The sequence below is a fragment of the Microbacterium sp. Marseille-Q6648 genome (genome assembly GCF_943181415.1).
Classification (GTDB): Bacteria; Actinomycetota; Actinomycetes; order Actinomycetales; family Microbacteriaceae; genus Microbacterium.
Genome location: NZ_CALPBZ010000001.1, coordinates 798,191 through 1,255,168, shown reverse-complemented (window position 1 = coordinate 1,255,168; position 456,978 = coordinate 798,191). Strand labels below are relative to the sequence as shown.

Below are 456,978 nucleotides of genomic sequence, written 5' to 3'. Positions count from 1 at the left end.
CTCGGGCAGGTTCGGTGTCACGAGGTCGGCGCGGGCGCACAGCGCTCGTATGGCGGCGACCGCGTCCTCGTCCAGCAGCCTGTCTCCGCTCGTGGCGACCATCACCGGATCGAGCACGGCGATCGGCGGTCGGGTCGAGTCCAGCCAGCCCGAAACCGTATCGATCAGCGGCTTCGACTGCAGCATCCCGATCTTCACGGCATCGATGTCGACGTCGTCCGCGACCGCGTCGAGCTGGTCCCGCAGGAAGGACGCCGGCGGCACGTGCACCCGGCGGACCCCGCGGGTGTTCTGGGCGACGAGGGCGGTCACGGCGGCCATCCCGTAGCCGCCGAGGGCTCCGATCGTCTTCAGGTCCGCGTGGATGCCCGCGCCCCCGGTCGGGTCTGTGCCGGCGATGCTGAGAACGCGGGGCACCGCGCGCGCGGTCATCGCGCCGCCTCGGCGAGCGCGCGCGCGGCGGCACGGGGATCGGCCGCTGCGCACACGGCGGACACGACGGCGATCCCGGCGGCGCCGCCCGCGCGCAGTGCGGGCACGTCCTCGGGTCCGACCCCGCCGATGGCGATGCACGGCAGGGCGGCGCGAGCGGCGAGGGCGGCGAACCCGCTCAGACCCAGCGCCGGGGGATGGTCGGGCTTGGTCGCGGTGGGACGGATCACCCCCACGCCCAGGTAGTCGAGCGTTCCGGGCGGCATGGCAGCCGCGTCGTCGAGGTGGGCGGCGGTGTTCGCCGTCCACCCGACGATCGCGTCCCGGCCGAGAATGCGCCGCGCGGTCGCGGGCGGGAGGTCATCCTGGCCGAGATGGACGCCGTCGACCCGGGCGCCTGCGTGCCGCGCAGCGAGGACGACATCGACCCGGTCGTCCACGAGGAGAGCGACTCGGCCGGCGACGACCGCCGACAGGGCGACGGCTCGGGAGATCAGCTCGCGCGCGCTGACGGTCTTGTCCCGCAGCTGCACGACGTCCACGCCGCCCGTGACCGCGTCGTCGACAACCCGCATGAGGCGGTCGAAGGGCAGTCGCTGATCGGTGACCAGGTGCACGGCGAGCTGCCCGGCCGGGTCGGATGCGCGTAGGTCGGACGCGTCAGGCGCTATGGTCGCGCGCATCAGCGGGCCGCCGCCGGCTCGTCCGTCCATCGGCGTGCGCTGTCGAGATCGCCGGCGGAGATGTCCGCCAGGGCGTCGAGGAAGGCGACGGCGAAGGACCCCGGACCGCGCGTGATCGCCGCCGCGCGCTCGGCCGCGATGGCGTGGACGGCGTGGGCGGCGACAGCGGCCGCGACCGGGTCGCACACCGACAGGAACGCTGCCGTCGTCGCGCCCAGCGCGCACCCCCCGCCCGTCACCCGCGTGAGCAGGGGATCGCCTCCCGCGACGCGGATCCGCTGGTGTCCGTCGGTGATCAGGTCGACCGCGCCCGACACCGCGATGACCGCACACGTGCGGCGGGCGAGGGCGTCCGCGGCTTCGCCGGCATCGTCGGGGGAGTCGACGGCGTCGACTCCGCGACCGCCCGACGACGTGCCGGCCAGCGCGAGGATCTCGGATGCATTGCCGCGGATCACCGCCGGGCCCAGCTCGGACAGGCGCCTGGCGAGTGCGGTTCGGACGGGCAGCGCGCCGACGGCGACCGGGTCGAGCACCCAGGGGGTGGCCGAGTCGGCCGCTTCGAGCGCGGCATCCCGCTGTTCCGAGGTGGGGGTGCCGAGGTTGATGAGGACCCCTCCGGCGAGATCGGCGAACATCCCCGCCTCACCGGGGATGTCGCACATCGCCGGTGACGCGCCGAGGGCGAGCAGGGCATTGGCGGTGAAGCCGGCGACCACCGTGTTCGTGATGCACTGCACGAGCGGGTTCGTCGCGCGCAGCGCGTCGAGCGCCTCGCCGGGGGACAGGTGGACAGACGTGCGAACGCTCATTCGCGACATCCCTTCGCTAGTACGAACTAGATCAGGTTCGACGGGTGTGTTCTCAGCCCGCTGGCGGGCACCCCGTGTCACTGCCGATGACCATAGCAGTCGGCCGAGCGCGCATCCCGCACCTCTCGTCGCGATGTCGCAGGCACGTCGTAGGCTGGGGGAGTGACCACCGCTCTGTATCGCCGCTACCGTCCCGAGGCGTTCGGCGAGATGATCGGGCAGGCTCAGGTGACCGAGCCCCTCATGACCGCACTGCGCGGCGACCGCGTGGGTCACGCCTACCTGTTCTCGGGTCCGCGCGGATGCGGCAAGACGACGTCGGCGCGGATTCTCGCCCGCTGTCTCAACTGCGCCCAGGGTCCCACCGACACCCCGTGCGGCGAGTGCGACAGCTGCATCGAACTCGGTCGCGGCGGGGGAGGCTCCCTCGACGTGGTCGAGATCGACGCCGCCAGCCACAACGGCGTCGACGACGCCCGAGACCTTCGCGAGCGCGCGGTGTTCGCGCCCGCGCGCGACCGCTTCAAGATCTTCATCCTCGACGAGGCGCACATGGTGACCCCGCAGGGGTTCAACGCCCTGCTGAAGCTGGTGGAAGAGCCTCCCGACCATGTGAAGTTCATCTTCGCCACGACCGAACCCGAGAAGGTCATCGGCACCATCCGTTCGCGGACCCACCACTACCCGTTCCGTCTGGTTCCGCCCGCAGCGATGCTCGAGTACGTGCAGGAGCTGTGCGCGTCCGAGAAGGTCACGGTGGAGGCGGGCGTCCTGCCGCTCGTCGTGCGCGCGGGCGGCGGATCGCCGCGAGACACCCTGTCGCTGCTCGACCAGCTGATCGCGGGCTCCGAGATGACGGACGCCGGTGTGATCGTCGGCTACGAGCGAGCCGTCTCGCTGCTCGGCTACACCCACGCCGAACTCCTCGACGAGGTCGTCGACGCGTTCGCCTCGGCCGAGCCCGCCGCGGCCTTCAGCGCCGTCGACCGGGTCGTGCAGACCGGGCAGGACCCGCGCCGTTTCGTGGACGACCTGCTGGAGCGCCTGCGCGATCTGATCGTCGTCGCCGCCACAGGGCAGGGCGCGTCCGCCGTGCTCCGGGGTGTCTCGGCGGAAGACCTGGCGACCATGCAGCGCCAGGCCGACGCGTTCGGCGCCACCCGCCTGTCGCGCACCGCCGACATCGTCATCGCCGCACTCGACGAGATGAGCGGAGCGACGTCGCCCCGCCTGCAGCTCGAACTCATGATCGCTCGCGTGCTCGCGCACGCCCCGGCCGCCCAGGGTGCCACTGGTCCCTCGGCCGCGCCGGCTCCCTCGGCCGCGCCGGCGCCGTCCGTCTCCACCCCGCCGGCGCCCGCGTCGGCGCCCGTCTCCACACCGTCGGCGCCCGCATCGGGGGCGCCCGCTCCCCAGGTGAGTGCGGCGCCCGCGCCACCGGCACCTGCCTCACCGGCACCGGCACCTGCGTCCCCGGCACCTGCGTCCCCGGAACCGCCTGCTGCCGCGGTGCCGGATGCGCCCGCGCCGGCGCCGAGCGGCCCCGTCACCGTGCAGCGCATGCGCGACGCGTGGCCCGAAGTGCTGGCCCGGCTCGAAGACATCAGCCGCACCTCCTGGCTCATCGCGACCGGTGCGCGCGTCGCCGACTTCGACGCCGACGTCCTCACCCTCGCGTTCCAGAGCCAGAAGGACGTCGCCACCTTCAAGCAGCGTTCGGCCGGGTCGGGTCCGAGCGAGGATCTTCGCACCGCGATCCAGGCCGTGCTCGGCATCCGGGTCAAGTACCTCGCCAAGCACGAAGGCGAGGGCTCGCCCGACGGCGGCGGGGACCCGGGCGGCTCCGGCGGACCCGGCGGTCCTCCCGACAGCCCGCCGGCGCCGGTTCCCCCCGGCGACGGCCGCGGTGCGTCATCGCCTCCGGGAGAACCCGCGACGCCGGGGTCGTCGGCCCCATCTCGTTCGTCGGCCTCGACACGGTCCTCCACTCGTGCACCGCAGACGGCGCCGGCGTCGACCGAGCCGGTGACCGACTGGGCGGTCGCTCCCATCCCCGGCGGCAACGGAGTGGCGCAGTTCGCCGTCGACGACGAGCCCGAGGATGCCGCGCCGACCGCGCGCGTGCAAGTGGCCACCCTGGCCCCGGCACGCGACGGCGTCGTGCTCGCGCCGACCGACGTCGAGAACTCGCACGTCGCCGATCCGCAGGACGACGAGGACGAGCCCGAGCCCGACGTGCCCGCGGACGACGTCCCCGTGCCACCCGTGGTGGCGCCGCGCCTTCCGCAGACCACCACCCGCGATGACGGGGTCCAGCGCTACGGCGAAGCGGTGGTCCGGCAGGTGCTCGGTGCGCGCTTCGTACGCGAAGAGCCCTACGAGGCACCCACGAGGTTCAACTAGGCCATGTACGACGGCATCGTCCAAGACCTGATCGACGAGTTCGGACGCCTTCCCGGCATCGGACCCAAGTCGGCCCAGCGCATCACGTTCCACATCCTGCAGACCCCGAACTTCGACGTGTCGCACCTTGCGGAGCTGCTGCGCGACGTGCGCGACAAGGTGCGCTTCTGCGACATCTGCGGCAACGTCAGCGAGCAGGAGCGCTGCGGCATCTGCCGCGACCCGCGACGCAATCCCGCGCTGATCTGCGTCGTGGAGGATGCCAAGGACGTCGCGGCGATCGAGCGCACGCGCGAGTTCCGCGGCCTGTACCACGTGCTCGGCGGAGCGATCAGCCCGATCGCGGGCGTCGGCCCCGACGACCTGCGCATCACCCAGCTGATGCAGCGACTGGCCGACGGCACCGTGCAGGAGGTCATCATCGCCACCAACCCCAACCTCGAAGGCGAGGCCACGGCGACATATCTCAGCCGACTGCTGCACACTCTGGAGATCGCCGTCACGCGCCTCGCCTCCGGACTGCCGGTGGGCGGCGACCTGGAATACGCCGACGAGGTCACCCTCGGCCGCGCCTTCGAGGGCCGCCGGTCGGTCTGAGCTGCGGAGATCGCGTCTCGTCAGCGGCGGACGCGCGCTCGCGTGCGCACCACCGAGCCGAGAGTGGAGCGCACCGGCTGCCCGAGGTAGATGCCCAGTGACGCCCCCACGGCGAGACTGATGCCGATGATGGCGGCGCTGACGAGCGTGCCGAATCCGTCCAGCAGCACCGCGGGGGACCCGTCGGCGGCCACGACGCTCAGCAGCCCGCGGAAGACGGCGGCACCGGGCACCATGGGCAGGATGGCGGCGATGGTGATCGCCACCGATGGCACGTGCAGGCGGTGGGCGAGGACGATGCCCACGAAGCTGCCGAGCAGCGCGCCGGCGCCGCTGGCCGCGGCCACATCGAAGCCGACAGCCGTGGTCGCCAGGTAACCGACCCAGGCGACGAGGCTGAGCGTCGCGCTCACCGCGACGATGCGACCGCCGGCGCCGTTGAACACGGCCACCGAGATCGCGATCAGCACGGCGCCGAGCAGTTGCAGCGGTATCGGGCCGAACGGGAGCGCGTCGTCGGGCGGATCCATCCCCACCCCCAGCACCCGGGCCGTCTCGAGGCCCGCGAGGATGCCGAGGACGACACCCAGCGTGTGCGTCATCAGCTCGAGGATCCGACCCGTCGCCGTCAGGGCGAACCCGTCGATCGCGTCCTGTGCGGCCCCGACGACAGTCAGCCCGGCGAGCATGAGCACGATGCCCGAGGCGACGATGAGCGACGGCCGCAGCCCCTGCGCCGGCTCCCACCCTGTGGCGGCCAGCAGCGGTGACGCCGCGGCCACCATGGTGAGCACGAACGCGCCGGCGATCTGGCTGAAGAAGTACGGCACCCGCGCACGGCCCAGTCCGAACTGCGTGAGTGCGGCGCCACCCGCCCCGAGGAAGGCGAGCAGGATGACCAGCCACGTGCCGCCGTACATGACCGCGACTCCGACCGCCAGCAGCGCCTGGGCAGAGATGACCACGAGGGGCCGGTACCGGAACGGTCGGCGGCGGATCTCACGGTAGCGCTCGACCGCCTCGCCGAGCTCCATCCCGGCACCCACCTCGGCGACCAGCGCCTGGATCCGCTGCAGCTTGTCGTGATCGGGGACCGAGCCGCGCACGACCCGCATGAGGGTGATCGGACGTGCCGCACCGCTGTGGTGATGCGCCGCCGTGATGGAGTTGTAGGTGACGTCCACGTGCACCGGGTCCAGGCCGTACGACCCGGCGACCCGCACGATCGTGAGGGTCACCTCGCTCGCCGAGGCGCCGGTGACCAGCATCGTCTCGCCGATGCGCACCGCGAGATCCAGGATGCGGGTGGCCAGAGCGTCGTCGACGACGAGCAGCGCTCGTGTCTCGTCGCCGGGCGAGCCCACCTGCACGAGACTCCCGAGCGAACCGAGGAGTCTTCGTCGACGGGGTCCCATCATCCGATCGTAGCCACGGCCGGTCGCGGGGCGGGATCGACGCGGGCTCGGCCCGCCGTCCCGGGGCGTCACATGGCCGGCCCCGCATGACCGCATCCGTAAGATGTACCGATGGGTGCGGCATCCGGTCGCCCGCCCGTCACCACACGCGTGCCCGCCCGGGCACTTCGGGAGTCTCATCGTGGCGCTGATCGTCCAGAAATACGGCGGGTCGTCCGTCGCCGACGCAGAGAGCATCAAGCGCGTCGCCAAGCGGATCGTCGACACCCGCCGCGCCGGCCATGACGTCGTCGTGGCCGTCAGCGCGATGGGTGACACCACGGACGAGCTGCTCGACCTCGCCGGTCAGGTCGCGCCGATCCCCGCACCGCGCGAACTCGACATGCTCCTCTCCAGCGGAGAGCGCATCTCGATGGCGCTGCTCGCGATGGCCATCCACTCCATGGGCTTCGAGGCCCGGTCCTTCACCGGCAGCCAGGCGGGCATGATCACCACCGCCGACCACGGCTCCGCCCGTATCGTCGATGTGACCCCCATCCGTCTGCGCGAGGCGCTCGACGAAGGCGCGATCGTGATCGTCGCCGGTTTCCAGGGCTTCAACCGCGACACCCGCGACATCACGACGCTCGGGCGCGGCGGTTCCGACACCACCGCGGTCGCGCTGGCGGCAGCGCTCCAGGCCGACGTGTGCGAGATCTACAGCGACGTCGACGGCATCTTCACCGCCGACCCGCGCGTCGTCCCCAAGGCGCGCAAGCTCTCCGTCGTCGGCTCGGAAGAGATGCTCGAACTCGCCGCGAACGGCGCGAAGGTTCTCTACATCCGTGCGGTGGAGTACGCCCGGCGTCATGGCGTGCTGATCCATGCACGCTCCACGTTCAGCTCGGGCGAGGGCACCTGGGTGCTCGGCCCCGGACAGACCCGTCCCAACGGTGAGGAAGAAGAGATGGAAGAGCCGATCGTCGCGGGCGTCGCGACCGACCTTGGCCAGGCCAAGATCACCATCATCGGGGTGCCCGATGTACCCGGCAAGGCCGCCGAGATCTTCAAGATCGTCGCGAAGTCCGGCGCGAACGTCGACATGATCGTGCAGAACGTCTCGGCGGCGGCCACCGGCCGCACCGACATCTCGTTCACCCTCCCCAAGGGCGACGCGGCGATCGCGCTGAAGGCGCTCAGCGCCGACCAGTCCGAGATCGGCTTCGACAACCTGGTCCACGACGACCAGGTCGGCAAGCTCTCGGTCGTGGGTGCCGGCATGCGCACCCACTCGGGTGTCTCGGCGACGCTCTTCGAGGCGCTCAGCATCGCCGGCATCAACATCGAGATGATCTCGACGTCGGAGATCCGCATCTCGGTCGTCGTCCGCGGTGACGACCTTGCCGAGGCCGCACGCGTCGTGCACACCGCCTACGGGCTCGACGGCGACATCGATGCCACCGTGTACGCCGGCACCGGCCGCTGAGCCGCCACCACCCCAGCCTCACACCGCTTCCCCACCCCCGAACCGAGGAAAAGCATCATGACCCGCATCTCCGACTCAGGACTCTCCGTCGCCGTCGTCGGCGCCACCGGCCAGGTGGGGACCGTCATGCGCGAGATCCTCGCGGAGCGCGGGTTCCCGATCCGCGAGCTGCGGCTGTTCGCGACCGCGCGCTCGGCCGGCACCTCCGTCGAGTTCGCCGGGCAGTCGGTCCTCGTCGAGGACATCGCCACCGCCGACCCGACCGGGATCGACATCGCGCTCTTCTCGGCGGGCGCGACCGGCTCTCGGGCGCACGCCCCCCGATTCGCCGAGGCCGGCGCCGTGGTCATCGACAACTCCAGCGCGTGGCGCATGGACCCCGAGGTTCCGCTGGTCGTGGCCGAGGTCAACCCCCACGCGACCGAGAATCCGCCCAAGGGCATCATCGCCAACCCCAACTGCACCACCATGGCCGCCATGCCGGTGCTGAAGGTCCTCGACGCCGAGGCCGGCCTCGAGCGGCTGATCGTCTCGACCTATCAGGCGGTGTCGGGTTCCGGCCTCGCCGGCGCTCAGGAGCTGCTCGGCCAGGTCGAGCAGGTTCTCGCCGAAGGCGACACGCTCCGGCTCGTGCACGACGGATCGGCCGTCCCCTTCCCGGCGCCCGAGAAGTACGTGGCGCCCATCGCGTTCGACGTCATCCCGCTCGCCGGTTCGATCGTCGAGGACGGCCTCAACGAGACGGACGAGGAGAAGAAGCTGCGCAACGAGTCGCGGAAGATCCTCGAACTCCCGGATCTCCGCGTCGCAGGCACCTGTGTTCGCGTGCCGGTCTTCACCGGCCACTCGCTCTCGATCAACGCCGAGTTCGCCCGCGACATCACGCCCGACCGCGCGCGTGAGATCCTCGCCGAGGCACCCGGGGTGAGCCTGGCCGAGGTCCCGACCCCGCTGCACGCGGCAGGCAAGGACCCGAGCTTCGTCGGCCGCATCCGCGCCGACCAGTCCGCGCCCGAGGGCAAGGGGCTCGTGCTGTTCATCAGCAACGACAATCTGCGCAAGGGCGCCGCGCTCAACGCCGTGCAGATCGCCGAGATCGTGGCCGCGCGAAAGGGCGCCGTCGCCGCCATCTAGGATGGGTGGGTGACAGAACCCGTCGACGTCGTACTCATCGGTGGCGGCATCATGAGCGCCACCCTGGGTACCCTCATCAGTGAACTTCAGCCCGACTGGAAGATCGTCGTCTACGAACGACTGAGCGACGTCGCACTCGAGAGCTCCAACGCGTGGAACAACGCCGGCACCGGTCACGCCGCCCTGTGCGAGCTGAACTACATGCCCGAGGGCAAGGACGGATCGGTCGATCCCGCGAAGGCGATCTCGATCAACGAGCAGTTCCAGCAGAGCCGCCAGCTCTGGTCGTCGCTGGTCGCCGAAGGCGTCCTCGACGCCCCCTCGACCTTCATCAACTCCACGCCGCACATGACGTTCGTGCGTGGCGAGAAGGACGTCGCCTACCTCAAGAAGCGCTACGAGGCGCTCAAGAAAGAGCCGCTGTTCGCGGGGATCGAGTACAGCGAGGACTCGCGGGTCATCCACCAGTGGGCGCCGCTGCTCATGAAGAAGCGCCGGAAGGCGGATGAGCCGTTCGCGGCCACGCGCGTGCCCGCCGGCACTGACGTCGACTTCGGGGCTCTCACGCGGCAGCTGTTCGCGCACCTCGAGGCCACGGGCGCCGAGGTCATCACCAACCGCGAGGTGAAGCGCCTCAAGAAGCGCTCCGACGGCACGTGGGAGGTGCGCTGGCGCGACTCGATCGGCCGCACCCCCGGCAGCATCCGCGCGCGCTTCGTGTTCGTGGGTGCCGGCGGGTGGGCCATCAAGCTGCTGCAGCGCTCCGGCATCCCCGAGATCGACGGTTACGGGGTGTTCCCGATCGGCGGGCAGTGGCTGAAGACCTCCAACCCGGCCATCGTCGCGCAGCACAAGGCGAAGGTCTACTCGCAGGCGTCGGTGGGTGCGCCGCCGATGTCGGTGCCCCACCTGGACACCCGGGTGGTCGATGGCGAAGCGTCGCTGCTGTTCGGACCGTTCGCGACGTTCAGTCCGAAGTTCCTCAAGAACGGCTCGATGCTCGACATCGTCGCCCAGGTTCGCCCGGGCAACCTGTGGCCCATGATCAAGGTCGCCATCGACAACCCGGGTCTCATCAAGTACCTCGTGGGCGAACTGCTCAAGGGGCACAAGCAGAAGGTCGACAGCCTCCGCACCTTCATGCCGACGGCCAAGGACGAGGACTGGGAGCTCCTCAACGCCGGCCAGCGCGCGCAGGTGATGAAGAAGGACCCCGACAAGGGCGGCGTGCTGCAGTTCGGCACCGAGGTCGTCACGAGCGCCGACGGGACGATCGCCGGCCTGTTGGGCGCATCGCCCGGCGCGTCGACGGCGGTGTCGATCATGCTCGGTCTGCTGAAGACGTGCTTCCCCGACCGCGTCCAGGAGTGGGAGCCGCGCCTGCGCGAGCTGATCCCCAGCTACGGCGACACGCTCAACCCGCGACCGGATGCCGCGCAGCAGGCCCTCGTCGAAACGGCCGAGAGGCTCGAACTCACCGCGTGAATCGGGCGGGTGCGCGGCTTCCGTAGACTCCTCGGGTGGCCAAACTGTACTTCCGCTACGGCGCGATGAACTCCGGCAAGTCGACCTCCCTGCTGCAGGCTGCGTACAACTACGAGGAGCGCGGGCAGCACGTCCTGCTTGCCAAGCCCGAGATCGACACCAAGGGCGCGGATCAGATCGACAGCCGCCTCGGCGTCAAGCGCAAGGTGGACTTCCTGATCGGTCCGCACGACGACCTGCGCGCCCTCTTCGCCGAGCATCGCGCCCGCGTGCGAGAGCACGCCGAGGAGGCGCTCATCCCCGAGTCGTCGGCGACCGGCGCCGCTCCCGACGTCGCGTGCTTCCTCCTCGACGAGGCGCAGTTCCTCACACCGGCGCAGGTCGACGATCTGCTGCGCATCGTCGTGCTCGACGGCATTCCGGTTCTGGCATACGGCATCCGCACCGACTTCCAGACGCAGGCGTTCCCCGGCTCGCGCCGCCTGCTCGAGCTCGCGCACAGCCTCGAGGAACTGAAGACGATCTGCCGCTGCGGCGCCAAGGCGCTCTTCAACGCCCGGCTGGTGGGAGGGCGGTTCGTCTTCGACGGCGATCAGGTGGCGATCGACGAGCTCTCCAGCGACCGGGTCACATACGAGTCGATGTGCGCCGACTGCTATCTGAGGGAGTCGCGCGGCGCCTTGGGCTGACTCATCCTTGCATGGTCAGACCACATCTGGTAAATGTGGTCTGACCATCAGGGAGAGCAATGACCGCATCCACTCCGACGCCACGTGCGTGGCGCACGGTGCTCGAGAAGATCGAAGGTGACCTTCTCGAGGGCCGACTCGCGCCCGGCGACCGCCTGCCTGGCGAGCGTGACCTGTCGAGCGCGCTCGGCGTCGGGCGCTCGAGCGTCCGCGAGGCGCTGCGCGTGCTCGAGGTCATGGGTCTCATCCGCACGTCCACCGGTTCGGGCCCCAACGCCGGGGCGATCATCATCGCCACGCCTCGTGGCGGGATGTCCGCGCTCCTGAGGCTCCAGGTCGCCGCGCAGGGCTTTCCCATCGACGATGTGGTCGCGACCCGCCTGGTCCTCGAAGCCGCCGTCGTCGAGGCGCTCGCCGCAGATCCGGACCGCGATGTGCAGCAGACCCGCGCGATCATCACGGCGATGGAGGCGGACGACCTCACCGCCGACGAATTTCTCGCCCTCGACGCGCAGCTCCATCTCTCGCTCGCGGACGCGTCGGGCAACGTCGTCATCGCCGCGATGATGGCCGGCCTGCGCAGCGCGATCGAGTCCTACGTCCTCACCGGCGCGGAGCGCATCCCCGACTGGGACGCCACGGTCTCGCGGCTGCGCGACGAGCATCGCGCGATCCTCGCGGCGGTCGATGCGGGGGATGCCGCCCGCGCGGCGTCCCTGGTCTCCGCCCACATCACCGGCTACTACGCACACGCGGGTCTGTCCCGTGCGCACTCCTGACGAAAGGCATCCGATGGTCACCCGCCAGCTTCCCAATCCCTCCGAGCTTCTCGAGCTCATGCAGTTCAAGAAGCCCGAGCTCAACGGCAGGAAGCGTCGCCTGGACGCCGCCCTGACGGTCTCGGACCTGCGCGCGATCGCGAAGCGCCGCACCCCCAAGGCCGCCTTCGACTACACCGACGGCGCCGCCGAGGCGGAACTGTCGCTGGCGCGCGCGCGACAGGCCTTCGAAGACATCGAGTTCCACCCCGGCATCCTCAAGCCGGCGCCGTCGGTGGACACGTCGATCGAGATCCTCGGGGGTCCGTCCGCGCTGCCGTTCGGCATCGCGCCGACCGGATTCACGCGTCTCATGCAGACCGAGGGCGAGAGCGCGGGGGCCTCGGCCGCCGGCGCCGCCGGCATCCCGTTCACGCTGTCGACCCTCGGCACCACGTCGATCGAGGACGTCAAGGCCGCGAACCCGAACGGCCGCAACTGGTTCCAGCTGTACGTCATGCGCGACCGTGACATCTCGTACGGCCTGGCCACGCGTGCGGCAGAGGCGGGATTCGACACCCTCATGTTCACCGTCGACACGCCGGTCGCCGGTGCGAGACTGCGTGACAAGCGCAACGGGTTCGCCATCCCTCCCCAGCTGACGATCGGCACCATCATCAACGCGATCCCGCGCCCCTGGTGGTGGATCGACTTCCTGACGACCCCGAAGCTCGAGTTCGCGTCGCTGTCGACCACCGGCGGCACGGTGGGGGAGCTCCTCAACTCGGCGATGGACCCGACGATCAGCTACGAGGACCTCGAGATCATCCGCGGCATCTGGCCCGGCAAGATCGTCGTCAAGGGCGTGCAGAACGTCGAGGACTCCGTCAAGCTCGTCGACCTGGGCGTGGACGGCATCGTGCTGTCCAACCACGGCGGCCGTCAGCTCGACCGCGCTCCGATCCCGTTCCACCTGCTGCCGCAGGTCGTCCGCGAGGTCGGCAAGGACGCCACGGTCATGATCGACACCGGCATCATGAACGGCGCGGACATCGTCGCCTCGGTCGCCCTCGGTGCGAAGTTCACGCTCGTCGGTCGCGCCTACCTGTACGGACTCATGGCCGGCGGCCGCGAGGGCGTGGACCGCATGATCGAGATCCTCCGCACCGAGATCGAGCGCACGATGAAGCTGCTCGGCGTGTCGACGCTGGCAGAGCTCGAGCCCAAGCACGTCACGCAGCTGCAGCGTCTCGTGCCGGTCGCCCAGCCGTCCGCCCGTCGCGCTCCGGCTCGCAGCAAGACGGCGCCCGCCGCGGCATCCGTCAAACGATGAGCGTCACCCCGCTGCCCGTCCGCGAGGATCAGCGGGCGGGCAGCGAGGGGATGAGGGCCTCGAGGAAGACGGCGGTGTCTTCCCAGCCGTCCACCGCCTGACACGCCACGCCCATCGCGAGAACGGGATAGTCGTTGCCGTCCGGGTCGAGGCGGTCTCCGACGAAAAGCATGTCATCGAGAGGGATGCCGGTCTGCTCTGACAGCCGACCCATGCCGTAGGCCTTGTCGATGCCCCTGTGGGTGATGTCCACGGACGTCGAGCCGCCGGAGCGGACCTCGAGATCGGGAAGACGTGCGGCCACCGCGGCACGCAGCTCGTTCTTCTTCGAGCCCGAGGGATCCCACGCGGTCTTCGCCTGCAGCGGGGCCCGCTGGCCGAGGGCGGAGAAGGTGATCTGCGACCCGCGGTCCTCGAGGATGTCGCCCCACGTCTCGGACTCCCAGTAGCCGAGGCGCCGCGCCTCTTCCTCGACGGCGGCGAGAGCGCGGGACTTCTGGTCGTCGGTGAGGGAGTGGGCGTACACGGTGCGGATGCCGTGGGCGGAGATCCGGTAGTACTGGGTGCCGCAGGTGGGCAGGAGGTGCACCCGCTCGAGGACTGCCGGATCGGTCTCGGGCAGACGGTCCACGACCTGCGCGGTGAACTGCGCGAGCTGGCCACCGGAGATGATCGCCACTTCGACCCGCTGCGCCAGACCGATCAGCAGATCCCCGATGCGCGGGTCGATCGCGCTCTTGGAAGGCGCGAGCGTGTCATCCAGGTCGAAGGCGACGAGACGGGGCGGGGTGGTGGCGTTCACGGTCTCCCTCACGCGTGCGGTCCGGATGCGCGAGAGGCTCCGCCTTGCGGCGGAGCCTCTCTGCTGTCGGGGTGACAGGATTTGAACCTGCGGCCTCTTCGTCCCGAACGAAGCGCGCTACCAAGCTGCGCCACACCCCGCGGGCAACTCGACGAGTCTACCCGATGGGAGTGGATGCTCCGAACCGACCGCGGCGCAGGGCGAGGAGCGCGCCCCCTGTCGTCATGAGGCCGATGGCCCATCCGGCGGCCGGTCGCACCGACTCCGTGTCGACGCCGGTGGCGGCGAGTTCGGGCTCACGAGGGGGCGCGGCGGACGGTGCGTCGACGTCCTCCTGAGGCGTCGGCGGCGCCTCGGGCGAGGGCTGCGGCGTCGGCTCCGGTTCGGCGGGCGGCGGTGCGGCCACGTGGACGATCTGCGAGGGTGTGCCGAAGGCCTCCACCCATGCGTAGTCCGCAGGAAGGTGCGCGGCGACCTCGGCGAGCTGATCTTCGCGGCGGATCGTCCAGACCGCCGTGTAGAAGCCGGGCTCCTCGAGTGCCCAGGCCGAGGTGACCCGCACGGTGTCGGCGTTCTCGATGGTGGCACCCAGCGAGCCGACGGCGCGGGCGCCGTCCGGGATCCCCTCCTCGACCAGCGTCGGCTCGGCGTCGGTGCGGTAGACCACCGCCGTGGCCGTCACCGGTATCGGGGCGCCGTCGTCGTCCCGCGGCCAGTGGGCGAGGTCGCCGCCGACCACGACGTCGTCGACGAACGCGTCTCCGGGCTCGACCGATGCGAGCGCCTGGGTGGTGATGGTCGGTGCGAACAGCGGATGGCGGGGCACTTCGTCGCGTCCTTCGACGCGGAACCGCCCGGGCCCCGCAGGCCCTGCGGTGTCCTGCCCGCCTCGCGTCGTGTAATGGCGGACGGCGGCGGCGATGCCGGTCTGGAACGAACCGGCCGCCGAGACGTGGAAAGCCCGCCCGGGTGCGGGAGGCACCGCGTCTATCGGATAGGAGACGCCGGTGGCGGCATCCTTCCGCTCGCTCGTGCCGGTGTCGGAGAAGACCGCGTTCTCGAGTGCGAGGGTGCCGGTCGCGGCGGTCGCGGAGTCCACCTGGACCGACCCCCGTGCGGGGTCGTCTGGGTCGACGGCGATCGTGAGGCTGCCGGTCGGTGTCGTGGGTCCGGGCCCGATGGCCATCGCTTCCTTGTAGTACGCGACGGCCCGCTTCTGAACCGCGGCGTTGTGGTCGGGTGCGAGGGCCGAGAACGTCCAGTTGATCGCCCCGGCCAGCGAGTCGCCGCGGTAGCCGAAGTGGTGGAGGGTCTCGTCCCAGTCGGCGATGGCCTTGACCGCCCAGCCCACGGCGGCCGCCTGAACGGGGTCGGATGTCTGGCCGTAGCGCGTCACCAGCAGGTTGATGCCGGTCAGCTGCGCCGGGGTGAGCCCGCGCGCGTCCGCGCTGATGCCGTGGTCCACGCTCGGACCGGTGGGGAGGGGCTTGCCCGGAAGGATGCAGTACGTGTGGACGCCGTCGATCAGCATCGAGCCGTGCCAGCCGTGGGCGGATGTGGGTGCCCACGTCCCGAACCCGACGCCGCGCGATGCGGCCTGGGCGGGGGCGGCGGTGAGCAGGACGCCCAGCGTCGCGAGGACGGCGACGATCGTCGCGGCGATCCAGCGGCTGAGCCGGGTTGTCAGCGGGGTGCGAGCAGGGGTGGCCATCGAGTCCTCCGGGTCTGTGGAGTCTCGATCGTCGCGCGGGGAGGCGCCGTGGAAAGCCGTCCCCGTCCGAGTGGGGATGGCGGTCGGTGCGAAGCGGCTTGGGGAGGAGAGGGTGGGCGACTGCTCACCGGCGCCTCGGCGGCTGTCAGGCGCGGGGGAGGAGGTCGAGGACGGAGGCCTCGGGGCGGCAGGCGAAGCGCACCGGCGCATAGATGGAGTGACCGAGTCCTGCGCTGACGTTAAGCGGCACCGATGTGCCCCCATGCTTCCACGCGCTCAGACCCCGGGCCTGATCCAGGGGGATGTCGCAGTTGGCGACGAGGGCGCGTGCGGCGCCCGGGATCCGCACCTGACCGCCGTGGGTGTGGCCGGCGAGGATCAGGTCCGCGCCGAGGTCGACGAATTCGTCCAGCACCAGCCGGTAGGGGGCGTGGGTGACCCCGAGGCTGAGCGCGGCCGTGTGCTTCGCCCGCTGCGCCTCGAGCGGAGCGGGCAGCCGATCGAGACGGTCCCATTTGCGGTGGGCATCGCTCACTCCGAAGACGTCGATGTCCACCCCGCCGACGTCCAGGTGCCCCACCTTGTTATTGAGGTCGATCCAGCCCAGCTCCTCGCCGAGGTACGCGTCGAGGGCGTCGGTGTCGAGGGGCTCCGGCTCGTTGACCTGGCCGGAGGGACCGGTGAAGTAGCGGAGCGGATTGCGAGGGGTGGGCGCGGTGTGATCGTTGGAGCCGTGGACGAAGACCCCGGGCACGCCGCGCAGCGGATCGAAGGCCGTGCGCAGGCCGCGGAGTCCGTCGCGGTGGCCGAGGTTGTCGCCGGTGTTCACGACGACGTCGGGCGCGAGCTCGGCGAGCTGCGCGATCCACTGCTGCTTGCGGTGCTGCCACGGCGCCATATGGGCGTCGGACACGTGGAGGATGCGCAGGGGCCGCGAGCCGGCGGGGAGGACCTCGAGCTCGTGGCGCCGCACCGTGAACAGGAAGCGCTCGATGCCGACGCCCCAGACTGCCGTGCCGACGCCGACCGCCCCCACCGCGGTGATCGCGGTGAGGGCGGTGCGGGTGAGGCCTGGCGCCATCAGTCGTCGTCGCTGTTGCCGCGACCGCCGCTGTCGCCGCCACCGCAGTCGCGCTGCTGGTAGTTGACGGTGATCGCGGAGTTGCGGTTCACGACGCTTCCGGCGCTCGGGTTGGAGTTGGTCGCCTCGGGCTGGTTGCCGGCATCCTCGCTGGACTCGCACGAGCCTTCGCGGACGTTTCCGAATCCGGCGCTGCGCAGAGCGCTGACCGCGTCATCCAGACGCTGACCGGCGACATCCGGCACCTCGATGCCCTGACCGTTGGACGGACGGATGGTCACCGTCGTCCCGCCGGCCACCTGGCCGGCGCCCGGGTCCTGCGAAGCGACGATGCCTTCGGCCGCCGGCGAGTCGACGGCGTCGCCGACGACGACCGTGAATCCCGCCTGCTGCAGGGTGGCGCGAGCATCGTCGACGGACTGGCCGACCACGTTCGGCAGGTCGGTCAGCACCTGGCGCGTGAGCTGCGAGTCCGGCGTCGGGAAGGGGGCGCCGGGGTACAGCTGGTTGGCCTTGCCCTGGATGGTCCGGGCAAGCAGGTATCGCAGCTGCGACAGCTGCTGCCCGTTGTGCCAGTTGGTGAACATGTCGGCCTTGCCCTCGGCGTTGCCGACCCAGACGGCTGTGGCGACCTTGGTGCTCGACTCGATGAGCCACGTCTGGTACTGCTCGTGGGTTCCGGTCTTGCCCAGCAGCGGCGTGCCGTCTCCGGGGTTGCCGAACGCGCCCGTTCCGCCCGGGTTCATGACGCTCGACAGGGCGAAGGCTGCGGTCGCCGCGACCTTCGGGTCGAGCGCCTGCGTGCACTCGCGCTCGGGCAGGGTCCACTCGTTGCCGTCGGAGTCGGTCACCTTGTCGATCGCCTTCGGCTGGCAGTAGATGCCGTTGTTCGCGACCGTCGCATAGGCGCCGGCGAGCGCCATCGGCGAAACCTCGTTCGAGCCGATGACCGAGAACTGCGTTCTCATGTCCACCTCTTCGCCGTTTCCGCGCGTCACGCCCATCTTGGTCGCCGCCTTCTGGATGTCGCACAGGTCCAGCTGCTCGGCCATCGCGAAGTAGCCGGAGTTCAGCGAGTCCCTGGTGAACTGCACCGGAGTGCCGGTGTAGCCCCCCACCTTGTTGAAGTTGCCGACGATCGTGCTGTCCCGGTTCACCCAGTCGCCGTTGCACGAGTTCGTCATCCGCGGGATCTCGCGCAGCCGGCCGTCGAGCACCTCGTTGACGGAGTGGCCCTTCTCGAGCCAATCGATGAGGGTGAACAGCTTGAAGGTCGACCCCGCTTCGAAGCCCGTCGACTGCCCGAACCGGCTGTCGCCGGCGTAGACGATCGACGAGTAGTTGTTGTCGTCGGTGATGCTCTCGCTGAACCTCGTGTTCTGCGCGATCGCGAGGATGCGGCCCGTCTCGGCCTCGATGCTCACCGAGGACGTCCCGAACTTCGTGCCGGGGACCGAGGTGGGTGCCGTGTCGCGGACGGCCTGCTGCGCAGTCTGCTGCAGGTCCCAGTTCAGCGTGGTGTAGACGTTCAGGCCGCCCCGCCGGAGGGCCTCGATGCGGTCCTCGGGCTCGGCGCCGAATGCGGGGTCGCGCTCGATCACGTACCGCACGTACTGGCAGAAGTACTCCGCCCCGGTCGCCGCCGCACAGCCGACTTTGGGCTGGGTGATCTTCGGCTCCAGGGGAGCGTCGTAGACCGTGTCGTACTGCTCCTGCGTGATCTTGCCGTCGTCGAGCAGGCGGTCCAGCACGTACTGCTGGCGCTGCTTGGTCTGCGCGTATCCGTCCGCCTTGCCGTTGACCTCGTTGCCCGGCTGGTCGATGCGGTAGGTGTTCGGGTTCTGCACGATGCCGGCGAGGGTGGCTGCCTGAGCCAGGTTGAGATTGGCGGCCGAGACACCGTAGTAGTAGCGGGCGGCGGCATCGATGCCGTAGGTGGTACCACCGAAGTTGGCGATGTTGAGGTACCCGAGGAGGATCTCGTTCTTGGAGTACTTCTGCTCCAGGGCGATGGCATAGCGCATCTCCTGAAGCTTGCGCTGGATGCCGTCGGTGCCGTCGGAACGCGTGGCCTCGAACCAGCAGTTATATCGCTCCTCTTCGAGCGTGGTGGTCTCGGTGGCCTTGGCCTCGGCCTCGCAGCGCTGGACGAGGATGTTCTTCACGTACTGCTGGCTGATCGAGGACCCGCCCTGGGTCTCGCCGCCGCCGCGGACGTTGCTCATCACCGCGCGTGTGGTGCCGATGAGGTCGACGCCGCCGTGCTGGAAGTAGCGAGGGTCTTCGCTGGAGAGGATCGAGTCGTACATCACCGGCGCGATCTCGTCGAACTCCACCGGCGACCGGTTCTGGTCGTAGAACTGCGTCAGCTCGCGCCACTCGCCCTCGCCGTCCTTGGCGTAGATGGTGGTCGGGAGCATCAGCTTGTCGATGTCGAGCACGCTCGGCAGATTGTCGAACATCGTGATCGCGCTCGACGCGGCCGCCCCCGACACGGCGATGGCGGGGGTGACGGTGGCGCTGATCAGCACGCCCGCGACGGCGCTGAGGCCCACGAGGCCGGCGAGACCGCCGAGCACACCGCTGGCCGTTCGTTTCGTTCCAGGCATAGGCTTGATCGTAAGGGAGATACCTGGGCGATCCCTTGACAGCCGCGCGTCGACGCGGTGCATTCCCAGCCACGCAACGCCCGCGATCCGCCAATCCGAGGAGCCTCGATGACGACGTGGGAGTACCTCACCACGCCCCTGCTGATCCACAACACCGCTGCGATCCTCAACAACTGGGGCAAGCAGGGGTGGGAGCTCGTGCAGGTGGTGCCCGGGCCCGAGGGCGGCCTGGTGGCCTACTTCAAGCGCCCCACCGGCGGTGGCGCGGCGAACGCCGGACTCAGTGCCGCAGCCGAGGCCTCCCGCCAGTTCGAGGGGAGCTGACGTGACGATCTCGCAGCGTCTGGCCGAGCTCGGCATCGCTCTCCCCGAGGTCGTCCCGCCGGTGGCGGCGTACATCCCCGCGAAGGCCCACGGCGACCTCGTCCACACCTCCGGACAGCTGCCGATGGTCCAGGGTGCCCTCCCGGCCACGGGAAAGGTCGGCGACGGCGACGGTCTCGTCCCGGCATCCGATGCGAAGGACTACGCGCGGCAGTGCGCCCTCAACGCCGTCGCCGCGGCGGCCGCGGCGGTGGGCGGCGTCGACCGGCTCACCGGTGTGCTGAAGGTCGTCGGCTTCGTCTCATCCGTACCGGACTTCACCGGTCAGCCGGGCGTCATCAACGGCGCGAGCGATGTGCTCGGCGAGATCTTCGGGGATGCCGGACGTCACGCCCGCTCGGCGGTCGGTGTGCCCGTGCTTCCCCTCGACAGTCCTGTCGAGGTCGAGGTCGTGTTCACCGTCGCCTGAGTCGCGGCATCCGCTCTTTTCTCGGTCGTCACCTGACCTGCGCGGAGATCACGCTCATGACCGCCGTGTCGGCGAGCGTCGTCGTGTCGCCGACCTCGCGGCCCTCGGCCACGTCCCGCAGCAGGCGCCGCATGATCTTCCCGGAACGGGTCTTCGGCAGCTCGCCCACGATGTAGATGTCCCGCGGCCGCGCGATCGGGCCGATTTGCTCTGCCACCCACGACCGCAGCGACTGCGCCAGTCCCTCGGCCGAGTGCGCCTGCAGATAGCTCTGCTTGACGATGACGAAGGCGACGACCGCCTGACCGGTGGTCTCATCGGATGCGCCGACGACGGCCGCCTCGGCGACGGCCTCGTTGCCGACCAGAGCCGACTCGATCTCGGTGGTCGAGAGGCGGTGCCCCGACACGTTCATGACGTCGTCGACGCGACCCATGAGCCACACGTCGCCGTCGTCGTCGAGCCGCGCGCCGTCCCCGGCGAAGTAGAAGCCCTGCCTGCGGAACTTGTCCCAGTACGTCTCGACGAAGCGCTCGGGGTCGCCCCAGATCCCGCGCAGCATGCTCGGCCAGGGATCGGTCACCACGAGCAGACCGCCGTTGCCGTTGCCGACGTGCGCACCGTCCTCGTCGACGACGTCGACGCTGATGCCGGGAAGGGCGACCTGTGCCGATCCCGGCTTGGTCTCGGTGACTCCCGGTAGTGCCGAGATCATGATGGCCCCGGTCTCGGTCTGCCACCAGGTGTCCACGATCGGGGCCTTCTTCGCGCCGATGACCTTGCGGTACCACATCCACGCCTCGGGGTTGATGGGCTCGCCCACCGATCCGAGCAGGCGGATGCTGGACAGGTCGAACTGCGCCGGAACCTGCCGGCCGATCTTCATGAAGGAGCGGATCGCGGTGGGCGCGGTGTAGAAGATGCTCACGCCGTACTTCTGGATGATCTCCCACCAGCGCCCCGGGTGCGGGGTGTCGGGTGTGCCTTCGTAGAGGACCTGGGTCGCGCCGTTGGCCAGCGGGCCGTACGTGACGTACGAGTGTCCGGTGATCCAGCCGATGTCGGCCGTGCACCAGAACACGTCCGTCTCGGGGTGGAGGTCGTGGACGACCTTGTTGGTGAAGGTCGCCTGGGTGAGGTAGCCGCCGGAGGTGTGGAGGATGCCCTTGGGCTTTCCGGTCGTCCCCGAGGTGTAGAGGATGAAGAGGGGGTTCTCGGCGGGGAAGGCGCGCGCGACGTGATCGGCGGGCGCCGCGGGCACGACGTCGTGCCACCACAGGTCGCGACCCTCGGTCCATTGGACGTCGTTGCCGCCGCGCTTGACCACGATCACGTGCTCGACGCTCTCCTGCGGGCCGGATCCGTTGCGGTCGGCCAGAGCGAGGTCGACGGCGGGCTTGAGCGGTGACACCTTCCCTTTGCGGTAGCCGCCGTCGGCGGTGATCACCAGCCGCGCGCCGGCGTCGTCGATCCGGGCGCGAAGCGAGTCCGCCGAGAACCCGCCGAAGACGACGGAGTGGATCGCGCCGACCCTGGCGACGGCCAGCATCGCCGCCACGGCCTCGGGGATCATCGGCATGTAGATCGCGACGCGGTCGCCCTGTCCGATGCCCAGGTCGCCCAGCACGTTCGCCAGTCGCTTGACCTCATCGGTGAGCTCGGCGTAGGTCACCCGCCGGTCATCGCCCGGCTCGCCCTCCCACAGCAGGGCCACGCGATCCCCGTTGCCCGCCTCGACGTGACGGTCGAGGCAGTTGTAGGCCACGTTGAGCTCGCCGTCCGCGAACCATTCGGCGAACGGCGGGTTCGACCAGTCCAGCACCTTCGTGAACGGCGTCTCCCAGTGCAGCAGTTCACGGGCCTGCTCGGCCCAGAACCCCTCGCGGTCCGTCTTGGCGCGGTCGTACAGATCGGCGTCGGCGACAGCGGCCGTGGCGAACTGCTCGTCGGGCGCGAAGCGCCGCGTCTCGTTCAGAAGGTGGTCGATCTGGCTGCTCATGCGGCGCGCTCCTTTGCGGGCAGACGGTGGATGCCGATCGTCGGCGAGTCTGACATGGACGTTACCCACGCCCGAGCAGGCGCACTACCTCCGATAGTGGGGAGCGGTCGCAGCGTCGCCAGAGGCATCGGACGGACGGATCCGAGCGGGACACGAGCGATATATCGCGGGGAACGCGGTCTCCCGTTTGTCGGGCAGGGACTTGTCGAATATGCTCTGCTCGGCCGAACATTCGATTCTGGCATTGCGGCACCCGAGTCACCCCCCGAAGTGCGGTGCCGCTTGTGGCGGCATCCCATTCCCCCCATGGGATGCCGCCATTCTCTTGGGCGGGCTCGACTCGCCGGGCATCCGCTCCTCCCCAGGCCGCTTCGGCGAGGACCTCTCCACCGGCACCGTCCGCCCGCGCCGGGGCGCGGGACCGCGCTCGTACCGTCGTGACATGCCGTCGCCGTTCGTCGTCCAACCGCGCACTCCTGTGGTCGTCAAGCCCCGCACGCCGACCACGGAGGAGGAGCGTTCGTTCGCGCCGTCGCCGATCCGGCGCGAGGGCGAGGGATCGGCTGGGCGCGGGCGACCGGGGGCGCCGCAGCGGTGGGTCCCCGCGCCCGCAGTGCGGGCAACGCGGGAGGACCCGTCGGCGACCCTGCCGGCCCGGGCGCCGTCGACTGCGACGCCGTCGCACCGGGCGCCGGTACGCGAGGCGCCGGCGGGAGAGGTGCCTGCGCCCCGGCATCCCGTCCTCGCGCCCTTCGCCGCGCTGCTGGATGATCCCGAGGTGTCGGACCTGTTCGTCAACGGATCGGCGGGATTGTTCGCGGATCGCGGCGCGGGCCCGGAGCCCGTGGCGACCTGGCGGGCCGCCGAGGAGGAGGTGCGCGATCTCGCCGTCGCCCTCATCGGCCTCGGCGGACGCCACATCGACGATTCGACACCGTGCGTCGACGTGCGCCTGGACGGGGGCCTGCGGGTTCACGCGGTGCTCCCGCCCGTCTCGACGGAGGGCACCGTGATCTCGATCCGTGTGCCGCGGGTCGCCCGGCCCATCCTCGGTGATCTGGAGGCGCGGGGCATGTTCGGGCCGCGCACGCGGGAACTCCTCGAGGAACTGGTGGCGCGTCGCGAGAACATCCTCGTGACGGGTGCCGCCGGTGCGGGCAAGACCACGCTGCTGTCCGCGCTGCTGTCGGCGGCGCCGGGGCATGAGCGGATCGTCACGATCGAAGACGTCGCCGAGCTGCGTCTCGACCACCCCCACCATGTGCGGCTGGAGGCGCGACAGCCCAACCTCGAGGGCGCGGGGGCGATCGGTCTGGCCCGGCTGGTCCGCGAAGCGCTGCGGATGCGGCCGGATCGGCTCGTGGTGGGCGAGTGCCGAGGCGAGGAGGTGCGAGAGCTGCTCTCGGCGCTGAACACCGGGCACGACGGAGGTGCCGGCACCCTGCACGCCAACGGGCTCGCCGATGTGCCCGCCCGCCTGGAGGCGCTCGGTGCCCTGGCGGGCCTGGACGACCTCGCCCTCGCCCGTCAGGCGGTCAGCGCGATTGGTCGCGTGCTCCATGTCAGCAGGGGACCGGGTGGTCGACGCCGGCTGTCGGAGATCGGGCGGCCCGTCCTCGGGGATGACGGGCGCCTGCACGTCGAGGAGCTCGAGTGCCCGGGGTGAGCGGCGTCCTGTCCATGCTCGGCCGGGCGCGTCTGCGTCACGGACGGGCGGGTGACGATCCCGCCGCGGTCGGCGAGACGGTGCTGCGACTGGCCGTGCTGCTCCAAGCGGGCATCGCCCCGGCGCGGGCGTGGCAGCACCTCGGCGAGTCCGGAGATGCGGCGGCGCAGCGCGTGTCCGCCGCCTGCCGCAGGGGAGAGGCGCTCGTCGACGCGATCGGTCGCGCCGGCGAGGCGGCGGACCCCGCTGCGGACCCCGCTGCCGAGGAGCGGACCGGCGCATGGCGGGACGTCGGCGCGGCGTGGCGCGTCGCCACGATCGTCGGAGCCCCCTTGGCCGACAGTCTGCGCGGCATCGCCGCGGCGCTCCGGGACGCGCAGGAGGCGAAGGACGAGGTCGCGGTCGCGCTGGCGGAACCGGCCGGTACGGCCCGTCTGATGTCGTGGCTTCCCCTCGTCGCCGTGGGACTGGGGCTTGCGCTGGGCTTCGACACGCTCGGCGTCCTCGTCGGCAGTCCGCTCGGCTGGGCGTGTCTCGCCGCCGGCATCGCACTGGTGATCGCCGCGAGCCGGTGGAGCGCCCGGCTGGTGCGGCGGGCGCGTGACGGAAGCGGGATCCCCGGTCTCGGCACCGACGTCCTCGCGATAGCCCTGAGCTCAGGTGCCTCCATCGATCGGGCTCGCGCGCTGGTCGCCGACGCGCTGGGTCATCCTCTCGACGACGCCGCCGAGAGCATCCTCTCGCTGTCGCGGCGCGCCGGAGTACCCGCGGTGGAGCTGCTGCGTGCGTCGGCGTCTCTCGAACGACACCGTGCCCGCACGGCCGCGCGGCTCCGCGCGGCGCACCTCTCCTCGCGCCTGCTGCTCCCGCTCGGCGTGTGCACGCTGCCCGCATTCCTGCTCCTGGGCGTCGCGCCCATGATGCTCAGCGTCATGAGCGCCGTCCCCCTGACCCTGTGACCCGCCCACACTGTGCCCTCCCACACCATGCCCTTCCGCACCGTGCCTGCCCAGACCGTGCCCGCCCACCGCCGAAGCAGATCCGAACGGATCGAGAAATGGAGCCACCCCATGTCCCTTCCCGCCTCTCCCGCCGCCGCGCCGCCCGCCTGTTCGGCGACGAGACCGGTGCAGCCACCGCCGAGTACGCCATCGCCACGATGGCTGCCGTGGCGTTCGCGGGCCTTCTGGTCGTCATCATGCGCTCCGACGAAGTCCGTGGCATCCTCACCGACCTCATCCGCCGTGCCCTCACGGTCGCCTGACACCCGTCGCCCGCCCCGCCGCCTCGGCGAGGCGGGCGCCGTGGTGGCGGAGTTCGCCGTCGCCCTTCCCGCCGTGATGCTGGTGCTCATCCTGGGGGTGGGCGCGCTCGGTGCGGGGGCACGCCACGTCCGGCTGCAGGACGCCGCCGCCGATGCCGCGCGCCTGGCCTCGCGGGGTGAGAGCGCCGGCCGCGTCGAGAGCGCGGTGACGGGTGCGGTCCCCGGGGCGACGATCGACGTCTCGACACGGGGCGATGTCGTGTGCGTCACCGCCACCGCCTCGGCAGGGCTCGCCCTCCTGGGCGACGTGGCCGCCACCGGCTGCGCCCTGGCGGGTGGTGGCTGATGCCCGGGAGCGCGCTGGCCGTCGGGATCGTCTCGGCAACGGCAGTCGGTCTGCTCGCGCTCGCGGCGGTCGCGGCGGCGGGCGTGCACGCCCAGCGTGCCGCCGCGGCCGCCGACGGTGCGGCATTGGCTGCGGCAGATGCGGCATCGGGCGCCATCACCGGGTTCCCGTGCGAACGCGCCCGCGAGGTGGCCGAGGCCATGCAGGTGTCACTCCATGACTGCGAGGTGACGGGGCTCATCGCAACCGTCACCATCGGGGCGACGTTCGGGCACCTGCCCGTCGAGGCGCGCGCACGCGCCGGCCCGCCACCGTGACCTTCCAGGCCTTTCGCCTCGGCATCCTCACAGCACCGCCCTGTCGCGCGGTGTGTATGGTGTGCAACGAAGAAAGGACGCCACGTTGGCATCAGGCAAGAAGCTCGTCATCGTCGAGTCCCCGACGAAGATGAAGTCGATCCAGGGTTACCTCGGCGACGACTACGAGGTGCTCAGCTCGGTCGGGCACATCCGCGATCTCGCGGACAAGAAGGACATCCCCGCCGACAAGAAGCAGGCTTACGGCAAGTACTCGATCGACATCGACAACGGGTTCGACCCCTACTACGTGCCCAGCGAACGCGGCAAGAAGACCGTCGCCGAGCTGAAGCGGGCGCTCAAGAACGCCGACGAGCTCCTCCTCGCCACAGATGAAGACCGCGAAGGCGAAGCCATCGCGTGGCACCTGCTCGAGGCGCTCAAGCCGAAGGTGCCCGTCAAGCGCATGGTCTTCCACGAGATCACCAAAGACGCCATCCGCGCCGCCGTCGACAACACCCGCGAGCTCGACCTCGCCCTGGTCGACGCGCAGGAGACCCGACGCATCCTCGACCGCCTCTACGGCTGGGACGTCAGCCCCGTCCTGTGGTTCAAGGTCCAGCAGGGCACGTCGGCCGGTCGGGTGCAGTCCGCCGCGACGCGACTCGTGGTCGACCGCGAGCGGGAGCGCATGGCGTTCGTCTCCGCCTCGTACTGGGACATCGAGACGACCGCGAAGAAGGATGCCGCTTCTTTCGCCGCTCGCCTGGCACGCGTCGACGGGGCGTCACTGGCCCGCGGCACCGATTTCGACGACCGTGGCGAACTGAAGAAAGCCGTCGTCGTCCTGGACGAGTCAGCCGCCCGCGAGCTCGCCACCGCCATCGACGCGGCCGGGGAAGCCACCGTGGCTGCCGTGGAGGCCAAGCCCGGCACCCGCAGCCCGAAGCCGCCCTTCACCACCTCGACGATGCAGCAGGAGGCCGGCCGCAAGCTCTCGATGAGCGCCAAGCACGCCATGAGCGTCGCCCAGCGTCTCTACGAGAAGGGCTTCATCACCTATATGCGCACCGACTCGACCGCGCTGAGCACCCAGGCCGTCCAGGCGGCGCGGGCGCAGGCGGTCGAGATGTACGGCGACAAGGCCGTGCCGCCGAACCCCCGCACGTACCGCAGCAAGTCCAAGAACGCGCAAGAGGCCCACGAGGCGATCCGTCCCTCCGGCGACGTGTTCCGCACGCCCTCGAAGGTCTCGGGCGAACTCGACCGCGACGAGCAGCGCCTGTACGACCTCATCTGGAAGCGCACGATGGCCAGCCAGATGTCCGACGCGAAGTACGAGACCACGACGGTCACGCTCGCCGTCGACGCCGCCGGCCGACGCGCCGAATTCACGGCATCCGGCACCGTCTACACCTTCAAGGGGTTCCTCGAGGCCTACGAAGAGGGTCGCGACGAGAAGCGCGCCGACGCCGACCGCACGGACGACCAGTCTCTGCCCGCACTCGCGGTGGGCGACTCCCTGCGCCTGACCGACGTGGAGCCCAAGGGCCACGCGACGTCGCCGAAGCCCCGCTACACCGAGGCGTCGCTGGTGAAGGCGCTCGAGGAGAAGGGCATCGGCCGCCCGTCGACCTTCGCGAGCATCATCGACGTCATCCTCAACCGCGGCTACGTCACCAAGCGCGGCCAGGCGCTCATCCCCAGCTGGCTCGCCTTCAGCGTCGTCCGGCTCCTCGAGGAGCACTTCTCCGACCTCGTGGACTACGACTTCACGGCCGCGCTCGAGGACGACCTCGACGCGATCGCCCGCGGTGAGCAGAAGCGCGTGGACTGGCTCAAGGAGTTCTACTTCGGTTCCGAGCAGCACGTCGGACTGCGTCACATCGTCGACAACCTCGGCGAAATCGACGCGCGCGCCCTCAACTCGACGCCGATCGGCGACGTCGCGACGCTCCGCTTCGGCAAGTACGGACCGTACCTCGAGGTCGCCGACAAGGACGACCCTGCCGCCGAGCCGCGCCGGGTGAACATCCCCGAGGACCTCGCGCCCGACGAGCTCACCCCCGCCCGGGCGCAGGAGCTCATCGATGCCCCGGTCGCCGGGGATCGCGTTCTCGGCGAGAACCCCGCGAACGGCAAGATCGTCGTCGTCAAGGACGGCCGCTACGGGCCGTACGTCCAGGAGACCGATCCCGTCGACCCCGACGCCGCCGACGCGGCGACCGGGGAGGTGCCCGCCGAGACGCCCGCGCCGAAGAAGCGCGGCGCGAAGAAAGAGGTGGCACCCAAGCCCCGCACCGCGTCGCTGTTCAAGAGCATGTCGGTCGACACGATCGACCTCGACACGGCGCTGCGTCTGCTCGACCTGCCGCGCGTGGTCGGCGCCGATCCCGAGACGGGCGCCGAGATCACGGCGCAGAACGGCCGCTATGGGCCCTACTTGAAGAAGGGCACGGAGTCGCGCTCGCTCGACACCGAGCAGCAGATCTTCGACATCTCGCTCGAGCAGGCCCTCGCCATCTACGCGCAGCCGAAGTACGGCGCGCGCAAGGCCTCGAGCGCGCTCAAGGAATACGACAACGACCCGGTGAGCGGCAAGCCGATCAAGCTGAAGGACGGCCGCTTCGGCCCCTACATCACCGACGGCGAAACCAACGCCACCGTCCCGCGAGGCGAGGACGCGATGGAGGTCACCTTCGAGCGGGCGGTGCAGCTGCTCGCCGACAAGCGGGCGAAGGGTCCCGCGCCCAAGCGCACGGCCAAGCGCACGACGACCACCCGCAAGACCGCGGCGAAGAAGTGACGGCGGACCCCCGGCATCCTCACGCGGGTCTGTTCGTCACATTCGAAGGCGGCGACGGAGCCGGGAAGACGACGCAGGCCGGTCTTCTCGAAGCCTGGCTGCGTGCGGCGGGGCGCGCTGTCGTGCGCACGCGCGAGCCCGGCGGCACCGAGGTGGGTGTTCTCATCCGCGACATCGTCCTGCACCACCGAGGCGACGTCGCGCCCCGCGCCGAAGCGCTCCTGTACGCCGCGGACCGCGCACACCACGTCGAGACGGTCGTGCGCCCCGCGCTCGCGCGCGGCGACATCGTCATCCAGGACCGCTACCTCGATTCGTCCGTCGCCTACCAGGGCGCCGGACGGGTGCTCGGGCGCGACGAGGTGCGAGACCTTTCGCTGTGGGCCACCCAGGGACTGCTTCCCGATCTCACGGTGCTGCTGGACCTCGACCCGTCCGCTGCGCGCGAGCGCCGGGACGCCGACGACAAGCCGTTCGACCGACTCGAATCCGAGCAGGACGAATTCCACGCCAAGGTCCGCGCCGAGTTCCTCACGCTCGCCGACGCCGAGCCCGACCGCTTCCTCGTGCTGGATGCCCGGCGGCCCGCGGAAGAGCTTTCCCGCGACGTCCAGGCGCGCATCGCCACCCTCCTGACGCCCGCGGGCGACGTCGGCGCCGCCGGTTAGGCTTGGGCCCATGGGTACGACGGTCGATGCGCCTGCGCCCCCGCCGGTCCTCGCCGCGGAGCCGTGGGACGCGGTGTGGGGGCAGGACGACGCCGTCCGCGCGCTGCAGGCCGCGGCATCCGACCCCGAGAGCATGACGCACGCCTGGCTCATCACGGGCCCCCCGGGATCCGGGCGCTCGACGCTGGCGTACGCCTTCGCCGCGGCACTGATCGCCGAGCCCGGTGACACCGTCGCCATGCGACAGGTGCTCGCCCGCACACATCCCGACCTCACGTCGCTGCGCACCGAGCAGGTCATCATCCGCATCGACGAAGCGCGTCGCCTGGTCGAGCGCGCCTACTTCGCCCCGTCACTCGGCCGGCACCGGGTGATCGTCGTCGAGGATGCCGATCGCATGGCCGAGCGCACGTCCAATGTCCTGCTGAAGGCGCTCGAGGAGCCGCCCGAGCACACGGTCTGGGTGCTCTGCGCGCCGAGCGACGCCGACCTCCTGCCCACGATCCGCTCCCGGGTGCGGACGCTGCGCCTGCGCGAGCCCGACGTCGCCGACGTGGCACGGCTCATCTCCGAACGCACCGGAGCGGACCCGGCCGTGGCCGAGCAGTCGGCGCGGCACGCGCAGCGACACATCGGGATGGCCCAGCGGCTGGCGACGGATGCCGCGGCGCGCAGCCGCCGGGACGATACCCTGCGGTCCGCGCTGCGGGTGCGCGGGGTGGGCGATGCGGTCGACAGCGCAGGCCGCATCGTTCAGGCCGCGACCGAGGACGCCAAAGCCCTCACCGCGGAGCGGGATGACGCCGAACGCGCGCAGCTTCGCCGCACACTCGGCATCCCCGAGGGTGCGGCGGTGCCGCCTGCGGTCCGCGCACAGCTCTCGGCGCTCGAGGACGACCAGAAGCGGCGCGCCACTCGCAGCCTCCGCGACGGCATCGATCGTGTGCTCACCGATCTGCAGTCGATGTACCGCGACGTCCTCATGCTTGGCTTCGGGCGCGATGTCGAGCTGATCAATCGCGAGCTCGAGCCCGAGCTGCGAGCCCTGGCCGCGGACTGGTCGACCGAGCGGACTCTGCTGGTGCTCGACCGCATCGCCGAGACGCGCCGCAACCTCGAGCAGAACGTCGCCCCCACCCTCGCCCTCGAGAGCATGCTCGTGACCGTCGCGAGCGGAAGGACCCCGTGAACGTCGCCCCCACCCGCCGTGCGCGTCGCACGCTCGCCGTCATCGCAGGTCTCGCTGTCTCGGCGCTCGCTCTGAGCGGATGCCTCTACGCGCTGATCCCCGAGGAGCGGCCCGTCTCGACCTCGAGCCCCGCTCCCGACACCGAAGGCGTGGACGAGGACCTGCTGCCGTTCTACGAGCAGACCGTGGAGTGGGAGGACTGCGGCGCCGGCTTCCAGTGCTCGACCATCACGGCGCCGCTGGACTGGGCCGACCCGGCGGCGGGCGAGATCGACCTGGCGCTCGTGCGCAACCGCGCCACGGGCGGCGAACCCATCGGGTCGCTGCTGACGAACCCCGGCGGCCCCGGCTCCAGCGGTGTGGACCTCGTCCGCGAGTCCCTGACCTACGCCGTCGGCGAGGCGCTCATCGAGGAGTACGACGTCATCGGCTTCGACCCGCGAGGCGTGGGTCAGTCCACCGCCGTGCGCTGCTTCGACGCGGCCGAGATGGACGCGTACCTGTTCGACATCCCCGAGGATCCGCGTGGTTCCGAGGGGTGGGAGGCGGAGCTCCAGGAACGCAACGCCGCGTTCGGCGAGGCGTGCGAAGACGCCAGTGAGGGCATCCTGCCGTTCATCACCACCGAGCAGTCGGCGCGCGACATGGATCTCATCCGCGGCGTGCTCGGGGATCGCGCCCTCAACTTCCTCGGCTACTCGTACGGCACGTTCCTCGGCGCAACGTACGCCAAGCTGTTCCCCGAAAGGGTGGGCCGGCTCGTGCTTGACGGCGCGATCGACCCGTCCATCCCCGGCCTGGATGTCGGCACGACGCAGGCGGTGGGCTTCGAATCGGCGCTGCGGGCGTACATGGCCGACTGCCTCGGCGACGAGGAGTGCCCCTTCCGCGGATCGGTCGACGACGGGATGCAGGATCTCGGCGCGCTGCTGGCGAGCGTCGACCGCGACCCGCTGCCCGCCGCCGACGGACGGCTGCTCGGCGCGGACGCGCTGACGACCGCCATCGTCGCCGCGCTCTACTCGCAGGACAGCTGGCCCTTCCTCTCGCAGGCGCTCACGGGTGTGCTCGAGGGCGACCCGGAGTTCGCGTTCTTCCTCGCGGACTTCTACTACAACCGCGAAGAAGGGGAGTACCTCGACAACTCGACCGAGGCGTTCCGTGCCTACAACTGCATGGACTACCCCGTCGACGCGACCGAAGAGGAAGAGGCGGCCGCCGAGGCCCTCATCGCCGAGCAGGCGCCGACGATCGCGCCCTACTGGTCCGGTCCCGACCCGTGCGAGGGGTGGCCGTATCCGGCGACCGGTGTGCGCGAGCCCATCGCCGCCGAGGGGGCCGACCCCATCGTGGTGATCGGCACGACCAACGACCCGGCGACACCGTACGAGTGGTCGGTGTCGCTGGCCGAGCAGCTCTCGTCGGGTGTTCTGATCACCCGCGAGGGCGAGGGCCACACCGGCTACAACAAGGGAAACGACTGCGTGGACCGCGCCGTCGAGGCCTACCTCCTGGACGGCACCGTTCCCGAGGACGGCCTCGTCTGCAGCTGATGCGCACCCGGCCGCCGTGGTTCGCGACGGGTCCGGCGACAGGGTAAGATCGTTGATCGTGCATCGCGCAAGCGAAGCGCGCCACCTTAGCTCAGTCGGCAGAGCGATTCACTCGTAATGAATAGGTCAAGGGTTCGATTCCCTTAGGTGGCTCCAGACAACAGGCTGGCTTCAGGCAGCGAAGAGGGCCGATGGACGCACGCGTCGACGGGATCGTCGAGATCTTCACGTGGGTGGGGTTCGGCTCGGGTGCGCTCCTGGCCGGTGCGGCGCTCGTGCTGTACCTCTTCGACGGCACGTGGATGCCGGCGCGCGCCGTCCTCGAGGACGGTCCCCATGGCAGGCTCGCCCGATGGTTCGACCATGACGGCGGGGTGAATGAGGCGCACCTGACCCACGAGCAGGCGCACACCCTGGCCGGCAAGGACATGGCCGACATCTTCTACCGTCGCGGCTCGCGCAACCGCCTGCGGCTGACGCAGCGGAGCCCGGTCGTCCGGGGCGTCGCACTCCTGGCCATCGGCCTTCTCGGGCTCGGCGTGGCTGCCCTCGTCACCTCGACGATCCTGCTCTTCGCCGGCGGCTGAGTCCCGCCGACCGGCGGTCGGCGTTTCCACGGCGCCTTCACGGCGGCCGCGTCACGCCAACGCGAGCATGCCCCCCGCGGCGACGGCGAGCGCGAGACCCACCCACTGCACGGCGGCGACCCGTTCTCGCAGCAGGAAGGCCGCCAGCAGGATCGTGCCCGCGGGATAGAGCGCGGTGAGTGCCGAGACCACCGAGAGCTGTCCCTCCCGCAGGGCGAACAGCAGGAGGGCGTTGGCTGCGGCATCCAGCAACCCGCACCCGAGCGCCAGCATCCACACGCGCCGCGAGGCGCCGCCGGGTCCCGGCGGCGAGACGAGGGCGGATGCCGCGGTCCGGCCGCGCCGCATCGCCGAGACGACGAGACCGGCGACGATCGCCCCGGTGACGACGACACTGGTCGCCCGGTTGGCCACGAGGGGGACGAGTCCGCTCTCGGGGCCGGTCTGATCTATGACGATGAGGAAGCCGCCGATCGCGAGACCCGCTCCCACCGCCATCGCGAGCCCGCGCGCGCTCGGACGCACGACCCGCTCACCGGGCACGAAGCCCACGAGGACGACGGCGACCAGGGCCAGGCCGAGTCCGACGAACGCGATCGGCGAGAGCTGGTCTCCGTCGACCAGCAGTCCCCAGAGCATGGGGGCGATCGCCGAGACCACCGCCGTGAGCGGCGAGAGGATGCTCATCGGTCCGATCGCCAGGCATCCGTACAGCAGCATGAGGGCGATGAATCCGACGACGCCCGACGTCGCACCCCACGCGATATCGGATGCCGACACGGACACGACGGTGAACGGGGCGGCCGCCGCGAGGATCACCAATCCCGCGCCGGCGGCCACTGCGGTGACCACGATGGCGCGCAGTCGTTTCGCCGCGAGCCCGCCGAGGAAGTCGGCGGCCCCGTAGACGAGAGCGCCGATCAGGGCGAGGGCGGCGGCGAGCATCCGCACCAGCATAGGGAGCGGCGGGCGAAGATGAGAAAATCCGGATCCGCGACGCCGGGAGTGGTTTCGCTAGATAAGCTAGCGACATGTCCTCGCCTCGCACCGACCGCCGCACCACCCGCTGGCTGCGCATCGGCATCCCGGTCTTCCTGGTCCTCATCTGGCTCGTCGGAGGGTCTGTCGGCGGCCCGTACTTCGGGAAGGTCGAGGAGGTCTCGACGAACGATCGATCGAGCTTCCTTCCCGAGAGCGCCGATGCGACGCAGGTGAACGAGCGGCTCACCGACTTCCTCGGCGACGACAGCGTTCCCGCCGTGGTGGTCATCGCGGGAGAGGCTGAACTCACCGCGGACGACCTCGCGGACGTGCAGGCCACGGTCGATGAGATCGCCGCGCTCGAGGGCGTCCTGGAGGAGGTGTCGCCGCCTATCCCATCGGAGGACGGACTGGCCGTCCAGGTGTTCGTGCCTCTGGCCTCGGATGCGGAGATCGGCGACCTCGTCGCCGAGATGCGGGCGCTGCTGAGTGAGGAGCTGCCCGACGGCCTCGAGGGGTGGGTGACGGGGCCGGCGGGCTTCACCGCGGACCTCGCCGAGGGATTCCTCGGCATCGACGGGCTGCTCCTCGCGGTGGCGCTGATCGCGGTGTTCGTGATCCTGGTCGTGGTCTACCGCTCACCGCTCCTGCCGATCCTGGTGCTGCTGACGAGCGTGTTCGCACTGTGCGTGGCGCTGCTCACCGTCTGGTGGCTCGCGTTCGCAGGCATCGTCGTGCTCAACGGTCAGGTCCAGGGGATCCTCTTCATCCTCGTGATCGGCGCGGCCACGGACTACGCGCTGCTGTACGTGGCGCGTTTCCGCGAGGCGATCGCCGAGGGGCGTCCGCGGTGGCCCGCCGCGCTGGTGGCGTGGCGCGGTTCCTTCGAGCCGATCCTCGCCTCGGGCGGGACGGTGATCGCCGGCCTGCTGTGCCTGCTGCTGTCCGATCTCGCGACGAACCGCGCGCTCGGGCCTATCGCCTCGATCGGCATCGCGTTCTCGATGCTTTCCGCGCTGACGTTCCTGCCGGCGCTCCTGGCGCTCTTCGGTCGCGCGGCGTTCTGGCCGTTCGTGCCGCGCGAGCCCCTGGCGAACGTGCCCGACGACCTGACGCAGCCCGTCAAGGGCATCTGGCCGCGCCAGGCGCGTTTCGTGGCGCGCCACGCGCGTGTGGTGTGGATCGTGTGCACCGTCGTCCTCCTCGCGGGCGCGGCCGGCGTGGTGCAGCTGAAGGCGGACGGCGTGCCCGCGAGCGAGCTCGTCCTGGGGGAGTCCCAGGCGCGCGACGGACAGGTCGCTCTCGCCGAGCACTTCCCGGCCGGCTCGGGCAGCCCCGTCTACGTCGTCGTGCCCGAGTCGGACCTGACGGGCGCCGTCGAGGTGCTCGAGGCCAGCGCCGGAGTCGACTCGGTCGCGATCGCCGCCGAAGACGCCCCCGGCGGTCAGGCGGGGGTGGCACTGGAGGACGGCGAGGTCGTCGTGAGCGCCGCGGGGCCACCGGGCACACCTGCACCCGAGCCGACGGTCGCCGCGGGAGACGTGCTGATCATCGGCACGCTGACCGACGCGGCGGATTCCCTCGATGCCGAAGAGACCGTGCGTGACCTGCGCGTGGCGTTCGACGACGCTCTCGGATCGGGCGCAGCGCTGGTCGGCGGCGAGACCGCTACCGACATCGATTCCAACGACACGTCGATCCGTGATCGAACGGTCATCATCCCGGTCATCCTCGTGGTGATCCTCGCCATCCTGATGCTGCTGCTGCGCTCGATCCTCGCTCCTGTGCTGCTGATCCTGACGGTCATCCTGTCGTTCGGCACCGCGCTCGGCGTGAGCGCACTCGTCTTCGACGGCATCTTCGGGTTCCCCGGCGCCGACCCCTCGGTTCCCCTGTACGGGTTCGTGTTCCTCGTGGCGCTGGGGGTCGACTACAACATCTTCTTGATGTCGCGCGTGCGGGAGGAGTCGCTCGTGCACGGCACGAGGCCGGGCATCCTCCGCGGGCTGGTCGCCACCGGAGGGGTGATCACATCGGCGGGGCTGGTTCTGGCTGCGACCTTCGCCGCGCTCGGCGTCATCCCGATCCTGTTCCTTGCCCAGATCGCGTTCATCGTCGCGTTCGGCGTGCTTCTGGACACGTTCGTGGTGCGCTCGCTTCTGGTTCCGGCGCTGTCGTACGACATCGGCCGCGCCATCTGGTGGCCGTCGAAGCTGTGGCGGCGAGGACCCGAGACAGCGACCGAGCGCGAGCGTAGTCTCGAAGAATGAGCAAGGCGCTGTTCATCGTCGACGTCCAGAACGATTTCACCGAAGGCGGGGCCCTCGGCGTGGATGGCGGTGACGCCGTCGCCGCGGCGATCACGCGACATCTGGCCGAGCACGCGGCGGACTACGCGCTCATCATCGCGTCACGGGATTGGCATGACGGCGACTCGGACAACGGCGGCCACTTCGCCGCGGGGGAGCCGGACTACGTCGAGACGTGGCCGGTGCACTGCGTGGCGGGAACCGAGGGTGCGGACTACGATCCCGGGCTCGACACCGCGTCGGTGACCCACCATGTGAAGAAGGGGCAGGGACGACCGGCCTACTCCCTGTTCGAGGGCACGACGGAAGAGGGGCGGACGGTCGGGGAGCTCCTGGACGAGCGCGGCGTCGTCGACGTCGACGTCACCGGGATCGCGACGGACTACTGCGTGCGCGCCTCCGCCCTCGACGCGATCGGCCACGGCCGGCACGTGCGCATCTTCACCGACCTGATCGCGGGCGTCGCACCGGATTCCAGCGAGCGGGCACTGGCCGAACTCGGTCACGCGGGTGCCGAGATCGTGACGTCGGCGCCGTGACGCCGCGGTCCGCACCTCCCGACCGGGTCATCCGCTGGATGGAGTCGCTGCACCGTGCGGTGCTGCGGCTCACGGGTGGCCGCGTCGGCCGCCGGTTGCTGGGGATGGAGACCGTCGAGCTGCACACGGTGGGCCGCCGCTCGGGCGCTCGGCGCTCCACACTGCTGACGGCGCCCGTCGAGGAGGAGGGACGGATCGTGCTGGTCGCCTCGAAGGGCGGCGCCGACGATCACCCGGCGTGGTACCTCAATCTCGTCGCGACGCCGGAGGTCGAGATCACCCGCCGCGGGGTGACGGGTCGCTATCTCGCCCGGACGACGACGGGCGACGAGCGTGAAGCCCTCTGGCCGCGCATCACCCGGGTCAATCCCGGCTACGCGGGCTATCAGCAGCGGACGTCGCGCCAGATCCCCGTCGTGGTCTGCGAACCGCGCGGGTGAGAAAGAGTGGGCCCCGTGGGGCTCGAACCCACGACCCGCGGATTAAAAGTCCGATGCTCTACCGACTGAGCTAGAGGCCCTCGCCCACCAGCCTACCGGGGCGTCAGCCGTTGCCGTTCCCCTTGCCACCGGCGCCGTTGTTGTTGCCCGGTCCGCTGTTGGCGTTGCCGCCGCCGGCGCTGCCGTTGTTGTTGCCGGGTCCGCTGTTGGCGCTACCGTTTCCGCTACCGCTGTTGCCGGCGGTCTCGACGCTCGGGGCGGCGGGTTCGGGCGCAGGCGCGGGCGCCTGAGCCGGAGCGGGCTCTGCCTCTTGCGGGGCCACGTCCGCGACGGTCGGCTCGGGAGTCGGTTCGACCTCCTGCACGAGGGGAGTGGACGACGGTGCGGGTTCCGGTGACGCCGAGTATCCCGATGCCCAGACGCCGAAGAAGACGACGAGTGCCGCGGCGAGCACCGCGGCGGCGATGACGACGGCGACGAGTGCTCGGCGACGCCGGGGCTGCTGGCGGCGCTCCTCGTTCGCGCGTCGTCGGGATGCCGGGGCTGAGGTGGCCGGCATGAGCGCGGTCGCGTCGTCGGGCGCTTCCGTGCCCGCCTGCGGCGCCGGCGGGGCCACCGCGGCGACAGCCACGGGGGCGGTATCGGCGTCGACGGCGCCGCCGGTCGCCGTGGTGCCCGCCAGTCGGGCGGCGGTCATGGCGACCTCGAGGGCCGTGGGTCGATCGTCGGGCCGGGTCGCAGTCATTCCCCGAAGCAGCTGCTGCCATTCCTCCGGCAACGACCGCGGGATCGACGGCGGCGAGGTCATGCGAGCCACGAGCGCACCGATGCCCTCGGCATCCGCCCACGGTCGCGCGCCGGTGATCGCCTCGATCATCATGATGCCGAGGGAGTAGATGTCGGCGGGCGGTGCCGGCGGTGCGCCGTTGGCCTGCTCGGGAGCGAGGTACGCGATGGTGCCGACCATCAGACCGGGGGTGGTGACGCGGGTGGAATCGACCAGGTACGCGATGCCGAAGTCGGCAAGCTTGGGCCGCCATGCGCCCCCCGGAACCGGAGAGCGACCGAGCAGGACGTTGGAAGGCTTGATGTCGCGGTGGACGACGCCTGCGGTGTGCGCGACGTGAAGTGCTTCGGCGATCTCGGCGGTGAGTGCCGCCGCGGTCTGCGGCGACAGCGGTCCCTGTGCGATGAGGTCGCGGAGCGTGATGCCGTCGACGAACTCCATGACCAGGTAGCTGCCGTCGTCGGCCGAGATCTGCGCGTCGAACAGGGTGACCAGCGCGTGGTGATTGAGGCCGGCCAGGAGAGTCGTCTCGGAACGGGCGCGCTCCAGCGAGCCGAGCCCGTCGACATGACCGCGCATGACCTTCACGGCGGTGGTGCGCTGCAGGAAGGTGTCTTCGGCGCGGTAGACGCGCGCCATTCCGCCCTCGCCGATCCGCTCCAGAAGACGGTAGCGCCCGTCGAGCAGCTCCCCGGTGAGGGGGTCGCCGACCTCACGCAGATCGGTCATCGGACCGACTTCGGCGTGCGCTCGGGAAACGCGGGGCTGGGGGACATGTGGCGAGATTACTCGGGCGATTCTCCCGTGCGCGGGGGTTGACGAAGTAGGAGAAAAGTGCATAGAGAAGGGCCGCCGGTGCAACCTCGCGCGCACCGGCGGCCCCGCCACCCCCGTGTCCGGCGGCACCCCCGCCTCCGGACACGTCAGGTCACTGTGCCGGGGGCATCAGCACAGCGTCGATGAGGTACACCGTGGCGTTCGCGGTGACCACGCCACCGCAGATGACGTTGGCGTCGTTGACCATGAGCGAGTCGCCCTCGCCCGAGACCTCGAGCGTGCCGCCCTGGACGGTGGCCTGCTCGCCGACGACCTCGTCCGGGCTCAGCTGGCCGGGCACGACGTGGTACGTGAGGATCGACGTGAGCGTCTCGCTGTCGGTCTGGAGCGCCTCGATGGTGGCCGGGTCGATCGCCGCGAAGGCGTCGTCGACCGGGGCGAAGACGGTGAACTCGTCACCGTTCAGCGTGTCGACCAGGTCGACATCGGGGTTGAGCTGGCCGCTCACGGCCGAGACCAGCGTGGTGAGCAGCGGGTTGTTCGAGGCGGCGGTCGCCACCGGGTCCTGGGACATGCCCTCGACCGATCCCGCGCCGTCCGGCACAGCCTCGGCGTAGTCGGCGCAGCCGGGCCCGACGAGGTTGGCGGCCGGGTCCATGGTGTCCATGTCTTCGTCCATGGGCGCTTCGGTCTCTTCCGACATCTCGGGCGCGGTCGTCTCTTCCGACTCCGTGGCCGTGGTGCCGCCCGTGCAGGCCGACAGGGCGAATGCGCCTGCGATGGCGAGCGAGAGACCTGCTGTGATCTTCTTGTTCGTGCTGAGCATGACTTCCTCCGGTGGTAGGGGCCGTTATCCGACCTGTGATCGTTCCGGTGCCGCTTCCTGCGGCGTTCACAGGCTGTTCGGCCAGCCCCCGGGATCGGATTGGAAGATTTTTCCGACCGGTCTGCCCGGACCCCTTCGCCGGCACGGATCAGGTCGTCGCCCGGCGCGGAATTCCGGTTCCCCACGAGGGATGCGGCATGCTTGAGGAATGGTGATCGACGGTGTGGACGTACCCGAGGACGGTGCGGACCCGGTCGACCACGTCGGAGAGCTTCTGACGCGCGTGGCCGCCGGCGACCAGCGGGCCTTCGCCCGGCTGTTCGACATGATCTCGCCGCGCGTGTTCGGTCTCATCCTGCGGGTGCTGGTCGACCGCGCCCAGAGTGAGGAAGTGCTGCAGGAGGTGTTCCTGGAAGTGTGGCAATCCGCATCCCGGTTCACTCCGAACAGAGGGCAGGGAAGATCGTGGATCCTCACGATCGCGCATCGCCGAGCGGTGGACCGCGTGCGGTCATCGCAGGCGAGCACGGATCGCGACGTTCGCGTGGGCTTCCGGGATCTCGACGTCGCCCATGACGGCGTCGCCGAACATGTCGAGCTGCGGATGGAAGGGGAACGCGTGACGGCTGCACTGTCCTCGCTCCCCGATGCGCAGCGAGAGGCGCTCACACTGGCCTACTACGGCGGGTATTCGCAGAGCGAGATCGCCGCCATGGTCGGGGCCCCGCTGGGGACGATCAAGACCAGGATGCGGGATGGATTGACCCGCTTGCGAGCAGAGATGGGGGTGACGGTATGAACGAGGAGGAGTTCGCAGCGCTGGCGGCGGGCAATGCCCTGCACGCGCTCTCATCCGAAGACCGCGCCCGCTTCGAGGACGCTCTCGCGCAGCATCCGGAATGGCAGTCGTGGGTCGATGCCGACGAGGCGACGGCTGCTGCGCTCGCCGAGGGTGTGCGCGAGGTCGTTCCCCCCGCCGCGCTTCGGAACGAGCTGCTGGCGCGGATCGCGGTCGCGCCGCAACGATCGACGGATGCCGGGGCGGGCGGTGAGGCGGACGACGTCGTCGTTCCGCCGCGGCCGCCGGCACCCGCGCCCGTCGCGCCGGTCGAGCCCGCTCCCGACACCGCGCTGATCCAGGCCGTCTCGCGGCGCAACTGGACCCGGGGGATCTTCGCGCTCGCCGCGTGCCTGGTGCTGCTGGTGGCCTTGGGCTTCGCCTCGGTCACCATCAACGAGTACCTCACCCGCACGCCGGCAGCCATTGCGCTCGCCGACATCGAGAGTGCCCCCGACGCGCAGGCTGCGTCGGTGGACGTGCCCGACGGCGGGACGGCGACGGCGCACTGGTCCGAGGAGCTCGGCAAGGCCGTGCTCGTCTCGGACGGCCTCCCGGTGATCTCGGACGACCAGAGCTTCGAACTCTGGTTCGTGCGCGACGACGGCGCGGTCTCGGCGGGTGTCTTCGAGACGGTCGCCGGTGCCGATGCCACCGTGCTGCTGGACGGGGCACTCGAGGCGGGCGATGTCATCGCGGTCACGGTCGAGCCCGAGGGCGGTGCCCCGGACGGTCAGCCCACGAGCGACCCCATCATCGCCATCCCCACCGCCTGATCGTCAGCGCTCGGACCGCGAGGTCGGGGTAGCCTCGATGGGGTGAGCGACCCGTCCCGCGACTTCCACAAGCCCGTGCGCCGTCCGGCCGAGCTCTTCGACCGCCGGTTCGCATCGGCGGATCCCGCAGAGGTGTCGCGCGTGGCGCACTCGACGGCCCACGCCCTGCTGGCCCGCGTACGCGCCGAGCCCGAAGGGGCCGTCGTCGACCGTCTGGTGTCGTTCACCGACGAGTACGGCATCGACGACATCGCCGAGCTGTGGTCGCGATCGCCGGCGCGCTCCCTGCCGGGTGCGCTGTGGCGGCTCTACCTGTTGCAGCTGATGATCCACGACGATCCCCGCACAGCTGCGCTGCTCTACGAGCGGGGACGCGCCGAGCTGGCCGGGGCTGACGATCTCGTCGCGGGCGCGCCGTCGCCGGCCGGACCCGACGAACTGGTGACGCTTGTCGACGCCATCCTCCGCGGCGTCTTCGACGGCGATTTCGCCGTGGCGCTCGACAGGGCGGCGGCCTTCTGCCGCGTCCAGGCCTCGGGCGCGACACATCTCGCCGACGACTACGAGGGAACCGAGCCGGAGCGGGCCACGACGCTCACCACGCGCGCGCTGCGGCTCTCGGACTATGCCGGCGACCTCGCCGTCAGTGCGTCGCTGTGGCGGCGCGACGCTCTGGCCTGAGGGCAGAGAAGTGCCGGGCCGCAGAACGCCTCTCGGCGCGAGGCCGCTCGCGGCGGCAGAAGATGGAGCCCGGGGTTACTGCGGCCCGGCTGAACAAGTCTAACCGAGACCGGCGCGGGCATTCCCCTAGGCTCTCAGCATGACCTGGCGCCACGCCCTCGTGATCGATCCCGTCGCCGCGGACGACCGGCCCGCCGACGGACCCGGGGCCGACTTCACCGACACCTTCACCCCCATCGACCCGCAGGCTCCCGCCCTGAGCGTCGGCGAACTGAGTACACAGCGCGGCGACGGCATCTTCGAGTCGATCGGCGTGGTCGACGGGCACCCGCAAGAGGTCGGTGCGCACCTGGACCGTCTGATCCATTCGGCGAGACTGTGCGACCTGCCCGTCCCGCACCGCGAGCAGTGGCGGCAGGCCGTCGTCGCCGCCGCCACCGAGGCGCCGGAGGGCGAGTCGGTCATGAAGCTGATCCTGAGCCGCGGCGTCGAGCACGGTCCCGCGCCGACCGCGTGGATCACCGTCGCGTCGGCTCCGGATTTCCGCACGGTACGACGCGACGGCGTCCGCGTGGCCACCCTCGACCGGGGGCTGGACAGCGGAGCACCGGAACGCGCGCCGTGGCTGCTGCTGGGTGCCAAGACGCTGTCGTACGCGGTGAACATGGCGGCGATCCGCGAGGCGAAGCGTCGGGGTGCGGACGACGCGCTCTTCGTCTCGTCCGACGGTGTGCTGCTCGAGGGGCCGACCTCGTCGCTCATCCTGCGCATCGACGGCCGCTACGTCACCCCTGCGCCGGGCGCCGGCATCCTCCACGGCACGACGCAGATGAGCGTGTTCGAAGAGCTCGCGCGCCGCGGCTTCGAGACCGCCTACGCGACGCTGCCGGCATCCGCGCTGTCGCAGGCGGATGCCGCCTGGCTCGTGTCGAGCGTGCGCCTGGCGGTGCCGGTGACGGCGATCGACGGCTCTCCGATGCCTGTCGACGGCGAGCTCACCCGATCGATCAACGAGTACCTGCTGAGCCCACGGGACTGAGCCCCGCCGCTGACCGCCGCGTGGACTACCCGAAGCGACCGGAGACGTAGTCCTCGGTGGCCTGCACCGACGGCGTCGTGAAGATCGTCTTGGTGTCGTCGTACTCGATGAGCTTGCCGGGCTTGCCGGTGCCGGCGATGTTGAAGAACGCCGTCCTGTCGGACACGCGCGAGGCCTGCTGCATGTTGTGCGTGACGATGACGACGGTGTAGTCCTTCTTCAGCTCGCCGATCAGCTCTTCGATCGCGTAGGTCGAGATGGGGTCGAGCGCCGAGCAGGGCTCGTCCATCAGGATCACCTCGGGCGAGACGGCGATCGCCCGCGCGATGCACAGACGCTGCTGCTGGCCGCCCGAGAGCCCGGAACCGGGCTTGTCGAGACGGTCCTTGACCTCGTTCCAGAGGTTGGCGCCCTTGAGCGACGTCTCGACGAGGTCGTCGGCGTCGGACTTGGAGATCTTCTTGTTGTTGAGCTTCACGCCCGCCAGCACGTTCTCCTTGATCGACATGGTGGGGAACGGGTTCGGGCGCTGGAAGACCATGCCGATCTGGCGACGCACCAGGACGGGGTCGACGTTGCTGGCGTAGAGGTTGTCTCCGTCCAGGAGCACCTCGCCCTCGACACGTGCGCCCGGGATGACCTCGTGCATGCGGTTGAGGGTGCGCAGGAAGGTGGACTTGCCGCAGCCGGACGGGCCGATGAAGGCCGTCACGCTGCGCGGCTCGATGTCGAGCGAGACGCCCTCCACGGCCAGGAAATCGCCGTAGTAGACGTTCAGGTCGTTGACTTCGATGCTTTTGGACACGTCGTTCCTCTGGGATTTCGGGTGGGACCGCTCAGCGGCCGAGCTTGGGGGAGAAGATCTTGGCCACGAGGCGGGCGACCAGGTTGAGGGTCATGACGATCACGATCAGCGTGAGAGCAGCCGCCCACGCCCGGTCGATGAACGCCTGGGCGGGGATGCCCTGGTTCATGAACTGGGTGTACGCGAACACCGGCAGGGTCATCATGCGGCCCTCGAACAGGTTGTAGTTCATGCTCGTGGTGAAGCCGGCCGTGATGAGCAGCGGTGCCGTCTCGCCGATGACGCGGGCGATCGAGAGCATGACGCCGGTGGTGATGCCCGCGATGGCCGTCGGCAGCACGACCTTCACGATCGTGAGCCACTTCGGAACGCCCAGCGCGTACGAGGCCTCGCGCAGCTCGTTGGGCACGAGGCGCAGCATCTCCTCGGTGGAGCGCACCACGACCGGGATCATCAGGACGGCGAGCGCCACCGATCCCATGATGCCGATGCGGATGCCGGGGCCGAAGAACAGCACGAAGAGGGCATAGGCGAACAGACCGGCGACGATCGAGGGGATGCCGGTCATGACGTCCACGAGGAACGTGATGCCGCGTGCCAGACGCTTGCCCTCGCCGTACTCGATGAGGTAGATCGCGGTGAAGATGCCGATCGGGATCGAGATGACAGCGGCGGCGAGCGTGATGAGCAGGGTGCCGATGATGGCGTGCAATGCGCCGCCGCCCTCGCCGACGACGTTGCGCATCGACATCGAGAAGAAGTCCGCGGAGATCCCGGCCACGCCGTTGACGATCACGGTCCAGCCGACCGATACGAGCGGCACCATGGCGATGAGGAAGGCGGTCGTGACCACACCGGTCACCAGGCGGTCGACGGCTTTGCGGCGGCCCTCGACCAGCGTCGAGACGAGCGTGACGAGAGCGAGATAGAGCAGGGCCGTGACGACGGCAAATCCGGCGACGTTGAAGTCGGCGGCACCCGCGATGGCGGGAACGGCGAAGATGATCGCGCTGATGCCGGCGGCGGCGGCGAGGATGGCCCACGGGACCCAGGCCGCGAGGCGGCCGTTGGTGAGGCTGGTGGCTTCGCGCTCGATCGTGCGGGGCGTCTGAGGGGGAGCGATGGTGGCGGTCATGTCAGTTCGCTCCCGAGAATTCCTTGCGGCGGCTGACGACCCAGCGCGCCAGCGCGTTCACCGCGAAGGTGACGACGAAGAGGATGAGGCCCGTGGCGATGAGCACGTTGATGTTCGTGCCGTATGCCTCGGGGAAGGTGAGGGCGATGTTCGCCGGGATCGTGCCGGGGTTCTCGGACGTGAACAGGCGGAACGACACCACGTTGGCGATGGAGAGGACCATGGCCACTGCCATGGTCTCGCCGAGGGCGCGGCCGAGTCCGAGCATCGAGGCCGAGATGATGCCGCTGCGACCGAACGGGAAGACCGCCATGCGGATCATCTCCCAGCGGGTGGCGCCGAGGGCGAGCGCGGCCTCTTCGTGGAGGACGGGGGTCTGCAGGAAGATCTCGCGGCAGATGGCGGTGATGATCGGCGTCACCATGACGGCCAGCACGATGGCGGCGGTGAAGATGGTGCGTCCGGTGCCCGAGACCGAGCCGCCGAACAGCGGGAACCACCCTGCGTTCTGATTGAGCCATGCGTAGACGGGCTGGACGGCGGGCGCCAGGACGAGGATGCCCCACAGGCCGAAGACGACCGACGGCACGGCGGCGAGCAGGTCGACGATGTAGCCGAGCGTCTGCGACAGCCGTCGCGGCGCGTAATGGGAGATGAACAGGGCCACCGCGACCGACAGGGGGACCGCCATCAGAAGTGCCAGCAGCGACGCCCACACGGTGCCGAAGGCGAGCGGCCAGACGTACTCCCAGAAGTTGCCCGAGAGCACCGAGGCGGTCTCGCTGGTGGCCAGCAGCCCGGGTACGGACTGCACGATGAGGAAGAGGGCGACGGCCGCGAGGGTGACGAGGATCATCGACCCTGCGAACAGCGCGGTCCCCGAGAACCATCGGTCTCCGGGGCGCGTCTTGGCCTTCGGGGCGGCCGGGGCGGTGGTCGTTGTCATGACGTCCGTTTGTTCGTGGGGGGACAGGGGTGATGCCCGGCCCCGCGGGTCACGCGGAGCCGGGCATCAGGATGTCACTCGGTGACGATCAGGTCCAGCGCGGCCTGCATGTTCTCACGCTGCGTGTCCGAGATCGGCGCGCTGCCGGCGGCCTCTGCCGCGGCATCCTGGCCCTCGGGGCTGATGACGTACTCGAGGAAGCCCTTTGCCAGCGCGGCCGAGGCGGGGTCGGCGTACTCCTCGCACGCGAGCATGTAGCTCACGAGCACGACGGGGTAGGCGGCCGAGTCCGGCGTGCGGTCCAGCGCGATGGCGAGGTCGCCGTCGGTGCGGCCCTCCTCGCGCGGCGACGCGTCGACGATCGCCGCAGCGGCCTCGGGGGTGAAGCTGACGAACTCCTCGCCGACCTGAACCGCGACGGTGCCGAAGCCCTCGGCGCGCGACGCGTCGGCGTAGCCGACGGTGCCGTTGCCGCCCTCGACCGCCGCGACGACGCCGGAGGTGCCCTGAGCGGCCTCACCGGACTCGATCGGCCACACGCCGTCGGCCTCCCACTCCCACGCCTCGGGAGCGGCCTGGTACAGGTAGTCCGTGAAGTTCTCGGTGGTGCCCGAGTCGTCCGCGCGGTGGACCGGGGTGATCTCGAGGTCGGGCAGCTCGACGCCCTCGTTCGTGGCCGCGATCGCCTCGTCGTTCCAGTTGGTGATGTCACCGGCGAAGATGCTCGCGATGGTCGCGGCGTCGAGGTTGAGCGTCTCGATGCCCTCGACGTTGAAGATGACGGCGATGGGGGAGATGTAGGACGGGATCTCGATGATGCCGGTGCCCTCGACGCACGCGCCGAAGGGGCCCGCCTCGATCTCCTCTGCCGTGAAGGCGCGGTCGGACCCGGCGAACGCGACGGCGCCGGCCTGGAAGGACTCACGGCCCGCGCCGGAGCCGGCGGGGTCGTAGCTGACGGTCACGTCGGGGTTGGCCGTCTGGAATCCGGCCGACCAGGCCTGGACGGCGACTTCCTGCGCGGACGAGCCGGCGCCGACGAGCTCCCCCGCGAGGGTGGACTCGGAGCCGCCCTCGGTGGGCTCGGCTCCGGGCGTGGTTTCGTTCGCCGCGCAGGCGGTGAGGGAGAGGGCCGCGACGGCGGCGACAGCGCCCAGCTGGGCGATGCGGGAGATCTTCACTGTGTGAATCCTTCACGTGTCAGGGAAAGAGGCCCGGGAGGGCTTCGGGTGATGGCCCCGGTGCAGGGCACGCACTGACGGTAGGTGGGGACTCTTAAGAGACTGCGCTGGAATGGTGAACGGAAGGTGAACGAGCCCGATCGATCACACCTTCGGGATGTGGGTCTCGATCGCCACGATGCCCGACCCCGGATTGTCCACGGACAGGTGCGCCACCGAGAACGCCCCGGTCTCCAGCGCCGAGGCGCTTCCGAGGTAGGAGCCGCGCAGGGTGCCGGTGGCAAGTGCGAGCTCGCTCAGGATGTCCGGCAGCACCGGACCGTGGCTGCACAGCACGACGGCCTTGCGGGCGCGGACCCGCTGGCCGATGACGGTGCGCGGATCCGAGCGGCCCTCCTCCCACGCGTCCTGGCTGATGAGCGGCGATTTGTCGATGGAGCGGGCGAGCGAGGCCGCGAGCGGCTTCACCGTCTTCACGCAGCGGACGGCGGGGCTGGAGATGATCTTGCGCGCGCCGAAGGCCAGCAGCGGGCCGACGACCGCGTTCGCCTGCTTGCGGCCGCGTGAGGTGAGCGGGCGGTCGGTGTCGGCGCCCTCCCAGTTCTCGCGGTCCACAGCCTTCCCGTGCCGCAGCACGATGAGCGGGAAGGTGCCGAGGATGCCTTCGTCGACGAGCTTCAGGAAGTTCTCGAGGATCTCGATGTCGACCGGGTAGCTGAGGCGCTTCAGCGCCTTCTTCGGTGTGGCCCACTCCAGGGCCGCGATCTCTTTGTTCGGAACGAATGCCGAGGCGCGGATGGCGGCTTCGGTGGCCTCCGCCGCCCAGTAGTGCACGATCTTGGTGCGCTTGCTCGGCAGGCGGTACTTCGAGATCCCGACGGGCACGCCCAGCGCGACCCGGATGCCGGTCTCTTCGCGGATCTCACGCACCGCGGTCTCGGCGAGCATCTCACCCGGGTCGACCTTGCCTTTGGGCAGCGTGACGTCGCGGTAGCGCGTGCGATGGATCATCAGCACGTGCAGCTTGGCATCGACCATGCGCCACACGACCCCGCCGGCAGCGTAGACGGCGGTGTCCGTCATCGCACCGCCCGAACCCGCCGGCGCCGCTGCACCTGCGACATCGTCCGATCCTGCAGGTCGGTCAGCGGCTTGCCGTCCTCGCCGACGTGGTGGCGCACCCAGTCGCCCTCGGGGCCGAGGTGCCACGAACTCGTCTCGGCGCTCATCGCGACGTCGAACAGGCTGATGAGTTCCCGCTGGTGGGCGGGATCGACCACGCGCACCAGCGCCTCGACGCGGCGATCGAGGTTGCGGTGCATCATGTCGGCGCTGCCGATGTACACCTGCGGGTCGCCGTCGCCGGCGAAGGCGAAGATGCGGGAGTGCTCGAGGTACCGGCCGAGGATGGAGCGCACGGTGATCGTCTCGCTCATCCCGGGAACTCCCGGCTTGAGGGCGCAGATCCCGCGCACCCACACGTCGACCGGGACGCCGGCCTGGCTCGCGCGGTAGAGGGCGTCGATGATCTGCTCGTCCACCATCGAGTTGACCTTGATGCGGATGTGGGCGGGCTTGCCCGCCTGGGCGTTGCGGCGCTCCTTGTCGATGAGGCGCAGCAGACCCTTCCGCAGGTGAAGGGGCGCCACGAGGAGACGCTTGAACTTCTTCTCGATCGCGTAGCCGCTCAGCTCGTTGAACAGCCGGGTGAGGTCGCGGCCGACCTGGTCGTCCACGGTGAACAGACCGAAGTCCTCGTAGATGCGGGACGTCTTGGGGTTGTAGTTGCCCGTGCCGACGTGGCTGTAGTGCCGCAGGACCCCTTCCTCCTCGCGGATGACGAGGGCCAGCTTGCAGTGGGTCTTCAGCCCGACCAGGCCGTAGACGACGTGGACACCCGCCTTCTCGAGCTTGCGCGCCCACACGATGTTCGCGGCTTCGTCGAACCGGGCTTTGACCTCGACCAGGGCGAGCACCTGCTTGCCGGACTCGGCGGCGTCGATGAGCGCCTGCACGATGGGGCTGTCACCCGAGGTGCGGTAAAGGGTCTGCTTGATGGCCAGGACGTGGGGGTCCTTGGCTGCCTGTTCGAGGAAGGCCTGCACGCTCGTCGCGAACGACTCGTACGGGTGGTGCACGAGCACATCGGCCTTGCGGATCGACGCGAAGATGTCGCCCCGCTCGTTGTTGTCGCCCGGCTGGAAGGCCAGCGCGGTCGTGGGAACGTGCGGCTTGTAGTGCAGGTCGGGCCGCTCGATGCGCGAGAGGTCGAAGAGCCCGCGCAGATCCAGCGGGCCGGGCAGGCGGTAGACCTCCTGGGCGGTGATGTCGAGCTCGCTGATGAGCAGGTCGAGGGTGACGTCGTCCATGTCCTCGGTGACCTCGAGCCGGATCGGCGGGCCGAACCGGCGCCGAAGCAGCTCAGCCTCGAGCGCCTGGATGAGGTTCTCCGTCTCGTCCTCCTCGATGACGACGTCCTCGTTGCGGGTGAGGCGGAAGGCGTGATGGTCGAGGATCTCCATGCCGGGGAAGAGGTCTTCGAGATTGTTGGAGATGAGGTCCTCGAGCGGAAGGTAGCGGACGCCGGATTCGCCGCGGACCACCTCCACGAAGCGCGGCAGCATCGGCGGAACCTTCAGGCGCGCGAACTCCTGCCGGCCGGTGCGGGCGTTGCGGATGCGGATGGCGAGGTTCAGCGACAGCCCCGAGATGTAGGGGAACGGGTGGGCCGGGTCCACCGCGAGCGGCATGAGGACGGGGAACACCTGCGTCTGGAAGTAGTCGTACAGCTTCGATCGCTCGTTGTCGTCGAGGTCGTCCCAGCGCACGACCACGATCCCGGCATCCGCCATGGCGGGGCGGACGAGGCTCGTCCACGCGGCTGCGTGACGCACCTGCAGCTGGTGGGCGTCCTCGGAGATGTCCGACAGCACCTCCTGCGGCGCCCGGCCGACATTGGTGGGAATAGCGAGGCCGGTGACGATGCGGCGCTTGAGGCCCGCCACGCGCACCATGAAGAACTCGTCCAGGTTGCTCGCGAAGATCGCCAGGAAGTTGGCGCGCTCGAGCGCCGGCTGGGCGGGGTCCTCCGCGAGCTCCAGAACGCGCTGGTTGAACGCCAGCCAGCTGAGCTCGCGGTCCAGATAACGATGGTCGGGCAGCTGGGCGTCGACGGGCTCGTCGAACTCGAAGTCGTCATCGTCCGCATCGCCGAGGCCGGCGTCGAGCACGTCGTGTTCGATCATCCCCACATCATTGCAGGCAGTCGTGACCGGAGTGTGAACGGATGCGGCAGGCGGCGCTGTGCGATCAGGCGGGCGCGGCGGTCCCCGCGGTCAGGTGTCGCAGCGTCGCCCGCAGCTCGGCGACGCGGCCGGGGCCGAGCTCGGCGGCCACGCCCGCGGCGATCTCGCCGCTGATGCGCGTGGCGTCCCGGCACAGCGCGGCACCGCGCGCGGTCAGCTCCACGCGGGTCGCGCGACGGTCGTGCGCGTCGGGCGCGGTCTGCACGTACCCGTGCTCCTCGAGTTCGCGGACGACGACGCTCATGGCCTGTCTGCTCACGCCGGCTCGGGAGGCGAGGGTCGAGATCGTCGTCCCCTCGGGATCGATGCGGGCGAAAACCGGCACGTGGCCGGGGCGGATACGGGTGTGGCCCCCGGCCGAGAGGCGGTCGATGGTCGCCGCCACGACGGTCGACGCGGCATCCATCAGCAGCATCCCGAGGTCATCCGCCGCGCTCTCGGAGAAGCGCGTGATCTCGTCCTCGAACACGCGCAACCTCCTTGACAATATGCGCAATCTGCTTGACGATAAGCGCAAGCACGTTGACAAACACCGTACCCTGCTCGAACAAGAATCGGAGCCCCCATGTCGGACGCCCTCGCCGTCGACCATCCCTTCCCCGACATCGACGTCGTCGACCCGCACGGGTCGCCGCGTCGGCTGCGCGACGAGATCGGCGGTCGCGTGGCTGTCGTCCACTTCATGCGTTCCAGCAGCTGCCCCGTCTGCCTCGCCCACGCGGCGGCGATGCAGCGCATGAAGGATGCCGGAGAAGTCGGTGACGCCGTCCTCATCCTCGTCGCGCCCGGCGCCGCTGCGGAGGCCGCCGATGCGGCGCGGCGGGCGGCCGGCCGGGCGCCGTCGATCCGCGTGCGCGCGAGCGTCGACGGCCACGAACGCTCCGGACTCACCACGACGGCGTTCCTTCAGCGATCTGCGACGGTGGTGGTCGATCCGGCGGGCATCATCCGGGATGCGCGGATCGCCGCGCTTCCGACCGCATCCTTCGACGCCGACGCGGTGCGCGCGGCGCTCGCATGGATCGCGGCTCAGGCCTGGGAGCGTTCCTTTGAGGACGGAAGCTGATCGTCCTCGTAGACGTTGAAGCGGTACCCGACGTTGCGGACGGTGCCGATCAGCTGCTCGAGGTCGCCGAGTTTGGCGCGCAGGCGACGCACGTGGACGTCGACGGTGCGCGTACCGCCGAAGTAGTCGTAGCCCCAGACCTCACTCAGCAGCTGCTCGCGCGTGAACACCCGCGAGGGATGCGTGGCGAAGAAGTGCAGGAGCTGGAACTCCTTGTAGGTGAGGTCGAGCGGCTTGCCGTGCACCTTGGCGGAGTACGAGGACTCGTCGATCGTGATGCCCGAGGTCTGGATGCGGGTCGAGACCTGCTCCTTCGACATGCGGCCGATCGCCAGACGCACGCGCGCGTCGACCTCCGCGGGCCCCGCGGTGACGAGGATCACGTCGTCGACGCCCCAGTCGGTCGACACGGCCGTCAGTCCACCCTCGGTCACGACGAGGACGAGCGGGGCGTCCAGACCCGTGGTGTTGAGGATCTTGCACAGCGACTTCGCGCCGACGAGGTCGACGCGCGCGTCGACGAAGATGACGTCGGCGCTCGGCGCGTTCACGAGCTGCGCGGGCTCGGCCGGGATCTGACGCGCCCGGTGGCTGAGCAGCTCGAGGGCAGGCAGGACAGGGCCGCCTCCCTGTGTGGAGCTCAGAACCAGAAGCTGTGCCAAGACGCCGTCCTCCCGACGCGGTGGGCGCCGTGGACAACAGTGTACGGCGTGTCGCGCAGCCCGCCGGGACACCGCTGTCCGGGGTGGGATCGGCCCCACGTGCGCATCGCCTTGCCGTGCGCGACAATGAGGGGGTGACCTCCGTGGAACTGGGCCCGCGCCGCACGCTCGGCGGTGTCGTGGCGATCTGGGCGCTCGCCGCCGTCATCGGCGTCGTCGTCGGTGTGATCGTCCCGGCATCCGATCGGTCGTCCTGGCTCGCGGTCGGGCTCGGCGGCTGCCTCATCCTCGCCTTCGCCGTGCAGCTGATCCGCGGGCGGTCGCAGGGGTTCACCCAGAGAGTGGCGGCGAGCGTCCTGGGGGCGCTGGTGGTGATGGGCATCATCAGCCTGGGATTCGGCTTGGCCGTCGTCGTCCCCGGCTAGAGTTGAGCCATGGACCTCTTCGCGCTCGAACTGTTCTTCGTGGGCCTGCTCGGCCTCGCCTCGCTCGCGATCGTCTTCGTCTCGGGTGTGGTGATCAAGAACCTCTACCGCGGCCAGCGCTGACGGTCGCGTCGTGTTCGATCTACCGACAGACCTCCCCGCCGACCTCGCTCCGCTGTCGTGGCTCATCGGCGTGTGGGAGGGCACGGGTGTCATCGAGTACGGCACCCCCGATCATCGATTCTCGGGCGAGTTCGCCCAGCGCGTGAGCTTCAGCCATGACGGCGGCGATCACCTGAACTACACCTCGCACGCCTGGCTGCGAGCAGACGCCGGTGGCGACGACATTCCGCTCGTGGCCGAGACCGGCTACTGGCGGCTGTCGCGACCGGCGACCGACGCCGACGCCGGCCCGGCACTCCTCCCACCCCTCGCGCCCCGCGTCCGTCGCACCGTCGACGACGTCGAGAGCCTTCGCAACGCCGAGGGCGGGTTCGACATCGAGGCGGTGCTGGTGCACTCGGACGGCGTCAGCGAGCTGTATCTCGGCCGGATCCGGGGCCCGCGCATCGACATGGCGACGGATGCCGTGGTGCGCAGTGCCGGCGCGAAGGACTACTCCGCCGCCACGCGCATGTACGGTCTGGTCGACGCCCACCTGCTGTGGGCGTGGGACATCGCCGCCCTCGGCGGCGCGCTGGCCTCGCACGCGTCGGCTCGATTGGCGCGGGTGGAGTGATGGGCGACTTCGACGCGATCGATCGCGCCGTCGTGGACGACGACGGCATCCTCACCCATGTCGGCAACCCCCTGGTGGAGCAGCGGGCACTCGCGAACGGCTCCGCCGTCGCGCCCCTCGACGACCGGCGCGTGCTGGCGGTGTCCGGCGAGGACCGCCTGTCGTGGCTGGACTCCCTCACCTCGCAGGCGCTCACGACGCTGGCTCCGGGAAGCGGTTCGGAGCTGCTCGTGCTCGACCCGCACGGACACGTCGAGCATGCGGCATCCATCGTCGACGACGGCGAGACGGCGTGGCTCCTCGTGGATCGCGGCGACGCCGACGCGCTGCTGCAGTGGCTCATGCGGATGCGGTTCCGACTGCGCGTCCAGCCGCGCGACGCGGGTGACGAGTTCGCGGTCGTCGGCGGCGCCGCCGCCGCCCTCGCGGTGGTCACCCCGATCGCTCCGGCCGGCGTCCCGGTAATCTGGCGCGACCCGTGGCCCGCCATCGGGGCGGGCGGGCACGCCTACGCGCTGACCGATCCGCATCCCGGCTCGGACCGCGACTGGGCCGAGGCCGTGGTCACGCGCGACGAGCGCGCGCTGCTTCTCGAACGCGCCGCGCGTGGTGAGGCGCAGCTCGCCGGCGCCGTGGCCGTCGACGCCCTGCGCGTGGCCGCGTGGCGTCCCCGCTGGGCTGCCGAGGTCGATGAGCGCACCCTTCCGCACGAAGTCGATTGGCTCCGCACCGCCGTGCACCTGAGCAAGGGGTGCTATCGCGGCCAGGAGACCGTCGCGAAGGTCCACAACCTCGGCCACCCGCCGCGGCGGCTGGTGTTCCTGCACCTCGACGGCAGCGACGCCCTCCTTCCCGCGCGAGGAGCCCCCGTGCGGGCCGGCGAGAACGAGGTCGGCGTCGTCACCTCCGCCGCCCGCCACTGGGAGCAGGGTCCGATCGCGCTGGCGATCGTGCGCCGGAGCACCCCGGTCGACGCTGCCCTGACCGTCGCGGTCGAGGACGGCGTCGTGGCGGCGACACAGGAGGTCATCGTGCCGCCCGACGCCGGTGCCACCGCGGGCGTGCCCCGCATGACGCGCCTGTCGCGACGCCCGGCCGCGTCGTCGGGATGACGGCGGTGCCGGGAGCGGCATCCGGAGCGCCCAGATCATGAGCGCCGACGAGTCTCCGGTCACCGCGCCGATCCCCACGGGGTGGCGCAGCCGGGTCGACCCGCGGCCGGCGCTGCGGCGGGTGCGAGAGTCGGCGCCGGCCATCCTGCAGATCGTGGTGGCCGCCACCGGCGCCTACGCCTTCGCCCTCTACGTCCTCGGTCACCCCGCTCCGCTGCTGGCGGCGACGGTGACGGTCTCGAGCCTCGGGCTCGTGCGCGATGCGCGGCCGCGGCGCGTGCTCGAGACGGTGGTCGGGATGCTGGTGGGCATACTCGTCGCCGAGCTGCTCCTGCTGGTCGCCGGCTCGGGCTGGTGGCAGCTCGCGTTGGCGCTCGCGGCGACCCTGATCGTCGCCCGGTTCCTCTCCCATCAGGCCGGATTCGCCATCGCGGCGGCGATCCAGTCGCTCATCGTCATGATCGTGCCGGCCAGCTCGCCGTTCCTGCGCCTGATCGACGGGGTCGTCGGCGGTGTCGCAGCGCTGCTGGTGACCGCTCTGATCCCGCGGAGCGCGCAGCGCGCGGCGGTCCGCGACGGCGCGGCGGTGTTCGCCGGCGCCGAAGCCGCCGCGACCGCCGTCATCCAGGGTCTTCATCGAGGGGACCGGCTGCGCGCCGAGCGCGGTCTCGCGAAGGCGCGCGCACTCGAGCCGCTGCTCGAGCAGTGGCGCGCGTCGCTCGACACCGGGATCGCCGTCGCCCGGATCTCGCCGTTCCTGCGACGCCAGCGCCACGAGCTGGAGCGTCAGCAGCGCATGCAGCAGTCGATGGATCTGGCGACACGCAACCTCCGTGTCGTCGCCCGGCGAGCCTCCTACCTGTGCGTCGACGGCGTGGCCCGGCCGGTCGCCGCCGACATCCTCGCCGAGGTCACGCGCGCGATGGGCCTCATCGCACACTCGCTCGGTGACATCTCGTCGGCGACGACGGCTCGGGAGTCGCTCATCTCGGTGGCCGCGCACCTCGATCCCGGTGAGGTGACTCCGGGTGCCTCGATGGGCGATCAGAACCTCATCACGGCGCTCCGCCCCCTCGTGGTGGATCTGCTCACCGCGACCGGCATGTCCGCGGGGGATGCGCGCGCGACGGTGCCCCGGATCTGATCATCCGAGCGGGGCGACCGACTCCCAGCCGATGGTGACCTCGCCGAGCGGCCAGCGCGAGCGGGCACGCAGGGGCCATCCGCCGGCGACGAGCGCCTCCATGGCGGTGCGCCACCGGTGGACGGGTCCGAAGGGAGACACCGCCGCCGCGCGCAGCCACTCCTCATCCAGCGCGGCGAGGAAGGCGTGCACCGGCTCGCCGGGGACGTTGCGGTGGATGAGCGCCTTCGGCAGGCGCTCGGCGGCGATGGACGGACGCTCGAGGCCGGTGAGGCGCAGCGAGACGGTCAACGTCATCGGCTCGCCGCCGGACGACACCGCCGCCCACGTCGCGATGCGCCCGAGTTCGTCGCACGTGCCCTCCACCAGCAGCCCGCCCGGTGCCAGGCGCGACGACATCTCGCGCCACGCGTCGGCGACGGCGTGCTCGTCGTACTGGCGCAGCACGTTCATCGCGCGGATGATCGCAGGATGCCGCGCCGCGGGTGTCGGCACCTCGAAGCCTCCGCGTGCGAACGACACGCGCGCGTCCGGGGCGAAGGCCGTGAGGCCGCGGCGGACGTCCTCGAGCTGTGCGCGCGCTCGATCGACCCGTTCCGGGGCGATCTCAAGCCCGAGCACCTCGACGTCGGGACGCGATCGCGCCAGGCGCGCATGCAGCTCGAGTGCCGTGACGCCGCTCGCGCCGTAGCCGAGGTCGACCACGAGCGGATCCGCCGCACGGCGAAGCGCGGGATGCCGCGCGATCCACCGATCGATGCGGCGCAGGCGGTTCGTGCCTGTCGTGCCGCGGGTCACTCGACCGACGGGGGAGCGACCAGCGGGCACCACCCCATGATGCCAGGCGTCACGAGCCGGGCGGGCGCGGCATCCGTCGATATCATGGGGGCCATGACCGCGCCCTACACGCTGATCCTGCTCCGCCACGGCCAGAGCGAATGGAACAAGTCGAACCAGTTCACCGGATGGGTCGATGTCCGGCTCACCGATCTCGGCAAGGCCGAGGCCCAGCGCGGCGGCGAGCTGATGGCCGAGAGGGGCCTGCTGCCCGACATCGTTCACACCTCGCTGCTGTCGCGCGCCATCCAGACGGCGGACATCGCCCTCGACGCCGCCGACCGGCTGTGGATCCCCGTCAAGCGCACGTGGCGCCTGAACGAGCGCCACTACGGCGCGCTCCAGGGGAAGGACAAGGCCCAGACGCTCGAGGAGTTCGGCCAGGAGCAGTTCATGCTGTGGCGCCGCTCATTCGACGTGCCGCCGCCCGAGCTCGCCGACGACGACCAGTACAGCCAGGTCGGCGACGTCCGCTACGCCGACATCGACGGCGAGGTGCCTCGCACCGAGTCGCTCAAGCTCGTCATCGACCGCTTCCTGCCGTACTGGCAGAACGACATCATCCCCGACCTGCAGGCGGGCAAGACCGTGCTGGTGACCGCGCACGGCAACTCGCTGCGCGGTCTCGTCAAGCACCTCGACGGCATCAGCGACGCCGACATCGCCGAGCTGAACATCCCCACCGGCATTCCGCTGGTCTACCGCCTCGGCGAGGACTTCATGCCCCTCGGTCCCGGTGAGTACCTCGACCCCGACGCCGCTGCCGCAGGCGCTGCGGCCGTGGCGAACCAGGGCAAGTAGCCGCGGAGCCCGGACGACGAAGAGAGCGGATGCCTCCCCCCGGGGGCATCCGCTCTCTTCGTCCTTCCGCCGCGACGTGCGGCCGCGGCGAGGTCGGGGCGCTGTGTCAGGACAGCTGCGTCACGTCAGGACAGCGGGAAAGAGGTGCTGTCGACGACTTCCGACACCGTCTCCCACTCGCCCGTGGCGAGGTACGCGACCTTCTTCGCGACCGACACGGCGTGATCGGCGAAGCGCTCGTGGTAACGGCTGGCGAGCGTCGCGTCGACCGTGGCCGCCGCTTCTCCGCGCCAGGAGTCGCTGAGCACCTTCTCGAAGACGCTCGCGTGCAGCTCGTCGATCGCGTCGTCGGCGTTGCGGATGGCCTCGGCCAGCCGCATGTCCTGGGTGCGCAGCAGCTCGGTGAGGGTGCGCGCGACCTCGACGTCGAGCTGCCCCATCTTGGTGAACGTCGACTTCAGTCCGCGGGGGATGGCGCGCTCGGGGAAGCGCATGCGGGTCAGCTGCGCGATGTGCTCGGCGATGTCGCCCATGCGCTCGAGCGACGCGCTCATGCGGAGGGCGCCGACGACGATGCGCAGATCGCGGGCGACCGGCTGCTGACGCGCGAGGATCTCGATCGCCAGTTCGTCGAGGGCGATCGCCTTCTCGTCGATGATCGCGTCGGCCTCGATGACCTCTTCGGCGAGCCCCACGTCGCTCGACTCGAACGCCCGCGTGGCCTTGTCGATGGCGACCGTGACGAGCTCGGCGATCTCGACCAGACGAGACTGGGCGTCCTCGAGGGACTGGTGGAAGACTTCGCGCATTCCGACACCTTTCTGATTGCGTGCGGAGGGTCCGCTCGCGCGGCCCTGGCGATTGTCGCCACCGAAGGTTAACGAATGGTGCCGCGGGAGTGAATAGTACCGAGCGCGGTCCCGGGCCCCCGCCGCCCGGGCCGACGGCGCCCGGATCAGACCTTTACAGTGAGTGACATGGATACGACGCAGCTCGCGCTGCTCGCACTCCTCGCCGGAGTCATCATCGGCGGTTCCGTTTCGGCCGTCATCGTCGCCTCGCTGCGGGCGCGCGATCGCGCCCGCGCCGAGACGTCGGCCGACATCCCGGACGGAGTCCGCGAGGTGCTCCACGGCATGGATGACGCAGCCGTCGTGGTCGACTCCTCGTTCACGGTCCGAGCCGCATCGGCGGCCGCCGTGCCGTTCGGTCTGGCCGAGGGAACGGTGCTCGGCACGGAGGAGCTGCGGTCGGTCGTCAGGCGCACCCGCACGAGCGAGAGCGCGGCCGAGGCGACCCTGCGCCTGCGCCGCGGCGCACCGCCGGCGGAGCCCCGCCTCGTGGTGATCCGGGCATCGCGGATCTCGGCGCGCCTGGCGCTTCTCGTGCTCCGCGACATCACCGAGCGCGAGCGGGTGGAGCAGATGCGCCGCGACTTCGTCGCCAACACCAGCCACGAGCTGAAGACGCCCGTCGGCGCGGTCAGTCTGCTGGCCGAGGCCATCGAGTCCGCCGCCGACGACCCGCCGCAGGTGCGGGTCTTCGCCTCGCGGCTCACCGCCGAGGCCGCGCGGCTGTCGCTGCTGACCTCTCGCATCATGAACCTCTCGCGCCTCCAGGCCGCGGAGGACCTCAGCGCCGATCGCACGATCGCGGTCGACGAGATCCTCACGGCGGCGCTCGAAGCCCACGCGATCCAGGCCGCCTCGGCGGGCGTGACGGTCGTGCGCGGCGGCAAGCGCGGGCTCTACGTGCGCGGCGACGCGCAGATCCTCACCGAGGCCGTCGGCAACCTCATCTCGAACGCCATCGCCTACTCCAGTCAGGGAGGCGACGTCGGTGTGGGCGTCAAGCTCGCGGACGGCGTGGTCGAGATCGCCGTCACCGACCGCGGCATCGGTATCGCCGAGGGTGATCAGGATCGGGTGTTCGAGCGGTTCTACCGCACCGACCAGGCGCGCTCGCGTCGCACCGGCGGCACCGGGCTCGGGCTCGCGATCGTCAAGCACGCGGTCGCCCGCCATGGGGGAGAGGTCAAGCTCTGGTCGCGTCCGGGACGAGGCTCGACCTTCACCATCCGCCTGCCCGCCGCAGCGCCCCCCGACGATGTTCCGCCCGCGGGCAAGCGCGGCCGCAAGAAGCTGAAGAAGATCGCTGCCCAGACCGCCGGCAGCCCCGCCGCACGCGACGCGGGCACCCCCGCCGCTCGCGCGGCCGAGAAACCCGCCGCACGCGCGGCCGAGAACGGAGTGACCCAATGACCCGCGTCTTGATCGTCGAGGACGAGCCCGACCTCGCAGACCCCTTGGCGTATCTCCTGCGCCGCGAAGGCTACGAGGTCGAGATCGCCGAGGACGGCCCCACCGCTCTGACGGTGTTCCGCGAGCTGGGCGCCGACATCGTGCTGCTGGACCTCATGCTGCCCGGGATGCCGGGGACCGAGGTGTGCCGTCAGATCCGCACCGGCTCCGCCGTTCCCATCATCATGCTCACGGCGAAGGACTCCGAAGTCGACATCGTGGTGGGCCTCGAACTCGGGGCGGACGACTACGTCACCAAGCCCTACTCGTCGCGCGAGCTGCTCGCGCGTATGCGCGCCGTGCTGCGTCGCCAGACCCAGGCCGACGCCGATCTTGAGGAGCGCATCCTGAACGGGGGTCGCGTCGTCCTCGACATCGACCGTCACACCGTCGCCGTCGACGGCGCCGAGATCAACATGCCGCTGAAGGAATTCGAGCTGCTCGAGGTTCTCATGCGCAATGCCGGTCGGGTGCTCACACGTGGGCAGCTCATCGACCGGGTGTGGGGCAGTGACTATTACGGCGACACCAAGACGCTCGACGTGCATATCAAGCGCATCCGCTCGCGCATCGAGCAGAACCCCGGTGACCCGGTGATGCTCGTGACGGTGCGCGGGCTCGGCTACCGCTTCGAGGCCTGACCCGCCCCGAGACAGGAGAACGGCCCCGCCGAGGGCGGGGCCGTTCTCATGTCTGGTGTCTGTGAGTCGAGGACTCAGGGAACGAAGGGGGCGTAGTACTCCAGTGCGCCGTCCAGCACGGGCACGGCCACGAGGGAACCCTCGGCGTCGCCGGCCTGGAAGTACACCGGGACGTCGGCGCCGGGCATGGTGTCGAGCGCCTCGATCAACAGCGGCTCCTCGCCGTCCGCCCCGAGGCTGACGACGCTGTTGGCCGGCACCTGGAGCGTCTCGGTGACCTTCGAGGACCCCTCGCCGATCTCGATGGTGAGAGTCTCGGAGTTGTCGGTGGAGTTCACGATGGCGGCCAGCATGTTGCCGGCGCTGCCGTCCTCGGTCGCGACGACGAGGGCGTTGCGCACCTCGATGGGGCCGGCGTCGGCGGCTACGCCGTCGGAGGCGTTGTATTCGATGGTGGTCGCCTGGGTGGAGATCATGCTGCACCCGGTCGTCCCGATCGCGACGGCGACGCCGACGGCCAGCGACGCGAGCACGCGCGACCTCTTCGCGGTGAGCGCCGCGCCCACGGAGCGGTGTTTCGACATCACGGATCCTCCCAGGATGGACGACAGCATCCTGAGCATTCTATGGGGTGCGCCGGTGGCCCCCGCGACGTGCGGCGGCAAACTCTAGCGCATGTCGCCTGTGGTATCCTGGAGGTTGCCGAAAGGACATAACTCCATGCTTTTTGAGGTTGGCGAGACGGTCGTCTACCCCCACCACGGGGCCGCGACGATCATCGAGGTCAAAGACCGGATCATCAAGGGCGAGACGAAGAAGTACCTGAAGCTCAACGTCACGCAAGGCGACCTCATCATCGAGGTCCCCGCTGAGAACGTCGACTTGGTCGGCGTCCGCGATGTCATCGGCCAGGACGGCCTGGACCGGGTTTTCGAGGTGCTGCGCGCCCCCTTCACGGAGGAGCCCACCAACTGGTCCCGCCGGTACAAGGCGAACCTCGAGAAGCTGGCCTCCGGCGACGTGATCAAGGTCAGCGAGGTCGTCCGCGACCTCTGGCGCCGCGACCAGGACCGCGGGCTGTCCGCGGGCGAGAAGCGGATGCTGGCTAAGGCCAAGCAGATCCTCATCTCCGAGCTCGCCCTGGCTGAGAAGACGGACGAGGAGAAGGCCAGCGTCCTTCTCGACGAGGTCCTCGCGAGCTGACTCGCCGCGCCTCTCGGCGCGTGCCGCTCGCGTATAGATTCTTTCCGTGAGCATCACCCCCGTGCCCCGCGTGGCCGTCATCGTCGTCGCTGCCGGCTCCGGAACGAGACTCGGCGCGCCCGCGCCCAAGGCGTTCGTCGGACTCGACGAGCACACGATCCTTCGCCATGCACTGCGGGGTGTCTTCGAGGGCCCCACCGCGCAGGTCGTGGTCGTCGCTCCCGCGGGGCGAGAGGGCGATGCCCTCACCGACGCGCTCGAAGCGGCCGGGGATGCCCGTGATCTGGCGACCGTGGTCGTGGGAGGCACCACGCGCCAGGACTCCGTGGCAGCGGGCCTCCGCGCGCTGTGGGGCGACATCGACATCGTGCTCGTGCACGACGCGGCTCGCGCGCTCACCCCGCCCGCCGTGTTCTCCCGCGTGATCGCCGCGGTCGCTGCGGGGACTGACGGCGTGCTGCCGGTCCTGCCCGTCGTCGACACCATCAAGCGGGTCGCGGGCTCCTCCGTGGTCGAGGGTGTCGACCGCAGCCAGCTGGCAGCGGCGCAGACTCCGCAGGGCTTCCGCAGAGACGTTCTCGAAGCGGCATACGCCGTGGCCGATCGGGAGTACACCGACGACGCAGCACTCGTCGCGGCCGCGGGCCATTCCGTCACGACCGTCGCCGGCGACGCCCGTTCCTTCAAGATCACCACGCCCGACGACCTCGAGCGCGCGCGGACGACGCTCCGCCCCGTCGAACCCTCGCGGGCGACGATCGAGCGTGATACCCCAGCGCCCCGGATCGGCATCGGTACCGACGTGCACGCTTACGGCCACGAGGGCACGCTGTGGCTCGCAGGGCTGGAGTGGCCGGGTGAGCGCGCCCTGGCGGGACACTCCGACGGCGACGCCGTCGCCCACGCCATCGTCGACGCCGTCCTGGCCGCGGCCGGGCTCGGGGACATCGGCACGCACTTCGGCACCGACAAGCCCGAGTACGCCGGCGCGCACGCCGACGCCTTCCTGGCCCGCACGCGCTCTCTCGTCGGGGAGGCCGGCTATCGGATCGCGAACGTCTCGGTGCAGGTGCAGGCGAACCGTCCGCGCATGTCGTCGCGGTGCCGCGAGGCCGAGGCCGTGCTCTCGGGGGCTCTCGGCGGCGCCGCCGTGTCGCTGTCGGCCACGACCACCGACGGACTGGGATTCACCGGGCGCGGCGAGGGAGTCGCGGCCTACGCCGTGGCGATGCTCATTCCCGCGTGAGCATCACAGGTCGAGGCGCATGAACACCGAGTGGGGATCCTCCCGGTACGAGGCGAACGGCCCGCATTCGACGAACCCCTCGCTCGCGTAGAGCCCGCGCGCCGCGGCGAACCCCGGCTGCGCGCCGGTCTCGAGCCAGATCGCGCGGAGCCCATGTCCCCGCGCCGTCGTGAGGATGTGCCGCACCAGGGCCCGGCCCACGCCGGAGCCGCGGAAGGCGTCGTCGACACGCATGGACTTCACCTCGCCGTTCACCGCGTCCAGACGTTTCAGGGCGCCGATTCCTGCCACTCGGCCGTCGATCCAGACGGACCAGAAGGTCACCGACGGATCCTGCAGAGCGTCGGCGTCGAGAGCGTGACAGCTCTCTTCGGGAGACGTCTCACGCATGTCGGCGAGATGGCGTGCGATGAGCCCGCGTGTCTCTGCGCCGGACAGATCGTCCTCCCTGATCTCCATCTTCTCGATCTCCATGTCAGCCCTCCACGGCGAACGGCTCGGGGTCACGGTTGCGCCGCGAGCCCCAGGCGAGGGTCGCGAGGCCGATCGTCAGCACCGCCAGGCCGATGACGGCGAGGGGCGCGAGGCGTTCGCCGAGGACCGCGATGCCGAGGACCGCGGCGGTGAGAGGCTCGCCGAGGGTCAGTGTGGCGGCCGCCGCGGCGGTGAGGCCGCTCAGCCCCCACGTGAAGAGCACATAGGCGATCGAGATGGTGGCCAGCCCGAGCCAGAGGGCCATGGGCCACCCGGTCGATGTCTCCAGCCACTCGAGGTCGACGAAGGGGAGGGCGAACGCCGATAGGAGGGCCGAGCTGGCGCCCATGCCCCCGACCACAGTGAAGGGGTCCCAGCCGCCGTCGAGCAGTCGGCGCTGGGCGTTGGCGATCACCGCGAAGGACGCGCCGGCGCCGATCGAGCCGAGCAGGCCCCAGGGGTCGGTCCCGCTCGCGGAGTCGGCTGCCCCGCCCATCCCCAGCAGCACCACGCCCGCAGTGGCGGTGGCGGTGGCGACCATCCACGTGACGGAGGGCGTGCGCCGGGTGAGGAGCCACTCCAGCAGGCCGGCCAGGATCGGGGCGGAGCCGAGGGCGACGACCGTGCCGACCGCCACCCCGTTGCGTTCGGTGCCGAGGAAGAAGAGCGGTTGGTAGACCGCCAGGCACGCCCCCGTCAGAATCATCAGCGCCACCGGCCGAGCTGCCCAGGCGGGGCGCGGCGCGCTCGGGGTCCGGGCCGCGTGGCGTCGCGCGAGGGTGAACGCGAGGGCTGCCAGACCGGTCCCGCCGATGACCATCCGCATGACGCCGATCGACAGCGGTGTGGTTCCGTCCGGGCCGAGCGCCTGCGAGGTGCCGGTCGTGCCGAAGAGGACTGCGGCGGCCAGGACGGCGAGAACGTGCACTCTTCAGTTGTACCGGTCCGTCGACCCTGCACCGCACCGGGATGTCCACAGGTGCCCGCCGCTAGGCTGTGACGGTGACTCTGAGGCTCTACGACACCAAGGCGCAGTCGCTGCGCGACTTCGTGCCGCTCGACCCCGAACACGTCACCCTGTACGTCTGCGGCCCGACGGTGCAGTCCGGCCCCCACATCGGCCACCTCCGCGGAGCGCTCGCCTTCGATCTGCTGCGGCGGTGGCTGGCCCACCGGCACGGCCGCGTGACCTTCATCCGCAATGTCACCGACATCGACGACAAGGTCCTCCGGAACGATTCCGAGCGCGAGCCCTGGTGGGCGCTGGCGTATCGGATGGAGCGGGAGTTCACCCGCGCGTACGCCGCCATCGGGATCCAGGCCCCCACGTACGAGCCCCGCGCGACGGCCTTCATCCCGCAGATGCAGGAGCTGATCGCCCGTCTCATCGATGCCGGTCATGCCTACGCCGCGGCGGGCGACGTCTACTTCGACGTGCGCTCGTGGGCCGAGTACGGCGCCCTCACCCGGCAGTCCCCGGATGCGATGGAGCCCGAGGCGGACGCCGATACCCGCGGGAAGCGCGATCCCCGCGACTTCGCACTGTGGAAGGGCGCCAAGCCCGACGAGCCCGCGACCGCCTCGTGGGAATCGCCGTGGGGAGCCGGCCGACCGGGCTGGCACATCGAATGCTCGGCGATGTCACGTCGCTTCTTCGGTCCCCGCTTCGACATCCACGGCGGCGGACTCGATCTGCGCTTTCCGCACCACGAGAACGAACTCGCGCAGTCGACGGCGGCCGGTGATGACTTCGCCCGCTACTGGGTCCACAACGGCCTCGTGACCGTCGGCGACCAGAAGATGTCGAAGTCGCTCGGCAACGTCGTGCTCGCGGCGGACCTGCTCGAGCGCCATGAGCCGCTCGTCGTCCGCTACGCGCTCGCCGCCGCGCACTACAGGTCGAATCTGTCGGTCTCGGAGTCGAGCTTCGCCGAGGCCGAGGCGGCACTGGATCGGATCCGCTCGTTCCAGGAGCGCGCACTTCGGATGCTGCGCCCGACCGCCGACGACCTGCGCATCGTCGGGGAGGTGCCGACGGCGTTCGCCGCGGCGATGGATGACGACCTCGGCATCCCGCAGGCGCTGGCCGTGCTGCACGAGACGGTTCGCGAGGGCAACAGCGCGCTGGATGCGGGGGACGCAGAGGCGGCCCGCGGGTGCTTCGCGGCGGTCGCCGTGATGACCGGCATCCTGGGGATCGATCCGCTCGACCCGCTGTGGGGCCGGACGGGCACCGGGCGCGAGGCCGCGGCGCTGGACGCGCTCGTGGGATCGATGATCCAGCAGCGCGCGCAGGCGCGCGCCGACAAGGACTGGGCGGCGGCGGACCGGATCCGCGACGCCGTCGCCAGAGCAGGAATCGCGCTGGAGGACAGCGCCGACGGAACACATTGGAGCATCGATGGCTAAGCCAGGACGCCCGGGCGCGGGCAAGGGCAAGAAGAAGGGGCCGCTCAAGGGCACCGGCGGTCACAGCCGCAAAGCGCTCGAGGGGAAGGGGCCGACCCCCAAGGCCGAGGACCGGGCGTGGCACGTCGCCGGCAAGCGGAAGGCCGCCGCCGAGCGTTACGCCGCCGCCGGCGGGAAGGGTCGTCCCGGCGCCGCGCCGGGTCAGGGACAGCGATCGCCGTCCAAGGCGAAATCGAGCGACGACACCGAGATCGTCACGGGTCGCAACTCGGTCCTGGAGGCCCTGCGCGCGAAGATCCCCGCCACGGCGCTGTACATCGCCCAGCGCGTGGAGATGGACGACCGCGTGAAAGAGATGCTCGCCACCGCTACGCATCGCAACATCCCGGTACTCGAAGTCACCCGGCCCGAGCTCGACCGCATGGCCGGCTTCGACGGCGTGCACCAGGGCGTCGCGCTCAAAGTGCCGCCGTACGAGTACGCGCACCCGCAGGACCTACTCGAGCAGATCATCGACCGGGGCGAGATGCCCCTGCTCGTGGCGCTGGACGGCATCACGGATCCGCGGAACCTCGGCGCCATCATCCGCTCGACGGGCGCCTTCGGCGGACACGGCGTGATCCTGCCGCAGCGCCGCTCCGCCAGTGTCAACTCGGCCGCGTGGAAGACCAGCGCCGGGGCGGCCGCGCGGGTGCCGGTGGCGCTGGCCGGCAACCTCAACGCGACGCTGAAGGACTTCAAGAAGCAGGGCGTGTTCGTGCTGGGTCTCGCCGGCGACGGCGAGGTGTCACTGCCCGAACTCGAGCTCGCCGACCGGCCCGTCGTGATCGTCGTGGGCTCGGAGGGCAAGGGCCTGTCGCGCCTGGTCACCGAGAACTGCGACCAGATCGTCTCCATCCCCATCCACGCCGCCACCGAATCCCTCAACGCGGGGATCGCGGCATCCGTCGCCCTCTACCAGGTGGCGACGCTGCGTACGACGAAGGAGTAGGTTCTCACCGTGCCCGACGCTTCCGACGTTCCCGCCGCCACGCCCCCCGCTCGCGCCACGTCGGCGCCTGGGCACCGGCATCCGCTCGCCGAGGCTCCCGTCTCGTCGCCGCCCAGCACCGTGGACGGCTTCGTGAAGGAGTTCCTCGTCAACCTCAACTTCGATCGGGGCGTGGCGCTGTCGGCGTCGACCGCCACCGACCGCTACGTGGCGCTGGCCTACACGGTTCGCGATTACCTCATGGCGCGGTGGCTCGAGGATCAGCGGCGACAGCGCGAGATCCAGGCGAAGGGCGTCTGTTACCTCTCGGCGGAGTACCTGCTCGGCCGGCAGCTCGACAACAACCTGCTCGCCACCGGCCTGATGGACATCGCCACCGAGGCGCTCGCCGCATGCGGGATCGACATCGACGAGCTGCGGGCGCAGGAGGTGGAACCGGGTCTGGGCAACGGCGGCCTCGGCCGCCTCGCGGCGTGCTTCATCGACTCGCTCGCCACCATGAGCGTGCCGAGCATCGGCTACGGCATCCGCTACGAATACGGGATCTTCAAGCAGACATTCGAGGAGGGACGGCAGGTCGAGCAGCCCGATGCGTGGCTGACCCTCGGCTCGCCGTGGGAGTTCCCGCACCCCGAAGCGTCCCAGCTGATCTCGTTCGGCGGGCACACCGAGCATTACGACGACGACGGGGTGACGCGCTCGCGCTGGGTTCCGGGCTGGAACGTTCGGGCGGTGCCCTACAACTACATGGTCCCGGGCTACCAGAACGGCCGGGTCAACACGCTGCGCCTGTGGAGCGCAATGGCGACAGAGGCCTTCGACCTGCGGATCTTCAACGCCGGCGACTACACCGAGGCGGTGCGCGCGCAGACCTTCGCCGAGAACATCTCGAAGGTCCTGTACCCCGAGGACTCCACGCCGCAGGGCAAGGAGCTGCGGCTGCAGCAGCAGTACTTCTTCGTCGCCGCGTCGATCGGCGACTTCCTCGACCACGTGCTGAAGCCCGATTTCGACATGTCCGGCCTGCCCGAGCGAGTGATCTTCCAGCTCAACGACACCCATCCCGTGATCGCGGTGCCCGAGCTCATGCGCCGTCTCGTCGACGACCGTCACATGGAGTGGGACGAGGCGTGGGCCATCACCCAGAAGTGCTTCGCCTACACCTGCCACACGCTGCTTCCGGAGGCGCTGGAGGTGTGGTCGGTCGAGCTCCTCGGACGCCTCCTGCCGCGCCATCTCGAGATCATCTACCGGATCAACGATGAATTCCTGGATGCCGTCCGTCAGCGTTTCGGCGACGACGAGATGCGCATCCGGGGGATGTCCATCATCGGTGAGCACCCCGAGCGGTCGGTGCGCATGGCCTACCTGGCCACCGTCGCCGGGGCAAAGGTCAACGGCGTCGCGGAGCTGCATTCCCAGCTGCTGCGCGAGAAGGTGCTTCCCGACTTCGACGCGTTCTTCCCGGGCAAGTTCACCAACGTCACCAACGGCATCACGCCGCGCCGCTTCATGCGGCTGGCCAACCCGGCGCTGTCGGAGCTCATCACCGAAGCGCTCGGCTCGACCTGGGTGACCGACCTCGACCGGCTGCGCGAACTCGAGGCGTACGCCGAGGACCCCGAGTTCCGCGAACGCTTCGCCGCGGTCAAGGTGCACAACAAGCGGCGGCTCGACACCGTGCTGCGCCAGCGCGACGGCGTGGGCGTGGCCGACGACCACATGCTCGATGTGATGGTCAAGCGGCTGCACGAGTACAAGCGGCAGATGCTGAAACTGCTGCACATCGTGACGCTCTACGACCGCATCATCACCGGACGCGTCGCGGCGTCGGACGTGCAGCCGCGCACGTTCGTCTTCGGCGCGAAGGCGGCGCCCGGCTACCGGATCGCCAAGGAGATCATCCACCTCATCAACGCCGTCGGGTCGGTCGTGAACGCCGACCCTGTGGTCGAGGGGCGCCTCAAGGTGCTGTTCCCGCCGAATTACAACGTCACCCTCGCCGAGAGCGTCATCCCCGCGGCGGATCTCTCCGAGCAGATCTCGCTGGCCGGCAAAGAGGCCTCCGGAACCGGCAACATGAAGTTCGCGCTCAACGGCGCGCTCACGATCGGCACGGACGACGGGGCGAACGTCGAGATCCGGCGGCTGGTGGGCGACGACAACTTCTTCCTGTTCGGCATGTCGGAGCCCGAAGTGGAGGCGCTCTACGAGCGCGGCTACGTGCCCGGCGACTTCTATCGATCGGATGCCGACCTGCGAAGCGCCGTCGACCTCATCGCGTCGGGTGCCTTCTCGGGCGGTGACCGGTCGGTGTTCGACCCGGTCGTGTCGAACCTGCTCTACCACGACCGGTTCATGGTGCTCGCCGACTACTCCGCCTATCTGACTGCGCAGGACGAGGTGGACGCCGCCTATCGCGACGTCGACGGCTGGACGCGGTCCGCGATCCTCAACGTGGCTCGGTGCGGGTTCTTCTCGTCCGACCGGTCGATGCGCGACTACATCGACCGCATCTGGCACACCCCGCCCGTTCTCTGAGGCTTATCGCGTCACGGGGGAATGAACGGTCCCGAACGCCGCTTTCACGTCACAGGCCCTGAAGAGGATCGTCCCTGAGGAGAGGAAGAGCATGCCCCGCATCGCCGTCATCGGAGGAACCGGCTACGCCGGAAGCCACATCGTCGCCGAGGGGGTGCGTCGGGGCCACACCGTGGTCTCGGTCGCGCGCACCGTCCCCTCGGAGCGCGTGGAAGGTGTCACGTACATCGAGGGCACGCTCCTGGATGTGCCGAGCCTGGCGGCGGAGCTGCAGGGCGTGGACGTCGTCGTCTCGGCGGTGCCCGCGCGCGGCGACATGGAGGGCGCCGTGCGCTCGAATGTGGCGGACCTGGTTGCGGTCCTTCCCGAGACGGTGCGCATCGGCGTGATCGGCGGGGCGGGCGGAAGCCTCATCGCGCCGGGCGGCGAGCGATTGGTCGATCAGCCGTCGTTCACGGAGGAGTACAAGCCCGAGGCGCTCGAGGCCATCGGCATCCTGGAGGATCTGCAGACCGACGACCGTGGTCACGACTGGTTCTACGTGCACCCGGCCGGCGGCTTCGGGGCCTGGAACCCGGGGGAGCGCACCGGGTCGTACCGGGACGGAGGCGACGTCCTCGTGACCGACGAGGACGGCGAGTCCTTCATCTCGGGAGCGGACCTCGCGGTGGCGGTGCTCGACGAGATCGAGAACCCGCGGCACTCGCGCGAGCGGTTCACCGTCGGCTACTGAGCCGACGAGGCGGGCCCGGTCGAGGCGGGCCCGGACGAGCCGGGCCCAGCCGAGGCGAGCTCAGACGAGATCGCGCCAGTCGATGTCGTCGTCCTCGTCGTCCATCACGGGCAGATTCGCGGTGATGACCGGGAGCGAGACGGTGTCGGTGGCCGGGCCCATGAGCGTGGCCTCGTCGCGACGGTGTCGAAGCACCTCGTCGACGTAGCTGGTGAGCACCTCTGCCAACGGCACCGACCGGCCCCGCGCCTGCGACATGTACCACCGGTGCTCGAGCACCTGGTGGAACGCCTCGGCGGGTTCGAGCTTGGCGCGCAGGTCCCACGGGATCGCCTTGACCACCGGCTCGAACACCCTGGTCAGCCACTCGTGGGCAACCATCTCCTCGTCGTCTCCGAGCCGCGAGATCCGCACGCGGAACTCGTCGAGGTCGTTCAGGAGCCGGCGCGCCTGATTCTCCTCGACGTCGAGCCCGGTCAGTCGCAGCAGGCGGCGCTGGTGATGCCCGGCATCCACCACCTTGGGCTGGATCACCACGCGCGTGCCGTCCGCGGAGGACTCGATCGACATCTCGCCGATGTCGAAGCCCAGGCTGTTGAGCCGCTGCACCCGTTCGGTGAGCCGCCACGCCTCGTCGGTGCCGAAGCTCTCGCTGTCGGTGAGCGCAGCCCACAGCGAACGGTACGACGACACGATGCCGTCGGCGATCGCGATCGCGTCGACGCCGCCTTCGAGCCGTCCGCCGGCTTCGAGGTCCATGATCTCGCCGGCGATGTTGGTCCGCGCCACCTCGAGGTCGTGCTCGCGCTGACCCGGCGTCAGGCCGCTCTCATGAAGCTCGCCGGTCTCGGCATCCACCAGGTAAGCGGCGAAGGCGCCCGCGTCTCGGCGGAAGAGCGTGTTCGACAGAGACACGTCGCCCCAGAAGAAGCCGACGTTGTGCAGTCGCACCAGCAGCGCCGCCAGCGCGTCGACGAGGCGCGTGGCGGTATCGGGGCGCAATACCTGCGTGAACAGGGCGCGGTAGGGGAGTGAGAACTTCAGGTGTGCGGTGACCAGCGCCGCCGGCAGGGGCTCTCCCCGGGCGTCGCGGCGTCCGGCGATCACGGCCACGCGCTCGACGCACGGGGCGTCCAGCCGGGCCAGGTTGCCGAGCATGTCGTACTCGCGGCGGGCCATCTCGGCCGTCGTCTCCTTGATGGCGACCACGCGGCCCGACAGGTTGGCGAACCTCACGAGGTGGCGCGAGAGGCCTTTGGGCAGGAACACGATCGTGCTCGAGGGCCACTCCGCGAGCGGTGTCGACCAGGGCAGTGCGAGCAGACCCGGGTCGACGGAGCTCGCCGTGATGCTCAGGGATTCGGGCATGCCTCTCCTCTTCGCGGTCGCTGTCGGGCGGTCGGCGGAAAAGCACTGCGGCGCGGGGGGTCAGACGACCCGCCCGCGCCGCAGCAGCGTTCTGTCAGTGCCCGGAGACGACGGGAGCGTCGTTCAGGCGCTCGCCGGTCTCCATGTCGAAGGCGTGCACGTGGCCGGCGGTCGCCGCGAGCGTGACCGTTTCGCCCGAGCTCGGGTGGCTGCGGCCGTCGACGCGCGCGACGATGTCGGTGCGCTTGCCGTTGATGTCGGTGTGCCCGTAGAGGTAGCCGTCCGCGCCGAGCTCCTCGACGAGGTCGACCACGACCGAGAGGCCCTTGCCGTCGGCGGGGCCGACGACGATGTCCTCGGGACGGACGCCGACGGTGACCTCGCTGCCGTGCGCACGGCCCACGGTGTCGCGGTCCAGCGGAACGACCTCGGTGCCGAACTGCACGCCGCCCTCGGCGAGTGCCGCCGGGAACAGGTTCATGGCGGGCGAGCCGATGAAGCCGGCGACGAACACGTTGTTCGGGCGCTCGTACAGGTCGCGCGGGGTGCCGACCTGCTGGAGCAGGCCGTCCTTGAGCACGGCGATGCGGTCGCCCATGGTGAGCGCCTCGGTCTGGTCGTGCGTGACGTAGACCGTGGTGACGCCCAGGCGACGCTGCAGCGACGCGATCTGGGTACGCGTCTGCACGCGCAGCTTCGCGTCGAGGTTCGACAGCGGCTCGTCCATGAGGAACACCTGCGGCTGGCGGACGATCGCGCGGCCCATGGCGACGCGCTGACGCTGACCACCCGAGAGGGCCTTGGGCTTGCGGGTGAGGTACTCCTCGAGGTCGAGCAGCTTCGCAGCCTCGAGGACGCGGTTGGCGCGCTCCTCCTTGCCGACGCCCGCGATCTTGAGCGCGAAGCCCATGTTCTCGGCGACGGTCATGTGGGGGTACAGCGCGTAGTTCTGGAACACCATCGCGATGTCGCGGTCCTTCGGCGGCACGTCGGTGACGTCGCGGTCACCGATGAGGATGCGGCCGGAGTTGACCTCTTCGAGGCCGGCGAGCATGCGCAGCGAGGTGGACTTTCCACAGCCGGACGGGCCGACCAGGACGAGGAACTCGCCGTCGGCGACCTCGAGGTTGAGCTTGTCCACAGCGGGGCGCGTGCCCCCGGGGTACAGGCGGGTTGCGTTGTCAAAGGTGACGGACGCCATGTTCTCTTCTCCTTCACCGGCAGGTACGTGCCGGACGATCCGTAGTGATGGATGAGCGGGGGCTTTCCCGCGCGCCCGCCATCGGGCGCACTGCACAGTATGACACGGCTCGTGCGGGCTCCGCGTCTGGGCATTTCCCAGACTGCCTGGTTAACATCGATTCCGGCCGCCTCTTCGTGCGGCCTCCGCCGAGATCCGGCCCGTCCGTCCCGAGAGGTTCCATGTCGAGCGACGATTCCGCGAATGCGCCCGCACCCAGCGAGCGCCGCGACGCGGTGCGCGAGAAGGCCCAGCAGGTGCACGTGCGCCAGTCCCGGGCGCAGCGCATCCGCATCGCCGTCCTCTCGCTGAGCGCGGTCGCCCTGGTCGTGGTCGCCGCGGTGACTGTCACCATGATCGTCTCGTCTGCGGCATCCAAGCCCCTCCTCCGCCCGGCCAATGTCGACGACGACGGGTTCGCGGTGACGAGCATCGCCGGCGTCGCCCTGTCATCCGGCGCCGTGCAGGACGCCGAGCCCACCCCGACGCCGACGCCGACGGCCGAGGATGCTGAGGACGAAGAAGAGGCCGAGGCGACGCCGTCGCCCACGCCGACCGAGCAGCCGGTGGTCGACATCCGCGTGTACGTCGACTATCTGTCGACCGGCTCGCGCGAGTTCCAGCTCGCCAATGTCCAGCAGCTGGCCGAGTGGGTCGACGAGGGGGCAGCGACCCTGGCCTACCACCCGGTCTCGATGCTCACCGCCAAGTCCAACGGCACCAAGTACTCCCTGCGCGCGGCCGGGGCCGCTGCCTGTGTGGCCACCCACTCGCCCGACTCGTTCTTCGCGTACAACAACGCCTTGCTGAGCCAGCAGCCCGAGGTCGACTCCGACGGCTACACCGACACCGAGCTCGCGTCGCTCGCGATCGCCGCAGGGGCCGACTCCCCGCGGGACGTCCGCTCGTGCATCGAGGAGCAGGAGTTCCAGGGCTGGGCGCGCACGGCCACCGAGCGGGCGCTGGACGGCCTGCCCGACACCGAGGTGACGCTGACGGGCACCCCGACGGTCCTGGTCAACGGCAACCAGTACGTCGGCGCGCTCGATGACCCGCAGGAGTTCGCGCAGTTCGTGCTCACGATCGCCAGCGACGCCTACTACAAGGCCACCCCGACGCCGAGCCCGAGCGCGACCCCGACACCCACGCCGTAACGGTCGCCCGCCTGCTCCTGGCTAGACTGGGAGCCTGCCGACTTGGCGCAATTGGTAGCGCACCTAACTTGTAATTAGGGGGTTACGGGTTCGAGTCCCGTAGTCGGCTCCATGAGCGGACACCGATGACGAGCATCACGCCTCACGCGACCGCATCGCCGCGTCCGCTGCCCGCGTGGCTCGCGCTCGCGGGTGCTGTCGTCGTGGGCGTTCTGACCGCGCTGCAGGCTCGCGTCAACGGTGACCTCGGCGTGCGACTGGACGACGGTTTCGTTGCCGCCGTGGTGTCGTTCGGTTCGGGCCTGGCGATCCTGATCGTCCTGTCCGTCGCCACGCGCGCCGGACGACGTGGGTTCCGCGCCTTGGTCGCCGGTGTGCGCGGCCGGGCGATCCCGTGGTGGATGCTGGCCGGTGGCGCCGCGGGAGCCCTCACCGTCGCGACGCAGGGCCTCGCGGTGGGGCTCATCGGGGTTTCGCTGTTCACCGTCGGGATGGTCGCGGGGCAGGCGCTCAACGGCCTCGTGCTCGATCGCATCGGCTACGGCCCCGGAGGAGCGGTCGCCGTCACCGTCCCGCGCCTCATCGGCGGCGCGCTCGCCCTCGCGGCCGTGGCCCTCGCGCTGACGGGCGAGGGGGTGCGGGGGATCCCCTGGTGGATGCTGCTCCTGCCGTTCCTCACCGGCGCCGGCATCGCGTGGCAGCAGGCGACCAACGGGCGGTTGCGGGCGAAGGTCGGCACGCCGCTCACGGCCACCCTGGTGAACTTCGTCGGGGGGACGGCTGTCCTCGCCGTCGCCGCGGTCGTGCACGTGGCCGCCGTCGGCGCGCCCGATCCGTTCCCGGCCGACCCGCTCGTCTACACCGGCGGCGCGATCGGCGTGGTCTACATCTTCCTGTCGGCCGCGCTCGTCCAGCACACCGGCGTGCTGCTGCTCGGGCTCGGCGCGGTGACCGGCCAGCTCACCACGTCGCTCGTGCTCGACCTGCTGTGGCCGTCGGCCGCCGGGCCGGGGCTCGCGCAGAGCGCGGTCATGGTCGCCGTGGCCCTGCTGTCGGTGGTCGTCGCCACCGTCCCATGGAAACGCGTGTCCCCGCGGCGACGAGGGCGAGCCTGACGGCCGCGGTGACGATCGTCCCGGGCACACAGGCCCGAGTACTCAGGCCCCGGGTTCAGGCCGGCCCGGGCTCAGGCTTGCTCGTCCTCTGCTCCCGGCATCCGGGAGAGCACCTTGCGGGCATCCAGCACGTGACGCTTGCCGGGGCGTTCCCGCTCGGGCTTGCCGCCGACGTAGAGCCAGCCCAGGAGCTCCTCGTTCTTCTTCAGACCGTGCGCTTTCGCGACGGCCTTCGCCCGGGTGTAGTGGCCGGTCCGCCACAGGACGCCCCAGCCGGCCTCGTCCAGCAGCAGGCTCAGCACGTGCGCGACGCCGGAGGCGACGGCCTCCTGCTCCCACCGGGCGACCTTGCTCGACTTCTGGTAGCTGGCGACGACGGCGATGAGCAGGGGTGCGCGCAGCGGTTTCGACGACGACCCCTTCTCGCCCTCGGCCTTGTTGATGGCGCGGCCGAGGCGCTCGCGGTCGGCGCCGCGCAGCTCGATCAGGCGCCAGGGGCGCAGCGACGCGTGGTCTGCGACGCGGCCGGCCGCCGAGACGAGCGTCAGCAGCTCGTCGTGCGACGGCGCGGCGTCGGTGACCTTCGACCAGGAGCGGCGCGCGCGCACCGCATCCAGCGCGCCGGTCACGCCGGAGCGTCCGAGGTGCTGCCGGTCTCCGGGGTGAACTGCAGCGACAGCGAGTTCATGCAGTACCGGTCCCCGGTGGGCGTGCCGAATCCGTCGGGGAAGACGTGGCCCAGGTGCGAGCCGCAGTTGGCGCAGCGCACTTCGGTGCGCACCATTCCGTGGCTGGTGTCCTCGATAAGCTCGACCGCTTCGGGCCGCACCGACTCGTAGAAGCTCGGCCACCCGCAGTGCGAGTCGAACTTGGTGCCGCTCTGGAACAGCTCCGCGCCGCACGCGGCACACGCGTACAGCCCCGCGCGCGACTCGTCGAGCAGCTCACCCGTCCAGGCCCGCTCGGTTCCCGCCTGTCGCAGCACGGCGTACTGCTCGGCGGTGAGCTCTTCGCGCCACTGGGCGTCGGTCTTGTTGACGGCGTAGGTCATGACTCCTCCTCGATCCTCACCCATTCAACCCCAGGGTGGGCGCCGCTGTTCCCGCGGCGCTGAGCGTCTGCCGCGAGAATGGGCGGATGGACGACGAGCGCACGGCGGTGGCGGAGCGCTACGCGCGGTTCGCGCGGGACGAAGCACCCGGGCGCAGCGACCTGTACGCGGAGTGGGCGGCGGGCGTGGCCGCCGACGACGAGGTGCAGGCGACGCTGGCGAGGCTCCCCGCCGCGCGCCGGCAACCACCCCTCGTCTTCGCCGTCTCGCGGATGCTGGGGGCGCCCGAGCTCGGCTACGAGACGTGGCGCGCGTGGGTGAGCGGGCACGCCGACGAGCTGATCGCCGAGACCGGCCGGCGATCGCTGCAGACGAACGAGCCGCAGCGGTGCGCCGCCCTGCTGCCCGCGCTCTCGCTCATCGACGGCCCGATCGCGCTGCTGGAGATCGGGGCCAGTGCGGGTCTGTGCCTGTACCCCGACCGCTACTCCTACCGCTATCGCGGCGGACCGTCGCTCGATCCGCCGGGCGGTGCGTCGCCGGTGGTGCTGTCGTGCGAGCTGCGCGGCACGCACCCGCCCCGCCTGCGGCTGCCCGACATCGTGTGGCGGGCGGGTGTCGATCTGACACCGCTGAATCCGAGGGATGCCGGCGACCGCCGCTTCCTGTCATCGCTGGTGTGGCCCGGAGAAGCCGGTCGCGCCGAACGCATCACCGCGGCGCTCGACATCGCCGCGGAAGAGCCCGCCCCGATCCTCGCCGGCGACGCCACCGAGCCCGACACGCTCGCCGCGGCGATCGCCGCCGCTCCGCCCGACGCGGTGCTCGTCATCACGACGCCGGGCGTGCTGCCCCACATCCCGCGCGCCGGGCGGGAACGGCTGCTGACGGCGATCGCGGCGGCTCGCGCGCGGTGGGTGAGCATCGACCCGCCCGCGCTCCATGACCGCTGGCGCCCGCCCGTGGATGCCGCGTGGGGCGGGTTCGTGCTCGGCCTCGACGGGCGGCCGCTCGCGGCGGTGGACCCACTCGGCGCTTCCGTGGAGTGGCGCGACGGAGCCGCGGCCCACCCGGGTTAGCGTGCTGGGGTGCCCCTGACCGACCGCGATCGCGCCCTGCTGGACTTCGAGAACGCCTGGTTCACCCACGCCGGCGCCAAGGAGGAGGCGATCCGCAGCGACCTGGGGTTGTCGCCCGCTCGCTATTACCAGCTGCTCGGTCGGCTCATCGACACCGCGGAGGCGCAGGCCCATGACCCGCTTCTCATCGGCAGGCTCCGGCGTCAGCGCGACGCCCGCATGACGGAGCGGGCGCCGGTCCCGGCGCGCGCGATCGGCTGATCCGGCCGAACGGCCGCCACAGCGCGTTTCGATAGCATCGTCGGGTGCCGCACTCGTCCTTCCCCCGGGATCGCTTCGACGACATCCCCTCGGACAGCGGGCGCATCGGCGCCCATCGCGCGGAGCAGCCGCACATGCACCGCGGGGTGATCCTGCTGTGGGCGATCGCGGCGACCGTGGTGCTCACGCTGGTCGGCATCTTCGGCACCCTGCTGGTGTCGGGGCGGATCGACCTCTTCCCCGCACCCGATCCGGATTCCACCGCCGTGGCGACGCCGGGCGTGGAACCCGTCGTCGACACCTCGTACGCCGTTCTGATCCTCAACGCCACGGCGCAGGAGGGGCTGGCGACCCAGACCAAGGACCTCGTGGTCGCCGCGGGGTGGGCCGACGCGGACGTGCTGGCCAGCGAGGCCGGCAGCGACGACTTCGCCGAGACGACCGTGTATTACGTGGATGCCGCCGACCAGGCCGCGGCGGCGGGGCTGGCCGACCTCGTGCTCGGCGGGGCGAACATCGAGCAGAGCGATGCCTACCAGCCGGCCGATCCCCAGACCCCGCAGCTGACGGTCGTGCTGGGGCTCGACCGTGCCGATGCGGGCGGCTCGGGCACGCCCGCGCCGTGAGCGCGCGGGCCCCGTTCGCGCGCTGAGGATGCGCGACCGAGGGCGGCTTCCCGCCCCGTGTGTTTCGCGCCCGTAAATACTTCGATGCCACCGTGTCAACAGTTGCCGATGGCCCCTTTTCAGCGTGATTCCGCTGTTTACGATGGGCGCAATCGCACAGCAACAGGAGATTCGCATGACCCAGGGCACCGTCAAGTGGTTCAACGCCGAGAAGGGCTATGGCTTCATCACGGTGACGGATGGCCGGGACGTCTTCGTCCACTACTCGAACATCGACATGACCGGCTTCCGCGTACTCGAAGAGGGCCAGGCGGTGGAGTTCACCGTCGGCACCGGACAGAAGGGGCCGCAGGCGGAATCCGTCCGCCCGGTCTGACCCCTCACCTCGGAACCAGAGCGGGACGCCTTCGGGCGTCCCGCTCTCTCGTGTTGCGCAGTAACGCCGCGTGGCTTGCACTCGACCAGGGCGAGTGCCAGAATGACTTAGCACTCGGTCTGACTGAGTGCTAATGACCGAAAGCCAACGTCCGGGAGGGACGACACACACATGGCAAAGATCATCGCTTTCGATGAGGAGGCCCGCCGTGGCCTCGAGCGCGGCCTGAACATCCTGGCCGACGCCGTCAAGGTGACCCTGGGTCCCCGCGGTCGCAACGTCGTGCTCGAGAAGAAGTGGGGCGCTCCCACGATCACGAACGACGGTGTCTCGATCGCCAAGGAGATCGAGCTCGACGACCCGTACGAGAAGATCGGCGCGGAGCTCGTCAAGGAGGTCGCCAAGAAGACCGACGACGTCGCCGGTGACGGCACGACGACGGCCACCGTCCTGGCCCAGGCGCTCGTCCGCGAGGGTCTGCGCAACGTCGCAGCCGGCGCCGACCCCATCTCGCTCAAGCGCGGCATCGAGAAGGCCGTCAAGGCCATCACCGACCAGCTGCTCGAGGGCGCCAAGGAGGTCGAGTCCAAGGAGCAGATCGCTGCGACCGCCTCGATCTCGGCCGCTGACCCCGAGATCGGCGCGCTCATCGCCGAGGCCATCGACAAGGTGGGCAAGGAGGGTGTGGTCACCGTCGAGGAGTCCCAGACCTTCGGCACCGAGCTCGAGCTCACCGAGGGCATGCGCTTCGACAAGGGCTACCTGAACCCCTACTTCGTCACCGACCCGGAGCGTCAGGAAGCGGTCTTCGAGGACCCCTACATCCTGATCGCCAACCAGAAGATCTCCAACATCAAGGACCTTCTGCCGATCGTCGACAAGGTTATCCAGGACGGCAAGGAGCTCGTCATCATCGCCGAGGACGTCGAGGGCGAGGCGCTTGCGACTCTCGTGCTCAACAAGATCCGCGGCATCTTCAAGTCGGCTGCCGTCAAGGCTCCCGGCTTCGGCGACCGCCGCAAGGCTCAGCTGCAGGACATCGCGATCCTCACGGGTGGACAGGTCATCACCGAAGAGGTGGGCCTCAAGCTCGAGAACGCGACGCTCGACCTGCTCGGCCGTGCCCGCAAGGTCATCATCACCAAGGATGAGACCACGATCATCGAGGGTGCCGGCGAGGCGTCGCAGATCGAGGGTCGCGTGACCCAGATCCGCCGCGAGATCGACAACACCGACAGCGACTACGACCGCGAGAAGCTCCAGGAGCGCCTCGCCAAGCTCGCCGGCGGCGTCGCCGTCATCAAGGCGGGGGCGGCCACCGAGGTCGAGCTCAAGGAGCGCAAGCACCGCATCGAGGACGCCGTCCGCAACGCCAAGGCTGCGGTCGAAGAGGGCATCGTCCCCGGTGGTGGCGTCGCGCTGATCCAGGCCGGCAAGACCGCGTTCGCGAACCTCGAGCTCGTGGGCGACGAGGCGACCGGCGCGAACATCGTCAAGGTCGCGATCGAGGCTCCGCTGAAGCAGATCGCTCTGAACGCCGGTCTCGAGCCGGGTGTCGTCGCCAACAAGGTGGCGGAGCTTCCGGCCGGTCACGGTCTGAACGCCGCCACGGGCGAGTACGGTGACCTGTTCGCACAGGGCATCATCGACCCCGCCAAGGTGACCCGTTCGGCGCTGCAGAACGCCGCGTCCATCGCGGGCCTGTTCCTCACCACCGAGGTCGTCGTCGCCGACAAGCCCGAGAAGGCCGCCGCTCCCGCGGGAGACCCGACGGGTGGCATGGACTTCTGATCCATCACCTCATCGAAGAAGGCCCCGGTCGCGCAAGCGGCCGGGGCCTTCTTCCTTTCCTCAGCGGAACAGCCCGGCCGTCGCCATCTCGGCATCGGCGTACTGTCGTCCGGCGGTCGCCAGGGCGGTGTTGATACCCGCGAGGGACTCCTCGACCTGACGCTGCGTTGCCCGCCACTGCTCGACCGCGCCGTGGAAGGAGCTCGACGCGCTGCCGGTCCACGACGACTGCAGGCCGGTGAGCTGAGCCATCATCGACTGCGTTTCGGCCTGGATGCGGTCGATGGTCCCGCGGATGGAACCGGTCGCTGCCAGCACGGCGTCGCTGTCGACGGAGAAGACGGCCATGAACGCTCCTTTCGATCAGGGGCGGGCGCGTCTGCCCTGCCCACGTGCCCGCCACGCTACGGCGGCGTGTCCCGCCCTCCGAGGGTCGGCCGGCGCCGGTGGACAACCCGAAGCCGAGCGGATGCTGGGGAGGAGCCGGTCAGTCCTGATCAGAGGTCACCGAGCGCAGCGGCTGCGTCTCGAGGTGACGGTGCGCCTCGGCATCCTGACGATCGACCAGCGGGAGGGCGACGCGGAAGGTGGCGCCGCCGCCGGGGGTGTCGCTCACCGACACGGTGCCGTGGAGGGCTTCGACGATGGATGCGACGATCGACAGCCCGAGCCCCGACCCGCCGGTCTCGCGGGTGCGGGAGTTGTCGGCGCGCCAGAAGCGCTGGAAGATCTTCTCCTTGATCTGATCCGGCACCCCCTCGCCGTGGTCGACGATCTCGATCCAGCCGGTGCTGCGGGCGCGATCGACGCCGACCCGCAGCTCGACGGGGGAGTCCTCTGCGGTGAAGCGGCGGGCGTTGCCCAGCAGGTTCGTGACCACCTGGCGGATGCGGTTCTCGTCCCCGAGCACGATCGGCTCGACCGGCTCGGTGGAGACGTCCGCCGCGACGCCCGACGGCGGATCGATCGGCGGGGTGGCCGGGGTGCCCGATCCGGCTGCGCCGGGTGCCCCGTTCCGCTGCCGGCGACGGAGCATCGCGAGCGTGACGCTCGCCCGCGCGATCGCGGAGGTCGGGGGGCCTGACCGCTTGCGCGGCGTGCCGTCATCGAGCAGGAGTCGCTGGGGAAGATCCGGCAGCAGCGGGCCGGCTGTGGTGTCGATGACCGTGACCGCACGCTGCGGGGCGGTCGCGCGCACGTCGAGGGCGGCATCCCGGGCGATCGGGCGCAGGTCGACGGGGGCGATCACGACGTCGCGGCGCTCGTCGAGGCGGGCGAGCGAGAGGAGGTCTTCGACGAGGAGCCCCATCCGGATCGCCTCCTTCTCGATGCGCTCCATCGACTGCGCGACGTCCTCATCGCTGGTGATCGCGCCCATGCGGTACAGCTCGGCGTAGCCCCGCACGGTCACCAGGGGGGTGCGCAGCTCGTGGCTGGCGTCGCCGATGAAGCGGCGCATCTGCTGGACCGTGGCGTCGCGCTGTGAGATGGCGGCATCCACCCGGCCCAGCATGGCGTTGATGGCCGACTTCAGCCGTCCCACTTCGGTGCCGGGGGCGATGTCGGTCATGCGGGTGCTGAAATCTCCCGACGCGATCGACATGGCCGTGGTCTCGACCTGCGCGAGGCTGCGGAACGCCAGCGTCACCAGCAGTCGTGTGGCGAGGGCCCCGACGACGATCGTGATCACCGCGATGATGCTGTAGATGCCGAGGTAGGTGCCGATCGTGCGGTTGACGCCTGCCAGCGGCGCGGCAACGAGCTGCGTGTACAGGATCCCGCCGCTCACAGTCTCCTGAACCGTGACCGTTGCGCGGTACTCGGCCTCGCCGTCGGGGCTGGTGAGGGTGAACACCTGCAGTTCACGGGCCAGCGCGAGGTCGAGGGGGAAGCTCGCCGGGAAGTCCGGCTCGGCCGCGCCGCGGCCGCCCGCGACGGCGAGCGGTTCGTAGGGGTCGGCGGGGTCGTAGACGACCACGAAGTAGTCCGTGTCGGGCGCGGCCTCGATCCGCTCCGGCTCGATTGCGCCGTCGCGCACCACCATGTCGAACTGCTGCGAGGCGACGTCGGTGCGGGCCACGTCCTGCAGGTTGCTCTCGATGTTCGCGGTCAGGGCGGTGCCGAGGAAGGCGGTCGTTCCGATCCCGGCACCGAGCAGTCCGAGGGCGAGGACGGCGACGCAGACGCCCGTGACCTTGGCGCGCAGGCTGATGCTGCGCCACCCACGGGTGATCGCGTCGGTCTTGTGCGCCAGGACGGCCCCTTCTCCTAGGAGTGTCGTGGCCGGTCGCGGCCGCCTACGCGGTCTTGCCGGCCTTGAGCATGTATCCGAATCCGCGCTTGGTCTGGATGAGCGGCTCGGAAGAGTGGGGATCGATCTTACGTCGCAGATACGAGATGTAGCTCTCGACGATGCCGGCGTCGCCGTTGAAGTCGTACTCCCACACGTGGTCGAGGATCTGAGCCTTCGACAGCACGCGGTTGGGGTTGAGCATGAGGTAGCGCAGCAGCTTGAACTCGGTGGGGCTGAGGTCGATCGACACGTCGCCGACCTGCACGTCGTGGGTGTCCTGATCCATCGTCAGCTCGCCGGCGCGGATCACCGACTCCTCGTCGGCCTGCATCGTGCGCCGCAGGATCGCCTGGATGCGCGCGACGATCTCGTCGAGGCTGAACGGCTTCGTGACGTAGTCATCGCCGCCGGCGTTGAGGCCGGTGATCTTGTCTTCCGTCTCGTCCTTGGCGGTGAGGAACAGGATGGGCGCGGTGTAGCCCGCACCCCGGAGTCGCTTGGTGACGCTGAACCCGTTCATGTCGGGCAGCATCACGTCGAGCACGATGAGGTCGGGTTCCTCCTCGAGCACAGCCGAGATCGTCTGGGCGCCGTTGGAGACGGCCCGAACCTGGAACCCCGCGAAGCGGAGGCTCGTGATGAGCAGGTCGCGGATGTTCGGCTCGTCGTCCACGACGAGGATGCGAGGTGCGGTCATGCCCTCATTATGGCCATCGATCTCATGCGCTGTCTGGATATCGCCCGGAGAGGCGGGATGCGCGGCGTGCCCGCTTCACTCCGGGCGAGGCCCGGTCGGGCCGGTTCAGTCCAGGCTCGCGCGCACCGCCCGCTCGACCACGGGCCGGATGGCGGCATCCGGATCCACGGTCACACGGTGGAGCACGAGGCCGTCCGCGGCCGCCATGAGCGATCGGGCGGCGTCCACGGGAGAGCGGGCGCCGACCCGGGCGAGGAGCGCGGTCGTCCACTCGACGTAGGCGCGGCGCTGGTCCAGGAGCGGAGCGAGCAGGTCGGGGTCGCCGGCGCCCTCGAGGAAGAGTGCGAAGCGGGCACGGGTGCGGCCGGCGAAGGGGCCGGTCTCGACGGCGACCATCGCGCACAGCGCGTCGGCCAGCTGTTCGGCCGTCTCGACGGGCGGGTTCTCGGCGGCGGCGAAGTCGGCGCGCTCGCTCTCGGCCAGGTGGGTGACCACACCGGCGACGAGGGCGTCACGCGTGCGGAACCAGTTCGACGTGGACCCCTTCGGCAGGCCGGCCCGCTCGTCCACGCGGGCGTGGGTGAGCGCGCGGATGCCCTGCTCGCCGACGAGCGCGAGCGCCGCGTCGAGGGCTCGGTCTCTGGTGGTGGCCATATCCCGACCCTAGATGTGCGCTCCGCACTAGAGAAGTAGTGACACGGTACTAGAGAAGTAGTATTGTGCGGCCATGGACGAGAGAGCGACGGATGCCGACACGTCGACCGTGCTGCCCCCGATCCCGGAGGTGACGGGCTTCACGCACGAGTTCGTCGACACTCCGGGGCTGCGTGCGCACGTGGCGACGATCGGCGCGGGCGAGCCGGTGCTGATGCTCCACGGGCTGCCCCAGCATTGGTGGCAGTGGCGGGATGTCGGTCCCGCGCTCGGCGGGCGATATCGCGTGATCTGCCCGGACGCCCGGGGCTTCGGCTGGTCGCAGGCGGCATCGCCGCGGATCGAACGGTATTCGATGCGGGACGACGTGGTGGCCGTCATGGATGCCCTCGGGCTGGAACGGGTGCGCCTCGTGGCGCACGACATGGGTGCGGTGGTGGCGGCGCAGCTGGCATACGCGCACCCGGAGCGGGTGCGGGCGATGGTGCTCTTCTCGGTGCCGCCGCCCTTCATGAGGCTGGGGCTCGGCATGCTGCCGGCGATGCGCCACGTGCCGAAGCTGCGCTTCCGGCGGGCGGGGCAGTCGCTGGACTGGGTGTTCCAGCCGCCGTATGTGGCCACACCCCTGAGCGGGCAGACGCTCGCCACCTACCTCGGCCCGCTGCGCGACCCGGCGAAGGACGCCGCGATCCGCGAGGTCTACCGCGGGCTGCTGATCGCCGGGGAGATGCCGGCGCTCGCCACGGGCGCGTACCGTCGGCAACGACTGCGCGTCCCTGCTCTCTACGCCTTCGGCGAGCGGGACGAGCCGTTGACGGCCGCATTCGTGCGGAAGCACAGCGGCGACGTGTCTCGCTTCGCCGACCACGTCGAGTTCGCCCCCATCCCGGATGCCGCGCACTTCGCCACCGACGACAACCCCGGCGCCGTGGTCGACCTCGTGACGGACTTCTTCGCGCGGACGGTCTGAGCCTCAGGCGGCGAGGGACTCCGCATCGAGGATGGTGTAGGCATAACCCTGCTCGGCGAGGAACCGCTGGCGGTTCTGCGCGAAGTCCTGGTCGACGGTGTCGCGGGCGATCAGCGTGTAGAAGCTCGCCGTGTTTCCCGACTGCTTCGGACGCAGCAGCCTCCCGAGTCGCTGAGCCTCCTCTTGACGAGAACCGAACGACCCCGACACCTGGATGGCGACCGAGGCCTCGGGGAGGTCGATCGAGAAGTTCGCGACCTTCGAGACGACCAGCACCGTGATCTCGCCGACCCGGAAGGCCTGGTAGAGCTCCTCGCGCTCGTCGACGGGCGTCTGCCCGGTGATCTTGGGGGCGCCGAGCGCTTCGGCGAGCACGTCGATCTGATCCAGATACTGCCCGATGATCAGGATGCGCTCGCCGGCGTGCTTGTCGACCAGTCGTTGGACGACGTCGATCTTGGCGGGGGCCGTCGCCGCCAGCCGGTACCGGTCGTCGTCCGCGGCGGCGGCGTACTCGAGACGGTCGCCGGCGGGCAGGTCGACACGGACCTCGTAGCAGACGGCCGGTGAGATGAAGCCCTGCGCCTCGATCTCCTTCCACGGCGCATCGAACCGCTTGGGGCCTATCAGGCTGAACACGTCGCCCTCGCGGCCGTCCTCGCGCACGAGCGTCGCGGTGAGGCCCAGCCGGCGCCGAGCCTGCAGGTCGGCGGTGAGCTTGAACACCGGGGCCGGCAGCAGATGCACCTCGTCGTAGACGATGAGACCCCAGTCCAGAGCGTCCAGCAGAGCGAGGTGGGCGTACTGGCCTTTCCGCTTGGCGGTGAGGATCTGGTACGTGGCGATCGTGACGGGCTTGACCTCTTTGACCTGCCCCGAGTACTCGCCGATCTCCTCGGCGGTCAGCGACGTGCGCTTGAGCAGCTCGTCGCGCCATTGCCGCGCGCTGACGGTGTTGGTCACGAGGATCAGCGTCGTGGTCTTCGTCTCGGCCATCGCGCCGGCGCCGACGAGTGTCTTGCCCGCGCCGCAGGGGAGCACCACGACGCCGGAGCCGCCCTCGGCGAACACGTCGACGGCCTGCCGCTGGTACGGCCGCAGCTTCCAGCCGCCCGCGCCGTCTTCGGCGAGGTCGATCGGATGCGGGGTGCCGGGCGTGTAGCCGGCGAGGTCTTCGGCGGGCCAGCCGATCTTCAGCAGCTCCTGCTTGATGTGACCGCGCGCCCAGGCATCCACGACGAAGGTGTCGGGGGAGGGGTTGCCGATCAGCAGCGGCTGGATGCGCTTGTTCTTGGACACCTCGGCGAGGACGGCGGGGTCGGTCGAGCGCAGCACGAGCGCGCTTCCGCCGTCGACCTCGTCGCGTTCGATCACGAGCCTGCCGTAGCGCCCGACCGTCTCGCGGATGTCGATCGACACCGACGGCGGCACCGGGAAGCGCGACCAGCGGTCGAGGGTGGCGAGCATGTCCTCGGCGTCGTGGCCCGCCGCGCGGGCGTTCCACAGGCCGAGACGCGTGATGCGGTAGGTGTGGATGTGTTCGGGGGCGCGCTCGAGCTCGGCGAAGATCGCGAGTTCGTGGCGCGCGCTCTCGGCGTGCGGGTGCGCGACTTCGAGGAGCACCGTGCGGTCGCTCTGGACGATGAGGGGGCCGTCAGCCATAACGTGCCAGTCTACCGGGCCTCACCTGCGCGGCGCCGACGTCGGTGGAGCGCCGTCGGAGGCGGCCCGGTCCGGTCGGGGTCACTCGGTGCCGGGCGCGCGCACGCTCACGATGCTCGACACCGGGAGGGTCCGCTCGATGTCGGCGGCCCGGTCGCGGCCACGCAGCCGGCCACCGCCGAGGCCGGTGGCCTCGAGGATGAACGAGCGCTCGCCGCCGTCCGGCATCCGCACCACGACGACGAGTTCGCTGCGGGTGCGCACCGACTGCTCGAGCTCGCGCTGCAGCCATGCGCCGTCGTCGCCCTCGCCGTGACCGGAGCGCAGGGACTCGAGTAGCCGGTCGTAGGAGCGCAGCAGATCGGCCCCCGCGGCCTGCTGGGCCGAGCCGGTCCGGCGGTGCATCGCCACGGTGTGACCGGTGCCGTCCACGGCGACGACGGGGTAGCGCGCGTCGGCGAGGGCCCAGTAGACGGCGTCGCGCGCGACGCGGGTGGTGAGGGACGCTCCGTCGTCCACGAGACCGAGCGGGCGAAGGGCCTGATCCACGGCGACGGTATCGAGCAGGCCGGCATCGTCGCTGTCGACGCGCGTGCGGCCGGTGGCGGCATCCTCGCTCACCCTCACCCGGCCGTGGCGGGCGGCGGTGCTGTCGATGAGGTAGTCCAAGGGCTGCGGGATGCCGGTGAGCGACAACTCCGAGAGGAAGGCGCGGATGCCGTCGGCGTCTTCGCCCTCGGTCATCCCGGTCGCCAGCGAGCCGGCGGTGAAGCGGTACGTGGATGCCTGGGCGCGGGACTCGCGCACCGCGATGCGGCGCAGTCGCAGGTCGAGCGGCGGCGAGAGGGGACCCGGGGCGATCGCGCTGAGGTCGGCCTGCAGGTAGACGCGGTCGATCTCGGCGGGGAGGTGCTCCAGAAGCGACGAGGGATCCGCCGGTGCGCCGCTGCGCAGCGACTGCGCCCAGGGCGGTTCGTCGCCGGACGTGCCGACGAGCCCCCACCGCACGGCGAGGTCGCGCAGTCGTGTCGCGGTCGCCGCCCAATCCGGTGCCAGTGGGTACATCTCGGGCCAGACGTCCAGGGCGACCCAGCCGCCGTCGTCGGTGCGCAGCCCTGCGGGCAGCGAGGAGCGGAAGCCCTCGGCCACGAGGGCCCACCGCTCGGCCGTCGAGGATTCCAGCCACGAACCGGCGGCGTCGGTCACCGTCCATTCGCGGTCGGTCGCGATGACCAGTCCCGCGGTCTTCGCGAGGGCGACGAGGGCGTCGAGCTCGGCCCCGTCGACCACCGCACCGGATTCGACGAGCTTCTTGCGGTCGAACGCGCTCACGGCACCGGTGCCGGTGCGCGACAGGGGCGACGTGAGACCGGCGAGCAGGACATCGGCCAGCGCGCCGGCGGTGGTGAAGATCGTCTCGGCAGCGGCAGCCGCCTGTTGCGGGTTCGACGGCTGCGCAGCGTCCGGCGTCTTCAGGGGAGCGAACGCGTCGGGGTTCGACGCCCGGGCGGCCGCGAGACGGGACCGCACGATCTCGAGGGGACGGCCGTCGGGGTCTGCCAGTGCGAACCGTTCTAGGGAAGCCGCGGCGCCGGTCGCGGCATCCGTCGCCAGGGCGGCGAGGACGGGACGCGGAAGCTGGGCCACGGCCCGATCGATGGATGCCGGATCGAGCAGGTTCTCGGCGACGTCGAAGAAGTCGTGCCAGGTGGCGGCGGGCGAGACGCCGCGCACGGCGAACGTCTCGGCGAGCGCCACGTCGTCGCGGCCGGCAAGCCAGGTCGCGAGAGCGCGCTCGTCGGAGGGCACTCAGCCGCCTCGGTTGGCCCGGGATCGGCGGACGAGGCTCATGACCAGCACCGTCAGCAGCAGCGCGAAGGCGACGATCGGCGCGATGTAGACGAGTACACCTACGGCGGGCCATGCTCCGGACGACATGTCGGCCCCCGCGGAGGTGCCGATCATGATGGCGAAGAACGCGAGGATGGAGAGCACGAGCAGGCCCAGCGACATGAAGGCCAGGAGCCGGTCGATCGGGCGGATCGGAACGTCTTCGCCCGGAGTGTGCGTGCTCATCCGGATCAGCCTATCCTGCGGCGGTTGCCCGCGGGGGAGCGCCGCCGCTGTCGAACACCATTGCGGGCGGACACCTGGCGTAGTCTGGTGGGCGGGGGATCGCACGCCCCTGTTCGGCCATGCCCGCTCCGCGGGCTCAGACACACAGAGGTTTCGCGCATGCCCACCGGCAAGGTCAGGTTCTACGACGAGGACAAGGGCTTCGGCTTCATCGCCGCCGATGACGGCCAGGATGTCTTCCTGCACGCCACCGCCCTGCCCGCCGGAGCCCCGGCTCCCAAGCAGGGCACGCGGGTCGAGTTCGGCGTCGCCGACGGCAAGCGCGGACTCCAAGCGCTGTCGGTGCGGATCCTCGAGGCGCCGGTGAGCCTGTCGAAGCGCTCGCGCAAGCCCGCAGACGACATGGCGATCATCGTGGAAGACCTCGTGAAGCTGCTCGACGGCATCGGCGGAGACCTGCGTCGCGGTCGCTACCCCAGCGGCGGGCACGCCAAGAAGGTCGCGGCCGTGCTGCGCAAGGTCGCCGATGAACTCGACGCCTGAGCCCGACCCCGCTCTCATCGAGGCGCGTGACCTCGCGCTCGCTGCGCTGAAGGACATCACCCCCGACGCCACCATCGGCGCGCCCGCCGGCTACCGTCTCGAAGAGGACGGCGTCGTCTCGCTGCGCTTCGAGAACCGGCTCGGCGGCTACCCCGGCTGGTACTGGACGGTGAGCCTGGCGCGCGTCGAGGGTGAAGAGCCGACGGTGCTCGAGGTCGAGCTGCTGCCCGGCGACGGCGCTCTGCTCGCACCGGACTGGGCGCCGTGGGCCGAGCGGCTCGCCGACTATCAGGCCGCGCAGGCCGCGCAGGCCGAGGCCGGCGACGAGGCCGACACCGAAGCGGATGCCGGTGAGTTCGACGACGTGGACGACATGGACGAGGGCGACTTCGACGCGGACGGGTCGCCGATCCTGCACGCCGGCGACGTCGACGGTGTCGACATCGACGAGCTCGCGGACGACGCCGAGTCGGATGACGATGACGAGTCGGATGACGATGACGAGTCGGATGACGATGACGAGTCGGATGACGATGACGAGTCGAATGACGATGACGAGTCGGATGACGACGACGACGAGTCGGATGACGATGACGATGAGTCGGACGACGATGACGACTCCGACTCCGACGAGGACGACGACGAGTCGGACGACGACTTCGACGAGGACGATTCCGACGACTTGGACGAGGACGACGCCGACGACTGACGCCGGCGCCGGCGCGCTCAGCTGTTCTCGAGCGTGAAGTCGATGCAGCGGATCAGCTGACGCACGTCGTCGGGCTCGATCGAGACGAACGTCGCGATGCGCAGCTGATTGCGACCGAGCTTGCGGTACGGCTCGGTGTCGACGATGCCGTTTGCGCGCAGGCTGCGGGCGATCGCTGCGGCATCCACGGATTCGTCGAAGTCGATCGTCACCACGACCGGGGAGCGGTCGGCGGGGTTCGTCACGAACGGCGTCGCCACCGACGAAGCTTCGGCCCACGCGTACATCGCGCCCGACGATTCGCGCGTGCGCGCGTCTGCCCACACGAGCCCGCCGTTGCCGAGGATCCACTCCAGCTGGTCGTCGAGGAGGAACAACGTCGCCAGGGCCGGAGTGTTGAGGGTCTGGTTGAGCCGCGAGTTGTCGACGGCGTTCTTGAGGCTCAGGAACTCGGGGATGTAGCGACCCGAGGCGGCGATGCGCTCGATGCGCTCGATGGCGGCGGGCGAGACCGCCGCGAACCACAGGCCGCCGTCCGAGCCGAGGTTCTTCTGCGGTGCGAAGTAATAGACGTCCGCCTCGGCGGCCGAGAAGTCGATGCCGCCCGCGGCGCTCGTGGCGTCGATCACGGTGAGCGCGCCGTCATCGCCGGCCACGCGTTCGATGGGGGCCGAGACGCCCGTCGAGGTCTCGTTGTGCGGGTAGGCGTAGACGTCCACGCCCCCGACCGGCTCGGCCGCCGCGCGGGTGCCCGGCTCGGCCTTGCGGACGTCCGGGGCGTCCAGCCACGGGGCTGCCGCCGCGGCGGCGAACTTGCCGCCGAACTCTCCGAAGACCAGGTTCTGGCTGCGCTTCTCGATGAGACCGAACGCCGCGGCATCCCAGAAGGCGGTCGAGCCGCCGTTGCCGAGGATGATCTCGTAGCCGTCGGGGAGTCGGAACAGATCTGCCAGGTGTGCACGGACGCTGCCGACGAGGTCCTTCACCGGCGCCTGGCGGTGCGAGGTCCCGAGGATCGAGGCGCCGCGACCGAGCAGCGCCTCGAGCTGCGTCGCGCGCACCTTCGAGGGGCCGCATCCGAAGCGTCCGTCGGTGGGGAGGATTTCACGGGGCAGCACGACGTGGGACATGCGTCGATTCTAGAGAGGTGCGCTCGCCGGACCCGTGCGTGTGACCTGTCGTGACGCGTCGCGGCAGGTCGGCGCGCACCCCGCGAAGGCTAGGCTGGGAGCGGATTTCTGCGAAGCGAGGACGCCCCCATGACCGACCTGATCGACACCACCGAGATGTACCTGCGCACCATCCTCGAACTCGAGGAGGAGAACATCATTCCTCTGCGCGCGCGCATCTCGGAGCGGCTCGGTCATTCCGGACCGACCGTGTCGCAGACGGTCGGTCGCATGGAGCGCGACGGACTCGTCGTCGTATCGGACGACCGCAGCCTGCAGCTCACCGACGCCGGGCGACAGAAGGCCGTCGATGTGATGCGCAAGCACCGCCTGGCCGAGCGTCTGCTGTCGGATGTGATCGGGCTGGACTGGGCGTACGTGCACGAAGAAGCGTGCCGGTGGGAGCACGTCATGAGCGAGCAGGTCGAGCGGCGGCTGGTCGAGCTGCTCGGCCACCCGACGGAGTCGCCGTACGGCAACCCCATCCCGGGGCTCGATCAGCTGGGCGATGTTCCGGCCAACCAGTTCGAGCAGGGCGTCATCGGACTCGTGAAGAAGCTGAACGCCGAGGGCGGCCCGATCTCGGGCACCGTGCGCCGGCTGGCCGAGCCCGCACAGGTCGACCCCGAGCTGCTGCAGCAGCTGAAGGCGGCCGGGGTCGTCCCCGGCGCGACCGGCGACTACCGCTACAACGAGGGTTACGTCCTCGTGCAGATGGAGGGTGATTTCGAGGGACTGGAGCTGCCCGTCGAGGTCGCTTCGCACATCTTCCTCGTCGACGCGCAGCGCTGATTCCGCCGCTCATCCGCCGCTCATCCAGCTTTCGCGCGCCCGCGTGGCAGACATGCCCAGGGTTCTGCCAGGGCCGGAGCGTGACATATTCGTTACCTTCCGGTAGCCTCGGAACGTCCGACAGGCGAGAAGCCCGCCGACCGGACCCCACCCTGATAGCCTCGCCGGCTCGTCGTCTGTGGTGGGAACCCGCACAACGTGCCCCGAACATCGAGTGCCGACGAGCCAGCGCCCCGGCGCATCGAGGCGCCGGAGGATAGTTTGACCGAAGAGATCCATACGCCCGCAAGCGAGTCCCCGTCCGACGCGACAGGTGTGACGCGCAGAGCGCGCGGACGACGCACGCCGGCCACCCGTCCCGCTCCCGTCGTCGCCGCTCGCACCGCTGTCGCCCCGGTCCGTCCGGTCAAGCGCGTCGACGCCAAGCGCGCGATCAAGCCGCTGCGCAGCCTCGCCATCCTGACGATGGTCGGCGGTCTCATCGCCACCGTCGCCCTTCCCGCCTACGGTGCGTTCCGGCCCACCGAAGAGGTGGCCATGACCCTTCAGCAGGTCGCCATCGACGACGCGCAGTCGCTGGTCGTGGCTTCCGACGCCGAGTCGACGCAGCTCTCTCGCGAGAGCTACTCCGCCACCACGCAGGAGGAGATCGACAAGAAGAAGGCGAAGGAAGCGGCTGCCAAGGCTGCCGCCGAGCGTGCTCGTGCCGCGAAGGAAGCGGCTGCCGCCGCCTCGACCGGCACGACCGTCGACGTGAGCGAACTCAGCACGACGTCGGCCGAGACCTCGGTCGCCGCCGGTTCGGGTGCCATTCGTTGGCCTCTGCAGAACTTCACCAAGGGCCGCGGCCTGTGGGACTCCGGCTACCACCAGGGCGTCGACCTGCTCGCGCCCTGTGGTCAGCCGCTCTACGCCGCCGCTGACGGCGTCGTGCGCATCTCGCAGGAGGGCTACGGCGGGTACGGCGTCGCCGTCACCATCGACCACGTCATCGGCGGTCAGCAGGTCAACACGCTGTATGCACACATGACCTACGGCAGCCGACTCGTCGCCTCGGGCCAGACGGTTTCGGCCGGCCAGCAGATCGGCGTCGTCGGCAGCACGGGCAGCTCGACCGCGTGCCACCTCCACTTCGAGGTCCACATCAACGGCGGTGTCGTCGACCCGTGGGCCTGGCTGGTCAACAACGCCGGCTGATACGGCTTATAAGAGAGCGGATGCTGCACCTCGCAGCATCCGCTCTCTTTTTCGTCGTCGACACGCCACCGGGCGTTCAGGAAGGCGATGACCCCGGGCGCGTCGTCGTGCATTACCCTGAGACGGACGCTTGAAAGAAGCGGAGGAAGCCGATGGACTGCACACCACGCATCCGAACCATGGATGCGCTTGGGCGCCACGTCCTTCGGCATTGCCTGAGCGGATGCTGCGGCCTGCCGCACGCGCCGAGGCGCTGTCTGTAGACAGCGCCTTTTTTCATGCCCTTCGTCCTCGATCGCGCGTCGAAAGTCGAATCACCGGGAAGCCGTCCCGGCCGTTCGAGAGGATGGGGAATGCGCACACTGGTGCTCAATGCGGGCTATGAGCCGCTCGCTGTGGTGTCTTTCAAGCGAGCGCTCGTGCTCGTGATGAACGACAAGGCCACGGTCGTGGAATGCATCGAAGGCGAACCGGTCTGGGGAACCAGATACACCTACGACAGACCGGCGGTGATCGTCCTGACCCGCTACGTGCGTGTGCCGGGGGTGCGCCACGTGCCAGTCACCCGCCGAGGGGTGCTGCGGCGCGACGCGCACCGTTGCGCGTACTGCGGCAAGGCGGCCTCGACGATCGACCACGTGCTGCCGCGATCGCGTGGCGGCGCCGACTCGTGGGAGAACCTCGTGGCGTGCTGCCTGCGCTGCAACAACGTCAAGGGCGATCGCACCCCGCAGGAGATGGAGTGGGAGCTGCGTCTCATCCCGCGGCCGCCGCGAGGAGCGCAGTGGACGGTGCGCGGCACCGAGCGCAGCGACCCGCGCTGGGAGCCGTACCTGGCGCTCGCCGCCTGACGCCCGCTCGAGACGCCACCGCCGCCTGACGCCCGCTCGAGACGTCACCGCCGCTTGACGCACCTTCGTTGCGCCTGCCCGCGCCCTAACGGTCGCATCATCGCGCTCAGCGCGTATCATCGAACATTCGTGCAGTAAAGCCCGCTGGCGATGTCCGAACCTCGGCGTAGCGTCTGAACCGACATTGAAAGACTAGAACATACGTTCTACCATGTCGGAATGAGGGCGAGCATGCAGCGCGCGACCACCGAGCGCACGGCGGGCGACGAGGTCCGTCGCCTGCGCGCTCAGCTGGAGCGGGTGCAGGGCCGTCGTCTGGACGCGCCGGTGCTGCCGGTGCATCCCGCGCTGGCGTCGCTGCTGCCCGGCGGCGGACTCAAGCCAGGCGCCGCCTACTCGGTCTCGGGCTCGTCGTCGCTGCTGCTGGGGCTGCTCGCCCAGCCGTCGCAGACCGGTTCGTGGTGCGGGGCGGTGGGGATGCCGCAACTCGGCGTCGAGGCGGCCGCGGCCCTGGGGGTCGACCTGTCACGGCTGGTGCTCATCCCCGAGCCCGGGCAGCGATGGCTTGCCGTCACCGCGACGGTGGCCGAAGTGCTGACGGTGGTCGCGGTGCGTCCGCGCGGACGCGTGCCCGACGGCGAGGTCGCGCGACTGGCGGCGCGGCTTCGCGACCGCGGCGCGGTGCTGCTCGTGGACGGCCCCTGGCCGCAGGCCGAGGCGGTGCTGTCGGTCGACGACGTGCGGTGGCAGGGACTCGGGCGCGGGCACGGATATCTGGCGGAGCGCACCATGACGGTCTCGTCCGCCAGTCGGCGCTGGCCGACGCCGCGGCGCACGCAGGTGCTGCTGCCCGCCGCGCACGGCAGCATCGGCGTCGCTCCCGTCGAAGACGCGCGGATCACGCCGTTCGAGATCAGGGCGGTCGGCTGATGACGCCCGACGCGACCAGGGCGCCCGAGCGCAGCCTGGTGCTGTGGTTCCCCGACTGGCCGGTCACGGCGTACCTGCGCGAGAAAGGCAGGGCAGCGGATGCCGAGCGTCCCCTCGCGGTCATGGCCAACAATCTGGTGGTGGCCTGCTCGGCACTCGCTCGTGCCGAGGGGGTGCGGCGCGGGCAGCGTCGGCGTGATGCGCAGGCGCGGTGCCCGCGGCTGACGGTGGTGCCCGCCGACGAGGCGCGCGACCATCGCGCCTTCGCACCCGTGCTGACGCGCATCGAAGAGCACGCTCCCGGGGTGCAGGTGGTGCGTCCCGGACTCTGCGCGCTGCGCGCCCGCGGTCCTGCCCGCTACTACGGCGGTGAGGAGCGCGCGGGGCAGCTGCTGCTCGACGTGCTCGGCGGCGACGAGCTGTCGCACGTGCGGGCGGCGGTCGCCGACGGGCCCTTCACCGCCGAGCAGGCTGCGATGGCGGCCACGAGTCCTGCCGAGCCGGTGTTCGTGGTGCCGGCCGGGGCATCGGCCGGGTTCCTCGCACCGCTGCCGGTGTCGGCGCTGGCGGCGTCGTCGCTGGTCGGCGACCTCCCCGGTGCCGGTGCCGGTGCCGGTGCCCGCGCAGGGTCCGGGGCACGCGGCGGGGCCTCGGCGTCTGCACGGGGCGGCGGCGACCTGGTGAGCCTCCTCGCCAGGCTGGGTGTGCAGACGCTCGGGCAGTTCGCCGCGATGGAGGCCGATCGGGTGCGTGAGCGCTTCGGGCCCCACGGGGTGCGCGTGCACGCGCTGGCGGCAGGACGTGACTCGCAGCCGGTGACGCCGCGGACCCCGCCGCCCGAGCTCGATCGCGAGGTCGCGTTCGAGCCGCCTCTCGAGATCGCCGAGCAGATCGCGTTCGGCATGCGCATCGCCGCCGAGGAGTTCATCGCCCGCCTCGGCGCCGAAGACCTCGTGTGCACCGAGCTGCGGGTCGAGCTCACCGGCGACCGGGGGGAGCGCAGCGAGCGGGTGTGGCTGCATCCGGCGTCGTTCGACGCGTCGGCGGTGGTCGACCGGGTGCGCTGGCAGCTGGCCGAGGAGTCCGCGGCGCTGCGCAGCGGCGTGGCGCTGGTGCGCATCTCTCCCGAGGCCGTGGACGCGGCATCCCACCACGCGCCGGCGATCTTCGGCTCGGGTCCCGAAGAGCGGGTGCACCATGCGCTGTCGCGCGTGCAGGCGATGCTGGGTCATCGCGGCGTGCTCACCCCCGACGTCGGCGGCGGTCGCTGGCTCGCCGAGCGCCAGGTGCTCGTGCCGTGGGGGGACCGCCCGCCGCAGGGCCGGGCGGGGCTGGCGGCCGAGCGCGAGCGGCCGTGGCCGGGGCGGCTGCCGGATCCGCTGCCGTCGACGGTGTTCTCGCCCACGCGGCCGGTCGAGGTGACCTCGCTCGGCGGGTACGCGGTCGACGTCGACGATCGGGGCATGCTGTCGGCGGTTCCCGCGCAGCTGGGGGTCGGCGGGCGTCAGCTCGGCATCGACGCGTGGGCGGGGCCGTGGCCGGTGGTCGAGCGGGGGTGGGATGCCGCGCGAGCACGACGCGCGCACCGGTTCCAGGTCGTCGACACCGAGGGTACGGCGTGGCTGCTGGTGTGCGAGGGGCCGGCCTGGCACGCCGAGGCGGTGTACGACTGATGGGCTTCAACAACCCCGGTGTGCCGTGGTCCGAGATGGAGCGCGTCCTCAGCGACCGGCGGCGGCCGGGCAGTGCTCCCGCCGGCGCGGACGGCGGCGACAGCCCGGCCTGGTCGCACAAGCGCGGCGCGTACGTTCCGCCAGAGATCCCGCGTCCGACCGAGACCGTTCCGTACGCCGAACTGCACGCCCACTCGTCGTTCTCGTTCCTGGACGGGGCATCCTCGCCCGAAGACCTCGCCGAAGAGGCGGAGCGGCTGGGGCTGCACGCCCTGGCGATCACCGACCACGACGGCTTCTACGGCATCGTGCGCTTCGCCGAGGCGGCCGAGACGCTGCGGCTGAAGACGGTGTTCGGGGCAGAGCTGTCGCTCGAGCTGCCGGCGCCGCAGAACGGCGAGCCCGACCCGGTCGGCGCGCACCTGCTCGTGCTGGCGCGGGGGGAGGAGGGGTATCACCGGCTCGCCGCCGCCCTCACCCACGCCCAGCTGGCGGGCGCCGAGAAAGGACGACCCGCGTACCGCCTCGACGACCTGGCCGATCAGGGGCGGGATCACTGGGCCGTGCTGACCGGATGCCGCAAGGGCGCCGTCCGCCGTGCGCTGACCGTCGAGGGTCCGGACGGGGCGGCGCGCGAACTCGACCGTCTGATCGAGCGGTTCGGGCGCGACGCGGTGCACGTCGAGCTGATCGACCACGGCAATCCGCTGGACTCCCGCGACAACGACGTGCTGGTGGGGCTCGCCCGGGAGCGTCGGCTGCCGCTGCTGGCGACCAACAACGTCCACTACGCCGCCCCCGACCGGCAGCTGCTGGCCGCCGCGGTGGCCGCCGTCCGCGCCAATCGGGGGCTCGACGAACTCGACGGCTGGCTGCCCGCGCACGCCGGAGCGCACCTGCGCTCGGGTGCGGAGATGGCCGAGCGCTTCGTGCGGCATCCGGATGCCGTCGCCCGCACCGTCGCGCTCGCCGACGAGCTGGCGTTTCCCCTGCGGCGGGCCAAGCCCGCGCTGCCGCGGCAGAAGGTGCCCGACGGGCACACACCGATGTCGTGGCTGCGGCACCTGGTGTGGGAGGCGGTGCCGCGGAAATATCCCGACCTCACGGAAGAGAACCGTGCGCGGATCGAGAAGGAGCTCGGGGTCATCGAGCTGAAGGACTTCCCCGGGTACTTCCTCATCGTGCACGGCATCGTGCAAGAGGCGCGGCGTCGCGGCATCCTGTGTCAGGGGCGGGGATCGGCGGCCAACAGCGCCATCTGCTACCTGCTCGACATCACCGCCGTCGACGCGATCGCCTACGACCTGCCGTTCGAGCGGTTCCTGTCGAGCCTGCGCGACGAAGAGCCCGACATCGACGTGGACTTCGACTCGGATCGCCGCGAGGAGATCATCCAGTGGGTGTACCAGACGTACGGGCGCGAGCGGGCGGCGCAGGTGGCGAACGTGATCCAGTACCGGCCCAAGAACGCCATCCGCGACATGGCGAAGGCGCTCGGGCACTCGCCGGGGCAGCAGGACGCCTGGTCGAAGCAGGTGGAGGGGTGGGGCGCCAAGCTCGAGACCGGAGCCGACCACGACATCCCGGATCAGGTGATCGAATTCGCCACCGAGCTGCTGAAGGCGCCGCGGCACCTCGGGATCCACTCCGGGGGCATGGTGCTCACGGATCGGCCGGTGGGCGAGGTGGTGCCGATCGAGCATGCGCGCATGGAGAACCGCACCGTCATCCAGTGGGACAAGGACGACGCCGCGTGGATGGGGCTGGTGAAGTTCGATCTGCTGGGCCTGGGGATGCTGGCGGCGCTGCAGTACTGCTTCGACATGATCCGCGCCTCGACAGGGGAGGAGTGGGAGTTGTCGACGCTGCCGAAGGAGGAGAAGGCGGTCTACGACATGCTGTGCCGGGCGGATTCGATCGGGGTCTTCCAGGTCGAGTCGCGCGCGCAGATGGGGCTGCTGCCGCGCCTTCAGCCGCGGCGGTTCTACGACCTGGTGATCGAGATCGCCCTCATCCGGCCCGGGCCGATCCAGGGCGGAGCGGTGCATCCGTTCGTCCGCCGCAAGCTCGGGCAGGAGGAGGTGACGTACGCCCACCCGAAACTGGTGCCGGTGCTCGAGCGCACGCTCGGCATCCCGGTGTTCCAGGAGCAGCTGATGCAGATGGCGATGGCCGTGGGGGAGTGCACCGGCGAGGACGCCGATCTGCTGCGGCGCGCGATGGGATCCAAGCGCGGTGTCGAGCGCATCGAATCGCTGCGCGAGAAGCTGTACGAGGGGATGGCCGGCAACGGCCTGGTCGGCGAGGCGGCGGATGCGATCTACGCCAAGATCCAGGCGTTCGCGAACTTCGGCTTCGCGGAGTCGCACTCGCTGTCGTTCGGGCTGCTGGTGTACGCGTCGTCGTGGATCAAGCTGCACTATCCGGCGGCGTTCCTCGCCGGGCTGCTGCGCGCGCAGCCCATGGGGTTCTATTCGCCCGCGACGCTCGTGGGCGATGCGCGGCGGCACGGTGTCGAGGTGCGTCGGCCCGACCTGCACGCGTCGGGGGTGGAGGCGGTGCTCGAACCGCTGCAGCCCCCGGCCGGTGGCGTTTCGTCTCGCTCCGCTCGCTCAACGTCCGGTGGCGCAGGTGTCGAGTTCTCGGACGGTGGCGTTTCGTCTCGCTCCGCTCGCTCAACGTCCGGTGGCGCAGGTGCCGAGCCCCCGGACGTTGAGCGAGGGAGCGCAGCGACCGAGACGAAACGCCTCGGCCCGACGGGGCTCGACGCCTGCACCCACCGGCAGCAGCCGCCCGTGGGTCTGTTCGACATCACCGCTCCCGACGAGTCGGCGGCGCACCGGCGCGACGGACGGTTCGCCGTGCGACTGGGCCTTGCCGGAGTGAAGGGCATCGGCGCGGCCGTCGCTCAGCGCATCGTCGCCGCCCGCGATGCGGACGGGGAGTTCCGCGACCTTCGCGACCTCGTCCGTCGCACGAGCATCACCACCGCGCAGGTCGAGGCGCTCGCCACCGCGGGCGCGTTCGAGTGCCTGGGCATCACGCGGCGCGAGGGCATCTGGCTGGCGGGTTCGGCGGCGCAGGATCGACCGGAGTTCTTGCCGGACTCGATGGTGTCGGTGCAGCCGCCGCTGTTCACCGATCCGTCGTCGTACGAGGTGCTCGCCGCCGACCTGTGGGCGACGGGCATCACGACCGACGACCATCCGATGACCCACTACCGGTCGGCGCTGGACGCGCGGGCGGTCATCACCTCACGCGAACTGCGCACTCACGAGACCGGTCGGCGAGTCGAGGTGGCAGGACTCGTGACGCATCGGCAGCGGCCGGCGACGGCATCCGGAATCACGTTCCTCAACCTCGAAGACGAACACGGTCTGGTGAACGTGATCTGCTCGGTCGGGGTGTGGAACCGCTATCGGCGGGTGGTGCGCGATGCTCCGGCGCTGATCGTGCGAGGGATGCTGGAGCGGTCGGTCGAGGGGGTGACGAACCTGCTCGCCGACCGGTTCGAAGACCTGCGTGTGGGGGTACGACACCAATCGCGCGACTTCCGATGAGGAAGCCGCGCGATGGGATGAAGAAGAACGGTGCCGATCAGGCCCGGCGGTACTGCGACGCCGCGGGGCAGTCGAAGGGGTCGGCCGCGGCGAGACCCACGCGGTTGAGGTACTCGATGACGATCGCGTACGACTGGATCAGGCTGGTCTCGGTGTAGGGCACGTCGAGGGTCTTGCAGTAGTCGCGGACGATCTCGCGCGCCTTCGACAGGTGCGGGCGGGCCATGCTCGGGAAGAGGTGGTGCTCGACCTGGTAGTTCAGGCCGCCCATGAGCCACGTGGCCCACCAGCCGCCGCGGATGTTGCGCGAGGTGCGCACCTGCTTGCTGAAGAAGTCCAGGCGGGCGTTGGCGTCGATGATCGGCATGCCCTTGTGGTTGGGGGCGAACGAGGCTCCCATGTAGAGGCCGAAGACGGCGAGCTGGACGCCCATGAAGGCGAACGCCATGCCGAGGGGCAGCAACATGAAGACCGGCACGATGAAGATCGACAGTCGCAGCACGATGAGCGCGATCTCGAGCCCGCGGCCCTTGATCTTCTCCTTCGAGAACAGCAGGTGCTTGAGGCCGAGGTAGTGCAGGTTGATGCCCTCGAGGGTGAGGAGGGGGAAGAACAGCCAGCCCTGCTTGCGCGTGATCAGGCGGCGGAGGCCGCGCGCCTCGGCGGCGTCTTCCTCGAGGAACGAGATCGTGTCGACCTCGATGTCGGGGTCGCGGCCGACGCGGTTCGGGTTGGCGTGGTGGCGGGAGTGCTTGGAGTCCCACCAGGCGTAGCTGATGCCGACGACGCCGGCGGCGAGGATGCGCGCGAGGCGGTCGTTGGCGGGGCCCGTCGAGAGGATCTGACGGTGGGCGGCCTCGTGGGCGAGGAAGGCCGCCTGGGTCAGCAGGATGCCGAAGGCGGCGGCGATGAGCAGCTGGAACCAGCTGTCGCCGAGCAGGATGAAGCCGGTGACGGCGCCGCCCATGCCGAGGGCGATGGCCGTGCCCACCATGGCGTAGAACCACGGGGCGCGGGCCAGGAGGCCGGTCTCTTTCGCGACCTGCGACACCTGGGTGTATGCGCGGGCGACAGGGGGGAACGTGTCGCTCTTGGCATAGGTCTGGCGGATCGGACCGAGTGTGGATACGGCGGTAGAAGTGATGATCGCTCCTCGGGTCGGCAGCACGACCCGAAAGCCAAACTGTGCGGGCGACGAACCGTATGGCCGCCTGTTTGCGACTCTACGGGAGAGCGGATGCCGCGTCGGTTATGTCCAGGCTATGCACAGGGGTTGTGCCCCGCACTCACTGGTCGGGAGGGCAGGTTGGCGCTGGTGTCAGCGGTGCTCGTGGCGGGCTTGGGGGTGGTCGCGGTTACAGTGCCGACATGCCGGAGCGGGTCCAGGACTGGTGGGCGAGACGACAGTTCTCGCGGGGACGCGACGTGCCCTACGACGTGGGGACGTATCGCGAGGCGTGGGCGTCTTTTCCGGCGCTGATCCGGCAGTATCACCCCGAGCTCAACGCCGGTATCGTGCTGACGCAGATTCCTCCGGCCGCCGACGTGCTGCTGCTCTGGCAGTGCGACGCAGGCCACCTGTTCGTCGCGACGCCGACCGAGCAGCGCACGCGTCCGGGGCGTCGGCGACGCCGGTCGGCGTGGTGTCCGGAGTGCTCGGCGCTGGCGATCGGTGCGCCGCCGCGGCGTGTCGTGGGGGCGGTCCGCTTGGCGACCGGTGATCTGCAAATGGCGGCGCCGAGGGCAGGGGGCTCCGCCGTCGCGGGACCCCGGCGGGCACGTCCGAAACGCACGGTGTGTCCGAAGACTCCCGCCCTGGCGGTGGGCGAGGCGTTCGTCAGCGAGTGTGCGCCGCGCCCGGCGTCGGCGGTCGAGGCGCGTGTGCGGGCCGATCTGTTCGCGCGCCTCGGCATCACCGCCGGACGCAACGCGGTGCGGGTGAGTCGGCCGTTCTTCGACCACCTCGAGGTGTGGCCCGACATGCTGCTGCCCGAGCTGCGGATCGCGGTCGAGTACGACAGCACCGGTCGTCATGGGCTGGAGCACGTCGGCCAGCGTGAGGAGGCCGACCGCCGAAAAGACCGGATGCTGCGGGCCGCCGGCTGGGAGGTCGTGCGACTTCGGACGGCGAAACTCGTCCCTTTGGGTCCGCACGACATCGTGCTGTCGGGATGGAACCGGCGCTCGCTGGACCGGCTCATCGACGCGTTCCGCGACATCCGCGGGCCACTGATGGTGGACGCCTACCTGCAGTGACCGCGGTGGCGGACTTGGTGGGTGCTCCGTCGCCAGCGGCGCGCAGTCACTTCGGGTACTACGGTGGCGAACATGGGCAGTCCTCGCGGGGCGGTGGGTATCGCGTTGGCACTGGTGGTGCTGGCTTTGACGGGCTGCGCGGCAGGATCGTTGCCATCGTCCGGTCCACTCGCGGTGTATCCCAGGCCGGATGCCGGAATGGATGCCCTGCTTGAGGGCGAGCTCGCGATCGTCGACGACTGCCTGGTCATCCGTCAGGGCGAGGGCGCGCTCGCGGTACCGGTGTTCCCGGCCGGTGATGCGTCGTGGGCCGAGGGTGTACTCCAGTGGCGCGACGGCGAGTATCGCGAAGGCGACACCATCGCCGTCGGAGGCGGCTTCAGCGGGGGAGCGATGACGTCGGCGTACATCCCGCAAGGGTGCGAGGGCATCGAGCTGTTCGCCGTGTCGCCGTTCTGATCGGTTCGCCACCTCGCACACCCGCCTCAGTTCCGCCGCGCCATGATGTCGTGCCTGCGTGTGGGCGCTTTGGTGACGGCTCGCCACTGTTGTCGCGGATCCCACTCGGCGGGTCCGCGTATCTCGGGCACGCCGTTCGTCATGCGGATCTGCCACCCGCTGGTATCGAGGGTGCGGTGATGATGCCAGCAGATCAGGACGCCGTTGTCGGTATGGGTCGGTCCGCTCCGGGCGTGCTCGACGACATGGTGGATCTCGCACCACGACGCGGGTATGTGGCATCCCGGAATGATGCACCCGCCATCGCGGAGTGAGATCGCCTTGCGCTGGTGATGGTTGAACACCCGCTCGTCGGTCGCAAGGGACACGATGCGACCCTCGTCGCCCAGGATGACGCGGGTGATCGAGCCGGCACAGCCGATGTGGCGCGCCACGCCGATCGGCACCGGCTCGTCGATGCCGTCGATGTGCGCGGCGCCTCGCGCCTGCGCGAGGTCCTCCGCGCGGACCGACACCACGAGGGTCGGCGCTGCTCCGCCGAGGGTGGGCAGAGTGCCGGATGCCGCGGCGACAGTGAGGATGGTTGCGAAGACATCGTGCTGCTTCTGCGCCCGCGTGCGGATGTCGGCCCGGTGCGGCTGGATGCCGTCGGGATCGAAACTGTCAGGAACGAAGGACCCCTCTGAACCGAGGGCACCGTCAGCCTCGAAGGCGCCGCCGCCACCGGCATCCGTGAAGCGCGGCCCGGGAGATGCGGGACCGTCGAGCTTCGGGTTGAGCACGCTGTCGCACTCGCGCTGGAACTGCGCAGCCACTTCGGCAAGCAGATTGCCGCGAACCGACACGAGGCCGTCGCGACAGATCCCGAAGGTGAGACCGCGCTTGCGCATCGCGCGGGCCTCGCGCGGCTCCTGCCCGTCCTGATCCAGATACAGCGCCCAGATCTGCGCCTGCGCCCGCAGGTCTTCGGCGCAGGCGGGCGGCGCGCCGTCGGCTCCGGTGCCGCGCGCCGAGGCAGCGAGCTCGGTGTCGGCGGCAAGGACTCCCGCCACACCGCCTGGGCAGCCGCGCAACGCGCCGGCGACGGCCACGATGCCGTCGACCCCGACCTCGCTGTTGGCGAGCGCGTCCCGCATCGCGGGAAAGTCGGCCGCAAGAATCTCTCCGCTCGAGATCGCCATCCGCTGCGACACGGCGCGGGCCGCGGTCACGACATCGGCGGCCGTGCGCTTCGACACCCGCGTCGCGCGCTGGACCAGCTCGCTGAGGGAGCGGCATCCGGTTCGGGTCGTCAGTCGCTCGTCGTGCGCTACGTGATCGGCGCGGCCGTCGATGTGCGCGACCGCGTCGATCATCAGTGCCTGCGCACTCTGGATCATCCGCCCGGCAGCGACGACGACCGCGAGCAGTTCCTCATCGCCGGCCGCCCGAAGCGCGTCGTCGGCGAACGCCGTCGCGACGATCGGGGCGAGCGCGCGGCCCAGATCGTCGAGGGTGACGGAGAGGTTGTCCATACCCTCGATTCTGCCGAGGGCCACCGACATTCTTCGCTGATAAGCCCAGGTCAGGGAGGTTATCCACAATCCGTGCACAACCGCGCGGAACGGGCCACCTGGGGAGGAGAGGATGACGCACGAACCACCCCGCGGTTCCCACTGGCCCCGGGGCGCACGACCCGTGCCATGGTGGGACGATGACCCCTCCCGACGACCGGCACGACCGTGCCCCGCGAGGCCGCACCGCCGACGACGGTACGCTCGACGACCGGCACGACCTCGCCTCGCTCGACCTCGACGCACTTCGCGAACGGGCGATGGCCGAGCATGGGGGAGCGGTCGATGACAGCATCCCGGCTCTGGCGACGGCCGACCCCGACCTGTGCGCGCTGGCGATCGTCGGTCCGGACGGCGACGTGCACCGTAGCGAGGAGGCCGACGTGCCGTTCAGTGTGCAGTCGGCGGTGAAGCCGTTCCTGTTCGCGCTGGCGCTCGCCGACACCCACGGCGAGGCGCTCGAGCGCATCGGCATCGAGCCGACGGGTGAGGCGTTCGACGCGATCAAGCTCGAGAGCGGCACAGGGCGTCCGCCGAACCCGATGGTCAACGCGGGAGCCCTGCTCACCGCCGCGATCGTCGACGGCGACACCGTCGAGAAGCGCAACGAGCGCATCCTGCGCGGACTGTCGGCCTTCGCCGGACGTGAGCTCGATGTGGATGAAGAGGTCGCCGAAGACGAGCACCTGCTCGGCGACCGAAACCACGCCCTCGCCCACCTCATGCGCGCCGAAGGCACCCTGCACGTGAGCGCCGACGATGCCGTCGCCGTCTACGCCCGCGCATGTGCCGTGCTCGTCGACGCCGAGGCGCTCGCCGTCATGGGCGCGACCCTGGCGTTCGGGGGAGTGAACCCGATCACGGGTGAACGCGTCGTGTCGAAAGCGGTCGCGCGCGACGTCGTCTCGGTGATGGCCACGTGCGGCGTCTACGACGGGTCGGGGCGATGGATGCGGGCGGTCGGCGTCCCGGCGAAGTCGAGCGTCTCGGGCGCCATCGTGCTCTCGGTTCCGTACCGGCTGGGTACGGCCGTCGTCAGCCCGCCGCTGGATGAAGAGGGCACGAGTGTGCGGGGCCGCATCCTGAGCGAACTGCTGAGCGACGCGCTCGACCTTCACGTCTTCGGCAGCACCGACCCCGCCTGAGGCCCGGCCCGAAGCCCGAAGCCCGAAGCCCGAAGCCCGAGGCCCGAGGCTCGACGCCCGAAGCCTCAGATCGCCATCGCGAGCTCGCCGAACCCCATGGCGATGAAGAACGACAGGACCGTCAGCACGATCGTCACCGGCACCATCGTGTAGCGCTCGGGCTTGCTGCGCGAGATGGCGTTCATCAGGATGCCGAGCGCGAAGTACGCGAAGATCATCCACATCGCGATCTGCGCGAACGCGTCGCCGAACACGTCGATCGCGCCGACGCGGTCCCACGCGATGAGGGCGATCAGTGCGTAGATGAGGATCGACACGGCGCTGCCGATCCGTAGCTTCAGGGGCAGCACGCGGTGCCGTCCGCCCCACGCGAAGTGTCCGAGCGGTGCGCCGAGGCTCAACGCCAACTGGAACATCGCGAGCAGGGCGAGCACGACGGTGAGCGCGAGGGCGAAGGGCACGCCTCACACCGTAGCGGTCGCGCTCGCATTGGATAGCCTGACCGGATGCGCGACGAGGGGTTCGCGCGGAACGCATTGGAGCGCTCGACATGCCTGAAACCGCCGCAATTCTTTCTTGGACACTGCAGCAGGAGATCCAGACGCCTGCTGACGTCGCCCAGCTTCTCGTGGAGGGCGAGACGCCGGTCGCCTCCTTCAAGACCTTCCGCGACTCCGCGACATTCACCACGAAGCGTCTGATCGTCCGCGATGCGCAGGGCATCACGGGCAAGAAAGTTGAGATCTACTCGCTGCCGTACAGCGCGATCCACATGTGGTCGACCGAGAATGCCGGCGGGATGCTGGATCGTGACGCCGAGCTCGAACTGTGGACGAAGGCCGGACACATCAAGGTCAAGCTGACCAAAGGCGCCGATATCCGTCGCATCGACAGCCTCATCGCCTGGGCCGTTCTGCACAGTCACTAGCCCGTAGGACGGACACGTTGGTCGCAGCTTCCTCGGGAATCATTGACCTTGACACTGTGTGATGCGGTCTGGTGGGGGTGACATGTTGAGCATTGGAGAGATCGCGCACAGCACCGGTGTTTCGCGGCGCATGCTGCGGCACTGGGAGAGCGAGGGGCTGCTGACCCCAGCTGTCACCGATCCCGTGACCGGCTATCGGCGCTTCCAGGACAGCCAACTGGGGCGCGTGCGAGCCATCACGGAGCTACGCGCGCTCGGGTTCGGCTTGGCCGAGATCGGGCAACTACTGGATCCGCGGATAGGGCAGTCCGAGCTGGAGTCGCTCCTGATCCACCAGGTGGATGTTCTGCAGCAGCAGATCACCGATGCCTCGACACGTCTGGTCCACGTCCAGCACCGCCTGGACGCTATCCGGAGCAAGTCCATGGAGGTCATGATGAATCTGTCCCTTACCGCCCTGCCCAGCCTTACTCTCTGGGGACTTAGCGCCTCCGTCCTCGACGAGACTGAGATCGGCCTCGCCGTCGGTGACCTGTGCGGTCGTCTGCCGGTGGCTGACGGAGAGCTCGTGCTGCTGTACGACGGTAGGCGCGATGACCAGATCATCGTCTCGGCTGGGACCGTTGAGCGCCCCGATTCAGGGACGGCGGAAAGAATCGTCACACCGGAGGCCTCCGAAGGCGTAACGGTCACGTTCGATGTCGCCCCCGAGAGCATCGCGGATGCGTGGGTTCTCCTCGACGCCGAGTTGGAGAAGCGGCACCTGACCAGCTTCGGAGTGTATCGGCAGGTCAACGGTGTGGCGGGAGACGTCACCCTGCAAGCCCCTGTGCGTGAGCGACGCTGATTCGACTTCGGTGACCAGGTGCCAGCGCGATGCTTCGCCCCCTTTCACTGAGTCTCGACGAGCCATGCGAGAGCGGGCCCACCCTGCGCCTGCCTCACGCCCGTGCCACGCCCGAGCCGACCACAACCCGTGGCCTCATGACTCGCTGTGCCAGACTCGACCGATGGCCCATTGCGACGTGACGATCGACGGGCTCGCGAACGCCCGAGATCTCGGCGGCCTCGAGCGCGCGGACGGTTCCACGACACCGCACGGTGTGTTCGTGCGCGCCGAAGTGCTCGACCGCGTCACTCCCCGCGGCTGGGACGCGCTCCGCGACCACGGCGTACGCACGGTCATCGACCTGCGCCGACCGGACGAGCGCTCGGGCGGGGTTCCGGACGACATCGACCTCGTGGTCGTCGACCTCGACGGCGACGAACGGCACTTCTGGGAGCCGATCGAAGCCGACGGACGATGGGGCACGCCTCTCTACTATCTCGATCACATGCGCGACCTGCCCCACCGGCTCAGCGAGGCGCTCGCCGCGATCGCGCGCGCCGACGAGGGCGCCGTGCTGTTCCACTGCGGCGCCGGCTGGGACCGCACGGGCCTTATCGCCGCCGTCCTGCTGCGCGCGCTCGACGTCACGACGGATGCCGCCCTGGCCGACTATCTGCAATCGTTCACGAACGCCGAGGCGATGACTGCCCTGCACGCCCGCACGTTCCACGTCGACGAGCGCCACGCGATCCTCACCCGCCACGGGCACACAGCCGAGTCAGCGTTTCGCAGCGTCTACGACCGGCTCGATCTGGATGAATGGCTCCGCACCGCCGACATCAGCGACGACACGCGCCGAGCGATCACCACCTGGCGCGGCGCGGTGCCGGCATCCAAACCCTGAGTGGATCCGTCCCACTCACCGCTCGCGCGCGAGCAGCGCCCATGTGTCGATCGTCGTCCACTCGCCTTTGAACCAGTCGGCGTCGACGTTGCGTCCTTCGTGCCGGAAGCCCAGGCGCGTGAACAGCCGCGCGACCGGCTCGTTGCGTGCGTCGGTGATCGCGAACACCCGGTGGGCGCCGTACTCGCTGAACAGCATGTCGACCATCGCGCAGAGCGCTTCGGTCGCGACGCCGCGCCCCTGCGACGTCGGCATGAGCGTCACCCCGAGCTCGTAGGTGTCGGGCTGGTCGGCGAGTGAGTGCACGGCGACGTCTCCGAGCAGCTCGCCGGTTGCGGCATCCCGGATGGCGATCTGGATCCAGTTGCCCGACCCCAGCTCGATCTGCGACGGCTGCTCGGCGATGAGGTCATCGGCGTCGGCGGTGCTGTAGTCGGGAGTCCACGACTGCCACCGCGCCACGTCGGGCACCTGCCGATACGCGACGAACGCGTCTCGGTCACTCGACGCCAGAGCGTCGAGCACGAGTCGGTCGGTGCGCTTCGGAAGGCTCATCGTGCGCTTCGTCATGGGGAGTGGGTGTGGGACTTCTTGCCGGCCTTGACCTCGGCCCTCCATCGGCCGTGCTCGCGCGCGAACAGCGCGGCGAAGATGGCCCACATGCCGAGGTCGTCGGCGAAGCCGAGCGGCCCGAGCACGAGTTCGGGGATCAGGTCGATCGGCACGACGGTATAGACGAGTGCGGCGAGGCCGACCACCCACGTCGTCGGGGCGACCTTGTGCTCACGGTTCTTGATCGCCTTCAGAAAGCTCCACCACATGGGTCAAGTGTGCGCCATCGCGGGATGCTGCGACACGGGCTTGCGTCGCGGCCGGTTCTCGGTGTCGAGACTCGACCACGCCGCTGCCGATACCCTCGCGGCTGGGCGCGGCAATGTTCGGTCTGCACGCGAACCCCGACGACCCCGAGTGGAGGGGGTGGTGGGGGGACGAGCCGCCCTTCGGTTACCCCGTCTACGTGCTGACCCACGCCGACCAGCGTCCGTCCATCGAGATGGCGAACGGCACGGTCTTCCACTTCCGCTCAGGATCCCTCGAGGCGGTGCTCGACGAGGCGACGGCCGACGCCGGCGACTTGGACGTGCGGGTCGGGGGCGGTATCCGCACCGCGCGCGCGTTCTTGCAGGCGGGGCTGGTGGACGACCTGCACGTCGCGATCGCGCCCGTCGTGCTGGGGCGCGGAAACCCGGTGTGGGAGCGGCTGCGCGGGCTCGATCAGACGCACGCGGTTCGTTCGCAGGTGTCGGAGAGCGGAACCGTGCACGTGACGTTTGCGCGCTGAGCCGCTGAGGCTAGAAAAATACCGCTGACTTGCCTTTTCTAGGAACCGGGCTATGGTGATGGGCATGACCGACATGGCCCATCGGCACCGCATCGAGCGTCTCTCAGACGCCTCCGTGGTGACCGCCGCGGTCGAGATTGCGGGCGCGCGCCACGAGGTGCTCCCGCCCCGGCGGGACGTCGTGAGGGGACTGATCGTCACCTTCACGTCTCGCGCCGCGCCCCCGTGACAGCCGCACACAGAAACGGCTTCACACCCATCAGCGCGTCGCATCTGCGGCGCGTTTTTCGTATCCAGGAGGACACCATGACCACATCCACTCCGCCGAGTCTTGCGCTCGCCGACGTGCAGCGCGCACTCGAGCGACAACTCGAGGAGCGCCTCGCAACCCTTCAGGCGCTCCAGCCCTATGCGCTGCCGACCGTGGATCCCGTCGCGTTCCAAACCGCGGCATCCCACCGCGCGGTGATCGAGCAGATCACCGCCGCGCTCAATCGCATCACTCGCGGGACCTACGGACTCTGCACCCGGTGCGGGCGCCCCATCGCCCCCGGCCGGCTCGAGGTGCTTCCCCACGCTGCGGCCTGTATCGAATGTCAGAGCCATGCAGACGCCGCGTAGTCGCAAGCCGATCGCCATCCCCTCGTACCCGCCGATCAGTCGTGATCGGGTCGCCGATGCGCATGGTCGAGTGTCGTCGGGCTCGTCCGTCCCCGCGCGGGTCTGGGCGCAGGTGGGGGGACTGTTCCGCCCATGCGGCGATCACGGCGTCGTCCACCGTCGGCTCTCCGACAGCCGGTCAGAGAAGCCGCCTGGTTCCTCCCCGAGCCCTCGTGGTCGATATGACGTGAGCGCGTTTTCGCGGCGCGACCGCCCGCTTCACCGCCCTGGGCTGAACCTCTAGCCATCGACCCGAAGTCGACGTCATCATGAGTCATGGACGACGTCGTTCTCGCTGTGATCGGTCTGCTTGCGACGATCGCGGTGCCGGTCGCCATCCATCGGGCTACTCACCCGAAGCGGCGAGTCTCGTACTTCCTCGGCGTGCGCCCGCTGCATCCGGTACCGCAACAGCCGGGCCCGGCCACGCCGCGGACCAGCGCCCCGCCCGGTTGGCCCATGCAGGTGACGCTTCAGATGTGGTCGAGCGGACGCGCGGATGTCTCGTCCAAGAACTTCGACGGCGATCGGCCGATCGTCTTCCAGTTCGGATCGCCCATCCTCGAGGCCCATGATGCCGACGACGAGCCGACGTATCTCGGTGTGTTCGAGCGCGAGGGCGAGAACCGGGTGTTCTTCCGTCCTGCGCCTATCGGTGGGCGACGAGTGTTCTCGACCGAACTGGTCGTCGCTGAACCGGTGTCATTTCGTGTGCGCCACCCGCTCATCGACGTGGAGATGGTGGAGTCTCGTGTGCCGTTCCAGGGCGCTCGGACGACGGGTGGCATCCGTCACCTCGCGACCAACGGGATGTTCTGGGGTGTGCTGCAGCTCGTCCTGAGCTTCGTCGCGATGATTCTGTGGTTTCCCATCATGGACGTGAATACGAGCTGGGGCTCAGCGTTGTCGATCATGTACGCGGTGCTCTTCATCAGCGGTCTGGTGACGATCGTCATTTCCGCGATCGTTCGGCTGGCACGGTGGTTGGGGGCGCGGGCGAAGCAGCGGCGTCAGGGGACGATGTCGGCCTCGTCGACGTAGCGCAGTCTCAATCTCGGGCCGCGGATTCCTTCCTTCCGAGGTCGCCCGCGGCTCCTGCAAGCGGTGGGGCTGGTTTGCCTCTGGGTACACTGGAGCCGCCAGCCTCTGTAGCTCAATGGAAGAGCAGTTCCGTCCTAAGGAAACGGTTGGGGGTTCGAGTCCCTCCAGGGGCACAGTCTTTTTTTGCTTCTGACCAGGGATTCCTTCTGTGGTTAGACCACAGAAATCGCGCTTTTGCCCGTTTTTTGCCCGCATTTCTCAAATTTGGGCGCGCCGACAAGCCACTTCAAGGCCCTTCGTGCGGCGTCTTGGAGGGCCGAAATGAAGCGTTTCGCACGGGATCCTGCCCCGTCGAAAAGTGAGCAATCTGCTCTCCGCAGTTACTTCAGTCGTCGAGGTCGGGCGTAGCGAGCTCGCGAACCGAGGGCAGGCGTCAGCCACGGCGTTTGGTCGATCAGTCTCGTCGCGAGGACATTCAAAATCGCCGGCGAAGACATCGGCACACGGGTCCAGAGTCCTCGCCGTCGACGCGTGCCCCGAGCGTCAGCTACGCGGACTTCACGTCTGACCCGAGCTGGACCCGAGGGACGCCCGATATCGGCGCGGCAGGCGGAGTGGTGGTAGTCCGCGCTATGCGATCATCTTGACCATGGAGTTCTGGAAGGCGGTCGTCGGCGACATCCTTTCGGGCGTCGTAGTTGCTGTGGTCGTGGCATTGTTCGCCCTCTTCGTGATCGGCCGATTTGAGCGGCGCCGAGCCGAAGATGACGCACGTACGGAACGAGATCTCGCCGCGGCCACCGCCCTCTACCAGGCTCACGGCGATCTGTTCGCGGCGTGGAAGCTGTGGGAGTTTCATTCGCGATATGGGAACCACGGGCAACCTCTGTCCGATAACCGGAGAAGTGAGATCGTCGGACTTGCCGCATCTGCTGAAGGTCGATGCGAATCGCTTCTAATTCGCATCGCGCTTGAGCACGATCTTGACCGTCACCAGGAAGCAGCGCTTTGGTGTCTCCGGATGTCATTCAAGGAGTTGAGATACGCGATACGCGATGACCGGCCACTTAATTGGTGGAGGTCCGATACTCACGGGCCGTCCGAGGGTCATCGCGAGTATCAGGCGTTCAAGACTGCGATGGCCGCGGTAGCGGGCATCTTGACCAGGAGAAACAATGAAGTGAGGTCCAAGGCCGCCACTCATACCAGAAGTGGTCCCGGTCCGAGTCGCACCGAGAGCCTCGAGAGGGTCACCGGCAACAAGCCGCCACGGCCAATCGACCGAACCTTGTCGTCCGCTCCCTCATCGAAGGACTGGGTTTTGGTCGCTGAGCAGATCCTGCCAGCGATCTAGGTGCCAGTGGCTGGCGCCCCCGGCCACAAGCTGGAGCGCGCCCTGCTCCCAATTCCGGCTCGAGGCGTCCATCCTCGATGACTGCGATCGGCAATCGGTGGGATTGAGTTCGTGCTCGGCCGATCAATGCGGTCGCGCGTATCGGGTCTGCGGACCCGACGGAAGAGCCACCAACGGCATCTGCGCATTCAGTCGCGTTGCGACTTCGTCCAGATCGTCCTCGAAGAGATCGGCGTACGTGTCGAGTGTCATCGCCGCCGACGCGTGGCCGAGCATCCGCTGCACAGCTTTCACATTCGCGCCCGAGCTGATCGCGAGCGATGCGGCAGTGTGACGGAGGTCGTGAGGGGTCAGTCTCGGAATCGATGGATCGAACTCCTGCGCCCGCCGAACCGCATTCGCGAACCATCCCTTGTCGCCCGAGTTGCGCATGTGATTGACACCGTCGCCGAACAGCAGTCCCTCCGGGCCCTTGCCGGCACACGCCTGCTCGATCATCGGGGCGAGACGCGCGGGGAAGGGGACCGAACGGCGCTCCTGCGTCTTGGGTGTGCCGACGTGGATCTCGTAGGCGATCATGACCGCGTTCTCCTCGATAACGAAGCGTCGACGCAGCCGGTTCACGCTCCGCACCCGCAGCCCCGTCGCCTCACCCCACCGCAGACCGCAGTAAGCGAGGGTGAGGACGAGTGTCGGATGTGCCGAGCACGCCGCCAGCGTCGCCACCTGGTCATGTGTGAGATAGATGCGGCGCTTGCCCGGACCGTGCCGCGGAAGATTGCGGACGTTGCGGGCCGGATTGCTCGCGAGGCGTCGATCGTCGATCGCAACGTCAAGGATGCCGGCCAGAGCCCCCAGCGCGCGAAGGACCACCGTCCGCGACTTCCTCGTCGCGAGATCTGACACCCAATCCTGAACTTCTGAGCGCCGGATCGACGAGATCTCCCGATCGGCCCACACCGGCGCGACGTGGTTCTTCCACGCCTGCTCGAGCGTCGCGTAATACGACGGCTTCGACATCGGCGGCTGCTTCGATTTCAGCCAGCTGTCCGCGAACATCCGGACCGGAACCCGGGATGAGGACGGATCGATGTACTCGCCCTTCGATTTCGACACCGTGACCATGGAGAGGTACAGCTTCGCTTCGCGCATCGTCGTGAACCCGCGCTTCTCCGCCTCGGTGCGATCCGGCTTGCGATAGCGCACGCGATAGCGACGGCCCTTCGCCGTCTCATACGGGGTGATGTAGCCCATCTCGACCTCCGCTCGTGCCGGCTTCAGGGTCCGTATTCGGCCAGTGTCGGACACAGATGAGCCGTCGTCAACGCGACCGAGGTGAGATGTGGATAGATGAAGCAATACGTCGCAACTGATGTCGGGTTGATGGGCGCCTCCTCCGACGCCGAGAGTGTAGCGATCGGTCGCGCCTCCGTTCTCGGCGCTCACTCCTTGCAGACTCCGCGCTGGCGCGCTCCGCTTAGCAGCCGTTCGACGACGAGCACTGCGCCGCACCCGACCGCTTGATGTCTGATTGTCGGAGTAAGAATGAGTACGAGACAACGCAGGTCGACTGGGTACAAAGTTCTCGCGTCAGTTGCGGCCGATTTCGAATCCGAGAGTCTCGAGTCGCCGACGCGCGTCCCAGGACTGGAATTGCCTCGATTCGATGCCGAGTGCGATCGCAAACACTTGCTTGACTGGCCAGCGGACGCCATCCACGTCGACCCAGTAAGTCAGAACGTTTCCCGGAGCGTGCCCCTGAAGCCGCTCGATCACTATCTCCCGCGAGAGCTGGCGCTCCTCACCGTCGAGCGTGAAGTGGATCGTGCCAAGCGCGCCCGCGGTGTCTGTTTGTACGAGGCGATCATGCTCGCCCATCACCTCCATGAACCACTCGAGTGCGTCGATGACCCGTTGACGGTCGTTGACGTCTGCGAGGACATCGACCGAGAACGTCGGTCGGACTTTTAGCTTCGAGTTGTCGATGGCGACGCCTCGCGCCTGGTTCAGTCGACTCCGGAATTCGTCGCGCATGCGCGCGTCATCGAAAGGCGGCCGACTCGCGAGCCACTGAAAAACGACCTCGACGCTTCCGTAGCTATATATGACCAGCGGCCAGACGTGTGATGCCGAACCCGGTTCTCGCACATGCAGGAACGCGCCGATGTCGGTTGAGGCCCCGAAGGTGACATAACCCCCGAGGCCGCGCCAAGCTCGCAGTACTTCGATCACCCCATGGATCGTCGCCGGGGTGTACCTTCCCGCCATCTGTGCCAAATAGGCGCTCTCACGCTCGTCGGAATCGTCGAACTCACCGCCTGCAGAATTTGCGTCGATTTCAACGCCGAGGAGACCGGCAAGGTCCGCGACCTCGAGCTTGCTTTCAGCGTCGGCTCGTCCGTCTGCGCCGAACTCGATCCCTTCCTCGATCAAGACGTCCTTCGGGTCGCGACCCTCGTTCGGGCTGCCCGGCGTCCATCGGAAGCCGGGCGAGATGGTTCCCGCCGCCTGCAGAACGCGCCACGCGTTGGCGACAGGGTTCTTTCCGAGGAACACTCCAAGTGGAACCGGGTGAGTGCCCGCGATGGTCGCGACGTTGCCGTACGTTGTCCAGCGTCCTTCGGGGATGGACTCGATCACCTCGGTTGCCAGTTTCCAAGCCACACCCGACTCCACGACATCGGTTTCGGCGAGCGGTGCGACCCACGTAGTCCGCACGCTCTCGGCTAGTGCAGCTCCGCGGCCGAGGATCTGCTGTCGACCCCATGTCTCCTCTGCCGCAATTGGCTTGTTCAGCGCGATATTGCTCTCGGCGAGAAGCGCTCGTTTGGCTGTGAACGGTGCGTTGCTCAGCTCGGAGTTGTACCCAGTCAACGTCAGGTTGGCGAGAGTGTGGAGGTAAGCCTCGTGCAGGTCGTCGACCGTCGCAAACTCACCGAGATCGAGCGACAGACTGTCGCGCCACGCGTCGGTCAGCGTCTGCGGCATGACGTGCTCGATTGTGGCGCCGTCAAGCGACGCAGGCTCCTTCCCCGCGTTGATCCGCTCGAGCCAAGTCAGCAGAGTCTTCCGTTGAGTGGGGCGACCCGAGTAGTAGAACGGCTTCGTGACGACTGCATCCGCGACTTGGCGATCAGTCGCATAGAACTTCCTACCAGTGGACAGGTATCGGTGAAGTGACGCCGCGAGATCAGTGGCGTCCAGCTCGCCAGCCGCGCGGAGGAGAATCCGGGAGAGCGCCCCGCTTGGAGCATTGATGAGCAAGCGTCGGACGAAGTAGGACTCGAGAACGGCGAGCGCCTTGGCGGCTTCACCTTCAGCGGATTGACCAGAGTCCTGAAGACTCAGTATTCGAAGCATGAGCGGGTCGGCCGCCGTGGACCCCCATTCATTCAGGCGCGCCAGACGCTCGCAGAGCTCGGGGTCGTGGCATTGCTCGGGATTCCGAAGCTGCGCTACGAGTCCGGCGAGCCGGGCGTACCGGCGGACCTCGGCCTCGACCTGTTCATCAGTCAGGCGAGAGAGGCGCGCCTCTTGCAGTGCATAGATGTCACCCTGCTTCGCCTCGGGCATAGACCACGTGATGTCCATCCAGAACAGTGCCTCGAGGTCGCCGGAGGTGAGCAGCGTTTGCATCGGAAGCCACACCGCGGTGTACACGTCCTCGCCGCGAGAACCGAGTCGCATGAAGATGTAGTTGCGCAGCAGGTCGCCCTGGGTGAGCTTCATCCCCGTGTTGTTGAGCGACTCGAAAATCCTGTAGACGTTATCGTCATGGCCGGCGGTGATGGCCACGAACACGAGTCCGTCGAGGAGCGCTGCTGCGACGCGGTCGATGTCGTGTGGGTCGTCGGGGTCATCGGCCTCGACGAGGCGCATTCGGAAGAAGCGATAGGCGTCGATGACGCCGGAGTGCATTCCATCCAGAACCGCATTGTCGACGATAGCCCTGAACGCCGTTCGATCCGCCTGTGTGGGGAGGAGCTTCAACCGATCGTCACCGTGCTTGAAGCGGTCGGTGAGATATGTCTCGTGGAGGCGCGCCACCTTCTGAGGAGCATCCGGCTCGTTCTTTGCGATGTGGTCGCGTATCGCGGCAATCAGAACCGAGAGCGTCGTGAGACGCTGCTGACCGTCGACGACCAGGAACTCCGAGCCGCCCGGGCCTACACCGCCCGTGGAAAGAACGAGAGAGCCGGTGAAGTGGGTAGCGCGAGGATCATCGACGCGCGCATCAGCCAGATCCACGACGTCACTCCACAATCGGCCTAGCTGCTTCGGGCTCCAGGAGTACGTCCGCTGGTACAGCGGCACGCGGTATTGCTTCGCGCCTTCGAGGACCTGCTGAAGTCGGATCTCTTGTACGTGCATGCTTCCTCGCGCTTGGATTGTCCCACTCGTGAGCCTAGCGAGGGAGAAGTCTGAGCTTCTTGCAGGCGCACCGCGTCCTTGCCCGGTCGTGGGCAACCCGCTCCGCGCGGAGAGTCGAAGAGGCCTTATCATCGGCCGTGGGCGCCGGGGAACGGGGAGTTCGTGTCTACAAGCACGTTTGAGCAGCAACTGCTGTGGCGCGCGTCCAGATGGCGCAGCTTGTCTGAGGCGCACCCCAACTCAATCGCGCCGGCGTCCACGATCCGATCGCTGGGCATCTACAGCGGGTTTCGTGGGGTTTGGGTCGACAAGCAGCACACAGCCTCGACCGCGGTCCCCTCCGGCATCACGATTGGAGTCCGGCACGACGGGTCGAGCTACGCGGACCGTCTCAGTGACACCGGCCTGATCTACAAGTTCCCTGAAACCGAGCGGAAGGGGCACGACGAACTTGAGATCGAGGCAACCCGCACCGCGATGCGTCTCGGTCTGCCGATCTTCGTCGTCAGCGGACACAAAGATGCCCCCACGCGCGAGGTGCGCCTCGCCTATGTCGAAGCGTGTAACGACGAGGCGAAAGAATTCTTGCTCGCATTTGTGCCACAGCCGATCCTCGGCCCGATGCGCCTGGCTCTCGCCTCCCCGGAATCGGCCCCAGAGTGGCTCGCGAGGCGGATCGCTTCCCAAACGAATGAACGGCGGTTCGCATTCAAAGTGATGGAGCGGTACGGGCCGCGCTGCGCCGTCTGCGAGATTAGCGCTCGTCCTCTACTGGCTTCCGCCCACCTGCGTCCGAAGTTCGCGAATGGAACCGACGAGCCGGAGAACGGGCTTGTGCTGTGCGCCAATCACCATCTCGCGCTGGACTTCGGTCTGTGGCGAGTCCACCCGAACGAAGGTCGCGTCACCGCTCGCTCAGGTGTGGACCTGACCAGCATCGGCGTCACGCGACGCAACCTGTCGCTGTTACGTGCGTATCCGAGTGATGAGTCGCTCGAATGGCTGTGGAAGCTCAACTTCAAGCACGTGCAATCCGCGATGCGTCCACGACCGGCTACCCGCGCTCAAGATCTCATCACTGCCGTCCCGCCTGATCGGTAGCAATGCCCCGCGGGTGCCCTCCTCGTGAGCTCCCCCCGCTCCGCCGTCGCGGGGGGATGATCGTCGAGAAAGTCGGCTATCCCATTCGGGCAGGCGCTGCGAACCTCTTCTTCGAGCTGGTGTCGTCTCGTTGCGAACACGCGACGCTGATTCTCACCTCGAACCTTCCGCTCTCTGGCTGGGGTGGGGTGTTCGGCGACCAAGCCGTCGCCGCCGCGATGAGCGGCCGCATCGTCCACCACGAATGACCCTCGGCGATCGCACACCCGCGGACCTACTCGCCAGCCTGCTACTGTCCGAGAATCAGCCTTCGTTGCGATGACAATTGGATTACAGGCGCCGAAAACTGTCTAGAACTCGCGCGCCCCCGACACTCGCCAGACCATGGAAGTTCTGGACACTGGCTGCTAGGTCAGGGCCGTGTCGGTGGGGGCGCTATACGATGACTTCATGCCCGTTGACTTGCCAGCCATCACTCCATCAATTGGCTCGAAGATACCGGTCATCAGCCTTTTCTCCGGAGCGGGCGGGTTGGATCTTGCGGTTGAGCGCGTTGCTGACGCGCCGCTCCTGTCGCCGGTTGTTCCCTCGGCCGGTCCCTTCCGGGTCGCAGTCGCGACTGACTATTCCGCACAGGCGCTTGACACGCTCGCTCTCAATCTGCCAGAGACGGCTACTTGGCCTGGCGATATCCGGGATACGCCCACGTCGGAACTCCTGCGCATCGGGTCCCTGTCTGAGGGTGACGCGGCCCTCGTCGTCGGCGGACCACCGTGCACGCCGTTCTCTAAGTCGGGGTTCTGGCTTGCCGAGAAGCGCGAGTCCCGAGACCCCAATGCGTCCCTGCTCGAAGAGTATGTCCGCGTGATTGCTCAGGCCCGTCCCGAAGCTTTCGTGCTCGAGAACGTGCAAGCGCTGACCTACAAGACCCACGAGAAGCACTTCACGCAGCTGCTGGCCGCGTTGGCCGAGCTTGGCTACAACCCACAATGGAAGACACTCCTCGCCGCGGACTTCGGCGTGCCACAACTTCGTAAGCGTGTGTTCATCGTGGGCCGTCGCGACGGTCGAGCGTTTCACTTCCCAGAACCAACTCACGCTGGCCCCAGTGAGACGACGCGGACGTGGGACACCTCGAAGGTGCCCCACGTCACGGCCGAGCAGGCGTTCGCTGGGCTCGAAACCACCGCAGAAATGGGAGAGTTGGTCGAGGGCAAGTACGGCGAGCTCGCCGCTGAAGTGCCCGGCGGGCAGAACTACCTGTGGCATACCTCTCGTTTCGGCGGACGGAATGAGTTCGAATGGCGTTCCCGCTACTGGACGTTTCTGTTGCGGCTCGCGCCCCAAAAGCCGAGTTCCACACTGCAAGCGCAGCCGGGGCCGTATGTGGGGCCTTTCCACTGGGAAAACCTCCCCAACGCGGAGGGTGAGCTGCGAGCCCGTCGGCTGCGTGTTCCAGAACTTCTGCGGCTGATGACCTTTCCCGACAACTTCCGCCTCATCGGGCGCCGAGCTGATGTTCAGCGTCAGCTTGGGAATGCAGTCCCGCTCGAACTCGGAAAAGCCGTGCTTCGAGCACTGACGCTGCAGCTCGGATATATTGATGCCGAGACAGACAGCGACGACCGGCTCGTCCGGTCTACGAGCGATGCAGTTCTGATCAGCTAACGCTCCGAGTGGGCCGAGGAGGGCCCTTCACCAATGAGCTTCGACTATCAGGCCGCTGAGCAAGTTCTGCTCGAAGCGCTCGCACTCGCAAGAAGCGATATGCGGCTTCCCGTGGAATGGCGAAGCCATGCGCGGGCGGTATTCGATCTCCACGCGAAAACCTGGACGCCCGCATTCGCCACCCTCCTCCTCGCGAAGGCGACAGACGACACCGTCGACACGATGAGCCTCAAGGCAGATGAGGGCAACCCCAGCGCCTACAGCGCGCGCGGCCTATGCCACAAGATCATCGTTCCCGCCGCGGCCGAGCACCGCTTCTCGATTCGAAACACGGGTCGGGAACCGATGAACAACCAGCCGTTCTTTCGGTACGAGCGCATCGATCAACTTGACCGGGTACGGCACCCAGCCGACCGTGAATACTTCGTCGACGTAGCACAGAAGGCCAACATGCTCGACCAGGCCGGCGCCCTCGAGGCACTTGCCGCATTCTTGCGGGAAGCCTTGGCCGTTAGCGCGGTTTCGAGGAGCGTTGCCATCAAGGCCAACGGACTCACAGCTAGCGGGGCACAAATCGCGGTTGAGGACTTCCTACGTTTCGACGCCCCGGATCGACCTCACCGACTTCAGGCCTTCGCGGCCGCTTGTCTCGGCCTGCTGTATGAAAGTGTCCGGACCCGGCGGATCAACGATCCGTCGCGCGATTTCCCCGGCGATGTCCACGCTGTCGTTGGAGGAGAGGTGGCAGTTGCGATGGAGGTCAGAGGCAAGCCCGTTAGCGCGTCCGATCTCTCGTCCTTCGCTGAAGCCTGCGAGTCGGCTGGTCTCGGCCGGGCCATCATGTTCGTGGACGCGCCCCTACAAATCGAGCTGGGCCCCCACGTCGCCGTCAACAACAGTCGCGGCCGAAGTACACAGATTGCCGCGTTCACGTCGGCCCCGGAACTGCTTGCAGAGTCGTTCCTCTGGGCCAAGCTTTCGCTACCAAATGCGATTGACACTTTCGCCACCGACTATCTAGCGAGATTGCGGGAAATAGAGGTGACCGTTCCGACGCTTCAAGAGTGGGCCCGAGCCGTCGCGATCGCGCAAGCTCACTGACTCGCACTGGTTTCGGTCGAGAGACGTACGATCCGCCGGATTGCGGTCCGGCCCTTCAAACGCCCTTAAGCAACGCGTTGAACAGCTTGATCGGGGTTCGGTCGAGAACATATACATCTGACACGGTGACGTGGGACAGACGGCGGCCACGCATCTCGGCTACGGCATGCCGAACCGCGGGATTCCAGTGTGCTTCGTCATGCTGCCACAGCGGATGGCCGATGATGACAGCTGCGCCGCGGCCTTCGGGAGAAACGAGCGCTGGCAGCCCGTTTACGGTGTCCTGTTCGATCCGAAGGTGCGGACCGTAGCCACCAGCGAAGCTCTTCATCAGAGCGTCGGTGCGCTCAGTCCAGTGGGACAGGTCAAGGCTGCGGCCGAGCACGAGGTCCACAACGTCGAGCCCGAGTCGCCAGTCGAGCGCCCAATGGTTGAAGCGGTTCTCATAGTTGCGGAGGCATCCCGGGCATGAAGACGTGCAGGCTGCGCCGTGCGGGTTTTCGCGCAATCTCCAACCCGTCGCTTCCCGGATTGAGTTCAGGAGCGTCTCAAACGTCGAGCTGTTTCCGAGTTCGAGGGCATACCCCGCTCCATTATCAAGAGCGTCGGCAAGGAACACTCTCGCCGAGACGGTGGTGCCACTGCGTGTCGGTTGGAGCCCGACCTCCAGTTCGGACTGCTCGATATCCAGATAGTCCTTGGCAGCGTTGCGCAGCAGCTCGGCGAAGGAAAGCAACGCGCCCTTGCCCGCGGGGCATGCCCAGGGCAGGGTGGCGACCGCACCATCAGGCAGCGCCAGCCCATCAAGGCCGAGCAGCAGCACGTCGGTGCGGCGGACTTCACCGATCGCCGCCGGCTCGAGGGCTTGCCCGCCCGTCCGCATGAAGTCGGGCAGCGGCCGCCGATAGAGCTCCCGATTCTGAGCGATCACTGTTCCGTCCAGCAGACGGCTCAGATCGAAAAGCTTCCGGTTGTTGTCGTTCACCGCGACGACTTCAGCCTGCTCGAGGAGTCGGATCGATACCCCGTGAAGCCTCACCTCTTGCCCAAGCTCGGTGTTCGTCGAAAGCTCGGAATAACCCGCATACATCGGCGTGATGTGCGAGTCGTCGTAGTCCGGCTGACTGTAGATCGTCCGATAGCCCTCGGGTTGGTGAAGCGAAAACGCTCTCATCTCCTCGCCGCATACCGAGCACTTGAGTGACGCGTCCGTCGGACGGGTGTCGAGGCTCCCGCACTGGCCGCAGCGATGAACCGGCAGCGCTACGCCAAGAGGGTCCTTCGCACGTGCGCTCGTCCCGACGAAGTTGTAAGCAGCGAAGCCCACTGCGAGGTGCTCCGCCCCATCTTTAACGACAACCGCCCCCGGGGCGAATGCCGTGATTGACATCCGAAGGTCGCGATTGGCGACGATGTGCTTTTCGGTATCAGCCCTACCGCGGACCGGCTTTGAGTAGAGCGGCCGCACCCGGGTTGGGAACCCGAACATCGGAAGAACGCCCGCGTTCGCGAGCAACTCGCTGAGTTCGACGTGCTGGAAATAGGGGTTACCTACAGCTTCGTCGATGTCCCTGACCAGACCGTTCCGCGCCCACCTCTTGAGGTCAGCAACATCTAGCGCCGTGTACGCGCTGAACCTTTCGCAGACAATCGGAACGTCATCCGATACTTGGAGCCATGCCCCGACATCCGCGCGTCGCTGCGCCCACTCATTCGTCAAGCCAAACGTCCCGTGGATGCTGTCGCCGGTCCGTCGCGGCGGATTCTTCCCAGCGAGGAAAGCCCGTCTGAGAAGCTCTGCCGCAATCACCCGGCGGACAATCCGAGGCCGCGATAGGTCGATGAACGGTGGTGGCGGATCAGCCGCAGTCATCTTTTCCGGCGCGTGGAAATAGTAGTCATCGTGCGCTCGATCCCGCGACACAGTTACAGCGAACGAGAACGGCTGCCCTGAACGTCCAGCCCGGCCGACTCGCTGCTGATAATTGAATCGTTGCGGTGGCATATTCGCCATCGCGACAGCGCGGAGCGAGCCGATATCGACACCAACCTCCATCGTGGTCGTCACCGAAAGCAGGTCAAGAGGATCAGCGAGTGCGCTCTCAGCGGGCGCCGGAAGTACCGCTCCCTTGAACAATCGCTGCCGAGTCCTCTGCTCGGCCAGCCGCGTCTGACCGGTGAGTTCAGCAACTCTCATGCGCCTGAGCGGCTGTGAGGCAAGCCATCCGTAATAGTCGAGTTCCTCCGACCACGCATCCTCATGGAGAACGCCGTTTGGGCATTCCTCATTGGTGCAGACACCAGCGGAGGGATGGAGGTGCGTCGTCCCGCAATTGTCGCAAACCCAGACCCTGTCACCTGGCGTCCTGAGCTCTAGGGCGTCCTGCCCTGTCTGGGTCCTGAGCGCCCAAGTCTCATCGACGATGCCGCTCTCCCGGAGGAACTCTCCGACGTTCGATGCAAGCGTTTGCCAGTCAACTTGATGCTTCGCGGCCACTCGCTTCAGATAAGCCCCTACGACCTTCGGCGCCGAGTTCGATCGGGCCGCGTACCCGCCCTCGAATCGCTTGGCGATTCCCAGTAGACGAATCACACTGGCGACGACGTCTCCCGCGATTTCTGCCGAGAAGCCCCAGGTGTCAGGCGCCAGAGGGCGCGCGCGGACGAACCCAAGCCGGGTCGACTCCAGATCACGCGAGGCTCGGTCAAAGACGGCCTCCGCGACGGCGGTCGCCGTAAGGCGGCGACGGTCCTGTCTGATCGGCCGCGCAATCGTGTCGGCCAAGGGCTCCCAGGCCCCACGGACGGGCGGCTCGTACGCGCGATACCAAGGCGCATCGCCTTCACTTTCCGCGACCGAAGGACCTGCTCCGGCTGGATTCACACCTGCCTCCAGCATCACCCGCTCGGCGTCGTGAATCAGTGTCGCCCAAGGAAGGGATTCAGTTTCGCGTTCCGCCGCGGCAATCATTGCCACATCCGCGGAGTCGGCGGCTCCAAGACTCTCCAACCGAAGCTTGTCGAACAGCTCGCGACGGCTGGCGCGCAACCACTCCGCGCGCTGAAGATCGTCGCCGCCGAGTTCGCCACGAATGAGTGAGCGCAGAATTGGCACAGGGTTTTCCCGCCCGTGAAGCAATTGCCGGACGACCTGTCTCATCTGATCGCGGAAGTTGTTGAGTGCAATCCCGGCGGCGATGCGCGCAGAATCGTCCCGGCTGTCGGTGAAGACAATCGTTCTCGACTCCGCTGCCTCGGACCCGAGGCTACGGAACAGCTGAGACACCGCCATCTGGTTCAGCTGCGCCCGACCTGAAGTATGTGCACGGATCGGCGAGCGAACATTGCCGGCGAAGTACACCGCCGCATCGCGGTTATCTTGACGTCCGCCGCAGCGTGGACACGTTTCCGGCAGCGCAGGTAGCGCCCATCCACCGTCAACGCTCGCAGCGTTGTGGCTGAGAACGACTGCTGGGACACCTCCGGAAGAGTCCCCAAGAACGAGCGAGCCGAGCTTGGGATCCCACGTCGCAGCCCCAAAGTTGGTCTCGATAGTCGCCTGATTCTCGTCCATGTCGGCGGGAAGCTTGTGCCGAGTGGGCGCGTGAGGCACCGGCGAGCCAAGCCAGAGCCACCGGTACTCGTCATCATTCCTTCGATACACGAAGTCGCCAGAGTTCTCGCCAGGGGCGACCGGCGTAGTGGACAGCACAACAGCGGTGCGATCAGGTCGATCAACGACGTAGCCGCCGAGGCTGACATCGCCGCACTCGAAGCAGTAGAGGAGTTCCAGCACGCGCGCACCACAGTCAGCGCACGTCGACCGCGGGGTGTCATACATCCGGCCAACTCGTCGAGGCTCTGAATCGGTTCCGCCAGGGCAGGCCGGGTCGGAGCAAGCCCACAGCCCGCGCATCCCTCGCATCATCACGTGACCGCGGAACTGGATTGCGGGCTTCGACGCGGCAGCGAGACCGGTAAGCATCGCTGCGAGCGTCGGCAACGCCGACGGATCGTCCCCGAAGAGGCGGGTCGCAATCGTGTCGATGCGCGTCGCCCTAGGTCGTCGGTCGCCGGTGTCACTGCACGCAGCGGCGATAGTCTCTGCCCATTGACCGCTGGCCGCGGCTTCCGCGAGTTCATCTGAGGCGACGCTCAACACGTCGACCGCCGTCGGCCTCGTGCCCGACACCAGCGCTCTTGGCTGCCCCGGCTCAATCAGAAAAGAAGATCGGTCGACCCCAAAGAAGCGCTCCAGATACTCCAGGCCCGAGTCATCCCCAGGGAGGGAGGCGCTCGTCGCGATGATCCTGAACTGATCGGACGACGGCTCGATTCCGAGCCGTGATGCCAAGTTCCGAACGACCATGCCCACTTCAGCCCCGGCGCTACCGCGATATAGGTGCAGTTCATCGACGACAAGGGTGAAAACGTGATCGGGCGATCGCTGGAGCCAAGACCGAGTGGACTCGAAGATCGGCTCCTCTACGTCGCGCATAAGCATCACGTTGAGCATCGAGTAGTTTGTGACCAACACGTCGGGTGGCGTGGCAATCATGTCCCAGCGAGTGATGAGTTCGCCGGCGTAGGGGTCCTGGAACTGGGCCATCAGGTCCGGATCGTCGAGTTCGGCAAGACGTGCATTCAGCCGCGACAGCTCACGCATATCCCGGGCCGCCCCGGCGGTCGCGGGCGCGGACACCTTTCCCGTCGGCACTCCGCCTGAGCCCGGTGTCGCTCCGGTGTAGCGGCCGAACCAAAGATCAATCGGTGACTCTTGATGTCGGAGCCCGCGCACAGCTCGCCGCAGCCGCGCGACCTGGTCCTCAACCAGCGCGTTGGTCGGATAGAGAATCACCGACCGGACCGCCGCCTGGTTTGCCCCCACAGTCCTTGTCGGCCGCCAGCCGTCAGTCTGCCGCTTCAGATCCCACCAGTCGTGAATCGGTGCCAGCGAACTAGATGACCTCTTCTCGGCCGTGATCCGGGTCAGGAGCGGAATGAGGAAGGATTCCGTCTTGCCCGAGCCGGTGCCCGATGTGACCACCGGGTTGTGCCTGATATCCGATGCAAAGTGCGCTGCGATCGCGGCCGCCTGGTGCTTGCGCAGCTTGACGTCGCCGAGCGCATCTGGTGTAACGCCGAAGACTGCCTTGACGACGTCGCCGAGGTCGCGGATTGCGACTGCCGCCTGGCGCGCCGCTTCGACCACCGAGGCGACTCCGTCGTAGGGCAAGACGGGCTCGAGCATGAGCGGTGCGAACAGGTTCCCCTGGCCCTCGAGCAGCAGACGTCGCCGCTCGTCGGCGAGCGCCCGATCCTGTAGAGCGTACGCGGTGTCGATGTAGCGGAGGAACGCATCGCGGAGATCATCAGCGATTTTTACCGGGGTCGGGAATGACATGATGCTCACCGACTCACGCGGTCATAGATGACATCCGCTACTGATCGCGGCACCGAGGAGTACTGCAGCATCCGGTGACTGACGATCTCGCGCGGCGCTCGACCGGAGCAAAGCGCGAGCGCACGCCCGTACAACGACGGCAGATCCGCGCCGAGCGGCGTGACAACCGAGCCACTGCGAGAGTGATAGCCGATCAGGGGGTCGCCAGCCCACATGTTCGCGATGTGCTTCACAATCTGGGCGTTGCCCAATCCGATCGTCCCGCTTTCGATGTCGCCACCTGTGCGGATCGCGTAAGTCGAACCGAAGTCTTTGAGCCTGTAGGCGCCGAGCCTGGCAAGCGACTCGGTCGGGTGCCACGACGCGGAGGCCGTATCCCAAAACTCCGCTGACCTGTATGTCGGCACAATGACGCGCTTGAGCGATCTCCCCACGTCACTAAGAGGAGGGAGCGCCTGTGCGATGGCCCTCGCTGGAGATTTCTCGAGAACTGTGACGCCGGCCTCAGCCAGTGTCGCGATCGGCAAGTCACCAACAACCTCAACTCGGGCGAGTTCGGCGTCGACGCTCGTGCTTACGACGGCGGCCCTCCCGAATAGGTCAGTGAGGTGGTCCAGTAACGCGCTTGAGCGTGACCCGACGAGCACATACTTCCCGGCACCCGTCGGAACGAGCGTGGACGTGTTCACTGCCCATTCGGTCACCTGAAAATGGCAGTCTCTCGCCACGTCCAAGTGTCCGGTGACCTCGAGGCGTCGGAGAAATGAGTCGGCAAACAGGCCCGATCCTTCCACCTGGGCAGCGATTCGCTCGAAGACCCCGAACGACCCCGTCCCGACGTGATTGAGCGCATCGAACGCAACCTCGAAGTCAGGGCCGTCGGATTCGATCACGGGCGGGATCTCGGGGAGAAGGATCGTCTTGGCACCGCGATCCTTCTTCTTCGCAGCCCAGGGCGTACCCGCGAAACGACGCACAAGACCGCAAGTCGTGCACTCGCCATCGATACTCCGTGTGGGTGCTTGCCCGGGTAGGACCGGCGGCAGCAGGAATCGATGCATTCCCGTAATGAGGCATGAGTCGCTCGCCATTGGGATGCCCACGCGAGTCTTGACCGGCGCTGCCTTGGTGGCGCTTCGCGCCCGCGGAACGAACTCCCGCATGGGAGTTGCGTCTCCATCGCGACCTGACTCGAGGCCGACGATCTTCGGGCCATTCACATGACTCGGCCATTCGGGAGGGCCGGCGGTAAGCGGCCAGCGTGGCGAATAGTCCGGCGAGTAGACCAGGCGAATGTCAACGTCCTCGACCCTGAACTGTGGTGTACGCGCCGATCGCAGACGGAGCAGCGCCGTCGACGACGGCTTGACCGCATCGTCGACGAACATCGCGACAACATACTCGCCATCAGATAGGCCACCGTCCCGGAGCGGGAGAACAGCAAGTTCGCCGGGTTGATCAGATTCGACGATGACCTCGGCAGGGTCGATTCGTGTGCCGCGGTACACGCGGAGACTAACTGAGGACGCCCCAGCGGCGAGAGCAACGGCCTCGGGGGGCTCCATCACAGACCACTTGCGGAGCAGTCCAGGGAGCACGAATCCCCCTCGGAGCGTCAGGCTCGTGCGTGCCCGTGGAGCAAGGGGCAACAGGTCGGGATGCATCTGTCCGGTTGGGGCGGAGACGATCTGGACATGTTGGTACACCAGCCACCCTTCCGGTGTTCCAGGCAGGTCGGCGAGATCCTGCCATCCGGGCCGAGCGTGCGCGGCGAGGTGGGCCTCTACCCGCTGGCGCGCATCCGAACTCGCAAGGACGATGCTGTCCTCACCGAGCGAGATGCGCTCGATCTCCACAAAGGCCCCCTGGAGGTCATCCCATCGGAGCGCAGCGACTCGCGTCGGTCGGCGACCGAAGGGACGGCTGTCATCATCCCCGAACTTCCCCGTCAGTTGATCTGCTACGAGCGATGTCGCGCTAACCCCCTCAACGCCAGAGAGCCGCGTTGAGCCACCTGGCCCGGCGACGGTCGGAACGATCGACTCACCGTCAGCAAGATTGAATCGGGCGATATCTGGCCCTTCCGAGCGGTACGGAAGCATCAGGTTGAACTCCATCGACTTGCGCGGAAAAGTCCGAAGGAATGCGAGCAGGCGTGTGGTGGCAACGGGGCGCATAGCCGCGATGCGTTCGATCCCGGAACCATCCCATGCCTCGAGTTCAAGACAAGCAGCTTCGACGATCCGCTCCCTGGCGGTCGAAAGGCGCCAGAGACGGGCAAGGTGCGAACTGAGGGGAAGGCTCGGCATGGCCGTCGCATATGGATCCATCGCGCGGCTCATGTCGTCCGGGGAGATACGCAGACCCGGCGTCATGCCCTCCATCGCAAAGAGCTCGTGGAGGCCGTCACGATCGTGTTGTCGAACAACCGCCTGAGACATCGGCAGCCCGATGAAAGCGTGGCCTCCGACCGCGTAGGCGGTCGGGATTCCACGCTCGCCCTCCCAAGCCTCAAGCCAGGAGTTCAGGGACCCCCACAGCAGTTCAGCGGTGCGCCGGTAGTCCCTTTCGAACCGGTGCGACTCCGTCGCCGGAATGCCCAATATCCCGTAAAGCCGTGAGTAGTAGTTGTGCGCGGCAAGGTTTCCGTCGGCGTGCATCTTCTCGGCCGCGATCGAAAGCACGACCAGCAACGGGAGGGCGGGCGGGGTTTCAAGCGGATGACGTTGATGGCGTCGTGCATCTTCCGCCTGCGAGTGCAACGTGGAGACGCCAGCGTTGTCTAGTTGCAAGGTCGATCTCACCACCTGCGAGAGGCCTTCAAGCGTTGAATCTTCAACTCCAGCAGCGTCCAGCACTCGGCTAATCGTCTCGGCGTCAGCCAGCGTGTAGACGGGGCGCCCAGCTTGGACCGAGTCGAACATGACCTCAGCAATCGCTTCGGTAACGCGGTCGTACACGGAACTCACGGTCGCGGGTCCCCTCCCACTCGATGGGGTCCAAACTATCGATCAACTCCGACATCGCGCGTCTCCCTGGTCGGTTTCGTGTCGCTTCGAGTAGACCGACTTACACCGGCCACACGAAATCCATCGAGTCCTCGGCCACGAGTGACGCTCTGCCAACGTCTCCGGGTTTGATGCGAACGCCGGCCTAGCTACCCGACGGACCAACGCCGGTCACGGAGCACGGCCCGAGAAGGGAGGACGAGGAGAAGGAGGGGAAGGAGGAGAACCGGAGCAGAGAAAGATGCGATGCACGCAGGCACCCATAGTGGACGATGTCCTTTGAAACCGCTTTGCTTCAGAAACCTGCAACGCACAAAAAGTCCTGGATATGGCCGAAAACCTAGCCTATTCTGGCGCCATGCGCGGAGGTCTGGAGCGGTGGAAGAGGGGCGTCGAATCCCGAGGTGTTCGGCACGCGATCTCGTACGTCCTCTCGGGCACGTGCGACGCACACATGCCCCACCCGACGGGCGTCGAAGCGCTCGAGGCGTATGGCGCGGCATCCGATTCAACCGTCTCTCGATTCGTCGTCGAGCACGGTGTCATCACTACTGACCAACTGACGGCTGGGGGTCTTCGCGTTTGGCTCACCGGGCACGACCCGATTACGGGGGAGGGGCGAGGCCACCAGCGGCTGAGCCCTGATGCGGACTTGGTGCTCGACGGGACGCTCAATCACCCGAAGTCGTACAGCATCGCGGCGCTACTGCATCCCGAGCTCGCCGCGGAGTTCGAGGCACTGCAAGACCGGCTCCGGGAGCGCATCCTTCTCACTTGGCAGAACGAGCTCAACGCGCGGCGCGGGCATGGTGGGCTCGTCCGCGAGGAGATCACGCGCATCGAGGTCGTCGAGCTGCAGCACCGCCGTTCCAGAGCGCTCGACCCGCATATCCACCGCCACCTCTGGCTGAACATCAAGGTGCTCGGCGCGGACGGCAAATGGTCGAACGTCGACTCGCGGGTCGCGATGAAGCTGCACACCGTCGTCAATGCCGAGGGGGAGCTCACGGCCCGCACAGACCCCGCGTGGATCGCCGCGCTCGCTCGCCACGGGTACACACTCGACGACACGGGAGAGATCACTGAACTCGCCCGCGCCGTCCGCCCGCTCTCACGTCGATCGGCGCAGATCGAGGCGAACCGCACGCGCATGATCGCGGAGTGGTCGAAGGCAAACGGGGGATCGGCGCCGAGCGCAGAGGTGCTGCAACAGGTCGACCGGCGCGCGTGGGCGGTAGCGCGACCAAACAAGCCCGCCGACCTCGAAGAGATGGCATGGGAGTCGCGCGTCCGCGATGAGATCGCGGCAATCGATCCGAGCCTGATCGCCCCGCGGGCGCCTGTCGCCGTCGCTGCAACAGACCTGCGCGCACTTGATCTGGACCTGCTCGCTGCCGCGGCGGTCGTTGACGCGGACGAGAGATCGACTTCAAGCGGCGGGCGATTCAGCGACTTCGACATCCGCGCCGGCGCGGTACGCGCACTATCACGGACGGGCATCGTTGCCGAGCGCTCCCAGATCGAACCCGTGATCGCCGACATCACAACTCGCGCTGCGAAAGCCGTTTGGCAGCTCGTTGCGGAGGTGCCGCCCGCGCACGTAAAGGCCTACATGGCCACCGACACAGTCCGCACGAAGATACGCCTAGCCGGACGCCTCGACGTGCTCGCCCAGCCGGGGCGCTCGCTCCTACCGAATGAGTTGTTTGGGTTGGCGCCCGACGAAGACATCTCGACACTGGATGCGTCCCAAGGGGTTGCCGCCTGCGCCATCGCCGGAACTGACGGGCTTGTCACAGTCACCGGCCCCGCCGGCACAGGCAAGACGACGATGTTGCGTGCCGCGTTCGCAGCGCTGCGGGCGCAGCAGCGGCGGATGCTCGTGGTCGCACCCACCCGGAAAGCGGCGACAGTGGCGTCTCGCGAGGTCGGGGCGGCGGCATCCAGTATCCATGCGCTACTCGCGGACCACGGCTACCGGTGGGGTCCCGATGAGGCTGGCGGAAAGGCGTGGACACGACTGCGGCTGGGGGAGGTCGACCCCAGCACGGGTGTCGCATATGGCGGGCCGACGCAGTACGTGTTGCGGTTTGGCGATCGGATCGTGGTCGATGAAGCGGGCATGATCGACCTGTTGACCGCAAACGTCCTCGCTGACCTCGCGATCGAACAGGGTGTGGGGCTCGCGCTCGTCGGGGACCCGCACCAGGCGCTGCCCGTAGGACACTCCGGCGCGATGGGTTCAGCGATCCGACATGCAAATGCCGCAGTTGAGCTCGATACGGTGCATCGGTTCCGTGACCCCGAGTACGCGGCTCTGACGCTGCGCCTGCGCCATGCGAGCGATCGTGAGGATGCGATGGCGGTTGCAGGTGAGCTGACGGAACGCGGTCACGTCGAGCGGGTCGATCATAATGATGCAGCCCGCGAGCGGATGATCGACGCGTACTTCGCGTGGCACGCGCGCGGCAAGCGGGTGACGCTGGTTTCCGGTACCAACGCTGAGGCTGATGCCATCAACGACGCCATACAGCAGCGGCGAGTCGATCACGGCGAGCTTGATCCTGGCGTGCTCGCGTGGGGGATGGGGGAGCAGCGCATCCTCGTCGGTGACACCGTCCAGACCCGCCGTAATGATCAACTCACGGGCGTTGAGAATCGTGCGCAGTGGACCGTGCGTGGCATCCATGATGACTTCGTTGATCTTGTGTCGGTTAGCGACAGCGGCGAGTTGCGGCGAGTGACTACCGAGTATGCGCGGGCGCACCTGCAGCTCGCCTACGCATCGACGGTGCATGGCGTTCAAGGCGACACAGCCGATGCGTCGGTGGTCGGGCCGGATGTGGACGCAGCCGGCCTGTATGTGGGCCTCACTCGCGGGCGGGTGCACAATGTCGCCATCGTGGTCGCGCGGTCGGATGCCGCCGCCCGCGAGCGCCTCGCCGAGTCGATGCAGCGCGGCACACCGGAGCTGACTATGCAGGATGCCGTGCGTGCGGCTCAGGCGGAGATGCAGCGCGCGGCGCGGGCCCGGGACTCGGCGCTTTGGACGGGGCCGGTTGCTGGGGCGCCGAGTGCGGGGCAGGGGATGGGGATGTAGCTGCGATCGTTTCGCGGGTGCTCATCGGGCATGATCTCGTGCTGGTTATCCGGGCCCGGCCGGTGGGTAAACAGTCCCTTTGCTCCAGCTCTTCGCCCCCTCATGGAGGACCGGCTTGCGCACGCCAAAGGACGGGCGCTGGCTCCCGCGGTAGGGCTACGCAGGAGGGCCCACTGCGCAGGGCCCTCTTCACGCCCTTCGAGTTCCTTCACCCGCCTCAGGCTCAGAAGCGTCGATGACACCGCCCCGGCTGGGGGACCCACTATGGCCGAGTGTCCTTGCCGCCTCGATCGCGAGCCAGTCGAAGTCGTCCCAATACGACCGCGCGAGCTCGGCCGACATGCCTTGCCGGAACTCCTCAACCATCGGCCGGCACACCTCATGGCAGCGAATGATGCTGGCACCGTAGCTTTCGAGGATTGGTCGCGGCGGAATAACGGCGTCGCGGAGCAGAGTGCCGACCAGATCGTAGGAAGCAGCCACCGTCGAGGCTATCCCGCGCTCCTCTTGAGTCCACTTATCCAGAGGATGCCCAACGAGCGTCGTCAGAACAGTTCGTCGCGCCTCACGGATCTCCGTCCGCTGCAAATAGTCGACGACAGATAGTAATGACTGCGCGCGAGTGCTTGCCTTCGCGACTACAACTTGTTGCCGAGTGAACAATGCGCTGAGCATTGCAATCACCACTGCGGCGCCCGACAACACGACGGCAAGTACTTCCATGTCGCGACCTTGGCACACAATCTTGGAATTCGTGAAGCATGTGAGCTGACGAACATTAATGGACCGGTCAGCGAACGCTGATCGAACGACCGACGGTCACGCCGGCGCGACGCGTCGAGTGAGCGGATCATGCAAACACCGAACTGACTGACTAGTTGCGGCGTCGATGGCACGAACCATCTTCGCCATGCGACGACCTCTGCGCACGCTCACGACCCGCTGGCGTCACGGAAGAGTCACTCAGCACGAGATATTCGTCCTCTCTGAGTTGAAAACTGTCTATCCAAGGGCAGTCAGTGTCCGAACTAGCCGCTAACCTGTCTGCATGGAACACTTCGCTGTCGTCAAGTCTCTGGTTCGAGTCGCGCTCGCACAAGGCGATGACACTGTGCGCCACCAGGTCGAGCGGTTGGCCGCCGCACTGGAGAAGGCGGACGACAAGGATGCCGCTGCTCTCACGCGCATGCTCCGTAGCGAGTCTGCAACCAAGACGCTCACGCCCAGTCGGCTGACGAAGAGCAGCGCTGGGGAACGGATGAGGCGGGGTGTACGCGTGCCCGTCGACCGCGAGACGTCTGCTCCGCTGGCGACCGTGGTGTTTCCTGACGAGAACGTGGCGACCCGACCAGTCTTCCCCGCGGACTTCGCGGCATCAGTGGACGGCCTGCGTATGGAGTGGGAGAACCACGAGCGGCTGGCCGACGCGGGGATGCGGCCCGCACTCAGCTGCCTGATCTATGGCCCACCCGGTACTGGAAAGACAAGCCTCGCGCTGTGGCTGGCTCGAGACCTTGGCCTGCCCGCAGTGGTTGCCCGGCTGGACGGGCTCATCAGTTCCTTCCTTGGTACCACCGCACGCAACCTGGGCGCACTTTTTGACTTCGCCCAACGGTACGAGTGCGTTTTGATCCTCGACGAGTTCGACGCCATCGCCAAGCTCCGCGACGACCCGAACGAAGTCGGCGAAATCAAGCGCGTGGTCAACACACTTCTGCAGAACATCGACACCCGCGCCGACACCGGAATCACGATCGGCATCACAAACCACCACGCGCTCCTCGACCCGGCCGTCTGGCGACGGTTCGAAGTGCAGTTGGCAACCCCGCTGCCCACCGCGCTTGAACGACTCGAGATAGCCAAGGCCTCCATGAAGGACCTCACGACTGAAGCGAAGTTCGTCGCCTGGATCTCCGAGGGCTACTCGGGTTCGGAGCTGATCACTCTCGTCGACCGATACCGCAAACGTTCGATCCTCGCCGAGCGGACAACTGCCCCGGTCACGACCATCAGCCCGCTCGCTGCATCCACGACGGCCAGGGACGGCGCCACTAAACCCAGGATCAGGCTCGACGAGACGTCACTCATGCAGGCGCTCGCGACGTCGACCGATATCCGCTTTCAACAGTCCGAGATCGCCTTCCTGACCGGCGTTAGCACCAAGACCGTCAGCCGCCGGGTGAGCGAGTTTGCGGAAGGGAACCACATTCATGCCGAATGAGCCCGTACAGGTAGTTACCAACCCGCACCGGCTGCGCACGCCACGCGAGAAGAACCGTCCGGGGAAAGCCGGTGATGACTTCTTTGCAGGCGATGACACCGGCTTCGCCGCGCACCGGGACTTCCTCGCGGCATCACTTCGTGACGTGATCTCGACTGTGCGTAGCGCCGCATGGCAGCGCGAGAACGGCGATGCCGTCCACATCAGGGTCACCATGCGACTTCGGGCGATCGCGAAGAGCCACCGCCCCCAGCGGGCCGTGTTTAGAGAGAAGATCGCGCCCCATGTCGCAACGGCACGTATCGGCGAACCCATCTACGCCGTCACTGCCGCCGCACTCGAGCGAATCGCAGATCTCGTCGCCACAGCACCCACCGAGGTGCCGACGAAGACCGACAAAGCAACTAGCGAGGTTAAACCCAACCCCACGCGCCTACGTTGCGAACTTTCAGCCATCGCTGCAATCGAACTGTGGACGGCGGCTGACAAGCGCTCCTTCAGCGCCGTCGAGGGGGCGGAATGGCTGAGCCGTGCAGGTACCGGCGGACAGTACATCGTCAACTTCTTCCCCCTCGCCGGTTACGGGGCCGAACCCAACCTCATCGCGGCTGAGCAGGTCGCCGCACGCGCCCTCCACACCCGCCTTTCACGGCTGGCGGTGGATGCTCGTGCTCGCGCAGCACTCGGCCGCGGCTCGGGTCGCGTTGTCACCGTGGGGCTCCTCGACGAGGGGCGCGACTCGGTCCTGCAACTCGGGCTCCTCGCCACAGCCGTAGGTAGCCACGTCGGCTCGGCCGTACTACGGACCGCCTCCGCGGACCGGCACGAGGCGGTGCTTCGTGCTCTCGAGGAATCCACGCTCGTACGGGACATCACGCTCCCGCCTATTGCCCAGGCAGACAAGGCCAAGACGATCCCCACGAACGAACTTCTCGCTCCTGGCCTGCCGGACCGCGGGGATGAGGTGGTGGCGAGGGTCGGAGTGATCGACGGAGGTGTATCGCAGACAGCTGACGCCTGGGTGATCGACCGCTGGGACCAGCTGTCCTCAGAGGACAGAGACGAAGCCCACGGCACGTTCATCTCCGGGCTGCTCGTGGCATGCGGCGATCTCAACCCCCACTACCTCAGTAGTGTGCCCTCCGGCTGTGAAGTCGTGGATATCGATGTGCTCCCCGCAGATCCGGCCGGCACCAATCAGGCGTTCGAACGCTACTACCCCAATGGCGTGATTGACTTCTTGGACGAGGTCGAATCAGCAGTAAGCGACTACCGATCACGACTCGGGGTGCGCGTATTCAACTTCAGCCTCAATTTCGTGGGCCCCGGCGACAGTGCTCGCTACGGCTACGCGGCCCGTCGCCTCGATCAGATCGCCCGCGATCATGATGTCATCTTCGTCATCTCGGCAGGCAACCTCGCACCCGCCGAGCAACGATCGGAGTGGCCCAGCGACACAGCCGCGGCCGTCGCCACGCTTATCGGTGACTCGACCGGCCTCATCAACGAGCCAGCCGAAAGCCTGTTCAATCTGTCCGTCAGTGCGCTCAACCCACCTGACCTGAACGGGCAGGTGCCTTATGCTCTTGCCCGGTACAGTCGCCGCGGACCTGGACTTCGGGGCGCAACGAAACCAGACTTCGCTCACGTGGGCGGATCCGGCACCCCGGACTCCAGGCGTGGGCATGGCCTAATGAGCATCGACGTAGATGGCGTGCAAACCACTGGCGCGGGCACGAGCTACGCTGCACCACTTGTCGCACGAGTGCTCGCCGACCTCGACCAATCCATCGACGGGAACGTTCCGCGCGAGGTTCTTCTTGCACTGCTCGTCCATTACGCGCAAATGCCGGCGATCATGCGGCACCGCAACGTCCTGCCCCTCGCGCGCGACCTCGCGGGGTATGGTCTCCCCTCCTCCGCGGCGGCGATGCTACAGCGGCCGGATAGCGAGATCGTCATCGTCGTACACAGCACCGTTCTCAGCGGCGAGCAGCACACGCTCGACTTCAACTGGCCGGCCGCGCTTGTCGATCCGTCCGGAAAGTGCCGGGGGTACGCGCGCCTCACTCTTGTCGCCCGGCCCGTGCTCGCGTACGAGCATGGAGACGAGCGGGTTCGGGTCAACATCGACGCGAAACTAATGCAACAGCAAGAGGACGGCCCGGACGGCGACCCACGGTTCAAGAACGCACTAAAGCCGGTCAACCGTCCAGCAGCCCTGAAAGCCCCGCGGAACGAGCGGGAGTTGTTGCAGGAAGCCTCGAAATGGCAGGTCGTGAAGAGCTTCGAGACGCCGCGTATGCGCGGCCGCGGCATCCGGTCTGACTGGCGGTTCCTCGTTGAATACCTAACCCGTGCCGAAGAACAATTCCCCGACGCCGGCGTCGAGTTCGCCGCCGTCCTAACGATCGCCGACGATCAAGGCGACGCTCCCGTCTTCCAGCAGATGCGCCAGCACCTGGGGGATCTCGGCGTGCGCACCGGCGACATCCGAACCAGCATCCGCACCCGGATCCAAGGTGGAGCAATATGAACACTGGTCGTGTCCGCCGAACCATTCGGCGACTGTCGCAGCGTGAGCCAGTCGGTGTGGCTCGTGATCGACAAAGATGGTGTCCTCGAGCTGAATCGACGTGAGACGGACTCCCTGTGACCGCGACTGCACCCCTGGTGGTGGCCTGTGATGAATCCGGCAACGACGGCGAGAACCTGCTCTCGGGGCGGTCGACGGTCTTTGCTCATGCCAGCGTGACCGTAGCCCCAGACGATGCTGCCGCGTTGATGGATGAAATCCGTGGGCGCACGCGCAGCCAGACCACGGAGCTGAAATCGAAGACGATCCTTCAGCCAAGGCATCAGGCCACGGCGAAGTGGCTTCTGTCGCATCCTTCGCTCGAAGGATGCGCATCCGTGCACCTCACCCACAAGAAATACTTCGTGGTTTCGAAGCTGTTCGACTCGACGGCGGAAGAACTCGCGCACGAACTTGGGGACGACATCTACGAGACTGGCGCCGCCTTGGCTGGCGCGAACCTACTGTTCTTCCTTGCGCCGCAAAGCTACGGGACGGCGTGGGACAGGCTCCTGATGACGTTCCAGCGCTTCATGCGCGCCAAGGACGCCGTTCACGCGCACGAGGAGCTGGCGCACCTGATCAGAAGCATGGTGACTCTCTTGTCCGATAAGGACGCCGTCGTGCGCGACGTGTTAGGGACGGTCTTCGCTGGCTTACGCCATCTGGGATCGCTGTCGAAGTTGCAGCTTGGCGAGGGCGGTGAGGAACGGCTTCGCACGATGGATCCACTCATCGCCGCGGTCGGGGCGACGGTGCGCTCTTGGGGGTCGATCTCAGGGAGGCCGGTTGAAGTGGTCCACGATGCGACCAAAGAACTGACCCCGGTGAAGATCGAATGGGTGAAGCAGTTCCTTTCCCACCCGGAGGGCGTTGCCCCTTCGCGACAAGGTTTGGCTTGCGAACTAACTGACGTTCGGCTCGTCGACTCGAAAGAGGATCCCCGGGTCCAAGTGGCTGATCTGCTCGCTGGCACCGGTCGCATCGTCGGGGAATCGATGGTCAGCGAGCATCAGCATCCTTTGAGCCCGAGCCTGATTCCAATGGTGAGCGGAGCAAGTCTGTGGCCGATACCGGGGAACATGAACGTCGAGAATGCTCGCAAAGCGATGCTCTCCCAGTTCTAGCCGGGACTATCGACCTCGAAGTCGGACTGGAGGCGAAAGGAATGCTGATGGAACAGGTCATATCCGACCTGGCTTGAACGAAGCGGCCCGCTCAGCGGGCAATGCCCGTTTATGGATCCTGCCGCCAGGTAGATGCCACCGCGATCGCACCGGTCTTGATCAGTGCAGTGAAGCCTTGATCGCCCTCGTTCGGCCTATTCGACTTCGTAGGGCTCCTCTCGCATCCATCGCTCAAGCACCTCGACGCCGTCCTCGGTATAGCGCGAGAGATCCAGATCGCAGTCGAGGGAGTACTTGGTTACGAGTGCGACGAGCTCCGAACCGATCCGCTTTCGCAGCGCCTGCAGCGCGACGTCGAGGGTCTCCTGGTCGGCGTTGGGGGTCGCACCACGCACATAATCGCGACAGGCGTCAGCGACCTTCTTCATGGATTGCCGGGCAGTCTTGCTTCGTGGAAGGTGCATCGACTGGACCGAGTACTCCCTTACCTTCTGCACGGACGCCAACACATGGTCGCTGATCTCATCACGGACGTCGTCGATCACGAAGCGCTTATCGGCGACATAGTCGACGAATCCCTGGCAGATCGATGCGTCCGACTTGATCCAGGTGCCGGAGATGCCCCCTCCCGTGAGGCTTGCGCTAAAACCACTCGGCATCCATGTGTATTGACTAACCATCCGTCCCCTCGTTTCGAAGTGTTCAGTTCAGTCCGAACATATCGGCACAGCACGACGAATGGGTCGGTGCCGACCGCCGCACTCCGGTGAGCAGGCCATCGCAGTCCACACCGAACCCGGGAAGGTGGCCATCCCGATCTCGACGCGGAGGATCAGAGCCACCCATCTGGCACTTTGCCGGGAAGCTCCACCAACATGCCGGGCGTCATGGGTCGCTTGTTTGGGAACCTCAATCGAGCACGCACAGGCCATGCCCGCGACCCACCTCTCTCGCGCATTGCCCGTTTACGGATCCCGAGCAAACGGGCGGCTTCCGTTCCTTGAGCCGCCGGTTGTTCAGACGTCGACGCCGAATGCGCGCAGCAGCGGAACCCGGGGGATCATTCGTCGCGGACCAAGTTGGACGGTTGGGATGGTCCCGTTCTCGATCCCAAGCTTGATCGTGCGGTAGTCCACGCCCACGAGTTTCGCGGCGTCCTTCATAGTCAGTGCGAGTGAGGTTGGTGACGTACTCATGACGTTCTCCTTTGGTGGGCAACTAATGACATCACTTGCTCACGCACTGTACACCCATGAATGCCCGATGTCATCGCTTGCTCAGAGAAGGTTGGACTGACACACTCGGACCATGCCCAAACTCGTCATCGAACAGGTCGACGCCGAGTCCATCGATGCGGGGGACGGCATCCACGTTCCCCGCTCGTGGGGCGCGGTCGTGACCGGCCTTCCTGACATCCCGGGTGCCGTTCATGCGCGCATCGTGTACGACCCGACACTGCGGCGCGCGGTGGCTGAGTCGGTGCGGGTGGATCGGAGTGGGCTCGGGGACGAGGTGACCACGACCCTGCTGCGCGATATCCGCGTGCAAGCGATCGTGCAGTGGGCGGCGGCTCACGTCGTTCGCATCGACCGTCAGGGCGGCGACCCCGAGTCGTACGACGAGTACTTCACTCGCCTGCGTGCGGAGGAAGGGCGCTCTGAGGAGCAGAATCTGCGTGAGGCGGTCAGGCTGTACCGTCTCGGGTCGGTGATCAACTACGCACCGCTCAAGCTCGTCTCAGGGGAGCTCGGTGTCAGCATCAGCACGGCGACGCGAATGATGAATCGTGCTCGCGTCGCCGGTCTCGTCGATGAGGAAACGGGGCGCGAGGTCTACGTTCAGGCCCGTGAACAGCAGTTGCGCGAGCAGGCGACGGGCCCCGTCGTTGGCCCAGGTTCATCCGGTCCGTCGATCGGCCGCTGAGCCTCGAGTCTCGACGCTCCCTCAGTGCGTGCTGGCACCGGAGCGGCTCACGGGCAATCAGGGGATCTCTCCTTTTGAAGGCATGAGTAGTCAAAGGTTGATCAATGTGCTCAACCTTTGCGGCGTTGACGTCTACGGGCACAATCAATCTCGAGAATGCCCCATCTAGCCCCGGAAAACCGCGGGTTTCTTGCCCGCAGTTTGCCCGCATTGCATCTGAAGCTGGGTGTTTCTGCATGCTTCGCGATGCGGTCGAACTCTCGAAAACCCGCGTAAATCCGCGGATCTTGTCGTTAGATGTAGCTAGCCAAAACGCGCATTTTCGGATTCGAGTCCCTCCAGGGGCATCACGCGTGAGCGACGCCTCAAATGGCGCACATCTAGGGTCCTCACCGACCGGCCGACGGCTCACCCGGCGTCGGATTCGGCCATCGCAACGATCCCGCACGCAGAGAAAGGCCGGCCCCAGCTTCGCGGAGGGCCGGCCTTTCCATCTAGGCGGCTGGGCTTACAGGCCGATACCCGTCAGCAGGCGGTTCAGCAGCGCGCTGATCGCCGTCAGGGGGCCGCCGCGGTCGAGCAGCCCTGCGACAGCGCAGAGCAGGTTGCCGAGCAGGTTCCCCGCACCGGGAACGGCGGTGATGTCGAGGTTGACCTCATCGAGCTCGACGACCAGACCCAGCAGGTCGAGGTCGAGGGGTCCGAGGTCCAGATCGAGGATCGTGCAGGACGCACTCGCCTGAACGCTCTCGATCACTGTGGTGAACGACGTGGCGTCGATCGCCTGGCCGTCCAAGACGCCTTCGATCGTTCCGGTGAGCTGGAGAGCACCGTCGACGACGCTGACGGTGAGGTCGCTGATCTCACCCACGAATCCTTCGCCGGTCACGTCGAGTGCTGAGGCTGCCACTTGCTGCACGGCCGCGGGGGAAGCGGCTGGTGGAGCTGCGGATGCCGCAGTGGCGGGGATGATGCCGAACGCCGAGGCGAGGACGATGGCGACTCCGGCTGCGGTGGCTTTGCTTCGTTGCAACATGGGGGTGTTTCCTTTCGGGGCTGGCCGGCCTGGCGAGGAAGGCAAGCACCATTGGGAAGTCACGACGCTAGTTCGAGCCCGCCCGTGAAGCACAGGGGGTTACGCAATCAACCCGGGTTGATTACGATGACCGACCCGCCGACCCGTCCCTGGGAACGACGAAGGCCGACCCCGCAGCGGGGTCGGCCTTCGTGAAGAGCGTGTCAGCCCTGGGTGGCGAGGGCGAACCGGACGGAACCGTCCTGCACCATCTCGGCATCCAGCACCCGGTCATCGAGTGCCTGCGCGGCGGGCGCATTGAGGAACACGCGCGCGCCGTCGGTGACGACGACGGTGTCATCGGGCTCGGGCGTCGGAGCGACGCTCAGCTCGAAACCGGTCTGCGGACCGGTGTCACGAATGCGGATACCGCCGTCCTCGGCCTGCGGGACGTTGGCGACGATCGACTTCACAGCCTCAGCGGCGGTCTGGGTCAGCGTAAGCATGCTGTTCTCCTTCGGATTCGGATCGTGCGGACCGGCCACGATTCCGAGAATCCGAGCAGCATGCAACCTGTGACCCACCATCGGCATCCATTCCCACCGAATACGGAGGTTCGGGATCCGCGCCGAAAGGGCTCAGGAAAAGGTCGTCAGTGCGCGGCTTCGTACGCCTCGAGAACGGATGCCGGAACCCGGCCGCGCTCCGAAACGGAATGTCCATTCGCCTTGGCCCATTCGCGCACGGCGCTGTAATCCTGCTGTCCGGTGCGACGACGTTTGCGGGCGGCCGAACCGGCGCCGCCCGAGGAGCCGCGAGCCGACGAAACGGACCGTGCGGCGTCGATGTAGCGACCGAGGGTCTCGCGGAATTCCCCGGCGTGCTCGGTGGTGAGGTCGATCTCGTAGGCGGTGCCGTCCAACGAGAAGGTCACGGTTTCGCCCTCTCCGATTTCGAGGACGGTGCCGTCGATGTCATCGACGAGCTGATGCACGATTCTGCGAGCCATATCGCTCACACTACGCCGAATTGTCACGAGGAATCCGATATTCCGGATCCCCGTGACAATTCGGCGAGTGAAGGGGTTAATTCAGACGTTCCGCGTCACGGACGCCCGCCTCCGGGGCCGGCCATTCCGCCGCCACCGGGGCCGCCGGTCGCGACCTGCTCACCCGCCGTCGCGGAGACCGAGCTGCCCCCGTTGACCGTGATCGTGTAGGTCCCACCGTCGACGATCGCGGCGTCGCTGAAGATCACCGAAGCGAACGATGCGGGCAGTTCGAAGGTGCCCACGACCGTGCCGGCGGCATCCGCGATCTCGACCGTGTCGCCGGTCGACCCGCTCACCGAAGCCGAGACGAACGCCTGCGCGCCCGACAGGGTGCCGGTCGAGCTGCCGCCGACCTGGACGGTGCCGCCGTCGAGCGTCACCGCGCCGTTAGCGTCGATCGCGCCCTCGCCGCCGCCGGTCGGACCCGACACCGACACGACGCCACCGGTGATGGTGATCGTGCCGTTGGAGTCCAGGCCGTCGCCGCCGCCGGTGACACCGACGGTGCCGCCCGAGATCACGAGCGTCTCACCGCTGTCGGCCTCGCCGCCGCCGCCCATGCCGCCGCCCTGGGTGCCCGTGCCGCTGGCGGCGTTGACGCCGTCGTCGCTCGCGGTCACGTCGACCGTGCCGCCCGAGAGGGCGATGTCGGCCGCCTCGAGACCCTCGACCGACGAGGCGACGGTCACGACGCCGTCACGGATCTCGAGCGTCTGCTCGGCGTGGACGCCGTCGTCGCCGGCGTCCACGGTGACGGTCGCGCCGCCGAGCCCGACCGAGCCGTCCGAATGCAGGGCGTCGTCGGCAGCGTCGATTGCGACCTCACCGCCGTCGAGTGCGGCGACGACACCGGCCGCCACTCCCTTCGCCCCGGCATCCGCTGCGGTTCCGGCGCCGGCGGTGATGTCGACCGTGCCGCCGGTGATGACGACGTCGGTGGCGGCCGCGATCCCGTCGTCACCGCTCGTGAGCGACACGGCGCCGCCCTCGATGAGCACGAAACCCTGTGCGGCGTCGTCTGCCTGGTCGCTCTTGAGCGCGTCACCGCCGGCGTCGACGGTGACCGTGCCGTCGCGCACGACGAGCGCGTCCTTGCCGCGCAGACCGTCGTCGACGGCCTCGACGGTGATGTCACCCGACAGCACCACGAGGTCGTCGGTCGAGGTGATGCCGTCGTTGCCGTTGCCCGACACCGTCAGCGACCCGGTGCCCGAGATCGTCAGGTCGGCGTCGCTGTAGATCGCGGCGTTCGCATCGGCGTCGTCGGCGTAGGCATCGGTGTCCGACACCGCGTTCGATGACCCGTCGGCCAGCACGAGCGCAACATCGTCGGCCGTCTGCACGGTGATCGCAGGCCCATCGGATGCCGAGATGTCGGCGTCGTCGAGAATGAGCACGACCTGGGCGTCGTCCTCGGCAGCCACGACCACCGAGCCGTCGAGCGCACCGCTCAGCCGGTACACACCGGCCGACGTGATCGTGACGGTCGAGCCGTCGATCTCGACGGCGTCGGAATCGGATGCCGCAGACGAACCGGTGAGGGTCACGTCGACGGCGTCGCTCTCAGACCACTCGTCGTCGTTCACGACCGTGTAATCGGCGTTCGCGGCGAGCACCGCGTCGGCGTCGAGGTCGGAGTCGACCACCACGGCGGTGGCGGTTTCGCTGGACTCGGTGGAGGTGCTCGTCGTTCCCGACGACGTGGAGGCCGCGTCGGCGGACTGCACGGCGCAGCCGGCGAGGACGACGGCGGTGAGGGTGAGGGGGATGGCGGCCAGGGAGATGCGGCGGGTCAGGCGGCGGCGGAGCATGATGCGTCCTCCATTTCTTGGTGAGTGTTCCGGGTGTCGGTGATGTGGGCGTGAGTAGAGGTGCGGGCGCCGGTGTCGAGGGGCGCGCGACGGTCGGGCGCGAACGGGCCGCGCAGCAGGCGGGCCCAGCGGTTGCGGGGGAGTTGCGGGTGCAGCGCTGCGAGCCCGGTGGCGTACTTGCTGACGGTCGCGGGGCGGACGCCCGCGCGCCACAGCGCACGGTCGACGACGGATGCCGCAGCGCCCGACTTCGTCTCGACGATCGCGAGGTTGGGCAGGGCGAACCCGTTGCCGTCGGGCGCCGCCCACTGCAGGTCGGTGTCGACGGTGGCGCGGCCGACGCCGTCGGGAGCCAGGAGCGTCGCGCGCCGATAGCGGGTGACCAGCGTGGCCTCGAGGTGGTCGGCGCGTTCACCGGCCACGCCGATCGCCTCGAGCGCGGCCGCGACCTCGGTGCGGGCGGTGACGGTGAGCCCTGCGGCGTCCGCGGGGTCGTAGGCGCCGCGCTCCTTCACGGTCGCGCCGCGCGCACCGCGGGTCTTGATCTCGAGGAACGCCGACCCGGTGTCGAGGTAGCTGCGGGTGCGCAGCTTGAACCGGCGCCGCCGGGGCTGCGCGGCCATGTGGAAGCTCAGGAGGTCGGGGGTGTCGAAGTAGACCGACTCATACGAGAACCGGCGCGCACCGTCGATCTCGAGCACCCGCGTCTGCGGGTCCATGCGGGCCAGCAGGTTCTCGGCGGCCGCGCGCGGCAGAACGTACTTGCGGTCGATGCGGGTCAGCAGCGCGGCCTCGGTCACCAGCTCGTCGAGGCTCACGCAGTCGAAGCGGTCGAGGGCGCTCATCGGGCTGCTCCCACCATGGCGCCGCCACGGGCGCCGGTCGGGCGAGTCGTGGCGGCCCGCGCGGTCGGCCGCCCCGCGCCGCCGACGCGGTAGCGCACGTCGACGAGCGTGGTGTCGTTCACGAAGTCGAGGTCCTGCACGGTCAGCGACGTGACGGTCGCCACGGTGCTTCTTCCTGAGGTGCCCACGCCTTCTCGGGACGCGCCCGCACCGGACGTGGCCATGCCTGACACGCCCCCGCCGGACGTGCCCCCGCTCGACAGCCGGCGCTCGAGCTCGGCCCGCATGTCGTCCTCATCGGTGATCGCACGGTCGAGCCGCACAATCTGGTGGCGGCTGCGCGCCAGCATCCGGGGGTGATCAGCCGCCCACAGCACGGCGAGGATGAGTGAGACCAGCGCGACCACGGGCCACGGGTCGGTCGTGGGCAGGCCGCAGATGAGCCCGGTCGCGAGGGCCGCGAAGTAGTAGGCCACTTCGCGCTGCGAGATCTCGGACGAGCGCAGCCGGATGATCGACAGCACGCCGAACAGTCCCAGCCCGAGCCCCAGCGCGACCTCGGCGGTGCCGAGGACGGCGGCGACGGCCATCACGCCGACGTTCACGCCGAGGAAGGCGACGACCAGGTCACGACGGTGGTGGCGGCGGTAGTACAGGCCGAGGCTGAGGATCACGGCGGCGATCAGGTCGATCCCGATCAGCAGGAAGGTGGTGGATGTCATGGGTGTCTCCCGAAGTCGAAGGCGTCTGATTCCATTCGAGTGCGGCTCGCTATGGGGTTCCTATGGCGGGCCTCTGGCGCGGTTACGAGTTCCGCGCCGCGCCCGAAGACGAAACCGCGCTGCACGCCGTAGCTGGTGACGAACAGCACCGCCTCGGTCGCGACCTTCGCCATGATGAGCGGCACGCCGTACCCGGTGAGGGCCTGCATCCACACCACGTTCGACGCCAGCAGCACCAGCGCGAGCACGGCGTACCGCACCGCCTGACCGGTGCGGCCGGCGCCGTGCCGGCCGAACACGACCCGACGGTTCACGGCGAAGTTCACCGACGCGCTGAGCACCCGCGCTGCGACGATCGAGAGCGTCAGCGACCCGGTCGCGGCGGTGAAGACCAGCAGCGCGACGGTGTCGATGACGAACGCCATCAGCGACGACACGGCGAACAGCAGCAGCGGGATCGCGATGCGCACCGAATCCACGACGGGGCGGAAGTGGCTGCCGGCGTTGTGGTCGAGATAGACCGTCTCGATCCGCAGTTCGCGCGCCCGGATGCCGGCACGCCGGCTTCGCAGCAGCACGTTCTGCTCGTACTCGAAGCGCTCGCCCGGCACGCTCAGCATCCACGCGATGACGGATGCCGGGATGCCGCGCAGGCCGGTCTGCGTATCGCTCAGCGCCCACCCCGCCGCGAGCCGGAAGGTCGCGCGTGCCAGCGTGTTCCCGGCCCGACTGCGCAGCGGGACCCGGCCGGTGAAGCCCCGGCATCCGAGGATCAGCGCTGGAGCCTCGCGGGCCGCGTCTTCGCGCAGCCCGTCGACGATCCGCAAGATGTCGGCGACCGTGTGCTGGCCGTCGGCGTCGGCGGTGACGACGTCGTCGGTCGGATGCGCGCAAGCGATCGCGGCGAGCCCGGTCTTGAGCGCCGCACCTTTGCCGAGGTTGCGTCCGTGGCGCAGCACGGTGGCCCCGGCGGTGCGGGCGGCCTCGAAGACCGGCCCCGAATCTGTCGGGCTGCCGTCGTCGACCACCCACACGTCGAGGTCGGGGTCTGCGGCCAGCAGCTCGCGGACGAGCCGGGGGAGGGCGGGGTCCGGTTCGAGCGCGGGGATGAGAACGATCACGGCCGTCACCCGACCACGTACAGGATGTCGCTGGTGGCGCGCTCGCCGCCGTTGGACGGGCTGTTGACGACCTCGCCGTCGAAGTACATCGTCGACGACCCTCCGCCGTCGAGGTTGTAGGCCGTCGTCGCGCCGAGATCGACCAGGATGTCGGCGAGCTCGGTGAGGCTGACCCCGGCGCTGTAGCCGATCTGGCGCCCGTCGACGACGACGAACACCAGGTGATTGTCGTCGATGACCCCGACCGCAGTGCGCGGCTGGTCGCCTTGAATCGAGTGGTTGCCGAAGTTCGTGTCGACCTCGACGTCCTCGATGCCGGCGACGACCGCGGCGTCCTCGACGATCGCGGGACCGAAGCTCAGCGTGTTCCACGCCCCGGCGGCGATGAGCTCGTCGGCGGAGGTGGCGGTCTCGTCGTACACCTCGACGGTGCCGTCGGTGAAGAAGACAAGTCCCGCCCGCGCGGGCTCGTCGCGGTAGACGACCCCGTTGCGGATGACGATGCCGGTGTCGCGGAAGCCGTAGTAATCGCCGTTGACGGCGAACACCGCGCCGTTGTCGGCCGCGATCGCACTGGTGAGCTCGGTGATGTTCTCGCCGAACTGATCCTTCGCGAACGCGCTCCTCAGGTCGGTGGCGTCGCCGAGCACGACGTCGGCGACGTAGTAGGTGACCGTCTCGTCGCCGGAGCCTTCCGTGACGGTGGTGATCGTCACCGCGGTGTCGCCTTTGGTGTAGCTCGTATCGGTGAGGACGGCTTCGGAGGTGTCGACCGCGGTGTCGGTTCCGCTCGAGGTCTCGACGGGGGAGTTCTCGGCCTCGTACGCCGAGACGTCCGAGATCTCGACGTGCTCGATCAGGAACCGGTCGGCCGCCCACGCTGTCGCGCCGGTGAGCGAGAGCGCGACGGCGAGACCCGAGGCGAGCACCGCGGTGCGCCGCTTCGCGTGGGGCGCGGCGGGCCCGGGCGCGGGGTTCGGGAGGGTGGTGTCGGGAGGGGGGGGGGGGGGGGGGTCGGAAGCGAGGCGTGGTCCATGGCTCATGGATACGCACCGCGCTTCAGTGCGCGATCGCCCGCCGTTATGCGCCGGCTATGGATGCGGGTCGTGCGTCAGGGCAGGATGCCGGCGCGACGCGCCTTCGCGACGGCGGCGTGCCGGGTCGACGCCTCGAGCTTGCCCATCGCCGACTGCAGGTACGACTTGACCGTGCCTTCGCGCAGGTTCAGCTCGGCGGCGATCTCGGCGTTCGTCGCGCCGAGCGCCGCGCACGCCAGCACATCCAGTTCGCGCGGTGAGAGCCGGACGTCGAACTCGGCGGCCGGACCCGCTGGGCGGGACAGGGCGGCGAGGCGCTGCTCGAGCTTGGTGAGACGCTCGCGGACAGCGGTGTCGGTGACGGTGGAGGCGATGCTGCGCAGCTCGGCGAAGCTCTCGCGCAGCTCCTCCTGCATCGCGGGCGCCATGGCGTCGGAGGTTGCGGGCGGCGGCATCGTCGCCAGGCGTCGCCGCACCTCTTCGCCGACCCGCAGCTCGGTCGCGAGCTCTTCGGCGACGGCGAACGCGGGCCGGGCGACGACGTCGCCGACCCCGGCCTGCCCCCACGATCCGCAGTAGAGGACACCGCGGGAGCGCCCCGACACCAGCACCGGCACGGCGAAGAGCGTCGCGATGCCCTCCGACAGCACCTGCCCGTCGTAGTCGTGGGTGATCGAGCGGGACGTGCGGTAGTCCAGCGCCAGGCGCGGGCGCTTCTCGGCGAACGCGCGCCCGCCGAGGCCGCGCGTCTCCTGCACGACGAGGCCGTCGAGGCTGCGGGTGCGTGCGCCGACGATGGAGCTGACGTGGATCGCGCCGCCCTGGGCGAGTCCGCCGAAGGCGATGGGGAAGCGGGTGCGGCGGGCCAGTTCCGACACGGCGCGCGACACGGCGCGGGTGTCGCTGTCGTGTTCGGCTCGCGCGTCCACGCACTACCTACTTCCGGGGGTGACGGCATCCATGCCGCATTTCGTAGCGTCGACCATACCACCGGGGGTGGGCCTGCCCGCCCCCGTCTGCACACGGTGCGTGGAGAGAACGATCGAGCGCGATGGAGCGCTCCCATGAGGCAAGGAGGCCACATGTCCGATCCCCGGATCGATACCGCCCCACCCGGCGACATCGACTACGTCGCGGTGGAGGAGTCGCCCCGGTTCGTCGAACTCAAGCGCCGTCAGCGCGGGTTCGTCTTCCCGATGGCGATCGCGTTCCTCGTCTGGTACTTCACCTACGTGCTGCTGTCGTCGTTCGCCCGCGACTTCATGGCCGAGCAGGTGTGGGGCAACATCACCGTCGGTCTGCTGCTCGGACTGGGCCAATTCGTGACGACGTTCGCGATCACGATGACCTACGTCTGGTACGCCAACCGGACGCTCGACCCCATCAGCTCAGAGATCCGCGACGAGCTCGAGGCGCGGGAGGGCAACGCATGAACGACGTCTTCGGAGCGGTCCACGCGGCCGTGCAGACAGTGGAGAACAACCCCGTCCTGAACATCTCGATCTTCGGGGCCTTCGTCGCGGTGACGCTGTTCATCGTCATCCGCGCCAGCCGCGACAACAAGTCCGCCGCCGACTACTACGCCGCGGGCCGCTCGTTCACGGGGCCGCAGAACGGATTCGCCATCTCGGGCGACTACCTGAGCGCGGCATCCTTCCTCGGCATCGTCGGCGCGATCGCGATCAACGGGTACGACGGGTTCCTGTACTCGATCGGCTTCCTCGTCGCGTGGCTCGTCGCCCTGCTGCTGGTGGCCGAGCTCATGCGCAACACCGGCAAGTTCACGATGGCCGACGTGCTGTCCTTCCGTCTGAAGGAGCGGCCGGTGCGCATGGCTGCGGCCATCACCACGCTCGCGGTGTGCTTCTTCTACCTGCTCGCCCAGATGGCCGGCGCCGGCGGGCTCGTCTCGCTGCTGCTGGGCATCAACGAGGCCATCGGCCAGTCGATCGTGGTGGCCGTGGTCGGCATCCTCATGATCGTCTACGTGCTCATCGGCGGTATGAAGGGCACCACGTGGGTGCAGATCGTCAAGGCGTTCCTGCTCATCGGCGGCGCGCTGGCGATGACGATCTGGGTGCTGGCGCTGCACGGCTTCAGCCTCGACAACCTGCTGGGGGCCGCGGTCGCCGCCTCGACCACCGATCCGCAGGAGGCCATCCTCGGCCCGGGCCTGCAGTACGGCGCGAACCCGTTGGACTTCATCTCGCTCGCCATCGCACTCGTGCTCGGAACCGCGGGTCTGCCTCACGTGCTGATGCGCTTCTACACGGTGCCGACCGCCAAGGAGGCGCGTCGATCGGTGGTGTGGGCGATCTGGCTGATCGGCCTCTTCTACCTGCTGACGCTCGTGCTCGGCTACGGTGCCGCGGCGCTGGTCGGCTCCGAGACGATCAAGGCGGCTCCGGGCGGCGTGAACTCCGCCGCGCCGCTGCTGGCCCTCGCCCTCGGCGGACCGGTGCTGCTCGGGTTCATCTCGGCGGTGGCGTTCGCGACGATCCTCGCGGTCGTCGCCGGCCTCACCATCACCGCGGCCGCGTCGTTCGCGCACGACATCTATGCGAACGTGCTGAAGAAGGGGAACGTCCCGCCCGACGGCGAGGTCAAGGTCGCCCGTCGCACGGTGATCGTGATCGGCATCCTGGCGATCCTCGGCGGCATCGGCGTGCAGGGACAGAACGTGGCGTTCCTGGTGGCGCTGGCGTTCGCGGTGGCGGCATCGGCGAACCTGCCGACGATCATCTACTCGCTGTTCTGGCGCCGGTTCACCACGCGCGGCGCGGTGTGGAGCATGTACGGCGGACTGGCCGCAGCGGTCATCCTCATCCTGCTCTCGCCGGTCTTCTGGGGCACCCCGACCAGTGTCTTCAAGGACACCGGCGTGGCGATCTGGCCGCTGAGCAACCCCGGCATCGTGTCGATCCCGCTCGGGTTCTTCCTCGGCTGGCTCGGCTCGGTCGTCTCGCGCGGTCAGGAGGACCGCCGCAAGGCCGCCGAGATGGAGGTGCGCTCGCTCACCGGCTTCGGCGCAGAGAAGGCCACGCACCACTGACCTTCGGGTGAGATCACGCAGCGGCCCGGGGGAGGGTGTTCCCCCGGGCCGCTACGCGTGTGCGCGCTCGAGGTCGACGAGGAACCGCTTGACCTCGGGCTGGCCGCCGTACTCGCCGAGCGACCCGTCGGCGCGCACCACCCGGTGCACCGGCACCACGATCGAGAACGGCGTCGTCGCGCACGCCGTGCCGACCGCCCGCGCCGCACGGGGGCTTCCGGCGAGGATCGCGACCTCGCCGTAGCCCGCCGTCTCGGCGTAGGGGATCTCGCACACCGCCTCGAGCGCCGCCCGCGTGAACCCGCGCACGAGTCGCCAGTCCAGCGGCAGGTCGAACGCCCGCCGCTGCCCGGCGAAGTACTCGTCGAGCTGCGCGGCCGCGGTCGCGGTCACGTCACCCTCGCCCCCGGCATCCGTCCCATCGCCCACCGGACCGTCGCCCACCGGACCGTCACCACCCGGACTGTCGCCCACCGGGAGGGGAGCGGACCCGAGCGCCGCGGCGACGTGGGCGAGCTCGTGGTCGGCGTCGGCCCGCATCGGATGCAGCGTGACGAGCGCATCGCCCGCGGCGACGATGAGGATGTCGCCGACGGGCGAGGGGTGGATGCGGTACCGGGCGGCGGTGGTCATGACACCATCCTGGCGCGGCGCTCGGGAGCCGACCCCGGCCCGCCCCGGCTGTGGACATCGGCGGCGCCGCGGGGGCCTGGGGAGGAACGGCTGATCATCCGGCGTGTCGGCAATACCGCGAAACTCGGGGAGCTTGCAGGGTTGCGCAAGACCCCCCGCATACCCTGTCACCTGTGTGGCGAGCAGAAGGCAGCGTCGTGGCCGGCGGAGACAGGGTCGCCGAGGTGAGCCCTGGCGACCTCGGGCTGGCCGACCCCGGCGCGGTCGTCATGCACGTCGCCGAACCCGAGCGCGACCGGCTGCGCCTGCAGACCGCGGAACTCGGCGGTCGCTCGACCCTGTTGCACTTCTCGGACGCCGAGGACTCGTCGATCGAGATCACCAACGCCCACCCCGGGAGCCTGCCGCAGTTCATCACGGGGCGCTCCACGCTGCTGTCGAACCTGTTCCGCGACGAGGTGGCGCTGCGCAACGCGCGCCTGGCCGCCGAGCGCATCACGGCCAAGAACGTCGAGATGCGCACCACCCGCGGGCTCGAGCCGGTGCACCTGGCCGTCGGCCTTGCCTCGTGGCGCATCGGCGGCATGACCTGCACCGCCCCCGTCCTGCTGCGTCCGCTCGCGATCCGCCGCCACCACGCCGACTTCGAGCTGAAGCTGCACGGGGTCTTCCGCGTCAACCCCGAACTCGTTCGTGCCCTGCGCACCCAATTCGGCATCGAGCTCGACGGCGCCCAGCTGTCGGCGATGGCCTACGACGGCGGCGTGTTCAAACCGCAGCCGGTCATCGATCGCCTCCGCGCCCTCACCGCCGGCATCGACACCTACTCCGTCCGGCCCCGCCTGCTCGTCTCGAGCTTCGCCGACGTCGGCGCCGCCATGGCCCGGGATGCCGTCAACCTCGACCATCCGGTGCTGAACGCGCTCGCGGGCCACGCCGACGATCGTGAAGCCCTCACCATCCGTCGCTCGCCGGCATCCACCCTCAGTCCCGATGAGCGTCCGCCCGCCGCCGACACCCTGCTGCTGGACGCCGACGCCGAGCAGGAGCGCGTGCTCGCCCGCATCGCCGCCGGCCAGTCGCTGCTCGTCCACACCCTCCCCGGAACCGGCGGTACGCAGACCGTCATCAACGCCCTCGGCGCGCTCGTGCGCGAAGGCAAGCGCGTGCTGGTCGTCAGCGCCCGACGATCGACCCTCGAGGGTGTGCGTCACCGCCTGGCCGGCATCGGCCTGCCCGGACTCGCCGTCTCGCCGCGGCACATGCAGCGCGACCTCATCCGCGCGATCGGCCGCAACGAGAAGGCCGTCTCGCCGAAGGTCGCCGAGGTCGACGACGCCCTCGTGCGTCTGCGCGGCGTGCTGCGTGACTATCGCGGAGCCGTGACGGCGCAGCATCCGACCCTCGGGGTCTCGGTGCTCGAGATCCTGCGCGCACTCTCGGCGCTGACCGTGGCAGGCGCCCCGTCGACGGCCACCCGCTTCGACCTGCGCACCCTGGAGCGTCTCGCCGGAGTGCGAAAGGATGCCGCAGCGAAATTGCGCGCAGCCGCACGGCTCGGGGAGTTCCGCTTCGGACCCGACGACTCGCCCTGGTACGGCGTCTCGTTCTCGACGCCCGAAGACGCCCGCCGCGCCCACGCCCTCGCCGGCAAGCTGCACCGCGCCGACGTGCCGACGCTGCTCGAGCGCGGCTACGAGCTCATCGCCCAGACGCGCATGCGCCCCTTCCACACCGTGTCGGAGCTGGGGGAGTACGTCGCGCTCTTGCAGGGCATCCGCGACTCGCTCGACCGCTTCAGCATCACCGTGTTCGAGCGCCCGCTCGGCGAGCTCATCCAGGCGCACGGCCACCGCCGCGACGCGCCCAACATGACCGGCGCGAACCGTCGTCGCCTCAAGCGCCTGTCGCGCGAGTACGTGCGCCCGGGCGTCCACATCTCAGACATGCACGAGGCCCTCGTGCGCGTGCAGCACCAGCGCACCGAATGGCAGCGCTACGTCGACGCCGGCGTCGCCCCCGAACTGCCGCTCGGCCTCGCCGACGTGCAGGTCGCGTGCCAGCGCGTCGAAGCCGAACTCGCCGAAGTCGACGTCGTCCTCGGACGCACCGGCGCCGACCGGCTCGCCTCGCTGCCCGTCGCGCAGCTCGTCCGCACGCTCGCCGGACTGGCCGCCGACTCCGCGGTGTTCGAGAACCTGCGCGAACGCGCCACGCTGCGCACCGAGCTCGCCGGCCTCGGACTCGAGCCGCTCCTGGCGGAGCTCTCGGTGCGCCACGTGCCCGAAGACGAGGTCGGCGCCGAACTGGAGTTCGCGTGGTGGCAGTCCGCGCTCGAGCACATGCTGCGCTCCGACCGCGCCCTGCTCGGCGCGAACACGTCGGTGGTCGACCGTCTGGAGCGCGACTTCCGTCTGGTCGATGAAGCGCACGCCGCGGCATCCGGCCCGCTTCTCGCCTCACAGCTGGCCACGCAGTGGCGGATCGGCATCGTCGACCACGCCAACGAGGCCGCCGCCCTGCGCAACGCGCTCAAGGAAGGCGTGAGCGACCCGGTCGTGATCGCGGACGTCGCCCCGACGCTGATGCGCACCCTCGCGCCCGTGTGGCTGGCGTCGCCGTACGACGTGCCGATGATCCCCGCGCACCCCGAGTTCGACGTCGTGATCATCGCCGACGCGGCCGCGCTGTGCCTGGCCGAAGTGCTGCCCACCCTGCGGCGCGCACGTCAGGTCGTGGCCTTCGGCGACCCGGTGACGCAGAAGCCGACGCCGTTCCGCGTCGCCGCCGGGCACCCGCCGGTCGCGCCCGTCGTCGCCGACGAGACCGCCGAGGTCGACCCCGACGAGGTGCCGTTCGACCAGGTCAGCGTGTTCGAGCGCCTCGCCGAGCTGCTGCCGATCGAGACCCTCACCCGCAGCTACCGCGCCGGCGGCGAAGACCTTGCCGAGCTCGTCAACGACGCGTTCTACGGCGGCGAGCTCGTGTCGCTGCCGTGGGCGGGTTCGTACCTCGGCCGCGGCAGCCTCTCGGTCGACTACGTCGAGGGCGGCACCGGTGTGCCCGACCCCGTGAGCGGCGCCGTCGAGAGCCCCGACGCCGAGGTCGCCCGCGTCGTGACCCTCGTCGTCGAGCACGCGATCAACCGCGGGTCCGAGTCGCTCATGGTCGTCACCGCGAGCGCCAAGCACGCCCACCGCATCCGCGCCGCCGTCGAGTCGGCGTTCGCCGGGCGTTCGGACGTCGCCGATTTCGTCTCACGCGAGACCGCCGAGCCCTTCGCCGTGCTGACCCTCGAGGAATCCGTCGCCGAGAGCCGTGACCGCGTCATCTTCGCCCTCGGCTTCGGCCTCACCCGCCACGGCCGCGTGCTCAGCGACTTCGGCGACCTGTCGACCCCCGACGGCGAGCGGCTGCTGACCGTCGGCATGACCCGCGCCCGCCGCTCGATGGTGATCGTGTCGTCGATCCGCCCGTCGGCGTTCGACGACGGCCGTCTCGAGCACGGCGCCGCGACGCTCATGTCGATCCTCGGCGGCATCGCCGCCCGCGCGCGCGAGGCCCGGCTCGAGGACCTCGCCGACCCGCTGACCCTCGCCCTGGCCCGAGAGCTCCGCCGCCGCGGCGTCGCCGTCGACGTGCACTACCGCGGACTGCTGCCGCTCGTGGCGCAGTACGGCGGCAAGGCGGTCGTCGTCGAGAGCGACCCCGAGACCCACGGCGAATCGCTCCGCGAATCGCTGCGGCTGCGACCCCAGATCCTCCGGCGCCTGGGCTGGCACTACGTGCGCGTGCACTCATTCGATCTCTACAGCGACCCCGGCGCCGTCGCCGCGCGGATCGCGGGACTCCTCGGCGTCCCGCCCGAGGCGGGTCTCGAAGACGGCGACACCCAGCCGATCGATGTCACGGAATAGCCGCCAGCGCATCGAGCGGGTCCCCGGTTCGCGCCGCGCGCGGCTCACCGCCGCGCCGGGAACCCAGCCCGAGCCCGTGCCCGCAGATACGGCGCGAGACGAGGATGCTGCGGCTGCGGCATCCGCTCGGCCTGGCGGTGCCGGGGGAGGAACTGCCGACGATGCGGGAACGGATGCGCCGGGGCCGAACGACGAGCGGATGAAACGCGACGTCCCGCCCCACTGGTGAGCGGGACGGGACGGCGGACGTTCGGTCAGACGCGGGGGGCGCCGGGAGTCTGACCCGGGGCGGTGCCCTGCTGGGTCTGCAGCAGATCGCGGATCTGCATGAGCAGCTCCTGCTCGGTCGGCAGCGACGGCGCATCGGTCGTCTTGCCCACGCCCGCCTTCGCCTCGGCGCGCGCCTTGAAGCGGTTCATCGGGTAGACGAAGACGAAGTAGACGATCGCCGCGACCGCGAGGAACTGGATGATCGCGCCGAGGATGCCGCCGATCAGGATGTTCGACGTGTTGCCGGTGAGAGTGGGGATCGAGATCACCCAGTCCGACAGGTCGCCGACCTGGAAGATCGCGCCGATGAGCGGGTTGATGAGGCCCTCGACGAGCGCGTTGACGATGGCGGTGAACGCGGCGCCGATGACCACCGCGACGGCGAGGTCGATGACGTTGCCACGCAGGATGAATTCTTTGAAGCCGTTGATCATGTCTGTCTCCTCGAGCCGGCTCACGCCGACGTGCTGGCGGACGAGGACGACGAGCCCGCCCCCGAGGACGATGATGCCGCAGACGTCTCGCTTTTGCCAGACGAGCCGGAGCCCGAGCCCGAGCTCGACGAGCCGGAGCCGGAGCCGGACGAGCCGGCCTTGCCGGACGAGCCGCTCTTGCCGGCGCCGGCGCCCGCGCGGGAGTCGGTGCGGTAGAAGCCCGAGCCGTTGAAGGTCACGCCGATCGAGCCGTACTCCTTGCGGAGTGTTCCGCCGCACTCCGGGCACTCGGTGAGGGTGGGGTCGGCGAAGGACTGCACCGCGTCGAAGCGGTGTCCGCACTGCTTGCAGGCGTAGGCGTAGGTGGGCATGTGGTTTCCGTTTCAGTGCGCGGCCGGCGCGAGGGTGAGGGTGCGGGTGGGGGTGACCACTCCGGTGACGGGCTGATCGTGAAGGTCGAAGGGGACGTCGTCGACGATCTCGGAGTCGAACACGACGGCGTAGACGGGCGGGCAGTGCTGCATCGACCCGAGGGTCTTGTCGAAGTAGCCGCGGCCCCAGCCCAGCCGCATGCCGTCCGGCGAGACGGCGGCGGCGGGGATGATGAGCAGGTCGACGTCGTCGAGCGCGATGGGTCCGAGCACCTCGCCGACCGGCTCGGGCATCCCGAACAGGCCTTCGGCGATGCCCCCGTCGGGTGTGGCCACCGACCAGTCCAGCAGCCCGTCCGCGCGCGTGATCGGAAGCAGCACACGGATGCCGCGCCCCACGGCCGCGGCCACGAACTCGTGGGTGCCGGGCTCGGTGGGGGTGGAGAGGAAGCACGAGATCGAGCGGGCGCCGAGTCGTTCCACCAGGGCGTCGAGCTGGCGGCGGACGCCGTCGGAAGCGGCATCCCGGGCCGACTCGGAGAGCTGCTGCCGACGCTCGCGCAGCTCGGCGCGCAGGGCGCGCTTGGCATCGGCGATCGCGTCGGACATGCCCACGATTCTAGGCGGGGGCGGAGGGTATCGAATCCGACACGGGTTCCGCTCGCAAACTGCGCGTCACATTCAGATCACACACCGTCGTTAGACTGCCGCGTATGCCTCACAAGCCATTCAAGGCCGTCATCCCTGCTGCGGGTCTCGGCACTCGGTTCCTGCCCGCCACGAAGGCGATGCCGAAGGAGATGCTCCCGGTCGTCGACAAGCCCGCGATCCAGTACGTGGTCGAAGAGGCCACCGCCGCCGGCATCGACGACGTCCTCATCATCATCGGGCGCAACAAGAACAACCTGTCGAACCACTTCGACTCGGTGCCCGAGCTCGAGAACAACCTGCGCAAGAAGGGCGACGAAGACAAGCTCGCCAAGGTGCAGCAGTCGAGCGACCTCGCCGACATCCACTTCGTCCGTCAGGGCGAGCCGAAGGGGCTGGGCCACGCGGTGCTGCGCGCCCGCGCCCACGTCGGCGACCACCCCTTCGCCGTCATGCTCGGCGACGACCTCATCGACGAGCGTGACCCGCTGCTGACGACGATGCTGTCGGAGTACGACAAGCGCGGCGCCACCGTCATCGCCCTCATGGAGGTCGACCCCGAGCACATCCACCTCTACGGCGTCGCGACCGTCGAGGCGACCGACACCGACGACGTCGTGCGCGTCACCGGCCTCGTCGAGAAGCCCAAGCGCGAAGACGCCCCGTCGAACCTGGCGATCATCGGCCGCTACGTGCTCGACCCCTCGGTCTTCGACATCCTCGAGCGCACCGAGCCGGGCAAGGGCGGCGAGATCCAGCTCACCGACGCGCTCGAGGAGCTCGCCGCAGACCCCGAGGGCCCCGGCGTCTACGGCGTGGTCTTCCGCGGCCGTCGCTACGACACCGGCGATAGAGTGGATTACATCAAGGCCATCGTGCAGCTCGCGGCCGATCGTGAAGATCTCGGACCCGACCTGCGTCCCTGGTTCAAGGAGTTCGCGGCCACGCTGTAGGCCGCCTGTTCAAGGGGGTCGACGTGGATCTGACGGCTCCTCGTCGCCATGGACCGGTGTCGATCCGCCTGGTGCGGCAGCGCGACGCGCGCGGCTTGCAGAACGAGCTCCTCTCCAATCGCTCGTGGCTTCGGCCGTGGGAGGCGACGAGCCCGGACGGGCCGGTGTCGTTCGACATGCGGCTCGGCGTCCGCCGCCTGTTGCAGCAGTACCGCGACGGGGCCGGCGTGCCGCTGGTCATGGAGTACGACGGCGAACTCGCCGGGCAGTTGAACGTGTGGGGGATCGCGCGCGGCTCGCTCGCGTCGGCCACGATCGGGTACTGGGTCAGCGAGCGCTTCGCCGGCCGGGGCATCACGCCCACCGCCGTGGCGATGGCCACGGACCTGTGCTTCACCGAGCTGCGCCTGCATCGTATGGAGATCTGCATCCGTCCCGAGAACCAGGCGAGCCTGCGGGTCGTCGAGAAGCTCGGCTTCCGGTACGAGGGGCTGCGGCGCCGCTACATCCACATCGACGGCGATTGGCGCGACCACTACGCGTTCGCGCTCGTCAGCGACGAGGTGCCCGAAGGGGTGCTGGAGCGGTGGGTCACCGGGCAGGCGCCGCGCGATGCCGCGATCGTGCCGCCGGCGGACCGGCTGCCCGCCTGACCGGTTCCGCGTCGCCTGCCGCGGGCTGGGGGCGCGGGTTGGGGGTGCGGGGTGGGCTCGGCGTCGGATTGCTGACTGCGACACGCGCGAGGATGCGGCGGGCGCGGCATCCCGTCCCTACCGTTGAGCCCATGGGTGGGCAAGTGCTGGGCGGGGCGTGATCGTTCTTGTCGCGACCCTGCTGTGGCTCATCTACCTGCTGCCGACGTGGAACAGCCGCCGGCAGTACGACGCCGCCGAGCGCAACGCCGTGCGGCTCAACCAGGCCCTGCGGGTTCTCGCCGAGACGAGCGAGCAGCCCGAGGAGATCCGCCTCGAACTCAACGCCCGCACCGCGTTCGCCCAGCAGCGCCTCGCGCGCCAGGCGACCGCGCAACGCGAGCAGGCCGCGCTCGAGCAGGCGCGCATCGACCTCGAGACCGCCCGTGCCGAGCGAGCGGCGGCGCGGCTTCGTCCCGAGGCACGCCGCGCGCGGGCCCGTCGCTCGACGCGACTGACGCTGACGGTGCTCGCGCTCGCCGGCGTCGCGCTTGCCGGCTGGGGCGGATGGGTGGTCGTCTCGACCGGCGTCCAGGTCGCTTTGTGGAGCGGCACCGCCGTTGTCGCGGTGGCCGGACTGATGCTTCGCCGCATGGCCGTCGTGGGGGCCCGCGAAGCGGTGCGCGCACAGCGCGCCGCCGTGCGGATCGCGCCCGGTGTGGCCGAGACCGCGGTGCAGGACGTGACTCTCGAGCGCGAGGAGCGCGCGTGGGAGCCCCGCGAGCTGCCGCGTCCGCTCACCGCGTCCGCGGGCTCGCGTGCAGCCGCCGTGCTGGACGCGACCGCCGCCCGCGAAGCGCTGCGCCAGGCCGCTCTCGACGAAGCGATGCGTCAGCGCGCCGAAGAGCACCAACCCCCGTCGATCGAGGTCGCGAGGACGGCGCGGGCGGCATCCGGTGCCTCGGAATTCGCCCGCATGGGCGTCGTCGACGACGCGGAGATCGAAGACCACGTCCGCCGGCTGCTCGCCCGCCGCGCGTCCGGTCAGTGAGCCGCTTGCGCGGTGCCGGGTGATCGGCGACCCTCAGCCGGCGTGATAATGTTGCTGAGGTTCACGGGCCTGTGGCGCAGTTGGTAGCGCGCTTCGTTCGCAATGAAGAGGTCAGGGGTTCGAATCCCCTCAGGTCCACGAAACGGCGCCCCTCGCGGGGCGCCTTTTTCGTTGGCCGTGCTGTCGGCGTCGGCGCCTGTCCGGTGCGGGATCGGCTGCCTTTCGTGGCGCCTCAGCGGCCGGCGCGGATCACAACTCCTGCACCGCACGGCCGGTGGCGGCGCTGGTTTCGCGTTATTCCGCGGGTCGGGCCGGCCAGGGTGGGCGGGGTGCAGGAGTTGTGATCCGCGGCGGGCGGCAACCCGAGCGCGCTCTGCCAGTCGGGCTGGGTGACGGTCGCCGGGCGTGCCGGGCCGGGCAGGATCACAACTCCTGCACCGCACGGCCGGTGGCGGCGCTGGTTTCGCGTTATTCCGCGGGTCGGGCCGGCCAGGGTGGGCGGGGTGCAGGAGGTGTCATCCGCGGCGGTGGGGCACCCGACCGCGCGCCGCCAGTGGGGGTGGGTGGCGGGCGCCGGGCGGGCCGGGCCGGGCAGGAGCACAACTCCTGCACCGCCCGGTGGCGGCGCCGGTTTCCGCGTGATTCCGCGGGTCGGGCCGGGCAGGGTGGGCGGGGTGCAGGAGTTGTGATCCTCGGCGGGGCGGGAACCCGAACGGCTCAGCCGGCCAGGGCCGGGTGGCGGCCTCCGCTGGTGAGGCGCGCGGCGGCGAGCTTCTCGGCGGCGGCGAGCGGGGTGATGCCGCCCTGGTCGGCCTCGTCGAAGATGCGGCGGACGGTCTGCCCGATGCCGGCGACGCGGTCCATGATCTCGGCTCGCGTGCCGATCTTCTTGGCCTCGAGGTCGAGGTAGATGACACCGCCCGCGTTGACCACGAAGTCGGGGGCGTACAGGATGCCGCGCGCGGCGAGCCGGTCGGCGCCGCTGTGGTCGGCGAGGGGGTTGTTGGCCGGCCCGCATACGGCGCGCGCGGCGAGGGCGTCGATGGTCTCGTCGTCGAGGACACCGCCGATGCCGGCGGGCACGAACACGTCCGCCTCGACGAGGTGCTCGGTGCCGGGCTCGGCCCAGGCGGCGCCGAGTTCCGCGGCGAGCTGCCGCTTGGCGGGGTTGACGTCGGTGACGGTGAGCAGCGCGCCCTCCGCCGCCAGGCGCACGGCGAGGCGGCTTCCGACCTGGCCGAGACCCGACACGGTCACGCGGCGACCGGCGGGGTCGGCGGTGCCGGCGACGCGCTCGAGCGTCGCGCGCAGCGACTCGTACACGCCCAGGCTCGTGGGGCCGGCCGGCTCGCCCGAGCCGCCCACGGCGTCGGGCAGGCCCACCACGTGTTCGGTCCGCTCGCTGACGACGAGCATGTCGTCGGTGGTCGAGCCGACGTCTTCGGCGGTCCGGTACAGGCCGTGCAGTGACTCGACCGCATCGCCGAGGTCGAGGAAGGCCGCGCGGCGGCGATCGGCGTCGAGCGCCGTGCCCTCGGGCAGCGCGATCACGGACTTCCCGCCGCCGGCATCGAGCCCCGCGGCAGCGTTCTTGAGGGTCATCGCCGCGGACAGGCGCAGGGCGTCGCCGAGGGCGTCCGACCAGTGCGGGTACGTCCACAGGCGGGCGCCGCCGAGGGCGGAGCCGAGAACGGACGAGTGGAGCGCGACGGTGATGAACAGACCGCTGCGTCGTCCGGTGATCACCTCCACGCGTTCGTGGGTGAAATCGGGCAGGGGCAGGGTGTGCGTCATCGCGATTCTCTTTCGGCCGGCCTTGTGGGCGCTGCTCTGCGGATGCCGCGACGTTGCGGCATCCGTCTCCATTGTGCCTCAGCGCACCGAAGCCGGGGGAGTGGCTGCGGGGTGAGCCTCGGCGATCGGGTCGGCGACTGGCGAGGTGCCGATGCCCGCGCCGGGGCCGCGGAGCGCGCGGAGCGCGTAGAGGATTGTGGCGAGGTCGACGAGTTCCTGGGTGAGCGCGCCGGCGACAGCGGGGATGTAGCCGGCGGCGGCGACGAGCATGAGGCCGATGCTCAGGGCGATGCCGATCCAGATGGCCGTGTAGGCGACCTTCAGGGTGTGGCGTCCGATGGCGACGGCCTCGGCGATGGGAAGCAGGGAGTCCTGAAGCACCACCGCGTCGGCGGCATCGCCGGCCGCCGTCGCCCCCTTCGCGCCCATCGCCACGCCGATGTCGGCGGCGGCGAGCACGGGGGCGTCGTTGACCCCGTCGCCGACCATCAGCACCGGGCGCGGGTGCAGCTGTGCGGCGAGGTGGACCTTCTCGGCGGGAAGCAGCTCGGCGTGCACGTCGGTGATGCCCACCGTGTCGGCGATCGAACGCGCGGTCGCTTCGACGTCGCCGGTGAGCATCGTGATGCGCTCCACGCCGGTGGCGCGCAGCCACGCGACGACCCGGCGTGCTTCGGGGCGCGGATCGTCGGCGAGGATGAGCGCGCCGGCGTACCGGCCGTCGACGGCGACGTACGCCGCGGCCTGACCCGGCTGAAGCGGTTCGGGCGTGGTGTCGGAGGCGAGCGAGGCGACGTACACGGGCTTGCCGACGACGACGGTGCGGCCGTCGATGATCGCGGTGACGCCGTTGGTGGCGACCTCCCGGGCGTCGGTGGCGGGCCGCAGCCGAAGTCCGCGCTCCTCGGCCGCGCGCCGGATGCCGTCGGCGAGCACATGACTGGAGTACTGCTCGGCCGAGGCGGCGAGGGTCAGCAGCTCGTCGGCGTCGACGGCTGAGGGGCCGGCTGCAGTTCGGGCCGTGGCACTCGCGGCATGGGCCGCGGCGCCGGCGGCGGCTGCGGCATCACCGGCGGCGTCACCCGCGGCGCCGGCGGCGGTCGCGCCATCCGCGACCCGCGCGACGCGAACCTCGACGAGGTCGGGCCGGCCCTGGGTGAGCGTGCCGGTCTTGTCGAAGGCGGCCGAGCGGACGCGCGCGAGCTGCTCGATGACCGCGCCGCCCTTCACGATGACACCGGCCTTCGCCGCCCGCGACAGCCCGCCGAGGAACGCCACCGGGGCGGCGATCAGCAGCGGGCACGGTGTCGCGAGCACCAGCACCTCGGCGAAGCGCGCGGGGTCGCCGGAGATACCCCACGCCGCCCCGGCGATGACGAGCGACACCGCGGTGAACGGGATCGCGAAACGGTCGGCGAGGCGCACCGTCGGCGCCTGCGACTCCTGCGCATCGCGCACGAGCGCCACGATCTGCTGGTACTGGCTGTCGGCGCTGCGACGGATCGCGCGGATCCGCACGGCACGCGAGCCGTTGATCGCCCCCGACAGCACCTCGTCCCCCTCGCCGCGCGACACCGGCATGCTCTCGCCCGTCAGCGACGACTCGTCGAAGGTCCCGGACGAGGACAGCAGGATGCCGTCGACCGGCACGATCTCGGCGGGACGGATCAGCAGCACGTCCTCGAGTTCGACATCGTCCACGTCGACGTCCCGGACGGCGTCGGTGCCGGCATCCGATCGGGTGAGCAGATGCGCGATGCGCGGGGAGCGATCCAGCAGCGCCGTGAGCTCGCGCTTGGCACGGCGTGCGGCGGCGTCTTCGAGGGCGGCCCCGCCGCTGAGCATGAGCACGATGATGAGCGCGGCGATGTACTCGCCGACGGCGAGCGTGGCCGCCATCGCGACGACGGCGAGGATGTCGAGCCCGACGTGTCCGCGCAGGACGTCGCGGACCATCCCGATCAGCACCCACACGATGACGACGGCGACGTAGACCGTCGCGATCCACCGCCCCGCCGGAACGTCGTTGGCGGCGAGCACCAGCACGACGGCGCCGACCACCAGCGTCGCGGCGATCGCCGGATACCGCACGAGCCTTCGCAGCCACCTGGTCACACGTCGAGCCTGGCTCGGCCAGGAGCGCCGCGCCACCGTCTTTGGTCCTGCCGTGCGGGCCCGCGGGTTCGCCCTATCCTGGGGGCGTGACCTCGCACCTCCACCCGCGCAGCCGCGCGGTGCACGACGCCCTCCGCGCCAACGGCATCGGCGGTGAGATCGTCGTCCTCCCGGATGCCGCGTCCACGGCCGCGCTCGCCGCCGCCGCTCTGGGCGTGGACGTCGGCGCGATCGCGAACAGCCTCGTCTTCTGGTCGGACGGCGAGCCGCTGCTGGTGATGACCTCGGGCGCCCACCGCGTCGACACGACCGCCCTCGCCGAGCGGCTCGGTCGCGGGAGCATCGCGCGCGCCACGCCCGAACAGGTGCGCGAGGCGACCGGCCAGGCCATCGGCGGCGTCGCACCGACCGGCCACCCCGCGCCGGTGACGACGGTCGTGGACGAGGATCTCGCCGGCTACGACGAGATCTGGGCGGCCGGCGGCACGCCGCACACCGTCTTCCCGCTCACGTTCGACGAGCTGGTGCGCCTCACCGGCGGCCCCGTGGTGAAGGTGGACTGAGGACCGCCGGTCGCTTCGACGGGGCTACGGAACCTCGACGGGGAACCGCAGGGTGGCCGCCACGGGCGATCCGTCGAGGAGCTCCTGCTGGGTCACGGCCCGCACGACGCCGCCGGCGTGCAGCACGCGCGAGGCCAGGTCGTCGATGAGGGACGGGCCGTCGTCGGAGCGCGTGAGGCGGCCGAACTCGTCGACCCTGCCGCGCGGATCGGCGTCGACGTCGATGCGCAGCTCTTCGATCGCGGATGCCGCAGCCGCCGCCGCGACCTCTTCCAGTCGCGTTGTGGCCAACGCGTCGGCGCGCAGGGTGCCGAAGCGCTCCTTCCATTCCGACAGCTCGTCCCGCTCTCGTGACTCGAGGATCTCGCGGACGGCCTCGTCGAGCTCTGCCCCGGTGAGGGAGTCGGGATGGGCGTCGATGCCCTGGTCGAGCAGCATCCGATGGGTGTTGACATCGCGATATGCGCGCTCGAGGTCGCGCGCGGCGTTGAGGATGAGCGGCGCATCGGCGGGTGCGACGGCGACCACGGCGTCCTGCGCGGCACGGCAGTAGCGCTCGCGCTCGAGCTGCTCGCCCGTTGCCCCCTGGGGGCGCGGGTAGTCGGCCTGCCCGTCGGTGTCGGTGTACTCGAGCATCGTCGCGTGATCGTCGGGCAGGGACAGGTCGTGCTCCACCGGAGCCGCGCCGCCGCCCACCTCGAGCAGACGCACGGCACCCTGCGAGATCTGCACCACCCAGGCGACACGGGGCGACGCTGCCGCCCGCAGCAGCGAGGCGGCGGCGAAGCGGTCGGCGACGATGACCTGGGATTCGGGTTCGACGTCGAGACGGATGGCCTGGTCGCGGTCGGCGGCGGCGACGAGCACCAGCCCGCGGGACTGGTGGGTCCAGAACGGTTCGTCCGTCTCGTACGCGCGCAGGCGCTCGACGATGCGGTCGCGGTCGGCGATGTCGTGCTGTTCGAGCTGTCGCTCGGCGTCCGAGATGGCGCTGCGCAGATCGCCGCGCACGCGTTCATGGTCTGCGGGGATGGGCGACGAGGCCAAGGTGAGGGTCACGCAGCCCGCGCCGCGGAAGTCGAGCAGGTCGAGAAGCTGGGTCTGGTCGAGAGAGTCTGCGGGATACATGTCCTCCACGCTACGAACCCACCCCTCGAGCACGCGAGGGGGTTGCGCAGCCCGCGGACGGGCGTTAACCGGGAACGGCGCCGGCGGCGATTCACCGCCGGCCGATGCGGCGGCCGAGGGACGCTGCGGCCTCGGCCACGGCAGGGACCAGGTCGTCCGCCGACACCGCCGCGTCATCGGGCCACGTCACGGCGACGGCGGCGGCCGGCCAGCCCGCGTGGTCCGTGACGGCGACGCCCACCGACCGGAGCCCGAGGCTCACCTCGCCGTCCTCGACCGCGTACCCCCGGGCGCGGACCTCGCGCAGCACGTCGCGCAGCTCGCCCGGCCTGCCCGGACCCCGCCCGGTGCGGTCTGCGAAAGCCCCGGCATCCGGATACAGTGCCCGCACCTGCGCGCGCGGCATCGCGGCGAGCATCGCCCGCCCGGTGGCGGTCAGGTGCGCGGGCAGGCGCACGCCGACGTCACTGACGAGCGCCGGCCGGCGCGGCGCGCGCTCCTCGACGATGTAGAGGACGTCCCGGCCCGTCATGACGGCCAGGTGCGCGCTCTCTCCGACGCGGTCGGCGAGCGCCGCCACCAGCGGTCGGCCGAGCCGTGCCAGAGGTTCCTGCCGGGCGTACCCGCCGGCGAGTTCGAACGCCGCGGGTCCGAGCCCGAACCGCCGCTCCGCAGGCAGATGCACGACGAAGCCGTGCTCGACGAGGGCGCCGAGCAGGTGGTAGACGCTCGAACGGGGGATGCCGAGCGTGGCCGCGATCGTGCCCGCCGCGACCGGGCCGCGCTGACCCGCGAGGAACGACAGGATCCGCAGCGTCTGGTCGGCGGCGGGCACCTGCGGGCGGGGCGAAGATTTGTCTGACATACCAGACACAGGATGGCATGGAGACCTGTTCCGCGCGAGGGAACGGGTGTGGAATCGACGCATGTCCCGCGTCGCGAGCCCCACCCTGCCCCGCACCGGAGGTGCCGTCGTGGTCGGCGCCGCGCCGCTGACGATGCGAGACGTCGTCGCGATCGCCCGGCACGACGCCCGGGTCGAGCTCGACCCCGCCGCGCTGCGGCGCGTGGCCGAGACGCGCGCACTCGTGGAGGCACTCGCCGACGACCCTCAGCCGCACTACGGCATCTCGACCGGCTTCGGCGCGCTCGCGACCACATTCATCGCCCCCGAGCGCCGCGCGCAGCTGCAGGCGAGCCTCATCCGCTCGCACGCCGCGGGCACCGGGGCACCTGTCGAGCGCGAGGTCGTCCGCGCACTGCAGCTGCTGCGACTGCAGACCCTCATGACCGGCCGCACCGGCATCCGGCCCGTCGTCGCCGAGACCTACGCGGCGATGCTCAACGCCGGCATCACCCCGGTCGTGCGCGAGTACGGCTCGCTCGGCTGCTCGGGCGACCTCGCGCCGCTCTCGCACGTTGGGTTGGCGGCGATGGGCGAGGGTCGCGTCGTCGTCGACCTCTCGGAGCAGGATGCCGCGGACGCGCTCTCGGCCGCCGGCATCGAGCCTCTCGGGCTGCGCGAGAAGGAGGGCCTCGCCCTCATCAACGGCACCGACGGCATGCTCGGGATGCTGCTACTCGCCCTCCACGATCTCGCGCGGCTGTTCGACACGGCAGACGTCGCCGCGGCCATGTCGATCGAGGCGCAGCTGGGCACCGACGCTGTGTTCGCGGCAGATCTCATGACGCTTCGCCCCCAGACCGGACAGGCCGTGTCGGCGGCGCACCTGCGGCGGCTCATCGCGGATTCGCCGATCGTCGCCAGTCACAAGGGCCCGGAGTGCACGCGCGTGCAGGACGCGTACTCCCTGCGCTGCGCGCCGCAGGTCCACGGCGCCGCGCGTGACACGTGGGCCCACGCGCACACGGTCGCCGAACGCGAACTGGCCTCGGCCGTCGACAACCCCGTGATCACACTCGACGGACGGGTGGAGTCCAACGGCAACTTCCACGGCGCGCCCGTCGCGTACGTGCTCGACTTCCTCGCGATCGCTGTCGCCGACGTCGCCTCCATCTCGGAGCGACGCACCGACCGGGCCCTCGACCCTGCGCGCAGCAACGGCCTCCCGCCGTTCCTGGCGCACGAGGTCGGCGTGGACTCGGGACTCATGATCGCCCAGTACGCCGCCGCCGGGATCGTGTCGGAGCTGAAGCGACTGGCCGTTCCGGCATCCGTCGATTCGATCCCGTCGAGCGCGATGCAGGAGGACCACGTGTCGATGGGGTGGGCTGCGGCGCGCAAGCTGCGGCGCGCCGTCGACGGGCTCGCACGGGTCGTGGCGATCGAGGTGCTGACGGCGGCGCGCGCGCTCGACCTGCGCGCTACGCTGCCGGCGGGTCCTGCCACCGGGGCGGTGCGCGACCTCGTCCGCACCGTGGCCGAGGGCCCCGGGCCCGACCGCGTCGTCTCGACCGACATCGAGGCGGTCACCGCGCTGGTGCTGTCAGGAGCCGTGGCCGAGGCCGCGGGTATCGCCGGCGATGACGCCGGATATGAAGGAGGACACCGATGACCACCGCCCCCGTCTCTCGCCTCATCCGCGCCCCGCGCGGCGCGGAGCGCACGGCCAAGAGCTGGGGCGCCGAGGCCGCCAAGCGCATGCTCATGAACAACCTCGATCCCGAGGTCGCCGAGCACCCGGAAGACCTCGTCGTGTACGGCGGCACGGGCAAGGCGGCGCGGTCGTGGGAGGCCTACGACGCGATCGTGCGCACCCTCGACGAACTCGAGCCGGACGAGACCCTGCTTGTGCAGTCGGGCAAGCCCGTCGGGGTGTTCCGGACGCACGAGTGGGCGCCGCGCGTGCTGATCGCCAACTCGAACCTCGTGGGGGACTGGGCGACGTGGCCCGAGTTCCGTCGCCTCGAGCAGCTCGGGCTCACGATGTACGGGCAGATGACAGCCGGCTCGTGGATCTACATCGGCACGCAGGGCATCCTGCAGGGCACGTACGAGACCTTCGCCGCCGTGGCGCGCTCGCTCGGCCGCGAGGACCTCGCGGGAACGCTGACCCTGACCGGCGGCTGCGGGGGGATGGGCGGCGCGCAGCCCCTCGCCGTGACCCTCAACGGGGGCGCGGTGCTGATCGTCGACGTCGACGAGTCGCGTCTGCGCCGGCGCGTCGAGCACGGCTACCTCGACGAGTACACGACGGACCTCGACGAGGCCGTCGTGCGCGTGCTCGAGGCCAAGGCGGCTGCGACGCCGCGGTCGGTAGGGGTCGTCGGGAATGCGGCTGTGGTGTTTCCGGAGCTGCTCGCACGCGGCATCCCGATCGACATCGTCACCGACCAGACGAGCGCGCACGACCCGCTCGCCTATCTGCCGGCCGAGGTCGCCGTCGAACAGTGGCGGTCCGAAGCCGAGCGCGACCCCGAGGGGTTCACCGCCCGCGCCCGTACGTCGATGGCGGCGCACGTCGAGGCGATGGTGGGTTTCCAGGATGCCGGTGCGGCCGTCTTCGACTACGGGAACTCGCTGCGGGCCGAAGCCCTGATGGGCGGGTGCGAGCGGGCGTTCGAGTTTCCGGGCTTCGTGCCGGCGTACATCCGGCCGCAGTTCGAGGAGGGGCGCGGCCCGTTCCGGTGGGTGGCGCTGTCGGGCGACCCGGAGGACATCCGCAAGACCGACCGTGCCGTGCGCGGGCTCTTCCCCGACGACGCCGGGCTCGTCCGGTGGCTCGACAAGGCGGGCGACACCGTGCATTTCGAGGGGCTTCCGGCGCGGATCTGCTGGCTCGGCTACCAGGAGCGCCATCTCGCGGGGCTGAGGTTCAACGAGATGGTGGCGTCGGGCGAACTGGCCGGGCCCATCGTGATCGGCCGCGACCACCTCGACGCCGGCTCGGTGGCCTCGCCCTACCGCGAGACCGAGGCGATGGCCGACGGTTCGGACGCCATCGCCGACTGGCCGCTGCTGAACGCGCTGCTGAACACCGCGTCCGGGGCGTCGTGGGTGTCGATCCACCACGGCGGCGGCGTCGGGATCGGCCGCTCCATCCACGCGGGCCAGGTGACCGTGGCCGACGGCACGCCGCTTGCGGCTGAGAAGCTCGCGCGCGTGCTCACCAACGACCCCGGCACCGGAGTCATGCGCCACGTCGACGCCGGATACGACCGGGCACGCGAGGTCGCCCGCGAACGCGGACTGAAGGTGCCGATGCTGTGAGCGCCGCGCCCCTGCTCATCACCGACATCGGCGAGCTGACGACGAACGTCGCCGCACCGGGCGACCCCTGCGGCACCCTCCACGACGCCGCCGTGCTGGTGATCGACGGCCGCATCTCGTGGGTCGGCCCGTCCTCGCAGGCCCTCGCCGCCGGTGCGGCCGCGCGTGACGGTGGTCAGCCTGACCGCGAGAGTACATCCGGTCGCCGAGAGGCGCCTCGACCTCTCGTCCCCCAGGTGTACCTCGCGGACCGGGGGCGAGGCCGGGACCGGGGCCGGGCCGGGGACGGACCGGGACCGGGGCGGCGACGGGGCCGGGGCCGGGGACGGGGGCGGGGCGCGGGGGTGCGGATGCCGGGGGTGCGGGTCGTGAGCGCGGGCGGCGCGGCGGAGATACCCGGATTCGTCGACAGCCACACGCACCTCGTGTTCGGCGGCGACCGCGCGGACGAGTTCGAAGCCCGCATGGCCGGCACGCCCTATGCCGCCGGCGGAATACGCCGCACCGTGGCAGCGACCCGCGCGGCGTCGACAGACGAACTCCGCGCGCGACTGGCCGGTTTCGTCGTCGAGCTGCGCGCCCAGGGCACGACGACGTTCGAGATCAAGACCGGCTACGGGCTGACCGTCGCCGACGAGTCACGGGCGGCCGCGCTCGCGGCGGAGGTCACCGAGGAGGTCACCTTCCTCGGCGCTCACGTCGTCCCCGAGGAGTACGCCGGCCACCCCGACCGCTACGTCGACCTCGTGTGCGGCGAGATGCTCGAGGCGTGCGCGCCGCACGCACGCTGGATCGACGTGTTCTGCGAGCGCGGCGCGTTCACGTCCGAGCAGTCGCGTCGGGTACTCGAGGCCGGGATCGCCGCCGGCTTGCTCCCACGCGTGCACGGGAACCAGTTGGGACCCGGCGAGGGCGTCCGTCTTGCCGTGGCCGCGGGTGCGGCATCCGTGGATCACTGCACCCACTTCGGCGACGAAGACGTGGAGGCGCTCGCCGCGTCCGACACCGTTGCGACGCTGCTGCCGGGCGTGGAGTTCAGCACGCGGCAGCCGTATCCGAGCGCGCGGCGCCTGCTCGACGCGGGTGTGACGGTGGCGCTGGCGAGCGACTGCAATCCCGGATCGAGCTTCACCAGTTCGATGCCCCTCATGATCGCGCTCGCCGTCCGCGAGATGGGCATGACCACCGCCGAGGCGGTGTGGGCGGCGACGGCCGGAGGCGCCCGCGCCCTGCGTCGCGACGACATCGGCGTGATCGCCCCGGGGAAGCGTGCCGACCTCGTGCAGCTGAAAGCCCCGAGTCGCACCCACCTGGCCTACCGGCCCGGCGTGCCGCTCATCGAGCGCGTCTACCTCGCCGGCGACGAGGTCTGACCGCCGGGCGTGCCCGCGCCGGGCTGCGGGTGGGGCGCTCCGGCGGCGCATAACTCCTGCAGGGTGTGGGGTCGCAGCCTGCCCGAAGCCCGTGATTCCGCGGATGCCGGTGCCCCGACCCCCGCAAGGTGCAGGAGTTATGCGCCACCGACTGCGAGCCGTCGGCGGTCGTCGGGTGGCGGCGCGCGAACTTCCCGGGCTGCGGGTCGGGCGCGCTGGCGGCGCATAACTCCTGCAGTGCGCTCGGTGGCGGCCTGCAGGAAGCCCGTGATTCCGCGGATGCCGGTGCCCCGACCCCCGCAAGGTGCAGGAGTTATGCGCCCGCCGACCCCCGCAACCGTGGTCGGCCCGCCTCAGCGGGGCGTGTCGAAGGTCCACTCCACGGGATCGACGGCGTCGATGAGCGACCAGTCGTCCTCATCCCAGTGGAAGGTGGCGACGGCGCACGTCGGCATGTGCTCGATGCGGTCGCGCGACAGCCGCCCGGCCAGCACGCTCATCCCCGGGTCGTGGGCGACGAGCAGCACTGACGGCACCGCAGCGTCGGCGGCGTGGGCGAGCAGCGTCGGAGCGCTCGCGCCGTACAGCTTCGGCTCGATGTCGACGTCGACGCCGAGGCGCTCGCCGAACACCGCCGCGGTGGTTCGCGCACGCACTGCCGAGCTCGAGAGGATCACCTCGGGCCGGAAGCCCGCCTGCGCGAGCCGTTCGGCCATGACCGGTGCGTCCCGCCGACCGCGGTCGTTCAGCGGCCGGTCGTGGTCGTCGAGGGCGGGATCGCCCCAGTCGGACTTGGCGTGCCGCACGAGAGCCAGTCGGATCATCGGTTCAGGGCCTTTCCGGCGAGGAGTTCGAGGACGCAGAGGGCGGCGAGCCGCACGGTCCGCCCGTCGGGGGAATCGGCGGTGGCATCGACTTCGACGACATCCGCCGAGGACACCCGCGGGTCTGCGGCAAGGGCCCGCACGAGGCCCCGCAGCTCGTGTGCGGCGAGGCCTCCCGGCACCGATGCCGGGCACCCCGGAGCCACGGAGCGGTCGCACGCGTCCACGTCGATGTCGAGATGTATAGGGCCTCCGCCGTCGCCCGCCACGGCCAGCGCCTCGGCGACGACGCCGGCGGCATCCCGGCGGCGGAGCTCGTCGAGGGTCACGACGGTGATCCCGTACTCGTGCGCACGCTCGGCATACGCGGCGGAGTTGGCGAAGTCGGCTATCCCGAGCTGGACGATCCGCGCCGGATCGATGACGCCGTCGTCGACGAGACGCCGCACGGGGGAGCCGTTGGAGACGCCGTCCCGCAGATCGAAATGCGCGTCGATCGTGATGAGGCCGTGGGATCCGGCACCGCGGGCGACGGAGGACGTGATCGAGTTGTCGCCGCCGACCGCGATCACGAGTTCCGCGCGGGCGATCAGCTCGGCGACGCGCTCCGACACGCGGCGCTCCCCATCGGGGCCGTCCGGCTCGGCGATGTCGCCGGCGTCCGCCACCTGCAGCACCTCGGTGAGGTCCAGCGTCCGTGGACCCATGAGTGTCGGACTGTACCGCCGCAGCGCCTGGCGTACCGCGGCCGGAGTCTCGTGCGCGCCCGTCGGCGACAGCGACGTCCGCCACGCCGGCACCCCGACGAGAACCGCGTCCACCGCCTCGGCGATGCCGTCGAGGGGCGGCCAGTCACCGGCGCGCGGCCACAGCGGATCGTGCGAGAGGGTCACGCCCTGACGTTATCGCGCGCTCCCGGATCCCGCACGGTGCCAGCGCTCACCCGTCGAGATACACCCACGCGGCGCGGCCGCTGGCCAGCACGACCCGGGCGCGCCGGTAGAGCGAGGCCTGGTACTCGTCGCACGCGTCGAGCTCGTCCTCGTCGAGATGCAGGACGCTGCCCACCACCTTGTCGAGGCTGCTGCCGGTCTCCCGGACGACCGGCACGATGCGGGGGGTGGCGTCGTCGATCTCACGGTGGTCCTCGACCTCGGCGTAGTCGACGGTGTACCCGGGCAGCACGTCGCCCTCGGTCCGCACCACGCGTCCGAACGTCCCGCGCTGCACCTCGGGATCGCGCAGCGATCCGTAGCTGAACAGCAGCGCCGTCGCAGAGTCCCCACCCACGCGCTCAGGGTACGCCGCCGGCGCGGCCGCCCGTAAGGGCGTTGTCGCATCGTGACGGAGTGTGTCAGCCGAGCAGCGCGTGGGCGATCGCGTAGATGGTGACGCCGGCGAGCGCGCCGACGATCGTGCCGTTGAGCCGGATGTACTGCAGGTCGCGGCCCACCATCAGCTCGATCTTCTCGGTCGTCTCCTCGGGATCCCACCGTTCGACGGTGTCGACGATGATCGAGGCAATGTCGTGTCGATAGCGCTCGACCAGGAAGACGGCGGCATCCACCACCCATCCCTCGACGCGGCGCTGCAGCGCGGCATCCGTCATGAGTCGCTCGCCCACCTCGGTGACGGCGACCACCGCGCGGCGGCGCAGGGCGCTGTCGTCGTCCTCGAGGGCGGCCAGCAGCCCGGCCTTGGCGGTGTGCCAGGCAGCCGAGGCGAGTTCGCGCACGCGCGGGCTGTCGAACACGGCGACCTTCGCGTCTTCGAAGCGCCCGATCGTGACCGGGTCGTGCTGCAGGTTCTCGGCGAGGCGGTCGAGGTACCCGTCGATCGCGCCGCGGGCCGGATGCCGGGGGTCGGCCCGCACCGCCGCCACGAAGCGCACCGCCTCGGTGTAGACGGTGTCGTCGACGAGACGGGCGGCGATCGAGGGCACCCACGCGGGCAGGCGGCGCGACACGAGCCCGGCGAACGACGCGCGGTTCGCGGTCAGCCAGGCGCTCAGCGAGTCGAAGCCGAGGTCGACCGCGCCGTGATGAGCCTCGGACTCGAGGATGCGCGAGAGCCAGGCCCCGAGCGGCGGCCCCCACTCGGGGTCGATCAGGTGCTCGCGGGCGAGTCCCTCGATGATGTCGCGCACGTCGTCGTCGCTGAGCGCGCGCAGCACGCCCACCGCGACCGCGGAGCCCTCGCCGACCACCCGCTCCGCATTCGCGGGGGTGACCAGCCACGCGCCCAGCCGCTCGGCGATGGGCGTCGCCTCGAGCTTGGCGCGCACGACGTCGCCTCGCAGGAACTCGGTCTCGACGAACTCGCCGAGGTTGCGGCCGATCTCGTCCTTGCGTCGCGGAATGATCGCCGTGTGCGGGACGGGTATGCCCAGCGGATGCCGGAACAGCGCGGTCACGGCGAACCAGTCCGCGAGCGCGCCCACCATGCCGCCCTCGGCCGCCGCGCGCACGTACGCGGCCCACGGCAGCGTCTGCTGCAGCGAGAACGACACGGCGAACACCGCGGCCATGAACAGCAGCGCGCCGAGCGCGACGCCCTTCATCACGCGCAGTCCGCGGCGACGCTCCTGATCGGCGGGGCTGAGCAGTGCGGTCGGAGTGCGCGTCATCGCGGGCGCCCTACGCCTCTCGCGGGCCGAGCCAGGCCGCGGCGACGGTCGCGTGCGCCGACTCGGGGTCGGAGGGGTGGAACTGCCCGGCCAGGACGTCGCGGTACAGGCGGCCGATCTCGCTCGACGAGAAGTAGGACGATCCGCCCGCGACCAGGACGGCGTCGTCGACGACCGCCTTCGCGGCGGTCACCGCGCGGTGCTTGAGCCCGCTCAGCAGCGAGAACCACCGGGGACCGTGGTCGACCTGCGCGTCGACATCGCGGGCGAGAGCGGCGATCTGGGGCGGCAGGGCGTCGTAGGCGAGGGCCATGTCGGCGACCCGCCAGCGGATGTCGGGGTCTTGGCTGTAGGTCAGGCCGGTCTTCTTGGACGTCCGCCGGCCCGCCGTCTCGACGGCGACCTCGAGCGCGCGGCGCGCGATGCCGGTGTAGACGGCGGCGAGCAGGATCTCGAAGACGGCGAAGATGCCGAAGACCAGCGGATCGGGGGTGGGCCCGGGTTCGATGCGCCGCACGACCCGGTCGGCGGGTGCGACCGCGCCGTGCAGTTCGGTCGTGCGCGACTGCGTTCCGCGCATGCCGAGGGTGTCCCAGTCGTCGCGGGTGACGATCTGGTCACTGCGCGCCACGAAGGCGTAGACCATGCGCGGCGCATCGGGCGAGGTGGTGTCGAGGCCGTGCAGCCCGAGCTGCGTCCATTCGGGGGCGAGGGAAGTGAAGATCTTCGTACCCGTGAACGCGTACGAGCCGTCGTCGCGGGGGGCGGCGTCGGTGTCGCTGCCGAAGAGGACGAGGTCGTTCCCGGCCTCGCTGATGCCGAAGGCGAACAGCTCGCCGGCCACGGCCCCTTCGTGCACGAAACGCAGCGCCTCGTCGCCCCGGTCGGCCAGCACCTTCGCGACCCCGGTCCACACGAGGTGCATGTTGATCGCGAGCGCCGTCGCCGGTGCGGCTCCTGCCAGACGCTGCTGCACCTCGGCCGCCTCGGCCAGGCTCAGCCCCGCGCCGCCGAGGGCGGTGGGGGCGAGGAGGCCGAGGTAACCGGCATCCCGGAGCTCGGTCAGATCATCGTGCGGGAAGGTGTTGTCGCGGTCGTGCGCGGCAGCGCGCTCGCGGATCCGCTCGAGCAGCTCGTCGGGCACATGGTCGGCCGGGTCGAAATCGCGCATCCTCCCATTGTGGTCGTCGTGGGCGGACCGCGCCCCGTTCCCGGCCCAACCGAGGGCCGGTCGGCGGATACGCACCTCTGCGTATTCCGCGCGGCGGTACTGTTCCCGGAGTCTGGGCTCATGTCAGCGCCGCCGTGGGAGCGGCCGACCGAAAGGAACCCGTCATGACCTCATCCCGTCGCGTTCTCGGACTGGGCGGCTCCTTCATCGCCGCCACCGCAGCGCTCACCCTCGTGGCCTCGTCCGCATCGGCGCACCACTGCTACAAGGACGAGTGGGCCGAGGCCGCTTACGCCCACCACGTCGCCGGGGGCACCGCCTGGGTGCCGCTCAGCGAACTCGGCAAGTCCTTCCTCATCCCGCCGGAGCTGCAGGAGGAATGCGGCTATGTCGCCGACGACGCCGCGGCGGCGTTCATGGTGGAGCGCGGCCTCACCCAGGAGCCGCTCATCCACAGCCGCGCAGTGACCGGCGGCGGCGCGCTCTACAACGCGGGCAAGGCCCCGAAGCCGTTCAGCTATCTCACCGAGGACGACTTCATGATGCTCACGATCGATCTGATGGAGCGGCTCGAGGGCTGCGCACCGGCCTGATCGACATCGTCAGTCGAGCAGTCCCCGTCGCTGCGCGGCGAGGACCGCCGACAATCGGTCGCAGGCGCCGAGCTTGCGGTACAGGTGCTCCTGGTGTTTGTGCACGGTCCGGGCCGAGATCCCGAGCCGTCGCGCCATGGCTTCGGCCGTGCAGCCCTCCGCGGCGAGGGTCAGCACGACGCGCTCACGGGGGGTGAGACGCGGCGCGCCGGGGTCGGGCACTGGGGAGCGAGTGCGGGCGAGGATCCGGAGATGGGCATCGAGCCCGGCCAGAAGGCGCTGGCTGTCCCGGACCTCGTCCGCCTCGCGTTCGCCGAAGCGCTCTTCGGCCACCAGCACCCACCCGTCGTAGGCCCGACCACGGCTCAGCGGGACCGACAGCTGCTGGTCGCTGATGCGCAGATCGTGCATGACCTCCTTGCTGGCGGGGTCGAGCTCCCAGCCGGCAGCCAGCACGTCGGGCATGAGCACCGCGGTGTCATCTCCGGTGGCCGCCCGGTACCGGGCCATCGGGTGGCCCCGCACCTGCGCGGCGGTGGGCCACGACGCGGGCCCCGGCTGGAACATGCACCCCGATACGGAGATGTCGATGCGGTCGGGGTCGGTCGCGCTCAGCCTGATGCGCGACACCAGTCCGGCGTTCGTGCGTGCGATCAGCGCGGCGGTGAGTATGTCCGTGGCATCCGCGTGGCTCTGCTGTGCGAGCACGTCGGCAGCCACGGCCAGCCATGCCGTCGCCCGGTCCATCCCGGCCCCCCTTGCACCTGGTACCGGAGGGTAGCCGAGCGGCGCCGTCGCGCACCACCCCCGGGCGCGCGCGCCCCCCGTCGTCGACGCTAGCGTGCGAGCGGGGTGAGCGCCGCATCCAGCGCGGCGAGCGTTGCCTCGGGCTTGTCGCGGTGGGGGGAGTGGCCCGCCCGCGCGACGACGGACATCGTGACGGCGGAGTTCTGCAGCACCTCTTCGGCGAGGGCGCCGGTGAAGATGGAGTACACGCGCGGGTCGGATCCGATGATGTGCGTCGGCACGGTGAGCCGGGATGCCGCCTCGCGCACATCCCATTCGGGGTTCTGGATGCTGGTCTGTTCGACCGCCCAGCGACTGGCCTGCTGGGCCGAGAGCGCTTTGAGCTCCACGTCCACCTCGTGCCAATCCGGATGCTCGGCGCGCACGGCACGGCGGGTCGGATCCTCGAAGGCGGCCGTCTGGCTGCGTCGCACGATGCCCCGGTCGCGCGGGAGGAGGTGGAGGGCGGGGTCGATGAGCACCAGCCGTCGGGTCCACGCCGGGTCGGCGGCGGCCGTCACGGTGGCGGCGGCGGCACCGAGGGAGTGCGCGACGACGAGGTCCCACGGTCCGGCGGGGTCGCGGAGCGCGGCGAGGTCGGCCGCGTACGCGTCGATCCGGTAATCCAGTGTCCGCGGCGCGGTGCCGTGGCCGCGCAGGTCGACGGCGTCCGCGCGCCAGCCCGCGTCGGCCAGGTGCGCGCCGTAGCGCCACATGAGGGCGCCGTTGGATCCGAGGCCGTGCACGAGCAGCGCGCGGCGGGCGGCGTCGGGGGAGCCCCACGACTGACGGGGGAGTGAGACCGGAGCAGGCATGCTGACAGCCTAGAAGCGGCCCCGGGCCCCGGCATCCGCGTCATGATGGTCTGCATGATCTCGACGGAACTGGCCCTGGCCCTGCGGGAGGCGGGGCTCATCTGGCACCCGCGATCGGGCGACCGGTTCCAACTGGACGAACCCGAGTTCGACGCGGACGTCTTCACCGTCAGCGAGATGACCGTCGAGCCTCGGGAGTACCCCACGGGCCGGATCCTCGCCTTCAACGGGACGACGGAGTGGGCGCTGGACTCGGTGGCGCTCGAGGACGCCCTGTGGCTGCCGCACGAGCACCAGCTGCGGGAGCTGCTGCGCGGCGCGTTCCGCGGGCTGCGGCGACTGGCCGACACGCACGAGGTCGAGATCGTGCTGCGCCGGCGCGAGGGCGAGGACGAAGGGGAGGAGACCTTCGTGTTCGAGCATCCCGAGCCTGCCGACGCCTACGCGATGGCCGTGCTGGAGATGCTGCGACGCATCGCCTGAGTCGCTACGGGCCTGAGTGCTACGTGATCGTGGCGACGGGCTCGGTGTCGGGGAGGGGACTCGCATCGCGACCGCGGAGATCGGGGAAGCCGCGCACGAACACGACCGAGACCGCGAGACCGGCGGCGGCGAAGATCGCCGCGGCGACGTACGCCCCGGAAGGGCCCACGCCATCGATGAGGAAGCCGGCGACGGCGGAACCGGCGGCGGCCCCGATGAGCTGCCCGGTCCCGATCCAGCCGTAGGCCTCGGCGGTCTCGCTGAACTTCACGCTCACGGAGGTCATCGCGAACAGCACCGCCAGGGCGGGGGCGATGCCGATGCCGGCCACGACGAGGGTGGCGCCCAGCCACCACACGTTCAGCGACACGATCGTGAGCGACAGGCCCACCGTAACGATCGCGAGGCGGCGTGCCATCGCCCACGGCCCGATCGGGATGTGCCCGAATGAGAGTCCGCCGGCGAGGCTGCCGATGGCGAACACCGCCAGCACGATCCCGGCCTCGAGGCCGTCGTGGCCGAAGGTGGCGACGACACCCGCCTCGACGGCGGCGCACGCGCCGATGAGGAGGAAGCCGATGACGGTGGCGAGGATGACCGGCGGCTTCATGAGCACGCGTCCGAGACGGCGGCGGCTGCGGGGGATGCGCACGCGTCCGACTTCGGGGGAGAGGATGAACCACGTGCCGCCGCCCACGAGGATGACGACGACGACGAGCAGGGCCTCGACGGTGCCGATCTGCGTGGCGACGAAGGTGATGAGCACCGGGGCGGCGATCCAGATGATCTCCTGCAGCGACGCATCGAGCGAGAACAGCGGCGTGAGCTGACGGGAGTTCACCATCTTCGGATAGATGGTGCGCACCGCCGACTGCACCGGCGGGGTCGACAGTCCTGCGACCAGGCCCAGCGCCACGGCGGCGGGAAGGACGAGGTCGGCCAGCGCGAGGGTGGCGATGGCGATGGCGCACACCACGAGCGTCACCGAGAGCACCTTGCGCATGCCCCACACGCCCATCCAGCGGCTGGTCACCGGGCCCGCGACAGCCTGACCCACCGAGGTGGCGGCGAGGACGAGCCCGGCCGCGCCGTACGAGCCGGTGCTCTGCTCGATGTGCAGGAGCACGGCGAGGCTCGTCATGCCGTTGGGGAAGCGCGCCGTCAGCTGCGCGGCCATGATGCGCCCGACACCCGGAGTGCGCAAGAGATCCCGATAGCCCGCCACGGATCAACGCTACCGGGGAGCGCCCCCTCGCCGACACGCGCGCGACACGCCCAAGCCGCTCTCCACAGGCGAATCCGATGTCGGTGGGTGGTCGTAGCGTGCGACCTGTGGATGGATCTCACCCGTAGCGGTGAAACGCCGGTGATCCAGGGATTTTCCGAGGGCTCTCGAGCGTTTCATCCTGTGGATGGATCGGTGGAGAACCTGTGGTGTACCTGAGGACAACGGTGGAAAACTACACGGATGTAACTACTATCCCTTGTGGTGCTATCCAATGTCGGCACCCATATGTAGTATTGGACTCCCGGTGGGGGCCTACCGGAGATTCACCGGATATGAGGGGAAGAACGGATCGATATGGCGATTACGGTCTACACGAAGCCAGCCTGCGTTCAGTGCAACGCGACGTACCGCGCGCTCGACTCGAAGGGCATCGAGTACAACGTGCTCGACCTGTCGGAGGACCCTGCCGCGCTCGAGCAGGTGAAGGCACTCGGCTACCTGCAGGCGCCGGTCGTCATCACCGACGAAGACCACTGGTCGGGCTTCCGCCCCGACAAGATCGACGAGCTCGCCTCTCGTCTGGCGTGACCTCGATGGCAACCGCGGTCGCACAGCGAAGCGCGGTTGCCGACGAGGCGGCCGCGACGCCGCTGGTGGTGTACTTCTCGAGCGTCTCGGGCAACACCGCACGCTTCGTCGAGAAGCTGGGGGTGCGCGCCCTGCGCATCCCGCTTCATTCGTCGGAACCGGATCTCGCGGTCGATGAGCCCTACATCCTGATCACCCCCACCTACGGGGGCGGGCAGGGACGCGGCGTCGAGAAGGGCGCCGTGCCCAAGCAGGTCATCCGGTTCCTCAACGACGAGCACAACCGGAGCCTGATCCGCGGAGTCGTCTCTGCGGGGAACACGAATTTCGGCGAGCACTTCTGTCTCGCCGGCGACATCATCAGCCGCAAGTGCCGCGTGCCGCACTTGTACCGGCTCGAACTTTTCGGCACGCCCGAGGATGTAGCTCGCGTACGCGAGGGAATGGATCGATGGTGGAAGCTGCAGTGAAGACGGACGTCACGAACGACGCGCGGTTCGAGGGCATGGATTACCACGCGCTGAACGCGATGCTCAACCTGTATGACGCGGACGGGAAGATCCAGTTCGACGCCGACAAGCGTGCCGCGCGGGAGTACTTCCTGCAGCACGTCAACCAGAACACGGTCTTCTTCCACTCCCTCAAGGAGCGGCTGGACTATCTGGTCGAGAAGGAGTACTACGAGCCGGCCGTCATCGAGAAGTACTCGTTCGAGTTCATCCAGCAGCTCAACGACCGCGCCTACGGCAAGAAGTTCCGGTTCGAGACGTTCCTCGGCGCGTTCAAGTACTACACCAGCTACACGCTGAAGACCTTCGACGGCAAGCGCTACCTCGAGCGCTTCGAGGACCGCGTCGTCATGACCGCCCTCGGCCTCGCGGACGGTGACGAGAAGCTTGCCGAGCAGCTGGTCGACGAGATCATCTCGGGTCGATTCCAGCCGGCCACCCCCACCTTCCTCAACACCGGCAAGGCCCAGCGCGGCGAGCTGGTGTCGTGCTTCCTGCTGCGCATCGAAGACAACATGGAGTCGATCGCTCGCGGCATCAACTCGGCGCTCCAGCTGTCCAAGCGCGGTGGCGGCGTCGCTCTGCTGCTGTCCAACATCCGCGAGTCCGGTGCCCCGATCAAGCAGATCGAGAACCAGTCCAGCGGCATCATCCCCGTCATGAAGCTCCTCGAAGACAGCTTCAGCTACGCCAACCAGCTCGGTGCGCGTCAGGGTGCCGGCGCGGTGTACCTCAACGCCCACCACCCCGACATCATGCGGTTCCTCGACACCAAGCGCGAGAACGCCGACGAGAAGATCCGCATCAAGACCCTCTCGCTGGGTGTCGTCATCCCCGACATCACGTTCGAGCTGGCCAAGAACGGCGAAGACATGTACCTCTTCTCGCCGTACGACGTCGAGCGCGTCTACGGCGTGCCCTTCGGTGACATCTCGGTGACCGAGAAGTACCGCGAGATGGTCGACGACCCGCGCATCAAGAAGACGAAGATCAACGCGCGCGAGTTCTTCCAGACCCTCGCCGAGATCCAGTTCGAGTCGGGCTACCCGTACATCATGTTCGAGGACACGGTGAACAAGGCCAACCCGATCAAGGGCCGGATCAACATGTCCAACCTTTGCTCCGAGATCCTGCAGGTGAACACGCCGACGACGTACAACGAGGACCTCTCGTACGACCAGATCGGCAAGGACATCTCCTGCAACCTCGGGTCGATGAACATCGCCCTGGCGATGGACGGCGGCGACCTCGCCGCCACCGTCGAGACCGCGATCCGCGCGCTCACCGCCGTCAGCGACCAGAGCCACATCAGCTCGGTCCGCTCGATCGAGGACGGCAACGACCGCTCGCACGCCATCGGCCTCGGGCAGATGAACCTGCACGGCTTCCTCGCCCGCGAGCACATCCACTACGGCTCGGACGAGGGCCTGGACTTCACGAACATCTACTTCTACACCGTGGTGTTCCACGCGCTGCGCGCATCCAACCGGATCGCGATCGAGCGCGGCCAGGCGTTCGAGGGCTTCGCGGACTCGACCTACGCGTCCGGGGAGTTCTTCGACAAGTACACCGAGCAGGCGTGGCTGCCCCAGACCGACAAGGTCACCGAGCTGTTCGCCGGCATCCACATCCCGACGCAGGATGACTGGCGCGAGCTGAAGGCCAGCATCCAGGCCCACGGCATCTACAACCAGAACCTGCAGGCGGTGCCGCCGACCGGTTCGATCTCGTACATCAACAACTCCACGAGCTCGATCCACCCGATCGCGTCGAAGATCGAGATCCGCAAGGAAGGCAAGCTCGGCCGCGTCTACTACCCGGCTCCGTTCATGACGAACGAGAACCTGGAGTACTACCAGGACGCGTACGAGATCGGCTACGAGAAGGTCATCGACACCTACGCCGCCGCCACGCAGCACGTGGACCAGGGCCTGTCGCTGACGCTGTTCTTCAAGGACACCGTCACCACCCGCGACATCAACAAGGCCCAGATCTACGCGTGGAAGAAGGGCATCAAGACGATCTACTACATCCGCCTGCGGCAGATGGCACTCGAGGGCACCGAGCTGGACACCTGCGTTTCCTGCACGCTCTGACATCTCATGCCCGCCCGTCTCGACACGTCGTGGTCACCCTTCGTCGGTGTGATCTATGGCGTGCGTGAGATCGGTTCACCGGAGTACCGGTACGTCGGTCTCACCACGAAGACCGTGTCGAGACGGCGGGCGGAGCACTGGAAAGCGGTCACACACCGACGGCGTACGCCGTTCACCGACTGGCTGGCGACGGCTGAAGACCAGGAAAGCGTCTCCTTCGTCCCTCTGGAGCTGGTGATGAGTGACGACTTGGACGACCTAGGCGTGGCCGAGCAGCGATGGGTACAACGACTTCGACAGGACGGGCATCGTCTTCTCAATCTGACCGAGGGCGGGCTTGGCCCACGAGGATACGTGTGGTCCGAGGAGCAGCGTCGTGCCGCGGGAGAAAGAGCACGTGGACGAAAGCACCCACGTCCGCTCCGAGGAGAAGACAACCCTATGTGGGGCCGCAAGCACTCCGACGAGCAGAAGGCTCGATGGTCCGAGAGTCGCCGAGGAAGCAACGCGGGAGCAGCCAACCCCAACCACGGTAGGTTCGGGCCCGAACATCCGGCCTTCGGAAGGGTGGTCTCGCCCGAAACCCGAGCGCTGCTCTCAGAGCAGAAGATGGGCGAGAAGAACCCGAACTTCGGAAAGTCCGCCAGCGCCGATACGCGCGCGAAGATGTCGGCGGCACGCAAGGGAAAGCCGATGCCATCGAGCCGCCGCAGCGCTCATACCCGACATCACACCAACAAGGGCGTCGTATCGGACGCCTGCCAGTACTGCATTGACGACAACAGCGAGGAATAGGAACCGAGTGAATGACTGAGAAGCTCAAGCTCCTGAATGAGGTCCAGGCGATCAACTGGAACCGCATCCAGGACGACAAGGACCTCGAGGTGTGGAACCGCCTCGTGAACAACTTCTGGCTGCCCGAGAAGGTGCCGCTGTCCAACGACATCCAGTCGTGGAACACGCTGACCCCCGAGGAGCAGACGCTCACGATGCGGGTGTTCACGGGCCTGACGCTGCTCGACACGATCCAGGGCACCGTCGGTGCGGTCTCGCTCATCCCCGACGCGATCACTCCGCACGAAGAGGCGGTGTACACCAACATCGCGTTCATGGAGTCGGTGCACGCCAAGAGCTACTCGTCGATCTTCTCGACGCTGTGCTCGACGAAGGAGATCGACGAGGCGTTCCGCTGGTCGGTCGAGAACGAGAACCTGCAGCGCAAGGCGCAGATCGTGATGGAGTACTACCGCGGCGACGAGCCCCTCAAGCGCAAGGTCGCCTCGACCCTGCTGGAGTCGTTCCTGTTCTACTCCGGCTTCTACCTGCCGATGCACTGGTCGAGCCGCGCCAAGCTCACCAACACCGCCGACCTCATCCGCCTCATCATCCGCGACGAGGCCGTGCACGGCTACTACATCGGCTACAAGTTCCAGAAGGGACTCGAGAAGGTCGACGAGGCCACGCGGCAGGATCTGAAGGACTACACCTTCTCTCTGCTGTACGAGCTGTACGACAATGAGGTGCAGTACACGCAGGACCTCTACGACGGCGTCGGGCTGACCGAGGACGTCAAGAAGTTCCTGCACTACAACGCCAACAAGGCGCTGATGAACCTGGGTTACGAGGCGATGTTCCCGTCGAGCGTCACCGACGTGAACCCGGCGATCCTCTCGGCCCTGTCGCCCAACGCGGACGAGAACCACGACTTCTTCTCGGGGTCGGGCTCGTCCTACGTCATCGGCAAGGCCGAGGCCACCGAAGACGACGACTGGGACTTCTGATGACCGACATCACCGGCTCGGAGCGCAAGGGTGGGAAGCAGACCAACCCGTTCAAGGCCAACAGCGACGACCCCGTCACCACCGACGAGACGTCCACGGCCGACGCGGGCGACGCGCCCACCTCGGGCTCCGACTGACGAGTTCGATCGAGAACGGGGATGCGCCGGCGGCTCAGTCCGCCAGCGCATCCCAGTTCACGTCGAGCGCGCGAGGGTCGCTCACCGAGACCCGCGCGGGCAGCACCGCGCCCACGCGCGGCCAGTGACGTCGCGTCGTGACGACGGCCGTCGACACCCGTGTCGGCTCGACGCCGGGCCCCTCGGCCAGCACCTCGAGCTGACACTCCTGATAGCGCCCGCGGGGTCCGGGCTCAGACGCCGACAGAATGCGGATGCTGCCGGCGACGGCATCCGCCAACGGATCGGACGTGAGCCGTTCGAGCTGCCGCGCGACGTCGTCGAGGTCTTCCATCCCCGCAGGATAGCCCGCCGGGACGCAGCCCCGACCCGGGGGTCCGCGCGCTGTGGTTGGCTGGAACGATGAGGAACGTCGCGCGGTGGGCTCTGGGTCTCAGCATGATCTTCGCCGGCATCAGCCACCTGTTCTGGGCTCGGCGGGAGTTCCAGGCCCAGGTGCCGGACTGGACCACGCGCGTGTCTCCGCTCGACAAGGACGCCGTCGTCGTCGCCTCGGGCGTCGTCGAGGCCATGCTCGGCGGTGCGCTCATCGCCCTGCCCGGGTCGCGGCGACGGGTCGGCGCGATCCTCAGCGCGTTCTTCATCGCCATCTTCCCGGGCAACATCGAGCAGTGGGCGAAGCGTCGGGACGGCTTCGGGCTCGACTCCGACGGCAAGCGCCTCGGACGGCTCTTCTTCCAGCCCGTGCTCGTCGCGTGGGCGTGGTGGTCGACGCGCTGACCCTCCCCGTCGCGGTCGTCAGCGACGCGTCGACGCCGTGACGGTGAACTTGGCGTTACGGGCGATCTGCCGCGTGGGTCCGACCAGCTGCTCGAGGGCGGTGCGGTAGCGCAACGGCGAGTTCCACACCGTCCACAGCTCGCCGCCGGGGCGCAGTACGCGGGCGGCGTCGGCGAAGAGCCGGGGGGCGAGATCGCCAGTGACGGCGGCGCCGCTGTGGAAGGGCGGGTTCAGGGCGACGAAGCCCGCGCTCGCCTCGGCCATGCTCTCGAGGCCGTCCTCGCGCACCACCCGCACGCGCTCCGCGACGCCGTTGGCTTCGGCTGTGGCGCGCGCGGAAGCGACTGCCGCGGCCGACACGTCGGCCGCATGCACGCGAAGCAGCGGATGCCGCGACGCCAGAGCCGCCGCGATCACGCCGGTGCCGCATGCCAGGTCGACGGCGGGCACGTCGGCGGGCACGGTGGGCGGCAGGTGCGCGAGCAGGAGGCGGGTGCCGATGTCTATCCCGGCACCGGCGAATACGCCGCCGTACGCGCACACCACAAGACCGTCCTCGGTCGCGCGCCGCGGCTGCGGATCCGCGCCCTCGCCGGGGCCCGTGGCGATGAGAACCCGCGACTTCTGCCGGGCGTGCGTGACGTCTACCCGCGCGAAGTGCCGGCGCAGCACGTCGTTCATGCCGAGCGACATGTGCTTGATGCGGCCGCCCGCGAACACCCGGACGTCGCGGTCGGCGTGACGGGCGATGAGGCCCGCGATGTCGTCGAGGGCGTCGAGTGAGCGCGGCAGGCGCAGCAGCACGACGCGCGCGCCCTCGACGGCCGTGGCGTCGAGCGGGCGGGGCAGGGCCGCGCCGGGCATGCCGAGGTCGGCGGCATTGGCCGCCAGCGCGCGCTCGCCCACGATCGAGTCCTGGTGCACCCGCACGGGTCCGCTGGCCGAGGCGGACGCCGCGAGCGTGAGTGCGCCGTACGTGTCGCCGATGACGGCGATCCGCCGCGCGGCGACACCGTCCCGGGCGCCCGTCGAGACGTCGAGGATGAGGCGATCCGCCGCGTCGACGGCGACCAGGTCGGGCCCCTCGACATCGGGTCGACGTCGCAGGGTCTCGAAGGGGAAGTCCACCCACCCACGCTAGACCGCCGCGCCGTCGACGCCGGACGGGGGCGTCCGGACGGGCCGGCCCGCACGCGCGTTTAGGCTGGAGATCCCGACCCGAGGAGACCGGTGTTCCGCACGCCCCTGACCCTGTTCCGCACGCTGGCGATCGCCGAGGCGATCTCGTGGACGCTGCTCATCGGCGGCCTCATCCTGCGCGCGACGGCCGACCTCGCCGTCGCCGTGACGGTGGGTGGCGGCATCCACGGATTCGTCTTCCTCGCCTACGGCGCCACCGCGATCCTCGTGGCGAAGAATCAGCGCTGGGGCGCGGGGCCGGCGATCGTCGCGATCGGCAGCGCCGTCATCCCGTACGCGACCATCCCCACCGAGGTGTGGCTGCACCGCAGCGGCCGCCTCGCCGGACCCTGGCGCCTCGAGCCGACGGCCGATCCGCGCGACGCCGCGTGGCACGACCGGCTCATGCGCTGGTTCCTGCACCGCCCGTGGGTGCTCGCGGCGCTGATCGTCCTGGCGGTGGCGACCCTGTTCGTCGTCCTGCTCATCGTCGGGCCGCCGGGCGGTCGTGACTGACCCCGGTCACCATCCCTCGGTGAGCACGCGGTCGAGCGCTGACACGAGGGCGTCGGCGCTGGCGTCGTCGAAGCACATGGGGGGCTTGATCTTCAGGATGTTCTGGTGGTCGCCGGTCGGCTGGGCGATCACCCCGAGGTCCCGAAGCCGTCGGCAGATCGCCGCCGTCTCGGCGGTCGCGGGCTCCCACGTCGCGCGGTCGCGGACGAACTCCGGCCCGAGATAGAAGCCCGCGCCGTGGACGGTCGCGAGAATCGGATGCCGCGACCCCAGGTCGAGCAGCCGCCGACGCAGCCGGTCGCCGACCTCGCGAGCGTTGCGGTCCAGATGCTCGTCGCGGATGACGTCGAGGACGGCCAGGCCCACCGCGCACGAGACCGGGCTGCCGCCCGCGGACGAGAAGAAGTAGCCGCCGTCGCGGTACCGCGCGGCGATCTCGCGCGTGGTGATGACGGCTCCGAGAGGCTGGCCGTTACCCATCGCCTTGGCGACGGCGACCACGTCGGGAACGACGCCCTGCTGTTGGAACCCCCAGAACCACTCGCCCAGGCGCCCGTAGCCGACCTGCACCTCGTCGGCGATCGCGAGCCCGCCGTGCGCGCGGACGGCGCGGTAGACGGCGTCGAGGTAGCCGTCGGGGAGGAGGACCCCGCCCGCGTTGCCGAAGATCGCCTCGGCGACGACCGCACCGACGGGCGTGCCGACGGTGGCCAGTCGCTCCACCTCGGCGACCGCCTCGCGCGCATAGGCCGAGGGGTCCTCGGCGTGGGCTCCGCGCTGCGGATGAGGCGCGGGCACGGTGTGCACCCACGCGGGCCGGGTCTCGAGGGCGGCCGGGTTGTCGGCGATCGAGGTCGAGACGGCGTCGGTGAGGTAGGTCCAGCCGTGATACGCCTCGCGGACGGCGAGGACGTCCGTGCGACCCGACCAGACCTGACCCAGACGCAGCGCGAGGTCGACCGCCTCGGAGCCGCTGTTGACGAGGAACACCGTGTCGAGCGGGTCGGGAAGAAGCCCCGCCAGCCGCTCGGCGAACTCCACGATGCCGGGGTAGTGGAAGCGGGAGTTCGTGTTGAGCAGCCGCCACTGACGGCTCGCCGCCTCGACCACACGGGGGTGGGCGTGACCGACAGACGTGACGTTGTTGAGCGTGTCGAGGTAGACCCGCCCCTCCGCGTCGATGAGGTGCTCGCGCCACCCGCGCACGATCACCGGAGGGTCGTCGTAGTAGTGCTCCTGCACGTCGGCAAGGGCGGCGTCCCGGCGGGCGCGGAGCGTCTCGGCGTCCGCCCGCGCCGGCAGCGGCGCGAGCCCGGGGAGGAGCGGGCCCGGGTCGGCGACGACGCTGCGCCACGCATCGGCGAGCGATGCGGGCACGAACGGCGGCGCTTCGACGCCGGGTCGGGTCGCCTGCACCCATACCCGCCCGGTCGCGGTGCCGAGGACGTCGCCGGCGGCGACGGTGTCCTCGGGCGCGGGCACGCACCCGTCGGCTCGCAGGTCGACGTCCTCGCCGTGCAGGACGAGACCGTCCGGCGTCCGCGCGATCCGACCGGCCCAGGGCGCGCGCAGGCCGGTCTCCTCGCGCAGGCGCAGCTCGACGCCGAGGGCGACGTTAGCCGGCTCTTCGACCTGGTGCGGCTGAGACCGCGTGAGTCGGGCCTCGCCGAACCGGGCCGCCGCGACGGCGCCGGTCGTCGCGTCGAAGACATCGTCTTCGATGGATGCGGCGAACCACCGCCCGCCGCGAAGGAACGCATCATCCAGGGCGCCGTCGAGCGCGGGACTCGTCGGCGAGAGGTCGACGGTGGTCATCTCGTCGATGTCGATCAGCGGACGAGCCGCCGGAAGCGCAGCGGGCGGCGCTTCGTGCCCTGCCGCGCGCTGCACGAGCGCGGTCGCGACCGGCAGGGGCAGCGACACGGCGTGGGCGAAGATGAGCTGCTCGTGCGACAGGTTCTCAGCCGCGTAGGCGTTCCCGGGGTCGGTGGCGAGCACGTGGTGGGCGCTCGCGACCAGAGTCGCTGCGCGCACGACCACCAGCGGCCAGAGCGCGCGCGCCTCGGCATCCGTGATCGGTCGCTCGGCGGCGTAGGCCGATACGGCCTGCATCGCCGGCACGAGTCCGCCGCCGGGGTGGTGCAGCAGGGACGACACCGTGATCGCGAGCTCGCCGATCGCCCACGTGCGGTTGAGGTCGCCCAGATCGATGACCCCGTCGGGCATGCGCGAGACGGGATCCGACGCGACGACGTTGTCGTCGGTGAGGTCGCCGTGGATCCACTGCACCGGCAGGTCGTCGGCGACGGCCTCCACGGCCGCCCACGCCGCTGCCGAGGTGTCGGCGAGCCGGCGTCGGTCGCCGGCGTCGGCGACGTGCGGCAGGGTGGCGGCGAGCGCCGTCGGCGCATGCCGCAGGTCCCACTGGTGCGTGCGCTCGGCGCCTGGGGCGTCGAGGGACTCGAGCGCGCCGGCGATCTGCGCGGCCAGCCGTCCCATCCGTCGAACGACGGGGATCGAGAGATGGCCGGTGAGCGTCTCACCGTGGAGGAAGTCCAGCAGGCGGGCGTGCATGGTGACGCCGTGCACCGCGACGGCGAGCGTCGACCCGCCGTCGCCGTCGGCGAGGGGGAGGGCGCGGGGCGCCCGCACACCGCAGCGGTCGGCGATCAGGGCCGCCGCCGACGACTGCGCCTCGGTCTCGGCTCGCGTGACGCTGGGGTTGGCGATCTTCAGGAGCAGGTCCGGGCCGTCGGGACGCGTGAGCAGGAAGTTGCGGTCCTGGTGGCTGCCCAACGCGCGGGCGGACCCGGCGATGCCCCACCCGTCCTCGGCGATGCGCGCGGCATCCGCGGCGCTGATGGCTGGTGGCGCGGGCTGGACGAGAGGCCGGACGCTGCCGCCGGGGCCTGGCGAGGTGTCGGACATGCGGGTGCGGATCTCCTTCCGGGCTGGGACGAGAGTATCGCCCGCCGACGGGCCGAGCGGGGTGCGCGGTGAGGCATGCTCGAGGGATGAGAAGCGGCCGACGACAGCGCGCCCGACGCGCAGGGACGATTCCGCAGACGATCGCGCGCTGGGCGCTCGTCGCCCTGCTGGGCGCGGCCGGGGCGAGCCACCTGACGTGGGGACGCCGCGGCTACCGCATCGTCGTGCCGGACTGGGCCACGCGGATGCTGCGCACGGACAAGGACATGATCGTCGTGGCCTCGGGGGCGGTGGAGCTCATGCTCGCCGCCGCGCTGGCGGTGCTGCCCCGCGACCGCGCGCGGGTCGGCGCGGTCGTCGCGGGCTTCTTCGTCGCCGTCTTCCCGGGCAACGTCCACCAGTGGCGCACCGGCCGGGACGCACCCCTCATGCGCACCGACCGCGCGCGGTTCGTCCGCCTGCTGCTTCAACCGGTCCTGGTGGCCTGGGCGCTGTGGTGCACGAGGCCGGTGTCGGAGCCCCGGGGGAGGATGCGGCCATGATGCTCGCCGACCTGCTGCGGGCGACCGAGGAGGTCGCCGCCACCCGCGAGCGCCGCGGCAAGGTCGAGGCGCTCGCGGCCCTCCTGGGCGCGATGACGCCGTCCGAGATCCCGGTCGCCGTCGGTCTGCTGCTCGCCAAACCCCGGCAGGGCCGGCTCGGAGTCGGCTGGCGCGGGCTGGGCAGCGTCGAGACCGCGCACGCGGCGGCATCCGCTCTGACGATCCTCGATGTGGACGCCGCACTCACCCGTCTCGCCGAAGCTTCAGGCGCCGGGTCCGCGGGCGTGCGACGGAACGAGCTCGAGGCGCTCGCGGCACGATCGACGGCGGCGGAGTGGGAGCTGCTCACCCGCGTGATGCTCGGCGAGCTGCGCACCGGCGCCCTCGAGGGCGTCGTGCTCGACGCCGTGGCCGCCGCCGCCGACCGACCCGCCGCCGTCGTGAGACGGGCCGCGATGCTGTCGGGCGACCTCGGCCGGACGGCCGCGCTCGCGCTCACGGGGACCGCCGACGAGCTCGCCGCCTTGGGGCTCGAGGTCGGCACGCCGGTGCTGCCCATGCTCGCCTCGACCGCGGGATCGGCGGCAGACGCGGTGCGCACGCTCGGCGTCGCCGCGGCGGTGGAGTACAAGCTCGACGGTGCGCGGATCCAGGTGCACCGCCGGGGTGACGACGTGAGCGTGTACACGCGCAGTCTCGCCGACATCACCCACCGCGTGCCCGAGATCGTCGAGGCGGTGCGCGCCCTTGCGGCCGACCCGGTGATCCTCGACGGCGAGACGCTCGCCCTCGACGAGGACGGCGGCCCTCGTCCGTTCCAGGACACGATGGCGCGGTTCGGGTCGGACACCGCGGCTGCGGTGGTGCTGCGCCCGTGGTTCTTCGATGTGCTGCACGCCGACGGTCGCGACCTCATCGACGAGCCCCTCAGCGTCCGGCGCGAGGTGCTCGCGGGCCTCGTCGGCGACCGCATGGTGCCGGGAATCATCACCGACGACCCCGATCAGGCCGAAGCGCTCTCGCGCGAGGCGCTCGCCGCCGGGCACGAGGGGGTGATGGTCAAGAGCGTCGACTCGCTCTATGCCGCCGGTCGCCGGGGGTCGTCGTGGTTGAAGGTCAAACCGGTGCTGACCTTCGACCTCGTCGTCCTGGCGGTCGAGCCGGGCTCGGGACGGCGCACCGGCATGCTGTCGAACCTGCACCTGGGCGCCCGCGACGCGGCGGGGGAGTTCGGTCCTGCCGGCGGATTCGTGATGGTCGGGAAGACCTTCAAGGGCCTCACCGACGATCTGCTCCGCTGGCAGACGGCGTACTTTCCGGAGATCGAGACGCACCGCACCGCGTCCGCCGTCCACGTGCGACCCGAGACCGTGGTCGAGATCGCGATCGACGGCGTCCAGCGATCGACGCGCTACCCGGGCGGCGTCGCTCTGCGCTTCGCGCGTGTCAAGGGCTACCGCCCCGACAAGTCACCCGCCGAGGCGGACGACATCGGGGCGCTCCGAGACCTGCTGCGCTGAAGGCGCCGCGCGGATCGACCACGCGGCGCCCTCAGATCCCAGCTGTGCGGCTAGGTTCTCGAACCGCCGCCCGAGCGCAGCCGCGACAGCGCATCGACCGTGGCCGCGAGGATCAGCACGCCGCCGGTGACGAGCAGGTTGATGCCCGCCGGCAGGTTCAGCAGACCCAGGCCGTTGGTGATGACCGCGATCACGAGGGCACCGATGGCCGCGTGGATCAGCCGGCCGCGCCCGCCGAAGAGGCTCACCCCGCCGACGACAGCGGCGGCGACACCGCTCAGCACGATGTCCCGGCCGACGGTGGCATCGACCGATCCGACCCGCGAGACGCTGAGCAGTGCCGAGAAGACCGCCAGACTCGAGCAGATGACGAACGCCCACCACTTGATCCAGCGGACCTTCACGCCGGATCGCCGCGCCGCTTCGGCGTTGCCGCCGATCGCGTAGATGTAGCGACCGAACTTCGTGCGGTCCAGAGCAAACGTGCCGATCCACAGGATCACCAGGACGATCGGCACGACGTTCGGCACGCCCTGCACCGCGTTGACCGACTGGCCGCGGTCCTGGTTGAGGATGAACACCACGGCGCCGCCGATGACGGCGATGACGGCGAGTTTGATGAACACCAGCGAGATCGCGCGGTTGGGCACGCCGGCGCGGGTGCGCCGCGCGCGGTCCCAGAAGGACGTGCCGGCCGAGACCGCGAGCATGATCGCGAGCATGAGCCAGCCTCCCCAGACGGGCAGGTTGCCGTTCTGCAGCGCGATGAGCTCGGGCACCTCGACCCGGAACAGGCCGCCGGGACCGATGATGACCAGCGCCAGCCCCTGGAGACCGAGGAACAGACCCAACGTGACGACGAACGACGGGATGCCGACCCTCGCGACGAAGAAGCCTATGAGCGCGCCGATGAGGAAGCCGAACCCGAACCCGAGGAGGAGGGCCAGCGGCCACGCGATGCCGAACTGCGCGTTGAGCACGACGAACAGCGCCATGCCCACGCCGCCGGTGACGCCGGCGGACAGGTCGATCTCGCCCAGGAGCAGCACGAACACGAGCGCCATGCCGAGGACCACCAGCGTGGCGGCCTGGTTCAGCAGGTTCGCGAAGTTCCGCTCGGTGAGGAAGAACGGGCTGAGCACCGAGAACAGCAGGCTGAGGACGACGAGACCGCCGATGGCGGGGAGTGCGCCCATGTCGCCGCTGCGCACGCGCTGCCACCACGCGCGGATCTGATCGACCAGACCGCCTTCGACGCCGCTGCCGATGAGGTCGCTCGCGACGGGATCGGGCGCCGCCTCGGTCCGGGTCGCGTTGCTGCTCATAGTGCGCCTCCCTCGGTGCGGATGGTCGAGGTGTCCTCGATGACGACCCCGGACGGGGTCTTGGTGCCGGTGATGTAGCCGACCACGTCGTCGCGGGTCGTCGACGAGGTCGGGATCTGCGCGACCATCTGGCCGAGGTAGAGGACCGCGATGTCGTCGGCGACGGCGAACACGTCGGCGAGGTTGTGGCTGATGAGGACCACCGCCACGCCCTGCTCGGCGAGCCGCGTGACGAGGTTCAGCACCTGCTCGGTCTGGGCGACACCGAGGGCCGCCGTCGGCTCGTCGAGGATGACCACACGGGCCTTCTTCAGCACGGCGCGGGCGATGGCGACCGTCTGGCGCTGCCCGCCGGACAGGCTGGAGACCTTCTGGCGGACTGACTTGACCGTGCGCACCGACAGCGAGCGCAGGGTGTCGGAGGCGTCCTTCTCCATGCGCCCCTCGTCGAACGTGCCCGCCGACAGCTCCTCGCGACCCAGAAACATGTTCTGGACGATGTCGAGGTTGTCGCACAGCGCGAGGTCTTGGTAGACCACCTCGATGCCGAGGCCCGCCGCCTCGCGCGGCGTGGTGAGGTCGCGGTGCTCGCCGTCGATGCGGACCTCGCCGCTGTCGTACGGCTGGACGCCGGCGAGACCCTTGATGAGCGTGGACTTGCCCGCACCGTTGTCGCCGACGAGTGCGGTGACCTTTCCGGGGCGGACCTTGAGGTCGACGCCTTTCAGGACGGTGACCGGGCCGAATGATTTCCTGACGCCGATGAGTTCGATGATCGGCTCTAGTGCAGTCGCTGTTGACATGCTCGCTTCCTCGCGATGGTGGTCGACACGGGTGGAGGACGCCCCGCCCCGAAGGGCGGGGCGTCCTCGGAAGGAGGTGTTACGGGGTGACCCCGTACTCCTCGCACGCGGCCATGACCTCGTCGGTGCACACCTCGTCGTAGGCGGCGTCGCCGGCGGCGATGACGTCCTTGACCTGCTCCGGGCCGACCAGGATCGGCGTGACCTGGATGTAGGGCGTGCCGTCCTCGAGCTCGGCGTCCGTCGCCGGCTCTTCGCCGTTGAGCAGTGCCACCGCGGTCTCGACGGCGGCGGCGGCCTCATCGGCGACCGGCTTGTAGACCGTGGCGGTCTGCCAGCCGAGCAGGATGTTCTGCAGGCCCGCGACGTTGGCGTCCTGGCCCGAGACCGCGACGCCTTCGAGGTTGTTGTCCTGCAGCACCTTGATGACGCCGGCGGCGTTGGTGTCGTTGGCCACCCACACCCCGTCGACCGCGCCGTCGAGCGAGGTCAGGGCCTGCTCGAAGTTGGTCTGCGACTTCGCCTGGTCCCACACCCCCGGAGGCTCGGCCGCCGGGCTGATGCCCGCCGCTTCCATGACCTCCACGGCGCCCTGCTTGAACATCGCGGCGTTGCCGTCGGTCGGGTCGCCGCCCATGTAGACGACCACGGCCTCGGCGGGGTCCTTGCCCGCGGCCTCGAGGCCGTCCAGGACGGTCTGGCCCTCGAGCCGGCCGACCTCGACGTTGTCGAACGAGACGTAGTAGTCGGCGCCGGCGAACGGGCGGTCGTAGGCGATGACGGGGATGCCCTCGTTCTTGGCCTTCGTCGCCACCGCTTCGGCCGCGCCCTGGTAGTCCACCAGCAGCATGACGCCGCAGCCCTGGGTGAGCTGCTGGTCGGCGATCGTGGAGTACTTGTTGACGTCGCCCTGGGCGTTCTGGATGTCGACCTCGAAGCCGGCGCCCTCCAGACCCTCCTGGAGGTACTTGCGGTCGAAGTTCTCCCAGCGGGGAGAGGATGCCGCGTCGGGCAGGATCACGCAGGCGCGGCCGGCGGTCTCGCCGTCGCCCTCGGCGGTTCCGCCGTCGGTGGGGGTGCCCGTGCCTGCCGAGCCGGCACAGCCGGCGAGCAGGAATGCAGCGGCGCCGGTGAGGGCGACCGCGGCGAGCAGAGAGTTCTTCTTCATCATTCGCCTTTCATCGTTGAAGGTTCGAGCGCTGTCCACAGTGATCGCATCGCGCTGGGTCAAGCATCCAAGCATCCGGCGTTGGCGTCAAGACTTGAACGTAACGCTTTGGCAACGCGGTATGGCGGGCGCATAAGCCGAACGCGAGAACATGGCGACGCGTCCTTATGCGTCGAAATGCGCACCGATTTCACCGGAGAGTGACCAGTATGCGCAAGCGTTTACGACTTGTGTTCCGGATCAGGCGCGACCGGTCGCCGCCCGGGTCCGCCGGGACATCGAGTCGACGATGACGGCCAGCACCAGGACGACACCGGTCACCATGTAACGAACCGACGAATCGAGGTTCATCAGCGTCAAACCTGACGAGATCGACTGGATGACCACGATCCCGAGCAGTGCGGAGAAGGCCGTGCCGCGCCCGCCGAACAGGCTCGCGCCGCCGATCACGGCGGCGGCGATGGCGTTGAGGTTGGTGTCGGCAGCACCGGAGCTCTGATTCGCTGCGGCCAGGCGTGCGGCGGCGAGGATGCCGCCCACCGCGGCCAGCGTCGAGCACAGGACGAAGACCGAGACGAAGATGCGGTCCACCCGGATGCCGGCGCGTCGCGTCGCCTCGACCGAACCGCCCACCGCGTAGACCGCCCGACCCCACCGGGTGCGGGTGAGGGCGATGTTCATCACCACCACCAGCGCGAGGAAGAACAGGAACATCACGCCGACCCCGCGCGAGAGGTTCAGGTACCAGGCCGACACCGCGAGGAAGACGAGCAGGACCGCCGAGCGCACGGCGATCTCGGCGTAGCTCTGGCTCATGAGGTTGGCGGCGGCCCGTCGACGAGCGCGGAGGACCCGCGCCCAGGCGTACCCGGCGGCGGCGGCGACGGCCAGGACGTACGAGGCCCACGCGGGCAGGAACATCTGCTGCGCGAACTGCACGATGAACGAGTCGAACGGCAGGTTGATCGACCCGGTGTCGCCCAGCACCCACAGCTGCAGCCCCAGGAATCCGAGGAGGCCGGCGAGGGTGATCACGAAGCTCGGGAGCCCGAAGCGCGTGTAGAGGAATCCGTAGACGAGACCGACCAGCGCCCCCGCGGCGACCGCAGCGAGAAGGGCGAGGATCGAGTGCCACTGGAGCTGCACGAACGTCACGGCGAGTACCGCGGCGGCCAGGCCTGACACCGAACCGACGGACAGGTCGATCTCGCCGACCAGCAGCACCAGGACGATGCCGAGCGCGATCGTGCCGATGGCTGCGCACTGCATGGTGAGGTTCACCAGGTTCGTGCTCGAGAGGAACACCGGGTTCATCGCCTGGAACACCGTCCAGATGAGCACGAGCCCGACGATGACGGGCAGCGAGCCGAGGTCGCCGCCGCGCACGCGCTCGACGAAGGCCGCGGCAGCGCGCCGCAGACCCGACGAGGACAGCAGACCGTCGTCGGCGTCGTCGTCGAGTCGCACCAGGTCGCCGTCGCGGCTCACGCGTCGTCCGTTCGCGACGCGCCCGCGCGACGGGAGCCGGTCATGGGGATGACCGAGCCGCCGGCGGTGCGAGCAGCCTCTGCCTCGCGCAGCGCCGCGTCTCGCGCCCGTGCGGCGGCGCCGTGGTCGATCGCTCCGGTGATGGCGGAGATGAGCGTCTCGCTGGTCACGTCGACGACGTTGAACACCCCGTTGTTGCGTCCGAGCCGCAGCACGACGACACGATCGGCCACGGCCATGACGTCGGCCATGTTGTGGCTGATGAGGACGACCCCGTGGCCCCGTTCGCGGAGCCGTTCGATGAGGCCGAGAACTTCGGCGGTCTGGGCCACTCCCAGCGCGGCGGTCGGCTCGTCGAGGATGACCACGCGCGGGTCGCCGACGAGCGATCGCGCGATCGCCACCGTCTGCCGCTGCCCGCCCGAGAGGGACGCCACCGGAATGCGCACCGACGGCACCTTGGCCGACAGCTCGCGCAGCAGCATCCAGGTGCGCTCCTCCATCTCGACCTCGTCCAGGCGACCCGACGACAGCAGCTCCTGCCCGAGCCACAGGTTCGCGACGACGTCGAGGTTGTCGCACAGTGCGAGGTCCTGGAAGACGGTCGCGATCCCCAGCTCCTGCGCGTCGGCGGGGTCGGCGATCTCGACGGTCTCGCCGTCGAACTCGATGATCCCGGCATCCGGAGGGTGGACCCCCGAGAGCACCTTCACGAGCGTGGACTTGCCCGCGCCGTTGTCGCCGACGAGCGCGACGACCTCGCCCTCGTTCACCCAGAAGTCCACGTCGGTGAGCGCCTTGACGGCGCCGAAGCGCTTGCCGATCCCGCGCATCGTCAGCACACGCTCGCGCGTGCGCCGCCCGCGGCCCGGTGCCTCCGACTGCTTCGTCACCGCGGCAGGCTATCAGTCGAGTCCGGCGGCGGCGCAGGCGGCGGCGTAGTCGCTCGTGCAGATGTCGTCGATGCTCCAGAACCCATCGGCGACAACCGTCTCGGCGATGTCGTCGACGGTGACCGGCACGGGGTCGAGGAGCGTCGCGGGCGTGCCGTCGATCTCGAGCGGGGCGGTGACCTCGTCGCCGACGAGGAGGGCGACGGCGACCTCTGCCGCGAGCTCGGCCTGCGGCTTGATGGCCTTGTAGACGGTCATGTGCTGATCGCCGGTGAGGAGGCGCTGGATCGCCGAGAGCTCGGCGTCCTGCCCCGTGACGACCGGCCAGGGCGACACGTTGGCGGCCTTCAGCGCGGCGACCGCTCCGCTGGCGGTGCCGTCGTTGGCCGCGTACACGCCGGCGATCTCGTCGCCGAACTGGGCCACCTGTCCCGCCACCCAGTCCTGCGCCTTGTCGGGGCTCCAGTCGGGTGTGCTGTACTCGGCGAGGATGCGCAGACCCGAGTCGTCGATCACGCCGCGGGCGCCCTCGCGGAAGAGCGCGGCGTTGCTGTCGGTGGGGGAGCCGTGGACGAGGATGACACCGGCATCGGGCCCCGCAGCCGCCTCGACGGCCGAGACGAAAGCGGTCGCCTGCAGAACGCCGACCTTCTCGTTGTCGAAGGAGACGTAATACGCCAGGTCGCCGCCGGCGATGAGGCGGTCGTACGACACCACCGGAACCCCCTGCGCGTTCGCCGCCGCGACGATGCTCACGGCCGCGCGCGCGTCGACGGGGTCGAGGACGAGCACATCGGTTCCGGCAGCCAGGGCCGACTCGGCCTGACGCTGCTGCTCGGCGGCATCCTGATCGGCATTGGAGTACAGCACGTCGTAGTCGCCGAGCTCGGCCACGCGCGCCTCGAAGAACGGCCGGTCGAAGGTCTCGTACCGCGCGGTCTTCACATCGGGCAGCAGGAAGGCGATCGTGCCGTCGGACGCGCCCGAGCCCGAGGCGTCGCACCCGGCGAGTCCCGTTCCGGCGCACAGCACCGCGACGCCGAGCAGAAGCGAGCGGATGCCGCGACGACGCGACGGGTGCGGGCGACGCATCCGGTCAGGCGGTGATGGGGACGGCGCCGGCGCCGGCGTCGACGGACACGTGGTCGAGGGCGATCGCGATCGCCCCGCGCACCTCGGCCCACTCCGCGAAGGACGAACCGACGATCTCGGGCAGACCGGCGCTCGATGACAGGGCGGTGCGCTCGAGGGAATGGCGCATGGGGGCCATGAGGATCTCGCCCGCCTCGGCCAGTTCGCCGCCGACGACGATGAGCTCGGGGTCGAACAGGTTGCACACGCTCGCCGCCGCGATGCCGATGTGACGGCCGGCGTCGGCGATCACCCGCCGCGCGCTGCCGTCGCCGGCTTCGGCTGCGCTCAGCAGGTCGCTCAGCCGCTGCATACCCTCGCCCGGCGGGAACAGCGACAGCAGCGCCGGCGCGCCGGCGTACGTCTCGAGGCACCCCCGGTTGCTGCAGCGGCAGATGGGGCCGTTCTCGTCGATGGTGACGTGACCGACCTGCCCCGCCTTGCCGTTGACGCCGCGGAAGAGGTCGCCGCCGACGACCAGGCCCGCGCTGATGGTGTGGCCCACGCGGATGTACACCGCCGACGCGGCGTCGCGGGCGCTGCCCTCGCGCGCCTCGGCGAGGCCTCCGAGGTTCGCCTCGCTGTCGACGTACACCGGCCGGCCGATGCGGAGCGTCAGGCTCTCGGCGATGTCGATGCCCTCCCAGCCGCGCAGCAGCCCCGTGGCCGAGACCATGCCGGTCCGGGGGTCGACCGGCGCCGGAACGGCCAGCCCGACGGCCAGGAGATCGCTCACGCTGCCGCCGAGGGAGTCCATCATGTCGCTGAGCAGCAGGGTGAGTCGTTCCAGCTCGGCGTCGGCGCGGTGGTCGAGGGCGAGAGGGAGTGCCGACTGCGACACGATCGTGCGCGTTGCGTCCGCGATGGCGATCCGCAGGTGGCGCGAGCTGAAATGGACCCCGGCGACGAGCCCCAGCTGACGCGCGAGCGACACGAGCGTCGCCCGCCGGCCGCTGCGCGAGGTCATCGAGGTGTGCAGGATGCCCGTGGCGGTGAGCTCCTTGACGATGTTCGACACCGTCGCCGGCGACAGCCCGGTGCTGCCGGCGAGCTCGACCTGCGTGAGGCGGCCGTGCCGCTTCAGCGAGTCCACCACGCGGGCGCGGTTGGCTTCTCGCAGAGAGGACTGCGAGCCAGGCGGGACTCCTCGGCGTGCCACGAGCACACTGTACCGCGAGGCCCGGCGAAGACGATCAGGCGCGTTCGGCGGCCAGTCTCACCAGGCGCACGTTGCCCTCCTCCTTCAGATCGGCGATAGCGGGGTGGGCGGCGATGTAATCGGTGAAGCTGCGGTGCCCGAGGGACTTCTCGCTGAAGGAGGGGTCCATCCGCTTGAGCAGGCTCTTCAGGGCGGAGGCGTGCACCCACTCGTCGTCGGTGCGCTCGCTCTCGAGCCGCAGCGCCCGCTCGAGCAGATCGCCTTCGGGGTCGGCGGTCGTCTTGGTCTTGCGGGTGCGCCGCGTCGCGGCATCCGTCGCCGGCTTCTCGGTCTGCGGGACGCTCACCCCGGGCAGGGAGTCGTAGGAGTCGAACTGGTCACAGGCCGCGGCGAGCGACTTGGCGGTGGAACCGGCGACGCCGACGCCGACCACCACGCGACCGAGCCGCTTGCAGCGCTGCGCGAGCGGGACGTAGTCGCTGTCGCCGGCGACGATCACGACGTGGGTGAGGTCGGGGAGACGGAACATGTCCTCGACCGCGTCGACGGCGAGGCGGATGTCGGCGCCGTTCTTGGCGTACGCCGCCGCCGGGAACAGCTGCACGAGGTCGACGGCGCGGGCCACCAGCTGGTCTCGGTACTTCGCGTTGACGGGGGAGGACCAGTCGGCGTAGGCGCGGGTGAGCACGAGGGTGCCGAACGACGCGGCGTAGTCGATGATCGCGCCGACGTCCACGCGCGCGGCCGCGAGCTGATCGGCGAACTCCGCATCGGGCATCTTCTGCCGGTCGCGCATGTACGAGCTCTTGCCGTGCACACGGTCGTACCAGCTCATCACGATGTTGTCGAAGTCGAGGTAGACCGCGACGCGGGGGTTCTGCAGATCGGGCATCAGCGTTCTCCGGGGTAGGCGACGCCGATCCGCGAGCGGATGTCGTCGAGGACGTGCATGATCGCGACCGACTCGTCCAGCGGCAGCAGGTCGCTGTCGAGCCGTCCGCCGGTGATGGCCGTCTCGGCCGCGATCGCCTGATACTGCATGCCGCGACCGGCGACCTCGGAGCGGTACTCCTCGAGCACCGTGCCGTCCGGTGCGCTCACCCGGAAGGTCGTCGGGGTGTACCAGACGCGGTCGATGTCGATGCGGGCCTCGGTGCCGACGATGTGCGCGCTGTTGGGCCCGGCCGACCGCGATGCCGACAGCGAGGTGGACAGCGCACCGGAGGCGTGGATCATGATCGTCGCGACCTCGGTGTCGGCGCCGGTCTCGCCCAGCCGCCCCGCGGCGGTGAGGGACACCGGTGCGCCCAGGATGTCGTGGGCGAACGAGACGGGGTAGATCCCGAGGTCCAGCAGCGCCCCGCCGCCCAGGGCGAGGTCGTTCAGACGGTGACTCGGGTCGCTCGAGATCCGCTGCGTGTGATCGGCCATGACGGCACGGATCTCACCGAGGGTGCCGGCGGCGATGATCTCGCGGATCCGGATCATGTGCGGCAGGTACCGGGTCCACATGGCCTCCATCGCCAGCAGTCCGCGCTCCCGCGCCACGTCGCGCACCCGATCGGCCTCGGGGCCGGTCAGGGTGAACGGCTTCTCGACGAGGACGTGCTTGCCCGCTTCGAGGGCGAGGACGGCGTTGTCGGCGTGCATCGGGTGCGGAGTGGCGATGTAGACGATGTCGACGTCGGGATCGGCCACGAGCTCTTCGTACGAGCCGTGCGCGCGCGCCGCGCCGAACTCGGCCGCGAACGCCTCGGCCGACGCGCGCCGTCGCGACCCGACGGCCGCCAGCTCCAGGCCCGCCGTGCGCAGGTCGCTCGCGAACGCATGGGCGATACCGCCCGGCCCGAGGATGCCCCATCTGATTCCGGTCATCCTCCGAGCGTAGCGGCGCACGCCGGACCGCCATGGCTACGCTCGGGGAATGAGCACGCCCGTCGACCGGTTCCGCGAGCTGTTGCGGATCCCCACCGTCTCGCACGTCGACGAATCCCTCACCGACTGGGCGCGCTTCGCCGAGCTCCGCGAGGCGATGCAGCGGCTGTACCCCGCGCTGCACGCCGCGCTCGAACGCGAGATCGTGGCGGGGCATTCCGTGCTCATGCGGTGGCCTGGCGCCTCGGCGGACGCACCGCTCGTGCTCATGGCGCACCTGGACGTCGTGCCGGTCGTCGAGTCGGAGTGGCGGCATCCGCCTTTCGAGGCGCGCATCGTCGGATCGGGCGAGGACGCCGAGATCCACGCGCGGGGGGCGATCGACGACAAGGGCGCGCTCGCGGCCATCCTCGAGGCGGTGGAGTCGCTCGTGAGCGAGGGCTTCACGCCCGCGGCGGATGTGTACCTGGCGTTCGGGCACAACGAGGAAACCGCGGGCGACGGCGCTCGGGCACTCGTCGCGGCCCTCGCGGACCGGGGCGTGCGTCCCGGGCTCGTGCTCGACGAGGGCGGTGCGGTGGTCGACGGCGTCGTCCCTGGCGTGGGCGTGCCCACCGCGATGGTCGGCGTCGCGGAGCGCGGGGTCATGACTCTCGAGCTGATCGTGCGCGAGAGCGGCGGGCACGCCTCGACGCCGCCCGCGATGCCCGCCACGGCGCGGCTGGCCCGCGCGATCGACCGCCTGCGGCGGCATCCGTTCCGCCCTCGCCTAGTGCCGCCGGTGCGTGCCATGCTCACCACCCTCGCCCCGCACGCGCCGCAGCCGCTGCGGACACTGCTGCGCTCGCTGGCGGTCACGGGACCCCTGGTCGCCACCGTCCTCGCGCGACTCGGCCCCGAGCTCAACGCGACGGTGCGCACGACCGCGGTGGTCACGCAGCTGCAGGGCGCGGCGGGCGAGAACGTGATGGCCACGACCGCGCGGGCCTCCGTGAACGTGCGGCTGCTGACCGGTGAGAGCGTCGCGGCGGCGACGGCACGGATCCGCCGCGTCGTGGCCGACGACCGCGTGGCGGTCGAGGTGCGGCATGCCTCGGAGCCGTCGCCGGTCTCGCCGTGGACCGGACCCGCATGGCGCCGTGTCGCGGCGGCGGTGCGCGACGGCCTCGGCGGCGAGATCGTCACGACGCCGTACCTGCAGCTCGGGGCGAGCGACAGCCGATGGTTCTGCGCCATCAGCGACCACGTCTACCGATTCACGCCCTTCCACCTCACGCGGCCCGAGCGCGATGCGCTGCACGCGCACGACGAGCGCATCCGCGTGTCGGTGTGGGAACGGGGCGTGGAGTTCTACCGAGCGCTGATCAGCGCGGGCTGAGCGGCCGGCGCGTTCTCGAGAGGCGTCAGCGTCGCGAGCGCGTCGCCGAGGTCGGCGATGACGTCGGCGGCGTCCTCGAGACCGATCGACAGGCGCACCGTGGTCCAAGAGATACCCGCCTCGGCCAGCTGCGCCGCCGACATGTGGCTGTGCGTCATGGATGCCGGGTGGGCGACGAGGCTGCGGGCGTCGCCGATGTTCGCGACCAGGCGCACCACCCGCAGACGGGCGATGAAGGACTCGACGCGGGCGAAGTCCGACTCGTCGTCGCCCGTGGTCGGCAGATCGAACGAGAAGACCGAGCCGGCGCCGCGCGGGAGGTACCGCGTCGCGAGGTCGTGCCACGGGCTGGTGGCGAGCCCCGGATGGTGCACGCGCGCGACGGCGGGGTGGGTGTCGAGGAAGCGGGCGACCTCGAGCGCGTTGGCGGCGTGCCGTCCCATCCGCAGGTCGAGGGTCTCGATGCCCTGCAGCAGCTGGAAGGCGTTGAACGCCGACAGCGACGGGCCGAGATCGTGCACGTACTTGGTCTTGACCAGCGTGATGTAGGCCGAGCCGGTCTCGGCGCAGCGGTCGAGCAGGCTGCCCCCGTGCACGCGGGTGTAGGGCTCGGTCAGCTGCGGCCAGCGGGCCGGTTCGGCACCGAAGTCGAACGTGCCGAGGTCGACGACGACGCCGCCGAGCGAGGTGCCGTGCCCGCCCAGGAACTTGGTGGCCGAGTGCACGACGATGTCGGCGCCGTGATCCTTGGCGCGCTGAAGGTACGGGGTCGCGACGGTGGCGTCGATGACGAGGGGGACCCCAGCGGCGTGGGCGATGTCGGCGACCGGCCGCATGTCGAGGACCTGCGCGATCGGGTTCGTCACCGACTCGGCGAACAGCGCCCGGGTGGTCGGACGGATCGCGTCGGCCCACGCGGTCAGGTCGTCCTGGTCGACGAAGGTGACGTCGATGCCCCAGTCGGCGAACGTGTCGGCCAGGAGGTCGACCGTGCCGCCGTAGAGCTGGCGGGCGGCGACGATGTGCTCGCCGCTCTTGGCCAGCGCGAGAAGGGCGACGGCCACGGCCGCCTGCCCCGAGGCTACGCCGGCGGCGGCGACGCCGCCCTCGAGCGCGGCGACGCGACGCTCGAACACCAGGACGGTGGGGTTGGCGGCGCGGCTGTAGATGTTGCCCTCGCGGCGGAGTGCGAACAGGTCGCGCGCCTCGCTGAGCGACGCGAACTCGAACGCGTTCGACTGGTGGATGGGCGGCACGGCGGTGTTCTCGGCGACGCCGGGGTCGAACCCGGCCTGAACCTGCGCCGTGGCGAAGGCGCGCGGAGACTCGGGCATGGGTCCATTGTCGGACCGGGGGCCGGATCGACCGCGATCGTATGTCGTACTGTTGCGGGCCGGCGCGGTGAGCAAGCCCTCGTCGACAGATCGGCGGGCGTCAGGGCGTCAGGGTGTCAGGGTGATCTTGCCGGCGATGCCGGCCTCCACCCGCCGGTGCGCCTCGGCCGCCTCGGCCAGGGGCAGCGCGGGCCCGAGCTCGACGTCGAAGCGGCCGGCCGCCAGCAGGGCGAGCGTCACCGGGATCGCCTCGGCCCGCCAGCTCTGCGCTCGCGCGGACAAGGGCACCGGGCTGCCACCGCTGAACGCACGGATTCCGAGGCCCGCGGCATCCTTGCCCCTGACCAGCGTCGCGATGCGGTCGCGGTCGGCGACCAGGTCGAGTGAGGTCTGAAGGGCCTCGTCGGTACCGGCGGCGTCGAGGGCGACGGTGATGTCGGGGGCGATCTCGCGCACGCGCTCGCTCAGCCCCGCGCCGTACGCGACGGGCTCGGCGCCGAGCTGTGCGACACGGGCGGCGCGCGCGGGGGAGGCGGTGGCGATCACCCGCGCGCCCCACAGCACCGCGAACTGGACGGCCGCCTGGCCGACGGCACCGGATCCGGCGTGCAGGAGGAGCGTGTCGCCCGGGCCGACGGCGAGGGAGCGCAGCGCTTGATAGGCGGTGCTGACGGGGATGCCGATCGCCGCGCCCGTGGCGGCGTCGACACCCGGTGGGCGCGGGAGCACGCGGTCGGCGGGCAGGACGACGTCGGAGGCGTACGCGCCCGCGGCACCGAAGAACACGACGGCGTCGCCCGGGCGGAACCCCTCGACGCCGTCGCCGATCGCGGTGACGACACCCGCTCCGTCGGCTCCGACGCGCCGCGGTTCGGCGATGGGTCCGGAAGGACGCAGGCCGGAACGGAGTTTGGCGTCGATGGGGTTGACGCCGGCTGCTTCGACGCGGATTCCGAGCTGTCCCGGACCCGGCGCCGGGGTGTCGATGTCGACCATGCGCAGGACCCCGGGGTCGCCGAGGGCGGTGTAGACGATCGCGGAGCTCATACCGGGGCGAACGACGACGACGCGCCGGGCTATTCCCGCAGCGCCTTGTTGATGCGCTGCGGCGAGACCGGTTCGGCCGTGCCGAGGTGCTGGGCGAACAGGCTGATGCGGTACTCCTCGAGCAGCCAGCGGGTGCGTGCGAGCGCGGGCGTCGCCGCGTCGGCGAGCGGGATGGAGCCGCCCGCCTCGGCGTAGACGGCGTAGGCGCGTTCGTACTCGCTCATGCGCTGACGGTCGCGACCGGCGTTGTCGGCGAGACCACGCACGCGTTCGAGGGCTCCCTGCAGGTAGCGCGGCAGGTGCGCGAGGCGCGCCGTGCCCGTCCGCGAGACGAAGCCGTTGGGCACCAGCCCCGCGACCTGCGCCTTCACGTCGCCGAGGGCGCCGAGAAGCGTGAGCGAGTTCTGGGTGCGCATCGCCCGCTCGACGTCCCTGCCGAGGGTGAGGATGCGGGCAGCCAGCGACACCGTCTGGAACAGCTCGTCCACCACGACCGCCGAGAACGCGTCGCGCGCCCCGTCGAAGGCGGCGGAGGTGCGGACGCCCCCGGGCGCCACGCGGTCGAGGACGGCATCGGCCACGGCGAGCCGCGCGTCCTCGATGAGGGCCTTCGCCGAGGAGTACGGCGACGACGCCAGGGCGAGCTTCTCGGGGCTGGTGAGGTGTTCGAGGACGTACGGGGCGGGTGAGGGGACCGCCAGCAGAAGCAGACGGCGGACGCCCGCGCGCGTCGCGGCCGCGGCGGACTCGGCGGTGGAATCGATCCGGATGTCCACGGTGTCGCCCGCGTCGACCACGGCCGGGTAGCCGCGCACGACGCCGCCCGCCACACGCGTGTCGACGACCTCGGGCAGGTCGCCGAACGACCACGTCGTCAACCCCGTGCGTTCGGCGAAGCCGGATGCCGGACCCGCCGGTGCGCCCGGACCGGCGGGCGCCGCGGGCCCGCGGCGCGGTCCGTTCGCTTCGCCGCCGCGGCCCGCGGAGCGCTCGATCGAGGTCGCGACCGATTGCCGCGCGCGGTCGGCGAGCCGCTGCTGGAGCACTGCCAGCTCGCGGTCGCTGCCGGCGGGGCGCCCGCGGGCGTCCACCGCGCGGAACGACATTCGCAGGTGACCCGGCACGCGCTCGAGGTCGAAGTCCGCGGCCGTCACCGGCTGATTCGCGATGCGCTGGATGCGGGCGGCCAGCGCATCGCGAAGCGTGGCCGGCGGCATCCCCTCGTGGGATTCGGGTCCGGCGTCGCGGAGTTCGTCGGCGAACTTCGCCGCCCAGTCGGCGGCGGGGACGACACTGCGGCGGATCGACTTCGGCAGCGAGCGCAGCAGGCCGGCGATCAGGTCGTGGCGCATGCCGGGCACCTGCCAGTCGAATCCGTCGGGGCGCAGCTGCGCGAGCAGGGCGAGGGGGACGACGACCGTCACGCCGTCGTCTTCGGCGCCCGGCTCGAAGCGGTACGCGAGCGAGAGGACCTGATCGCCCTGGCGCCAGCGCGCCGGGAAGTCGCGCTCGTCACCGCGCGACGCGTCGTCGACGAGGTCGGCCTCGGTCATGTCGAGCAGCTTCGGCGTGCGCGCGCTCGCGTCCTTCCACCACGCCTCGAACGAGCGCGCGTCGTACACGTCGCGGGGGATCCGCGCCTCGTAGAAGGCGTACACCGCCTCGTCGCCGACGAGGATGTCCCGTCGACGCTCTCGCTCCTCGACCTTCTCGAGGCGGCGCCGCAGCTCGAGGTTGCGGCGCTCGAAGGCCGTCAGCCGCTTGTCGAGGTGGCTCGTCTCCCAGTCGCCCTCGACCAGCGCGTGGCGAAGGAACAGCTCCCGCGCCAGCGGGCGGTCGAACCGCGCCAGCTGCACGCGCCGCTTGGGCACGATCTCGACGCCGAAGAGGGTGACCTTCTCGTAGGCGGATGCCGCACCCGCGGTCTTGGACCAGTGCGGTTCGCTCAGCCGGCGCTTGGCGAGATCTCCCGCGAGCGATTCGGCCCACTCGGGGTCGATGGCGGCGACGGTGCGCGCGAAGAGCCGGCTGGTCTCGACCAGTTCGGCGGCCATCACGGCGCTCGGCTGCTTCTTGCGCAGCCCGGAGCCGGGGAAGATCGCGAAGCGCGCGCCCCGCGCGCCGAGGTACTCCGCTCCCCGTCGCTGGCTCTCGCGGCCGGTACTGCGGTCGGCGCCGCGCGCCGGGGTGGTCGAGCGCTCGTCCCGCAGACCGATGTGCGAGAGGAGCCCCGCGAGGATCGCCTTGTGGACCGCGTCGGGGTCGGCCGCCTCGGTCGGGCCGCGGTGCTTCGGGGCTTTGACCAGCGCACTCAGCTGCCGGTGGACGTCGGCCCACTCGCGGACACGGACGTAGTTCAGGTGTTCGGCACGGCACATCCGCCGGAACGCGCTGGATCCGAGCTCGGCCTGCTTCTCCTGCAGGTGGTTCCACAGGTTCAGCAGCGTCAGGAAGTCGCTCGTCGGGTCGATGAAGCGCGAGTGGAACCGATCGGCTTCCTCGCGCCGCTCCTCCGGGCGCTCGCGCACGTCCTGGATCGACATCCCCGCGACGATCGCGAGGACCTCTCGCTGGACGCCGCTGCGCTGGGCCTCGATGAGCATGCGCGCGAAGCGCGGGTCGATCGGCAGCCGCGCGATGTCGCGGCCGATCTTCGTCAGCCGGGCATCCTTCTCGGGACTGCGGCCTGCGATGGCGGTCTCGACAGCTCCCAGTTCGACGAGCAGTTCGAACGCGGCGCGGACGCCGCGCGAGTCGGGTGGGGTGAGGAAGGGGAAGGCGGAGATGTCACCGAAGCCGAGTGCGAGCATCTGCAGGATGACCGAGGCGAGGCTGGTGCGCAGGATCTCGGGCTCGGTGTACTCGTCGCGACGGGCGAAGTCGTCCTCGCCGTAGAGGCGGATGGCGATCCCCGGAGCGGTGCGACCGGCGCGACCGGAGCGCTGTTGCGCGGACGCCTGCGAGATCGGCTCGATCGGAAGGCGCTGGATCTTGCTGCGGGACGACCATCTCGAGATGCGCGCCGTTCCGCCGTCGATGACGTACCGGATGCCGGGGACGGTCAGGCTCGTCTCGGCGACGTTGGTGGCGAGGATGACCCGTCGTCGAACGCCCGCGACGGCGGAGCGCTCGAAGACACGATGCTGCTCGGCGGCGCTCAGGCGCCCGTACAGGGGAAGGACCTCCGTCGGGGCGGCATCCTTCGCGTACATGCCGCGGACGGCATCCATCGCGTCGCGGATCTCGGCCTCGCCCGGCAGGAAGACCAGGACGTCGCCGGCGGGCTCACGGTCGAGTTCGCGGAGCGCACCGACGAGCGCGTCGACGTCGTCTCCCGCATCCTCGGCCGTCGCGCCGTCAGCGACCGCCGGACGGTAGCGGACCTCGACCGGGTAGGTGCGTCCTGACACTTCGACGACGGGTGCGGGACGGGGCTCGCCGGTCGGAGCCGAGGCGGGGGCGGCGAAGTGACGGGCGAAGCTCTCGGGGTCGATCGTCGCGCTGGTGATGATGACTTTGAGGTCGGGGCGCTTCGGCAGGATCCGGTGGAGGTACCCCAGCAGGAAGTCGACGTTGAGCGAGCGCTCGTGGGCCTCGTCCACGATGATCGTGTCGTACCGGCGCAGCAGGCGGTCGCGGTGGATCTCGTTGAGGAGGATGCCGTCGGTCATGAGGGCGATCCGGGTGTCTTCCGACACCTGGTCGGTGAAGCGCACCTTGTACCCGACGGCGCCGCCCAGCGGGACCTGGAGCTCCTCGGCGATGCGTTCGGCGATCGTCCGCGCGGCGATGCGGCGCGGCTGGGTGTGGGCGATGCGCGTGCGGCCGAGCTCGAGGCAGATCTTCGGCAGCTGCGTGGTCTTGCCCGAGCCGGTCGCGCCGGCGACGATGACCACCTGGTTGTCGCGGATGGCGTCGGCGATCTCGTTCCGCGCCGCGCTGACCGGCAGCTCGGGCGGGTAGACGATCACGGGTTCGCGCGCGGACATAGCCTTCCATCGTATCGGCCGCCGCGGCCCGCATCCCGCCCGCGGCGGATCCGGACGCAGGTCGGTCCTCAGTGCCTAGTCTGGACGGATGAGCATTCCCACCATCGCCCTCAACGACGGCAACAGCATCCCCCAGCTCGGCTACGGCGTCTTCAAGGTGCCCGCCGCCGACACCGAGCGCGCGGTCAGTGAAGCGCTCGAGCTCGGCTACCGCCACATCGACACCGCCGCCATCTACGGCAACGAGGAAGGCGTCGGCGCGGCGATCGCCACCAGCGGCATCCCCCGCGACGACCTCTACGTGACCACGAAGCTGTGGAACGACCGGCATGACGGCGACGAGCCGCACCAGGCGATCGCCGAGAGCCTCGAACGGCTCGGGCTCGAGAAGGTCGACCTGTATCTCGTGCACTGGCCGACCCCCGCACACGACAACTACGTCCACGCGTGGGAGAAGATGATCGAGATCCGCGCCGCGGGCTTCACCCGCAGCATCGGCGTCTCCAACCACCTCGTGCCGCACCTCGAGCGCATCGTGGCGGCGACCGGCGTCGTTCCGGCGGTCAACCAGATCGAGCTGCACCCCGCCTACCAGCAGCGCGACATCACCGAGTGGGCCGCCGCCAACGGCGTGGCGATCGAGTCGTGGGGACCCCTCGGTCAGGGCAAGTACGACCTGTTCGGTGCGGAGCCGGTGGCCGGCGCCGCGACAGCCCACGGCAAGACCCCCGCCCAGGTGGTCATCCGCTGGCACCTGCAGAAGGGCTTCATCGTCTTCCCCAAGTCGGTCAAGCGCGAGCGCCTCCAGGAGAACCTCGACGTGCTCGACTTCGAGCTGTCGGCCGACGAGGTCGCGAGCATCGACGCCATGAACATCGCCGACGGTTCGGGTCGCGTCAGCGCCCACCCCGACGAGGTCAACTGAGAGCCGACCGGATGTGAACGAGCGTCTCGCCTCGTCGACGAGCCCGTACCTCCGCGCCCACGCCGCCAACCCGGTGGCGTGGTACCCGTGGGGTGAAGCGGCTTTCGACGAGGCGCGACGCCGTGACCTGCCCGTCATGGTGTCGATCGGGTACTCCACCTGCCATTGGTGTCACGTCATGGCGCGGGAGTCCTTCGAGGATGCCGCCACCGCCGCCGTGATCGACGACGGCTTCGTCGCGGTGAAGGTGGACCGCGAAGAGCACCCCGATGTCGACGCCGCCTACATGGCGGCCGCGGCCGCCTTCACCCGCGGACTCGGCTGGCCGCTGACGGTCTTCGTCACGCCCGAGGGCCGCCCGTTCTTCGCCGGCACCTACTTCCCGCCCGAGCCCCGCGGCGGTATGCCCTCGTTCACCCAGGTGCTGCACGCCGTCACCGAGGCGTGGACGACGCGGCGATCCGAGGTCGACGCCACGGCATCGGCCGTCGTCGCCGCGCTGGCCGACCTGCCTCGGGCGGGCCCGGAGGAGGCCGGGCCCCCGTCCGCCGCCACGGTCGCCGACGCCGCCCGAGCCCTCGCCGCGTACGAGGACGCGCGGTACGGCGGGCTGACGTCGGCGGGCCCCCACGAGGCGGCGCCGAAGTTCCCTGTCGCGACGGCCCTGCGCTTCCTGCAGCATCCGCTCGTCTCGGATGCGGCGCCCGAAGCGGCAGCGGTCGCGGACCGGGCGCTGGGTGCGATGTCGCGCTCGCCCCTGCGCGACGCCGTCGAAGGCGGATTCTTCCGCTACGCCACCCGACCCGATTGGACGGTTCCGCACTACGAGCGGATGCTGACCGACAACGCCCAGCTGCTCGATGTCGCGGCCGCGGCGGGCCCGCGTTCGGGCGTCGATCTCGCCCACGTCGCGGCCGGCATCGCCGCGTTCCTCACGGGCACGCTCCGACGGGCCCCAGGCGGGTTCGGTGCGGCCCAGGACTCCGAGTCCTGGATCGACGGCGCCCGCGACGAAGGCGGCTACTATCGCCGCGACGCCGCGGGCCGCGCGGGGCTGGAGCCGCCGGCCGTGGACGCGAAGGTCGTCAGCGGCTGGAACGGTCTCGCGATCGGCGCACTGTGCCGTGCCGGCATCCGCTTCTCGCGTGCCGACTGGGTGGAGGCCGCCCGACGAGCCGCCGAAGCCGTCCTCGTCGCGAACGTCGACGCCGACGGGATGCTGCATCGCGCATCCCTCGACGGCACGCTCTCGCCTGCTCCCGGGACCCTCGCCGACCACGGGCAGCTGGCCGAGGGGCTCGTCGCGCTCGCCGCGGCGACCGGGGAGGCCCGGTTCGCCACCCGTGCTCGCGAGCTCGTCGCGGCGTGCCTGGACGCGACCGGCGGCCTCCGGGCGCCGGGCGGCGACGATCCGGTCCTCGCGGCCGGCGGGGTGCAAGCGTCACCCGGGGCCTCCGACGCCGACGAGCCGAGCGGTCCCGCGTCCATAGCTTCCGCCGCGCTCGCCCTCTGGCAGGTGGGTGCGGGCGACGGCTGGCGTCGCGTCGCAGAGCGACTGGTCTCCGCCTGGGGGCCGAGCGCCGTGGCGCAGCCGCTCGGTCACGGAACCCTCCTGCGCGTCGCCGCCTCGCTGGCGCGGCCGCCGCGGCAGGTGGTCGTGGTCTCGGACGCGAGCGGCACCGCGATGCACGCCGCACTGGCCGAGGTCCGGGCCGACGCGGTCGTGCAGGTCACCGCCGCGCAGGCGGAGGAGTGGGCGGCGGCCGGCTTCGACCTGCTCGAGGGCAAGGTCGCCGAGGGAGGGGCTGCGACGGCCTACGACTGCCGCGACTTCGCGTGCCGGCTGCCCACGACCGATCCGGCGGACCTCAGCCGCAGCTGACCGCGGTCGGTGCCCTCCGCCGGCCGCCGCGGGCGGAGGACGGATCGCGCGGGGGAGGACGCGTACGTGCGGGTGTCTCCTCCGGCCGGCGACATCTCCTCCGCCCGGCGCGAGAAGCGGAGGACCGGGCTCAGCCCGCGGCGCGGGGGATGTCGATGTCCTGGGCGGCGCGGCGCGCCACCTCGAGTCCGAACACCGTCTCGAGCGCCGCTTCGAACTCGTCGAGGCGGCCGGCGGCGGCGAACTCGCGTGCGCGCACCGACGGAGTGTGCGAGAGCACCCCGGCGAGGTGGCGCAGGGCCGCGCGGGTGGCGTCGGCGCCCGGGTCGGCGTCCTTCACCCGGGCGAGCTCGGCCTCGAGTGCCGTCTGGATGTGTCCGCGCACGGCCACGACGGCGGGGGCGGCATCCCGCTCGGCCGCGAACGTGGCGGCGTGCGATCCGACCACCTCGTGGGCGCCGCGTCCGCCGAGCTCGGGGAGCGCGGCGTGACGGCCGATGAGCTCGAGATCGATCAGCTCGATGCCGGGGACGTCGGCGACGGCCTGGTCGACGTTGCGGGGCAGGCCCAGGTCGATGACCAGGCGCGGCCGGTGGTCGGGGATCTCGTCGGCGGTGACCGTGTAGCGCGCGGTGCATGTCATCACGACGTCGGCGTCGACCATGGCGGTGCGCAGGTCTGCAGCCGAGCGGATGCCGTAACGGGCGGCGAAGCGCTCGGCACGGCCCGTCGACGAGAACACCGTGATGTCGAGCGCGCCCCGCGCCTGCAGGGCGGCGATCGTCGTCGCGGCGTACTGACCGGTGCCGACCAGCAGCACCCGCACGTCGGCCCAGTCGGTGACGCGGGAGTCGACCATGTCGAGGGCGATGCGGGCGAGCGAGCGACCGGCGGCGCCGAGGTCGGAGGTCGCGCGCACCTCGCGCGTGGTGTGCGCAGCCCGCTGGAACGCCTGCTCGAGCTGCGGGGTCGTCGCCCCGCGGGCGCGGGCGGCGGCGAGAGCGCGCTGCACCTGGCCGGTGATCTCGTCCTCGCCGAGCACCATGGACTCGAGCCCCGAGCTCACCGCGAAGAGGTGTCGCACGACGTCGTCGCCCGACAGGGCAACGGCCGAGGCGCGCAGCGCGTCCACGTCGCCGTCGCCGAGCGGGCCCAGGGAGTCGAGCACCGCTTCGCGTGCGAGGGCGGCTCCGCCGGTGAGCGGCTCGTCGATGTCGAGGTAGGCCTCGAAGCGGTTGCAGGTGGCGAGCACGACCGCGCCGCGGACGAAGTCGTGGTTCGTCAGGATCGTCTCGGGGCTGGCGTCCGCGCTACGCGAAACCCGGTCGAGCACGTCGAACTCGGTGTTCCGGTGGTTCGCGGACAGACAGAAGAGCACCGGACGATTCTACCGGTCGTTCCCGACACCTTCACGGAGACGGGCCGCGTACCCTTGTCGGGTGTCATCCGCCGTCACTTCGCTGCCCGTCGACCACCCGCTCGCGAGCGGCCGTACCGCCGCCGCGCCCCTCGTGCGGGCCGCGCGCGGCGACCGGCCCCAAACCCTTCCGGTGTGGTTCATGCGCCAGGCGGGCCGGTCCCTTCCCGAGTACCGCGAACTGCGCATGGGGACCGACATGCTCGACGCGTGCCTCGACCCCGCCCTCGCCGCCGAGATCACCCTGCAGCCGGTGCGTCGCCACGGTGTGGACGCGGCGGTGTTCTTCAGCGACATCGTCGTGCCCGTCCTGCTCGCCGGGGTGGGTGTGCGCATCGTCCCCGGCCGGGGACCTGTGCTCGACGAGCCGGTGCGCTCCGCGTCGGACGTGCTCAGACTCCGACCGATCGAGCCGGAGGCGCTCGCCCCGATCTCGGAGGCCGTCGGCATCGTCGCGGCCGAGCTCGGCGATCGCCCGGTCATCGGCTTCGGCGGTGCTCCGTACACCCTCGCCAGCTATCTCGTGGAGGGCGGGCCGTCCAAGGACCAGCTGCGCACCCGCGCGCTGATGCGCACCGACCCGCGCACGTGGTCCACGCTGCTGAACTGGTGTGCGGACGTCACCGGCGCGTTCCTCGAGGCCCAGGTGCTCGCCGGTGCGAGCGTGGTGCAGCTGTTCGACTCATGGGCCGGGTCGCTCTCGCGCGACGACTACGTGCGCCGCGTCAGCCCCCATTCCCGTCGTGCCTTCGACGCGCTGCGCGGCCTGGACGTGCCGAAGATCCACTTCGGGCTCGGCATGGGCGATGTGCTCGACGTCCTTCCCGGAATCGGAGCCGACGTCGTCGGCATCGACTGGCGCCTGCCGCTGGACGAGGCCAACCGCCGGCTCCGCGGTGCCGTTCCGCTGCAGGGCAACATCGACGCGGCCTTCCTCACGGCGCCCTGGCCGCTCATCGAGCGCCACGTCCGCGACGTGGTCGAGCGCGGCGCCGCGGCGCCCGCGCACATCGTGAACCTCGGGCACGGCGTGCCGCCCGAGACCGACCCCGACGTGCTCAGCCGGATCGTGGACCTCGTGCATGACCTCTGAGGTCCTCATCGCCGGAGGGGGCGTGGGCGGGCTCGTCCTCGCCCGGCGCCTCGCGCTCGCGGGTCGCTCCGTGCGCGTCTTCGAACGCGCGGACCGCGTCGGCGGTCAGGTCGCGCCGATCCGCGTGGCCGGCGTCGACCTCGACGCCGCGGCCGAGTCCTTCGCGACCCGCGGCGGCGTCGTGGCCGCACTCCTCGCCGAACTCGGCATGGCCGACGACATCGTCACCCCCAGCCCCGCGCCGGCGTGGCTGCACCGCTCCGACGGCACCGCCGTGCCGCTGCCGTCCACCGGCATCCTCGGCATCCCCGGCGACCCCGCGGCACGGGACGTGGCCCGCGTGATCGGCCGCCGCGCGGCACTGCGCGCCCGCCTCGACCTGCTCCTGCCGGCGGAGGTGGGGCAGGATGCCGCCACCCTCGGCGCGCTCGTGCGCGCGCGCATGGGAGCGGGAGTCGTCGACGGGCTCGTCGGGCCGGTCGTGCGCGGCGTCCACTCCCGCGATGCCGACGACGTGCCGGTCGAGTCGGCGGTGCCCGGCCTTCGCGCGCGCGTGCTCGCCCACGGGTCCCTCGCGGCGGCGGTGGCCTCCCTTCGCGCCGCGGCGCCGGCGGGGTCGCAGGTCGCCGGGATCCGCGGCGGCATGCACCGCCTTCCGCACGCGCTCGCCGCGGACGCCGTCGCTGCCGGCGCGCGCATCGAGACGGGCCGCGTCGTCGAGGACATCACCGCCGACGGCCTCACGGTCGACGGCGTCCGCGCGCGGGGCCATGTCGTCCGCGCCATGCCCGACCCGACCCGGGAACAGGCCGGCAGAGTGCTCACCCTCGTCACCCTCGTCGTGGACGCCCCGGCGCTCGATCGCGCTCCGCGCGGCACCGGCATCCTCGTCGCCCCCGACGCCCCCGGCGTCACCGCCCGCGCGCTGACCCACCTGACGGCGAAATGGTCGTGGATCGCCGATGCGCTCCCGGGTCGCCATGCCGTGCGGCTGTCGTACGACGGCGAGCCCGCGGATGCCGCGACCACGGCCGCCCGCGACCTCGGCGTGCTGCTCGGCGCTCCCGTGGTCGAGATCGAGGACGCCGTCGCGATCACCTGGCGCCGCGCCGAGAAGGACGAGGCCCCCGGGATGCCGGTGGTGGGCGAGACCGCGGGGGGCACGGGCCTGGCCGCGGTGGTGGGACACGCCGAGGGGGTCGCCCGCACCCTTCTCGAGGCGTCATCGAAGAGTCCGGACGCGCCCGGACGGGAGAGGATGGAACCGTGAGCGAGAACGAGAACGACAGCACCCCGGTCGACCACTACGCCCTGTGGGCCGTGCTCCGCCGCGACCCGCACCCCTCGTCGGCCCCCGGGGACGCGACCTCCCTGGCGCACCTCGCCGCCGACCTGCCCAGCCTGCGCGCGATCTACGACGTCTCGGGCCTCCGCGCCGACGCCGACATCCTGCTGTGGCTCACCGGACACACCGCGGAGGGGCTGCAGGCGGATCTGCGCACGCTCCGGCGCTCGCGCGAGCTCGCCCCGCTGCTTCCGACGTGGAACGCGCTCGGCGTCCACCGCGAGGCCGAGTTCAGCCGCGACCACGCGCCGGCGTTCTCGCGCGGCCTGCCGCCCAAGCAGTGGGTCACGGTGTACCCGTTCGTCCGCAGCTACGAGTGGTACGTCCTGCCCGCAGAGGAGCGCGGCCAGATGCTGCGCGAGCACGGGCTGAAGGGACGCGACTACCCGCAGGTGCAGTCCAACACCGTGGCGAGCTTCGCGCTCGGGGACTACGAATGGCTGCTGGCCCTCGAGGCCGACGACCCGGTGGACCTCGTCGACCTCATGCGGTACCTGCGGGCCACCGAAGCCCGACGCCACGTGCGCGAAGAGGTGCCGTTCTTCACCGGACGCATGATCACTGCCGATGAGGTCGCCGAGGTGGTGGCGTGACGCTGCGCATCGGCACCCGCGGCAGCGCGCTGGCGACGGCCCAGGCGGGCACCGTGGCCGACGCCCTCGGCGGCGAGCTCGTCATCATCCAGTCCGAGGGGGACCGCTCCACGGCGTCGCTGGCGTCGCTCGGCGGTGCGGGCGTGTTCGCCGCGGCCCTGCGCGAGGCCCTGCTGGCCGGCGAGGTCGATGCCGTCGTGCACTCGTACAAGGACCTTCCCACCGCGCCCATCGACGGGCTGTCGATCGCGGCGGTGCCGCGCCGTGCCGACGCGCGGGACGCCCTGTGCGCACGGGACGGACTCACTCTCGAGACCCTCCCCGAGGGCGCTCGCGTCGGAACCGGCTCGCCGCGCCGCCGTGCCCAGCTCGCCGCGCGCCGGCCCGACCTCGACGTCGTCGACATCCGCGGCAACATCGACACGCGGCTCGCGCGCGTCGGCGACGCCGACCCAGAGCGCGGGCTCGACGCGGTGGTGCTCGCCGCCGCAGGGCTGGAGCGGCTCGGGCGCTCCGACGCCGCGACCGAGCTGTTCGACCTCGACCGCTGGCCCACCGCCCCCGCGCAGGGCGCGCTGGCCGTCGAAACCCGCACCGGCGACGAGGCGCTCGCCGCGCGCGTCGACCACCGCCCCACGCGCCTGGCCGCCGAGGCCGAGCGGGGTGTGCTCGCACGCCTGGAAGCCGGGTGCGCCGCCCCGATCGGCGCGCGTTCCTTCGTCGAGGACGGGATGCTGTTCCTCACGGCGCGGATCTACCGCGTCGACGGCAGTGCGCAGCTGACGAGCTCCCACGCCGCCGTGCTCGACGACGACTCCGCCGCCGAGCTGGCCGAGCGCGTCTCGGCCGAACTGCTGGCCGCCGGGGCCGCCGACCTGGCGCCGCTCGGCGCCCGCCCCGAGGAGGACCGATGACCGCGTCGTTCCCCGCCGTCCGTGCGCGCCGCCTGCGTGCCACACCCGCGTGGCGTCGCCTGACCGGCGAGACCCGCATCGATCCGGCGAAGCTCGTCCTTCCGCTGTTCGTCCGCGAGGGCGCCGACGCCGCGGTCCCCATCTCGTCCATGCCGGGCGTCGTGCAGCACTCGCTCGACTCGCTGAAGGTCGAGCTGCAGCGCGCGGCCGCCGCCGGCATCGGCGGAGTGATGCTGTTCGGCGTGCCCGAGCACAAGGACGCGACCGGATCCGGCGCCACCGCCGCCGACGGCATCCTGAACATCGCGACCGAGGTCGCCGTCGCCGAGGCGGGCGACGCCCTCGTCGTGCAGACCGACCTGTGCCTGGACGAGTTCACCGACCACGGGCACTGCGGCGTGCTCGATGACCGGGGCCTGGTCGACAACGACGCCACCCTCGAGCGGTACCGCGACATGGCGCTCGCCCAGGCGGCGTCCGGCTCCCAGCTGCTGGGGATGTCGGGGATGATGGACGGCCAGACCGCGGTCATCCGCGCCGCGCTCGACGACGCCGGGCGGGGTGACGTGGCCCTGCTGGCCTACGCGGCGAAGTACGCCTCGGCCTTCTACGGTCCGTTCCGCGAGGCCGTTCAGTCGTCGCTGCAGGGCGACCGCCGCACGTACCAGCTCGATCCCGGCAACCGACGCGAAGGCGCACGCGAGGTGGCCCTCGACATCGACGAAGGCGCCGACATCGTCATGGTGAAGCCGGCGATGAGCTATCTCGACGTCCTCGCCGACGCGGCCGCCACCAGCCCCGTGCCCGTGTGGGCCTACCAGGTCAGCGGCGAATACGCCATGATCGAGGCCGCCGCCGCGCACGGCTGGATCGACCGCGACCGCGCCGTCGACGAGTCGCTCGTCAGCATCCTCCGCGCCGGCGCCGACGCGGTGCTGACCTACTGGGCGATCGAGGTCGCCGAAAGGATCTCCCGCGCATGACCGTCCTCACCGACGCCGCCCACGGCTCCGCCACCAACGACGCCGCCGCCGCCCGCGCCCGCGCCGTGATCCCCGGCGGCGTGAACTCGCCCGTCCGCGCGTTCGGGTCCGTCGGCGGCACGCCGCTGTCGATCGTCGCCGCCGAAGGCGCCCGCGTGCAGGACGTCACCGGACGGCGCTACGTCGACCTCGTCGCCTCGTGGGGCCCGGCACTCCTCGGTCACGCGCATCCCGAGGTCGTCGACGCCGTGCAGCGCGCGGCGGCCCGCGGGCTGTCGTTCGGCGCATCCACGCCGGCCGAGACCGAGCTGGCCGAGGCCGTCATCGAGCGTCTCACCGTCGACGGCGTGCGCGGCGTCGAGCGCCTGCGGATGGTGTCGACAGGCACCGAGGCGACGATGACCGCCATCCGCATCGCGCGCGGCGCCACGGGGCGCGACGTCATCGTGAAGTTCGCCGGCCACTACCACGGACACTCCGACGGCCTCCTCGCCGAGTCCGGCTCGGGAGTCGCGACCCTGGGCCTGCCCGGGTCGGCCGGCGTGCCCGCCGACATCGCCGCCCTGACCCTGGTGCTGCCCTACAACGACCGCGAGGCCGTGGCGGCCGCCTTCGCCGCCCACCCGGGGCGCATCGCCGCCGTCATCACCGAGGCGGCCGGCGCGAACGCAGGCGTCCTGGTCCCGGATGCCGGATTCAACCGGTTCCTCGCCGACGCCGTCCACGCCGACGGCGCGCTGCTCATCGTCGACGAGGTGCTCACCGGCTTCCGCGTCGGTCCCGCCGGCTGGTGGGGCCTCGAGCGCTCCGGTGCGGTCGGCACCGCGGACGAGGGGGAGTGGGTCCCCGACCTCATCACCTTCGGCAAGGTCATCGGCGGCGGGATGCCCCTGGCCGGGATCGGCGGGCGCGCCGACCTGATGGAGCTGCTCGCACCGCTCGGGCCGGTCTACCAGGCCGGCACCCTGAGCGGGAACCCGCTCGCGGTGGCGGCGGGTATCGCGACGCTGCGCGCGGCCGACGCCGAGGTCTACCACCGGGTGGATGCCGCGGCGGACACGGTCCGCACCGCGCTCGGCGCGGAGCTCGAGGCCGCCGGGGTCGCGCATGTGATCTCGCGTGCCGGGAGCCTGTTCTCGGTCGCCTTCCGCGACGCCCCCGTCCGCACCTACGACGATGCGCGCGCCCAGGACACGTGGCGGTACGCGCCCTTCTTCCACGAGATGCTCGACCGCGGGGTGGCGCTGCCGCCGAGCGTGTTCGAGGCCTGGTTCCTCACCGCTGCGCACGATGACGACGCGCTGTCGGTCGTCCTGGACGCGCTCCCGCACGCGGCCCGCGCCGCGGCATCCGCGACGCCGCCCGCCTGAGCCGGCCGCGCGCGGCACCCCGACCCGTGCAGCACACCGGTCCGCCCGCCGCGACCTCACGCGCCGTGCCGGTGCCCGGGCTCAGGCCCAGCCGGGGAGCCAGATGTGCGCGTGCCAGAAGTCGTAGGGCACGGTCATCGCCGTCACGACCGGGTACCAGAACGCGGACAGGCCCAGCGCGACCCACACGAACACCCAGACCAGCCGCTGCCCCGTGAGACGGCGATGGTCGTCCGCGTGCCGGGGACCGGCGATCGTCCGCAGTGCGAAGGTCAGCGCCAGCAGCACGAACGGCAGCATCAGCACGGTGTAGAACTGGAAGATCGTGCGATCCGGGTACAGCAGCCAGGGAGCGTACGTCGATCCCACGCCGACCAGGATCAGCGCGTCCCGCCAGTCGCGGGCCACGACGAAACGGTAGAGCAGGTACAGCACCGCGGCCATTCCGGCGTACCACAGCAGCGGGTTCGGCATGCTCGCGATCGCCTGTGTGCACCCGTTCGCGAAGGCGCAGCCGTCCTCGCCGACGGCCGTGTGCCGGTAGTACATGCCGGTGGGACGGACGAGCAGCGGCCACTGCCACGCGGGGCTGGAGTACACGTGCCCGCCGTTGATGTTCGCCGCCGAGGCGTACATCGTCTGGTGGTAGATCCACAGGCTCTGCAACGGCAGCGGCACCCATGACCACAACCCGGTGGCGGGGGCGGCGTCGGCCGCGTGGCGGTCGTAGCCGCCGTCGGTCACGAGCCACCCCGTCCACGACGCCAGATAGACCACGAACGCCACGGGAACCAGCAGCACGAACGTGACCGCCCCCTGCCGCACGGCATCGGTGGGCCACAGCAGCACCCCGGCGCGCCGGCGGGCGAGCGCGTCGGTGACGACCAGGTACACGCCGAGCGCGGCCAGGACCCACGCGCCCGACCACTTGATCGCCGACGCGGCGCCCAGGGCGGCCCCCGCTGCGAGGATCCAGGGCCGGTTCCACAGCAGCGGTCCCCACCGCGGCGCAGGGGCCTCGCCGCCGCGGCGGGCTGCCAGCGTGGCGGCGACCCTGTCGGACGTGCGCTCCCGGTCGATGACCACGAACAGGAACGCGAGGAGCACGAAGAAGGTCAGCGAGGTGTCCAGGAGCGCGACGCGGTTCATCGCCACCGCGAGTCCGTCCACCGCCAGGAAGAGCCCCGCCACGACCGCGACGTTCGTCGAGCCGGTCATCCGGCGGGCCAGCAGCATCAGCACGAGAACGGCGGCCGTGCCGAGGAGAGCGGTCGTGAACCGCCACCCCCAGCCGGACTCCGGCCCGAAGGCGAGCATCCCGAGGGCGATGATCCACTTGCCGAGCGGGGGGTGCACCACGAAGGCGGGGTCGGTCGAGAAGACGCCGACATCGCCCGCCAGGAAGCTCTCGTTGGCGTTCTCGGGCCAGGCTCCCTCGTACCCGAGCTGCGAGAGGCTCCACCCATCCTTCACGTAGAAGGTCTCGTCGAACTGGTTCATCAGGTCGTGCGGGTGCGCGAGGTTCCAGAACCGCAGCACGCCCGCCAGGACGACCACCAGGGTCGGTCCGAGCCACGCGTACAGCCGCCGCAGCCGGTCGTCGACGTGCAGGCGAGCGGTCCAGCGGTCGTACAGCGACTGCCGCGTCGCGGGCAGGAGCGGCTCGACGGCGGTGGTCACCCGACAAGCCTACGGGCGGCGTCGCGCGGCGAAGGCGCGCCGCGGGTGTCCGCCGGTCGCGGCGCGGGAGCGGGGCTAGGATGCGTTTCGTGGCTGATCAGCCCGCCGACAGCGGCTACTGGTACGGCGTGGACGATGATTCCCACCGCCGTCACGCCGTCGCGCTCCTGCAGTCCTTCCGCCGCTACCGCGCCGCCGAGGTGGCGATGCGCTCGCGCACGCGCGCGTCGATGGGGATGGGCGAGAACGACATGGCGGTGGTGCGGCATCTGCTGCACGCGGAACGCGAGGGGCGAGTCCTGACCCCGTCCGACCTCACGCGCCGGCTCGGCATCTCGACGGCGTCCATGACGGCCCTGATCGATCGCCTCGAGGCCTCCGGCCACGCGCGGCGCGAGCGCCACCCCACCGACCGGCGGAGCATCGTGGTGGTGCCCACGCCCGCGACCGACGAAGACGTCCGCCGCACCCTGGGGGCGATGCACGAGCGGATGATCGCCGCGGTGGCGGAGATGACAGACGACGAGATGCGCGTGGTGGTCGACTGCCTCGAGCGGTTGCGTCATGCCGTCGATCAGATCGACCCCGTGCCGAAGCACGATTCCCGCTGACCCGCCTTCGAGGTCTACGGGGGTCGTGCCCGTGCGGGGGTCGCGGGTGTGCGCCGTGTCAGACGAACAGGGTCGTCATGGCGGTCGCGGCGGTGCCGAGGGCGATGGCGCCGGCCACCGTGGCCGTGGCGAACGCGACTCGCTCGGCCGAGGGCCGCATTCCGCGGCGGCCGCGGCGACGGATGCCGGTGAGGGCGCTCTTGGCCTCGCGCAGCGTGTCGAAGCGTCCGACCCCCGCACCGCGGGCGTCGATGGCGACATACCCGCCGGCGACCTCCTGGATGCGCCCGGCGGCCGTTCCCGCGTCGTTGCCGACCAGCACGCCGCGGTCGGCGGAGGCCCAGCGGATGCGCCGGGGTGCGGGAAGAGCGGTCCGGGTGAACGTCGCCGTCATCGCCATGGTGGAGGTCTCCAGGTTCGTCGGGTTCGAAGAGGTGTTCACCTTTTCTACCTGGAGGGGTCCGCGATCCCGGGCCCTTGACGGATCGCGTCGCTGATGATATCGCTACTGCCCGGCTCGCTTAGGCTGGCGTGATGCTCATCCTCGCCGCCACCCCCATCGGCAATCTCGGCGACGCGTCCCGCCGGCTCGTGGAGGTCCTGTCCGCCGCCACCGTCGTCGCCGCCGAAGACACCCGCACCACCCAGCGCCTGCTCGCCGGGCTGGGCATCGACAACCGCCCTCGTCTGATCGCCCTGCACGACCACAACGAGAAGCAGCGGGCCGGCGATCTGGTCGAGCTCGCCCGCACCGAGGACGTCGTCCTTCTCAGCGATGCGGGCATGCCGACGGTGAGCGACCCGGGGTTCGCCGTCGTCGCCGCCGCGGCAGCCGCCGGCGTCACGGTGACGGCGCTGCCGGGTCCGAGCGCCGTCCTCACCGCGCTCGCGGTCTCGGCGCTGCCCACCGACCGCTTCACGTTCGAAGGCTTCCTCGCCCGGAAGCCCGGGGAGCGCCGGGCGGCTCTCGCGGCCCTCGCCGCGGAGCCGCGCACGATGGTGTTCTTCGAGGCGCCGTTGCGGATCGCCGAGACGCTCGCGGCCATGCGCGACGCCTTCGGCGCCGACCGCCGTGCCGCCGTCTGCCGGGAGCTGACCAAGCTCCACGAGGAGGTCGTCCGCGGCACACTCGCCGAGCTCGTCGAATGGGCGGCCGACCGCGTGCGCGGAGAGCTCGTCGTCGTCGTCGCCGGCGCCGAGCCCCGAACCGTGTCGTTCGCCGACGCCGTGGCGCAGGTGCGCGATCTCGTCGCCTCGGGTGTTCGGCGAAAGGATGCCGCGTCCGAAGTCGCGGCGCACACCGGTCACTCCTCGCGGGAGCTGTATCAGGCGACCCTCGGCCGGGAGGGCACGGACGGCTGATGCCGCCCGCCCTCCCGGCCGAGATGCCTCAGCGGCCGCGCGGAGTGTTCCCGCTCGGGCGCGGATCCACCCGCACCGTGAGCGGTTTGACCGCGGTGGCGCCCTGCGAGTTGATCAGCTCACCTGTGTAGACGTAGCTGCCCGCAGCACGGCCGGCGATCTCGAGATCGGCGGTCTGCGCCCCGTCGCCCGCGTATGTCAGGGGCAGCGTGGCGAGCAGATCGCCGTTCTCGTACACCCGCAGCGACGTGCCGTTGACGCCGTGCGGCAGGCTCATCCGGACGACGTAGTCCCCGTCGCGCCGGTCGGCACCGGGGGCGTCGACCTGTGACAGTCGGGCCCGTGCCGGCGGCTCGACGGCGTCGTCGGTGGTCACCAGGCCGTCGACCGCCGTTCGGAGCAGCGTCGTGGCCTCATCGACGGTCGTGTCCTCGGGGGCGAGCGCACTCAGGACGACGTGGGCGATCTCGACGGCGACGTCCAGCTGTGCGAGCGAACCGGATGTGTAGAGGTCCCGGTCGACGCCCCCGGCCCGCTCGACGAGTTCGCGCAGCGCCGCGGTGTCCGCCCCCTCGGGAAGCGCGCGGACGAGCTCCAGATCGTCGATCGTGCCCCACGCTCCGCCCGGCAGCGCCGCCGAGACCGCCACGGTCGCCGATCCGCCTTCGGGGACGTCGACGGCGGCCGTCGCGGGCACCGACCAGGTGCGCCAGCCGTTCATCGCGAACGGTGCCGCTGCGGTGGATCCGGACGAGCTCGACAGGGACAGCTCGACGGTGCTCCCGGCATCCTCACCGTCGCCCTGCAGCGCCCCGCGGGCGATGTACTCACCGGCGGGCAGGCCGGTGACCGTCTGGCCGAGGGTGAAGGAGAAGGCCGATCCGGCGTAGAAGTGCGCCGAACGGGTGCCCGTCCGAGGATCGTCGGTGCTCCCGACCGTGAGCCCCTGGCCGCTCGTGGTCCACATGGAGCGGTCCGCCTCTTCGAAGCCGCCGTTGCGCAGCAGGTTCTGCGAGGTCACGGTCACCGTCGCCGCGGTGGCGTGACCGCCCGAGGTCGTTCCGGACACCTGGTACGTGCCCGGTCCGTCGATCCACGCGGCCGCCTCCGACCACGTCACCGTCTGCTCCTCGACGCTGCCGTCGTTGTACGTCACCTCGACGGTGGCGGGGAGGGAGAGCTCCTGTCCGTCCGCGATCGTCACCGACACGGATTCGACATCGGTGACCGCGCGCGGCGCGACGGCGCCCGTCCGGACGTACCGGAAGACGTTGAGCGATTCCAGCGGCGTGCCGTTATTCGCGAACAGCGCCTGGTTGTCCCACGCCGAACCGCCGTACCACTGCCCGGCGTCGTGCGGGTCGTACTCGCCCGCGAAGCTCGTGGCCCATCCCGACCCGTCGCGCTCCCAGAGCAGACGGTTCTGCTCGAGGTCGGCGGCGGGGCCCACCGGCAGCCACGCGGGCTCCCAGTAGAAGACGCCGAGCCCCGCCTCGCCGACGTCGGCGACCGCCTGGATGACGTCGCGCACCGCGGTGGCCTGTCCCTGCACGCTCACGGGGTACGCGGTCGCCTCGGCGGGCGTGTCGATCACGTTGGGGTGCCCGTCGGCGTCCTCGAGCGTGCGGGCCCATGAGGTCTCGGCGACCATGACCTGCTTGCCGTGCGTGACGGCCACGTCCGACAGCACCGCGGTGAGGTTGTCGAGGCTGCCGTGCCAGAACGGGTAGTAGCTGGACGCGAAGACGTCGTAGTCCACGCCGCGTGAGGCGAGGTTCTGCGCGTATCCGGCGTACCGACCGCTCGACTCGGGGTTGGTGAAGTGCACCGCGAGGAGCGCGTCGGGCAGGACGTCTCGCACGGCGGCGGCACCGGCCGAGAAGATCTGCGCCATCCCGTCCCAGCCGGTGACGCCGGCGACGGCGTTGTTGGTCTCGTTGCCGACCTGCACCATCTCGACGTCGACGGCCGCGGCGGCGAACCGCGTCAGCGCGTCCGCGGTGAACTCCCGCACGGCCGCCGCCTTGTCGGCGACGCCGAGCTCCGCCCACGCCTTGGGTGCCTGCTGCTTGGCGGGGTCGGCCCAGAAGTCGGAGTAGTGGAAGTCCACGAGCACGCCGAGCCCGGCATCCGTCGCGCGTGTTCCGATCTCGACCGCGCGCTCGACGTCGACGTTGCCGCCGCCGTAGCCGTTGCCCTCGGCATCGAAGGGGTCGTTCCACACGCGGACCCGGACGTCGGTGACGCCGGCGTCGGCGAGCACGTCGAAGAGGTCGGCAGGCTCGCCGGCGGCATCGCGGAAGACGACGCCCGACTCCTCCAGCGAGAGCACCGACGACACGTCGACGCCGTTGACGAAGTCGGCGGGAAGGTTCTCGACCTTCTCGACCACGATGCCGGCATCGACCGGGCCCTCTTCGGCGGCGGCGGCCGGCGGCGCGATCGTCGCGGTGGCGACCAGGGCCAGGGATGCCGCGACGGCGGCCGCGGGCGACCGCCGGGCCGGGGATCCGGCCGCACGGGATGCGGGGGCGGTGCGGGGACGGGTGGGGGACACGGTGTTTCTCCGATCGACGTTGATCACGGGACGTGCGGGGTCAGCCCTTGACGGACCCCGCGGTGAGGCCGCCGACGATGTAGCGCTGCAGCGACAGGAACAGGACGAGGACGGGGATCGAGGCCAGCACCGCGCCGGCGGCGAACAGTCCCCAGTTGGAGGCGAGCTGGTTCGAGACCCACTGGTACATCCCGACCGCGAGCGTCCAGTTGTCCTCGGACACCAGGACGATCTTGGCGATGATGTAGTCGCCGAACGCGGCGATGAAGGCCAGCAGCGCCACGACGGCGAGGATCGGGGTGACGAGGGGGATGATCAGCTGCCAGAAGATCTGCGCGTGGGTGGCGCCGTCGATCTTCGCCGACTCGTCGATCTCGATGGGGACGGTGTTGAAGAAGCCGTACATCAGGAAGGTGTTCACGCCGAGGGCGCCGCCGAGGTACACGCAGATCAGCGCGATCTTCGAGTTGATGCCGAGCACCGGCACCACCTCGCCGAGCGCCAGCAGCATCAGGAAGATCGCGACGAAGGCCAGCGCCTGCGGGAACATCTGGATGATGAGCAGGCCGGTGAGGCTCGCCCGGCGGCCCGAGAAGCGGAATCGCGAGAACGCGTAGGCGGCGGCGGCGCCCATGAGCACCGCGCCGATGGCGGCGCTGCCGCCGACGATGAGCGTGTTGGCCGCCCACGTCCAGTAGCTCGTCTCGGCGAGCGCGGCGAAGTTGGCGACGTCGATGACGCTGAACAGCGCGTTGCTGGCGGCGAGGGTGCCGCGGGGGTTGAGCGAGGCCGACAGCACGTAGACCAGCGGGAAGATCGCGTAGAAGATCACGAACGCGGCCAGCAGGTACTTCCAGCCCACCTCCAGCAGCCATCGGCGGCGCCGGGTGGCGCTGCGGTCGACGGCGGGGCGCGGCATCCGCTTCGTGGGGGAGGCGGTGGTGACGGACATCACATGAACTCCTCGAGCTTGCGGGTCTGGCGGAAGGCGATGGCCGAGATGAGGCCGACGACCGCGAACACGATGATCGACAGGGCGCTCGCGAGACCGTAGTCCGCCGCTCCGCCCGAGACGCCCGAGATGTCGTAGATCGCCGAGATGAGGATGTCGGTGGACCCGAGCGCGTATGGTGCCCCCGGGATCGCGGGACCGCCGTTGTTGAACATGTAGATGACGGTGAAGTTGTTGAAGCTGAACGCGAACGACGAGATCAGCAGCGGGGCGGTGGCCACGAGTACGAGCGGCAGGATGATCGAGCGCAGCTGCCGGGTGCGCCCGGCGCCGTCGAGGGATGCCGCTTCGAGGGTGTCTGCCGGCAGCGCCTGCAGCGCCCCCGTGCAGACCAGGAAGTAGTACGGGTAGGTGAGCCACAGATTCACCCACACGACAGCGCCGCGGGCGAGCCAGGGATCGCCCAGCCAGTTGATGTTCGCGCCGAAGAAGAACAGGTCGTTGATGACGCCGAACTCGGCGTTGAACATCCCGCGGAACAGAAGCGCCGACATGAAGGCGGGGAACGCGTAGGGGAGGATGTACAGCGTCCGCAGGAATCGTCGGCCCTTGAGGCGCGCGTCGTTGTAGATGAGCGCGAGGACGAGGCCGAGGGCGAACGGCAGCACCACCGACAGGATCGCGAAGGCGAACGTCCACACCGTCACCGTCAGCAGGGTCTGCGCGAGAACGGGGTCGGCGAACAGCCGCGCGAAGTTGTCGAACCCGACGTTGACGTACCAGCCGGTGGGCAGGCGCTGCCCGTCCGCCGACAGGAACGACCCCCGATCGTCGGCGGTGTACACCGTGCCGGTGGTGGTGTCGGTGATGCTCTGGGCACCGGCATCCCACACCAGGGTGGACTGGTAGACCGCGCCCGATGAGCCGTCGCGCGTGCGGATCGAGCCGTCGTTGGGGTCGTCCGAGACCGGCACACGCAGGTTCACGACCTCGTCCTGCAGCGCCTGATCCGAGATGAGGGCGGCGCGCGGGACGACCGTCCAGCCGGGCACCTCGGCGGGGGCGCCGCCGTCGCCCACCACGGCCTGCGGGGCGTCGGCGAGGGGCTCGTCGGCGCTGCCGACCTGGACGACGCCTCCGTCGCCGACGACGGCGAAGCCGAGCACGCCGGCGTTCTCGACCACGGCGAGCGGGTAGGTGGGTGAGCCCTCGACGCGTCTCTCGCCCTGGATGAGGGCCGCCTCCACCGCCTGCTCCTGCGACCCCGCGTGACCGGTGCCGTAGTTGGTGAAGGCGATGTAGGCGGTGTAGCCGAAGATGAACACCTGGAACACCAGGAGGAACACCAGGCCGGGCAGCAGGTACTTCAACGGCAGGGCGCGCTTGGTGAAGTAGACGATGTCGGCGACCACGAGGAGGACGACCGCCACGCTGAGGATGACCCAGGACTCGGCCCGCAGCGCGCTGAGGATGGCCATCACGCCGAAGGCGTTCACGAGCGCCATCACGCCGAGCTTGGCGAGGAACCCCCAGCCGGGGCCGCGCCAGCGGCGCCCGTGGGCGTCGGAGTCCTGCGGCGCGGCGGGCGCCGGGGGACGGGAGGGTGCGGTCACCGACATGGGTGCTCCTGTCAGGGGAATGGTGCCGGGAGGCGGGGAGAGGCACTCACCCGCCTCCCGGCGGTCGGGGGCGGCCCGGGACGGACCGCGGAGGATCAGCCGGCGAGCGTCGTCTCGAGGTCGTCGACCATCGTGTTCCAGGTGGACACCGGGTCGGCGCCGCCGATGATCTGCGCCTGCGCGGCGTTCCAGAGATCCCACACCGAGCCCATCTCGGGGATGCTCGGCATCGGGACGCCGTTCTGCGCCGACGCGAGGAAGCCCGCGATGATCGGGTCGGAGGACACCTCTTCGGCCAGAGCCGACCACGCCGGGATGCGGGGGTCCGCCTCGTACAGCGCGCGCTGCGCCTCTTCGGTGCCGAGGTGGTTCACGAGGAACTCCTGGGCGAGGAGGGCGTTGTCGGACTGCGAGCTGAGGTAGAAGCCCTGGACGCCCACGAACGGCGCTGCGGTCTCGCCGCCCGCGGAGGGGATCGGGTTCACCGCGACCTCGACGTCCGGGTACGAGCTGATCGCCCACGGTCCCTGGATCGTGTACGGCGCCTCGCCCGAGTTGAACAGCTCGTTGTTGATGTCGTAGTCGACGGTGGTCGAGATGATCCCGGTGCCGTCGGCGCCGTTCTCGCCGAGCCAGGTCGCGAAGGCCTCGCCGGCCTCGCCGCCCATGCCCACTTCATTCGTGTACGAGCCGCTCTCGTCCTGGACGAACACCGGAGCGCCGAACGAGGTCTGGAAGCCGTACATCGTGTAGCCGTCGCCGGTCTCTCCGGCGGTGTTGATGACGAACGGACGCTCGGCGCCGGCCTCCTCGGCCGTGGCGATCATCTCGTCCCACGTCGCGGGGGCCTCCTCGCCGACCATCTCGACATTCTGGACCAGCGCGATCGTCTCGAGCGAGTAGGGCAGCGCGTAGAGCTGACCGTCGTAGGTCATGGCGTCCAGGGCCACCTGCTCGAACTCCGAAGCGGTGTCGCCGAGGTCGATCGTGTCGACGACGCCGGCTGCGACGAGGGCGCCGAGCCAGTCGTGGGCGCCGACGGTGATGTCGGGGCCCTCGCCGGTGGGCACCTGCGCGATGAAGTCGTTGCGCAGGTCCTCGAAGTTCTTCTGCACGATCGTCACCGTCGCGCCGGTCTCTTCTTCGAAGGCCGCGGCGGCGTCGGCGACGGCCTGTTCGCGCTCCTCGTCGGTCCAGACGACGAGTTCGGCTCCGCTGCCGTCGACGGCGGGTTCCTCGGCGGACTCGGGTGCTCCGCCCGAGCTGCAGCCCGCCAGCACCACCGTGGTGGTCAGGGCGAGAGCGCCGAATGCGATGGAGGTGCGCATATTCGTTTCCTTTCAGAGATCGGTCGTCGTCGGGTGACTCTGCGTCGTCGCGTCTTCACGACCGAGGGGCGGGCGGTGGCCGGTCGGCTACCGCGAGGCGGTGCGGAGGACGGCGACGCCGCCCCCGGGGATGGTCAGGGTGCCGCCGACGTCGTCGCCGCGGAGGAGCTCGTGTCCGGAGGCGGCGAGCGCGGCCGGTTCGTCCCGGTGGTTGATGGCCACGAGATAGTCGGCGTCGTCGCCGCGACGAACGACGACCTCGAGCCCGTCGGGATGGGCGGGAGGCGTGACGCCCGCGTCGGCGTACACGGCGTCCATGACCGTGCGAAGCCCGTCGGCGTCCAGTCGGGTGCTGACGTACCAACCGGTTCCCGCGCCGTGGCGGTGCCGCGTGATCGCGGGTCCGCCGGCGCCCGGACCGTCGGCGTAGGTCGCCACGACCTCGGCGCCGGCGAGGACGAGATCCTCCGCCCACGCGTCGGCGGCGAGCGTCGCCGGGCTCTCGCCGCTCCAGTCGAGGGTGCAGGTGTCGCCGTCGCGAAGCGGCAGGAACTCCTCGACGGTCACGCCGAGCGCGTCCGCGAGCGGCGCCAGGTAGCCGCCGGCATGGACGGCGTCGTGCTCGTCGACGACGGCGGAGAAGAACGACACGACCAGCGTGCCGCCGCCGGCGACGTAGCGGGTGAGGTTCTCGGCGTCGGCGGCGCTCAGCAGGTACTGCGCGGGGACGACCACGAGGCGGTACGCCGACAGATCGTGGCCGGGGAGGGCGAAGTCCACGGTGATGCCGTCGCGCCACAGCCGCTCGTAGAAAGCCCGGATCCGCTCCGCGTGGCTGACGTCCACCGACGGGCGCCACTCCAGGTCCTGGGCCCAGAACGACTCGAAGTCCCACAGCATCGCGACGTCGGCGTGCACCCGCGACCCGCGTGCCTCGGCGACCCGCTGCAGCGCCCCGCCCAGCTCGACGACCTCGCGCCACACCCGGGAGCCGGTCCCGGCGTGGGGGATCATCGCGGAGTGGAACTTCTCGGCTCCGAAGCGCGAGGCGCGCCACTGGAAGAACAGGACGGCGTCGGCGCCGCGCGCGAAGTGCGACAGCGAGTTGCGGGCCATCTCGCCGGGACGCTTGGCGATGTTGCGCGGCTGCCAGTTCACCGCCGAGGTCGAATGCTCCATGAGGATCCACGGCTTTCCTCCGCCGACCGAGCGGGTGAGGTCCGCGGCGATCGCCAGACCGATCTCGCCTTCGGCGTCGGCCGCCCACAGGTAGTGGTCGTCGGCGACGATGTCGACCTCTCGCGCCCACGCCCACATGTCGGTCGTCCAGCTCTGATTGGCCATGAAGTTCGTGGTGATCGGCTGATCGGCGTGGACGCGGATCGCGTCGCGCTCGGCGATGAAGCACGCCCGCAGCTGGTGGTCGGTGAACCGGGCGAAGTCGAGCCGCTGGCTCTGATTTACCACCGACGGCGCGGCAGCCGGAGCGCCGATGTGATCCCACGCGCCGTAGTGCTGACCCCAGAACGTCGTTCCCCATGCGGCGTTGAGGGCATCGAGGGTTCCGTAGCGTTCGCGCAGCCATGCGCGGAAGGCGGCGACCGACTGCGGGGAGTAGTCCTCGCCGACCGGGACGCCGTATTCGTTGTGGACGTGCCACATCACGACGGCGGGGTGCGAGCCGTAGCGCTCGGCGAGCGCCGACGCGATCCGCACGATCGCCTCGCGGTACGCCGGCGACGAGTGCGATGCCATGCCGCGGGCGCCGAAACCCATGACGGTGCCGTCGCGGGTGATCACCCGGGCGTCGGGATGCTGCGCGAAGAACCAGGCCGGCGGGGAGGCAGTGGGGGTTCCGAGGTCCACCGCGATGCCGTGGGTGTGGAGGAGGTCGAGCAGCTCGTCCAGCCACGCGAAATCGAACTCGCCCTCGCTGGTCTCCAGCAGCGCCCAGGAGAAGATCCCGACGCTGACGAGGTTCACGCCGGCTTCGTGCATGAGGGCCACGTCTTCGCGCCACACCTCGCGGGGCCACTGCTCGGGCGTGTAATCGCCTCCGTAGGCGATTCCGCTGATCGCGGGCCATGCGTGCGGCGAGGTCATGAACACTCCATCGGGTTTCGGGGATGAGGCGGCCGGTGCCCACCCGACTCGGGGCGGCATCCGGCTCGCGTAACTGGGACCGGTCACAGTCTCACCCGCACCCGGGGAGGGAGGCGACCGATCGCGGCCAACCGTTACCGAACTGTGACCGGTCCCAGTTCGCCGGCCGCGGCGTCGACGGAACGGCCGCGAGGGCCGGTAGAGTGCGGACGTGGACGAGACGACGACCGTGCGGCGACGCCCGACGATCCGCGACGTCGCGGCGGCGGCCGGGGTGTCGCGCGGCACCGTCTCGCGCGTGATCAACGGCGGGCACTGGGTGTCGCCCGATGCGCGCGAGGCCGTCGAGGAGGCCATCCGCCGGACCGGCTACACCGCCAACCACGCGGCACGCAGTCTCGCGACCGGACGGGCCGGCTCGCTCGCCTTCCTCCTCACCGAGCCGCAGCACCTCCTCTTCGATGACCCGACCTTCGCCCTGCTGCTGCGCGGGGCCGCCGAGGCGCTCTCGCAGCGGTCGATGACCCTCGTGCTGCTGGTGGCGGGCACCCCCGCGGAGCGTGCGAACGTGACGCACTTCGTCAGCACCGGCCACGTCGACGGCGTCATGCTGATCTCCTCCCACGAGTCAGACCCGCTGCTGGAGGAGCTCCTGGCCGCCGGGGTCCCGACCGTGGCCTGCGGCATCCCCCTCGGTCATCGGGCCGAGGTGCCCACGGTGTCGGTCGACGAGATCGCCTCGGCGCGCGAGATGACGCGGTATCTGCGCTCGCGGGGCCACCGGCGCATCGCGATGATCGCCGGCCCGCCCGACACCCCCGGCGGGCGTTACCGGCTGGTCGGGTACCGCGACGAGCTCGGCGACGACTTCGACCCCGACCTCGTGGCCACGGGCGACTACTCGCATGACTCGGGTGCCGCGGCGATGGCGCAGCTGCTGGAGCGCACCCGCGACATCGATGCGGTCTTCGCCGCGAGCGACCGCATGGCCGCCGGTGCGATCGCGACCCTCCGGAAGGCGGGTCTGCGCGTGCCCGAGGACATCGCGGTCGCCGGGTTCGACGACTCCGGCCTCGCCGCCACCCACGAGCCGCCCTTGACGACCATGCGCCAGCCGTGGGATCGCATCAGCGACGAGATGGTCGGTCTGCTCCTGGACGTCATCGCCGGGCAGGACCCCGGCCCCATCACGCTCCCGACGACGCTCGTCGTGCGCGAGAGCGCGTGAACGGCCGCGCCCGGCGCGGTGGCCGCCCGCCGAGGTGTCACACGGCGGGGCGCGTCCCGACGCCGAACTAGAATCTCCAGGTGACTTCCGGGCGATCCTTCTACATCACCACGCCGATCTACTACCCGAGCGATGTCCCGCACATCGGGCACGGGTACACCACGGTGGCGGTGGACACGCTCGCGCGCTGGCACCGGCAGGCCGGCGACGACACCTGGATGCTCACCGGCACCGACGAGCACGGTCAGAAGATGCTGCGCGCCGCCGCGGCCAACGGCGCCACGCCGCAGGAGTGGGTCGACAAGCTCGTCAGCGAGTCGTGGTTCCCCGTCCTCGACACGCTCGACGTCGCCAACGACGACTTCATCCGCACCACGCAGCCGCGCCACGAGGAGCGGGTGCGCGAGTTCGTGCAGGCGATCTTCGACCGCGGCTACATCTACGCCGGCGAGTTCGAGGCGCTGTACTGCGTCGGCTGCGAGGAGTTCAAGACCGAGGCCGAGATCGTCGACGGCGCGGGGCCCTTCGAGGGGCTCAAGGTCTGCGCGATCCATTCGAAGCCGCTGGAGCTCCTGCAGGAGAAGAACTACTTCTTCAAGCTCAGCGAGTTCCAGGACCGTCTGCTGGAGCTCTACCGCAGCGTCCCCGACTTCATCCGGCCCGACTCGGCGCGCAACGAGGTCGTCTCGTTCGTCAAGAGCGGCCTGAAGGACCTGTCGATCTCGCGGTCGACCTTCGACTGGGGCATCAAGGTGCCGTGGGACGAGAGCCACGTCATCTACGTGTGGGTCGATGCGCTGCTCAACTACGCCACGGCCATCGGCTATGGCACCGACCCCGAGCAGTTCGCCCGCCGCTGGCCGGCCTACCACGTCGTCGGCAAGGACATCCTGCGCTTCCACGCGGTCATCTGGCCGGCCATGCTGATGGCCGCCGGCGTCGAGGTGCCCCGCGGTGTCTTCGCACACGGCTGGCTGCTCGTCGGCGGCGAGAAGATGTCGAAGTCCAAGCTGACCGGCATCGCCCCGACCGAGATCACGGACGTGTTCGGCTCGGACGCGTACCGGTTCTACTTCCTGTCGGCCATCGCGTTCGGCCAGGACGGCTCGTTCTCGTGGGAGGACCTGTCGGCGAGGTACCAGGCCGAGCTGGCCAACGGCTTCGGGAACCTCGCCTCGCGCACCGTCGCGATGATCGGGCGGTATTTCGACGGGGTGCTCCCCGCCCCGGGCGAGGCCGCCGAGGGGGATCTCGCGATCCAGCGGACGGTATCGGATGCCGCGACGGCGGCCGACGCCGCGATCGAGCGCTTCCGCATCGACGAGGCGATCTCGGCGATCTGGACGATCGTCGACGAGCTGAACGGCTACATCACCGACAACGAGCCGTGGGCGCTGGCCAAGGACGATGCGCAGCGCGAGCGTCTCGGCACGGTGCTGTACACCGCCGCCGAGGGTCTCCGGGCTCTCGCCACGCTGCTGTCGCCGGTGATGCCGATCGCGACCGAGAAGCTGTGGGCCGCGCTCGGCGCCTCCGACGCGCTCGGCGCCCTCCTCGACCAGCCGATGCGCGAGGCGGGGGAGTGGGGACGCCTGCAGCCGGGGACCGCGGTCCAGACGCTCACTCCGCTCTTCCCGCGCGTCGAGCAGGCGTGAGCGACCCGAGCGGCTACGTCCGCACCCGCTCGCAGGACGGGCGCGGCGACGTCCGGTGGCCGGCGCTGCCCGAGCCGCTGCGCGTGCCGGTGTACGACAACCACGCCCATCTCGAGATCGAGGACGGCGACGAGCCGCTCACGCTCGCTGAGCAGCTCGAACGCGCCGCCGCGGTCGGCGTGGTCGGGGTCGTGCAGGCCGGGGGCGACATCGAGTCGAGCCGCTGGTCGGCGTGGGCCGCGGCATCCGACCCTCGGGTCCTCGCGGCGGTCGCGATCCACCCCAACGAGGCCCCGGCGTACCGCGAGGCCGGGCGCCTGGACGAGGCCATCGCCGTCATCGACGAGCTCGCCTCTCAGCCGCGTGTGCGCGCGATCGGCGAGACGGGCCTGGACTTCTTCCGCACCGACGAGGCGGGGCTGCCGGCGCAGTTCGAGAGCTTCGAGGCCCACATCGCGCTGGCCAAGAAGCACGGCGTGGCCATGCAGATCCACGATCGCGATGCGCACGACGCTGTGCTCGAGACGCTGCGGCGGGTGGAAGCTCCCGACCGCACGGTGTTCCACTGCTTCTCGGGCGACGAGGCGATGGCCCGGGTCGCCGCAGATCGCGGCTACTACCTCTCCTTCGCGGGCAACGTCACGTTCAAGAACGCCCAGAACCTCCGCGACGCCCTCGCGGTGACCCCGCTCGAGCGCATCCTCGTCGAGACCGACGCGCCGTTCCTGACGCCGACGCCTCACCGGGGTCGGCCGAACGCGCCCTACCTCATCCCCGTCACGGTGCGCTTCCTCGCCGACGAACTCGGCGTCGGGATCGACGAGCTGTGCGCGCAGCTCGCAGCCAACACCCTCGCCGTCTACGGCTCGTTCGCCGACTGAGTCCGCACCCGGCGACGCGGATGTCAGTCCCGCAGCGGACGGCCGCCGTCCCCGGGCTCCGCGTCGGCCGCGACCTCGTCCGCCGTCTCGGCATCGAGGACCGGCTTCGCGGCGGCGATGTGCGAGATCGAGCGCCATACCAGCGCCAAGGTGATCGCCGACCCGGCGAAAGCGAACCACCACGGTGCGGTCAGTCCGAACAGCTGTGCCAGGATGCCGCCGATGAACTGCCCGATGACGAGACCGCCGAAGACCCCCACCATGTTCACCGAGGCGATGCGGCCCTGCAGCGGGAGCGGGACGAGGCGCTGGCGGACCGTGGTCGAGATCGTCGACCAGATGAACGCGTACAGACCGAATCCGAACATGATGACGAAAGCCGCCCAGGCGGCGGTCGAGAGGGCGAACCCGAGGTGCATCACCACTTCCAGTGACAGGCACACGCGCATGAGGGTCGCGAACGACACCCGTTTCTCGAGCCAGCCGAAGCCGAAGATGGCGACCATGCCGCCGAGCGCCGACGCGGTGGTCAGGGCGCCGTAGCCGACGGGGCCCATGTCCAGGTGCTCGGTCGCGTACAGCACGAGGATGCCCCACGGCGCGGCCCACGTGACGTTGAACACCAGGATGATGACGATGAGCGTCCTCACGGGTGCGTTGCCCCGCAGCCATCGCAGTCCCTCGCGCACCGCGCCGAGCTTGGATTCTCGCGGTGCCGACGGCTCGGTCGGCACCGGCGTGCGTGCGATGCGCGAGATGAGGACGACGGCCAGCGACACGCACAGAACCTGCAGCAGGAAAGGCCAGAACGATCCGAGCGCGAACAGGAAGGCACCCAGCGGGGGCCCTGCCAGTTGGTTTCCGACGAGGTAGCCGGCCTGCATCCGGGCATTCCCGATGCCGAGATCGGCGGGCCGGACGAGCATCGGCAGAAGAGTGCTGCCGGCCGAGTCCGCGAACACCTCGGCCGTGCCGTAGAGGAACGCCGTGGCCAGGACCAGCCAGACCGTGGCCTGACCGGTGACGAGGACGACGCACAGCGCCGCCACGACCACAGCCCGTGCGGCGTTGGCGATCATCACCAGCCGCCGCCGGTCGTGGTGGTCGGCGACGGCTCCTGCCAGCAGGCCGAACAGCAGCCAGGGCAGGAACTGCATCATCGCCCCGGCCGCCACCAGCAGCGGCGACGAGGTCAGCGACGCGATCAGCAGGGGCGCGGCGGCGAGGGCGATGCCGTCGCCGATGTTGCTCGTCCACGATGACGACAGCAGCCAGCGGAAGTCGGTTCCGAGGCGCCGCGGCGCGATGAGCTGGCCGAGCGAGGGCATCAGGCAATCCTAGGACCGCTCGTCGCCCGTCGGTACTCAGTCGCGCATCGACTCCAGGGTCTGCCCCTTGGTCTCGCGCACGAACCGGATGACGAAGAAGATCGCTACGAACGCGAAGAACGTGTAGACCCCGTAGGCCAGGCCCAGGCCGACCGAGGCGAGCGCCGGGAAGGTGGTCGAGATCACGAAGTTCGCGGCCCATTGCGCCGAGGCGGCGACCGAGAGGGCGATCGCACGGATCCGGTTGCTGAACATCTCGCCCAGCAGCACCCACACCACCGGTCCCCACGACGCGCCGAAGAAGACGACATACAGGTTCGCCGCGACGAGCGCGACGGTCCCGGCGGCGCCCTGCAGGACGGGTTCCCCGTCCACGACGGGCGCGGTGGCGAACATGAACGTCAGGACCGCCAGGCACACGAACTGTCCCATGGCGCCGACGAGCAGCAGGGGTCTACGGCCGATCCGGTCGACGAGCATGATGGCGACGATCGTCGTGAGGATGTTCGTCACCGACGTGATGACGGTGATGGTGAGCGAGTCCTGCTCGGTGAAGCCGACGGCCTGCCACAGCACGCTGGAGTAGTAGAAGATCACGTTGATGCCGGTGAACTGCTGCAGGACCGAGAGCCCGATGCCGACCCACACGATGGGCAGCAGTCCGAACGTCGAGCCGCGCAGGATCGCGAAGCGAGGCCGGTCGGGGCGGTTCTCGACGGTCTTGATGATGGCGGTGGTGGTCTTCTCGACGTCGCCCCCGACGTACCGGGTGAGGACCTTCTTCGCCCGCGCCACCTCACCCTGTGCGATGAGGTAGCGCGGGGATTCGGGGATCGTCAGGGCCAGCAGCCCGTACAGCACCGCGGGCACGAGCTCCGACAGGAACATCCAGCGCCACGCGTCGATACCGAACAGCCACGGCGACGAGGCGCTCCCGGCGGCCGCGACGATCGCGGCGTCGGTGAGGAGGGCGACGAAGATGCCGATGACGATCGCCATCTGCTGCAGCGATCCGAGTCGTCCGCGCTGGGCCGGGGGTGATACCTCGGCGATGTACGCAGGCGCGATCACGGAGGCCGCACCGACGCCGAGGCCGCCGACGATGCGCCAGAACGACAGGTCCCAGATCCCGAACGCGAAGCCGCAGCCGAGCGCGCTGATGATGAACAGCGTCGCGGCGATGATCATGACGCGGATGCGGCCGTAGCGGTCGGCGATCCGGCCGGCGAACCACGCGCCGATCGCGCAGCCGATGAGCGCCGAGGCGACCGAGAATCCCAGCAGGAACGGTCCGGCGTCGAACTCCTCGCCGATCGCTGCCACGGCGCCGTTGATGACCGCGGTGTCGAAGCCGAACAGGAAGCCGCCGAGGGCGGCGGTCGCGGCCACCAGCACCACGCGGGCGATCGGGACCGAGGCGTTCGCATCCGCCGTCTGCGCTGAACTCATGGACCGCTCCTCCTCGTGGGGCCGCCGCCGGCCTGCAGGCCCGGACGTGCGCCCCACCCTTGCCGTCCGCCCGAGCGGCTGTCAAGACCGTGCGTCGGCGGCCCCGCTGTGCCACGGCTACAGTGAAGCGCATGCCCGTGAACCTGCTCGGCGCGTCCGAGATCCGCGCGCTCGCCGCCGAACTGGACGTCACCCCCACCAAGAAGCTCGGCCAGAACTTCGTCGTCGACGCCAACACGGTGCGCAAGATCGTGCAGGTCGCCGGGGTGACGTCGGGGGAGCGCGTCGTCGAGGTCGGGCCCGGGCTCGGCTCCCTGACGCTGGCGATCCTCGAGGCGGGCGCGAGCGTGACCGCCGTGGAGATCGACCACCGCCTGGCGGCGCGTCTTCCCGAGACCGCCGCCGCGCACGGGGTACCCGAAGGTGCGCTCACGGTCGTGGATGCCGACGCCCTGCGGGTGAGGGAACTGCCCGGCGAGCCCACGGTGCTCGTGGCGAATCTGCCCTACAACGTCAGCGTCCCGGTGCTGCTGCACTTCCTCGAGACCTTCGCGGGGCTGGAGCGCGGCGTGGTGATGGTGCAGGCAGAGGTCGGCGAGCGACTCGCCGCCCCGCCCGGATCCAAGGTCTACGGCGCGCCCAGCGTGAAGGCGGCGTGGTACGGACCGTGGCGGCTGGCCGGCACCGTGTCACGTCAGGTGTTCTGGCCGGTGCCCAACGTCGACAGCGTGCTGGTGGCGTTCCGCCGGGATGCGCAGCCGCGAGGCGATGAGCAGCTGCGCCGGCGCACCTTCTCGATCGTGGATGCCGCGTTCCAGCAGCGTCGCAAGATGCTCCGCCAAGCGCTCGCCGGCGTGCTCGGGGGAACGGCCGCCGACGCCACGCGCGTCCTCGAGGCCGCGGGTGTAGCCCCCACGGCGCGCGGCGAGGAGCTCTCGATCGACGATTTCGTGCGGGTCGCCGCTTCTCTGGGCTGACCGGTTCTCTGGGCTGACCGGTTCTCTGGGCTGACCGGTTCTCTGGGCTGACCGGATCGTCACACACCGTTTCGGTCTCGTTCACCGCGTTGCGGCCCTCGGGTACGAAACATGTCGGTAACATTTCGCATGCCTCGTCTCGACCGCGGGGCATGGGGAGACGAGATCATGCGCATCGCCGAGTACCCGGCGCCGGAGCGGATCCTGCTGCACATCAGCGACACCCACCTGCGCGCAGCGGGCTCACGGCTGTTCGACCTCATCGACGGCGCCGAACGTCTGGAACGCGCGCTCGGCGCCATCGAGGCGTCCGGCATCCGCCCCGACGCGGTGGTGTTCACGGGCGACCTGGCCGACCTCGGCGAACGCGACGCCTACGAGGCTCTCCGTGAGCGCGTCGAGCCGTTCGCGCGACGGCTGGCCACCCGCGTGGTGTGGGTCATGGGGAACCACGACGACCGCGCGGCCTTCCGGGCGGGGCTCCTGGACGACCCGTCCGCCGACGCCCGGCCGGTCGATCGGGTCGAAGAGCTCGACGGGCTGCGCCTGGTCACCCTCGACTCGACCGTGCCCGGACACCACCACGGCGAACTCAGCGACGACCAGCTCGCATGGCTGCGCAGCGTCCTGGCCACCCCCGCGCCGCTGGGCACCATCCTCGCCATGCACCACCCGCCCGTACCGAGCGTGCTGCCCCTCGCCGCGAGCGTCGAGCTGCGCGATCAGCGACGCCTGGCTGCGGTCCTGCGCGGTACGGACGTCCGCTCGATCATCGCCGGGCACCTGCACTATTCGACGTTCGCCACCTTCGCGGGCATCCCGGTGTCGGTCGCCTCGTCCACCTGCTACGCCCAGGACCTCACGGTCCCGGTCGGTGGCACGCGTCCGCAGGACGGTGCGCAGGCGTTCAACCTCGTGCACGTCTTCGCCGACACGGTCGTCCATTCGGTCGCCCCGGTGGACGCCCCGCAGACGCTCGAGCACATCGATGCCGCCGAGGCGCGTCGACGACTTCAGGATGCCGGGGTCGAGACGGTCAGCGGCCTCCGGCCGGATGCGCCGACCGAGCCGATCGCTGTCCTTCGCTGAGCTCGGCCTTCTCCCACGGGGCGCGCACCGGGAACATCCGCTCCAGGGCGGTGCGCAGTGCGCGCACGCGCAGCTCTTCGGGCACTTCACGCTCACCCCCGTCGTTCAGGCAGAACATGTCGACGTCGGTGCGCTCGGCCAGTCGTTCCATACGCCGCATGGACGCCGCGAGCGTGGTCTGGACGTACTCCACGCGCGGACGCCGCGTCGCCACGGCGCGCCCGGTCATGAGCGCGTAGTAGTGGTAGAGGCTGTTGGTCACCGAGATGTCGGTCGCGCTGCGGAACCTCGACGCCGCCGTCCGGGCGAAGTCCTCGGGGAAGGCGGCTTCGAGCTCGGCCATGACGCTGCGACGCAGGGGAGCGGCGCAGTGCTCGAGGTCGCGGACGATCGTGCGGCCGAACCGCTCCCGCAGCAGCGCGCGGTTGACCCGCAGGCCGTTGTCGTGCCCGCTGCGCTGGGTCGCGGGCTCCCCGGGGCCGATGCGCACCTCGCACTCGACGAAGCGGCTGATGCCGGCCGAGCTGAAGAACAGCTCGGGCTCGACCATCCGCCCGAAGAACATGTCGTCGTTCGAATAAAGGAAGTGCTCGGCGATGCCGGGGATGCGGTGCAGCTGAGCCTCGACGGCGTGGGAGTTGTGCGTGGGGAGCACCGAGGGATCGGCGAAGAACTCCTCGCTGCGCACGATCGTGACCTTGGGGTGATCGGCCAGCCACGCGGGCGCGGGCGAGTCGGTGGCGATGAAGATCCGACGCACCCACGGGGCGTACATGTGCACGCTGCGCAGGGCGTACCGCAGCTCGTCGACGTGGCGGTAGCGGGCCGGACCGTCGTCGCCCTCGCCCACCACGTACTCGGCCATCTGCGCCGCGCGCTGGCGCTGGAACTCGCTGGACGAACCGTCGACCCAGGAGAAGACCATGTCGATCTCGCCGGTGAACTCGTCCGGCTGCGGGTCGAACATGCCGGCCACGGTGCGCCAGGCGCGGCCGAAGCGCTCGACGGTCTCGAACGACACGTCATCGGTCGCCGTCGTCGCCCGCAGCAGCGCGTTCGCGCCCGGAGCCTCGACGACGTCGGCGCCGAAACGCCAGAACTCCACCCGTGCGCCGAGCGCGGCGGCGTAGCGCAGACTGTGGTTCGCCGTGATGCGGGGCACGTAGAAGCGCACGACGGTCGGTTCCGCGCCGGGCAGGTCGAGGTCGGACACGAGGACCGCCGGGCGGCGCTTCGCCTTGCCGTACAGCGGCGTCCGGGCGCACACCTCGGCGAGCGCGGCCAGCGCGGCATCCTTCTGCTCGATGTCGACGACGAGGGCGGGGACCGCGCGATCGTGACGGATGAGGGTGACCTCGATGCCGGCGGTCTCGAGGACATCGGCGACCATCAGCAGATCGGCGGTGCGCGCCTCGAGCGGGCTGAGGGTGTCGTGGACGACATGCAGGATGCCGCGATCGAGCACGACGTCGTCGCGATCCAGCAGGGCGGTGCCCGGATGCTGTCGCTGCGGCAGTGCGGAAAGTGCGGTCATGGGCGCCCTCCTTTCCCGGCGCAGGGTGCGGCCGGTGAACACTCCAGAGTAAGCCGGATCTGTTACGACGACGTTTCCCTGCCGATAGCCTCGGATCCATGACCGATGCGCCACGCTTCCGCTCCGACGTCGCCGACATCCACCGCCCCTACGCCGCCTCGGGCGAGCGGTATGCGGCCACCGGCTATCGGCAGGTCGGTACGTCGGGGCTCTACCTGCCGCCGCTGTCGCTCGGGCTGTGGTGGAACTTCGGTGACAACATCCCCTTCGACGACCAGCGGACGCTCCTGCGGCACGCGTTCGACCGTGGCATCACGCACTTCGACCTGGCCAACAACTACGGACCGCCCTACGGCTCGGCCGAGACGAACTTCGGCCGCATGATGCGCGAGGACTTCGCGCCGTACCGCGACGAGCTCATCATCTCGTCCAAGGCCGGATGGGACATGTGGCCCGGCCCGTACGGGGATCTGGGCTCGCGCAAGTACATCCTCGCCAGCGCCGAGCAGTCGCTCACCCGCATGGGCCTGGACCACGTCGACATCTTCTACTCGCACCGCGCGGACCCGGTCACCCCGGTCGAAGAGACGGTCGCGGCCCTCGACACCCTCGTCAAGCAGGGCAAGGCGCTCTATGTCGGCATCTCGTCGTACTCCGCCGAGCGCACGGCGGTTGCGGCATCCGTCGCCCGGTCGCTGGGGACGCCGCTGGTGATCCACCAGCCGGCGTACTCGATCCTCAACCGGTGGGTCGAAGACGGTCTGACCGGCGTGCTCGCGCAGGAGGGGATGGGTGCGATCGCCTTCACGCCGCTGGCGCAGGGACTGCTCACGAGCAGGTACCTCGGCGACGGCCCGGTCGAGCGCGCGCAGATGCGCGCCTCGCTCCCCGACTCCGAACTCTCGCCGAAGGGCAAGGCGACGCTCCGCGGCCTGGACGTGATCGCCGACGAGCGCGGGCAGACCCTCGCGCAGATGGCGATCCAGTGGGTGCTGCGCGACCCGGTCGTCGCCTCGGCCCTCATCGGCGCGTCGCGTCCGGCGCAGCTGGACGAGAACCTCGCCGCCGTGAACGGACCGGCCTTCACGATGGAGGAGCTCGAGAGGATCGACGCGCTGTCGGACGGCATCGACGTCGATCTGTGGGCGGATTCGGCGAAGCTGTGACCGGTGCCCTCGCCGACGGCCGCGTGCACGTGCGCGCGCCCGGCAAGCTGAACGTCTTCTTCGAGGTCGGCGACGTCCAGGACGACGGCTACCACGACGTGGCCTCGGCCTACCAGGCGGTCTCGCTGTACGAGGATCTGTGGGCGGAGCCGGCGCTCGACTTCACCGTGTCGATCCGCGGCACGGTGGATGTCGCCGGGGTGCCGTCGGATGACCGCAACCTCGCCCTGCGCGCGGCCCGGCTCCTCGCGCAGCGCATCGGCCACACCGGGGGAGTCCACCTCGACATCGTCAAGCACGTACCCGTGGCCGGCGGCATGGGCGGCGGGTCCGCGGATGCCGCAGCCGCGCTCGTCGCGTGCGATGCGCTGTGGGGTGCCGACCTCGGTTCGGCCGAGCTCCATCGCCTCGCCGCGAGGCTGGGCGCCGACGTGCCGTTCGCGCTCATGGGCGGCACGGCGATCGGCACCGGACGCGGTGATCAGCTCAGCCCCGCCCTCGCGCAGGGACGCTTCGAATGGGTGGTCGTCACGCGTCCCGACGGCTTGTCGACACCCGAGGTGTACGCGCACCTGGACTCGCTGCGCACCCGCCCCGACATCGCGCCGCCGCGCAAGACGCCCGACGTCGACCCCGGAGTGCTGCAGGCTCTGCGCGCCGGTGACCCGCACGCCCTCGCCGCCCACACCCGCAACGACCTCGAGGCCGCGGCCGTGTCGCTGCGCCCGGCGCTCGGCGATGTGCTGCGCCTCGGGCGCGCGTCCGGGGCGCTCGCCGGTTTCGTCTCGGGATCGGGACCGACCCTCGCGTTCCTGTGCGCCGACGCCACCGCCGCTCTCGACCTGCAGGTGACCCTGTCGGCCGCCGGGCACACCGCCCTGCACGTGCACGGGCCCGTCGCCGGGGCCCGCCTGCGCCATGCGTGACAGCCCCTGCGCCGCCCGGCCCGGCGCGCCGGCGCTCTCGCTTCCGCTCCCGGAGAGAGGCTCCCGATGACCACCAACGACGACGCCGTCGACGTCTCCCGCTCGGGCTTCCTGGGCGCCCCCCTCGACCCCGCCTCCGCTGACCGGCTGGCCGGGGCGGGACTGCGCTATCGGTCCGTGCCGGTGGACGACCCGGCATCCTTCGACCCGTGGGTCCAGGTGGTCGCCCGCGGCTTCCAGGACGGCGAGCGATCCGCAGAGCAGCTCGCGGCGATCCGCGAACGCAGCGCATACCGCCGCGTCACCGGGGTGTACGACGGGTCGGCGCCGGACCCGGACGCCCCGGTCGCCACGATCGCGTCCTGGATCGGCGAGCTCGCCGTTCCCGGCGGGGTCGGGATCCCCTCGTGCGCGATCTCGGCGGTGACGGTGGCGCCCACGCACCGGCGTCGCGGCATCGCCCGCGCGATGCTCGAGGGCGAGCTGCGCGTCGCGGCAGCCTCCGGTGCGCCCGCGGCGATGCTCACCGTGAGCGAGTCGACCCTCTACGGCCGCTACGGGTTCGCGTCGGCGGCGTCGGCCGCCGCGTGGCGCATCGACGTCAAGCGGGCGGCGTGGACCGGTCCGGTCCCCGCCGGTCGCGTGGACTTCATCTCGCGCGAGCGGCTCCGCGAGCACATCCCCGCGCTCCACGACAGCGTCCGCCTCGGCACGCCTGGCGAGATCGACGTCCCCGCCGGGCACTGGGACACGCTCGCCGGCACCCGGCCGGACGCGAAGGACGCCGGCGAGGTGCGCGCCGTGCAGTACGCCGACACCTCGGGCACCGTGCGCGGTCTCGCGCTGTACCGGGTGTCCGAGAATCACGACGACCACACCAAGGCGACGGTCGACGTGGTCTACCTCCTCGCCGCCGACGACGACGCCTACGCCGCGCTGTGGCGGTTCTTCGTCGAGCTCGACCTCGTGGGCGAGGTGCGTGCGCGGGAACTGTCGGTCGACGAGCCGCTGTGGTGGATGATCTCCGATCAGCGCGCGGCGACGGTGACGGTGAGCGATCACCAGTACGTCCGCATCCTGGACGTGCCCGCCGCCCTCGCGGCGCGGCGCTACGGCGCGGCGGGTCGCCTCGTGCTCGACGTCGAGGATTCCCTCGGTTTCGCCGACGGGCGCTTCGTCCTCGAGGTCGACGCGGACGGCTCCGCCCGGGCGACGAGGACGACGGATGCCGCGCCGGACGCGATCTCGCTCTCGCTCGGCATCCGCGAGCTCGCAGCCGTCTATCTCGGCGGCGTCTCGGTCGTCACGCTGGCACGCGCCGGTCTCATCGCGGCATCCGACCCGGTTGCGGCGGCACGAATGTTCGGATGGCATCGGACACCGCGCCTGAGCTTCTGGTACTGAGCTCCCGCGCCCGTGCCACGCGCCGGGGCGGTGCACCATAGCGGCGCGGGAGGCCGGGAGCAACCTGCGGTCGCGATCGCCGCGACGTCGCGGAGGTCCGGTACCGTGAACGCGATGAGGGGAGCGCACGCGTGATCGAGTTCACCGATGTGTCCAAGCAGTTCCCGGACGGCACGCTCGCCGTCGAGGACTTCGATCTGGTGATCCCCCCGCACCGCACGACGGTGCTGGTCGGGTCATCGGGGTCGGGCAAGACGACGCTGCTGCGGATGATCAATCGCATGGTCGATCCCACCAGCGGCTCGATCTCGATTGACGGTGACGACATCTCGCGGCGCGACCCCGTGCAGCTGCGCCGCAGCATCGGCTACGTCATGCAGAACTCCGGCCTCATGCCGCACTTCACGGTGGCAGACAACATCGCCACCGTGCCCGTGCTTCAGGGCCGGCCGCGTCGCGAGGCGCGCTCTCGCGCCCTCGAGCTGATGGACACGGTGGGCCTGGATCACGCAATGGCCGACCGTTACCCGCATCAGCTCTCGGGCGGGCAGCAGCAGCGGGTGGGCGTTGCGCGAGGCCTCGCCGCCGATCCGAACATCCTCCTCATGGACGAGCCCTTCGGCGCCGTGGACCCGATCGTCCGCGCCGAGCTGCAGGAGGAGCTGCTGCGCCTCCAGCGGGAGATCGGCAAGACCATCGTGTTCGTCACGCACGACATCGACGAGGCGTTCCTCCTCGGGGATCAGGTCGTCATCCTGGAACGCCAGGCCCGGGTCGCCCAGATCGGCACGCCGGACGAGATCATCGAGAATCCCGCGACGCCGTTCGTGGCGAGCTTCATCGGCGCCGAGAAGGGCAAGCGCGCGCTCAGCCTGCGCCGGACCCCGCACGGCACGGTGGTCGTCGACGCCGAGGGCCGTGCGCAGGGGTCGCTCGTGGACGAGGCCGGCGCAGGAGGCGCCTCGACGGGTACGTCCGAGGGCACGGTCCCGTGAGCTGGATCCTCGACAATCTCGACCTGATCGGCGAGCTCACCCTCGTCCATCTGCGCCAGAGCGCGCTCGCCATCGTCCTCGGGTTCGTCATCTCCCTGCCGCTGGGCTGGGTGGCGTGGCGGTATCGGCTGCTGCGCGGGTGGATCATCACCGTCACCGGCCTGCTGTACACGATCCCGTCCCTGGCTCTCCTCATGATCCTGCCGACGATCTTCGGCTACAGCGCCCTCAGCGAGACCAACCTCATCGTCGCGCTGACCATCTATGCGATCGCGATCATGGTCCGCGCCGTCGCGGACGGCCTCGACAGCGTCGACGACGCAGTCCGCCGCTCGGCGACCGCGATGGGCTTCGGCTCCCGGCGCCGCTTCTGGACCGTCGACCTGCCGCTCGCGGGTCCGGTCGTCCTCGCGGGGCTCCGGGTCACCGCAGTCAGCACGATCTCGCTGGCCACCGTCGGCATCCTCGTCGGGGTCACCAACCTCGGCTACCTCTTCACCAATGGGTTCGATCGCCGAATCCTGGCCGAGGTGTTCGCCGGGATCATCGCCGTCGTCGCCCTGGCCCTCATCATCGACGGGCTGCTCGTGCTCGCCGGCCGGGCGCTCATGCCCTGGACACGGCGCACGAGCACCGCGCGCTCCGCCCCGGCCCGCGGCGGCGAGAGCATCGCGAGCGCCGAGGCAGGGGCAGCCGCATGAACCTCATCCTGGACGCGTTCGCCTGGATCTTCTCGCCCGACCGGCTCGAGGGTCAGTACGCCATCCCCACCCTCCTCGGCCAGCACCTCTGGTACACCTTCCTGCCCGTGGCGATCGCGGCGGTCATCGCGATCCCCGCCGGCTGGGCCATCGGCCACACCGGCCGCGGGCGCGAGATCGCGGTGGCGATCTCCGGGGCGGCGCGCGCGATCCCGTCCTTCGGCCTGCTCGTGCTCCTCGTGCTGCTGCTCGGCGTCCTCCGCCGCCCGGAGGCCGCCGTGATCACCTTCGTGCTGCTGGCGATCCCCTCGCTCCTCGCCGGTGCGTACACCGGCCTCGAGGCCATCGACCGACGCGTGATCGACGCAGCCAAGGCCATGGGCATGACGCGCTGGCAGGTGCTGTGGCGCGTCGAGGTGCCCCTCGGTCTGCCCCTGCTGATCGGGGGGCTCCGTTCTGCGACCCTCCAGGTCGTCGCGACCGTCACCATCGCCGCCTACGTCAACCTCGGCGGCCTCGGCTTCCCGATCATCCAGGGCATCCCGCTGCGGCGCTTCGATCAGGTGCTGGGCGGCGCGATCCTCGTCGCCGTCCTCGCGCTCGTCCTCGACGCGCTTCTGGCGCTCGCGCAGCGCGCCGCCCTTCCCCGCGCCCTGCGCGACGCACCCCGCGGACGGCGCCGGTCGCGCGACGCGACGGCATCCCCACAGACCACCACCGACCCGACCCCCACCGAACAAGAGAGAATCGCATCATGAGAACAGCGCACAGCACCCGCCTCCTCGCCGCGGCGGGCCTCGCCGCCGCCACCGCCCTCGTCCTCGCCGGTTGCGCCTCGGGCGACCCGCTCGAGGCCGACACCGACACCGATCCGGGTGACACCGGCTCCAGCGAGACGATCGTGGTCGGCTCGCAGGCCTACTACTCCAACGAGATCATCGCCGAGATCTACGCGCAGGCTCTCGAGAATGCCGGCTTCGACGTGGAGCGCCAGTTCCAGATCGGCCAGCGCGACGCGTACCTCCCGGTCATCGAAAGCGGAGAGATCACGCTCTTCCCCGAGTACAGCGGAAACCTGCTGCAGTACTTCGAGCCCGACACCGAGGCGCGCACCCCCGAGGATGTCGAAGCCGCGCTCGCCGATGCGCTGCCCGAGGGCCTGACGGTCCTCGACGCGTCCGAGGCCAGCGACCAGGACTCGTACACCGTCACGGCGGCCTTCGCCGAGGAGAACGGGCTGGCGAGCATCGCCGACCTGGCGGATGTGGAGGGCCCGCTGACCCTGGGCGGCCCGCCCGAGCTCGCCGAGCGCCCCTACGGGCCGTCGGGCCTCGCAGACACGTACGGCGTCGAGGTCGAGTTCTCGGCAACCGGCGCCACCACCGTCGAGGACCTCGTGGCCGGCACGATCGACATCGGGAACGTCTATACCGCCGATCCGAAGATCGAGACCGAGGACCTCATGGTCCTCGACGACCCCGAGGGCCTTTTCCTCGCGTCGAACGTGATCCCGCTCGTGAGCACCGATGTCGCCGACGAGATCGCGGACGTCATCAACGAGGTCAGCGCCGCCCTGACGCCGGAGGGCCTCGTGGCCCTCAACGTCCAGAGCACCGTCGACCAGATGTCCTCTGCCGACATCGCTTCGGCATGGCTCGAGGAGAACGGTCTGGTCTGATCCGGTCCGGTACCGACGACGATGGCCCGCCTCCTCGGAGGCGGGCCATCGTCGTCGCGAGAGGCGTTGCGGTCAGGGCTGGTCCGGGTGGCCCGGGCAGCGCGACGCCTCGGGGACGCCGGCGAGCGCCTCCTCGACGTGCTGACCGCAGCCGGCCCAGGTGGCCTTGCCGCAGGTGGTGCAGGTGATGCGCTGACACATGTCGGTCTCCTTCGTGGATGCGGGTGTGGGGGAGGGGTCAGGCGAGTGAGAGGAAGAGCTTCTCGAGCTCCTCGGCGGTGAGGCCCTCGGCCGCGGCGGTGGCGTCGGGATCGACCACGCAGTCTCTCATCGCGGTCGAGATGATGGCGAATCCCGCGCGGTCCAGCGCGCTCGTGACGGCGGCGAGCTGGGTCACGACGTCGCGACACGATCCGCCGTTCTCGACGGCCGCGATGACAGCCGCCAGCTGACCGTGCGCGCGACGCAGCCGGTTGACGACCCGCTTCTGCGCGGCGGCCTGCTCCTCGGGTGTTCCGGTGATCATCATGCGAATGCTCCTTCGGTCGACAGGATCCGTTCGACGTCGGCACCGTACCAGTGACGGAGGGTCTGGATGCCGCCCGACAGCGACGACGAGTCGAAGCCCGCACCGACGAGGATGCGGTGGGCGATGTTCGCGCGGACGCCGGCGGCGCACATGACGCGCACCGGACGGTCGGCGGCGGCATCCCGTACCTCGTCGAGCCGGCCCCGCAGTTCGGTGTGCGGGATGTTCAGGGCCCCGGGAAGATGCCCGGTGGCGAACTCGGCGGCGCTCCGGACGTCGAGAACGAGCGCCTCGTCGCCGATCGTCGCGGCGTCTTCGGCGTACCAGAGACGCAGTCGGCCGGTCCTGACGTTCTCGGCCACCATGCCCACGAGGTTGACGGCGTCCTTCGCCTGGCCGTAAGGCGGCGAGTACGCCAGATCGAGGTCGATCAGGTCGTCGGCGGCCAGGCCGGCGCGCAGCGCCGTGGCGAGCACGTCGATGCGCTTGTCCACGCCCTCGGTGCCCACGGCCTGCGCGCCGAGGAGCCGCCCGTCCTCGCCGACGTGCACGATCAGGTGCATCGCGGCGGCACCGGGGAAGTAGCCGGCGTGCTGGTTGGGGTGCAGGTGCAGGGTGCGGTAGGCGATGCCGGCCGCGTCGAGGGCTGTCCGGTTACCCCCGGTCATCGCCGCCGTCAGGCCGCCCACGCGCACGATCGCGGTTCCCAGCGGCTGGGTGATGGCCCGGCCGCTGCCGCTGCCGAAGATGTCGTCGGCGATGAGACGGCCCGCGCGGTTGGCGGGCCCGGCGAGCGCCACCGGGCGCACCGCGCCGGTGACGGCATCGACGGACGCGGTCGCATCCCCGGCCGCCCAGACGCCCGGGGCCGACGTGCGGCCGCGGTCGTCCACGACGATGGCGCCGCGCACGGTGTCGATGCCGGCGGCCTCGACGAACGCGGTGTCGGGCCGGACGCCCACCGACAGGACGATGACGTCTGCGGCGATGCGCGTACCGTCGGCGAGGACGACGGTGTCGGCGTCCGCGCCGTGCTCCACGCTGTCCGCGCCGACCCCGTCGTGCACGCGGATGCCGAGGCCCTGCAGCTCCTCGGTGACGAGGGTGGCGAGCTCGCGCTCGAGCGGGGGGAGCACGTGGGGAGCGAGCTCGACGACGTCGACGTCGAGGCCGGCGTGTCGGAGGGCCTCGGCCGCCTCGATCCCGATGAAGCCGCCGCCGAGGACGACGGCCCGGCGCGCGCCGGTGGTCACGCGCTCGCGAAGGGTCACGGCGTCGGCCACCGTCCGCAGGGTCCGCACGCGCGGCGAGTCGAGCCCCGGGAGCGGGGGCACGAGCGCCGAGGCGCCCGGTGAGAGCACGAGCGCGTCGTAGTCGAGGGTGTCGGTGCCGTCCTCCGAGAGCACGGTGACCGTCCGCGCGACGGTGTCGATCGCGGTGACCTCGTGACCGGTGCGCACGTCGAGGTTGAGGGCCGCGCGCAGCGTCGTCGGCGTGTGGAGGAGGAGCGAATCCGCGTCGGCGATCTCTCCGCTGACGTGATACGGCAGGCCGCAGTTCGCGAACGACACCTCGGGTCCTCGCTCGAGGACGACGATCTCGGCGGTCTCGTCGTGCCTGCGGGCACGTGCCGCGGCGCTCATGCCTGCCGCGACGCCTCCGACGATGATGATGCGCATTCCCACTCCTCTCAATACCCCTTAGGGTATCCCATTGACGCTCGCAACTATACCCCCGGGGGTATACCGAGTGCAACTCGGCGACGACTTCCAAGGCTGCTCGCCTAGCCTGGAGACGATATGGCACATCTTCTGGGGGCTGAAGCCCTCCATCTCGAGTTCCCCACCCGCGTCGTGTTCGAGGGGGTGTCGCTCGGCGTCGACGAGGGCGACCGCATCGGCATCGTCGGACGCAACGGCGATGGCAAATCCAGCCTCATGGCGATGCTCGCCGGACGCCGCGAGCCGGACTCCGGACGCGTGACGGTGCGCGGCGGCGTCCGGGTGGGCGTGCTCGATCAGGCGGACGTGCTGGACGACTCCCTGACGATCGCCCAGACCGTGGTCGGCGACCGACCCGAGCACGAATGGGCGGGCGACGCCCGCACCCGCGATGTCATCGCGGGGCTTCTGTCCGACATCCCCTGGGACTCGCCGGTGCGCGACCTCTCGGGTGGGCAGCGCCGACGTGTCGCGCTGGCCGCTCTGCTGAGCGGCGACCACGACGTGTTGTTCCTGGACGAGCCCACCAACCACCTCGACGTCGAGGCCATCGCCTGGCTCGCCGACCACGTGAAGCGCCGCTGGAGCCCCGGCGCCGGGGCTCTGCTGATCGTCACGCACGACCGATGGTTCCTCGACGAGGTCTGCACGCGCACCTGGGAGGTCCACGACCGCATCGTCGAGCCGTTCGACGGCGGGTACGCGGCCTACATCCTGCAGCGGGTCGAGCGCGACCGGCAGTCGGCGGCGATCGAGGCGCGCCGGCAGAACCTCGCCCGCAAGGAGCTCGCGTGGCTGCGGCGCGGCGCTCCCGCGCGCACGTCGAAGCCGAAGTTCCGCATCGACGCCGCCAACGCCCTCATCGAGGACGTGCCCGAGATCCGGGATGCCGTGACGCTGCGCTCGCTGGCCGTGTCGCGACTGGGCAAGGACGTCGTCGACCTCCTCGACGCCTCGGTGTCGTACCCCGACCCGCTCGAGCCCGAACGCACCCGGAAGGTGCTGAGCGACGTCGAGTGGCGGATCGCCCCGGGCGAGCGCACCGGCATCCTCGGTGTCAACGGCGCCGGCAAGTCGACCCTGCTCGGCCTCGTCTCGGGTGAGGTGGAGCCGACCGGTGGTCGGGTCAAGCGCGGCAAGACCGTCAAGGTCGCGACCCTCTCGCAGCGGCTCGACGAGCTGGAGGACCACCTGCAGGACCCGGTCCGCGTCGTCATCGAGGGCCTTCGCACCACCTACTCCTTCGGGTCGGGATCGAAGACGCAGGAGCTGTCGCCGGGGCAGCTGCTGGAGCGGATGGGGTTCTCGAGCGCGCAGCTGTCCACCCCGGTCAAGGACCTGTCAGGCGGCCAGAAGCGCCGTCTCCAACTGCTGCTGATCCTCCTCGAGCAGCCCAACGTGCTGATCCTCGACGAGCCCACGAACGACCTCGACACCGACATGCTCGCCGCGATGGAGGACCTCCTGGACACGTGGCCGGGGACGCTGCTGGTCGTCTCGCACGACCGCTACTTCCTCGAGCGCGTCACCGACCAGCAGTACGCGATCCTCGGCGGTCACCTGCGCCACCTGCCCGGCGGCGTCGACGAGTACCTGCGGCTGCGCTCGCGCCAGCAGGCGGAGGAGTCCGCGCCCACCGCCGCGGCCGGCTCGGCCCCGGCCGGGCTCGGCGGTGCCGAGCTTCGCACGGCCCAGAAAGAGCTGTCGGCGCTGGAGCGGCGGCTCGAGAAGCTGGAGAAGCAGATCGCCGCCGCCCGCACCGCGCTCGCCGACCACGACCAGGCCGACTACGTCGGTCTCGGCGCCGAGATGGCGCGGATCGGCGCGCTCGAATCGGAACGGGACGATGTCGAGGCGGCGTGGTTCGCCCTCACCGAGCGGATGGGCTGAGGGGAGTCGCCGACGCGTCGAAGCCCAGGCTGAGCTTCCGCAGCAGGCTCGCCAGGCGCTCGCGGTCACCGCGCGACAGGGCGCCCAGAAGCACGGCCTCGGCATCGACCAGTCGGGTGATCGCGGCATCCACGCGCACCCGGCCGTCCTCGGTGAGGGTGACCAGCACGCTGCGGCCGTCTGCGGGATCCGCCTCGCGCCGCACCAGTCGGCGGGCGACCAGGCGGTCGATGCGGTTGGTCATCGTCCCGCTCGAGACGAGGGTCTGCTGCAGGAGCTGCTTGGGACTGAGCTGGAACGGCTCTCCGGCGCGACGCAGCGCCGACAGCACATCCCACTCCCAGGGCTCCAGATCGCTGCGGCGGAACGCGTCGCGCCGAGCGCGGTCGAGGTGTCGCGAGAGGCGGTCGACCCGCGACAGCACCTCGAGGGGCGAGAAGTCCAGGTCGGGGCGCTGCACGCCCCACGCGCCGACGATGCGGTCCACTTCGTCGGTCTCGTGCGTCATGGCTCCATTATCGGGCTCGGATGGGCGTCGGCCGGGAATCGTGGTGCGTCGCGGCGATCGGGGCCTGGCAGACTTGACGGGCGGCGTCCGCTGGGGGCCGCGGTCCGCCGTGGTGTAATGGCAGCACGACAGCCTTTGGAGCTGTGAGGTCTAGGTTCGAGTCCTGGCGGCGGAGCATGAGCGACAACATCGACGCGCGCCTCGCGGTCATCGTCCTTGCGGCCGGGCAGGGCACGCGCATGAGATCATCCCTGCCGAAGGTTCTGCACCGCATCGGCGGACGCTCCCTCGTCGGCCACGTGCTCGAGACGGCGCGGGCACTCTCTCCCGAGCGGACGGTCGTCGTGGTGCGTCACGAGCGCGACCTCGTGGCCGAAGCGATCGCCGAGGCGGCTCCCGACACGATCGTCGTCGATCAGGACGACATCCCCGGAACCGGCCGCGCCGTCGAGATGGCGCTGGCGGATCTGGCCGATTACGAGGGCGACGTGCTCGTGCTCAGCGGCGACGTGCCGCTCCTCGAGACCGGCACCCTGCAGGAGCTGCTGCGCGCGCACCGCGAGCGCCGCGCCGCCGCGACAGTGCTGAGTGCGACCGTGGACGACGCCACCGGCTACGGGCGGGTCATCCGCGACGACGCCGGCGGGGTCGCGCGCATCGTCGAGCACAAGGACGCCGACGAGGCCGAGATCGCCGTCAGCGAGATCAACGCCGGCGTCTACGTGTTCCAGGCCTCTCCGCTGCGCGAGCAGATCGCCCGAGTGGGGACGGCCAACGCACAGGGGGAGAAGTACCTCACGGACGTGGTTCGACTCCTCCGCGAGGCGCAGCTCACCGTCGCCGCGGCTTCGGCGCCGGATGCCGCCGCCGCCCTCGGGGTGAACGATCGCGTGCAGCTGTCCGAAGCCGCGCGCATCCTCAACGCGCGCACCGTCCGCCGCTGGCAGCTCGAGGGCGCCACGATCCTCGATCCGGCCACGACGTGGATCGACGTGACCGCCACCCTCGCTCCCGACGTCACGGTGCTCCCGGGCACGCAGATCCTGCGTGCCACGACGGTCGCCGCGGGCGCGGTCATCGGGCCCGACACGAGCCTCGTGGACTGCGAGGTGGGGGAGGGGGCGACCGTCCGCCGGTCCGACGCCACCCTCGCCGTCATCGGTGCCGGTGCCACGGTCGGACCCTTCGCGTACCTGCGCCCGGGAACGCAGCTGGGCGCCGACGGCAAGATCGGAACCTTCGTCGAGACCAAGAACGCCGTCATCGGCGAGGGCAGCAAGGTGCCCCACCTGTCCTACGTGGGCGACGCGACCCTCGGTCGCGGCGTGAACCTGGGCGCCGGTGCCATCACGGCCAACTACGACGATCTGGCCAAGCACCGCACCGAGATCGGCGACGAGGTGCACGCCGGCTCGCATAACGTCTTCGTCGCGCCCGTTAGGATCGGAGACGGCGCGAAGACCGGAGCCGGAGCGGTCATCCGCAAGGATGTCCCCGCCGGCGCTCTGGCATTGAGTGTGGCTCCCCAGCGCAACGTCGAGGGGTGGGTCGAGAAGAACCGACCGGGAACGGCGGCGGCCGACGCGGCCGCAGCAGCCCGGTCCGCACAGGAAGCGGACAATGGGGCGCAAGAAGAAGACCGTTGAGCTCGACCGCGACAACGACATCGCGCCGGGCCTGGTCGCCAAGACCAAGAAGCGCCTCGTCGTCGCGCGCGGCAGCTCGCACCCGGAGCTGGCGATCGACGTCGCCGAGGCGCTCGGCACCGAACTGGTGCCCACCGAGTACCGCACGTTCGCGTCGGGCGAGATCCTCACCCGTTTCGAGGTCTCGATCCGCGGCTGCGATTTCTTCCTGATCCAGAGCTTCGGGCCGCCGGTCAACGAGTGGCTCATGGAGACGCTCATCATGCTGGATGCCGCCAAGCGGGCATCCGCCAAGCGCATCACCGTCGTGGCGCCCTACTACCCGTACTCCCGGCAGGACAAGAAGGGCCGCGGGCGGGAGCCGATCAGCGCCCGCCTGGTCGCCGACCTCATGCGCACCGCCGGCGCCGACCGGGTGATGAGCGTGGACCTGCACGCGGCGCAGATCCAGGGCTTCTTCGACGGACCCGTCGACCACCTGTTCGCCAAGCCGGTGCTGCTGGAGTACTTCGAGAAGACCCTCAGCGCCGCCGATCGCGAGGCGCTGACGGTGGTCTCGCCCGACACCGGCCGCGTCCGTGTGGCCGACACGTGGTCGGACAGCCTCGGCGCACCGCTGGCGATCATCCACAAGCGCCGCGATCCGAATGTGGCCAACCAGGTGACGGTGAACGAGATCGTCGGCGACGTCGAGGGTCGCGTGTGCCTGCTCGTGGACGACATGATCGACACCGGCGGGACGATCGTCAAAGCCGCGCAGGCGCTGAAGGCCAACGGCGCCGTGAAGGTCATCGTCGCCGCCACGCACGCGATCTTCAGCGATCCCGCCGCCGCGCGACTGCAGACCGACGCGATCGACGAGGTGGTCGTCACCGACACCGTCCCGATCCCCGAGCACAAGCGCTTCCCGACCCTGACGGTGCTGCCGATCGCCCCCCTTCTGGCGCGCGCGATCCACGAGGTGTTCGAGGACGGCTCGGTCACCAGCATGTTCGACGGCGCCGCATGACCGCGGCTGCGCGTCCGGTGCGGTTGGCCGTCGCCCTCGCCGGCGTGACCGGCACGCTCGCCCTCCCGGCGTGCGCGGGGGCGTCGGCCGACACCGATCAGCCCGGCGGTGCGGCCTCGGGCGGGGACGCCTCGTACACGGACGGCACGTACACCGCCGAGGGGTCGTACGCGACGCCCGAGACGGTCGAGACCATCCAGGTGACGCTGACGCTCGAGTCCGACGCCGTCACCGCGGTCGAGGTGACGGGCGACCCCCAGCGGCCCGAGTCCGAGCAGTACCAGAGCCAGTTCATCGGCGGCATCAGCGACGAGGTGGTGGGCGAGGACATCGACGACATCGCCGTGTCGCGCGTCGCCGGCTCCTCGCTCACGAGCGGCGGCTTCACCGAGGCGCTCGAGGCGATCAAGGCCGAAGCGGCGGAGTGATCGCGTCGGGACCGGCCACCTGGCGGTTCGACGCGATCGGCACCGCCTGGGAGGTCGTCACGGATCGTCCGCTCGACGAGGCGGTACGCCGCGAGACGGCTGCGATCATCGAGCGCTTCGACGCCGCCTGGTCGCGCTTCCGCCCCGACTCCCTCGTCTCCCGCCTCGCCCGGCACGGCGGCCGGGTACCCGCCCCGAGCGATGCGGCCCCGCTGCTCGACACGCTGGCCGAGGTGGCGACGGCGACCGGTGACGCGGTGAACCCGCTCGTCGGGGGCTCCCTCGAGCAGCTCGGCTACGGCGCCGCCTACACCCTGCGCGCCGGCGCTGCGGTCCCAGCGCCGTCGGACTGGCGCGCGGCGCTGTCGTGGAGCGCCGACGAACTCGCGCTGGAGCCGCCCGCGATGATCGACGTGGGCGCGCTCGGTAAAGGGCGGCTCGTGGACCTCGTGCTCGGCGCACTTCCGCCCGGCGACGCGGTCGTGGACGCGGGCGGCGACATCGCCGTCCGCGGGCAGCCGGTGCGCATCGGCCTGGAGCACCCGTACGACTCCCGCCGCGCGATCGGCGTGTGGGAGATCACGGATGCCGCGCTGTGCGCATCGGCGGTGAACCGGCGGGCGTGGGGCGACGGACTCCACCACGTCCTCGACGCGCGCACCGGCGAGCCGGTCCGCGCCGTCGCGGCGACATGGGCGGTCGCCGACGACGCGATGCACGCCGACGCGCTGGCCACCGCCCTGTTCTTCGAGTCGGGCCCGGAGGTGGCCGCGCGGTGGCGCGGCACGTGGAACACGCAGTGGGTGCGGATGCTGACCGACGGGCGCGTGGAGTGGTCGCCCGGATGCGACGCTCAGCTGTTCGGCGGGCGCTAGCGTGGTGCAGTGACGTCTCCGACCGCCCTCGCCGCGCCCGTGCCCCAGGAGCCGCCGTGCTGAGCACCATGACCGCGGCGTTCAACCGCGTCTTCGCCGTCCTCGGTCGCGTCTCGATGTACCGCGTCGTGTACTTCGCGCTGGCGGCCCTCGCCGTTATCTCGCTCGTCCTGTCGTTCTTCGGGCTCGTCGCACCGTCGCCCCTCGAGCTGATCGCGACGCTCGCGGTCCTCTCGGCCGTATGCGTGGCGGTGGATGCCGCGGCGCAGCGCATCCTGAGGTTGCACTGGCGGCTGGAATCGTCGCTCATCACGGCGCACATCCTGCTGTTCGTCCTCCGTCCGACGCTGGAGGCCGCAGCCCTCGGCGGCATCGCGCTCGCGGCGGCGGTCGCGTCGCTGTCGAAGTACGTGCTCGCCTGGCGCGGCCGTCACATCTTCAACCCCGCCGCTGCCGGCGCCTCGGCCCTGACGCTGCTCGCGATCGCCGTGCCGGCCCTGGGCGCCTCGTCGTGGTGGGTGGGCACCCCCGCACTGGCCGGACCCGTGATCGTCCTCGGGCTGGCGGTGCTGTGGCGCACCGAGAAGATCCGCGTCGCCGCGGTGTTCCTGGTCGTGGCGATCGGGGTGGGGGTCCTGCGCACCGGCGCGCAGTACCAGCAGGCGGGGCTTCCCGTCGACCTGGGCGACATCGCCGGACCCATTCTGTGGTCCTCTCCGTACCTCTTCCTCGGCGCGTTCATGCTGTCGGAGCCCCTCACTCTCCCGCCGCGCCGGTGGCAGCAGCTGACGGTGGCCGCCGTGGTCGGCGTTCTCGCGGGCTGGCCGATCCTCATCGGCGAGTTCAGCCTCGGCCAGGAGCGCGCGCTCATCATCGGCAACCTCGTCGCCTTCGCGTTCTCGGTCCGCACGGCCGTGAAGCTGACGCTCGCCTCCCGCGACGATCTGTCGCCGACGGTGCGCCAGCTGACCTTCCGGGCCCACCGGCGCCTGTCGTTCACGCCGGGACAGTATCTCGAGCTGGATGTTCCGCACCGGCATCCCGATGCCCGCGGCACCCGCCGGGAGTTCAGCATCGCCTCTGCGCCCGAGGATCTGCCGCTGGTGCGGGTCGCTTTCCGCGAGGCGCCCAGCAAGAAGCCGCTGAGCTCGTACAAGAAGGCCCTGGCGCAGGTGACGGCGGGAACGGATCTCGCCGTGACCGGTGTGTGGGGTGACTTCCTGCTCCCGACGCGGACGACGGCGCCGGTGCTGATGGTGGCAGCGGGAATCGGCGTCACTCCCTTCGTGTCGCAGCTGCGGCACATGACGGCCACCGGCCAGGACCGCGACATCGTCCTGGTCTACGTCGCGTCCGAGCCCGAGGAGCTGGTGTTCCGCGACGACATCGCCGCCTCCGGCATTCCCGTCATCGTCTTCACCCGCACCGAGCCGGCAGGTCTGCCGCCGCAGTGGCGATGGGCCCGCGGGGTCCGGCTCGACGCCGACGGGCTGCTGCGGGTGGTTCCCGACATCGCCTCGCGGCACGCCTACATCTCGGGTCCGCCGGGACTCATCGCCGAGCTCGCACCGGCGCTCGAGCGGGCGCGATCGATCACGACGGACGCGTTCTCGGGTTACTGAGCCCGCGGCGCCGGCCGTGCTCTCACCGCTCCACTCCGGCCGCTGCGGGCTCCTGGGGGCGCGCCGGAAGGCGCACCGTGAAGACGGTGTCGCCGGGCACGCTGTCGACGGTGAGCGCACCGCCGTGCGCCGACACGATCGCCCGCGCTATGGACAGGCCGAGGCCGGTGCCGCCGGTCTTGCGAGCCCGCGAGCGATCCGCGCGCGCGAAGCGCTCGAACAGCTCGCCCTTGACGGCATCGTCGACACCGGGACCGTCGTCGTGCACGCGAAGCACCGCCTCGGCCCCCTCGCGTGCGACGCTCACCGTGACCGTCGTCCCCTCCGGCGTGTGGGTGCGGGCGTTGGCCAGCAGATTGGCCACCACCTGGTGCAGGCGTCCGCTGTCGCCGGCCACCACGACCGGCTCCTCATCGACGTCGAGCCGCCACGTGTGCGCCGGGCCCGCCGGGCGCGCGTCGCCGACGGCCTCGATCGCCAGCTGCGTGAGGTCGACCGATCCGAAGACGAGCTCCTGACCCTCGTCGAGGCGGGCGAGCAGCAGCAGGTCCTCGACCAGGGTCGTCATGCGCAGCGACTGTGCCTGGATGCGCTCCAGCGCCGATCCGGTGGTCTCGCTCAGCGAGGGGTCGCGCAGCGACAGTTCGGAGTAGCCCCGGATGGAGGCGAGCGGCGTCCGCAGCTCGTGGCTGGCGTCGGCGACGAAGCGCCGCATGAGCTCCTCGTTGCGCTGGCGCGCCGCCAGTGAGGAGTCCACGTGATCCAGCAGGGTGTTCAGCGCGTGGCCGACCCGCCCGATCTCGGTGGATTCGTCGGTCTGGGCGTCGGGGACGCGCTCGTCGATCGTGACGGCGCCCTGGGACAGCGGCATCGCGGCCACGCGCTCGGCGGTGTCGGCGACCGAGCGCAGGGGTTTCAGGCTCCGGCGGATGACGAGCGCGATGGCGACGCCGAGAAGCAGGAGCCCGCCGGTGGTCACCAGGGCCACGGTGGTGAGGATCTGACCGACGATGCCGCTGACCTCGGTGGTCGGAAGCCCCGCGAGGATGAAGGCCCCCGACGGGGAGCCGCTCATGAGCACGCGGTAGTCGCCCACACCGTCGACCCGGACCGTGGCATTGCCCCGCGGCTCCATCGCGTACAGCAGCTCGGCGATCTGATCGTCGCCGAGCTCCGCCACGGTCTCGTCGGCCGTCACGTACGCGCCGGTCAGTCCCGACTGGTTCTGCAGGACGAGGAGGAAGCCTTCGGGCTGACGACCGGAGGTCAGCACGTCCTCGGCGGTGGAGTCGGGCGCCCCCCGCAGCGCACCCGCCGCCGAAAGCAGCCGCGCGTTCAGGTTCTCGTTGAGGATGCTGCCCAGCAGCGCTCCCGTGGCCACGCCGACGAGGGTGAGGATGAGCGCGACGATGCCGATGACCGTCACCATCAGGCGGGTCTGCAGGCTCCACGAGCGCGGCGCCCGAACGCGCGGGAGGCGCACGACCTCGGGTTCGGACTCGGCAGTGCCGGCGGGGGTGGTGCCGGTGGGGGCGGTGGAGCCGGCGAGGCCGACGGGTCGGGTCACTGGGGCGCCTTGATCATGTACCCGACTCCGCGGACGGTGTGGATGAGGGGCTCGCGGCCCTGATCGATCTTCTTGCGCAGGTACGAGATGTACAGCTCGACGACGCTCGAGCGGCCGCCGAAGTCGTAGTTCCAGACCCGGTCGAGGATCTGCGCCTTGGAGACCACGCGCCGCTGGTTGCGCATGAGGAAGCGCAGCAGCTCGAACTCGGTCGCCGTGAGCTCGATCGACGTGCCGTCGCGGTCGACCTCGTGGCTGTCCTCGTTGAGGCTCAGATCTCCCACCCGCAGGATCGGCTCGGCTCCGGCGGCGTGGGCCGTGCCGGCGCGGCGCATGAGGCCTCGCAGGCGGGCGACCACCTCTTCGAGACTGAAGGGCTTCGTCACGTAGTCGTCGCCTCCCGCGGTGAGCCCCGCGACGCGGTCGCCGACGGCATCCTTCGCGGTCAGGAAGAGCACCGGCACGTCATCGCCGGCCTGGCGCAGCCGCTGCAGCACCGCCATGCCGTCGAGGTCCGGCATCATGATGTCGAGCACGAGGGCGTCGGGCGAGAACTCGCGCGCGGCCTGGAGCGCCTCGTACCCCGAGCCCGCCGTGCGCACCTCCCAGCCCTCCATGCGCAGCGCCATCGAGAGCAGATCGGTGAGCATCTGCTCGTCGTCCACGACGAGGACGCGGGGGGCCGTGCCGTCGAGGCGCGTGAGTCCGGAGCTGGGGTTGAGAGCCGTCATGACCCCATTGTGTCGGCGTTCCTATGCGCTTCCTATGGCGCGGGCTATGCACCGGCTGTGAATAGGATGCCGCGTCAGCCGATGCTGCGGGCGTGGGCGGCGAGGCGGTCGAACAGCGCGTTCTTGTCGTCGTCGACTTCCTGTGCTCCGGGGTGCGCGTCGTAGTACGCGAGGATGCGGCGCGCGCCCTCGTCGAACGTCACGGTCGTGCGGAACTGCGGCACCAGCGCTGACACCTTGGCGTTGTCGAACACCATCGCATGGGCCTTGTCGCCCACCAGCCCGGGTCCCAGATCCGGGGCGGCGGCGGCGATCGTCTCGGACGCGACGTGCACGAGGTCGGGCCCGGGGACTCCGGCGGCTTCGGCCAGCCAGGTGTAGATCTGATTCCACGTGGGGGCGTGGGTGCCCGTGAGGGTGAAGGCTTCGCCGATCGCGGCGGGGTGTCCCAGCAGTCCCGTGAAGGCCACGGCGACGTCGTCGCTGTGGGTGATCGTCCACAGGCTCGTCCCGTCTCCGTGCACGATCACCGGTGCCCCCGCCCGCATGCGCGCGATGTCGGTCCAGCCGCCGAGGGTCGGGAGCATCTGCTCGTCGTATGTGTGCGAGGGGCGGACGATGGTGACGGGCAGTCCCCGGTCGCGGTAGGCGGCGACCAGGAGGTCCTCGCACGCGATCTTGTCGCGGGAGTACTTCCAGAAGGGGTTGCGCAGCGGCGTGGACTCGGTCACCGGGAGCAGTCTGGGCGGTTTGTCGTACGCCGAGGCGGAACTGACGAACACGTACTGCCCGCAGGCGCCCTCGATGCTCGACAGCAGGTCGGTCACATGCTCGGGGGTGAATGACAGGAAGTCCGCGACGACGTCGAACTCCTCCGACCCGACGGCGGCCCGCACGGCGTCGGGGTCGCGCACGTCGGCTTCGAGCCGTCGCACCTCCTGCGGGATGTCGCGTCGTCCGCTGCCGCGGTTGAGGACGAACACCTCGTCGCCGGCGGCGACGGAGCGTCGTACGCACGCCGCGCTGATGGTGCCGGTGCCGCCGATGTACAGGATGCGTCTGACCGTCATGCGACCCGACTCTACGCGGGACGGCCGACGCGAAGGGCGGACTCCCCGGGGAGTCCGCCCTTCGCCGGTGCGCCGGAACGGCGTCAGTGGGTGTCTTCGGCCTCGATCTCGGTGCGGTCGCCCGACCACTGCGTGTGGAAGGTGCCTTCCTTGTCGATGCGCTTGTAAGTGTGCGCACCGAAGAAGTCGCGCTGGCCCTGCACGAGAGCGGCGGGCAGCCGCTCGGCCCGCAGGCCGTCGTAGTACGCCAGCGACGACGAGAACGCGGGGGCGGGGATGCCGGCGCCCGCAGCGAGCTGCACGATGCGGCGCCACGCGCCCTGCGCGCGTCCCAGTGCCTCGACGAAGTACGGCGCGGCCAGCAGCACCGGCAGGTCGGGGGTGTCCTGGTAGGCCTCGGCGATGCGGTTGAGGAACTGCGCGCGGATGATGCAGCCGCCACGCCAGATCTTCGAGACCGCTCCGAGGTCGATGGTCCAGTCGTACTCGGCGGCACCGGCGCGGATCTCGTCGAATCCCTGGCTGTAGGCGACGATCTTCGACGCGTACAGCGCCAGGCGGACGTCCTCGATGAAGGCGTCGGCGTCCGAGATCGCCAGCGGCTCAGCGGCACCGGGGAGGTCGCGCGAGACCTCGCGCTGCTCGGGGTGGCTGGACAGCGACCGGGCGAACACCGCCTCGGCGATGCCCGAGACGGGCACTCCGAGATTGAGAGCGGTCTGCACGGTCCAGGCGCCCGTGCCCTTGGCGCCGGCCTGGTCGAGGATGACATCGACCAGCGGCGAGCCTGTCTCCGCGTCGATCTGGCGGAGCACCTCGGCGGTGATCTCGATGAGGTACGACTCCAGCTCGCCGCCGTTCCACTCGGCGAAGACGTCGGCGATCTCGGCGGGGCTCTTGCCGGTGCCGCGACGGATGAGGTCGTACGCCTCGGCGATGAGCTGCATGTCGGCGTACTCGATGCCGTTGTGCACCATCTTCACGAAATGACCCGCGCCATCGTGACCGACGTGCGTGACGCAGGGCTCGCCCTCGGCGACGGCGGCGATGGATTTCAGGATCGGGCCGAGCGTCACCCAGGACTCGTCGGACCCGCCGGGCATGATCGACGGCCCGAGGAGCGCGCCCTCCTCGCCGCCCGAGATGCCGGCGCCGACGAAGTTCACCCCGGTCTCGCGGACGGCCTTCTCACGGCGGATGGTGTCGGTGAACAGCGCGTTGCCGCCGTCGACGATGATGTCGCCGGGCTCGAAGACCTCGAGGAGCGAGTCGATGACCGCGTCGGTGGGCCGGCCGGCCTTGACCATGATGATGGCCGTGCGGGGCTTGGCGAGGGTCGCGGCGAACTCCTCGTACGAGAACGCCGGCACGAACTCCGCCTCGGGGTGCTCGGCGACCAGCGTGTCGGTCTTCTCGCGGCTGCGGTTGTAGACCGCCACCGTGTTGCCCTCGCGCGAGGCCAGGTTGCGGGCGAGGTTGGACCCCATCACCGCGAGCCCGACCACGCCGATGTTCGCGGTCGCCTCCGACCCGGTCGCCTCGGTCCTCGTTGCCTCGGTCCTCGATGCCTCAGTCACACACACTCCTGTCGTCGTGCCTTCAAGCCTAGATTCTGACGCGTCCGTGTTACGGGGTGAGGGCGGGAGGCTCACCGGACGCGTGGGGGGATTGTGAGAGCCCCGCCGCGGGGTTCAGCGTAGCGCGACGGTGCCGAGCGCCTCGGCTTGTGTGACGGCATCCTTCGTCAGCCCGGTCACGCGTGCCCAGTCGCCGTCGCGCACGGCGTCCGCGGGCAGCATCCACGAGCCGCCTACCGCGCGCACCTGCGGGATCGACAGGTACGCGGCGAGGGTGTCGGGGCCGATGCCGCCGGTGGGGACGAATCCGACGTCGCCGAACGGGGCGGCCAGGGCGCGGAGGGCGGATGCCCCGCCGGAGGCCTCGGCGGGGAAGAACTTGAGCACGCGGGCCCCCGCCTCCAGCGCGGCCTGGATCTCGGTCGCGGTCACCGCGCCCGGAAGGACCGGGATGCCGAGCGATCCGCAGCGATCGATGACGGCGCGGCTGGTGCCGGGCGACACGATGAACCGGGCGCCGGCGGCGACGGCCTGGTCGACCTGTTCGGGGCGGATGACGGTGCCGGCGCCCACGAGGACGTCGGGTCGCTCGCGCACGGCCGCGGCGATGGCTTCGGCGGCTGCGGGGGTGCGGAAGGTGATCTCGGCGACGGGAAGCCCGCCCTCCGCCAGTGCGGCGGCGATGTCGGCGCCCTGCCGGGCGGTGTGCGCTGTGACGACCGGGACGATACGGTGCGCGCCCAGTAGTTCGAGGATGTCGTTCATCGCTGCCTTCCGTCGGCGCTTCCCCGCGCCATGCGGAATGATCATATCATTGGGGTGCGCGACCGCGACGCGTCGACGCACGACCACTCCGACGATGGGGCGATGCATGATCATTCTCGCGCTCGAGGCGAGCACCACCTCGGCCAAGGCGATGCTGTTCGACACCGACAGCGGGCTCTCCACGGTGCGCGCCCGCCGCTTCGAGGTGGCAGGCCCCGATGCCGCCGTGCGGGACGGCGACGCGATCTACACCCAGACGATGGCGCTCGGACGCGAGAGCGCAGCGGGACAGGACGTTGACATGATCGTCCTCAGCAGCACGTGGCACGGGCTGACGCTGCGCCACGACGACCTCTCCGCCGTGACGCCGGTGATGGAGTGGCCGTACACCGGCGCCCAGGACCTGTGCGCGCGGCTGCGCGCCGACGAGGCCTTCACCTGGTGGTTCTACGAGCGCACCGGGTGCATGGTCAACGCGGTGTACCCCGTCTTCAAGCTGCTCCATCTGCGGGAGCGCGGGCAGTCCCTCGACGGGCTGCTCGCGCTGGACCAGCCCAGCCTCATCTTCGCGCGCATGACGGGCCGGACGTGGACGAACCCGTCGCTGGCGTCCGGTACGGGCCTGCTCAACGCCCACACCGCCGACTGGGACGAGGAGGTGATCTCGCGCTTCGACCTGTCGGGCGTGCGCCTGCCGGAGCTCCGCGCCGTCACCGACACCGCGCCACTGCGGGACGACGCCGCGATCCTGCTGGGCGTGCGAGCCGGCATCCCCGTCCTCACGCCGGGACCCGACGGCGGTCTCAGCCAGGTCGGAGACCTCGCCACCGCCCCCGGCGACATGACGTTCTCCATGGGCACCAGCGGTGCGCTGCGCTTCTCGACCCTCCACCCCTCGTTGTCACCGACCCTCAGCACGTGGTCGTACCGCTCGCCCGCGGGCGCCCTCAGTGGCGCGGCCACCTCGGGCTGCGGCAACTGCGTCGACTGGGCGCGCGAGCGACTCTTCGGGCAGGCGGCGGACTACTCCGAGATCGAGCCCCTCATGTCGGCGGACCGTCGTGAGTCACCGGTCTTCCTGCCGTTCCTCTTCGGTGAGCGCAGTCCCGGCTGGCAGGATCAGCGCCGCGGCGGGCTGATGGACCTGCGGCCCGAGCACACCCGCGCCGACATGTACCAGTCGGTGCTGGAGGGCGTGGTCTACTCGCTCTTCCACTGCTTCAAGGAGCTCACGGCCCTCAACGGCCCGCCCCGGCGCATCGTGCTGTCGGGAGGGGTGCTGTCGTCGCCCTTCTGGACGCAGCTGACCGCCGACGTGTTCGGCGCCGAGATGGAGACCTCCGCTAGGCAGCACAGCTCGGTCGTCGGCGCGGTGCGCATGGGGCTGCGCACCGCGGGCCTGGACGACCGGCATCCGGCCCTCGAGGAGTCCGAGCCGCGCATCGTGAGACCGCGAGAGGAGCGCCGCGCGCAGTACGACGAGGGGTTCGCCCGCTACCTCGACCACTACGCCCGGACCGAGCCGACCGAGCGGACGTTCGTGCGCTAGCGTCCGCGCACTTCGCCCAGGACCGCGTCGACGTAGAGCCGGGTGTGATGCTCAGCGGCCTCGGCGTCTCCGCGGGCGATGGCGGCGGCGGTCTGGACGTGGTTGTGCAGCGCCTCCTGGTGCGGCACGCCGGGCGTGAGACCGAGGCGCGCGCGCCCGGCGATCACGGCCGCGATGGCGGGCTTGACCGCAGCGAGCATGAGGTTCCCGCTCGAGTCCAGGATGAGATCGTGGAAGGCGATGTCGGCCGCGAGGTATTCCTCACTGTCTCCTCGCCCGTCGTGGCCGAGATCCTCCAGCGTGGTGGCCAGACGCAGGATCTCGGCGCGCTCGCCATCGCCGGCCCGCTGGGCGCTGAGCCTGGCGGCGACCGGCTCGATGGCGGCGCGCAGCTCGGTCACGACGATCAGCTGCTGATCGCGGCCCGGTCCCGCCAGCTGCCAGCCGATGAGGCGCGTGTCGAGGGCGCTCCATTGCGAGACGTCCTGCACCCGGACCCCGACCCGTCGGCGCGAGGCGAGCATCCCCATCGCCTCCAGCACGCGCACAGCCTCGCGGACGACGGTCCGGGACACCCGATAGGTGTCTTCGAGCGCGGCCAGGGTCAGGACGGTGCCCGGCGCGAGCTCGCCCGAGGCGATGCGGGCGCCCAGGTCGTCCAGGACCGACCCGTGCGATGCCTGCGCCATGATCGGCCCCTCCTGAAGAACACGAGGACTCCCCGCATCCGGCGCGCCCGGACATGCGGAGCGCACCCGCGCGCGGCGGCTCAGTCCTGACGGTAGCCCTGGCGGCCCATCGTCCAGAAGGCGCCGACGGCCAGGACGGCCCCGACGGCCGTCATCGCACCGATCAGCCAGAGCAGAAGGTGGGAAAGAAAGCCGTACTCCATGGGGGTCCTCCGTCGCCGGTTCGCGTGCGTTCCTCATCGTACCGGCAGCGCTGGTAGACTCTCCCACTGTACTTCGGCGAGGGACGCCTCGTATCGGCCGCAGGGTCGCATGCGGCATCCGTGATCGACGAGGGTGTGGAGGCTCACGGTTCCTCACGCGCTCGCGTTCGAGTCGAATCCAGACCCCTGATACCCCGGGCCCCCGCCCGATCAAGAACGGGCCGACGCGCCCGCGAGGAGAGAACCATGTCGCAGGACATCGACACCAAGGTCCAGGCCGAAGTCCGCTCGAACTTCGGCAAGGGCTTCGCCCGCCGTCTTCGCGCGGCCGGCAAGATCCCCGCCGTCATCTACGGCCACGGCACCGACCCGGTGCACGTCGCGCTGCCGGGTCACCAGACCGCGCTGCTCATCCGCCGCGCGAACGCGGTGCTCGAGCTCGACATCGAAGGCGCTTCGCACCTCGCGCTGGTCAAGGACGTCCAGAAGGACCCCGTGCACCAGATCATCGAGCACATCGACCTGCTCGTGGTGAAGAAGGGCGAGAAGATCCAGGTCGACGTGCCCGTCGTCGTCCACGGCGAGTCCTTCGCCGGCACGATCGTCAACCTCGACGCGCAGACCATCCTGCTCGAGGTCGAGGCCATGCACATCCCCGAGCACGTCGAGGTCGACGTGGAAGGCCTCGAAGAGGGAACGCACATCACCGCCGGTGAGCTGACGCTCCCCAAGGGCGCGTCGCTGGCCGCCGACCCCGAGACGCTCATCGTGGCGATCTCCGTTCCGGCCGCCGAAGAGCTGCCCGAGGACGCCGCTGACGAGGACGAGGCCGGCGCCGAGGCGGCGACGTCGGAGGAGTCCTCCGACGAGGCCGCTTCCGAGTAAGTCGAATCGATCGGGTCGAGGGGGTGCGGATGCCGCGCCCCCTCTTCCTGTTCTCGGGCCTGCTGCGGCGGGGCCGACGAGAAGGAGAGCGCATGGCCGAGTCATGGCTCGTCGTGGGGCTCGGAAACCCCGGCCCACGATACGAGCAGACCCGTCACAACATCGGACAGATGGTCCTCGACGAGCTCGCCGCGCGGCGGGGGGAGACCTTCCGCGCCCACAAGGCCAACGCCCGGGTCGCCGAGACGTGGCTGCGTCCGGGCGGCGCCAAGCTGGTGCTGGCCAAGCCGAACTCGTTCATGAACGTCTCGGGCGGTCCGGTGTCGCAGCTCGCACGCTTCTACGGCCTCGACCCCGACCGCGTCGTCGTCGTCCACGACGAACTCGACATCCCGTTCGACACGATCAAGCTCAAGACCGGCGGGGGGCACGGCGGCCACAACGGCGTCCGCGACGTCGCCAAGGCGCTCGGCACGGCGGACTTCCCTCGCGTCCGGGTCGGCATCGGCCGACCGCCCGGACGTCAGGATGCCGCGGACTGGGTCCTGGATCCGTTCGGCGCCGCGGAGCGGACCACCCTTCCGAACCTCATCGCCGACGCCGCCGACGCGGTGGAGCAGCTCATCGACGAAGGACTCGTCGCCGCGCAGCAGAAGCACCACGCGCCGCGCGCGTGACTCATCCGCCGATGCTGCTGCCGGCGCCGAACCCCGCGGTGAGTGCGGCCTGGACGGCGGTGAAGAAGATCGCGGGTCCGAAAACGGCGATCACCACGGCGGCGATCGCGTAGCCGCGGCCGCGCCGTCGGAGGATCGCGACGACACCCTGCACCAGAGCCCAGACGCCGAGGACGGTGCCGATCCAGAACGACGCCTCGGCGAGGAGCACGAGGTCGCGCACGGGCGAGAGCACGGACCAGTCGACGTTCATGTCCATCGGGCGCAGCGCGATCTCGGACCCCGCCCCCATGCCGATCCGGAAGGCGGCCCACGCGCCGACGAGGGTCGCGCCGACCGCGGCGATGAGTGCGAGCACCAGCGACACGATGCCCAGCGCCGGTGTCGCCGGCGCGGCCGGGGCGGTCGCCACGGGGGGCATGCCCGGCGGGGCGTAGCGCGCACCGGGCCCGCCGTAGCCGGCCGGCATGCCGTGCGGGCCGGCGGCCGGGGGAGTCGCGGGGGAGCCCGGCGGTGGTCCGAACGGCGGCGTTGCGGGGGCCGCCCACCCTGGCGGGGGCGTCGGGCTCTGCTCCGGGCGATCGCTCACGACACTCATCCTATTTGCGGCCCGGGCGAGGTCCCAGAGCGATCGACGGGCGGTGCGTCGGCGCCGGGCCGCGCGGCGCAGGAGGCCGCCGCCGGGGTCGCCGGTCGGACGTAGACTCGTCCGGTGACAGTTCCCGGGATCCTTCGCGCCCTCGAACAGGCTGAGTCGTTTCAGGATGCGGTGGGTGCGGCATCCGTCGACGCCGACTTCTCGCTGGTCGAAGGCCTGGACGCCCCTTTGCTGGCGGCACTCGTCGAGCGCCGCGGAGGAGCCGGCCGTCCGCCGGCCCTCCTCGCCGTCGCCCCGACCGGGCGGCGCGCGGAAGCCCTGGGGCCCGCACTGGAGGCGCTCCTGCCGGGCGCGCAGGTCATGCACTTCCCGGCGTGGGAGACCCTGCCGCACGAGCGGCTCAGTCCGTCCGCCGAGACGGTCGGCCGTCGCCTCGAGATCCTCGCCGCGATCGCCGCCTGGGACGGCGCCGCGCCGCTCGTGATCACGGCGTCCGTGCGTGCCGCGATCCAGCCGCTCGCCCCGGGCCTGGCCGATGCCCCGCCCATCCGGCTGGACATGGGCGGGCGCGGCCACGAACTGTCGGACATCGTCGAGCAGCTGGTGACCCTGGCCTATCACCGTGTCGACATGGTGTCGCGCCGCGGCGAGTTCGCGGTGCGCGGCGGCATCCTCGACGTCTTCCCGCCGACGGCGGCCCACCCCTTCCGGGTGGAGTTCTTCGGCGACGAGATCGATCAGATCCGTGCGTTCTCCGTCGCCGATCAGCGTTCGCTCCCGGGCGATGTCCCCGACGTGGTGCTGCTCGCCGGTCGCGAATTGCTGCTCACCGATGCGGTGCGCACGCGGGCCCGCGAACTGCGCGACACGCTGCCGGGTCTCGGCGGCATGCTCGAGAAGATGTCCGAGGGCATCCCGGTCGAGGGCATGGAGTCCCTCATGCCGGTGGTCCTCGACGGTCTGGTCACCCTCGTGGACTATCTGCCTGCGGGGGGCGCGGTGTGCCTCGTCGAACCCGAGCGGTGCGTCACGCGTGCCCTGACGCTCGGCGACACCAATCGCGAGTTCCTCGACGCCGCCTGGAGCGCCGCGACCGCGGGCGCGGACATGCCCGTCGACACCTCCGCGGTGAGCGCCAGCCTCGGCGCCGGAGATTTCGTCACGCTGCCGCGCCTGCGCGACGTGGCGCGGGAGCGCGACGACGTGTGGTGGACGCTCAGCTCCTTCGACTCCGGGGCGGCGGACGCCTCGGCCGAGGGCCTCCTCGACATCGACGTGGCGCTCGAGCAGTCCGCCGCCATCCGCGTCCGCGGTGCCGCCGTGCCGGCGTTCCACGGCAACGTCGACGGCGCGACCGAGCACGTCGGGGCGCTTCTGGCCGACGGCTGGCGCGTCGTGGTCGCCGCCTCCGGGACCGGTCTGGTCGAGCGAGCGGGCGATGTGCTCTCCGACCGGGGTATCGCGGCACGCCGCGTCGACCACGTGGGCGACGCGCCCGAGCCGGGCGTCGCCCAGCTGGTCATCTCGTCGCTGGAGCGCGGGTTCGAAAGCGAAGAGGCCAAGCTCGCCGTGCTCACCGAGGCCGAGTTCTACGGCCGCACGATCGGCGGCGATCAGCGTGTGGTCAAGAAGCTGGCCTCGCGTCGTCGCAACGTCGTCGACCCGCTGCAGCTGAAGACCGGCGACTACGTGGTGCACACCACGCACGGGATCGGTCGGTTCGTCGAGCTCACCCAGCGCGAGGTCTCCAGCGGCGGTCGCAATGCCGTCAAGAGCGTGCGCGAGTACCTCGTGCTCGAGTACGCGCCCAGCAAGCGCGGATACCCGGGCGACAAGCTGTTCGTCCCCACCGACCAGCTCGACCTGCTCTCGCGCTACGTGGGCGGCGAAGCGCCCACGCTGTCGAAGATGGGCGGCAGCGACTGGGCGCAGGCCAAGGGTAAAGCGCGCAAGGCCGTGCGCGACATCGCCGTCGAGCTGGTGAAGCTCTACTCCGCGCGGATGGCGGCCAAGGGCCATGCGTTCGGGCCGGACTCGCCGTGGCAGCGCGAGTTGGAAGAGGCGTTCCCGTTCGCCGAGACCCCGGATCAGCTGCAGACGATCGACGAGATCAAGGCCGATATGGAGAAGCCGATCCCCATGGACAGGCTGCTGTCGGGCGACGTGGGCTTCGGTAAGACGGAGGTCGCCGTCCGCGCCGCCTTCAAGGCGATCCAGGACGGCAAGCAGGTTGCGATGCTCGTCCCCACGACCCTTCTGGTCAAGCAGCACCTCGAGACCTTCACCGAGCGCTTCGCCGGCTTTCCGGTGAAGGTGAAGGCCCTGTCGCGGTTCCAGACCGACAAGCAGGCCCGCGAGGTGGTCGAAGGTCTCTCGGACGGCACCGTCGACATGGTGATCGGCACGCATCGCATCCTGACCGAGAAGGTGATCTTCAAAGACCTCGGGCTCATGATCATCGACGAGGAGCAGCGGTTCGGCGTCGAGCACAAGGACAGCCTGAAGAAGCTCAAGACCAACGTGGACATCCTCGCCATGAGCGCCACCCCGATTCCGCGCACGCTCGAGATGGCGGTCACCGGCATCCGCGAGATGTCGACGCTGCAGACCCCGCCCGAGGACCGGCATCCGATCCTGTCGTACGTCGGACCGCGCAACGACAAGCAGATCGCGGCGGCGATCCGCCGGGAGCTGCTGCGCGAAGGGCAGGTCTTCTACGTGCACAACCGGGTGCAGTCCATCCAGCGGGTGGCCGCCCACCTGGCAGAGCTCGTTCCCGAGGCCCGCGTGGTCGTCGCGCACGGCCAGATGGGGGAGCACCAGCTCGAGCAGGTCGTGGACGACTTCTGGGAGCGGCGCGCCGACGTGCTCGTGTCGACCACCATCATCGAGACCGGCCTCGACATCGCCAACGCGAACACGATCATCATCGACCGAGCCGACAAGTACGGTCTGTCGCAGCTGCACCAGCTGCGCGGGCGAGTGGGTCGCGCGCGCGAGCGGGCGTACGCCTACTTCCTCTACGACGAGAACAAGCCGTTGTCCGAGACGGCCGCCGACCGCCTCGAGACGATCGCGGTGAACAACGACCTCGGCAGCGGCATGCAGGTCGCGCTGAAAGACCTCGAGCTGCGCGGGGCGGGCAACCTCCTGGGCGGCGAGCAGGCCGGCCACATCGCCGGCGTCGGCTTCGACCTCTATCTGCGCATGATCGGCGAGGCCGTCTCGGCGTTCCGCGGTGAAGAGACCGAGGGCCCCGCCGAGCTGCGACTCGAACTGCCCGTGCAGGCGCGCATCCCGGAGTCCTACATCGACAGCGAGCGCCTGCGACTGGAGGCCTACCAGAAGCTGTCGGCCGCGGCATCCGTCACCGCGAAGGATGACGCGATCGACCTCGTCATCGAAGAGCTCACCGACCGCTATGGCGACCTCCCCGCCGAGGTCGAGGGGCTCATCGAGGTGGCGCGACTGCGGCGGCGTGCGGCGCATGCCGGACTCGCCGACGTCGTCGCCATGGGGCCGAACCTGCGGATCGCGCCCGCGCACCTGCCCGATTCGATGCGCGTGCGCCTGCAGCGGCTCTACCCGAAGGCGAAGCTCCTGTCGGGGGGCGACGCCCTCGTGGTGCCGCTGCCGACCGCGGCGGGCGAGGCCGTGGGCGATGCCGACCTGATCGCGTGGGTGGGGCAGCTGCTCGACCAGCTGTGGCCCGTCAAGAAGGCAGAGCCCGCCACGGTCGACGCGGGCGGCTGACGTTCACCGCCGACTCAGATGACGCCTTGCGCCTGCATGGCGTGGGCGACCCGCTCGAATCCGGCGCAGTTGGCCCCGACGACATAGTCGCCCGGCCGGCCGTACCGCTCGGCGGATGTGAACGCAGCGTCGTGGACCCCGCCCATGATGGCGCGCAGCTTCGCCTCGCTGTCGCCGAAGCTCCACCGCTGCCGGGACGCGTTCTGGCTCATCTCCAGCGCGGAGGTGGCCACGCCTCCTGCGTTCGCGGCCTTACCGGGCCCGAACAGCACGCCGGCCTGCTGCAGCGCATGCACGGCATCGGGGGTGGTGGGCATGTTCGCGCCTTCGGCGACCGCTCGGACGCCGTTGCCCACCAGAGCGAGCGCGTCGGCCTGGTCGAGTTCGTTCTGTGTGGCGGAGGGGATCGCGACATCCACAGGCACCTCCCACGGCCGTGCGCCCTCGACGAAGCGGGCGCTCGGGCGGCGGGCCGCGTAGTCGTGGATGCGGCCGCGCTCGACCTCTTTCACCTGGCGCAGGACCTCGAGGTCGATCCCGGCGTCGTCGACCACATACCCCGATGAATCCGAGGCGGTGACCGGCGTCGCCCCCATCTGCCATGCCTTCGCGATGGCGTAGACCGCGACGTTGCCGGAACCGGAGACGGCGACGCGCTTGCCGTCGAGCGAGTCGCCCTGGACCCCCAGCATCTCCTGGACGAAGAACACCGCGCCGTAGCCGGTCGCCTCGGTGCGCACCTCCGCGCCACCCCACTGGACGCCTTTCCCGGTGAACATCCCCGACTCGTGCCGGTTGGTGATCTTGCGGTACTGGCCGAAGAGGTAGCCGATCTCGCGCGCGCCCACGCCGATGTCGCCCGCCGGGACGTCGGTGTGCTCGCCGAGGTGCCGGTACAGCTCGTTCATGAACGATTGACAGAAGCGCATGACTTCGGCGTCCGAACGGCCGTGGGGGTCGAAGTCGCTGCCGCCTTTGGCGCCGCCGATCCCCTGGCCGGTGAGGGCGTTCTTGAACACCTGCTCGAACCCGAGGAACTTGATGATGGAGAGGTTCACCGAGGAGTGGAACCGAAGCCCGCCCTTATAGGGGCCGAGCACGGACGAGAACTGCACGCGGAACCCCCGGTTCACCTGCAGCCGTCCGGTGTCGTCCACCCACGGCACACGGAACACGATCTGTCGCTCCGGCTCCACCAGACGCTCCAGGATGCCGTCCTCGACGAACCGCGGGTGCGTCTCGAGGACGGGGGCGATCGACTCGAGCACCTCGTGCACCGCCTGCAGGAACTCCGGCTCGTGAGGATTGCGGGCATGGACGGTGTCGAGGACGGACTGGACGGGCGCCGGGAGGGCGCGGGGCGACGTGGTCATCGTGGAGCTTTCCGGATGGGCGGAGCGCAGCAGCAGAGAGCCGGCGCCGTTTCACCCTACCCACGCGCGCGGAGCGCGTTCGCACGTGTGACGCCGCCCGGCGTTACGCTGAGCAGCGACGAGGGAGGCACGATGCAGTTCGAGCACCTCGGGGCGCGGCCCCGCATTCATCCGGACGCCGTCATCGCGCCGACCGCGGTGATCAGCGGCGACGTCGTGATCGGCGCCGACTGCCAGGTGCTGCACGGGGCGGTCATCACCGCCGAGGGTGGGGCGATCACCCTGGGCGAGAACGTCATCGTGATGGAGAACGCGCTCATCCGCGCGACCTCGACCAATCCCGTGCACATCGGCGATCACGTCCTGGTCGGACCGATGGCGAGCGTGTCGGGCGCGACGGTCGGCGACGAGGTGTTCCTGGCGACGGGGACGCGGATCTTCAACGGGGCTCGGATCGGGGCGCGCAGCGAAGTGCGCATCAACGCCGTCGTCCACCTGCGCACCGAGCTGCCCGAAGACGCCGTCGTGCCCATCGGGTGGGTCGCCGTCGGAGAACCGCTGCAGATCCTCTCACCCGACCGGCACGACGAGATCTGGGCGGCCCAGCGCGAACTGGACTTCCCCGGGTACGTCTTCGGACTCGACCGGTCGACCCCCGACCTCATGGTCCAGCTCACCGAGCGGTACGGCCGCAGCCTCGCCCGGCATGCGGACGACCGCCGGGCCGACTGACCCGCCGGTGCGCCGCAGGCCCGCTCAGCCGGTGTTCTGCAGTCCGGCCGCGACGCCGCTGACCGAGAGCAGCAGCAGTCGCTGCTGCTCGGGATCGGGCTCCGCGCCTTGCCTCGCGGCATCCCGGAGCGCGCGCAGCGCCCGCAGCTGCAGCAGCGAGAGCGCGTCGACGTAGGGGCTGCGCATCTTCACCGCGCGTTGCAGCACGGGTTTGTTCCCGAGCAGCTCGGTGCCCCCGGTCAGGCGCACGACCCAGTTGCGGGTGACCGCCATCTCGTCGAGCACCAGCTGGGCCAGCTCGTCGCGGTCGCCGAGCTCGAGGTAGCGCCGCGCGATGCGGGTGTCGGCCTTGGCCAGGCTCATCGCCACGTTGTCGATCATCGTGCGGAAGAGCGGCCACTGCTCGTAGGCCTCCCGCAGCAGGTCCTCGTCTCCGACCGCGTCGAGGGCCGTGCCGAGGCCGAACCAGCCGGCGAGGTTGATGCGGGCCTGCGTCCAGGCGAAGACCCACGGGATGGCGCGGAGGTCCTCCAGCGACTCCACCGACAGCCCGCGTCGAGCCGGCCGGGAGCCGAGCGCCAGCAGGCCGATCTCCTCCATCGGCGTCACCTGCGCGAACCAGGGGGCGAAGCCCGGTGCCTTGACCAGCGAGAAGAAGCGCTCCCGCGAGGCGGCGTCCATCGTCGCCGCGATTGCGGCGTAGCGCTCGGCGGCGGCGGAGTTGCGCTGCTCGATCGACGGCGCCGACGCCAGCAGCACCGCCGCGGCCACCTGGTCGATGTGCCGCATCGCGATGGCGGGGTCCCCATAGCGGGCGAAGATGACCTCGCCCTGCTCGGTGAGCTTGAACCTGCCGTCGACCGAGTGCGGGGGCTGCGCGAGGATCGCCGAGTTCGCGGGCCCACCGCCGCGGCCGAGCGCTCCGCCGCGGCCGTGGAACAGGGTGAGCTCGATGCCCTCGGACCGCGCCCACTCCGAGATGCGGGCCTGAGCGGTGTAGAGGGCGAGGTTCGCGGCGACGGGGCCGACGTCCTTCGACGAGTCCGAGTACCCGAGCATGACCTCCAGGCGTCGTCCGGTCGCCTCCAGCCGGGCGGTGAATTCCGGATGCCGCATGACCTCGGCGAGGATGTCGGGCGCGGCCTGCAGATCGGCGAAGGTCTCGAAGAGGGGGATGACATCCAGCACCGGGGGAGTGCCGTCCGGCCCCGCGGCGTACCGGGCGAGACGGTGCACGGCGGCGAGGTCGTCGGCGGACTGCGTGAACGACACGATGTAGCGACCGGCGGCGCGCGGACCGTAGCGGTCCTGCAGGAAAGCCACCGCGCGGAAGACGTCCAGCACTTCGTCGGTCTGCTCCGAGCGCGGGCCACCGGCATCCAGCTCGGCGAGCACCTTACGGTGGACGGCGGAGTGCTGGCGCACCTCGAGCTCGGTGAGGTGGAAGCCGTAGGTCTCCACCTGCCACAGCAGCTGCTGCAGGTGTCCGTACGCCTGCCGCGCGGCACCGGCCCGCACCAGGGAGTCCTGGACCGTGCGCAGATCGGCCAGCAGCTCGTCCGGTGTCCGATACGCGCGGTCGGCGTCGCGCTCGCGGGTGGCGGCGATCTTCCGCGCGATCAGCAGCAGGATGCGCCGGTGCGGCTCGTTCGGCGAGCGCTTCGCGATGTCGTGGGCGGCGTCCTCATCGGCGGCTTTGAGCGAGTGCCAGAGGGTGACCAGCGCATCGCTCGGAGGCGTGGTGGCGGCATCCAGGGTCATCGTGCGCCCGATGCGGCTGGCGCTCGCCTCCAGGCCCAGGAGCACGTGCTCGCTGGCGATCTTCGCGGCCTTGCGGGTGACGGACGCGGTGACGAACGGGTTGCCGTCGCGATCGCCGCCCACCCACGAGCCGATGCGGACGAAGGGCCGCACGACGGGGGCGCGGCCACCCGCCCCCGGACCCTGCAGGGCGTCGTCGATGCGCCGGTAGACGTGGGGGATGGCGGTGTAGAGGGTCTCGTCGAACACGCCCATCACGGCGCGAACCTCGTCGGTGGGGGTCGGCTTCTCGGCCCGCAGCGGCGCCGTGCGCCACAGCGTGTCGATCTCCTCGAGCATGCGGCGCTCGGCGCGGCGCTGGTCGGCGCCGTTGCGCAGCGACGCGTCGTGCTCGTCGAGCAGGGTGGACAGGCGTCGGACGCTCGATGAGACGGCGCGGCGCCGGGCCTCGGTCGGGTGCGCGGTGAAGACGGGGTGGAACCGCAGGGACTGCAGACGCGCGAGGGCGGTCTCGTCGCCGACCTCGGCCGACAGGCGCACGAACGCCGCGGCCACGGAATCCGTGGCCTCCTCGCGGTCGGGGCGTCCGTCGCGCTCACGCAGGATGCGCACGCGCTGGTGCTCCTCGGCGAGGTTCACCAGGTGGAAGTAGGCGGTGAAGGCGCGGGCGACCTCGTCGGCCCGCGAGACGCTGAACGAGTTCGCGATCGCCTCGGCGCGCTCGACGGCGGCGGGCGTCTCGTCGGTGTAGGCCTGGATCGTCGCGACGCGCAGACGCTCGACGTCCTCGTACAGTCCGGGCGAGCCGCTCTCGCGCAGGACGCGGCCCAGGAGCGAGCCGAGCATGCGCACATCCGCGCGCATGCGCTCGGGAATCTCCTGGCCGGCCTCGAACCGTCCCACGAGGTCGATCGCTTCGGTCTGGGTGGGCTCACGCATGGACTCCACGCTATCGCCGTGAGATCACCCCGACGTGACGCGGTGTCACGGTGTGACGCATCCGGGCGACGTCCAGGCCGGTTCGGTAGGCTGGTCGGCGGTGTGCCGGGAAGTCTGGTCGGCGGTGGGCTCTGCCCACCCGTCACCGGACCCACGGAAGGATTCCATGTCCCTGTTTCGCTCTGCGCGCTTCCCCGCGATGGTGCTTCTGGCCGCCGCCGCCCTCGGTCTCATCGTGGCCAATTCCCCGCTCGGCGGGGGCGTCGACCAGCTCATGCACACCTACCTCGGCATCCCCGGGGTGTTCGAGCTCTCGATCTCGCACTGGATCAAGGACGGCCTGCTCGCGGTCTTCTTCTTCGTCGTCGCGGTCGAGCTGCAGTTCGAGCTCACCAACGGCCAGTTGAACTCGGCGAAGAAGGCGATCCAGCCCGCGATCGCCGCGGCGGGCGGCGTGATCGTGCCCATCGCCGTCTTCCTCCTGTTCGCCTGGGGCGCGGATGCCGCACGCGGCTGGCCGATCCCCACGGCCACCGACATCGCCTTCGCGCTCGGGGTGCTCGCCGTCTTCGGCCGCGGACTGCCGCCCGCCCTGCGCGTGTTCCTGCTCGCCTTGGCGATCCTCGACGACATCGTGGGCATCATCTTCATCGCGGTGCTGTTCACCACCGACGTCAACTACGCCATGCTCGGCGGCGCCGCCCTTCTGGTCGTCCTGTTCGGATTCCTCAGTCGCCGGCTCGGGGATCGACGCAGTGCGCCGCTCGTCGTGGCCCTCATCGTCATTGCCGTGGTTGCGTGGGCGCTGACCTATCTGTCGGGCGTCCACGCCACGATCGCCGGCGTCGCCCTCGGCCTGGCGATGAGCCAGCAGCCGGCGCTGCGCACCCGTCACGTGCTCGAGCCGTGGGTGAACGCGGTGGTGCTGCCGCTGTTCGCCTTCTCGGCGGCGCTCGTGGTCATCCCGCAGGTCTCGCCGACGCAGCTGTCCCCGGCGTTCTGGGGCATCGCCGTTGCGCTCCCGGTGGGCAAGATCATCGGCATCGCCCTGTTCGGGTGGGTGTCCCTGCGGATCGGCGCGCGCGGCGCGGCGCCGCACCTGAGCTTCACCGACCTGCTGGCCGCCGGCGCGCTCGGCGGGATTGGGTTCACGGTGTCGCTGCTGCTGAGCGAGCTCGCCTTCGCCGATCAGGCGCTGCTGCGCGACGAGGCGACCCTGGGCGTGCTCGCCGGGTCGATGATCTCCCTCGCCCTGGCCGCGGGTCTCGTATCGTGGCGGGCATGGCACTACCGGCGGCTCGAAGCGACGATGCAGTGACCGATCCGCTGCGCGAAGCGGCGGAGGTCATGCGCGCGGTGCGCGACCGCTGCGTGTGGACGCAGCAGATCGACCACCGCGCGCTCGTGGCGTACCTCGAAGAGGAGGCGGCGGAGCTCATCGACGCGATCGAGACCGGTTCGCGCGAAGAGCTGCGTGAGGAACTGGGCGACCTGCTGTGGCAGGTGCTGTTCCACGCCGAGATCGCCTCGCGCGACGCCGCTGCCCCCTTCGACATCGACGATGTGGCCCGCGGGCTCTCCGACAAGATGATCCGCCGGCACCCCCATGTCTTCGCCGGCGAGACCGCGACGACGCCCGAAGAGGTGCTGGTCCACTGGAACGCCGCGAAAGCGGCCGAGAAGTCCTCGCGCACCAGCATCCTGGACGGCGTGAGTCAGCGCATGCCGACTCTCGCCCTGGCCCAGAAGCTGCTCGGGAAGGCCGCCCGCATCGGCGCGTCGCCCGATCTGTCCGCGAAAGTACATCCCCGTGACGAGAGGGCGGGCGCCACCCACCCGCTCGGCGGTGAGGAGTACTCTCGCGGTCAGAGGTCGGGTTCAGGGCCGCCGGCGGCGCCGGCGGCGTCGGCTCTGGGGCCGGGGTCGGAGGCGGAGCTCGGCGAGGCGCTGCTCGCCCTCGTCGCGACCGCCCGTGCGCAGGGGTGGGATGCCGAGCGCGCACTCCGGGAGCGGCTGCGGATGCTGCAGGCCGACATCCGGGCTGCGGAATCGGGTGATCTGGAAGACTAGGGCGGTGCCCTCCGTGAATCCGCCGCGCGGCATGCGCGACTTCCTGCCCGCCGACAAGGCCCGACGCGAGCGAGTGCTCGCCGTCATCCGCGAGCGCTACCGTGCGCACGGGTTCGACGAGATCGAGACCCCCGTGATGGAGGAGCACGGCCGCCTCCACGCCGGCATCGGCGGCGACAACGAGAAGCTCGCCTACAACGTGCTCAAGCGCGGCCTCGACGCCGACGCCATCCGTGCCGCGGCCGAGGATCCCGCGGCCCTCACCGACCTCGGGCTGCGGTACGACCTGACGGTGCCGCTCGCGCGCTTCTACGCCACGAACCGCGGCGCACTCCCGACGGTCTTCCGTGCGGTGCAGATCGCCCCGGTGTGGCGTGCGGAACGCCCGCAGAAGGGCCGCTACCGCCAGTTCGTGCAGTGCGACATCGACATCATCGGCGACGCCGCGCCGCGCGCCGAGGCCGAGCTCATCGTCGCGACCCTCGACGCCGTGGACGCCCTCGGCCTGCGCGGCGCGAGCGTGCGCATCAACGACCGGCGCGCCCTCGATGGGATGCTGGCGAGCTTCGGCTTCGCCGAGGCGGACCGCCCGGGTGTGCTCATCACGATCGACAAGCTCGACAAGATCGGGCCGGAAGGGGTCGTCGCCGAGCTGCGCGAGCGCGGCGCCGATCCCGCCGCTGTGGCGGCATTCGCGGAGTTCCTGGACCGCGCACCCGCACCGGCGGCGCCGTTCGGCGCGGAGGCGATCCGCGCGGCTCTGCCCCCGGGAGTCCCCGACGAGGTCGTCGCGCACCTGGCGGGCGTGGGCGCCGCCGTCGCCGCAGCGCTCGGCGCAGACGACGCGAGCCCGCTGGTGTTCGACCCGTTCCTGGTCCGCGGGATGGGGTACTACACCGGCGCCATCTTCGAGCTCGCGCACCCCGACGTGTCGTACTCCCTCGGCGGCGGGGGCCGCTACGACGGCATGATCGGGCGCTTCCTCGGACAGGACGTCCCGGCCGTGGGCTTCTCGATCGGCTTCGAGCGCATCGTCGACCTCGTCGCGGAAGACGACGCCGCTGCCGCCGCGGCGATCGTCCTCGTGCACGACCGCGACGTTCCGCTGGACGAGCTGCTCGCCCTCAAGACCCGCTTCGTCGCCGAGGGCGCGCGGGTGCGCCTCGAACAGCGCACCAAGAACCTCAAAGCGCTGCTGGAGCGCGCGGCGGCCGACGGCTACGGCGCGTTCGCGCTCGTCTCGGCGGGATCCGCGCGCGAGAGCCTCGAGGTCAAGCCGCTCGCGTGACCCGCCGTCGCACGAGCCGGTAGAGCACTCCCGCTCCCACCACCGCCACGCCTGCGACGACGCTCTGCCACGGCAGGGTCAGACACAGGATGCCGCACCCGGCCGCGCCGATGGCCTGCAGCATCCGCGGGTATCGCCGAACCGCGCCACGCTGGCGGGAGGCGGCGACGTTGGCGACGAAGTAGTACAGGAGCACGCCGAAGGACGAGAAGCCGATCGCGCCGCGGAGGTCGACGAGCAGGACCACCCCCACGACGATGGTCGCGACGACCGCCTCCGCACGGTGCGGGACGCGCCACCGCGGATGCACCGCCGCCAGCGCGTGCGGCAGGTCGCCTTCACGGGCCATGGCGAAGGTCGTGCGGCCGATGCCGGCGATGAGAGCCAGGAGCGCCCCGAGCGAGGCCGCTGCGGCTCCGACGCGGACGATCGGCTCGGCCCAGGGCCACGCGGACCCGGCGACCGCGTCGGCGACCGGCTCCGTCGACGCCGCGGTGGCGTCGGGCCCGAGCGCGGTCAGCACCGAGATGCCGACGACGGCGTAGACCACGACGGCCCCGGCGAAGGCGAGCACGATGGCGCGGGGGATGGTGCGCTCCGGATCGCGGACCTCCTCGCCCATCGTGGCGATGCGGGCGTAACCGGCGAAGGCGAAGAACAGCAGTCCCGCGGACTGGAGGATGCCGTACCAGCCGCCCGTCCACAGCGCGTCGGCGCCGAGCACGTCGGCGCGCGGCGCCGTGCCCGCCGCGGCGACGGCGACCGTGAGGCAGAGCAGCACGACCACGACGATCACGCGGGTGAGGGCGGCCGTGCGGGTCACCCCGAACCAGTTGACCGTCGCCAGCGCGACCACGGCGACGGCGGCGACCACGCGCTCCCACCCTTCCGGTGCGGCGTACGCGGCGAACGTGAGCGCCATCGCGGCGCAGCTGGCGGTCTTCCCGATGACGAATCCCCACCCGGCGACGAATCCCCACCACGGCCCGAGCTCGGCGCGGCCGTAGGCGTATGTGCCACCCGACGTCGGATGGGCCGCGGCGAGCTGCGCGGAGGACGTCGCGTTGCCGAAGGCCACGACCGCCGCCAGGGCGAGCCCGATCAACAGCCCGCTTCCGGCCGCCGCGGCGGCGGGGGCGAACGCGGCGAACACGCCCGCGCCGATCATGGAGCCCAGGCCGATGAAGACGGCGTCGCCCAGGCCCAGACGACGCGACAACGAGGGTGCGGTCACCGCGGCACTGTATCGCGGCCAGGGCTCGCCCCGACGCCCGTCACCCCTGCGACACATGCCGTTCACCGGCATCCGGTCGGATCCGACCATGCACCGGTCCCGCCTGGCTCTCGCCGTCGCGCTCGTCGCGGGCCTCGTCGCCCTCGGTGCGCTGGCGCTGCGTGCCGTGCTGCGGCGCCAGGCGGCGCTGGCCCGGCGCCGCATCGGCAAGCCCCTGGGCGAGCAGGCGCCCGACGCCGACCGGGTGTGGCGGCCGTCGCTGGCGGGCGAACCCCTGGACCTGCTCATGCTCGGAGACTCCATCGCCGCGGGCCTGGGCGCTCCCCGCCCCAAAGACACCCTCGGGGCGCGTCTGGCCAAGGCCCTCGCCCGGCGGGAGCAGCGTCCCGTGCGGCTGCGGACGGCCGCGGTCGTCGGCGCGGAATCGGCGGGCCTGGCCGGTCAGATCGATGCACTGCCGGCCGACTACAGGCCCGAGCTGGCCGTCATCGTGGTGGGCGGCAACGACGTCACCCACCGCCTGCCGGTCTCGCTGGCCGCGGCGCACCTCGCGCGGGCCGTCGAGCGTCTGCGCGGGCGCGGCGCCGAAGTGGTGGTGGGTACGTGCCCCGACCTGGGCGCGCTGCGCGCGGTGCCGCAGCCGCTGCGCGCGCTCGGGTCGCGGCTGTCGCGTCAGCTCGCCGACGCGCAGGCCGTCGCCGCGACGAGGGCGGGAGCCCGGGCGGTCTCGCTGCGCCGCGCCGTGGGAGAGGTGTTCGTCTCGCGACCGGACGAGATGTTCAGCCTCGACCGGTTCCATCCCAGTGCCCTGGGGTACCGCCGGACCGCCGACGCGCTCCTCGTCGCCGCGTCGGCGGCGCTGCGGGATGCCGGTGAGGGCGCGCATTGAACCCGTGACGGTCCTTGACGGCACGGCGCGGGACTTGTTGGCTGAGCACATGGCCGATCCCACTGCCGATCTCGCCCGCCGCGTCGACGCCTACCTCACCGCCACGCTCGTCGGACACGACGACGCGCTCGAACGTGCGGTGGCCGATCAGCAGGCCGCCGGCCTGCCGGCCATCGAGGTCGCGCCGGTGAACGGCAAGCTGCTGCATCTGCTGGCCCGCATCTCGGGAGCGCGGAGAGTGCTCGAGATCGGCACGCTCGGCGGCTACTCCACGATCTGGCTCGCGCGCGCCCTGCCCGTCGGCGGACAGGTCGTCACGATCGAGGCCGAGGAGCGCAACGCCGAGGTGGCGCGGGCGAATCTCGACCGGGCGGGTGTCGGCGAGCGGGTGGAGATCCTCCTCGGCCGCGCCGCGGATGTGCTGCCCACCCTTGACGGCGCGGAGCCGTTCGACATGGTGTTCATCGACGCCGACAAGGAGTCCAACACGATCTACCTCGACTGGGCGGCCCGCCTCGGGCACAGCGGCACCGTCGTCGTGGTCGACAACATCGGGCGCGGGGGAGAGGTGGCCAACCCGGCGACGGAGCGATCCGATGTGATCGGCACCCAGCGCGGCCTCGAGATGCTCGGCCGCGACCCGCGCTTCGATGCGACCGCCCTGCAGACCCTCGACCTCAAGGGCTACGACGGGATCGCCATCGCCCGGCTCGTGTGACGGCGCGACGATGTCGCCGGCATCGGGCATCACTAGACTCGGGGGCGGACCGACGACGCTCCCATGAACCACCCTCCACAAGCAAGGAGCTTCCTGTGGCACAGATCGAGGCTGTAGGCGCGCGCGAGATCCTGGATTCGCGCGGCAACCCCACCGTCGAAGTGGAGGTGCTGCTCGACGACGGGATCGTCCAGCGCGCGGCCGTCCCCTCCGGCGCATCCACCGGCGCGTTCGAAGCGTACGAGCTGCGCGACGGCGACAAGAGCCGTTACGGGGGGAAGGGCGTCCTCAAGGCCGTCGCCGCCGTCATCGACGAGCTCGGCCCGGCCATCGAGGGCGTCGAGGCGAGCGAGCAGCGCGTCGTCGACGAGATCCTCCTCGAGACCGACGGCACCGAGAACAAGTCCCGCTGCGGCGCCAACGCCATCCTCGGTGTGTCGCTCGCCGTGGCGAAGGCCGCGGCCGACAGCGCCGACCTGCCGCTGTTCCGCTACCTCGGCGGACCCAACGCGCACGTCCTGCCCGTGCCGCTGTTCAACGTCATCAACGGCGGCGAGCACGCCGACAACGGCATCGACATGCAGGAGTTCTTCCTCGCGCCCATCGGCGCCGAGACGTTCGCCGAGTCGCTGCGCTGGGGCACCGAGGTCTACCACGTCCTCAAGGGCGAGCTGAAGGCCGCGGGCTTCGCGACGGGCCTCGGCGACGAGGGCGGCTTCGCCCCCGACCTGCCGAGCAACCGCGAGGGTCTCGACTTTCTCGTGCGCGCCATCGAGAAGGCCGGCTTCACTCCCGGCAGCGACATCGCGCTGGGCCTGGACGTGGCGGCGACGGAGTTCTTCAACGACGGCGTGTACCGCCTCGACAACAAGGACTGGACGGCCGCCGAGCTCACCGAGTACTACGTCGGGCTCGTCAACGACTACCCGATCGTGACCATCGAGGACGCGCTCGCCGAGGACGACTGGGACAACTGGAAGGCCCTCACCGACGCGCTCGGCACCAGGACGCAGCTCGTCGGCGACGACCTCTTCGTCACCAACCCGCAGCGTCTGGCGGACGGCATCAAGCGGGGCGTCGCCAACTCGCTCCTGGTCAAGGTCAACCAGATCGGCACGCTGTCCGAGACGCTCGACGCGGTCGACATGGCCCACCGCGCCGGCTACACCGCGATGCTGTCGCACCGCTCGGGTGAGACCGAGGACACCACGATCGCCGACCTCGCCGTCGCCACCGGCGCCGGTCAGATCAAGAGCGGCGCGCCCGCGCGCAGCGAGCGCGTGGCGAAATACAATCAGCTTCTGCGCATCGAGGAAGAGCTGGGCGACGCGGCGACCTTCATCGGCCGCGCGGCCTTCCCGCGCTTCACCAGCTGACGGCCGCCTCGCGCGGTCGCGAGACCGACACCGAGAGGGGGGAACATGGCGAAGAGCTCTGGTCCCCCCTCTCGCGTTCCCCGGCGCGCGTCGGCGGGGGCGCGCGCCGCGCGCGGTGCCGTCGACGCGCGCGTCTGGCTCTCGGGCATCCGGCTGTCGGGCTTCATGGTGATCATGCTGGGGCTGGTCGTCCTCGCCGCCTTCGTTCTCGTCCCCACGGTGGGTACGTACGTCTCGCAGCGTCAGCAGTTGGCCGCGCTCGAAGAGAGCGTCCAACTCACCCGCGACGAGGTCGCCGATCTCGAGGCGCAGCGCGACCGCTGGCGCGACCCCGCCTACATCACCACGCAGGCCCGCGAGCGGCTCTATTACGTGCGTCCCGGCGAAGTGGTCTACCTCGTCGACAACGACCTGCCGCCCGAGCTGGTGCCCCAGGAGCAGCGCGCTGTCAGCGAGGACGTCGAAGCCACCCGCACCGACTGGATGGGCCAGCTCGTCCGCTCGATCACCGAGGCGGGGCTCGCCACCACCGGAGTCGCCCCGATCACCGTCGGCGTGCCCGACCCGGCGCCGACCCCGTCGCCCTCCGACACCGCGGAGTAGTACCGAGGTCGCCGCGGATGCAGACTCGTCCCAGGCGTCGGCGCTAGCCTGGCCGGGTGACGACGCCGCCCTACGCCCCCGTGTCCGACGCCGACCTGGCGGTGCTCCGCCAGCAGCTCGGACGCCCCGCTCGCGGCGTCGTCGGCATCGCCGCGCGCTGCGTGTGCGGCAATCCGACAGTGGCGGCGACCGCTCCCCGGCTGGACGACGGCACGCCGTTCCCCACGTTCTACTACCTCACCCACCCGGGTGCCACGGCCGCGATGTCGGCCCTGGAGGCCACGCAGGTTATGCGGGAGTTCAGCGACGAGCTCGCCGGCGACGACGAGCTCGCCGCTCAGTACGGGGCGGCGCACGAGGCGTACCTGCGCGATCGTGCGGGCTACGGCGCTGTCGAGGAGATCGAGGGCATCTCGGCGGGGGGCATGCCCGTGCGCGTGAAGTGCCTGCACGCCCTCGCCGCGCACGCGCTGGCCGCCGGCCCCGGTGTGAACCCGTTCGGCGACCGCGCGCTGGCCCGGTCGACGTGGTCGCCCGAGCGCTGCTCGTGCGTCGAGCCCGGTGCGGCGGGGTCCGGCGGATGAGGCTGACCCCGATCGTCGCGGCGGCGACGGCGCTCGTGCTGACGCTGGCGTCTCCGGCGGCCGCGGCCACCCCCGAGGCCGAGCCCGAAGAGGACCCGGTCCGCGCCGCGCAGTACTGGCTCGAGGACTACGGCATCGAGGATGCGTGGGAGACCACCCGCGGTGAGGGCGTGCGCATCGCCGTGATCGACACCGGCGTGGGTCGCGGCCCGGTCGAGTTCGAGGGGGCCGTCGTCGGTGGCATCGACGTGTCGGGCGTCGGCGCACCCGACGGAAGGATGCCGGTGGGCGCCGTGGACGCCAACCACGGCAGCTGGGTGGCATCGCTCGCAGCCGGCCGGGGCACCGGCCCCGATGAGGGCATGATCGGCGTCGCGCCGGAGGCGGAGATCCTCGCGGTGTCCGTCGGCTTCGGCACCTCGTCGGCCGTGCCGTTCTCGCAGCAGATCGCGGAGGCCATCCGCTGGTCGGTCGACAACGGGGCCGACATCATCAACCTCTCGCTCACCACGAACACCCCGGACTGGGACACCAGCTGGGACGACGCGTTCACCTACGCCTTCGACAACGACGTCGTCGTCGTGGTCGCCGCCGGCAACCGGGGGAGCGGCACCGATCGCGTCGGTGCCCCCGCGACGATCCCCGGGGTGCTCACCGTGGCGGGCGTCGATCCGGACGGCCGCGCGAGCGTCGAAGCATCCACCCAGGGGATCACGATCGGTGTCGCGGCTCCCAGCGAGGAACTCATCGGCGTCTCGGCGGACGGCCGCCTCGTGCGCTGGAACGGGACGAGCGGCGCCGCGCCGATCGTCGCCGGTGTCGCCGCCCTCGTGCGCGCCGCCCACCCCGACCTGGACGCGGCCAACGTCATCAACCGCATCATCAGCACCGCCACCCCGCCCGCGGGCTCCAGCGCCGTACCCGATCCCCTCTACGGCTACGGACTCGTGGATGCCGAGGCGGCCGTCTCCGAGACCGTCGCCACGGTCACGGCGAACCCGATGGGCAGCCTCGCGGACTGGATCCGCATCTACCGGCGCGCCCAGAGCGACCCCGTCCCGGAGCCCTCCGCGCAGCCGGTCGAGGTCGACCCGCTCCCGCCTGCGGACCCCGCTGAACGGGCCGCCTCACCGCTCCTTCCGAACCAGCAGACGCTGCTGTACGGAACCGTGCCGCTTCTGGTCTTCACCGTCACGGCTATACTGGTCGGGCTCGGCGTCACCGCTGCTGTCCGACGCATCCGATTGGCGTCCCGCGCGCCGAGCCGCTGACACAGGAGGAGAACTCCAAACCGTGACCAACACCGTGCCCAAGATCCTCATCGTCGGTGGCGGCTACGCAGGCTTCTACACGGCCTGGAAGCTCGAGAAGCTCCTGCGCAAAGGCGAAGCCGACGTCACCGTCGTCGATCCGCTCCCGTACATGACCTATCAGCCGTTCCTCCCCGAGGTGGCTGCCGGCTCGATCGAAGCCCGTCACTCGGTGGTGGCGCTGCGTCGACACCTCAAGCGGTCCACCGTGATCGCCGGCAAGGTGACGGGCATCCAGCACGCCGACAAGGTCGCCACGATCACGCCCGTCGCCGGTGAGGCGTATCAGGTGGAGTACGACCAGATCGTCGTCACCGCCGGCGCGGTCTCGCGCACGTTCCCCATTCCGGGGATCGCCGACAACGCCATCGGCCTCAAGACCATCGAAGAGGCCGTCGCGATCCGCGACCGTCTCATGTCGAACTTCGACAAGGCCTCCACGCTGCCTGCCGGCCCCGAGCGCGACCGCCTGCTCACCGTCGTCGTCGTCGGCGGCGGCTTCGCCGGCATCGAGGTGTTCGCCGAGCTGCGTTCGCTGGCGTCGTCGCTGATCAAGTTCTACCCGCAGCTGACGTTCGAGGACACGCACTTCCACCTCGTCGAGGCCATGGGCCGCATCATGCCGGAGGTCTCGCTGAAGACCAGCGAATGGGTGCTGAAGGACCTCGCCAAGCGCGGCGCCAACGTGCACCTGGACACCCAGGTCACGGGCGCCGTCGACGGCAACATCGAGCTGTCCACCGGCGAGACGATCCCGTCCGACCTCATCATCTGGACCGCCGGTGTGATGGCCAACCCCACCGTCGTCCGCGGCAGCGACCTCCCCGTCGAGGAGCGCGGTCGCATCCGCACGCGCCCCGATCTGCGCGTCGGCACCGACGAGGAATTCGTCGAGGGCGCGTGGGCAGCCGGCGACGTATCAGCCGTGCCCGACCTCACGGGCGGCGGCGTGGGCGGCTACTGCGTCCCCAACGCCCAGCACGCCGTGCGCCAGGGCAAGCTGATGGCCAAGAACATCACCGCCGTGCTGCGCGGCGAGCTGCCGAAGGATTACGTCCACAAGAACCTCGGTGCCGTCGCAGGCCTCGGGCTGTACAACGGCGTCTTCCAGTCCGGCAACATCGCCCTCAAGGGCCTCGTCGCGTGGGTCGCCCACCGCGGCTACCACGGTCTGGCGATGCCCACCTGGGAGCGCAAGTTCCGGGTGGTGTGGGGCTGGTGGAACAACCTCTGGCTGGGTCGTGACATCGTGAACCTCTCGACCGTGCAGAACCCGCGCTACGTGTTCGAGGAGTTCGCCGCGCGTCCCCGCCCGGCACAGCCGGCCGTCACGCCGCCGGCAGAGCCGCGCGAGCAGGGCAAGATCGCCGACCAGCCCGAGAAGGTCGAAGCAGACAAGGAGGCCGCCGCCGCGCGCTGACGGTAGCGTGGTGGCGTCGCACGAGCGGCGCCCCCGTAGCCCAATCGGCAGAGGCAGGCGGCTTAAACCCGCTCCAGTCCGGGTTCGAGTCCCGGCGGGGGTACGAGTGAGGGCGGCGTTCACGGACGCCGCCCTCGCTCGTACCCGGTCGGTACGCCGCACCCGACGCTCGGTGGGTAACGGCTGAGAGACGTCGGTGCGCACCGGTGCGCGAGGGACGCCGTGGCTAGGATGAGGTCAAACCGCGAACGGAGTGCCTGGCAATGGAATGGTTGATCCCCGTCCTCATCGTGGTGGCGCTCGTCGTCATCGCGGGCATCTATCTGTGGGCGACCTACAACTCGCTCGTGCAGCTCAATGTCCGTGTCGACGAGGCGTGGAGCGACATCACCGTTCAGCTCAAGCGCCGCGCCGACCTGCTGCCGAACCTCATCGAAGCGGTCAAGGGGTACGCCGCCCATGAGAAGGCCGTGTTCGAGAACGTCACCCGCGCACGCGCCGAGACCATCACGGCCGAGAGCCCCGCGGCCGCGGGCGTGGCGGAAGGTCACATGCAGCGGGCCCTGAAGTCGCTCTTCGCCGTCGCCGAGGCGTATCCGCAATTGCAGGCGAGCCAGAACTTCCTGCAGCTGCAGCAGTCGATCGTCGACACGGAAGACAAGATCCAGGCCTCGCGCCGGTTCTACAACGGCGGCGTGCGCGAGCTCAACACCAAGATCAAGGTCTTCCCGAACAACCTCTTCGCGCGCAACCTCGGCTTCCACGAGCGCGAGTTCTTCGAGGTGGTCGACGGTGCCGCGATCAGCGAGCCCCCGCGCGTCCAGTTCTGAGCCCTACGGGCGCCCGTCGTGCGGCAGCTGACGAGAGCGCAGGCGAGGCGACTCGCCGTCCATGCTCAGCTGCTGGGGGCGGCGCGCCCGGTCGGCATCGTCGAGACGATCGACGCCCTCACCGTCGTCAACATCGAGCCGACCGCCGCGATCGCGCCGAGCGCCGACCTCATCCTCTGGTCGCGCCTGGGATGGCCGTATCAGCCCGATGATCTCGTCCGGCTGGTCGAGGTGGACCGTGCGGTCTTCGAGTGGGGCGGGTTCTACCGCGCGATGACGGATCTCGCCCTGCTGATCCCCGAGATGCGCACCCGCCCGGCATCCCGCTCGGCACGGGACTGGCTCGAGGCCAACGACCGGTTCCGCAGGGACGTGATGGCCAGGCTCCGCGCGGACGGACCGCTCCGGCCGAGCGAGATCCCCGACGGTGCTCAGGTGCCGTGGCGTTCCACCGGCTGGACCGACAACCGCAACACGCTGCAGTTGCTCGAGATCCTCGTGATGACCGGCGACGTCGCGATCCACTCGCGGGACGCCAAAGGCCGTATCTTCGACCTCGCCGAGCGGGTGTATCCGGCCGACGTCGAGACGCTCGGTGCGGAGGACGCGGCGCGCGAGCGGGCGCAGCGGCGCCTGGGTGCGCTGGGCATCGCGCGAGTGCGCAGCGTCGCGCAGCCGGTCGAGGCCATCGATGTCGGTGAGATCGGCGAGCCGGTCGTGGTGGACGGCGTCGACGGCGAGTGGCGGGTGGACGTGGCCGCTCTCGACGAGCTGGACACCTTCGCGCCCCGCACCGCGCTGGTCTCGCCCTTCGACCGACTGGTGTTCGACCGCGATCGGCTGCAGCAGCTCTTCGGGTTCGAGTACGTGCTGGAGATGTACAAGCCCGCGACCGCGCGCCGGTGGGGATACTTCGCCCTGCCGATCCTGCACGGCGACCGGTTCGTCGGGAAGCTCGACGCCAGAGCGGATCGTCGCGCCGGAGTGCTGACGGTGCATGCCGTCCACGAGGACATCCCGTTCACTGCCGAGATCGACGACGCGGTCGAGAACGAGGTCCAGGAGCTCGCGCGGTGGCTCGGACTAGAGCTCAGGCGCGGCTGAGGCCGCGGTCCGATCATGCGTCGGGGTACCCCGATCACCGCACGGCGAGCACCATCCGGTCGCCGCGGAAGGAGAGGTCTCCGCGCAGCGTCCAGGTATCGGTGCGGTAGGTGAACGAGCCCTCGTCCCCGGCTCGAGTCACACCGGTCACGGTGGCCACGAGCACACCGTCGGTCGCCGTGAACGACAGATCCTCCTCGGACAGCTCGACCAGCGGGTGGGCTTCGATGCGGAAGTCGACCGCCGTCAGGGTCGCGAGGTCCGCCGCCCACGGGATGCGGATGCCGCACCGCTCGGGCACGGCATCGGCCGGGCGCGCGCAGTCGTCGGCGTAGGCGTCCACGCCCTCCTGCGCCCGGGCCTCGGCGTCGGGTCCGAGCGCGGCCCGCACCGTCACCTCGACATCGGCGCCCGGAAGCGCCAGCGCCTCCTCGCGCCCGACCAGGAGATCACCGGGCGCGGCCTCGACGTCGTAGGCGGCGGGGAGCACCGGCACCGCATCGCCCGCCCGAGTGAGGACACCTCCGATACGGATGCTGTCACCGAGAGTGGTGCCCGCTGCGACGCTCCCGAGCCCGTCCTGTACGCGCCAGCCGACCGGCGTGCGCACGAGGGCCAGGGTGACACGGGTGGTCGTACCCCCGAGCGCGATGTCGGCGACGGCGGTCGCGGCGTCCTCGCTCGCCGCGTCGATCGAGCGTACGTCCGGGTCGCTGATGTAGGCCGCGGCGTCGGCGAAGCGTTCGATGACGGCCTCCGGCGGGGGATCGGCCAGGAGAGCGGCCGCATCGTCGCCCTCGCCGGCCGCCAAGGCGGCGAGGAACGCGTCGGCGACGGCATCCGGTCCTGAGGGCCGCGTGAACAGCCACGCCGTGATGAGGATCACCGTGACCGCGAGCACGGTGCCGACGGCGATGCCCATCACCGCTCGAGGTCTCACCCGTCCACGTTAGCCGGTGCGTCGCCCGCTGCCTCCGTGGCAGGGGCCGCTTCCGAGACGTCAGGCCGGCTGTCGTGCCGCTCGGCTTCGGGGAGCGCTGCCGCGACGTCATCGGCGGCGTCGCCCCACCGCGACACCGAGATGCTCTCCAGTCGCTGCCATGCCGCGGCGGTGCGCACCTCGGTGGCGAGGCGCTCCGCGGCATCCGCAGGTCGACCGTGCTCCCACCAGGCCGATTGCACCAGCAGCGTCGAGCGCGCCCGATCCGCCTTGAGGTCGACGCGTCCGACCACGTCGTCGCCGAGCAGGACGGGCAGGGAATAGTAGCCGTAGCGACGGCGGGGCGCCGGTGTGTAGATCTCGATGCGGTACGCGAAGTCGAAGAGCCGCTCGGCGCGGTCGCGGAACCACACCATCGGATCGAACGGTGTCAGCAGTGCGGCGGCGTCGACGCGCCGGGGGAGGACGGCGTCGCGGTGCAGCCACGCCTTGGCCGGTCTTCCCGCGCTGGTCCAGCCGGCCACGGTGACCGGCTGCAGAACGCCGGCGTCCTGGAGTTCGGCGATCGCGCGGTGCACCGCCGGTCGATCCCTGAGACGCCAGTAGTCGGCGAGGTCGGATGCCGTCGCCACGCCGTAGGCGGCGCTCGCTCGCGCGACGAGTTCTCGGATCGCGTCCGGCCTCGGGATGACGGAGTCCAGGACCGCAGCCGGTATCACCTGCTCCGCGAGGGCGTAGCGGCGTTCGAATCCCTGGCGACCCGCAATGGCCACCTCGCCGAAGAGCCAGAGGTACTCCAAGGCGTTCTTCACCACGTCCCAGTCCCACCAGGGCCCGCGGCGCGATGAGCGCCGCGCGTCGTGCTCGAGCTGCGCGGGGCGCAGCGGCCCCCGCTCGGCGAGCTCGCCGAGCACCCAGTCGACGATGTCGCTGTGGCGCCGAAACCACCCGTCCGGGTCAGTGCCGTACTTCGCGCGGTTGTCGTCCATGCGGAAGCGGAAGAGCGCCCAGTCCGCGGCGGGGATGAAGGCGGCCACATGCGCCCAGTACTCCACGTACGGTGCACGGCGGGCGAACAGAAGGCGATCCAGGTCCGCGGGATCGTAGGCGCCCAGGCGCGAGAACAGGGGCATGTAGTGCGAGCGCGCGAAGACGTTCACCGAGTCGATCTGCAGCGTCCCCATCCGGCGCATCGCCGAGTTGAGCTGGCGCGTCGTCACCGCGGCGGGTCGGGGCCGGGCGAAGCCCTGAGCGGCCAGCGCGATGCGCCGCGCTTCGGCGGTGCTGAGCGTGGATCTCACGCGCGCCAGCCTAACGACGGCCGCCGACATGTCGCCTCGGGCTCATGAACGGCGCGGTATGCCACGCGCCTAGACTGGCGGGATGAGCGGCTCCGACGACAAGCCGCGCGGCTCCCTGCTGGACGCGCTGAAGGATCGAAGTCGCGTCGTCTCTTCCGAGATCGGCGCGACCGTTCCGCGCGGGCTGCGGATCGCCACCGCCTACTCGTGGCGTCTTCTGGTCGTGGCCGCCGCGGCCGCCGTGGCCATCTGGCTGATCATCCAGCTGAAGCTCCTCGTCATCCCGCTGCTGATCGCGATCCTCATCACGGCCCTCCTCTCACCGGGGTTCGGCTGGATGCTGCGGCATCGCGTGCCACGTTGGCTGGCCATCGTGGTGTCGGTGCTCACGACCCTGGCGGTCGTGTCGGGCCTGATGTGGCTGGTGATCTGGCAGGTGACCCGCGAGTGGCCGTCGGTGAGCGAGCGCACGGTGGAAGCGGTGGCGGAGTTCCGGCAGTACCTCATCCAGGGGCCGCTGCACCTGACCGCCGGGCAGATCGACGACCTGCTGGGACAGGCGTGGTCGCTCATCCAGGAGCAGGCGGGTGTCCTGTGGAGCGGTGCGCTGGCGATCGGCACGACCATCGGCCACGTCGCCACCGGGGCGCTGTTGACCCTCTTCATCCTCCTGACGCTGCTGGCGGACGGCGCGGGCATCTGGCGGTGGAGCACGCGGCTGTTCCCGCGGCGCGCGCGCCCGGCCGTGGACGGCGCGGCGCGCGCCGGATGGGTGACGGTGGTCAACTACGCGCGCACGCAGCTGCTCGTGGCCACCATCGACGCCATCGGCATCGGGCTGGGCGCGTTCTTCCTGGGCGTGCCCCTGGCGATCCCGATCGCCGTCCTGGTCTTCCTCGGCGCTTTCATCCCCATCGTCGGCGCGGTGCTGACGGGCGCGGTCGCGGTGTTCCTCGCGCTGGTCTACAACGGGCCCTGGATCGCACTGTGGATGCTGGTGGTCGTGCTCGGGGTCCAGCAGTTGGAGGGTCATGTCCTCCAGCCCCTCCTGATGGGCTCGGCCGTGAAGGTGCACCCGCTGGCGGTGGTGCTCGTCGTCGCCGGCGGCGCTCTCATCGCCGGCATCCCGGGCGCCCTGTTCGCCGTGCCCCTCGCCGCCTTCGTCAACGTCGTCGCCGTGTACCTCGGCGATCGCGCGTGGGAGACCGGGGCAGCGCCGCCCTCGGGCGATCTCATCTGGTCCACCGTCCCGCGTCCGAGGAGGACACCCGCGTGAGCACCGACCCGTCGTCCGTCGTGGCCAGCCGCATCCCCACCTTGGCGGAGGTCGACAGCGCCGCTGCGGCCCTCGCCGGCGTGATCTCGACCACGCCTCTGGACTACTCGCAGAATCTCAGCGATGTGCTCGGCGTCCCCGTCCACCTCAAGCTCGAGAACCTCCAGCGCACCGGCTCGTTCAAGATCCGGGGCGCGACGTACCGACTGTCGCGCCTGACCGCCGAGGAGCGGGCGCGCGGGGTCGTCGCGGCGTCCGCAGGCAACCACGCCCAGGGTGTCGCGCTGGCGGCCAAGGCCCTCGGCATCCACGCCACGATCTTCATGCCGCTCGGGGTGCCCGTGCCGAAGCTGCTCGCCACCCGCGGCTACGGTGCGGACGTCGTCCTCGACGGCGCCACGGTCGAGACGCCGCTGCGTCTGGCGGCGGAGTTCGCCGAGCGCACGGGCGCCGTCTTCATCCACCCCTTCGACCACCCGGACATCATCGCGGGGCAGGGCACCCTCGGCCTGGAGATCATGGACGAGCTTCCCGACGTCGAGACGATCGTGGTGGGAATAGGCGGGGGAGGGCTGCTCGCCGGCGTCGCCGCCGCGGCCAAGGCCCGCGCGCGTGCGGCCGGGCGAACGGTGCGCATCATCGGGGTCCAGGCGGAGAACGCCGCGGCCTACCCGTCGTCGCTCGCCGCCGGGGAGCCCCTCGAGATCGAGACCCGCCCGACGATCGCGGACGGCATCGCCGTGGCGCGCCCCGGCGACCTTCCCTTCGAGATCATCCGCGACCTCGTGGACGATGTCGTCACCGTCTCGGACGACGACATCGCCCGGGCGCTCCTCGTGCTGCTCGAGCGGGCCAAGCAGGTCGTGGAGCCCGCGGGTGCCGTGGGGGTGGCCGCGATCCTCGCCGGCAAGGTCACGGCGTCGGGGCCGACCGTCGCCGTGCTCTCGGGCGGAAACATCGATCCGCTCCTCCTGCAGCGCGTGGTCGCGCACGGACTCGCGGCCTCGGGACGCTACATGACCCTGCAGATCCCGCTGCCGGATCGTCCCGGTCAGCTCGCGCGCGTCTCGGAGCTGCTCGCCCACGCGGGAGCCAACGTCATCGAAGTGCTGCACACGCGGCACGGACAGGGGCTGCAGATCAGCGAGGTGATCCTGCAGCTGAGCGTCGAGACGCGCGGCGAGGAGCACCGTGCACACGTCATCTCGGTGCTCGAAGAGGCGGGCTACGCGCCCACCGTCGTGCCGGACTGACCCCGGAAACCACCGCCCACCCTTACGGGCCGCACGAGGCTACTGCCCGTGATAGGTCTCGACCTTGACGATCTCGACCGAGATCTCGCGCCCGTTCGGGGCGGTGTAGCTGGTGTTGTCGCCCTCGGCCAGTCCCAGGATGGCGGAGCCGAGCGGCGAGGCCTCGCTGTAGACGTCGAGCTCGCTGTTCGCTGCGATCTCGCGGCTGCCGAGGAGGAAGACCTCTTCGCCTCCCGCGATGACCGCCGTGACCACGGTGCCGGGTTCGACCGTTCCGGTGCTCTCGGGCGCTTCGCCCACGGTGGCGTTCTTCAAGAGCGACTGCAGGGTGCGGATGCGGGCCTCCTGCTTGCCCTGCTCGTCCTTGGCGGCGTGGTATCCGCCGTTCTCCTTGAGGTCGCCCTCTTCGCGCGCCGCCTCGATGCGTTTGGCGATCTCTTCGCGACCGGTGGTGGAGAGGTGCTCGAGCTCGGCGGCGAGACGGTCGTACGCATCCTGCGTGAGGAAGGTCACCTGGGCATCGTTGGACACGTCTGACTCCTTCGATATGAGGGTCCGGATGTTCGAAACGCCCCGGCTCCGGCCAGGGCGTCACGAGAAGGTCTTCGCGACAGACTACGTCACCCAGCAGGCGTTGACCAAACCCGTCGTGGCCTCGGCCGTCGTGGGGATGACCTCCCGAAAAGCCCGCGCAGCCTGGTCGGATGCCGGGAACTCCACGACACGCCAGCCCACCACGCCGTGCTCGGTGTCCTGCGCCTCGAGCGCGCACGCGACGGTGCGACCGACCGGCCCGCTGAACTGAAACCCCAGTTCGACCGTGTGCTCGTCGACGACTTCGAAGCTCGTGGTGTCGACGTCGACGGTCTCGAAGGTGGGAGCGACCACCGACCACGCGAGCAGACCCGTGAGCACCGCGCCGATCCCGATCGCCGCGCCCAGCATCCATTTCGATCGGGGCGTGCGCGTACGACCGTATCGCTCGTCGAGCATCTCTGCCGTGGTCATGGGGTCCGCTCCGAAGATTAGGCTGGGACCACCAGGCTACGCGCCGTCGTCGCCGCGTCGGGCCATCACCCGCCCATGCCGTACGCCTGCCCCGCGCTCGATCGAGGACACCATGCCGCACGCTCTCTCCGCCGTCGCCCACGTCGTCACCGGCGCCGTCACCCCCACCCCGACGCCGACGGTCGACCCCGAACTGGTCACCCCGGGGGTCTGGGGCTTCGCCATCATCGCGTTCATCGCGCTGGCGGTGGTGCTGCTGGTGGCCGACATGCTGCGCCGCATCCGCCGGGGACGCGTCCGCGCCGACATCGCCGAGGAGCTCGACGCCGAGGAGCGCGCGGCCGAGGAGCGCGCGGCCGAGGAGCGCGCGGCCGAGGAGCAGGACGCGAGGCAGCGGACCGCCGACACGGATTCCGCTGCGCAGGACGACGCGTCCGATCAGGGTCCGCCCCGGGGCGAGTGACGGCTCAGCCGCCGTGGTACGCCGGCTCGATGGCGATGAGCAGGCATGCCGTCCAATGGCACAGGAACGCCAGCACCGTGCACACGTGGAAGATCTCGTGGAACCCGAAGTGCCCGGGCCACGGGTTGGGGCGCTTCATGGCGTACACGATCGCGCCCGCGGTGTAGAGCAGTCCGCCGACGCACACCAGGATCATCATCGCCGCGTTGGCCGCGAGCAGGTCGGGGAGGTACATCACAGCGGCCCAGCCGAGTGCGAGGTACAGCGCGACGTAGAGCCACCGCGGTGCGTGCACCCAGAAGACGCGGAAGAGGATGCCCACCAGCGCTCCGCCCCACACCAGGGACATGAGCAGGACGGTCTTCGGGGTGGGGAGCGCGAGGACGGCGATCGGGGTGTAGGTGCCGGCGATGAGCAGCACGATGTTGGCGTGGTCGATGCGCTTGAGCAGGACCTTCGTCTTCGGGCTCCAGTCGAACCGGTGGTACAGCGCCGAGATGCCGAACAGCAGCAGCGAGCTCACCATGAAGATCGCCGAGGCGATCTTGGCCGCCGAGCCCTGCGCAGCGGCGATCAGCACGATCCCCGCGACGATCGCGATCGGGAAGGTCGCGGCGTGGATCCACCCGCGCCACGTGGGCCGCACGTCGACGACCGCGTCGACGTGCGCGGCCTCCATGAGGGGCAGGTGCGGGACGTCGGGTTCGGGGGGAGTGGGGCTGCGGCGGGCCATTGCTCCAGGGTAGATCCCCGGGCATACCGGCGTCCGTACATACTCGATCCCATTGCCGGTGGGACCGGGTCTCATTGCGCGGAGCCGCGCGGAGCCTGGCGACGGGGACGGTAGCGTAAGCGTGTGGCGCATGCTTCGTCGAACGAGGGGAGAGGTCCTCTCTACCGTCTGTACATCAACAGGCTCCGGCGCCGCCTGCGGCCCGAGGACGTGCCCCACCACATCGCGATGATGATCGACGGCAACCGCCGATGGGCGCGCCAGCTCGGCTACGATTCCGCCGCCCACGGTCACCGGGCGGGGGCCGCGAAGATGCGCGAATTCCTCGGGTGGTGCGATGACATCGGCGTGGGGGTGGTGTCGCTCTATCTGCTGTCGAGCGACAACCTGCGCAAGCGCGACTCGCGCGAGCTCTCGGATCTCATCGAGATCATCGCGGAGCTGGCCGACGAGCTCTCGCACGAGCGCGATTGGCGGGTCAAGCACGTCGGCCGGACCGAAGAGCTCCCGACGGAGCTCGCCCGCGTCCTGGCCGAGGCGGAGAGGCGCACGACCGGCAACACCGGCCTGCACGTCAACCTGGCCGTGGCCTACGGCGGCCGCGGCGAGATCGTCGACGCCGTGCGCAGCATCATCGCCCAGCACGGGGGCGGCGGCGGGTCGCTCGAGGAGCTGGCGGCCAACCTCACTCCCGAGCAGATCGGCGAGCACCTGTACACCGGCGGCCAGCCCGACCCGGACCTCGTCATCCGCACGTCGGGGGAGCAGCGTCTCAGCGACTTCCTGCTGTGGCAGAGCGCGCACTCCGAGTTCTATTTCGTCGAGGCGCTCGGACCGGATCTTCGCGAGGTGGACTTCCTGCGCGCGATGCGCGACTACGCCAGTCGCGATCGCCGTTTCGGCGGCTGACCGGCCGCTCTCCCGCATCGACCCGGCCCGGTGCGCAGCGCATCATGCCAGAATGACGTCGTGGCGGATATGGAGTCGTTCCTGGCCTCGTTCGATGCCGAGCCGGGATATCTGGACTGGGCCTCCTTCGGCCCGCTGTCGCCGTCCGTGCGCGCGGAGGCGGGGGCCGACACCGAGCTGCTCGGCTCCGGGCGGCGCTCGAGCCTCGACCTCGTCGGGGGGCACGTGGCCGACGCCCGCGAGCTTCTCGCCGGAATGCTGGATGCCGCGCCCGACCAGGTGGTCCTCCAGCCGTCCACCACGTATGGACTCATGCACGCCATCTACGGCGTCGCGGGCGGGCTGCTGGTCTCGCGGGCGGAGTTCCCCAGTCTCACCGTCACCGCCCAACGTGCGGCGGACGCACTCGGCTCGCTGCAGGTGCAGTGGATGGATCCCGAAGACGGGATGGTCACCCCCGAGCTGGTGCGCGCGTCGCTCACCGACGACACCCGCGCCCTCGCCGTCAGCCTGGTCGACTTCCGCACGGGGTACCGCGCCGACCTCACCGCGCTGCGCGACGTGATCGGCGATCGCCTGCTGATCGTCGACGCCATTCAGGGCTTCGGAGTCGTGGACGCAGACTACGGCGCCGCCGATGTCGTCTGCGCGAACGGCTACAAGTGGCTCCGCGCCGGTCGGGGCACCGGCTTCGCACGCTTCGGCGAGCGGGCGCTGGAGCGTCTCGCGCCGGTGCTGTCGGGCTTCGCGGGCACCGATGGCGACCTTCCCGTGGATGTCGTGCCGCTTCCTTCCGCCTCGGCCCGCGCGTTCACCGTCGCATGGCCCGATGCGCTCGCCGCCTCGCGGCTGGCCGCCGCACTCCGCGAGATCGCCGAGGTCGGAGTGTCCGCGATCGAGGGCGAGGTAGCGGGGCGGGCGCGGGACGTCTTCTTCACCGCCGATCGCTACGGCATCCCCGTGCTCACGCCGCGCGAACCCGCGCAGCACGCCGGCATCGTGACGCTCGCGCCGGCTCCGCAGGATGCCGCGCCGCTGGCGGCGTCCCTGGCCAACCACGGCATCACGGTGACGGTGCGCTCCGGGCTCATCCGCGTCGCGCCCCACGCGGGGACCGGCGCCGACAGCATCCGCCTGCTGGGAGACGCGCTGGCGGAGTTCTCCGCCGCCCGCGTGTGGTGACGGCCCCGGAATTAACCCCGTCGTAACCAACTCGCCGCGTGTCGGAATCGCCGGAGAATCATCGTGGTCGTAGTTTCAACCCAACGGGCACGGAGCCCGTTCGAGTCGGCCTGAGATCGCGACTCGTGACCCTGGTCGACTCGTGACTGCCGGGTGAAGCACCCGGGGCGGGAGTGGGTTGTGACCACACGAGCACCACACGATCAGCGCAGTCGGATCCTCGACGAGGAGGTCGCGGAAAGCGATACGGCGTTGCGCACCTACGTCCTGGACACATCGGTCCTGCTGAGCGACCCCCGAGCCTTCTTCCGGTTCGCCGAGCACAGCATCGTGATCCCGGTCGTGGTGATCACCGAACTCGAGGGCAAGCGTCACGATCCCGAGATCGGATACTTCGCCCGTCAGGCGCTGCGCCATCTCGACGAGATGCGCATCGAGCACGGCCGGCTCGACTATCCCGTCGAGGTCGGAACCGGGGGCACCCTGCGCGTGGAGCTGTCCAACACCGACCCCGGAGTCCTCCCCGCCGGCATGCGCCTCGGCGACAACGACAGCCGCATCCTCGCCGTCGCCATGCACCTGGCGGGCGAGGGACAGGACGTCACCATCGTGTCGAAGGACCTCCCGATGCGCGTCAAGGCGGCATCCATCGGTCTCACCGCCGAGGAGTACCTCGCCGAGCAGGCCGTCGACTCGGGGTGGACGGGCATCACGGCCATCGACGTCTCGGGCGACGAGATCAGCGACCTGTACGAGACCGAGGTGGCCACGAGCGAGGACGTGCGCGGTCTGCCCGTCAACACCGGACTGATCATCCACTCCGAACGAGGCTCGGCGCTCGGCCGGGTGACCGGCGACGGCGGATACCGGTTGGTGCGAGGCGACCGCGAGGTCTTCGGTCTGCACGGGCGCTCCGCCGAGCAGCGGATCGCCATCGACCTGCTGCTGGATCCCGAGGTCGGCATCGTCTCGCTCGGCGGCCGCGCCGGCACGGGGAAGTCCGCCCTCGCGCTGTGTGCGGGACTGGAGGCGGTGCTCGAACGCCAGCAGCAGAAGAAGATCATCGTCTTCCGTCCGCTGTTCGCCGTGGGCGGGCAGGAGCTCGGCTACCTCCCCGGCGACCAGGCCGAGAAGATGAACCCGTGGGGGCAGGCCGTCTTCGACACCCTCGGCTCGGTCGTGTCGGGGAATGTCCTCGACGAGGTCGTCGAGCGCGGTCTGCTCGAGGTCATGCCCCTGACCCACATCAGGGGACGCTCGCTGCACGATGCCTTCGTGATCGTCGACGAGGCCCAGTCGCTCGAACGGAACGTCCTGCTCACCGTCCTCAGCCGCATGGGGCAGAACTCGCGCGTCGTGCTCACCCACGACGTGGGCCAGCGCGACAACCTGAGGGTGGGGCGCCACGACGGCGTCGCCTCGGTCATCGAGACGCTGAAGGGTCACGGACTGTTCGGGCACGTGACGCTCACGCGGTCCGAGCGCTCGGCGATCGCCGCTCTGGTGACCGATCTGCTCGAAGCGGGCGAACTGGCCTGACGACGACGAGGGGGCCGGGATGCCGCATCCCGGCCCCCTCGTCGCGTGCGGGCGGGTGCGATCCGCCCACCGAATGAGAAGAGTCTCATCGCCGAAGTGCCTCGCCGGCCTTACCAGTCTGGAAACATGGTATCTGCGCGTGGGGACGCCTCCACGTCTGTGCGCTGAGCGACGGATGCAGGGAAGGATGCCGTGGACACTCGGAGACGCTTCGCCGTGGGCGGCGCCGCCACCGTCGTGGCCAGCATCGCCGTGATGGCCGCCGTCGCCGTCACCACCTCGGCCGTCCTCGCCGATGCGGCCGGATCTCCGGTCGGCGCCGCCCCCCTGCTCGTGCCGTCCGCCTCTCCGACACCGGTGCTGCCGCCGCCGCCCCCGCGAACCGCCCCGCCGCTCCGTCGAGCGAAGCCACGGCGGCGAGGCCGGCGGGGAGCCGGCCCCGCCGGCTCCGGTTGCCCGGGCCGAGATCGTCCCCGCACCCGAGCCGGGGATCGTGCCGGATGCCGCGCCGTTCGACCTCGAGGTCGCTGAGGCATCGGTGTCGGCGTGGCGCGACGACGGTGCCCCGGACCCTCTCCGCGATTGGGCGCTGAGCCGTGGCTGGTCCGCCGATCGCGTCGACCGCTGGTTCGCCGGACTCGCCGACGACGGTGGTGCGTCCGAGCCGGACATGCCCGAGGGCGGACGGCTCGCGGGTGCCGACCTGGTGGAACCGGGCGCGGTCTCTTCCGAAGGTCCCGGTTCTCGTTCGGGCCCCGGCGCCGAGCGCGGTCCTGCCGACGAGAAGCTCTCGACCGAGTCCTCAACGCAGGGAGCGTCGCCCGCGCCGGCCCGGGAGAACGCGGCATCCGGCCCCGCTCAGCGTTCCCCTGTCGCGGAGGAGCGCGCAGCCAACACGCGCACTCACGCCGCCACGCCTCCCCAGACTCCCGTCCCCTCGACGGGTCGCTCCGCCGACAATCCCGGGCTCGCGCTCGGGACCGGTGCGAAGAAAGCCCAATCGCGCGTTCCCCCAGACCAGCGCGATTGATGAGGCCGGTTCCCCCGCCGGCCGTCACAGCCCCCGGTGTCCCCCAGCACCGGGGGCTTCTTCGTGCGACGGGCTACTCCCAGCGGTACCCCGCCCCACGCACGGTGATGATGTGCGCAGCGCCGAGCTTGCCGCGCAGGTACCGCACGTAGACGTCGACGACGTTCGATCCGGGATCGAAGTCCAGACCCCACACACGGCTGAGCAGCACCTCACGGCTGAGGACGCGACCCGGATTGCGCAGGAACTGCTCGGCGAGCGCGAACTCGCGCGTCGACAGCTCCACCTCACGGCCACCCACCGTCGCGCGGCGCGCGAGCACATCGAGCACGACATCGCCATGGGTGATGCTGACTCCGGGCGACAGTGCGGTCTCGCGCAGGCGTGAACGCACGCGGGCGAGCAGCTCGTCGAACGTGAACGGCTTCGGCACGTAGTCGTTGGCGCCGGCGTCGAGCCCGTCGACGGTGTCGCGGGTGCTCGAACGTGCGGTGAGCATGATGACGGGGATGGTGTTCCGCGCGGCGCGCAGGGCGCGCAGCACCTCGAAGCCGTCCATCGTGGGAAGACCGACATCGAGCAGCACGAGGTCGGCGTCGCCGTGGAGGGCTGCCGCCAGCCCCTCAGCGCCGTCCTCGACGGTCTGCGTCTCGTAGCCGGCCGCCTCCAGCCCGCGGCTGACGAACGAGGCGATGCGCGACTCATCCTCGATGATGAGGATCTTGGTCATTCCGAAGCCTCTCGTTGCAGGACGACGTCTCCCGCACGCACCGGAGAGGGCAGGGTGGCCGACGCCGTGGGCAGGTGGATGGTGAAGGTGGCTCCGCCGCCGGGGGTGTCCGACACGGCGCACACACCGCCGTGGGACTTGGCGATGGCGTCGACGATCGCGAGCCCGAGACCGGAGCCGCCGATCTCGCGTTTGATCTGTGCGCGGTCGAAGCGACGGAAGATGCGGTGCCGTGCCGCCGGCGGGATGCCGGGGCCGTGGTCGCGCACCCAGAGCCGGGTGCCGGTGGCGTCCAGGGCGCTGCCGATCTCGATGCGCGAGCCCGGCGGTGTGTACTTGGCCGCGTTGTCGGCGAGCTGAAGCCACGCCTGCAGCAGGCGGTCGCCGTCGGCGACGACGTGCCCGGCGGCGTACGACTCCACGCTCCAGGCATGCCCGGGGATCACTGCGACGAGCTCGCCCACGCGCGCGGTGAGGGCGCCCAGGTCGACCTCGCCCATCGTGTAGGCGTCGCCCTCCGCAGCGGCCAGCAGGTCGATGTCTTCGACCAGCCGGGTCATCCGGTCGAGTTCGGCCATCCCGATCTCGCGGGCGGCTTCCACATCCGCGGCGTCGCGCGTGTTCATCAGCTCGAGGTGGCCGCGCACGATGGTGATCGGCGTCTTGAGTTCGTGGCGCACATCGTCCAGAAGCTGACGCTGGACGTCGACGGAGCCCTCCAGGCGGTCGAGCATCGAGTTGACGGTGCGAGAGAGATCGGCGATGTCGTCGGTGCCGCGCGCGCGCATGCGCGGGGAGAGGTCCTCGATGGTGATCGCGTCGGCGGTCTCGCGCAGATGACGGATGGGAGAGAGCAACCGCCCTGTCACGAACCAGCCGACGACGCCGATCGCGGCGAGCACGATCACCGCGGCCAGGGCGTAGGTGGCCATGCCGGCGGTGACGGGCTCGAGCTCGGCCTCGAGATCGATGGCCCTCAGGTACACGCCCTCGCGGGGATCGCCGGCCACCTGGACCGGGACGGCGATGTAGCGCAGGGCGCCGTCCTCGCTGCTGGCGGTGCCTGAGACGGTCTCGCCCGTCGCGGCGGTCTCGGCGCTGACGCGGGCGATGAGGGCGCGGTCGTCGGCGATGTCGAATCCCGACAGCGTCGTCGGCCGGAAGCGCGCCGCGCCGTCCACGATCGCCACGGATGCCTCGTTCCGCCCCGGCACCAGGCGGGCGACGGCATCGCGCAGATAGTCGTCGACCGAGGCGTACTGCTGCACGGGGGGATCCTGCGATGTCGAGGGGGTGCCGACCTCGGACGCGCCGCTGTCACCACCGAGCCCCGCGACGGTCTGCAGACGCTCCACCTGCCCGTACAGCCGCGCCTCGACTTCGCGGACGATGCGCTCGCGCTGCACGATGAAGGTCACGCTTCCCACGATCGCAAGACCGATGCACGCCACGGCGAGGATCGCGCCGAGGATGCGCGCACGCGCCGTGAGCGGCCGGGAGGTGGGTGCCACCCCCTGATTATCGCCCCGCGACAGCCCGTGCGCGGCACCCGCGGTTCGTGCCGCCGGCGGCCTCAGCCCGGGTGCGTCATCGACAGCAGGTCGAGCTTGCTGTCGAGCTGTTCGATGGTGAGCTCACCGCGGTCCACGTAGCCGAGGTCGAGCACCGCCTCACGGACGGTGATCCCCTTGGCGACGGAGTGCTTGGCGATCTTCGCAGCGGCTTCATAGCCGATGAGCTTGTTCAGCGGGGTCACGATCGACGGCGACATGCCGGCGTAGGCCGCGGCGCGCTCGACGTTCGCTTCGAGCCCGTCGATCGTCTTGTCAGCCAGCACGCGCACGGCGTTGCTGAGCAGGCGGATCGACTCCAGCAGGGCCGTGCCCATCACGGGGATGGCGACGTTGAGCTCGAACGAGCCCGATGCGCCCGCCCACGCCACGGTGGCGTCGTTCCCGATGACGCGTGCGCACACCATGAGCACGGCTTCCGGGACGACCGGGTTGACCTTGCCGGGCATGATCGACGAGCCCGGCTGCAGGTCGGGGATGTGCAGTTCGCCGAGTCCGGTGTTCGGGCCCGAACCCATCCAGCGCAGGTCGTTGTTGATCTTCGTCAGCGAGACCGCGATGGTGCGCAGCGCTCCCGAGGTCTCGACCAGGCCGTCGCGATTGGCCTGCGCCTCGAAGTGGTCCTTGGCCTCGGTGATGGGCAGCTCGGTGTCGGCCGCCAGCAGCGCGATGACCTTCTGCGGGAAGCCGGCGGGCGTGTTGATCCCGGTGCCGACGGCGGTGCCGCCCAGCGGCACCTCTCCGACGCGGGGGAGTGCGGACTGCACGCGCTCGATCCCGAGACGCATCTGCCGCGCGTAGCCGCCGAACTCCTGGCCGAGGGTCACCGGGGTGGCGTCCATCAGGTGGGTGCGACCGGACTTCACGACGCTCTTCCACTGCTCCGCCTTCGCCTCGAGAGCGACGCAGAGGTGGTCGAGCGCGGGGATGAGGTCGTCGATGAGCGCCTGGGTGACGGCGATGTGGACCGAGGTGGGGAACACGTCGTTCGAGGACTGGGACGCGTTCACGTGATCGTTCGGGTGGACCGGTGATCCGAGGTGACGGGTGGCGAGGGTCGCCAGCACCTCGTTCATGTTCATGTTCGACGAGGTCCCGCTGCCGGTCTGGTAGGTGTCGACGGGGAAGTGCGCGTCGTGGACACCCGAGATGACCTCGTCGGCCGCGGCGGCGATCGCGTCGGCGATGCCGGCGTCGAGGACCCCCAGCTCTTTGTTGGCCAGGGCCGCGGCTTTCTTGATGCGCGCCAGCGCCGCGATCTGAGTGGACTCCAGGCCGGTACCCGAAATGGGGAAGTTCTCGACGGCGCGTTGGGTCTGCGCGCTGTAGAGAGCGGCTGCGGGCACCCGCACCTCGCCCATGGTGTCGTGCTCGATGCGGTACTCGGTGTCGGTCACGTCGTTGTTCCTCCGGTGTCTACTTCGTGGCAGGGGTGCAGCTCAGTGGTGGGCGCTGGGGTCGCTGTCGAGCCCAACGATGACATCGGGCACGGCCGTCCCCTCGGCGAGGCGGTAGTTCGCGCCGACGATGGCGAGGCGGCCCTCCGCGACGGCGTCGCTGATGAGCTCGGACGAGTGCAGCAGGTCCGCGACAGTGTCGCGCAGGTGCTCGCGGCCCACGACCTCGGGGTCGACGGGTGCGTCGGGGCCGTTCTCGCGGATGACGCGCCGCACGGCGGGCACGATGGGGGCGATCTGTCGCCAGATGTGCGGCGGGAGGGTGGGAGCGTCGATGCCGGTGCTGTCGATCGCGGCCCCCACCGCGCCGCACGCGTCGTGGCCGAGCACGATGATGAGCGGAACCTCGAGCACGGCGACCGCGTACTCCAGGCTTCCCACCACGGAGTCGGAGATGACCTGACCGGCATTGCGGACGACGAACAGATCGCCCAGGCCCTTGTCGAAGATGATCTCGGCGGCCAGGCGCGAGTCCGAGCAGCCGAACAGGGCGGCGCGGGGCCGCTGACCGGCGGCCAGGACATGACGACGTTCGACGTCCTGGCGGGGGTGGCGGGGCTCACCGGCGACGAAGCGCTCATTGCCGCGTCGCATCTCCTCCCACACCTTGGCGGGAGTGGGGGCGGTGGCGGGGGTTGCGGTGCTGTCGGTCACGATTCCTCCTCACGCAGGGCCAATACGTCCTCGGCGACGGCCTCGGCCGCGCGCTCCAGGTCTTCGTCGGACGACGTGCCGTAGACCATCACGATGTCGGCGCCGGCGTCGGTGGCGAGCGCCCCCGAGACGTTACCGGCGCGCGCGGGGTCGCGGATGTCGTAGCGATCCCACTCGACACCTGCGATCTCGACGGTCTCGCCGACCGCTGCGCCGCCCAGTTCGCGGGTCGGCCACGACTCGTCGGCGTCGAAGCCCTGCGCGATCCTCAAGAAGCCGGCGTCGGGCACGTAGACCACGGTCCAGGCGCGGATGCCCTCGCCGGTGACCGAGGCGGCGTTCACGCGCCACTCGGGGGGCGCATCGGGCACGATGACCGTGCGCTCCCGGGCGTCGGCGACGTCGGCGGCGACAGCGGCGACGTCGATGGGTCCGTCGTCGGGCGGGGTGCCGCGGGGAACGGCGAAGATGATGACGGCGACGACGGCGACGGTGATGACGAGCGCGGCGACGAGGTTGCGCACCGTCTGACTGGACCGGTAGATGCGCGAGGCTTCGGCCTTCCGCGCGGCGGTCTCGTCAGCGGTCTCGGGGCGGCCGAGCTCGGCCACGATGCGCGGGTCGCGTGCCATCACCCGTCCGTCCGGTCGGTGCCGGCGCGGGCGTCCTCCAGCCGTCGCTTGGCGCCGCGCAGCCACTCCTCGCACCGGGCGGCCAGGGCCTCGCCCCGCTCCCACAGGGCGAGCGAGTGCTCGAGCGTGGGGGCGCCCTGCTCCAGTTCGGCGACCACGCGCACCAGCTCGTCCCGCGCCTGTTCGAACGACAGCTCGGCGACGTCGACGGCGGGGCCCTGCGACTCGGTCATGGCTTCCATCCTAGGTCGCACCGGAGACGTCGCCCGCGGTCGTGCCGCCGGACCCGCCGTCGTCGATCGGCCCCTCGGAGCGCGCTGCGAAGGAGCCCTGCGCGACTGTCACGAGCACCTCGGTGCCGGACGGAGCCTGCGCGGCATCGCGGACGATCGCGCCTCCCGGGACGTGGGCGATGGCGTACCCTCGCGCGAGGGTCGACGCGGGAGAGAGTGCGCGCAGGGTGGCCGTGAGCTCGGCTGCGTGGCGTGCGTGCGAGTCGAGTGCGCGGCTCACCCGATCGCGACCTCGCGCCGTGAGCAGATGGATCTCGTGCGAGCGTGCCGTGAACATGGATGCCGGATCGCGCAGCACGGGGCGGGACCGCAGCTGCTCGAGCTGAGCGATGTCATGCGCGACGCGCTGGGTGAGGCGCATGGTGAGTCGGGACCGCAGCTGCCCCACCAGCGCCCGCTGCTCGGACACGTCCGGCACGACTCGCTTGGCGGCGTCCGTGGGTGTGGACGCACGGAGATCGGCGACATCGTCCAGCAGCGGGTGATCGTTCTCGTGCCCGATGGCGCTGACGACCGGGGTGGTCGCCGCTGCCACCGCCCGAACGAGACGCTCGTCGCTGAATCCGAGGAGCGTCTGCGGATCGCCGCCCCCGCGGGCGATGACGATGACGTCGACATCGGGGTCGGCGTCGAGGGCTTTGAGCGCGGCGATCGTCTCAGGCACGCATCGGTCGCCCTGCACGGCGGCGTAGCGGGTGCGGAAGTGCACCTGCGGCCAGCGCAGTTCGGCGTTGCGATGGACGTCCTTCTCGGCATCCGATCTCTCGCCGGTGATCAGGCCGATGCAGTGCGGCAGGAAGGGGAGGGGCTTCTTGCGAGAAGCATCGAACAGGCCCTCGGAGCGCAGTTGCGCGCGCAAGCGTTCGAGCTTCTCGAGCTGATCGCCGAGACCGACGTGTCGCATTGCCGACACGCCGAAGGTGAGATCGCCGGTCTTGATGAAGTAGTCGGCCTTGACGCACGCGATGACGTGGTCGCCGACCTTGAGGTCGCTCGGCAGCCGGTCGCGGGTGGACGACCAGATGCGGAAGGTGATGCTCGCGTCGGTGACGAGGTCCTTCATCCTGCCGAAGACGTTGCCGCCCCGCAGGTTCCACGACGTGATCTCTCCCTCGACCCACACCGACCCCCACGTCTGCAGGAACCCGCGGATCGTGTCGTTGAGCCGCGCGACCGAGGTCGGAGCCTCGGCCGAGGAGTCGCGGGGACGCACCGAATCGGGCGGCGGCGCCTCGCCGGCGACGGCCACGGGTTCGAACGCGGTCATGGTCCTCCTGGCGGCGGCGGGGCTGGGCGGCGACCCCGCCCGTAGAATCGAACGGTGAGTGCATCCACAGCGAACCCGGCCGTCCGAATGCCCGTGCCCCGTGTGCCACGGCGGCGCGAGCGTCTTCAGGATATCCCGGTGCCCGGACACAAGCGGGTGCTGCTGGCCGCACCCCGCGGGTACTGCGCCGGCGTCGATCGCGCCGTGATCGCCGTGGAGAAGGCCCTCGAGCGCTTCGGCGCGCCCGTGTACGTGCGCAAGCAGATCGTGCACAACATCCATGTCGTGTCCGAGCTCGAGGAGCGCGGCGCCATCTTCGTCGACGAGGTCGATGAGGTTCCCGAGGGCGCGCACGTCGTCTTCAGCGCGCACGGCGTTTCGCCGGCCGTGGTGAACGCAGCCGCGGACCGCCACTTGCAGGCGATCGACGCGACCTGCCCGCTCGTGACGAAGGTGCACCGCGAGGCCGTGCGCTTCGCCCGAGACGACTTCGAGATCCTGCTGATCGGCCACGAGTGGCACGAGGAAGTCGAGGGGACCGCCGGTGAGGCGCCCGACCACGTCACCGTCGTGAACTCGCCCGACGAGGCTGCCACCGTCGAGGTGCGCGATCCGTCGAAGGTCGTCTGGCTGTCGCAGACCACCCTGTCGGTGGACGAGACCATGGAGACGGTGCGCCGGCTGCGCGAGCGCTTCCCGAACCTGCAGGACCCGCCGTCGGACGACATCTGCTACGCCACGCAGAACCGTCAGGTGGCGATCAAGAAGGTCGCGAAGGACGCCGACCTGGTGATCGTCGTCGGTTCGGCGAACTCCTCGAACAGTGTGCGGCTGGTGGAGGTGGCGCTGGAGTACGGCGCCAAGGCCGCGTACCGCGTGGACTACGCGGATGAGATCGAGCAGGCCTGGTTCGACGGCGTCGAGACGGTCGGCGTCACCAGCGGCGCGTCGGTGCCGGAGGTGCTCGTCCAGCAGGTCCTCGACGACCTGCGCGATGCCGGGTTCGGCGACGTCGAAGAGGTCAAGACGGCGGAGGAGGACCTGATGTTCTCGCTTCCCAAGGAGTTGCGCCAGGATGCCGAGAGCCGCCGCGGCGGTCGCGTTTCGGCGGAGCGGTCGACCGCGTGAGCGCCGAAGGCGAGCTGTCGCGACCGCGGCCGCAGTACGGCGAGTACGCCACTCCCGAGGAGCAGCGCGCGCGCATCCGCCAGCCCGACGTCACGGCGGCGCTGGACACCGGGCAGAACCCCGATGAGGTCGCTGCGGTATCGGCGCACCGGCCCGCTGCCGGAAGGACCGGGTCGCCGGGTCCGGGTGCTGGCAGCGCGGACGGCGCGGCCGCCGCGCCCGCGCGGGCGACGCGGGGCCGTTCGATCGATCGCATCGTCACGATCGCGCTGCTGGCCTACGGTTTCGTCACGATGATCGGCGCGATCCCGGCGTTCATCGACTACGGCACGTACGCGTCCAACCTCCTCGAGACGATGGGGGTGGACGCCGAACTGTCCGATCCGGCGGCCGGCCGGCCGTGGGCGATCGCGGCCAGCCTGGTGCTCGCCTTCGGGTGGATGGTGACGGCGGCGCTCTCCGCGTGGAGCATGCGTCGCGGGCGCCTCTCGTGGTGGATCGCCCTGACCGGCGGGGTGGTCTTCACCTTCATCTCCGGCATCCTCATCGTGGTGCCTCTCCTGTCGGATCCCGAGGTCTTGCGCGCGATGCAGAGCTTCACGATCGGTGGGCTCGGCGGCTGAGGAGGACTCGGAAGTCCCGGTCGCTGCACGCCTCGTGCGTAGGATGACGGGATGCCGCGTCTGCTCGCCGTCTGCGCCGTCCGTCAGCTGCGTGAGGACGACGGGCCGGGCGCCATCGGAGTGACGGCGATCGACAAGGGCCCCATCGACGGCGCCGTGAAGATCGGCAGATTCGGCGCATACGGCGACGTGCAGGCCGATCGTCGCCACCATGGCGGTCTCGACAAGGCGCTGTACGCCTACGCCCAGGAGGATGCGGCCTACTGGGAGGAAGAGCTGGGCCGACCGCTGTCGCCGGGGTTCTTCGGGGAGAACCTGCGCACCGAGGGCATGGACGTGAACGCCGCCGTGATCGGGGAGCGCTGGCGCATCGGCGGCCGTGTCGAAGTGGTGGTCACGATGCCGCGCACGCCCTGCCAGACGTTCGCGCGCTGGGTCGGCGGCGCCGACCAGCGCGGCTGGGTGCGGCGCTTCTCGGACGCTCGCCGTCTGGGGCCGTACCTCAAGGTCGTCAAGACCGGGCACATCGAGGCCGGCGACGAGATCGTGGTGGTCTCCCGCCCCGAGGGCGCGCCGACCATTCTGGACGTGTACCGGGCTCCCTGACCACGCGGCACCCGCCCCCTTCGCCATTGATCGGCCGCACCGAGCCGTCACCTGTGTCCGTGCGAGGTGCCGCACCTGGACATACGTGACGGCTGGCGCTCTGACAGTCCCGGCAGGCCGCACCGAGCCGTCACCTGTGCCCGTGCGCGTTGCCGCACCTCGACATACGTGACGGCTGGCGCTCTGACAGCCCCGGCAGGCCGTTGTGACTGGCGCAGACCCCGGCGCGGGAAAGCCGAACGCCCCGCCCCGGAAGGGGCGAGGCGTTCGGAAGCGACCGGGATCAGGCGGCGAGGCTCTTGCCGTGCGAGCCCAGCTGTCGCGTGGCCTCGACCACGCGAGCAGCCATCGCGGACTCGGCGACCTTGCCCCACGCGCGCGGGTCGTAGGCCTTCTTGTTCCCGACTTCGCCGTCCACCTTCAGCACGCCGTCGTAGTTGGCGAACATGAAGCCGGCGATCGAGCGGGTGAAGGCGTACTGGGTGTCGGTGTCGATGTTCATCTTCACGACGCCGTTGGCCACGGCCAGTGCGATCTCTTCATCGGTCGAGCCGCTGCCGCCGTGGAAGACCAGGTCGAGGGGCTTCGGACCGGTGCCGAACCGCGCCGCGATGCCCTCCTGGATCTCGCCGAGCAGCTCGGGACGGAGCTTGACGTTCCCGGGCTTGTAGACACCGTGCACATTGCCGAAGGTGAGTGCCGAGATGTAGCGGCCGTTCTCGCCGAGACCCAGGGCCTCGACGGCCTTCGTGACGTCCGCGACGGTGGTGTAGAGCGCGTCGTTCGAGCCCTCGTGCTTGACGCCGTCCTCCTCGCCGCCGACGACGCCGATCTCGACCTCGAGGATGCCGTTGATGTTCTTCAGCCGGGGCAGCAGATCCTTGGCGATCTGGATGTTCTCGTCCAGCGGCACAGCGGAGCCGTCCCACATGTGCGACTGGAAGATGGGGTTGCGGCCGGCCCGTACCTCTTCTTCGGATGCTTCGATGAGCGGCATCACGAACCCGGGCAGTGCCTCCTTCGGGCAGTGATCGGTGTGCAGGGCGACCGTGATCGGGTAGTTCTTGGCGACCTCGGTGGCGAACCGGGCGAAGGCGAGGGCCCCCGCTGCACGCGCCTTGACGGTGTGGCCGGCGAAGTAATCCGCGCCGCCGGTGGTGACCTGGAGGATGCCGTCGGAGCCGGCTTCGGTGAGGCCCTGCAGGACGGCGTTGATCGTCTGCGAGCTCGAGACGTTGATCGCGGGATACGCGAAGCCGCCGGACTTCGCGCGGTCCAGCATGTCGGCGTACTGCTCGGGAGTGGCGACGGGCATGAATGCTCCTTGGTCGTATTCGGGCGTCAGGGTCACTCTATCCAAGCCGTCGACGGCGCACAGAGACGAGCGGATGCCGCATGCCCGAGGTGGCGCGGCATAACGCTCACGCAAGAATCGGCTTTTCTTCACCGCCGGATCGTGACATCCACGGTTTGGGAGGGGAACGATCTGGCTAGGGTGAAGCCATGGTGAGTCTGACCGCGGACATGAGCCCGCTGCATCCCGACCGGAACCTCGCACTGGAGCTGGTCCGCGCGACCGAGGCCGCGGCCATCCGCGCCGTTCCGTTCATCGGGCGGGGGGCGAAGGAGAAGGCGGACGCCGCCGCGGTCGACGCGATGCGGGCGTTCTTCACCACCGTCAACTTCGACGGCACGATCGTCATCGGCGAGGGCGAGAAGGACGAAGCGCCCATGCTGTTCAACGGGGAGAAGGTCGGAAACGGCCGCGGGCCCCGCGCGGATGTGGCGGTCGACCCGATCGACGGCACCACGCTGACCGCCGAGGGGCGCAACAACGCGCTGTCGGTCATCGCGGTCTCGGAGCACGGCACCATGCTGGACGCCTCGACGGTGTTCTACATGGACAAGCTCGTGACCGGTCCGGCCGGCGTCGGTGTGGTCGACATCCGCCTTCCGATCGGCGAGAACATCCGGCGCCTGGCGAAGGCGCTGGGCAAGCCCGTGGACGAACTCGTCGTCTCGGTGCTGAACCGTCCCCGCCACGAGCAGCTCATCCACGACATCCGCGAGGCCGGCGCGGGCACGCGACTCATGAGCGACGGCGACGTGGCCGGCGGCATCAACGCCGCCCGTCACAACGCACGGACCGACATGTGCGTCGGCGTGGGCGGCAGCCCGGAGGGCATCGTCACCGCCTGTGCGATCAAGGCGCTCGGCGGGCACATCCAGGGCCGGCTGTGGCCGCGCGACGACGACGAGAAGCAGAAGGGTGCTGATGCCGGGCTGAAGGTCGACGGCTACGTCTACGAAGCCGACGAACTCGTCACCGGCAGCAACACGATCTTCGTGGCGACCGGTGTGACCAATGGCGAGCTGGTGGCGGGCGTCCGTCGCGAGGGAGGCTACGTCTACACCGAGAGCGTCGTGCTGCGCGGTTCGTCCGGCACCCTGCGCCGCATCTCGTCGGAGCACCTCGTCTCGAAGTGGCTCTGACCCGCTGCTGGCCGGGATCGAACGCGGCGGACGGATCGTGACCGCGCCGTAACCCGGCCTCCCAGGGTTCTCTGGCACAATTGGTGACGGTGTCAACGGAGATGCTCGTCGTCGTTCCGAGCCCAAGGGGGTAGTGATGTCCGCACAGCTGAGCGGAACCTCACCGCAGACCGGTGCCATCGCCGTGGTGGCCGATGCCACCGACCCCGCGCGCCGTCCCGACGTGCTGCTGCGGGTCCGTCGTGACGAAGGCCACGAACTGAGCCCGTGGTGGATGATCGGCGCCTTCGTCGTCGTCTCGGGCGCGGTCATCGCCCTTCTCAGCTTCGTACCCGGCGGCGCCTGAGTCCCCTCCTCGCCGCGCCTGAGGCCTCTGCTTCCGGCGCTCAGTCGTCGGGGGTCGACACGCGCGCACGCACGTCCCCGAGATCCGCACGGACCGGTTCGGCGCCTGGGTCGGGCTCCGAGTCGTCCCACGGCGACGCATCGAGCAGCTCCGGGGCGGTCAGTCGCCGCGGCGTCGCTTCGACGGCTGCGGGCGCCGAGAGGGCGTCGAGGCGTGTCTGATCGATGCCGGGGAACCGTCGTGCGGTGACGAGCACACGCGATTCGAGCGATCCCACGAGCTTGTTGTAACTGTCCACGGTGCGTTCGATCGCGCGACGCATGTCGTCAGTGTGGCCGGCCAGAGATCCGAGTCGTTCGTACAGCTGGGAGCCGAGATCGAACAGTGTCCGCGCCTCCTGCGAGACGTCCTGCTGGGTCCACGTGAGGGCCACCGTCTTGAGCACGGCCCACAGGTTCACCGGCGAGGCGAGGGCCACCCGCTTCCCGAACGCGTAGTCCAGCAGCGACGGGTCGGCTTCGAGCGCGGACGACAGGAGCGACTCGCTCGGGACGAAGCAGATCACGAACTCGGGGCTCACCGCCAACCCCGCCCAGTACGCCTTCTTCGCCAGGGCGTCCACGTGCGCGCGGACGGCCTTGACGTGCTTGTCGATCAGGGCCTGCCGACGGGCGCCCTCGGCGCCCGTGGCCGTCACCGCGATCGCGCTGGCTTCGAGATAGGCGTCGAGGGGCACCTTCGCGTCGACGGCGATGGCTTTGCCGGCAGGCAGGCGGATGACCATGTCGGGACGGCCCGCTCCGGCATCCGATGCGAGGGAGGCCTGCAGATCGAAGTCGACGTGGCGGGTGAGTCCCGCGGCTTCGACGACCCGGCGCAGCTGGGTCTCGCCCCACACGCCCCGCGTGCTGCCCGAGCGCAGCGCGCCCGCGAGGGATTCGGTGGTCGCGCGCAGCGCCTCATCGCTCTCCTGCGCGCGCCGCAGCTGCTCGGCGAGCGTGGAGAACTGACGCGTGCGATCGCGTTCGAGGTCGTCGACCTTAGTCTGCATCGCCTCGAGCGTCTGCTGCACCGGTGACAGTGCGCGCAGCACCGTCTGCTCGCGGCGCTCGCGCTCCTCGCGCGCGGCCTGGTCGGCGCGGGTCTGGGCGATCAGATCGCGGTAGAGGATCTGCTGGTGCTCGAGTTGAGACTGGACCCCCTCGCGCGCGGCGGTCGCCGACGCGACCTGCGCCAGGAGCGAGGCGTGCTCCCGTGCCGATCGTGCCGAGGCCCGGGCGAGCCCGGCGACCCAGCCGGCGAGCGCGCCGATCAGCAGCGATCCGATGACGATGAGGGCCACGGTGAGTGCGTCCATGGTCTGAGCGTGCCTCATCCCTCCGACATCGGGTGCCGAGCTTCCCGCACGTCGGCGAGGCTCAGGCGACCGCCGCGGGGAAGAACGTGACCGGCGCCTCGGTGATCGCGATCTGCGAGACGCGGATCCCCGCTGCTGCCGCGAGGTCGTCAACGTCCGAGACCTGCAGCCGGCGTGCGATGTCGATCATGACGTGAGCGCACGCGAGAGCATCGGCGGTGGCGTTGTGATGGGCGAAGGAGCCGAATCCGGCCTCGGCCGCCACGAACGGCAGACGGTACGAGTCCAGCGCATAGACGCGGCGTGCGGCCTGAAGGCTGCAGGCGTAGCGATAGGGCGGGCACTCGTCGCCGGTGGCTTCGGACGCCCGTTTGAGGACCGCCATGTCGAATCCGGCGTTGTGGGCGACGAGGACGTCCGCACCCGCGAACGCGGCCAGGTCGGCGAGCTGCTCGCTCCACCCCTTCGCGTCGGCGACGTCCTCGGCGGTGATGCCGTGGATGCGCGTATTGAGGTCGAAGAAGCGGTCGTGACCCGCCGGCGGCCGGATGAGCCAGCCCGTCTGGGCGACCACCTCGCCGTTGCGGACCCTCACGAGCCCGACGGCGCACGCCGAGGCATTGCTGGAGTTCGCCGTCTCGAAGTCGATCGCGGTGAAGTCCAAGGGCACGGAACCACCATCGCCCTGCTCGTGGGGGATCGGCGTCAGGCGCGCCGGGCGTAGGGTCGACGCATGTCCGGACGTGAGGAGCTCTCGAGGTCGTTCGGTGCCGTGGCCGACGTGTACGAGTCGGGCAGGCCCGGTTACCCCTCCGAGGCGGTCGCCTGGATGCTCGCCCCGGTTCGCGCCGAGGGCCGCGTGCTGAGGGTCGCCGACGGCGGAGCCGGCACGGGCAAGCTCACCCGCGCTGCGGTCGAGTTCGGTGCCCAGGTCGTCGCCGTCGACCCGGATGCCGCCATGCTCGCCCAGCTGCGCGAGCGCGTCCACGGGGTTCCGACGTTCGTCGGTTCCGCCGAGCGGATGCCGCTGCCGGCGGCTTCCCTGGACGCCCTCCTCTACGGGCAGGCGTGGCACTGGGCGGACCCGACCGCCGCTGCGACCGAGGCGGCGCGGGTGCTGCGCGCCGGTGGGGTGCTCGGACTGATCTGGAACATCCGCGACGAACGCGAGCCGTGGGTGCGGCGCCTCACCGCGATCATGAAGGGCAGCCACGCGGAAGAGATGCTCGCTGCGGGAGACCCGCCGGTCGGACCGCCGTTCGGCGACCTCGAGCGGGCGCGGTGGAGGTGGTCGCAGCCGATGACCCGGGACGCGCTGTTCGCGATGGCCCGCTCGCGCAGCCACGTCATCACCGCATCAGCTCAGGAGCGAGCCCGCATCGAAGACGGCCTCGAGCTGCTGTGCGACGAGATCGGTGCCGTCGGCGACGACACGGTGGAGCTTCCGTACGTGACCAACGCGTTCCGAGCGCTGCGCCCCTGACGCGCCACGCGCGCGGCTCGTCAGGAGCGCACCGCGCCCACGACGGCCCACAACCCTGCGCGTCGGCGGTAATCGGCCGCGAAGCCGTGGCGTGCGAGCACGTCGACCATCGCCTGGGGCGGGTGGACGAACCCCCGGTAGGTGTGGCGGGTGAGCCTCATTCCGGCATTGGCGAGGACGCCGAGAGCCCGGGTGAGCAGCGTGCGGGGCGGATGGCTGAAGACGACGGCCCGGCGCGCGAGCGCCGCTGAAGCCGACAGCAGTCGGTCGTAATCCGGGTAGCAGCACACCACTCGATTGAGCACCACGATGTCTGCGGCGGCCACGGATGCCGGATCCACCGCGATGTCGATCCCCACGAGTCGCGTGACGGACGCCTGTCGCCCGGCTGTCCGTGCGAGCCGCGCGGCCTCCGGTTCGTACTGGCGCGACAGCTCGAGATTGGTCGTGTGCGCGGCACCGCGTCGCAGCAGCTCGAGCTGTATCTCGCCGATCCCGCCGCCCACCTCGAGCACGGTGGCGCCGGTCAAGCCGAGCGACGAGGCGAAGTCGATGACGACCTGCTCCGGCTTCGTCGGTCCGCGGCGCTCGTAACGACGCGCCAGCTTCCGAGCGAAGCGGGCGTCGAACACCTCGTCGTACCCACCCGGGGTCCGCGGGACGCAGCATTCGTCCACGGCCTCAGTATGCTCCGGCGATGCGTCCGGCGACAGGGCGGCAGGGCGCGGCATCCCGCGCACGTAGACTTGGGGCCCGTGGCTCTCACCATCGGAATCGTCGGACTCCCGAATGTCGGCAAGTCGACCCTCTTCAACGCCCTCACCAAGAACCAGGTTCTCGCCGCGAACTACCCGTTCGCCACGATCGAGCCGAACGTCGGGGTCGTGAACCTCCCCGACCCTCGTCTGCAGGTGCTCGCCGACATCTTCCACTCCGAGCGGGTCCTGCCCGCGGCGGTGTCGTTCGTCGACATCGCCGGCATCGTCCGCGGCGCCAGCGAGGGGGAGGGGCTGGGCAATCAGTTCCTCGCGAACATCCGCGAGGCCGACGCGATCGCCCAGGTCGTGCGGGGGTTCAGCGACGACGACGTCGTGCACGTCGAGGGCGCGGTGAATCCGCAGAGCGACATGGAGACCATCAACGCCGAGCTGCAGCTGGCGGACCTGCAGACGCTGGAGAAGGCCGTCACGCGGTTCGAAAAGGAAGTCAAGGGCAAGAAGCTCGATCCTTCTGTGCTGCAGGCGGCGCTCGAGGCCAAGGACGCTCTCGAACGCGGCGTCCTGCTGTCGGGCTCGGGTATCGACCTCGCACCGATCAAGGAGCTCGGACTGCTCACCGCGAAGCCGTTCATCTTCGTGTTCAACGTCGACGAGGCGGTGCTGACGGATGCCGGGCGCAAGGCGGAGCTCGCGGCGCTCGTCGCGCCGGCGCAGGCGGTCTTCCTCGACGCCAAGATCGAATCCGAGCTGATCGACCTCGACCCCGACGATGCCGCCGAGCTCCTGGCGTCGACCGGCCAGGAGGAGTCCGGACTCGACCAGCTGGCTCGCATCGGCTTCGACACCCTCGGCCTGCAGACGTACCTCACCGCGGGGCCGAAGGAAGCCCGCGCGTGGACGATCGGCAAGGGCTGGAAGGCGCCCCAGGCCGCGGGTATCATCCACACCGACTTCGAGAAGGGCTTCATCAAGGCCGAGGTCATCTCGTTCGATGACCTGGTCGCGCTCGGCTCGGTCGCCGAGGCCCGTGCGAAGGGCAAGGCGCGACTCGAGGGCAAGGATTACGTCATGCAGGACGGCGATGTCGTCGAGTTCCGCTTCAACGTCTGACGAAAGGACCGATCCCATGCCCGACTCCCAGATCTTCGAGCCGTCCGGTCGCGCCATCCCCTTCGTCGATGAGGGGGACGGACCGATCAAGCTCGTCCTCATCCCCGAGCCCGGCGAAGGGCGCGACGCCCTCGGGGTGGTGGGTCACTACCTCGCCGAGGAGGCCGGCTTCCACGTGATCCGCATCGGGCATCGTGCGGACGCCGACGGCTCGCCCTCGCTCGACGAGCGCGCCGAGGACGTCGTCGCCGTGATGGACCACCTCGGCCTCGACCGTTCGTGGATCGGCGGTCATGGCTTCGGCGGCACCGTCGCCCGCGCCGTCGTCGCCGGTCACGCAGACCGTGCGAGCGGCCTTCTGCTCCTCGGCGTCGAGGACGAGGACATCGCCCTCGCGCCGGTGATCCCCGTCCTCATCATCCAGGGAACCGACGATGGTGTCACGGTGCCGGCCAACGGCGACCGGCTGCAGTCCACGGCCCCCGAGCGTGCCAGCGTGAAGCCCCTCGACGGCGCAGGGCACCTCTTCCCGCTCACGCACCCGATCGAGACCGCGGTCATCATCGAGGAGTACCTCGACTGGGACTGAGGTCTACCGGCCCTGTCGCTTCTTGTACGGCTTCGGCTGACCCTTCACCACGGGTGCACGGCCCTTTCCCTTCGAGGCCTTGGCCTTGCCTCCGGCAGCAGGCTTCGGTGGTTGCGCAGCGGCGGGTGCCGCGGAGATCTGCGCTTTCGCCTCGTCCAGGAGCAGCTGCCCGGCGGGGCTCAGCACACTGCCCGACTTCGTGCGCGTGAAAAGCGGATGCCCGACCTCGGCCTCGAGGCGCTCCATCGACGAGTACAGCGCGGCCAGCGGGATCCCGAGCGCCTCGGCTGCGCGCGGGAAGTGCAGGTCGGCAGCCTCGACAGCCGCGAAACGTCGGAGATCGGCGAGCTTCACGTCTCCAGGGTACTGATCGGCGTGCCTGGCCGATCGAGGTGCGGCACCGGGTCTCGCGTCCGCCCCTCTCACACCCGGGTCGGTCCTGTCCAGCCTCGACCGAGCACGCGCGGTTCCTGGCAGGCTGGGACGACGCGACCGGGACTGATCCGGGAAGCGACCGGGCCGATCCCGAAGGACGGGCGGGTCCGAAGAAGGAGACGACGTGAAACAGCGCATCCTCGCCGGCCGGCAGGTCTCGGCGATCGGCCTGGGGGCCATGCCCCTGTCGATGAACAACGACAAGCAGATCCCCTCGCTCGAGGATGCCGTCGCCACAGTGCACGCGGCGCTGGATGCGGGCGTGACACTGATCGACACCGCCGATATCTACGCTCCTGCGTGGAACGAGATGGGGCACAACGAGCGGATCGTCGCCGAGGCGCTGCGCACGTGGGACGGCGATGCGTCGAGCATCTTCGTCGCGACCAAAGGCGGCATCACGCGCAGCGAGGGCGAGGTGTGGGGACGCGACGGCTCCGAGGCCTACCTGCGCTCAGCGGTCGAGCGGTCGCTCGAGATCCTGGGCGTCGACCGGATCGAGCTGTATCAGTACCACCGTCCTGACCGCTGGCTGGTCTACGGCGACGTCATGAAGGCGCTCGCCGCTCTTCAGGCGGACGGCCTCGTCCGGGCCGTCGGGATCTCCAATGCCAGCGTCGAGGAGATCGAGATCGCGCTGGAGGTGCTCGGCGAGGGCAACCTGGCGAGTGTGCAGAACGAGTTCTCGCCCAAGCACCCGGGCAGCATCGACGAGTTGCGCTTCTGCGGCGAGCACGGGATCGCCTTCCTGCCGTGGAGTCCGCTGGGCGGCACCGGTGGAGGAGCCCGCAGCGTCGGCGACCGGTTCTCCGCGTTCCGAGAGGTCGGCGACGCGCACGGCGTCAGCCCGCAGCAGGCGGTGCTGGCCTGGGAGCTCGCTCTGGCCCCGACGGTCATCCCGATCCCGGGAGCGCGGCGCGCGGCATCCATCATCGATTCGGCGAAGGCGGCCGATCTCGACCTCGACGCGGACGAGGTGTCCCGCCTGTCGGCGTCGGTCGGGATCTTCGACTGACCCCGTGCCGGACGGCGTGTCGGTGCTGCGAGATAGCGTGTGGGGATGACGTCGACCGACGACCTGCACGCCTGGCTGCTCGACGCGGATCCGGCCCTCCGCTGGCAGGTCGAGCGCGATCTGCTCGACGCGCCTCGGGATCAGTGGCAGGCGACTCGGTCGCGCGTGGCCACCGAGGGGTTCGGGGCCGCGCTCTTGAGGGCACAGGATCCGGACGGGCAGTGGGCCGGTGGTTCGTTCTTTCCCGCCGGATTCTTCGACGGCGACGAACCTCGCCAGCCGGGTCAGCCGTGGACGGCGACGACGTGGGTGCTGCGCGATCTGCGGGAGTGGGGCGTGGATGCGGCGGTTCTGGGCGACACCGCGGCACGATTGGCTGCCAACAGCCGGTGGGATTACGAGGACCTGCCGTACTGGGGCGGCGAGGTGGACGTGTGCATCAACGCGTACACTCTCGCCACCGGAGCCTGGCTCGGTGCGGACGTATCCGGGCTCGCCGCATGGTTCCCTGCGCACCAGCTCGAGGACGGCGGGTGGAACTGCGAGGCCGAAGAGGGGGAGTCCACGCGATCGTCGTTCCACTCGACGCTCAACGCGCTTCGCGGCATGCTGCAGTACGAGCAGCTGACCGGAGATGTCGGCCTGCGGGCATCCCGTCATCGCGGGCAGGAGTACCTGCTGCGGCGGCGACTGATGTACCGCGCCACCACCGGAGCCCTCGTCGGCGACTTCGTCGTGCGATTCGTGTACCCGAACCGCCACCGCTACAGCGCGCTGGCGGCGCTCGACTATTTCAGAGACGCCGCGCTCCACGACGCAGTCACCCCGGACCCCCGTCTCTCGGACGCCGTCGCCCTCGTGCGTGAGGCCCGGCGACCGGACGGCACCTGGTTGCAGTCCACTCCGCTCGCCGGGCGCACGTGGTTCCCGGTCGATGTCGACGAAGGCAGTCCGTCGAAGTGGCTCACCCTGTTCGGCTCGCGTGTGCTGCGATGGTGGGATGCCGCCTCGGCGGACGCTGCGATCTGAGTCGGATGCCGCGGTCGCAGGATCCGCAGCGTGCATGCCGCGAGGATCTGCATATATCTGCCCACGCACGGGCGCGGGCAGAATGGGTGATCCGGCCGACGCGGAGAAGAGGGGGCCGCGCATAGCGTTGCCGGCATGGACATCCCGCTCGTCGCAGGCACGGCCTCGACCGTGGTCTTCGCAGCGAGCAACCTGCCCATGCTGCGCAAGGCGCTGCAGACCGGGGACGTCTCGTCGTACAGCGTGCCGAGCCTCGTCATGATCAACGTCGCGAACCTCGTGTACTCGCTGTACGTCTTCACTCTCCCGATGGGGCCGATCTGGGCGCTGCACTCGTTCTACGTCGTCTCGTGCGCCATCATGCTCGTGCTGTGCATCGCACAGCGACGCGCAGGGAGGAACGAGGCGGGCGATGTCAAGCCCCTGGCACTTCGCAGCGCGGCGAGGGACAGTCGTCGATCGTGGGCGCGGACGTGGCGCTCGAAAGGAGATCGCGATGGGTTCCGACGTCGGCGCGACGACGCTCAGCGGACAATTGCTTCGCTCCGTGATCAGGCGGGGCGGCCGATTCCGACGAGCAAGGGTGGGGCACGCATCCTGTAGCAACGTCGGAAACGGAGTTGCTCGCATGGGGCGGTTGACCTACGAGGGAAGTGTCTCGCTCGAGGTCGATGACCGCACCCTGCTGCACCTGCAGATCGTCATCGGGAACAAGCTGAAGCGCGGCGAGCCCTTCCACTTCACCTGGACGCATGACCCCATGGAGGGCGGCGGGCGGACGTCGATCTGGATCCATCCCGGGGCGCAACTGGTGTACAAGTTCTCCAGTCGCCGCAGGCAGGAGCTGAACCGGTCGTGGATGGATGCCCTGATGTCGGGCGCGAACTCCGCCAGCGGGATGTACCTGCTGCGCGAACCGTCGGAATCGTGAGTTCGGAGGTCGGACCGGGGGAGGCGACGTCGAGGGGATCCGTGTGGGAGGAGTCGGTGCGCACCACCGATATCGCCACTGCGGAGAAGCTCGTCCAGCGGGTCTATCCGGTCGCGCAGCTGCGTGACTCCCGTCGGGAGTTCCTGTTCGAGCAGACGACCCGGGGTGCCGACGGCGTGACGTTCGCGCGCTTCCGGATCAGCTCCCGGATCGACATCGCGGTGGAGTTCCAGGGCGTGGCGGGCTATGGACTGCTCCTCGATGGGCGGTACGCGGCGCAGTCGCGGGGGGACGCCCTCGACACCACCCAGCCGTTCGTCTTCCGGCCCGGGCCGGGCTCGTCCATATCCGAGGGGCTCGACCTGCTCGTCGTGAACGTCCAGGACGACATGCTCCGTCAGGCGGTCGCCCGTCGGGAGGGTGTCGAGGACGCGCGCATCGACTTCTCGCGGACCGCGCCGGCGTCGCCGGAGCTCAGCCGGCACTGGCAGCGAACGGTGGCGTACGCGTGGCGGAGCGTCGCTCAGGTGCCGGAGGTGTTCCGCAACGACCTCGTCCGGACGGCGACGTTCGACGCGGTCGTCGCGGCGGCGCTTGCGGCATTCCCCGTCGATGTCGTCCACGCCGGACGCATTCCGCCGGATGCGGCGCTGCCGTCTGCGCTTCGGCGGGCCCGCGCGTTCATCGACGACCACGCAGACCAGCCCCTGACGGTGCAGCAGATCGCAGAACAGGCGCGCGTGTCGGTTCGGACGCTGCAGAACGGCTTCCGTCGGGAGCTCGACACCACGCCGCTCGGGTACCTGCGTCGCGTGCGGCTGCTGCACGCCCGCGACGAGCTGCTCGACGCGCAACCGGGGGAGAAGTCCGTCGTGGAGATCGCGCACCGCTGGGGATTCGCGAGCCCGAGCCGCTTCGCCGCCGAGTATCAGGAGCTGTTCGGAGAGAAGCCCTCGCGCACGCTGCGGCGGTAGACGCGGTGACGGCTGGAGCCGCCCATCTCCGAGCGCGCAGTCGGCGTCAGAGCAGGTCGACGAGCCGCTCGATCGTGACGCGGTTCTTGCCGGCGCCCTTCGACTCGTACATCGCGCCGTCCGCGCGCACGAGAAGGTGCTCGGGGTCGGGGCGGGGGTCCTCCTGCGGACGATAGAGCGAAACGCCGACGCTCACCGACGGTGAGATCAGCCCGGAGTCCACGGTGATCGGGTCCTGGGTCATCGCGAGGATGCGCTCGGCGATGGCCTCGGCGGCTTCCTGGTCGGCATCCGCGCAGATGGCGACGAATTCGTCCCCGCCGATGCGACCGACGACGTCCCCCGCGCGCACGCCGTGCATGAGGCGCGCGGCGAGCTCGGTGAGGACCATGTCGCCGGCCGCGTGGCCGAACCGGTCGTTGATGCCCTTGAAGTCGTCCACGTCGAGGAAGAGGACCGCCAGCGGGGTGCGCTCGTTCCACGCGGTGCGGATCGCGTCGTCGAGACTCTGCTCGAGCAATTGACGGTTGCCGACGCCAGTGAGCTGGTCGTGCAGGGCGAGGAAGGCGAGACGGCGCTGGTAGCGCAGACGGACGAGCGTCTGCGACGCCTGCCGGCCCAGCGCCTGCTGCAGGTCGTAGAACTGGTCGTCGAACTCGCGGTCGCGGCCGAAGAAGCACACCAGCACGCCCAGCCGGTCGCTCTCGTCCAAGAGCGGCGTGACGCTCAGCGCCTCGAGTCGGGTCTCGCGCATGGCGGCGGCGAGCTCGGGGAACTGCGTCTGCGCGGCCTTCTCGGTGACGGCGACGACCCGTGGCGTGTTGCGGAGCGTGACGACCGGCGGCACGCGACCCGCGAGCGGGTTCACGCCGCCCGCCAGCACGAGATCGCCCTCGTCGTCCCACAGGAGCACCGCCGCCTCCCGCGCGCTGAAGGCGGTTCGCGCGACGTCGGCAAAGGCGTGCGCGACGTCCTCCGCGCTCGCTGTCAGCCCGAAAGTGCTCGAGACCTCCTGCAGCACGCGCACGCGGGCCTCGGAGGACTCGGCCGCTCGTCGAGCGTGAACAAGGTCGCGCTCGTACCGGATCCGCTCGGTCGCGTTGAAGACCGCCGTCCGCACGACGCCGGTCGCGGCGTCCCGCAGCGAGTTGACCAGGACCGGGATGCCGTGGCCGTCGGTCCGGCGGATCGTCAGTGCTGCCTCGTCGACCCTCCCCTGCAGGTGCAGCGACTGCACGTGCCGCGTCTCGTAGAACAGGCGGCTCCCGGGATCGAGAAGGTCCGCGAAGGGCGTGCCGATGATCTCCCGCGACTGCCCCGTCCACTCGAGGAACGTCGAATTCGCCTCGAGGACGGTGCCGTCGGGCGATGTCGCCACGAGCCCGCACGGGGCGAGATCGAACCAGCTGTCCGCGCTCACGCCAGGAACTCCCGGATCTCGGCGATGACGGCGTCGGGCGCGGAGAGGATGGGGACGTGCCCGGTGGCTTCCAGAACAGCCAGTCGACTGCCGGGGATCGCGGCGTGGACGTAGTCGCCGACCGTGCGGGGGGCGAGTGCGTCGCTGCTGCACTGCAGCACGAGGGTCGGCACCGAGACCGCGCGCAGGTCATCCCGATTGTCGGAGAGGAAGGTCACGCGCGCGAAGTGCCTCGCGATCGCCGGATCGACGCGGCAGAAGCTCGCCGTCAGCGCATCGCTCAGGTCCGGGCGTTCGGGGGTCCCCATGATCACCGGGGCGAACTCCCGCGACCAGCCGAGGTAGTTCGCGTCCAGCGAGTCGAGCAGGCTCGAGATGTCGTCGAGCTCGAAGCCGCCGTCGTACTCTGCATCGTTGACATATCGGGGCGAGGGGGTCACGAGCACCAGGGCGCCGAATCGCGACGGATCGCGGTTCGCCGCGAGCACCCCCACCATCGCACTCACCGAGTGCCCGACCAAGACGACGTCCGTGGCGTCGATGGCTTCGAGGATCTCGAGCAGATCCCCGGCATAGCCGTCGAGGGAGTCGTACCGGCCGGGGTGGTAGGCGCTCAGGTCGGATCCGCCGGCTCCGACATGATCGAAGAGCACCGTTCGATGGTCGGGTGCGAACGCGGGCGCCACCGCACGCCAGACAGCCTGGTCGCAGCCGAAGCCGTGCGCGAAGACCATGACGCGCCCGTATGGGTCGCCGCCGACGGTGACGTTGTTGCGTCGGAGCGCGTCCGACGCCTGCACGGCTGCGGTCATGGGCGCTCCTCGGGTCGAAACGCGGCGTACTGCATGACCGCACTGCTGAGCGTAGACGACGGCGTCGACAATCCGGTATCGGGGCACGCCCTGCCGCGTAGCGCGACGGGACATGTGAGTGCAAGGGGCAGGTCGAAAGTCAGGGGGCGACCTACACTTTCGGCAGTCGAGGGGAGTGGCGCGTGGGCGAACAGGCGACGGCGGTCGAGGCGGCCCGGGCGGTCGAGCGACTGAGATTGGCCGAAGCGCGCCTGGCACGCCGGCGGCAGACGCAATGCGGGCCGAGCGAGACCGCTCGTGCGGCGATGCGGTACGTCTACGAGAGTTCCGACGCCGGTGTCGACGTCACGCCCACCATGGTCGCCGATCACGTCGGCGTCTCGACAGCATCCATGACGACGATCCTCGATCGGCTCCGCACCGGCGGTCTGATCGTCTTCGAGCGGAATCCGGATGACGGTCGGAGCAAGTTCGTGCGGCCGCTCGACCGCTCGGCGGACGCCGATGACATCGACCCGTTGACCGCGCACGTACGGCGTCTCGCCGACAACCTGAGCGCGGTCGACATGGAAGAGGTCGTGCGCTTTCTGACGCTCATCACGGACGCGGTCGACCGGGAATGCACCTGAGCACATCGGCGAGCACGTCCGGCCTGGCCGGGCTCACCCGGAGGCTGCGGCGTTCTCCTCGTCGGGCTCGGCGACGATCCGCAGTCCGTGGGGTCCCGCCGCTTCGAGCATGAGCGCGTCGACCCACGCCCGGTTGAGCCGTGGGGCTCGAGATCCGTAGAAGTGGAAGACGATCGGCACCGCGGGATGGACCCACAGGGACCGCACACCGGGGGGATCGGGAAGGTGGAACATGAAGGGCTCGAGTCGCCGCAGCTTGTTCATGAACACCACGCGGAGGTGCGCCAGGACGCGGTCGTCGATGTCGAGCGATCGAGAATCGCTGCCATAAACGAGTTTTCCCACATCCACAACGTAGAGCGAGAAGGCGGGCTTACTAAATGAAGTAAGCCCGCCTAATCATCCGATCGGGGTCATGCCGTCTGGCCGGCGTGCTCGCCTTCGGCCACCTCTTCGATGAGCTTGTCGTTGAAGGCCGGCAGGTCATCCGGCGTGCGACTCGACACCAGGCCCGCGTCCACCACGACCTCTTCGTCGACCCAGGTGGCGCCGGCGTTGCGCAGATCGGTCTTGAGGCTCGGGTAGCTCGTCAGCGTGCGGTCGGCCACCACTCCCGCCTCGATGAGAGTCCATGCTCCGTGGCAGATCACCGCGACCGGGGCATCGGGTGGGCGGTGCGGGTCGGCGACCACCGCTCGCCACGTTACGTCGGGCGTCGGTCCGGGCGAGGGGGTTGCATCGACCGTCGTCGTCGACTACTCACGTGACGCACGGTGCTTCCGTGCCGATGTCGGCCTCCGCGGTTACGATGGGGGAATGTCGACCTCATCCTCCACCACGCCCCTTCAGCCCGTCACCGACGAGAAGAACCTGCTCGTCACGGCCTCGGACGACTCCGCCGGCTCGTGCTGCGGCGGCGGATGCTGCGGCGGCAGCTGACCCCGCCGGCCGCACCGGCCGCCCGTTGACGCCATGCCGGAGTCGCCGGAAGTCCAGATCCTCGCGGAGGATCTCGATCGCGCGCTCACCGGCAGGCGCATCCAGGACATCGATCTCATCGAGGCGCGCGTGTGGAAGACCCGCGAGCGCCCCGCTGCGGGTATCGCCGGATGCCGCATCACGGGTGTGTCCCGATACGGCAAGCACGTCGATCTCGAGATCGACCGCGGAAGTCTCGTCGTCTCGTTCGGTCGTGCCGGCTGGGCCCGTCTGCGTGCTCCGGAACCCGCGTCCGCGGCAATGGACCCCGACGCCCCGCCGGTCGTGGCCGCCATCTCTTTCGATGACGGCAGCGCGCTCGATCTGACGGATGCGGGGGAGTGGCTGTCGCTCGGCCTCTCGTGGGTCGACGAGCCGCTGCAGGTGCCCGCGATCGCCAAGCTGGGGCCGGATCCGATGGGCCCGGCGTACACGCGTGAGGATTTCGCCCGCGCCGTGGACGGCCGACGCAAACGCCTCAAGGCGCTCCTGGTCGAGCAGGAGAGCTTCTCGGGTGTCGGAAACGCCTACTCGGACGAGATCCTCCACACGGCGAGGCTGTCGCCCTTCACACACGCGGCCGCCCTCACCGACGAGGAGAAGGACCGTCTGTTCGCCACCGTCCGCGCCGTGCTCATCGACGCCACCGCGGCCCGGCGCGACACGCCGCCCGCGGAGCTGAAGGCCGCGAAAGTCGCCGCGATGCGCGTGCACGGCCGGGCAGGGGACCTGTGCGGCGTCTGCGGCAGCCCGATCCTCGACGTGCCCGGAACCAGTCAGGGCGCCCAGTACTGTCCCGGCTGCCAGACCGGCGGGGAGCCTCTGCCGGAGTGACGCAGGGCGGCCTCGCCTCAGTGGGCCGCGGGCACCGGGCCCTGGTCGTCAGCGGGCTTGCGGATCAGGAAGGCGCCGACGATGAGCGGCAGCGACACGAATGCCGCCACGAGGAACGCGGTCCGGGTTCCCACCGCGCCGGCGGTGATTTCGTCCAGTCCGGCGCCGACGGCATCCGCGGCGACGGAAGAGTAGATCGTGATCAGCAGCGCGATGCCCGCGGCGCCGGCCACCTGCTGCGCGGTGCCCAGAATGGCGGAGCCGTAGGAGTAGAACTTCGGCTGCAACGAGGCCAGAGATGCCGTGAACAGGGGCGTGAACGACATCGCCAGTCCCAGCGACAGCACGGTCTGAGCGATGGCGATCGTCCACACCGTGGTCGACGCGTCGAAGGTGGTGAAGATCCACAGCATGCCCGAGGCGATGATCGACCCGGGAATCAGCAGCACCTGCGTGCCTCTCTTGTCGTAGATGCGACCGATGACGGGACCGGCCAGGCCCATCACCAGCGCCCCGGGCAGGACCACCAACCCGGTCTCGAGAGCGGACACCTGGAGGACGTACTGCATGTAGAGGGGCACGACGGTGATCGTGCCGAAGAAGGCGATCGACAGCAGCGTCATCTGGATGATCGACAGGGTGAAGTTGCGCGAGCGGAAGACCCGGAGATCGAGCAGAGCATCGTCATCCCTCTGCAGGCGCAGCTGACGCCACACGAACAGACCGAGCGTGATGACCGACACCGAGAGGGCGACGACGAGTGCGATCGTCGAGGTCGTCCCGGCCGCCGCCTCTTCGGCCGCGGTGCCGCCGCCGTGACCCGAGGCGCCGCCGATCTGGCTGAGGCCGTAGACCAGCCCGCCGAAGCCGAAGGCCGACAGGATCACCGAGAGCACGTCGATGGGGGCGCGGGTCGTCTCGCCGAGGTTGTGGATCCAGCGGGCTCCGATCGCGAGCGACACCAGGGCGATGGGCAGCACGACGCCGAAGTTCGCGCGCCAGCCGACGGTGTCGAGCAGGAAGCCCGAAAGGGTCGGGCCGATGGCGGGAGCGAGCGAGATGACGATGCTGACGCGCCCCATCATGCGGCCGCGCGAATGGGCCGGCACGAGGTTCATGATCGTCGTCATGAGCAGCGGCATCATGATCGCGGTGCCCGACGCCTGGATGACGCGGGCCACCACCAGCAGCTCGAACCCCGGAGCAAGGAGTGCCGCGAGGGTGCCGAGCGAGAACAGGCTCATCGCGGTGATGAACATCTGCCGCGTCGTGAAGCGCCGCAGCAGGAATCCCGTGACCGGGATCACGATCGCCATCGTCAGCATGAACGCCGTCGTCAGCCACTGCGCGGCGACGGCGGTGATGCCGAGATCGGTGATGAGGTGCGGGATCGCCACACCCATCGTGGTCTCGTTGAGGATCGCGACGAACGCGGCGGCCAGCAGCAGCCAGATCACGCGGTTCTCGGCGGCGGTGAGCTTCGATCCCTGCGGGACCGGGATGCCGCCGGTGGCCGGAGCTGCGCTGGTGTCGGTCGCGGCCATGCGTACTCCTCGGCGTGTCTGAAGGCGCCACCGCAGGATGGACCCCCGGATGGCAAGCCTCCAGGATAACCACGGGGTCCGACAGGGCATTCCCGACCGGGTGAAACCGGAGCCCGTCGATCCGCGCGTGGCTAGGCTTGGCCTCCATGAGCATGGGGCGCGGGGGCGGCGGCGGAGGTGGCGGCCACCCCGGCGGCGGCGGCGGCTTCCGCGGCGTCGACATCGAGGCGCAGAAGCGCATCAACGCGCAGGCTCCCCGCATCCCCGACCTCGGCCGCCGCGTGGTGGCGCTGTTCCGTCCGTACCGCGGCCGCATCGTCGCCACCGGAGCCCTGGTGATCGCCGGTGCCGCGATCGCGGTGATCCCGCCGCTCATCGTGCAGCGGGTGTTCGATGACGCGCTGTTCCCGCTCGACGGCGGTCGGCCGGACCTGTCGCTGCTGGCCACCCTCGTGGCGGCGATGATCGGACTCTTCCTGCTGTCGGCGATCGTGGGTGTGGCGCAGACCTGGCTCACGGCCACCGTCGGCAATCGCGTCACCGGAGATCTGCGCGTGCGCCTGTTCGAGCACCTGCAGTCCATGGAGCTCGGCTTCTTCACCCGCACCAAGACCGGGGTGATCCAGTCGCGTCTGCAGAACGACGTGGGCGGCGTATCGGGCGTGCTCACGAACACCGTCACGAGCATCCTCGGCAACGCCGTCACCGTGATCGCCTCGCTCGTGGCGATGATCATCATCGACTGGCGCCTGACCCTCATCGCGGTGGTCGTGATGCCGTTCCTCGTCGTGGTGCAGCGACGTGTCGGCCAGGTCCGCGCCCGCATCGCCGGCGAGACTCAGGAGTCGCTCTCGGAGCTGACTTCCATCACCCAGGAGACGCTGAGCGTGTCGGGGATCCTGCTGTCCAAGTCGTTCAACCGGCAGCGCACCGAATCCGCACGGTACGGCGACGAGAACGTCAACCAGGTGCGTCTTCAGGTGCGCCGTGCGATGAGCGGCCAGGGCTTCTTCGCCGTGGTGCAGGTGATGATGGCGAGCGTCCCGGCGATCATCTATCTCGTCGCGGGGTACCTCGTCGCCGGCGGGGCGGCCGAGATCACGGCGGGCACGATCGTGGCCTTCACCACCGTGCAGGCCCGGCTCCTCATGCCGCTCATGGGCCTCATGCGCGTGGCCCTCGATCTGCAGACGTCCGCCGCGCTGTTCGCCCGCATCTTCGAGTACCTCGACCTGGTGCCGGCGATCCAGGACGCCCCCGACGCGCTGTCGGTCGAGCAGGCGCCCGGTCCGATCGGGCGGATCGAGTTCCGTGATGTCGTCTTCCGATATCCGGATGCCGCACCCGACAGCCGCCCGACCCTCGACGCGGTGAGCTTCACCGCCGACCCGGGTCAGCACGTCGCCTTCGTGGGTCCCTCCGGCGCCGGCAAGACCACGGTGCTCTATCTCACGCCCCGGATGTACGAAGCCGCGGCGGGACAGGTGCTCTTCGCGGGCGAGGACGTCCGCCGGCTCCGGCAGGAATCCATCGTCGATCACGTCGGCATCGTGTCGCAGGAGACGTACCTCTTCCACGCGACCATCCGCGAGAACCTCCGCTATGCCAAGCCCGACGCCACCGATGAAGAGGTCGCCGCCGCGTGCCGGGCCGCGAACATCCACCACGTCATCGAGGGATTCGAGCGGGGGTACGACACCGTCGTCGGCGAGCGCGGGTACCGGCTCTCGGGCGGGGAGAAGCAGCGGATCGCCATCGCGCGCGTGCTGCTGAAGGACCCGCCGGTGCTGCTGTTGGACGAGGCGACCTCCGCCCTCGACACCGTCTCGGAACGCGTCGTGCAGGAGGCCTTGGATGCCGCCGCCCGCGGCCGCACGACCCTCACGGTCGCGCACCGGCTGTCGACCATCATCGGCGCCGACATCATCCACGTCGTGGAGGCGGGGCGCATCGTCGAATCAGGAACCCACGCCGAACTCCTCGCAGCCGGGGGGCTCTACGCAGACCTCGCGGCGGAGCAGCTCGCGGCCAGCCGCATCCTCGAGGCGGAGAAGGCGGCGGAGTCCGCGGCATCCTGAGATCGGGTCCTCACCACAGCAGGGCCGGAGCGACGTCGCCGTCCGGTGCACCCCCGCGGTCCGCGAGTCGTCGCACGAAGGCGCCCAGCGCCCGACGGTACCGGGTGTCGGGGTGCGTGCGCGCGATCGTGACCAGCGGCGGCAGGTCCATCGCCAGGATCAGGTCGACCCGCGCCCGCGCGGCGGCGGTGTGGCCGGAAGCGTCGAGCACCCCGATACCCGCCTCGAGCGCCTCGAGGTAGTCGTTCAGCACGTCAAGCCGCTCGCGGTGCTGGGTGATGGACGAGCCGTCGGCGCGTTCCCGCCACTCCACGACGACGTCGGGGACGACGTCGATCCCGCGCGCGTGGGCGTACAGCAGCTGCGCGACGACCTGGTCCTCGTAGGCCTTGCCGACGGGGAAGCGCAGGCCCGCCCGTCGCCACAGATCGATGCGGCTCACCTTCGACCACGCCACGATGTTGCCGGCGACCTGAGGATGCTCCCGCAGCGAGGTTCCGGTGCGGACGGGGTCGGTCGCCGAGCGCACCCACGGCTGGACCGTTCCCGGGGTGTAACCGCCGGCGCCATCGGGCCGCAGTCGGACGTACGCGCCGACGGCGACGTCGCTTCCCGAGGCGTCCAGGGAGTCGACGAGCCGCTCCAGGGCACGGGGGCGCATGCGGTCGTCGGCGTCGAGGAATCCGACGAACGGCGTGTCGACGAGGTCGAGTGCGGTGTTGCGCGCGGCGCCGAGGCCGCGGCGCGCGTCGTGCCGCATGAGGCGGAAGCGCTCGTCGCGCGCGGCCGCGTCCGCGAAGATGCGTCCGGTGTCGTCGGTGGACGCGTCGTCCACGAGAAGGGCCCGCCACGTCGGGAGCGTCTGCGCCTCGAGGGAGGAGAGGGCCTCCGCCGCCCAGGGTCCCACATCGTATCCGGGGACGATGATCGTGACGACGGGTGCGGGCGTCGGGGTCACCCGTCCGATCGTACCGCTGCCACGGAGGCGGCCACCGCGTCCGCGACGGCGTCGAGCGGCTGGGCGAGCGAACGGGGGAGCGTGAAGCGCACCGCGGTCCGGGCGACTTCGGCGTCGATGCCCAGCGCGGTGAGGACGTGCGAGGGCTCGTCGCTGCCGGCCGCGCAGGCCGAGCCGCTCGAGGACACGACCCCTCGTCGCTCCAACTCGAGCAGGACGGCTTCGCCGCTCGTGCCCGCGAAGGTGAAGCTGGCCGTGCCCGCGAGACGATGCACCGGATCGCCGGTGAGACGAGACGAGGGAACGAGGGCGAGCACCCGGGCGATGAACGCGTCCCGCCAGGCCCCGACGCGGCGGCTCGCCTCATCCCGCTCGGCCTCGGCCAGTTCGAGGGCGGTGGCGAGGGCGACGGCGCCGGCGACGTCCTCCGTGCCGCCGCGCCGCCCCTGCTGCTGTCCGCCGCCGTGCAGGACGGGCTCCAGCGGAAGGCGGGAGCGCACTCCCAGCACGCCGGTGCCTTTCGGCGCGCCGATCTTGTGGCCGGCGACGGTTATCGCGTCCACGCCGAGCTCCCGTGCCGACAGCGGCAGCCACCCGGCCGCCTGCACGGCGTCGATGTGCACCGGGATGCGGCGGTCCCCGGCGGCCGTGCGGACGGCCGCCGCGATGGCCGCGACGTCCTGCACGGTGCCGATCTCGTTGTTGGCGTAGCCGAAGCTCACCAGGACGGTGTCGGCACGGATCGCCTCCGCGACGGCATCCGCATGCCAGCGTCCACCCGGATCCACCGGCACGAGCGAGACGTCGACCCCGTGGATGCGGGCGAGGTGATCGGCCGAGGCGAGCACGGATTCGTGCTCGATCGGGGAAGTGACGAGGTGGCCCGGGCGCACCGCGCGGGGTCCCGTGACGGCGGCGACGACGAGGCCCTTCACGGCGAGATTGTTGGACTCCGTGCCGCCCGAGGTGAGGACGATGTCGGCCGGACGCATCCCCAGCACGTGCGCGACACGGGCGCGAGCGTCCGCGAGGGCGGCCGCCGCGGCCTCGCCGACCGTGTGATGGCTGGAGGGATTGCCGAAGGTGCGGGCGAGGTAGGGGGCCATGGCCTCGAGCACTTCGGGACGGACGGGCGTCGTCGCGGCGTTGTCGAGGTACAGCATGGGCGGGGGTCAGAGGGCGACGGGTGTGCGGGAGTCGTCGAGACGGATGTCGAGTCCGAGATCGAGCGCCGGCGCGGAATGGGTGAGCGCCCCCACCGAGATGACGTCCACTCCCGTCTCGGCGATCGCACGCACGGTGTGCAGCGTGACGCCGCCGGAGGCCTCGACGATGGCACGCCCCCCGATCTGCTCGACGCCGGCGCGGAGGTCTTCGAGAGAGAAGTTGTCGAGCATGATCGTGCCGATCCCCGCGGCGAGCACCGCATCGATCTGATCGAGCCGGTCGACCTCGACCTCGACGTGGGTGGTGTGCGGCAGGCGGGCGATCGCCCCCTGCAGCGCAGCGGTCACCGAGAGACCGCGCTCGGTCAGGACGGCGAGGTGATTGTCCTTGGCCATCACCGCGTCGGAAAGGGAGTGACGGTGGTTGTGCCCCCCGCCGCTCACGACGGCGTGGCGTTCGAAGGCGCGAAGGCCGGGCGTCGTCTTGCGCGTGTCGACGATACGGGCGCCGGTGTGGGCGACCTCGGCGACGTACCGGGCGGTCAGTGTGGCGATGCCCGACATGCGCTGCACGAAATTGAGCCCCACGCGCTCGGCCGTGAGCACCGCGCGGGCGGGTCCCGAGACCGCCGCGAGGACGTCGCCGACTGTGAACCGCTCGCCGTCGCGCACGAGGAGGTCGACCTCGACGGCGGGGTCGGTGAGGCGGAACGCGGCGGCGAACACCTCGCCGCCGCTGAAGACGCCCTCTTCGCGGGCGACCAGCTCGGCGTGTGCGCGGGCGTCGGCGGGGATGAGCGATTCGGCGGTGATGTCGCCCCAGGGCGCGTCCTCGTCGAGAGCGACGGCGACGACGCGGTCGATGGTGGTGCGGGTGAGCATCAGGCGGCTCCCTTCGTGAGCGTCATGGCGGTGGGGTCGTCTCGTCGGAAGTGGGCACCGGCGGACCTCGTCCGCGCGCGGGCGGCGGCCACGAGGTGTTCGGCGACCAGGAGGAGGTTCTCGTCCTCGAACGCGGACTCGGATGAGGGGCGACGGCGGGTGGAGCGCCACAGCGCGAGCTGCGCGGCGGCGCGAGCGAGCCCGGCCTCGTCGCGGACGAGGCCGGCGTGCTCCCAGAGCAGTCGCTGCAGGGCCTTCCGCGAGAACGGCACGACGCCGGCCGTCGCTTCCACGCCCCGCACCGCGACCGGTGCCGCGGCGCTCGTGGCGGCATCCGGCCAGTGACGTGAGAGGACGTCGGCGGCGATCACGTCGCCGGCGCGCGCGCCGAACACGGCGCCTTCGAGCAGGGAGTTCGACGCGAGCCGATTCGCGCCGTGGACGCCGGTGCGCGCGACCTCGCCGACGGCGTAGAGGCCGGGGATGCTGGAGCGACCCCACAGGTCGGTCGCGACGCCACCCATCAGATAGTGCGCGGCGGGGGCGACCGGAACCGGCCGGCGCGCCCAGTCCAATCCGCGCTCGCGCACCGCGCGGTCGATCGTGGGGAACCGCTCGGCCAGGAATCGTGCGCGCTCGTCGGCATCGGCCGAATGCAGGCCGGTCGCGTCCAGGCGGACCGGACGGCCGCCCTGACGCTGCATCGCGCGGGCGATCGAGCGCGCGACGACGTCGCGCGGGGCCAGTTCGCCGTCGGGATGGTCATCGAACGCGAACCGTCGTCCGGTGTCGTCGATGAGCACCGCGCCTTCGCCGCGGACGGCCTCCGACACCAGGAAGGGCTCCCCGACGGCCAGGATCGTCGGGTGGAACTGGAAGAACTCCAGGTCCGCCACGGCCGCTCCGGCCCGCAGCGCCGCGGCGATGCCGTCGCCGGTGGCCACCGTCGGATTGGTCGAGAACGCGTACAGCTCGCCGGCGCCGCCCGAAGCGAGGACGACGGCATCGGCGGAGATCGTGCGGCGGGTGCCCGGGCGACCCGAGTCGGCTCCGGATGCCGCGCGCTCGCCGACCAGCAGCTCCACACCGGCGGCCCGGCCGGCATCCAGGACGAGGTCGACCACGAACGCGTGCTCGATCACGTCGGCGTCGCTGGCCCGCAGCCGTGCCACGAGCGACCGTTCGATGGCGGTCCCGGTCGCATCGCCTCCGGCGTGCAGGATGCGCGGGTAGGAGTGGGCGGCTTCGAGCCCCTTCACGAAGTCGCCGCCGGCACTGCGGTCGAACTCGACCCCCAGGGCGATCAGCTCGCGGATGCGCTCCGGGCCCTCGCCGACGAGCACGTCGACGGCGGCGGGGTCGCTGAGACCGGCGCCCGCCGCGAGGGTGTCGCGCACGTGATCGGCGACGCTGTCGTCGTCGAACATCACGCCGGCGATCCCGCCCTGCGCGTATCGCGTGTTCGCGTGCTCGAGCACATCCTTGGTGACGAGGGTCACGCGGCAGCCGTGCGCTACGGCGTGCAGCGCGACCGTGAGCCCCGCGATGCCGCTGCCGACGACCACGGCGTGCACGGCGGCGGGGGAGGTCATGCCGGCGCTCCGGCGGCGGTCGCGACCGGACCGGGAGCTCCGCCCGGCTCGAGTCGTCCGGCCGGCGGCTTGGCGGCCAGCATCCGCTCGAGCGCGACCCGCGCGGGGTCGGCGACATGGGCCGGGACGGTGATGCGGTTGACGACCTCACCGCGGACCAGCGACTCGAGCACCCACGCGACGTATCCGGGGTGGATGCGGTACATCGTCGAGCAGGGGCAGACGACCGGGTCGAGGCAGAAGATCTCATGCTGCGGATGCTGCGCCGCCAGCCGCTGCACGAGGTTGACCTCGGTGCCGATCGCGAACGTGGTCGGTTCGGTCGCGCCCTCGATGGCCCGGCGGATGTAGTCGGTCGAGCCCGCTTCGTCGGCGGCGTCGACGACCTCCATCGGGCACTCCGGGTGCACGATGACGCGGACGCCCGGGTGCGCGGTGCGGGCGGCGGCGATCTGGTCGACGGTGAAGCGGCGATGGACCGAGCAGAACCCGTGCCACAGGATGACGCGCGCGTCGTGCAGCGCATCCTCGTCGGCCCCGCCGAGGGGACGTCGCGGGTTCCACATCGGCATCTGCTCCACGGGCACGCCCATCGCCTTCGCGGTGTTGCGGCCGAGGTGCTGGTCGGGGAAGAACAGCACCCTGCGGCCCCGAGCGAAGGCCCATTCCAGGACGGTGCGCGCGTTCGACGAGGTGCACACGATGCCGCCGTGACGGCCCACGAAGCCCTTGATCGCCGCGGAGGAGTTCATGTACGTCACCGGGATGACGGGCACCCTCCCCTCGGCATCCACGGCGGTCATGTCGCCGTACAGCTCCTCGAGCTGCTCCCAGCAGTCCTCGACCTGGTCGATGTCGGCCATGTCGGCCATCGAACATCCCGCGGCCAGGTTGGGGAGGATGACGGCCTGCTCCGGCTGCGAGAGCAGGTCGGCGGTCTCGGCCATGAAGTGCACGCCGCAGAACACGATGGCCTCGGCCTCGGGATGTGCTTTCGCGGCGCCGGCGAGCTGGAAGGAGTCGCCCACGTAGTCAGCGTGACGGACGACCTCTTCGCGCTGGTAGAAGTGACCCAGCACGACGACCCGGTCCCCGAGGAGGGCCTTGGCGGCGCGGATGCGATCGTCGAGCTCGGCGTCGTCGGCCTCGCGGTACTCGCGCGGCAGCTCACCCTGGCGGGGGGCGCCGGTGGGGATCACATCGCCCATCGATGCGCCGGGGCCATAGCCCGGGCGTGTGTCGAAGTCCCACGGACCGGCGGCGAGGTCGGTGTTGCAGGTCTCGGTGGTCGAGGCGCCGCGGACGATCGCCTGGATCTCGTGGTCGACCGACGGGTCGACTCCGGGGTGCGGGGTGAGGGAGATGTTGACGGCGGTCATGGGGTTCTCTGTTCGGGTGGGGCGGTGGCCGTGGCGGTTCGGGTCAATGGCGCGCCGAGAGCGGCCCGCGGTCGGCGAGCTCGACATCCCGGTCGTAGCGGTACAGCCGCGCGGGGCGGTGGCTTCCGGTGCGGAAGCGGTCGGTGGGGATGAGGGTGCCGGAGTTCTCGGCCTGACGGCGGAAGTTCGCCGGGTCGAGCCGCTTGCCGAGGATCGACTCGTACACCTCGCGCAGCTCGGCGAGCGTGAACTCGTCGGCGAGCAGTCCGTGCGCGATGCGGCTGTAGCCGACCTTGTTCCGCAGGCGCCACAGGGCGTAGTCGACGATGTCGTTGTGGTCGAACGCCAGGCGCGGAAGAGATGTCGCATCGAACCACGACACGTTCTCCTCCGCGGCCGCGGCGGCCGCCTCGTCGGCGCGCAGCAGCGCCCAGTACACGATCGACACGACGCGGGTGGGGGAGCGGTCGACGGCGCCGAAGGCGTACAGCTGTTCGAGGTAGCTCGGCTCCAGTCCCGTCGTCTCGGCCAGGGTCCGGGATGCCGCGGCGTCCAGTCCCTCGTCGACGTCCAGCCAGCCGCCCGGCAGCGCCCACGAGCCCTCGTGGGGGTCGCGCGTGCGACGGACGAGGGGCAGGGCGAGCTCGGGGCGGTCGCCGTCGGGGTCGCGGCGGAGCGTGAAGATGACCGTGGACACGGCGACGCGCGTCGCGTCGCCGTCGGCGGACGCGACGGGGATGCCGTGGCTGATCGTGCTGGTTCGTGTCATGGTGACTCTAACTCCTGCGACCGATCTTAGTGTCATGGTGACCAGAAGGTCAAACGCGTGACGTTCGCGTCGTTCTCCCAGTCGCGCGCCGTAGGGTGGCCCTCCCCGGAAGGAGCCCCCGTGCAGGTGATCGACATCGTTCTGATCGTCATCCTCGTCGTCGCTCTGCTGGCAGGTCTCCAGCGCGGGCTGCTCGCCAGCCTCGGATCCCTGCTGGGTCTCGTCGGCGGCGCGTTCGCCGCCCTCTGGGCCATCCCACTGGTCAACGACGCCCTGCCCACTCAGCAGTGGCGGCCCCTCGTCGTCATCGGCGGCACCCTGCTGCTCCTGGTGGTCGGCATGGCGATCGGCGGCGGCATCGGCATGGCCCTGCGGCGCGGCGTCGACCGCACCCCCCTCCGCGGCTTCGAGCGCCTCCTCGGCGGCGCCGCGAGCGTCGTGATCGCCGCGCTCGCCGCCTCGTTCGTCGGGCAGGGACTCGTCGCGACCGGGATGCCGGTGGTGGCGCCCGCGATCGGCTCATCGACGGTGCTGCGCACGATCGACTCGCTGACCCCCCGGCCCGTGCAGACCACACTCGCGCAGCTGCGGGCCGCAGTCCTCGACGAGGGCATTCCACGTCTGGGCGGTCTCCTCGCCCCCGAGACCGAGACCGGACCCCTGCCGGCCATCGCGCTGGATTCACCGCGTCTCGAGGCCGCAGCGGCCTCGGTCGGACGTATCTCGGGCGTGGCGTACGCCTGCGGGACGAGCTCCACGGGCAGCGGGTTCGTCGCGGCTCCCGACCTCGTCGTGACCAACGCGCACGTCGTGGCAGGGGTCGACGCACCGGTGGTCGAGCTCCCCGGCCGCGCCGCCCGCGAGGGCCGCGTGGTCTACTTCGATCCGGTCGACGACCTCGCCGTCATCGAGATCGACGATCTGGATGCGGCCGCTCTCGGCATCACCGAACCGCTGGAGCCGGGTGCGTCGGCGGTCGTGCAGGGCTACCCGTACGGCGGCCCGTTCTCGTCGGGCCCCGCCCGCGTCCTGTCCGCCACCTCGGCGCCCGTGCCGGACATCTACGAGGACGCCAGCGCCCCACGCGAGATCTACGCGCTGCAGGCGCAGGTCGTGCCGGGCAACTCCGGCGGCCCGCTGCTGACCACCGACGGCGACGTCGCGGGCGTGGTGTTCGCACGGGCGGACGACGGCCGCGAGGTCGGCTACGCGATGACGACGGCCGAGCTGCTGCCCGTCCTCGCCCAGGCGGACGCGTTCGAGCAGCCGGTGTCGACGGGCGCCTGCACGTCGTGACGGTCGGGGGCGCTATGCTGGCCCCGCAACTGAACAGCAACAGAACCGGCTCGATGACCTCTGCGGGAGAGCCCCGGCGCTACGCCGGGCACCGAAGGAGCAAGCCTCCCCGCCAATCTCTCAGGTACGCGTACCGCTGAGGTCGGGCCACTCTGGAAAGAGATGTCTTCGACATCCGCCGACGGTGAAAGCACCGGCATCCCCTTGACGAACGGATGCCGATGCGAAACTCTCAGGCCCATGACAGAGGGGGAGTTCGATAGGCGCGGACCCGCGCCTGCCCGACCGACGGGAGAACTCATGCCAGACCCTCGCTCCACGCCGCTGCGTGGGCGCCACGAAGCGCTCGGCGCCTCGTTCACGGACTTCGGCGGCTGGCTCATGCCGGTGCGCTACTCCTCCGACCTGGCCGAGCACAAGGCCGTCCGCGAGAGCGCAGGACTGTTCGACATCTCGCACATGGCGGAGTTCCTCGTCACCGGATCAGACGCCGGGGCGTTCCTCGACTACGCGCTCGCCGGCCGGCTCTCGGCGCTCGCCGAGGGCAGGGCGAAGTACTCGCTCGTGCTGGCGGCCGACGGCGGCATCATCGACGACGTGATCGTCTACCGCCTCGCCGACGACCGCTACCTCGTCATCGCCAACGCAGGTAATCGCGACGCGGTCGCCGAAGCCCTCGCCGAGCGGGTCGCGATGTTCCCGCCGCCGCCGCCCCTCACCGGCCAGGACGGGTCGTTCGCGTTCATCCCCGGCACGCATGCCCGCGTCGAGGACGTCTCGGACGGCTACGGCCTGCTCGCCGTGCAGGGTCCGGCGGCGCGGGCGGTCCTCGAGGCGACGCCCGAGCTGACGGGGTGGCAGCGACCGCTCGCAGACGTGCCGTACTACGCCACGACCAGCGCGTCGTTCGACGAGACCGGTGTGCTCGTGTGCCGCACCGGCTACACCGGCGAGGACGGCTTCGAGCTGCTCGTGCCCGTCACCCACGCCGAGGCGCTGTGGGACGCCCTGCTCCGCGCCGGCGAACCGCTCGGGCTGGTGCCGGCGGGCCTGGCCGCGCGCGACACCCTGCGCCTCGAGGCCGGCATGCCCCTCTACGGCCACGAGCTGACGCGCGACATCGCCCCCGCCCAGGCGGGCCTCGGCCGGGTCGTCGCGATGGACGAGGACGACTTCGTCGGCAAGGCCGCGCTCGCCGGGCGCGACCTCACGGACGCGCCCGTCCTCGTCGGGCTCGTCGCCGAGGGGCGCCGAGCCGGACGCGCCGGGTACGGCGTCTTCGACGGGGACGGGCCGGACGCGTCGCGCGTCGGCGAGGTCACCTCCGGCGCGCTCAGCCCGACCCTCGGCCACCCCATCGCCATGGCCTTCGTCGCCCCCGCGGCATCCGCCGCCGGCACCGTGCTCTATCTCGACGTGCGCGGAACCCGCATCCCCGCGACCGTGACCGCCCCGCCTTTCTACCGGAGGAAGAAGTGACCGATCTCAACAGCCTCAAGTACACCGCTGAGCACGAGTGGGTGGCCCTCGACGGCACCACCGCCACGGTCGGCATCACCGACTACGCCGCCGACAAGCTCGGCGACGTCGTGTTCGTGGAGCTCCCGTCCACCGGCTCGGCCGTCACGGCGGGCGAGGTGTGCGGCGAGATCGAGTCGACGAAGTCCGTCGGCGAACTGTACGCGCCGCTCACCGGCGAGGTCGCCGAGACGAACGACGCCGCCGTCGACGACCCGTCGCTGGTGAACTCGTCGCCCTACGGGGACGGGTGGCTGCTGAAGATCACCGTCGACCCGACCGCGGTGGAGGGTCTCATGGATCGTGCCGCCTACGTCGAACTCACCGGCGGGGACGCGTGAGCGGGTCCGGATCGGTCGCGGGCGGCACCTTCGCCGCCCGGCACATCGGCCTCGACGCCGACGCGCAGCGCGTCATGCTCGACGCCCTCGGCTACGACGACGTCGACGCCCTCGTGCGACGCGCCGTTCCGGCATCCATTCAGGTGGACGCCCGCTCGACGAGCGACATTCCGGCCGCCGCGACCGAGGCCGAGGCCCTCGCCGAGCTGCGCGCGCTCGCCTCGCAGAACCGCGCCGCCCGGCCGATGATCGGGCTGGGCTACTACGACACGTTCACCCCGTCGGTGATCGCGCGGAACGTGCTCGAGAACCCGTCGTGGTACACCGCCTACACCCCGTACCAGCCCGAGATATCGCAGGGGCGTCTCGAGGCGCTCATCAACTTCCAGACGATGGTGACCGATCTCACCGGACTCGCCACGGCCAACGCGTCGATGCTCGACGAGTCGACGGCCGTCGTCGAGGGGATGCTGGTGGCCCGCCGTGCATCGAAGGCGGCCTCGAACGTGTTCGTCGTCGACGCCGACGCGCTGCCGCAGACCAAGGCGCTGCTCGTGCACCGGGCCGCGGCCCTGGGCATCGAGATCGTCGAGCGCGACCTCGCGCGCGGAGCGACGCTGCCCGAGGAGCTGTTCGGCGTGTTCGTGCAGTATCCGGGCGCATCCGGCGAGGTCTGGGACCCCCGTGGCGTGGTGGACGCCGCGCACGTCGCCGGCGGGCTCGCCGTGGTCGCCGCCGACCTGCTCGCCCTCACACTGCTGCGCTCGCCCGGCTCGTTCGGCGCCGACGTCGCCGTCGGCACCACCCAGCGCTTCGGCGTGCCCCTGGGCTTCGGGGGACCCCACGCCGGGTACATGGCCGTCCGCCAGGGCCTCGAGCGCCAGCTGCCCGGCCGACTCGTCGGCGTCTCGCAGGACGCCGAGGGGCACCCCGCCTATCGGCTGTCGCTGCAGACCCGCGAGCAGCACATCCGCCGCGAGAAGGCCACGTCCAACATCTGCACGGCGCAGGTGCTGCTGGCCGTCATGGCCGCCATGTACGCGGTGTATCACGGGCCGGACGGCCTCACCCGCATCGCCACGGAGGTGGCGCAGAAGGCCGAGGCCCTCGCCGAGCGGCTGCGCTCCTACGGGCTCTCGCTGCGCACCGACGCGTTCTTCGACACGCTCCGGGTGTCGACCCCGGGCCCGGCGCGACGGGTCATCGAGCGTGCACGAGAGCGCGGGTACCAGCTGTTCTGGGCCGACGACGCCACGGTCGGCGTATCGGTGGACGAGACCACGACGGCCGAGGACCTCGCCGCGATCGCCTGGGCGTTCGGCCTGCCCGAGGCCGAGGTGTCGGGCGGCGGCGAACAGGGCGAGCGCGCCGTGCCGTACGGTGCGGCATCCGCTCTGGCCGGCGTCGCGGCGCAGCTGCGGCGCGGCGACGAGGCGTTCCTCACGCACCCGGTGTTCAGCTCGCACCGCTCCGAGACGGCCATGATGCGCTACCTCAAACAGCTGGCCGACCGCGACTACGCGCTGGACCGCGGCATGATCCCGCTCGGCTCGTGCACCATGAAGCTCAACGCCGCGACCGAGATGGCGGCGGTGTCGTGGCCGGAGTTCTCGCGCGTGCACCCGTTCGCCCCCGAGGCGGATGTGCGCGGGTATCTCGCGATGATCGAGCAGCTCGAGGTCTGGCTCGCCGAGGTGACGGGGTACGACGCCGTCTCGCTGCAGCCGAACGCCGGGTCGCAGGGCGAGCTCGCGGGCCTGCTCGCCATCCGCGGATATCACCGCGCCAACGGCGACACCGACCGGACCGTGTGCCTCATCCCGTCGTCGGCGCACGGCACGAACGCCGCCTCGGCGGTGCTCGCGGGCATGAAGGTCGTCGTCGTCGCCTGCGACGAGGCCGGCAACGTCGACCTCGACGATCTGCGGGCGAAGATCGCCGCCCACGCGACGTCGCTCGCGGCGCTCATGATCACCTACCCCTCGACGCACGGGGTGTACGAGCACGACGTGCTCGAGATCACCCAGGCCGTGCACGACGCCGGCGGGCAGGTGTACGTCGACGGGGCGAACCTGAACGCGCTGCTGGGGTACGCCCGCTTCGGCGATCTCGGCGGAGACGTGTCGCACCTGAATCTGCACAAGACCTTCGCGATCCCGCACGGCGGGGGCGGTCCGGGTGTCGGTCCGGTGGCGGCGAAGGCGCACCTCGCGCCGCACCTGCCCGGCCACCCCCTCGCGCAGCGTCGCGACCACGCCGGGGGAGTGTTCGAGGGCGGACCGGTCTCGTCGGCTCCGCACGGCTCGGCCGGCATCCTGCCCATCTCGTGGGCGTACGTGCGGATGATGGGCGTCGACGGGCTGCGCGATGCGACGGCTGCCGCCGTGCTCGCGGCGAACTACATCGCCTTCCGGCTGAAGGACCACTACCCGGTGCTGTACGCCGGCGAGGGCGGGCTGGTCGCGCACGAGTGCATCCTCGACCTGCGACCGCTGCGGGAGGAGACGGGTGTGACCGTCGACGACGTGGCCAAGCGGCTCATCGACTACGGCTTCCACGCGCCGACGATGTCGTTCCCCGTGGCGGGCACCCTCATGGTCGAGCCCACCGAGTCGGAGGACCTGGGCGAGATCGACCGCTTCGTCGAGGCGATGATCGCGATCCGCGCCGAGGCGTCGCGGGTCGCCGCGGGGGAGTGGCCGGCGGACGACAACCCCCTGGTGAACGCCCCGCACACCGCGTCGGCGGCGATCGAGGGCGAATGGACGCATCCGTACACCCGTGCCGAGGCGGTCTATCCCGTGCGCTCGCTCGTACGCACCAAGTACTGGCCCCCGGTCCGCCGCATCGACCAGGCCTACGGCGACCGAAACCTCGTGTGCGCCTGCCCCCCGATCGAGGCCTTCGCCTAGCCTCTCGCGGCTCTCCCTTGACCGCGAGAGTACATCTGGCGGATGAGGGTGCGGGGTGCGCCCGGGGTTTCGTCCGCCAGATGTACTTTCGCGGACCGGCGCGGGGCGGGGGCGCGGGGCACGGGCGGGAGGGTCACGCGGTGCGGTGCGGCGGATGCGGCGCGAGCGCCCGGCGCAGCGAGTATAGGTGCGCCGGATGCTCCGGCTCCCGCTGACGCAGACCGACACCGATGAGGATGCTGCGCAACGGGTCGACGCGCGTCGCATCGGTCCATCCCCAGTGGACCAGATTGCGCACCCGCGGCTGCGCGCGCAGGCGCCGGTCGCGTTCGGACTGGGAGCGAAGCACGGCGCGCGCGTCGCCGTACCGGCCGTCGTACTTCAGGTCTCCGTCGCTCTCGCCGACGAGCCCGATCTCGGGCCAGAACATGTCGGACCGGTCGACGACGTCGTCGGTCGACACGAAGGAGACCTGCAGGTCCGGGGGCGGAAAGCCGAGCCACTCGATCACCGCCCGGCTGACAGACTCGAGCGCTGTCTCGGCATCGGCGGTCGCGCGCGAGAGCGGCCACCGTGCCAGATTGCGGCCGCGACTGCTCCGGCGACCCTCGTTCACGCCCTGTAGGGCCTCTCGGCTCAGATCTGCCTCGAGCCGGAGCGCGGCATCGGCCGCGGCCAACCCGACGGCCGGATGCCGGTGCCGTCCGAGATCCACGGCAGTGTCGGCCGCTTTCGCGGAACCGAAGGGGGCGTCAGGGGGAGGGCGACGAGGAGGGGAGGGTCGGGGTCGGGGTGGGGTGAAGACGGCGGGGAAGAGGGCGGCGGCGAGGGGGTAGCCGACGAAGGCGATCACGTCGATCACGGTGTGGGCGATCACGAGCGGCATCACCCGGCCCCAACGGCGGTAGCACCACCCGAACACCACGCCCATGACGAAGTTCCCGATGATCGAACCCACGCCCTGATACGCGTGGTAGGCCGCGCGCAGCCCGGCCGTCGCGAGGATGATGGTCCACCACGACCACCCGACGCGCCGCAGCCGGTCGAAGAGGTAGCCGAGGAGGATGACCTCCTCGACCAGGCCCGCCCGCACCGCCGACAGGAGCAGGAGCGGAACGGTGTACCAGGCGGCGTCCAGGGGAGACGCCACGACGGCGACGGTGAGGCCCAGCATCCTGCCGACGACGTACAGGGCGAGTCCCGGCACCCCGATTGCCAGGACCAGAAGGATGCCGCGCGCGGCGTCCGAGCCGAAGCGGCCGACGTCCAGGCCGATGCGCTTGAGGACGTTCGTCCCCGGCTCCCACAGCAGGTAGAGGACGAGGGCGACCAGCGCCAGCGAGAAGAAGATGTCGAGCAGCTGATAGACGAGGTCCCACAGCGCCTGCGTGTCGCGCGACGGGTTCAGGCGGGCCTGCTGGTCGCCGAGCGAGGCGTTCTGCTCGAGCGCGCGCTGGATCGAGCGCACGAACGACAGCACGCTGTACACCGCGGACTGGCCCACCGTGACCGCCAGGACGATGCCGATCTCCCACCACGTGCGGGCGCGCGGGGAGGTCGTGGGAAACCTCACATCGGCCGCGCCGGAATCGCCGTTCATCTTGTCAGATTGTCACACGTCGTCTGCCCTGAGTTAAGGCTATGTAACGTTTTCGTTCGGACTTTTGACCATCCGACACACGCGTGCTTAGGGTGTGTCTATCCGCGCGCCGGGGTCCAACCATGGCCTCGTGCGCGCACAACCTTGCACAGGAGGAATAGTGAGAATGAAGCGCATCCTGACTGCGGTGGGATTCACCGCAGTCGGCGCACTCGTGATCTCCGGATGCGCCGCCGGTGGCTCTGACACCGACGGTGGCGACGATTCGGGGCTCGTCGAGGGCTCCTCGATCACAGCAGCGTGGAACCAGGCGTTCTACTCGATGAACGGCAACACGTCGTTCGGCAACGCCACAGCCAACAACAACATCAACTACCTGGTGTTGGACGGCTTCAACTACTACAACAACACGCCCGAGCTCGTGAAGAACACCTCGTTCGGCACGTACGAGCTGGTCAGCGAAGACCCCCTGACGGTGACCTACACCGTCAACGAGGGCGTGAACTGGTCCGACGGCACCCCGATCGACGCTGCCGACCTCATGCTCAACTGGGCTGCGCTCTCGCGTGCGCTGGACACCCCGGACTTCGACCCGGGCGAGTTCACCGACCCCGAGACCGGTGAGTTCACCGACGCGTTCCCCGAGGACATCGTCTACTTCGACTCCGGCGCCACGCCCGAGTCGGGCATGGGCCTGGTCACCGAGACGCCGGAGATCGGCGAGGACGGGCGCTCCATCACGATGACCTTCGACCAGCCCTTCGTGGACTGGGAGCTCGTCTTCTCGTCGCCGCTTCCCGCGCACATCATCGCGAAGAAGTCGCTCGAGATCGAGGACAACGAAGAGGCCAAGCAGGCCGTGCTCGACGCGATCGAGTCCGAGGACGCCGAGGCCCTGGCCGCGATGTCCGCGTTCTGGAACGGCGGCTTCAACTTCACGTCGATGCCCGACGACACCGAGCTCGTCACCGCGAGCGGCCCGTACATGATCAGCGACTACCAGGCTGACCAGTTCGTGACCCTCACGGCGAACCCGGAGTACGCCGGCGAGAACTCCCCGAACATCGAGGAGATCACGATCCGCTTCATCCCCGACCCGCTGGCTGCTGTCCAGGCGCTCGAGAACGGCGAGGTTGACATCATCCAGCCGCAGGCGACCGCCGACATCACCGACGCGCTCGAGGGCATCGACGGCATCACGGTGAGCACCGGCCTCGGTGGCACGTACGAGCACGTCGACCTGCAGTTCGACCAGGGCCGCAACCCGGAGAACATCTTCTCCAACCCGCAGGTCCGTGAGGCGTTCATGAAGACGATCCCCCGTCAGGAGATCGTCACCACCCTCATCGAGCCGATCATCGGCGACGACGCGATCCTCCGTGACTCGCAGCTGTTCGTCCCCGGTGCCGAGGGCTACGACGAGTCCGCCGCGAACAACACCTCGGCCGACTACGCCGAGGTCGACATCGAGGGCGCTCGTCAGCTGCTCGAGGACTCCGGTGTCACCAACACCGAGGTCTGCATCCTCTACGCGTCGAACAACCCCCGTCGCGTGAACGAGTTCGCTCTCATCCAGCAGTCGGCCAACGAGGCCGGCTTCGAGGTCACCGACTGCGGTTCCGAGGACTGGGGTGGCCTGCTCGGCACCCCCGGCGCCTACGACGCGTCGCTGTTCGGATGGCAGTCGACGAGCCTGGGTGTGACCAACTCGCTCCCGACGTTCGTGACGAACGGCATCAACAACCTGAACTACTACTCGAACGAGCGTGTCGACGAGATCATCTCCGAGCTCAACGTCACCTTCGACGCCGAGCAGCAGATCACGCTGCAGCAGGAGCTGGACCGCCTTCTCTGGGAGGACTTCTACGGAGTCACCATCTTCCAGTTCCCGGAGGTCACCGCCTACAGCGACCGCGTCACCAACATCGACCCGTCGATCCTCGCGCCGACCATCTTCTGGAACGCGTGGGACTGGGAAGTGACGGACGCCGGTACCGAGGAGTAAGTCACAGCCGGTGGCGTCGGGCTGAGCCCGCCGCGACCGGACACGGGGGTGCAGGTTCCACGGGACCTGCACCCCCATCCATGAGACTTCTCTTCAGCGGCTCGGCGCTCCACCCGGGGGCGCCGGACGCCGTCTGGCACATCGACAGGCAGGCTGCCACACCATGGCTTCATTCATCATCCGGCGATTGATCGCATCGGTCTTCGTGCTCTTCGCCGCGACATTCCTGATGTACGTGCTCGTCTCGCTCTCGGGCGATCCCCTGGAAGAGCTCAAGCAGTCCAACGCTCCCAACAAGGCGGAGCTGATGGAAGCGCGTACCAGGCTCCTCAACCTCGACGTCCCCGCCCCGCTGCGCTACTTCATCTGGCTCGGCGGCATCTTCCGCGGCGACTTCGGCATCAGCATCCAGAACCAGCCCGTGAACGCGCTGCTGGCGAACGCACTGACGTCGACGCTGACGCTCGTGACCATCGCCACCGTCGTCGCCATCGTGCTCGGCATCTCGGTCGGAATCATCTCGGCCCTGCGCCAGTACAGCGGCTTCGACTACGCCGTGACCTTCGTCTCGTTCCTCTTCTTCTCGCTGCCCATCTTCTGGGTGGCCGTCCTCCTCAAGCAGTACGGTGCCATCCAGCTCAACGGCTGGCTGGGCGAGCCCACCATCGCGATACCCGTCATCGTGATCGCCTCGCTCATCGCCGGCGTGCTGTGGATGTCGCTCATCGGCGGATCGTGGAAGCGGCGGGGCATCGTCTTCGGCGCCGCGACGCTCGCCACGGCCGGCGTGCTGGCGTACCTCTCGGCGACGCAGTGGTTCGCCGATCCGAGCATCGGCATCGTCGTGTACGCGGCGCTCGCCATCGGCATCGCCTTCGGCGTGACCGCCGTCTCGACCGGTCTGCGCAACCGCAAGGCGCTCTACGGCTCGCTGGGAGTGGCCGCGCTGGGCATCGCCCTGTACTTCCCGATGATGACCTACATCCTCAACGGCATGACGCTGTGGGTGTTCGTCGGGCTGGCGGCGGCGACGATCGTCGTCTGCGGCGCCATCGGCTGGTTCATCGGCAGCCCCGACCGTGGCCCCGTCATCCGCACCACGATCATCGTGGGCGTGCTGACGGCCGGGCTCATCGCGCTCGACAAGTACATGTCGTACTGGGCAATCTACTCCAACTCCAGCCGGATCCGGGGTCGTCCGATCGCCACCGTCGGTGCCTCGACGCCGAACCTCGGCGGCAACTTCTGGGTGCAGGGCATCGATCTCTACACGCACCTGCTGCTTCCGACCATCGCGATCATCCTCATCTCGTTCGCCGGCTACACCCGCTACTCGCGTGCGAGCCTGCTCGAGGTGATGAACCAGGACTACATCCGCACCGCGCGCGCCAAGGGCCTCACCCAGCGCACGGTCGTGGTCCGCCACGCGTTCCGCAACGCGCTGATCCCGATCACGACGATCATCGCGTTCGACGTGGGAGCGGTGGTCGGCGGCGCCGTCGTCACCGAGACGGTGTTCGGCTGGACCGGCATGGGCCGGCTGTTCGTCGACGCCCTCGGCGTCTCGGACCCGAACCCCGTGATGGCCTTCTTCGTCGTCACCGGCACCCTGGCCGTGGTATTCAACCTGATCGCGGACCTCGTCTACGTGGCCCTCGACCCCCGAATCAAGGTGAGCTGATGAACACCTCCGCCACACAAGCGCCCGATTCCCGCGAGGATGAGGCCAAGACCGAGATCTCGATCGAGCAGCGCGAGACCGAGGGGCTCAGCCAGGGTCAAATCGTCCGGCGCCGGTTCTTCCGTCACCTGGGCGCCGTCACCTCGATGATCGTGCTGGCCTTCATCGTGCTGCTGGCCTTCACCTCGGTCGGCGTCGACCTGTGGGGGATCCGCATCCCCGGCTGGTGGCAGTACAGCTGGACCGAGATCCCGACGAAGCTGAACAACGGCGTGCCGACCCTCAGCATCATCCCGCAGTTCCTCGGCGGCCCCGGGATCCGCTTCGGCGACCACCCGTTCGGTCAGGACGAGGTCGGCCGCGACATCTTCGCCGTCGTCATGCGCGGGGCGCAGCAGTCGCTCATGGTGATGGTCATCGCCGGTGTCGTCGCCACGTTCATCGGCGTCGTCATCGGGGCGGTCGCGGGCTACTACCGCAAGATGACCGACTCGATCCTCATGCGCTTCACCGACGTCATCATCACGATCCCGCTCATCGTCATCGGTGCGGTGCTCGGCAACATGCTCGGCAGCCTCGGTGCCGCGGTGCTCGGCGTCGTGATCGGCCTCTTCGCGTGGACGACCCTCGCCCGGCTCGTGCGCGGCGAGTTCCTGACCCTGCGCGAGCGCGAATTCGTGGATGCCGCACGCGTCAGCGGAGCGCGGGACCGGCGGATCATCTTCCGTCACATCCTCCCGAACGCGGTGGGCGTGATCGTCGTCAACGCGACCCTCCTCATGGCCGGTGCGATCCTGCTGGAGTCGGCGCTGAGCTTCCTCGGCTTCGGCGTGCAGTCTCCGGACACCTCGCTGGGCAAGATCGTCTCCGACAACCAGGCGGCGTTCTCGACCCGGCCGTGGCTGTTCTGGTGGCCCGGCATCTTCATCATCGTCATCGCGCTGTGCGTCAACTTCATCGGCGACGGCCTGCGCGACGCGTTCGACCCGCGTCAGAAGAAGATGCCGAGCGAGCGCGCGATGGCCCGCGCCGGCCGCGCAGCCAAGCTCGACGCCTCGCCCGAGGCGGGGGCGGCCGTGCGAACGGATGCCGGAGACGTCACGCTCCCGGGGCAGAGTGCCTTCGCCGGTGACGTCGAGAGCGCCACCGACCCGCGCCCGGCCGAGCCGGGCGAGAAGCGGGACGACCCGCGCGATCCGGGACGCTGATCCGATGCGATCAGACCACCAGGCCCGCGACGGTGGCCACCGCGAGAGCCGTCAGCACGACGGCCGTCACGGTGTGCCACGTCGCGGTCTCGGCGTCCGGATCCTCGCCGGCGGCCAGCATCCCGGCATCGCGCAGACGCTCCCAGTGTCCGCGGATGACCTGGGCCAGGTTGCCCGTGGGCGTGGACACCGCGTCGCTCGGGCGCAGCGAGCCGTGCTCGCCCAGGGCCGTCGCGCCGACGCCGTCGAAGTCCTTGCTCGCAAGTCCGAGCGTGCGGTGGCGGCCGGGAGCGGGCGTCGCCCACACCTGCACGCGACGGCGGCCCGTGACGAGGGTCAGCGCGTACCGCGTCTGGATGTCACGGATGGCCGGCCACGGGACGAAGTAGGTGCGGAAGACGTTCACCACGGTGATGCCGTGCTCCTGCACCCGCAGCTCCGGGCGCCAGAACAGCGCCCACGCCAGGGCGCCGATGAAGATCACCGGCCACGCGTACCGCACCGCCGAGACGACATCACCCCAGAACAGCGCCGCAACGCCGATGGCGCACACGACGACGGTCACGACAGCGAGAATCCGGCCCCACATCGGCCGGTAGACGACCTCCTGAAACGACATGACCCCAAGTTTCTCAGATGGGAACACACCGCATGACTGACACCACGGGCACCCGCGCACCGCACGAAGCCGGCCCCGAGTCGATCCTCCAGGTCGACGGACTGAACGTCGACTTCTGGGTGGAGGGCGAGTTCTACCCGGCCGCCATCGACATGAACTACCGCGTGGGACGGGGCGAGGTCCTCGCAATCGTGGGAGAGTCCGGGTCCGGCAAGAGCACGAGCTCCATGGCCCTCCTCGGACTCCTCCCCGAGAACGCCCGCGTCACCGGATCGATCACGCTGCAGGGGCGTCAGCTGCGCGGCGTCGACGACGCCACCCTGCGGACGCTGCGCGGCAACGAGATCGCCGTCATCTTCCAGGAGCCGATGACCGCGCTGAACCCCGTCTACACCGTGGGGTTCCAGATCGTCGAGGCGCTGCGCTCGCACGACCGGTCGCTGGCCCCGTCGGAGGCGAAGGACAAGGCGGTCGAGCTGCTCCGGCTCGTCGAGATGCCCGACCCCGACCAGGCGTTCCACAAGTACCCGCATCAGCTGTCGGGCGGTCAGCGTCAGCGCGCCATGATCGCGCAGTCCATCTCGTGCGATCCGCTGCTGCTCATCGCCGACGAGCCCACGACGGCGCTGGACGTCACGGTGCAGGCCGAGATCCTCGACCTCCTCCGCAACCTCCACAAGCGCCTGGACTCGGCGATCATCCTCATCACGCACGACATGGGTGTCGTCGCCGACCTCGCCGACCGCATCATGGTCATGAAGAACGGCGAAGTGGTCGAATCCGGAACGGTCGACGCGATCTTCCACGCCCCGCAGCACCCCTACACCCAGCAGCTGCTGGCATCGGTGCCGCACCTGGGCCTGGGGGTGCTCGAAGAGGTCGAGCACGGTCCCGACCACGTCGAGACCGACACCTCGAGCGTGCCGGTGATCGCCGCCGTCCGCGAACGCGCGTCGCAGGCGGAGCCGGTCGCCGAGGCCCGCACCCCCGTGCTGTCGTTCCAGGACGTGGCCATCGACTACCCCAAGCGGGGGCGCATCCCGGCGTTCCGCGCCGCCGAGCACATCGACCTCGAGATCTACCCCGGCGAGATCATGGGCCTGGTGGGCGAGTCCGGCTCGGGCAAGACCACCCTCGGTCGCGCCGCCATCGGCCTTCTCCCGATCGCCGACGGCACCCTGACCACGGTGGGCGTCGACATCTCGCACGCGTCGCAGAAGGATCTGTTCGCGATCCGCCGCCGCACGGGCATCGTCTTCCAGGATCCGGCGTCGTCGCTGAACCCGCGGATGCCGATCGGCCAGTCCATCGGCGAGCCGCTGCTGCTCTCGGGCGAGGCCAAGGGGGACGCCTTGGATCGGCGCGTGGAGACGCTGCTGGACCAGGTCGAGCTTCCGGCGTCGTACCGCAACCGCTTCCCGCACGAGCTGTCGGGTGGACAGCGGCAGCGTGTGGGCATCGCCCGCGCGCTCGCCCTGGCCCCGGAGCTGCTGATCGCCGACGAGCCCACCTCTGCGCTGGACGTGTCGGTGCAGGCCCGCTTCCTCGACCTGCTGCAGGAGCTGCAGTCGCGCCTCCAGTTCGCGTGCCTGTTCATCAGCCACGACCTCGCGGTGGTGGACATCCTCGCCCACCGCATCAGCGTCATGCACCACGGCAAGCTCGTGGAGACGGGCACGCGCGACCAGATCCTGCGCGGGGCCAAGGACCCGTACACGCAGCGTCTGATCGCCGCGGTCCCGGTGCCGGACCCCGACGAGCAGCGGGTGCGTCGCGAGGCGCGCGCCGCGCTGCTGAAGAGCGCCGGCTGACCCGCCGCGAGGTGGTCCACAGGGCCCTCACGGCGGGCCGACGCGCCGCCTTGTAGACTGGGGGACGGTCCGAATCCGGATCGTCCCCCATTTCTGCAAGGAAACCCCTTATGGCGCGCGCCCTCCGTCCGGACCTCCGCAACGTCGCGATCGTCGCGCACGTCGACCACGGCAAGACGACGCTGGTCGACGCGATGCTCCGTCAGACCGGCTCGTTCGGCGACCACGCCCACGTGGAAGAGCGCGCGATGGACTCGAACGACCTCGAGCGCGAAAAGGGCATCACGATCCTCGCGAAGAACACCGCGATCACCTACAACGGCATCCACACCGACGTCCCGGTAACGATCAACGTCATCGACACGCCCGGTCACGCCGACTTCGGCGGCGAGGTCGAGCGCGGCCTGTCGATGGTCGACGGCGTCGTCCTGCTCGTCGACGCGAGCGAGGGACCGCTGCCGCAGACCCGCTTCGTGCTGCGCAAGGCGCTCGAGGCGAAGCTGCCGGTCATCCTCCTGGTCAACAAGACCGACCGACCGGATGCGCGCATCGCCGAGGTCGAAGAAGAAGCGCACGATCTGCTCCTGGGCCTCGCCTCCGACCTGCACGAGGACGTCCCCGACCTCGACATCGACGCCCTGCTCGACGTCCCCGTGGTCTACGCATCCGGTCGCGCCGGCGCGGCATCGCGCACCCGCCCCGCCAACGGCGACCTGCCCGACAACGACGATCTCGAGCCGCTGTTCGAGGCGATCCTCGCGCACGTCCCGGCGCCCGCCTACGACGACGAGGCGCCCCTGCAGGCGTGGGTCACCAACCTCGACTCCAGCCCGTTCCTCGGGCGCCTGGCGCTCCTTCGCGTGTTCAACGGGACGCTGAAGAAGGGCCAGACGGTCGCCTGGGTCCGCGCGGACGGCTCGACGAGCAATGCGCGCATCACCGAGCTGCTGACGACCCGTGCGCTCGAGCGCTACCCGGCCGAGTCCGCCGGCCCGGGGGACATCGTCGCCATCGCCGGCTTCGAGGACATCACGATCGGCGAGACGATCGCCGACCCCGACGACGTCCGCCCGCTGCCCCCGATCCACGTGGACGAGCCCGCCATCTCCATGACGATCGGCACCAACACCAGCCCCCTGGTCGGCAAGGTGAAGGGTCACAAGCTCACGGCGCGCATGGTCAAGGACCGCCTCGATCGCGAGCTCGTCGGCAACGTGTCGCTGAAGGTCGTCGACATCGGCCGGCCGGACGCCTGGGAGGTGCAGGGACGCGGCGAGCTGGCCCTGGCCATCCTCGTCGAGAACATGCGACGCGAGGGCTTCGAGCTCACGGTCGGCAAGCCCCAGGTCGTCACCCGCAAGGGCGAGGACGGCAAGGTGAAGGAGCCGTTCGAGCACCTGACGATCGACGCCCCCGAGGAGTACCTCGGCGCGATCACCCAGCTCATGGCCGCCCGCAAGGGGCGCATGGACAACATGACCAACCACGGCACCGGCTGGGTGCGCATGGAGTTCATCGTCCCGTCGCGCGGCCTGATCGGCTTCCGCACCGAGTTCCTCTCCACCACGCGCGGCACCGGGATCGCCAACGCGATCTCGCACGGCTACGACGACTGGGCGGGGCACATCGTGACCCGGCAGAACGGCTCGATCGTCGCCGACCGCGCCGGCGTGGTCACCCCCTTCGCGATCATCGCGCTGCAGGAGCGGATGTCGTTCTTCGTCCAGCCCACACAGGAGGTCTACGAGGGCATGGTCATCGGCGAGAACGCGCGCGCCGACGACATGGACGTCAACATCACGAAAGAGAAGAAGCTCACCAACATGCGCTCCTCCACGGCCGACTCGTTCGAGTCGATGACGCCTCCGCGTCAGCTGTCGCTGGAGGAGAGCCTGGAGTTCGCCCGCGACGACGAATGCGTCGAGGTGACCCCCGAGATCGTGCGCATCCGCAAGGTCGTCCTCGACGCCACCGAGCGCGGCCGCGCAGCTTCGCGTCTGAAGCGCCAGGACGCCAACGCCTGACCACCTCGTCGAGCCCCGTGCCACCGATCGTCCGGTGGCACGGGGCTCACGTGTGCGTCGTGGGTAGCATTCGAACGATGGATCACCTGCCCGACATCGACGACGAGGACGCCCACGCCCGACGGGCCGGCCGACAGGGTCTCGGCGTCGCCCTGGCGACCAGTGCGTACGGCGTGTCGTTCGGGGCCCTCGCCGTCGCATCGGGTCTCGACGTCTGGCAGACCTGTCTGCTGAGCCTGTTGATGTTCACCGGCGGCTCGCAGTTCGCCTTCGCCGGAGTCATCGGTGCCGGCGGCGTGGCGGCGGCGCCCGCGGCCATCGCGTCCGCGTCGCTCCTGGGCGTGCGCAACGTCGCCTACGGCGTGAGCATGTCACCGGTGATCGGCACCGGATTCTGGCGCCGCGCGGCCGCCGCGCACTTCACCATCGACGAGTCCACCGCCGTCGCCCTCGCCCAGCGCACCGCCCGCGCGCGCACGGTCGGGTTCTGGGTGACCGGGGTCGGCATCTGGATCGGCTGGAATCTCTCCACCCTCGCCGGCGCACTCCTCGGGGACGTCCTGGGCGACATCCGCTCCTACGGGCTGGACGCCGCCGCGGCCGCCGCCTTCCTCGCGCTGCTGTGGCCGCGACTTCGGCGCCGGCAGCCGATCGTCGTGGGCGTGGCGGCGGCCGTCGTGGCGACTCTGCTAACTCCCGTTCTCATGCCCGGGATGCCGGTGCTCATCGCCGCTGCCGTCGCGGTCGTCGTGGGGTGGACCAACTGGCTCGGACACGACGACGATCCGGCGGTCGCGACGGGGACGACAGCGACACCGGGTCCGCTCGCACGGCCCCATGAACCGTGGGAGGGTCTGCCGTGACGCTTTGGAACGCCGTCCTGGTCGCCTCGATCGTGTGCGTCGCGCTCAAGACGCTCGGCTATCTCGTCCCGCCGCGCTGGCTCGAGGCTCCGCGGCCCGCGCGGATCGCCGATCTGCTGACGGTCGCCCTCCTGGCCGCCCTTGTCGCGGTGCAGACCCTCGCGGCAGGTCAGCAGGTGATCGTGGATGCGCGGGTGCCCGCCGTCCTCGTCGCGGGGGGCCTCCTGCTGCTGCGCGCCCCCTTCCTCGTCGTCGTGGTCGCCGCGGCCGTCGTCGCCGCGGTCCTGCGACTGTGGGGAATCGCCGACTGAGTCCCAGCACCTAGACTGACGCGGTGGGATTCTCGTGGGCGCGCTCCGGAACGTGGGTGGTCGCCCTTCTGGTGGGGGTCGTGTACGGCGTGGCGGGCACGATCGCGCACGCCTACGCGCTGGCGTGGTTCCCCCTCGGCCTGATCCTCGCCGTGGTCGGCTCCGGCGCTCTGCTCCTGGCCGTCCGGCTGCTGACCGCCGACCGCTGGGCCGCGCTCGGCACGGGGCTGGGCATGATGACGGCGACGCTCGTCTTCTCGGGGCGAGGGCCAGGCGGTTCCATCGTCGTGCCGCAGACCCTCCTCGGGACGGTGTGGACGATCGCCCTCCCGCTCATGGTCGCGATCGTGGTGGCATGGCCCGATCGTGTCGCTGCGCGGCGAGACATCGACAGCGAGCAACTAGACTGACTCCGTGACGTACGTGATCGCCCTTCCCTGCGTGGACGTCAAGGACCGCGCCTGCATCGACGAATGCCCGGTGGACTGCATCTACGAGGGCGACCGGATGCTGTACATCCACCCCGACGAGTGCGTGGACTGCGGCGCATGCGAACCGGTCTGCCCGGTCGAGGCGATCTACTACGAAGACGACCTGCCCGACGAGTGGCAGGACTACTACAAGGCCAACGTCGAGTGGTTCGACGAGGTCGGCTCGCCCGGCGGCGCCGCGAAGGTGGGCGTGATCCACAAGGATCACCCGATCATCGACGCCCTGCCGCCGCAGGCCCCGTGACCGTCGCACACCCCTTGGCCTTCATCGGTCGACCGTCGATCACCGGGCGGAGCTGACCGATGAGCGTCGCCGACCTCGCCGATTACCCGTGGGACGCCGTCGCACCGTATGCCGCTCGCGCACGGGCGCACCCGGATGGGATCGTGGACCTCTCGATCGGCTCTCCGGTCGACGTCACGCCGCCGGTGGTGGCCGATGCGCTGCGCGCGGCGACCGACGCGCACGCGTACCCGCAGACGATGGGCACTCCCGCGCTGCGCGAGGCGATCGCGGCGTGGTACGCCCGACGCCGCGGCGTTCCGGGTCTCACGCTCGACCAGGTCCTGCCGACCGTCGGTTCGAAGGAGCTCGTCGCGCTGCTGCCCCTGCTGCTGGGTCTCGGTCCGGGCGACGCGGTGGTGCACCCCCGCGCGGCCTACCCGACCTACGAGGTCGGGGCGACCCTGGTGGGTGCGCGCGCGGTCGCGGCCGACGATCCGGGGGAGTGGCCGAGCGATGCGCGGCTCATCTGGATCAATTCGCCCGGCAACCCCGACGGCCGGGTGTGGGACGCCCCGTCGCTGCGCCGAGCGGTCGCGCGGGCTCGTGAGCTGGGTGCGGTCCTCGCCTCGGACGAGTGCTACGCGGAACTCGGCTGGGACGCGCCGTGGGACCGCGAGCCGATCCCGTCGGCCCTGGATCCGCGCGTGACCGGCGGCGACAGCCACGGCATCCTGTCGGTCTACTCGCTCAGCAAGCAGTCCAATCTCGCCGGGTACCGCGCGGCCTTCCTCGCGGGCGATCGCGAGATCGTGGCTTCACTGCTCACGGCGCGCAAGCACCTGGGCCTCATGCTGCCGGCACCCGTGCAGGCGGCCATGACCGTCGCGCTCGGCGACGACGCCCACGTCGCCGCGCAGAAGGAGGTCTATCGCCTCCGACGCGCTCAGCTCAAACCCGCGGTCGAGGCGGCCGGCTTCCGCGTCGATCGCAGCGAGGCGGGCCTCTACCTGTGGGCGACCGAGGGGCGCGACGCCTGGGAGTCGCTCGAAAGGCTCGCGGACCTCGGGATCCTCGCGGGACCCGGTCACTTCTACGGCGCGCACTTCACCCGGCACGTTCGGCTGTCGCTCACCGCCACGGACGAGCGCATCGCCGCGGGCGCGGCGAGGCTTCGCGCCGTGGCCTCGTGACCGGGGGAGCGGCCGGACGCATCGCGGATCGCGATGCGGAGGATTCCTCCATCGGATCCCCGGCGGCTTTGGTCGTGTCCGCAGTGGTCTCCCACTCCCAGTAGGCTGTACGAAGCGGCGGCACGGCACCCCGGCCCCGCACCGGCTCGCAGAAGGCGCCACCGAAGGTGCGTCGCAGAGGCGGACGACACCCCCCGGAACGACCAGAGATCGCGAGGAGGCGCCGTGAGCGAAGCGGGCACCCAGCAGGAGAAGGCCAGCCTCACCGTCGGAGGGAAGACGGCCGAATTCCCGGTGCTGCGCGGCACGGACGGCATCCCGAGCGTCGACATCACCACGCTCACCCGCCAGACGGGCTTCACCACGCTCGACTACGGCTTCGTCAACACGTCGGCGACCAAGTCCGCCGTCACCTTCATCGACGGCGACCAGGGGATCCTCCGTTACCGCGGCTACCCGATCGAGCAGCTGGCCACGCACTCCAGCTACCTCGAGGTGGCCTGGCTGCTCATCTACGGCGATCTGCCGAGCGCCGACGAACTCGCCGCCTTCGATGAGCGCATCCGCCGTCACACGCTGCTGCACGAGGATCTCAAGCGCTTCTTCTCCGCGCTGCCGCACAACGCGCACCCCATGTCGGTGCTGTCGTCGGCGACCGCGGCGCTTTCGACCTACTACGAGAACGAGTCCGACCCCAACAACCCCGAGCACGTCGAGCTCAACACGATCCGCATGCTGGCCAAGCTCCCGGTCATCGCGGCGTACGCGCACAAGAAGAGCGTGGGTCAGGCCTTCCTCTACCCCGACAACTCGCTGAGCTTCGTCGACAACTTCCTGAAGCTGAACTTCGGCGTTCTCAGCGAGCTCTACGAGATCAACCCCGTGATGTCGCGCGCCCTCGAGCGACTGCTCATCCTCCACGAGGACCACGAGCAGAACGCGTCGACGTCGACGGTGCGCCTGGTCGGCTCCACCGGCGCCAACCAGTTCTCGTCGATCTCGGCCGGCATCAACGCCCTGTACGGTCCGCTGCACGGCGGCGCGAACGAGGCCGTGCTGTCGATGCTCGCCCGCATCCAGGACTCCGGCGAGAGCGTGCAGCGCTTCGTCGAGCGGGTGAAGAACAAGGAGGACGGGGTGAAGCTCATGGGCTTCGGGCACCGCGTCTACAAGAACTACGACCCCCGCGCCAAGCTCGTCAAGGAATCCGCCGACGAGGTGCTCGAGGCTCTCGGGGTGAGCGATCCCCTGCTGGATCTCGCGAAGGAGCTCGAGGAGATCGCCCTCAACGACGACTACTTCAAGGAGCGTCGCCTGTACCCGAACGTCGACTTCTACACCGGCGTCATCTACAAGGCGATGGGCTTCCCCACCCGCATGTTCACCGTGCTGTTCGCGATCGGGCGGCTCCCCGGCTGGCTCGCACACTGGCGCGAGATGCAGTCCGACCCGCAGACCAAGATCGGGCGCCCGCAGCAGCTCTACACGGGAGCCGCCGCGCGCGACTACCCCGGCGCGGTCTGACCCGACTCCCTCGGCTTCGCCGCCACCGCCGTGGCGGCGTAGTCGGGCACCTGCGTCGTGAGTTCGCGCGGCGGACGCTCGTAGCCGCCGTCCTCGGGGCGTGAGGGGATCACGACCTCCGGGCGCTGGACCGGCTGCCACGGGATCGCCGCGAGAAGGTGGGCGATCATGTTGATGCGCCCGCGGCGCTTATCCTCGTTGTCGACCTCGAACCAGGGCGCCTCGGGGATGTCGGTGTGCACGAACATCGTGTCCTTCGCGCGCGAGTAGTCCTGCCACTTCGTGATCGACAGCACGTCGTTGGGACTGAGCTTCCACCGGCGCATCGGATCTTCGGCGCGGGAGCGGAACCGCTTCTCCTGCTCGACGTCCGACACGCTGAACCAGTACTTCACGAGCATGATCCCGTCCTCGACCAGCATCCGCTCGAAGATCGGCGCCTGGTGCAGGAACCGGTGGTACTCCGCGTTCGTGCAGAAGCCCATGACGTGCTCCACGCCGGCGCGGTTGTACCACGAGCGGTCCATCAGCACGATCTCGCCGGCCGCCGGCAGGTGGGCGACGTAGCGCTGGAAGTACCACTGCGTGCGCTCGCGCTCGGTCGGAGACGGGAGGGCGACGATGCGCGTCACGCGGGGATTGAGGTACTCCGAGACGCGCTTGATCGTCGAGCCCTTGCCTGCGGCGTCACGGCCCTCGAAGATCACGACGATGCGGGCCCCGGTGGCCTGGACCCAGGCCTGCATGTCGACCAGCCGGGCCTGCAGCTGTTTGAGCTCGCGCTCGTAGACGTCCTTCGCCAGTCGTTTCGCCACGACAGCCCCTCTCGCCCGCGCCCTTCGGCGTGTGAGAGAACTCTAGGCGTGCAGGGCCTCGTTGAGCGTGACGCCCACGCCCGCGCGACGGACGGCTTCGATCGCCCCGCTGAGGGAGTTCCGGCGGAACAGGATGCCGTCGCGTCCCGACAGCTCCGCGCCCTTCACCGCGGGGCGATCGCCCTGCGCGGTGGGAGCCTCGTCCGCGAGCACGATCTTCGAGCCCGCCGTGACGTACAGCCCCGCCTCGACGACGCAGTCGTCGCCGAGCGAGATGCCGACCCCGGCGTTGGCGCCCAGGAGGGTGCGGGCCCCGATCGAGACCCGGTGGGCGCCGCCCCCCGAGAGCGTCCCCATGATCGACGCACCGCCGCCGATGTCGCTGCCGTCGCCGACCACCACCCCCTGCGAGATCCGGCCCTCGACCATGCTCTGGCCCAGGGTCCCCGCGTTGAAGTTCACGAACCCCTCGTGCATGACGGTGGTGCCGGGCGAGAGGTAGGCGCCGAGCCGCACGCGCGACGCGTCGGCGATGCGGACGCCGGCGGGGGTGACGTAGTCGAGCAGTCGGGGGAACTTGTCCAGCCCCTGCACCTGGATGCCGTCGCGCTGCAGGAACGGGCGCAGCCGGGTCAGGTCGTCGGGGTGCATCGGGCCCGAGGTGGTCCAGGCCACGTTCGGCAGGTGGGCGAACACGCCGTCGAGGTTCAGCTCGTTGGGACGCACCAGTCGCAGCGACAGCGCATGAAGCCGCAGGTAGGCGTCCGAGGTGCTCTGGGGCGCGGCATCCAGATCGACCTCGACCGTGACCACCTCGACCGCCACCTCGCGGCGGGGGTCCTCCACCGCGAGCTGCTCGAGCTGGGCCGGAGGCTTCGCCCGGTCGAACCCGGTGGGGATGCGCCCGGCGGTCAGCTCGGGGAACCACGTGTCCAGGACGGTGCCGTCCTGCCGGATCGTCGCCAGTCCCGTGCCCCACATCCACCGCTCATCGCTCATGCCTCAACCGTACCGAAGCGAGCCGCCCCGTTCCGCTCGGGGGTCGCCGCCGCCTCGCTAGACTCGGGGGATGCCGGTGCTCGATCTGTCCGTTTCCGCCGTCGACCTCACCCGCACGATCTGCGACATCCCGAGCGTCTCGGATGACGAGACCCCGCTCGCGGACGCGATCGAGGCCGCCGTCCGGCAGCTGCCGCACCTGAGTGTGCACCGCGACGGCGACACCATCGTCGCCCGCACCGACCTCGGGCGTGCGCAGCGCGTGGTGATCGCCGGACACATCGACACGGTGCCGATCAACGGGAACGTGCCCACGCGCGACATCGAGATCGAGGGCGAACCGTACGTGTGGGGTCGCGGCACCGTCGACATGAAGGCCGGGGTCGCCGTGCAACTCGTACTCGCGGCCGAGCTCGTCGAGCCCCGGGTGGACATCACATGGATGTGGTACGACCACGAGGAGGTGGATGCCGCGCGCAACGGCCTCACCCGTCTGGCGGCCGCGCGCCCCGACCTCTTCGCCGCTGACTTCGCCATCCTCGGCGAGCCCTCCAACGGACAGGTGGAGGGCGGGTGCAACGGCACGCTCCGCGCGATCGTGCGCACCGACGGGGTCCGCGCCCACAGCGCGCGGGCGTGGGTCGGCGAGAACGCCATCCACAAGGCCGCTCCGGTCCTCGTCCGTCTCGCCGAGTACCGGCCCCGAGAGATCGAGGTCGACGGCCTCGTCTACCGTGAGGGGCTGAACGCGGTGGGGATCTCGGGCGGGATCGCGGGGAACGTCATCCCCGACGCCTGCGAGGTAGAGGTGAACTTCCGGTTCGCACCGAGCCGCAGCGGCGAGCAGGCCGAACAGCACGTGCGCGACGTCTTCGAGGGCTTCGACGTGGAGATCGTCGACCTGTCGCCGGGAGCACGTCCCGGCCTGGACGCGCCCCTCGCGCAGGAGTTCGTGGCGTCGGTGGGAGCCGAACCGCGACCGAAGTACGGCTGGACCGATGTCGCCCGCTTCAGTGCGATGGGCGTCCCGGCCGTCAACTACGGTCCGGGCGATCCGCAGCTCGCCCACCACGACGAGGAGCGCGTGCCGGTGGCGCAGATCGAGGATGTCGAGCGCGGACTGCGCGTGTGGCTGACCTGAGCCCCGCGCGGTGGCCGGTCGCGGCCCGCATCGCGGTGATCTACCTCGCCGCCCGGGTCGTCACCACCGGGTTCCTGCTGCTGGCCGCCGAACTGTCCACCCCGGCATCCCGCTTCGGCGCCGACGCGGACCTCGCCGCCCTCCTCGGCGGCTGGGATGCGCAGTGGTACGGCTACATCGCCTGGGCGGGGTACCCGTCCGAGCTGCCACGGACGGATGAGGGGCTGATCGCTGAGAACCAGTGGGCCTTCATGCCGGTCTACGCCTATCTCGCCGCCGGCGTCGGCGCGCTGTTCGGATCATGGCTGACGGGCGCGGTGATCGTCTCACTCGTGGCCGGGTACGGCGCGTGCCTCATCCTGCACCGCCTGCTGCGCGAGCGGCTGGACGACACCGCCGCGACCTGGGCGGTGGTGTTCTTCGCGTGCGCCCCGCTCGCGGCGCTGTTCCACGTCGGGTACGCCGAGTCGCTGTTCCTGCTCCTGCTCTTCCTCGCTCTGTGGGCGGTCGTGCGCCGGAAGTTCGTGTGGCTCTACGCGCTCATCCCGCTCATGGGCTACACCCGCCCCGGCGTCCTCGCCTTCGCGCTGTTCCTCGGCCTCTACGGCATCCACCGGTGGTTCACGCGGCGGCGCGACCCGCTGCCGAGGCTCCAGATCGTTCACATCGTGGTCGCCGGCATGCTCGCGGTCGTGATCGGCTTCTCGTGGCAGGTCATCGCGGGGGTGGTGACCGGCGACCCCGCCGCCTACCTCGAGACCGAGCTCGCCTGGCGCCGGGGGTGGGTCGGCGCCGACGGGCACTTCGTGCCCTTCGCCGGCTTCATCGAGGCAGCGGCGATGTGGTTCGGGCTATGGGGCCTCGGCCCGGTGCTGGGCTACGTCGCGCTCGCGTTCGGCGTCGCCGGTATCGCCGCGCTGCTGGCGTTCGCTCCGCCGGTGAGGCGGCTCGGGCCCGAGATCCGGCTGTGGTCGGCGTCGTACGTCGTCTATCTGCTGGCGGTGTTCTTCCCGCAGTCGAGCATCTTCCGGCTCCTCGTGCCGCTGTCCCCGCTGTGGGGAGCGGTCGCCGTGCCGCGGTCACCGTGGTGGCGCGCCGGCGTCCTGGTGGCGAGTCTGGCGGGTCAGTGGTGGTGGATCTACAACATGTACGCCCTCGGGAACACCTACTGGCAGATCCCGTGAGCCGGGTACCCGGGTCGTGGCGCGGCGCGGATTATCCCTCATCAGAGCCGGGGGATAAACTTGACAGGCTGACCCTCGAAGTAAAGGAGCCGCTATGGCAGCCATGAAGCCGCGAACCGGAGACGGGCCGATGGAGGCAGTGAAGGAGGGTCGCCTCATCATCGTGCGCGTTCCGCTCGAAGGCGGCGGACGTCTCGTCGTCTCGGTGAACGACGCTGAGGCCAAGGAGCTCTACGACGTCCTTGGCGGTGTGGTGGGCGCCGCCTGATTCCATCGTTCCGCGGAAAGGCCGGTCTTCGGACCGGCCTTTTCTCGTGCGCCGCTGCGCGCGCTCAGTCGGTCGGGACAGTGGTGAGCTGCAGCAGGCCCTCGCCGACGATCGAGAGCGCGCCGATGACGGCCGGCGACGCCTGCGTCTCCTGGATGAGCGAGCGGTAGGCGGTCGTGACGGCATCGCGGCGCACCGGGTCGGCGACCGCCCCGTTGCCGAGGACGCGCGGAACGAGCACGGTGCCGCCGGCGCGGACGAGCCGCAGGCCGTGTTCGACGTACTCGATGACACCGTCGGGGTCGGCGTCGACGAGCACGATGTCGTAGGACGCCTCGTTCATGCGGGGGAGGACATCGGATGCACGGCCCGTGATGAAACGCGCGCGTGCCGCAGGAACCTTCGCCTCGGCGAACGCGCGACGAGCCATTGCCAGGTGCTCGGGCTCGCTGTCGATCGTGGTGAGGGTGGCCCGTGGCGAGCCGCGGAGAAGCCAGAGACCCGAGACGCCGGCGCCGGTTCCGATCTCGACGATGTTCAGGGCTTTCGCCACTGCCGAGATGACCGCGCACTGCGCGCCGACCTCGGGACTGATGGGCGTCGCGCCGACTTCGAGCGCGTGCGCGCGTGCGCGCGCGATGTGCTCGGGCTCGACCGTCGCCTCGGCGGCGAATCGGTGGTTGGCGTCGTGCTCGGGCATATGTCCTCCGGCGCTCAGCCTACGCGCCGCGGCGTGCGACGCCCGGTCGGCGCGGCGGTAACCTGAACACATGTTCTTCGGCCTCACGATCGAGAAGCTGCTGCTCATCGGGGTGATCGCAGCGCTCATCGTCGGTCCGGAGAGGCTGCCCCGCTATGCGGAGTCGCTCGCGCTGTTCACCAAGCGCGCTCGGGAGTGGGTGTCCACGGCCAAGACCCGCGTCAAGGACGAGATGGGCGAGGACTTCGACGACGTGGACTGGCGGACGCTCGATCCGCGACGCTACGACCCGCGCCGCATCATCAAAGAGGCGCTCCTCGACGACGCGCCGGTCGCCACCGTCCGCGCCGCGCAGACGGCCGCGGTCGCCTCCTCGGCGCTGGCCGCTCCGGTGCCCTCACCCTTCGCCGGTCCCGCCTCCGGGCGCGAGCCCGGTGCCGTCCCGCCCTACGACACCGAAGCCACCTGACCCGCGCTGGTACTTCCGCCGGATGTCCGCCGTGCGCGCCGGTCAGAGCGGCCGCATCGGCAGGGAGCGACCCGACAGGCCCCGCGGCGCCGCCGCGATCGACGCCGCCAGGGACCGGATCGCCGCGGAGGCCGGATCGTCCGGGTGCGAGAGCACGGCGGGGATGCCGGCGTCGGCGTCGCGACGCAGGTCGGGACTGAGGGGGATCGACGCCAGCAGTGGCACGTCGTCACCGAGCACACGCGCGACGGCGGCACCGCCGCCGCTGCCGAAGAGGTCGAGCACCGTGCCGTCGGGCAGGGTCATCGCAGCCATGTTCTCGACGACGCCGATCACCCGCTGACCGGTCTGACGGGCGACGAGGCCGCTGCGCACGGCGACATCGGATGCCGCGGTCTGCGGTGTCGTGACGACGAGCACGTCGGCGTGGGGGAGCAGCTGGCCGACCGAGATCGCGACGTCTCCCGTTCCCGGCGGCATGTCCAGCAGCAGCACGTCCAGATCGCCGAAGTACACGTCGGTGAGGAACTGCTGCACGGTGCGGTGGAGCATCGGACCGCGCCACGCGACGGCGCCCAGGGGCCCGTCGGCGTCTCCTCGCCGCAGGAACATCCCGATCGAGATCGTCTTCACCCCGTGGGCGACCGGCGGGAGCATCAGCTCGTCGATGCGTGTGGGCTGCACGGCTCCGCCGTCGGGAGCGGTGAGGCCGAGCAGAGCCGGGATGGAGAATCCGTGCACGTCCGCGTCGATCAGGCCGACCGCGAGTCCCCGCTCGGCGAGCGCGACGGCGAGGTTCGCGGTGACGGTGGACTTGCCCACACCGCCCTTGCCGCTGGTGACGGCGATGACGCGCGTCAGACTGTCGGGGCCGAAGGGCATCTCGCGAGTGGCGCGGCCGCCGCGGAGCTTCTCCGTCAGGCCACGGCGCTCGTCGGGCGACATGACGCCGACGTTCAGCACCACCTCGTCGATCCCGGGGACGGAGGCGGCGGCCGCGGTCACTTCGCGCGAGATCCGGTCGGCCGCGGGGCACCCGACGATCGTCAGCGCGATGCCGACGGTCGCGATCGCCCCATCGACCCTGATGTCACGCAGCATGTCCAGCTCGGCGAGGGGGCGACGCAGCTCGGGGTCGGACACCGCGCCGACCGCACGGCGGACGGCGTCGGCCGCGCCGACTCCATCGATGTCGCTCACGACGAACGGTCCCGGTTCGTCTCGGCCGGGGGAGCCGCATCCGGATCAGGCCCGATGCTCTCCAGGAGCTGCCTGAGCTCGGCTCGGAGCACATCCTTCGTGATGGCGTCGTTGCGGTAGTCGCTGACCGCCATCCGCAGCGCCACGATCTCGCGCGCCAGATACTCGGTGTCGGCGAGGTTGCGCTCGGCACGCTGGCGGTCCTGCTCGATCTGGACACGATCCCGGTCGTCCTGACGGTTCTGCGCGAGCAGGATGAGGGGAGCGGCGTACGAGGCCTGCAGCGACAGCACGAGAGTCAGCGCGGTGAAGCCGAACTCCTGCGAGTCGAAGCGCCACGCGACCGGGGCGGCGGTGTTCCACACGATCCACCCGACGCAGAAGAGGGTCAGCCCGAGCAGGAACGCCGGGGTGCCCATATTCCGCGCGATCCACTCGGTGAAGCGGCCGAAGCGGTCGCGCGACGGCTGAGGGGTCCGCGGTGCCAGCACGCCCCCGCGTCCGCGGGGGGCGTCCAGCGAGACCCGGCGGGAGCTGCGGGCCATCAGCGCACCCCCTGTCGCGGCGAGCGGGTGCGGGGTGCGGCATCCTGGGATCGCCAGTCATCGGGCAGCAGGTAGTCGAGCACGTCGTCGATCGAGACCGCGCCCACCAGTCGGTGCGCCTGATCGATGACCGGCACCGACACGAGGTCGTAGCTGGCGAGGAGGCGCGCGACCTCGGCGGCCGTGGCCGTGGAGGCCACCGGCTCGACGCTGTCGTCGATGATCGCGCCGATCCGCTCGTGCGGCGGGTAGCGCAGCATCCGCTGGAAGTGCACCGTCCCGAGCAGGCGACCCGTGGGGGTCTCGTACGGGGGAAGCGTGACGAAGACGGATGCCGCGAGGGCGGGATGCAGCTCGTGACGCCGGATGAGGGCGAGAGCCTCGGCGACGGTCGCATCGGCGGGGAGGATGATCGGCTCGCTCGTCATCAGACCGCCGGCCGTGTCGGGGCCGTACTTCAGCAGCTCGCGGACGTCCTCGGCCTCTTCGGGCTCCATCAGATCGAGGAGCTGCTCGAGGCGGCCCTCGGGGAGCTGTCCGAGAAGGTCGGCGGCGTCGTCGGGCTCCATCGCGTCGAGGATGTCGGCGGCACGCTCGTCGCCCAGCTGCTCGAGGATGTGGATCTGCTCGTCCTCGGGCATCTCTTCGAGGGCGTCGGCGAGCCGGTCGTCGGGCAGCTCCTCGGCGACTTCGAGGAGCCGCTCCTCGGGCAGATCGAGCAGCGTGTTGGCGAGGTCCGCGGGCTTCAGCTCGGAGTAGGTGGCCACGAGCTGCTCGGCGGACTGGGCCTCGCCCGGCGTCTGCTGCTCGCGGACGTCGCTCCACGTGGCGAACGTCGTCGGTCCCTTCGCGAAGGGCGACGCGCTCGTCTTCGGGCGCCTGAGGAACAGCTGACCGACGTCCCACTCGCCGAGCCGGTTCCGCTCGATGGCGACGTCCTCGATGACGGCGTGACCCGACCCGTCGCGGAGGAAGACCTTGCGTCCGAGCATCTCGGCCATGACGCGCACCTCTCCGCCGCGCTGCTCGAACCGCCGCACGTTGATGAGGCCGGTGGTGATCACCTGGCCGGTCGCGATCGAGGTGACGCGGCCGATCGAGAGGAACACGTGGCGTCGTCCCGGGATCTCGATCACGAGGCCGACCACGCGCGGCGGATCGTCCTTGCGGTAGATGACGACGACGTCGCGCACCTTGCCGACGCGGTCGCCGGAGGGGTCGAAGACCGTGCACCCGGTCAGGCGCGCGACGAAAACCCTCTGCGTGCTCACCTCCCCAGAGTAGCCCGGGGGAGCGTGGGAGGATGGGAGCATGACCATGATGGGCGGACGCTTCCCGCAGGGCAAGGACGAGGTCGGACAGACCGTCGCCGGATACCCCACCTACGAGGCCGCGCAGAAGGCGGTGTCGGCGCTCATCGCCGCCGATGTCCCCGCGCGGGAGATCGCGATCGTCGGCAAGGGACTGCGATCGATCGAGCGGGTCACCGGGCGCCTCGGCTACGCCGCCGCCGCCCGCTCGGGCGCGGTCAACGGGCTTCTGCTGGGAATGCTGTTCTCGGCGATCCTCGTGATCGGCAGCCCGACCGTCCCCATCCAGGCCTTCGTCGGCGTGCTGTTCGTGGGCATCGCGATCGGGATGCTGCTGAGCCTGGTCACCTACTCCCTCGTCCGCCGCCGTCGCGACTTCGCCTCGGTCATGCAGGTCGCCGCCGACCACTACGAGGTGACGGTCTCCGCTGCGAGCCTGAACCGCGCACGCGGCATCCTCAACGCCCCGGGCGCCGCGTCCGAGAGCACGCCGACCGCGGCATCCGACCCGCCCCCCGCGGCCCCGGCCCGCGCCGCGCCAGAGGCGCCCCCGACCGAGCGCCGCGCTGCAGGGAGCGGATCACCCCGCCTGCCCGCTCGGGTGACGGCTCGGGTGCGCCGGAGACCGCCGCACCCGGCGCCTCCCGGGCCCCGCCTCCCCGAACCCCGCCGGTCCGGACCCCGCGGCTCCGGACCGGGCCCCCGGGCGATGACCTCCGCCGGCGCGCTGAACGTGCCGGTCGACCTTCCCACCGGTCGCGTCGAGACCGTCGCGTGGCACGAGCGCGCCGAGGCCGGATGGGCGACCATGGCGATCGCCCACGGCGCAGGCGCCGGCTCGTCGCATCCGTTCCTCGTGGGTTTCGCCGCCGGCATGCGCGGCGAGGGCGTCTCGACGCTGCGCTTCGACTTCCCCTATCTCACCGCGGGGCGTCGGATGCCGGGGCCGCCCGCTCACGCCGTCGCGACATGGCGGGCCGTCGCCGCGCTGGCCGCCGACCTCGACCGGTCCCCGCTCTGGGCTGCGGGCAAGTCGTACGGCGGTCGGATGGCCTCGATGGCGGCGGCGGAGGGCGCGATCTCACCGGCGGGGCTGGTGTACCTCGGCTATCCGCTGCACCCGCCGGGACGGCCCGACAAGCCTCGCGCGGCGCACCTGCCGCGCGTCGCGCAGCCGCAGCTGTTCGTCGAAGGCACCCGCGATCCGTTCATCGACCCCCATGCGCAACTGGTCGACGCGCTGGCGGCGTGCGCCGATGCCCGCATCGCGTGGGTCGAGGGCGCAGGGCACTCCTTCGAGGTGGCAGGGCGGCGCCGCGATGCCGCCACGATCGGCGCCGAGCTGGCGCCGATCGTGGCGGCGTGGATGCGCGAGCGCTCCTGAGTCAGCGCCCGGCGGCGTAGCCCTGCATGCCCCGCGGGTTGGCGGCGGCCCACAGCACGCCGCGTGCGCGGTCGATCCCCACGGCGGACAGGCGACCGAGGCGCCAGTCCCCGGCGCGGGTGACGTCGTGGCCGCGGCGACGGAGCGCTTCGATGACCTCGTCGCCCAGGCGATCCTCGACCACGACGCCCGCTGGATCCCACGTGCGCGGCCAGAACGAGTCCACCAGGGCGGTGGTGTGCAGGGTGGGGGCGTCGATCGCCTCCTGCGCGCTGTAGCCGCCGGCGAGCATGCGCAGGATCATCGGCAGCTGCCATTGGTCCTGCTGGTCGCCGCCGGGCGTGCCCATGGCGCAGACGGCGGCGCCGTCGCGGAGGACGAGGGTCGGGGTGAGCGTCGTGCGGGGGCGTGCCCCCGGACGCAGCGCCGAGGGCGACCCCGGATCGAGCCATGTCATCTGCAGGCGCGTTCCCAGGCAGAAGCCGAGCTCGGGGATCGTCGGCGAAGACTGCAGCCACCCGCCCGACGGCGTGACCGACACGATGTTCCCCCAGCGGTCCACCACGTCGATGTGGCACGTGTCGCCGCGCGTGACGCCGTCGCGGGCGACCGTGGGCTCGCCGGCCCCGGCGAACGACACGGTCTCATCGGCGGTGCGTCGAAGCGGGGGCCGGAACGGCTCCGCGTCGCCGAGCCGACCCGGGCGCCACTCCCGCGACGCCGCGGCCCCGATCGCGTCCCGTCGCCCCGCGATGAAGGCCTCGTCCAGCAGCGCGGCGACATCGACGTCTTCGCCGAAGTGCGCGTCGCGGTCGGCCAGGACGAGCTTGAGCGTCTCGACGACCGTGTGCGCGCCGCGCTCGGTCGACACGTCGAGGTCCTCGTCCGCGAGCGGTTCGAGGATCCGCAGCGCCTCGAGCAGGGCGGGGCCCTGGCACCAGGCGCCCGCCTTGGCCACGACGTGCCCGCGGAACGCCGTGGTGGCGGCATCCTCGTACGACGCGCGGAACTCGCCGAAGTCGGCCGCCGAGATCACGGCCGAATGGTCGGTGCCGGACGAGTGCCGGTGCGGGACGGCGAGGAAGGCGGCGGCGGCCTGCGCGACGCGCCCCGTCGCCCACTCGTCGCGCGCGGCATCGATGCGGTCGGCACGGGTGGTGCCGTCGGTGCCGGCGTAGACGAGCTCTTCCAGCACCGTCGCATAGGCGGGGTTGCGGTGCAGCTCCCCGGCGGCGGGCACCCGTCCCTCCGGCAGCCACAGCGCGGCCGAGCTCGGCCAGTGGTCGCGGAACAGCTCGGCGACCCGGGCGATCGTGGCGGCGGCGGTGGGCAGCAGCGGGGCGCCGTCCCGCGCGTACCCGATCGCGGGTGCGAGGACCTCGGACAGCTCGAGCGTGCCGTGATCGCGGAGAAGCAGGAGCCATGCGTCCACGGCGCCGGGCACGGCTGCGGCGAGGCCGCCCGCTCCGGGGACGAGGTCGAGGCCTTGGGAGCGGAAGTGCTCGATGTCGGCGCCGGCCGGCGCCGGTCCCTGGCCCATCAGCACGACCGGGGTCCCCGGGTCGGCGGCCGTGGCGAACAGACCGACCAGGTCGCCGCCGGGGCCGTTCAGGTGCGGTTCGACGATGTGGAGCACGAATCCGCCCGCCACGGCGGCGTCGAAGGCGTTGCCGCCGCGCTCGAGCATCGCCTGCGCGGCCGCGGTGGCGATCCAGTGCGTCGACGCGGCCATCCCGAAGGTGCCGGTGAGGGTCGGGCGCGTCGTGAAGGCCGACGGCGGGGTGAACGCGGGCGACGGGGTGGAGACGGAGCTCACGAGGACAGCCGCGCGATCCAGGCCTCGACCTCGTCGGCCGAGCGGGGGATGTCTGCCGAGAGGTTGACCGGGCCGTCCACCGTCATGAGGATGTCGTCCTCGATGCGGACCCCGATGCCCCGGTACTCCTCCGGCACGGTGGTGTCGTCGATCTGGAAGTACAGGCCGGGTTCGATCGTGAAGACCATGCCCGCCTCCAGCACGCCGTCGTAGTACATCTCACGTCGGGCCTGCGCGCAGTCGTGGACGTCGATGCCGAGGTGATGGCTCGTCCCGTGCACCATGTAACGCCGGTGGTGGCCGCCCGCGTCCGCGTCGAGCGCCTCCTGCGCCGTGACGGGCAGAAGTCCCCATTCCGCGACCCGCGCGGCGATGACCTCCATGGCGGCGTCGTGGACGCTGCGGAAGCGCACCCCGGGCCGCGCGGCGGTGAAAGCGGCGTCGGCGGCTTCGCGCACGGCTTCGTAGACGCGGCGCTGCACGTCGGTGAAGCGTCCGCTGACCGGCAGCGTGCGGGTGATGTCGGCGGTGTAGAGGCTGTCGACCTCGACGCCGGCGTCGATGAGGATGAGGTCGCCCGGAACCACCGCCCCGTCGTTGCGGGTCCAGTGCAGATAGCACGCGTGCGGACCGGAGGCGGCGATGGTGTCGTACCCCACCGTGTTGCCGTCGCTGCGCGCCCGCAGATGGAACACGCCCTCGACGATGCGCTCGCCGCGCGGGTGCGCGATGACCCGCGGCAGGTCGGCGACGATGTCGTCGAAGCCGGCCGCGGTCGCGGCGACCGCCTCGCGGAGCTGCGCGATCTCGTAGTCGTCCTTGACCAGGCGCAGCTCCGACACGAAGCGCGTCACGTCGGCGTCCTCGCCGACGACGCGGTCGTCCTCGCCCGCGGCGAAGTCGTCGATGTGCGCGGTGCCCACGCCCAGGTCAGCGGCCACCGCCGCCAGGGACGGGCGGGGTCCGATCCAGAACTCGCCGATCGCCGCATTGGAGTAGAACTCCGCCGTCGTGCGGTCGGCGCGCTCGCGGAAGTAGAGCGTGACGTCGTGACCGTCCTCGCGCGGCTCGAAGACCAGTGCGGCATCGGGCTCGGCGTCACTGGCCCACCCGGTCAGGTGCGCGAAGGCGGAGTGCGCGCGGAACGGGTAGTCGGTGTCGTTGCTGCGCTGCTTGAGGCCGCCGGCGGGGACGACCAGGCGGGAGCCCGGGAATGCCGCCGACACCGCATCGCGGCGCGCGGCCGCATACGGCGCCTGTGCCCGCTGCGGGGGAGTGGAATCGGGGCGCTCGGCCCAGCCCGTCGAGATCGTGTCGAGGAAGCCCTGACCGTAGGGCTGGCGGCGGTTGGTGCTGGTGGTGGGGCGCTCGCCGTCGGTCTGCGCGATCGTGTCGCTGTCGCCTGAGGTGCTCATCCGCCCAGTCTCGCACGACGCACCCGCCCGGGATCGGCGGTCGGTGCGCGTCAGTCCACAGGCTCGAGCTGGACGATCAGCGGCCGGTGATCGCTGCCGGATCCGTCCAGGGACCGCAGGACGATCGAGCCGGTCGGCTTCCAGTGCGTCGTTGCCATGACGTGGTCGATGGGGGCGCCGAGGAGGGCGGGGATCGCGGTCGTCCAGGTGCCGACGGCGCCGTTGCCGGTCTCTGCGGCGATGTCGTGACAGCGTCCGAGAGTGCCGCCGTCCACGCCCAGACCGGCCATGTGGTCGAGGGTGGCGTTGAAGTCGCCCGCGAGGATCACATTCGCATCGGCGCACTGATCCGCCAGCCACTGCAGGTCGCTGCGCCAGTACGACATGTACGCCTGCCGCGGGGCGACCGCGTGCGCGGCCACCACGATCGGTCCGTCGCCGCTCGTGGGCATCGCCACCGCACTCGGCACCGTGGAGGTGTTGCTGGTGCCGTCCTGCGAGGCCTCGATGACGGCGTAATCGCCCAGATCCGGCGTGATCAGGAGGGTGGTCGATCCGGCATCCCACTGGGTCGACGGGTTGTCGACGTGATGCGCCCACATCGGATGCCCGAGTTCGCGCATCGCGATGGCGACCTGCTCGCCGGTGGCGATCGTCGTCTCGGGGAGTGCGACGATGTCGGCGTCCATGGCCACGGCGATCTTGGCCACCGTGTCGGCGGTCGTCGCCTCGCCGGCGGTGTTCCACGTCATGACCCGGATGCTGGCGTCGGACTTCGCCGGGAGGCTCTCGGTTCCGAGCCCCCGCGTCATCAGCATCGCGACGTTCGCCCCGGCGGCCAGCGCGGTCACCAGGGCGAGGGTGAGCGCCATCGCCCGCAGCGGACGCGCGATGGCGAGCAGCAGCAGGAAGAGGGTCGCCGCGGCGAATCCGGCCGCGAGGAGGCCGCGGAACGAGACGACCTGCGCCACCGGCCAGAAGCGACCCACGCTGAACACTCCGGGGAAGGTCAGAGCGGCTGCGACGATCGCGCCGACCACGGTCACCAGGACCCCCACGAGGCGAAGCACGACGGCGACTCTATGTCAGCAGCCTGGGAGATCGGTCAGCGGACATGCCGGGGAGCGCATGCGCGTGCGACGCCGGCGCCGTCCACCGGCGATACCCTCGGAGGGTGCAGGCATCACGTCGCTTCTCCGGTCCGAGCGACCTGCACCTGCACTCGACCCATTCCGACGGGACCGAGGCGCCCGCCGAACTTATGAGCGCCGCCCATCGACACGGACTGCGCACGGTCGCGCTCACCGACCACGACACGACATCGGGGTGGGCCGAGGCGGCGGAGGCCGCCACTTCTCTGGGGATGACGCTGCTGCCGGGGATGGAGCTGTCGGCCCGGCACGAGTGGCGCAGCGTCCACGTGCTGGCCTACCTGTTCGACCCCGACCACCCGGCGCTGCGGGCGATGACCGACCGGATCCGCTCCTCGCGCCTCGATCGGGCGCGTGTCATGGCCGACCGGATCGCCCGCGACTACGACCTCGTGTGGGACGACATTGTCGCCCAGACGATCGACGGTGCCACCGTGGGGCGTCCCCACATCGCGGACGCCCTGATCGCACGGGGCCTCGTGCGCGATCGCGCCGAAGCGTTCTCGGGCATCCTGAGCCCGCGCGGCGACTACTACGTGGCCCTCTACGCGCCCGACCCGGTGACCGCGGTCGAACTCGTCGTCGCAGCCGGGGGAGTGGCTATCATCGCTCACCCCGCCGGTCGTGCCGGCCTCCTGCCCGAGCGACTCACCGAGCGGATGCTGGACGCCGGTCTGGGCGGATTCGAACTCGATCATCGCGAGAACCTGCCCGCGGGCCGGGAGACCCTCGCCCGGCTGTGCCGCGAGCGGGACCTGATCGTCACCGGCTCGAGCGACTACCACGGAGTCGGCAAGCCGAACCTGCCGGGCGAGAACACCACGGCCGACGCGATGGTCGCGCGCCTCATCGACAGCGCGAGCGGCAGCACCCCGGTCTATCCCTGAGCGCCGCCGCCCGCGCTGCGCATGTGGCAGTCCGGCGTCAGACCGCGGGGGTGCCGCCCGTGCGCGGACCGCGACGGCGACGGCGCCGCGGGGCGGGCTTGCCGTCGTGGTGCTCCTTGCCGGAGCCGTCATGGGTTCCCGCGCCGTCGGGGACGGACGCCGGGGCGGGCGCTCCGTGCTCGGCGGGCACCTGGGCTCCGGCGGCGGCCGAGCCCGAGCGGCGGCGACGCCTACGGCGGGCATCTCCGTCGCCGGTGTCGTTCGTGCGGGGGGTCCGCGCAGGGCGGTCGCCGTTCGTGCCGGCATCCTGCGTCTTGACGGTCTGGGTGCGCGGGGCCGTCGCGATGCGGCCCTTGGTCCCGGCGGGGATGTCGAGGTCGTCGTACAGGTGGGGGCTCGAGGAGTAGGTCTCGACCGGCTCGGGCTGACCGAACTCCAGGGCCCGGTTGATCAGCGCCCACTTGTGCAGGTCGTCCCAGTCCACGAACGTGACGGCGATGCCCGTCTTGCCGGCGCGGCCGGTGCGGCCGACGCGGTGCAGGTAGGTCTTCTCGTCATCGGGGATCGTGTGGTTGATGACGTGCGTGACGTCGTTGACGTCGATGCCGCGGGCGGCGACGTCGGTGGCGATGAGCACGTCGCGCTTGCCGGCCTTGAAGGCGGCCATGGAGCGCTCGCGCGACTCCTGGCTCATGTCGCCGTGCACGGCAGCGGCGTTGAAGCCGCGGTCGCCGAGCTCGTCGACGAGCTTCTGCGCGGCGCGCTTGGTGCGGGTGAAGATGACCGACTTGCCCCGGCCCTCGGCCTGCAGGATGCGGGCGATGACCTCGTCCTTGTCGAGCGAATGGGCTCGGTACACGAGGTGCCGGATGTTCGCCTGCGTGAGGCCCTCGTCGGGATCGTTGGCGCGCATGTGGATGGGGTTCGACATGAAGCGGCGCGCCAGGGCCACGATGGGCCCGGGCATGGTCGCCGAGAACAGCTGGGTGTGGCGCACCGGCGGGACCTTGGTGAAGATCTTCTCGATGTCGGCGAGGAAGCCGAGGTCGAGCATCTTGTCGGCCTCGTCGAGCACGACCTCGGTGGCGTTCGAGAGGTCGAGAAGTCGCTGGTTGCTGAGGTCGATCAGACGGCCGGGGGTGCCGACCACGATCTGCGCACCGGCCTTCAGCTGGTCGATCTGCCCCTCGTACGCCTTGCCGCCGTAGATGGCGACGACGCTCGTGGAGCGGTTCGACGTGAGCATGTCCATGTCTTCGTAGACCTGGACGGCCAGCTCACGGGTGGGGACCACGATGAGGGCCTTGACGCCGGGGGCGGGGTCGAGGCCCATCCGCTGGACGACGGGGATGCCGAACCCGAAGGTCTTGCCGGTGCCGGTCTTGGCCTGGCCGATGATGTCCTGGCCGGGAAGCCCGAGCGGAATCGTCTGCTCTTGGATGGGGAACGCGTCGACGATGCCCTTGGTGGCAAGGGCCTCGACGATGTCCTGGTCTACGCCGAGTTCGGCGAAGGTCGTCACGATATGTACCTGTTCAGATGAGGCGGCGAGGGATGCCGCGAAGCGATCCACGCCCTCACTCATCCGCAGGCGCGGGGTCCCGGTCCGTCGCCGGGACGCGTTCCAGGATACCCGGCCCTAGGGTAGAAGCCGTGGTGACCTGGTTCTGGCAGCGCCGTCGGCGCGGCGATCGCTCGCTGGCCCTGCGCTCGAGGGGAGATTTCGGCGACGCCGTCCGCGTCGACTTCGAAGAGCTCGCACCCGACGCCGACACCTTCCTCGGCCAGGCCGCCTATCTGCAGCTGGGATACTTCGAGACCCTCAGCGAGCTGATCGCCTCGACTCCGGAACTGGCGCAGAAGGAGTCGCTGTCCCGGGCGGCGGGCGCGGCGCTGACCAAGCACGAGGCGCTCGTCGCCCTGATCCGCGAGCGCGGCGACGATCCCACGACCCTCATGCTCCCGTTCCGGGAACCGCTGGACGCCTTCCGCCGCGCCACCCACGGGGTGCGACCGCAGGAGACCATGCTGTCGGTGCACATCACCGCCGGCATGCTGGACGACTTCTATCTCGCCCTGTCATCGAGCTACGGCGAGACCGGCCGGCGTGTGGCCAGGATCCTCAGAGCCGACGACGACCGTCAGGCGATCGTCGACATCATCCTCGACACGATCGCCAGCGATGTGCAGTGGCGATCCCTGCTGGCGATGTGGGGACGCCGGCTCGTCGGGGACACGCTGCTCATCGCGCGCGCCGCGCTGCGACCGACGGAGCTGCGCGTCGCCGACGAGGAGAAGGTCGAGCCGGTGTTCACCGAACTCATGGCCGCGCATTCGCGCCGCATGGACGCGATGGGACTCGCTGCCTGACCTGCGCCCCGACCCCGCCGTGGCGTGGGTCAGCCGAGCCCGAGGCGCGCCCTCTCGTTCGCGTCGTGCGCCGCGCGCGTGCGCGCCAGCATGATCACGACCGGATAGGTCACCGCGAGCGGAACGAGGACGGCGGCGAGCCACGGCCACACGGTGGCGGCGCCCAGGCCGGCCCAGGTGAGGGCGGTCCAGGCCGCACCGGCCGAGACGGTGCCGATCATCGGTGCGAGAACCACACCCCGTGTGGAGCGCGCACCGATGTGCAGGTGCACGCCGATGCCGATCGCGGCTCCGGCGATCAAACCCAGGAGGATCTCCATGGGCGTGGGATCAGGCGACGAAGCCGACGCGGCGCGATTCCTCGGTGCCGAGTTCGATGTACGCCAGCGACGCGGTGGGGACGATGTAGGAGTTGCCCTTCGCGTCGGCGAAGGTGACGTGGCTCGACTGGGCGTCCAGCGCGTCGGCGATCGACTTCTTCACCGCCGCCGCGGGCTCGTTCGTCTCGAAGCTGAGCTCGCGTCCGGTGTTCGCGATGCCGATGCGGATCTCCACGTGACTGCCTTTCTCGCGCTGTGCGCCCCTGCCTGCGGCGCATGGCAACTCTACGACACGGCCGGCGGCGACCCGCCCGCTGCGGGCACGCTCTGGGCGAACGGCATCGAGTCGGACGTGCACGGTAGCGTCGTCGGGTGATGCCGAGCCCGACCCGCCCCGACGTGCGGCCCGACGCCGCCCAACGGGCAGTCGCCGGTCTGCCCGCCGACGCGTCGGGCGTCGTCCTGGGGGCGCCCGGCACCGGCAAGACGACTGCCCTCGTGCTGCGGGTCGCGCATCTGCTGACCGACGGCGGGCTCTCGCCGGACGAGCTCCTGGTGCTCACCCCGACGCGCCAGACGGCGACCGCCGTCCGCGATCGCCTCGCCGCAGGTCTCGACGTCGCCACCCCCGGTCCCCTCGCCCGCTCCACGGCCTCCTTCGCGTTCCAGCTGGTCCGCGCGGCGTCCGTGGCCGACCGCGGAGAGCCCCCGCAGCTGCTCACGGCGGGCGACCAGGACCGCATCATCGCCGACCTGCTCGCCGGGGACGAGGAGGATGCCGCGACCGGCGCCGACCGCTGGCCGGCGGTGCTCGGTCCAGCCGTGCGTCGATCCCGCTCGTTCCGCTCCGAGCTGCGGGCTCTCGCCGCCCAGTGCGCGGATCTCGGCGTCCGCCCCCGCGAGCTCGCCGCCGTGGCGGCACGGGAGGGTCACGACACCTGGGCCGCGGCGGCGGGATTCCTGCAGGAGTACGACTATGCGCTGGCCCGCATGCGCGCCTCGCACCGCGACGCCGCCGAGCTCGTCCACGAGGCCGCGGGACTGCTCTCGCACGCGGGGCGGGACCGGATCGGCGCGGCGGTGGACCTCAAGGTGCTCCTCGTCGACGACGCGCAGGAGCTCACGCGCGGCGGCGTGGCGCTCGTGGAGGCCGCGCGACGCCGGGGGATCGCCGTGGTCGCCTTCGGCGATCCCGACATCGGATCCGGTGCCTTCCGCGGCGCCAGCCCGGAGCTGTTCGACGCGCTGGTGCGCACCCTCGGGGGCACGGTGCACGTGCTCGACGCCCCGCACCGAGCGGTCCCCGCCCTGACGCGGCTGACGCGTGTCGTCACCTCGTCGATCGGCGCCGTCGGCCGCGTGGACCATCGCCGCGCCCCCGGGCCGGACTCCGGTGACGAGGGCGTCGCGGCCATCATCGCGGACTCGCCCTTCGCCGAGGTCGATCGGATCGCGCGGACCCTGCGGGCGTGGCATGTCATGGACGGCATCGCCTGGGACGACATGGCGGTGATCGCGCACGACACGCGCCAGGTCGCGCAGCTCGAAGTCGAGCTGGCGGCGCGCGAGGTGCCCACCCGGGCCGGCAGCGTGCCGCGTCCGCTGGGGCGGGAGGATGTCGTCCGCGACCTCGTCGGCATCGTCCGGCTGGGTCTGGCCGATCCCGCCGACCGCGAGCCGGACGCGCTCGCCGACGCCCTCGTGACCCCCTACGGCGGCCTCGACTCGGTCGGCCTGCGGCGATTGCGCGCGCGCCTGCGCATCGGCGAACTGGCGGCGGAGGGCAGTCGCCCGGCGCGCGAACTGCTCGCCGAGGCGATGCGCGAGCCCGGCATCCTCGCCCTGATCGACGCCGCCGAGGCCCGCCGCGCCGAGCGACTGGCGACCACCCTCGCGCAGCTGCACGACCACGGCCGGCGCGGAGCGACCATTCACGAGCTCCTGTGGCTGGTGTGGGAGCGCTCGGGTCTGGAGCAGGTGTGGTCGAGGCGCGCGGCCGGCGGGGGAGCCGGCGCGGACGAGGCGACCCGAGCCCTCGATGCGCTGGTCGCGCTGTTCGGTGCGGCCAAGCGCTCGGTCGAGCGTGCACCGGAGGAGGGGCCGTCGCGCTTCATCCGCGAGATCCTCGACAGCGAGGTGCCCGAGGACATGCTGACCGCGCCCGAGCGCGCCGGGGCGGTGGCGCTGCTGACCCCGGCTGCGGCACTCGGCACGGAGTTCGACGTCGTGGTGGTGGCGGGCGTCCAGGACGGGGTGTGGCCGAACACGCGGCTGCGCGGCGGCCTGCTCGACACCTGGCGCCTGGCGGACGCCGTCGCCGCGCACCGCGGGGGTGTGCCCGCCGCCCCGCCGCAGGTCATCGACCGTCGTCGTGCCGCACTCCACGAGGAGCTCCGCCTGTTCGTACGTGCCGTCTCGCGGGCGCGGTCGCGTGTGGTGGTCACGGCGGTGGACGACGACGATCTCGGTCCGAGCGCGCTTTTCGCCTATCTCCCCGAGCCGACGACCGAAACGGCCGCGGAGGGCCATCCGCTCACCCTCCGGGGGCTCGTCGCGCAGCACCGCCGGGTGCTCACCTCCGTCTCCGACCCGCACGCTCGCGCCCACGCGGCGGGGCAGCTGGTGCTCCTCGCCGAAGCGGGCGTGCCGGGAGCGCCCCCGGAGCAGTGGTACGGCGTGTCTCCGCCGTCGAGCACCGGCCCGCTGCACGATCTGCGACGGGCGCCGGTGCGGGTCTCGCCCTCACGCCTCGAGGGGTTCGAGACGTGCGGGCTCGACTGGGCGGTGCGCGCCCTCGGAGGTGACACGACCTCGTTCTCATCGGGGCTCGGGACGATCCTCCACGCGGCGATGGAAGACGCCCCGGACGGGGATCTGGAGGCGCTGCGCGCAGCTGTGGACGCCCGATGGGGGGAGCTGGACTTCGAGGCGCCCTGGCTCGAGAGGCAGGAGCGCGCGTGGGCCGAGACCCTGGTGCAGCGACTCCACGTCTATCTGCGCCGGGTCGCCCGCGAGGGGGGAGCGCCGGTGGGCTCGGAAGCCCGCTTCCGGCTGATGGTCCAGCTGCCCGACGACGGGGGCGAGCCCGCGGTGATCGCCTCATCCGAGCCGATGCAGCCGCCGCCGGGTCCGCTCGCGCTGCTGAGCGGCTCGATCGACCGGGTGGAGGTGTATCCGCCGGGTGGCGGCGAGGACGTGCCGGTCGTCGACGGAGAGGCCACTCGCGTGGTGGTCATCGATCTGAAGACCGGCCGCTCGGAGGCGCGCGTGTCGGCGGAGAAGGTCCGCGAGGATGCGCAGCTGGCCGCCTATCAGCTCGCCGTCGCGGAGGGGACGGTGGACGGCGCGCAGGGGCACGTCAATGCCGGGGCGCGTCTGCTCGTGCTGTCGAAGACCCTCAAGGGGACCCACTACCGCATCGCGCACCAGCCGCCCATGGGCGTCGACGAGCGCGCGGCGTTCCTGCGACGCATCGCCGATGACGCCCGCGGGATGGCGGCGTCGAGCTTCGTCGCGAACGTGGACGCCCACTGCACGGAGGACCGGTTCGCGGTCTGCCGGCTGCACACCGTCAAGGCGGTGAGCTCCGCGTGACGACGACGCCGCAGTGGCCGCCCGGCACCGGTCTCTCCGCCTCGGTCATCGCCGCCGCCCTGGGGCTTCCCGAACCCACCGCAGACCAGCGCGCGGTGATCGAAGCGCCGCCGACGCCCGCCCTGGTCATCGCCGGAGCCGGAAGCGGCAAGACCGAGACCATGGCCGGCCGGGTGGTGTGGCTCGTGGCCAACGGACATGTGCGCCGTGACGAGATCCTCGGTCTGACCTTCACCCGGAAAGCGGCCGGCGAGCTCGCCGAGCGCATCGGTGCGCGCCTGAGTCGCGTCGACGAGTACGCCCGGCGGGGGCTTCTCGCCCACATCCCCGCGCTCGCGGCATCCGGTGAGCTCACGACGGTCTGGGAGCATGTCGCGCGTGAACCCGAGCGTCGACGGCGCCTCGCCCTCGGGGAGCACCTCGACCGGCTCGCGCGCCAGGTGGGAACGTTCGGTGACGCCGACGCCCACCCGGAGGCCGGGGTCGGGCCGGGATTCCGCAGCGTCGACGAGGACGTGCTGCTGCGCGCCCGCGTGTCGACCTACAACGCGTTCGCGGACGCGATCGTGCGCGAGCACGCGGCCCGCATCGGTCGCGACGCGGACGCGTCGCTGCTGAGCCAGTCGGGCTCGTGGCTGACCGCCAGACGAGTGGTGGTGTCCTCCGTCGACGAACGGCTCGCGCTTCGCGAGGACCGGTTCGGCACGGTGGTCGACGCGGTGCAGCGGCTCGCGGGAGAGGTCCTGGACAATCGGGTCGACCTGGACGAGCTGGCCGCGTTCGGCACCGAGATGGCCGCGGCGATCCGTCCGCTCACGAACCCGGGGCTGGCGCAGCCGGGCGACATCGAGAAGTTCGGGGCGGCGATGAGCGGCCTGCCCGTGCTCGCCGACCTCGTGCGGGACTACGCGCGCGTCAAGCAGGCCCGCGGGGCACTGGACTTCGCGGACCAGGTCGCAGGGGCTCTCGAGATCGTGATCACCTCGCCTGACGTCGCCGCCGAGCTCCGAGCCCAGTACCGGGTGGTCCTGCTGGACGAGTATCAGGACACGTCGGTCATCCAGACGGATCTGCTGGCCGCGGTCTTCCACGACACCGCGGTGATGGCCGTCGGCGACCCCCACCAGTCCATCTACGGCTGGCGTGGAGCCAGCGCCGACAACCTGCGTGCCTTCGCCCGCGCCTTCGCCCGGGACACCCCGTGCGAGCGGTTCGCGCTCATGGTCAGCTGGCGCAACGACCGGCGCATCCTCGACGCCGCCAACGCCCTCATCGCCGGTGCGGATGCCGACGTGCCGCCGCTGGTCTCGCGGCCCGCCGCCGGTGAGGGGCGGGTCGCCCGGGTGTTCGCCCAGACGATCGACGAGGAGGCGGCGGCCGTCGCCGACTGGTTCGGGCGGGTGCGAGACCATCACGCCGCACGCAGCGAGGATCCCCATTCCGGCGCGATCCTCTTCCGCGCCAAGCGCCACATGTCCGTCTTCGCCGACGCCCTCGCCGCTCGCGGGATCCCGCATCGCATCCTCGGGCTCGGGGGACTGCTGTCCACGCCCGAGGTCGTGGACGTCGTCGCCGCTCTGCGGGTGCTGAGCGACCCCGGGCAGGGCTCCAGCCTCATCCGCCTGCTCGTCGGGCCGCGCTTCGGCGTGGGCGTGGCCGACATGGCGGCGCTGCATGAGCTGGCGACCACGCTCGCACAGCGCGATGCGTCGCTGTCGCGGCTGCCCGATGCGGTGCTGCAGCGACTTCGCGGCTCGGTCGGCGTCGACGAGCAGGTCTCGATCGTCGACGCGGTCGACGTGGTGCGGGCGCTGCCTGCCGACTACGCGCTGCTCGGCGGCTTCACCCGCGAAGGCGTGCGCCGCATCAAAGAAGCGGGCGGTGTCTTCGAGCGCCTGCGCGGGCTGGTGGGCCAACCCATTCCCGACCTGATCCGGCAGATCGAGCTCGAACTGGGGCTCGACGTCGAACTGGCTGCGAACGAGACGAGGGGACCGGCGCGCCTGGCCTCGGCCCAGCTGCGCTCCTTCGTCGACGAGGTGCGCGGATTCCTGGCGTCGGACGAGCGGGGGTCGATCGGGAGCCTCCTGGCCTGGCTCGATCACGCCGAAGAGACCGACGAGCTCATGCCGCGTCCGGAGCCCCCCGAGCCCGGCGTGGTCCAGCTCCTCACCATCCACGGGTCCAAGGGCTTGGAGTGGGATGCCGTGGCGGTCGTGCGGCTGGTGAAGGACGAACTTCCCAAACGGCCGCGGTCGACGCTCGCCTGGCTCGGGTACGGCGTCGTCCCGTACCGCTTCCGGGGGGACCGCGACGCGCTTCCGACGCTGGACTGGGACCCCGCCGCACCCGGCGACCGCAAGTCGCTTCAGAAGGCGATCACCGAGTTCAAGAACCGCAGCCGCGACCATCAGGAACGGGAGGAGCGCCGTCTGGCCTACGTCGCCGTCACCCGAGCGCGACAGGACCTGCTGCTCAGCGGCTCCCAGTGGGGCGGCCAACGCGACGCCCGTCGCCCGTCGCCGTACCTGGACGAGGTCATCGCCGCGCTCGGACTGGAACCCGTGGCGCTCGATGAGACCGCCGAGAACCCGTATGAGGGGCGTTCCGGGGCCACCCTGCAGTGGCCGCTCGACCCGCTCGGCGGTCGTGCGCCCGCGGTGCTCGAGGCCGCCGGCGAGGTCGGCGCCGCGCTGGCGGCGCCGGAGCGTGCGCACCCGACCGAGGAACTCGATCGCCTCCTGCGCGAGCGGGCGGCGCGCGCCGCCCCGCCTGCGGCCGCGGCGCCTTCGCGGGTCGCGGCTTCCCGCTTCAAGGACTTCGTCGAGGATTTCGACAAGACGGTCCGTGCGCTGAACCGGCCCCTGCCCGAGCGCCCCTTCCGCCAGACCCGAATCGGCACGCTCTTCCACGCCTGGGTCGAGAATCGCTCGGGCCTGGTGGGGCTTTCCGGCTCGCTCGACGACGGGCTGTGGGAGGCCGACGAGGAGGCGCTCGAGAGCGAGTCCGCGCTGGCCGACGCCGCCGAGATGGACCGGCTGACATCGATCTTCCTGGCTTCGGAATGGGGGAGGCTCCAGCCGATCGAGGTCGAGACCGAGATCGACGTGACCCTCGGCGGTGCCACCGGCCTCGTGAACGTCATCTGCAAGCTCGACGCGGTGTATCGCCGCGCCGACCGCGGCGGGCGCATCGAGATCGTGGACTGGAAGACGGGACGCCCTCCGGCCACCGAGGCGGAACGAGACGAGCGGATGCTGCAGCTGGCGCTCTACCGCGTGGCCTATCACAAGCGCCACGGAGTGCCTCTGGCCGACATCGACGTCGCGCTGTACTACGTCGCCGACGACCTCGTCATCCGTTCGGACCGTGTCTACTCCGAGGCGGAACTGGTCCAGCGCTGGAATGCCGCGCGGGAGGCGCGCTCGGCCTCGCGCTCCGCTTCGGCGTGATCCTCGCCGAAGCGGGCGATGTCGATCGGGCCGGTGACCGCATCCGCGCCCGGCGTCGAGGCGGAGACGGTTGAGGCGGAGGGGGCCGTGGCGGCTGCGCGTGCGGTCTCGGCTTCAACCTCGACCTCGACCGGGGCGGTCTCGCGGTCGGCGTCATCGTCGTCGATCCACTGCGAGAGCTCGGCCGCATCGTAGGCGTCCGTGTGCATCGACGTGTCGGACGCCGCCGCGGAATCGGCTGCCGGCACCTGGCCCAGCAGGGCGATCGCCCCGTCGACGTCCACCTGTCCGTCCGTGAGGAGATCGCTTCCCGCGACCGTGGCGGCCAGCGACTCCAGCAGCGCCACGGCGTCGTCGACGATGTCGGAGCGCTCGGCGTCATGGCCGTGCACCAGCCACTTGGCGAACTCGAGCTCCGCGTAGAGGCGGGCGCGCTCGCGCACCCCGGCGTCGGGCGCCCGATCGCTGGCGGAGACGTACGTGTCGAACACGTCCTGGGCGGCCGTCGGCGCCGACGCCAGCCACTGCAGGTCGACGGCCGGATCGCCGACGCTCAGCCCGTGCCACTCCAGCACGCCGGTCACATGCGGCACGTCATCGACGTCCTCGAACAGGAAGGAGGCGGCACCTGCCCCGCCGAGAACGACCGCCGACTCGAAACGCCACAGCGGATCGGCGTCGAGCGCGCGACGCCATCGCACGATGAGCGGAACGGGCACGGCGCCGGTCGCCGCAGCGCGGTCCGCCAGTCGCGCGGCGTCGGCACGGACCTGGCCGGGGGTGCGGAAGGGAAGTCCCTCCGTCCGGACGATCGACACCGGCAGGGCGTGCAGGGCGGCCAGGGCCGCCCCCACCGATGTCGCGGCTCCGCGTCCTGGCGGAAGGTGCGCAGCATCGACCCGGTAGCCGGGCAGGAAGTCCACCACGATCGCCCGCGAACCGTCGACCGCGGTCTCACCGAGGAGCTCGGGGGCGCGGAAGGGCAGCAGCGAGCGCACCCCCGGCGTCAGAGCACGCAGAGCCCGCGCCTGCGCCGCCACCTCCGGTGCGGTGTCGGGCTCGGCCGGGACCCTCACCACGACGCGTCGCCCGTCGTCCAGGTGCGCCACGGCGGAGTCGTATCGGCCGGCCGCGCCCTCGGTCAGGGCTCCCACGCCCACGACGCCGACGCGGGGAAGAGCCGCCGTGACGGACGCGGCTAGAGTGAGGGGTGAGCGAGCCATGTGCCCAGGGTAGGTCGGGCTCGCGCGTGCGGTGCCGCGCCACGCCCTGGCCGCCGAGCACCATGCCGCACCGGCGTCGCGGAGCGTCCCGGCGCCGGCTCCACGCCCAATCCGCAGAGGGGTCCCGATGTCGTCGTCCGAGAGCGCGGGCACCGTTCCGGCGGGCACCGTTCGAGACAGCGCCGGTCGAGACAGCGCTGGTCGAGACAGCGCTGGTCGAGACAGCGCCGACGCCCTCGCACGGGCGGCCGCCGAGCGCCTCGAGACAGGTCTGCTGGAGCGTCTCCGCGCGGATCCCGCCAGCCGAGTGCTTGCCCTCCACGGTGATGCCTCGGCGCTGACTTCCGCCGGGCGCATCGATTGGATGTCGCCGGACCGGGTGCCGGGCGATGTGCTGTGGGCTTTCCTCGGGCGCGCGGCGACAGGCGAGGCGCTCCTGGCCGCGGTGTACCCGGAGGCCGACGCCGAGCCGTTCGCGCCGACGGGAGGCTGGGGCGCGCTGCGCACGGTGGCCGCGGATCTCGATACGGCGGACGCAGCCGCGTTCGTGACAGCGGTGAGCCTCGGACGCTGGCTGCGGGAGGCCCCCTTCTGCCCTGCATGCGGCACGATGACGCTGCTGTCGGATGCGGGGTGGTCCCGGCGATGCCCCTCGTGTGCTCGTCAGCACTTTCCGCGCACCGACCCGGCCGTCATCGTCGCGATCCAGAGCGCACGCGATCCCGACCTGCTGCTGCTCGGGTCCAACGCGCTGTGGAGCGCCGGCCGCTACTCGTGCTTCGCGGGGTTCGTCGAAGCCGGCGAGTCGCTCGAGACCGCCGTCCAACGGGAGGTCGCCGAAGAGGCAGGTGTGACGCTCTCGAGCATCCGCTACCGCGGGTCGCAGCCGTGGCCGTACCCGCGCTCGCTCATGGTGGGCTTCCTCGCCACGGCGACCGATGAGGATGCGGCGCGCCCCGACGGCGAGGAGATCATCGACGTGCGCTGGTTCACCCGGGCCGAGATCGGGGCCGGCCTGGCCGGTGAAGGCCCGCTGACACTGCCGGGCCCGGCATCCATCGCCCACCGCCTCATCGCCGACTGGCACCGGGGGACGGAATGAGCGACGCCCTCGCCGGACTCGACGAGCGGCAGCGCGAGGCCGCGTCGGTGCTGCGGGGTCCCGTCGTCGTGCTCGCCGGAGCGGGGGCGGGCAAGACGCGTGTCATCACCCACCGCATCGCCCACGGCGTCGACACCGGGGCCTACTCGCCCGGGAGGGTGATGGCGGTCACGTTCACGGCCAAGGCCGCGGGCGAGATGCGCGGCCGCCTGCGGGCGCTCGGGGTGGAGGGCGTCTCGGCCCGCACGTTCCACGCGACCGCGCTCGCACAGCTGAACTACTTCTGGCCGACCCTGGCGGGCGACACGATGCCGTCGATCGTCGACAACAAGGTGCGCCTCCTGGCGCACGCCGCGGACGGCATCGGCATCGACCCGGACACCGCGACCCTGCGTGATCTCGCCTCGGAGATCGAGTGGCGCAAGGTCGGGATGCGCAGCATCGAGGAGTACGCCCTCGCCCGCCCGAACGGCGTGGGCAGGCTCAGCGTGGAGCGCGTCGTCGATCTGCAGCGCGCGTACGAGCGCCTCAAGGACGAGCGGCGCCAAGTGGACTTCGAGGATGTGCTCCTGGCGTGCGCGGGCATGCTCGAGGCCGAACCCAAGGTCGCCCGCGCCGTCCACGAGCAGTACCGGCACTTCACCGTCGACGAATTCCAGGACGTCTCGCCGCTGCAGCACCGCCTGCTGGAGCTGTGGCTCGGGGATCGCCGCGACATCTGCGTGGTGGGCGACGCCAGCCAGACGGTCTACACATTCGCCGGCGCCGAGTCGCGGTTCCTGCTGGAATTCGAGCGACGCTACGACGACGCGCGCGTGGTGCGGCTCGAGACGAGCTATCGCTCGCTGACGCCGATCCTCGACGTCGCCAATGAGCTCATGCGGGATCGTCCGGGCGCCCTGCGGCTGGTCGCCGCGGCCGAAGCTCCCGGAGAGACGCCGACGGTGACCGCCTACCCGGATGACGCGTCCGAGGCGCGCGGGGTCGCCCAGCGGATCGGCGCTCTGATCTCGGACGGCGTCGACCCTCGGCAGATCGCGGTCCTGTACCGGTCGCACTCGCAGTCGGCCGAGCTGCTGAGCGCCCTCGCGGGAGCGGGGATCGCCACCACCGTCCTCGGCGGCAAGCGCTTCTTCGATCTGCCCGAGGTGCGCCAGGCCGTCATGGCCCTGCGCGGCGCGTCGGTGGCACCGCTGCAGTCAGGGTTCGTCGACGCCGTGCGCGACGTCCTCCGCTCGCTCGGCTTCACCGACGACCCGCCCCAGGCCGGCGGCGCCCTGCGCGACGCATGGGAGGCGCGGGCGGCGATCCTGCGTCTGGCCGAAGAGGCGCCCGAGGGCACGACGCTGCGGGTCTTCACCGACGAGCTGACCGCCCGCGCCCGAGCCGGCGACGAGCCCTCGCGACGCACCGTCACGCTCGCGACGCTGCATTCCGCGAAGGGCCTCGAGTGGGATCACGTCCACATCGTCGGACTCGCCGAAGGGCTGTTGCCGATCTCGTACGCGTCGACGTTCGAGCAGGTGGACGAGGAGCGCCGACTGGCCTACGTCGGCATCACCCGCGCCGCGCGGACGCTGTGGCTCAGCTGGGCGCGTGGGCCTCGTGAGAGACAGCCGTCGCGTTTCCTTCGGGAGATCGGCAGCCGCACGCTGCGTGCGGTCGGTGCCACCGGGTCTTCCGGTGCAGGGGGTCGGCGGTCAGCGTCACCGACCGCATCCGCTTCGGCCAGGCGTCCGCCCGCACGTCGCTGACCAGGCGCGCGGCGACGAGCGCGGCTTCCGCCGCCCGGGATGCGGCGACGTCGGGCGACGGTCTTCCCAGCAGCTGCGCGATCACGAGAGGCCACGCCGGATCGCGGTCGCGCTGATGCGCTGCCAGGCACGCCAGGCATGCGGTGCGGCCGGGACGCACGAGCGGTCCGACCTCGATCCGGTCATGGCGCAGCACGATCGGCAGATGCGGATCGTCGGCCGACATCAGCGCGGCCACGCGACGCGGATCGACCAGGTGGGAGGCGACCAGCACGGTGACCGGTCGCCCGGCGGCGTCGGTGTCGGCGTCTGCGTCGGTGTCGACGTGGGCGCGCCGGCTATCGGGGTGCGCCACTGCTCGGCGGTCCGTCACGACGACGCCGGCGTCGCCGAACGCCACCCGCATCGACCGCACCACCGGGTCCGGCAGGTCCGCGGGTGTCTCGAGGACGACGGTCACCGGCGCCGGATCGTCGCCGGCGGTCCGCAGCACCGGCGACAGGCTCTCGAGGAATCGGCGCGCCGTGACCGAGGGCACCCCGAAGCGCTGCGCCACGTCCATCAGCTCCGACTCGGCCGCGCCCGCCTGCAGCGCCGTCAGCCATCGCTCCTGCCACGGGAGCGGGTCGGCGAGCACGGCGCGACCGTCGACACCGAACTGGAGCGTGTCCGGCGTCCGCCACAGCGGAGGGTGGGCGGGATCGAGTCGAAGCATGCACCCGATCCTGCCCGTCGTCGCGTGGGCAGGCGTCGGGCTTTCCACAGACCGGGCCGGGCTGCCCGCCGCGCGCCGCCTGGGGAGGCGAGGATGCCGCCTCAGACGGGGCGGTCCCCCTCGGGCGGTTCGCTTCCGTCGCCTCGTTCGCCGTCCAGCAGTCGCTGCAGAGCGGCATCCATCTCGTCCGTCTCGGGCTGCTCGCCGCGTGCCCGCGCCTGCAGGCGCGCCACCAGCGCCGACGGGTCATCGATGTCTTCGGCGGACGGCATGAGATCGGGGTAGTCCCACAGATCGTCACGGCCCGGCACGCCCACCGCGTCGGTCACGGCGCGCCACATCGCCGCGGCCTCGCGCATGCGACGCGGACGCAGCTCGAGACCCACGAGCGAGCCCAGCGCCCGCTCGGCCGGGCCCCCCACGGCGCGCCGGCGGCGAACGGCCTCGGCGATGCGCTCTGCGGAGGGAAGCCGCGAGGTCGCGTCGGCCGTGACGACGTCCACCCACCCCTCGATGGTCGCCAGGAGGTTCTCCAGACGGGACAGCGCCAGCTCCTGGGCCTCGGAGCGCGCCGGGAGCAGCGCACCGCTCTCGAGCGCCCGGCGCAGCTCGTCGGGGTCGGAGGGATCGAAGCGGGACGCGAGATCCTCGAGCGCGTCGGTGTCGACGTGCAGGCCGCGAGCGAAGTCGGTGACCTGCGAGATCACGTGCAGTCGCAGCCAGCGCGCGTGTCGGAAGAGCCTCGCGTGCGCCAGCTCACGCGTGGCGATGTACAGGGCGAGCTGGTCGTCGGGGATCTCGAGCTCCGCGCCGAGTCCCGCGAAGTTCTGGGGGAGGATCGCCGCTTCGCCGTCGGGCATGAGCGGGATGCCGACATCGCCGCCGCTGAGGACCTCCTTCGACAGCTCACCGACGACCTGGCCCAGCTGCGAGGCGAAGAGCGAGCCGCCGACGGTGCGCATCAGCCGGCCGGCACCCTGGACGATGCCCTGCATGTCCTCGGGCGCCTGCTCGCTGAGACTGGCGGTGAGGGCGTCCGCGATGCTCGTGGCGACCGGCTCCGCCAGTTCCTGCCACACCGGCAGCGTCGCCTCCACCCAGCCGCCGCGGGTGAGGGGCACCGCGGGTGAGGGCAGGTCCGAGATCGTCGTCGCCTCGCTCAGCCACAGGGTGGCGAGGGCGAACGCCTGGTCGAGGTCGGTGCGCTGCCCGCCGGTCACGCTCAGACCGTCCTGATTGGCGATATGCAGCGCCTGACGCTTGGCCATGTCCCACGAGATGCCTTCGTCGCCGGCGGTGAAGGCCCCCTGCAGGTGGCGCATGACGGTCTGCATCATCGCGGGATCGATCTGCATCCCGGCCAGCCGTGAGAGCTGCTCGGGATCGATGTCGCCGGCCGCTCCGCCGAGCATCTTGCGCAGGAGCTCCTGGAACTCCTCTTCGGGACTACGGTCCTCGTCAGCCACTTCAGCCGCCTTTCAGCCGGGTCGGGGCACCGCGTTCTACGCTAGTCGCGAAGATCATCGCACTGCCCGGCAGGTACCCGAACCCCTTACGCCGGTCGCGAACGACCAGGCGAGAAAGGTTCCCGTGGCGCTGTTCGACGACGACGCATACGTCCCGCAGGCCCCCGAGCGACGCATGTCGCGGGGCATGATCGCCGGGACGTGGGCGCTGGCGGTGGCGATGGTGGTGCTCCTGGCGCTCACGTTCCTGCCGACGTCCTACGTGATCCAGCGACCGGGGCCGGTCTACAACACGCTGGGCTCGGCGAACACCGCCGACGGCGGCGAGGTGCCGCTGATCTCGGTCGAGGGCGCCGAGACCCATCCGACGGCCGGGGCGCTGGACCTGCTCACGGTGCAGGTCGTGGGCAATCGCGAGCGGACCCCGTCGTGGTTCGAGCTGGCGCTGGCGTGGTTCGATCCCAGTCGCGCGGTGGTGCCGATCGAGTCGGTGTTCCCCGAGGGGCAGAGCCTCCAGGAGCGCAGCGAGGAGAGCACCGCTCTCATGGTCGACTCGCAGAAGGAGGCCACGGCGGCGGCGCTCACCGAGCTGGGGTACGAGGTCGATCCGCACTTGACGGTGTACTCGTTCGTCGACGACTCGGCCGCGGCCGGCATCCTCGAGGAGGGCGACGTCATCCTCGCCGCCGACGGAACCGTCGTCGAGGACGCCGATACGCTGCGCAGCATCGTCAACGACGGTGCGGGGGATCCGGTCGCGCTGTCGATCGAACGCGACGGCGAGCAGCGCGACGTCGAGGTCGAACCCCGTTCGGCCGAGATCAACGGCGAAGAGACGCTGCTGCTGGGCATCACCCTGATGACCGACTACGAGTTCCCGTTCGACGTGACCATCCAGCTCGACAACGTGGGGGGACCGAGCGCGGGCATGATGTTCGCCCTGGGGATCATCGACGTGCTCACCCCCGGTGAGCTCAACGGGGGAGAGGTCGTCGCCGGAACCGGCACCATCTCGGGCTCGGGCGACGTGGGGCCGATCGGCGGCATCCGTCAGAAGATGTGGGGCGCCGTCGAGTCCGACGCGACCTGGTTCCTGGCACCCGCCGACAACTGCGACGAGGTCGTGGGCCACGTCCCCGGAGAACTGCAGGTGTTCTCCATCGAGACGCTCGAGGACGCGCTCGCCGTGCTGGATGCGGTCGCCGAGGGCGGCGACACCTCCGCACTGCCGACGTGCGAGGACTGACCGACCCTTCCTCGGTATTCCCCCAGCAGGGACTCGGGAACCCGTGTGAATCCGCCGCCTAGGATGGAACGGTGACCACGACCTCGGCGCCGATACCGGCCACACCGTCCCGCTCCCGACGCATCATCACGATCTCCCTTGCGGTGATCGCCGCCCTCGTGGTGGCGTTCTTCGTCTTCGCGAACCTCTACTCGGAGTGGCTCTGGTTCGAGCAGCTCGGGTTCGACTCCGTGCTGGTGACGCAGTGGATCGCGCGAACGGTCATGTTCGTCGTCGGATTCCTGGGTATGGCGGTTCCGGTATGGCTGGCGATCCAGCTGGCGTACCGGCTGCGCCCCGTCTACGCCCGGCTGAGCTCGCAGCTCGACCGGTACCAGGAGGTCGTCGAGCCGCTCCGTCGCCTGGCGATGTGGGGCATCCCGGTCTTCTTCGGCTTCTTCGCCGGCTTCTCGACGTCGGCCCAGTGGGAGACGACGTGGCTGTGGGCCAACGGCGTCGCCACCTCCGAGGTCGACCCCGAGTTCGGGCTCGACACGGGCTTCTACCTGTTCGGGATGCCGTTCTACAGCGCCCTCCTGGGCTTCGTCTCCGCCGTTCTCCTGGTGTGCCTCCTGGTCACCGCCGCGGTGTCGTATCTGTACGGATCGGTGCGCGTCGGTCAGCGCGAGCTGCGGATCTCCAAGTCCGCCCGGATCCAGCTGGCGGCCCTCGCCGGCCTGTACCTGCTCGTGCAGGGCGCGAGCCTGTGGCTCGACCGCTATCGCACGATGATCGAGCCCGGCGGCATGGGCCGCATCACCGGGCCCGGCTACACCGAGGCCAACGCGGTCATCCCCGGCCAGACGGTCCTCGCGATCGTCGCCGTGCTGGTGGCGATCCTCTTCTTCGTGACGGCCGTCATCGGTCGCTGGCGCTACCCGCTCATCGCGACGGCGCTGCTGGTCGTCTCGGCCATCGTGGTCGGCGTGGGCTACCCCTGGGTGGTCCGCACCTTCCAGGTGCAGCCCAACCAGCTGTCGCTCGAGGCGCAGTACTACGAGCGCAACCTCGAGATGACCAAGGCCGCGTACGGCATCGACGGACTGGAGAAGAGCGACTTCACCGCCGAGACGGATGCCGCCGAGGGTCAGCTGCGCGAGGACGCCGAGACCACGGCATCCATCCGCATCATGGACCCGGCGATCATCGGCCCGACCGTTCGGCAGCTCGAGCAGTACCGCGCCTACTACCAGTTCCAGGACCCGCTCGACGTCGACCGCTACGAGATCGACGGCGAGTCGCAGGACACCATCGTCTCGGTGCGCGAGCTGAACGTCGAGCAGCTCGGCGCCGCGTCGAACTGGCAGAACAACACCCTCGTCTACACCCACGGCTACGGTCTCGTGGCGGCGGCGGGCAACGAGCGCACCGACGATGGAAACCCGGTCTTCCTCGAGCGCGGCATCCCGGCGGCGGGCTTCCTCTCGGAGCAGGAGGACTTCCAGCCCCGCGTGTACTTCGGCGAGTACTCGCCGCCGTACTCGATCGTGGGCGCACCCGCGGACGCGGAGCCGATCGAGCTCGACTACCCGTCGGGCGCCGATGGCGAGAACGAGACGCGCACCACCTTCGAGGGCGACGGCGGCCCCAGCGTCGGCAACGTCTTCAACCGGCTGATCTACGCCCTGAAGTTCCAGTCCGAGCAGATCCTGTTCTCGGACTCGGTCAACGAGGAATCGCAGATCCTGTACGACCGCGACCCGGCGCTGCGCGTGCAGAAGGCCGCGCCGTACCTCACGCTCGACAGCGACCCGTACCCGAGCGTCGTCGATGGGCGGATCGTGTGGATCGTGGACGGCTACACCCTCAGCTCCAACTACCCGTACTCCACGACGGTGAGCCTGCAGCAGGCGATCGCCGACTCCAACAACACCGCTCCGCGCTTCACGCTGGACGACATCAACTACGTCCGCAACTCGGTCAAGGCCACCGTGGACGCGTACGACGGCTCGGTGACGCTCTACGCGTGGGATGAGGAGGATCCGCTGCTGCAGGCGTGGCAGAAGATCTATCCCTCCACGCTCGAGCCGATCAGCGAAATGTCGGCCGACCTCATGAGCCACGTGCGGTATCCGACGGATCTGTTCAAGATCCAGCGGGCACTCCTCGGGGTGTATCACGTCGACGACGCGCGGGCGTTCTTCCAGCGCGACAACGCGTGGGCGACCCCGAACGACCCGCAGACCGACACGCGCCTGCAGCCGCCCTACTACCTGACGATGCAGATGCCCGGTCAGGAGCAGCCGTCGTACTCGATGTTCACCACCTTCATCCCGTCCTCCGAGGCGGGAACGGCCAGCCGCAACGTGCTGATGGGCTACCTCGCGGTGGACTCCAACGCGGGGAGCGAGGCGGGTCAGAGGGCGGAGGACTACGGCAAGCTGCGGATGCTCGAGATCTCGGCCGAGACCACGGTGCCCGGGCCCGGTCAGGTGCAGAACCGCTTCGACTCCGACACCGCGGTGTCGTCGCAGATCAACATCCTGCAGCAGGGCCAGTCCGAGGTGCTCAACGGCAACCTGCTCACCCTCCCCGTCGGCGGCGGCCTGCTGTACGTGCAGCCGGTCTTCGTCCAGGCGTCGCAGGGTACCCAGCTGCCGACCCTGCGCAAGGTGCTGGTCGCCTTCGGCGACAACATCGCGTTCGAGGACACGCTCGACGAAGCGCTGGACGAGCTGTTCGGCGGCGACTCCGGCGCCAACGCCGGGGACGGCGACGTGGATCCGGTGCCGCTTCCCACCGATCCGGCAGAGCCGGTCGATCCCGGGGAGCCCACGACTCCCGAGGAGCCGGCCGAGCCCACGGTCCCGGCCGACGAGTACGAGGCCGCACTGCAGGAGGCTCGCCAGGCGATGATCGACCGCGACGCCGCGCTGCAGGACGGTGACTGGACCGCCTTCGGCGAAGCAGACGAGCGCCTCACCGCTGCGGTGGACCGCCTGCTCGAGCTGAGCGAAGAGGGCTGAGCCCGGCCGTCGAGCAGAACGCTCGCTCGGGCCCCGGTGCGCTGCGCCGGGGCCCGAGCCGTTCTCACGCCAGGGCTGCTGTCACGCCACCGCTGCAGGGCGCGGCATCCGCTGCAGGGATCGATGGCGCGGATGCCGCGACTTGCCGCGCCGGTGGGGTCGGCCTGTCGATATCGGGCGCGGATGCCGCGACCTGCCGCGCCGGTGGGGTCGGCCTGTCGATATCGGGCGCGGATGCCGCGAACTGGCGCGTCAGGCCGTCAGAAGTGCGTACCAGATGACGAGCATCGTGACGAGGAAGCCCGCCAGCTGGTTCAGCCACAGGAACCGCTGCCAACCGCGTGTGGCGAGGTGCGCCGTGTCGTCGGTGATCGCGCGGTACGGCCACACCGCGAGCAGGTAGGGGAGGGCGACGGCGGCGGCCAGCGGTCCCGGCCAGGACGTGGCGAGCATCGTGACCCCGGCGGCGGCGTAGCAGACCAGCGCGAACCACACGGTCCAGCGCGCGCCGCGCGCCGTGGCGATGGAGGCGATGCCGGCCTCGCGGTCGGCGACGACGTCCTGCACGGCCCCGAAGGCGTGCGAGGCGATACCCCACAGCGCGAACGCCACCATGATCACCACGAGCTGCCACGTCCACGTCGCGCCGGCCAGGACCAGCCCGTAGACCGCGGGCGAGAAGAAATGGATGCTGCTGGTCACCGAGTCGGCGAACGGGCGCTCCTTCAGCCGCAGCGGCGGAGCGCTGTAGAACACGACGAAGAAGAGGCTCGCCGCCAGCACCGCCCACGACAGCGGCGACCCCACGGCGACGAGGAAGACGACGAACGGCGCGCAGGAGAGCCCCGCCGCCCACAGCGTCACGCGGTGCATACGTCGATCGAGGATCGCACCGTGCGCACCGCCCTTGCGGGGATTGCGCAGATCCGACTCGTAGTCGAAGACGTCGTTGATGCCGTACATCGCCAGGTTGTACGGGATCAGGAAGAACAGCGCGCCCACCACGAGGATCAGGTCGACGTCGCGGGTGACGAGCAGATAGGCCACGGCGAACGGATAGGCGGTGTTGATCCAGCTCACCGGTCGCGACGAGACGAACAGGTCGCGCGTCACACGCGCGGCGGTCAGCGCCGTGCCGGTCACCGCGCGTCCGCCTCGGCGCCGGCCCGATGGCCTCCGGGGGTCAGCAGCGTCCACACGGCGGGGATCAGGAAAGCCGCGCACACGGCGTACGCGAAGTCCTCGATCGGCGCCAGGCCGATCCGGATGCCGCTCATGGACTCCTCGGGGTATCGCACGAGGTCGGAGCCGATCATGATGCTGTCGAAGACGGCGGTCAGGACGAACAGGACGGCGGCGGCGATCCCCGACGCGGCCATCCGACGGCCGAAGCCGGGCCGGCGCAGCGTCGCCAGGGTCACCACGGCGGTCACGATCACGAACGGGATGTTGATGAGGGTGTACGTCATGCCCGCTCGCCTCCGACCTGCGCGTTCCGGGGGCTGCGGCCGGCGATGACGCGCGTCGCGCAGGCGTGCAGGACGAGCGCGAGGTAGGACAGGAACGCGAGGAAGACGGGCTCCTCGAGGGGGAGTTCGGGCGCCAGGTCGACGCCGACGAAGAGGGGGCTGTCGCCCTTGGAGAAGACGCCGCTGACGATGCCGGCGGCATCCCACAGCAGGAAGAAGACCACCCCGATCGCGACCGCAGCCGCGGTGCGGCCGGGCGCTCGGAACGCCGCGAGCCGGAACCGGGCGTCGATCGTCGCGATGCCCGCGGCCGAGACGAGGATCGCCGCGAGATACAGACCCGGCATCCTCACACCCTCGCCGGCTCGGCGACGGGACCGGGGGAGCGGTCGCCGCGCAGGCGCTTGACGACGAGCTCCGCTGAGATGAGGCACATCGGCAGGCCGATGCCGGGAAGGGTCGAGGTGCCGGCGTAGGCGAGGGAGCGCACCTTGCGCGACGCGTTCCGCGGCCGGAACACCGCGCTCTGCCCGAGGGTGTGAGCCAGACCCAGTGAGTTGCCGCGCCAGGAGTTGAGGTCTGCGGCGAAGTCGCCGGGTGCGACGGTGCGGCGCACCACGATCCGCTCGGCGAGGTCGGGGATGCCGCACCAGGCGGAGATCTGGGCGATCACGGTGTCCGCCGCGGTCTCGACGGCGGGGTCGCCGTCGCCGTCCACGCCCCCGCGACCGATGTGCGGGTCGGCGGGGATGGGAACGAGGACGAAGAGGTTCTCGTGACCGGGAGGGGCGACCGTGGCATCGGTCGCGCTGGGGCGGCACACGTAGAGCGACGCGGGCGTCGGGATGCGGGGGCTCTCACCGAAGATGTCGTCGAAGTTCTTCCGCCAGTCCGCGGCGAACATCAGGGTGTGGTGCGCGAGCTGCGGCAGCTCGCCCTCCACGCCCAGCATCAGCAGGAGCGCGCCCGGGCTCGGCGTCTTGGCGTCCCACCACTTCTCGGGGTACGTCTGCAGGGCTTCGGGCAGGAGGACCGTCTCGGTGTGATGCAGGTCGGCCGTCGAGACGACCAGGTCGGCGGTGAGCCTGCGACCGTCGGCCAGACGGATGCCGGTGGCCACGGCATCGGTCGTCTCGATCTCGGCCACGGGAGCCTCGGTGAGGATCTCGACGCCGCGCGCGCGGGCGAGTCGCTCGATGGCGGCGATGATCTCGGTGAATCCGCCCCGCGGGTAGAGGACGCCGTCGTCGAGATCGAGGTGGCTCATCAGGTGGTAGAGGCTCGGGACGCCGAAGGGGGAGCCGCCGAGGAACACCGCCGGATAGCCGAGGATCTGCCGCAGGCGCGGATCCTGGAAGCGCTTCTCGATGAACGTCGAGAGGGTGCGGGTGAGCAGCGGCGCCAGCTGTGGCACGCGCCGCAGCAGCGCCGGGTCTCGAAGCCCCGCCGTCGTCTCGTACGTGTCGTAGAGGAAGCGTCCGACGGCGAGCTCGTACGCATCGGCTGCCGAGTCGAGGTACTCCTCGAGGGCGGCACCGGCTCCGGGCTCGATGCTCTCGAAGAGCGCCACCGCCTCGGCCCTGCCGGAGCGGACGTCGATCGCGCCGGGGTCTCGGTGGGCGCCGGGTTCGCCGTACACCCGGTACGCGGGATTGAGCCGCACGAGGTCGAGTTCGGCTGCGGCGGTCGTGCCCAGCAGCCGGAAGAAGTGCTCGAACACCTCGGGCATCAGGTACCAGCTGGGTCCGGTGTCGAAGCGGAAGCCGTCGCTCTCCCACGATCCGGCACGTCCCCCGAGCTGGTCCCGGGCCTCGCACAGCGTGACTCGCCATCCCTCCTCGGCCAGGAGCGCGGCGGTGGCGAGCCCTGCGATGCCGCCGCCGACGATCACAGCGGTTCCGGGCGGAGTGATGGTGCGCGTCACGGGCGGGCCTCTCTGGGTGCGAAGCCGAGCGCGGCACGTGCCGCGAGTCGGGCTTTGACGGGGTCGGGCACGCGCACGCGCACGCCCTCGATGCGCGGACGCCGCAGGCGTGCCGAGAGCTCTGCGAACAGGTCGTGCGCCGCGGTCACGGCGCGTCGGCAGTCCGCGGGCAGGTCGGGCACGACGGCGGCCGCCGCAGCGAGGTCGGCGTCGATGCGATCGAGCACGTCTTCACGGCTGATCCGGCCGTCCGCGAGTCCGAGGTAGTCCCGGCCCAGGGCGGATGCATCATGGTCGAGGTCGCGCAGGAAGTTCACGTCCTGGAACGCGGCTCCGAGGCGCCGTGCGCCATCCACCAGGCGCGGGTCGGGGAGCACCGGATGGGGTCGGCCGGCGCCGACGAACACCTGCAGGCACATGAGCCCGACGACCTCGGCCGAGCCGTAGACGTAGGCGTCGTGCGACGCATCGTCGTGCCGGGCGGTCGACAGGTCGGTGCGCATCGACGCGAAGAACGGGCGCACGAGGTCTCCGCCGATCGCGCAGGCCCGTGCGGTGCGGGCGAAGGCGTGGACGACCAGGTTCGCACTGAACCCGCGATCGATGGCGGCGAGGGTCTCGGCCTCGAGGTCGTCCAGCACCGCACGCAGCGCGTCGGGTGTGAGACCGGCCGAGGCGGCCGGGCCGTCGACGATCTCGTCGGCCACACGCACGAGGGCGTAGACGGCGCGCACATGCGGGCGGGGTCGCGGGCCGAGCAGACGACAGGCGAGATTGAACGAGGTCGAGTAGCGCGCGATGACGGTGTCGGCGGCGTCCTGCGCGGCGGCGTCGTAGAGGTCCAGACCGGTCGCCTCGGCGTCGCGACGTCGTCCGCTCACGGAACCCGCTCCTGGATGCTGTCGGCGAGAGCCCGCAGAAGCCCTGCCACCCGCGGGGGGAACACGTCCGCCTCCGCGTCGAGGCGCACCTCGTCGAGCGTCGCGATGATGAGGTCGCGCAGCTGGACCCGCGCGCCGCTGTCTTCCAGCATCCGCTGCGCCTCTCGTACGGCGATGGGTCCGGTGTGCGCGACGGCGAGGGCGGAGTCCACCTGCTCCCAGACGGGCGTCTTGCGCGCGAAGGCCACGAGGGGGGTGCGCTTGGCCTCGCGCAGGTCGCCGCCGGTCTCCCGACCGGCCTGCTCGGCGGAGCCGAATGCGCCGATGAGGTCGTCGACCAGCTGGAAGGCCAGGCCCAGGCGGTCGGCAGCGCTCTCGAGTGCGTCCAGGGCCTCCTCGGGGGCCCCGGCCAGCACGGCACCGGCGACCAGCGGCGCCCGGAACGAATACACGCCGGTCTTGTTGAAGGCCGTCGCCAGCAGGTGCGACGCGTCGTCCTCGTCCAGCATCGCGTCGTCCGAGACGACGCTGTTCTCGACGTCGGCGAGCTCGCCGGCCGCCGATACGTACACGGCGTCGTCCAGGAGCTCGAGCACCCGGGTGCGTGCGGGGCCGGGCACGTCGGCGAGCGCGACGAGTCGCAGCGCTTCGTGCAGCAGCAGGTCGCCGCCGAGGATCGCTGCGGCGTCGCCGAGGAGTGCGGCTCCGGCGGCATCGGCGCCCAGGCCGCGGGCGCGCATGCGGAACTCGCCGGCGACATTCGGGATGCCGCGCCGGACGGTGTCGTGGTCGATCACGTCGTCATGCACGACGAAGGCCGCGTGCAGCAGCTCGAACGCGGCGGCGATGCGGTGGACCTCGGCGAGGGCGGCGGGCGATCCGCCGAAGGCGTCGTACGACTCGCACACGAGGGCGGGGCGGAACCGCTTGCCCCCGCTCGCGGCGCGACCGACCGCGTCGGCCAGTGCGCCGAAGCCGTCGCCGAGCACGTCGGCCCGCGAGCGGATGCGGTCGATCGCGGAGTCGATCGCCGCGTCGAGGTCGGGACGTGATGCTCGCGGGATCATGATGCGCGCCGACGCTCGGCGACCGTTTCGAACAGCCGGAGCTGCCGGGCCTGGAGGACCAGCCACGGGCTGAAGGCCCACGGGGTGGCCTCGAGGGACGCGGCCAGATCCAGCGGATCCACCCAGCGGGCGTCCACGACCTCGTTGGGGTTGAGGGTCGGCTCCTCGTCCGTGCGGGCCGTGTAGACCGGGCACACCTCGTGCTCGACGATCCCCGTCGCGTCGACGGCGCGGTAGCGGAACAGTGGCAGCGCCAGCTCGAGTTCGGTGAGCGTGAGTCCGATCTCGAACTCCGCTCGGCGGTGCACGGCGGCGATGACGGGTTCGGCGGGCCGGGGGTGGCCGCAGAAGGAGTTGCTCCACACTCCCGGCCAGGTCTTCTTGTCCAGGGCCCTGCGGGTCACCAGCACCTGCCCGGCGGCGTTGACGACGTGACACGAGAAGGCGAGGTGAAGGGCGGTGTCCGTGCCGTGGACGCTGCTCTTGGGGGCAGTGCCGATCGCGCGACCTTCGTCATCGAGGAGCACAACGTGGTCGGCATCGGTCATCTTCGTTCTCCCTGTCAATTCGCTAGTTTAGCTAGCGATCGGCGTGTGGTCGATGATACAAGTGAACCAGGGATGGTGTCCACATGGCTCAACCGTGGCAACCGCGGACCGATCACGACCGCGCGGTGCTCGACGTGCTCTATGCCGTGCGCGCCTTCAGCGACGCGCTGGATCGCATGAACGGCGACATGAAGGACGACATGGCGATGAACGCCTCGGACCTGCAGGCCCTGCGGATGCTGATCATGCGAGAGCAGCAGGGCGAGTCGGTGTCTCCGCACGACGTGGCCGCGCACCTGCGGATCTCGACCGCGTCCACCACGAAGCTGCTCGACCGTCTCACCGCGGCCGGGCACGTCGAGCGTCGTCCGCACCCGCACGACCGCCGGGCGCGCGTGATCGTCCTCACGCCCCAGTCGCGCCGAACCTTCTTCGAGCACTTCGGCGAGCGGATGCAGGCGATGCGAGCGGTGGCGGACGGCTACACCGACGACGAGCTGGAGGTCGTGGCCAGGTTCCTCGCGCAGCTGGGGGACGCGCTGACGACATGACGACGCGGGCTGCTGTTTTGCGCCTCTGATCGGGGAAAAGAAGAAGGCGCCCCCGGAGGGGCGCCTTCTTCATCTGTTGCGGGGACAGGATTTGAACCTGCGACCTCTGGGTTATGAGCCCAGCGAGCTACCGAACTGCTCCACCCCGCGGCACAAGAGGAAAGCCTAGCACGGGTTCGCGGGGTCCGCGAATCGGGGTCGGTCCTTGCCGCTGCGAGCGCGGGAGCGGGAGGATGTGCACATGGATTCACCCCGCCGTTCCGGCCGCAGCCAAGACCCCGCGAAGGGTCGCGACGAGACCCCGGAGGAGCGCGCCGACCGCAACTGGAGCGAGGTGCTGCAGGAGCTTCGCGTCCTTCAGACGGGCACGCAGATCCTCACCGGCTTCCTGCTCGCCCTCGCGTTCCAGCCGGCGTTCTCGGATCTCAACGACAGCCAGCGCTTCGTCTACCTCGTCCTGGTCGTCCTCTCGGCGCTGAGCGCCGTCATCGCCCTCGCACCGGTGGCGCTTCACCGCGTGCTGTTCCGCCAGCGCGCGAAGCTCCAGGTGGTCGCCTATGGGCACGCGGCTCTGATGACCGCCCTGCTGACGGTCTCGCTCCTGCTGGTGGGGGTGGTCGCCTTCGTCTTCGACGTCGTCGTCGGCGACGCGGCGGCCTGGACGGCGCTGGGCGCGCTGGCCGTCGTGATCGTCATCGCGTGGATCGTCGCGCCCTACGTGGTGCGGATGAAGCTGCGCGCCAAGGACGGATCGTGACGGGACCGATCGCGGGGGAGCGTCCGGCGGACGCGTCGCTCCCGGTCGCCGTGGCGCAGTTCTCGCCCGCGGCCGATGCGGCTGCCAATCTGCAGACGATCACCGCGCTCGTGACCACGGCCGTCTCGCGCGGCGCGCGCCTGGTGGTGCTGCCCGAATACTCCAGCTTCTTCATCGACCCGTTCGACTCCTCCCTCGCCGAGAACGCCGAGCCGCTCGACGGGCCCTTCGTCCAGGCGCTCACCGCCCTGGCGAGAGAGCACGACATCGTCGTCGTCGCGGGCCTGGTGGAACGGGCTGGGGACGACCGGCGCGTGCGCAACACGGTTGTGGCGGTGGGGTCGGACGGGCTCGTGGCGACCTACCGCAAGCTCCACCTCTACGACGCGTTCGGTCAGCGGGAGTCCGACTGGATCGAGGCGGGCGAGCTGGTCCCGCCGCAGGTGTTCTCCCACGGCGGCCTGCGCTTCGGGTTGATGACCTGTTACGACCTGCGGTTCCCCGAGGTCGCGCGCACCCTGGTGGATGCCGGTGCGGACGCGATCCTCGTCCCCGCCGAGTGGGTGCGCGGCCCGCTCAAGGAGCATCACTGGCGCACGCTCCTGCACGCCCGGGCGATCGAGAACACGGTGTTCGTCGCCGCGGCCGACCACCCGCCGCCGCTCGGAGTGGGTGCGTCGATGATCGTCGACCCGCAGGGCGTCGAGATCGCCGCCGTCGGCACCGCCACCGATGTCGCCGTCGCCCATCTCGACCTCGATGCCGTGGAGCGGGTGCGCCGGGTCAATCCCGCCCTGCGGCTGCGGCGATTCCGGGTCGTGGCGGCCGACGGAATCCCGGCGCCGCTGGACTCCGGCTCCGCCTGACCTCTGTCGGCGCGATGTCAGGCCAGCGCCGACAGCCGGCGCGAAGCCTCTTCGAGGACGTCGACGCGCTTGCAGGCGGCGAAGCGCACCAGCGTGGCGTAGTCGCTCCGACGCTGCGGCGACGTGAACGCGGTCAGAGGCACGGCCACCACCCCCGCCCGGTCCGGGAGCTCACGGCAGAAGGCGTGCGCGTCCACCGCGCCGACAGCGGCGGCATCCGCGACGGTGAAGTACGAACCCGCCGGTGTCGAGACGGCGAAGCCGGCGGCTCGCAGGCCGTCGCCGAGCACGTCCCGCTTGTGCCGGAGCGCGCTTGCCGCGCCCGCGAAGAAGCCGTCGTCGAGCCCCAGCCCCACGGCGATGGCCGGCTGGAAGGGGCTCCCATTGACGTAGGTGAGGAACTGCTTGACCGCGAGGACGGCGTCCACGAGGTCCGCCGGTCCGGTGACCCAGCCGATCTTCCACCCCGTCGTGGAGAAGGTCTTCCCCGCCGACGAGATGCTGAGCGTGCGGTCCGCCGCGCCGGGGAGTGTGGCGATCGGCACGTGCCGATCGCCGAAGACCAGGTGCTCGTAGACCTCGTCGGTGACGATGATCGCGTCGTGCCTGTCGGCGAGCCGGACGATCTCGTCGCGGACCTCTGCGGCGAACACGGTCCCGGTGGGATTGTGCGGGTCATTCACGAGGATCACGCGCGTGCGGTCCGACACGGCAGCGGCGAGCTCCTCGAGGTCGGGCTGGAAGTCCGGCCAGCGCAGGGGCACCGTCACCAGGCGTGCCCCGGCGAGGGCGACCAGCGCCGCGTACGCGTCGTAGTGCGGCTCGAAGACGACGACCTCGTCGTCGGGGCCGTCGACCAGGGCCAGCAGCGTCGCCGCGAGCGCCTCGGTCGCGCCCGCCGTCACGAGGACGTCGGTCTCGGGGTCCGGGCGCAGGTCGTAGAAGCGACGCTGGTGGGCGGCGATCGCTTCGCGCAGGGCGGGGATGCCGCGGCCGGGCGGATACTGGTTCGCGCCGCTCGCGATAGCCTCGCGCGCAGCCTCGAGCACCGCGGCGGGCCCGTCCTCGTCCGGAAAGCCCTGGCCGAGGTTGATCGCGCCGGTCCGGGCCGCGAGGGCCGACATCTCGGCGAAGATGGTGGGGTGGATGGTGCCGTCCGGACCGATGAGCCCGGCGCCCGCGGCAGTGCGGTGCCATGCTCCGGAGATGTGTCGCATGCGGCCGAGACTACGCCGAACCGATCACATAGGCCGGTCCCATCCCCGGCATAAGAAACGCACAGCTACCGCCGCCACAGTGGTACCGGACAGTAGTCAACGACAGCGGACAGCGGTCGGCAGAAGGAGCAGCATCCATGAGCGACACCTCGGGCACGCGCCCTGAAGATCAGCACCCCGGCGAATCGGCGGACGCCCCGGCGACCGCGTCGCCCGCGGGAGGAGCGTCCACCCCGCCCGTCCCGCCCACCCCACCGTCGACCGGAGCGTGGCCCGCCCCGCCGACGACCCCTGCTGCGGCCGCCGCTGAGCGGCCCGCGCCGCCGCACGGCTACCCGGCAGGCGCGTCGTACGCCCCGCCCCCCGGATACCCGCAGCCGCCCCCCCCGCTTCCCTCGGGTCCCGTGGCGACCGCCGAGCGCGAACCCGAATCCAGACGCGGCTCGGGCGCCGGGCGCGTCGCCGGCCTCATCGTCGCCGCCGCCCTCGTCGGGGGCGCTGCGGGTCTGGGCGGAGCGTACGCCGGGGTGAGTCTGTTCGCCCCCGAGAGCGTGAGCCCTGCCGCGGGCCCCTCGACCGTCACGGTCAACGACGACGGGTCGGTCAACCAGACCACGGCGATCGCCGCCAAGGTCGTGCCGAGCGTCGTCACCATCAGCGCGTCCGGCGGCAGCGGCAGCGGGACCGGGTCGGGCGTCGTGCTCACCAGCGACGGCTACGTCGTGACCAACACGCACGTCGTCACCCTCGACGGCGCCACCGGCAGCGCCGCGATCCGGGTGACCACCTCGGACGGCCGGGTCTACGACGCGGACGTCGTCGGCACCGACCCGACGTACGACCTCGCCGTCATCAAGCTGCAGGATGCCGAAGGGCTGACTCCCGTCGATTTCGGAGATTCCTCCGCGCTGAACGTCGGCGACGAGACGATCGCCGTGGGCGCGCCGCTCGGCCTGTCGAACACCGTCACCACCGGGATCGTCTCCGCCCTCAATCGCTCCATCGAGATCGCATCGGCCGCCGCCCCCGACACGGGCGAGGGTGAGGGTGAGGACGGCGAGTCCGGCGAGCAGGGCGAGTCGCCGTTCTTCTTCGACTTCGGTCAGGGCGAGATGGGCGCGCAGACGTCGGAGTCGATCAAGATCGCCGTCATCCAGACCGACGCCGCGATCAACCCCGGCAACTCCGGCGGCGCGCTCGTGGATGCAGACGGCGCGCTCATCGGCATCAACGTCGCGATCGCCTCAGCCGGCGGCGCATCGGGTCAGGCCGGCTCGATCGGCGTGGGCTTCGCGATCCCGTCGACGATCGTGCAGCGCATCACCGACGAGATCATCGAGACCGGGTCAGCGTCCCACGGCCTGCTGGGGGCGAGCGTCCAGTCCGCCGCCTTCGTGGAGGACACCGACATCACCGGGGCCTACATCGCCGAGGTCGTCGAGGGCGGTGCGGCCGCCGCGGGAGGGCTGGAGGTAGGCGACATCGTCACCGGCTTCAACGGCGTGCCGATCACCGACTCGGTCGATCTGACCGCCCAGGTGCGCGCCGCCGCAGCCGGCAGCGAGGCCACGGTGACGTACGTCCGCGACGGCCGGACCGAGACCGTGGACGTCACGCTCGGCGAGCTCACGCCGTAGTTCCGGCTCCGAAGGAGGACGCCGCCATCGCGATAGGCTCGCGTGGTGGCGTCCTTCTCGTTCGGCGCGGGCAACGCGCGGAAGATCGCCGCGATCCCGCTGTACGCGGCCGGGCGCCTCGCGACCGCCCTCATCCCGCGCTCGACCGACGAATGGGTCTTCGGCTGCGCGGTCGGCGTCGCCGACGGGGCGCTCGCCCTGTGGCGGGTGGCGGCGGCCGACGGGGTCCGGGCGGTATGGCTCGTCGCCGACGACCGTGACGCGGCGGAGGCCGCCGCGTTGGGCATCCGCGCCGTGCGGCGCTCGTCGCCCCGGGGATGGTGGCGGACCGCTCGCGCCCGCGTGGTCGTCGTCACCCACGGTCTGGGGGACGCCAACCGGTACGCCGTCCGCGGCTCCTTCCTGGTGCAGCTGTGGCACGGCATCCCGCTCAAGCGCATCGGTCTCGATTCGCCCGCCATGCTGCGCCTTCCCCGAGCGATTCAGCTCATGATCGGGGAGCGGCAGTCGACCCGGCTGGTCGCCGCGATGTACCGCAGCGCCACCCGCGGCATCCGACTCGTCCCTGCGGCCTCGCACCTCGTGCGCGGCCGGCTGGAATCCGCTTTCGCCCTGGACGACGCCCGCGTGCCGGTCACCGGCGAACCGCGCGTGGACGTGCTGTCGCAGGGGGATGCCGCGACGCGCCGTCGCAGCGCGCGGGCGTCGATCGAGGCGGCCGTCGGGGGCCTGCCCGCGGACGCGCGCCTGGTGCTGTATGCGCCGACCTGGCGGGACGGCGAGCCCGACCCCGCGGTGCCGGATGCCGCCCAGTGGCGTCGACTCGCGGAGCTGCTGGAGCAGCAGGACGCCGTCCTCCTCGTCCGCTCGCACCCGCTCGGCGCCGGGGAGTACCGCCCACCGGCGCCCACGTCACGCGTCCGGGCGATCGGCAGCGACCTGGTGCGCGACATCACGCCGACGCTGCCGGGTTTCGACGCCCTGATCACGGACTACTCCTCGCTCGCGTTCGACTCCGCGCTGGTGCCGCTGCCGGTGATCTATCTCGCCCCCGATGAAGCGGACTACACACGGCGGCGGGGCTTCTACGGCAGCTACCGCGACGTCGCCATCGCCCCGGCACGGGACTGGGACGCCGCCGCGAGCGAGCTCGAGGCCGTCCTGTCCGATCCGGCGGAGCGCGACGAGCGACTGCGACGCGCCACCGACCTGAGTGCCCGCGTGCATGCCTTCCGCGACGGGGGCAATGCGGTCCGGGTGTACCGTGCGATCCGGGCGGGCCTGTCCGGCCCGCCATCCTCGCCGCGCAAGGGAGACACATGACCGAGGCCCGCTTCGACGCCGACGACGAGCCGACGCTGACGCTGTGGGGCGATGCCCCGCAGCCGGCGTCGGTCGAGCTCGTCGGCGCGCGTGCCCGGGTGGCGGGGTCGCTCACCACCGAGGACGACGGCTCGTGGCGCGCGGTGCTGCCGCTTCGCGCGTCCCGGTGGGGCGGGCGGGTCCTGCCCCTGCCCAGCGGCGACTACGACCTCGTCTTCGCCCCCGGGGCCGGCGGCGAAGGCCCGGATGCCGCGCCGCCCGCGCCGGCGGATGTGCCGCCCGTGGTGCTGGGCGAGCTGCGGGCGGAGCTGAGCGGCGCCACCGTCCGCATCGCCCCGCCGCTGGACCCGGCCTACGACTCGCGCGACGGCCAGGCCGCGCTGGAGCGGCGGTACGCGGCGCGGTCCGCGGCGCTCGAGAACGCCGTGTTCTTCGAGAGCTTCTACGGTCGCAACGCCGGCTGCAACCCGCTCGCCATCGATCGCGAGCTCGCGCGCCGCGCACCGGGCGTCACCCGCTATTGGAGCGTCGTCGACCTCTCCGTCGAGGTCCCCGAGGGCGGCGTTGCCGTCGTCGAAGGAAGCCCGGAGTGGTGGCGCGCCCGAGGAGCGGCGCGGCTGCTCGTGGTGAACGACTGGCTGCGCCGCCGGTTCGCCCGTCGACCGGGGCAGAGAGTGCTGCAGACGTGGCACGGGACCCCGCTGAAGCGCCTCGCGCTCCACCGGCCCGGCTTCCAGCCGCGTCGGATGGCCGCGGTGATCAAGGAGTCGAGGCGCTGGGACGTGCTGCTCGCGCAGAACCCGTACGCGGCCGGCATCCTCACCCGGGCCTACGCGTTCCTGCGGCGGCCCGTCTGGGTCGAGGGCTATCCGCGCAACGACGTGCTCGTGAACGGCGACGGAGCGCCGGTGCGCGAGGCCCTCGGCATCGCCCCGGGGGAGCGCGTGCTGCTCTACGCCCCGACGTGGCGGGACGACCGCTCCGAGATGGTCGACTTCGTCGATCCGGCGACGCTGGCGGCGGCCGCGGACGCCGTCGTCCTCGTGCGGGGCCACTCGCGGACCCTTCAGCCGGGCCGCAACGCCGAGGGCCCGCGTGTGATCGACGTCACCGGCTTCCCCGACACCTCGCGACTGCTGCTGGTGGCCGACGCCCTGATCACGGACTACTCGTCGGTCATGTTCGACTATTCCGCGACCGGCAAGCCGATGTACTTCCTCGTGCCCGACCTCGAGCACTACCGGGGCGAGCTGCGCGGGTTCTACTTCGACCTCGCCGCTCATGCGCCGGGGCCGGTGGTGCGCACGCAGGAGGAGCTCGTCGCGGCTCTGGCCGCCGATCCCGCCGATCACGCCGCGGCGTACGCCCGCTGGCGCGAGCGGTTCAACGCGCGCGACGACGGGGCGGCGTCGGCTCGCGTGGTGGCCCGCATCCTGGATCAGGGATTCGTCGACCGCGACTGACCCCGACCGACCCCGACCGCGAGGTCACGGCAGGGGCGTGTTGCGCGTGCCCAGTCGGGACGTGTCGACGGTGCGCTCCGCGCCGCGCAGCACTCCGATGACGAATCCGGCGCCCCATGACAGGTGCATGGTGGGGAGCACGGCGCACGTCCACAGTCGGTCGCGCCACCCGCGCCCGCCGCCGGGACCGGCGGCGACCACCAGCACCAGAAAGGCGTAGGCGACGAGCGGCAGATAGACCGCGGATGCCGCAACCGCCCAGGCTCCCGAGAGGACCCCCGTGGCCTGCAGCACGGCGGTCACGACGCCGGCGATCAGCGCCAGCACGAGCAGAGGCGGCGCGAAGAAGCGCAGGGAGTTCCCCCGTCCGAGACGGCGGACCAGTTCGCCCCGCCATCGGCCGGTGGCGAAGAACTGTCGGGCCAGTCGCGGCCAGCTGTCCCGCGGCCAGTACGTCACCGACAGGGACGGGTCGAACCAGACGGAGTAGCCGGCGCGCCGGATGCGCAGATTGAGCTCCCAGTCCTCGCCGCGGCGGATGGACTCGTCGAAGAGACCGACCTCGTCGAGGATGCTGCGGTGCATGACGCCGAGGTAGGCCGATTCCGCCTCGCCGGCCTCATCGGCTCCGTGGTAGGCACCGCCGCCGAGCCCGACGGGGGAGTTGTAGGCCCTCGCGACCGCGCGCTGGAAGGGCGTGCGTCCGTCCGCGCGCATCAGCCCGCCGACGTTGGCGGCGCCGGTGCGCTCGAGGATCTGCAGGGCGCGACGGGTGTAGCCGGGCTCCAGCTCGGAATGGGCGTCGACCCGAACGATCATCGGGTGCGCCGCCGAGCGGATGGCCAGGTTGAGGCCCACCGGGATGTCGGCGGCGGGGTTGGCCACGAGCGCGATCCGCTCGTCCTCATCGGCCAGCGTGCGGGCGAGGTCGGTCGTGCCGTCCGTGGACGGGCCGAGGGCGAGGATCAGCTCCGTCGGGCCGTCGACGTCCTGCGCGAGGACCGAGGCGACGGCGGTGCGCAGGTGCTCGCGCTCGTTCAGGACCGGCATGACGAACGTCACGCCCGCGCCCGCCGGGACCGCCGGCGCACGTCGTCGCCCGCGATCCTCGTCATGCACGCGTCCGATCATGTCATGACGGGCGCTGAGTAGGCTGGAGGGATGGGCATCGTCTCGGACTCGCGCAAGGCCGTCACGCTCATCCGCAAGGCGGTGGCCAGCCGCTCGGCCGTCCGCGACGTGCGCCGGGCGCTGGCAGCCCGGCCGCCTCACCCGCCGGGCCGCTTCCGCGTCGCGGTCTATTTCGCCGACGGCGCGGTGAACATGTACCAGATGCGGCAGTGGTACAAGCCGCTCGCCGACCTGGCCGCGCGCTGGCCCGTCGTCGTGCTCAGCCGCTCGGCGATCGGCGCGCGGGCGCTCCTGGCCGACGATGCGCTGCCGGTGGCCTTCGTGCCGACGGTCCGCGATCTCGAGGCGTACCTGTCCACTCAGGACATCCGGGTCGTGCTCTACGTCAACCAGAACACCCGGAACTTCCAGATGTTCCGCTACGGGCGCCGCTGGCACGTGTTCATCAACCACGGCGAGTCCGACAAGATGTACATGACCACCAATCAGTTCAAGGCCTACGACTATGCGTTCGTCGCCGGTGATGCCGCGCGCGAGCGGCTGTCACGGGTGCTGTGGGACTACGACATCGAACGCCGCACGATCGAGATCGGCAGACCGCAGGCCGATCACTACTCCGGAGCCCTGCCGTACACGCCGGACGACCGCACCGTCGTGCTCTACGCGCCGACGTGGGAGGGGGATCGACCGAGCGCGCACTACGGTTCGATCCTGACCCACGGCGAGGCGCTCGTCGACGCGCTCGTGGCCACCGGCCGGCACCGTGTGGTCTATCGACCGCATCCCCGCTCCGGTGTGGTCGACTCCGCGTACGGCGCCGCCAACCGGAGGATCATCGCCGTGCTCGCCGCGGCCAACAGCGCAGACCCCGCCGCGCAGCATGTGTTCGACGACGGCCCCGAACTGGGGTGGCAGCTCTCGGCGGCCGATGTCGCCGTGGTCGACATCTCGGCGATGGTCTACGACCGTCTCGCTGCCGACAAGCCCCTCATGATCACGCGGCCCGTCGATCCCGCAGCCCTCATCGACACCCACGGCTATCTGTCGGCGTGCGAGTGGCTGACCGCGGCGGGAGCGCCCGGGATCGTCGGCGAGATCGACCGGGTGCTCTCGGACCCGGATGCCGTGTCCCGTCTGGCGACCTGGGTGCGCCACTACTTCGGCGACACGTCGCCCGGAGCCGCGACGGCCCGCTTCCAGGACGCCGTCGGCACGCTCATGGCCGACTGGGAGACATGGCACGCGCGGGCGGCCGCCGACGAGCCCGAGGAGCCCGACACCGACGAAGCGGAGCTGGACGACGCCGACGCGTAGGCTCGAGCCCGACGCTCAGCGGAAGCCGTCCAGACGCACCACGAGCCGCTCGATCGCCCGGAGCGGGATTGCGACCCAGGTCGGCCGGTTGCGCGCCTCGTAGATGCTCTCGTACACCGCTTTGTCGAGTTCGAGGGCCGCCAGCAGGATGCCCACGTCGTCGAGGCCCTCTCCCGAACCGGCCGCGTAGCCGCGGACGAACTCGTCCCGCGCACTGCGCGCCCACCGCAGGGGGACGTCGGGCGGTCGGTCGGGGTCGTCCAGCCGCAGCGATCCCGCGACGTAGTCGAACGAGCGCAGCATGCCCGCCACATCGCGCAGCGCCAGATCGGGCAGCACGCGCTCCCGCATCGGACGAAGGGGCTCGCCTTCGAAGTCGAGCAGCACCCACCCGCGATGGGGCACGAGGAGGACCTGGCCCAGGTGGAAGTCGCCGTGGATCCGCTGCAGCCGCGGCCACGCGAGCTGCGAGGCGGCGGCGTAGACCGTCTCGACCGCCTCTTTCAGGTCCGTGATGGCGGGCACCTCGGCGATCGCGATCGCCAGCCGGCGCGCCCAGGCCTGGACGGTCGCGTCACGATCGTCAGGGGTGGCCGCGCGCGTCGGGAAGAGCTCGGACAGCGAGCCGTGCACGTTCGCGGTGGCCTCGCCGAGCTCGAACGCCTCGCGGTCGAACGCCTCGCCGTCGGCGGCCGCGCGCAGGGCGACGCGCCATGCGTCCTCGACACCTGCGAGGAACTGCTGGGCGAAGGCGAGCGACCCCGTGATGGTGCGCGACGGATCCGACGGATGGGGCCACGTGCCCTCGAGCGCGCCGACCGCACGGGGGACGTACGGGGATCCTGCGGCTGACAGTGCGGACGACAACTCGATGTCGGGGTTCAGGCCGCCGTTGACCTGGCGGTAGATCTTGCAGATCAGCGCATCGGCGTCACCTCGGAACACGACGGAGGTGTTCGACTGCTCTCCGGTGAGCACCTGGGCCGAACGGGGGGACCCGTCGACGCGCTCACCCTCGGGATGCCCCACCGCCCGCGCCGCCGGCCCGGTGCACTCGCCGCCTTCGGTGACCAGGCGCTCGAGGGCTCGGGTGTAGGCGGGATCGAAGGGGCCGTCGATCAGGGTCGTCCCGGGCTCCGGGCTGCCGATGACATGGTCTGGGTCGGCGGTCACGGCGACGGTCTCGCGCTCGACGACGGGCACCTGGTACAGGACGGGTGGGAGGGCGCCCTCATCGACGAGAAGGTAGGTGCGCACGCGCGCTCCCGGGTCGTCGGAGGACATGTCCCACCACGCCACGAGGTGGAGGCTCGGCACGCGGCCTTTCCCGGCGTACCACCGCTGTCGCGGCATCCACGCGGCCACACACCCCAGCGTGCTGTCCATGCCAGCGAGACTATGGCCGCCGCATGCTCGTGTCGAGCACATCCTGCAAGCGTTTGCAGAGGCGTGTCCCGGCGACGACGGACGTGGCTCAGCGACCGATCGCGCGGCGAAGGGTGTCTCCGGTGCGCCGGGTTCCCCCGGCGATCGCCTCACCGGTGCGCCGCGTGCCGCCGACGATCGCCTCGCCGACACGACGGATGCCGCCGGCGGCGGCGGATTCGAGCCGCAGGGTTCCCGGGCGGGGCTCGAGATCGGCGGGTACGAGTGCCGGCGGCGGACCGAAGGCCCGGCGCGACGCGACGAGCACCCGTCGCCCGAGGATGTTGTTGCCCGCGCCGCCGACGGCCGCTCCGACACCGAAGGGCAGCGCCTTGCCCAGCCAGGAGGCGCCCCCGCGGGCGGCGAACTGGTGGATGAATGCGGACTTGAGGCGATCGACCAGCGGTCCCATCGCCGCACGGGGCAGCGTCTTGGTGACCATCTCGCCCCAGTAGGCGTCGCGCGTGGCTCCGCGTCCCGATGCCTGACGGGCGAGCTGGCCGACCAGGTCGACACCCTCCTTGCCGAGCATGAGGGTGAGGACGAGGGCACGCGCTCGATCGGGATCTCCGACGGGGATGCCGTGGACCTCGGCCACCGACTGCGCGAACAGCGTCGTGGCCTCCAGGAACCCCACCGTCTCGACGCCGCTCAGGGCCAGGGTGATGCCGGTGCCGATCCCGGGCACGACCGCGGTGGCACCCACGGCGGCGCCACCGGTCGTCACGGCCGCGAGATACCGCCGCTCCAGCATCCGGATGATCGTCGCGGCATCCGCATCGGGATGACGCAGACGGATGCTGCGCAGATGCGACAGCACGACCGGACGCTGGATCGCCAGCACCCGATCGAGCACGCGGATGATCCCCGGGTGCTCGTCGGATCCGGCAGGCGGAAGCCCGTTCTGCCACGGCGAGTCGCCGGGAAGCGAATGAATGCGGTGCACCTTGTCGGCCATCGGGCCGATCCTAGGTACGCGCGCTGGGGGAGCGCTGGGGGTTGACGAACGTCAGACGAACTGGTTCGCGCGCTCGAGATCCTCGGCGAAGTCGACCTCGACGGCGTACAGATCCGAGATGTCGAGCGGGCGGACGCGGACGCCGTCCTCGGCGATCGCGAGCTCCAGGCCACGCTCGAAGTAGTCCTGGTCGTCCACTCGGCCCAGCTGGCGGATGAAGGCCTTCTTGTCGCGGCTGGAGATGTAGTTGATCCCCACCGCCTCGCCGATCCCGCCGACGACGGTCTTCGACAGCTCCTTGATGGAGCCGTCGGCGGCGACGGTGTACTTGACCTCTTCGTCGCTGACCTTGGCGGTGTTGACCGTCACGAACGACTGGTCGCGCTCGATGAGTTCGATCGCCCGGCCGAGGACCCGCGGGTCGAACACCACGTCGCCGTTCATCCACAGCACGCCGCTGCGGCCGGTGGTGGTGAGGGCGCGAAGCAGCGACTTCGAGGTGTTGGTCTGGTCGTAGCGGTCGTTGTAGACGTAGTCCACGTCGGGGAAGGCCTCGACGATCGTCTCCGCGCGGTAGCCGACCACCGTGGTGATCTCGGCGTCGGCGCCGAAGGCTGCGCGGATGTTGTCGTGCTGCTGCTGCATGATGCTGCGGCCGTCGCCCAGCTCGGTGAGCGGTTTGGGCAGGCTGCGCCCGAGGCGCGAGCCCATTCCGGCTGCGAGAATGACGGTCTGAAGAGTCACAGTGTTGCTCCTGGAGTGCGTGGTTAAGCGTCGGTTCACCGAACGGACACTCCTTCGTGCCGGGTTCATGGTAGCGATGTCGTCTGGGAACGCGCAGGATGCTGGACCTCCGTTGCCGTTTCGTGATATTGCACCGATTGCAGCGGATCGCCACGCGGCGTTGCGGCCCCGCGCCGGGCGCTTGATACCTTGGATCGGTGACTGCGTCGCTGCCGGTGCCCCATGAGACCGATCCGGACGAACCGGGCGGCGCACTGGCGAGCCCGCGCGTCGTGCGTCTGCCTGCCCATCCGGGACCGCCGCCGCCGCTGCCGACCGACCTCGATGTGCCGCCGCGCCCGCCCCTGCCGGCGCAGCCCGCGCCTGAGGCGGAGCCCGAGTCCTTCGCACCCGCACCCGCACCCGCTTCGGAGCCGGATTCGCACGTGGGCGAGCTGCCGGACTCCTTCACGCCGCCCGCGGTGGATCTCGCCTCGCCGGTCCTCGAACTGCGCGGGGTGGCGAAGAGCTTCGGCGGCGCCCGCGCCGTGGAGGAGATGGACCTCACGGTCCCGGCAGGCACCTTCTACGGCCTCGTGGGCCCGAACGGCGCAGGCAAGACCACGACGCTGTCGATGATCGCGGGCCTGCTGCGGCCCGACCGCGGCAGCATCACCGTCGCGGGCGTGGACGCGAACGCGCGTCCGCTCGCGGCCAAACGCCTCATGGGTGTGCTGCCCGATCGGCTGCGGACCTTCGACCGGCTCACGGGGCGACAGCTGCTCTACTACTACGGCGTGCTGCGCGGGATCTCTCCGGCGGTCGTCGAGAGCCGCACGGCGGATCTCGCCCGCGCCTTCGATCTGACCGATGCGCTCGGACGCGTGGTCTCGGACTACTCCGCCGGCATGCTGAAGAAGATCATGCTCGCGGGGGCGCTCATCCACTCGCCGCGATTGCTCGTCCTCGACGAGCCGTTCGAGGCGGTCGACCCGGTGTCCAGCGCGGTGATCCTGGACATCCTCTCCACGTACGTCGCGCACGGCGGCACGGTGATCCTCTCCAGCCACGGCATGGATCTCGTGGAGCGGATGTGCTCCCGGGTCGCGGTGATCGTGGCCGGCCAGGTGCTGGCGGAGGGCACGGTCGACGAGGTGCGCGGCGAGCTCACCCTCGAGCAGCGCTTCGTCGAGCTCGCCGGCGGCCTCAGCGACGTGGAGGGCCTGGAGTGGCTGCATACGTTCTCCGACTGAGGGTCGCGCTGCTCGTCGGCGCGCTCCGCGGCGGAGCCTCGCACGTCACCCGTGTCGTCATCGGTCTCACGCTGCTGGCGATGGCTGTGGCGGCCGCGTGCTGGGCACTCCTCACGCTGCGTGAGACGACGCCGACCACGGCGCTGACCGTCACCGTGCTGGCGGGGTCGGCCGTGACCCTCGGGTTCGCGCTCGCCCCCCTGATGGGAGGCGCGACGGATCCACTGGATCCCCGCCGGTTCACCCTGCTGGGTCTTCCCGCCCGGTCACTCGCTCTGCTGCTCGTCGTCGCAGGCCTGATCAGCGTCCCCGTCGCGGCGATCATCGCTCTCGCGGTGGGCTTCGGAGCCGTCTGGGCGCGGTTCGACATCCCGGCGCTGCCGGTGACGGTGTCGGTCGTGCTCGGCATCCTCACCTGCGTCCTGCTCGCCCGGGTGTGCATGGCCCTGGCGGCGATGTTCCTCTCGGGCCGGCGATCGCGCGAGCTGTCGGGGCTCTTCGTCCTCGCCGTCATCGTCGTGGTCGTTCCGGTGGGCGTCTTCCTCTCGTCGCTGGAGTGGAACGGCGCGGTCCCCACCCAGCTCGTCGAAGCGGTGCAGGCGCTGGCGCTCACCCCGCTGGGCGCGGCGTGGGCGGTCCCGGGACTCCTCGGCACAGATCCCGATGCCGCCACGCTGTCGCTCCTCGTCGCGGCGGGCACCGTGATCTTCCTCGGCGCGGTGTGGGTGCTGCTGGTCCACCGCGTCCTCACCACGACCGAGCGCCCATCGGTGGTCCGTGAGCGGGCCGGCCTCGGATGGTTCGCCGTCGCCCCCGGCACCCCGGGGGGAGCGGTGTCGGCACGCAGCCTGCTGTACTGGTCCCGGGATCGCCGCTACATCGTCAACATCCTGATCATCCCGGTGGCCGCCGCGGTGACGATGGTTCCGCTGCTGGTGGCCGGCGTGCCCTGGGAGCTCGTCGTGCTCGTGCCCGTCCCCTTCGCCGCGCTCTTCCTCGGCTGGCTGCCGCACAACGACCTCGCCTACGACTCCACCGCCGTGTGGATGCACATCGCCAGCGGCGTCCGGGGATTCTCGGATCGCATCGGCCGGCTGGTGCCCGTGCTGCTGATCGGGATGCCGCTGCTGGCGGTCGCGATTCCCGTCGCGATCTCGCTGCACGGCCGCTGGGCGCTCCTGCCCGCCCTCACCGGAGTGTGCGTGGCGCTGTTCTTCGGGGGGCTGGGACTGTCGAGCGTCTCGTCGGCGGTCGCGCCGTACGCGGTCTCGCGTCCCGGCGAGAGCCCGTTCCAGCAGCCGCAGCGAACCACCTCGAGCGGGGCGATCGCGCAGGCGCTCGTCCTGGGCGGCGCCGCGCTGACGGCCGTTCCGGCGCTGTGGTTCAGCTGGCGCGCGCTCACCGTCGACATCACGGAGGCCGATTCGGCGCTGTGGGCCGGGCTCGCCGCCGGAGGGACGGTTCTCCTCGTCGGACTCGTCGTCGGCTCTGTCGCGTTCGAGCGCCGCGGCGGCCGTCTCATGGAGTTCGCCGAGTCCACCTGAGTCCACAGGCGCACCGTCGGCCGCCCGCCGACACCCCCCGCGGGCTACACTGTTCCCTCATGAGCACCCCCCTCGACAGCCCCGATCAGGGCGGCCTGGCCACCCTCGACCGAGAGCTCGAAGAGCTCATCCGCGAAGAGAACATCGAGCCCGGAGACCACGAGCGCTTCTCGCACTACGTCAAGAAAGAGAAGATCCTCGAGTCGGCGATCACCGGCAAGCCGGTCAGGGCACTGTGCGGCAAGAAGTGGACACCCGGGCGCGATCCCGAGAAGTTCCCCGTCTGCCCGACGTGCAAGGAGATCTACCAGTCCCTGGTGTGATCACCCGGGCCGCCGGAGGTCCCGCCTGTGCGACGTCAGTCGGCGTCGCGGAAGACGGTGGGGATGGCCGGGTCCGAGCGGCTGAGCGCGAGCGCCCGCACCGGGAGCTCTTCGCGGACGCGCGCGTGGTGTTCTCGCGCGGCCCGGACGCCGGCGGGTCCCTCCGCCGCGGCATCCGGTTCGCCGTCGACGATGAGCGGCACCTGCAGCGCACGCGCCTCCGGGAGCGCCGCCGCCGAAGCGAGCTCCTCGAACCCGTCCGAGACGATCACGAGTTCGCTCGAGGCGGTGCCGTTCTCGAGTGTGCGGAAGGCGGCCTTGCGGCCCCCTGTCGAGGCCTTGTCGGTGGACGCCTTCGCGACCCCGACCCAGCCGCCGTCTGCGCCCTGCCGTGCGACGAGCTTGTAGACCATGCCCGCCGTGGGCGAGCCCGATCCGGTGACGACGGAGGTCCCCACGCCGTACGCGTCCACGGGCGAGGCGGCCAGGGCGGCGATGGCGTATTCGTCCAGATCGCTCGTAACCGTGATGCGGGTGTCGACGGCTCCGAGCTCGTCGAGCTGACGACGGACCTCGGCCGCGACGGTCGGCAGGTCGCCGGAGTCGATCCGCACGCCGCCCAGTGACGTCCCGGCCACGCGCACCGCCGTCTCGACGCCGGTGCTGATGTCGTATGTGTCCACCAGCAGCGTCGTGCCCGCGCCGAGCGCGGCGACCTGGGCGCGGAAGGCATCCTCTTCGCTGTCGTGCAGCAAGGTCCAGGAGTGCGCGGCCGTGCCCATCGTCGGGATTCCCCACGCACGACCCGCTTCGAGATTGCTCGTGGCGGTGAAGCCGGCGATGAAGGCGGCGCGCGCCGCGGCCACCGCGGAGGCTTCGCCGGCGCGTCGCGAGCCCATCTCGGACAGGGGGCGTTCCCCGGCGGCGATGCTCATGCGCGCGGCCGCGGTGGCGACCGCGGAATCGTGGTTGAGCACGCTGAGGGCGAGCGTCTCGAGGACGACCGCCTCGGCGAAGGTGCCCTCGACCGTCAGGATCGGCGAACCGGGGAAGTACAGCTCGCCCTCGCGATAGCCGGTGATCGAGCCGGTGAAGCGGTAGCCCTCGAGGAAGTCCAGGGTGGGGGCGTCCACCACCTTCTCGTCGCGCAGGAATCGCAGTTCGTCGTCGCCGAAACGGAAGTCGCGCAGCAGCTGCAGCAGGCGGCCGGTGCCGGCGACCACGCCGAAGCGCCGCGCGCCCGGCAGGCGGCGGCCGAACAGCTCGAAGACGCAGCGTCGGTGCGCCGTGCCGTCGCGCAGGGCGGCGTCGAGCATCGTCAGCTCGTAGCGATCGGTCAGCAGGGCCGTGCTCGGCGAGGTCATGCCGAAAGCCTAGCCAGGGCGTGGCGTAGGCTCGATCATCGTGACTTCCGGGCAGGCTCGGGGCGGCGGCGACGCCCCCATCGGCATCTTCGACTCGGGCGTCGGCGGACTCACCGTGGCGCGCGCGGTGTCGGCGATGCTCCCGCGCGAATCGATCCTCTACATCGGCGACACCGCCCGCTCTCCGTACGGGCCGAAGCCCATCGCCGACGTCCGCCGCTACGCGCTCGAAGTGCTCGACACGCTCGTGGACGAGGGCGTGAAGATGCTGGTCATCGCGTGCAACACCGCGTCGGCGGCGATGCTCCGCGACGCGCGCGAACGCTACGACGTGCCGGTGGTCGAAGTCATCGGACCCGCGGTGCGCACCGCGATGTCGACGACGCGCAACGGCCGCATCGGGGTCATCGGCACCGAGGGGACCATCGGATCGGGCGCCTATCAGGACATGCTCGAGGTGAACGAGCGGCTGACGGTCTTCGCCCGCGCCTGCCCGCGCTTCGTGGAGTTCGTCGAGCGCGGGGTCACCGACACCCCCGAGGTGCTCGCCGTGGCGGAGGAGTACCTCGCCCCGCTTCGTGACGCCGGCGTCGACACGCTCGTGCTGGGCTGCACGCACTACCCCTTCCTCGAGGGCGCCATCAGCTACGTCATGGGTCCCGACGTCAGCCTCGTGTCCAGCGACACCGAGACGGCCAAGGACGTCTACCGCCAGCTGGTGTCCCGCGACCTGCTCGCCGGACACGGGGCCGTCCCCACCCACGTGTACGAGGCCACGGGCGCATCCGCCGACGACTTCCTCGACCTCGCCCATCGCCTCATGGGCCGCGAGGTCAGCACCGTCCGCCTGGTGCAGACCGGCGCCATCGACCTTCCCCGCTGAGCACCCGCTTCTTCCGACAGGAGAGACATGTCCGACATCACCCGCGCCGACGGGCGCGCCACCGACGACCTGCGCACCATCACGATCGAGCGGGGTTGGAGCGCCCACGCCGAGGGGTCGGCGCTCGTGTCGTTCGGGGGGACCAAGGTGCTGTGCACGGCATCCTTCACCAATGGTGTGCCCCGCTGGCTGACCGGCAAGGGGAAGGGCTGGGTCACGGCCGAGTATGCGATGCTCCCGCGCGCCACCAACTCCCGGAACGACCGCGAGAGCGTGAAGGGCCGCATCGGCGGCAGGACGCACGAGATCTCGCGCCTGATCGGACGCGCGCTGCGCGCGGTCGTGGACACGAAGGCGCTCGGTGAGAACACCATCGTGATCGACTGCGACGTGCTTCAGGCCGACGGCGGCACCCGCACCGCGGCGATCACCGGCGCGTACGTCGCCCTCGCCGACGCCGTCGAGTGGGGACGGATGAAGAAGTTCATCGGGCAGAAGTCCGAGGTGCTCTTCGACTCGGTGGCCGCCGTCTCGGTGGGCATCATCGACGGCGAGCCCATGCTCGACCTGGCCTACGTCGAGGACGTGCGCGCCGAGACCGACATGAACATCGTCGTCACCGGCCGCGGGCTGTTCGTCGAGGTGCAGGGCACCGCCGAGGGCGCGCCGTTCGACAAGCGCGAACTCGACGCGCTGCTCGAGCTCGGCGTCGCGGGATGCGCGTCGCTGCGCGAGCACCAGCTGGCAGCCCTCGCGGCCACGGGGGAGTGAGCGTGGCAGCAGCAGACGCGCCGTCGGGCGAGATCCGCCAGGTCGTCCTCGCCACTCACAACCCCCACAAGGTGACGGAGTTCCAGGCCATCGTCGCCGCCACGCGGCCCGACCTGCAGGTCGTGGCGTACGACGGGCCCGAACCCGTCGAGGACGGCATCACCTTCGCCGAGAACGCGCTCATCAAGGCGCGCGCCGCCGCCGCGCACACGGGTCTTCCGGCGCTCGCCGACGACTCCGGCATCTGTGTGGACGTGCTGGGCGGGTCCCCCGGTGTCTTCTCGGCCTACTGGGCCGGGCACGCGAAGGACGCCGCGGCGAATCTCGCGCTGCTGCTCGATCAGCTCTCGGATGTCGGCGACGGGCTCCGCACCGCGCAGTTCGTCTCGACGATCGCGCTCGTCGTGTCCGGCGACGCGTCGCGCGAGGAGGTCGTGGAGGGCGTGTGGCCCGGCCGCCTGGCCACCGCGCCCGCAGGCGCAGGCGGGTTCGGCTACGACCCGATCTTCATCCCCGACGCCCAGCCCGACGGTGCGGCGCGCACGGTCGCGGAGTTCTCGGCGGCCGAGAAGAACGCCCTCTCCCATCGGGCGCGCGCGTTCGAGGCGCTGACGCCACTGCTGGAGCGGCTGTAGGTCCTACCCTGGTCGCATGCACGACCACGCATCGCCGGGCATCCGCGGCGCCGACAACCGGCGCCTGCTGAGCGTGTCGCTCGCCATCACCGCGGTGGTGATGGTCGTGCAGGTCGTCGGTGCGGTGCTGTCGGGGTCGCTGGCACTGCTGGCCGACGCCGCCCACATGTTCACCGATGCCGCAGCGCTCGTGGTCGCCCTGGTCGCCAGCGTCGTGGCAGCCCGCCCCGCGACCGAGCGGTCGACGTTCGGGTACCAGCGCGCGGAGGTGCTGGGGGCGCTCATCAACGCGATCGTCCTCATCGCCCTGTCGGTCTGGGTGGCGACCGAGGGAGTCCGGCGGCTGCTCGGCCCGGCCGAGACGGACGTGGCCGGCGGACTGATGCTCGTCGTGGCGATCATCGGACTTCTCGCCAACGCCGCCGCCATGTGGCTGCTGAGCGGGGCGCAGCGCCGCAGCATGAACGTCCGCGGCGCCTACCTGGAGGTGATGGGCGACCTCCTCGGCTCCGTCGCGGTGATCGTGGCGGCGGTCGTCATCATCGCGACCGGATGGGTGCAGGCGGACGCCGTGGCATCGCTCCTCATCGCCGCCATGATCGTGCCTCGAGCGGTCTCGCTGCTGCGCGAGGTCGTCTCGGTCCTGACCGAGTCCGCGCCCCAGGGCACCCACGTCCGTGAGATCCGCGAGCACATCCTCGCCACCCCGGGCGTCGTCGACGCGCACGACATCCACGTGTGGCAGCTCACCCGCGGCGCCCCGGTGTTCACCGCCCACGTCGTCGTGGACGACGCGGCCCTGGCCGACGGGTGCGCGCCCGGCATCCTGAGTCGTCTTCAGGGATGCCTGTCCGACCACTTCGACGTCGAGCACTCCACGTTCCAGCTCGAGCCGGCCGGACACGTCGAGCACGACGCGCACGCCTGAGTCCCTGACGGCTCAGGACTCCCGACGGACCTCGCCCGGCGACTTGTCGGGGCGCAGCCCCCGCCAGCGGGCGTGCCGCAGGATGCCGCCGGGGGTGAACTCCGCGAACTCGACCTCGCCCACGAGGTCGGGCCGCACCCAGAGCGCGTCACGGGCATCCGCGGCCGGCACGCCCTGCACCGTCGTCGTATCGACACGAAGCGGAGTCAGCTGCCGCATCAGTGCCGCGAGGGCGCGATCGCTGAAGCCCGAGCCCACCCGTCCGGCGTAGCGCAGCCCGTCCTCGTCCGGGACCGCGAGCAGCAGCGAGCCGAACGTGCCGGCACGGCCTCCCTTGCCCGGCCGGATGCCGGCGATGACGACCTCCTGCGTGCGGGTGTGCTTGACCTTGAGCCACGACTCGGAGCGTGTCCCGCGGCGATAGCGGGATGCGGGGTCCTTGACGACGACGCCCTCCAGCCGGAGACGCTCACTGGCGTCCAGGGCGGCATCCACGTCGTCGAACACCGGCGGCACCGAGATGGGCTCGGCGGCACCGGCGGCGACCTGCTCCAGCAGTCGGCGCCGATCTCGCAGCGGCATCGAGGTCACGTCGGATCCGCCCGCCGACAGCACATCGAACAGGTAGTACCGCACCGGGATGCGCCGAGCCTCGCGCGCGATCTCCGCGGGCCGCTCGAGGTTCATGCGGGATTGCAGCAGGGAGAAGCTCGGCCGGCCGTCGGGCTCGAGCGCGACCAGCTCGCCGTCGACGATGGCCGGCTCGTCGCCGAATCCGGCGTCGACGTCGGTGAGCTCGGTGTAGCGGTGGGTGACCTCGTTGCCGCTTCGGGCGTAGAGCCGGAGCCGAGCGCCGTCCCACACGCCGAGCGCGCGGATGCCGTCCCACTTTCCCTCGACCCATGCGCCCGACTCGGCATCGGACGCGCTCCAGCGCGCGGCGGCGCGACGGGCCTCGGCCGGGGTGGCCGTGGTGGCGAGCATCGGCCGCAGCTCCGGGGGCGAGACGGCGGACGAGGGATCGGCGGGCGAGGGCTCGGCGTACGAGGGTGCGGCGGACGAGGGTGCGGCGGACGAGGGTGCGGCGTACGAGGGTGCGGCGGACGAGGGTGCGGCGGGCGAGGGCGTGTCACGGTCGGCTTGGGGGCTCGGCTCCACCGGGTCGCCGTCGGCCTGGGGCCGGCCCGCGGCATCCGTCTTCATCCGGTGCAGGAGCCACGAGGACTTCTCGCCCTCGCCCTCCGTGCGGATGAGCGCCACCCGCACGCGCCCGAGCGGCCCGCCCGGACGCCCCTCGAGCGTCACGATGACTTCGTCGTCGCGCCACTTCTCCAGGTCGTAGCGTCCGTCGTCCCAGATGGTCACGGTGCCCCCGCCGTACTCGCCGGCGGGGATCGTGCCCTCGAACGAGGCGTAGTCCATGGGGTGGTCCTCGGTCATGATCGCGAGGCTGTTCCGCGTGGTGGTGTGCGGCACACCGCGCGGGACGGCCCAGCTCACCAGCACGCCGTCGTGCTCGAGCCGGAAGTCCCAGTGCAGGCGCGAGGCGTGATGCTCCTGGATGACGAAGATCGGCTTGTCGTGGTGAGGCGACGCGCCCAGCGGGTTCGCGGGCACCGGCTCGGGGGTCCGCGCCGCCGATCGCTTGGCGATGTAGGCCGCGAGGGGGCCCGCCTCGGCTTCCCGCGCCCCGGCGTGGAACCCCAGTGCCGCCATGGGGTCGCCCTCGGGCGGTCGCTGGAGAACCTCCTCGAAGGTGAGGTGGCGCAGGCCGGGGTCGTCGAGTTCGGCCCACTCGCGCGGCGCGGCGACGGTGGGGTGCGCGCGTCCGCGGAGCGAGTACGGCGCGATCGTGGTCTTGGCGCCGTTGTTCTGACTCCAGTCGATGAGCACCCGGCCCTCGCGCTCGGTCTTCTTCATCGAGCTGACGACGAGGTCGGGGTGGTCGCCCTCGATGGCGCGGGCGAGCTCTTTCGCCAGAGCCGAGGCCTGCTCGCTCGTGTGCCCGGGTGGCAGGGCGGCGTACAGGTGGATGCCCTTGCTTCCGCTGGTCACCGGGTAGGGCTCCAGGCCCATGCCGGTGAGGATCGTGCGGGCCCAGCCGGCGACGACCGCGCATTCGGCGAGACCGGTGCCAGGGCCGGGGTCGAGATCGAGCACGAGCCGGTCGGCGAAGCCGCGCTCGCCCTCCGGGGTGAACCGCCACTGCGGGACGTGGAGTTCCAGGCTGGCCACCTGCGCCAGGTACACGAGGGTCGGGACGTCCGCCACCAGCGGGTAGTGCTTCGTGCCGCTGGAGTGGGGGATCGGCATCCGCGTCACCCACGACGGCGCGCCCGCCTCGAGGTCCTTCGCGAAGAAGACCGGCTCGGGATGCTCGTCGGTCCCCACGCCCTCGACCCACCGCTTGCGCGTCACGGGCCGCCCGATGACGTGGGGGATGAGCAGCGGCGCGATGCGGGTGTAGTAGTCGATCACCTCGCCCTTGGTGGTGCCCGTCTCGGGATACATCACCTTGTCGAGGTTGGTCACGCGCAGGCGTCTGCCGCCGATGCTGACGAGGTGCTCGGCCGCACCCTTCCCCCGTGTCTGGGCCATCGGTCCATCCTGCCGTGCCGGCGGCCCGAACGGCACGGGGTAGCCGCAACCGGTGTGACAGGTGTTCACTGGTGTGATGAGGGCGATCTGGAAGGGCGCGCTGACGTTCGGGCTCGTGAACGTCCCGGTCAAGGTGTACTCCGCGACCGAGGACCACGACGTTCCGCTGCATCAGGTGCACAGCACGGACGGCGGCCGCATCCGCTACCAGCGGATCTGCGAGATCGACGGCGAGGTGGTGCCTTACAGCGACATCGACCGCGCCTACGACGACGGCGAGAAGACCGTGGTGCTCACGAAGGACGACCTCGCGTCGCTGCCGTCCGAGCGCAGTCGCGAGATCGACGTGGTGGAGTTCGTGCCGAGCGAGCAGGTCGATCTGCTCACCCTCGACAAGGCCTACTATCTGGAGCCGGACTCCGCGTCGCCCAAGGCCTACGTGCTGCTGCGCAAGACGCTGGAGCAGACCGACCGCACCGCCATCGTCCGCTTCTCGCTGCGGCAGAAGACGCGTCTGGCCGCCCTCCGCGTCCGCGGCGACGTCCTGGTGCTGCAGACGCTGCTGTGGGCTGACGAGGTGCGCGAGGCGGCCTTCCCATCGCTCGACGAGCCGGTGCGGATCTCGGCGAAGGAGCTGGAGTTGTCGGCATCCCTCGTCGAGAGCTTCGCGAGCGATTTCGACCCGTCCGACTTCGCCGACGAGTACCAGGAGGAGCTTCGCACCCTGATCGACGCGAAGCTCGAGAAGGGCGATGCGCTCGACACGACCGAGACGTTCGGTGACCGCGACGAGGAGGAGTCCGGTGGCGAGGTCATCGACCTCATGGCCGCGCTCCGCGCGAGTGTCGAGCGCTCGCGTGCGGCACGGGAAGGATCCGCGGGGACGGCATCCGCGTCATCGGGCGGCGATCAGGCGGGCGGGAAGGCGACCGCGTCGGGCAGCGGCACAGCGAAGAAGACCCCGGCGAAGAAGGCGCCGGCGAAAGCACCCGCCAAGAAGGATGCCGCGGCCAAGGATGCTGCGAAGAAGCCGGCGGCGAAGAAGAAGACCGCCAAGGCTTCCTGATCGCCCCTGCTCCGTCGTTCGGCCGCGCGGTGCGGGGATCGCTCAGGCGTCGTCGCGGCGGTGCGGGTCCCGGTCGGAACCGTGCTCGAGCACCTCGGGGTCGAGCACGAGTTCGCGCGCCTCATCGGCGTCGGTGACGACGTCCTCGCCGGCGGCCTCGGCCTTGCGTGCCTTGTTGCGCTCGGCGAAGTAGTGCCAGACCACGAAGACGATGGTGCCGGCCACTGCGGCGAGCAGGATGACGTCGATGTACTCCGTGACGAGGTCGCCGACACCCGGGATGAAGCCGATCCCGTAGCCGATCATGGTCAGGCCGAAGCCCCAGATGACCGCGCCGATGAAGTTGTAGAGGCTGTAGCGGTGCCACGGCATGTGGCCCACTCCGGCGGCGACCGGGGCGAACGTGCGCACGATCGGGACGAAACGGGCGAGGATGATCGTGAGGCCGCCGTAGCGCTCGAAGAAGGCGTTCGTGCGCTCGACGTTCCGGCGGCTGAACACGCCGGACTCCTTGCGCTCGAAGACCGCCGGCCCTCCCTTGTGCCCGATGAGGTAGCCGACTTCACCGCCCACGAATGCGGAGAGGCCGATCAGGAGCGCGACGACCCACGCGCTGACGCCGAACACGCCGTTCGGTGCGACCTCGCTCGGGTGGGACAGCAGGCCCGCCATGATCAGCAGCGTGTCGCCGGGCAGCAGGAAGCCCACGAGGAGGCCCGTCTCGGCGAACACGATGAAGCAGACCACCAGGAGCGCCCACGGGCCGGCGGTGGCGATGATCGCGGCGGGATCGAGCCAGGGGATGAGGGCGATGGACTGCAAGAGGCGGTTCCCGTCGATCGTTGGCGGTCTGTGCTGAGGGATGCCGGGCACGAGGCGACGACACGTGCGGAAGGTGGGACTTGAACCCACACGCCCGAAGGCACAGGAACCTAAATCCTGCGTGTCTGCCGATTTCACCACTCCCGCGAGTGGGTTCAGTCTACTGAGGGCGTGGGAGCCTGTGGATAAGTTCGCGGCCCCCTCCGAGGCTCTTGCGAGGATGCTCGGGTGACTCCTCCCGCCGCTCCCGTCGCCGTGGCTGCGGCCGCCGTGGCCGAGCGGGTGCGGGAGCGCCTGCGGGCAGAGCGGGCAGACCCCTCGCGCGATCCCGAGCTGGCCGCGCACATCGCGCGGGACGAGGTGCGTCGCCACAACGATTACGCGCTGGCGAGGGGGCTGACGCCGGTCGACGACGAGTCGGCGTGCGTGCGCGAGGTCCTCGCATCGGTCGCGGGATACGGTCCGCTGCAGGCCTACCTCGACGACCCGTCGGTCGAGGAGTTGTGGATCAACGCGCCGGACCGCATCTTCGTGGCACGGGAAGGCGTGTCCGAGCGCGTGCCGCTCACCCTGACCGAATCCGCCGTCCGCGACCTCGTCGAGCGGATGCTGCACGCCACCGGTCGCCGGGTGGATCTCAGTCAGCCCTTCGTCGACGCCTCGCTGCCCGACGGCAGCCGGCTGCACGTGGTGATCCCCGACATCACGCGGCGGCACTGGGCGGTGAACGTCCGGAAGTTCCTGCCCGCGTACCGTGACCTGGACCGGCTGGTGGCGGCCGGGTCGCTCCCTGTTCCCGCGGCGGAGCTGCTGGCCGAGGCGATGGCCGCCGGTCGCAGCATCCTCGTCTCGGGCGCGACCCACGCCGGGAAGACCACCATGCTGGCCGCGCTCATCGCCGCGTGCCCACCCGACCACCGCATTGTGACGGTCGAGGAGACCTTCGAGCTCGCGGTCGGCGCCCCCGACATCGTCGCCCTACAGGGCCGTCAGCCGAGTCTCGAGGGCACGGGCGAGGTGACCCTCCGCCGCCTGGTGAAGGAGGCGCTGCGCATGCGACCCGACCGTCTCGTGGTCGGCGAGGTGCGCGATGCGGAGGCGCTCGATCTGCTCCTGGCGCTCAACACCGGGGTTCCGGGTGCGGCGACCATCCACGCCAACTCGGCGCGTGAAGCGCTGGGGAAGCTCGCCGCACTCCCGCTGCTGGCCGGGCGGAACATCGACGCGGGGTTCGTCGTTCCGGCCGTCGCGGCATCCGTCCACCTCGTCGTGCACTGCGAGCGCACACACACCGGAGCGCGCCGCGTCGCCGAGATCGTCGAGCCGGACGGCGTGGACGCCGGCGCGGTGACGGCACGGACGCTGTACCGGGCGGCGCGACCGTGACGATCCTGTGGGGCGCGCTCCTGGCCGCGGGAGTCCTTCTGACGGTCTCGCCGTGGCTGTGGCCGGTGCGGCAGCGTCGACCCGCGGACCGGGAGCCCGGCGCGCTCGCGCGGCTGCTGGCATCAGCCGGACTGACGGGGGTGCGCCCGGTGGTGATCGTTGCGATCTCGCTCGGCGGGGCGGTGGTGGCTGCGGCGATCGCATGGCTGGCCACGACGGTGGCCGCGCTCGCGCTGGTCACGGCGATCGCCGCGCTGGCAACGCCGTTCGCGTGGCTGCGCGCGCGGGCCTCGCGCCTGCAGCGCACGCGCAGGGCGCTGTGGCCCGACGTGTGCGACCTTCTCATCGCCTCGGTGCGTGCGGGCATGTCGCTTGCCGATGCCGTCGCATCCCTGGCCGACTCGGCGCCGGCCGAGCTGCGTGCCCCTTTCGCCGCCTTCCGGCGGGATCTGGCGGCGTCGGGGCACTTCGATTCCGGCATCCTGACGCTCAAAGCGACGCTCGCCGATCCGGTGGCGGACAGGATCGTCGAGACCCTCCGCATGGCCCGGCAGGTGGGCGGGACCGAGCTCACGCCGGTGCTGCGCTCACTCGGGTCGTCGGTGCGCGCGGATGCGACTCTGCGGTCCGAGGTCGAATCGCGGCAGTCGTGGATCCGGGGCGCGGCCGTGCTCGGCGTCTCGGCGCCGTGGGTGATCCTGGCGCTGCTCGCGCTCAGGCCGGAAGGCGCGCGCGCCTATTCGAGCCCGGAAGGAGTGGCCCTCGTGGTCGGTGGCGCGGCGGTGTCGCTCGTCGCGTTCCGGATCATGCTGCGCATCGGGCGGCTTCCCGAACCCCGGAGGTGGTTCGGGTGACCTGGCAGCCGTGGCTCCTGCCGGGTGTCGACATCGCGGCGGTGTCGATCGTCCTCGGCGTGACGTTCGCGCTGGGCGTGACGCTGCTGTCGACGCTCGCGCCGCGGTGGTGGGCCCCGAGCCTCGCTCGCAGAATCGCTCCGTACATTCGCGATGTGACCGATCCGCAGGGGACGACGCTGCTTCGTCCCGGGGGGCTCGGACCCCTCGATGTGGGGGAGAGCGCCCGGTCGGCCCTTCGACGCGCCGGCGCCCTGCTGTCGGGCTCGGCCGTCATCGAACGCCGACTGCGCCAAGCGGGTCGTGACGAAGATGTGGCGACCTTCCGCGGCCGCCAGCTCGCGTGGACGATCGTCGGCATCGGCGGCGGCGGTGCGCTCTCGGTCGTGCTGGCGGTGACGGGCTCCGCTGCTCCTGCGGTGTGGTTGCTGCCGCTGGTGGGCGGAATGTCCGGCGCGATCGGGTGCGACATGCTCCTCACCCATGCCGCCCGCACGAGGATCGCGCGGATCGACGAGGAGCTCCCGACCGTGCTCGAGTTCCTTGCGCTGTGTCTGTCGGCCGGTGAAGGGATCCTCGACTCCCTCCGGCGCGTCAGCGACGTCGGCGCCGGCGAGCTCACGGCTGAGCTTCGTGGCGTCGTCGTCGCCGTGGGGACCGGTTCGCCGCTCCCCGACGCACTCACCCGTCTGGGCTCCGACGTGGATGTGCCCGCCCTCGCGCGGGCGATCGACCAGCTGGTCGCGGCGATCGACCGTGGTGCACCGCTTGCCCAGGTTCTGCACAGTCAGGCCGCCGATGCCCGTGAGGCCGCGAAGCGCACCCTGATCGAGCGTGCCGGGCGCAAGGAGATCTACATGCTCGTTCCGCTGGTGTTCCTGATCCTCCCGCTCAGCGTGCTTTTCGCGGTCTTCCCCGGAATCTTCATGCTGCGGCTGGGCATCGGCTGAGGGCAGCAGCTTCGAAACACGACGAAAGGAATGTCATGACCGACGAATGGACGCGGCGCCTCATCGCCCGCTGGCATGCGCTGAGCGCCGATCTCGCCCAGGACGAACGCGGGGACGTGCCCGGCTGGGTGCTCATCACGCTCATGACCGCGGGGCTCGTCGTGGTGATCTGGGCGCTGGCGGGGCCCGCGCTCGCGGGCCTGTTCGAACAGGCGATCAGCCGCGTCTCGGGCCTGTGATCCGATGCGGGTCCTGCGCGCGCGAGTGCGTGCGGCGGTCGCCGATGAGCGCGGATCGAGCCCGGTCGAGTTCGTCCTCGTCGGGGTCCTCCTGACGGCTCTCACCTTCGGCGTCCTGCAGTTCGGGTTCGCCGTGTACGTCCGCAACGTCGTCCACGACGCCGCGGTGGACGGCGCCTTCCATGGCGCGCTCGCCGACGCATCCCCGAGCGAGGGCGCCGCACGGGCCCGGCAGATCATCACCCGTACGGTGGGCGCAGAGTATGCGACCGACGTCACCGCCGACCCGACCGATGCGCTCGGTTCACCGGCCGTGCAGGTGACGGTGCGCACGACGTTGCCGCTCCTCGGTCTGTTCGGCGCTCCCCGCGCTCTGGAGGTGAGCGCGCGTGCGCCGCTCGAGTCCTTCGACTGATCCTCGCCCGACGCTGACGAGGACCGACGACGCCGAGCTCGGGTCGGCATCGCTGGAGTTCATCCTGGGGGGAGTTCTGCTTCTCGTGCCCCTGGTCTACCTCGTGACCGCACTGGGCCTCATTCAGGGGCACGCGCTGGGCGTCGAGGCGGGCGCACGTCACATCGCCCGCACGGTTGCGACAGCCGACGGCGCCGCCGATGCGCGTGAGCGTGCCGAGCGCGTGCTCGCCTTCGTCGTCGAGGAGTACCGCCTCGACGAGGAGAGCGTGCACCTCGACTACGTGTGCAGGCCGTCGGGGGCCACCTGTCCGCAGGCGGGCGCAACACTGGTGGTGACGCTCAGCACGCGCGTTCCGCTTCCCCTCGTCCCGCCCGTCTTCGGCTGGGAGCGATCGGCCGCGATCCCCGTCGAGGCCACAGCCGCGCAGCGCGTGTCCAGATTCTGGGGCGCGCCGTGAGCATCCCGCGGCGCGCCGGGCGCGCGGGTGGGGTCGCTGATGAGGACGGGAGCGTGCTCATCCTGACGATCGGGTACGCCATGCTCGCCCTGGCTGCGATCCTGCTGTGCGTCGACGCCACGAGCCTGTATCTGTCGCAGAAGCGGCTCGATGCCGTCGCCGATGCCGCGGCGCTCGCGGCCGCGGACGGCTTCGCCCTCTCGATCGTGGGCGGCGAGCCCGTGGCGATCCTCGATGACGGGGGAGTGCGGGCCCAGGCCGCGTCGATGGTGGGCGAGATCGGAGGGGCATCCCGGCTCGTTTCGGCCGTCACCCCAGACGGCGTCTCGGCGCGGGTGACGGTCGCCGCGACCTGGCGACCGCCGATCCTCACCCTGTTCGTCCCCGAGGGCGTTGAGTTGGAGTCGACAGCCACGGGTCGTACCGCGCTGCGCTGACCCAGACCTCGACCCGCAGCCTCGTTCCGAGGTCGTCGAGTGAAACGTGTCAGATCGCGGTTGCGTTTGCGAACTCACCAGCGCTACGGTGACGGCAAGCGCTTTCCTGAGCGCCACGGGGACGTCCGCAACGGACGATGAAAGGACGACGATGTTCCGCACGCGTACTCTGGCTGCCGCCGCGCTGGCCACGGCCTCGATGATCGTGCTCGCAGGCTGCGGTTCCTCCGCCGCGCCGACGAGCGAGTTCGACCCCGACGAGGAGGTGTCGCTGGACTTCGCCTGGTGGGGCAACGACGACCGCGCGAACCGCTACAACGAGCTCATCGAGGCGTTCAACGAGGAATACCCGAACATCGAGATCAACACGACGTTCACCGACTTCCCGAGCTACTGGGAGCAGCGCCAGGTCGAGGCGGCCAGCGGCAGCCTTCCCGACGTGTTCCAGTTCTCGGACAGCTACCTGCGGCAGTACGGCGAGACCGGGAACATCCTCGACCTGAACGAGGTCTCCGACTACGTCGACTTCTCCACGTTCGACGAGGGCCTGCTGGGCACCGGCCGGCTCGGCGACGCGCAGTACTCGCTGCCGACGGGATTCAGCCTGTGGGCGAACTTCGTCAACGACGACCTGCTCGCCGAGCACGGGATCGAGCTGCCCGAGGGCGGCTCGTCGTACGCCGAGTTCAACGACTGGATCGCGGCGGCGACCGACGCCACCGGCGGCGCGCCGTTCGGCGGTACCGACTACACGCAGCGCATCCAGGTGTTCGAACTGCAGCTGCGCGCCCAGGGCAAGAGCCTGTACACCGAGGAGGGCGAGCTCGGCTTCACCGAGGACGAGCTCGCGGCGTACTGGGAGTCCGGTGCCGAGCTGCGCGACGGCGCGGCCATCCCGCAGCAGGAGCTCGAGGAGATCAGCCCGATCTCCGGCTTCGGCGCCACGCTCACGGCCAGCGAGATGAGCTGGAGCAACTTCCTCGGCGGCTACCTCGCCGACTCCGGAGCGTCGTCGATCACGATCGTCGCGCCGCCCACCGACGACCCCTCTGCGAAGGACCTCTACCGCCAGGGCGGACTGCAGGTGGCGGTGTCGGCCAACACCGATCACCCCGAGGCCGCGGCGATCTTCCTCGACTTCGTCGTCAACAGCGAGGCGGCGGGCGAGATCTTCGGCACCACGCTCGGATTCCCCGCCTCCAGCAGCAAGCTGGCCGGCGCCACGCTCGAGGGCGCGGACGCGCAGGTCGCCGACTACATCGCCTCGGTCGAGGACCGCATCGGCGACACCCCGCCGCCCGCGGTGGTGGGATACGGCTCGCTCGAGCAGAAGTTCTGGGACCTCGGCAAGGAACTCGGACTGGGCACGAAGACCGTCGACGAGGCGGTTGCGGAGTTCTTCAGCGAGGCCGAGGTGATCCTCGCCGGCTGAGCCGGAAACAAGACGGCGGGCGGGGTTCCTTTCGGATCCCCGCCCGCTGTCATTCGCGCCTCACGCGGAAGGCGCGGCATCCTCTTCGGCCTTGGCGGCTGCCACCTGGGCGTGGACCTCGGCCATGTCGAGCCCCTTCACCGCCGTGATGACCTGCTCAAGCTGAGGGGCGGGCAGGGCGCCGGGCTGCGAGAAGACGAGGACGCCCTCCCGGAATGCCATCAGCGTCGGGATCGATGTGATCTGGAAGCCGGCGGCGAGCTGCTGCTGGGCTTCGGTGTCGATCTTGCCGAAGACGACGTCGTCGTGCGTCTCGGAGGCCTTGTCGAAGACGGGGCCGAAGGCGCGGCACGGTCCGCACCACTCGGCCCAGAAGTCCAGCAGGACGATGTCGCTGTCCTCGATGGTCTGGGCGATGTTGTCGATGGTGATCTCGCGGGTGCTCATGACTCCATCCTGCCCCGCCTGCGGCCGCCGGGCTTCGGGGAATCCGACCGCATCACCGCTGGGCGGCGCCGTCGGTCTGGGCCGCGGCGACCTGGGCGCGGACCTCGGCCATGTCGAGGCCTTTCACCGCGGTGATGACCTGCTCCAGCTGCGGGGCGCCGAGTGCGCCCGGCTGTGAGAAGACGAGGACGCCCTCGCGGAACGCCATCAATGTCGGAATCGACGTGATCTCTTTGTGCCCAACGCCGTCACTATACCCCAGGGGGTATACTTGAGGCGAATCGAACGAAAGGTCTCACCGATGCGCATCCGGCACTCTCTCACCGCCCTCCTCGCCCTGGCCCTCGTCGCCGGCGGGCTGGTCTCGTGCACCGCGAGTCCGCAGGCGACCGCGATCGAGGTGACGGAGCAGACCATCGTCGTCGACGTGCGCACCGCCGAGGAGTACTCCGCCGGGCACCTCGACGGCGCGGTGAACGTGAATCTGCAGTCCGGTCGCTTCGAATCCGAGATCGCGGAGTACGACCCCGAGGCCGAGTACGTCGTCTACTGCCGCACCGGCAGCCGATCGGCTCAGGCGGTGGCGACGATGGAGGCCGCCGGCTTCGACGACGTGACGAACGCGGGCGGCATCGACAGCGCCGCCTCGGCCACGGGTCTGCCGATCGTCACCGACTGACGGACAAAGCCCTCCCCGGGTCACCATCCGACCGTGTTGAACCACTCCTGCCGGCGGCGCAGCTCGTCATCCGGATGCCGGCTGTCGGCGTCGTGCGCGACCAGGCGTCCCTCGGCGGTCAACTCGACGAAGTCGTGACAGCGATCGCACATGGCGCGCCCGTGCGGCCAGCCGTCGAGTAAAGGCGCCGCGGGCGAGCCCGGTTCCCCCGAGCCGGAGCAGCGAGGCGCGTCGGCGCCGGCATCCGACCACATCACGCTCCGGTGACGATGCAGCCCGGGGTGCCCGAGCCGCCGGGTGCAGCGACGGGCCTGCCGTCGACTGCGGCAGAACTGCACGATCTCGTCGCTCACGGGCGGACCCCCGGGACGAAGCGCGGCACCCACCGCACGAATGCATACGCGCCGGCCAGGCCGATCGCGCCCATGACGCCCGAGGCCACAGACAGCGACGCCGCACCGGCGATCGCAGAGACGAGCAGCGGTGAGAGCGCGCCGCCGGCGTCGGTGAGCGTGCGCCACGAGCCCAGGAACGGCGCGGGGTCGTCCCTTGGCGCCACATCGGCGCCGAGGGTGAGCAGGATGCCGCTGGACAGGCCGTTTCCGACGCCGAGCACCGCGGCGAACATCGCGAACCACATGGCGGCCTGATCGAGGTCGTGGGTGAACGACAGGGCGACGAACCCGGCCCCCATGAGCGCCATCGCCGGCAGCGCGGCCCACAGTCGCCCGAACCGGTCCATGACCTGGCCGCTGGCGTAGAAGAGGGCGAAGTCGAGGGCGCCCGAGATCCCCACGACCAGCGCGATCGTCTGCGCGTCGAGCCCGATCGACAGCCCCCAGAGGGGGAGCACCACCTGACGCGCCGAGCGCACCGCCGACAGGCTCGCCGCCGCGACGCCGAGCCGCGCGAGCACCGAGCCGTGGCGGCGCATCGTGGCGAAGACGCCCGGGCGCCGCACCGTCGGCACCGAACCGGTCACGGCTTCGCCGGTGTCGGCCATCGCGGAGGAGTCGTCGGAGCCGCCGCGCCCGTCGTCCGCGACGGGAGCGAACCGCCGTTCCGGGTCGGGGCCGAGAGTCACCAGCAGGACCGTGGCGATCAGACAGCCGCCGAAGAACCAGATCGCGCCGCGCTCATCACCGGTCGCGAACAGCAGCCCCGCGGCGACGAACGGACCGATGAACATGCCCAGTCGAAAGGTTCCCCCGAGCAGTGACAGTGCGCGCGCCCGGTAGGCGAAGGCCACCCGGGTGGTCATGAAGGAGTGGCGGGCGAGCCCGAAGGCCGCCGCGCAGAACCCGATGACGAAGACGGCGGCGGTGACGATCGCGAGCGAGTCCGCCAGCGCCATCGCGGTCACGCCGGCCAGGGACACCAGGCCCGCCACCGCCATCGTGACGCGCTCGCCGAACCGGGCGACCGCCCACCCCGCCGGCAGGTTTCCGCAGAGCTGGCCGACGACGAGCGCCGCAGCCACGAGCGCGGCGAGGGCGACGTCCGCGCCGAGCTTGTCGGCGATCACCGGGATGAGGGGGATGACCGCGCCCTCGCCGAGGGCGAAGAGCAGCGTGGGGGCGTAGACCATGGGTCCGAAACCCCACAGCACGTCCCGAGCGCGAAGAGAGCGATCGGCCACGTGCATCCACGTTACTGTGGAGTGTCATGCTCGAGCTCGATCTGTCTGCCGACATCCAGGCCCTCCGTTCCACCTTCTCCGACATCCAGGCGGTGGTGGACGTCGACGCGCTCAAAGCCGAGATCGCCCGCCTCAGCGAGGAGGCCGGCGCACCAGACCTGTGGGATGACGTCGAGAAGGCGCAGAAGGTCACCAGCGCCCTCAGCCACCGGCAGTCGGAGTTCAAGCGCATCAGCGAGATCGAGCAGCGGCTGGATGACCTCGAGGTGCTGGTCGAGCTTGCGATCGAGATGGACGACGAGGACTCCGCCGACGAGGCCCGCAAAGAGCTCGCCGAGCTCGAGGATGTCATCGGCCAGCTCGAGGTCCAGACGCTGCTGGACGGCGAGTTCGACGATCGCTCCGCGGTCGTCACGATCCGCTCCGGCGCCGGTGGCGACGACGCGACCGACTTCGCCGAGATGCTGCTGCGCATGTACCTGCGGTGGGCCGAGCGTCACAAGTACTCCGTCAAGGTCATGGACACCTCCTACGCCGAAGGTGCCGGCATCAAGTCCGCGACCTTCGAGGTCGACGCCCCCTACGCGTACGGCACGCTCTCGGTCGAGGCCGGCACCCACCGCCTCGCCCGCATCAGCCCGTTCGGGTCGGCCGACAAGCGCCAGACCAGCTTCGCCGCCGTCGAGGTGATCCCGGTGATGGAGGAGGCCGTCGAGGTCGACATTCCCGAGGGTGATCTTCGCGTCGACGTTTTCCGCTCGTCGGGTCCCGGCGGCCAGTCGGTCAACACCACCGACTCCGCCGTCCGCCTCACCCACCTGCCGACCGGCATCGTCGTGTCGATGCAGAACGAGAAGTCGCAGATCCAGAACCGCGCAGCCGCCATGCGGGTGCTGCAGACGCGACTGCTGCTGCTCAAGCGCGAGGAGGAGGCGGCGAAGAAGAAGGAGCTGGCCGGCGTCATCACCGCCAGCTGGGGCGACCAGATGCGGTCGTACTTCCTCTACGGACAGCAGCTCGTGAAGGATCTTCGCACCGGGCACGAGGTCGGCAACCCCGCGACCGTGTTCGACGGCGACCTCGACGGCTTCATCGCCGCCGGCATCCGGTGGCGCAAGCGCAAGGACGACGACTGAGCCGTCCGCCGCGCGCGGATGCCGGGCCCTCGGGTGTCGCAGATCGCCCTCACGCCTGCTCCGCTTAGGCTTGCTGAGCCATGATCCGGTTCGAAAACGTCACGAAGCGCTTCCGCGGCACCGCCAACCCGGCCCTGAACCAGGTCGACTTCGAGGTGCTGCGCGGTGAGTTCGTGTTCCTCGTCGGCGCGTCCGGCTCGGGCAAGTCCTCGTGCCTGCGTCTCATCCTGCGCGAGGAGACACCCTCCGAGGGGCGCGTCGTGGTCCTCGGTCGTGACCTCCGCAACCTGTCCAACCGCAAGGTCCCGTACTTCCGCCGGCACATCGGCGCGGTGTTCCAGGACTTCCGGCTGCTGCCGAACAAGACGGTGTTCCAGAACGTCGCGTTCACCCTCCAGGTCATCGGCTCGTCCCGCGGGTTCATCCGTCAGGCGGTGCCCGAAGTGCTTTCGCTCGTCGGTCTCGACAACAAGGAGCGCCGTTTTCCGCACGAGCTCTCGGGTGGTGAGCAGCAGCGCGTCGCGATCGCCCGCGCTCTGGTCAATCGGCCGCAGGTCCTTCTCGCGGACGAGCCGACGGGAAACCTCGATCCCGCGACATCGGTCGACATCATGCAGCTGCTCGCCCGCATCAACGCCGGTGGGACGACGGTCGTGATGGCAACCCACGAGAAAGGCTTCGTCGACCAGATGCAGCGCCGGGTCATCGAGCTGCGCGGCGGCGAGCTCATCCGCGACGAGAGGCACGGCGGCTACGGCGACACGTCGAGCCTGCCGAGTCTCGCTCCGCCGCCCGAGCGCGGTGCCGCCGCCGTCGCGGCGCTGACGGCGGTGCTCGAGGTTCAGCGCGAGGTCGCCCTGGCCGCCGCGGCCGCCCCCGCCGAGATCACGCCGGAGCGTGACGCGGAAACCGACGCCGCGAACGCCGAGATCCGACCGACGGATGCCGCCGCACAGGCCGCGCCCGATCCCGAGCCCGCCGCGTCGGCAGACTCCGCAGTCGGAGCGGCGAAGGCGCCCACGCAGCCCATCCCGATCGCGGACATCGCCGAGGTCGAGGTCTCGGAGCTGGGTCTGGCGGATCGCCTCGGGCTCGGCGGCTCGGAGCCCGAGAACGAAGTCGGACCGACGACGTGAGGGTCGGACTGATCCTCGGCGAGGCGTTCACCGGCCTTCGCCGCAACGCCTCGATGGTCATCTCGGTCGTGCTGGTGACATTCGTCTCGCTGACCTTCGTCGGCGCTGCCATCCTGATGCAGATGCAGATCGGCACCATGCGCGATTACTGGGTCGATCGCGCCCAGGTGGCGGTGTTCATGTGCACTGAGATCTCGCAGGAGCCCACCTGCACCGAGGGTGCGGCGACCCCGGAGCAGCTCACCGAGGTGCAGGCCAAGCTCGACGGACCGGCGTTGGCGCCTCTCATCCGCGACGTGCGCTTCGAAGATCAGGATGAGGCGTACCAGAACGTCATCGACCTGCTGGGGGAGGAGTACGCCAGCGTGATCACCCCAGAACAGCTCCCCGAGACGTTCTGGATCAACCTGGTCGATCAGCGGCAGTCCGACGTGCTCATCGAGGCCTTCAGCGGAACTCAGGGGATCGAGGGCGTCGAAGATCAGCTGCAGTATCTCGAGCCGCTGTTCTCGGCCCTCACCGTCGCCACCTACATCGCCGTCGGAATCGCCGTCCTGATGCTGATCGCCGCCGTCCTGCTGATCGCGACGACCATCCGGCTCTCGGCGTACGCCCGAAGACGCGAGCTCGGCATCATGAGGCTGGTCGGGGCGTCGAACCGCTTCATCCAGACACCGTTCATCCTCGAAGGGGTGTTCGCGGCGCTCCTCGGTTCGGTGCTGGCCAGCGGGGCCGTCATCGCCGGCATCCATTTCGGTGTCGACGGCTATCTGCGACGTCGCGTCGACTTCGTCACGACGTGGGTCGGGATCGACGACGCGTGGCTGGTGATACCGGTGCTCTTCGGCATCGGCGCGCTCCTGGCGGCGCTGTCGGCGGGCTTCGCGATCCGTCGCTGGCTGCGTGCCTGATCGTTCGCGGTTAGACTGACAGGCTGCCGTGCGCCCGCATGGCACACCAGCCACGCGCGCAGGCGCCATCGAGGAGACGACATGCCCAGGGAACGCGGTGAGAAGGTCATCGCGACCAACCGTCGCGCGCGACACGAGTACACCATCGAGAAGACCTACGAGGCGGGACTCGTCCTCACCGGCACCGAGGTGAAGTCGCTGCGGCAGGGGCGCGCGAATCTGAGCGACGGCTACGCGTACATCGACGGCGGCGAGGCCTTCCTCGACGCCGTGCACATCCCCGAGTACTCGCAGGGGCACTGGACCAACCACTCCACCAAGCGCGTCCGGAAGCTGCTGCTGCACAAGGACGAGATCATCAAGCTCAGCCACGCCATCTCGGCGGGCGGCTACACGCTGATCCCGCTGAAGCTGTACTTCTCGGATGGTCGCGCGAAGATCGAGATCGCCGTGGCCAAGGGCAAGGCGGAGTACGACAAGCGCCAGACGCTGCGCGAGCGGCAGGACAAGCGCGAAGCCGAGCGGGCGATGCGCAGCCGCAATCGGCTGGGCGATTGACAGAGCGGATGCCGCGGCATCCGGTCCGCCGATCCGGCGACGTCAGCGCGCGCTGAACCGTGCTTCCACGGCGGCGGTGACGCTCAGGTCCTGCGGCTGGAACTGCAGGCCGCCCCCGCCCCCTGCGGGCGCGCCGTCGAATGCCATGCGGGCCATCATCGCGCCACTCTGCTTCGTCGCCGCGTCGGGGTTGCTCAGCAAGCCGACGTCCGCGATCTCGAGCGGTGCGACGTCCATCCGTCCCAACGCACGGGCATAGGCGGTGGCGCGCTCCACGGCGACCGAGACGGCCGCCGTGGCCACTTCCTGTTCGACCCGCGAACGCGTCTCGGGCGTGAGCTGCCAGTCGACATGGCTGATCTGCACGCCGTCGCGCTCGGCGGCATCGCCCGCCCACATCGACATGGCGGTGACGTCGGTGAACGTCGCCGTCATCTCGACAGTGGCGTGATGAACGGGGGCAAGGCGCTTGCCCTCGGGGTGCCAGGGGCGCTCCGCCCACACCGAGACCCGCTGGCTCGACCACTCGGAGAGCTCGCCGGCGGCCTGTCGGGCGGCGAGGTCTTCGCGGACCGGGGTGCTGAGTGCGGCGATGCGCTCGACGACCGTGCTGCGGTCGCGTCCCTCCACCGTGACGCTCAGGTGCACGACGGCCCGTTCTGGGGGCAGCGAGGTCTCGTGCTCACCGCGAACCGTGATGACGACGTCGTTCATACTCGCGATCGTACGCGTCGGGCCACGGATGACGAGGAGGGAATTTCCATTCCGCTGCATCCAAACCCGGCCACCCCCAGGAATACCCATCCGACGGGCGACGCAGGGTCGCTCGAATCTGGAGGAACATCATGCGAAAGACCATCACGGGCGTGGTCGTCGGCGCCGTCGCCGCTCTCGGCCTGATCACCCCGGCCTACGCCATCTCGGACACCACCGCCGACCTCTCGGTCCTGCACGGCATTCCCGACACCCCCGTCGACGTCTACGTGAACGGCGAGCTCACGCTCGACGACTTCCAGCCCGGCGACCTGGCCGGTCCTCTCGACCTCGCCGCGGGCGACTACGAAGTCGTCCTGACGGCCCCCGACGCCGCTGACGCCAGCGAGCCGGTCCTCGGCCCGATCTCGGTGACCCTCGAGGCGAACACCAGCTACACCGCCGTGGCGCACCTCAACGAGGCCGGTGAGCCGACCGTCACCCCCTTCGTCAACGACATCTCCGAGACAGCAGCCGGCGAGGGTCGCCTCACCGTCCGCCACACCGCGGCCGCACCCGCCGTCGACGTGCTCGCCGGAGGCGACGCCGTGATCGAGGGTCTCGCGAACCCGGATGAGGCGAGCCTCGACCTCGCCGCCGGCACCATCGAGGCCTCGGTGGCCGCTGCCGGCACGACCGACCCGGTCATCGGACCGGCACCGGTCGAGGTCCAGGAGGGCGTGCTCACGATCGTCTACGCGTGGGGCAGCCTCGAGGACGACAACCTCGACATCGCCGTGCAGACGATCGACGGCCTGCACTCCGCCCCTGAGGGCGTGAACTCCGGCACCGGCGGCCAGCTGGCCGAGCGTGACGCGATGATGCAGGCGATGGTGCTGGTCGGCGGGTTCGCCCTGCTGGCTGCCGCCGCCACCACCGGCGTCGTCGTGGCCCGCGCCCGCGCGAACCGCTGAGGCATCACATGTCGGCGAGGACGATCACCCTGGCGGCCACCGCCGGGCTGATCGTCCTCGCCCTGTCCGGGTGCGGTGGTCAGCCCGTGGCCGCACCCGAGACCGCGGAGCGGACCCCCTCAGCGAGTCCGACGACACCTCGACCTACTCCTGGGGTCGAGGTTCCTGTCGCGGCGGCGACCCCAGCGCCGCCGCGGCAGTCCGTGCCCCCGGTGCGGCTGACCCTCGACGCGATCGCCGTGGACATCCCCGTCACCCCCGTCGGGGTGGAGGAGGGGGGCTTCATGGAGCTGAACAAGGATCCCGCGGTGGGCGGGTGGTATCGCTTCGGCGCGGATCCCACGAGCGACGACGGGAACATCGTCATCTCGGCGCATGTCGACGCGCCCGACTATCCCATCGGACCGCTGAGCCGACTGCGGGAGCTCTCGGGCGGGGAGACGGTCACCGTCGTCGACGATGCGGGGACGACGCACCGATACACGATCGACTCCGTCACGTACTACCCGAAGGAAGAACTTCCGGTCAATGAGGTGTTCGCGCGCTCCGGTACCGACAAACTGGTCATCATCACCTGCGGGGGAGAGTTCGACAGCTCGACCGGCCGCTACGCCGACAACGTCGTCGCCGTCGCCTCTCCCGAAGGCCGCCGGTGATGACCGACGTGATGATCAGAGGAGAGTCTCGCGTGGATGAACCGGACGAAGCGGCTCTCGCCGACCGCTTCCGCCAAGGCGATGAACGCGCGCTGGCCGATGTGTACCGGCGCTGGTCGCCCCTGATCTTCACCCTGGCGCTGCGGTCGCTGGGCGACCGGGGTGACGCTGAGGACGTGACGCAGAAGGTGTTCGTCTCGGCCTGGACGTCCCGCGCGTCCTACGATCCGGCGAAGGCCAAGCTCTCGACCTGGCTCGTTGCGATCGCCCGCCGCCGCATCGCCGACACCCACGAGGCGCGGGCGAAGGTGCGGGCGCTGCAGGAGGAGCTCGTGCGGGTCTCAGGCACCGACGAGCTGGTCCACTCGGATGTGGATCTCGCGGATCGGCTCCTGATGGCCGACGAGGTGGAGCGCCTCGAGCCCGACGCACGGGACGTCGTGCGCCTGGCGTTCTACGACGATCTGACACATCAGCAGATATCGGACCGTCTCGGGATGCCGCTGGGTACGGTGAAGAGTCATATCCGAAGAAGTCTGTCCAGATTGCGCAGCCGATTGGAGGTGAGCCATGTCGCACCTTGACCCCGAGCAGATCGCTCTGATCGCCCTCGGTGAGCCCGCGAGCGACGATGACACGGCGCACCTCGCCGCGTGCGCCGACTGCTCGCTCGAGCTGGCGGAGCTGCGTCGCACGGTGCTCGTCGGAAAGTCCACCCTGGGCATGGGCGGGCTGGAGACGCCCCCCGATCGCGTCTGGGATCGCATCGTCGCCGAGATCGACGAAGCCGGCGTCCCCGTGGCCGCTGTCGACAGCGCGCCTGTTGCGGACACCGGTCGATCGGACGGCGGTGCCGACACGAAGCGGGACGCATCCCCGCGCCGCACGCTCTCGAAGATGCTGTTCACCCTGGCCGCCAGCGCCGCCGTGATTCTCGCGGTCGTCGGCACCTGGGCCCTCGTGCGTCCTGCCGAGGTCGTCGAGGTCGCGTCCGCAAGCCTGCTCGCCTTCCCGGACCACCCCGGCGCAGAAGGCTCGGCGGTCGTCGTCGAGGGTGAGGACGGCGAGAAGCTGGTGCGCGTCGAGCTCGACGACGACGAGCCGACCGACGGCTTCCGAGAAGTCTGGCTCATCACAGCCGACGCGACGGCGATCGTCAGTCTCGGCATCCTCGAGGGGTCCGAGGGCGAGTTCGCCGTTCCGGAGGACGTCGATCTTCGCGACTACGTGCTGGTCGACATCTCACAGGAGCCGCAGGATGGCGACCCGACGCATTCGGGCGATTCGATCGTGCGGGGAGAGCTGGACTTCGCCTGAGCGGGAATGGCGGGCAGGCGGCATCCGTTGTAGTCTGGTGTGCTCGGATGCTTCGGTGTCCGGACTTGGCAATTCCACAGTGTGACAGCGGCCCTTCAGCAGAAGGAACACCTCGCGAGAGGTTCACGGGGATGATCGGTTTCGACATTGCCTGCCTATCTGCGTGAAGCGGGCCGAGGATGCGGGGTTATCTCGTTAACGCCCCCTGCAAACCAATAACTGCCGAAAAGAAGCAGTCTGACTTCGCCCTCGCTGCGTAAGCGAGGCCGATAGTCCGTCAGTCCGTGTGTGATCCCGACACGGGTCCTGGCGTCATCTAGGGATCTTGCTGCGCGGTGGCGTCTGGACGCCGCGCGGGACTCTTCCCAGGCTGGGCTCGTCGACTCAGGTGTCTGTGACAAGGGTCGGGGCCGAGCAGAACGTTTGCACAGACTGCGCCCGGAGAAACCGCAGAGATTCAGCAATGGACGGGGGTTCGATTCCCCCCATCTCCACCAACCGCTGTCACAGAAGGGGGCTCGAGAACCGCGGAATCACCCGGATCTCGAGCCCTTTTCGTTTGGTCCACTGGGCAACAGAGTGGGCCGTTGAGCGAGCGAAGCGAGACGAAACGCAGCCTCAGCTCGTCCAGAGCCGCGCGACGTCGGCGTCGAGTCCACCCTGGTTCATGCGCACGGACTCCTGACCCGACCCGCATGCGTAGCCCCTGTTGCGTATGGGACCTGGCCGCGACCGCACAGGCTCAGAAGATGTGTGCTTCGCATGTGGCGAGGAATGCCACGCGGCGGCGCTGCAGTTCGCGGTAGACGGTAGCGCGGGACACATTGAACAGCTCGGCGATCTCGGTCTGGGTGTACTCGCCCCGGTCCTGGACGTCGAACAGGAGCTTTCGCTGCATGATCGACAGCTTTGGCTGCTTGCCCTTCAGGTGACCCTTCGCACGTGCCACCGCCATCCCTTCTTTCGTGCGCATGCTGATCAGGTCGCGTTCGAACTCGGCGACCATGGCAAGCACGTTGAAAAGCAGCCTCCCCACCGGGTCTGTGGGGTCGTACCTGCTGCCGCCCAGACTGAGTGCGACGCCTTTCGTCGTCAGTTCGTCGGCGATGTCGCGTGCGTCCCGCACCGATCGGGCGAGCCGGTCGAGTTTGGTGACGACGAGCGAGTCACCTTCCCGGACGGCGGCGAGCGCTTCGCGCAGCCCGGGCCTGGCCCGGTTGGTGCCGGTCAGCCCGTGATCGACGTAGATGTTCGAATCGAGGACTCCCAGTCGCAACAGTGCGTCCCGCTGCGAAGTGAGGTCTTGATCCGCGGTGGAGACCCTGGCGTAGCCAATCAGTATTCCGTTCATGCAGCCGACGGTGCCACCGTCGCGGCAGAGCCGCAGCCGGGTTGGATCCTCATGCGGGCGATGTCCGACTGCGGGGGGCGTCGCGTGCGGTGTGGCGGGTGAGCGTGGAAGGCTCGTCGCTGTGACAATCGACGGAGCACATCCCTCAGACTCGCGAGCCCAACGAGAAGCCGAGGTGACGATCATCGCCGCGCTCAGCGCGCAACTCGGTCAGCCGCTCGCAAAGACCTCGGTTCCGACGGGCAATGGTGGCCGAGTCGAACTCGATGGCGCCACCGACGATCTGACCATCCTCGTCGAGGCCTATGCGCACCAAGGAGCACTCCGTGGTGGCCAGCCAAAGAAGCTCGCGACCGACGCACTCAAGCTGACCTGGATCGGTAGGCAGCTTGAGGCCAAGAGGCTGATCCTCGCGGTGGCCGACGAAGCGGTGGAGTCCTACCTGCAGCGGCCGAAGGCATGGTTGACGCAGGCGCTGACCGACCTGGGGGTCGAGGTGATCCGCGTGGATCTCGATGACGCGACGGTGGATACCCTCCGCAGCGCGCAGACTGTGCAGTTCCGATGATCGAACCGATGCCTGAAGTCTCAGGTCGCGGGTCGGCGGATCCCCGGGTCATCTCCCGCGCTGAGGCACTGCGCCGCCTGCCCTCGACACGCAGTGACCTGGCGGACGAACTCGATCGCGGACTTGGCTTGGCGCGCGAGGGTGACCCCGCAGCGGCAAGGGTGCTCGCCGCCGCAGTCGACGCAGTCGCCAACTTCAGGCACATCATTCCCCATGACGGTGGCTTCGCCCTGAGCCTCTATGCGCGGGGGTTGCTCGACAGCGCGTACTGGGCACTCGAGTCGTCGTCCACACCGCCAAGCGTCGCCGCGCGCATCCGTGATGCTCAGCACCTCATCGAACAGGGCGACGAAGATGGCATCGCGGCGCTGCAAGCTGCGCTATCACCCGAGCAGTAGCCGACGGAATCGACGCCCTCCGTCGCAGCAAAGCGATCCCTGTCCGGGCCATGCGCGCTCAGCGGACCCTGGCGTGCTTATCGATATGACTGCGAGCGGGCGCAATTCGTCCGCGCTTGGCGTATCGGCGCGGACCAGGGATCGACTTCCCCCGGGCCGCGGCGCCTGATGGTCGACCGAGCATGCCGTGCCATACTGTTCGGTTTTCGCTGTCGCTCGTGCTTTCCGGCTGAATAGAGTTTGGTCATGGCATCACAGAACCTGAACCCGCGATGGGGTCACGCAGAGTCAATCGCCAATGCGAAGCAGCTGATCGAAGAGATCGACGCGAACCTCTCTCGCACCCAGGGAACGCAAGGCGTTATCGTCACGGATCAACAAACTCAGCGTATCCTCCGCGTGCTGCGCATCCTGACCGATCAGATCGAAGACCTTCGTCGCGGCGATGAAGGCGAAGGCGATGATCAGGTCATGGGTGGCGGAATTGATCCCGCCTTCGATCACAACGATCGACCGTGGGAGGGCTAGGGGATCCGACGGAAGGCTGCACGACGGCCGTTCATCGGGCCGCCTATTGACGATCTTCCCTCAGCAGGTCGCGACGACCACAGGCGGTTCGGAGGGGGTGTGCGCGTGCGAGTGCCATTCGCCCACGGGCGGCACAGGAACGCGGCGCCCTTGCGCGAACCCGGGGCCGCTCTCGTTGGCCGCCCGCTGAGGAAACGAGTGCATGGCGCTGAAGAACGCGAGGCGCACTACGCCGCAGTGTCTTCGAGGGTGGGCTGCCAGACGATCTCGGGCCTCAAGACTCGCGTGCCGTCCACGGTGGTGCCGTACGGGAACGCCTTGTCGTAGGACATGAAGTAGTCGGCGGATCGTCGGATCGCGGTCGCGAGATGGACGGCGTCAGCGCCTCGAAGCTTGTGTTCCCACGAGAGGCGGACTGCCTCGCGGGAGGCGACGACGTCGAGCTCGACCCATTGCGCACCCGTTGTGTCGAGGAACCGCTCGACCAGCTTCTCGGCCGGCTCCCTGCCGGGACGGTCGCCCTTGTACGCGGCGATCTCGACGAGCAGGAGGCGGGAGGCGACGAGCTGCACGTCTCCACGCTCGGCCGCGGCGAGCAGCTTTCCGCAGATCTCGGCGTGCTCCTGGTCGAGAAGCACATGCAGGAAGACGTCCGCGTCGGCGTACACGCGGGGCTTGATGTCAGCGACCACGCTGCTCCTCGATGAACTCGGCGATGGTCTGATCGGTGGGCTGCAGAGCGCCTCGCAGATCAGCCAGGGTTGCGGGTTTGACAGGTTCCAACACTGTGAGGGAGTCCGCGTCGATGCGGATCACCTGGCCGTTGCCGTTCCTGCGTACGACTCCCTCCACCAGCACCTGCCGGTCGAACGCGCGGAGGTACAGGTCGCGGTCGAGCGCAGTGACGACACACGTGATTGGGGAGCCCCAGTCGGGCACCAGTCCGATCCGGGTCGACCGGCCGCGCGCGCTGATGAGGTCCAACCGGCCAGCGATCGAGCCGTAGGCGAAGGACTTCGGCGCGATCGCGCGCTCCGCGTTTTCCTCCACGACGGCATCGATCGCGGTGGGCGGCGCGGAGTCCGCGTCGACAGAGATGTCCACGCCTCGCAGACCCCCAGCGTGGGCCTTCGTAAGTGCGCCGACCTTCACGACGCGCGAGACGACGCTCTCGGTGAAGTCAGGCGGGATCTCGGTCGACGAACGGAGCTGACGTACGCCGCTGACGAGCGCGCGACTCGGCCGCATCAGCTCATCGGTCGACCGCGTGCCCGACGTCACATCCGGGCGAATGCGTACGCGCGGCCCAACGTCCGCCCAACGGGTGTCGAAGACGTACCAGGCGACCCGATCCTTCGGATTCGGCGCCGACAGTCGGTCCAGCTCCTCGAGCGATCGAGTCAGCTCGCTGAGCGCCGTGGTGTACGCACGAGGGGTGACGCCGCGCGGATCCACCGCGAGCTGAATGTCCAGCGCCCCTGCCATGCCTCCATGGTAGGGCTCGCCGACCCTGTGCCGCCCATCAGGCGACGCACGGGCTCGTTCCGATGTTCGCACGCCGCCAACGCCACGATCCACCCAGATCGGCAGCACACCGCACTCGCACGCTCGCGAGGGTAGGTCTTCAGCGTCGCTGGGTGGACCGCCCGCTACGGTTGGTCCGTGCCGCCCCTCATCTCCGACGACGCGTTCAAGAACAACTCCCGAAAGGAAGCCGCAGCGGACTATTTTCTCGACGTGGACGCACGACTTGAGCCGTTGATCTCGCGACTCAACGAGTTCAAGGTGCTGCCGGGGAGTGCGCTCGCGGGCGATGACAAGGAATCGCTGACCGATGCCGTCAGCCACCAGGCCAGGGGGCTCCTGTCCGTCGCTGCCGACAACGCACACGCGCTGCGAACTGTGGTTGTGAAGGCGGAAGTTCTGCCTGCGTTCGCGGGTTACTCCCTGACGCGTAACGCCATCGAGTGCGCAGGGGTTGCGCTCTGGTTGATGGGCCCCCCTACTCGTGACATTCGAGTGCTTCGTGCCCTTCAGCTCTCGCGGGAGTCGTTGAAGGACCACCGCAGGCTGGAGGCGACGCGATCTGGACAGAAGCACCGAGGCCTGGCCCTCACTGATCCGCTCCTGCTGAAGCTAGAAGCTGAGCGCGACAAGCGGGCGGCGAACGTTGGGGTGAGTCTGGTAGCGCCGTCGATCACTGAGCGCTTGGAGGAGGCGGAGGCGTACGTGAAACGTCGCGCCGACCGCCAGGAGGCACTCGTCGTCTACTGGCAGCGCGGGAGCGGGTTGGCACACGGCCGCCGCCACGCGTTATGGCAGGTGAGTGATGCGCGACTGCGCGGGTCGGATCACGCCGGATTCCAGGCCGTGATGTCCGCCGACATTGTGGAGATGACTGCTCACTTCGAGGGCGCCGTCAACTATCTCGAGGACGGGATCGAACTGCTCGAACGCCGGGGTACAACCGATAGGGTCCACGCTCAGGACCTCCGCTGAGCGGCTGTGCCGCCCGCCGGCAGGTCCTGAGCGCACGCATCACGGTCCTTGACCGCTCTTGGCACGGGAGCCGTACCTGGCGACCGCGTCTGAGCGCGTGCGGATGGGGCCCGTTGAGAGGTCCGTTCGGCCGTGTGGAAGGTCGCGTGGATCTCCGGGGCCTGCAGGTGAGCAGGTGGAGCTGTTGGCTGCGACGCACGATTCGATGCTGGAGCGGGTCACCGCGCGCGACGGCGAGTGGGCGGGCACACGCGATAGCGGTGGCATCGCATCGAGATGGGCGACGTGGAGCTGATAGACGTCGACCTGAGTCGCGCGAAGTTCGGCGCCACCGACCTCGGCCGGTGCGATCTCACCCGGGTGCGCTTCGCCGGGCGCGTCGCCAACCTCACCATCGGTGCGCGCCGCGTCGAAGAGGGGGCTGGTTCCTGGGCACTCAGTGACGTCGATTTCTCCGGCGCTGACCCTATCGGCTTGCATCTGGTGGGCGTTGACTACGGAACACCCGCCGTCGATGTTCGCCTTCCATATGATGACCGGCACTGGATCATCCGCGTCTGGCGGGATTTCCTCACGCGCGTGGCATCCAACGCGCCGGGCGACCTTTAACGAGATGCTGAGATTTGGGTGGACTTCGCACGGGGATGCCTTGGACCGTGGCAACGATGGGGCTTCACGACTGTCGCCGACGCCATCGTGTACGCCGGAGAGCCGTTCGCGGAATACCTCGATTCCTGCCCATAGACGGGAACCTCGCCCGCCAATGCGGTTCGCCACGTCGGACAATGGGCTTCATGCTTGTTGTGATCTCCGGACTGCCTGGCACGGGCAAGACTGCCGTCGCCGCCGAGGTTGCTCGCAACACCGAAGCGGTCCACCTTTCAATCGACACCGTCGAGGATGCGCTTCTCGGCGCCGGCTTCCCGCGTTCGTGGACGACTGGTGTCGCCGCGTACGAAGCGGTGCGCGCCGCGACCGAGCAGAATTTGGCTCTGGGGCGCATCGTCGTGGTCGATGCCGTGAACGACAGCGAGCCCGCGCGCGATACGTGGCGTCGCGCGTCCGGCAGCGCGGGGGTCCCGCTGATGTTCGTTCTCCTCGTCTTGGACGACGAGGTGGAACATCGCCGTCGGCTGGAAGGTCGACGTCGAAACCTTACGAACGTTCTTGAGCCGACCTGGGATGACGTGAGGACTCGTCGCGCGTCGTTCGAGCCGTGGGGTGACGTGCACCTGCGAATGGACGCCCGCGCGTCGATGCAGCAGGTTGCGAACGTCATTGTGTCTCGGCTCAGCGCGCCGCCGGCTATCTAGCCGAGAGTTCGACGGCGGCGAGCCCACGACCGAAAGTCGGTCGCTTTGCGCGCGCGGTTATGCGTCGGGGCCGTCGACCGCGACCGCCGCGCGCCGGTCGCACGCATGACCCGCACGCTCGAATACCCGATGCGCGTCCGCCAACTGCAACACCGCTGCCTTGTCAACCACTGGAGCGCGCGCGAGTCGACTTTGCGCCGCGGGCGCCAGATGCGGCTTCTGCCAGAGCAGCCAAGCGACTGGCCGACGAGTGAGCGCGGGGTGCTGAACCGGATCGGTGCCCTATCGGCAGAACTCGAGCGGCTGCACGAGCAGCAGGCGATGCTCTTTCGTCGATACTGTCGGAGGCATGTTTGCGAACGTCAACGGCTGGATCGTTCTTCTCTTGACCTACGGGGTCGGCCTCGTCATCGTGCTCCTCGCCCTTTACGTCGTCGTCCGGTCGGCTGTACTCCACGCACTCAAAGCGCACACGGCCTGGCTCGAAGCACGGCGCGCAGACATCGACGGCGGGCCTGCGGCCTAGCCGAGTGCCGCTCAGCCTCGACGTCCTAGCGATCAGCAGCGGAACGGAGGGCATGTCGAGGGTGCGCACACCGGGTCAGAACGGAGCCGGGTCGAATTCGGCGTCGGTGGCGAAGTGCACCCCGGCGGCGGAGTGGTCGGGGTAGCAGCGGCCGGTCGGACTCGTCCACTCCAGAACGCCACCGCTCAGTTGCTTCACGGACCACGTCGAGTGGTGTTTCAGCACGTGATGTCGTCGGCAGAGGTGTGCCAGGTTCGTGTGCTCGGTCGGCCCGCCGAGAGCGTGGTCGATCGTATGGTCGACATCACTCCGAGCGGTGGGCTGCCGGCATCCGGGAAAACGGCAGTGCTGATCTCGCACGGCGAGATGGCGACGCATCTTCTTCGTCGGCTTGTATCGATCGACCGCGAGCACCGCGCTGGAGATCGGATGGGTGAGGATGCGATCCCAACCCGGCGCCCCTGCGGCGAGCTCGCGCGCCGTGGCGGGGTCGATGGGGCCGTACCCGGTGAGGGTGATCGCATCGAACGGGTCGTCGACGGGGGAGTCCAGCAGGGAGAGGACCGGCACCGTCACCTGGACGGAGGCGGCGATGGCGCCCAGACCCGTCTTCGTCCGCCCGACGTGGCCCTGAGGGTCGCTCGCCAGCAACAGGTCGGCGAGGATGTCGGCGCGGATCTCATCGAGGGAGCGGCGGGTTGCGACGAGGTGGTCTGCGTGCGCGCGGGCTGTGCGGGCTCGCTCACGAGCCTCGTCAGCCTGCGCCCGGCACGCCGGCTCGGCATCCGTCGACATCGGCAGGTCAGCGTCGGCGCCAGCGCCATGCACCTCGATCAGCTTGGCCAACCGATCGGCGTCGCGCTCGGCCTCGCGCGCGGTCACCTTGGCATCGCGGATCGTCTGCGCCTCGGCATCCGCGACCTCTCTTCCCATTCGGGTCAGTCTGTCGAGGATGCCCTGGGCCAGCACGGAGGGCAGCGGTGCTCGCAGTTCGGACATCCCGTCATCCAGGTCGATGACGCGTACCGCGCGGTGCGCCGCGGCAGCGGCGTGGCGGACCTGGATGGTCTCGTTGAGGAACCACTGCGCGCGGCGGCGAGCGATCGGCCGAAGCCTCGACGCCGACTCGGCCTCGGCATAGGCGAGCACGCTGTTCTGGTACTCCGCCCGAAGCTCCGGCTCGTCGATGCGACTGCCGGCATCGACGATCACCCGCGCATGAGTGAGCGAGATCCGCCCCTTCTCGAGGGACTCGAGGGTCGCGGGAAAGTCCGCCACGAGCTGTTCCGCCTCGGCGAGTTGCCGTTGCACCGTGCGGTCGGAGACGCGCAGCGCGGACGCCACCTCGGCGGCGACCGTCCGGTGGGCGAGCTCGGCGTCCGAGACGGTCGTACCGGCGTCCGCCCATTCCGCAGCAACACGAGATGCACGTGCGAGAGTCCTCGCTTCTCGCGCCTGGAGACGCGCGATCTGCTCGCGTATCAGCACGACCTCGGCCACGACCCCGTCGAGCTGCGCGACTGCTGCGTCGGCGGGATCGGCGGTGCTGGTCATACTCCCATTGTGCCGAGGGGGTCCGACATCGAACCCGGGCTACGCCCACAGTGCGGAGCGAGAATGCCGCCGGCGCGGAGACTCAGTGGATCGGGCACCGGGTCCGCGACGCGGCCCGTACCTGCCCGCCCGAGGCCGGCATGGTGGGCAGGCGGCGACGGTTCACCTCGAGTCCGGAGCCGAGGATCGTCACTCGCGGGCCGCTGAGGGCCGCGATCGCGGTCGCAAGGCCCGCGATCGCGAGCTTCTCGCCCGGGCAGCGATGTCCCCGGGCCACCGTCGCACCGCCATGGGGCACGAATGCCGCCAGCGCCTCGTAGTCCTCGACACCTTCGAAGCGCTCGGGCCGGAACTCCTCCGGGCGGTCCCACGCGTGGTCGTCGGTGTTGGTCGCCTGGATGTCGAGCACCACCCGGCCACCCGCGCTCACCCGCTCGCCGTCCAGCGCGATGTCGACGAGGGCCGTGCCCGGGAGCATCGGGACGAAGGGGGCCGTCCTCCGGATCTCCTGGGCGAACGCCGTCGCAAGCGGCCCGTCAGTGAGCACCCCGCGCTCGGCGGACTCCGCCGCGATCCGTTCACGCCACTCCGGCCGATCGTGCAGCTCCTTGGCGGCGAACGCGACGAAGCGCGCGACCGCGATCATCGGTCGGATGCTGTTCTGCAGCTCGATGCCGGCGAGACGCGCGGGCAGCAGCTGACCCTCGCGATCCCGGTGATGCGACCAGGTGTGCAGCGCCGTCCCGGCTTCAGCGGGCAGCATCCCGGACCTCGCGGCCTCGATCAGCTTCTGCGCGTGGTTATCCGACCAGCGCCGGTTCAGCTGGGCCATCACGTAGGCGGGGGAGTAGGGCGCGCCGAAGCCGTCGACGATCTGCGCGAGTCGTGCCGCCCAGCGCGTCTGCGCGTCCGGCGTACCCGGAAGGCCGGCCCACTGCATGCTCGCACGTCCGAACGCACCGACCGCGGCGTCGTAGGCGGTTCGCTCGCCGCCATCGGCCCACGCGTCGAGTTCGACCTGCCACTCCCGCTCGAAGAGGGGCGTCAGTCGTGCCACCTGTGCGTCCTCGTACGCCACGTCGATGAAGGCGCTCTTGCGATGGCGATGCTCGTCACCGTCGAGGCTGTGCACCGAGCCGTGCCCGAAGAGCGTCTCCTGCACGAGCGCCGGCATCGCACCATGGCGGGCTATCCGCTCGCTGTCGTAGAAGACCTCGACGCCGTCCACGCCGCGAACCAGCAGGGCCTCTTTGCCGAGGAGCCGCATGGGCACGGCTCGGGCCCCCGCCTGGGTGCGGCGCCAGATGTGCGCGCCGAAGTCGTACCCCCGAGTGAGAACACTGAGGGAGTCGTCGTTCAGAACAGTGCGGAGTGGATTGCGCATCCATCCACTGTCACAGCGCTCGCCGGCGGGCGACAGGGGGAGGCGCCGACGGGATCCCTGTGCTAGAGCTCTCGTGCCGGGAAACGCGTCAGCGCGCTGCCGCGTGCTCTGCAGCGACGTCGATCAGGACCGGGATCGCGCGATCGAGCATGGGCATGGTCGCGGTGAGCGAGATCCGGAAGCACTCCGGGGTGTCGAACAGCGTTCCGGGCATGATGTGGACCCCGCGGGCCGCGACCGCATCGCAGAAGGCCCGCGCGTCGTCGCCGGGAGCCCGGCCCCACAGATAGAACGTGCCCTCGGGCCGGGTGATGGTGAAGCCGGCATCGGCCAGAGCTCCGTACGCCCGGTCGCGCTTGCGGGTGAGCTCCTCCATGTCGAGCGAGAGCGATTCGAGGTCGGGGACGGCGTATTGCATGATCGCGTCGGGGAAGCCCCAGCCGATGGCAAGCCCCAGCGGCACCAGCGCAGCCCTGAGGGGTGCCTTGTCGTCGGCGGGGAGGAGAGGTGAGAGAGCGAGATACCCCAGCCGCTGGCCCGGCGCGAGCAGGACCTTGCCGTAGCTGTAGTCGATGAGCGTCCAGGGATACGATCCTGCCGGGCTGGTGAAGCCGATGCCGTCGAAGCGGATGCGGCGGTACGGCTCATCCGACAGCAGCCAGATGCGTCGACCATGCGCGGCGGAGGCCGACTCGAGCACGTCGGCCAGGGCGTCCCATGCGGATCTCGGATACACGCGCCCGGTCGGATTCGCGGGCGAGTTGACGACGACGACGCGGGTCCGGTCGGTGATGGCCCGGGCGATGGCGTCGACGTCCAGATCGAACGAGTCCGGAGTCAACGCGGCCCGCACGGGGGTGAGGTCGCGCACCTGCAGCATCGGCTCGTAGCAGAACCAGCCGGGCACCGGCACGACCACCTCATCGCCGGGGTCGGTGAGCAGGGCCAGGGCGAGCGAGATCGCCCCGAACGCCCCCTGGGTCATGGCGATGTCGTCGGGCTCGAACGGCAGACCGAGCTCGCTCTGCAGGCCCTGGGCGATCGTCTCCTGCGCGCCGCGCCGGCTGCCCGTGTACGCGAACCAGTCGACCGAACGGGGAGTGAGCTGTGCGCTCATCGCCGCGGCGAGGCCGGGCAGCGGCATCTCGTGCGGATTCCCGAACGTGAGATCGACGGCATCCGGAACATCGGTGAGCGCCTGCATCCGGGCGAAGAACGACGTCACCGACTCGATCGCCGCCTCGGCTCGGGACGCGCGCGCAGAAAGTGTCATCGCCGACCTCGTCTCCCCAGCACCGAAGGTGTGGCGCCAGCATCGCAAGGCGATCGGCCTGCGTCAATGGCCACCGCGGGCGCCGGGTCAGCCGAACAGCATCACCAGCAGTCCGCTCGCCGCGTTGACGAGGATGAAGGCCGCGATGAGCACGAGCGCGAAGATGAGGGGCACGCGGGCCCCGGCTTCGCCGTGCTCGGCCCCTTCCTGGACCGACTCGCGGGGCGCCGATCGCTCCGCCGGATCTGTCCTGTCTCCACTGTGCTCGCGTTGCGGGCGACGGCGATAAGACCTTCGTCCCGCAGCCGTTGTGCGAGCACGTGCGGCGGGACTGCCGAGCGCGAGCGCCCGAGCCCGCTCAGCGGCGGCGTCGGGCGCGCACGGCGTCCACCGCGGTCCAGCCGAGAAGTCCCGCGGCCCCGGCGCCGAGACCGGCGGCGGCGACCGGCATGGGCAGGAGCGCGCCGTCCATGGGCGGCAGTGCGAGAAGGACGAGGGATGCCGCGGCGAGCACGCCCCCGATGGCCGACGTCGTGGCTCGGCGCACCAAGCTCGTCAGCATCCGGCGGTCGCGCGGATCGGCCAGCAGCCGCACATTCACGCTGAGGTCGCCCGCCGCCAGGTCGCCGACGATCTGATCGACCAGGTTGGGCAATCGCCGCAGCCTCGGCACCATTCCGAGTGCGGTGTCGCCCAGCATCCGGCCGATGGACGCCGGCGCGAGCTGGGTCATGATCAGCCCGTTGGCCAGCGATCGCGATTCCGCGAGGATGTCGAACTGCCTCGCGCTCGTGCGCACGGTTCCCTCGAGGATGGCGAAGGCGCGGGCGGCGGCGAGCAGATCGGGCGGCAGCGGGGAGCCGTACGCAAGGAAGAGGTCGGAGGCACGGTCGACGGTCTGAAGCGTCACCTGCGAGCCGTCACCGAGCTCGTGCGTGACGAACCGCGCCAGGTCGCGGCGGAACGCCCGCTGCTGATCGGGGTCGTCGATCGGCATGATCCGCAATGCGGCGTCACCGAGCCGACGGGTATCGCCGGTGAGGAATCCGATCGCGAGTTCCTGCACGGTGTCGCGCAGCTCGCTGTCGATCCGACCGACCGACCCGAAATCGATCAGCGCCGGCCGTCCGTCGCCGGTCAGGATGATGTTGCCGGGGTGCAGATCAGCGTGGAACGCGCCGTCGATCACCATCTGACGGAGGAAGGACGACAGCACCGTCCGAAGCGCGTCGTCGACGGGAGCGTCGAGGTCGTCGCCCAGGTCGGCGAGCGTCGGACCTTCGACGTACTCCATCACGAGCACACGCGCGGTGCTGAGTTCGGGAACGAGGTCGGGGATCAGCACTTCGTCGGCGGCTCGTCGTGCTGAAGCCGAGAGCGCGGCGAGGTTGGCGGCCTCGCTGGCGAAGTCGGCCTGCCGCCGCAGATCGTCGGCGTACTGACGTGCGACGCCTTCGATCCCCACCTGCCGGGCCTGTGCCGAGCCGAGCGTGAGCCACCTGGCGATGCGCAGCATGATGTCGATGTCGCACGCCAGCAGCGGAACGATCCCCGGTCGCTGGACCTTGACCGCCACCTCGCGGCCGTCCGCGAGTCGCCCGCGGTGCACTTGGGCGATGGATGCCGCTGCGGCCGGTTCGTCGTCGAAGGCGCTCAGCAGTTCGCGGCGCGGACCCCACTCGGCAGCCAAGAGGGCGGCGACCTCGTCCGGGTCCGC

Annotated in this window: 419 protein-coding genes, 10 tRNA genes, 1 other RNA gene, 4 pseudogenes and 3 riboswitches (2 of these 437 only partly in view); of the genes and pseudogenes, 244 read left to right on the top strand and 190 right to left on the bottom strand. The window is 70.4% G+C overall.

The genetic code is table 11. The features are described from left to right. The 3 genes from thiD to thiM form a co-directional block, all read right to left on the bottom strand. A protein-coding gene (gene thiD, locus NFR93_RS05990) for a bifunctional hydroxymethylpyrimidine kinase/phosphomethylpyrimidine kinase (RefSeq protein ID WP_251450828.1) crosses the window boundary here: on the bottom strand, positions 1-432 show its 5' end (the start). It extends 1,134 nt beyond the left edge of the window; the window shows 432 of its 1,566 coding nt (coding positions 1-432); it begins with the start codon at positions 430-432; the stop codon falls past the left edge of the window. Then, positions 429-1,115: a thiamine phosphate synthase gene (gene thiE, locus NFR93_RS05985; protein ID WP_251450827.1), complete on the bottom strand. Its 687-nt coding sequence runs from the start codon at positions 1,113-1,115 to the stop codon at positions 429-431. Before thiE ends, thiD begins: the two co-directional genes overlap by 4 nt. Further along, positions 1,115-1,936: a hydroxyethylthiazole kinase gene (gene thiM / locus NFR93_RS05980; protein ID WP_502846258.1), complete on the bottom strand. Its 822-nt coding sequence runs from the start codon at positions 1,934-1,936 to the stop codon at positions 1,115-1,117. Before thiM ends, thiE begins: the two co-directional genes overlap by 1 nt. After that, positions 1,919-2,012: riboswitch (TPP riboswitch) on the bottom strand. Its footprint overlaps the gene before it by 18 nt. Before the next feature lie 77 nt (positions 2,013-2,089). Between thiM and NFR93_RS05975 the strand changes: the two genes are divergently transcribed. Both NFR93_RS05975 and recR read left to right on the top strand, forming a co-directional pair. Then, on the top strand, positions 2,090-4,330 hold the full coding sequence (locus tag NFR93_RS05975) for a DNA polymerase III subunit gamma and tau (protein WP_251450825.1): 2,241 nt from the start codon (positions 2,090-2,092) through the stop codon (positions 4,328-4,330). A gap of 3 nt (positions 4,331-4,333) precedes the next feature. Further along, positions 4,334-4,927 carry a recombination mediator RecR gene (gene recR, locus NFR93_RS05970; RefSeq protein ID WP_251450824.1) on the top strand — a complete coding sequence of 198 codons (594 nt, stop codon included), beginning with the start codon at positions 4,334-4,336 and terminating at the stop codon, positions 4,925-4,927. A gap of 20 nt (positions 4,928-4,947) precedes the next feature. On the opposite strand, the gene NFR93_RS05965 is transcribed toward recR, so the two are convergent. Beyond that, positions 4,948-6,342, bottom strand: a complete 1,395-nt coding sequence (locus tag NFR93_RS05965; protein ID WP_251450823.1) for a threonine/serine exporter family protein — start codon at positions 6,340-6,342, stop codon at positions 4,948-4,950. Positions 6,343-6,523: 181 nt separating this feature from the next. Here NFR93_RS05965 and NFR93_RS05960 point away from each other — a divergent pair, with 181 nt between their 5' ends. Genes NFR93_RS05960 through NFR93_RS05935 form a run of 6 tightly spaced genes read left to right on the top strand, consistent with a single transcriptional unit; the run spans position 6,524 to position 13,206 of the window. Beyond that, positions 6,524-7,807: an aspartate kinase gene (locus tag NFR93_RS05960; RefSeq protein WP_251450822.1), complete on the top strand. Its 1,284-nt coding sequence runs from the start codon at positions 6,524-6,526 to the stop codon at positions 7,805-7,807. 57 nt (positions 7,808-7,864) lie between these two features. Further along, the gene (locus tag NFR93_RS05955; protein WP_251450821.1) at positions 7,865-8,941 is read left to right on the top strand and encodes an aspartate-semialdehyde dehydrogenase; all 1,077 of its coding nucleotides are present in this window, start codon (positions 7,865-7,867) and stop codon (positions 8,939-8,941) included. A gap of 51 nt (positions 8,942-8,992) precedes the next feature. Further along, a complete protein-coding gene (gene mqo, locus NFR93_RS05950; protein WP_251451525.1) occupies positions 8,993-10,426 on the top strand; it encodes a malate dehydrogenase (quinone) in 1,434 nt (477 codons plus the stop codon). A 35-nt stretch (positions 10,427-10,461) separates the two neighbouring features. After that, positions 10,462-11,115, top strand: coding sequence for a thymidine kinase (locus NFR93_RS05945; RefSeq protein WP_251450819.1), 654 nt, complete (start codon positions 10,462-10,464; stop codon positions 11,113-11,115). A 59-nt stretch (positions 11,116-11,174) separates the two neighbouring features. Then, positions 11,175-11,894 (top strand): FadR/GntR family transcriptional regulator, encoded by a 720-nt coding sequence (locus NFR93_RS05940; RefSeq protein WP_251450817.1) that lies wholly within the window; start codon positions 11,175-11,177, stop codon positions 11,892-11,894. 13 nt (positions 11,895-11,907) lie between these two features. Then, positions 11,908-13,206, top strand: coding sequence for an alpha-hydroxy acid oxidase (locus NFR93_RS05935; RefSeq protein WP_251450815.1), 1,299 nt, complete (start codon positions 11,908-11,910; stop codon positions 13,204-13,206). Positions 13,207-13,234: 28 nt separating this feature from the next. Here NFR93_RS05935 and NFR93_RS05930 read toward each other — a convergent pair whose 3' ends face one another. The 5 genes from NFR93_RS05930 to NFR93_RS05910 form a co-directional block, all read right to left on the bottom strand. After that, on the bottom strand, positions 13,235-14,008 hold the full coding sequence (locus NFR93_RS05930) for an HAD-IIB family hydrolase (RefSeq protein WP_251450812.1): 774 nt from the start codon (positions 14,006-14,008) through the stop codon (positions 13,235-13,237). 66 nt (positions 14,009-14,074) lie between these two features. Then, positions 14,075-14,148, bottom strand: a tRNA-Pro gene (locus NFR93_RS05925). 17 nt (positions 14,149-14,165) lie between these two features. After that, positions 14,166-15,719 carry a hypothetical protein gene (locus NFR93_RS05920; protein ID WP_251450810.1) on the bottom strand — a complete coding sequence of 518 codons (1,554 nt, stop codon included), beginning with the start codon at positions 15,717-15,719 and terminating at the stop codon, positions 14,166-14,168. 145 nt (positions 15,720-15,864) lie between these two features. Then, positions 15,865-16,800 carry a metallophosphoesterase gene (locus tag NFR93_RS05915; protein WP_251450808.1) on the bottom strand — a complete coding sequence of 312 codons (936 nt, stop codon included), beginning with the start codon at positions 16,798-16,800 and terminating at the stop codon, positions 15,865-15,867. Next, a complete protein-coding gene (locus NFR93_RS05910; protein ID WP_251450806.1) occupies positions 16,800-19,409 on the bottom strand; it encodes a transglycosylase domain-containing protein in 2,610 nt (869 codons plus the stop codon). The genes NFR93_RS05915 and NFR93_RS05910 overlap by 1 nt, the downstream gene beginning before the upstream one ends. Before the next feature lie 108 nt (positions 19,410-19,517). Between NFR93_RS05910 and sp36 the strand changes: the two genes are divergently transcribed. Both sp36 and NFR93_RS05900 read left to right on the top strand, forming a co-directional pair. Then, positions 19,518-19,733 (top strand): Sp36 family protein, encoded by a 216-nt coding sequence (gene sp36, locus NFR93_RS05905; protein ID WP_251450804.1) that lies wholly within the window; start codon positions 19,518-19,520, stop codon positions 19,731-19,733. A gap of 1 nt (position 19,734) precedes the next feature. Further along, positions 19,735-20,202: a RidA family protein gene (locus tag NFR93_RS05900; RefSeq protein WP_251450802.1), complete on the top strand. Its 468-nt coding sequence runs from the start codon at positions 19,735-19,737 to the stop codon at positions 20,200-20,202. 28 nt (positions 20,203-20,230) lie between these two features. On the opposite strand, the gene acs is transcribed toward NFR93_RS05900, so the two are convergent. Then, positions 20,231-22,201: an acetate--CoA ligase gene (gene acs, locus NFR93_RS05895; RefSeq protein WP_251450800.1), complete on the bottom strand. Its 1,971-nt coding sequence runs from the start codon at positions 22,199-22,201 to the stop codon at positions 20,231-20,233. A gap of 442 nt (positions 22,202-22,643) precedes the next feature. Here acs and NFR93_RS05890 point away from each other — a divergent pair, with 442 nt between their 5' ends. The 11 genes from NFR93_RS05890 to NFR93_RS05840 all read left to right on the top strand — a co-directional run bounded on the left by NFR93_RS05890 (position 22,644) and on the right by NFR93_RS05840 (position 32,576). Continuing rightward, the gene (locus NFR93_RS05890) at positions 22,644-23,867 is read left to right on the top strand and encodes a TadA family conjugal transfer-associated ATPase (protein WP_251450798.1); all 1,224 of its coding nucleotides are present in this window, start codon (positions 22,644-22,646) and stop codon (positions 23,865-23,867) included. Beyond that, the gene (locus tag NFR93_RS05885) at positions 23,864-24,826 is read left to right on the top strand and encodes a type II secretion system F family protein (protein ID WP_251450796.1); all 963 of its coding nucleotides are present in this window, start codon (positions 23,864-23,866) and stop codon (positions 24,824-24,826) included. The genes NFR93_RS05890 and NFR93_RS05885 overlap by 4 nt, the downstream gene beginning before the upstream one ends. Before the next feature lie 98 nt (positions 24,827-24,924). Next, on the top strand, positions 24,925-25,131 hold the full coding sequence (locus NFR93_RS05880) for a DUF4244 domain-containing protein (RefSeq protein ID WP_251450794.1): 207 nt from the start codon (positions 24,925-24,927) through the stop codon (positions 25,129-25,131). A gap of 40 nt (positions 25,132-25,171) precedes the next feature. Continuing rightward, positions 25,172-25,477, top strand: coding sequence for a TadE family type IV pilus minor pilin (locus tag NFR93_RS05875; protein ID WP_251450792.1), 306 nt, complete (start codon positions 25,172-25,174; stop codon positions 25,475-25,477). Beyond that, entirely contained in the window at positions 25,477-25,794 is a 318-nt protein-coding gene (locus tag NFR93_RS05870) for an Rv3654c family TadE-like protein (protein WP_251450790.1), read from the top strand. The genes NFR93_RS05875 and NFR93_RS05870 overlap by 1 nt, the downstream gene beginning before the upstream one ends. Before the next feature lie 85 nt (positions 25,795-25,879). Continuing rightward, the gene (topA, locus tag NFR93_RS05865; RefSeq protein ID WP_251450788.1) at positions 25,880-28,579 is read left to right on the top strand and encodes a type I DNA topoisomerase; all 2,700 of its coding nucleotides are present in this window, start codon (positions 25,880-25,882) and stop codon (positions 28,577-28,579) included. Then, complete coding sequence (gene tmk, locus NFR93_RS05860; protein WP_251450786.1) at positions 28,576-29,247, top strand: dTMP kinase; 672 nt, start codon at positions 28,576-28,578, stop codon at positions 29,245-29,247. The genes topA and tmk overlap by 4 nt, the downstream gene beginning before the upstream one ends. Before the next feature lie 10 nt (positions 29,248-29,257). Next, the gene (locus NFR93_RS05855) at positions 29,258-30,436 is read left to right on the top strand and encodes a DNA polymerase III subunit delta' (RefSeq protein ID WP_251450784.1); all 1,179 of its coding nucleotides are present in this window, start codon (positions 29,258-29,260) and stop codon (positions 30,434-30,436) included. Beyond that, positions 30,433-31,989, top strand: a complete 1,557-nt coding sequence (locus NFR93_RS05850) for an alpha/beta hydrolase (RefSeq protein ID WP_251450782.1) — start codon at positions 30,433-30,435, stop codon at positions 31,987-31,989. Before NFR93_RS05855 ends, NFR93_RS05850 begins: the two co-directional genes overlap by 4 nt. A gap of 80 nt (positions 31,990-32,069) precedes the next feature. After that, positions 32,070-32,145 (top strand) — tRNA-Thr (locus tag NFR93_RS05845). A gap of 35 nt (positions 32,146-32,180) precedes the next feature. Beyond that, entirely contained in the window at positions 32,181-32,576 is a 396-nt protein-coding gene (locus NFR93_RS05840; protein ID WP_251450780.1) for a hypothetical protein, read from the top strand. A 51-nt stretch (positions 32,577-32,627) separates the two neighbouring features. On the opposite strand, the gene NFR93_RS05835 is transcribed toward NFR93_RS05840, so the two are convergent. Then, complete coding sequence (locus tag NFR93_RS05835) at positions 32,628-33,521, bottom strand: EamA family transporter (protein WP_251450778.1); 894 nt, start codon at positions 33,519-33,521, stop codon at positions 32,628-32,630. Between the two features lie 86 nt (positions 33,522-33,607). On the opposite strand from NFR93_RS05835, the gene NFR93_RS05830 reads away from it, so the two are divergent. From NFR93_RS05830 to NFR93_RS05820, 3 genes are read left to right on the top strand one after another with little or no spacing between them, the layout of a single operon-like run. Beyond that, entirely contained in the window at positions 33,608-35,827 is a 2,220-nt protein-coding gene (locus NFR93_RS05830; RefSeq protein ID WP_251450776.1) for an MMPL family transporter, read from the top strand. Beyond that, entirely contained in the window at positions 35,824-36,405 is a 582-nt protein-coding gene (locus tag NFR93_RS05825; RefSeq protein ID WP_251450774.1) for an isochorismatase family protein, read from the top strand. Before NFR93_RS05830 ends, NFR93_RS05825 begins: the two co-directional genes overlap by 4 nt. Next, positions 36,402-36,845, top strand: a complete 444-nt coding sequence (locus NFR93_RS05820; protein WP_251450772.1) for a nitroreductase family deazaflavin-dependent oxidoreductase — start codon at positions 36,402-36,404, stop codon at positions 36,843-36,845. Before NFR93_RS05825 ends, NFR93_RS05820 begins: the two co-directional genes overlap by 4 nt. Positions 36,846-36,852: 7 nt before the next feature. Here the strand turns inward: NFR93_RS05820 and NFR93_RS05815 are convergent. The 3 genes from NFR93_RS05815 to NFR93_RS05805 all read right to left on the bottom strand — a co-directional run bounded on the left by NFR93_RS05815 (position 36,853) and on the right by NFR93_RS05805 (position 39,235). Further along, a tRNA-Lys gene (locus NFR93_RS05815) sits at positions 36,853-36,925 on the bottom strand. Between the two features lie 23 nt (positions 36,926-36,948). Continuing rightward, positions 36,949-38,361, bottom strand: a complete 1,413-nt coding sequence (locus NFR93_RS05810) for a serine/threonine-protein kinase (protein WP_251450771.1) — start codon at positions 38,359-38,361, stop codon at positions 36,949-36,951. 199 nt (positions 38,362-38,560) lie between these two features. Then, a complete protein-coding gene (locus tag NFR93_RS05805; RefSeq protein WP_251450769.1) occupies positions 38,561-39,235 on the bottom strand; it encodes a fasciclin domain-containing protein in 675 nt (224 codons plus the stop codon). Between the two features lie 208 nt (positions 39,236-39,443). Between NFR93_RS05805 and sigK the strand changes: the two genes are divergently transcribed. The 4 genes from sigK to NFR93_RS05785 all read left to right on the top strand — a co-directional run bounded on the left by sigK (position 39,444) and on the right by NFR93_RS05785 (position 42,569). Then, the gene (gene sigK / locus NFR93_RS05800; protein WP_251450767.1) at positions 39,444-40,034 is read left to right on the top strand and encodes an ECF RNA polymerase sigma factor SigK; all 591 of its coding nucleotides are present in this window, start codon (positions 39,444-39,446) and stop codon (positions 40,032-40,034) included. Next, positions 40,031-40,849, top strand: coding sequence for an anti-sigma factor (locus NFR93_RS05795; RefSeq protein ID WP_251450765.1), 819 nt, complete (start codon positions 40,031-40,033; stop codon positions 40,847-40,849). Before sigK ends, NFR93_RS05795 begins: the two co-directional genes overlap by 4 nt. 42 nt (positions 40,850-40,891) lie before the next feature. Continuing rightward, positions 40,892-41,530 (top strand): DNA-directed RNA polymerase subunit beta, encoded by a 639-nt coding sequence (locus NFR93_RS05790; RefSeq protein WP_251450763.1) that lies wholly within the window; start codon positions 40,892-40,894, stop codon positions 41,528-41,530. A 139-nt stretch (positions 41,531-41,669) separates the two neighbouring features. Next, on the top strand, positions 41,670-42,569 hold the full coding sequence (locus tag NFR93_RS05785; protein WP_251450761.1) for an aminodeoxychorismate lyase: 900 nt from the start codon (positions 41,670-41,672) through the stop codon (positions 42,567-42,569). 25 nt (positions 42,570-42,594) lie between these two features. Here NFR93_RS05785 and pstB read toward each other — a convergent pair whose 3' ends face one another. The 7 genes from pstB to NFR93_RS05750 form a co-directional block, all read right to left on the bottom strand. Beyond that, positions 42,595-43,374 (bottom strand): phosphate ABC transporter ATP-binding protein PstB, encoded by a 780-nt coding sequence (gene pstB, locus NFR93_RS05780; protein ID WP_251450759.1) that lies wholly within the window; start codon positions 43,372-43,374, stop codon positions 42,595-42,597. Positions 43,375-43,405: 31 nt separating this feature from the next. After that, a complete protein-coding gene (gene pstA, locus NFR93_RS05775; RefSeq protein ID WP_251450758.1) occupies positions 43,406-44,509 on the bottom strand; it encodes a phosphate ABC transporter permease PstA in 1,104 nt (367 codons plus the stop codon). 1 nt (position 44,510) lies between these two features. Then, positions 44,511-45,455, bottom strand: coding sequence for a phosphate ABC transporter permease subunit PstC (gene pstC / locus NFR93_RS05770; RefSeq protein ID WP_251450757.1), 945 nt, complete (start codon positions 45,453-45,455; stop codon positions 44,511-44,513). 74 nt (positions 45,456-45,529) lie between these two features. Then, positions 45,530-46,636 (bottom strand): phosphate ABC transporter substrate-binding protein PstS, encoded by a 1,107-nt coding sequence (gene pstS / locus NFR93_RS05765; protein ID WP_251450756.1) that lies wholly within the window; start codon positions 46,634-46,636, stop codon positions 45,530-45,532. Positions 46,637-46,780: 144 nt separating this feature from the next. Further along, positions 46,781-47,719 (bottom strand): NUDIX hydrolase, encoded by a 939-nt coding sequence (locus NFR93_RS05760; RefSeq protein ID WP_251450755.1) that lies wholly within the window; start codon positions 47,717-47,719, stop codon positions 46,781-46,783. Next, the gene (locus NFR93_RS05755) at positions 47,716-49,881 is read right to left on the bottom strand and encodes an RNA degradosome polyphosphate kinase (RefSeq protein WP_251450754.1); all 2,166 of its coding nucleotides are present in this window, start codon (positions 49,879-49,881) and stop codon (positions 47,716-47,718) included. The genes NFR93_RS05760 and NFR93_RS05755 overlap by 4 nt, the downstream gene beginning before the upstream one ends. 64 nt (positions 49,882-49,945) lie before the next feature. Next, on the bottom strand, positions 49,946-50,410 hold the full coding sequence (locus tag NFR93_RS05750; protein ID WP_251450753.1) for a MarR family winged helix-turn-helix transcriptional regulator: 465 nt from the start codon (positions 50,408-50,410) through the stop codon (positions 49,946-49,948). Between the two features lie 96 nt (positions 50,411-50,506). On the opposite strand from NFR93_RS05750, the gene NFR93_RS05745 reads away from it, so the two are divergent. Continuing rightward, the gene (locus tag NFR93_RS05745) at positions 50,507-51,007 is read left to right on the top strand and encodes a redoxin domain-containing protein (RefSeq protein WP_251450751.1); all 501 of its coding nucleotides are present in this window, start codon (positions 50,507-50,509) and stop codon (positions 51,005-51,007) included. Here NFR93_RS05745 and NFR93_RS05740 read toward each other — a convergent pair. Further along, a complete protein-coding gene (locus NFR93_RS05740; RefSeq protein WP_251450749.1) occupies positions 50,971-51,669 on the bottom strand; it encodes a winged helix-turn-helix domain-containing protein in 699 nt (232 codons plus the stop codon). The two genes, NFR93_RS05745 and NFR93_RS05740, sit on opposite strands and share 37 nt — an antisense overlap. A 134-nt stretch (positions 51,670-51,803) precedes the next feature. Between NFR93_RS05740 and NFR93_RS05735 the strand changes: the two genes are divergently transcribed. From NFR93_RS05735 to NFR93_RS05720, 4 genes are all read left to right on the top strand, one after another. Next, on the top strand, positions 51,804-52,094 hold the full coding sequence (locus NFR93_RS05735) for a hypothetical protein (RefSeq protein WP_251450747.1): 291 nt from the start codon (positions 51,804-51,806) through the stop codon (positions 52,092-52,094). Positions 52,095-52,227: 133 nt separating this feature from the next. Beyond that, positions 52,228-52,833, top strand: coding sequence for a heme-binding beta-barrel domain-containing protein (locus tag NFR93_RS05730; RefSeq protein WP_251450745.1), 606 nt, complete (start codon positions 52,228-52,230; stop codon positions 52,831-52,833). Next, positions 52,833-53,945 carry a CAF17-like 4Fe-4S cluster assembly/insertion protein YgfZ gene (ygfZ, locus tag NFR93_RS05725; protein ID WP_251450743.1) on the top strand — a complete coding sequence of 371 codons (1,113 nt, stop codon included), beginning with the start codon at positions 52,833-52,835 and terminating at the stop codon, positions 53,943-53,945. Before NFR93_RS05730 ends, ygfZ begins: the two co-directional genes overlap by 1 nt. A 37-nt stretch (positions 53,946-53,982) precedes the next feature. Next, positions 53,983-55,089 carry an FUSC family protein gene (locus NFR93_RS05720; protein ID WP_251450742.1) on the top strand — a complete coding sequence of 369 codons (1,107 nt, stop codon included), beginning with the start codon at positions 53,983-53,985 and terminating at the stop codon, positions 55,087-55,089. Here the strand turns inward: NFR93_RS05720 and NFR93_RS05715 are convergent, their stop codons facing one another. After that, positions 55,090-55,917, bottom strand: a complete 828-nt coding sequence (locus NFR93_RS05715) for a class I SAM-dependent methyltransferase (protein WP_251450740.1) — start codon at positions 55,915-55,917, stop codon at positions 55,090-55,092. Between the two features lie 63 nt (positions 55,918-55,980). Between NFR93_RS05715 and NFR93_RS05710 the strand changes: the two genes are divergently transcribed. Next, entirely contained in the window at positions 55,981-56,727 is a 747-nt protein-coding gene (locus NFR93_RS05710) for a phosphoglyceromutase (protein WP_251450738.1), read from the top strand. 125 nt (positions 56,728-56,852) lie between these two features. On the opposite strand, the gene phoU is transcribed toward NFR93_RS05710, so the two are convergent. Next, positions 56,853-57,536, bottom strand: coding sequence for a phosphate signaling complex protein PhoU (phoU, locus tag NFR93_RS05705; RefSeq protein WP_251450737.1), 684 nt, complete (start codon positions 57,534-57,536; stop codon positions 56,853-56,855). Positions 57,537-57,704: 168 nt separating this feature from the next. Between phoU and NFR93_RS05700 the strand changes: the two genes are divergently transcribed. Continuing rightward, positions 57,705-58,988, top strand: coding sequence for a sensor histidine kinase (locus tag NFR93_RS05700; protein WP_251450735.1), 1,284 nt, complete (start codon positions 57,705-57,707; stop codon positions 58,986-58,988). Further along, positions 58,985-59,668 carry a response regulator gene (locus tag NFR93_RS05695; RefSeq protein ID WP_251450733.1) on the top strand — a complete coding sequence of 228 codons (684 nt, stop codon included), beginning with the start codon at positions 58,985-58,987 and terminating at the stop codon, positions 59,666-59,668. Before NFR93_RS05700 ends, NFR93_RS05695 begins: the two co-directional genes overlap by 4 nt. Positions 59,669-59,742: 74 nt before the next feature. Here the strand turns inward: NFR93_RS05695 and NFR93_RS05690 are convergent, their stop codons facing one another. Beyond that, positions 59,743-60,252, bottom strand: coding sequence for a DNA modification methylase (locus tag NFR93_RS05690; protein ID WP_251450731.1), 510 nt, complete (start codon positions 60,250-60,252; stop codon positions 59,743-59,745). 136 nt (positions 60,253-60,388) lie between these two features. On the opposite strand from NFR93_RS05690, the gene NFR93_RS05685 reads away from it, so the two are divergent. Both NFR93_RS05685 and ispD read left to right on the top strand, forming a co-directional pair. After that, positions 60,389-60,871 carry a CarD family transcriptional regulator gene (locus NFR93_RS05685; protein WP_251450728.1) on the top strand — a complete coding sequence of 161 codons (483 nt, stop codon included), beginning with the start codon at positions 60,389-60,391 and terminating at the stop codon, positions 60,869-60,871. 46 nt (positions 60,872-60,917) lie between these two features. After that, positions 60,918-62,117: a 2-C-methyl-D-erythritol 4-phosphate cytidylyltransferase gene (gene ispD / locus NFR93_RS05680; protein WP_251450726.1), complete on the top strand. Its 1,200-nt coding sequence runs from the start codon at positions 60,918-60,920 to the stop codon at positions 62,115-62,117. 3 nt (positions 62,118-62,120) lie between these two features. On the opposite strand, the gene NFR93_RS05675 is transcribed toward ispD, so the two are convergent. Beyond that, on the bottom strand, positions 62,121-62,591 hold the full coding sequence (locus NFR93_RS05675) for a GNAT family N-acetyltransferase (protein ID WP_251450724.1): 471 nt from the start codon (positions 62,589-62,591) through the stop codon (positions 62,121-62,123). A 1-nt stretch (position 62,592) separates the two neighbouring features. After that, a complete protein-coding gene (locus NFR93_RS05670; protein WP_251450723.1) occupies positions 62,593-63,519 on the bottom strand; it encodes a DMT family transporter in 927 nt (308 codons plus the stop codon). Between the two features lie 74 nt (positions 63,520-63,593). Between NFR93_RS05670 and cysS the strand changes: the two genes are divergently transcribed. The 4 genes from cysS to NFR93_RS05650 all read left to right on the top strand — a co-directional run bounded on the left by cysS (position 63,594) and on the right by NFR93_RS05650 (position 69,265). Further along, on the top strand, positions 63,594-65,000 hold the full coding sequence (gene cysS, locus NFR93_RS05665; protein ID WP_251450721.1) for a cysteine--tRNA ligase: 1,407 nt from the start codon (positions 63,594-63,596) through the stop codon (positions 64,998-65,000). Beyond that, positions 64,993-65,991 carry a 23S rRNA (guanosine(2251)-2'-O)-methyltransferase RlmB gene (rlmB, locus tag NFR93_RS05660; protein WP_251450719.1) on the top strand — a complete coding sequence of 333 codons (999 nt, stop codon included), beginning with the start codon at positions 64,993-64,995 and terminating at the stop codon, positions 65,989-65,991. The genes cysS and rlmB overlap by 8 nt, the downstream gene beginning before the upstream one ends. 120 nt (positions 65,992-66,111) lie before the next feature. After that, positions 66,112-68,532: a glycogen/starch/alpha-glucan phosphorylase gene (locus tag NFR93_RS05655; protein WP_251451523.1), complete on the top strand. Its 2,421-nt coding sequence runs from the start codon at positions 66,112-66,114 to the stop codon at positions 68,530-68,532. 91 nt (positions 68,533-68,623) lie between these two features. Next, on the top strand, positions 68,624-69,265 hold the full coding sequence (locus tag NFR93_RS05650; RefSeq protein ID WP_251450717.1) for an NAD(P)-dependent oxidoreductase: 642 nt from the start codon (positions 68,624-68,626) through the stop codon (positions 69,263-69,265). Positions 69,266-69,325: 60 nt separating this feature from the next. On the opposite strand, the gene NFR93_RS05645 is transcribed toward NFR93_RS05650, so the two are convergent. Together NFR93_RS05645 and NFR93_RS05640 are read right to left on the bottom strand one after the other, a co-directional pair. Then, the gene (locus NFR93_RS05645; protein WP_251450715.1) at positions 69,326-70,633 is read right to left on the bottom strand and encodes a DUF4032 domain-containing protein; all 1,308 of its coding nucleotides are present in this window, start codon (positions 70,631-70,633) and stop codon (positions 69,326-69,328) included. Positions 70,634-70,727: 94 nt separating this feature from the next. Then, entirely contained in the window at positions 70,728-71,834 is a 1,107-nt protein-coding gene (locus NFR93_RS05640; protein ID WP_251450713.1) for an ABC transporter ATP-binding protein, read from the bottom strand. Between the two features lie 221 nt (positions 71,835-72,055). Between NFR93_RS05640 and NFR93_RS05635 the strand changes: the two genes are divergently transcribed. From NFR93_RS05635 to NFR93_RS05625, 3 genes are all read left to right on the top strand, one after another. Continuing rightward, positions 72,056-73,027 (top strand): DsbA family protein, encoded by a 972-nt coding sequence (locus NFR93_RS05635; RefSeq protein WP_251450711.1) that lies wholly within the window; start codon positions 72,056-72,058, stop codon positions 73,025-73,027. A gap of 36 nt (positions 73,028-73,063) precedes the next feature. Then, positions 73,064-73,139: transfer RNA gene (locus NFR93_RS05630), tRNA-Thr, on the top strand. Between the two features lie 13 nt (positions 73,140-73,152). Continuing rightward, positions 73,153-74,142 carry a DMT family transporter gene (locus NFR93_RS05625; protein ID WP_251450709.1) on the top strand — a complete coding sequence of 330 codons (990 nt, stop codon included), beginning with the start codon at positions 73,153-73,155 and terminating at the stop codon, positions 74,140-74,142. Between the two features lie 71 nt (positions 74,143-74,213). On the opposite strand, the gene NFR93_RS05620 is transcribed toward NFR93_RS05625, so the two are convergent. Together NFR93_RS05620 and msrB are read right to left on the bottom strand one after the other, a co-directional pair. Continuing rightward, positions 74,214-74,771, bottom strand: coding sequence for a nitroreductase family protein (locus NFR93_RS05620; RefSeq protein WP_251450706.1), 558 nt, complete (start codon positions 74,769-74,771; stop codon positions 74,214-74,216). Then, entirely contained in the window at positions 74,768-75,193 is a 426-nt protein-coding gene (gene msrB / locus NFR93_RS05615; protein WP_251450704.1) for a peptide-methionine (R)-S-oxide reductase MsrB, read from the bottom strand. Before msrB ends, NFR93_RS05620 begins: the two co-directional genes overlap by 4 nt. A gap of 86 nt (positions 75,194-75,279) precedes the next feature. Between msrB and NFR93_RS05610 the strand changes: the two genes are divergently transcribed. The 5 genes from NFR93_RS05610 (at position 75,280) to groL (ending at position 79,326) form a co-directional block, all read left to right on the top strand. Then, entirely contained in the window at positions 75,280-76,272 is a 993-nt protein-coding gene (locus tag NFR93_RS05610) for a DUF2332 domain-containing protein (protein WP_251450702.1), read from the top strand. 9 nt (positions 76,273-76,281) lie between these two features. Beyond that, complete coding sequence (locus NFR93_RS05605) at positions 76,282-76,533, top strand: DUF3263 domain-containing protein (RefSeq protein ID WP_251450700.1); 252 nt, start codon at positions 76,282-76,284, stop codon at positions 76,531-76,533. Between the two features lie 44 nt (positions 76,534-76,577). Beyond that, positions 76,578-77,159, top strand: coding sequence for a LytR C-terminal domain-containing protein (locus NFR93_RS05600; RefSeq protein WP_251450699.1), 582 nt, complete (start codon positions 76,578-76,580; stop codon positions 77,157-77,159). A gap of 175 nt (positions 77,160-77,334) precedes the next feature. Further along, entirely contained in the window at positions 77,335-77,535 is a 201-nt protein-coding gene (locus tag NFR93_RS05595; RefSeq protein ID WP_251450697.1) for a cold-shock protein, read from the top strand. Between the two features lie 171 nt (positions 77,536-77,706). After that, positions 77,707-79,326: a chaperonin GroEL gene (gene groL / locus NFR93_RS05590; protein ID WP_251450695.1), complete on the top strand. Its 1,620-nt coding sequence runs from the start codon at positions 77,707-77,709 to the stop codon at positions 79,324-79,326. 60 nt (positions 79,327-79,386) lie between these two features. Here the strand turns inward: groL and NFR93_RS05585 are convergent, their stop codons facing one another. The 4 genes from NFR93_RS05585 to NFR93_RS05570 form a co-directional block, all read right to left on the bottom strand. Next, complete coding sequence (locus tag NFR93_RS05585) at positions 79,387-79,674, bottom strand: WXG100 family type VII secretion target (protein ID WP_251450693.1); 288 nt, start codon at positions 79,672-79,674, stop codon at positions 79,387-79,389. Positions 79,675-79,813: 139 nt separating this feature from the next. Then, positions 79,814-81,406, bottom strand: a complete 1,593-nt coding sequence (locus NFR93_RS05580) for a sensor histidine kinase (RefSeq protein WP_502846257.1) — start codon at positions 81,404-81,406, stop codon at positions 79,814-79,816. A gap of 217 nt (positions 81,407-81,623) precedes the next feature. Beyond that, on the bottom strand, positions 81,624-82,316 hold the full coding sequence (locus NFR93_RS05575; RefSeq protein ID WP_251450691.1) for a response regulator transcription factor: 693 nt from the start codon (positions 82,314-82,316) through the stop codon (positions 81,624-81,626). A 105-nt stretch (positions 82,317-82,421) separates the two neighbouring features. Continuing rightward, a complete protein-coding gene (locus tag NFR93_RS05570; RefSeq protein WP_251450689.1) occupies positions 82,422-82,970 on the bottom strand; it encodes a TetR/AcrR family transcriptional regulator in 549 nt (182 codons plus the stop codon). Between the two features lie 73 nt (positions 82,971-83,043). Between NFR93_RS05570 and NFR93_RS05565 the strand changes: the two genes are divergently transcribed. Continuing rightward, a complete protein-coding gene (locus tag NFR93_RS05565) occupies positions 83,044-83,940 on the top strand; it encodes an alpha/beta fold hydrolase (protein ID WP_251450687.1) in 897 nt (298 codons plus the stop codon). A 3-nt stretch (positions 83,941-83,943) separates the two neighbouring features. Here the strand turns inward: NFR93_RS05565 and NFR93_RS05560 are convergent, their stop codons facing one another. The 3 genes from NFR93_RS05560 to NFR93_RS05550 form a co-directional block, all read right to left on the bottom strand. Continuing rightward, on the bottom strand, positions 83,944-85,602 hold the full coding sequence (locus NFR93_RS05560) for a DNA repair helicase XPB (protein WP_251450685.1): 1,659 nt from the start codon (positions 85,600-85,602) through the stop codon (positions 83,944-83,946). An 81-nt stretch (positions 85,603-85,683) separates the two neighbouring features. Continuing rightward, positions 85,684-87,411 carry a helicase-associated domain-containing protein gene (locus tag NFR93_RS05555; RefSeq protein WP_251450683.1) on the bottom strand — a complete coding sequence of 576 codons (1,728 nt, stop codon included), beginning with the start codon at positions 87,409-87,411 and terminating at the stop codon, positions 85,684-85,686. Then, positions 87,412-87,678 (bottom strand): multidrug ABC transporter ATPase, encoded by a 267-nt coding sequence (locus tag NFR93_RS05550; protein WP_251450681.1) that lies wholly within the window; start codon positions 87,676-87,678, stop codon positions 87,412-87,414. Between the two features lie 159 nt (positions 87,679-87,837). On the opposite strand from NFR93_RS05550, the gene NFR93_RS05545 reads away from it, so the two are divergent. Together NFR93_RS05545 and NFR93_RS05540 are read left to right on the top strand one after the other, a co-directional pair. After that, positions 87,838-88,221: a cold-shock protein gene (locus NFR93_RS05545; RefSeq protein ID WP_251450679.1), complete on the top strand. Its 384-nt coding sequence runs from the start codon at positions 87,838-87,840 to the stop codon at positions 88,219-88,221. After that, entirely contained in the window at positions 88,205-88,930 is a 726-nt protein-coding gene (locus NFR93_RS05540) for a DUF3027 domain-containing protein (protein ID WP_251450677.1), read from the top strand. The genes NFR93_RS05545 and NFR93_RS05540 overlap by 17 nt, the downstream gene beginning before the upstream one ends. 17 nt (positions 88,931-88,947) lie before the next feature. On the opposite strand, the gene serC is transcribed toward NFR93_RS05540, so the two are convergent. Further along, positions 88,948-90,060 (bottom strand): phosphoserine transaminase, encoded by a 1,113-nt coding sequence (gene serC / locus NFR93_RS05535; RefSeq protein WP_251450675.1) that lies wholly within the window; start codon positions 90,058-90,060, stop codon positions 88,948-88,950. 129 nt (positions 90,061-90,189) lie between these two features. Between serC and NFR93_RS05530 the strand changes: the two genes are divergently transcribed. The 6 genes from NFR93_RS05530 (at position 90,190) to NFR93_RS05505 (ending at position 99,102) form a co-directional block, all read left to right on the top strand. Continuing rightward, a complete protein-coding gene (locus NFR93_RS05530; protein WP_251450672.1) occupies positions 90,190-90,891 on the top strand; it encodes an iron-dependent transcriptional repressor DtxR in 702 nt (233 codons plus the stop codon). A 315-nt stretch (positions 90,892-91,206) separates the two neighbouring features. Then, positions 91,207-92,088: a M23 family metallopeptidase gene (locus NFR93_RS05525; RefSeq protein WP_251450670.1), complete on the top strand. Its 882-nt coding sequence runs from the start codon at positions 91,207-91,209 to the stop codon at positions 92,086-92,088. Between the two features lie 353 nt (positions 92,089-92,441). Beyond that, positions 92,442-92,939, top strand: coding sequence for an HNH endonuclease (locus tag NFR93_RS05520; RefSeq protein ID WP_251450668.1), 498 nt, complete (start codon positions 92,442-92,444; stop codon positions 92,937-92,939). Positions 92,940-93,158: 219 nt separating this feature from the next. Further along, positions 93,159-93,869: a DnaE2-dependent mutagenesis accessory factor ImuA' gene (imuA', locus tag NFR93_RS05515; protein WP_251450666.1), complete on the top strand. Its 711-nt coding sequence runs from the start codon at positions 93,159-93,161 to the stop codon at positions 93,867-93,869. Further along, positions 93,869-95,542, top strand: a complete 1,674-nt coding sequence (locus NFR93_RS05510) for a DNA polymerase Y family protein (protein WP_251450664.1) — start codon at positions 93,869-93,871, stop codon at positions 95,540-95,542. The genes imuA' and NFR93_RS05510 overlap by 1 nt, the downstream gene beginning before the upstream one ends. After that, positions 95,542-99,102: an error-prone DNA polymerase gene (locus NFR93_RS05505; protein ID WP_251451519.1), complete on the top strand. Its 3,561-nt coding sequence runs from the start codon at positions 95,542-95,544 to the stop codon at positions 99,100-99,102. Before NFR93_RS05510 ends, NFR93_RS05505 begins: the two co-directional genes overlap by 1 nt. Before the next feature lie 37 nt (positions 99,103-99,139). Here the strand turns inward: NFR93_RS05505 and NFR93_RS05500 are convergent, their stop codons facing one another. Continuing rightward, positions 99,140-100,270, bottom strand: a complete 1,131-nt coding sequence (locus tag NFR93_RS05500; RefSeq protein ID WP_251450662.1) for a fatty acid desaturase family protein — start codon at positions 100,268-100,270, stop codon at positions 99,140-99,142. 200 nt (positions 100,271-100,470) lie between these two features. Between NFR93_RS05500 and NFR93_RS05495 the strand changes: the two genes are divergently transcribed. Both NFR93_RS05495 and NFR93_RS05490 read left to right on the top strand, forming a co-directional pair. Continuing rightward, a complete protein-coding gene (locus NFR93_RS05495) occupies positions 100,471-101,358 on the top strand; it encodes a zinc-ribbon domain-containing protein (protein WP_251450660.1) in 888 nt (295 codons plus the stop codon). Positions 101,359-101,556: 198 nt separating this feature from the next. Beyond that, positions 101,557-101,817: a hypothetical protein gene (locus NFR93_RS05490; RefSeq protein WP_251450658.1), complete on the top strand. Its 261-nt coding sequence runs from the start codon at positions 101,557-101,559 to the stop codon at positions 101,815-101,817. A 26-nt stretch (positions 101,818-101,843) separates the two neighbouring features. Here the strand turns inward: NFR93_RS05490 and NFR93_RS05485 are convergent, their stop codons facing one another. Continuing rightward, on the bottom strand, positions 101,844-103,331 hold the full coding sequence (locus NFR93_RS05485) for an HNH endonuclease signature motif containing protein (RefSeq protein ID WP_251450656.1): 1,488 nt from the start codon (positions 103,329-103,331) through the stop codon (positions 101,844-101,846). 179 nt (positions 103,332-103,510) lie between these two features. Here NFR93_RS05485 and glsA point away from each other — a divergent pair, with 179 nt between their 5' ends. Beyond that, positions 103,511-104,515 carry a glutaminase A gene (gene glsA, locus NFR93_RS05480; RefSeq protein ID WP_251450654.1) on the top strand — a complete coding sequence of 335 codons (1,005 nt, stop codon included), beginning with the start codon at positions 103,511-103,513 and terminating at the stop codon, positions 104,513-104,515. Between the two features lie 65 nt (positions 104,516-104,580). Here glsA and NFR93_RS05475 read toward each other — a convergent pair whose 3' ends face one another. Beyond that, positions 104,581-104,976 (bottom strand): hypothetical protein, encoded by a 396-nt coding sequence (locus NFR93_RS05475; RefSeq protein ID WP_251450652.1) that lies wholly within the window; start codon positions 104,974-104,976, stop codon positions 104,581-104,583. 89 nt (positions 104,977-105,065) lie between these two features. Between NFR93_RS05475 and NFR93_RS05470 the strand changes: the two genes are divergently transcribed. The 3 genes from NFR93_RS05470 to NFR93_RS05460 all read left to right on the top strand — a co-directional run bounded on the left by NFR93_RS05470 (position 105,066) and on the right by NFR93_RS05460 (position 107,176). Beyond that, positions 105,066-105,443, top strand: a complete 378-nt coding sequence (locus NFR93_RS05470) for a PH domain-containing protein (RefSeq protein ID WP_251450650.1) — start codon at positions 105,066-105,068, stop codon at positions 105,441-105,443. Positions 105,444-105,525: 82 nt separating this feature from the next. Beyond that, on the top strand, positions 105,526-106,290 hold the full coding sequence (locus NFR93_RS05465) for a MerR family transcriptional regulator (RefSeq protein ID WP_251450648.1): 765 nt from the start codon (positions 105,526-105,528) through the stop codon (positions 106,288-106,290). Between the two features lie 163 nt (positions 106,291-106,453). Beyond that, a complete protein-coding gene (locus NFR93_RS05460; protein WP_251450647.1) occupies positions 106,454-107,176 on the top strand; it encodes a tyrosine-protein phosphatase in 723 nt (240 codons plus the stop codon). Positions 107,177-107,191: 15 nt separating this feature from the next. On the opposite strand, the gene NFR93_RS05455 is transcribed toward NFR93_RS05460, so the two are convergent. After that, positions 107,192-107,746: a GNAT family N-acetyltransferase gene (locus tag NFR93_RS05455; RefSeq protein WP_251450645.1), complete on the bottom strand. Its 555-nt coding sequence runs from the start codon at positions 107,744-107,746 to the stop codon at positions 107,192-107,194. Further along, positions 107,743-107,997 carry a YkvA family protein gene (locus NFR93_RS05450; protein WP_251450643.1) on the bottom strand — a complete coding sequence of 85 codons (255 nt, stop codon included), beginning with the start codon at positions 107,995-107,997 and terminating at the stop codon, positions 107,743-107,745. Before NFR93_RS05450 ends, NFR93_RS05455 begins: the two co-directional genes overlap by 4 nt. A 113-nt stretch (positions 107,998-108,110) precedes the next feature. Here NFR93_RS05450 and NFR93_RS05445 point away from each other — a divergent pair, with 113 nt between their 5' ends. The 6 genes from NFR93_RS05445 to NFR93_RS05420 all read left to right on the top strand — a co-directional run bounded on the left by NFR93_RS05445 (position 108,111) and on the right by NFR93_RS05420 (position 111,573). Beyond that, positions 108,111-108,518, top strand: a complete 408-nt coding sequence (locus tag NFR93_RS05445; protein WP_251450641.1) for a dihydrofolate reductase family protein — start codon at positions 108,111-108,113, stop codon at positions 108,516-108,518. 64 nt (positions 108,519-108,582) lie between these two features. Beyond that, positions 108,583-108,747 carry a hypothetical protein gene (locus NFR93_RS05440; RefSeq protein ID WP_251450639.1) on the top strand — a complete coding sequence of 55 codons (165 nt, stop codon included), beginning with the start codon at positions 108,583-108,585 and terminating at the stop codon, positions 108,745-108,747. Positions 108,748-108,824: 77 nt separating this feature from the next. Then, positions 108,825-109,139 carry a TraR/DksA family transcriptional regulator gene (locus tag NFR93_RS05435; protein ID WP_251450637.1) on the top strand — a complete coding sequence of 105 codons (315 nt, stop codon included), beginning with the start codon at positions 108,825-108,827 and terminating at the stop codon, positions 109,137-109,139. 315 nt (positions 109,140-109,454) lie between these two features. Further along, positions 109,455-110,219, top strand: a complete 765-nt coding sequence (locus NFR93_RS05430) for a hypothetical protein (RefSeq protein ID WP_251450635.1) — start codon at positions 109,455-109,457, stop codon at positions 110,217-110,219. A gap of 101 nt (positions 110,220-110,320) precedes the next feature. Beyond that, positions 110,321-110,392, top strand: a tRNA-Arg gene (locus NFR93_RS05425). 476 nt (positions 110,393-110,868) lie between these two features. Beyond that, on the top strand, positions 110,869-111,573 hold the full coding sequence (locus NFR93_RS05420) for a hypothetical protein (protein ID WP_251450633.1): 705 nt from the start codon (positions 110,869-110,871) through the stop codon (positions 111,571-111,573). 123 nt (positions 111,574-111,696) lie between these two features. Here the strand turns inward: NFR93_RS05420 and NFR93_RS05415 are convergent, their stop codons facing one another. Together NFR93_RS05415 and NFR93_RS05410 are read right to left on the bottom strand one after the other, a co-directional pair. Next, positions 111,697-112,827, bottom strand: coding sequence for a tyrosine-type recombinase/integrase (locus tag NFR93_RS05415; RefSeq protein ID WP_251451517.1), 1,131 nt, complete (start codon positions 112,825-112,827; stop codon positions 111,697-111,699). A 336-nt stretch (positions 112,828-113,163) separates the two neighbouring features. Beyond that, a complete protein-coding gene (locus NFR93_RS05410) occupies positions 113,164-115,944 on the bottom strand; it encodes a GmrSD restriction endonuclease domain-containing protein (protein ID WP_251450631.1) in 2,781 nt (926 codons plus the stop codon). Positions 115,945-116,106: 162 nt separating this feature from the next. Here NFR93_RS05410 and NFR93_RS05405 point away from each other — a divergent pair, with 162 nt between their 5' ends. From NFR93_RS05405 to NFR93_RS05390, 4 genes and pseudogenes are all read left to right on the top strand, one after another. Continuing rightward, positions 116,107-117,045, top strand: coding sequence for an HNH endonuclease (locus tag NFR93_RS05405; protein WP_251450629.1), 939 nt, complete (start codon positions 116,107-116,109; stop codon positions 117,043-117,045). 20 nt (positions 117,046-117,065) lie between these two features. Continuing rightward, a pseudogene (locus NFR93_RS05400) lies at positions 117,066-117,287 on the top strand (ATP-binding protein); the annotation flags it as partial. Positions 117,288-117,495: 208 nt separating this feature from the next. Further along, a complete protein-coding gene (locus tag NFR93_RS05395; protein WP_251450627.1) occupies positions 117,496-118,713 on the top strand; it encodes a DNA cytosine methyltransferase in 1,218 nt (405 codons plus the stop codon). Between the two features lie 33 nt (positions 118,714-118,746). Beyond that, a complete protein-coding gene (locus tag NFR93_RS05390) occupies positions 118,747-119,814 on the top strand; it encodes a restriction endonuclease, SacI family (protein ID WP_251450625.1) in 1,068 nt (355 codons plus the stop codon). 55 nt (positions 119,815-119,869) lie between these two features. Here the strand turns inward: NFR93_RS05390 and NFR93_RS05385 are convergent, their stop codons facing one another. Together NFR93_RS05385 and NFR93_RS05380 are read right to left on the bottom strand one after the other, a co-directional pair. Continuing rightward, positions 119,870-125,218, bottom strand: coding sequence for a DEAD/DEAH box helicase (locus NFR93_RS05385; RefSeq protein WP_251450623.1), 5,349 nt, complete (start codon positions 125,216-125,218; stop codon positions 119,870-119,872). Between the two features lie 5 nt (positions 125,219-125,223). Then, positions 125,224-128,178, bottom strand: a complete 2,955-nt coding sequence (locus tag NFR93_RS05380; protein WP_251450621.1) for a hypothetical protein — start codon at positions 128,176-128,178, stop codon at positions 125,224-125,226. A 406-nt stretch (positions 128,179-128,584) separates the two neighbouring features. Between NFR93_RS05380 and NFR93_RS05375 the strand changes: the two genes are divergently transcribed. After that, on the top strand, positions 128,585-131,326 hold the full coding sequence (locus NFR93_RS05375) for an AAA family ATPase (protein WP_251451515.1): 2,742 nt from the start codon (positions 128,585-128,587) through the stop codon (positions 131,324-131,326). A 189-nt stretch (positions 131,327-131,515) separates the two neighbouring features. Here NFR93_RS05375 and NFR93_RS05370 read toward each other — a convergent pair whose 3' ends face one another. Further along, positions 131,516-132,049: a hypothetical protein gene (locus NFR93_RS05370; RefSeq protein WP_251450619.1), complete on the bottom strand. Its 534-nt coding sequence runs from the start codon at positions 132,047-132,049 to the stop codon at positions 131,516-131,518. 325 nt (positions 132,050-132,374) lie between these two features. Between NFR93_RS05370 and NFR93_RS05365 the strand changes: the two genes are divergently transcribed. The 3 genes from NFR93_RS05365 (at position 132,375) to NFR93_RS05355 (ending at position 137,249) form a co-directional block, all read left to right on the top strand. After that, positions 132,375-133,547: an AAA family ATPase gene (locus NFR93_RS05365; RefSeq protein WP_251450617.1), complete on the top strand. Its 1,173-nt coding sequence runs from the start codon at positions 132,375-132,377 to the stop codon at positions 133,545-133,547. Next, positions 133,537-136,083 carry a S8 family peptidase gene (locus tag NFR93_RS05360; RefSeq protein ID WP_251450615.1) on the top strand — a complete coding sequence of 849 codons (2,547 nt, stop codon included), beginning with the start codon at positions 133,537-133,539 and terminating at the stop codon, positions 136,081-136,083. Before NFR93_RS05365 ends, NFR93_RS05360 begins: the two co-directional genes overlap by 11 nt. A 116-nt stretch (positions 136,084-136,199) precedes the next feature. After that, a complete protein-coding gene (locus NFR93_RS05355) occupies positions 136,200-137,249 on the top strand; it encodes a DUF3800 domain-containing protein (RefSeq protein WP_251450614.1) in 1,050 nt (349 codons plus the stop codon). Between the two features lie 194 nt (positions 137,250-137,443). On the opposite strand, the gene NFR93_RS05350 is transcribed toward NFR93_RS05355, so the two are convergent. Further along, on the bottom strand, positions 137,444-137,929 hold the full coding sequence (locus tag NFR93_RS05350) for a DUF6650 family protein (RefSeq protein WP_251450613.1): 486 nt from the start codon (positions 137,927-137,929) through the stop codon (positions 137,444-137,446). Positions 137,930-138,265: 336 nt separating this feature from the next. Beyond that, positions 138,266-138,445 (bottom strand): MerR family transcriptional regulator, encoded by a 180-nt coding sequence (locus tag NFR93_RS05345; protein WP_251450612.1) that lies wholly within the window; start codon positions 138,443-138,445, stop codon positions 138,266-138,268. Positions 138,446-138,557: 112 nt separating this feature from the next. Here NFR93_RS05345 and NFR93_RS05340 point away from each other — a divergent pair, with 112 nt between their 5' ends. Continuing rightward, entirely contained in the window at positions 138,558-139,172 is a 615-nt protein-coding gene (locus NFR93_RS05340) for a hypothetical protein (RefSeq protein WP_251450611.1), read from the top strand. Positions 139,173-139,680: 508 nt separating this feature from the next. Here the strand turns inward: NFR93_RS05340 and NFR93_RS05335 are convergent. The 9 genes from NFR93_RS05335 to NFR93_RS05295 form a co-directional block, all read right to left on the bottom strand. Further along, positions 139,681-140,208 carry an ABC transporter substrate-binding protein gene (locus NFR93_RS05335; RefSeq protein ID WP_251450610.1) on the bottom strand — a complete coding sequence of 176 codons (528 nt, stop codon included), beginning with the start codon at positions 140,206-140,208 and terminating at the stop codon, positions 139,681-139,683. Between the two features lie 203 nt (positions 140,209-140,411). After that, positions 140,412-140,693 (bottom strand): Fe-S cluster assembly protein HesB, encoded by a 282-nt coding sequence (locus tag NFR93_RS05330; RefSeq protein ID WP_251450609.1) that lies wholly within the window; start codon positions 140,691-140,693, stop codon positions 140,412-140,414. 146 nt (positions 140,694-140,839) lie between these two features. Further along, positions 140,840-141,196 (bottom strand): histone-like nucleoid-structuring protein Lsr2, encoded by a 357-nt coding sequence (locus tag NFR93_RS05325; RefSeq protein ID WP_251450608.1) that lies wholly within the window; start codon positions 141,194-141,196, stop codon positions 140,840-140,842. Between the two features lie 95 nt (positions 141,197-141,291). After that, positions 141,292-143,049 (bottom strand): carbohydrate-binding domain-containing protein, encoded by a 1,758-nt coding sequence (locus tag NFR93_RS05320; RefSeq protein ID WP_251450607.1) that lies wholly within the window; start codon positions 143,047-143,049, stop codon positions 141,292-141,294. After that, entirely contained in the window at positions 143,031-143,894 is an 864-nt protein-coding gene (locus NFR93_RS05315; protein WP_251450606.1) for a polyphosphate polymerase domain-containing protein, read from the bottom strand. Before NFR93_RS05315 ends, NFR93_RS05320 begins: the two co-directional genes overlap by 19 nt. Beyond that, on the bottom strand, positions 143,891-144,616 hold the full coding sequence (locus tag NFR93_RS05310) for a DUF4956 domain-containing protein (protein ID WP_251450605.1): 726 nt from the start codon (positions 144,614-144,616) through the stop codon (positions 143,891-143,893). The genes NFR93_RS05315 and NFR93_RS05310 overlap by 4 nt, the downstream gene beginning before the upstream one ends. After that, on the bottom strand, positions 144,613-145,737 hold the full coding sequence (locus NFR93_RS05305) for a bifunctional glycosyltransferase family 2/GtrA family protein (protein ID WP_251450604.1): 1,125 nt from the start codon (positions 145,735-145,737) through the stop codon (positions 144,613-144,615). The genes NFR93_RS05310 and NFR93_RS05305 overlap by 4 nt, the downstream gene beginning before the upstream one ends. Positions 145,738-145,742: 5 nt before the next feature. Beyond that, positions 145,743-146,666 carry a phosphodiester glycosidase family protein gene (locus tag NFR93_RS05300; RefSeq protein ID WP_251450603.1) on the bottom strand — a complete coding sequence of 308 codons (924 nt, stop codon included), beginning with the start codon at positions 146,664-146,666 and terminating at the stop codon, positions 145,743-145,745. Positions 146,667-146,848: 182 nt separating this feature from the next. Further along, positions 146,849-147,703, bottom strand: coding sequence for a helix-turn-helix transcriptional regulator (locus NFR93_RS05295; protein WP_251450602.1), 855 nt, complete (start codon positions 147,701-147,703; stop codon positions 146,849-146,851). Positions 147,704-147,856: 153 nt separating this feature from the next. On the opposite strand from NFR93_RS05295, the gene NFR93_RS05290 reads away from it, so the two are divergent. Further along, positions 147,857-148,207 carry a DUF485 domain-containing protein gene (locus NFR93_RS05290; protein ID WP_251450601.1) on the top strand — a complete coding sequence of 117 codons (351 nt, stop codon included), beginning with the start codon at positions 147,857-147,859 and terminating at the stop codon, positions 148,205-148,207. Beyond that, positions 148,204-149,826, top strand: coding sequence for a monocarboxylic acid transporter (locus NFR93_RS05285; protein WP_251450600.1), 1,623 nt, complete (start codon positions 148,204-148,206; stop codon positions 149,824-149,826). The genes NFR93_RS05290 and NFR93_RS05285 overlap by 4 nt, the downstream gene beginning before the upstream one ends. A 51-nt stretch (positions 149,827-149,877) precedes the next feature. On the opposite strand, the gene NFR93_RS05280 is transcribed toward NFR93_RS05285, so the two are convergent. Beyond that, on the bottom strand, positions 149,878-150,459 hold the full coding sequence (locus tag NFR93_RS05280; protein WP_251450599.1) for a methylated-DNA--[protein]-cysteine S-methyltransferase: 582 nt from the start codon (positions 150,457-150,459) through the stop codon (positions 149,878-149,880). 269 nt (positions 150,460-150,728) lie between these two features. Here NFR93_RS05280 and NFR93_RS05275 point away from each other — a divergent pair, with 269 nt between their 5' ends. After that, positions 150,729-154,376, top strand: coding sequence for an AAA family ATPase (locus NFR93_RS05275; protein ID WP_251451513.1), 3,648 nt, complete (start codon positions 150,729-150,731; stop codon positions 154,374-154,376). A gap of 254 nt (positions 154,377-154,630) precedes the next feature. Here the strand turns inward: NFR93_RS05275 and mscL are convergent, their stop codons facing one another. From mscL to NFR93_RS05260, 3 genes are read right to left on the bottom strand one after another with little or no spacing between them, the layout of a single operon-like run. Next, positions 154,631-155,080 (bottom strand): large conductance mechanosensitive channel protein MscL, encoded by a 450-nt coding sequence (gene mscL, locus NFR93_RS05270; protein WP_251450598.1) that lies wholly within the window; start codon positions 155,078-155,080, stop codon positions 154,631-154,633. Between the two features lie 20 nt (positions 155,081-155,100). Next, positions 155,101-155,451 carry an FmdB family zinc ribbon protein gene (locus tag NFR93_RS05265; RefSeq protein WP_251450597.1) on the bottom strand — a complete coding sequence of 117 codons (351 nt, stop codon included), beginning with the start codon at positions 155,449-155,451 and terminating at the stop codon, positions 155,101-155,103. 12 nt (positions 155,452-155,463) lie between these two features. Next, entirely contained in the window at positions 155,464-156,060 is a 597-nt protein-coding gene (locus NFR93_RS05260) for a 5-formyltetrahydrofolate cyclo-ligase (RefSeq protein ID WP_251450596.1), read from the bottom strand. Between the two features lie 104 nt (positions 156,061-156,164). On the opposite strand from NFR93_RS05260, the gene galU reads away from it, so the two are divergent. From galU to NFR93_RS05240, 4 genes are all read left to right on the top strand, one after another. Then, on the top strand, positions 156,165-157,052 hold the full coding sequence (gene galU, locus NFR93_RS05255; RefSeq protein WP_251450595.1) for a UTP--glucose-1-phosphate uridylyltransferase GalU: 888 nt from the start codon (positions 156,165-156,167) through the stop codon (positions 157,050-157,052). 23 nt (positions 157,053-157,075) lie between these two features. Next, positions 157,076-157,705 carry a GNAT family N-acetyltransferase gene (locus NFR93_RS05250; protein ID WP_251450594.1) on the top strand — a complete coding sequence of 210 codons (630 nt, stop codon included), beginning with the start codon at positions 157,076-157,078 and terminating at the stop codon, positions 157,703-157,705. 157 nt (positions 157,706-157,862) lie between these two features. Beyond that, positions 157,863-158,735, top strand: a complete 873-nt coding sequence (locus tag NFR93_RS05245) for a large exoprotein (protein ID WP_251450593.1) — start codon at positions 157,863-157,865, stop codon at positions 158,733-158,735. 65 nt (positions 158,736-158,800) lie between these two features. After that, positions 158,801-158,873, top strand: a tRNA-Ala gene (locus tag NFR93_RS05240). A 579-nt stretch (positions 158,874-159,452) separates the two neighbouring features. On the opposite strand, the gene NFR93_RS05235 is transcribed toward NFR93_RS05240, so the two are convergent. Together NFR93_RS05235 and NFR93_RS05230 are read right to left on the bottom strand one after the other, a co-directional pair. Then, positions 159,453-160,529, bottom strand: a complete 1,077-nt coding sequence (locus NFR93_RS05235) for a Glu/Leu/Phe/Val dehydrogenase family protein (RefSeq protein WP_251450592.1) — start codon at positions 160,527-160,529, stop codon at positions 159,453-159,455. A gap of 78 nt (positions 160,530-160,607) precedes the next feature. Then, positions 160,608-162,644 (bottom strand): HAD-IC family P-type ATPase, encoded by a 2,037-nt coding sequence (locus tag NFR93_RS05230; protein WP_251450591.1) that lies wholly within the window; start codon positions 162,642-162,644, stop codon positions 160,608-160,610. A gap of 86 nt (positions 162,645-162,730) precedes the next feature. Here NFR93_RS05230 and NFR93_RS05225 point away from each other — a divergent pair, with 86 nt between their 5' ends. Continuing rightward, positions 162,731-163,207 (top strand): YbaK/EbsC family protein, encoded by a 477-nt coding sequence (locus tag NFR93_RS05225; protein WP_251450590.1) that lies wholly within the window; start codon positions 162,731-162,733, stop codon positions 163,205-163,207. A gap of 24 nt (positions 163,208-163,231) precedes the next feature. On the opposite strand, the gene NFR93_RS05220 is transcribed toward NFR93_RS05225, so the two are convergent. Next, complete coding sequence (locus NFR93_RS05220) at positions 163,232-164,335, bottom strand: baeRF11 domain-containing protein (protein WP_251450589.1); 1,104 nt, start codon at positions 164,333-164,335, stop codon at positions 163,232-163,234. A 91-nt stretch (positions 164,336-164,426) separates the two neighbouring features. Further along, positions 164,427-165,200, bottom strand: a complete 774-nt coding sequence (locus tag NFR93_RS05215) for an IclR family transcriptional regulator (protein WP_251450588.1) — start codon at positions 165,198-165,200, stop codon at positions 164,427-164,429. A gap of 61 nt (positions 165,201-165,261) precedes the next feature. Here NFR93_RS05215 and hutH point away from each other — a divergent pair, with 61 nt between their 5' ends. The 3 genes from hutH to hutI are packed head-to-tail and all read left to right on the top strand — an operon-like array spanning position 165,262 to position 169,879. Beyond that, positions 165,262-166,851, top strand: a complete 1,590-nt coding sequence (gene hutH / locus NFR93_RS05210; RefSeq protein ID WP_251450587.1) for a histidine ammonia-lyase — start codon at positions 165,262-165,264, stop codon at positions 166,849-166,851. After that, the gene (gene hutU, locus NFR93_RS05205) at positions 166,848-168,506 is read left to right on the top strand and encodes a urocanate hydratase (RefSeq protein ID WP_251450586.1); all 1,659 of its coding nucleotides are present in this window, start codon (positions 166,848-166,850) and stop codon (positions 168,504-168,506) included. The genes hutH and hutU overlap by 4 nt, the downstream gene beginning before the upstream one ends. Next, positions 168,503-169,879: an imidazolonepropionase gene (gene hutI, locus NFR93_RS05200; protein WP_251450584.1), complete on the top strand. Its 1,377-nt coding sequence runs from the start codon at positions 168,503-168,505 to the stop codon at positions 169,877-169,879. Before hutU ends, hutI begins: the two co-directional genes overlap by 4 nt. 353 nt (positions 169,880-170,232) lie before the next feature. On the opposite strand, the gene NFR93_RS05195 is transcribed toward hutI, so the two are convergent. The 5 genes from NFR93_RS05195 to NFR93_RS05175 form a co-directional block, all read right to left on the bottom strand. Then, the gene (locus NFR93_RS05195; protein ID WP_251450583.1) at positions 170,233-170,703 is read right to left on the bottom strand and encodes a SixA phosphatase family protein; all 471 of its coding nucleotides are present in this window, start codon (positions 170,701-170,703) and stop codon (positions 170,233-170,235) included. Next, positions 170,700-171,596: an agmatinase family protein gene (locus NFR93_RS05190; RefSeq protein WP_251450581.1), complete on the bottom strand. Its 897-nt coding sequence runs from the start codon at positions 171,594-171,596 to the stop codon at positions 170,700-170,702. Before NFR93_RS05190 ends, NFR93_RS05195 begins: the two co-directional genes overlap by 4 nt. 46 nt (positions 171,597-171,642) lie before the next feature. Further along, the gene (locus tag NFR93_RS05185) at positions 171,643-171,993 is read right to left on the bottom strand and encodes a gamma-glutamylcyclotransferase family protein (RefSeq protein ID WP_251450579.1); all 351 of its coding nucleotides are present in this window, start codon (positions 171,991-171,993) and stop codon (positions 171,643-171,645) included. Between the two features lie 64 nt (positions 171,994-172,057). Then, a complete protein-coding gene (locus NFR93_RS05180) occupies positions 172,058-173,329 on the bottom strand; it encodes a DUF445 domain-containing protein (RefSeq protein ID WP_251450577.1) in 1,272 nt (423 codons plus the stop codon). A 10-nt stretch (positions 173,330-173,339) separates the two neighbouring features. Continuing rightward, complete coding sequence (locus tag NFR93_RS05175; RefSeq protein ID WP_251450575.1) at positions 173,340-174,500, bottom strand: acyl-CoA dehydrogenase family protein; 1,161 nt, start codon at positions 174,498-174,500, stop codon at positions 173,340-173,342. 164 nt (positions 174,501-174,664) lie between these two features. Here NFR93_RS05175 and NFR93_RS05170 point away from each other — a divergent pair, with 164 nt between their 5' ends. Further along, positions 174,665-175,093 carry a hypothetical protein gene (locus NFR93_RS05170; RefSeq protein ID WP_251450573.1) on the top strand — a complete coding sequence of 143 codons (429 nt, stop codon included), beginning with the start codon at positions 174,665-174,667 and terminating at the stop codon, positions 175,091-175,093. Positions 175,094-175,102: 9 nt separating this feature from the next. Here the strand turns inward: NFR93_RS05170 and NFR93_RS05165 are convergent, their stop codons facing one another. Both NFR93_RS05165 and NFR93_RS05160 read right to left on the bottom strand, forming a co-directional pair. Beyond that, the gene (locus tag NFR93_RS05165; RefSeq protein WP_251450571.1) at positions 175,103-175,840 is read right to left on the bottom strand and encodes a helix-turn-helix transcriptional regulator; all 738 of its coding nucleotides are present in this window, start codon (positions 175,838-175,840) and stop codon (positions 175,103-175,105) included. Between the two features lie 89 nt (positions 175,841-175,929). Beyond that, positions 175,930-176,694 (bottom strand): alpha/beta fold hydrolase, encoded by a 765-nt coding sequence (locus tag NFR93_RS05160; protein WP_251450569.1) that lies wholly within the window; start codon positions 176,692-176,694, stop codon positions 175,930-175,932. 54 nt (positions 176,695-176,748) lie between these two features. On the opposite strand from NFR93_RS05160, the gene NFR93_RS05155 reads away from it, so the two are divergent. After that, positions 176,749-177,177 carry a pilus assembly protein CpaE gene (locus NFR93_RS05155; RefSeq protein ID WP_251450567.1) on the top strand — a complete coding sequence of 143 codons (429 nt, stop codon included), beginning with the start codon at positions 176,749-176,751 and terminating at the stop codon, positions 177,175-177,177. Between the two features lie 19 nt (positions 177,178-177,196). Here the strand turns inward: NFR93_RS05155 and NFR93_RS05150 are convergent, their stop codons facing one another. Continuing rightward, on the bottom strand, positions 177,197-178,402 hold the full coding sequence (locus NFR93_RS05150; RefSeq protein ID WP_251450565.1) for an MFS transporter: 1,206 nt from the start codon (positions 178,400-178,402) through the stop codon (positions 177,197-177,199). A gap of 357 nt (positions 178,403-178,759) precedes the next feature. Here NFR93_RS05150 and nrdH point away from each other — a divergent pair, with 357 nt between their 5' ends. From nrdH to NFR93_RS05120, 6 genes are read left to right on the top strand one after another with little or no spacing between them, the layout of a single operon-like run. After that, complete coding sequence (gene nrdH, locus NFR93_RS05145; RefSeq protein WP_251450563.1) at positions 178,760-178,993, top strand: glutaredoxin-like protein NrdH; 234 nt, start codon at positions 178,760-178,762, stop codon at positions 178,991-178,993. A gap of 5 nt (positions 178,994-178,998) precedes the next feature. Continuing rightward, complete coding sequence (nrdI, locus tag NFR93_RS05140) at positions 178,999-179,463, top strand: class Ib ribonucleoside-diphosphate reductase assembly flavoprotein NrdI (RefSeq protein ID WP_251451511.1); 465 nt, start codon at positions 178,999-179,001, stop codon at positions 179,461-179,463. Next, on the top strand, positions 179,445-181,598 hold the full coding sequence (gene nrdE / locus NFR93_RS05135) for a class 1b ribonucleoside-diphosphate reductase subunit alpha (RefSeq protein WP_251450561.1): 2,154 nt from the start codon (positions 179,445-179,447) through the stop codon (positions 181,596-181,598). Before nrdI ends, nrdE begins: the two co-directional genes overlap by 19 nt. Before the next feature lie 6 nt (positions 181,599-181,604). After that, positions 181,605-182,393, top strand: a complete 789-nt coding sequence (locus tag NFR93_RS05130) for an NUMOD3 domain-containing DNA-binding protein (protein WP_251450559.1) — start codon at positions 181,605-181,607, stop codon at positions 182,391-182,393. Positions 182,394-182,404: 11 nt separating this feature from the next. Beyond that, positions 182,405-183,379 (top strand): class 1b ribonucleoside-diphosphate reductase subunit beta, encoded by a 975-nt coding sequence (nrdF, locus tag NFR93_RS05125; protein ID WP_251450557.1) that lies wholly within the window; start codon positions 182,405-182,407, stop codon positions 183,377-183,379. Next, complete coding sequence (locus tag NFR93_RS05120) at positions 183,379-183,516, top strand: hypothetical protein (protein ID WP_251450555.1); 138 nt, start codon at positions 183,379-183,381, stop codon at positions 183,514-183,516. The genes nrdF and NFR93_RS05120 overlap by 1 nt, the downstream gene beginning before the upstream one ends. 34 nt (positions 183,517-183,550) lie before the next feature. On the opposite strand, the gene NFR93_RS05115 is transcribed toward NFR93_RS05120, so the two are convergent. Then, positions 183,551-183,850 carry a hypothetical protein gene (locus tag NFR93_RS05115; protein ID WP_251450554.1) on the bottom strand — a complete coding sequence of 100 codons (300 nt, stop codon included), beginning with the start codon at positions 183,848-183,850 and terminating at the stop codon, positions 183,551-183,553. A gap of 68 nt (positions 183,851-183,918) precedes the next feature. Here NFR93_RS05115 and NFR93_RS05110 point away from each other — a divergent pair, with 68 nt between their 5' ends. Beyond that, complete coding sequence (locus tag NFR93_RS05110) at positions 183,919-184,296, top strand: DoxX family protein (protein WP_251450552.1); 378 nt, start codon at positions 183,919-183,921, stop codon at positions 184,294-184,296. Between the two features lie 18 nt (positions 184,297-184,314). Here the strand turns inward: NFR93_RS05110 and NFR93_RS05105 are convergent, their stop codons facing one another. Further along, a complete protein-coding gene (locus NFR93_RS05105; RefSeq protein WP_251450550.1) occupies positions 184,315-185,424 on the bottom strand; it encodes a class I SAM-dependent methyltransferase in 1,110 nt (369 codons plus the stop codon). A gap of 102 nt (positions 185,425-185,526) precedes the next feature. Here NFR93_RS05105 and NFR93_RS05100 point away from each other — a divergent pair, with 102 nt between their 5' ends. Beyond that, entirely contained in the window at positions 185,527-185,991 is a 465-nt protein-coding gene (locus NFR93_RS05100; protein ID WP_251450548.1) for a DUF3817 domain-containing protein, read from the top strand. Positions 185,992-185,997: 6 nt separating this feature from the next. Here the strand turns inward: NFR93_RS05100 and NFR93_RS05095 are convergent, their stop codons facing one another. Further along, positions 185,998-188,919: an aminotransferase gene (locus NFR93_RS05095; protein ID WP_251450546.1), complete on the bottom strand. Its 2,922-nt coding sequence runs from the start codon at positions 188,917-188,919 to the stop codon at positions 185,998-186,000. A gap of 86 nt (positions 188,920-189,005) precedes the next feature. Here NFR93_RS05095 and NFR93_RS05090 point away from each other — a divergent pair, with 86 nt between their 5' ends. Next, entirely contained in the window at positions 189,006-189,461 is a 456-nt protein-coding gene (locus NFR93_RS05090; RefSeq protein WP_251450544.1) for a DoxX family protein, read from the top strand. Next, the gene (locus NFR93_RS05085) at positions 189,458-190,981 is read left to right on the top strand and encodes an ATP-dependent DNA ligase (protein WP_251450543.1); all 1,524 of its coding nucleotides are present in this window, start codon (positions 189,458-189,460) and stop codon (positions 190,979-190,981) included. The genes NFR93_RS05090 and NFR93_RS05085 overlap by 4 nt, the downstream gene beginning before the upstream one ends. A gap of 50 nt (positions 190,982-191,031) precedes the next feature. On the opposite strand, the gene NFR93_RS05080 is transcribed toward NFR93_RS05085, so the two are convergent. The 9 genes from NFR93_RS05080 to NFR93_RS05040 form a co-directional block, all read right to left on the bottom strand. Then, positions 191,032-192,306: a sugar ABC transporter permease gene (locus NFR93_RS05080; RefSeq protein WP_251450540.1), complete on the bottom strand. Its 1,275-nt coding sequence runs from the start codon at positions 192,304-192,306 to the stop codon at positions 191,032-191,034. Continuing rightward, positions 192,303-193,109, bottom strand: coding sequence for an ATP-binding cassette domain-containing protein (locus tag NFR93_RS05075; RefSeq protein WP_251450538.1), 807 nt, complete (start codon positions 193,107-193,109; stop codon positions 192,303-192,305). Before NFR93_RS05075 ends, NFR93_RS05080 begins: the two co-directional genes overlap by 4 nt. A gap of 79 nt (positions 193,110-193,188) precedes the next feature. Then, on the bottom strand, positions 193,189-194,277 hold the full coding sequence (locus NFR93_RS05070) for a sugar ABC transporter substrate-binding protein (RefSeq protein WP_251450536.1): 1,089 nt from the start codon (positions 194,275-194,277) through the stop codon (positions 193,189-193,191). Positions 194,278-194,517: 240 nt separating this feature from the next. After that, a complete protein-coding gene (locus NFR93_RS05065; protein WP_502846256.1) occupies positions 194,518-195,765 on the bottom strand; it encodes a sugar ABC transporter permease in 1,248 nt (415 codons plus the stop codon). After that, positions 195,762-196,598 carry an ATP-binding cassette domain-containing protein gene (locus NFR93_RS05060; RefSeq protein ID WP_251451507.1) on the bottom strand — a complete coding sequence of 279 codons (837 nt, stop codon included), beginning with the start codon at positions 196,596-196,598 and terminating at the stop codon, positions 195,762-195,764. Before NFR93_RS05060 ends, NFR93_RS05065 begins: the two co-directional genes overlap by 4 nt. 72 nt (positions 196,599-196,670) lie before the next feature. After that, positions 196,671-197,750: a sugar ABC transporter substrate-binding protein gene (locus tag NFR93_RS05055; RefSeq protein ID WP_251450534.1), complete on the bottom strand. Its 1,080-nt coding sequence runs from the start codon at positions 197,748-197,750 to the stop codon at positions 196,671-196,673. A 4-nt stretch (positions 197,751-197,754) separates the two neighbouring features. Further along, complete coding sequence (locus NFR93_RS05050) at positions 197,755-198,948, bottom strand: ROK family transcriptional regulator (RefSeq protein ID WP_251450532.1); 1,194 nt, start codon at positions 198,946-198,948, stop codon at positions 197,755-197,757. Positions 198,949-198,982: 34 nt separating this feature from the next. Beyond that, on the bottom strand, positions 198,983-199,840 hold the full coding sequence (locus NFR93_RS05045; RefSeq protein ID WP_251450530.1) for an NYN domain-containing protein: 858 nt from the start codon (positions 199,838-199,840) through the stop codon (positions 198,983-198,985). Next, the gene (locus tag NFR93_RS05040) at positions 199,840-200,823 is read right to left on the bottom strand and encodes a Gfo/Idh/MocA family protein (protein WP_251450528.1); all 984 of its coding nucleotides are present in this window, start codon (positions 200,821-200,823) and stop codon (positions 199,840-199,842) included. The genes NFR93_RS05045 and NFR93_RS05040 overlap by 1 nt, the downstream gene beginning before the upstream one ends. Before the next feature lie 49 nt (positions 200,824-200,872). Between NFR93_RS05040 and NFR93_RS05035 the strand changes: the two genes are divergently transcribed. Continuing rightward, positions 200,873-202,201: a M20/M25/M40 family metallo-hydrolase gene (locus tag NFR93_RS05035; protein WP_251450526.1), complete on the top strand. Its 1,329-nt coding sequence runs from the start codon at positions 200,873-200,875 to the stop codon at positions 202,199-202,201. On the opposite strand, the gene NFR93_RS05030 is transcribed toward NFR93_RS05035, so the two are convergent. From NFR93_RS05030 to hrpA, 3 genes are all read right to left on the bottom strand, one after another. Continuing rightward, on the bottom strand, positions 202,174-203,535 hold the full coding sequence (locus NFR93_RS05030) for an O-acetylhomoserine aminocarboxypropyltransferase/cysteine synthase family protein (protein WP_251450524.1): 1,362 nt from the start codon (positions 203,533-203,535) through the stop codon (positions 202,174-202,176). The genes NFR93_RS05035 and NFR93_RS05030 overlap by 28 nt on opposite strands. A gap of 108 nt (positions 203,536-203,643) precedes the next feature. Then, on the bottom strand, positions 203,644-204,582 hold the full coding sequence (locus NFR93_RS05025; protein WP_251450522.1) for a quinone oxidoreductase family protein: 939 nt from the start codon (positions 204,580-204,582) through the stop codon (positions 203,644-203,646). Positions 204,583-204,611: 29 nt separating this feature from the next. Beyond that, positions 204,612-208,571, bottom strand: coding sequence for an ATP-dependent RNA helicase HrpA (gene hrpA / locus NFR93_RS05020; protein WP_251450521.1), 3,960 nt, complete (start codon positions 208,569-208,571; stop codon positions 204,612-204,614). A gap of 88 nt (positions 208,572-208,659) precedes the next feature. On the opposite strand from hrpA, the gene NFR93_RS05015 reads away from it, so the two are divergent. Then, complete coding sequence (locus NFR93_RS05015; protein ID WP_251450520.1) at positions 208,660-209,496, top strand: aldo/keto reductase; 837 nt, start codon at positions 208,660-208,662, stop codon at positions 209,494-209,496. 13 nt (positions 209,497-209,509) lie between these two features. Then, a complete protein-coding gene (locus NFR93_RS05010) occupies positions 209,510-211,378 on the top strand; it encodes a thioredoxin domain-containing protein (protein WP_251450519.1) in 1,869 nt (622 codons plus the stop codon). A 130-nt stretch (positions 211,379-211,508) separates the two neighbouring features. Here NFR93_RS05010 and NFR93_RS05005 read toward each other — a convergent pair whose 3' ends face one another. After that, on the bottom strand, positions 211,509-212,756 hold the full coding sequence (locus NFR93_RS05005) for a glutamyl-tRNA reductase (protein WP_251450518.1): 1,248 nt from the start codon (positions 212,754-212,756) through the stop codon (positions 211,509-211,511). 61 nt (positions 212,757-212,817) lie between these two features. Between NFR93_RS05005 and hemE the strand changes: the two genes are divergently transcribed. From hemE to hemL, 6 genes are read left to right on the top strand one after another with little or no spacing between them, the layout of a single operon-like run. After that, positions 212,818-213,888 carry a uroporphyrinogen decarboxylase gene (gene hemE / locus NFR93_RS05000; RefSeq protein ID WP_251450517.1) on the top strand — a complete coding sequence of 357 codons (1,071 nt, stop codon included), beginning with the start codon at positions 212,818-212,820 and terminating at the stop codon, positions 213,886-213,888. Next, complete coding sequence (locus tag NFR93_RS04995) at positions 213,878-215,158, top strand: protoporphyrinogen/coproporphyrinogen oxidase (RefSeq protein WP_251450515.1); 1,281 nt, start codon at positions 213,878-213,880, stop codon at positions 215,156-215,158. The genes hemE and NFR93_RS04995 overlap by 11 nt, the downstream gene beginning before the upstream one ends. Beyond that, complete coding sequence (gene hemQ / locus NFR93_RS04990; RefSeq protein ID WP_251450513.1) at positions 215,155-215,826, top strand: hydrogen peroxide-dependent heme synthase; 672 nt, start codon at positions 215,155-215,157, stop codon at positions 215,824-215,826. The genes NFR93_RS04995 and hemQ overlap by 4 nt, the downstream gene beginning before the upstream one ends. Beyond that, positions 215,823-216,740, top strand: coding sequence for a hydroxymethylbilane synthase (gene hemC, locus NFR93_RS04985; RefSeq protein WP_251450511.1), 918 nt, complete (start codon positions 215,823-215,825; stop codon positions 216,738-216,740). Before hemQ ends, hemC begins: the two co-directional genes overlap by 4 nt. After that, a complete protein-coding gene (gene hemB, locus NFR93_RS04980) occupies positions 216,737-217,723 on the top strand; it encodes a porphobilinogen synthase (protein WP_251450509.1) in 987 nt (328 codons plus the stop codon). Before hemC ends, hemB begins: the two co-directional genes overlap by 4 nt. Next, positions 217,720-219,093, top strand: a complete 1,374-nt coding sequence (gene hemL / locus NFR93_RS04975) for a glutamate-1-semialdehyde 2,1-aminomutase (protein WP_251450507.1) — start codon at positions 217,720-217,722, stop codon at positions 219,091-219,093. Before hemB ends, hemL begins: the two co-directional genes overlap by 4 nt. A gap of 81 nt (positions 219,094-219,174) precedes the next feature. Here hemL and NFR93_RS04970 read toward each other — a convergent pair whose 3' ends face one another. Next, a complete protein-coding gene (locus tag NFR93_RS04970; RefSeq protein ID WP_251450505.1) occupies positions 219,175-220,773 on the bottom strand; it encodes a dolichyl-phosphate-mannose--protein mannosyltransferase in 1,599 nt (532 codons plus the stop codon). Between the two features lie 89 nt (positions 220,774-220,862). Here NFR93_RS04970 and NFR93_RS04965 point away from each other — a divergent pair, with 89 nt between their 5' ends. Next, positions 220,863-221,384, top strand: a complete 522-nt coding sequence (locus tag NFR93_RS04965) for a MarR family winged helix-turn-helix transcriptional regulator (protein WP_502846255.1) — start codon at positions 220,863-220,865, stop codon at positions 221,382-221,384. 58 nt (positions 221,385-221,442) lie between these two features. On the opposite strand, the gene NFR93_RS04960 is transcribed toward NFR93_RS04965, so the two are convergent. Further along, positions 221,443-221,826: a hypothetical protein gene (locus NFR93_RS04960; RefSeq protein WP_251450501.1), complete on the bottom strand. Its 384-nt coding sequence runs from the start codon at positions 221,824-221,826 to the stop codon at positions 221,443-221,445. Between the two features lie 92 nt (positions 221,827-221,918). On the opposite strand from NFR93_RS04960, the gene rsmI reads away from it, so the two are divergent. Further along, on the top strand, positions 221,919-222,746 hold the full coding sequence (rsmI, locus tag NFR93_RS04955) for a 16S rRNA (cytidine(1402)-2'-O)-methyltransferase (protein ID WP_251450499.1): 828 nt from the start codon (positions 221,919-221,921) through the stop codon (positions 222,744-222,746). Between the two features lie 28 nt (positions 222,747-222,774). Here the strand turns inward: rsmI and NFR93_RS04950 are convergent, their stop codons facing one another. The 5 genes from NFR93_RS04950 to NFR93_RS04930 all read right to left on the bottom strand — a co-directional run bounded on the left by NFR93_RS04950 (position 222,775) and on the right by NFR93_RS04930 (position 231,305). Next, positions 222,775-225,303, bottom strand: a complete 2,529-nt coding sequence (locus NFR93_RS04950) for a glycosyl hydrolase 53 family protein (protein ID WP_251450497.1) — start codon at positions 225,301-225,303, stop codon at positions 222,775-222,777. 40 nt (positions 225,304-225,343) lie between these two features. Continuing rightward, positions 225,344-226,255, bottom strand: a complete 912-nt coding sequence (locus tag NFR93_RS04945) for a sugar ABC transporter permease (RefSeq protein WP_502846254.1) — start codon at positions 226,253-226,255, stop codon at positions 225,344-225,346. Beyond that, on the bottom strand, positions 226,255-227,874 hold the full coding sequence (locus NFR93_RS04940) for an ABC transporter permease subunit (RefSeq protein WP_251450495.1): 1,620 nt from the start codon (positions 227,872-227,874) through the stop codon (positions 226,255-226,257). The genes NFR93_RS04945 and NFR93_RS04940 overlap by 1 nt, the downstream gene beginning before the upstream one ends. Before the next feature lie 95 nt (positions 227,875-227,969). After that, positions 227,970-229,202 (bottom strand): sugar ABC transporter substrate-binding protein, encoded by a 1,233-nt coding sequence (locus tag NFR93_RS04935; RefSeq protein WP_251450493.1) that lies wholly within the window; start codon positions 229,200-229,202, stop codon positions 227,970-227,972. Between the two features lie 87 nt (positions 229,203-229,289). Beyond that, positions 229,290-231,305: a beta-galactosidase gene (locus NFR93_RS04930; RefSeq protein ID WP_251450491.1), complete on the bottom strand. Its 2,016-nt coding sequence runs from the start codon at positions 231,303-231,305 to the stop codon at positions 229,290-229,292. A gap of 211 nt (positions 231,306-231,516) precedes the next feature. Between NFR93_RS04930 and NFR93_RS04925 the strand changes: the two genes are divergently transcribed. The 3 genes from NFR93_RS04925 (at position 231,517) to NFR93_RS04915 (ending at position 235,069) form a co-directional block, all read left to right on the top strand. After that, positions 231,517-232,533, top strand: coding sequence for a LacI family DNA-binding transcriptional regulator (locus tag NFR93_RS04925; protein ID WP_251450489.1), 1,017 nt, complete (start codon positions 231,517-231,519; stop codon positions 232,531-232,533). An 80-nt stretch (positions 232,534-232,613) separates the two neighbouring features. Next, positions 232,614-234,188 (top strand): methionine--tRNA ligase, encoded by a 1,575-nt coding sequence (metG, locus tag NFR93_RS04920; RefSeq protein WP_251450487.1) that lies wholly within the window; start codon positions 232,614-232,616, stop codon positions 234,186-234,188. Next, positions 234,185-235,069 (top strand): TatD family hydrolase, encoded by an 885-nt coding sequence (locus tag NFR93_RS04915; RefSeq protein ID WP_251450485.1) that lies wholly within the window; start codon positions 234,185-234,187, stop codon positions 235,067-235,069. Before metG ends, NFR93_RS04915 begins: the two co-directional genes overlap by 4 nt. Positions 235,070-235,092: 23 nt before the next feature. On the opposite strand, the gene NFR93_RS04910 is transcribed toward NFR93_RS04915, so the two are convergent. Continuing rightward, a complete protein-coding gene (locus NFR93_RS04910) occupies positions 235,093-236,397 on the bottom strand; it encodes an MFS transporter (protein ID WP_251450482.1) in 1,305 nt (434 codons plus the stop codon). Positions 236,398-236,433: 36 nt separating this feature from the next. After that, on the bottom strand, positions 236,434-237,846 hold the full coding sequence (locus NFR93_RS04905) for a sugar porter family MFS transporter (RefSeq protein ID WP_251450480.1): 1,413 nt from the start codon (positions 237,844-237,846) through the stop codon (positions 236,434-236,436). Positions 237,847-237,977: 131 nt separating this feature from the next. On the opposite strand from NFR93_RS04905, the gene rsmA reads away from it, so the two are divergent. Both rsmA and NFR93_RS04895 read left to right on the top strand, forming a co-directional pair. Beyond that, positions 237,978-238,823, top strand: a complete 846-nt coding sequence (rsmA, locus tag NFR93_RS04900) for a 16S rRNA (adenine(1518)-N(6)/adenine(1519)-N(6))-dimethyltransferase RsmA (RefSeq protein WP_251450479.1) — start codon at positions 237,978-237,980, stop codon at positions 238,821-238,823. A 168-nt stretch (positions 238,824-238,991) separates the two neighbouring features. Beyond that, positions 238,992-239,912: a phosphodiesterase gene (locus NFR93_RS04895; protein WP_251451503.1), complete on the top strand. Its 921-nt coding sequence runs from the start codon at positions 238,992-238,994 to the stop codon at positions 239,910-239,912. Here the strand turns inward: NFR93_RS04895 and NFR93_RS04890 are convergent. Continuing rightward, positions 239,860-241,446 carry a stealth family protein gene (locus tag NFR93_RS04890; protein ID WP_251450478.1) on the bottom strand — a complete coding sequence of 529 codons (1,587 nt, stop codon included), beginning with the start codon at positions 241,444-241,446 and terminating at the stop codon, positions 239,860-239,862. The two genes, NFR93_RS04895 and NFR93_RS04890, sit on opposite strands and share 53 nt — an antisense overlap. A 98-nt stretch (positions 241,447-241,544) precedes the next feature. On the opposite strand from NFR93_RS04890, the gene NFR93_RS04885 reads away from it, so the two are divergent. From NFR93_RS04885 to NFR93_RS04855, 7 genes are all read left to right on the top strand, one after another. Beyond that, positions 241,545-242,612, top strand: a complete 1,068-nt coding sequence (locus NFR93_RS04885) for an aldo/keto reductase (protein WP_251450477.1) — start codon at positions 241,545-241,547, stop codon at positions 242,610-242,612. After that, the gene (locus tag NFR93_RS04880; protein WP_251450476.1) at positions 242,609-243,538 is read left to right on the top strand and encodes a 4-(cytidine 5'-diphospho)-2-C-methyl-D-erythritol kinase; all 930 of its coding nucleotides are present in this window, start codon (positions 242,609-242,611) and stop codon (positions 243,536-243,538) included. The genes NFR93_RS04885 and NFR93_RS04880 overlap by 4 nt, the downstream gene beginning before the upstream one ends. A gap of 66 nt (positions 243,539-243,604) precedes the next feature. Continuing rightward, the gene (locus NFR93_RS04875) at positions 243,605-244,942 is read left to right on the top strand and encodes a GNAT family N-acetyltransferase (RefSeq protein WP_251450475.1); all 1,338 of its coding nucleotides are present in this window, start codon (positions 243,605-243,607) and stop codon (positions 244,940-244,942) included. A gap of 131 nt (positions 244,943-245,073) precedes the next feature. After that, positions 245,074-245,937, top strand: coding sequence for an ABC transporter ATP-binding protein (locus NFR93_RS04870; RefSeq protein WP_251450474.1), 864 nt, complete (start codon positions 245,074-245,076; stop codon positions 245,935-245,937). Beyond that, entirely contained in the window at positions 245,934-246,638 is a 705-nt protein-coding gene (locus tag NFR93_RS04865) for an ABC transporter permease (RefSeq protein WP_251450473.1), read from the top strand. Before NFR93_RS04870 ends, NFR93_RS04865 begins: the two co-directional genes overlap by 4 nt. After that, a complete protein-coding gene (locus NFR93_RS04860; RefSeq protein ID WP_251450471.1) occupies positions 246,635-247,396 on the top strand; it encodes an ABC transporter permease in 762 nt (253 codons plus the stop codon). Before NFR93_RS04865 ends, NFR93_RS04860 begins: the two co-directional genes overlap by 4 nt. Continuing rightward, positions 247,393-248,316, top strand: a complete 924-nt coding sequence (locus NFR93_RS04855) for an ABC transporter substrate-binding protein (RefSeq protein WP_251450470.1) — start codon at positions 247,393-247,395, stop codon at positions 248,314-248,316. The genes NFR93_RS04860 and NFR93_RS04855 overlap by 4 nt, the downstream gene beginning before the upstream one ends. A 72-nt stretch (positions 248,317-248,388) precedes the next feature. Here NFR93_RS04855 and NFR93_RS15975 read toward each other — a convergent pair whose 3' ends face one another. The 3 genes from NFR93_RS15975 to NFR93_RS04845 are packed head-to-tail and all read right to left on the bottom strand — an operon-like array spanning position 248,389 to position 250,524. Next, positions 248,389-248,517 carry a DUF8730 family Cys-rich protein gene (locus NFR93_RS15975; protein ID WP_285814542.1) on the bottom strand — a complete coding sequence of 43 codons (129 nt, stop codon included), beginning with the start codon at positions 248,515-248,517 and terminating at the stop codon, positions 248,389-248,391. Between the two features lie 37 nt (positions 248,518-248,554). Then, a complete protein-coding gene (locus NFR93_RS04850; protein ID WP_251450469.1) occupies positions 248,555-248,845 on the bottom strand; it encodes a metal-sensitive transcriptional regulator in 291 nt (96 codons plus the stop codon). Then, complete coding sequence (locus NFR93_RS04845; RefSeq protein ID WP_251450468.1) at positions 248,842-250,524, bottom strand: FAD-dependent oxidoreductase; 1,683 nt, start codon at positions 250,522-250,524, stop codon at positions 248,842-248,844. The genes NFR93_RS04850 and NFR93_RS04845 overlap by 4 nt, the downstream gene beginning before the upstream one ends. Positions 250,525-250,644: 120 nt before the next feature. On the opposite strand from NFR93_RS04845, the gene NFR93_RS04840 reads away from it, so the two are divergent. Then, positions 250,645-252,456, top strand: coding sequence for an ABC-F family ATP-binding cassette domain-containing protein (locus NFR93_RS04840; protein ID WP_251450467.1), 1,812 nt, complete (start codon positions 250,645-250,647; stop codon positions 252,454-252,456). Here the strand turns inward: NFR93_RS04840 and NFR93_RS04835 are convergent. Then, on the bottom strand, positions 252,437-252,964 hold the full coding sequence (locus NFR93_RS04835) for a MarR family winged helix-turn-helix transcriptional regulator (protein WP_251450466.1): 528 nt from the start codon (positions 252,962-252,964) through the stop codon (positions 252,437-252,439). The genes NFR93_RS04840 and NFR93_RS04835 overlap by 20 nt on opposite strands. A 103-nt stretch (positions 252,965-253,067) precedes the next feature. Here NFR93_RS04835 and NFR93_RS04830 point away from each other — a divergent pair. From NFR93_RS04830 to NFR93_RS04805, 6 genes are all read left to right on the top strand, one after another. Further along, positions 253,068-253,139: transfer RNA gene (locus tag NFR93_RS04830), tRNA-Gln, on the top strand. A 1-nt stretch (position 253,140) separates the two neighbouring features. Beyond that, a complete protein-coding gene (glmU, locus tag NFR93_RS04825) occupies positions 253,141-254,610 on the top strand; it encodes a bifunctional UDP-N-acetylglucosamine diphosphorylase/glucosamine-1-phosphate N-acetyltransferase GlmU (protein ID WP_251450465.1) in 1,470 nt (489 codons plus the stop codon). Further along, positions 254,585-255,619, top strand: coding sequence for a ribose-phosphate diphosphokinase (locus tag NFR93_RS04820; RefSeq protein WP_251450464.1), 1,035 nt, complete (start codon positions 254,585-254,587; stop codon positions 255,617-255,619). Before glmU ends, NFR93_RS04820 begins: the two co-directional genes overlap by 26 nt. Continuing rightward, positions 255,616-256,047 carry an FMN-binding protein gene (locus NFR93_RS04815; protein ID WP_251450462.1) on the top strand — a complete coding sequence of 144 codons (432 nt, stop codon included), beginning with the start codon at positions 255,616-255,618 and terminating at the stop codon, positions 256,045-256,047. Before NFR93_RS04820 ends, NFR93_RS04815 begins: the two co-directional genes overlap by 4 nt. Further along, positions 256,044-256,922 carry an FAD:protein FMN transferase gene (locus NFR93_RS04810; RefSeq protein WP_251450460.1) on the top strand — a complete coding sequence of 293 codons (879 nt, stop codon included), beginning with the start codon at positions 256,044-256,046 and terminating at the stop codon, positions 256,920-256,922. The genes NFR93_RS04815 and NFR93_RS04810 overlap by 4 nt, the downstream gene beginning before the upstream one ends. Positions 256,923-256,978: 56 nt before the next feature. Beyond that, the gene (locus NFR93_RS04805; protein WP_251450458.1) at positions 256,979-258,544 is read left to right on the top strand and encodes an FAD-dependent oxidoreductase; all 1,566 of its coding nucleotides are present in this window, start codon (positions 256,979-256,981) and stop codon (positions 258,542-258,544) included. A gap of 22 nt (positions 258,545-258,566) precedes the next feature. Here NFR93_RS04805 and NFR93_RS04800 read toward each other — a convergent pair whose 3' ends face one another. From NFR93_RS04800 to eda, 5 genes are all read right to left on the bottom strand, one after another. After that, positions 258,567-260,111, bottom strand: coding sequence for a sensor histidine kinase (locus NFR93_RS04800; protein ID WP_353049898.1), 1,545 nt, complete (start codon positions 260,109-260,111; stop codon positions 258,567-258,569). Then, positions 260,108-260,842, bottom strand: a complete 735-nt coding sequence (locus tag NFR93_RS04795) for a response regulator transcription factor (protein WP_251450456.1) — start codon at positions 260,840-260,842, stop codon at positions 260,108-260,110. Before NFR93_RS04795 ends, NFR93_RS04800 begins: the two co-directional genes overlap by 4 nt. A gap of 74 nt (positions 260,843-260,916) precedes the next feature. Next, complete coding sequence (locus tag NFR93_RS04790; protein WP_251450454.1) at positions 260,917-261,912, bottom strand: NAD-dependent epimerase/dehydratase family protein; 996 nt, start codon at positions 261,910-261,912, stop codon at positions 260,917-260,919. 83 nt (positions 261,913-261,995) lie between these two features. Continuing rightward, entirely contained in the window at positions 261,996-263,489 is a 1,494-nt protein-coding gene (gnd, locus tag NFR93_RS04785; protein ID WP_285814541.1) for an NADP-dependent phosphogluconate dehydrogenase, read from the bottom strand. A gap of 114 nt (positions 263,490-263,603) precedes the next feature. Next, the gene (gene eda / locus NFR93_RS04780; protein WP_251450453.1) at positions 263,604-264,254 is read right to left on the bottom strand and encodes a bifunctional 4-hydroxy-2-oxoglutarate aldolase/2-dehydro-3-deoxy-phosphogluconate aldolase; all 651 of its coding nucleotides are present in this window, start codon (positions 264,252-264,254) and stop codon (positions 263,604-263,606) included. Positions 264,255-264,360: 106 nt separating this feature from the next. On the opposite strand from eda, the gene NFR93_RS04775 reads away from it, so the two are divergent. After that, positions 264,361-265,803, top strand: coding sequence for a gluconokinase (locus tag NFR93_RS04775; RefSeq protein WP_251450452.1), 1,443 nt, complete (start codon positions 264,361-264,363; stop codon positions 265,801-265,803). Here NFR93_RS04775 and NFR93_RS04770 read toward each other — a convergent pair. Both NFR93_RS04770 and NFR93_RS15970 read right to left on the bottom strand, forming a co-directional pair. After that, entirely contained in the window at positions 265,800-266,492 is a 693-nt protein-coding gene (locus NFR93_RS04770) for a FadR/GntR family transcriptional regulator (RefSeq protein WP_251450451.1), read from the bottom strand. The two genes, NFR93_RS04775 and NFR93_RS04770, sit on opposite strands and share 4 nt — an antisense overlap. A gap of 80 nt (positions 266,493-266,572) precedes the next feature. Continuing rightward, entirely contained in the window at positions 266,573-266,695 is a 123-nt protein-coding gene (locus tag NFR93_RS15970) for a hypothetical protein (RefSeq protein WP_285814540.1), read from the bottom strand. Positions 266,696-266,941: 246 nt separating this feature from the next. Between NFR93_RS15970 and NFR93_RS04765 the strand changes: the two genes are divergently transcribed. Together NFR93_RS04765 and pth are read left to right on the top strand one after the other, a co-directional pair. After that, complete coding sequence (locus NFR93_RS04765) at positions 266,942-267,580, top strand: 50S ribosomal protein L25/general stress protein Ctc (RefSeq protein WP_251450450.1); 639 nt, start codon at positions 266,942-266,944, stop codon at positions 267,578-267,580. 92 nt (positions 267,581-267,672) lie between these two features. Then, positions 267,673-268,257 carry an aminoacyl-tRNA hydrolase gene (gene pth, locus NFR93_RS04760; protein WP_251451497.1) on the top strand — a complete coding sequence of 195 codons (585 nt, stop codon included), beginning with the start codon at positions 267,673-267,675 and terminating at the stop codon, positions 268,255-268,257. A gap of 1 nt (position 268,258) precedes the next feature. Here the strand turns inward: pth and NFR93_RS04755 are convergent, their stop codons facing one another. Next, entirely contained in the window at positions 268,259-268,855 is a 597-nt protein-coding gene (locus NFR93_RS04755; protein WP_502846253.1) for a hypothetical protein, read from the bottom strand. Positions 268,856-268,969: 114 nt separating this feature from the next. Between NFR93_RS04755 and mfd the strand changes: the two genes are divergently transcribed. Then, positions 268,970-272,608: a transcription-repair coupling factor gene (mfd, locus tag NFR93_RS04750; RefSeq protein ID WP_251450448.1), complete on the top strand. Its 3,639-nt coding sequence runs from the start codon at positions 268,970-268,972 to the stop codon at positions 272,606-272,608. Between the two features lie 14 nt (positions 272,609-272,622). On the opposite strand, the gene gdhA is transcribed toward mfd, so the two are convergent. Further along, positions 272,623-273,981, bottom strand: coding sequence for an NADP-specific glutamate dehydrogenase (gene gdhA / locus NFR93_RS04745; RefSeq protein WP_251450446.1), 1,359 nt, complete (start codon positions 273,979-273,981; stop codon positions 272,623-272,625). 132 nt (positions 273,982-274,113) lie between these two features. Here gdhA and NFR93_RS04740 point away from each other — a divergent pair, with 132 nt between their 5' ends. Next, positions 274,114-274,713, top strand: coding sequence for a gamma carbonic anhydrase family protein (locus tag NFR93_RS04740; protein WP_251450444.1), 600 nt, complete (start codon positions 274,114-274,116; stop codon positions 274,711-274,713). 24 nt (positions 274,714-274,737) lie between these two features. Here NFR93_RS04740 and NFR93_RS04735 read toward each other — a convergent pair whose 3' ends face one another. After that, entirely contained in the window at positions 274,738-277,413 is a 2,676-nt protein-coding gene (locus NFR93_RS04735; RefSeq protein ID WP_251450442.1) for a phosphoenolpyruvate carboxylase, read from the bottom strand. A 166-nt stretch (positions 277,414-277,579) separates the two neighbouring features. Between NFR93_RS04735 and nhaA the strand changes: the two genes are divergently transcribed. From nhaA to hisS, 3 genes are read left to right on the top strand one after another with little or no spacing between them, the layout of a single operon-like run. Then, the gene (gene nhaA, locus NFR93_RS04730) at positions 277,580-278,731 is read left to right on the top strand and encodes a Na+/H+ antiporter NhaA (RefSeq protein ID WP_251450440.1); all 1,152 of its coding nucleotides are present in this window, start codon (positions 277,580-277,582) and stop codon (positions 278,729-278,731) included. Next, positions 278,695-279,483, top strand: a complete 789-nt coding sequence (locus tag NFR93_RS04725; protein ID WP_251450438.1) for a nucleoside triphosphate pyrophosphohydrolase — start codon at positions 278,695-278,697, stop codon at positions 279,481-279,483. The genes nhaA and NFR93_RS04725 overlap by 37 nt, the downstream gene beginning before the upstream one ends. Before the next feature lie 31 nt (positions 279,484-279,514). Further along, entirely contained in the window at positions 279,515-280,771 is a 1,257-nt protein-coding gene (gene hisS / locus NFR93_RS04720; protein ID WP_251451495.1) for a histidine--tRNA ligase, read from the top strand. On the opposite strand, the gene NFR93_RS04715 is transcribed toward hisS, so the two are convergent. After that, on the bottom strand, positions 280,755-282,005 hold the full coding sequence (locus NFR93_RS04715) for an APC family permease (protein ID WP_251450436.1): 1,251 nt from the start codon (positions 282,003-282,005) through the stop codon (positions 280,755-280,757). The two genes, hisS and NFR93_RS04715, sit on opposite strands and share 17 nt — an antisense overlap. An 88-nt stretch (positions 282,006-282,093) precedes the next feature. Between NFR93_RS04715 and NFR93_RS04710 the strand changes: the two genes are divergently transcribed. From NFR93_RS04710 to NFR93_RS04665, 10 genes are all read left to right on the top strand, one after another. Continuing rightward, a complete protein-coding gene (locus tag NFR93_RS04710; RefSeq protein WP_251450434.1) occupies positions 282,094-282,894 on the top strand; it encodes an SGNH/GDSL hydrolase family protein in 801 nt (266 codons plus the stop codon). Positions 282,895-282,943: 49 nt separating this feature from the next. Continuing rightward, a complete protein-coding gene (locus tag NFR93_RS04705) occupies positions 282,944-283,612 on the top strand; it encodes an O-methyltransferase (protein WP_251450432.1) in 669 nt (222 codons plus the stop codon). A 95-nt stretch (positions 283,613-283,707) separates the two neighbouring features. Next, complete coding sequence (gene eno / locus NFR93_RS04700) at positions 283,708-284,988, top strand: phosphopyruvate hydratase (RefSeq protein ID WP_251450430.1); 1,281 nt, start codon at positions 283,708-283,710, stop codon at positions 284,986-284,988. Between the two features lie 45 nt (positions 284,989-285,033). Beyond that, positions 285,034-285,591, top strand: a complete 558-nt coding sequence (locus tag NFR93_RS04695; RefSeq protein WP_251450428.1) for an FtsB family cell division protein — start codon at positions 285,034-285,036, stop codon at positions 285,589-285,591. A 56-nt stretch (positions 285,592-285,647) separates the two neighbouring features. Next, positions 285,648-286,175 carry a DUF501 domain-containing protein gene (locus NFR93_RS04690; protein WP_251450426.1) on the top strand — a complete coding sequence of 176 codons (528 nt, stop codon included), beginning with the start codon at positions 285,648-285,650 and terminating at the stop codon, positions 286,173-286,175. Continuing rightward, complete coding sequence (locus tag NFR93_RS04685; RefSeq protein WP_251450424.1) at positions 286,172-287,446, top strand: S8 family serine peptidase; 1,275 nt, start codon at positions 286,172-286,174, stop codon at positions 287,444-287,446. Before NFR93_RS04690 ends, NFR93_RS04685 begins: the two co-directional genes overlap by 4 nt. A gap of 34 nt (positions 287,447-287,480) precedes the next feature. Further along, the gene (locus NFR93_RS04680) at positions 287,481-288,905 is read left to right on the top strand and encodes an NAD(P)/FAD-dependent oxidoreductase (protein WP_251451493.1); all 1,425 of its coding nucleotides are present in this window, start codon (positions 287,481-287,483) and stop codon (positions 288,903-288,905) included. A gap of 29 nt (positions 288,906-288,934) precedes the next feature. Continuing rightward, positions 288,935-289,008, top strand: a tRNA-Leu gene (locus tag NFR93_RS04675). A gap of 160 nt (positions 289,009-289,168) precedes the next feature. Further along, positions 289,169-289,735, top strand: coding sequence for a LemA family protein (locus tag NFR93_RS04670; RefSeq protein WP_251450422.1), 567 nt, complete (start codon positions 289,169-289,171; stop codon positions 289,733-289,735). 18 nt (positions 289,736-289,753) lie between these two features. Then, complete coding sequence (locus NFR93_RS04665; RefSeq protein WP_251450420.1) at positions 289,754-290,839, top strand: DNA glycosylase AlkZ-like family protein; 1,086 nt, start codon at positions 289,754-289,756, stop codon at positions 290,837-290,839. A 34-nt stretch (positions 290,840-290,873) separates the two neighbouring features. Here the strand turns inward: NFR93_RS04665 and NFR93_RS04660 are convergent, their stop codons facing one another. Beyond that, complete coding sequence (locus NFR93_RS04660; protein WP_251450418.1) at positions 290,874-291,779, bottom strand: hypothetical protein; 906 nt, start codon at positions 291,777-291,779, stop codon at positions 290,874-290,876. Continuing rightward, complete coding sequence (locus NFR93_RS04655; protein WP_251450416.1) at positions 291,776-293,080, bottom strand: winged helix-turn-helix domain-containing protein; 1,305 nt, start codon at positions 293,078-293,080, stop codon at positions 291,776-291,778. The genes NFR93_RS04660 and NFR93_RS04655 overlap by 4 nt, the downstream gene beginning before the upstream one ends. A gap of 82 nt (positions 293,081-293,162) precedes the next feature. On the opposite strand from NFR93_RS04655, the gene NFR93_RS04650 reads away from it, so the two are divergent. Beyond that, on the top strand, positions 293,163-294,356 hold the full coding sequence (locus NFR93_RS04650) for an AI-2E family transporter (protein ID WP_251450414.1): 1,194 nt from the start codon (positions 293,163-293,165) through the stop codon (positions 294,354-294,356). Further along, positions 294,353-295,609 (top strand): threonine ammonia-lyase, encoded by a 1,257-nt coding sequence (gene ilvA / locus NFR93_RS04645; RefSeq protein ID WP_251450413.1) that lies wholly within the window; start codon positions 294,353-294,355, stop codon positions 295,607-295,609. Before NFR93_RS04650 ends, ilvA begins: the two co-directional genes overlap by 4 nt. Before the next feature lie 39 nt (positions 295,610-295,648). On the opposite strand, the gene greA is transcribed toward ilvA, so the two are convergent. Together greA and NFR93_RS04635 are read right to left on the bottom strand one after the other, a co-directional pair. Then, positions 295,649-296,140 carry a transcription elongation factor GreA gene (gene greA, locus NFR93_RS04640; RefSeq protein ID WP_251450412.1) on the bottom strand — a complete coding sequence of 164 codons (492 nt, stop codon included), beginning with the start codon at positions 296,138-296,140 and terminating at the stop codon, positions 295,649-295,651. A gap of 84 nt (positions 296,141-296,224) precedes the next feature. Continuing rightward, a complete protein-coding gene (locus NFR93_RS04635) occupies positions 296,225-296,617 on the bottom strand; it encodes a DUF4307 domain-containing protein (protein ID WP_251450411.1) in 393 nt (130 codons plus the stop codon). A 112-nt stretch (positions 296,618-296,729) separates the two neighbouring features. Here NFR93_RS04635 and NFR93_RS04630 point away from each other — a divergent pair, with 112 nt between their 5' ends. Next, the gene (locus NFR93_RS04630) at positions 296,730-297,080 is read left to right on the top strand and encodes a hypothetical protein (RefSeq protein WP_251450410.1); all 351 of its coding nucleotides are present in this window, start codon (positions 296,730-296,732) and stop codon (positions 297,078-297,080) included. Between the two features lie 4 nt (positions 297,081-297,084). On the opposite strand, the gene trhA is transcribed toward NFR93_RS04630, so the two are convergent. Further along, positions 297,085-297,813 carry a PAQR family membrane homeostasis protein TrhA gene (trhA, locus tag NFR93_RS04625; protein WP_251450409.1) on the bottom strand — a complete coding sequence of 243 codons (729 nt, stop codon included), beginning with the start codon at positions 297,811-297,813 and terminating at the stop codon, positions 297,085-297,087. Between the two features lie 123 nt (positions 297,814-297,936). Between trhA and NFR93_RS04620 the strand changes: the two genes are divergently transcribed. From NFR93_RS04620 to NFR93_RS04605, 4 genes are all read left to right on the top strand, one after another. Continuing rightward, positions 297,937-298,722 carry an isoprenyl transferase gene (locus NFR93_RS04620; protein WP_251450408.1) on the top strand — a complete coding sequence of 262 codons (786 nt, stop codon included), beginning with the start codon at positions 297,937-297,939 and terminating at the stop codon, positions 298,720-298,722. A 69-nt stretch (positions 298,723-298,791) separates the two neighbouring features. After that, a complete protein-coding gene (locus NFR93_RS04615) occupies positions 298,792-299,904 on the top strand; it encodes an aminotransferase class V-fold PLP-dependent enzyme (RefSeq protein WP_251451491.1) in 1,113 nt (370 codons plus the stop codon). 180 nt (positions 299,905-300,084) lie between these two features. Then, positions 300,085-301,443: an RNA 5'-3' helicase PhoH2 gene (gene phoH2 / locus NFR93_RS04610; protein ID WP_251450406.1), complete on the top strand. Its 1,359-nt coding sequence runs from the start codon at positions 300,085-300,087 to the stop codon at positions 301,441-301,443. Between the two features lie 493 nt (positions 301,444-301,936). Then, positions 301,937-302,473, top strand: a complete 537-nt coding sequence (locus NFR93_RS04605) for a hypothetical protein (protein WP_251450404.1) — start codon at positions 301,937-301,939, stop codon at positions 302,471-302,473. A gap of 73 nt (positions 302,474-302,546) precedes the next feature. Here NFR93_RS04605 and NFR93_RS04600 read toward each other — a convergent pair whose 3' ends face one another. The 7 genes from NFR93_RS04600 to xseA all read right to left on the bottom strand — a co-directional run bounded on the left by NFR93_RS04600 (position 302,547) and on the right by xseA (position 309,077). Next, positions 302,547-303,203, bottom strand: a complete 657-nt coding sequence (locus tag NFR93_RS04600) for a response regulator transcription factor (protein WP_251450402.1) — start codon at positions 303,201-303,203, stop codon at positions 302,547-302,549. Further along, entirely contained in the window at positions 303,200-304,714 is a 1,515-nt protein-coding gene (locus NFR93_RS04595) for a sensor histidine kinase (protein ID WP_251450400.1), read from the bottom strand. Before NFR93_RS04595 ends, NFR93_RS04600 begins: the two co-directional genes overlap by 4 nt. A 62-nt stretch (positions 304,715-304,776) precedes the next feature. After that, positions 304,777-306,171 carry a class II fumarate hydratase gene (locus tag NFR93_RS04590; protein ID WP_251450397.1) on the bottom strand — a complete coding sequence of 465 codons (1,395 nt, stop codon included), beginning with the start codon at positions 306,169-306,171 and terminating at the stop codon, positions 304,777-304,779. Positions 306,172-306,213: 42 nt separating this feature from the next. Then, positions 306,214-306,825: a carbonic anhydrase gene (locus NFR93_RS04585; RefSeq protein ID WP_251451489.1), complete on the bottom strand. Its 612-nt coding sequence runs from the start codon at positions 306,823-306,825 to the stop codon at positions 306,214-306,216. Positions 306,826-306,881: 56 nt separating this feature from the next. Next, entirely contained in the window at positions 306,882-307,517 is a 636-nt protein-coding gene (locus NFR93_RS04580) for a DUF4245 family protein (RefSeq protein WP_251450395.1), read from the bottom strand. Further along, complete coding sequence (locus NFR93_RS04575; protein ID WP_251450393.1) at positions 307,517-307,759, bottom strand: exodeoxyribonuclease VII small subunit; 243 nt, start codon at positions 307,757-307,759, stop codon at positions 307,517-307,519. Before NFR93_RS04575 ends, NFR93_RS04580 begins: the two co-directional genes overlap by 1 nt. Position 307,760: 1 nt before the next feature. Then, positions 307,761-309,077: an exodeoxyribonuclease VII large subunit gene (gene xseA, locus NFR93_RS04570; protein ID WP_251450391.1), complete on the bottom strand. Its 1,317-nt coding sequence runs from the start codon at positions 309,075-309,077 to the stop codon at positions 307,761-307,763. Between the two features lie 87 nt (positions 309,078-309,164). Between xseA and NFR93_RS04565 the strand changes: the two genes are divergently transcribed. From NFR93_RS04565 to NFR93_RS04555, 3 genes are read left to right on the top strand one after another with little or no spacing between them, the layout of a single operon-like run. Next, complete coding sequence (locus NFR93_RS04565) at positions 309,165-310,205, top strand: 4-hydroxy-3-methylbut-2-enyl diphosphate reductase (protein ID WP_251451487.1); 1,041 nt, start codon at positions 309,165-309,167, stop codon at positions 310,203-310,205. Next, a complete protein-coding gene (locus NFR93_RS04560; RefSeq protein WP_251450389.1) occupies positions 310,202-310,828 on the top strand; it encodes a DUF6264 family protein in 627 nt (208 codons plus the stop codon). Before NFR93_RS04565 ends, NFR93_RS04560 begins: the two co-directional genes overlap by 4 nt. 51 nt (positions 310,829-310,879) lie before the next feature. Then, entirely contained in the window at positions 310,880-311,434 is a 555-nt protein-coding gene (locus tag NFR93_RS04555) for an MOSC domain-containing protein (RefSeq protein ID WP_251450387.1), read from the top strand. Between the two features lie 283 nt (positions 311,435-311,717). On the opposite strand, the gene fbaA is transcribed toward NFR93_RS04555, so the two are convergent. Next, positions 311,718-312,749, bottom strand: coding sequence for a class II fructose-bisphosphate aldolase (gene fbaA / locus NFR93_RS04550; RefSeq protein WP_251450385.1), 1,032 nt, complete (start codon positions 312,747-312,749; stop codon positions 311,718-311,720). A gap of 188 nt (positions 312,750-312,937) precedes the next feature. Here fbaA and glpX point away from each other — a divergent pair, with 188 nt between their 5' ends. Both glpX and NFR93_RS04540 read left to right on the top strand, forming a co-directional pair. Then, the gene (glpX, locus tag NFR93_RS04545) at positions 312,938-313,927 is read left to right on the top strand and encodes a class II fructose-bisphosphatase (RefSeq protein ID WP_251450383.1); all 990 of its coding nucleotides are present in this window, start codon (positions 312,938-312,940) and stop codon (positions 313,925-313,927) included. A 136-nt stretch (positions 313,928-314,063) separates the two neighbouring features. Beyond that, positions 314,064-314,273, top strand: coding sequence for a UDP-N-acetylmuramyl pentapeptide phosphotransferase (locus NFR93_RS04540; protein ID WP_251450382.1), 210 nt, complete (start codon positions 314,064-314,066; stop codon positions 314,271-314,273). 40 nt (positions 314,274-314,313) lie between these two features. Here NFR93_RS04540 and NFR93_RS04535 read toward each other — a convergent pair whose 3' ends face one another. After that, a complete protein-coding gene (locus NFR93_RS04535) occupies positions 314,314-315,630 on the bottom strand; it encodes a DNA recombination protein RmuC (RefSeq protein ID WP_251450381.1) in 1,317 nt (438 codons plus the stop codon). Between the two features lie 61 nt (positions 315,631-315,691). After that, on the bottom strand, positions 315,692-316,300 hold the full coding sequence (locus NFR93_RS04530; protein ID WP_251450380.1) for a 3'-5' exonuclease: 609 nt from the start codon (positions 316,298-316,300) through the stop codon (positions 315,692-315,694). A gap of 63 nt (positions 316,301-316,363) precedes the next feature. On the opposite strand from NFR93_RS04530, the gene NFR93_RS04525 reads away from it, so the two are divergent. Continuing rightward, positions 316,364-317,113 carry a class I SAM-dependent methyltransferase gene (locus tag NFR93_RS04525; RefSeq protein ID WP_251450379.1) on the top strand — a complete coding sequence of 250 codons (750 nt, stop codon included), beginning with the start codon at positions 316,364-316,366 and terminating at the stop codon, positions 317,111-317,113. Positions 317,114-317,133: 20 nt separating this feature from the next. Here the strand turns inward: NFR93_RS04525 and NFR93_RS04520 are convergent, their stop codons facing one another. After that, entirely contained in the window at positions 317,134-317,844 is a 711-nt protein-coding gene (locus NFR93_RS04520; protein WP_251450378.1) for a methyltransferase domain-containing protein, read from the bottom strand. Between the two features lie 24 nt (positions 317,845-317,868). Here NFR93_RS04520 and ychF point away from each other — a divergent pair, with 24 nt between their 5' ends. Together ychF and NFR93_RS04510 are read left to right on the top strand one after the other, a co-directional pair. After that, positions 317,869-318,942 (top strand): redox-regulated ATPase YchF, encoded by a 1,074-nt coding sequence (gene ychF, locus NFR93_RS04515; protein ID WP_251450377.1) that lies wholly within the window; start codon positions 317,869-317,871, stop codon positions 318,940-318,942. Positions 318,943-318,958: 16 nt separating this feature from the next. Continuing rightward, positions 318,959-319,531 (top strand): alpha/beta fold hydrolase, encoded by a 573-nt coding sequence (locus NFR93_RS04510; RefSeq protein ID WP_251450375.1) that lies wholly within the window; start codon positions 318,959-318,961, stop codon positions 319,529-319,531. Positions 319,532-319,534: 3 nt separating this feature from the next. On the opposite strand, the gene NFR93_RS04505 is transcribed toward NFR93_RS04510, so the two are convergent. Then, positions 319,535-319,885, bottom strand: coding sequence for a LysR family transcriptional regulator (locus tag NFR93_RS04505; RefSeq protein WP_251450373.1), 351 nt, complete (start codon positions 319,883-319,885; stop codon positions 319,535-319,537). 205 nt (positions 319,886-320,090) lie between these two features. Here NFR93_RS04505 and NFR93_RS04500 point away from each other — a divergent pair, with 205 nt between their 5' ends. The 5 genes from NFR93_RS04500 to NFR93_RS04480 all read left to right on the top strand — a co-directional run bounded on the left by NFR93_RS04500 (position 320,091) and on the right by NFR93_RS04480 (position 323,915). After that, the gene (locus NFR93_RS04500) at positions 320,091-320,981 is read left to right on the top strand and encodes an aldo/keto reductase (RefSeq protein ID WP_285814539.1); all 891 of its coding nucleotides are present in this window, start codon (positions 320,091-320,093) and stop codon (positions 320,979-320,981) included. Between the two features lie 45 nt (positions 320,982-321,026). Continuing rightward, a complete protein-coding gene (locus tag NFR93_RS04495) occupies positions 321,027-322,010 on the top strand; it encodes a squalene cyclase (protein WP_251450371.1) in 984 nt (327 codons plus the stop codon). 135 nt (positions 322,011-322,145) lie between these two features. After that, positions 322,146-322,613, top strand: a complete 468-nt coding sequence (locus NFR93_RS16050) for a hypothetical protein (RefSeq protein WP_353049897.1) — start codon at positions 322,146-322,148, stop codon at positions 322,611-322,613. 25 nt (positions 322,614-322,638) lie between these two features. Next, positions 322,639-322,941 carry a DUF7882 family protein gene (locus NFR93_RS04485; protein WP_251450370.1) on the top strand — a complete coding sequence of 101 codons (303 nt, stop codon included), beginning with the start codon at positions 322,639-322,641 and terminating at the stop codon, positions 322,939-322,941. Further along, entirely contained in the window at positions 322,938-323,915 is a 978-nt protein-coding gene (locus NFR93_RS04480; protein WP_251450368.1) for a helix-turn-helix transcriptional regulator, read from the top strand. Before NFR93_RS04485 ends, NFR93_RS04480 begins: the two co-directional genes overlap by 4 nt. Before the next feature lie 46 nt (positions 323,916-323,961). Here NFR93_RS04480 and NFR93_RS04475 read toward each other — a convergent pair whose 3' ends face one another. Continuing rightward, positions 323,962-325,335, bottom strand: coding sequence for a sensor domain-containing protein (locus NFR93_RS04475; RefSeq protein WP_251450366.1), 1,374 nt, complete (start codon positions 325,333-325,335; stop codon positions 323,962-323,964). Further along, positions 325,332-326,147 carry an alpha/beta fold hydrolase gene (locus NFR93_RS04470; RefSeq protein ID WP_285814538.1) on the bottom strand — a complete coding sequence of 272 codons (816 nt, stop codon included), beginning with the start codon at positions 326,145-326,147 and terminating at the stop codon, positions 325,332-325,334. Before NFR93_RS04470 ends, NFR93_RS04475 begins: the two co-directional genes overlap by 4 nt. Positions 326,148-326,329: 182 nt before the next feature. Between NFR93_RS04470 and NFR93_RS04465 the strand changes: the two genes are divergently transcribed. Beyond that, on the top strand, positions 326,330-326,776 hold the full coding sequence (locus NFR93_RS04465; RefSeq protein ID WP_251450363.1) for a MarR family winged helix-turn-helix transcriptional regulator: 447 nt from the start codon (positions 326,330-326,332) through the stop codon (positions 326,774-326,776). A 33-nt stretch (positions 326,777-326,809) separates the two neighbouring features. Here the strand turns inward: NFR93_RS04465 and NFR93_RS04460 are convergent, their stop codons facing one another. Both NFR93_RS04460 and NFR93_RS04455 read right to left on the bottom strand, forming a co-directional pair. Then, entirely contained in the window at positions 326,810-327,121 is a 312-nt protein-coding gene (locus NFR93_RS04460; protein WP_251450361.1) for a DUF7882 family protein, read from the bottom strand. A gap of 68 nt (positions 327,122-327,189) precedes the next feature. Continuing rightward, positions 327,190-327,435: pseudogene (locus NFR93_RS04455) on the bottom strand (DJ-1/PfpI family protein); the annotation flags it as partial. Between the two features lie 157 nt (positions 327,436-327,592). Between NFR93_RS04455 and NFR93_RS15965 the strand changes: the two are divergent. Further along, positions 327,593-327,715, top strand: a complete 123-nt coding sequence (locus NFR93_RS15965) for a hypothetical protein (RefSeq protein WP_285814537.1) — start codon at positions 327,593-327,595, stop codon at positions 327,713-327,715. 33 nt (positions 327,716-327,748) lie between these two features. Then, a complete protein-coding gene (locus NFR93_RS04450) occupies positions 327,749-328,588 on the top strand; it encodes a DNA-formamidopyrimidine glycosylase family protein (RefSeq protein ID WP_251450359.1) in 840 nt (279 codons plus the stop codon). 17 nt (positions 328,589-328,605) lie between these two features. On the opposite strand, the gene NFR93_RS04445 is transcribed toward NFR93_RS04450, so the two are convergent. Further along, a complete protein-coding gene (locus tag NFR93_RS04445) occupies positions 328,606-330,132 on the bottom strand; it encodes an MDR family MFS transporter (protein WP_251450357.1) in 1,527 nt (508 codons plus the stop codon). Positions 330,133-330,284: 152 nt separating this feature from the next. On the opposite strand from NFR93_RS04445, the gene NFR93_RS04440 reads away from it, so the two are divergent. Beyond that, complete coding sequence (locus NFR93_RS04440) at positions 330,285-332,210, top strand: ABC transporter ATP-binding protein (protein ID WP_502846272.1); 1,926 nt, start codon at positions 330,285-330,287, stop codon at positions 332,208-332,210. Positions 332,211-332,220: 10 nt separating this feature from the next. Here the strand turns inward: NFR93_RS04440 and NFR93_RS04435 are convergent, their stop codons facing one another. Genes NFR93_RS04435 through NFR93_RS04410 form a run of 6 tightly spaced genes read right to left on the bottom strand, consistent with a single transcriptional unit; the run spans position 332,221 to position 338,884 of the window. Then, positions 332,221-333,168 carry a glycosyltransferase family 2 protein gene (locus NFR93_RS04435; RefSeq protein ID WP_251450353.1) on the bottom strand — a complete coding sequence of 316 codons (948 nt, stop codon included), beginning with the start codon at positions 333,166-333,168 and terminating at the stop codon, positions 332,221-332,223. Then, positions 333,165-334,331 (bottom strand): cysteine desulfurase family protein, encoded by a 1,167-nt coding sequence (locus tag NFR93_RS04430; RefSeq protein WP_251450351.1) that lies wholly within the window; start codon positions 334,329-334,331, stop codon positions 333,165-333,167. Before NFR93_RS04430 ends, NFR93_RS04435 begins: the two co-directional genes overlap by 4 nt. 9 nt (positions 334,332-334,340) lie before the next feature. After that, complete coding sequence (gene nadC / locus NFR93_RS04425) at positions 334,341-335,216, bottom strand: carboxylating nicotinate-nucleotide diphosphorylase (protein ID WP_251450349.1); 876 nt, start codon at positions 335,214-335,216, stop codon at positions 334,341-334,343. After that, complete coding sequence (nadB, locus tag NFR93_RS04420; RefSeq protein ID WP_251450347.1) at positions 335,216-336,808, bottom strand: L-aspartate oxidase; 1,593 nt, start codon at positions 336,806-336,808, stop codon at positions 335,216-335,218. The genes nadC and nadB overlap by 1 nt, the downstream gene beginning before the upstream one ends. After that, positions 336,805-338,187, bottom strand: coding sequence for a quinolinate synthase NadA (gene nadA / locus NFR93_RS04415; protein ID WP_251450345.1), 1,383 nt, complete (start codon positions 338,185-338,187; stop codon positions 336,805-336,807). Before nadA ends, nadB begins: the two co-directional genes overlap by 4 nt. A 43-nt stretch (positions 338,188-338,230) precedes the next feature. After that, entirely contained in the window at positions 338,231-338,884 is a 654-nt protein-coding gene (locus NFR93_RS04410; protein ID WP_251451481.1) for an NUDIX hydrolase, read from the bottom strand. A 192-nt stretch (positions 338,885-339,076) separates the two neighbouring features. On the opposite strand from NFR93_RS04410, the gene NFR93_RS04405 reads away from it, so the two are divergent. From NFR93_RS04405 to gcvP, 4 genes are all read left to right on the top strand, one after another. Next, positions 339,077-340,252 carry a MarP family serine protease gene (locus tag NFR93_RS04405; protein WP_251450343.1) on the top strand — a complete coding sequence of 392 codons (1,176 nt, stop codon included), beginning with the start codon at positions 339,077-339,079 and terminating at the stop codon, positions 340,250-340,252. A gap of 53 nt (positions 340,253-340,305) precedes the next feature. Further along, positions 340,306-340,398: riboswitch (glycine riboswitch) on the top strand. Next, positions 340,399-340,509, top strand: a riboswitch (glycine riboswitch). Positions 340,510-340,552: 43 nt separating this feature from the next. After that, positions 340,553-341,731: a glycine cleavage system aminomethyltransferase GcvT gene (locus NFR93_RS04400; RefSeq protein ID WP_251450341.1), complete on the top strand. Its 1,179-nt coding sequence runs from the start codon at positions 340,553-340,555 to the stop codon at positions 341,729-341,731. Continuing rightward, the gene (gene gcvH / locus NFR93_RS04395) at positions 341,728-342,111 is read left to right on the top strand and encodes a glycine cleavage system protein GcvH (RefSeq protein WP_251450340.1); all 384 of its coding nucleotides are present in this window, start codon (positions 341,728-341,730) and stop codon (positions 342,109-342,111) included. The genes NFR93_RS04400 and gcvH overlap by 4 nt, the downstream gene beginning before the upstream one ends. 74 nt (positions 342,112-342,185) lie before the next feature. Beyond that, positions 342,186-345,023, top strand: coding sequence for an aminomethyl-transferring glycine dehydrogenase (gene gcvP, locus NFR93_RS04390; RefSeq protein ID WP_251451479.1), 2,838 nt, complete (start codon positions 342,186-342,188; stop codon positions 345,021-345,023). Between the two features lie 790 nt (positions 345,024-345,813). Here gcvP and NFR93_RS16100 read toward each other — a convergent pair. Beyond that, a pseudogene (locus NFR93_RS16100) lies at positions 345,814-346,623 on the bottom strand (CPBP family intramembrane glutamic endopeptidase); the annotation flags it as partial. A gap of 166 nt (positions 346,624-346,789) precedes the next feature. Here NFR93_RS16100 and NFR93_RS04380 point away from each other — a divergent pair. The 3 genes from NFR93_RS04380 (at position 346,790) to NFR93_RS04370 (ending at position 351,517) form a co-directional block, all read left to right on the top strand. After that, on the top strand, positions 346,790-348,628 hold the full coding sequence (locus NFR93_RS04380; RefSeq protein WP_251450338.1) for an ABC transporter family substrate-binding protein: 1,839 nt from the start codon (positions 346,790-346,792) through the stop codon (positions 348,626-348,628). Between the two features lie 163 nt (positions 348,629-348,791). Then, the gene (locus NFR93_RS04375; protein ID WP_251450337.1) at positions 348,792-350,309 is read left to right on the top strand and encodes an ABC transporter permease; all 1,518 of its coding nucleotides are present in this window, start codon (positions 348,792-348,794) and stop codon (positions 350,307-350,309) included. Beyond that, on the top strand, positions 350,309-351,517 hold the full coding sequence (locus NFR93_RS04370; RefSeq protein WP_251450336.1) for an ABC transporter permease: 1,209 nt from the start codon (positions 350,309-350,311) through the stop codon (positions 351,515-351,517). The genes NFR93_RS04375 and NFR93_RS04370 overlap by 1 nt, the downstream gene beginning before the upstream one ends. A 10-nt stretch (positions 351,518-351,527) precedes the next feature. Here NFR93_RS04370 and NFR93_RS04365 read toward each other — a convergent pair whose 3' ends face one another. Then, positions 351,528-352,136 (bottom strand): PH domain-containing protein, encoded by a 609-nt coding sequence (locus NFR93_RS04365; protein WP_251450335.1) that lies wholly within the window; start codon positions 352,134-352,136, stop codon positions 351,528-351,530. A 32-nt stretch (positions 352,137-352,168) separates the two neighbouring features. Here NFR93_RS04365 and NFR93_RS04360 point away from each other — a divergent pair, with 32 nt between their 5' ends. From NFR93_RS04360 to NFR93_RS04325, 8 genes are all read left to right on the top strand, one after another. Beyond that, positions 352,169-353,947, top strand: coding sequence for a dipeptide ABC transporter ATP-binding protein (locus NFR93_RS04360; protein WP_251450334.1), 1,779 nt, complete (start codon positions 352,169-352,171; stop codon positions 353,945-353,947). 110 nt (positions 353,948-354,057) lie between these two features. Next, a complete protein-coding gene (gene typA, locus NFR93_RS04355) occupies positions 354,058-355,971 on the top strand; it encodes a translational GTPase TypA (protein WP_251450333.1) in 1,914 nt (637 codons plus the stop codon). A gap of 77 nt (positions 355,972-356,048) precedes the next feature. Further along, positions 356,049-356,834, top strand: coding sequence for an AzlC family ABC transporter permease (locus tag NFR93_RS04350; protein WP_251450332.1), 786 nt, complete (start codon positions 356,049-356,051; stop codon positions 356,832-356,834). Further along, the gene (locus NFR93_RS04345; protein WP_251450331.1) at positions 356,831-357,145 is read left to right on the top strand and encodes an AzlD domain-containing protein; all 315 of its coding nucleotides are present in this window, start codon (positions 356,831-356,833) and stop codon (positions 357,143-357,145) included. Before NFR93_RS04350 ends, NFR93_RS04345 begins: the two co-directional genes overlap by 4 nt. Before the next feature lie 23 nt (positions 357,146-357,168). After that, positions 357,169-357,555 carry a histidinol dehydrogenase gene (locus NFR93_RS04340; RefSeq protein ID WP_251450329.1) on the top strand — a complete coding sequence of 129 codons (387 nt, stop codon included), beginning with the start codon at positions 357,169-357,171 and terminating at the stop codon, positions 357,553-357,555. Between the two features lie 4 nt (positions 357,556-357,559). Then, a complete protein-coding gene (gene fdxA / locus NFR93_RS04335; protein ID WP_251450328.1) occupies positions 357,560-357,880 on the top strand; it encodes a ferredoxin in 321 nt (106 codons plus the stop codon). A 59-nt stretch (positions 357,881-357,939) separates the two neighbouring features. Continuing rightward, on the top strand, positions 357,940-359,052 hold the full coding sequence (gene dapC, locus NFR93_RS04330) for a succinyldiaminopimelate transaminase (protein WP_251450326.1): 1,113 nt from the start codon (positions 357,940-357,942) through the stop codon (positions 359,050-359,052). A gap of 225 nt (positions 359,053-359,277) precedes the next feature. Continuing rightward, positions 359,278-360,576 (top strand): citrate synthase, encoded by a 1,299-nt coding sequence (locus NFR93_RS04325; RefSeq protein ID WP_251450325.1) that lies wholly within the window; start codon positions 359,278-359,280, stop codon positions 360,574-360,576. On the opposite strand, the gene ppk2 is transcribed toward NFR93_RS04325, so the two are convergent. Continuing rightward, a complete protein-coding gene (ppk2, locus tag NFR93_RS04320) occupies positions 360,558-361,391 on the bottom strand; it encodes a polyphosphate kinase 2 (protein ID WP_251450324.1) in 834 nt (277 codons plus the stop codon). The genes NFR93_RS04325 and ppk2 overlap by 19 nt on opposite strands. A 42-nt stretch (positions 361,392-361,433) precedes the next feature. Next, on the bottom strand, positions 361,434-362,390 hold the full coding sequence (gene dapD / locus NFR93_RS04315) for a 2,3,4,5-tetrahydropyridine-2,6-dicarboxylate N-succinyltransferase (RefSeq protein ID WP_502846252.1): 957 nt from the start codon (positions 362,388-362,390) through the stop codon (positions 361,434-361,436). Positions 362,391-362,460: 70 nt separating this feature from the next. On the opposite strand from dapD, the gene dapE reads away from it, so the two are divergent. The 3 genes from dapE to NFR93_RS04300 all read left to right on the top strand — a co-directional run bounded on the left by dapE (position 362,461) and on the right by NFR93_RS04300 (position 364,983). Beyond that, on the top strand, positions 362,461-363,531 hold the full coding sequence (dapE, locus tag NFR93_RS04310; protein ID WP_251450323.1) for a succinyl-diaminopimelate desuccinylase: 1,071 nt from the start codon (positions 362,461-362,463) through the stop codon (positions 363,529-363,531). Then, complete coding sequence (locus NFR93_RS04305; protein WP_251450322.1) at positions 363,519-364,715, top strand: putative hexosyltransferase; 1,197 nt, start codon at positions 363,519-363,521, stop codon at positions 364,713-364,715. Before dapE ends, NFR93_RS04305 begins: the two co-directional genes overlap by 13 nt. A gap of 94 nt (positions 364,716-364,809) precedes the next feature. Beyond that, the gene (locus tag NFR93_RS04300; RefSeq protein ID WP_076490128.1) at positions 364,810-364,983 is read left to right on the top strand and encodes a DUF3117 domain-containing protein; all 174 of its coding nucleotides are present in this window, start codon (positions 364,810-364,812) and stop codon (positions 364,981-364,983) included. A 64-nt stretch (positions 364,984-365,047) separates the two neighbouring features. Here NFR93_RS04300 and NFR93_RS04295 read toward each other — a convergent pair whose 3' ends face one another. Further along, positions 365,048-365,683: an O-methyltransferase gene (locus tag NFR93_RS04295; protein ID WP_251450321.1), complete on the bottom strand. Its 636-nt coding sequence runs from the start codon at positions 365,681-365,683 to the stop codon at positions 365,048-365,050. A 70-nt stretch (positions 365,684-365,753) separates the two neighbouring features. Here NFR93_RS04295 and NFR93_RS04290 point away from each other — a divergent pair, with 70 nt between their 5' ends. Continuing rightward, positions 365,754-366,152: a twin-arginine translocase TatA/TatE family subunit gene (locus tag NFR93_RS04290; protein WP_251450320.1), complete on the top strand. Its 399-nt coding sequence runs from the start codon at positions 365,754-365,756 to the stop codon at positions 366,150-366,152. A gap of 42 nt (positions 366,153-366,194) precedes the next feature. Here the strand turns inward: NFR93_RS04290 and NFR93_RS04285 are convergent, their stop codons facing one another. From NFR93_RS04285 to NFR93_RS04275, 3 genes are read right to left on the bottom strand one after another with little or no spacing between them, the layout of a single operon-like run. Continuing rightward, positions 366,195-367,352 carry an Mrp/NBP35 family ATP-binding protein gene (locus tag NFR93_RS04285; protein WP_251450318.1) on the bottom strand — a complete coding sequence of 386 codons (1,158 nt, stop codon included), beginning with the start codon at positions 367,350-367,352 and terminating at the stop codon, positions 366,195-366,197. Beyond that, positions 367,349-367,897, bottom strand: coding sequence for a DUF1003 domain-containing protein (locus tag NFR93_RS04280; protein WP_251450317.1), 549 nt, complete (start codon positions 367,895-367,897; stop codon positions 367,349-367,351). Before NFR93_RS04280 ends, NFR93_RS04285 begins: the two co-directional genes overlap by 4 nt. Then, positions 367,897-369,168: a magnesium transporter MgtE N-terminal domain-containing protein gene (locus NFR93_RS04275; protein WP_251450316.1), complete on the bottom strand. Its 1,272-nt coding sequence runs from the start codon at positions 369,166-369,168 to the stop codon at positions 367,897-367,899. Before NFR93_RS04275 ends, NFR93_RS04280 begins: the two co-directional genes overlap by 1 nt. A gap of 40 nt (positions 369,169-369,208) precedes the next feature. Between NFR93_RS04275 and NFR93_RS16040 the strand changes: the two genes are divergently transcribed. Next, positions 369,209-370,591, top strand: a complete 1,383-nt coding sequence (locus NFR93_RS16040) for an alpha/beta family hydrolase (protein WP_353049895.1) — start codon at positions 369,209-369,211, stop codon at positions 370,589-370,591. A gap of 1 nt (position 370,592) precedes the next feature. Here NFR93_RS16040 and NFR93_RS04265 read toward each other — a convergent pair whose 3' ends face one another. From NFR93_RS04265 to NFR93_RS04255, 3 genes are all read right to left on the bottom strand, one after another. Further along, positions 370,593-372,323 (bottom strand): gamma-glutamyltransferase family protein, encoded by a 1,731-nt coding sequence (locus tag NFR93_RS04265; RefSeq protein ID WP_251451474.1) that lies wholly within the window; start codon positions 372,321-372,323, stop codon positions 370,593-370,595. 80 nt (positions 372,324-372,403) lie between these two features. Continuing rightward, entirely contained in the window at positions 372,404-373,822 is a 1,419-nt protein-coding gene (locus NFR93_RS04260; RefSeq protein WP_251450314.1) for an aminopeptidase P family protein, read from the bottom strand. A 50-nt stretch (positions 373,823-373,872) separates the two neighbouring features. After that, the gene (locus NFR93_RS04255) at positions 373,873-374,892 is read right to left on the bottom strand and encodes an endonuclease/exonuclease/phosphatase family protein (RefSeq protein WP_251450312.1); all 1,020 of its coding nucleotides are present in this window, start codon (positions 374,890-374,892) and stop codon (positions 373,873-373,875) included. 104 nt (positions 374,893-374,996) lie between these two features. Here NFR93_RS04255 and NFR93_RS04250 point away from each other — a divergent pair, with 104 nt between their 5' ends. Continuing rightward, on the top strand, positions 374,997-375,860 hold the full coding sequence (locus tag NFR93_RS04250; RefSeq protein WP_251450310.1) for a PHP domain-containing protein: 864 nt from the start codon (positions 374,997-374,999) through the stop codon (positions 375,858-375,860). Positions 375,861-375,897: 37 nt separating this feature from the next. On the opposite strand, the gene NFR93_RS04245 is transcribed toward NFR93_RS04250, so the two are convergent. Then, entirely contained in the window at positions 375,898-377,382 is a 1,485-nt protein-coding gene (locus NFR93_RS04245; protein WP_251450308.1) for a DEAD/DEAH box helicase, read from the bottom strand. 131 nt (positions 377,383-377,513) lie between these two features. Here NFR93_RS04245 and NFR93_RS04240 point away from each other — a divergent pair, with 131 nt between their 5' ends. Then, positions 377,514-378,230 carry a ferritin-like fold-containing protein gene (locus NFR93_RS04240; RefSeq protein ID WP_251450306.1) on the top strand — a complete coding sequence of 239 codons (717 nt, stop codon included), beginning with the start codon at positions 377,514-377,516 and terminating at the stop codon, positions 378,228-378,230. Between the two features lie 29 nt (positions 378,231-378,259). On the opposite strand, the gene NFR93_RS04235 is transcribed toward NFR93_RS04240, so the two are convergent. Both NFR93_RS04235 and NFR93_RS04230 read right to left on the bottom strand, forming a co-directional pair. Next, positions 378,260-378,550: a hypothetical protein gene (locus tag NFR93_RS04235; protein WP_251450305.1), complete on the bottom strand. Its 291-nt coding sequence runs from the start codon at positions 378,548-378,550 to the stop codon at positions 378,260-378,262. Between the two features lie 10 nt (positions 378,551-378,560). Further along, the gene (locus NFR93_RS04230) at positions 378,561-378,785 is read right to left on the bottom strand and encodes a DUF3107 domain-containing protein (protein WP_251450304.1); all 225 of its coding nucleotides are present in this window, start codon (positions 378,783-378,785) and stop codon (positions 378,561-378,563) included. Here NFR93_RS04230 and NFR93_RS04225 point away from each other — a divergent pair, their 5' ends adjacent. The 3 genes from NFR93_RS04225 to NFR93_RS04215 are packed head-to-tail and all read left to right on the top strand — an operon-like array spanning position 378,786 to position 385,596. Then, complete coding sequence (locus NFR93_RS04225) at positions 378,786-378,926, top strand: hypothetical protein (RefSeq protein WP_251450302.1); 141 nt, start codon at positions 378,786-378,788, stop codon at positions 378,924-378,926. Beyond that, positions 378,926-382,144 (top strand): ATP-dependent helicase, encoded by a 3,219-nt coding sequence (locus NFR93_RS04220; protein ID WP_251450300.1) that lies wholly within the window; start codon positions 378,926-378,928, stop codon positions 382,142-382,144. Before NFR93_RS04225 ends, NFR93_RS04220 begins: the two co-directional genes overlap by 1 nt. Further along, on the top strand, positions 382,141-385,596 hold the full coding sequence (locus NFR93_RS04215) for an ATP-dependent helicase (RefSeq protein WP_251450299.1): 3,456 nt from the start codon (positions 382,141-382,143) through the stop codon (positions 385,594-385,596). The genes NFR93_RS04220 and NFR93_RS04215 overlap by 4 nt, the downstream gene beginning before the upstream one ends. Here the strand turns inward: NFR93_RS04215 and NFR93_RS04210 are convergent. Next, positions 385,518-386,819 carry a phosphotransferase gene (locus NFR93_RS04210; RefSeq protein WP_251450297.1) on the bottom strand — a complete coding sequence of 434 codons (1,302 nt, stop codon included), beginning with the start codon at positions 386,817-386,819 and terminating at the stop codon, positions 385,518-385,520. The two genes, NFR93_RS04215 and NFR93_RS04210, sit on opposite strands and share 79 nt — an antisense overlap. A gap of 127 nt (positions 386,820-386,946) precedes the next feature. Here NFR93_RS04210 and nudC point away from each other — a divergent pair, with 127 nt between their 5' ends. Then, positions 386,947-387,921, top strand: a complete 975-nt coding sequence (gene nudC, locus NFR93_RS04205) for an NAD(+) diphosphatase (protein WP_251450294.1) — start codon at positions 386,947-386,949, stop codon at positions 387,919-387,921. Next, on the top strand, positions 387,918-389,675 hold the full coding sequence (locus tag NFR93_RS04200) for an ATP-dependent helicase (RefSeq protein ID WP_251450290.1): 1,758 nt from the start codon (positions 387,918-387,920) through the stop codon (positions 389,673-389,675). Before nudC ends, NFR93_RS04200 begins: the two co-directional genes overlap by 4 nt. A gap of 816 nt (positions 389,676-390,491) precedes the next feature. On the opposite strand, the gene NFR93_RS04195 is transcribed toward NFR93_RS04200, so the two are convergent. Then, positions 390,492-391,856, bottom strand: coding sequence for a zinc-dependent metalloprotease (locus NFR93_RS04195; RefSeq protein WP_251450286.1), 1,365 nt, complete (start codon positions 391,854-391,856; stop codon positions 390,492-390,494). A 124-nt stretch (positions 391,857-391,980) separates the two neighbouring features. On the opposite strand from NFR93_RS04195, the gene NFR93_RS04190 reads away from it, so the two are divergent. Together NFR93_RS04190 and NFR93_RS04185 are read left to right on the top strand one after the other, a co-directional pair. Then, on the top strand, positions 391,981-393,102 hold the full coding sequence (locus tag NFR93_RS04190; protein WP_251450283.1) for a YlbL family protein: 1,122 nt from the start codon (positions 391,981-391,983) through the stop codon (positions 393,100-393,102). Between the two features lie 71 nt (positions 393,103-393,173). Beyond that, on the top strand, positions 393,174-396,107 hold the full coding sequence (locus tag NFR93_RS04185; RefSeq protein ID WP_251450279.1) for a UPF0182 family membrane protein: 2,934 nt from the start codon (positions 393,174-393,176) through the stop codon (positions 396,105-396,107). Between the two features lie 252 nt (positions 396,108-396,359). Here NFR93_RS04185 and NFR93_RS04180 read toward each other — a convergent pair whose 3' ends face one another. Genes NFR93_RS04180 through idi form a run of 7 tightly spaced genes read right to left on the bottom strand, consistent with a single transcriptional unit; the run spans position 396,360 to position 401,996 of the window. After that, positions 396,360-397,250, bottom strand: a complete 891-nt coding sequence (locus tag NFR93_RS04180; RefSeq protein ID WP_251450276.1) for a prenyltransferase — start codon at positions 397,248-397,250, stop codon at positions 396,360-396,362. Then, positions 397,247-397,576 (bottom strand): lycopene cyclase domain-containing protein, encoded by a 330-nt coding sequence (locus NFR93_RS04175; protein WP_251450273.1) that lies wholly within the window; start codon positions 397,574-397,576, stop codon positions 397,247-397,249. Before NFR93_RS04175 ends, NFR93_RS04180 begins: the two co-directional genes overlap by 4 nt. Further along, positions 397,573-397,923 (bottom strand): lycopene cyclase domain-containing protein, encoded by a 351-nt coding sequence (locus NFR93_RS04170; RefSeq protein WP_251450270.1) that lies wholly within the window; start codon positions 397,921-397,923, stop codon positions 397,573-397,575. Before NFR93_RS04170 ends, NFR93_RS04175 begins: the two co-directional genes overlap by 4 nt. A gap of 2 nt (positions 397,924-397,925) precedes the next feature. Beyond that, positions 397,926-399,500 carry a phytoene desaturase family protein gene (gene crtI, locus NFR93_RS04165; RefSeq protein ID WP_251450267.1) on the bottom strand — a complete coding sequence of 525 codons (1,575 nt, stop codon included), beginning with the start codon at positions 399,498-399,500 and terminating at the stop codon, positions 397,926-397,928. Continuing rightward, positions 399,497-400,381: a squalene/phytoene synthase family protein gene (locus NFR93_RS04160; protein ID WP_251450263.1), complete on the bottom strand. Its 885-nt coding sequence runs from the start codon at positions 400,379-400,381 to the stop codon at positions 399,497-399,499. Before NFR93_RS04160 ends, crtI begins: the two co-directional genes overlap by 4 nt. Beyond that, the gene (locus tag NFR93_RS04155) at positions 400,378-401,448 is read right to left on the bottom strand and encodes a polyprenyl synthetase family protein (protein WP_251450260.1); all 1,071 of its coding nucleotides are present in this window, start codon (positions 401,446-401,448) and stop codon (positions 400,378-400,380) included. The genes NFR93_RS04160 and NFR93_RS04155 overlap by 4 nt, the downstream gene beginning before the upstream one ends. Continuing rightward, positions 401,445-401,996 (bottom strand): isopentenyl-diphosphate Delta-isomerase, encoded by a 552-nt coding sequence (idi, locus tag NFR93_RS04150; RefSeq protein WP_251450257.1) that lies wholly within the window; start codon positions 401,994-401,996, stop codon positions 401,445-401,447. Before idi ends, NFR93_RS04155 begins: the two co-directional genes overlap by 4 nt. Before the next feature lie 83 nt (positions 401,997-402,079). Here idi and NFR93_RS04145 point away from each other — a divergent pair, with 83 nt between their 5' ends. Next, positions 402,080-402,547 carry a MarR family winged helix-turn-helix transcriptional regulator gene (locus tag NFR93_RS04145; protein ID WP_251450255.1) on the top strand — a complete coding sequence of 156 codons (468 nt, stop codon included), beginning with the start codon at positions 402,080-402,082 and terminating at the stop codon, positions 402,545-402,547. Between the two features lie 76 nt (positions 402,548-402,623). Here the strand turns inward: NFR93_RS04145 and NFR93_RS04140 are convergent. After that, positions 402,624-402,697, bottom strand: a tRNA-Met gene (locus NFR93_RS04140). A gap of 91 nt (positions 402,698-402,788) precedes the next feature. Between NFR93_RS04140 and NFR93_RS04135 the strand changes: the two genes are divergently transcribed. Further along, positions 402,789-403,304, top strand: a complete 516-nt coding sequence (locus tag NFR93_RS04135; protein ID WP_251450252.1) for a DUF6328 family protein — start codon at positions 402,789-402,791, stop codon at positions 403,302-403,304. Beyond that, complete coding sequence (locus NFR93_RS04130; protein WP_251450249.1) at positions 403,301-404,170, top strand: carbon-nitrogen hydrolase family protein; 870 nt, start codon at positions 403,301-403,303, stop codon at positions 404,168-404,170. The genes NFR93_RS04135 and NFR93_RS04130 overlap by 4 nt, the downstream gene beginning before the upstream one ends. A 17-nt stretch (positions 404,171-404,187) precedes the next feature. Here NFR93_RS04130 and NFR93_RS04125 read toward each other — a convergent pair whose 3' ends face one another. Then, on the bottom strand, positions 404,188-405,387 hold the full coding sequence (locus tag NFR93_RS04125; RefSeq protein ID WP_251450246.1) for an aminotransferase class I/II-fold pyridoxal phosphate-dependent enzyme: 1,200 nt from the start codon (positions 405,385-405,387) through the stop codon (positions 404,188-404,190). Positions 405,388-405,524: 137 nt separating this feature from the next. Between NFR93_RS04125 and NFR93_RS04120 the strand changes: the two genes are divergently transcribed. From NFR93_RS04120 to NFR93_RS04110, 3 genes are read left to right on the top strand one after another with little or no spacing between them, the layout of a single operon-like run. After that, a complete protein-coding gene (locus NFR93_RS04120) occupies positions 405,525-407,024 on the top strand; it encodes a S1C family serine protease (protein ID WP_251450244.1) in 1,500 nt (499 codons plus the stop codon). A 45-nt stretch (positions 407,025-407,069) separates the two neighbouring features. Further along, complete coding sequence (locus NFR93_RS04115; RefSeq protein WP_251450242.1) at positions 407,070-408,347, top strand: CDP-glycerol glycerophosphotransferase family protein; 1,278 nt, start codon at positions 407,070-407,072, stop codon at positions 408,345-408,347. Continuing rightward, complete coding sequence (locus NFR93_RS04110; RefSeq protein WP_251450239.1) at positions 408,344-409,810, top strand: CDP-glycerol glycerophosphotransferase family protein; 1,467 nt, start codon at positions 408,344-408,346, stop codon at positions 409,808-409,810. The genes NFR93_RS04115 and NFR93_RS04110 overlap by 4 nt, the downstream gene beginning before the upstream one ends. A gap of 24 nt (positions 409,811-409,834) precedes the next feature. On the opposite strand, the gene NFR93_RS04105 is transcribed toward NFR93_RS04110, so the two are convergent. Next, positions 409,835-410,941: a glycosyltransferase family 2 protein gene (locus NFR93_RS04105; RefSeq protein WP_251450237.1), complete on the bottom strand. Its 1,107-nt coding sequence runs from the start codon at positions 410,939-410,941 to the stop codon at positions 409,835-409,837. A gap of 30 nt (positions 410,942-410,971) precedes the next feature. On the opposite strand from NFR93_RS04105, the gene NFR93_RS04100 reads away from it, so the two are divergent. After that, positions 410,972-412,255, top strand: a complete 1,284-nt coding sequence (locus NFR93_RS04100) for a CDP-glycerol glycerophosphotransferase family protein (RefSeq protein ID WP_251450236.1) — start codon at positions 410,972-410,974, stop codon at positions 412,253-412,255. Positions 412,256-412,270: 15 nt separating this feature from the next. Here NFR93_RS04100 and NFR93_RS04095 read toward each other — a convergent pair whose 3' ends face one another. The 3 genes from NFR93_RS04095 to NFR93_RS04085 form a co-directional block, all read right to left on the bottom strand. Beyond that, positions 412,271-413,641 (bottom strand): maltokinase N-terminal cap-like domain-containing protein, encoded by a 1,371-nt coding sequence (locus NFR93_RS04095; protein WP_251450234.1) that lies wholly within the window; start codon positions 413,639-413,641, stop codon positions 412,271-412,273. A gap of 88 nt (positions 413,642-413,729) precedes the next feature. After that, the gene (locus tag NFR93_RS04090) at positions 413,730-414,638 is read right to left on the bottom strand and encodes a hypothetical protein (protein ID WP_251450232.1); all 909 of its coding nucleotides are present in this window, start codon (positions 414,636-414,638) and stop codon (positions 413,730-413,732) included. A 51-nt stretch (positions 414,639-414,689) separates the two neighbouring features. Then, a complete protein-coding gene (locus tag NFR93_RS04085) occupies positions 414,690-415,382 on the bottom strand; it encodes a phosphocholine cytidylyltransferase family protein (protein WP_251450228.1) in 693 nt (230 codons plus the stop codon). Between the two features lie 197 nt (positions 415,383-415,579). On the opposite strand from NFR93_RS04085, the gene NFR93_RS04080 reads away from it, so the two are divergent. From NFR93_RS04080 to NFR93_RS04070, 3 genes are read left to right on the top strand one after another with little or no spacing between them, the layout of a single operon-like run. Further along, a complete protein-coding gene (locus NFR93_RS04080; RefSeq protein ID WP_251450225.1) occupies positions 415,580-416,614 on the top strand; it encodes an ABC transporter ATP-binding protein in 1,035 nt (344 codons plus the stop codon). Next, positions 416,590-418,158 carry a hypothetical protein gene (locus NFR93_RS04075; RefSeq protein WP_251450223.1) on the top strand — a complete coding sequence of 523 codons (1,569 nt, stop codon included), beginning with the start codon at positions 416,590-416,592 and terminating at the stop codon, positions 418,156-418,158. The genes NFR93_RS04080 and NFR93_RS04075 overlap by 25 nt, the downstream gene beginning before the upstream one ends. A gap of 59 nt (positions 418,159-418,217) precedes the next feature. Then, positions 418,218-418,481 (top strand): DUF3039 domain-containing protein, encoded by a 264-nt coding sequence (locus NFR93_RS04070; protein WP_251450221.1) that lies wholly within the window; start codon positions 418,218-418,220, stop codon positions 418,479-418,481. 35 nt (positions 418,482-418,516) lie between these two features. Here NFR93_RS04070 and NFR93_RS04065 read toward each other — a convergent pair whose 3' ends face one another. Then, on the bottom strand, positions 418,517-419,845 hold the full coding sequence (locus NFR93_RS04065) for a nicotinate phosphoribosyltransferase (RefSeq protein ID WP_251450219.1): 1,329 nt from the start codon (positions 419,843-419,845) through the stop codon (positions 418,517-418,519). Positions 419,846-419,885: 40 nt separating this feature from the next. Between NFR93_RS04065 and murI the strand changes: the two genes are divergently transcribed. The 4 genes from murI to NFR93_RS04045 are packed head-to-tail and all read left to right on the top strand — an operon-like array spanning position 419,886 to position 423,062. Next, positions 419,886-420,728 carry a glutamate racemase gene (gene murI, locus NFR93_RS04060; RefSeq protein ID WP_251450217.1) on the top strand — a complete coding sequence of 281 codons (843 nt, stop codon included), beginning with the start codon at positions 419,886-419,888 and terminating at the stop codon, positions 420,726-420,728. Between the two features lie 27 nt (positions 420,729-420,755). Continuing rightward, positions 420,756-421,499: a ribonuclease PH gene (gene rph / locus NFR93_RS04055; protein ID WP_251450214.1), complete on the top strand. Its 744-nt coding sequence runs from the start codon at positions 420,756-420,758 to the stop codon at positions 421,497-421,499. 32 nt (positions 421,500-421,531) lie between these two features. Beyond that, entirely contained in the window at positions 421,532-422,134 is a 603-nt protein-coding gene (gene rdgB, locus NFR93_RS04050) for an RdgB/HAM1 family non-canonical purine NTP pyrophosphatase (RefSeq protein ID WP_251451472.1), read from the top strand. Positions 422,135-422,150: 16 nt separating this feature from the next. Continuing rightward, entirely contained in the window at positions 422,151-423,062 is a 912-nt protein-coding gene (locus NFR93_RS04045; RefSeq protein WP_251450211.1) for a cation diffusion facilitator family transporter, read from the top strand. 12 nt (positions 423,063-423,074) lie between these two features. Here the strand turns inward: NFR93_RS04045 and NFR93_RS04040 are convergent, their stop codons facing one another. Next, the gene (locus NFR93_RS04040; RefSeq protein WP_251450209.1) at positions 423,075-425,660 is read right to left on the bottom strand and encodes an ATP-dependent DNA ligase; all 2,586 of its coding nucleotides are present in this window, start codon (positions 425,658-425,660) and stop codon (positions 423,075-423,077) included. A gap of 76 nt (positions 425,661-425,736) precedes the next feature. Between NFR93_RS04040 and ku the strand changes: the two genes are divergently transcribed. Further along, positions 425,737-426,726 (top strand): non-homologous end joining protein Ku, encoded by a 990-nt coding sequence (ku, locus tag NFR93_RS04035; RefSeq protein WP_251450206.1) that lies wholly within the window; start codon positions 425,737-425,739, stop codon positions 426,724-426,726. Between the two features lie 42 nt (positions 426,727-426,768). Here ku and NFR93_RS04030 read toward each other — a convergent pair whose 3' ends face one another. Both NFR93_RS04030 and NFR93_RS04025 read right to left on the bottom strand, forming a co-directional pair. Then, complete coding sequence (locus tag NFR93_RS04030) at positions 426,769-427,548, bottom strand: DedA family protein (RefSeq protein ID WP_251450204.1); 780 nt, start codon at positions 427,546-427,548, stop codon at positions 426,769-426,771. Positions 427,549-427,613: 65 nt separating this feature from the next. Further along, a tRNA-Leu gene (locus tag NFR93_RS04025) sits at positions 427,614-427,695 on the bottom strand. A gap of 81 nt (positions 427,696-427,776) precedes the next feature. On the opposite strand from NFR93_RS04025, the gene NFR93_RS04020 reads away from it, so the two are divergent. The 8 genes from NFR93_RS04020 to NFR93_RS03985 all read left to right on the top strand — a co-directional run bounded on the left by NFR93_RS04020 (position 427,777) and on the right by NFR93_RS03985 (position 433,721). Continuing rightward, a complete protein-coding gene (locus NFR93_RS04020) occupies positions 427,777-428,934 on the top strand; it encodes a TadA family conjugal transfer-associated ATPase (protein WP_251450202.1) in 1,158 nt (385 codons plus the stop codon). Continuing rightward, on the top strand, positions 428,931-429,788 hold the full coding sequence (locus NFR93_RS04015) for a type II secretion system F family protein (protein WP_251450199.1): 858 nt from the start codon (positions 428,931-428,933) through the stop codon (positions 429,786-429,788). Before NFR93_RS04020 ends, NFR93_RS04015 begins: the two co-directional genes overlap by 4 nt. After that, complete coding sequence (locus tag NFR93_RS04010; RefSeq protein ID WP_251450197.1) at positions 429,785-430,738, top strand: type II secretion system F family protein; 954 nt, start codon at positions 429,785-429,787, stop codon at positions 430,736-430,738. The genes NFR93_RS04015 and NFR93_RS04010 overlap by 4 nt, the downstream gene beginning before the upstream one ends. Positions 430,739-430,773: 35 nt before the next feature. Next, positions 430,774-430,977, top strand: coding sequence for a hypothetical protein (locus tag NFR93_RS04005; protein ID WP_251450195.1), 204 nt, complete (start codon positions 430,774-430,776; stop codon positions 430,975-430,977). A 4-nt stretch (positions 430,978-430,981) separates the two neighbouring features. Then, positions 430,982-431,392: a TadE family protein gene (locus tag NFR93_RS04000; RefSeq protein WP_251450193.1), complete on the top strand. Its 411-nt coding sequence runs from the start codon at positions 430,982-430,984 to the stop codon at positions 431,390-431,392. Continuing rightward, a complete protein-coding gene (locus NFR93_RS03995; protein ID WP_251450191.1) occupies positions 431,367-431,852 on the top strand; it encodes a TadE family protein in 486 nt (161 codons plus the stop codon). Before NFR93_RS04000 ends, NFR93_RS03995 begins: the two co-directional genes overlap by 26 nt. An 80-nt stretch (positions 431,853-431,932) precedes the next feature. Continuing rightward, positions 431,933-432,289: a pilus assembly protein TadG-related protein gene (locus tag NFR93_RS03990; protein ID WP_251451470.1), complete on the top strand. Its 357-nt coding sequence runs from the start codon at positions 431,933-431,935 to the stop codon at positions 432,287-432,289. A gap of 151 nt (positions 432,290-432,440) precedes the next feature. Further along, positions 432,441-433,721 carry an ABC transporter substrate-binding protein gene (locus NFR93_RS03985; RefSeq protein WP_251450190.1) on the top strand — a complete coding sequence of 427 codons (1,281 nt, stop codon included), beginning with the start codon at positions 432,441-432,443 and terminating at the stop codon, positions 433,719-433,721. Positions 433,722-433,781: 60 nt separating this feature from the next. Here the strand turns inward: NFR93_RS03985 and trxA are convergent, their stop codons facing one another. Together trxA and NFR93_RS03975 are read right to left on the bottom strand one after the other, a co-directional pair. After that, complete coding sequence (gene trxA / locus NFR93_RS03980; RefSeq protein ID WP_251450187.1) at positions 433,782-434,168, bottom strand: thioredoxin; 387 nt, start codon at positions 434,166-434,168, stop codon at positions 433,782-433,784. Positions 434,169-434,220: 52 nt separating this feature from the next. Next, a pseudogene (locus NFR93_RS03975) lies at positions 434,221-434,397 on the bottom strand (thiol reductase thioredoxin); the annotation flags it as partial. Positions 434,398-434,469: 72 nt separating this feature from the next. On the opposite strand from NFR93_RS03975, the gene NFR93_RS03970 reads away from it, so the two are divergent. Then, positions 434,470-434,847, top strand: coding sequence for a rhodanese-like domain-containing protein (locus tag NFR93_RS03970; RefSeq protein ID WP_251450185.1), 378 nt, complete (start codon positions 434,470-434,472; stop codon positions 434,845-434,847). Between the two features lie 20 nt (positions 434,848-434,867). Here the strand turns inward: NFR93_RS03970 and NFR93_RS03965 are convergent, their stop codons facing one another. After that, a complete protein-coding gene (locus NFR93_RS03965) occupies positions 434,868-435,200 on the bottom strand; it encodes a hypothetical protein (protein ID WP_251450183.1) in 333 nt (110 codons plus the stop codon). After that, positions 435,197-436,492 (bottom strand): MFS transporter, encoded by a 1,296-nt coding sequence (locus NFR93_RS03960; protein ID WP_251450181.1) that lies wholly within the window; start codon positions 436,490-436,492, stop codon positions 435,197-435,199. The genes NFR93_RS03965 and NFR93_RS03960 overlap by 4 nt, the downstream gene beginning before the upstream one ends. Before the next feature lie 20 nt (positions 436,493-436,512). On the opposite strand from NFR93_RS03960, the gene prfB reads away from it, so the two are divergent. The 4 genes from prfB (at position 436,513) to smpB (ending at position 440,227) form a co-directional block, all read left to right on the top strand. After that, on the top strand, positions 436,513-437,622 hold the full coding sequence (gene prfB / locus NFR93_RS03955; RefSeq protein WP_251450179.1) for a peptide chain release factor 2: 1,110 nt from the start codon (positions 436,513-436,515) through the stop codon (positions 437,620-437,622). An 80-nt stretch (positions 437,623-437,702) separates the two neighbouring features. After that, positions 437,703-438,758 (top strand): cell division ATP-binding protein FtsE, encoded by a 1,056-nt coding sequence (ftsE, locus tag NFR93_RS03950; protein ID WP_251450177.1) that lies wholly within the window; start codon positions 437,703-437,705, stop codon positions 438,756-438,758. Further along, the gene (gene ftsX, locus NFR93_RS03945) at positions 438,755-439,669 is read left to right on the top strand and encodes a permease-like cell division protein FtsX (RefSeq protein WP_251450175.1); all 915 of its coding nucleotides are present in this window, start codon (positions 438,755-438,757) and stop codon (positions 439,667-439,669) included. Before ftsE ends, ftsX begins: the two co-directional genes overlap by 4 nt. A gap of 81 nt (positions 439,670-439,750) precedes the next feature. Next, positions 439,751-440,227 (top strand): SsrA-binding protein SmpB, encoded by a 477-nt coding sequence (smpB, locus tag NFR93_RS03940; RefSeq protein ID WP_251450173.1) that lies wholly within the window; start codon positions 439,751-439,753, stop codon positions 440,225-440,227. 42 nt (positions 440,228-440,269) lie between these two features. On the opposite strand, the gene NFR93_RS03935 is transcribed toward smpB, so the two are convergent. Then, complete coding sequence (locus tag NFR93_RS03935; RefSeq protein ID WP_251450171.1) at positions 440,270-440,941, bottom strand: SIMPL domain-containing protein; 672 nt, start codon at positions 440,939-440,941, stop codon at positions 440,270-440,272. A gap of 131 nt (positions 440,942-441,072) precedes the next feature. Between NFR93_RS03935 and NFR93_RS03930 the strand changes: the two genes are divergently transcribed. The 5 genes from NFR93_RS03930 (at position 441,073) to ssrA (ending at position 444,364) form a co-directional block, all read left to right on the top strand. Further along, positions 441,073-441,894, top strand: a complete 822-nt coding sequence (locus NFR93_RS03930) for a DUF4397 domain-containing protein (protein ID WP_251450168.1) — start codon at positions 441,073-441,075, stop codon at positions 441,892-441,894. A gap of 8 nt (positions 441,895-441,902) precedes the next feature. Further along, positions 441,903-442,550, top strand: coding sequence for a class F sortase (locus NFR93_RS03925; protein WP_251450166.1), 648 nt, complete (start codon positions 441,903-441,905; stop codon positions 442,548-442,550). Continuing rightward, entirely contained in the window at positions 442,550-443,134 is a 585-nt protein-coding gene (locus NFR93_RS03920) for an RNA polymerase sigma factor (protein ID WP_251450163.1), read from the top strand. Before NFR93_RS03925 ends, NFR93_RS03920 begins: the two co-directional genes overlap by 1 nt. Further along, positions 443,121-443,867 (top strand): anti-sigma factor, encoded by a 747-nt coding sequence (locus NFR93_RS03915; protein ID WP_251450161.1) that lies wholly within the window; start codon positions 443,121-443,123, stop codon positions 443,865-443,867. Before NFR93_RS03920 ends, NFR93_RS03915 begins: the two co-directional genes overlap by 14 nt. Positions 443,868-443,994: 127 nt before the next feature. Continuing rightward, positions 443,995-444,364: a transfer-messenger RNA gene (gene ssrA / locus NFR93_RS03910) on the top strand. A gap of 245 nt (positions 444,365-444,609) precedes the next feature. On the opposite strand, the gene NFR93_RS03905 is transcribed toward ssrA, so the two are convergent. Beyond that, the gene (locus NFR93_RS03905) at positions 444,610-445,218 is read right to left on the bottom strand and encodes a recombinase family protein (RefSeq protein WP_251450158.1); all 609 of its coding nucleotides are present in this window, start codon (positions 445,216-445,218) and stop codon (positions 444,610-444,612) included. Positions 445,219-445,393: 175 nt separating this feature from the next. Here NFR93_RS03905 and NFR93_RS03900 point away from each other — a divergent pair, with 175 nt between their 5' ends. The 3 genes from NFR93_RS03900 to NFR93_RS03890 all read left to right on the top strand — a co-directional run bounded on the left by NFR93_RS03900 (position 445,394) and on the right by NFR93_RS03890 (position 446,712). After that, positions 445,394-445,786: a hypothetical protein gene (locus NFR93_RS03900; protein WP_251450157.1), complete on the top strand. Its 393-nt coding sequence runs from the start codon at positions 445,394-445,396 to the stop codon at positions 445,784-445,786. Continuing rightward, positions 445,783-446,184: a hypothetical protein gene (locus tag NFR93_RS03895; protein WP_251450156.1), complete on the top strand. Its 402-nt coding sequence runs from the start codon at positions 445,783-445,785 to the stop codon at positions 446,182-446,184. Before NFR93_RS03900 ends, NFR93_RS03895 begins: the two co-directional genes overlap by 4 nt. 246 nt (positions 446,185-446,430) lie before the next feature. Then, entirely contained in the window at positions 446,431-446,712 is a 282-nt protein-coding gene (locus NFR93_RS03890) for a hypothetical protein (protein WP_251450155.1), read from the top strand. Between the two features lie 227 nt (positions 446,713-446,939). On the opposite strand, the gene NFR93_RS03885 is transcribed toward NFR93_RS03890, so the two are convergent. Both NFR93_RS03885 and NFR93_RS03880 read right to left on the bottom strand, forming a co-directional pair. Then, entirely contained in the window at positions 446,940-447,404 is a 465-nt protein-coding gene (locus NFR93_RS03885; protein ID WP_251450154.1) for a type II toxin-antitoxin system VapC family toxin, read from the bottom strand. Next, complete coding sequence (locus tag NFR93_RS03880) at positions 447,394-448,305, bottom strand: hypothetical protein (RefSeq protein WP_251450153.1); 912 nt, start codon at positions 448,303-448,305, stop codon at positions 447,394-447,396. Before NFR93_RS03880 ends, NFR93_RS03885 begins: the two co-directional genes overlap by 11 nt. Before the next feature lie 69 nt (positions 448,306-448,374). Between NFR93_RS03880 and NFR93_RS03875 the strand changes: the two genes are divergently transcribed. The 4 genes from NFR93_RS03875 (at position 448,375) to NFR93_RS03860 (ending at position 451,050) form a co-directional block, all read left to right on the top strand. Further along, positions 448,375-449,211 (top strand): hypothetical protein, encoded by an 837-nt coding sequence (locus NFR93_RS03875; protein WP_251450152.1) that lies wholly within the window; start codon positions 448,375-448,377, stop codon positions 449,209-449,211. A gap of 276 nt (positions 449,212-449,487) precedes the next feature. After that, positions 449,488-449,820 (top strand): pentapeptide repeat-containing protein, encoded by a 333-nt coding sequence (locus NFR93_RS03870; protein WP_251450151.1) that lies wholly within the window; start codon positions 449,488-449,490, stop codon positions 449,818-449,820. A gap of 185 nt (positions 449,821-450,005) precedes the next feature. Continuing rightward, on the top strand, positions 450,006-450,524 hold the full coding sequence (locus NFR93_RS03865) for a P-loop nucleotide/nucleoside kinase family protein (protein WP_251450149.1): 519 nt from the start codon (positions 450,006-450,008) through the stop codon (positions 450,522-450,524). Positions 450,525-450,873: 349 nt separating this feature from the next. Continuing rightward, complete coding sequence (locus tag NFR93_RS03860; protein ID WP_251450148.1) at positions 450,874-451,050, top strand: hypothetical protein; 177 nt, start codon at positions 450,874-450,876, stop codon at positions 451,048-451,050. Between the two features lie 75 nt (positions 451,051-451,125). On the opposite strand, the gene NFR93_RS03855 is transcribed toward NFR93_RS03860, so the two are convergent. From NFR93_RS03855 to NFR93_RS03840, 4 genes are all read right to left on the bottom strand, one after another. Further along, positions 451,126-452,604 (bottom strand): HNH endonuclease signature motif containing protein, encoded by a 1,479-nt coding sequence (locus tag NFR93_RS03855; protein ID WP_251450147.1) that lies wholly within the window; start codon positions 452,602-452,604, stop codon positions 451,126-451,128. 82 nt (positions 452,605-452,686) lie between these two features. Then, complete coding sequence (locus NFR93_RS03850) at positions 452,687-453,988, bottom strand: cytochrome P450 (protein ID WP_251450146.1); 1,302 nt, start codon at positions 453,986-453,988, stop codon at positions 452,687-452,689. Positions 453,989-454,076: 88 nt separating this feature from the next. After that, entirely contained in the window at positions 454,077-455,261 is a 1,185-nt protein-coding gene (locus NFR93_RS03845; RefSeq protein WP_251450145.1) for an aminotransferase class I/II-fold pyridoxal phosphate-dependent enzyme, read from the bottom strand. A gap of 358 nt (positions 455,262-455,619) precedes the next feature. Then, positions 455,620-456,978: the 3' portion of an ABC1 kinase family protein gene (locus NFR93_RS03840; RefSeq protein ID WP_251450144.1), read on the bottom strand. It continues 339 nt past the right edge of the window; 1,359 of the gene's 1,698 nt are visible here — the last part of the coding sequence; its start codon lies beyond the right edge, outside the window; the stop codon is at positions 455,620-455,622.

Coding starts and splice junctions, on each gene's coding strand:
- thiE (WP_251450827.1), bottom strand. CDS start 1,115: ATGCGCGCGACCATAGCGCCTGACGCGTCCGACCTACGCGCATCCGAC.
- thiM (WP_502846258.1), bottom strand. CDS start 1,936: ATGTCGCGAATGAGCGTTCGCACGTCTGTCCACCTGTCCCCCGGCGAG.
- recR (WP_251450824.1), top strand. CDS start 4,334: ATGTACGACGGCATCGTCCAAGACCTGATCGACGAGTTCGGACGCCTT.
- NFR93_RS05965 (WP_251450823.1), bottom strand. CDS start 6,342: ATGGGACCCCGTCGACGAAGACTCCTCGGTTCGCTCGGGAGTCTCGTG.
- NFR93_RS05955 (WP_251450821.1), top strand. CDS start 7,865: ATGACCCGCATCTCCGACTCAGGACTCTCCGTCGCCGTCGTCGGCGCC.
- mqo (WP_251451525.1), top strand. CDS start 8,993: ATGAGCGCCACCCTGGGTACCCTCATCAGTGAACTTCAGCCCGACTGG.
- NFR93_RS05940 (WP_251450817.1), top strand. CDS start 11,175: ATGACCGCATCCACTCCGACGCCACGTGCGTGGCGCACGGTGCTCGAG.
- NFR93_RS05935 (WP_251450815.1), top strand. CDS start 11,908: ATGGTCACCCGCCAGCTTCCCAATCCCTCCGAGCTTCTCGAGCTCATG.
- NFR93_RS05920 (WP_251450810.1), bottom strand. CDS start 15,719: ATGGCCACCCCTGCTCGCACCCCGCTGACAACCCGGCTCAGCCGCTGG.
- NFR93_RS05915 (WP_251450808.1), bottom strand. CDS start 16,800: ATGGCGCCAGGCCTCACCCGCACCGCCCTCACCGCGATCACCGCGGTG.
- NFR93_RS05910 (WP_251450806.1), bottom strand. CDS start 19,409: ATGCCTGGAACGAAACGAACGGCCAGCGGTGTGCTCGGCGGTCTCGCC.
- sp36 (WP_251450804.1), top strand. CDS start 19,518: ATGACGACGTGGGAGTACCTCACCACGCCCCTGCTGATCCACAACACC.
- acs (WP_251450800.1), bottom strand. CDS start 22,201: ATGAGCAGCCAGATCGACCACCTTCTGAACGAGACGCGGCGCTTCGCG.
- NFR93_RS05890 (WP_251450798.1), top strand. CDS start 22,644: ATGCCGTCGCCGTTCGTCGTCCAACCGCGCACTCCTGTGGTCGTCAAG.
- NFR93_RS05880 (WP_251450794.1), top strand. CDS start 24,925: ATGGAGCCACCCCATGTCCCTTCCCGCCTCTCCCGCCGCCGCGCCGCC.
- NFR93_RS05870 (WP_251450790.1), top strand. CDS start 25,477: ATGCCCGGGAGCGCGCTGGCCGTCGGGATCGTCTCGGCAACGGCAGTC.
- NFR93_RS05855 (WP_251450784.1), top strand. CDS start 29,258: ATGGGTACGACGGTCGATGCGCCTGCGCCCCCGCCGGTCCTCGCCGCG.
- NFR93_RS05840 (WP_251450780.1), top strand. CDS start 32,181: ATGGACGCACGCGTCGACGGGATCGTCGAGATCTTCACGTGGGTGGGG.
- NFR93_RS05835 (WP_251450778.1), bottom strand. CDS start 33,521: ATGCTCGCCGCCGCCCTCGCCCTGATCGGCGCTCTCGTCTACGGGGCC.
- NFR93_RS05830 (WP_251450776.1), top strand. CDS start 33,608: ATGTCCTCGCCTCGCACCGACCGCCGCACCACCCGCTGGCTGCGCATC.
- NFR93_RS05825 (WP_251450774.1), top strand. CDS start 35,824: ATGAGCAAGGCGCTGTTCATCGTCGACGTCCAGAACGATTTCACCGAA.
- NFR93_RS05810 (WP_251450771.1), bottom strand. CDS start 38,361: ATGACCGATCTGCGTGAGGTCGGCGACCCCCTCACCGGGGAGCTGCTC.
- NFR93_RS05805 (WP_251450769.1), bottom strand. CDS start 39,235: ATGCTCAGCACGAACAAGAAGATCACAGCAGGTCTCTCGCTCGCCATC.
- sigK (WP_251450767.1), top strand. CDS start 39,444: ATGGTGATCGACGGTGTGGACGTACCCGAGGACGGTGCGGACCCGGTC.
- NFR93_RS05795 (WP_251450765.1), top strand. CDS start 40,031: ATGAACGAGGAGGAGTTCGCAGCGCTGGCGGCGGGCAATGCCCTGCAC.
- NFR93_RS05785 (WP_251450761.1), top strand. CDS start 41,670: ATGACCTGGCGCCACGCCCTCGTGATCGATCCCGTCGCCGCGGACGAC.
- pstA (WP_251450758.1), bottom strand. CDS start 44,509: ATGACCGCCACCATCGCTCCCCCTCAGACGCCCCGCACGATCGAGCGC.
- pstC (WP_251450757.1), bottom strand. CDS start 45,455: ATGACAACGACCACCGCCCCGGCCGCCCCGAAGGCCAAGACGCGCCCC.
- NFR93_RS05760 (WP_251450755.1), bottom strand. CDS start 47,719: ATGACGGACACCGCCGTCTACGCTGCCGGCGGGGTCGTGTGGCGCATG.
- NFR93_RS05755 (WP_251450754.1), bottom strand. CDS start 49,881: ATGATCGAACACGACGTGCTCGACGCCGGCCTCGGCGATGCGGACGAT.
- NFR93_RS05745 (WP_251450751.1), top strand. CDS start 50,507: ATGTCGGACGCCCTCGCCGTCGACCATCCCTTCCCCGACATCGACGTC.
- ygfZ (WP_251450743.1), top strand. CDS start 52,833: ATGGGCGACTTCGACGCGATCGATCGCGCCGTCGTGGACGACGACGGC.
- NFR93_RS05720 (WP_251450742.1), top strand. CDS start 53,983: ATGAGCGCCGACGAGTCTCCGGTCACCGCGCCGATCCCCACGGGGTGG.
- NFR93_RS05710 (WP_251450738.1), top strand. CDS start 55,981: ATGACCGCGCCCTACACGCTGATCCTGCTCCGCCACGGCCAGAGCGAA.
- phoU (WP_251450737.1), bottom strand. CDS start 57,536: ATGCGCGAAGTCTTCCACCAGTCCCTCGAGGACGCCCAGTCTCGTCTG.
- NFR93_RS05700 (WP_251450735.1), top strand. CDS start 57,705: ATGGATACGACGCAGCTCGCGCTGCTCGCACTCCTCGCCGGAGTCATC.
- NFR93_RS05695 (WP_251450733.1), top strand. CDS start 58,985: ATGACCCGCGTCTTGATCGTCGAGGACGAGCCCGACCTCGCAGACCCC.
- NFR93_RS05690 (WP_251450731.1), bottom strand. CDS start 60,252: ATGTCGAAACACCGCTCCGTGGGCGCGGCGCTCACCGCGAAGAGGTCG.
- NFR93_RS05685 (WP_251450728.1), top strand. CDS start 60,389: ATGCTTTTTGAGGTTGGCGAGACGGTCGTCTACCCCCACCACGGGGCC.
- NFR93_RS05675 (WP_251450724.1), bottom strand. CDS start 62,591: ATGGAGATCGAGAAGATGGAGATCAGGGAGGACGATCTGTCCGGCGCA.
- rlmB (WP_251450719.1), top strand. CDS start 64,993: ATGGCTAAGCCAGGACGCCCGGGCGCGGGCAAGGGCAAGAAGAAGGGG.
- NFR93_RS05650 (WP_251450717.1), top strand. CDS start 68,624: ATGCCCCGCATCGCCGTCATCGGAGGAACCGGCTACGCCGGAAGCCAC.
- NFR93_RS05645 (WP_251450715.1), bottom strand. CDS start 70,633: ATGCCCGAATCCCTGAGCATCACGGCGAGCTCCGTCGACCCGGGTCTG.
- NFR93_RS05640 (WP_251450713.1), bottom strand. CDS start 71,834: ATGGCGTCCGTCACCTTTGACAACGCAACCCGCCTGTACCCCGGGGGC.
- NFR93_RS05635 (WP_251450711.1), top strand. CDS start 72,056: ATGTCGAGCGACGATTCCGCGAATGCGCCCGCACCCAGCGAGCGCCGC.
- NFR93_RS05625 (WP_251450709.1), top strand. CDS start 73,153: ATGACGAGCATCACGCCTCACGCGACCGCATCGCCGCGTCCGCTGCCC.
- msrB (WP_251450704.1), bottom strand. CDS start 75,193: ATGACCTACGCCGTCAACAAGACCGACGCCCAGTGGCGCGAAGAGCTC.
- NFR93_RS05610 (WP_251450702.1), top strand. CDS start 75,280: ATGGACGACGAGCGCACGGCGGTGGCGGAGCGCTACGCGCGGTTCGCG.
- NFR93_RS05595 (WP_251450697.1), top strand. CDS start 77,335: ATGACCCAGGGCACCGTCAAGTGGTTCAACGCCGAGAAGGGCTATGGC.
- groL (WP_251450695.1), top strand. CDS start 77,707: ATGGCAAAGATCATCGCTTTCGATGAGGAGGCCCGCCGTGGCCTCGAG.
- NFR93_RS05585 (WP_251450693.1), bottom strand. CDS start 79,674: ATGGCCGTCTTCTCCGTCGACAGCGACGCCGTGCTGGCAGCGACCGGT.
- NFR93_RS05575 (WP_251450691.1), bottom strand. CDS start 82,316: ATGACCGCACCTCGCATCCTCGTCGTGGACGACGAGCCGAACATCCGC.
- NFR93_RS05570 (WP_251450689.1), bottom strand. CDS start 82,970: ATGGCCACCACCAGAGACCGAGCCCTCGACGCGGCGCTCGCGCTCGTC.
- NFR93_RS05565 (WP_251450687.1), top strand. CDS start 83,044: ATGGACGAGAGAGCGACGGATGCCGACACGTCGACCGTGCTGCCCCCG.
- NFR93_RS05560 (WP_251450685.1), bottom strand. CDS start 85,602: ATGGCTGACGGCCCCCTCATCGTCCAGAGCGACCGCACGGTGCTCCTC.
- NFR93_RS05550 (WP_251450681.1), bottom strand. CDS start 87,678: ATGAGCACGCACACTCCGGGCGAAGACGTTCCGATCCGCCCGATCGAC.
- NFR93_RS05545 (WP_251450679.1), top strand. CDS start 87,838: ATGCCCACCGGCAAGGTCAGGTTCTACGACGAGGACAAGGGCTTCGGC.
- NFR93_RS05540 (WP_251450677.1), top strand. CDS start 88,205: ATGAACTCGACGCCTGAGCCCGACCCCGCTCTCATCGAGGCGCGTGAC.
- serC (WP_251450675.1), bottom strand. CDS start 90,060: ATGTCCCACGTCGTGCTGCCCCGTGAAATCCTCCCCACCGACGGACGC.
- NFR93_RS05530 (WP_251450672.1), top strand. CDS start 90,190: ATGACCGACCTGATCGACACCACCGAGATGTACCTGCGCACCATCCTC.
- NFR93_RS05520 (WP_251450668.1), top strand. CDS start 92,442: ATGCGCACACTGGTGCTCAATGCGGGCTATGAGCCGCTCGCTGTGGTG.
- imuA' (WP_251450666.1), top strand. CDS start 93,159: ATGAGGGCGAGCATGCAGCGCGCGACCACCGAGCGCACGGCGGGCGAC.
- NFR93_RS05510 (WP_251450664.1), top strand. CDS start 93,869: ATGACGCCCGACGCGACCAGGGCGCCCGAGCGCAGCCTGGTGCTGTGG.
- NFR93_RS05505 (WP_251451519.1), top strand. CDS start 95,542: ATGGGCTTCAACAACCCCGGTGTGCCGTGGTCCGAGATGGAGCGCGTC.
- NFR93_RS05495 (WP_251450660.1), top strand. CDS start 100,471: ATGCCGGAGCGGGTCCAGGACTGGTGGGCGAGACGACAGTTCTCGCGG.
- NFR93_RS05490 (WP_251450658.1), top strand. CDS start 101,557: ATGGATGCCCTGCTTGAGGGCGAGCTCGCGATCGTCGACGACTGCCTG.
- NFR93_RS05485 (WP_251450656.1), bottom strand. CDS start 103,331: ATGGACAACCTCTCCGTCACCCTCGACGATCTGGGCCGCGCGCTCGCC.
- glsA (WP_251450654.1), top strand. CDS start 103,511: ATGACCCCTCCCGACGACCGGCACGACCGTGCCCCGCGAGGCCGCACC.
- NFR93_RS05470 (WP_251450650.1), top strand. CDS start 105,066: ATGCCTGAAACCGCCGCAATTCTTTCTTGGACACTGCAGCAGGAGATC.
- NFR93_RS05465 (WP_251450648.1), top strand. CDS start 105,526: ATGTTGAGCATTGGAGAGATCGCGCACAGCACCGGTGTTTCGCGGCGC.
- NFR93_RS05460 (WP_251450647.1), top strand. CDS start 106,454: ATGGCCCATTGCGACGTGACGATCGACGGGCTCGCGAACGCCCGAGAT.
- NFR93_RS05455 (WP_251450645.1), bottom strand. CDS start 107,746: ATGACGAAGCGCACGATGAGCCTTCCGAAGCGCACCGACCGACTCGTG.
- NFR93_RS05450 (WP_251450643.1), bottom strand. CDS start 107,997: ATGTGGTGGAGCTTTCTGAAGGCGATCAAGAACCGTGAGCACAAGGTC.
- NFR93_RS05445 (WP_251450641.1), top strand. CDS start 108,111: ATGTTCGGTCTGCACGCGAACCCCGACGACCCCGAGTGGAGGGGGTGG.
- NFR93_RS05440 (WP_251450639.1), top strand. CDS start 108,583: ATGACCGACATGGCCCATCGGCACCGCATCGAGCGTCTCTCAGACGCC.
- NFR93_RS05435 (WP_251450637.1), top strand. CDS start 108,825: ATGACCACATCCACTCCGCCGAGTCTTGCGCTCGCCGACGTGCAGCGC.
- NFR93_RS05430 (WP_251450635.1), top strand. CDS start 109,455: ATGGACGACGTCGTTCTCGCTGTGATCGGTCTGCTTGCGACGATCGCG.
- NFR93_RS05420 (WP_251450633.1), top strand. CDS start 110,869: ATGGAGTTCTGGAAGGCGGTCGTCGGCGACATCCTTTCGGGCGTCGTA.
- NFR93_RS05415 (WP_251451517.1), bottom strand. CDS start 112,827: ATGGGCTACATCACCCCGTATGAGACGGCGAAGGGCCGTCGCTATCGC.
- NFR93_RS05410 (WP_251450631.1), bottom strand. CDS start 115,944: ATGCACGTACAAGAGATCCGACTTCAGCAGGTCCTCGAAGGCGCGAAG.
- NFR93_RS05395 (WP_251450627.1), top strand. CDS start 117,496: ATGCCCGTTGACTTGCCAGCCATCACTCCATCAATTGGCTCGAAGATA.
- NFR93_RS05390 (WP_251450625.1), top strand. CDS start 118,747: ATGAGCTTCGACTATCAGGCCGCTGAGCAAGTTCTGCTCGAAGCGCTC.
- NFR93_RS05385 (WP_251450623.1), bottom strand. CDS start 125,218: ATGTCATTCCCGACCCCGGTAAAAATCGCTGATGATCTCCGCGATGCG.
- NFR93_RS05375 (WP_251451515.1), top strand. CDS start 128,585: ATGCGCGGAGGTCTGGAGCGGTGGAAGAGGGGCGTCGAATCCCGAGGT.
- NFR93_RS05370 (WP_251450619.1), bottom strand. CDS start 132,049: ATGGAAGTACTTGCCGTCGTGTTGTCGGGCGCCGCAGTGGTGATTGCA.
- NFR93_RS05365 (WP_251450617.1), top strand. CDS start 132,375: ATGGAACACTTCGCTGTCGTCAAGTCTCTGGTTCGAGTCGCGCTCGCA.
- NFR93_RS05360 (WP_251450615.1), top strand. CDS start 133,537: ATGCCGAATGAGCCCGTACAGGTAGTTACCAACCCGCACCGGCTGCGC.
- NFR93_RS05350 (WP_251450613.1), bottom strand. CDS start 137,929: ATGGTTAGTCAATACACATGGATGCCGAGTGGTTTTAGCGCAAGCCTC.
- NFR93_RS05345 (WP_251450612.1), bottom strand. CDS start 138,445: ATGAGTACGTCACCAACCTCACTCGCACTGACTATGAAGGACGCCGCG.
- NFR93_RS05340 (WP_251450611.1), top strand. CDS start 138,558: ATGCCCAAACTCGTCATCGAACAGGTCGACGCCGAGTCCATCGATGCG.
- NFR93_RS05335 (WP_251450610.1), bottom strand. CDS start 140,208: ATGTTGCAACGAAGCAAAGCCACCGCAGCCGGAGTCGCCATCGTCCTC.
- NFR93_RS05330 (WP_251450609.1), bottom strand. CDS start 140,693: ATGCTTACGCTGACCCAGACCGCCGCTGAGGCTGTGAAGTCGATCGTC.
- NFR93_RS05325 (WP_251450608.1), bottom strand. CDS start 141,196: ATGGCTCGCAGAATCGTGCATCAGCTCGTCGATGACATCGACGGCACC.
- NFR93_RS05320 (WP_251450607.1), bottom strand. CDS start 143,049: ATGCTCCGCCGCCGCCTGACCCGCCGCATCTCCCTGGCCGCCATCCCC.
- NFR93_RS05315 (WP_251450606.1), bottom strand. CDS start 143,894: ATGAGCGCCCTCGACCGCTTCGACTGCGTGAGCCTCGACGAGCTGGTG.
- NFR93_RS05310 (WP_251450605.1), bottom strand. CDS start 144,616: ATGACATCCACCACCTTCCTGCTGATCGGGATCGACCTGATCGCCGCC.
- NFR93_RS05290 (WP_251450601.1), top strand. CDS start 147,857: ATGTCCGATCCCCGGATCGATACCGCCCCACCCGGCGACATCGACTAC.
- NFR93_RS05285 (WP_251450600.1), top strand. CDS start 148,204: ATGAACGACGTCTTCGGAGCGGTCCACGCGGCCGTGCAGACAGTGGAG.
- NFR93_RS05280 (WP_251450599.1), bottom strand. CDS start 150,459: ATGACCACCGCCGCCCGGTACCGCATCCACCCCTCGCCCGTCGGCGAC.
- NFR93_RS05275 (WP_251451513.1), top strand. CDS start 150,729: ATGCACGTCGCCGAACCCGAGCGCGACCGGCTGCGCCTGCAGACCGCG.
- mscL (WP_251450598.1), bottom strand. CDS start 155,080: ATGATCAACGGCTTCAAAGAATTCATCCTGCGTGGCAACGTCATCGAC.
- NFR93_RS05265 (WP_251450597.1), bottom strand. CDS start 155,451: ATGCCCACCTACGCCTACGCCTGCAAGCAGTGCGGACACCGCTTCGAC.
- NFR93_RS05260 (WP_251450596.1), bottom strand. CDS start 156,060: ATGTCCGACGCGATCGCCGATGCCAAGCGCGCCCTGCGCGCCGAGCTG.
- galU (WP_251450595.1), top strand. CDS start 156,165: ATGCCTCACAAGCCATTCAAGGCCGTCATCCCTGCTGCGGGTCTCGGC.
- NFR93_RS05235 (WP_251450592.1), bottom strand. CDS start 160,529: ATGACGCACACCCTGCCCCTGCCCGATTTCACCCACGAACGCGTGGAG.
- NFR93_RS05220 (WP_251450589.1), bottom strand. CDS start 164,335: ATGTATCCCGCAGACTCTCTCGACCAGACCCAGCTTCTCGACCTGCTC.
- NFR93_RS05215 (WP_251450588.1), bottom strand. CDS start 165,200: ATGTCAGACAAATCTTCGCCCCGCCCGCAGGTGCCCGCCGCCGACCAG.
- hutH (WP_251450587.1), top strand. CDS start 165,262: ATGTCCCGCGTCGCGAGCCCCACCCTGCCCCGCACCGGAGGTGCCGTC.
- hutU (WP_251450586.1), top strand. CDS start 166,848: ATGACCACCGCCCCCGTCTCTCGCCTCATCCGCGCCCCGCGCGGCGCG.
- NFR93_RS05195 (WP_251450583.1), bottom strand. CDS start 170,703: ATGATCCGACTGGCTCTCGTGCGGCACGCCAAGTCCGACTGGGGCGAT.
- NFR93_RS05180 (WP_251450577.1), bottom strand. CDS start 173,329: ATGACGCGCACTCCGACCGCACTGCTCAGCCCCGCCGATCAGGAGCGT.
- NFR93_RS05175 (WP_251450575.1), bottom strand. CDS start 174,500: ATGCGCGATTTCGACCCGGCCGACCATGTGCCCGACGAGCTGCTCGAG.
- NFR93_RS05170 (WP_251450573.1), top strand. CDS start 174,665: ATGACCTCATCCCGTCGCGTTCTCGGACTGGGCGGCTCCTTCATCGCC.
- NFR93_RS05165 (WP_251450571.1), bottom strand. CDS start 175,840: ATGGACCGGGCGACGGCATGGCTGGCCGTGGCTGCCGACGTGCTCGCA.
- NFR93_RS05160 (WP_251450569.1), bottom strand. CDS start 176,694: ATGCCTGCTCCGGTCTCACTCCCCCGTCAGTCGTGGGGCTCCCCCGAC.
- NFR93_RS05155 (WP_251450567.1), top strand. CDS start 176,749: ATGATCTCGACGGAACTGGCCCTGGCCCTGCGGGAGGCGGGGCTCATC.
- nrdH (WP_251450563.1), top strand. CDS start 178,760: ATGGCGATTACGGTCTACACGAAGCCAGCCTGCGTTCAGTGCAACGCG.
- nrdI (WP_251451511.1), top strand. CDS start 178,999: ATGGCAACCGCGGTCGCACAGCGAAGCGCGGTTGCCGACGAGGCGGCC.
- nrdE (WP_251450561.1), top strand. CDS start 179,445: ATGGTGGAAGCTGCAGTGAAGACGGACGTCACGAACGACGCGCGGTTC.
- NFR93_RS05130 (WP_251450559.1), top strand. CDS start 181,605: ATGCCCGCCCGTCTCGACACGTCGTGGTCACCCTTCGTCGGTGTGATC.
- nrdF (WP_251450557.1), top strand. CDS start 182,405: ATGACTGAGAAGCTCAAGCTCCTGAATGAGGTCCAGGCGATCAACTGG.
- NFR93_RS05120 (WP_251450555.1), top strand. CDS start 183,379: ATGACCGACATCACCGGCTCGGAGCGCAAGGGTGGGAAGCAGACCAAC.
- NFR93_RS05115 (WP_251450554.1), bottom strand. CDS start 183,850: ATGGAAGACCTCGACGACGTCGCGCGGCAGCTCGAACGGCTCACGTCC.
- NFR93_RS05110 (WP_251450552.1), top strand. CDS start 183,919: ATGAGGAACGTCGCGCGGTGGGCTCTGGGTCTCAGCATGATCTTCGCC.
- NFR93_RS05095 (WP_251450546.1), bottom strand. CDS start 188,919: ATGTCCGACACCTCGCCAGGCCCCGGCGGCAGCGTCCGGCCTCTCGTC.
- NFR93_RS05090 (WP_251450544.1), top strand. CDS start 189,006: ATGAGAAGCGGCCGACGACAGCGCGCCCGACGCGCAGGGACGATTCCG.
- NFR93_RS05085 (WP_251450543.1), top strand. CDS start 189,458: ATGATGCTCGCCGACCTGCTGCGGGCGACCGAGGAGGTCGCCGCCACC.
- NFR93_RS05080 (WP_251450540.1), bottom strand. CDS start 192,306: ATGAGCAGCAACGCGACCCGGACCGAGGCGGCGCCCGATCCCGTCGCG.
- NFR93_RS05075 (WP_251450538.1), bottom strand. CDS start 193,109: ATGTCAACAGCGACTGCACTAGAGCCGATCATCGAACTCATCGGCGTC.
- NFR93_RS05070 (WP_251450536.1), bottom strand. CDS start 194,277: ATGAAGAAGAACTCTCTGCTCGCCGCGGTCGCCCTCACCGGCGCCGCT.
- NFR93_RS05060 (WP_251451507.1), bottom strand. CDS start 196,598: ATGCGCGGGATCGGCAAGCGCTTCGGCGCCGTCAAGGCGCTCACCGAC.
- NFR93_RS05055 (WP_251450534.1), bottom strand. CDS start 197,750: ATGCGTCGCCCGCACCCGTCGCGTCGTCGCGGCATCCGCTCGCTTCTG.
- NFR93_RS05045 (WP_251450530.1), bottom strand. CDS start 199,840: ATGCCCGATCTGCAGAACCCCCGCGTCGCGGTCTACCTCGACTTCGAC.
- NFR93_RS05040 (WP_251450528.1), bottom strand. CDS start 200,823: ATGACCGGAATCAGATGGGGCATCCTCGGGCCGGGCGGTATCGCCCAT.
- NFR93_RS05035 (WP_251450526.1), top strand. CDS start 200,873: ATGAGCACGCCCGTCGACCGGTTCCGCGAGCTGTTGCGGATCCCCACC.
- NFR93_RS05030 (WP_251450524.1), bottom strand. CDS start 203,535: ATGCCCGAGTCTCCGCGCGCCTTCGCCACGGCGCAGGTTCAGGCCGGG.
- NFR93_RS05025 (WP_251450522.1), bottom strand. CDS start 204,582: ATGAGCTCCGCGATCGTCTACACCGCCCTCGGCGACCCCGGGGTCCTG.
- hrpA (WP_251450521.1), bottom strand. CDS start 208,571: ATGTCCGCGCGCGAACCCGTGATCGTCTACCCGCCCGAGCTGCCGGTC.
- NFR93_RS05015 (WP_251450520.1), top strand. CDS start 208,660: ATGAGCATTCCCACCATCGCCCTCAACGACGGCAACAGCATCCCCCAG.
- NFR93_RS04995 (WP_251450515.1), top strand. CDS start 213,878: ATGACCTCTGAGGTCCTCATCGCCGGAGGGGGCGTGGGCGGGCTCGTC.
- hemB (WP_251450509.1), top strand. CDS start 216,737: ATGACCGCGTCGTTCCCCGCCGTCCGTGCGCGCCGCCTGCGTGCCACA.
- hemL (WP_251450507.1), top strand. CDS start 217,720: ATGACCGTCCTCACCGACGCCGCCCACGGCTCCGCCACCAACGACGCC.
- rsmI (WP_251450499.1), top strand. CDS start 221,919: ATGCTCATCCTCGCCGCCACCCCCATCGGCAATCTCGGCGACGCGTCC.
- NFR93_RS04945 (WP_502846254.1), bottom strand. CDS start 226,255: ATGTCCGTCACCACCGCCTCCCCCACGAAGCGGATGCCGCGCCCCGCC.
- NFR93_RS04940 (WP_251450495.1), bottom strand. CDS start 227,874: ATGTCGGTGACCGCACCCTCCCGTCCCCCGGCGCCCGCCGCGCCGCAG.
- NFR93_RS04935 (WP_251450493.1), bottom strand. CDS start 229,202: ATGCGCACCTCCATCGCATTCGGCGCTCTCGCCCTGACCACCACGGTG.
- NFR93_RS04930 (WP_251450491.1), bottom strand. CDS start 231,305: ATGACCTCGCCGCACGCATGGCCCGCGATCAGCGGAATCGCCTACGGA.
- NFR93_RS04910 (WP_251450482.1), bottom strand. CDS start 236,397: ATGCCCTCGCTCGGCCAGCTCATCGCGCCGCGGCGCCTCGGAACCGAC.
- NFR93_RS04905 (WP_251450480.1), bottom strand. CDS start 237,846: ATGAGTTCAGCGCAGACGGCGGATGCGAACGCCTCGGTCCCGATCGCC.
- rsmA (WP_251450479.1), top strand. CDS start 237,978: ATGCCCGTGAACCTGCTCGGCGCGTCCGAGATCCGCGCGCTCGCCGCC.
- NFR93_RS04895 (WP_251451503.1), top strand. CDS start 238,992: ATGCGCATCGCCGAGTACCCGGCGCCGGAGCGGATCCTGCTGCACATC.
- NFR93_RS04890 (WP_251450478.1), bottom strand. CDS start 241,446: ATGACCGCACTTTCCGCACTGCCGCAGCGACAGCATCCGGGCACCGCC.
- NFR93_RS04885 (WP_251450477.1), top strand. CDS start 241,545: ATGACCGATGCGCCACGCTTCCGCTCCGACGTCGCCGACATCCACCGC.
- NFR93_RS04875 (WP_251450475.1), top strand. CDS start 243,605: ATGACCACCAACGACGACGCCGTCGACGTCTCCCGCTCGGGCTTCCTG.
- NFR93_RS04860 (WP_251450471.1), top strand. CDS start 246,635: ATGAACCTCATCCTGGACGCGTTCGCCTGGATCTTCTCGCCCGACCGG.
- NFR93_RS04855 (WP_251450470.1), top strand. CDS start 247,393: ATGAGAACAGCGCACAGCACCCGCCTCCTCGCCGCGGCGGGCCTCGCC.
- NFR93_RS15975 (WP_285814542.1), bottom strand. CDS start 248,517: ATGTGTCAGCGCATCACCTGCACCACCTGCGGCAAGGCCACCTGGGCC.
- NFR93_RS04850 (WP_251450469.1), bottom strand. CDS start 248,845: ATGATGATCACCGGAACACCCGAGGAGCAGGCCGCCGCGCAGAAGCGG.
- NFR93_RS04845 (WP_251450468.1), bottom strand. CDS start 250,524: ATGCGCATCATCATCGTCGGAGGCGTCGCGGCAGGCATGAGCGCCGCG.
- NFR93_RS04840 (WP_251450467.1), top strand. CDS start 250,645: ATGGCACATCTTCTGGGGGCTGAAGCCCTCCATCTCGAGTTCCCCACC.
- NFR93_RS04835 (WP_251450466.1), bottom strand. CDS start 252,964: ATGACGCACGAGACCGACGAAGTGGACCGCATCGTCGGCGCGTGGGGC.
- glmU (WP_251450465.1), top strand. CDS start 253,141: ATGAGCGACAACATCGACGCGCGCCTCGCGGTCATCGTCCTTGCGGCC.
- NFR93_RS04820 (WP_251450464.1), top strand. CDS start 254,585: ATGGGGCGCAAGAAGAAGACCGTTGAGCTCGACCGCGACAACGACATC.
- NFR93_RS04815 (WP_251450462.1), top strand. CDS start 255,616: ATGACCGCGGCTGCGCGTCCGGTGCGGTTGGCCGTCGCCCTCGCCGGC.
- NFR93_RS04795 (WP_251450456.1), bottom strand. CDS start 260,842: ATGACGGCTCTCAACCCCAGCTCCGGACTCACGCGCCTCGACGGCACG.
- NFR93_RS04790 (WP_251450454.1), bottom strand. CDS start 261,912: ATGACGGTCAGACGCATCCTGTACATCGGCGGCACCGGCACCATCAGC.
- eda (WP_251450453.1), bottom strand. CDS start 264,254: ATGAACGACATCCTCGAACTACTGGGCGCGCACCGTATCGTCCCGGTC.
- NFR93_RS04775 (WP_251450452.1), top strand. CDS start 264,361: ATGATCATTCTCGCGCTCGAGGCGAGCACCACCTCGGCCAAGGCGATG.
- NFR93_RS04770 (WP_251450451.1), bottom strand. CDS start 266,492: ATGGCGCAGGCATCGCACGGGTCGGTCCTGGACGACCTGGGCGCCCGC.
- NFR93_RS15970 (WP_285814540.1), bottom strand. CDS start 266,695: ATGGAGTACGGCTTTCTTTCCCACCTTCTGCTCTGGCTGATCGGTGCG.
- NFR93_RS04765 (WP_251450450.1), top strand. CDS start 266,942: ATGTCGCAGGACATCGACACCAAGGTCCAGGCCGAAGTCCGCTCGAAC.
- pth (WP_251451497.1), top strand. CDS start 267,673: ATGGCCGAGTCATGGCTCGTCGTGGGGCTCGGAAACCCCGGCCCACGA.
- NFR93_RS04755 (WP_502846253.1), bottom strand. CDS start 268,855: ATGAGTGTCGTGAGCGATCGCCCGGAGCAGAGCCCGACGCCCCCGCCA.
- gdhA (WP_251450446.1), bottom strand. CDS start 273,981: ATGACCACGTCGCCCCGCGCCCTCCCGGCGCCCGTCCAGTCCGTCCTC.
- NFR93_RS04740 (WP_251450444.1), top strand. CDS start 274,114: ATGCAGTTCGAGCACCTCGGGGCGCGGCCCCGCATTCATCCGGACGCC.
- NFR93_RS04735 (WP_251450442.1), bottom strand. CDS start 277,413: ATGCGTGAGCCCACCCAGACCGAAGCGATCGACCTCGTGGGACGGTTC.
- nhaA (WP_251450440.1), top strand. CDS start 277,580: ATGTCCCTGTTTCGCTCTGCGCGCTTCCCCGCGATGGTGCTTCTGGCC.
- NFR93_RS04725 (WP_251450438.1), top strand. CDS start 278,695: ATGGCACTACCGGCGGCTCGAAGCGACGATGCAGTGACCGATCCGCTG.
- hisS (WP_251451495.1), top strand. CDS start 279,515: ATGCGCGACTTCCTGCCCGCCGACAAGGCCCGACGCGAGCGAGTGCTC.
- NFR93_RS04710 (WP_251450434.1), top strand. CDS start 282,094: ATGCACCGGTCCCGCCTGGCTCTCGCCGTCGCGCTCGTCGCGGGCCTC.
- NFR93_RS04705 (WP_251450432.1), top strand. CDS start 282,944: ATGGCCGATCCCACTGCCGATCTCGCCCGCCGCGTCGACGCCTACCTC.
- NFR93_RS04695 (WP_251450428.1), top strand. CDS start 285,034: ATGGCGAAGAGCTCTGGTCCCCCCTCTCGCGTTCCCCGGCGCGCGTCG.
- NFR93_RS04685 (WP_251450424.1), top strand. CDS start 286,172: ATGAGGCTGACCCCGATCGTCGCGGCGGCGACGGCGCTCGTGCTGACG.
- NFR93_RS04670 (WP_251450422.1), top strand. CDS start 289,169: ATGGAATGGTTGATCCCCGTCCTCATCGTGGTGGCGCTCGTCGTCATC.
- NFR93_RS04650 (WP_251450414.1), top strand. CDS start 293,163: ATGAGCGGCTCCGACGACAAGCCGCGCGGCTCCCTGCTGGACGCGCTG.
- NFR93_RS04635 (WP_251450411.1), bottom strand. CDS start 296,617: ATGACCACGGCAGAGATGCTCGACGAGCGATACGGTCGTACGCGCACG.
- NFR93_RS04630 (WP_251450410.1), top strand. CDS start 296,730: ATGCCGCACGCTCTCTCCGCCGTCGCCCACGTCGTCACCGGCGCCGTC.
- trhA (WP_251450409.1), bottom strand. CDS start 297,813: ATGGCCCGCCGCAGCCCCACTCCCCCCGAACCCGACGTCCCGCACCTG.
- NFR93_RS04615 (WP_251451491.1), top strand. CDS start 298,792: ATGGAGTCGTTCCTGGCCTCGTTCGATGCCGAGCCGGGATATCTGGAC.
- NFR93_RS04600 (WP_251450402.1), bottom strand. CDS start 303,203: ATGACCAAGATCCTCATCATCGAGGATGAGTCGCGCATCGCCTCGTTC.
- NFR93_RS04585 (WP_251451489.1), bottom strand. CDS start 306,825: ATGCGACGCGGCAATGAGCGCTTCGTCGCCGGTGAGCCCCGCCACCCC.
- NFR93_RS04580 (WP_251450395.1), bottom strand. CDS start 307,517: ATGGCACGCGACCCGCGCATCGTGGCCGAGCTCGGCCGCCCCGAGACC.
- NFR93_RS04575 (WP_251450393.1), bottom strand. CDS start 307,759: ATGGAAGCCATGACCGAGTCGCAGGGCCCCGCCGTCGACGTCGCCGAG.
- xseA (WP_251450391.1), bottom strand. CDS start 309,077: ATGACCGCGTTCGAACCCGTGGCCGTCGCCGGCGAGGCGCCGCCGCCC.
- NFR93_RS04565 (WP_251451487.1), top strand. CDS start 309,165: ATGCCCGTGCCCCGTGTGCCACGGCGGCGCGAGCGTCTTCAGGATATC.
- NFR93_RS04555 (WP_251450387.1), top strand. CDS start 310,880: ATGCCGCGTCTGCTCGCCGTCTGCGCCGTCCGTCAGCTGCGTGAGGAC.
- fbaA (WP_251450385.1), bottom strand. CDS start 312,749: ATGCCCGTCGCCACTCCCGAGCAGTACGCCGACATGCTGGACCGCGCG.
- glpX (WP_251450383.1), top strand. CDS start 312,938: ATGGTGAGTCTGACCGCGGACATGAGCCCGCTGCATCCCGACCGGAAC.
- NFR93_RS04540 (WP_251450382.1), top strand. CDS start 314,064: ATGTCCGCACAGCTGAGCGGAACCTCACCGCAGACCGGTGCCATCGCC.
- NFR93_RS04535 (WP_251450381.1), bottom strand. CDS start 315,630: ATGGACGCACTCACCGTGGCCCTCATCGTCATCGGATCGCTGCTGATC.
- NFR93_RS04525 (WP_251450379.1), top strand. CDS start 316,364: ATGTCCGGACGTGAGGAGCTCTCGAGGTCGTTCGGTGCCGTGGCCGAC.
- NFR93_RS04520 (WP_251450378.1), bottom strand. CDS start 317,844: ATGCCGCGCCCTGCCGCCCTGTCGCCGGACGCATCGCCGGAGCATACT.
- NFR93_RS04510 (WP_251450375.1), top strand. CDS start 318,959: ATGCCCGACTCCCAGATCTTCGAGCCGTCCGGTCGCGCCATCCCCTTC.
- NFR93_RS04495 (WP_251450371.1), top strand. CDS start 321,027: ATGACGTCGACCGACGACCTGCACGCCTGGCTGCTCGACGCGGATCCG.
- NFR93_RS16050 (WP_353049897.1), top strand. CDS start 322,146: ATGGACATCCCGCTCGTCGCAGGCACGGCCTCGACCGTGGTCTTCGCA.
- NFR93_RS04485 (WP_251450370.1), top strand. CDS start 322,639: ATGGGGCGGTTGACCTACGAGGGAAGTGTCTCGCTCGAGGTCGATGAC.
- NFR93_RS04470 (WP_285814538.1), bottom strand. CDS start 326,147: ATGACCGCAGCCGTGCAGGCGTCGGACGCGCTCCGACGCAACAACGTC.
- NFR93_RS15965 (WP_285814537.1), top strand. CDS start 327,593: ATGTCGACCTCATCCTCCACCACGCCCCTTCAGCCCGTCACCGACGAG.
- NFR93_RS04450 (WP_251450359.1), top strand. CDS start 327,749: ATGCCGGAGTCGCCGGAAGTCCAGATCCTCGCGGAGGATCTCGATCGC.
- NFR93_RS04445 (WP_251450357.1), bottom strand. CDS start 330,132: ATGGCCGCGACCGACACCAGCGCAGCTCCGGCCACCGGCGGCATCCCG.
- NFR93_RS04440 (WP_502846272.1), top strand. CDS start 330,285: ATGGGGCGCGGGGGCGGCGGCGGAGGTGGCGGCCACCCCGGCGGCGGC.
- NFR93_RS04430 (WP_251450351.1), bottom strand. CDS start 334,331: ATGCTGTACCTCGACAACGCCGCGACGACGCCCGTCCGTCCCGAAGTG.
- nadC (WP_251450349.1), bottom strand. CDS start 335,216: ATGCTCACCCGCACCACCATCGACCGCGTCGTCGCCGTCGCTCTCGAC.
- nadB (WP_251450347.1), bottom strand. CDS start 336,808: ATGACCTCCCCCGCCGCCGTGCACGCCGTGGTCGTCGGCAGCGGCATC.
- nadA (WP_251450345.1), bottom strand. CDS start 338,187: ATGACCGCCGTCAACATCTCCCTCACCCCGCACCCCGGAGTCGACCCG.
- NFR93_RS04400 (WP_251450341.1), top strand. CDS start 340,553: ATGCCAGACCCTCGCTCCACGCCGCTGCGTGGGCGCCACGAAGCGCTC.
- gcvP (WP_251451479.1), top strand. CDS start 342,186: ATGCTCGACGCCCTCGGCTACGACGACGTCGACGCCCTCGTGCGACGC.
- NFR93_RS04380 (WP_251450338.1), top strand. CDS start 346,790: ATGAAGCGCATCCTGACTGCGGTGGGATTCACCGCAGTCGGCGCACTC.
- NFR93_RS04375 (WP_251450337.1), top strand. CDS start 348,792: ATGGCTTCATTCATCATCCGGCGATTGATCGCATCGGTCTTCGTGCTC.
- NFR93_RS04370 (WP_251450336.1), top strand. CDS start 350,309: ATGAACACCTCCGCCACACAAGCGCCCGATTCCCGCGAGGATGAGGCC.
- NFR93_RS04365 (WP_251450335.1), bottom strand. CDS start 352,136: ATGTCGTTTCAGGAGGTCGTCTACCGGCCGATGTGGGGCCGGATTCTC.
- NFR93_RS04360 (WP_251450334.1), top strand. CDS start 352,169: ATGACTGACACCACGGGCACCCGCGCACCGCACGAAGCCGGCCCCGAG.
- typA (WP_251450333.1), top strand. CDS start 354,058: ATGGCGCGCGCCCTCCGTCCGGACCTCCGCAACGTCGCGATCGTCGCG.
- NFR93_RS04350 (WP_251450332.1), top strand. CDS start 356,049: ATGGATCACCTGCCCGACATCGACGACGAGGACGCCCACGCCCGACGG.
- dapC (WP_251450326.1), top strand. CDS start 357,940: ATGAGCGTCGCCGACCTCGCCGATTACCCGTGGGACGCCGTCGCACCG.
- dapD (WP_502846252.1), bottom strand. CDS start 362,390: ATGAGCGATGAGCGGTGGATGTGGGGCACGGGACTGGCGACGATCCGG.
- dapE (WP_251450323.1), top strand. CDS start 362,461: ATGCCGGTGCTCGATCTGTCCGTTTCCGCCGTCGACCTCACCCGCACG.
- NFR93_RS04300 (WP_076490128.1), top strand. CDS start 364,810: ATGGCAGCCATGAAGCCGCGAACCGGAGACGGGCCGATGGAGGCAGTG.
- NFR93_RS04295 (WP_251450321.1), bottom strand. CDS start 365,683: ATGCCCGAGCACGACGCCAACCACCGATTCGCCGCCGAGGCGACGGTC.
- NFR93_RS04290 (WP_251450320.1), top strand. CDS start 365,754: ATGTTCTTCGGCCTCACGATCGAGAAGCTGCTGCTCATCGGGGTGATC.
- NFR93_RS04280 (WP_251450317.1), bottom strand. CDS start 367,897: ATGGCCCGCAGCTCCCGCCGGGTCTCGCTGGACGCCCCCCGCGGACGC.
- NFR93_RS16040 (WP_353049895.1), top strand. CDS start 369,209: ATGACCATGATGGGCGGACGCTTCCCGCAGGGCAAGGACGAGGTCGGA.
- NFR93_RS04265 (WP_251451474.1), bottom strand. CDS start 372,323: ATGGCCGCGTCGACGCACTGGATCGCCACCGCGGCCGCGCAGGCGATG.
- NFR93_RS04260 (WP_251450314.1), bottom strand. CDS start 373,822: ATGAGCACCTCAGGCGACAGCGACACGATCGCGCAGACCGACGGCGAG.
- NFR93_RS04235 (WP_251450305.1), bottom strand. CDS start 378,550: ATGGAGATCCTCCTGGGTTTGATCGCCGGAGCCGCGATCGGCATCGGC.
- NFR93_RS04220 (WP_251450300.1), top strand. CDS start 378,926: ATGCCGAGCCCGACCCGCCCCGACGTGCGGCCCGACGCCGCCCAACGG.
- NFR93_RS04210 (WP_251450297.1), bottom strand. CDS start 386,819: ATGGCTCGCTCACCCCTCACTCTAGCCGCGTCCGTCACGGCGGCTCTT.
- nudC (WP_251450294.1), top strand. CDS start 386,947: ATGTCGTCGTCCGAGAGCGCGGGCACCGTTCCGGCGGGCACCGTTCGA.
- NFR93_RS04200 (WP_251450290.1), top strand. CDS start 387,918: ATGAGCGACGCCCTCGCCGGACTCGACGAGCGGCAGCGCGAGGCCGCG.
- NFR93_RS04175 (WP_251450273.1), bottom strand. CDS start 397,576: ATGACGTACACCCTCATCAACATCCCGTTCGTGATCGTGACCGCCGTG.
- NFR93_RS04170 (WP_251450270.1), bottom strand. CDS start 397,923: ATGCCGGGTCTGTATCTCGCGGCGATCCTCGTCTCGGCCGCGGGCATC.
- NFR93_RS04155 (WP_251450260.1), bottom strand. CDS start 401,448: ATGATCCCGCGAGCATCACGTCCCGACCTCGACGCGGCGATCGACTCC.
- idi (WP_251450257.1), bottom strand. CDS start 401,996: ATGACCGATGCCGACCACGTTGTGCTCCTCGATGACGAAGGTCGCGCG.
- NFR93_RS04145 (WP_251450255.1), top strand. CDS start 402,080: ATGGCTCAACCGTGGCAACCGCGGACCGATCACGACCGCGCGGTGCTC.
- NFR93_RS04135 (WP_251450252.1), top strand. CDS start 402,789: ATGGATTCACCCCGCCGTTCCGGCCGCAGCCAAGACCCCGCGAAGGGT.
- NFR93_RS04125 (WP_251450246.1), bottom strand. CDS start 405,387: ATGCGACACATCTCCGGAGCATGGCACCGCACTGCCGCGGGCGCCGGG.
- NFR93_RS04120 (WP_251450244.1), top strand. CDS start 405,525: ATGAGCGACACCTCGGGCACGCGCCCTGAAGATCAGCACCCCGGCGAA.
- NFR93_RS04110 (WP_251450239.1), top strand. CDS start 408,344: ATGACCGAGGCCCGCTTCGACGCCGACGACGAGCCGACGCTGACGCTG.
- NFR93_RS04105 (WP_251450237.1), bottom strand. CDS start 410,941: ATGATCGGACGCGTGCATGACGAGGATCGCGGGCGACGACGTGCGCCG.
- NFR93_RS04100 (WP_251450236.1), top strand. CDS start 410,972: ATGGGCATCGTCTCGGACTCGCGCAAGGCCGTCACGCTCATCCGCAAG.
- NFR93_RS04095 (WP_251450234.1), bottom strand. CDS start 413,641: ATGGACAGCACGCTGGGGTGTGTGGCCGCGTGGATGCCGCGACAGCGG.
- NFR93_RS04090 (WP_251450232.1), bottom strand. CDS start 414,638: ATGGCCGACAAGGTGCACCGCATTCATTCGCTTCCCGGCGACTCGCCG.
- NFR93_RS04070 (WP_251450221.1), top strand. CDS start 418,218: ATGAGCACCCCCCTCGACAGCCCCGATCAGGGCGGCCTGGCCACCCTC.
- NFR93_RS04065 (WP_251450219.1), bottom strand. CDS start 419,845: ATGACCTCGCCGAGCACGGCCCTGCTGACCGATCGCTACGAGCTGACG.
- rph (WP_251450214.1), top strand. CDS start 420,756: ATGTCCGACATCACCCGCGCCGACGGGCGCGCCACCGACGACCTGCGC.
- NFR93_RS04045 (WP_251450211.1), top strand. CDS start 422,151: ATGCACGACCACGCATCGCCGGGCATCCGCGGCGCCGACAACCGGCGC.
- NFR93_RS04040 (WP_251450209.1), bottom strand. CDS start 425,660: ATGGCCCAGACACGGGGGAAGGGTGCGGCCGAGCACCTCGTCAGCATC.
- ku (WP_251450206.1), top strand. CDS start 425,737: ATGAGGGCGATCTGGAAGGGCGCGCTGACGTTCGGGCTCGTGAACGTC.
- NFR93_RS04005 (WP_251450195.1), top strand. CDS start 430,774: ATGACCGACGAATGGACGCGGCGCCTCATCGCCCGCTGGCATGCGCTG.
- NFR93_RS04000 (WP_251450193.1), top strand. CDS start 430,982: ATGCGGGTCCTGCGCGCGCGAGTGCGTGCGGCGGTCGCCGATGAGCGC.
- NFR93_RS03990 (WP_251451470.1), top strand. CDS start 431,933: ATGCTCGCCCTGGCTGCGATCCTGCTGTGCGTCGACGCCACGAGCCTG.
- NFR93_RS03985 (WP_251450190.1), top strand. CDS start 432,441: ATGTTCCGCACGCGTACTCTGGCTGCCGCCGCGCTGGCCACGGCCTCG.
- trxA (WP_251450187.1), bottom strand. CDS start 434,168: ATGAGCACCCGCGAGATCACCATCGACAACATCGCCCAGACCATCGAG.
- NFR93_RS03970 (WP_251450185.1), top strand. CDS start 434,470: ATGCGCATCCGGCACTCTCTCACCGCCCTCCTCGCCCTGGCCCTCGTC.
- NFR93_RS03960 (WP_251450181.1), bottom strand. CDS start 436,492: ATGCACGTGGCCGATCGCTCTCTTCGCGCTCGGGACGTGCTGTGGGGT.
- prfB (WP_251450179.1), top strand. CDS start 436,513: ATGCTCGAGCTCGATCTGTCTGCCGACATCCAGGCCCTCCGTTCCACC.
- ftsE (WP_251450177.1), top strand. CDS start 437,703: ATGATCCGGTTCGAAAACGTCACGAAGCGCTTCCGCGGCACCGCCAAC.
- smpB (WP_251450173.1), top strand. CDS start 439,751: ATGCCCAGGGAACGCGGTGAGAAGGTCATCGCGACCAACCGTCGCGCG.
- NFR93_RS03935 (WP_251450171.1), bottom strand. CDS start 440,941: ATGAACGACGTCGTCATCACGGTTCGCGGTGAGCACGAGACCTCGCTG.
- NFR93_RS03930 (WP_251450168.1), top strand. CDS start 441,073: ATGCGAAAGACCATCACGGGCGTGGTCGTCGGCGCCGTCGCCGCTCTC.
- NFR93_RS03925 (WP_251450166.1), top strand. CDS start 441,903: ATGTCGGCGAGGACGATCACCCTGGCGGCCACCGCCGGGCTGATCGTC.
- NFR93_RS03920 (WP_251450163.1), top strand. CDS start 442,550: ATGACCGACGTGATGATCAGAGGAGAGTCTCGCGTGGATGAACCGGAC.
- NFR93_RS03915 (WP_251450161.1), top strand. CDS start 443,121: ATGTCGCACCTTGACCCCGAGCAGATCGCTCTGATCGCCCTCGGTGAG.
- NFR93_RS03905 (WP_251450158.1), bottom strand. CDS start 445,218: ATGAACGGAATACTGATTGGCTACGCCAGGGTCTCCACCGCGGATCAA.
- NFR93_RS03895 (WP_251450156.1), top strand. CDS start 445,783: ATGATCGAACCGATGCCTGAAGTCTCAGGTCGCGGGTCGGCGGATCCC.
- NFR93_RS03890 (WP_251450155.1), top strand. CDS start 446,431: ATGGCATCACAGAACCTGAACCCGCGATGGGGTCACGCAGAGTCAATC.
- NFR93_RS03870 (WP_251450151.1), top strand. CDS start 449,488: ATGGGCGACGTGGAGCTGATAGACGTCGACCTGAGTCGCGCGAAGTTC.
- NFR93_RS03865 (WP_251450149.1), top strand. CDS start 450,006: ATGCTTGTTGTGATCTCCGGACTGCCTGGCACGGGCAAGACTGCCGTC.
- NFR93_RS03860 (WP_251450148.1), top strand. CDS start 450,874: ATGTTTGCGAACGTCAACGGCTGGATCGTTCTTCTCTTGACCTACGGG.
- NFR93_RS03855 (WP_251450147.1), bottom strand. CDS start 452,604: ATGACCAGCACCGCCGATCCCGCCGACGCAGCAGTCGCGCAGCTCGAC.
- NFR93_RS03850 (WP_251450146.1), bottom strand. CDS start 453,988: ATGCGCAATCCACTCCGCACTGTTCTGAACGACGACTCCCTCAGTGTT.
- NFR93_RS03845 (WP_251450145.1), bottom strand. CDS start 455,261: ATGACACTTTCTGCGCGCGCGTCCCGAGCCGAGGCGGCGATCGAGTCG.